Below are 459,236 nucleotides of genomic sequence, written 5' to 3' on the forward strand. Positions count from 1 at the left end.
CCTGTGCCGCCCCACCGTCGAGGGGCTCCACCACGTGCCCGGGGACGGGCCGTTCATCGTCGCCCCCAACCACCTCTCCTTCCTCGACAGCGTGCTCGTGCAGGCCCTCATGCCCCGACCTGTCGCGTTCTTCGCGAAGGCCGAGTACTTCACGGGGACCGGAGTGAAGGGCGCCCTCATGAAGGGGTTCTTCGAGGGCGTGGGGTCCATCCCCGTGGAACGCGGGCAGCAGGCCGCCAGTGTCCAGGCGCTCAGGACGCTGCTCGACCTCCTCGAGCAGGGCGACGGCGTCGGCATCTACCCGGAGGGCACCCGCTCGCGGGACGGGCGGCTCTACCGGGGGAGGACCGGCGTCGGCTGGCTGGCCCTGACCACCGGAGCGCCCGTACTGCCCGTGGGGCTGATCGGCACCGACGCGCTGCAGCCCGCGGGCGGGAAGGGCATCCGGCCCCAGCACTTCACGCTGCGGATCGGGGAACCGCTCGTCTTCGCGAAGACCGGGCCGGGGCACCCGCTGCCCGCACGCCGGAGCGCCACCGACGCCATCATGGACGGCATCGCCGCGCTCACGGGCCAGGAGCGCGTGGCCTCCTACAACCAGAGTCCCCCCGCGGAGTAGCGAGGCGCCCTCGGTCCGTGCGGCCCGCCCGTACAGCCGGCAGCGGAACACCGGTCCCCGGGTGGGGCCGTGTCGCCGCGCGGCCATAGGATGAAGGACGTGGCGAACCCAGTAACCTACCGGCCGAAGACAGGCGAGATCCCCCTCGACCCGGGCGTGTACCGCTTCCGCGACGAGCACGGCCGGGTCATCTACGTGGGCAAGGCCAAGAACCTCCGCTCGCGCCTGAACTCCTACTTCGCGAGCCCCCAGGGACTGCTGGCCAAGACGCGCCGCATGGTGTTCACCGCAGCGAGCGTCGAGTGGACCGTCGTGGGCAGCGAGCTCGAGGCGCTGCAGCTCGAGTACACGTGGATCAAGGAGTTCAATCCGCAGTTCAACGTGATGTTCCGCGACGACAAGTCCTACCCCTACCTGGCCGTGACCATGGGGGAGAAGTACCCGCGCGTGCAGGTCATGCGCGGTGACAAGAAGAAGGACACGCGGTACTTCGGGCCGTTCTACCCCGCGAAGGCCATCCGCGAGACCGTGGACACGATGCTCCGGGTCTTCCCGGTCCGCACCTGCAGCACGGGCGTGTTCAAGCGCGCGGAACGCACGGGCCGGCCCTGCCTCCTCGGGTACATCGACAAGTGCTCGGCGCCGTGTGTGGGGCGCATCAGCCCGGAGGACCACAAGGCCCTCGCCGGCGAGTTCTGCGACTTCATGTCCGGGGACTCGAAGAAGTTCATCGCCGGCCTCGAGCGGAAGATGCGCGAGGCGGTGGCCGAACTGGACTACGAGTCCGCGGCCCGCCTGCGCGACGACATCGCCGCCCTGCGCCGGGTCTTCGAACGCAACACCGTCGTCCTCAGCGAGGACACCGACGCCGACATCTTCGCCCTCAAGGAGGACGACCTCGAGGCCGCGGCCCAGGTCTTCCACGTCCGTGGCGGCCGCATCAGGGGCCAGCGCGGCTGGGTGGTGGAGAAGGTCGAGGACATGGACACCGCGGACCTCGTGGAGCACCTCCTGCAGCAGGTGTACGGCGAGGGCAGCAGCAGCAACGAACAGATCCCCCGCGAGGTCCTCGTCCCGGTCCTGCCCAGCAACGAGGACCAGATGCTGGAGTGGTTGCGGGGCCTGCGCGGGTCACGGGTCGAGGTGAGGGTGCCCCAGCGCGGGGACAAGGCCACGCTCATGGGCACCGTCGAGCAGAACGCCGCGGACGCCCTGCGCCTGCACAAGAGCCGCCGGGCCGGCGACATCACCACCCGGTCCGCCGCGCTGCAGGAGCTCCAGGAGGCGCTCGACCTGCCGCAGCCGCTCATGCGCATCGAGTGCTTCGACATCTCGCACGTGCAGGGCACCAACGTGGTGGCGTCCATGGTGGTCGTCGAGGACGGCCTGCCGCGGAAGTCCGAGTACCGCAAGTTCTCCATCACCGGGGACGCCGCACGGGACGACACCGCGTCCATGTACGACGTCATCCACCGCCGCTTCCGCAATTACCTCGCGGGGAAGGACGGGGCCCCGCGTGACGCCGCCGCCCCGGACGCCGACCCGGACGTCGACCCGGTGGACGACGACGCGTCGGTCCTCGAACACCCCGACGTCGACGAGCAGGGCACGCCCCTCAGGGACACGACGACGGCGATCACGCGCAACCGGTTCGCCTACCCCCCGAACCTCGTCGTCGTCGACGGCGGCCCGCCCCAGGTGGCGGCCGCCGCCCGCGCCCTGCAGGACCTCGGGATCGACGACGTCTTCGTGGTGGGTCTCGCCAAGCGCCTCGAGGAGGTCTGGGTCCCGGACAGCGAGTTCCCCGTCATCCTGCCGCGTGCATCGGAGGGGCTGTTCCTGCTGCAGCGCATCCGCGACGAGGCGCACCGCTTCGCCATCACGTTCCACCGCCAGAAGCGCGGGAAGTCCATGACGGCGTCCGCCCTCGACGACGTCGCCGGACTGGGGCCGGCCAGGCGGAAGGCCCTGCTCAAGCATTTCGGGTCGGTCAAGAAGATCCGCGCCGCGGGCGTCGACGAACTCGTCGGGGTCCCGGGGGTGGGGCCGGCCCTCGCTGCGACGATCCGTGCCTCGCTCACCACGGACGAGGCAGCCGCGCCCGCCGTGAACATGACCACGGGCGAGATCATCGAAGATTAGCTAGGCTGAGGCACGGCGGCCGGTCGTGCCGCCAGGAACGCACGCACGTGGACATACACCCCCAGGGAACGCCGGGCCACCGGGAGCCCCGTCGAGCCGGAACGGATCCATCACGATGACTGAGGCCATGAGCCTGACGCCGGTCAAACCCACCGAATCCGAGCTGCTGGTGGTGACCGGCATGTCGGGCGCCGGGCGCAGCACGGCCGCCAACGCGCTCGAGGACCACGGCTGGTACGTCGTCGAGAACCTCCCGCCCCAGATGCTCACCACGCTGACGGAACTGGTGGCGCGTACACCGCAGTCGATCCCGAAGCTGGCCGTCGTCGTCGACGTGCGCGGCAAGGAGCTCTTCAGCGACATCAAGGCGTCCCTGGACGCGCTCCGGGCCGCAGGCGTCCACCACCGCGTCCTGTTCCTGGACGCGGACGACAACGTCCTGGTGCGCCGCTTCGAGCAGGGCCGCCGGCCGCACCCCCTGCAGGGCGACGGCCGGATCCTGGACGGCATCGCGGCCGAGCGGGAGGTCCTGAGGGAGCTCAAGGACTCGTCCGACGTCGTGATCGACACGAGCAAGCTGAACGTGCACGCCCTCGCCACCACCGTCACGGAGCTGTTCTCCGATGCCGGGCCCATCGTCCTGCGCCTCAACGTCATGAGCTTCGGGTTCAAGTACGGGCTCCCGGTGGACGCCAACTACGTGGCCGACGTGCGCTTCATCCCGAACCCGCACTGGGTGCCCGCACTGCGCCCGCAGACGGGGCTCGACGCGCCGGTGAGCGAGTACGTGCTCGGGGCGCAGGGGGCGGGGGAGTTCATCGACCGCTACGTGGACGCGCTGGTCCCCGTCCTGGACGGATACCGCCGCGAGAACAAGCACTACGCGACCATCGCCGTCGGTTGCACCGGCGGCAAGCACCGTTCGGTGGCCGTGACGGAGGAGATGGCGAAGCGGCTGGCGCAGCTGCCCGGCGTGCAGGTCTCGTCCCACCACCGCGACCTCGGGCGTGAGTAGTGGGGGCGATGACCGGATCGCTGCCGCTCGCCCCGGCGGCCCCGCGCCGTTCGGGTGACGGCCAGGGGGCGGGCCCGTCCGTCGTCGCCCTCGGGGGCGGCCACGGGCTGTCGGCGTCGCTGTCGGCGCTGCGGCTCCTGACGCAGGAGCTGACCGCGATCGTGACGGTGGCCGACGACGGCGGGTCCTCCGGCCGGCTGCGGCGCGAACTCGGGGTCCTGCCCCCGGGAGACCTCCGCATGGCGCTGGCGGCCCTGTGCGACGACACCGACTGGGGACGCACCTGGCGCGACGTGATGCAGCACCGCTTCTCCTCCCGGAACGGCACGGAGGGCTCCCTCCACGACCACGCCATGGGGAACCTCCTGATCGTCACGCTGTGGGAGCTGCTCGGCGACCCGGTGGCAGGCCTGCAGTGGGCCGGCGCGCTGCTCGGAGCACGCGGGCGGGTGCTGCCCATGGCGAGCGTTCCCCTGACCATCGAGGGGGACGTGCTGAGCGAGTCCGGCGGGTCGCTGCGCGTCACGACGGTGTCCGGGCAGGCGAAGCTCGCGGTCGCCGCGGACACCGGCAACGTGAGCAACGTCCGGCTGGTCCCCGACGACGCCCCCGCGTGCCAGGACGCGCTGGAGGCGGTGGAACTGGCCGACTGGGTGATCCTCGGCCCCGGCTCCTGGTACACCTCCGTGCTGCCGCACCTGCTCCTGCCGGACCTGCGGGACGCGCTGTGCCGCACCTCCGCCCGGCGGTGCCTCACCATGAACCTGAGCAACGACACCCGGGAGACCCTGGGCATGAGCGCCATCGACCACCTGAGCGTGATCTCGCGGTACGCGCCGGAGCTGACGGTCGACGTCGTCCTCGTGGACCCCTCGGTGGTGGCGGACCGGAAGGAGTTCGAGCGGGCCGTCGCCGGGATGGGCGGGCGCGCCGTCTTCGGTAGAGTGGGAGTTTCGACCGGCAAACCCGTGCATGATCCGCTGCGGCTGGCGACGTCCTACAACGACATGTTCGGGGAGATCTAGGAGTGTATCTGTGGCACTGACCGCCGACGTCAAAGAGGAGCTCTCGCACCTCGACGTCAAGAAGTCCTCGGTACGCAAGGCCGAGGTGTCCGCGCTGCTGAGATTCGCGGGCGGACTCCACATCATCTCCGGCAGGATCGTCATCGAGGCCGAGGTGGACCTCGCGTCCACGGCCCGCCGGCTCCGTGCCGCCATCGCCGAGGTGTACGGCCACAGCAGCGAGATCATCGTGGTGACGGGCGGCGGCCTCAAGCGCGGCAACCGGTACGTGGTCCGCGTGGTCCGCGACGGGGAGTCCCTCGCGCGCCAGACCGGGCTGCTCGACAGCCGGGGCCGGCCCGTCCGCGGCCTGCCGTCGGCCGTCGTCAACGGTTCGACGGCCGACGCCGAGGCGGTATGGCGGGGCGCGTTCCTGGCCCACGGCTCCCTGACCGAACCGGGACGGTCCTCGTCCCTCGAGGTCACGTGCCCGGGCCCGGAGTCGGCCCTCGCGCTTGTCGGAGCGGCCCGCCGGCTGGACATCGCGGCGAAGGCCCGCGAGGTGCGCGGCGTGGACCGCGTGGTCATCCGCGACGGTGACACCATCGCCGCCCTCCTCACCCGGATGGGGGCCCACGACGCCCTCATGGTGTGGGAGGAGCGCCGCATGCGCAAGGAGGTCCGCGCCACCGCGAACCGCCTGGCGAACTTCGACGACGCCAACCTGCGCCGCTCGGCCCAGGCCGCCGTCGCGGCCGGTGCCCGCGTGGAGCGCGCCCTCGAGATCCTCGGCGAGGACGTCCCCGAGCACCTGCGCTACGCGGGCGAGTTGCGGGTCGCCCACAAGCAGGCGAGCCTCGACGAGCTCGGTCGGCTCGCGGACCCCCCGATGACCAAGGACGCGATCGCCGGGAGGATCAGGCGGCTGCTCGCGATGGCGGACAAGCGGGCCACGGATATCGGGATCCCGGGCACCGATGCGAATGTGACCGCCGACATGCTCGACGAGTGAGCTGAGTGCATAGGATGGAACAGCAAGCCCGCTTCTGATCAGCGGGACGCCTGCGTCCGGACCCGCGGGTCAGTAGACCGCGCGGGTACCGGGATCACTACATGGAGGACTACGTGAGCGAATACGTACTGCCGGATCTTGACTACGACTACGCCGCCCTGGAACCGCACATCTCGGGCCGGATCATGGAACTGCACCACTCCAAGCACCAGGCCACCTACGTCAAGGGCGCCAACGACGCCCTCGCGCAGCTCGCCGAGGCCCGTGAGAAGGGCGCGTACGGCACCATCCCGAAGCTCTCCAAGGACCTTGCGTTCCACGTCGGCGGTGTCATCAACCACAGCATCTTCTGGAAGAACATGTCCCCCGAGGGAGGCGACAAGCCCGAGGGTGAGCTCGCCGCGGCCCTCGACGACGCGTTCGGCTCCTTCGACGCGTTCCGCGCGCACTTCACCGCCGCGGCCACCTCGCTGCAGGGCTCCGGCTGGGCCGTCCTCGCCTACGAGCCGCTGGGCAAGAACATCGTCATCGAGCAGCTCTACGACCAGCAGGGCAACGTGCCCGTCGGCACCATCCCGCTGCTGATGCTCGACATGTGGGAGCACGCCTTCTACCTGGACTACGTGAACGTGAAGCCCGAGTACGTGAAGGCATGGTGGAACCTGGTGAACTGGGCCGACGTCCAGACGCGCTTCCAGGCAGCACGCACCGGGGCCTCCACGCTCATCACCCCCGGGGCCTGACCGTCCCGTCGTCCCGATCGGGTGGGCACCGCGCCCATCCGGTCGGGCGGCCGGCGTCACGAGTGCGAGCCGACGGCCGCGCTGAGTAGAGTTGGAGCGGTGCGGGGCTTCGGACCCGGCACCACTCCGGCGCACTCCGCCTCTGCAGGATCAGCAGGACCAGCAGGACCCGAGATTTTCGGCACGAAGGTGTGCCCGGTACAGATTTATTCGTCGCCGGCATCGCCCGAGAGGGGTCAGCAAGGCGGCACCACCTATGAAGGAGATGGAAACCAGTGACTACTCGCGTTGGAATCAATGGCTTCGGCCGCATCGGCCGCAACTACTTCCGTGCCGCCCTCGAGCAGGGAGCGGACCTCGAAATCGTGGCGGTCAACGACCTCACCAGCCCCGAGGCCCTCGCGCACCTGCTGAAGTACGACTCCGTCACCGGCCGGCTGAAGGCCTCCGTCGAGGTCGAGGGCGGCGACCTCGTGGTCGGCGGCAAGCGCGTGAAGGTCCTGGCCGAGCGCGATCCCGCGAACCTGCCCTGGAAGGACCTCGGCGTCGACATCGTCATCGAGTCCACCGGGTTCTTCACCAAGGCCTCCGACGCGCAGAAGCACATCGACGCCGGCGCCAGGAAGGTCCTGATCTCCGCGCCCGCCTCCGACGAGGACCTCACCGTGGTGCTCGGCGTCAACGACGGCGACTACGACCCCGAGAACCACCACATCATCTCGAACGCCTCGTGCACCACGAACTGCCTCGGCCCCCTCGCGAAGGTCCTGAACGACTCCTTCGGGATCGAGCGCGGCCTCATGACGACCATCCACGCGTACACCGCCGACCAGAACCTGCAGGACGGTCCCCACAAGGACCTGCGCCGCGCACGTGCCGCCGCGATCAACATGGTCCCCACCTCCACGGGTGCGGCCAAGGCCATCGGCCTCGTCCTCCCCGAGCTGAAGGGCAAGCTCGACGGCTACGCCATCCGCGTGCCCGTGCCCACCGGCTCCGCGACCGACCTCACGGTCACCGTGGGCCGCGAGGTCACGGCCGAGGAAGTCAACGCCGCCTACAGGGCTGCTGCCGCCGACGGTTCGCTCAAGGGCTACCTCTCCTACACCGAGGACCCCATCGTGTCCTCGGACATCGTGACCGACCCTGCGTCCTGCATCTTCGACTCCGGCCTGACGAAGGTCCTCGGCAACCAGGTGAAGGTCGTCGGCTGGTACGACAACGAGTGGGGCTACTCGAACCGCCTGGTCGACCTGACCGAAATCGTCGCTGCCAAGCTCTCCTAGGCGGTCCCGCACGTGGCTTACGCATCACTCGACGACCTTCTCGCCGAAGGAGTCCGGGGACGCCGCGTCCTCGTCCGCTCCGACCTCAACGTCCCCCTGGAGGGCGAGGCCCCGGACCTGTCGGTCACCGACGACGGCCGCGTGCGCGCGTCCCTGCCCGTTCTGCGCAAGCTGAGCGAGGCCGGGGCCGCCGTCATCGTCATGGCCCACCTCGGACGGCCCAAGGGCGCCCCCGAGCAGAAGTACTCGCTCAAGCCGGCCGCCGACGTCCTCCGGGACCTGGCGGACTTCCCGGTGACCCTGGCGCCCGACACCACGGGGGAGGGCGCCCGCCGTGCGGCGGCCGCCCTGTCCGAGGGGGAGGTGCTCCTGCTCGAGAACGTGCGCTTCGACGCCCGGGAGACCAGCAAGGACGACGCCGAGCGCGCTGCCCTGGCCCGCGAGCTCGCCGACCTGGCGGGTCCCGACGGGGCCTACGTGGACGACGCCTTCGGCGCCGTGCACCGCCGCCACGCGAGCGTGTACGACATCGCGGCCCTGCTCCCCTCCTATCAGGGTGATCTCGTCAAGGCCGAACTCGTGGTCCTCGAGAAGCTGACGAAGGACCCCCAGCGGCCCTTCGTCGTCGTGCTCGGCGGGTCCAAGGTGTCCGACAAGCTCGCCGTGATCGAGAACCTGATCGGCACCGCCGACCGCATCCTCGTGGGCGGCGGCATGGTGTTCACGTTCCTCGCCGCCCAGGGCCACAAGGTCGGGGCGAGCCTCCTGGAGGAGGACCAGATCGACGCCGTGCGGGGCTACCTCGAGCGCGGCGCACGGGACGGCACGCAGTTCGTGCTGCCCACGGACATCGTCGTGGCCGAGACGTTCGCGGCCGACGCGCGGTCCGGCGTGGCCGCCGCGGACGCCATCGAGGCGGGCACCTTCGGGGCCTCCGGGATCGGGCTCGACATCGGGCCCGCGACCGGCCAGGACTTCGCTGCGAACATCGCCGAGGCGAAGACGGTGTTCTGGAACGGGCCCATGGGCGTCTTCGAGTTCGATGCCTTCGCCGGCGGCACACGGGCCGTCGCGCAGGCCCTCGTCGACGCCCAGGCGAACGGAGCCCTGACCGTGGTCGGCGGCGGCGATTCCGCTGCAGCCGTGCGCGGGCTCGGCTTCGCCGACGGGCAGTTCGGGCACATCTCCACGGGCGGCGGTGCCAGCCTCGAGTACCTCGAGGGCAAGGAGCTCCCCGGACTGACCGCCCTCGCCCGCGAGTAGCGGGACGATCCCGGTCCGGTCGGCGACGGCAGGACCAGCCGCCCGTCCTCGGGCGTACAGGAATGGCGGGATCCGCACGGCGCCGGCCGAGCGGATCCCGCTGCCATGGAACGAACAGATGGAGTACCACGATGACCACCTCGACCAACGGCGTCTTCGACCGCCGCCCGCTCATCGCGGGCAACTGGAAGATGAACCTCGACCACATGCAGGGCATCACCTTCCTGCAGAAGCTGGCCTGGACCCTGAAGGATGCCGGCCACGACTTCTCGCGCGTCGAGGTGTCCGTCTTCCCGCCGTTCACCGACCTGCGCGGCGTGCAGACCCTGGTGAAGGGCGACGACCTCGACGTCGTGTACGGCGGGCAGGACCTCTCACCGGAGGACTCCGGCGCCTACACCGGTGACATCTCGGGGCAGTTCCTCGGCAAGCTCGAGTGCAGCTACGTCCTCGTGGGCCACTCCGAGCGCCGGACCATCCACGAGGAGTCGGACGAGCTGCTCAACCGCAAGGTGCACGCGGCCTACCGCCACGGACTGGTCCCGGTGCTCTGCGTCGGCGAGGGCCTCGAGATCCGCCAGGCCGGAACGCACGTGGAGCACACCCTCGAGCAGCTCCGCCAGGGCGTGGCAGGACTGTCGGCCGAGCAGGCGGCGACCCTCGTCGTCGCGTACGAGCCCGTGTGGGCGATCGGCACGGGGGAAGTGGCGGGACCCGAGGACGCGCAGGAGATGTGCGCGGCACTCCGCGCCGAACTCGGCTCGCTGTTCGACCCCGCCACGGCCGCGAAGACCCGCCTCCTGTACGGAGGATCGGTGAAGGCGGCCAACGTGGCGAGCATCCTGCGGGAGCGCGACGTGGACGGCGTCCTGGTGGGCGGTGCGAGCCTCGATGTATCCGAGTTTGCTAGTATTGTCAGGTTCGAACAGCATCTGGTGACAGACTAAGTTCCGTGCGCCGGCCGCTCCACCGAGCGGCTACCGAGCCTTGAAAGGGCCCCGTGGAAATCCTTCGTATCATCCTGCTCGTCCTGCTCGGGATCACCAGCCTCCTGCTGACCCTGCTGATCCTGCTCCACAAGGGACGCGGCGGTGGCATGTCGGACATGTTCGGTGGCGGCATGACCTCGAGCATGGGATCCTCCGGAGTGGCCGAGCGGAACCTCAACCGCTTCACCGTGGCGCTCGGCCTGGCCTGGGGCGTCGTGATCGTCGCCCTCGGCCTCATCCAGCGGTTCGCCGGCGAGTCCTAGACCGCCCCTCGGCACTCCTGGTCCGACGACGAAGCCCCCGCTTCCAGCTGGAAGCGGGGGCTTCGTCGTCGTCGGGGCGACCCGTCAGTCGGTCGGCTCGTCGTCGTGGTCGATGAGGCGGCCGGGCAGTTTCTGGGCCGCATCCTGGTCGATCAGCCACAGGGTCTTCTTCAGGCCCCGTGCACCAGCGGCGGGGACCTGGACGTGTCCGGCTCCGGCCAGTGCCAGGCCCACCGCGCCTGCCTTGTCGCTGCCGCTGACCGAGAGCCACACCTCCTGCGCCGTGTTGATCGCCTCGAGCGTCAGCGAGATGCGCTGCGGTGGCGGCTTCGGCGCATCGGGGACACCGACCGTCGTCGTGCCCCGCGTGCGGATCCCCGCCATCTCGGGGAAGAGGGACGCCACATGCGCGTCAGGGCCGACGCCCAGCAGGAGCACGTCGAAGCGGGGCAGGCGGGGATCGGGCTGTGCGAGGTCCTCGTCGGCGGCGAGCTCCGCCCGCGCGGCGGCCGCCAGCTGCTCGGCATAGTCGACGGCGGCGCCGTCCTCGTCGGTGAACTCGTCCTTCGAGCCGAACTCGTGGATCTTCACAGGATCGACGGCGATGCGGTCCAGCAGGGCAGCACGCGCCTGGACGGCGTTGCGCTCCGGGTCGTCGGCCCGCAGGAAGCGCTCGTCGCCCCACCAGAAGTGGACGTTGGCCCAGTCCACCGCGGTGTGCGCGGGGGACTCCACCACGGCCTCGAGGGCGGCGGTGCCGATCGAGCCGCCCGTGAGCACCACGGTCGCGGTGCCCCGCTCGCTCTGCACGTCCACGAGGCGGGTGATCAGCCGCGCGGCCACGGCCGCCGCCAGGGAGCCCTGGGTGGGATGGATGCTGACTTTCGGTTCAGCGCTCACTCGTTCGCACACTCCTCAGGTTGGTTCGGGCAAGGCCCTCGGTGATGACTTCGCCGAACACCTCGTCGGGGTCGAGGCGCCGCAGCTCCTCGGCCAGGCAGTCCCGCAGGCTGCGGCGCGGCAGGGAGATGCGCTGGACGGGCTGGTGCGGCTGGTACAGCTCGGCGACGTCGTGGTCGGGACGGTGCAGCTCGATGTCGCCGCCGCTCCGGGTCAGGCGCACGCGCTGGAGGCCGGTGCCCGTGGGGCCGGCGACGATCGTCACGGGGGCGTCGAGGGCCTTCGTCAGCCAGGCCGCCAGCAGCACGGTGCTGGGGGAGTCGCACGCTCCCTCGACCGTGACCGCCGTGACGGGCTGGTCGCCCTGCAACTGGTCCATGACCGCGGCGAGCTGGATCCGCCAGTTGGTCAGGCGGGTCCAGGCGAGGTCCGTGTCGCCGGCCGCGTAGGTGCTGCTGATGTTGAACAGCGCCGCCGTCGGGTCCTTCTCGTTCGCCGAGTCCGTGATCCGGCGGTGCGCGATGCTGCCGATCGAGGTCTGCGACGCGGCATCCGGCACGCCGTGGGGCCACCAGGCGACGATCGGCGCGTCGGGCAGGAGGAGGGCGGAGACGAGGGACTCGTTCTCCTCCGAGAGCTCCCCGTAGCCGCGCAGGACGACGACCTCCGACGCCCCGGCGTCGCCGCCCACGCGGATCTGGGCGTCGAGGCGCGTGGGCTCGTCCGGGGACTCCCCGGCCAGGACGATGATGCGGCAGGGATGCTCGCGGCTCGCCTGGTTCGCGGCGCCGATCGCCTCCTCCTCGTATCCGGAGCGGGTGATCACGACCAGCGTCAGCACACGCCCGAGCGCGACGACGCCCCCGCTGTCCCGCAGCGCCATCAGTTCCTTCGACACCTTCGAGGTGGTGGTGTCGGGCAGTTCCACGATCATGGCCTTCTCCAGGTTCGTCCATCGGCTGCGAGCAGCTCGTCGGCGGATGCGGGTCCCCAGCTGCCGGGCACATAGGCCTCGGGCTGCGCGTCGAGCGAGGCCCAGTGCTTCTCGAACGGGTCGAGGATCTTCCAGGACAGCTCCACTTCCTGCTGACGCGGGAAGAGCGGCGGTTCGCCGAGCAGGACGTCGAGGATGAGCCGCTCGTAGGCCTCGGGGCTGGACTCGGTGAAGGAATGCCCGTAGCCGAAGTCCATGGTCACGTCCCGGACCTCGGTCTGCGTCCCCGGGACCTTGGAGCCGAAGCGGATGGTCACGCCCTCGTCCGGCTGCACGCGGATGACGACGGCGTTCTGCCCGAAGTCCTCCTCGTGATGGTCCTGGAACAGGAGGTTCGGTGCCCGCTTGAACACGACGGCGATCTCCGTGACCCTGCGGCCGAGCCGCTTGCCGGCCCGCAGGTAGAAGGGGACCCCGGCCCAGCGGCGGGTGTGGATGTCCAGGCGCAGCGCGGCGAAGCTCTCGGTGGTCGAGTCGGCGGGGATGCCGTCCTCCTCGAGGAAACCGTTCACGCGTTCCCCGCCCTGCCAGCCGGCCTCGTACTGACCGCGTGCCGACCGTCCGGAGAGATCCGAGGGCAGCACGACGGCGGCGAGCACCTTCTCCTTCTCGGCGCGCAGGTGGTCCGCGTCGAAGGAGATGGGCTCCTCCATCGCCGTGAGGGCGAGGAGCTGGAGCAGGTGGTTCTGGATGACGTCACGGGCAGCCCCGACGCCGTCGTAGTACCCCGCCCGGCTGCCGATCCCGATGTCCTCGGCCATGGTGATCTGCACGTGGTCGACGTAGTTCGCGTTCCAGAGCGGTTCGAAGAGCTGGTTCGCGAAGCGCAGCGCGAGGATGTTCTGGACCGTCTCCTTGCCGAGGTAGTGGTCGATCCTGAACACGGAGTCCGGGGGGAACACCTCCTCGACGATGGCGTTCAGCTCACGGGCCGACTCGAGGTCGTGCCCGAAGGGCTTCTCGATGACCACGCGGCGCCACTGTCCGTCGTCGGGCTGGGCCAGGCCGTGCTCCGAGAGCTTCTGGCACACCGTCTCGAACGCGTTCGGGGGGATGGACAGGTAGAAGGCGTGGTTGCCGCGCGTCCCCCTGCTCTGTTCCAGCTCCTCGATGGTCTCGCGGAGGTTCTTGAAGGCCTCGTCGTCGTCGAAGTTGCCCTGGACGAAGCGGATGCCCGCCGAGAGCTGCTGCCAGACCGTCTCGTTGAACGGGGTCCGGGCGTACTGCGTCACGGACTCCCGGACCTGCTCCACGAACTCCTCGTCGGACCACTCGCGGCGCCCGAAGCCCACCAGGCCGAAGCTCGGCGGCAGGAGTCCCCGGTTGGCGAGGTCGTAGATGGCGGGCATGAGCTTCTTGCGGGCGAGGTCGCCCGTCACCCCGAACAGGACGAGGGACGAGGGGCCGGCGATCCGGCTCAGCCGCCGGTCGCGCGGATCCCGCAGGGGGTTGGCGGCTCTCGCCGTGGTGCGGTCAGGCATGCTCACCCGTTCTCGTGGTGACCCTCGCCGGATCCGGCGAGGGTGGCGATGACGTCCCGGAGCTGCGCGACGCCTGCGGTGCGGTCCGTCAGGTGCAGGCGGAGCACGGGGCGCCCGTGGTCCGCGAGCACCTGGGCATCCCCGGCCGCCTGCGCCGCGATGAGCTCACCGAAGCTGAAGGGGCGCTCGGGGATCGTCAGGTCGGTGCTGCTCGCCCCGGTCAGCTGCAGGTACACCCCGATCGGGGATCCGCCCTTGTGGTACTGACCCGTCGAGTGCAGGAAGCGCGGCCCCCAGCCGAAGGTGACCGGCCGGCCGGTGGCGGCGGCCAGCGGGGAACGGACGGACTCGAGGTCTGCCTGCCGGTGGCGGTCCAGGTAGGCCTGCACGGAGAGGTAGCCGTTCCCGGGCAGGGTGGCGAGCAGCGCGCGGAGCGCCTCGGCGACCGTCCCCGAGGAACCGAGGAGGCCGGCGTCGCCGCGGACCTCGACCGCACCGTCGACGAAGGCGGCCTCGGCCGGCTCCGGCTGTGCGTCGAGCAGGCCGCGCGCGGCCGTCTTGGCGGCCTCGACGTCGGGCTGGTCGAACGGGTTGATGCCCAGCAGCCGGCCGGCGACCGCGACCGCATACTCCCAGACGAACAGCTGGCTGCCGAGGGTGCCGCTGACGGTGACCCGCGTGCCCTCGGTGGGCTGGTCTCCCGCGGCCTCGTCGAGCGGGGCGAGGAACACGGGCAGGACGTCGTCCGCCACGTCCGCGAGCTCCGGGGCGTCGCCGGAGGCGACGACGGGGAGCAGTCCGGTGCCGAGCTTGCCGGTCGATTCGGCGATGAGCTGTTCGGCCCAGTCGGCGAAACCGGGCAGGCCCGAACCGGCATCCGCGAAGACGATCTTGTCCCGCAGGGGGAGGGTCCCGCCCAGCACGGCGCCGAGCTGCAGGCCCACGTTGTCCTCGACGTCGTCGCCGAGGAACTCGGCGCTGTCCTCAGCGTCGGTCAGCAGCGTCTCGATGTCGGCACCGGCGAGGCCGGACGGCACGAGCCCGAACGCGGTGAGTGCCGAGTAGCGGCCGCCGACCTGCGGGTCGGCGTTGAACACCTTCCGGTAGCCGGCCTTCCTGGACGCCTCGTCCAGCGGCGACCCCGGATCGGTCACGATGACGATCCGCGAGGCGGCGTCGATGCCGGCGTCCGTGAACGCCTGCTCGAACACCCGGCGCTGCGAGTCGGTCTCGACCGTGGAGCCCGACTTCGAGGACACGACGATCGCGGTGCGCTGGAGATCCTCCTCGAGGGCTGCGCGCACCTGGTCGGGGTCGGTGGCGTCCAGGACCACGAGGGGGACGCCCGCTTCCTTCGTGATGACCTCCGGCGCGAGGGAGGAACCGCCCATGCCGCAGAGCACGATCCGGTCGACGCCCTCGGCTGCGAGGTCGGCGCGGAGCGCCGTGATCTCCGGCAGGAGCGCGCGCGAGCCCTCGAACAGGTCGATCCAGCCGAGGCGGACGGATGCCTCGGACTCGGCGTCGGCGCCCCACAGCGTCGCGTCCTTTCCTATCAGGCGGGAGGCGAAGCGGTCCTTCACGAGCGCCGGCACGGCCGAGTCGACCGCTGCGAGGGCGGCGCCGGTGGCGGTGAGTGCGAACGAGCCCATGGGGATCACGCCTCCGCTGCGTCGAGGGCGGCCTGAACCGTCTCGAGGAGCTCGGTCCAGCTGGCCACGAACTTGTCGAGGCCTTCGGTCTCGAGCTGGTCGACGACCTCGGCGTAGGAGATGCCGATGGCATCGAGCCGGTTCAGGACCTCGTTGGACTCGTCGTAGGTGCCGGTGACCGTGTCGCCGTCGATGACGCCGTGGTCCGCCGTGGCCTCGAGGGTCTTCTCGGGCATGGTGTTGACGACGTTCGGCGCGACGAGGCCGGTGACGTAGAGCGTGTCCGGCAGGTTCGGGTCCTTGACGCCCGTCGAGGCCCAGAGGGGGCGCTGCGCGTTGGCGCCGGCGGCCTTCAGGACCTGCCAGCGCTCCGAGGCGAACTGCTCCTCGAAGATCTGGTAGGCGAGGCGGGCGTTCGCGAGGCCGGCCTTGCCCTTGAGTGCCGTCGCCTCGTCCGTGCCGATCGCATCGAGGCGCGCGTCGATCTCGGCGTCCACGCGCGAGACGAAGAAGGAGGCGACGGAGGTGATCTTGGACAGATCGTGGCCGTTCTCCTTCGCCTGCTCCAGGCCCACCATGAAGGCGTTGATGACGGCGCGGTAGCGCTCGAGGGAGAAGATCAGGGTGACGTTGACGCTGATGCCGGCGCCCAGGGTCGAGGAGATCGCCTCCAGGCCCTCCACGGTCGCGGGGATCTTGATGAGGACGTTGGTGCGCTGCACCTTGGCGTGCAGCCGCTTGGCCTCGGCCACGGTGCCCGCGGTGTCGCGGGACAGCCGGGGGTCCACCTCGATGGAGACGCGGCCGTCGGCCCCGTTGGTGCGCTTGGCCTCCGCCGCGAAGATGTCGCAGGCCTGCGCCACGTCGTGGGTGGTGATGTCGAAGACGGCCTGGTCGACGTCGGCGCCGGCCTCCCGGAGGGCGCCCACCTGGGAGGCGTAGGACTCGCCCTTCTTGAGGGCCGCCGCGAAGATGCTCGGGTTGGTGGTGACGCCGACGACGTCCAGGTCCTCGATGAGGTGCTTGAAGGCGCCCGAGTTGATGCGCTCCCGGGAGAGGTCGTCGAGCCAGATGGAGACGCCGGCGGCCGAGAGATCAGCTGTGGGTGTAGTCATGGTGTGTGCTCCTTGTCCGCTGCCGCGGAAGATGTGTGCTGGACGGGTGGAACGGGTGGGGGTGGTTACTGCTGGTCGCCGGTCTCCGTGGCGCGGTGGCCCGAGGGCAGGGCCGGGGAGCCGTTGGGTGCCAGGGGATCGGCGGCGACGGCGTCCAGGGAGTCCTTCGCGGCGGCCACGACGGCGTCGGCGGTGATGCCGAACTCGCGGTAGAGGGTCTTGTAGTCGGCCGAGGCACCGAAGTGCTCGAGGGACACGATGCGGCCGGCGTCGCCGACGATCCCGTGCCAGCTCTGCGCCACGCCCGCCTCGACGGACACGCGGGCCCTGACGGTGCGGGGCAGGACGCTCTCGCGGTAGCGGGCGTCCTGCGCGTTGAACCATTCGAGGCACGGCATCGAGACCACGCGGGCGGAGATGCCCTGCGCCTCGAGGGCCGTGCGGGCCTCCACGGCGAGCTGCACCTCGGAGCCCGTACCGATGAGGATGACGTCGGGGGAGCCGGTCGTCGCTTCGGCGAGCACGTAGCCGCCCTTCGCGACACCCTCGGCGGAGCCGAACGTCCCGCCCTCGGCGGCGCCCTCGCCCCGCTCGTAGGTGGGGATGTTCTGGCGCGTCAGGACGAGCCCGGCCGGGTTCTCGGTGTTCTCGAGGATGGTGCGCCAGGCGACGGCCACCTCGTTGGCGTCGCCCGGCCGGACGACGTCGAGCCCGGGGATGGTGCGCAGCGAGGAGAGCTGCTCCACCGGCTGGTGCGTGGGGCCGTCCTCGCCCAGGCCGATGGAGTCGTGGGTCCAGACGTAGATCGCCGGGACGCCCATGAGGGCCCCGAGGCGTACGGCGGGCCGCTGGTAGTCGCTGAAGATGAGGAAGGTGCCGGAGAAGGCGCGGGTGCTGCTGTGCATCACGATGCCGTTGACGATGGCCGCGGCGGCGTGCTCGCGGATGCCGAAGTGCAGCACACGGCCGTACTGGTTGCCGGACCAGGACTTGGTCTGGCGGCTCTCGGGGATGAACGACGGCGATCCCTCGATGGTCGTGTTGTTCGACTCCGCGAGGTCGGCGCTGCCGCCCCACAGTTCGGGGAGCGCGGGGCCGATCGCGGTGAGGACCTTGCCGGACGCGGCGCGCGTGGACATGTCCTTGCCCGCCTCGAACGTCGGCAGGCTCTCCTCCCAGCCCTCGGGCAGCGTGCGTGCCTGGATCCGCTCGAGCAGGGCGGCCTCGTCGGCGTGGGCGGCCTTCCAGGCGTCGAAGCCCTCCTGCCACGCGCTGTGCGCCTCGGAACCGCGCCGGACGACGCCGCGGGCGTGCTCGAGGACCTCGGGATCGACGTCGAAGTGCTTCTCCGGGTCGAAGCCGAGGGCTTCCTTCAGGGCGGCGACCTCGTCCGTGCCGAGGGCCGAGCCGTGGATCTTGCCGGTGTTCTGCTTGTTCGGCGCGGGGTAGCCGATGATGGTCCGGAGCGAGACGATGCTCGGCCGGGAGGTCTCGTTCTTCGCGGCGACGAGGGCCGAGTACAGCTCGGCGACGTCCTCCACGTATGCGCCGGTCTTCGTCCAGTCCACGCGCTGCGTGTGCCAGCCGTAGGCTTCGTAGCGCTTGAGGACGTCCTCGGTGAAGGCGACGTCGGTGTCGTCCTCGATGGAGATGTGGTTCTCGTCGTAGAGCACCACGAGGTTGCCGAGTTCCTGGTGACCGGCGAGCGAGGACGCCTCGGCCGTCACGCCCTCCTGCAGGTCGCCGTCGGAGGCGATGACCCAGATGGTGTGGTCGAAGGGGCTGGTGCCCGCGGGGGCGTCGGCGTCGAACATGCCGCGCTGGCGGCGCTGGCCGTAGGCGAAGCCGACCGACGTCGCGAGACCCTGGCCGAGGGGACCGGTGGTGATCTCCACGCCCTTGGTGTGGCGGTACTCGGGGTGGCCCGGGGTGAGGGAGCCCCAGGTGCGCAGGGCCTTCAGGTCATCGAGCTCGAGGCCGTAGCCCGAGAGGAAGAGCTGGATGTAGAGGGTGAGCGAGGTGTGGCCGGGGGAGAGGACGAAACGGTCGCGTCCCGTCCACTCGGGGTCCGTGGGATCGTGCCGCATGAGCTTCTGGAAGAGGAGGTAGGCCGCCGGCGCCAGGCTCATGGCCGTTCCCGGGTGTCCGTTGCCCACCTTCTCGACGGCGTCCGCCGCCAGGATGCGAACCGTGTCGACCGCCTTCTGGTCGAGTTCGGTCCAGGTCAGTTCCTGCTCTTGCGTCCGTGGCACGTTTCCGGGCCCCTCTCTGTCCGGAACGGCCAGTGACGGGGACGTGCCTTCAGGCACGCCGTCGGGCTGGCCGTTCACCATTGAATGCTGCGAATTTCGAACCCGTGGGGGACAGCACTGAGCCGGGACCACTTATTCCGGGCATACTTCCGCAGCGGGCTTTCCAGCCCACACTATCCCGTCCGGCCCGCCGCGGGACGTGGGAGTCGAACAATGTCCTTCATCACAATCCGCGGCGGCGCGGAGCATCGGACGGACGGGATCCCGCCCCCGATTTCTACAGGGCGTAAAAGGGTATGATGGGACTTGTCTTTTACCCCGGAAAAAACGAAAGTGTTGCCTTGTGAACACCCAGCAGGCTCCTGCTCCGGCACGTTCCCCGCAGGCCCGTCAGGGTTTCGGTCGCAAAGCGAAGGCCTACCTGGCGCTGACGAAGCCTCGCGTGATCGAACTTCTCCTGGTGACCACTCTCCCCACCATGATCTTCGCGCAGGGCGGATTCCCGCCCGTCGGCCTGATCCTCGCGACCATGGTCGGCGGAGCCCTCGCGGCCGGGAGCGCCGGTGCGTTCAACTGCTACATCGACCGTGACATCGACAAGCTGATGCACCGCACGGAGAACCGTCCCCTGGTCACGGGCGAGGTCACGCCGCGGGAGGCGCTCGTGTTCTCCTGGATCCTCGGCGTCGTCGCGATCGCCGTGCTCTGGTTCGGGGCCAACCCGCTCGCCGGCATGCTGGGCGTCGCCGCGATCTTCCTGTACGTGGTCGTCTACACGCTCGTCCTCAAGAGGCGCACGTCGCAGAACATCGTCTGGGGCGGCGCCGCGGGCTGCATGCCCGTCCTCATCGCCTGGGCAGCGGTCACCAACGCCGTCGAGTGGCCCGCCGTGGTCCTGTTCCTCATCATCTTCCTCTGGACCCCGCCGCACTACTGGCCGCTGTCCATGAAGTACAGCGACGACTACAACGCCGCCAACGTGCCGATGCTCGGGGCGATCGCCGGGGCCCGCGCGGTCTCCGTCCAGGTGGTCCTGTACGCCTGGGCCATGGCGGCCTGCTCGCTCCTGCTGATCCCGGCCGGAGCCGGCTGGGTCTACACGGTCGCCGCGGTCGCCGGCGGCGCCTGGTTCATCCGCGAGTCCCACCGGCTGCACTCCCTCGCCCACCGCGGAGAGCTGCACCCGAAGGCCGCGATGAAGGTGTTCCACGGATCGATCAGCTACCTCACGGTCCTCTTCCTCGCCCTCGCGATCGATCCCTTCGTGGGACCGGCCGTCCTGGCCTGAGTGGACACGTCCTGAAGCGTCACGTCCTGGAGCGGCACTCCTTGGAGCGGCACTGCCGTGGCCGGCGTTGCCCGGTCCACTACTGCCCGGTCCAGTAGGCCCGATCCCGATGCGCCGGACCGAATCGGCGCCGGCGGCCCTAGGCTTGCACCCATGGACTTCACCGGCCTGATCGCCTACCCCCTCACCCCGTTCCTGCCGGACGGCTCCGTCTCCTTCACGGACCTCCGTGGCCTCGTGGAGGGTCTGGCCTCCTCCGGCGTCGATGCCGTCACGGTCCTCGGCTCCTCCGGGAGCTTCGCCTACCTCGATCGCAGCGAACGGGCCCGGGTGGCGCGCACGGCCATCGACGCCGTCGACGGCCGGCTCCCGGTGGCCGTGGGCATCAGTTCGGTCGGTACGCGGGAGGTCCTCGAGGCCGCGACGGACGCGCAGGCGGCCGGCGCGTCCGGGCTCGTGCTCTCACCGGTCTCCTACGTCCCCCTCACCGACGACGAGGTCCTGGCGCAGGTCCGTGCGGTGGACGAGGCGACGGATCTGCCGATCTGCCTGTACAACAACCCCGGCACCACGCAGTTCGACTACTCGCTGCAGGTGGTCGCCGAACTGTCGTCGCTACCGGATGTCGTCGCGTTCAAGGACACCGCGGCGGATGCCGTGACCTTCAATGCCCGCTATACGGCACTGGCCCCGCTGGTCCCGGCACCGTTCAGCCACGGCGTGAGCGGGGACCTCCTGATGATGACCGGCGAGGTGGCGGCCGACGCCTGGCACAGCGGACCGGCGGCGCTCCTGCCGGCCTACTACTCGCGGCTCCGCGCCGCCGTCGTGGCCGGGGACCGGGCGGAGACCGAGCGTGTCCGGCACGTCCTCGCGCCCCTCGTCGACCACGTCGCCGGGCTGCGCCGGATCAGCGGCCTGCACCTCCTCGCCCGTGCCTGCGGTATCGCCGCCGGGGACCCCCGCCCGCCCCTGCTGCCGAGCCCCGGCTCCGAACTGCGTGACCTCGGGCGGCTCCTCGACGTCCTCGAGGCGGAGTTCGACGACGACTGACGGGCGGACGGGGAGCGGCTGCCGTCCCTAGGAGACGGCCTGCGGGACTAGGACACGGCCTGCGGGACCCGGGCCCCGGCCGGTGTTCCCGGCAGGGTCCTCCTCGTGGTCCCGGTGTACTGGGCGTGGACGGCCGCGGCCATGAGCAGTGACGCGCCGAGCATGTGCAGCGCCACGAGCGCGACGGGCAGGTGCAGGAAGTGCTGCACGTACCCGATGATTCCCTGGGCCAGCACGATCGCGGCGAGGAGCACCACCGCCCGGCGCAGTCTCGCGTGGACACCGGCGCGGTAGGCGACCACGACGGCGAGGGCCACCGTGGCGACCAGCAGGTACACCGGGAGGGCGTGCAGGCGCGTCACGAGGTCGGAGTCGAGGCCGTTGCGGGCGGCGCCGTGGTCGCCGGCGTGCGGGCCGGACCCGGTCACGACGACGCCGAGCAGGATCGTGATCGACGTGAGCACGGTCGAGGTCACAAGCAGCTGGCGCAGCAGCGGTGGCGCGGCGGGCAGGCGTGGGGTCCGATACTGCTCCGTGTCGATCCGCGCACGGTTGACGAGCACCGTCGCGACGGCGACGAGGATCATGGAGACCACGAAGTGGAGGCCCACGACCCAGGGGTTCAGATCCGTCCACACGGTGATGCCGCCGATGACCGCCTGCGCGGGGATGCCGAGGAAGAGGCCGATCGACAGGCGGAACAGGTCCTTGCGCTGCCGGCGCATGCCGAGCACGGAGACGATCATGGCGACGGCGATGACGACGAGCACGAAGGTCAGGAGCCTGTTGCCGAACTCGATCACGCCGTGGAAGCCCATCTCGGGCGTGGTGATGATCGAGTCGGCCGTGCAGCGCGGCCACTCCGGGCAGCCGAGCCCGGATGCGGTGAGGCGCACGGCGCCGCCGGTCACGACGATGGCGATCTGCGAGACGAGGGACGCGACGGCCAGCCGCCGCACCACGGGCGTTGTGGTGCGCGGGAGGGCGTCCGTGAGGCGGGAGAGCGCGGGAAGAGTCATGCTGTCAGCTCCATTTGAACCAGCGGATGGCCGCCAGGCTAGCGAGGGCGGCCCAGGCCAGGAGCACGAGGCACGCGATGGGGTCGAACACGCCGTCCGCCAGGGCGCTCCGGAGACCGTCGCCGAGGGCGGCGGAGGGGAGGACCGAGACGAACGGTTCGGCGGCGGCGGGCAGGCTCGCCGCCGGGATGATCACGCCGCCCGCGGCCGCGAGCAGGATCCAGACGAGGTTGGTGACCGCGAGCGTCGCCTCGGGACGGAGCGTCCCGGCCACGAGGAGGCCCAGCGCGGTGAAGGCTGCCGAACCGAGGAGCAGCAGCAGTGCCGCGGGCAGGATCCCCGCAGGGTCCGGTGTCCAGCCCATGAGTGCGGCGGCCCCGCCGATCACGACGAGCTGGACGGCGAGCACGACGGCGACCGCGACGGCCTTGCCGAGGATCAGCCCCGACCGGCCGAGCGGCGTCGTGGACAGGAAGCGCAGCACGCCGTAGCGGCGGTCGAACCCCGTCGCGATGCCCTGCCCGGTGAAGGCCGTGGACATGGTGCAGAGGGCGAGGACGCCGGGAGCGGCGATGTCGATCCGGTGTCCTCCGGAGGAATCCAGCAGGGGCGTGATGACCAGCGCCGTGAGCGCCAGGAGCGGCAGCACGATCGCGAGGACGAGCTGCTCCCCGTTGCGGAGCATGGCCAGGGCCTCGTACGCGCCGTGGCGCAGCACGCGGGTGGGCAGCGACGCCGCCGTCCCGCCGCTCGGAGGGACGGCCGGCGCGCCGGCGGGAACGGGTGCGTCGAGCGTCATCGGATGCTCCGTCCGGAGATGTCGAGGAAGACGTCCTCGAGCGAGCGCGGTGCCATGGAGATGGCCGACGGCATCACACCGCAGGCGTCCCACCAGCCTGCCAGCCGGGCGACGTCGTCGGCCGTGAGCGGCCCGCGGAGCACGTACTGCCCCGGCTCCGTCTCACGCTGGAGCAGATGGGGCAGGAGATCGGCCGGGAAGGACAGGCCGGGAACGGTCTCGAAGCGCAGCTCGCGGGTACCGTCGGCCTCGGTGTCCGCCGTGAGCTCGGCGACGGTACCCTCGGCGACGGTGCGGCCTCCCTCGAGGATGTAGACGTAGTCGGCGAGCTTCTGCGCGTCGTCGAGCAGGTGCGTGGTGAGGATGACGGCCAGGCCGTCGGCGCGGAGCTCCCGGATGAGGTCGAACACGATGGTGCGTGACTGCGGGTCGAGGCCGGCGCTCGGTTCGTCGAGGAAGACCACCTCGGGGCGTCCCACCAGGGCGCAGGCAAGGGCGAGGCGCTGCTTCTGTCCCCCGGAGAGCCGCCGGATCGAGACGGCCCCGAACCCGTCGAGTCCCAGGTGCCCCGCCAGGGCGTCGACGGGCAGGGGATCCGCGTACATGGACGCGACATGGCGCAGGAGGGCCAGCGGGCGCACCGACGGCGGGAGGCCGCCGTCCTGCAGCATCACGCCGACGCGCGCCCGAAGACGAGGGGTGGCCCGGGACGGATCCTCGCCGAGCAGGCGGACCCGGCCGCCATCGGCACGCTGCAGCCCCTGCGCGCATTCGAGGGTCGTCGTCTTGCCGGCGCCGTTGGCTCCCAGCAGGACGGTGACGGCGCCGTGCTCGGCCCGCAGGCTGACGCCGTCGAGCACGCGGACCATCCGGCCGTCGAGGGCGCCGACCGGGCCGAAGTCCTTGACGAGGCCGTCGATCTCGAGGGCGGGGGAAGATGTCGGCACCCGATTATTCTACGGCAGGTAGTAGGCGGGCCGGCGGGACCGATGGGTAGCCTCGCCTAAGTGGTGGGGCGGAATACATTAGGTCATGCTTATGTTGTGTATTTTGTCGCCGACGGAGGGAATGGACCGTGACCGCATCACCCCGCGCCGCCGTTCCGGCGGCTGCATCTCCCGGCGTCCCGACGTCGTCCGCCGCGCAGATCGTCTCGCCCGACCCTGACGAGCGCACGCGGGACCGCGTGCTGTCAGCCGTCCTCGAACGCGGACCGGTCAGCGCCGCCGAGCTCGGCGACCGCCTCGGGTTCACGCCCGCCGCCATGCGACGGCACCTCGACGCCCTCTCCTCCGAGGGGCTCATCGAGGTCAAGCGCGTCCGCGGATCGGCGACCGGCGCGGGCCGCCCGGCCCGGCGCTACGTGCTCAGTCGGCGCGGCCAGTCCACGATGGGCAACGACTACCTCGACATCGCCGTCGCGGCGCTCGCGCAGCTCGGCGAGGCCGCGGGGCCGGAAGCCATCGAGGAGTTCGCCCGCACGCGGTTCTCCGGCATGGAGGAGCGCTACCGGCCGATCGTCGAAGCCGCGGGCCCCGACCTCGCCGCCCGGGCCCATGCCCTCGCCGGCGCCCTCACCACCGACGGCTTCGTCGGATCCACCAAGACGGTGGGCCTCCCGCAGGGAGGTGGGCCGCGGGCCGTCCCGGCGCCGACCCGCCCGGTCATGCTCAGCGTGCAGCTGTGCCAGGGCCACTGCCCCATCCAGGGACTGGCCTCGGCGTTCCCGGCGTTCTGCGACCAGGAGACCGACGTCTTCGCCCGCCTGCTCGGCGTCGACGTCCGGCGGCTCTCCACCCTGGCTCGCGGCGGACACGTCTGCACCACCCACATTCCCCTGGGACGGACGACGGCGGCCCCGGCCGCGCCTGTCGGCCCGGACGCACCCGGCCCCGCCCACGCGGACCCGGACACCGTTCCGCCCAGCAATCCAGCAACGTTATCCATCCATCAGCAAGGAAGGCCGTGATGACGGATCAAGTAGACCGTAAGCCAGCTGCATCGGCAGTGCCGGAGTCGGTGATCAGCGACATCCTCGAGAAGAACCCGGAGCTCGAGGGCATCGGGACCTACCAGTACGGATGGGCCGACAAGAACGAGGCGAGCGACAACGCGCGCCGCGGCCTCAGCGAGGAAGTCGTCCGCGACATCTCCGCGAAGAAGAACGAGCCCCAGTGGATGCTCGACCTCCGCCTCAAGGGCCTCAAGTACTTCGACCGCAAGCCCATGCCCGCCTGGGGCGCAGACCTCTCCGGCATCGACTTCGACAACATCAAGTACTTCGTGCGCTCCACGGAGAAGCAGGCGAACACGTGGGAGGACCTCCCCGAGGACATCCGGAACACGTACGAGAAGCTCGGCATCCCCGAGGCCGAGCGTGCGCGTCTGGTCTCCGGCGTCGCCGCCCAGTACGAGTCCGAGGTGGTCTACCACCAGCTGCGCGAGGACCTCGAGCGCCAGGGCGTCCTGTTCCTCGACACCGACACCGCGCTGCGGGAGCACCCGGAGATCTTCAAGGAGTACTTCGGCACGATCATCCCCGTGGGCGACAACAAGTTCGCGTCGCTGAACACGGCCGTGTGGTCCGGCGGCTCGTTCGTCTACGTGCCCAAGGGTGTCCACGTCGAGATCCCCCTGCAGGCCTACTTCCGCATCAACACGGAGAACATGGGCCAGTTCGAGCGGACGCTGATCATCGCGGACGAGGACTCCTACGTGCACTACATCGAGGGCTGCACCGCCCCGATCTACACCTCCGACTCCCTGCACTCGGCCGTCGTCGAGATCGTGGTCAAGAAGGGCGCCCGCGTCCGCTACACCACCATCCAGAACTGGTCGAACAACGTGTACAACCTGGTGACCAAGCGCGCGATCGCCCACGAGGGCGCCACCATGGAGTGGATCGACGGCAACATCGGTTCCAAGGTCACCATGAAGTACCCCGCGGTGTACCTCGTCGGCGAGCATGCCAAGGGGGAGACGCTCTCCATCGCCTTCGCCGGTGAGGGACAGCACCAGGACACCGGGTCGAAGATGGTCCACATCGCGCCCAACACCAAGTCCTCGATCATCTCGAAGTCCGTGGCACGCGGCGGCGGACGTGCCGCCTACCGCGGACTCGTCCAGGTGCGGGAGGGTGCGAAACACTCGGCCAACACGGTCCGCTGCGACGCGCTGCTGGTGGACACCATCTCCCGCTCGGACACCTACCCGTACGTGGACATCCGCGAGGACGACGTCACCATGGGCCACGAGGCCACCGTGTCGCGCGTCAGCGAGGAGCAGCTGTTCTACCTCATGTCCCGCGGGCTCCCCGAGGACGAGGCCATGGCCATGATCGTGCGCGGCTTCATCGAGCCGATCGCGCGGGAGCTGCCCATGGAGTACGCGCTCGAGCTGAACCGGCTGATCGAACTGCAGATGGAAGGGGCCGTGGGCTAGCGATGGCTGATACCACCCAGATGGACCACACCGACTACTCACCCGAGAGCTCGACCGGGGGCGGGGACACCGTCCTCGGCGACCTCGCCGAGAAGGCGCGCCTCGGCGCGCCCGCCGGCTCCGGGTCCGCGATCGACGGCTTCACCGAGGAGGGCGAGAGCCTGCCCGGCGGGGACGACGGCACGGAGCAGCACGGCATGAAGAAGCACAGCCACGGCAACGCGCCCGTGATCCCGGAGGCATCCCGTGGCGAGCGCCGCCGGTCCTTCGACCTCGCGGACTTCCCGACGCTGACCGGGTTCGAGGAGGACTGGCGGTTCACGCCGCTCAAGCGCCTGCGCGGCCTGCACACCGACGAGCTGACGGGGGCGGCCCCGTCCGTCTCGGTCACGGGAGCCGGCAACGTCACCGTCGAGACCGTCGACCGCAGCGATGCCCGGCTCGGTTCGGCCGCCACGCCGGAGGACCGCGTCTCGGCCGCCGCGTGGAACGCGTTCGCCGAGGCCACGGTCATCACCATCCCGCGGGAGACGGTGGCCGACGGCGAGGTGATGGTCGCCGTGACGGGCACCTCGCCCGTCGCCGCGGCCCAGCACGTCCTCATCCGCGCCGAGGCCTTCTCGAAGGCCGTCGTGGTCCTCGACCACACGGGCTCGGTCACGCTCGCCCAGAACGTCGAGATCATCGTGGGCGACGGCGCGGAGCTCACGGTCGTCAGCGTCCAGGAGTGGGACGACGACGCCGTGCACGTGTCCTCGCAGCAGGCGAAGGTGGGGCGCGATGCGCGATTCAAGCACGTCGTCGTCAGCCTCGGCGGCGACCTGGTGCGCCTCACGCCGTCGTCGATCTTCACCGCGCCCGGCGCCGAGGTCGAGATGTACGGCCTGTACTTCGCCGACGCCGGACAGCACCTCGAGCAGCGGCTCCTGGTGGACCACGCCGTCCCGAACTGCAAGTCGCGCGTGACCTACAAGGGCGCGCTGCAGGGCCAGGACGCGCACACCGTGTGGGTCGGGGACGTCCTCATCCGCAAGGCGGCCGAGGGCACGGACACCTACGAGACCAACCGCAACCTGATCCTCACGGACGGCGCGCGCTCCGATTCGGTGCCCAACCTCGAGATCGAGACGGGCCTCATCGAGGGTGCCGGCCATGCCAGTGCCACCGGCCGGTTCGACGACGAGCACCTCTTCTACCTCATGGCGCGCGGCATCCCCGAGAAGGCGGCCCGCCGCCTCGTGGTGCGCGGCTTCCTCACCGAGGTCATCCAGCAGATCAAGGTCCCCGCGCTCGAGGAGCGGCTCTCGGAGTCGGTCGAGCGCGAACTCGCGGCGGGCAACCTCTGATGGCCGAGGCCCCCCGCGGCGAACTGATCTGCAGCGTCGACGACATCCAGGTCAAGCAGGCGCTGCGCGTCCTCATCGACGACTACCCGGTCGTCATCGTCCGCGACTCCGACGGCGAGATCCACGCGCTGGGCGACACCTGCTCGCATGCGGACATCTCGCTGTCCGAGGGCGACGTCGAGGGGTGCGCCATCGAGTGCTGGGGCCACGGCTCCCAGTTCGACCTCCGCAGCGGTGCCCCGCTGCAGCTCCCCGCATACGAACCCGTCCCGGTCTTCGCGCTGGAGATCCATGACGGCAACGTCTACGTCGATGTCACGACGGTCACCAACGGAGCAGCCGCACCGCAGTTCGGCTAGCGGTCGCCGCTCAGCCCACCTACTTCCTGCACACCTCCTGCACAGCCAGGCGAAGGAGAAAGAACACGATGTCCACACTTGAAATCAAGGACCTGCACGTCAGCATCGACACCGAGCAGGGCAACATCCCCATCCTCAACGGTGTCACGCTGACCATCAGGACCGGCGAGACCCACGCGATCATGGGGCCCAACGGCTCCGGCAAGTCGACCCTCGCGTCGACCATCGCCGGCCACCCCCGCTACAAGGTCGACAGCGGCACCATCACCCTCGACGGTGAGGACGTCCTGTCGATGAGCGTCGACGAGCGCGCCCGCGCCGGCCTGTTCCTCGCCATGCAGTACCCGGTCGAGGTGCCCGGCGTGACGATGACGAACTTCCTGCGGACGGCCAAGACGGCCCTCGACGGCGAGGCGCCGAGCCTGCGCCACTGGACCAAGGACGTCAAGACCGCCATGGCGCAGCTGCGCATCGACGCGGACTTCGCCCAGCGCAACGTCAACGAGGGCTTCTCCGGCGGCGAGAAGAAGCGCGTGGAGATCCTCCAGCTCGAACTCTTCCGCCCCAGGTTCGCGATCCTCGACGAGACCGATTCCGGCCTCGACGTCGACGCCCTCAAGGTGGTCTCGGAAGGCGTCAACCGCGAGCACGCCAAGGGGGAGATGGGCACGCTGCTCATCACCCACTACACGCGGATCCTGCGCTACATCAAGCCTGACTTCGTGCACGTGTTCGTCGCGGGCCGGATCGCAGAACAGGGCGGGCCGGAACTCGCGGACCGCCTCGAGGAAGAGGGCTACGATCGGTTCACGGCCCAGACCGCGGTCGAGGCGTAGGACCTACGCACCACCCGGCGCGTCCTGCGCGCCGACCGCATGACACCAGCCTGAGAGGAAGAGTTCGATGAGTGAGGTGCAGCAGGCGCAGACCGCGCTGGATGACATCGAGGAAGCGCTGCGGGACGTGATCGACCCGGAGCTCGGCGTGAACATCGTCGACCTCGGTCTCCTGTACGGCCTGAAGTACGCGGAGGACGGCGCCCTCCTGATCGACATGACGCTCACCACGGCGGCCTGCCCGCTGACCGACGTGCTCGAGGAGCAGGTGGGCCAGGCGCTCGACGGCGTCGTGGACGAGTGGCGCCTGAACTGGGTGTGGATGCCGCCGTGGGGTCCGGAGAAGATCACCGAGGACGGCCGCGACCAGATGCGGGCCCTCGGCTTCAACATCTGAGCGGTCCCCGCCGGCAGCAGCCGGCAGAACGGGAGGGCGGTTCCAGCACCGGCTGGGGCCGCCCTCCCGTCGTCCGTCGGGGGTCCTTCGGCCCTGATCGGCGTACCCGGGTGGTCCTACCGTTGGTCGCAGGCGACCGACCAGGGGGACACAGGATGGCGGCGGTAGAGGTCCGGGATCTCCGGAAGTCCTACGGCGGCCTCGTCGTGGTGGACGGCGTGTCCTTCACCGTGGAGGCCGGGGAGGTGTTCGCCCTCCTCGGGCCGAACGGCGCCGGGAAGACGACGACCGTCGAGATCCTGGAAGGACACCGGCGTGCCGATTCCGGGTCGGTCTCGGTGCTCGGCTTCGATCCGGCCACGCATGCCCGTGCCTTCCTCGAGCGGATCGGGATCGTGCTGCAGGACGCCGGGTTCGAGGACGACTTCACCGTCCTGGAACTCGTGAACCTGCAGCGCGGGCTCTACCCACGGCGGTTGGCGGCGGACGCCCTGATCGACCGGGTGGGCCTCTCCGGGAAGCGGAAAGCGCGGGTGAAGACCCTTTCGGGCGGCCAGCGTCGCCGCCTCGATCTCGCACTCGGCCTGGTCGGGGATCCGGAGATGCTCTTCCTCGACGAACCCACCACCGGGTTCGACCCCTCGGCGCGGCACCAGGCCTGGGGGCTGGTGGACGGCCTGCGGAACATGGGCAAGACCGTGCTCCTGACGACGCACTACCTCGACGAGGCCGAACACCTCGCCGATCGCGTGGCCGTGATGGTCGAGGGCCGGATCGTGGCGCTCGGGACGCCCGCGGAGCTGACCGCGGGACAGCGCAGCGTCGTGGTCTCCTTCCGCCTGCCGCGCGGTATCGCCGTCACGAGTCTTCCCGGGCTGGGCGGCACGCCCGTCCCCGACGGGGCGGGGTGGACGCTGGCGACGACGCAGCCTGCCGCGGTGCTGCACTCGCTGTCCGGCTGGGCGCTCGAACGCCGGATCGAACTCCCTGCCCTCGAGGTCCGGCGTCCCTCGCTCGAGGACGTGTACCTGGCGCTCGTCGGCGCGGCGGAGCCCGAGCGGGAGGACGCCGCCGCGCCCCGGGGGAGGGCGTGATGGGCACCGGCGGCGCCGTCCGCGGGAGCGCCGTCCGGGTACGCGCGGTCCGTGTGAGCGTCGCCTCGATGGCCCGCGACCGGTTGGTGCACGCCGTCCTCGCGCTCTGGCGGACCCAGGTGGTGCTGATCTTCACCTTCGTCCTGCCGCTGCTCTGGCTCTTCCTGCTCGGCCTGCTCGCCGGCAACGACGCCGTGGGTCCGGACGGTGTCCGGGTCATGCAGTTCGCCGCACCGGTCGCGATCGCGATGGGCACCTTCTTCGCCACCCTGCCGCCCGTGGCGATCGCGGTGGCGGAGGCCAGGGAGACCGGGGTGCTGAAGCGACTCCGCGGCACACCCCTTCCCGCCTGGGGCTACTTCGTCGGTCAGATCGGCGCGGCCCTGCTGCTCGCCCTCGGATCCCTCGTGGCGACGGTGCTGCTCGGCGTGCTGCTCTACGACGTCCGCCTGCGCACGGAGACGCTCCTCGCCACGGCCGCCACGCTGGTCCTCGGGGCCCTCGCCTTCTCCGCCGTCGGGCTCGCGATCGGGTCGCTGAGCCGGACCGCCTCGATCGCGGAGGCCGCCTCGATCGGCTCCGCCGTGGTGCTCTCCTTCATCTCGGGGCTCTTCGTCGTGGGAGCCGCGTTGCCGCCCTGGCTCGACACGGTCGCGTCCGTGTTCCCGCTGAAGCCCTATGCCGACTCCCTGCGGGACCAGTTCGACCCCTATCTCCCCGGAAGCGGCTGGAACCCGGCGGATCTCGGGGTCATCGCGGCGTGGCTCGTCGCCGGCACGCTGGTCGGCCTCGGCGCCTTCCGGTGGGAGCGTCCCCGGTCCCGCTCCGTCGTCCCCGCACACCGGCCGTCGTCCCTGTCGCCGTTGTCCCTGTCACCCCCGTCCGGCGTGGACGTGTCGAAGGGGCTCGTCGCCGTCGCGGGCCGCCGGCCCTCGCTCCTCGCCCTTCTGGCCGCCCAGTCCGGGGCAGCGCTGCGCGGCGCCGCCCGCCGGCCAGGCGACGTGTTCTTCTCCGTCGTCATGCCGGTCGGCCTCTTCGCCCTCCTGGTCACCGTCCAGCCGGGCGACACCCTCGCCGACGGCCGGCCGGCAGCGCTGGTCATCGGAGCCAGCATGGTCACCTGGGGTGCAGGCGTCGCCCTCTTCATGAACCTCGCGGAAGGTGTCGCCCGGGCGCGGGACACCGGTCTGCTCAAGCGCATGCGGGGAACGCCGTTGCCGGTGGTCGGCTATCTCGCCGGGCGCACCGTCGCAGGCTTCACGCTCACCCTGGTGATCCTCGCCGCGATCCTCCTGCTCGGGGCACTCGCCTACGGCCTCAGGATCGGTGCGGCCGGGCTGCTGCTCGGGCTGGTGGTCCTCCTGGCCGGATGCCTCAGCCTGGCGGCCTGCGGGGTGCTGCTGACCACGCTGGTACCGGGTGCGCGGGCGGTCGGCTCGGTGGGGCTGGCCGTCCTCTTCCTCCTCTCCTTCTTCTCGGACGTCTTCCTGAACGAGGGACCGGAGTGGATGGGCACCGTCGGTTCGCTGTTCCCGCTCAAGCACCTGCAGAACGGGCTGGTCGCTGCGTGGGACGCTGCCGGGGCACCGGTGCCGTGGCTGGACATCCTCGTCCTGGCAGTGTGGGCCGCCGTCGCCGGGATGATCGCGGTCGGCCGCTTCCGCCGGCAGTCGGGCACGCCCTGATGCCGGGGCGCACCGGCCCGCAGCGCGGCGTCCGCCGGGCGGATGCCTGCTGACCGGACCGGCCGGGCACCAGCGACGGGGGTCGGCCGGGAGAGTGCACTGCCGACCGTGGGCGCGTGGCAGGGGTTGAGCACGGCCGAGGTGCTGGACCGGACCGAACGGGGGCTCGTCAACACGAGCCCCGACTCCACGGGGCGTTCCTTCGCGAGCATCCTGCAGGCCAATGTGCTCACCCTCTTCAATGCGGTCGTCGGCGGGTGCTTCCTGGCCCTGGTGCTGCTCGGAGCGTGGCAGGACGCCCTGTTCGGGTTCTTCATCGTCGCGAACACGCTGATCGGCGTCGTGCAGGAGTTCACGGCCAAGCGCGCCCTGGTCCGTCTGGCCGTCCTCGACGCGCCCCGCGCGTACGTGCGGCGCGACGGCGTCGACGCCGAGTGCGCCGTCGACGCCGTCGTCCTCGACGACCTGCTCGTCCTCCGGCCGGGCGAGCAGGTCCCCGCGGACGCCGAGCTCGTCGAATGCCGCGCACTGGAGGTCGACGAATCGCTCCTCACCGGCGAGGCGGTCCCCGTGCCCGTGACGGTCGGGCGTGGGCTGATGAGCGGTTCGACGATCGTCGCCGGTGCGGGACTGGCGCGGGTGACCGGTGTGGGAGCCGCGTCCTATGCTGCGAGGATCACCGCGGAGGCCCGCCAGTTCTCACTCGTCGACAGCGAGCTGCGGCGGTCGATCGGCCGTGTCATCCACTGGATCTCCCTCGGCCTGCTCCCCCTGTCGGTGATCGTCGTCAACGGCCAGATGCAGGCGGCGGGCGGCTGGTCCGCGGCGCTGTCGAGCGGGGCGTGGCGCGACGCGACCATCACCGCCGTGGCGAGCATCAATGCGATGGTGCCGGCCGGCCTGGTGTTCATGACCTCGGTGGCCCTCGCCGTCGGCGCGGCGCGCCTGGCCCGGCGGCGCGTGCTGATCCACGAACTCGCCGCCGTCGAGGGACTGGCCCGGGTGGACGTCCTGTGCATCGACAAGACCGGGACGCTGACGGACGGCTCGTTCGCCCTGGACCGGCTCGAAGCGGTGGAGGGCGCGCCCGCCGGGTGGCGGCAGGCCCTCGCCTGGTTCGCGGCGGACCCGGCGGCGAATGCGACCGCGCTGGTCATCGGATCCGGTGTCCCCGGCGCCTGGACCGGGAGCGCCCCTCCCGACGCGACGGTGGCGTTCTCCAGCCGCCACCGGTGGAGCGGCGCCCACTTCACCGAGGACGGCCTGCGCGGGTCCTGGGTCCTCGGCGGCGCGGATGTGGTGCTGGGCGCGGCCGGTCCGGGGAGAAGCATCGTGGCGCAGGCCGCGGCGATCGCCGCCTCCGGGACGAGGACCCTGATCCTCGCGCACTCGTCCCGCCCGCTGCCCCGGACCGGCGGGTCGACGGCGCCGATCCTGCCGGACGGCCTCCGACCCGTCGCGATGGCGGTGCTGCGCGAGCGTGTCCGCCCCGACGCAGCGGACACGGTCCGCTATTTCGGCGAGCAGGGAGTCCGGGTGGTCGTCATCTCCGGCGACGATCCGGGCACCGTGCTCGCGGTCGCCCGGGAGGTGCGTCTGCCCGGCGCCTCGTCGGGCGTGGATGCCCGGACGCTCCCGGAGGACCCTCGGGCCCTTGCCGAGGTCCTCAGGACCGAGAGCGTCTTCGGGCGCGTCTCGCCGGACCGGAAGAAGGCCATGGTGCTCGCGCTGCAGTCACTCGGGCACACCGTGGCGATGACCGGGGACGGCGTCAACGACGCCCTGGCCCTCAAGCACGCCGACCTGGGCATCGCCATGGGATCCGGCGCCCCTGCGGCGAGGGCCGTCGCGAACCTCGTGCTGCTCGATGGAGGCTTCGCGCGGCTTCCCGGGATCGTGGCGGAGGGCCGGCAGGTGATCGCGAACGTCGAGCGGCTCGCGAAGCTGTTCCTCTCGAAGACCGTGTACGCGGTCCTGCTGGCCCTGGTCTTCGGGGTGCTGCTGTGGCCCTTCCCGTTCCTGCCACGGCAGCTGGCCGTGGTCGACGGGCTGACCATCGGCCTCCCGGCCCTGGTGCTCGGACTCCTGCCGAACACGCGGCGGTACCGCCCGGGGTTCCTGCGGCGCGTGGGCCGGTGGTGCATCCCGTCGGGGATCGTCGTGGCGTTCGCGGTATTCGGCGCCGTCGCGTACGCGCGGGGTCCCGCCGGTGCGTCCACCGCGGTGATCCAGACCGTCGCGGTCATCACGCTGACGCTCAGCGCGCTCTGGGTGCTCGCCGTGCTCGCCCGGCCGTTCACCCGGACGACGGCGGGCGTCGTCGTCGCCGCCTACGCCGGCCTGCCCCTCATCCTCGCGCTGCCCGCCGCCCGGGCCTTCCTCCAGCTCGAGATCCCCCCGCCGGAGCTGGTGGTCGTCGCCGTCGCCGCGTCCGCTGCCGCCGGCGTGGTGCTCGAGGTGGTGCACCGCAGGATCAGGTCCAGGCCCGGAGCGCTGTGAGGCGGTGGCTCCGGTCGGGTGCCTACTGCGTCTCCCGTGCGGGGTCCTCGTCGTCGGCGGGGCCGTCGTCGTCGGCGGGGCCGTCGTCGTTGCCGTGGTCGCCGTCGTCGTGGTCCCCGAGGCCCCGCGCCGCGAGGGCTTCGCCCGTCCTGTGCGCGTACGCCACCGCGCCGATCACGAGGGGGGTCACGGCGACCCGCGGGCTGCGTTCTAGGCCGCGCGCCTTCGCTGCCTCCCGGACGTCGACGAACAGTCCGGCGAGGTAGGGGATGCTGCGCAGCATCACCGACAGCGCCAGGGCGAAGCGCTCCGGCTGCGCGCCCAGGAACCGGAAGGGGCGGGCGAGCCGCACCACGCCGTCGAGGATGTCCTGCGTGGGGGTCGTGAGCGTCAGGGCCCGCGCTGCGAGCAGGCAGGCGATGATCCCGCCCACCACGGCGAATGCGGCGGGCCACCCCTGCTGCCACCCCTGGTAGAGCGCGAGGACCACGAGGACGGGCGCCGCCGGGAGAAGCATCCTGAGGATCCTCACGGGGGAGCGGTGCGCGCCGATCACCAGCGCGCCCACGGTCAGGGCCAGCGCGACGCCGGTGACCGACGGCGAGCGCCAGGCGAGGACGATCCCGGCGCAGGCGAGGGACGCCGCGGCCTTGACGGGGAGCGGCGTGCGGTACAGGACGCCGTGGCCGGGCTCGTAGAGGCCCATCGTGCTGCCGAAACCCCTCACGGGCCGCGCACCGGCCGTCCGGCCAGGGAGCGGTAGTACGCCACGGCGTCGGCGGGTACCCCGTCGAAGACCACGGCGCCGCCGTCGACCACGAGCGTCCGCTCGGCCTCGAGGGCGAAGTCGAGGTTGTGCGTGGTGAACACGACCTGCTGCTCCAGCCCGGCGATGACGTCCCGCACGCGGGCATCGTTGCGCAGGTCCAGGAGGGTGGTCGGTTCGTCGGCCACGAGGATCTGCGGTTCCACCGCGAGCACGACGGCGAGCGCCAGGATCTGCCGCTCGCCGCCGGAGAGGTCGTAGATGCTGCGGTCGGCCAGGTGGTCCACGCCGAAGCGCCGCAGGACCTCCCCGGCCTGTCGGCGACGCTCGGCCGAGGGGAGTCTCCGGGTGCGCAGGGACAGCTCCACGTCCTCGCGGCCCGTCGGCATGACGAGCTGTGAGAGGGGATCGGTGAAGACGAAGCCGACGGCACGGCGGACCGCGCGCCCCGCCGTCCGTGTGTCCCGGCCGAGGACGCTGACCGAACCGCTCGACGGGACGAGCAGGCCGTTGATGAGGCGCAGCAGGGTGGACTTGCCGGACCCGTTGGCGCCGATCACCGAGACCCGCCGCTCGCGCAGGGTCAGGCTCGCCTCGAGGATGGTCCGTCCGCCGTCCACGCGCACCTGCGCCCCCGCGAACTCAATCACGGGGTGCGCGCCCGGCGAGGAGCCGGGGGAAGGCGCGGTGCACCGACACGGCGATGACCGCGGCCAGGATGTTCTTGAGCACATCGCCCGGCAGGTAGGCGGCGTCGACGATCACGGCATCCCGCAGGGGCAGCCCCGCGTTGACCATCAGGCCCGCGATGCCGAGCGGGTGGATGGTCACCAGGCTCGCCGCGAGGCATGCCAGGAAGAGGAGGGGCACCCGGAAGCGCTGCCGGCGCAGGACCGCGACGGCGAGGAGCCCGGCCACGAGAGCCGCGAGGGGGAAGGCCACGAGGTATCCCGCGGACGGTCCGGCCAGGACGCCGAAGCCTCCGCTGAACCCGCTGAAGACCGGCAGCCCGATCAGCCCGGCGACCAGATAGAGCAGGACGGCAGCCGTTCCGCGCGCCGGTCCGAGGACGATTCCCGCGAGCATGACACCGAGGGTCTGGAGCGTGATGGGCACTCCGAGCGGGCCCACCGGGATACCGGGTAGGATTGCGAGGGCGGCAATGAGGGCGGCGAAGACCGCGACCAGCGAGAGATCGGTGGCATCCCACCGTCGTCGGGACAGTCGTCCGGATGACGGACGGCGGCGGACCGGCTCGGCGGCGGTCTTCCCGGCTGACTGCATGGCACACGCTCCTTCAGCGGGCCGGAGTTCCACCGGCTGCTCCGGTGATTTGTCGACTTCCTCCAGCCGTAACTGCTTCTGTACCGAGACTAGCGCCGGTCATCCGGGGATCCCTTGTGGGATTCCTACAACAACGCCGTCTCCGGCACCATTGAAAGGCCTCACCGTGATTAGCGTTTCCAAGCTGGAGCTGCGGGCGGGTGCCCGCCTGCTCATGGACGATGTCTCCTTCCGCGTGGACAAGGGCGACAAGATCGGCTTCGTCGGGCGCAACGGCGCGGGCAAGACGACCCTCACGAAGGTCCTGGCGGGCGAGGCACTCCCCGCCGGCGGAACGGTGACCCGGTCCGGCGAGATCGGCTACCTGCCCCAGGACCCGAGGACGCCGAACATGGAGCAGCTCGCCCGCGACCGTATCCTCTCGGCCCGCAACCTCGACGAGGTCGTCAGCGAGCTGCGGCAGGCGCAGGAGGACATGGCCAGCGACAAGACCTCGGTGCGCAACAAGGCGATGGCGCGCTACGACCGCATCGAGTCCGCCTTCCTCTCGGGCGGCGGCTACGCAGCGGAGGCCGAGGCGGCGTCGATCTCGTCGAACCTGTCACTGCCCGAGCGGATCCTCAACCAACCCCTCAAGACGCTCTCCGGCGGCCAGCGCCGTCGCGTCGAACTCGCCCGCATCCTCTTCTCCGGTGCCGAGACGATGCTCCTCGACGAGCCCACCAACCACCTCGACGCCGATTCCATCGCCTGGCTCCGGGAGTTCCTGAAGAACCATCAGGGCGGGCTGATCGTGATCAGCCACGACGTCGAACTGCTCGAGGCGACCGTGAACAAGGTGTTCCAGCTGGACGCCAACCGGGCGACCATCGACATCTACAACATGGGCTGGAAGCGCTACCAGCTCCAGCGGGAGACCGACGAGCGCGCCCGGAAGCGCGAGCGCGCCAACGCCGAGAAGAAGGCGCATGTCCTCATGGACCAGGCCAACAAGATGCGGGCGAAGGCCTCGAAGGCCGTCGCCGCCCAGAACATGGCCAAACGCGCCGAACGGCTGCTCGGCAACCTCGACGCGGTCCGCACCTCGGACCGCGTGGCCGCACTGCGCTTCCCCGAACCGTCGCCCTGCGGCAAGACGCCGATGACGGCGGAGGGGCTGAGCAAGTCCTACGGTTCGCTCGAGATCTTCACCGACGTGGACCTCGCGATCGACCGCGGGTCCAAGGTGGTGATCCTCGGCCTCAACGGTGCGGGGAAGACGACCCTCCTGCGGATGCTTGCCGGCGTCGACACCCCGGACACCGGCAAGGTCGTCGCGGGCCACGGACTCAAGGTCGGGTACTACGCGCAGGAGCACGAGACGCTCGACACGCAGCGCACCGTGCTCGAGAACATGAAGTCCTCGGCCCCGGACATGCAGGACGCCGAGGTGCGCGGCATCCTCGGGTCCTTCCTCTTCTCCGGCGACGACGTCGACAAGCCCGCCGGTGTGCTCTCGGGCGGCGAGAAGACCCGTCTGGCCCTGGCGACGATCGTGGCGTCCTCGGCGAACGTGCTCCTCCTGGACGAGCCCACGAACAACCTCGACCCCGCCAGCCGTGCCGAGATCCTCGGCGCCCTCAAGAACTACAGCGGCGCCGTGGTCATGGTCAGCCACGACGAGGGCGCTGTCGACGCACTCGACCCCGAGCGGGTCGTCCTGCTGCCGGACGGCGTCGAGGACCTCTGGAACGACGACTACCTGGAGCTCGTCACCCTCGCCTAGCCGTACCGGGTTGGCAACGATCCAGCCCCGCAGGTCGCGGGCGGGGGTTCCGGTCGTGCGGGGACATCCCGCGCCCGTATGCCGGCGTGGCCTGCGGCGCCCTCCGTCGAGCCCTCCCTGCCCGGGCGACCGCCGTCCGACGTGTCCCGGCGAGCCCGCCGATTCCGTGCCCGGCCCTCGGTCCGGCTTTGTCCCGGACCTCCGCGAGCCACCTCCCGGCCGGGCCGGCCCGTGCCTCCCGCAGCACCATTCCCCGGTGCTGCGGGAGCCGCAGCGGCTCTCCTGCAGGGACGCTCCGGCCTCGTATCGGGCGGCCTCCCGAGTCGCCGCGTCCGCCCTCAGGGAGATCGAAGCTACGGCCCGCGCGCGGCATTTCTCATAGGTACTCTCAGAAACCTTTTCGAGTATCAGCTACTCGTGTTTGGCCTCAAGGGGATACGTAACTTAGTCGTACCAACGGGCTGTGCAACAGCTTTTCGAAGGTCAAACGCTGAGGAGACTCTTCATGATCCCCCTCGATCCCAACCAGTCCTCCGGGACGCACTCGGCGGTAGGCGGTGGCACCGCCTTCCTGGGCCGTCATCCTGCGGTTCCGGACAACGGAGTGCCGTTCCCGCTCCCCACGCGTCGTCCACCGGGAGCAGTCGTCCCCGAGGTCGGCAGGACCGGCGGGCCGGGTCTGCGCGCAGCAGGGGAGGAAGACCGATGACAGGCATGGCCGGCGTATCCGTGGCCGCACCGGGGACTTTCGGCCGGGACGGTGCAATGTTCGAGGGACTGCTCGACTTCGTCGCACAGCTGAGCCTCGTGTTGTGGACCGTCGTCATCGTGACCGTGATCATCCGATTCATCGGGGTCCGGATCTACCGTCGTCGGTCCCGTCCGGCCGTGCCCGCGACAGTGACGGCGAACTCCGTCGCGACGGAGACCGTCGCATCGCACCCCACGGACGAGGCCGACGCGGTCCGACCGACCGCCGGCCAGCAGGGCCAGAGCGAACCGGTCGCCCGCGGCCCGCTCACCACCGTCACCGCCGCGAAGGACCCGGCGCTCGTGCCTGCGGAGCTCATCGGGAGCGGGCCGGTCGACGTCAGTCCGACCGGGGTGCCCACGGATACGGTCGAGGTGATCCTGTTGCCGGACAAGGTGTCCTCCAGGGTCACCCCGTCCGTCCAGATGCCGCTCCATCCTCCCCAGGGCCGCCACCCGGAAGCGCGCTCTCCTGCGCTCGCGACCCAGTCCGTCGAGGCCTGACAGATGGACATCGCGCTCGTCGTCTTCTGGCTGTTCGCCGGCGTCAGCATCCTCTATGTAGTGCATTTCGGGCTGTACCTGGTAGGCGCCAATTTCTACGATATCTGGCAGCAGCGGCGGAAGGGCCTCAGCGGCGTCCAGCAGCCCGTGGCCTACGAGCCCGAGTGTGCGTCGACCGCCATCTGGCACCGGCGTGCGGCACCCGAGGTGCCGGGGCTGGTCTCCGTCGTCATCGCCGCACACAACGAGGAGGCGGTGATCGTCAGGACGCTCGAGTCCGTCCGACGCAGCACCTATCACTCGCTCGAGGTCATCGTCGCCGATGACGCATCCTCCGACCTCACCGGACGGCTGGTGCGCGACTACCAGGTGCGGCATCCCGAGATGGACCTGCGCCTCATGCGGATGCGCAAGAATGTCGGCAAGGGCGCCGCGCTCAACGCGGCGCTCCGGCGCTACGCTCGCGGCCAGTTCGTCATGACGCTCGACGCCGACTCGATCATCCAGCCCGACGCCATCACGAACGCGCTGTCCTACTTCGACGACCCCTACGTGGCCGGAGTGGCCGCCAACGTCCAGATCCTGGAGGAGACGACCGCCCTCGGCATCCTGCAGCGGTTCGAGCACATGATCGGCTACCGCTCCAAGAAGCTGTATTCACTACTGAACTGCGAGTTCGTGGTGGGTGGGGTCGCCTCGACCTACCGGATGCGTGTCCTGCGCAAGGTCGACTTCTACGACACCGACACATTGACCGAGGACATCGGCCTGAGTACGAAGATCACCAATCTGGGTAATCGGCGGTTCCGCATGATCTTCGGCGCCGACGTGGTTGCGAAGACGGAGGGAGTGCTGACCCTCCGGGCCCTGGCGAAGCAACGGTTCCGCTGGAAGTACGGGAGCCTCCAGAACCTGATCAAGTACCGGGGGATGATGCTCAATCCCCATCGTCGGTACACCCGCACGCTGACCTACTACCGCATGCCGATGGCACTGCTCAGTGAGTTCACGCTGCTCATCTCGCCCCTGGCCTGGACCTATGCGGTCTACTGGTCGCTGGTCACGCAGACGCCCGCCCTGATCATCGGTGCGTACGCGACCATCACCGCCTACACGCTGCTGACGGTCTGGATGGACGAGAACCTGACGGTGCGCGAGCGCGCCCGTCTGTCCATCTACGCGCCCACGGCGTACTTCCTGTTCTACATCATGGATCTCGTGCAGCTGACCGCCGCGGTCCGCTGCATCGCGCGCTCACGCGGCCTCGTCAAGCGTCCGGAGATCAACACCTGGAAGTCCCCGCAGCGGGTCGGGAGCAGTGCGGTGGTCGCCCGTGCCGCATAAGCGCCGGCGGCTCCTCCGCGTGCTGCTCAATCCCCTCGTCGTCGTCTCGTTGATCGTGGCGCTGATGACCGCGGGGTGGCTGGTGTACACGGGCGGGCAGAGCATGACCGCTCAGGCGCGTCCCGGGGCGAACCTGCTCCCGCCCCTGAGCCCGTCCGCCGAGGACACCCCCGAGCCGTCCGCGACACCGACGGTCACTTCCGCACCGTCCCCCGACACGCTGTCGGCCCCCGACACGCCGTCGTCCGTGAGCGCCGTGGCGGGCTGGAGCGTCGCCCACAGCGCGGACGCCGCGGCCACCCTGAACCTCGTCGACGGGCAGATGAGCGACCAGGCACTGGAGCTCGACGTCGGACGGTACGCCTCGGGCGACATCACGCTGACGAGCCCCCGGGTGGAGGTCGACCCCGGTCAGACCTACCTCTTCAAGGCGTTCGCCGCCACCGACACGCATTTCACCCTGCTGGCGCGTCGGCATCACACCGACGGCAGCACGACTCTCGAGCAATTGCCGAGCGCACTCGAGCGGCCCGGCAACGCCCCGTTCTCCGTGAGCGACGCGTTCGACAGCGGGGACACGGTGACGGCGGTGGAGTACGTCTTCCGCCTCGCATCCGAGGGCAGCATCCGGGTCGAGGGCGCCTACCTCGAGGCGGCGGACGACGTCTCGCTGCCTTCCGGCACAGCGGCCGCGCCCAACCTCGTACCCAACCCCGACCTCGTCAGCCCCACGCCGGGGTCACCCACGTCGTGGTCCCCCTACGCATCCGGGCCGTCGACCGTGGAGTCCGGGCGTGGCGACGACGAGAACGGCGCCTTCCTCTGGACCCGCGTCACGAACTACAAGGGCGGCGAGGCCAAGTGGCAGTACCAGCCGGTTCCTGTGGTGCCCGACCAGCGGTTCGAGTTCGGCGCGACCTACCGGTCCGAGCGTGAGGTGGACGTGCTCGCCGAGTTCGAGCTCGAGGACGGCAGCCGCGAGTTCCGCAATCTGGCGACGGTGCAGCCGGCGGGGGAGTGGACGACCATCGGGGAAGCATTCCAGGTGCCCGACAAGGCGAAGACGGTCGTGGTCACCCTGGTGTCGCACGGCAACGGGACCACCGCGGTGCGCGACCACTCGCTCGTCGACATCACCAAACCAGGACCCCTGCGCTGGGACGAGCCGATGGTCTCGATCACCTTCGACGACGGCTGGGAGTCGGTCTACGAGCGCGCCCTCCCGGTGCTGGACAAGCACGGCTTCCGGTCCACCCAGTACGTCAACCCCAGCTCCCTCGAGACCCCGAACTTCATGACAGCTGCCCAGGTGCGTGAACTGGACCAGGCCGGCCATGAGATCGCGGCCCACAGCTACTCGCACGTCGATCTCACCTCGATCAATGCCGAGCGGCTGGCGGAGGAGATGCGACGGAACGAGGAAGCGCTGAACGACGCCGGCCTCGGCACCGACAATCTCGCTCCTCCGTTCGGACGCTCCGACCCCCAGGTCGACTGGTATGCAGGCCAGTACTTCAAGACCGTGCGGGGGACGGACGTGGGTATCAACACCCGGCAGAACATCGATCCCTCCGATCTGAAGGTCTTCTACGTGACCGACGAGACCGCGCCGGAACAGCTGCGCGAAGCGCTCGTGGAGACGGACCGCGTGAACGGCTGGCTCATCCTCGTCTATCACCAGATCGCCACCCCTGAATCGACCGGCACCCAGGACGACGACACCATCGTGGCGGACCAGAGCACCGTCACCAGCGACGTCCTCGCCGCACAACTGCAGCTCGTCGACGACAGCGGCATCGACGTGCAGACGGTCACTCAGGCGTTCGACCAGCTGTACGACCCCTAGTTCCCGCTGGTGGGATCCACCGCCGTCGGCCCGACAGAAGAACGGAGAAGTTCATGACTAGATCCAGATCTGGATCCTGCTTGGCGCGGGGGCGAGCCGGATTACTGACCATCATGGTGGCCCTGGGGGCGATGGCCTCCGCCATGCTGACGCCCGCAGTGGCGAACGCGGTGGTGACCAACGCGGCGCCCTCGGCGTTGGTGTCGTTCACTTTCGACGACGGCTTCCGCAGCTCCATCACGACGGCCGCCCCGACGCTCCAGAAGCACGGTCTCACCGGCACGAACTACGTGGTCACCGACTGCGTGGGCAAGACGACGGTGCCGAACTCCTGCCGCGCGGACGGCAGCGTGCCGTACATGACCTGGGCGCAGATCAGGCAGCTGCAGACGCAGTACGGCTGGGAGATCGGGTCGCACGGCAAGGACCACCAGTGCCTGGCCTCGACGGGCGATGTCTGCCAGGCCAACAAGCTGACCCCGGCCCAGGTCGACGCCCAGATGGCCAGCAGCAGGGCGGCCCTCGCCGCACAGGGCATCACCGCGACCGCCTTCGCCCCGCCGTACGGCGACTACGACCAGACGGTCCTGGCGAAGGTCGCCAAGTACTACTCGTCGATGCGCGGTTTCGCGGACGAGGGTGTGAACCTCTGGCCGCTCAGCGACTACCTCGTCCAGAACGTCGCGGTCGAGGAGGGTCTCGACACCGTGGCATCGCTCAAGGCGAAGGTCGATCAGGCCATCGCGGGCAAGACCTGGGTGGTGTTCACGTTCCACGACATCGTCCCGAACCCCAGCTCCGATCCGGGCGACTACGAGTTCGGTACCGCCGAACTCGACCAGCTCGCCGCCTACGTGAAGACCAAGGTGGCGGCCGGACAGATCAAGAACGTCAACGTGTCCAAGGGCATCGTGACGGGAACCCCCAACAAGATGCCGAACGCCAGCTTCAACGCCGGCATCGGCGAGGGCTGGCGGACCGATGCTCCTACGCGCATCACGCCCGACGCCGGAGGCAACGGCAGCTACCCGGACCCCACCCGGTCGGTCAAACTCGTGTCGGGCACGGCCCCGACGCACCTGTTCTCCCCGCAGGTCGCCGTCACGCCGGGAACGAACTACCTGTACAAGACCTTCCTGAACGTCTCCGCGCTGACGTCCGGTGAAGTGGCGTTCTACGTCGACGAATACAACGCGGCAGGGGCCTGGGTCTCCGGGCAGTACCGTAAACGGGAGAACTCCCGATGGGTGGAGGCGCTCAACTTCACCTATACGCCGAGTTCGACGAACGTGGCGAAGGCCAGCCTCCAGGTCATCGTCGCAGGGACCGGCATCACGGCCTACCTGGACAACGTCGAGTTGCTGGAGCTCAGCGGGGCCACCGCTCCGCCGCCGGCCGCCAACCTCGTGGCCAACGGCACCTTCGACGCCGGCCTCGGGGGCGGCTGGAGGTCCGACTCCGCGACCGGAGTAGTGGCGGACAGCGCCGGGAACGGCGCTCCGGCGAATCCGGTGAACTCCGTGAAGCTGCAGGGTTCCACGACCAACGGGCATCTGTTCTCACCCCAGGTCAACGTGACGCCGGGCAACTACAACATCTCCGCCTACCTCAACATCAGGACCCGCACCGCCGGTGAGGTCGGCTGGTACATCGACGAGTACGACGCCAACGGCAACTGGATCTCCGGGCAGTGGAAGCTCGCCAGCACCACGATCGGCGTCTCCAACGTGGACCTGACCTACTCCCCGAGCACGACGAACGTCGCCCGGGCGAGCGTGCAGGTGTACGTGACCAGCAACTCCGGGGTGCTCGCGTACGTGGACGACGTGCGCTGGTGGCGGCCCTGACAATCGGACGCCTGCCAGCACGGACCGTGCTGGCAGGCTGCCTTCTGCTCGCGCTCGCGGGCTGCACGCCCGACAACCCGGAACCGGAGCCCAACGTGGTCGTGGACCTGATCGACGAGGACTGGCAGCACACACCGGGCGTGGCCCCCGACAACGGGGTGCTGCAGGTCACGGCCACGGCGCGAAGCATCGTCGAACAGGATGGCGGCGGAGGGCAGCCGAACCCGCCGCTCAATCTGGCCGGCACGCATCTGCTGGCGGACGGGGATTTCTCCCTCAGCGCGTCGTTCAGCGACGTGACCGCCGACGCGTCGTGGACCGTCTTCGACAGCCCGCCGGTGATCGCCGACGAATTCCGGCTCGAGCCGTCGGGTCTGCGGCTCACCCTCCTCGGCGACGACCTCGAGATCGCCGTGTTCGACGGGTCCCCCCAGGAGGACGTGACCAGTCCCCGGCCGGTGCATGAGGAGCACGTGACCGTCCGGGACCCGGAAGCCGCGCTCGTGGTGCGCCGGTCCGGCGACACACTCGAGATCGAGAGCGGTGGAGACACCGTCTCGTCCCTGCCCCTCGGAGAGGTGTTCGAATCGGGAAAGCTCTGGCTGGGGCTCTCGAGCGAGGGCGGATCCTTCCGGGTCGGATCCCTCACCGCCACCGCTCTCGACGGCGGCACCCTCACGACCGCGGAGCCGGCCGTGGTCCAGACCGAGCAGGCCGCGGACGGGCTGCAGGCCCTGGCCTCGCGGAGCAGGCCGGATTTCAGGATCGGCGCCGCGGTGGCGCTCGGGCCTCTTGCCTCGGACCCGGACTACGCCCGGGAGTTCGTCGGCAACTTCGGCGCGCTCACGCCGGAGAATGCCATGAAGCCGCAGTCACTCTCGCCGCAGCAGGCCGTGTACACGTTCGAGGAGGCCGACGCCATCCTCGCGATCGCCGAGAGCAAGGGCATGACGGTGCACGGCCACACCATCGCCTTCACCGAGGCGATGCCCCGCTGGATGCAGGAGCTTCCCACGGGCACGGAGGTGGAGCGCCGGGCCAGCGCAGAGGCCCTGCTCGACTACGTCACCACCGTCGTGACCCACTTCAAGGGGCGGCTCGACTCGCTCGACGTCGTCAACGAACCGTTCGACGTGGACCAGGGCACCAGCTTCCAGCAGAACATCTGGTACCGGGTCTTCGGGCCCGGCTACCCGGCGGTCGTCTCACAGGCGGTCTACGAGGCCGATCCCGACGTCAAGCAGTTCATCAACGAGAACGGGGCCGACGTTCCGGGGTACCGCCAGGACGCCCTGCTGAAGCTCGCACGCGATACCAACGCACAGGGTGGGCACATCTACGGCGTCGGCCTCCAGGCCCACGTCTACGACCTCGAGACCGACGCCATCTCCGCCGAGGACCTCGCGGAGACCCTCGAGCGCTTCGGGGATGCCGGGCTGCGCGTGCGGATCTCGGAGAACGACGTCACCGACGGTGAGGGGGTGTCCGCCCAGGCGGAGCAGTACGCCTCGGTACTGGAGACCTGCATGCGCTCGCCTGACTGCGTCTCCTACACCACGTGGGGGGTGGACAACCGCTACAACTGGTGGGTCGACGACGACGGTGAGCTGCACCAGGGTCGGGACTTCCTGTTCACGCACGGGGAGCCGATCCCCGCGTACGACGCGATGAGGCGCGTCCTGGGCGGCTGAGCGTGATGGTGGCCGCGCCGGCAGATTCCCCGCGCCGGCGCCTTCCTGCCGACCGGGATTCTCAGCAGTCACCGGCAGGCGCGTCTCAGTGGACGGCCTCGGCCTGGACCCCATGCGAGACCCTCTCGGCGTGGACCCCGTTGGAGGCGCTGGAGAGGATGTCCTTCGCCACCTTGAGGATGATCGTGTCGATGGTCGTGGTCGGCCTGAACCGGATGAGGCGTGACGCGAGGGCGATGTCAGGGGACCGGCGTCGGACGTCCTCGTGGCCGGGGCCGTAGGCCTCGTCGTACGGGATGAAGCTGATCTCGCTGCGGCTGCCCAGCAGCCTGATCGTCCTCTCGGCCAGCTCGATGATCGAGACGTCCTGGGTGCCACCCAGATTGATCGCGAGTCCGCGGGCGGCCGGCTGTTCGGCGACGCGCACGATCGCCGGGACGACGTCCCCAACGTACGAGAAGCAGCGAGTCTGTCGGCCGTCACCGTGGACCGTCAGCGCGTCGCCGCGAAGCGCCTGCTTCACGAGCGTCCGCACCACGCCACCCGAGCGGCTCGTCCGGCGGGGCCCCACCGTATCGAAGAGCCGGACCATGGAGACCTTCAGCCCGTGTTCTCGCCAGTAGGCCTGCGCGAACGCTTCTTCCAGCGCCTCCGCGTCGACACCCGCCCACCGTGGGGTCAGCGGTGAACCGAGGATGCGATCCGCGTCCTCGGACAATCGACCGGAGGCGTTCTTCCCGTAGATGTCACCACTGGACACCACGATCAGTTCCGCGCCCGCATCGAGGCAGGCGTCGAGGACCGTCTCGGTGCCATGAAGGGTGGAGCGCAGGCCCATGAGCGGGCGATCAGGGAACCGACGCGCTCCACCGGCGGTCGCCAGATGGAACACGCGATCCTTCCCGCTGATCACCCTGCCGACCTCGGCCGCGTCGAGGGTGCTGCCCTCGTGGAACGTGAAGGCCCGATGAGCCCGACACGCCGCGAGATTGTCCAGTCTGCCCAGGGAGAGATCGTCGAGCACGGTGACGTCGTCCCCGGCGTCCAGGAGGTATTCGGCGAGGTGGCTGCCGATGAAACCAGCGCCACCGATCACGACGGTCCTCATTGCTCGTGCCCCCTGGGTGATTCGGCGATTCCGGCAACGGAGTGGCGGTCGATGGCGCGGATCCCAGGAATCGGACCCCACGGCGCCGTGCCGCACTGCTTCTCGGCATCATCCTATGGACGCCCGTCCCCCCAGGCACGAGTGCGCTCCACTCGATTCCGGTCCGGGACTCCTGCAGGGACCACCCGCCGTCGTGCACCGACTACGCGGCCGTGCTCCGGGGGTGCTCGACGATCCGTGTCCGCGCAGCGCCGGGGCGAGGGTTCCCACGCCCCGACCGTTGCCTCGAGGTCTTCTCCCGGGGGATCCCTAGCGGATTCCCCGCGCGTCGAGGATGGCGTCCTCCTCCTCCTCCGAGGAGGGACGGCGACGCCGCCGGACGGGGCGGTCGGGAGCGGTGCCGTCCCGTTCGGCGTCGCTCCTGCGCTGCTGCCGCGCCGCGTAACCGAGGCCCACAAAGGCGAGGACTCCGAAGGCGAACCACTGCAGGGAGTAGGACAGATGCGGCCCTTCGTCGATGGAGGGCTTGGGCGCGGCGACCGGCGTCTCGGCTGCGGCCGGGCGCTCCAGCGCCAGCAGACCGTAGGCGGCGTCCTGCACGGGGTAGTCCACCCGCTCCGCGAAGGATGGGAGGTGGATCGACGCGACCTGCCCCTCGGGGGCGCCGCGATTCACCTCCGGTTCGCCCGGCCTGATCCGCGCGGTGACCTCGACCTCCCCCGCGGGCGGGGCCGGGACCACGTCCGGCCGCCCCGCCTCGGCGTTGCCGATGGGCAGCCAGCCGCGGTCGATGATGACGGCGGTTCCGTCCTCCAGCCGCAGGGGAGTGAGCACCTCGTACCCCGGCTGGCCGTTGAGCGGCCGGTTGCGCGCGACCACCTGGTGGTCGACGTCGTACGTCCCGGTGAAGGTGACCGGCGTCCATTCGCGGGAGGGGTCGAAGGTGTCGAAGCCGTTCGTGCCCGGCACGTAGCGCTCCGGCGCCGCATCGTAGTTCGCCTCGATGCGCTGGATGTCCTCCACGACGGCTTCCCGCCGGTCCAGCTGCCATCGTCCGAGCCCCACGCAGCCGGCAGCGATCACCACGACCATGGCGAGCCAGCCGAGCCAGCGGACGGAGAAGAAATAGCGGAACACCTAGCGGGTCTCCATCGGTCGGTCGGCGGTCAGGGGGAGGGTCTCCTTCCAGAGCCCGCGATCCCGGAGGTACTCCTCGAACCACTCCACGTGGTCCGGGCACGATCCCCAGGCCTTCCGGCGCTCAGGGGTGTGGATGCGCGGGTTGTTCCACAGCAGCTGCCACACGGCGTCGTTCCGGCACCCCTTGCGGGAGCAGACGGGGGGCCCTCCCTCGGCCGGCTGCGGCGCCCCGAACAGACCGAGGCCCGCGGCCGGACGTGCGGCCGCGGGCCGGGGGGTGGAGTGCGGGTCAGCCACGGGCATCGGGCCTGCCGTGGCCTGCATCGTGCGAGCCGTGGTGCGCAGGGTCCGCAGGGTCGTCGATGATCTCGCCACTGAGGACGTCCTCGCCGTCGTCGGGGCCGGCGTCGACGACCTTCGCTTCGATCTCACGCACCGGCAACCGGTCGATCAGGGCATCGCTGTGACGGATGTTGCTGGTGTCGCTGCCGCCGTTCGCGACGATCACGGCGAAGTAGGGCAGGAACACCGCTCCGGCGATCATCACCCACTGCAGCCAGACATAGGGGACCACGAAGACCAGGACGAAGCAGACGAGGCGGATGCTCATCGACACCGAGTAGCGGATCATGCGTGTGCGCATCTCGTCGCTGTGTGCAACCTGTGCGTCGGAGATGCTGTGGACGTCTGTGTTGTGCTTCGTTTGCTTACTCATCACACTCCAAAAAGACTCTTCCTATTGTCGCATTCCGGGCCCCGTTCCCGAAGTCGAGGGATGCGCCGCTAGGATCGTCGGGACAGTCTGACCGATGGCCACGGGCGAGGTCCGAGCGGGCTGGAACGCCCGTCCGGAACCACCGTGCGGTTCTCGGCATGAACAACGTGGACCCCTTTCGGCCCGCAGACAGAGGAGTTACCCCCTTGGCACCTGATGCAGACAGCACTACGACGGCGTCCGGCCGCAGCGTCCTCATTACCGGAGGCAACCGCGGGATCGGCCTTGCCATCGCCAAGGTATTCGTAGCCAACGGCGACAAGGTTGCCATCACCTACCGAAGTGGTGAGATTCCCGAGGGGATGCTCGGTGTGCGGGCCGATGTCACCAGCGAGGAGCAGATCGACGCGGCGTTCACGCAGATCGAGGCCGCGCACGGGCCGGTGGAGGTGCTCGTCGCGAACGCCGGCATCACCCGCGACACCCTGCTCATGCGCATGACCGAGAGTGACTTCACGGACGTCATCGACACCAACCTCACCGGTGCGTTCCGGGTGGTCAAGCGGGCGTCGCGCGGCATGATCCGCCTCCGGCGCGGCCGCGTCATCCTGATCTCGAGCGTCACGGGCCTGTACGGGGCGCCGGGCCAGATCAACTACTCCGCCTCGAAGGCCGGACTCATCGGCATCGCCCGCTCCCTGACGCGCGAGCTCGGCTCGCGGGGCATCACGGCCAACGTCGTCGCCCCGGGGTTCATCGACACCGACATGACGGCGGAGCTGCCCGAGGACACCCGCAAGAGCTACCTGGCCACCATCCCCGCCGGCCGTTTCGCCTCGCCCGACGAGGTGGCGGGCGTGGTGTCCTTCCTGGCCGGCGACGCCGCGGGCTACATCTCCGGTGCCGTCATCCCCGTCGACGGCGGACTCGGCATGGGCCACTAGGCCCCACACATCCACCACCCAGCCCACCAGAAGGAGCACCATGGCCACCCTCGAGGGAACCACAGCAATCGTCACCGGATCGTCCCGCGGGATCGGCGCCGACGTCGCGCAGCAGCTCGCGGCCCAGGGCGCCGCCGTCGTCGTGAACTACCGCCAGAAGGCGCCGCGCGCCAACAAGGTGGTCGCCGGGATCGAGGCGGCCGGCGGCAAGGCCGTCGCGGTCGGTGCGGACCTGACGGCGCCCGAGGGTCCTGCGGCGCTGGTCGACGCCGCGGTCTCGACCTTCGGCGGGCTGAACCTGCTGGTCCTCAACGCCTCCGGCGGCATGGAGACGGGCCTGGGCGAGGACTACGCGCTGAAGCTCAATCGGGACGCGCAGGTCGCCATGCTCGAGGCCGCGACGGAGGTCATGCCCGCGGGCTCGCGCGTGGTCTTCATCACGAGCCACCAGGCGCACTTCATCGAGAAGGTCGAGACGATGGACGCCTACGTGCCCGTCGCACGCAGCAAGAGGGCCGGCGAGGACGCCCTGCGCGCCCGCATCCCGCAGCTCGAGGCGAAGGGGATCTCCCTCGTCGTCGTGTCCGGCGACATGATCGAGGGCACGGTCACGGCGACGCTGCTGGACCGCGCGACCCCCGGAGCCATCGAGGCGCGCCGCCAGGAGGCGGGCCGCCTGTACTCCGTCGCCGAGTTCGCGACCGAGATCGTCCGGATGGTCACGGCCGATGTCCCCACGGGCCACACCGAGTACGTGGGCGGCGCCCAGGACTTCCTCGCCAAGAGCTGATCGACGGCCCCGGGACGCGGTGCACGCTGCGGTCCTGGCTACAGCCCCGCGAAGTGGCGGACGACGTCCAGGTCCGGAAGGTCCAGTGCGACGTCCGCCACCGCACGGACGGCGGGCTTCGCGTTGAACGCCACGCCGAGCCCCGCCGCGCCCAGCATGTCGAGGTCGTTCGCCCCGTCGCCGACGGCGATCACCGCCGCGGGCTGGACCCCTGCGCGTTCGGCCTCGGCGCGGAGGGTGCGTTCCTTCTCGCGGCGGTCGACGACGGCGCCCGCCACCCTCCCGGTCAGCGTGCCGTCGAGGATCTCGAGGTCGTTCGCCTTCGCGAAGGACAGGCGGAGGCGCTCGGCGATCGGCGCGAGGACCTGCGAGAAGCCGCCGGAGACGACGCCCACGCGGTGGCCCGCGTCGAGGTACGCGGCGACGAGGTCCTCCGCGCCGTCGCTCAGCTCGATGCGCTCCACGACCTCGTCGATCACCGTGACCGGGAGCCCTTCCAGCGCGCGGACCCGGTGGTGGAGGGACTGGGCGAAGTCGAGCTCGCCCCGCATGGCCGCCTCGGTCACCGCGGCCACCTCCGCCTCGCGGCCCGCATGCGCGGCGAGCAGCTCGATGACCTCCTGCCGGATCAGCGTCGAGTCGACATCCATGATCAGCAGTTTGGGGCCGGGCCCGTAGACGGGCGCCTGCACCAGTGCAGCGCCCACGCCCGAAGCGGCCGTCCACCGGGACAGCCCGGCGCGCACCCGGGACGCCTGAACGGTGAGTTCGACGTCGAGGGTCAGCACCGAGTAGGTCGCGGTCCTGGCGGACGAGGTATCGGTGACGTCGGCGCCGAGCCCGCGCAGGGCTCCGAGAAGGTCCTCCCGGTGTCCGTCGTCGAGCCGTTCCGCGTAGGCGACCACCCGTGCCGTGTCCCGCATGCTCCCGCTCCTGTCCGCGCCGGTGCCGGCGTCCGTCTCTGGTGAGGTCCCGATGGCGGCCTGCCCGTTGCCGGAGTCGGCAGGCGGGCCCGGTCGTCCCGCGCCACGGTCTGCCGACGGAGCACAAGGATCATGGCGCGGCCTGCCGGTTTCGCCACGGGGCCGCTCCTTAGCCTAGTGTCTAGGACCATGAGTGACGTTCTGGAACTGGCGGGAGTAAGCCTCGTCAGGGGTGGCAAGACCCTGCTCGACGAGATCGACTGGCAGGTCAACGAGGGTGAGCGCTGGGTGGTCATGGGCCCCAACGGGGCGGGCAAGACCACCCTGCTGCAGCTTGCCGGGGCGCGGCTCCACCCCACCCGCGGTGTCGTCGGGATTTTGGACGAGGTGATGGGTGCCGTCGACGTCTTCGACCTGCGGCCCCGCATCGGCCTCGCGTCGGCGGCCCTCGCCGCCCAGGTCCCGGATCACGAGACCGTCCTGAACGTCGTGGTGACCGCCTCCTACGGGGTGACGGGCCGGTGGCGTGAGCAGTACGAGCGCCTCGACGAGCGCCGCGCCTTCCGCCTGCTCGATACGTGGGGCATGTCCCGCTTCATGAACCGGCCCTTCGGATCCCTCAGCGAGGGGGAGCGCAAGCGCGTCCAGATCGCCCGGGCGCTCATGGCGGACCCCGAACTCCTGCTCCTCGACGAGCCGGCGGCGGGCCTGGACCTCGCCGGGCGCGAGGACCTCGTGCGGCGGCTGACCGAGTTCGCCCGCGATCCCGAAGCCCCCGCCATGGTGCTGGTGACCCACCACCTCGAGGAGGTCCCGCCGGGCTTCACGCATGCGCTGCTGCTGCGCGACGGCGTCGTGGTGGCGACCGGACCCATCGCGGACGTACTGACCGAGGAGAACCTGAGCGCGGCGTTCGACGTCGCCCTGAAGGTCAGCGAGGAGAACGGCCGCTACAGCGCCGTCGCGCGGGCGTGAGCAGCGCAGGCCCGCGCGCGTCCCGGCACGCGCCCGCTCCCTGATGCCCGTCATCATGCTCGACGCGGCCGACGACCCCCGTCTCTCGGACTACCGCAACCTCACCGACGTGCAGCTGCGCCTCGCCAAGGAGCCTGCGGAGGGGCTCTACATCGCCGAGAGTTCGAAGGTCCTCCGACGCGCCGTCGACGCCGGGCACGTCCCGCGGTCCTTCCTCCTGACGCCGAAATGGCTCCCTGACCTGGCCGACGTCGTCGCCCGCTTCCCGTCCGTGCCCGCGTTCGTGGCCCCCGAGGCGACGCTCGAGGTCCTCACGGGCTTCCACCTCCACCGCGGCGCCCTCGCCGCGATGCACCGCCCGGCACCCGTGCCCCTCGGCGAGCTGCTGGCCTCCGCCCGGCGCGTCGCGATCATCGAGGACATGGTGGACCACACGAACCTCGGGGCCGTGTTCCGCTCCGCGGCCGCGCTCGGAGTCGATGCCGTGCTGCTCAGCCCCCGCAGCGCGGACCCGCTCTACCGCAGGGCCGTACGCGTCAGCATGGGCAGCGTCTTCCAGGTCCCCTGGGCCAGGCTGGGCTCGTGGCCGGGGGACCTCGCCGCCGTGCGCGCCGCCGGCTTCACCCTCGCCGCCCTTGCCCTGGGCTCGGGGTCCGTCCCGATCGGTGCGTTCCCGGCGCGGGACCACGACCGGCTCGCCCTCCTGCTGGGCACCGAGGGGGACGGGCTGAGCGAGGCCGCACTGGCCGAGGCCGACGTCGCGCTGACCATCCCCATGCAGGGCGGCGTGGATTCGCTGAACGTCGCCGCAGCGGCGGCGGTCGCGTTCTGGGAGTGCCGGTCCGACGGCGCGCGCCCCGTGCTTTAGCCCCGCAGGTGCTCCTGCGCTAGTATGAATAGCTGGCGCTGTCGCCATCCTTTCAATTCCCCGTGCCTGGCAAAATCCAGGCAACCAGAGAAGGTAGTCCTGTGAAGTCTGATATCCACCCCAAGTACCAGTCGGTCGTGTTCCGTGACCTGGCCTCCGACAAGGCGTTCCTGACGAAGTCGACGGTCGGCTCGCCCAAGACCATCGAGTGGGAAGACGGCAACACCTACCCCCTCATCGAGGTCGAGATCTCCTCGGAGTCCCACCCGTTCTACACGGGCAAGCAGCGCATCATGGACTCCGCCGGCCGCGTGGAGCGCTTCAATGCCCGCTTCAAGGGCTTCGGCACCAAGAAGTAGTAGCTCCTCCCGAGCACCGGACCCACGGTCCGACGAAGAAGCCACGCCCCGCCGGCGTGGCTTCTTCCGGTTAACGCACCAAGGAAGGCACTGATGGAACAGGCACCGGCACAGGCATCGGACGCAGAGCGACTGCACGGCGAGTTCAAGACCCCGGGCGGCAAGCTCACGGCGGTGGACCTCGGCGTGCAGGCCGGACGACTCGCGGGCGTGTCGGTCAACGGGGACTTCTTCCTCGAACCCGACGAGGCGCTGCTCGACATCAACGCCGCCCTGGAGGGCCTCCCCGCGGACACCGCGCCCGGTGAGCTCGCCGCGGCGATCACCCAGCGCCTCGACCCGTCGGCCGTGCTGTTCGGCTTCTCGCCGGAGGCCATCGCCACCGCGGTCCGCCGCGCCCTGGGGAGGGCCTCGAGCTTCGCGGACCACCAGTGGGAGATCATCCCTCCCACGCCGCTGCCCACGGCCATGCACGTCGCCATGGACGAGGTCCTCACGCGCGACGTCGGGGCGGGCACACGCAACCCCACGCTCCGTTTCTGGGAGTGGCAGGTTCCATCGGTGGTGATCGGCAGCTTCCAGTCCATGCGCAACGAGGTGGACCCCGGGGGTGCCGACCGGCACGGGGTCACCGTGGTGCGCAGGATCAGCGGCGGCGGTGCCATGTTCATGGAGCACGGCAACGCCATCACCTACTCCATCTACGTGCCGCAGTCGCTCGTGGACGGCATGAGCTTCGCCGACTCCTACCCGTTCCTCGACGCCTGGGTCATGGAGGCCCTGCAGAAGCTCGGCATCCAGGCCTGGTACCAGCCCCTGAACGACATCGCCACGGAGGTCGGCAAGATCGGCGGTGCGGCCCAGAAGCGGCTCGCCAACGGCGGGATGCTGCACCATGTGACCATGAGCTACGACATCGACGCCGACAAGATGCTCGAGGTCCTGCGCATCGGCCGGGAGAAGATGTCCGACAAGGGGACGAAGAGCGCCAAGAAGCGCGTGGACCCCCTGCGCCGCCAGACGGGGCTGGCCCGGGAGGAGATCATCGGCGTCATGATGGACACCTTCCGTGAGCGCTACGGCGCAGTGGAGGGCTCACTCTCCGCGGACGATCTCCGCCGCGCCGAGGACCTGGTGGAGCACAAGTTCGGGACCGAGGAGTGGCTCTACCGCGTCCCCTGAGCCTGGGCCCGCAGCGACCGCAGGAGGTGGTCGCGTTCCTCGACCACGATGCGCCGCAGGGCCGCCGGTGCGTCGCGGTTGGCCGCCAGCCAGGCGTCGGTCCGCAGGACCACGGGGTGCCGTTCCGGCTCGCCGTCGAGATCCTGGTGCCCGGGGTACAGGCCCCTGACGATCCTGCTCGCCATCTCGATGCCGCGGGTCGCCCAGACACCGCGGAGCGCCTCGAAGTAGGGCTCCCGGTACGGGTCCAGGAGCTCGTGCGAGCCGAGCATGAAGCCCTCGATCGCCGCGCTGAGCAGCTCGTTGGACAACCGGTCACCGTGCACCGCCTCGTCCCACGTGGCCTTCTTGATGGCCGCGTCGGGGATCGCCGCGGAGGCGAGGGTGAAGCCCACCCGGCCCGACGCCGTCGGATCCGCGGTCCGCGCGGCCTCCAGCTCGCCGGGCAGGACGCGCTGCCGCGCGGCGAGTCCCTGCAGGAGGAACCAGCGGAGTTCGGCGTCGAGGCTCAGACCGTCGATCCGCTCGTGGCCGTCGAGCACGGCGCGCACGACGTCGGCGGCCCGCCCGGCGCTGCNGCCGCGAGCGCCCTCGCCCAGGCGAGCTGGCGGTCGGACCCCGGGTCCGCGGCGCGCAGCCCGTCGACCAGGAAGCCGCTCAGCCGGTCGCGGAGCGCCGGGCGCACCCCGGCCGGGGCGAAGCGCTCGATCGCGGTGCCGGCGTTGGCCAGCAGGACCTGCAGCACGCCCACCCCGCCCTCGACGGGTGCTGCGAGCATCACGGCGGACAGGTAGGAGCCCACCGGCAGGCGCGCGTCCCTCGTGGCGGACCACAGGGCGGTGAGGCACGTGGCCCGGGCCAGGGGGTCCTGCACGCGGTGGATCGAGGTCAGGAGCGTGGCGAGCGACCGCTCGTCGAAGGAGACCAGGGCGTACGTGAGGTCGTCGTCGTTGACCAGCAGGAGGTCCGGCTGCACCACCCCGGCCAGCGCCGGCACGGGGGTCCGCGCGGCGTCGACCGTCACGGCCTCCACCCGGGTCCGCACGAGCCCGCCCTCGGCGTCGAACGAGTACAGGCCCACCCGGATGCGGTGCGGCCGGGGCTCATCCGGGCCCGTCACCGTGTCCACGGCGTCCTGGACGATCGTGACCCCGGTGAGGACGCCGTCGTCGACCGCGACCTCGGCGGCGAGGGCGGGGACGCCGGAGGTCCGGAGCCAGGACCGCGACCACGCGGCGAGGTCCTGGCCCGTCGCGGCGGCCAGCACGTCGAGGAGGTCGGCGAGCGTCGTGTTCCCGTACTCGTGCTTCCGGAAGTACTGCCGGGCGGCGGAGATGAAGTCGTCGCGGCCCACGAAGGCCACGAGCTGCTTCAGCACGGAGGCGCCCTTCGCGTAGGTGATCCCGTCGAAGTTCTGCTTGGCGGCCTCGAGGTCCGGGATGTCAGCGACGATCGGGTGCGTCGTCGGGAGCTGGTCCTGCACATACGCCCACGACTTCCGGCGGTTCGCGAAACTGACCCAGGAGGTGCTCCAGCGCGTCGCCTCCGCCACCGCGAGGGCCCCCATGTAGTCGGCGAAGGACTCCTTGAGCCAGAGGTCGTCCCACCAGGACATCGTCACGAGGTCGCCGAACCACATGTGCGCCATCTCGTGCATGATCGTGGTGGCCCGCGCCTCGTGCTGGGCCTCCGTGGCCGCGGAGCGGAACACGTAGTTCTCGGTGAACGTCACGAGCCCGGGGTTCTCCATGGCCCCGAGGTTGTACTCCGGGACGAACGCCTGGTCGTACTTGCCGAAGGGGTAGGGGTAGTCGAACAGGTCGTGGAAGAAGTCCAGCCCGCGGCGGGTGGTGTCGAAGATCTCGGCGGCGTCGAAGGACGGGGCGAGGGAGCGGCGGCAGTACAGGGCCAGCGGCACCTCGAGGCCCTCGCCGGCCGTGCCCACCGCCCCGGTCCAGGAACCGGTCTCGCGGTGGTAGGGGCCCGCCAGCACGGTGGTGATGTAGGTGGAGATGCGGCGCGTGGGCGCGAAGGTCCACCGGGCCGTCACGGCGTCGGCCCCGTCCTCGAGTGGGTGGACGCCGGTCTCGGCGCCGTTGGAGGCGACCGTCCAGTCTGCGGGTGCGAGGACGCTGACCGTGAAGGTGGCCTTCAGGTCCGGCTGCTCGAAGTTCGCGAAGACCCTGCGGGCGTCGGCGGGCTCGTACTGCGTGTAGAGATAGGTCTCGCCGTCGGCGGGGTCCACGAACCGGTGGAGTCCCTCGCCGCTGGTGCTGTACCGGGCCCGGCCCGTGACCGTCACCGTGTTGTGCTCGGCGAGGTCGTGCAGCAACACGCGGGCGCCGTCGCCGGCCGTGGCGGGATCGAGCACCTGCCCGTTCACCTCGAGCCCGGTGACCTCCCCGATGAAGTCGAGGAACGTGGACGCCCCCGGCTCACGGCAGGAGAACACCACGGTCGTCGTCGTGGGGTAGGTTTCCTGGCCGGCGTCCCTGGCCTGCGAGAGATCCAGGTGGACGGTGTAGCTCTCGGTCGCCAGCAGCGCCGAGCGGGCACCCGCCTCGTCGCGGGTCAGGTTCTCGTTCTCCATCCGGTCATTCAATCACGCGCCTGCCGCGCTCCCGTCCCGGTGAGATGGCGCCACAAGGGCCGGCCAGCGGAGGGGAAGGGGGTTCGCCCAGAACGCGACGAGGCCCCGGCGGGTGCCGGGGCCTCGCCGCGTTCCGGGGACGGTCGGGGAGGTCAGCCCGGCGGGATGACCTGGCCCTTGCTGACGATGGTGAGCCCCGAGTCCGTGACGGCGAAGCCGCGGCGGCGGTCCAGCTCGGCGTCGACGCCGATCGTCACGCCGGCCGGGATACGGACGTTCTTGTCGATGATGGCCCGGCGCACGACGGCTCCGGCCCCGACGTTGACCTTGTCGAGCAGCACGCTGCCCGTCACCTCGGCGGCTTCGTCGATGAACACGTCCGTCGCCAGGATGGAGTTCTGGACGGCTCCGCCGGACACAACGACGCCCGCGGAGACGATCGAATCATGGGCCTCGCCGGATCGTCCCGAGGAACTGCGGACGAACTTGGCCGGCGGGGAGACGCTCTGGCGTGTGTAGATGGGCCACTGCAGGTTGTACAGGTTGAACAGCGGCAGGGGGGAGATGAGGTCCATGTTGGCGTCGTAGTACGAGTCCATGGTGCCGACGTCGCGCCAGTACTGGCGGTCGCGGTCGGTGGAGCCGGGGATCTCGTTGGTCGTGAAGTCGTAGACCGCGGCGTCGTTGCGTTCCACGAAGTAGGGGATGATGTCCCCGCCCATGTCGTGTTTGGTGTCCAGACGGGCGGCGTCGTCCTCGAGCGCTTTCAGGAGGGCGTCGGTGGTGAACACGTAGTTGCCCATGGAGGCGAGGAAGCTGTCCGGATCGTCCGGGAGGCCCGGGGTGCTGGCGGGCTTCTCGACGAACGCCGCGATGCGCCCGGGATCGTCCGGGTCCGTCTCGATGACGCCGAACTGGTCCACGAGGTTCATGGGCTGACGGACAGCCGCGACACTGACGGACGCGCCGCTCTTGATGTGGGCATCGACCATCTGGCTGAAGTCCATGCGGTACACGTGGTCCGCGCCGATCACGACGACGATGTCCGGCTGGGCGTCGTGGATCAGGTTCAGGGACTGGTAGATGGCGTTCGCGCTGCCGAGGAACCAGCTCTTGCCGCGGCGCTGCTGCGCCGGGACGGACGCGATGTAGTTCTGTAGCTGCGTGGACATCCGCCACGTCTCGGAGATGTGCCGGTCCAGGCTGTGGGACTTGTACTGCGTCAGCACCACGATCTGGAGGTAGCCGGAGTTGACGAGATTCGACAGTGCGAAATCGATGAGCCGGTAGCTGCCCGCGAACGGTACGGCCGGCTTGGCCCTGTCCGCCGTGAGCGGCATCAGGCGCTTGCCTTCTCCGCCCGCCAGGACCACGGCCAGTACTTTCTTCGGTGCCACTTCAGACCCCCCGCTCTTCTTTGAGTGTTCTGCCTGCTCGATGGGTGGTCGACCAGTGTTCATACACACAGCCCGGAACCCTTCCGGTCTCTTCACACTAGAGGACACAGGTCACACTGCACTACGTTGGGGGAGTGCGAGTAGACATTGTGACCAAGGAGTTCCCGCCCGAGATCTACGGTGGAGCGGGGGTGCATGTCGCCGAGCTGAGCAGGGTCCTCGCCCCGCAGGTCGATCTCCGGGTCCACGCCTTCGGGGCGCCCCGCCCGGGGGACTACCACGGCGCGTCCGTGCTCTCCTACGGCGTGCCGGAAGGCCTCGCCGGAGCCAATCCTGCCGTCCAGACACTGGGCACGGACCTGCAGATGCTGGACGCGATGGCGGGCGCGGACCTCGTCCACTCCCACACCTGGTACGCGAACATGGCCGGGCACCTGGCCTCCCTCCTGCACGGCATCCCGCACGTCCTCAGCGCGCACAGCCTCGAGCCGTTGCGCCCCTGGAAGGCCGAGCAGCTCGGCGGCGGCTACGCGGTGTCCTCCTGGGTGGAGAAGACGTCCTACGAGGCAGCGGCCGCCGTCATCGCCGTGTCCGCGGGGATGCGGACCGACATCCTGCGCAGCTACCCCGACGTCGACCCCGGCAAGGTCCACGTGGTGCACAACGGGATCGACGTCGCCCAGTGGTCCCGCGACGAGGACGACGACGCCCTGCGTGCCCACGGCATCGACCCCGGCCGCCCGAGCGTGGTGTTCGTGGGCCGCAACACGCGGCAGAAGGGCGTCCCGTACCTGCTGCGCGCGGCGGCGCACCTGCCGACGGACGTCCAGCTCGTCCTCTGCCTCGGCGCGGCGGACACGCCCCAGCTGGCCGCCGAGACCGAGGTGCTCATCTCCGAGCTGCGGCAGAAGCGCGGCTCGGTGGTGCTCATCGAGAAGATGCTGCCGCGTCGCGAGGTCATCCAGATCCTCAGCCACGCCACCGTCTTCGCCTGCCCGTCCATCTACGAACCCCTCGGGATCGTCAACCTCGAGGCCATGGCCTGCGGCGCGGCCGTCGTCGCGTCGGCGACCGGTGGCATCCCCGAGGTGATCGACGACGGCGTGACCGGCACCCTCGTGCCCCTCGAACAGGTTCAGGACGGCACGGGGACGCCTCTCGATCCGGAGCGGTTCGTCCAGGACTTCGCGGCCGCGCTGAACGCCCTCGTGGGCGACCCCGCGCGGGCGTCGGCGATGGGTGCCGCGGGTCGGCAGCGGGCGGAGCGGCACTTCGACTGGGGGTCGATCGCGGAGACGACCCTCGGGGTGTACCGCAGCGTGCTCTGACCGCGCCGGCCGGGGGCAGGGGTGCGCGCCTGCCCGTCACGCCACGGGTCGATAGTGGTCCGCCGTCGGGAGTTCCCGGAGGAGGTCCTTCATCACGACGCGTGAGTACCAGCCGATCTCGACGTCGTCGTCGGCGCCGGGCTCGAAGGACGAAGCAACCTGCTCCCGGTTGTCGAAGGTGACACCCCCCACCACGACCACCGGCCCGCAGTCCGTCTCGACGAGGACCGATGCGGTGGACGCGGATCCCCTCGATCCGCCCGAGCTCGTTCTCGGCTCGGCCGAGCCGACCTCGCATCGGACCGTCTGCACATCCAGTCTGTCCAGCAGCGGGCTGAAGAGGACGGTCAGGACGACGCCGACCATCGCGAGGAGAGTAGCGTAGCGTGCGCCCGTCCGGGCCCTGTGCAGGGCACTCGTCCATCGCGGCTTCGCGCGGTGCCGGGCGGAACCGGCATCGCCGCTCCTGGCCCGTACCGAGGCCGGTCGCGTCTCGCCCACGGGTTTCATGGGCTCGAGGCCGAGTTCGCGCAGTCGTGCCTCCATCCCGAGCGCGCGTGCCTCGCTGTTCCGGCGCCTGGAGGCGTCGGTGCACTGCGCCGTCGTCCACCCGGCGGCCCGGTGCGCGGCCCACAGCCGGCGTCGAGGGGTCGTGATGATGAAGACGGTGAGTGCGGCCCCGACGGCGATGACCAGACCGACCACGACGAATTCTGCGCCGGACGCCGCGCTGTGGGCGATCATCTCCACGCCCGCGAGATCGAGGTAGCCGGTGCTCTCCAGCATCCCGGTGTACATACCCACGACACCGAACGGGAGAGCGAACAGGGCGTACCGCCACAGGTAGGACCGGAATCGCCCGTGGGCCGGGGACTCGTCCCCATCCCTGGACCGGGGCGGGCCTGATGTGGGACTGCTACATGACTCTCGAGGGCGGACCCGGGACGGTTGCGCCTTCCTCGGAGACCGCGGGTCCGGGGAGAGGGGAGGTCCGGTTCCCGGGGATCGAGGTGGGGCTGTCCGGTCCGGTGGGTGCGGCGGGACGGCCGGGCACGCGCTTCGCCCGGCGCTTCCCGGCCCGCCCGTAGACGAGGTACATCGTCAGGCCCATCAGGATCATGAGCAGGACGGTGTAGACGAAGGTGTTCCCGATCGCGTTGACGTCCGCTCCTCCATCGGTGTTGGCCTTGATCTGCAGCCCGAGGGGTTGGTAGAGCGGGTGGGCGAGGAACACCGCCGTGTCGTAGTCGTCGAGCTGGCTGTTGAAGTTGAGGGCCGCGATCGCGGCGGCAGTGGGAAGGACGGCGGGCAGGAGGATCCTGCGGAAGGTGTAGAGCGCGCCCGCGCCCATGACGGTTGCGGCTTCCTCCATGGAGTCGTTCACGGAGGTGAAGGCGGCCTTGAGCATCCGGAGGGTGAACGGGATCTTCACGACGACGAAAGCGACCAGGAGGATCACCGTCGTGCCGCTGAGGACGGCACCTCCGAGGAGGGGGTTGGGTTCGTCGTAGGTCATGACGAGACCGAGGGCGATCATCGCCGCCGGCAGGATCCAGGGGATGTGCAGCAGGTACTCGAACGTCGACGTGATCCTCGTGCGGTATTTCTGGATGATGCGTGCGACGAAGAGCAGCCCTCCCACCGTGATGACGGCGGCGAGGCCGCTGTAGACGATGCTGACGACGAAGGGACGGAGCGCTGATTCCTGGGAGAGCACGCGGGTGTAGTTCTCGAGCGTGAACCGGTCCAGTGACAGCACTCCGGTGCTGATGGCGGTGCTGTCCATGAAGGAGTACAGCAGGATCAGCACGAGCGGCGAGGTGTAGACGAGGAAGAGGAGGTAGGCGAGGACGTGCACGACGACATTCGCCGGGCGGCTCCTGATGCTCTGTTTCTGCAGGGGAGCGGACACCTTGGCCACGGAGTAGTAGGTCCCCCCGCGTTCGAGCCGTGTCATGACGGCGAGCATCGCGATCGTCGCCAGTCCCAGGATGAGCGCGAGCAGTGCTGCGATGTCCCGGGAGGTCGAGGTGTTCGCGAACGTCAGGATCATGGGCGTGATGGTCTGGAACCCCTCGCCCCCGAGGACCTGGGGGGCGCTGAGCGCGCCCAATCCGGTGAGGAACGACAGGATCGTGACTGCGAAGAGCGTCGGTTTCAGGACCGGCAGGACCACCCTGCGCAGTGTCGTCCAATCCGAGGCCCCCATGTTCCTGGCCGCTTCGATCGTCTGGAAGTCGACGTTGCGGATCGCGTTGCCGAGGAAGAGGAGGTGATTGGTGGTGGTGGCGAAGGTCATGACGAAGAGGACGGCGAAGAACCCGCCGAACCACTCCCGGTCCATGTCCGGGAAGTAGTTCGCCACCAGTTTGGTGACGATCCCGTCCGCACCGTAGATGAACTTGTAGCCGGCCGCGAGCACGATCCCGCCGAAGAGGAACGTCGTCGCATAGCCGAGCCACAGGGTCCTGGAGCCGCGGATGCGGAAGTACTGGGTGACCAGGACGACGAACACGCCCACGATGTTCACCGTCACGGCGAGAACCACGGCCAGGAGGAAACTGTTGGCCAGCGACTTCATCGCCCGGTCGGAGGACAGCAGCCGTTCCACGGCGCGGCCGGTGAACCGGCCGTCGGGGAAGAAGGTCTCGGCGAGCAGATTGAGGTTCGGCCAGAGCAGGAACGCGGCACTGAACCAGGTGAGAATCAGCAGCGTCACGATGACCAGTGGTGACCTCAGCATGCGGGTGCCGGTACCGCGGCTCATGGCGTGCCCTGGTACTGCAGGACATGGGCCGGGTCCACCTGCAGCCGGACGGTGTGGCCGATGTCGAGGGCGGGGGTGCCGGTCTCCTTGACGAGGACCTTGACGTCGGAGTCGTGGCTGCGCACCGTGTATCGGCTGTGCTGGCCGTGGTAGCTGCGCGCCACCACCTGTCCCTCGACCGAGGCCAGGCCGGGGCGCGATCCCGTGCGCCCGCCGTCGCGCTCGGTCTCGCCGCCGCTATCGAGGAACGCCTTCTCCACCCGGAGGTAGGAGAGCTGGTGGGGGTGGAGGGGCCTGGCGGACCTCTCACTGAGGCGGGAGAGGAACTCCGGGCCCAGCCTCGAGCTGTCGCCGATGAAGTTGCAGACGAACTCGGTGGCGGAGCGTTCGTAGATCTCCTGGGGGGTGCCCACCTGCTCCACCCTGCCCTTGTTGAACACAGCGATCCGGTCGCTCATGGTCAGTGCTTCGTCCTGGTCGTGCGTGACGTAGACGGTGGTGATCCCCGACTGGACCTGGAGTTCCTTGAGTTCCACCCTCAGCTGCTGGCGGAGCTTGGCATCGAGGTTCGAGAGGGGCTCGTCCAGCAGGAGGATCTTCGGTTTGAGGACCAGGGCGCGCGCGATGGCGACACGCTGCTGCTGGCCGCCGGAGAGCTCCGACACGTTCTTCCCGAGTTGGTCGTCGGTGAGATCGACGCGGCGGGCGATGTCACGGACGAGTTCGGAGCGCTCCTCGGCGCCGGTCTTCCGCACCTTGAGCCCGAAGGCGATGTTCTCCCAGACACTCATGGAAGGGAACAGGGCGTAGTTCTGGAAGACCATCCCGACGCCGCGCTTGTCGCTGGGAAGCGTGGTGACATCCCGGCCATCGATGTGGATGGTCCCGGAGGAGGGCGTGACGAGACCGGCGAGCGTTCGCAACGCCGTCGTCTTGCCGCAACCGGAGGGTCCGAGCAGGGTGAAGAACTCGCCCTGTGATACCTCCAGGTCCAGGGCGCTGATCGCCGTGAAATCGTCGAAGGTGACCTGGATCTGGTCGAAGCGGATCATGGGGTTGTCTTCCTGATGGCGGGAGGAGGGCGACGGTGCGCCCCGACGGTCTCGGTGGCGCACCGTCGTGGTCTCGACGTGAGCGGGACGGGCGGGTCGCGGCGGAACCGTCAGGGCATGTACTCGAGCTCGATCTTCTCGATCCAGGATCCGAGGTTCTCCTGGACGAAGGTCCAGTCGATGTCCTGGTGCGTGAACTGCTCGTCGAAGGCGATCGTCTCGGGCTTCGCGCTGTCGAGCGCGGTCTCGTTCACCGGGAGGGAGTTGAACTCTTCAGCCCATTCCCCCTGGACGTCTCCGCTCCCGAACCAGTCGATGAACTCCTTGGCTTCGTCCTGGTTGTCGGAGCCCTTGACGAGAGCTACCTGCTCCACCGCGTAGGGGACGCCCACCTCCGGAGTCACGACGCCGGAGGTCACGTCGTACGCTTCCTCACGTCCCGGGATGGACGAGGACGGCATCTGGCCGAAGTCCACCTCGCCGTCGGCGAAGCGCGCGAACAGGTCCAGGTCCGTGACGGCAGGAACGCCGTTCTGGAAGTACTGTTCGATCTGCTGCCAGCCCTCGTCGCTGACGCCCAGATCGCCGTTCTCATCCTTGTACCGGCTCAGGATGCCGGCCATGACGAGCTGCGTGGTGGCCGCTCCCATGCCGCTGACGCGCTCGTACCTGTCCTTGTACTCGTCCTCGGTCCAGAGATCGGTCCAGTCCTCCGGTGCGTCGGCTGCGGGGACCGCGTCCGCGTTGTACGCCAGGACGATCGCCTGCTGCACCAGGGGCCAGTACGCCTTCTCCTCCGCGGGATCAGCCAGTGATCCGTCGACGTCGGAGGACCACGCCGGCGTGTAGGGCTCGAGTGCGTCCTCGCTCTTCAGCTGCTCGTAGTAGACGTTGTTCAGCCCGTACACGACATCGGCAACGGGGTTGTTCTTCTCGGCGATGAGCTTGTTGGTGGCATCTGCACCACCGGCGCCGACGATCTCGATCTCGAACCCTGCCGCCGCCGCCTTCTCCTGCAGCCACTCACCGCGTCCCTCGGAATTCGAATTCGTGTAGACGACCAGGGGTTCGCCCGCGCCGGCCGTGGAACCGGCCCCACTCTCCGTCGAGGCGTCACCGCAGGCGCTCAGCAGAAGGGCTGCCGCAGCGGTGAGTGCGACAACATTCGATCTTTTTGACACGGAGGAACTCGATTCCCTAGTAGCGACACTGCCTGCACAAACTTCGCACAGAAATAGCCAAGAAGCTCGTTTCTCGGAATCAGTGCGACACCCAACAGTGGCCCTGCCCTGTGAACGGACGCTCCCGAGGCATCAAACAGCAGGTTAACTTGCTGGTCGAGGCCGCCGCGGTCTCGTCCGCGCCGACGTGCAGCCCCCTCCGACGGCTAGGAGATCTGCAGACCACCGTTGATGTCGTAGGTGGCGGCGGTGATGTATCCGGCGTCGGGGCCCACCAGGAAGCAGATGAGGGCGGCGATGTCGTCGACAGTACCCACCCGGCCCATCAGGATGTCCCTGGACATGTCCTGCTTGCGTTCCTCGGTGAGGGTGCCGCCCATGATGTCGGTGTCCACCGGTCCGGGAGCGACGGCGTTGACGGTGATGTTGTGTTCGCCCATCTCACGAGCCAGCGCACGGGTGAAGCCGATGATGCCGGCCTTCGACGCGCTGTAGGCCACCTTCGAGTAGGTTCCACCGCCGCGCTGCGCCGAGATGGAGGAGATGCTGACCACGCGACCGAGCCTGCGTTCGATCATGCCGTGCAGGGCACGCTGCGTGACCAGGAACGTGCCGGTCATGTTGACCGCGAACACCCGGTCCCAGGCTTCCCTGGTCTCCTGCATGAACCCGGTGGGAGAACTGATCCCGGCGAGGTTCACCAGCGCGACGACGGGCGGCACCGAGGCTTCGACGGTGGTCAGCGCTGCATCGACCGATGCCTCGTCGGAGACATCGGCTGCGACGCCGACCGTCGGCACGCCGTGGCGCCGGCCGATGTCGGCTGCGGCCTCCGCGGCTGCGTTGCCGTCGATGTCGAGGATCGCGATGGACCAGCCGTCGCGGGCCAGCCGGTCGGCCGTCGCGCGGCCGATGCCGCGGGCCGAGGCCGCACCGGTGAGGACTGCAGTGCGTTCAATCGGAAAAGTCATGTGGGCTCCTGGTGGTGTTCTTCTGATGGATGAAATGTTCGTAGTCGTCGTAGGTCTGGTTGATGTGGTCCTGCATCGCCTTGCGGGCCACCTCCGGGTTCCGTGTACGGATCGCCTCCAGCACCAGCGTGTGATGGGCGATGGCGTGCTGCTGCACCTCATGGAAGGACGACGTCTCCCGCCGCATCGAGTACAGCAGCTGGCTGAGCGGTCCGAGGATCACGGGCAGGAACGGATTCGCCGAGGCCCTGAACACCGCCTCGTGGAACGCGATATCCGTTGCGGTGACGGCGTCGAGGTCCTTCGCCTCGTGGGCCGCCTGCAACTGGGCATTGGCCGTCTCCATCCGGGCCAGGTCCTCGTCGGTGGCATGTAGCGCGGCCAGCTCGGCGGCACCGGTCTCCACCATCCGCCGGATCTCCAGCAGGCGGAGCGAGACATCGGGGGAATCCGCGGTGGTCGACGCGTACCTGAGGATGGCCTGCACGTCGGTCCATTGGGCGGCCGGATTCACGTAGGTCCCGAGGCCCCGCCTGATCTGTACCACGTGCTGCGCCTGGAGCTGCTTGAGCGCCTCGCGGACCGTCAGCCGGCTGACATCCAGGGAAGCCGCCAGGTCGTTCTCCGGGGGGAGTGCCGCGCCGGGTGGGTACGTGCCGTCGATGATCTGTCCGAGGAGGTCGTCGAACACCGATTCAGCGAGTGGTTTCCGTGCCATCGGTGTCCCCTCCATCGGCGTCCGTTGCGGCGGTGCGCCGCTGTGGCGCGACCACCCTGATCACCGACGAATCGTCGGCGATGCCCAGGCCCTGCGTCTGGCCGAGCAGGAACAGCTGCTCGGCTGCCGCAGCGACCGGCGCGGCAAGTCCTGCCGTCCGGGCTGCCTTACCGACGATGCCGAGGTCCTTGACGAAGATGTCCAGCTGACTCAGCACGTCGACGTCGCCGTCGTACCCCTTCACCATGCGCGGGCCGCGGTTGGAGAGCATGAACGACGACGCCGCCCCCGTCTCCAGCGCAGCCAGGGCCCGCAGCTGGTCCAGCCCGAGCGCGTCGGCGAGGGCCAGGGCTTCGGCAGCCGCGGCGATGTGTACGCCGCAGAGCAGCTGGTTCACCGTCTTCATGGCCTGGCCGTCGCCGGCCTTGCTGCCCACGACCATCAGCGTCGAGGCGAGCCGCTCGAGCACGGGACGGGCGGTGTCCAGGGCCGACGGATCGGCGCCCACCACGATCAGCAGGTCACCTTCGCCGGCCCGTACTGGGCCGCCGGACAGCGGTGCGTCGACCAGCGCCACACCCAGGTCACCGAGCCGCCCCGTCCAGGATGCGACGGCGTCCATCCCGACGGTGCTGGTCATCACGACGACGGCGCCCGGCGCGAGGGCGGGGGCGATCCCGTCGTCACCGAAGAGGACCTCCTCCACCTGGGCTGCGTCACGGACCGCGAGCAGGAGGATCTCCGCATCGGCGGCCGCGTCCACGGCCGTGAGGGCGCACGTCAGGCCGGTCGTGGCGGCCCTCTCCCGCGAGGCCGGCATCGGGTCGTACCCGGTGACCGTGAAGGTGCCGGCCAGCCGGGTCGCCATCGGCAGGCCCATGGCACCGAGGCCGAGGACGGCGACCTTCGTGTGCTCGGCGTCAGACATCATGGGCGGCACCCGTCCTCGCGGCGGAACCGGGTGCGGGGGAGCGGAGGATGTCCACCACGTCGGCAAGGGAATCGTCGGTGCCGACGTTGCCGGCGAAGACCACGAACGGGATGGAGCGCGCCGGGCCGTCGGCTGGCTGCCAGAGGGACACGATGCCCGGCAGCATCGGCCCGCGCACCAGCGCGCGGCGGATGGACAGCCCGTGCGCGGCGACGTCGGAGGAGGTGATGCCTCCCTTGGCGATGACGAAGCGCACGGGAGTCGTGGCGATGGTGGACCGGACGACGTCGACCACTGCCCGCGAGATGGTGCGGGCGAACTCGAGGCTCTGCTCCGGATCGCCGGAGCGGATCAGGCGGCGGCTGGTGTGCAGGACGACCTCGCCGGTGGGGAGGCCGTCGACGACGTCCCGCACCGCCTCGGCCACCCCTGTATCCCGCCGTGCCGGGTCGAGGACGGCTTCGACGTCGAGCTCCACGAGCCGGGCCTCGGGTCGCCGCGCCACCAGCGCGTCCAGCTGCCGGGTGGTCAGGCCCACGTGGGAGCCCACCACGACCAGTCCACCCGAGGCGGGGGCGTCACGGCCGGCGAAGACGTCCTCGGCCGTCAGTGGCGGATGCTCGCTCTGTCCGATCCGTGCACGGACGAACGGCGGGCCCACCCGGTAGAGCAGCTTCTTGCCGCGACGTTCGGATTCCTCGAGGCCCAGGGCGAGTGCCCGGAGGTCGTCCTCGGTGACGGCGTCGACGACGATGGGGACTCCATCGGCCGCCTGGTCCAGTGCGTCCGCGATGCCCTCCGCACCGGAGCGGATGGTCGAGAGGTCGAGCCGGATGACGGCGTCGGCCGACCCGCCGGTCTTCTCGGCGACGTAGTCGCCGAGGTCCGATGACACGTACCCGAAGGTCGCATCCCGGGCGAATTCGGTCTCGGCGACGGGAACGACGACGCCGTCGTCGCCCCGCAGGTAATGGACGGTACCGATGGTGATCCGGCCGGCATCGGGAAAGGCAGGAACCATGACGACGCCGTCGGTCCCGGTGCCCGCGAGTGACAGCAGGGTGGCGCCGATGACATCGGTCTCCAGCGGGAAGTGGCCGCGGAGGGTCGAGTCGCTGCGGCTGACGAACCCGATGGCGACTCCCGCAGCCGTGGCGGCATCGAGGGAATTGGTGACGATCTCACGGTTGCGCGACGCCGCGGTCTCCGGGTCGAGGCTGCGGGTGTTGGTGAGGACGTAGACCGCCGGTACCGGTGCGCCGTCGATGCGCTGGTCGAAGGCCCACGCGAAATCGCTCGGCTCCCAGGAGGTGAGGACCGGCAGGTCGGCGACGGACTGGGTGCCGGTCGGGTCGTCGTCGAGCACGACCAGGATCCGGCCGGAGGCCCTGACGGCGGCGGCGATCACCGCCGGTTCGATGGCCCGGCCCGCGGGGAAGCCGCTGAGCAACTCTTCTTCGAGTATCACTGATCCGCACTTTCGTCATCGGGTCTTCGGTACAGCTCACTTGTCAGATGTCTTATGTCCGGTGCTAGTGTGACATGCAGCACAGTGCCCGTCAAAGGACCGACCAGGACAGTGCTACCCACCAGAGCCGGCAACGAGGCTTGCTCAGTGACCGAGGAGCAGTACATGGATATACAACTTCTTTTGGCGCTCGTCCTGGGTATCGCCACCATCATCGTGTTGGTGCTGAAGACCCGCCTCGATGCGTTCGTGGCACTCCTGATCGCCGCGCTGGTGACCGGCCTCGTCGCCGGCCAGGCGCCGCTGGACATCGTTTCGTCGATCACGACGGGCTTCGGCAACACGCTGGCGTCGATCGGCATCGTGATCGGCCTCGGCGTCGGGATCGGCAAGATCCTCGAGGTCTCGGGGGCCGCCAATTCGCTGGCCATGGCCTTCCTCAGGCTCTTCGGCAAAGGCCGTGAGCCCTGGGCGCTGGGCAGTGTGGGCGCCCTGGTCTCCATCCCGGTCTTCTGCGACTCCGGGTACGTCATCATGAACCCGTTGGCCCGATCGATTGCCCGGGTCAAGCGCGCCGGGTACATCACCCTCGCGCTCGCCCTCGGGTGCGGCATGACGCTGACCCACCACATGGTGCCGCCGACGCCCGGCCCGCTGGCCGTCGCCGGCATCCTCGGCGCCGATCTCGGAGCACTGATCCTTGCGGGTCTTGTGTTCACGGTTCTGCTGTTGCCCGTCGTGGTCTTCTACGCCAAATGGATGGGGCCGCAGCTCGAGTCCTCCATGTCCGCCTCCATGCGCGAGACCGTGTACGGCACGGTGCACGCCGGCGCCGGACATCGCGGCGGCACTGCCGTGGCCGATCACGACGGTGGTACTGGTGCCGACGACGCGGCTCCTTCGCTGGACGTCGACAACGACGTGCTGGGCACGCCCCCACCGGGGGCCCGGCCCCACAGGGTCGGCGCCCTCGTCGCGTCCCTGCCCCTGATGGTGCCGCTCGTCCTCATCATCCTCAACACGGTCAGCGGTGCGATCGATCAGAGCAACCAGGGAGTCGTCGGTGGCGACGAGTACACGCCGTCGTCCTGGGCTGTCCCGTTGGCGTTCATCGGCAATCCGGTGGTTGCCCTGGTCATCGGCGTCCTCCTCGCCGTCTACGTGCTGCTGCCTCGCTGGACACCCCGTGCAAAGGTGCAGGGCTGGTTCGCCGAGGCAGCTGCCTCGGCCGGCCTGATCCTCCTCATCACCGGTGCGGGTGGGGCTCTCGGTCAGGTGCTGCGAAGCTCGGGCGTGGGTGATGCCCTCGCCGAGGCCATCGCCGGTACGCCGTTGCCGGCGTTCCTCGTGCCGTTCCTCATCGCCACCCTGGTCCGCATCGCCCAGGGCTCGGGCACGGTCGCGATGATCACGGCGGCATCGGTGACGGCACCGCTGGTGGGTTCGCTCGGCATCGACCCGATCGTCGCGGCACTCGCCTGCACGGCCGGCTCGATGGTGTTCAGCTACTTCAACGACTCCTACTTCTGGGTCGTGACCCGCTTCGCCGGTCTTGACGGCATCGCAGCGCTCAAGGGTTGGTCGGGCATCACGACGGCGGTCTGGGCCGGGTCGATCCCGCTGCTGTTCATCGCCAACGCAGTACTCGGCTGATCCTGCGAGGTCCATCGACTGTGGCCGGGCGGTTCGGATTCACATCCGAGCCGCCCGGCCACTGCTGTCCGGGTGGGGAACAAGGGTGGTGACGGACCGATCGGTGTCACGGGGCCCGACCGGTGCCGTATCGTCCGGACCTTCCGCATCGACGACACCCTTGATATGATGGATCCATCATTCAATCAATCAGGGCGGGTCGCAGATGTCGGATGTCGAGCCGGGGGCACAGGATTTCACCGATTTCCGTGCGCCCCTGTACGAAGTGAAGGCGAACCTCTTCAAGGGGCTGGCACACCCCGTTCGGATCCGCGTGCTGGAGTTGCTGTCGGCGGCACCGGAGGTCTCGGTATCGGACATGCTGCTGGCGACGGGCCTGGAAGCGTCCCACCTGTCCCAGCACCTGTCGGTGCTGCGCCGGTATCACCTGGTGACGTCGGAGCGCCGCGGACTCCAGCAGTTCTACGCCCTGGCCACCCCGCGGGTGGCGGAGCTGCTGGCCGTCGCGCGTGGACTTCTCGAAGAGGTCCTGCATGCCACGAGGGAGAACCTCGAGTACTCGGCCCTGACCAGGGCTTCGATCATGACGTCGACGGGCGATGACCGCACCCCATGAGGGTGCTCTCGAAGATCCGACCCCTGCTGCCCGGGATGCGCGACTACGCGCAGGCCCCGCGCACCTGGAAGGGAGACCTGATCGCGGGTCTCACGGTGGGCATCGTCGCCCTGCCGCTCGCGCTGGCATTCGGGGTCAGCTCCGGGGCAGGAGCTGCCAGCGGGCTGATCACCGCCGTGGTCGCCGGCCTGGTCGCGGCGGTGTTCGGCGGCTCGAACGTCCAGGTGTCAGGGCCCACAGGCGCCATGGTCGTCGTCCTGGGTCCGGTGATCGCCGTTCACGGCCCCGGCGCACTCGCTCTGGTGAGCGTCCTGGCCGGGCTCATGGTCGTGGTCGCCGGCATCCTGAAGCTGGGCCGGGTCGTCGCCTTCCTGCCGTGGCCGGTGATCGAGGGATTCACCCTCGGTATCGCCGTCATCATCTTCCTGCAGCAGGTGCCCTCCGCGTTCGGCGCGGATCCCGGGCCCAGCAGCAATGCCGCGGTATCCGCGGCCCAGTCCCTCGCTACGACGTCGTTCGCCGCACTTCTCGCGCCGGTGGCCCTTGTCGTCGTCGTCGCGCTGATCATGCTCGCTGCCCCGAGGATCCATCGCCAGATCCCCGGATCGATCATCGCCATCGTCGTGGCGAGCGTCGTGGCCGAGGTCGCCGACCTGCCTGTGGCCAGGATCGGGGCGCTGCCCGATTCCCTGCCGGCCCCGACCGTCCCCGGCCTGGACTGGGATCTCATCCTCACCCTTGCGGGACCGGCGGCGACGATCGCCGCCCTGGCTGCCATCGAATCGCTCCTCTCGGCCCGGGTCGCCGCGTCCATCTCGGACACGGGCCCCTACGACCCCGACCGCGAACTGTTCGGGCAGGGCCTGGCGTCCGTGGCCTCCGGTTTCTTCGGTGGGATGCCCGCCACCGGTGCGATCGCACGCACCGCGGTGAACGTCCGGTCGGGAGGCCGGACCAGACTCGCGGCGATCACGCACGCCCTGGTCCTCCTCGCGGTCGTCTACCTCGCCACCGGCCCGGTCTCCCGCATTCCGCTGGCAGCACTGGCGGGCGTGCTGATGGTCACCGCGGCACGCATGGTGTCCGTCGGGACCCTGCGCAGCGTGGTCGGCTCGACCCGCGCCGACACCGTGGTGTTCATCGTGACAGCGGTGATCACCGTGTCCCTGGACCTGATCCAGGCGGTGGAGATCGGCATCCTGATGGCCGGCTTCTTCGCTCTCCGTACCCTCGTCACATCCAGTGGAGTCCACCGGGAGGAGATCCCCGGGCCGGCCCAGGACGGAGACGCCCACATCGCCGTCTTCCGTCTCGACGGGGCATTGTTCTTCGCTGCCGCCGAACGGGTGCTGGAGCGGGTGAACGAGATCCGCAACGTGGACGTCGTGATCATCCGCATGTCCCAGCTGCAGGCACTGGATGCGACCGGGGCGCGGGTCATCACGGACATGGTGACCGCCCTCGAGCGCCGCGGCATCACCGTGCTGATCAAGGGCATCCAGGACCGCCACCTTCATCTCATCACCAAGGTCGGGGTGCTCGAATCCCTGCGACATTCCAAGCATCTGTTCGCCGAGCTGGACCCGGCGGTGGAGCACGCCCGCAGCCATGTCGCCCGCAACCGGGCTGCGCGGACCACGGCCCTCCCCGGCCAGGACCCTTCAGCGTTCACCGGCTCGGGACCCCATCCGGGATCGCCGTCATGACCGCCGCCGCGAACAGGCAGCCCGCGTAGTCCGTCGGGACCCATCCCGGGGGAGTACCGCCCGGCGATCGATCACATCGTTCCGGTGTGGATGCAGGACGAGCCCTTCCAGCTTTCCACGACGGCGGCGCACGGCCTCGACGACCGGTGGTCCGTCATCACATCAACAGCAGAGGACACAGCATGAGTGAGAAGATCAAGGTCGCCGGTCCCATCGTGGAGCTCGACGGCGACGAGATGACCCGCATCATCTGGCAGTTCATCAAGGAACGCCTGATCGTCCCCTATCTCGAGGTCGACCTGCTGTACTTCGACCTGTCGATCCAGAACCGCGACGCGACCGAGGACCAGGTCACCATCGACGCGGCCAACGCCATCAAAGAGCACAACGTGGGCGTCAAGTGTGCCACCATCACCCCGGACGAGGCCCGGGTCGAGGAATTCGGCCTGAAGAACATGTGGGCCTCCCCGAACGGGACCATCCGCAACATCCTGGGCGGAGTCGTCTTCCGCGAGCCGATCATCATCTCCACCATCCCCCGGCTCGTCCCCGGGTGGAACAAGCCGATCATCATCGGCCGCCATGCGTTCGGCGATCAGTACCGCGCCACCAACTTCAAGGTCCCGGGCCCCGGCACCCTGACGATGACCTTCGTCCCGTCCGACGGCGGCGAGGAGATCCGGCAGACGGTCGTCACCTACCCCGACGGAGGAGGGGTGGCCATGGGCATGTACAACTTCAACGACTCGATCCGCGATTTCGCCCGCGCCTCCTTCGCCTACGGGCTGCGACGCGACTACCCGGTGTACCTCTCGACCAAGAACACCATCCTGAAGGCCTATGACGGCCAGTTCAAGGACCTGTTCCAGGAAGTGTTCGACACCGAGTTCAAGGACCTTTTCCAGGCCGCCGATCTCACGTACGAACACCGTCTGATCGACGACATGGTCGCTTCGGTGATGAAGTGGGAGGGCGGCTATGTCTGGGCCTGCAAGAACTACGACGGCGACGTCCAATCGGACACCGTCGCCCAGGGCTTCGGCTCTCTGGGTCTCATGACCTCCGTCCTGATGACCCCCGACGGCACCACCGTGGAAGCAGAAGCAGCGCACGGCACCGTCACCCGCCACTACCGCCGGCACCAGCAGGGCGAACCGACCTCCACCAACCCCATCGCGTCGATCTTCGCCTGGACCCGGGGCATCATGCATCGCGGCACCCTGGACGACAGCCCCGCCGTCACGGGCTTCGCCGCCACCGTCGAGGAGGTCGTCATCAGGACGGTCGAGGCAGGACACATGACCAAGGACCTGGCCCTGCTGGTGGGGCCCGAGCAGGAATGGCTCACCACGGAGCAGTTCCTGAGCGTGGTGGCGGACAACCTCGCCGAGCGCCTGGGATGAGCAGGGTCAGGGTCGAGGAAGAACGTCGGTCGGGTGCCGCTCACGCAGCCCGGTTCGGCGCAGAGCGGACGGATCGGAAGGACGCCATTCGCCGGGAGGCTTCTGGGCGGACACCTATGACGACGCGGCTCTGTGCGAGAAGGTGCTCGGACCGCTCGGCCGGGGCGGGAACGGCTGGTACTCGCCTGCGTCCTACGACCGACCGACCGGGCAGCGCCGGCGGGATTCCTCCATGCTCCGGCAGACGCGCTGGTCCTGGTGGAAGGCATGTTCCTGCACCGCGACGAATTGATCACCCACCGGGATGCCTCGGTCTTCCCCGACGTCCCGTTCACGGAGTCCGCGGCGCGCATGGCCACCCCGAATGGGAGCCAGCCTGATCCCGGGCATCCTTCGATGCGCCGCTACGTCGGGGGTCAGCGCCGCGATTTCGAGGCCGTACGCCCCTGGGAGCGTGCCACTGTCGTCGTGGACAACCGGGACTTCACCGCACCGCGGTTCATCCCCTCCGCTGCGGTCTCGGCGCTCCGGTGACAGGATTCTGCGTCCGGGACGGGCGATGATTGCGCGATGACCAGTCAGCAGGTTTCACTGAGCCGCATCGTGCTCGGAATTCTCGCCCTCGGGGCCCTCCTGGCCCAGTTCGTGATGATCCCGCGTATCGCGAAGGGATACGCGAACACCTATCCCGAGGTCGCCGATCTGGCGTCGCCGTATGTGATCGTGGTCGCCGCGGCAATCGGCGGCTTCGAGGTCGCCCTGCTGGCGGCGTGGCAATTACTCGCGGCCTACGAGGAGGGGAGCCCGTCGGGGCGCTCGAAGCGTTGGATCGACGGGATGGCAGTGTCCCTCTGCCTCATGGCACTGCTGATCGCCGGGATCTGCGTCCACGCCGGATCCGTCGCCGAGGTCGGGGGGCCCGCGATGCTGTTCGGAGTACTCGGTTCCGTTGCTCTCATCGCCGTCGTGGGTGCTGCGAGGAGCAGGGCGCTCGCCTCTGTGCAGGAAAGGTACGGCGGCCCACTCCCGCGCTAGGTCCTGCCGGTGTGGACGATGAGGACCTCCGGGGGAGGCGTGGCTCGTGAGCCTCACCTCGCCCGGAGGTCCTCGTGGTCCATCCGGCCCGTTCGCCGATGCCGTCAGCGAGCCGTACCCCTAGCCCGCGGTAGACGCTGCCTTCCTCGCCTTCTTGGCCTTCTTCTCCGCGGTCTCGCGGGCCAGCAGCGTCTTCTCGTCGATCGGCGCATCCCCATTGGCCCGGCGCCGCCGCATGTACTCGGCGGCCTCGTCCTGGCGCTCCTGCTCCGCACCGGTGGCAATCGCCGAGCGCAGGTGCTCCTGGCCATAGCCGAACGCCTGCACGAGGTCGAGGGCGTGCGGGCGGATCTTCACCAGCAGGCGGTTGATGTAGCCGTCGAGGGTACGGGCACGCTGCGCGGAGAGGCGGCCGTTCATGAGGAACCACGCCAGGTCCTTCTCGATGAGGCAGAGGCCGAACAGATCGCGCAGGCGCGTGAGGACCTGGCGGGTACCGGGATCGGCGACCCTGTGGAGGCCGCGCGTGAACGCCTCCCACTGCAGCAGCTCCGCGTGGGCATGAGCCACCTCGATGAGCTCGTTCTGGTGCTCGTTGAAGAGCGCGGCGGTCTTCTCCTGCGACATCCCCTTCGTCCCCCGCAGCACGGCGGCGAGATCGACGACGCGGGACTGCACGCGGTCGGTGAGCAGGTCGTGCTGGGTCTCCTCGTCGCGCAGGGCGATGGCCGACTTCTTGCCCGAGCCCGTGTCCGCGAGGGTCTGGGCGACACGACGCAGGCCCGAACGGTGCAGCGTCCTGCCGGCGGCCTGCGACACCGCGTAGCGGGCCAGGACGCCGAAGTCGACGCCCTGGAACTCCTTGGCGTAGTCGGTCAGCAGCCGCTTCGCGACGAGCTGCAGCAGGACGTTGTTGTCACCTTCGAAGGTCACGTACACATCGAGGTCCGCACGCAGGGAGGTGAAGCGGTTCTCCACCAGGAAGCCCTGGCCGCCGGTCGCCTCGCGGCATTCCTGCAGGGTGTCCAGTGCCAGCCAGGTGCTCAGGGGTTTGAACGCGGCGGCGAGCGTCTCGAGGTCCTGGCGGTCCTCGTCGGTGTCGTGCTCGCCGGAGAAGACGCCGTCGAACTTCTCGAGGAGCTCCTCGTGTGCGAAGGACGCGGCGTAGGTCGCGGCGAGGCGCGGCAGGAGCCTGCGCTGGTGCCGCTGGTAATCCATCAGCACCTCTTCCTTGAGGTTCGAGGACGCGTTGAACTGGCGGCGCTGCGTCGAGTAGGTGATGGCGGCCGTGAGGGCGAGCTTGCTGGCGGCGACCGCCGCGCCGTCGAGCGAGACGCGGCCCTGCACCAGGGTTCCCAGCATGGTGAAGAAGCGGCGTCCCGGGGACGCGATGGGAGAGGTGTACGTGCCGTCCTCGGCGACGTCGCCGTACCGGTTCAGCAGGTTGGTGCGGGGGATCCGGACGCCGGTGAAGTGCAGGCGGCCGTTGTCGATGCCGTTGAGGCCGCCCTTGATGCCGTCGTCCTCGCCGCCGACGCCCGGCTTGAAGGAGCCGTCCTCGTTGCGCAGGTCCACGTAGAAGCCGTGCACGCCGTGGCTGACGCCGTTGGTGACGAGCTGGGCGAACACGACGGCGGCCCGGCCATCGATGGCGCCGTTGCCGATGTAGTCCTTCCAGGCGGCGCGGAAGGGCGTGTCGATCACGAACTCGTCGGTCGCGGGGTCGAACGTGGCGGTGGTGGCGATGCTCGCGACGTCGCTGCCGTGGCCCGTCTCGGTCATGGCGAAGCAGCCGGGGATCCGCATGTCCATGATGCCCGGGAGCCACGCTTCGTGGTGCTTCTCGGTACCGAGGTGCATGACCGCCGAACCGAAGAGACCCCACTGCACGCCGGCCTTGATCTGCAGCGACGGATCCGCGACGACGAGCTCCTCGAAGCCCGCGATATTCCCACCGTGGTCGTCGTTGCCGCCGAGGGCCGTGGGGAACGCACGGTGGACGGCCTGCTGCTCCACGAGGTAGTGGAGCTGGTCGAAGCAGCGCAGCCGGTGATCGGTGTGGGTGAGTCCCTCGATCTTCTGCACCTCGGGGCGGCCCGCGAGCGCACGCGCGGTGCGGCGGATGTGCGCCCACCGGCCGAGGAGCAGCTCCCCGAGCTCGGCGGTGTCCACGGTGGCCTGCTCGTCGTCGGTGATGTCGGCCGTGGCGGGGATCTGCTGCGGCCGGGTGATGGTCTGGGTCATGGCGTGTCCTTCGCGCGTTGGCGGGTTGGGGAATGGGGGGCTGCCGGCGGCGAGAGTGCCTCGTACCGGCTGATGCCGTCGAAGAGCCAGCCGGTGATGTGCCGGGCCATCTGCTCCTCGGTCGGTTTGTCGGGGGTGTCGGGGGATGAGAGCCAGTGTTCGCCGGCGGCCCGGACCATGCCGATCGCAGCGGCGGGCCAATACTCGGGGGCGGCGTCGTCCGGGCCCGACGGCCGGTCGGGGGAGAGCAGGTAGGCGCGCATGGGACGCGCGATCATGTCGGTGACCGCGGCAAGGAAGTGCGCCAGGGTGTCCTGGCCGCCGTCGGCCGCTGAGGACACCGGGGAGCCGGGGGAGGAAGCAGTGGACGTCGAGGACTCGGCGATACCGACGCGCGTGACGAACGCGTAGACGTTGGGCGAGGTCCGGGCCATCTGCAGGTAGGCGAGCACCATCGCGTAGAGGCCCTCCCGAGGAGTGGATGCGGCCTTCGCGGCGTCGAGCACCTTCTGCTGCATCTGGCCGATGACCACTTCCGCCATGGCCCGCTGGAGTCCGGTCTTGTCCCCGAAGTAGCGGTAGTACACGGACTTCGAGGTCTCGCCGGCTGCGGCGATGTCCTCCATGGAGGCCCCGGGGCCGAGGGCGTCGACGGCGCGCCTCGCGGTCTTGATCAGCTGGCGTCGCCGCTCGGCCCGGTGTCCTTCCCATCGGCTCGACCGGCCGTCCTGCACGGGAGCCACGCCGCCGGGGGTCTTCGCGGAGGCGCCCTTCAGGGCATGGGCAAGCTTCATGATACCCAGCGTATCAGGTACGCTAGGTATCGGTAATCCACCCCCTCGTACCAGGAGTACTTCCATGGCAGATCAGGCCGGGGCGCGCAACGCCGCCCACCCACCGCGCACGGCAGTCGTCATCGGCGGCAACCGCATCCCCTTCGCCCGCTCCGGCGGCGCCTACGCCTATTCGTCCAACAAGGACATGCTCATCGCCGCGCTGGACGGCCTCGTGGCACGCTTCGGCCTGCAGGGTGAGCGCATCGGGGAGGTCGCCGCCGGTGCCGTCCTCAAGCACTCCCGGGACTTCAACCTCACGCGGGAGGCCGTGCTCGGCTCGGCGCTGTCCCCGGAGACCCCCGCCTACGACCTCCAGCAGGCCTGCGCCACGGGCCTCGAGACCGTGGTCGGCCTTTCGAACAAGATCAAGCTCGGGCAGATCGACTCCGGCATCGCCGGCGGCGTCGACTCCGCCTCCGACGCACCGATCGCCGTCAGCGAGGGTCTCCGCCGCGTGCTGCTCGACCTCTCACGCGCCAAGACGACCCAGCAGAAGATCAAGGCACTCGGTACGCTCCGCCCGAAGGACCTCTCGCCCAACGCACCCACCACGGGCGAGCCCCGCACGGGCCTGTCCATGGGGGAGCACCAGGCACTCACCACCGCTGCCTGGGAGATCACGCGCGAAGCGCAGGACGACCTCGCCTACCGCAGCCACCACAACCTCGCCGCCGCCTACGACCGAGGGTTCTTCTCGGACCTCATGACGCCGTACCGGGGCCTGACGAAGGACGCCAACCTCCGGGCGGACACCTCGCTGGAGAAGCTCGCGACCCTGAAGCCCGTCTTCGGCAAGGGCCTCGACACCCCCGCCACCATGACGGCCGGCAACTCCACCCCGCTCACCGACGGTGCCGCCGTCGTCCTGCTCGGCAGCGAGGACTACGCGAGGGCCAACAACCTCCCGATGCTCGCGACCATCGTCGACGCCGAAGCGGCGGCGGTGGACTTCGTCACCGGTGAGGAGGGCCTGCTGATGGCCCCCGTCCACGCCATGCCCCGCCTGCTGCAGCGCAACGGCCTCACCTTCGACGACTTCGACTTCTTCGAGATCCACGAGGCCTTCGCCGGGACGGTCCTCAGCTCCCTCGCGGCGTGGGAGGACCCGGACTACTGCAAGCGCGTCCTCGGGCTCGACGGCGCCCTCGGCAGCATCGACCGCGCGAAGCTCAACGTCAACGGGTCCTCGCTTGCTGCCGGCCACCCGTTCGCAGCCACGGGCGGACGCATCGTCGCCTCACTGGCCAAGACCCTGTCCGAGAGGGGCGGACGTGGCCTCATCTCCGTGTGCGCCGCCGGGGGCCAGGGCGTCGTCGCGATCCTGGAGGCGAAGTAGGCATGGCCGACAATTACCTGGACCTCGTGAACACCCCCCTGCCGGGGAAGATCGCCAAGGCACTCGGCCTGCCGCGCCCCTCGGTCCTGCGCCGCTACACCCCGGGGGAGCCCATCGCGTCGAAGCCGGTGCTCGTCGCCGGGTCGGGGGCAGGGGCGGAGGCGCTCGCCGACGTCCTGCTGAGCTGGGACGTGGAGGTGCGGCGCCACGTCCTCCCGGGCGAGAAGCTCAGCGCCGCCGTCGTCGTGCTGGACCGGGCGGTCTCACCCGCGGACCTCGCCGCACCCATGCTCGAGCTCGGCCAGGCGGCCAGGGTGCTGGTGCCGGGCGGCCGCGTCGTGGCGGTCTTCCGCTCCTCCGCGGACACCACGGACCCCACCGTCGCAGCTGCACGCCAGGGCATCGACGGCGCCATCCGGTCCGTCGCCCACGAACTGCGCGGCGGAGCCACGGCCAACGGCATCATCCTGCGAAGAGGTGCGACGACGACGGACGCCACCACGCTGGGCGCCCTCCGGTTCTTCCTGTCCGGCAGGAGCGCGTACGTGGACGGTCAATTCCTCGAGGTGTCCGGGACACCGGCCGAGAGCGTCGCCGGACTCGCTGCGGCGACGACGGCGGTGGGGGAGGGCGTGCCCGACCAGCCGCTGGCAGGTAGGACCGCGGTCGTCACGGGGGCGGCCCGTGGCATCGGCGCGAAGATCGCCGAGATCCTCGCACGGGACGGGGCCCGCGTGGTCGCGGTCGACGTCCCTGCAGCGGGCGAGCAGCTCGCGCAGGTCGCGAACCGGGTGGGCGGCACAGCCCTGCAGCTCGACATCACCGCCCCCGACGCGGCGACCCGGATCGTCGAGCATGTCGGAGGGCGCTTCGGTACCCTCGACATCGTGGTGCACAACGCCGGCATCACGCGGGACAAGCTGCTGGCCAACATGGACGCCTCCCGGTGGGATTCGGTCATCGCCGTCAACATCGCCTCCCAGCTGCGCATGAACGAGCAGTTCCTCGCCTCGCCGGTCTTCTCCACGACGGGACGGATCATCAGCCTCGCCTCGACGAGCGGGATCGCCGGCAACCGCGGACAGAGCAACTACGCGGCGTCGAAGGCAGGTGTCATCGGTATGGTCCGGGCGCAGGCCGCTTCCTTCGACGGCGCCGGCCGGACCATCAACGCCGTCGCTCCCGGCTTCATCGAGACGGACATGACGGCGAAGATCCCGCCCCTCACCCGCCAGGTGGCCCGCCGGTTGAGCAGCCTCCAGCAGGGCGGGCTGCCCGTGGACGTGGGCGAGGCGATCGCGTTCCTGGCCTCCGACGCGGCGGCAGGTATCAACGGACAGGTCCTCCGGGTGTGCGGACAGAACCTGGTGGGCGCATGAGCGGGACACCCCGCCGGGAGGTGACGCTGCCCGGCGTGCCGGCCCTGCCCGGGCTGTACCGCCGGGCCCTCGCGCTGGCCGCACGGCGGAGCATGCGCCGGGCTGCTGCCCCCGCCGACGTGCCCGCCGTGCAGCACCGCGTCGACGGCGTCCGGGTGGACCTCGGTGCACTCACCCGGTTCCAGCAGGTGCTCGGGTCCGCAGCACGGGACACGGTGCCCTCCGCCTACGTCCATACGCTCGCGTTCCCGGTGGCCATGAGCGTCCTCGTGCGGCCCGACTTCCCGCTGCCTCTGCTCGGCCTGGTGCACCTCAGCAACGAGGTGCACCAGGCGCGCCAGATCGACGCGTCCGAAGCGCTCGACGTCGTGGCGTGGGCGGAGCATCTGCGCCCGCATGCGGCCGGGACGCAGGTCGACGTCGTCCTCGAGGTGCGCGTGGGAGCAGAACTCGTGTGGACAGGACGGTCCGTCTACCTGGCACGCGGGGTCCGGCTCGACGGCGCCGGATCGGGCGGACGCCGGGACGAGGAGCGGCCGCCCTTCGGCGCCCCCACCCCGACGGGCGTCTGGCGGCTCGGCGCGGACGCCGGCCGACGATACGCCGCGGTCTCGGGCGACTGGAACCCCATCCACCTCAGTGCGGTGAGCGCGAGGGCCCTCGGGATGAAGACGGCGATCGCGCACGGAATGTACCTTGCCGCCCGCATGGTGGACCAGGCCGTCCCCGCGCCGTCCGGAGCCCTGCACTGGCGTATCGACTTCGCCACGCCCGTGCTCCTGCCGGGGAGCGTGACGACGTCGTTCACCCGGTTCGGCGACGACGTCGGGCACCGGACGGAGGTCGTCGGGTGGTCCGCGAAGCGCCGACGCCCCCACTTCACAGGGTGGGTGCGCGCGAAATAGTTCCATGCCGGCCGGGCCCTGTCCAGACACACCGTGATTTTCGAGGGCAATCCTTGGAAAATCGGTCATGCGGCTGGGCAGGTGCCCGCTCAGCGGGGCAGACTCCGACTACCAGCCCCGACGGCTGACCCACTGGATGGAAGGAGGAGTTCCGTGAATTCTCGAGGTCTCAAAGCAGGGCTGATCGCAGCCTCGGCCCTGATGGCATCCACGCTGATGGCGGCAGGCCCCGTCCACGCAGCACCGACGGCACCCCCCACCGAAGCCGCCACCGTGTCCCATGTGCAGAGCGAGGGCCAGGCGGCCCTCGACGCCTACTGGACGGCGGACAGGATGAAGAGCGCCAAGCCCGCCAACACGATCAACTCCGGATGGGCCGCCGAGGGCCGCTCGGTCATGCCGAAGGCAGGGCAGGAATCCGTGGCGAAGGCTCCCAAGGCGCCTGTCGCGGAGACGCGCGCCACCGCCCAGTCCACGGTCCCGCGCATCGGGAAGGTGTTCTTCACCCAGGGCGGACAGAACTACGTCTGCTCCGGCAACTCGGTCCAGAGCGGGAACCAGAGCGTCGTCGCCACCGCAGGGCACTGCACGTACGATCTCTACACCGGCTGGGTGACGAACTTCGTCTTCGTCCCCGCCTACAACAACGGTGCGGCGCCGTACGGGAAGTTCACCGCGCGGTCACTGCACCCGACGAGCGAGTGGGCGGCCCGCAACGACATCAGCTACGACGGCGCCTTCGCCGTCATGAACACGCTCAACGGCAGGACGCTCGCCGCCACCGTCGGCGCGTCGAGCATCGGCTTCAACATGGCACGCGGCCTCACCTACAGCGCCTACGGCTACCCTGAGGCCTCACCGTTCACCGGCCAGCGACTCTACAGCTGCTACGGGAAGGCCTCGGTGGACCGCATCGGCGGTACCCAGTCGCAGGGCATCCCGTGCACCATGACCGGTGGTTCCTCCGGCGGCCCGTGGTTCGTCGGATCGGGCCCCACCGGAACGCAGAACTCGGTCAACAGTTTCGGCTACACCACCCAGAGCAACGTGATGTACGGACCGTACTTCGGCAGCTCCATCCAGTCCGCCTACGCCACGGCGGCCGGCCAGTAGTCCCCCCGGCAGTCACGCCGGCAGGAGCGCACGGGTGGTTCCCCTCGCGGGGGGCCACCCGTTCGTCGTCCGTCCGGGGCCGCGGCCTGCCGCCCCCGGCCTCCGCCACCCATAGACTGAGGCGCATGACCGGCTTCGACCTCCTCACCCGCGCGGCGGAGCTCGACGCCGCAGATCCCCTCGGCCGGCACCGCTCGCTGTTCCTCGGCACGGACGACGACGCGGTGCTGTCCTACCTCGACGGTAATTCCCTCGGCCGCCCGCTCGCCGTGACAGCGGACAGCCTGGACTCGTTCGTCCGGGACCAGTGGGGCGGGCGCCTGATCCGCGGCTGGGACGAAGGGTGGCTCGGGCTGGCGGAACGGATCGGCGACCAGCTGGGTCGGGTGGCACTCGGTGCGGCAGCGGGCCAGTGCGTCGTGGCGGATTCGACGAGCGTGATCCTCTACAAGCTCGCCCGCGCGGCGGTGGCAGCGCGCCCCGGGCGGACCGAGATCGTCATCGACCGCGACAACTTCCCGACGGACCGGTTCATCGTCGAGGGGATCGCCCGCGAGCGCGGGCTGACCCTCCGCTGGATCGACGTCGCGTACGACGGCGGCGCGACGCCCGCGGATGTCGCCGCCGCCGTCGGCCCCGAGACAGCCCTCGTGCTGCTCAGCCACGTCGCCTACCGCTCCGGGTTCATCGCCGATGTACCCGCCATCACGAGGATCGCCCACGACGCCGGCGCCCTCGTCCTCTGGGACCTGAGCCATTCGGTCGGCTCCGTCCCGGCGCACCTCGATGCGTGGGACGTCGACTTCGCGGCCGGCTGCAGCTACAAGTATCTCAACGGCGGACCCGGCGCCCCGGCGTGGGCATATGTCGCGACGCGGCACCTGCCCACACTCGACCAGCCGATCCTGGGCTGGCTGGGCAGCGCGGACCCGTTCGCCATGGGTTCCGCCTACCAGCCCGCCGACGGCGTCCGACGGCTCGTCTCCGGCACGCCGCCGATCATCGGGATGCTTCCGATGCGCGACATGCTGGCCCTCATCGAGGACGTCGGCATGCCGGCTGTCCGGGCGAAGTCGGAGGAACTGACCGCCTTCGCCATCGACGCCGTCGACGCCGTCCTGGCCCCGCACGGCGTGGTCCTCGCGTCCCCGCGTGCCGCGCAGTCCCGTGGCGGCCACATCACCATCGACCATCCGGACTTCGCCGGGATGGTCCCGGAACTGTGGCAGGACGGCGTCATCCCCGACTACCGCAATCCGAACGGGATCCGGCTCGGCCTCTCGCCCCTGTCGACGTCGTTCCATGAGGTCGCCGTCGCCGTCGGGGCCATCGCCGCCCGCCTGGAGCGGACGGCGCGCGGGGCCGACGCCGGGCAGCTGGACCCGGCGGCGCGCGGGGCCGAGTAGGAGGACAGCGGTGGAGACCCTGCCCGGGCAGCTCTGGGAGCGGATCACGGACGGCTTCCTCAGGGCGGCCCCACCCGTGGTCGGCAGCGCAGGACTCGCCGTGATCGTGCTGGTGGCCGTGGTCCTCACGGTGCCCCGGCGCTCATGGCGGATCTTCGGGCTCTTCGTCACGGTGGTCCACGAACTCGGCCATGCGGCCGCCGCACTGCTGACCCTGCAGCGCGTCACCGGGATCACGCTCCGCCTCGACCACTCGGGTACCACCACGAGCCTCGGCCGTCGAGGCTGGCGGGCGGCGTTCACGACCTTCTGGGGCTACCCGGTACCCGCCGTCGTCGGTGCCCTGCTCCTCTGGAGCACAGCGCACGGCTGGGCGCCTGCTGCCCTGTCCATCGGCGCGGTGATCCTGGCGGCCGCGCTCGTGCTGATCCGGAACGGTCAGGGTGTGCTCATCCTCGGGGGCAGCGCGGCCGCATCGCTCGGCCTCGTCTGGTTCGGGGGAGCGGCGGCCGGCTACGCCTGCCTGGTGCTCGGGATCGCGCTGCTGGTCGGTGCCTGCCGCGACTGGGTGAAGGTGGTTCGGGTCCACCGTCGACGGCGGGAGCTCGCCTCCTCCGACGCCCACCTGCTCCGCCTGTCGACCCGCATCCCCTCGCCGGTGTGGCTCGGCATGTTCGCCCTGGTCATCGGCGCAGCGGTGGCGTTGTCTTTCACGCCGCTCGCACTGATGGCCGGAGGATCGTCCTCCTGACCTCAGGCGTCGCCGCGCCGGAGGTGTCCTGAGCTGTAGGGGGCTCCCTGCTGGCGGCAGAGGTCGTCATAGAGTTCGTTGACGGCCTGAGAGATGCAGTCCCGTTCGTGTGCCGGGAGTTCGATCAGGCCGTGCAGGTACGCGGTGACCTCGTACTCGTCCACGCCTCCACCCATGCTGAAGTAGTGCTCCCAGAGGTCGCCGATGGAGATGTTCGCACGTTCCATGGCGTCGACGGTCAGGGTGTGCTGCTCCTTGTCGCGCTTCTCGTCCGGCGTCTTGTCGTGTTCCCGGTCGGAAGTGGTGTGGTCGTCGTCGTCCATGCGGTTCCTTCCCTTCACTCGAGGCACCGGAAGGTCCCGGTAGGTCATCCTTCCAGCATAGGCAAGGGAGGCGTCGGGAGGGAGGACCCGGCCCTGGTTGCTATCGCCCCGGATCGGGTATAGCGGCTGCCGACACTCCCGGTGGCGTCAGAGGAGACCATCACACCCTCGCGGGGCGCCCGCCGATTCAACATCCGGGCACAACCCGTGTTAGAGTATTCCTCGTTGCTTTCGCCGGTTTCTACGGTGAAAAACCACCCGCGCGGGTGGCGGAATGGCAGACGCGCTAGCTTGAGGTGCTAGTCCTCTTATTGAGGGTGGGGGTTCAAGTCCCCCTCCGCGCACCAAGAAAACCCCGGTTCGCCGGGGTTTTTTTGTGCCCTCGACCACGTGGACGGTCCGACCGCGCGGGAACCGGACATCGGCCGGTCGGGGGACCACGCCCCGCATGGCGAACATCGGGAAGAGATCCAGCAGGATGCGGTCGATGGCCGGTTCACTCCTCCCCGACCTCGTTGACGAATTCGAGGAGATCACTGTGTTCCCGGGGGACGGCAAAGGCTTCGTTCATCCTTCATCGGGGCATCACCGACCCTCTTCTCGCTCCAGCGGTGCGTCGCGCCGTGTCGGCCCGACAGACCGGCCGCCGGCTCAGGCGACCGCTCGCCGGACGTTGACCTCGGTCACCACTTCGGATTACCTGATGAAGAACCAGCAATCATCACCGACAGGATCCCGATGACGAACATCGAGCGCGTTTCGGCGGCCACCCATGCACAGGGCAGCACCGTGCCTGCCTCTCAGGCAGCCCCGGTCCACCCTGCATTCGTGAACGATCGGGCGGCCGAGTGGCTGGGTGTGGACGTGCTGCGGGCCGAGTTCGGCGATGTGCTGATCCGCATGAAATTGCGCGAAGAGATGCTCAACGGCTATGGCGTGGCTCAGGGGGGTATGGTGATCGCCTTCGCCGATGTGGCGTTCGCCCTTGCCTGCAACGATCCGAACGGCGACGGGAGAACGGTCACGGTGGCGTCCGGCCTGGATGCCAACTTCCTGAAGCCTGGACTCGTCGGACGGACCCTCACCGCCCATGCCACCGTGGTCAGCCAGACCGGCAGGAGCGGACTCTTCGATATTCGGGTCACGCAGGAAACCGCCGACGGCGGGGAGGAAACCCTCGCTGAACTGCGCGGCCGCTCCCGCACCATTCCCGATCCCGCTCACCGCAACGAGTAGCGGGGACGGTCCCGACACCCGGCGCTCCTGCGACCACTGCCGGGCTTACGCACCGAGGTGGCCAGAGCGGTCAGCAGGGCTGACGCCACGAAGAACCTTGGGGGGTACGCCGACGGCGAGGTAGCTCGGGGGGACGTCACGCATTACGCGCTGCCGGAACCGATGACGGAGCCCTCTACCTGGACACCTGGGGCCGAACAATACGTTGTCGCCGATGGTGGTGTCGGCTCCGTCCACGAGGACGCAGTCGAAGTTCGCATAAGAAGTCGGCCGTGCGACGGAACTCGTCCGGATATGGCTTTGCCACGATGGCCATCCTTCCAGGAGGACAGAATCCTCACAGGCTGGATGGACGCCGAACCGACCGCAGTCCCTGAGGGTGATGTCGTCCGGTGGGTTGCGGACGAGGTTCAGTGCCTGATGCGTGGGGACAGTGTCCGCGTGTATTTGAGGACGGTCCCCAGTTCGCCCTGGCGTAGCTCCTTCAGGGACTCCACGGGCCGACCCGTACTGGCCTCCAGCACATCGCGGCGTTCGTGGGCGGTGAGCGCACCAGCATTGTGAAGAGCCTGTTGCACCATCAGGATCTGATGCTCACGCAGCCGACTGTCGGCGGAGAGGACGGACAGGGCATGCACGGGATGCAGATCGGACGTGAGACTCATGGACACAACCTAAACAGGCGGCATTGACGTTCGGACGACCTGAGGTGAATGCGCCATGAAGAGTCTGTGACGACACCTTGAAGACTGGCCACCTCCCAGGCACCTGGCGCCACTGGGGCCGCCCGATCGACAGGTCGTGACGCTCGATCTGGACCTGCCCGACATCGACGGGATCGAGCACGGCGCGTCTCCAGGGTCATTCCCCGCGCAGCGTGGGGCAGGAGGTTTGATTCCGTCCGTGAAAGGTGTTCAGGCGTTGATCATGACCTTGAGCGCCTTTGTTTCGGCTGCGCGCGAGAACATGTCGTATGCCTTTTCGATGTCGTGGAGGTCGAAGGAGTGGCTCACGAACTGATCAACGGGCAGTTTCCTTTGCGCGACGAGTTTGAGGAGGGTGCCGGTGGTGTTGGTGTTCACCAGGCCGGTGGTAATGGTGATGTTCGAGATCCAGAGTTTATCCAGTGGCAGGTCGACCCCTTTACCGTGGACTCCTGCGTTGGCGACGTGACCGGCCGGCCTGACGATATCCAGCACCATGGCGAACGTCTCCGGGATCCCCACTGCCTCGATGGCCACGTCGACTCCGAGACCGTCGGTGAGTGCCAGGACCTGATCCTTCCAATCGGCATCCGTTGACACGATGCTGTCCGTGGCGCCGAAGAGTTTGGCCTGCTCCACCCGGTTCCGGTCGATGTCGATCGCAATGATCCGTGCCGGGCCGTAAAGTTGTGCGGTCGTGATTGCGGCGAGCCCGACGGGACCGGTGCCGATCACTGCGACGACGTCACCTGGCTTGACGGCCCCGTACTGCACCCCGATCTCATGGCCGGTCGGCAGGATGTCGGAGAGCAGCGTTCCCTCCTGGGCGCTGACGCTGTCCGGAACCCTGTAGACGGACGTCTCCGCGTAGGGGACGCGGACGAACTCGGCCTGGGTTCCATCGATGAGGTGCCCAAGGATCCATCCGATGCCGGAGGTACCCTCCTCGCCCAGGCAGTGGGAGAAAACGCCCTGTTTGCAGTAGTCACAATGCCCGCAGGCGGAGATGCACGAAATGATCACGCGATCGCCGACCGCGAGGCCGGTCACCGCGGATCCGATTTCGGTGATCGTGCCGACACCCTCGTGTCCGAGGATGCGACCCTCTTCAACAGCCGGGACATCACCTTTGAGGATGTGCAGGTCAGTGCCACAGATCGTCGTGGTTTCGATTTTCACGATGATGTCGGTGGGCTTCTGGATGGTCGGGTCCGGGACGTCTTCCCATGCCTTTTTCCCGGGACCGTGGTAAACAAGCGCTTTCATCGATGGTTCCTTTGACCGGCCGAGTCGCTTTCGCGTGAAAGCTGCGTTCGGCGGCGTCCCTGTCTCCAGGAGTTGGGCCAAGCGTATACCCCGGCAATCGGAGCCACACCGATGGGCGGTGGTCGCCCAACAACCGCAGCTCAGCAGTCCCGGCGCCGCGACGCCGTGGAACATTCCCCACGATCTGACAACCCTCATGCGTGCTGCTTCGGGACGGACGTTCCGGGACTGCTGCCGTCCGTTGGCAGCCGGGATACGGCTGCTCTTACGCACGGTGTGTGCGGTCGGGGCGCCGATGTGCCGACGACGGGCGCCCCCCTTCGGCTACGGTGCGACGACGTCGATGACCGAGTAGCGTTTGGTCGCTTCGAAGTCGGGACCGACCCTGCCGTAATCTTCGACGTACGTCAGCACGGGCGTAGGTTCTGGGAGGCAGATCTGCCTCGATCGCGATGGTGAAGCTGTAGGCCCCCGCCGCGTCCGCGATCGCCACCTGATCGTCCATCACGAAGCTGTCGGTCTGGGCGACGCCCATGCCGATGAAGACCTTCTGTCCCGGCTCGTGGCCGCTGCCGTTGATCGCGACAGAGGACCCTGGGTGACGGTTGCAGTCGACGCACGCCACTCGGGGTGCGGTGTGACGACAACGCCTGCGGGCACCACGGGTTCCGGATCGGCCTCGATGGTGGAGGCCGCCGCCGGCGCCTCGGGAATTGCCGGTTCCACTGCTGGAGATGCTGCCGGGGCGGCCGGAGGCATGGTCGCAGGGACGGTCACTTCCGCGGCCGTCTCGGGCGCGACGGGCTCCACTGTGGGGTCGCTCGACGCGGTGGCTATCCGGGTGGCTGACGGCTTCGGGGTGCTCGGAGATGTCGAAGCCGTCGGCAGCAGCCGCAGTTGCCGCAGCGGGGTCGTCGTCAGGGGCGCTGGCGCAGCCTGCGAGGAGGGCGGTGATCGCGGCGAGGGCGAGGAGGGACGGCAGCTTGGACACGAGGATGATCCTGAGAACGAAGCGGTATGGAAGGCGAGGAATCGCCGGGCAAGAACCCTGCCCTGCTTCATCCCACCGGCTGACGCTACCTCCGGATAGGCCTGTCGGACGTAGCGTGGAGGCGCTGTGTGCAAACCGTGATCGCAGTGCGCCACGCAGTCCCTCACGTCGTATCGTGACCCAACCGATACGTGTCGGATGGGGCACTCCGCACGCCGGACCGGAGACTTGGAGCATGGCGCTCATGGGAATCGAAAAGGTACGGCCGACACAGTGGCTGAAGGACAATCGGACGGCTCTGCCGTCCTTGCTGGCGCTGGTCGCGGTGGCCGTGTTCTGGTTCGTCGGCGCCATTGGTGGCATCGGGTACCTGGCCGGCGCGAGTTCGCCCATGGCGATGCTGGCGGGGCTCTACGTAGGCCTCGCCGCGGTCGCCGTGTCGATCATCATCGTAACCCTGGCCGTGACGGATCTGATGCGCCGCTACGCGCGGCCGCGTACCCGCCGCTGACGGCTTAGCAGGACTCGAGGACGCCCTATCCCGCCGTGGTGTCGGCGGTGCCGGGCCGCAGGTGCAGGACGGCGAGACTGGGGCGCGTGTCGGCGGTCCTGACGATGTAGCGGTACACCCACGACGGGCAGTAGCCAACACGACGCCCTGCTCATGAGTGCCCTGGAGGGGATCCCTCTGGTGCCCCGCTTGACCTCAGGTGCGGCCGGTCTCATGAGCCCAGATGGCGAGCTCGACCCGATTACGCGCGCCGAGTTTGCGCATCAGGCCGGCCAGATGGCTCTTGACGGTGCTGGGACTGATGTGGAGATCGGCGGCGATCTCACCGTTGGTTCGGCCCTGCGCCACGGCGAGGAGCACTTGCTCCTCACGGGAGGTGAGCGGTTCTGTCGGCTGCGCGAATGGTCCCGCCTGCGATCTGGCGAACGCCGCAAGTAGGCGGACGGTGACGCTGGGAGCGATCAGAGCATCACCATCGGCTGCAGCGTGGATCGCCTGGGTCAGCAGCGCAGGTCCGGCGTCCTTGAGCAGGAAGCCCCGGGCGCCGGCCTTCAACGCCCTGTGGACGTACTCGTCGAGGTCGAAGGTGGTGATCACGACGATCGGCAGGGGCTCGGTGACCTCGGGTCCGGCGAGCTGGCGGGTGGCTTCGATACCGTCCATCAGCGGCATGCGGATGTCGAACAGGCACACGTCCGGGTGCAGCTGACGCGCCAGGCCCACGGCCTGTCGCCCATCGATGGCGGCGCCCACGACCTCGATGTCGGGCTGGGCGTTCAGCAGCATCGTCAGGCCGGTGCGCACGATGTCCTGATCGTCGGCGATGAGCACCCGGATGGTCATCGGGGAGCGCCTGCTCGGGGCAGCGTCGCCTCGACACGCCAGCCGCCGTCCGCTCTCGGGCCGGCGTGGAACGTGCCGCCCAGCATCTTGGCGCGTTCCCGCATACCGATCAGTCCGTAGCCCGACGGGCTGCCGCCGGCCGCGCCGACGGCACCATCGTCATCGACCGTCAGCTGCACCCGCTCGGCGTCACCTACGACACGCACGGCCACCCGCGTCGCGTCGCGGGCGTGGCGTCGCGCGTTCGTGACCGACTCCTGGGTCAGGCGGTAGAGCGCGGCCCCCACCGCGGGGCTGAGATCGTCGAGCTCACCGGTCAGCTCCACCTCGACCTGTGGCCCTCCCTCGGCTCGACCGGCGAGTCGCCCGAGCTCAGCCACGCCCGGAGGCGGCGCGAAGTCCGCCCCCTCGGAGGCGCGCAGGACACCGACCATGGTGCGCAACTCGGTCAGCGTTCGCGAGGCCGCGTCCTCGATGACAGCAAGGACCTCAGTGGCACGCTCCGGGTACGACGTTGCGACGGCACGTCCGGCCTGGGCCTGGATGACGATGCCGGACACGTGGTGGGCGACCGTGTCGTGGAGGTCGCGCGCCAGCTGCTCCCGCTCCCGAGCTTTGGCCTCGTCGAGGTCGCGGGTGCGCGTGTGCGCGTGGTAGCGGATCGCAGCGCCCAGAGCGGCGGCGAACAGGAAGAAGCCGAATGCAGCCACCGTATCCGCCGGGCTGGTCAGGTCAGCGACGTGGGTGATCACCAGCCAGACCAGGATGATGCCCAGGCCGGTCGCAGCCTCGCGGCCGGCTCCCCACCGGAACAGCGCGTAGGTCAGGACGAGCACCCCCGAGATGCTCGTCAGCAGCCCAGCCTCCTCGCCCCCGATGATCCTCGCGACGTCCACAGCCGTCAGTATGCCGAAGGAGATCGCCACCGCTGCCAGAGGGTGAGTGCGGCGCCACCACAACGGAGCAAGGACCACGCACACGATGGCGAGTACCAGCGGGCGCGACCCCAGGTCCTCGCGGAGCACCGTCTCCACCACCGACCACGCCAGGAGTACCGCGACGAGCGCTCCGTCCCGCCACACCCGCCGCGGGGGGTTCACCGGTCGAGGCTCAGCCCACAACGAGCGCAGCGCCTTCGTCACCATCTGTCCAGCGTAGGGCCAGCGCGGCAGCAGCGGATCAGCCGAAAGTACGAGAGGGGGACCATGCCATCGGCCAGGCGAACTCCGGCCTCCGGGCCGATGTACCTGCCTGCGGGCTCAGCGATCGTGGACCTACCGATCCTCACCACAACAACGGAGCTCATGATGAGAACACGTCAACCCACCGCCACACTGGAAGACCCGCGGATCCCGGTGCAAGCCAAGCTCGCCGCAGCCTGGACAAGCTTGATGTTCCTCTACGCCTACGTGGACATCATCGCCTTCTTCAAGCCCGGTGTGGTCGATGACATCCTCTCCGGCATTGTCTGGGAGTTCAACATCAGTCAGACGTTGTTGACCGCCTTCCTAGCGCTCATGGCGATCCCGATCGTCATGGTCGTGCTGTCGATGACGCTGCCCGTCCGGGCGAACCGCATCACGAACCTCATCGTGGCCTCGGTGCAGGTCCCCTACGCGGCATTCAACGTGGTGGGCGAGTCCTGGACGTACTTCTACGGCTTTGGCGTCGCCCTGGAACTGGTGGTTCTCGCGCTCATTCTGCGGTACGCCTGGACCTGGCCCCGCTCCGCACCGTTGGCGATCATGCCGACCAGCCGTGAGGCTGATCGCACTCAGCAGCAAGCGTGAGCGCAAGAGCAGTTCCCGTCGTGTTCGGAGCCATCTGCCTCGGTGCCGTGGGCCTTCTGGCGGTGGGACACCAAGTGCCACTGGGATGTCGGGAAGGGCCGTCCACGTATCGTCGTCGTCCGCCTCAGCGACCCACCATGATGGGCACGCCGAGCCGCCGCATCAGATCCACCAGTCCCACCATGACCCAGGAAGGTCCCGGTCATGATTGGGGCACACGAGCCCATGGGGCACTACGGCGACAAGACCGCCTTGCTCGGCCTACCCACGACGGCCCCGGTCCGCGGCCGACCGTGGCCGCAGGAAAGCCAACAGTCCCGTTCTCCACGGCTTCAGCCCCACCATCGTCCCGCGCCCGCCGGCGGACTGGCGATCCGGACTTACCCTGGCCGGCTACTGGTGGCCGGACGTCGAGCCGGGGTGGCAGCCACCTGCAGAACTGGTCGACTTCATCGCGGACGGACCGCCCCCCGTGTTCATCGGCTTCGGTAGCAGCGCGGCCCTGGACACCGACTTCATGCTCGACACGCCGCGATGAAGAGGAGATGGTTGTCCGCGCTGTAGAACACCATCATCAGGATCAGGCCGAAGGCGCCGCAGCCAGAGCCCTCGGGAGCCCGGAGCGGGAGTTCAGTGAGCGTTCCGCCCGGTCCAGGGATACGCCTGAAGCGCCGGCAAGAACGATGGGCCCGAGCGTGAGGTACCAGGGTCCCATCACTCCTAATCCGAGAGCAGCGAGAATAGTGCAGATCGCTGCCATGAGTCCCCAAAGGACAGCGCGGCGGCTCGAGGTAGGCGCGGGTGATCGCGCCTTTCGCTGTCCGTTCGTCCCCATTGTCATACCCGTCAGCCTGACCGGACGGCCCTACGAGGTGGCGCTCCGTCATCGATCCTATTCAGGAGCAGAAGCAGGAGCCCGGTGTCTCTTTCCGGCGTTTTCGATGACGGCAGCGATACCGAGCATCAGAGCCGAGCCGAGGGTGGTTCCAACAGCCACGAGCACGGCACCCACCGCCCATAGGCCGGTCACATCCGTGGCTGCCGCCGTGCTGATCCACGCAGCTGTGAACGCCGCCGGAAGGACCAGCAGCGCGACAACCAATCGCAGGAGCCGGTAAGCGAGTCCGACCACCACAAAGCTGCACAGAAATGCTCCGATGCCCTGCCACACGGCGTAGGGGCCGGCCATTTCGCCCACTGTGGTGTCGTAGTAGTACTCGGTGTCCCAGGCGAACCAGCCGTACCAGAGCGTTGCGGACAGGACTGCGATCAGGGCCACGAGTGCCCACTGTTGAGCGGGTGACCGATGACGGTTCCGGGTAAGGTGCATGCTTCACATTAGGTTGCCTGCGCCGACGCGCAGGGATGCCGTAAGCGGGTCTCCACCGCGAGTCCGCTGAGGTGCAAGATCGACGCCACGTCGACAAACGACCGTGCGTCGACGCTGGATCCCTTGGTTCTCCTGTAGTTGATAGTCAGAAACGTGGCCACGATGCCGCGGATGAGTCTGAGAGGGGCGCCCCCAGCTACAGGAAGCTGCTACTCCACAGTGTCGACCGCCGCGTGTCCGCGTCGGTACTCAAGGATGGAGCTGATGACGACCGCAGAAGCAGCCAGGATCATGACGAGGATCGACACAGGCCCCCACCATTCCGGCAGCTGCTCAGTGAGCAGCATTGCGCCCACCCCGAAAACGATCGAAGCTCCAAACAGCGATCGGCTCCATGCAGTCATACCCACAGCCTAAGCGCGCCAGTAATACCGAGACGATGCGGTCGACAGCCGGTCCCTCGCCGCTCCATCGCCGCACCTAGTACGGCGGCATGGGGACCTTCTTGAATGAGCGGCAGCGGTAGATCGTTCCGATCGTGGTGGTCGGGGTACTGACGACCGCAACCTAGGTGTTGATCGGAGCGTTCCAGATCCTGGTCTGGAACCCGATGGCAGCCGTTCCAGGTAAGAGCCTCCAGGAGATCGAGATTGCTATGTCATCTGCCAGCAAGCCGTTAGTGAAAGTCCCGGTCCATGTGTGGCACTGGCCGGCCCCATTATCGCTCCTGTCCTCGGCGCCTTCTCCATCGTGAGATTTCCCGATCTGCCATGGACGATTACCCGGGTTTTCCTCAACCATCGTTCTGCAGACGCCCGACTACTTTTTGCCTCTTTCAATCCCGGGATGAGCATCGCCGACGCCTTCGCCATCACAGGTGGAGGCCACGCCCCGTGGAGCATGATTCTCTATGGAATGAGCCTCCTCTCATTGGTCGTCCTGCTGATGACTCCGACGAAAGAGGATCAGGTCCGCCGGAAAGCCAATCGAATACCATTTTGGCGCTTCGATCAGGAGACGCACCTGGTTGGAAGAGCTTACGGGTCTCGATGAGGATCCCTCAACGGGACTGCGATGTTCCCTAATGTTCCTGCACGATGTCCTGCTAAGCGCGAGGACGCGGCCGGACACCGGTTTGCGCCGGGTGCACTCCTTCCACAACTGCCCACCGGGGCGTTACCGGTCAGTGTCGAGGAGTATGGGCGTGGAGCGTGAATCTCCACCACATTGATCCGACCCATTGATCCTTGTCCACTCCAGAGACGCTTCGTCCCTGACTAGGACCACGCCGTGAACGTCCAATGCCTGCGCAGTGACCGCGGTCGGTGCGACCATGTTGGTTTCAATCTGCCAGTTCTCCTGATCAATGCGTGAGGTCATGAAGTGAGAGAACGGTCTGGCCGAGCCGTCGTCAGAGGGCGCTGGCGTGGCGTCGGCGGAGGGTGCAGGCGGCGCAGGCGGTACGGATGATTCGACTGGCGGGCCAATAGGTACACCCCTGGAACAATCCTGTTCCTCCGAGCAGACTTGCACTGCAGCAACCAAACCGGCGCGTGATCCACTTATCTGGACAGGGATAATCGTCGAGTAACCGATCGCAGGACACTCTCGAGGAACAGGCGGACTGGAGCACCCGCTTGAAGCTAGTAGCAAGACAAGTGCCGCTACCGAGACCACCAATTTCCCCATAATGCCATTCTGGCAGAGTCACTTCGCAGCAGGAATGCTGCACGAGAGAGCACCCTTTTCGCCTCACCGGTCGATGCCCGCGACGCAGCTGGAGCACGGATTCCGCAGCAAACGACCCAGAACGACGTCGCATCCCAGCGCACCAGCGCGCGCTGGGTTCGAGCAGGTCGCGGCGGACGACGACCCATTTCCCTCTATGCCTGCTCTGCGCCACAACCCGGGTGCCGGCACGGCGTTACGCAGTCGGGTTGTGGACCCGGGTCTACCAGGACAGCTTGATCTCAAACTCTCGTTCGTCGTCCTCGACCTCAACCTCGACCTTCATGGTGACCTCGTCAGGAACTTTGACAGTGAACCGCAGGCCGTTCTGCTCCATAACGATCTCGTTGCCCGACCCCAGCTCGTCCGCGATGTCGCGGAGCTGTTGGGCGGCCTCTTCCCTGCGTAGGGTCTGCTTCTTCTCCAGCTCGATGTCCACCTAGGACTCCTCTCGTCGCGCTCACTAGTGGCCAGCATGGCAGTGCTGCTCTAGATCGGCAACGGCCTCGCCTCCGAAACAGACAATGTTCTCGAGAAGGCATTGGCCCGCTGAAGCCCATCGCGCAGTGGGTCAGCAGTGCACGGTCAAGACGCACCTGCGCGGCATCCACGCGCAAGCTGGGGTCGGGACACGGCGGGAGGCCATCGCGGCGGTATCCCGCCAGTAGGCGATTACAAGAGAACCTACGGCTCGAGAGCGAATGTGAAGTCCTGAATCCACGTGGTGCTGAGCATCGGAGCAGGGCCCGTTGAGGGATCCTCTTGCGCGACTGAACGCGCGTCCAGCGACGGTGTCTGGGCCTGTTGGCCAATATTCCAGCCAACGACTGCGAGACAGTAGCCAAGGCGCCGTGGACGTTCCTCACTGGACACAGCTCTCGGACACGACCCACGGAACACGACACGCCGTTCCCGGCAATCCTGGGCTGGAGTGTTCTATGGACGGTCGTTCATGCGTACCCCTCAGCTGGTCTTCTGCGTGATCTCCTGATCGCTTTCGGACCGACGGTGAATCGAGGACAGTAGGGCAGGCCAGAACCTATGGTGAACTAGTTGATCAGCGCTCATCTGAGTACTTGGGGGTCCTGTAATGAACGGCAAAGACGTGGTGGGTGTACCTGCCTCGGCGCTAGGGGTAGCTGTGGCACGAGTGTTGGAGGACACGAGCCCTTTCGCTCACGAGGCCGGCCTTGTTGCGGAGGTGGTTCTCGGGCTCAGGGAGGCTGGGTACGTGTCGCGCTCTACGTCCGACGACCTCTCGTCGTTGATCTACCAGCGGCAAATGCACTCATGGCACGCCGGCGGCTTCACGGTGAGTGAGCCTATTCAGGACTTGAAGCTCGAGCTTGACCGGTTTCCGGTAGGCGATCTCCCCAAGGACCAGGTTGATCCGGTGGAGGTGCCGACACGCGTAAGGGACATCATGAAAGGCATCGCCGTCCCGGTATCTCGCGCAAAAACTCCAACGTCTCGACAGGATGCTCGTCCAGGTACGATCGGGGCGCTTTTCCCGGAAGACCCAGAAGGTGTCTTCATCAATCTGGGTTGGGAGGGGCGCCAGGAGTCCCCTGCGGAAATCGCGCCGCGGTTCGAGGCGATGTTCGCTCACATCAGAGAACTGCCTTGGGCGTATTCGTTTCGCTGGTATCAGGACACCGCTCGCCTGCAATCGAATCTCGACGAGGTGCCGTCGGCGGGCCCGGAACTGGCTGCATGGATCGAGGGAGCGACCGAGGAGGCCGGTGAGTGGCGGCCGACGTGGAGCTCGGCCGGGGTATCGTTGCGCGCCGACCCCGACATGAGGAGCCGGGAGGTAGCGGCTATCCGTGTCAACGCTGGAGCTCCGATCGCATCGGCGAACGATGTCGTGCTCAAGCTTGCCTCTGACTTTCCGATTGGGACTCCCGCTCAGGCGGTTCGGTTCCTCCTGGGTCTGGTGCGGATCTGGCAGGCGGACGTCGCGATTCTCCTGACGAGTAAAGCTGTTGCTTTGATGTCTCCGTCGACGCATGCGGCGTATGCGTCGTGGACGTCGACACTCGCGCGGGGGACGGAACCGATCGGCAAGGGAGAGACTGCTGTTCCGTTCGGGGACGGTACCGTCTGGGTTGCTGAAGAGTGGTCGGTCGACGCCCTGATAGCGCTGAACAGTGATCTGGTAGCGGCTGGCGCGCCTCGACTGGCGGAAGGGCAACCTGTGCAGATTCTCCCGCACGTCCCCGAAGACCTGCCCGAAAAGTTGCTGCAGGTCAACACCACCGTCCGCCTCTCACACCAACACGCCGACGGCCTACACCGACCCGAGTAATCCGATGCTCAATGAGACCGGGGCAACCATGGAAGCGCTGCACCAAATGCCCGCCGGTGGTCCGGTCAAAGGATCGCTTGCTGAGACGGCGAATGACAGTCGGTAGCCCCTTTGGGCGCGCGCACGACGTACTCGTCCGTGCATCTCAATCGTGCCGGTTGAGCCTGCGCCAACCTCTTCAACCGTCGTTAAGTGGCGGCCCTCTGTGGCGATAAGAGCACTGAGGGCCCGGTATCGGGCGTCCGCCAACAAGCGCTTCCGTGGCTCGTAGTTGCAGCACCGTCGACTTAGCTTGCTACCGGCATCGCGTAGACGACCAGGTTCTGCGTGTACACCCATTCGCCGCCGACCTTCTCCACGTCACCGCCACATGTCACGACGACGAGCTGGCGCTCCCCTTGGGTCCTGAAAATTTGGTACGGGAGGGACTCCTTATGGAGGACCGACATCCTGCTCACGACGTACCGGCGTACTTCTCCCTCGCTGTCCGTGACGTAGACAGGGTCGCCTTCCCGCACTTGGTGCAGAGGTCCCAGCGCACCCCAGGACCCGTCGGTGAAATTGACGTGTCCTGCTATTACCGTTGAGCCGTCCTTGGCCTCAAGAGGAGCAGCCTCGGTGTACTGAGCGACCTTGGACGACTCAGGCAGAACCATCTCGCCGCCGTCTGCACCGCCTTCGACAATGGGCGCCGAAATGCCGACAGAGGGGATATCGAGCGTCGATGGCGCGACCGGCACAGGAGCCGGTGCGGTTGACGGATCGGGTGATGGGGCCGCGTCTTCCGGCAGCTCCTGCCCGCCTTTCGGGTCGATCCCAGGCTGATCGCGGAGGGAGTCCCCATCTGATGCTTGAATGACGACGTCACGCGCCATCGGGGTCGGGTCCTGGGAGCCCCAGGAGAGGAACAACGCTGCGCCCATGCATGCGGCTGCAAGGGTGCCAGCGATGCCTGCTGGTCGTGCAGGCTTCCTCCGTGAGGAAGCCGCACACCGCTTAGTCGGTACTGACATCATGGACCCTTCGGAGAAGGGTGGGCCGGCTGAAGACGTGCTTCAGCCGGCCCACGTCGTGGAGACTCTGATACCTACGCTGCTGGTGTCTTCCTCCGGAGACGAACAAGGCCGAAAGCGAGAGCACCGAGCATCAGGCAGAACCCTCCGACACCGGCGGAGGTGAGACCGGAGGTCTGGGCAGTGCCGCCGTCGATGACCACGGCGGAGTCGGACCCGTCGGTCTCACACGCGATACCATCCTGGTCCCGGTCGAGAGCGGGACTGTAGTGAGTCTGACCCTCCTCGATGTTCATCCACCCGGCATCCTTCGCCGCCCCACAGTTCGCATAGCCCGTGACGATGTTCGCGTCGGGCTCCGGGGCCACCGTCTCCGGCGCTGGCGGCTGCTCGGCGGGGCCTGCGGGAGCAGTCACCTCGAGGATGAGTCCGGGGGTGCTGCCGTCCGGCTTCCACTGGGTGAAGAAGATCGGCTGGACATCGCCGACGACGATCGCGTGGTACCAGATGTAGATGCCCGCTTCGGTGACAACGATCGGTTCGGTGGTCACCTCACCAGTCCCATTGAACGATGTGACCACTGTAGCGATCGACTCAGGAATTCCGGTCCAGGCAGAGTCCACGGAGGCGAAGGGACCAGCAAGGCGCGTTTCCACGTCGAGGGTCCTCCCGGCGAAGTTGTACCCCTTCAATGTCGTCGTGACCGCGCTTCCCCGCTCCACTCTCTCGGCACTCGGAGTCCACGAAAGGCTCGGAGCAAGGAGGTAATCGGTCGAAGTTCCCTCAGCACCGTACTCGGTGCTCACGTCCTGTTCGATGTACTCGGGATTCGAGCCGTCTGCAACGAGAATCGACGCCACGAAGGTGTACCCGGCACCGTCCACGTAGGTCACATTCTGGGGAGTGAACGTATATTCCCCCGGCCCTTGGGAGGTCGTGAAAGTCTCGCTGGATACAGGGCCCGACACCTGAGCAGGCGCAGTGAATTTTCCGTCATGTTCGTAGACATCGACTCGTACCGCGACGGGCGCCTTCGTCCCGTTCACATCGGTCCATTCATCGCCTGCCACAGCGTCTACGTTCACCGTGACGGTGGCCTCGGAACCCACCGGGGTCACCGGTGCGACCGATAGGCCGATGGCTGGGGTGAAAGGCACGCCCTCGGCCGCGTGAGTGGGGATCGCTGATCCCGCGCCTACCAGCAGGGCCGAGAGGGCCAGCGTCGATACCCCCCTGATGAGGTGAGCCGCCTGCTTGAGCGTGACCTTCATATGATTCCTTCTATCCGAGGTAAATGCCCGCGGGTGATATGCGCAGCCTTATGGAATGCAAGGACCAGACCTGGGAGCGCGGGCGATTTGAAGAACTGAATACTTCGTCGGAGACCGTTACGCAGGGAATGCCGCAGGAAATCCGACGTCGTCCACAACGGACCCTACCCACCAGTTGCAGCAACGAACAGCACAAGATGGTTACAGAACCGAACCATCATGTCCGGGGCACATGATGCAAATGCGTCCACTGAGATGCTTCGACAAGTGACGTGAACTGTAATGTCGCTTGGTAAAAATTCCGGGTTCACTAGCAGTTCAGTGCCGACGTTATCCCCCGACCACCGGACGCTCGACAATGTACTCGAGGTCGGAGGCTTGATTGTCCGCAGATGTTCTAGCTCACCGCTGATCCGGCAACGCCATGCAGCCACCTGACGACATCGCGGCCGGTGACGTCGCGCGGTGCACGTGCTCCGCGTTCCAATCGCTCCCATGCGTCGTAGACGAGGGCATACGGGGACTGCCCCTCTCGAATGCAGGCGTGGCCCGGCCAGCAGAATCAGCGCTTCTTGCTTGCCCGCGGATAAGCCAAATCAGCGACTCTACTTCTTCGTGAGGTACAAACCGATCAGGGCAATCGTCAACAGAAGTAGGCCTGCTATGGCCAGGGCCATGGCCAGTCCGAGATAGAGCAAGAACCCAGGTACGATCGGCACCGCGGTTGGTCGCACACTGTGCGCGTACTGCATCAGGGCGAACATGCGGGCAGCGAGCACAGCACCGAAAGCGAAGACGACCGTGCCGGTCAACCTCAACACCTTCACACCTCCCCAGCTCGGTCTCCGAATACCGGCATCTTCGTGTCGTACCAATTCACCGTCCCAGCATCGACCAACCAAAGACATGCTTCGCAGGCATACGGGAAGTATCAGCACACGACAGCCACCCCTACCCGGCCTCGGTCCGAAGGGATGGCAGAAGCTTATTCTCGGCAAAGGATGCTTTGACTGGACGAGCAGCGGGCTAGGACTGTCTGATAAACGGTGTGTGGGTCCGGCATTTCATTAGTGAGCGGTTCTTTCGAACCGGTTGGCGAAGGTGATCGCGAACGCGTTGAGTGCGGGTTTCCACCTGATCGCCCAGCGTGCTCTGCCGCCGCCGGTAGGGTCAAGAGACCGGGTCACCAGATAGAGACATCTCAGGGCTGCGGCCTCGTTCGGGAAGTGACCCCGAGCTCTGACGGCCCGCCGGTAGCGGGCGTTGATCGACTCGATCGCGTTCGTCGTGCAGATCACCCGGCAGATCTCCACGTCGTACTCGAGGAACGGCACGAACTCCGCCCACGCGGACTCCCAGAGCTTCACGACCGCCGGATACCGTTCACCCCACTCGGCGGTGAACTCCGTGAACCGGTCCTTCGCCGCCTGCTCCGACGGCGCCGTGTAGACGGGCTTAAGGGCTTTCACGATCCCGTCCCGGTGTTGCCGGCCGGCGTAGCGGAAGCTGTTGCGGATCAGGTGCACGATGCACTGCTGCACAACCGTGTGTTGCCAGGTGGTCGTGATCGCCTCCGGCAAGCCCTTGAGCCCGTCGCAGACCGCGATGAACACGTCGTCAACGCCTCGGCTCTTCAACTCGGAGAAGACCTGCAGCCAGAATCGGGCGCCTTCGGCGCCGTCACCGGCCCAGATCCCGAGGATGTCGCGTTCCCCGTTCACGGTGACGCCCATGACCACATAGAACGGGGTATGACGCACCTGCCCGTCCCGGACCTTGACCCACAATCGCGTCCACGAAAAGCACCGGGTAAAGCGGATCCAACGGCCGGGAGGACCACTTGGCTAACTCGCCGGCGACCTTCTCGGTGATCCTCGAGATCGTGTCCTTCGAGACCTTGGCCCCGTAGACCTCCTCAAAATGCGCGACGATTTCCCCGGTCGTCAGTCCGCGGGCAGAGAACGAGAGCACGATCTCGTCGATGCCGTCCAGGCGTCGCTTCCGCTTCGGCACGATCACCGGCTCGAACGACCCGTCCCGGTCCCTTGGCACCTCGATCTCGACCGGGCCGATCTCGGTCAGCACCGTCTTCACTCGGGTGCCGTTGCGCATGTTCTCCGCGGTCGGCGTCCCGCCGTGCTCGTGCCCGAGGTGCTCGGTCAGCTCAGCTTCCAGGGCGGTTTCCAGGACGTTCTTGGTGAGCTGGTTCAGCAGGCCACCCGGGCCGACCACGCTCACGCCCTGCTCCTTGGCTTGGGCGAGCAGCGGTTCGGCAAGGTCCAACAGAAACGATGATCTCTCCCGTCACAGGATCGATCATCGTCTCTGTTGCGTCGGTCGTGAAGTCATTCACGGCCATCTCCTCTCGGATCAGGCCGGACCCTCACACACCGTTTTTCTTACAGTCCCAGCGGGCTCAGGAGCGCGAGAAGGTCGAGCACATCATCTGTGAATCGCAGCGGTAAGTGGTTAGGCGGGGATTGTGTGGCGGGACTGGAGTACACGACGCTCGTGGTGATTCCACCGGGGTGGCGAGTCGTCCGGTGATGCGTTCGAGGTGGCGCGTGGACCGGGCGAAGACTTTGATGATGAAGCAGTCCGCGCCGGTGATGTGGTGGGCAGCCATGCTGCTCCGTGAAGCGGGGGCAGCAAGGCGGTGTTCCTTGGGCGGCCGCGCTGCCTACTAACGCGCGCATGAGCCTAGGTGGTGAGGGTGGCTAGCAGTGGGCTCATTCGGTAGGGAATGGGCTGGCGAAGGAACATGCTTGTTCTGGTTCGGAGTATTCCTGGGCAGAGTCGTATTTCCTCTGATACCCGGTACAGGTCATCGGGGTCTCGTGCCACGACCCGGCAGAGAAGGTCTGTTTCTCCCGCCGGCGCGAGGCACTCGACGATTTCCGGGATGGCCCGTAAGCCGTCCACTGCGATGTCGATCCGGTGTTGGTCGAGTTCGGCCGCTACGTGGGCCGAGATGCCCATGCCGAGGGCCGCTGGATCGATCCGGACGCTGTTGGCCCTGAGCACTCCCAGGCGCTCGTATCGCTCGAGGCGGGCTTGAACCGTTCCGCGGGCCAGACCTGTGCGATGTGCGATCGCGAGGATGGTCATTCTAGGATCAGCGTCCAGCGCCTCGAGGACAGCACGATCGATGGCGTCCTTGATCGGGCGGCCTGTCTTGCCGACAGCCATGGGGTGTCCTTCTCTTCGCGGTCAGGATGACCAGCTATGGCGGTCTAACCGGCTTCGAGGTGATCAGGTTGACCACTGCTTGTTTCTACTGTTGCACAGACAGTCGGTGTTCGGGCTTGATAGGTGACAGAACGCCCGGAAGAGTATGGCTCCTTCCCGGGTTTCGGGAAGCATTCGAGGGGCACACCTCCTCCTCGGTTGCTGGAAGTGTGCTCCTACAACGAGCCACCGTCCGTCCGCAGCGTCACCCCTGCGCGGTCTCCTCCCGTTTCATGTTTCACCTCACCTTTCGATCGCCTCGCAGGAGGAAGGCGAGGTGGTGCCCGGCTGTTGAGGGGATGCTGCAGTCAAAACCTTCTGAGGATCAGGCCCCGACAGTTCTAGGCGACTGACGCCATGTCGACGAGGCGTCCGTCGACCAGGTTCACCACCCCATGCATGCGGGGTAGGTGGATGAGGTCGTGGGTGACGAGCAAGGTCGAGGTGTTCAGGTGGTCGGTCAAACGCAGGATGAGCTCGATGATGCTGGCGCCGCGTTCCTGATCCAGGGCGCTGGTGGGCTCATCCACCAGGAGCACGCTGGGATCGTTCATGAGGGCGCGCGCGATGTTGATGCGTTGGCGTTGCCCGCCGGAGAGCTGGTGGGGGCGTTTGTCCCCCTGCTTGGCGAGGCCGACCGCGTCCAGAAGCTCAGCGGCACGGGCCGCGGCCTTTGCGCGGTTGTTCCTGCTGTTCCGGGCGCCGAGTTCGTTCATGACGGTCAGTTGTTCCCGCGCGGTGAGTGAGGGAACAAGGTTGGACTGCTGGAACACGATGCCGATGCTAATGCGCCTGAGCTCTGTTGCTTCCTGCAGGGTCAGGTGTGTGGCGTCGATGTCGTTGATGAGGACCTGCCCCGTGGTTGGTCGGATGAGCGTTGCCGCGACCGCGAGGAGGCTGGACTTCCCGGAGCCGCTGGGCCCGGTGATACCGGTGACCGTGCCTGGATGACCGGCGAGGGTTACGCGGTCGACGGCGGTGATGGTGCTGTCTCCGTCGGGGAAGGTCAGGGTGATGTTGTTCAGGCGGATCATCGGTTGCTTCCTAGCGCGGTGAGGGGGTCGGCGGAGGTGACAGAGCGCAGGGCAAACGCTGCCCCGGCCAGTCCGAGCACGGTCATGATGATGCCCGGAAGTGCTGTGGTGAGCGGGCTGAGGAGGAAAGGGAGCGCGGACCCGGCGAGGGTGCCGAGAAGGGCGACGATCCCAAGGCCGAGACCGATGCCCAGGACCAGCACGATGAGCGCTTGTCCGAGAGCGCCCCGGACGAGGGACCGGGTGCTGGCTCCGAGGGCTTTGAGGACTGCGATATCCGCTTTCCTTTGCATGGTCCAGACGGTGAAGAACGCTCCGATGACCAGTCCGGAGATGCCGAACAGCATGCCGATCATGAGCAGGAGGGATCCGATCTCGGACCGGAATGCGCTCAGGGCGGTCAGGGAGCCCAGGGTGGTTTTGGAGATCGTGGCATGGGCGCTGTCCGCGGCGGCCCAGTCGGGGTCGCCGGTCACGGTGAGGACGGTGGCGTAGGCGTCAGGGTTACCGGTGGTCGCCGAGTATGACTGCCAGTCATTGAGGGTCATCCGGATGACGGGGGTGTGGCTGTACCAGTCGTCGCCGTTGACCGTCTCCACGATGTAGGAGGTGCCGGCGATCGTGACGCTGTCGCCGGTCACCACGTGTAGGTCCTTCGCGGCCGGCTCCGACAGGGACAGGAGCCCATTTTCGGTTGGTGCGGTCGCATCAAAGCCGGGCCGGACACCGAACACGGCTACTGCCACACGGGCGGTGCTGGTCTCCGCGCGGGTCTGGCTGATTCCCACCGGCTCAGCAGCGGTCACGCCTTCTGTGGCGGCCCACGAACGGGCTTGCTCCTCGGTGATAGCGGAGTCGGAGAACGTCGGCTCACCGGCACCACCATCCGGGGACGAGAAGACGATCCGGTCTGCGGGGAGGGCAAGGACAGCCGAAATGTTCTGGGTGGCCAGGCCTCCGGTCAGACCGCTGAGGAAACCGACGAGGACAGTGATGAGAGCCACGACCGACCCGATAAGGACGAACCGTCCCCGGGCGAAGCGAAGGTCACGGAGCGCGACGAACATGGTGAACTTTCCCCTTCCTGCCACCGGATTCGGTGACAGGTTCAACTTTGCCGCTGCGGGCACGCGCGTTCGTCGGTCTCCCGATTGCTTCCTGCTCACCAGAAGGATGCTTCCCTGGTCGTACTTTCGGACGATGGGCCGGACCTGGTGCACGCGTAGCATTCAGATCATGGCCCATACTGCTCTGACCCCGGTCTTCCTGGGCCTGCGCACAGGTCTGCACACCCTGTTCATCGTCCTCGCCGTCGTTGTCCTCGCCCGCGCCGTCCTCGCTCCGACCGACACAGCTTTGCTCACCATCGTGCTGACCGTCATCCTGATCGGGCTGTACTGCCTCGGGGCCGTCGTGCTCCGACCAGCCCGTCCACTACCGAACGTGCCGGCGTCCGCCTGGTTGGGTGTCCTGTCGGTGCTTTGGGTTGTCCTGCTGACGCTCAGCCCTGATGCCGCGTATCTGGTCTTTCCCCTGTTCTTTCTCTACCTTCATCTGCTGGGCCGCAGGTGGGGCACAGCAGCGATCATCGCGTCGACACTCGTCGCGGTCAGCGGTCTGGGTGTCCACAGTGGCTGGACCGTCGGTGGTGTTGTTGGTCCCTTCGTCGGCGCAGGGGTTGCCCTGCTCATCGGGCTCGGCTACCAGGCCCTTGCCCGCGAGGCGGAGCAACGAGAAGCACTGGTGAGGGAACTCTTGACCACCCGCGACCAGCTCGCCGCGACCGAGCACGAAGCAGGAGTGCTCGCAGAGCGGTCCCGTTTGGCACGGGAGATTCATGACACCGTCGCCCAGGGACTCTCCAGCATCCAGATGCTGCTCCACGCCGCCGAACGGCTGAACCCCGACCGGCCAGGAATCGAAAATGTTCGATTAGCGCGGGAAACGGCGGCTGCAAGTCTGGCCGACACGCGCCGGTTCATCCGGGAACTCACCCCACCCAACCTCGACGATGACGGGCTGGGGGGCGCCCTCCGCAGGCTCGCCGCCACCCAATGGGCACCTCAGGGGCTCGAGGTTCGGGTGCGGGTATCCGATTCCGTTGTCCTACCGATGCACCTGCAGGCCGCACTGCTACGCATCGCCCAGGGAGCCATCGCGAATGTTCTGCAACACGCAAGCGCTACTGCCGCCACGATCACACTCGACCTCGATGACAGCGTGCTCCGGTTCGCCATCGTCGATGACGGAACAGGGTTCGACCCCGATATTCTCACCAAGAGGACCACGCAAACGTCGGACTCGTTCGGGCTTCAAGCCACCCAGGAACGTGTGGAACAGCTCGGTGGCACCGTGATCCTCGACACCGCTCCCGGGCGCGGCACACATGTCACGGTCGAACTCTCACTGGAGGACGCACCATGATCAGACTCGTCATCGCCGACGACCACCCGATCGTCCGGGCCGGCCTGATTGCTCTCTTCAGTCTCGAAGACGACCTGGACGTCATCGCGGAAGCTGCCTCCCCCGACGAAGTCGTAGCTGCCGTCGAGCAAGAAAGTCCCGACGTCGTTCTCATGGACCTCCAGTTCGGTGCTCGAGCAACGTCCACCGGCGCGGACGCCACACGGCGCATCAGGTCCCTGGAAGCTGCCCCCTATGTCTTGGTCCTGACGAACTACGACTCCGACGCCGACATCCTCGGCGCCATCGAAGCCGGGTCCAGCGGCTACCTCCTCAAGGACGCACCGCCCCACGAGTTAGTGGCCGCGGTAAGAGCTGCAGCTGCCGGAGAAAGCGCCCTCGCGCCTGTCATCACCTCCCGGCTCCTGAACCGCCTCCGCGCCCCCAGCGTCAATCTCAGTTCACGCGAGATCGAGGTCCTCAAACTCGTCAGCACCGGACGCTCCAACAGCGACATCGCCGCGAGCCTCTACATCAGCGAACCCACCGTCAAGTCGCACCTCTCCCACATCTTCTCCAAACTCGACGTCACCTCCCGCACCGCCGCCGTGGCTACGGCCCGCACCAAGGGCATCCTGCGCTAAGTCATTCACCCGTCTCGTGATCGACCGTCCACGAGACACTTCCACCGATGTCGTTTCTCGAAGTCCTCTGCACGACAAGCCGCACGGTTCCGGGTTCCGGCCTCCGTGCAGGTGAGTGTGAGCATCGGTTTCTCTGCCACCGGGCCGGAGAACTTCGGCATCTGCGGGGGAGTGGGTAGCCACGGCGCGTCTCAGCAATGTGTCTCGCATCAGGTGGGGCCACTTCAAACCGTCACACCGGGGCCACTACAACCTGTCACAGCCAGTCGTGGTGGGAAGTATCGGGTATGCCAGGGTCAGCACGCTGATCTGCAGCTTGCAGCGCTCACCGCGGCGGGCTGCGGTCGGATTTTCACCGATCACGGCGTAAGCGGGACGATGGCGAGCCGGCCAGAGTTGGACAAGCTCCTCGATCATCTCCGGAAGGGGGATGAGGTGGTGGTGTGGAAGCTGGACCGGCTGGGGCGCAACACCCGCAACCTGCTGGCTTTGATCGATGACCTGGAACATCGTGGCGTGCATTTCCGCAGTATCACGGAGGGGATCAGCACGACCGGTCCCATGGGGCGAGCGATGCTGACCGTGATGTCCGCGTTCGCGCAGCTCGAGCGGGACCAGCCGGCCGAGCGGACCAGGGCCGGGATGGCTGCGGCTGCGGAGCACGGGCGGAAGGCCGGCCGGCGGGAGATCACCGTCGACCACGTGAAGGTGAAGCGTGCCCACGAGTTGAAGGCTCAGGGGCCGGCGCCGGCGGACATCGGGAAGATCATCGGGGCCAGCCGGGCAACGGTGTACCGCTACCTCAGGATGGGAGTGAGCGAGGCGCTTTGACTTGACCGAGAAGAGGGGTGTTGCAGGTTCAGCTGGCCCTGCCAGGTACGCGCACTAAGACCGCTCCTCTCAAGGAAGTTCACAGGTTTTGACTTCGTCGAGCGTCGGGATTGGCGCGGGTCGGAGCAGGCGCCCTCAGGGATGACGGCGACCTGGCGCAGTTGTAATCGGTATCGGTGACCGCGACGATCCGCCGTCGCGGGTGGTTACTCAACGGGTTTCAAGACGAGCCACTCCTGGACGACGGCGACGTCGGTCCGCTGATGTCCGTCGATGTACCGGCAGATGGTGTTGAATACTTACGAACCCACGGCCACGAGGTAGCCATCGAGGAAGACTGGGCCTCCCGAGTCCCCGGAGCAGGTGCCTGCACCGTTACGCGTGTCACTAGGATTGCCCTGCAGCTGGAGGATCTGGTGCCGCGGGTGCAGTGATCATGGAGCTCATGTGTGTGTAGCAGAGCCGGCAGCTGTCACCGCGGGGCGGAGCCGCCCCTAGGCCGCCTCAGCATCGAGTGTCAGCAGTGGTGCGGCCAGCGGTATGACCCGCGCCGAGACGCTCTGACGCAGCGCGACCTGGATGGGCAGTGGAGGCATCAGCCGGCCCCGCTCGATGAGATCGAGGGTCCGCTGGGATTGCGGAATGGGAACCGTCGAGGTGGCGTCGTGGTACTCGCCGGGGCGGGTGATCATGGGCGTGCTCTCTTGTCGGTAGGGCCGAGTCGGCCCTGACTGTGGATTCGTTGCCGCCGGCGCTCAGGCAGGCTCGGCGACGTCGATGATTTTTTGGAAGAGGTCCGCGCCGAAGAACCCACGGATGAGGCGTTCGATGACCGCTGGCTCGATCTTGTTCGAAGGCCAGCGTCTGACGATACCGGGCCAAGTAGCTCTCAACGAACGCACGATTGTCGTTGACACCTTCGGATTCAGGCCGGTGGCAGAAGCCGCCGGGTCAGCCGTTCTCGATGACGTGCTTCCAGGTGAACCGGATCTCCTCCGGGGTGTCGAAACGGAAGGCGATGTCGGCGGTGTCAACTGTCCCACTGCCGCCGTCCCCGCGGTTGCCGGTGCGGGTGACTCAGAATCGGATACTCGAGTGCACTATTCGAAGACGGACTGGTCGGGACCGTCCATGAGCATCTTCGGTGACGTCAGCTTGCTGTTCTCTCGGACGACCGAGTCAGTCGTAGGTGCCTCGGAGTGTCATACCGATTGCAATCACCGGAACCCGTACACCGTTCTTGGGACAGGTCTGTACGAGGGTATTTCCCCTGTGTTTCCCACGTGGGACCTAAAATTGGGGTACTGAGTGTCCATCTGGAGGTATCCCGGTACTTCAGCAGTGCATCAAGAGCACGGGCATGTTTTCCCTCCGGTCGCACGCGTAAGCAGGTCCTGCAATGATCGAATGCCCTCAACAACACAGTGCGCAGCTCGCCGCCAAGGCCGCCGGACTGACAGCGCAAGAGCTGTGGTTGCACTACTTCAGCGTCGGTGGCAACCTGCGGGCTTTCGAGCTCGACGCGTATCTGCACGGCGCGTATCCTCTTCCGGCAGGGGAACGAAACCTCGTTGCCCATGCTCTGAACGAGATGATCGATGCATTGCCGCCACGGCCCAAGGCCGCCTTCGACGATGAACTGGCACTTCCCGAGCCCCTACAAGACCAGGTGTTGAGGGCATCCCTCGGCGGTCCGCAGTCCGACGGGGACGAAATGGATCTCCCATAGTCCGCTGATAGCGTCCGTTCCCCGCCGTCCTGGCCCGCGTCAAGGGTGCCGCCACCCACCATGGGGCCGGTGACAACGGCGAGCACGATAGGAGCGACACTCTCATCTGCATCGGTGGGCTGGGACGAGGCCGGACGAACGTCAACGCCGAGCACCACCCGACTCCGAGAGGGACACTGCTGAGGGCATGCCGGTTCGCGGGGGAGTAAGGAGTGCCGGGTTCGAACGCAGCGCGAGATACGCGTACGTGAAGAGAGTTGCTTCCGCGGCGAGGGTTCGTAAGAAGCGGTGGTCGATGGTAATCATCGGAGCGCTACCGGCCCGGAGCAGGTCAGGGTCGACCGTGGTGAGAGCGTGACCGGTAATCGCGTGGAGTTGCAGGGCTCCAACGGTCAATGCGTGGGAGTGCAGGCTCGTCAGGGCAGCGGCCATTTGTCCGGCATCCCGCGCGGCGAAAGCCCCGTGGATGGTGTGGACGCGGTGAGGTAAGCCTGCCTGGAACCGGTCGAGGAACCCCAACGCTTCCTCTGGCGAGGTGAGGTCGACCGCCAGCGCACACACAGTACTCAGGTCCAACACGGGCATCATGGAACTCATCCTTCTCCTGAGCTGCAAAGGGTTCATAGGGGTCTTTCGCCCCTACCTGTCCGCGGATTGACGCCGGGCGCTGCTGAGAAGCGGCCAGGCCTTCCGGCGGTGCAGCCCCCTGGTCGGGGTGCTCGCCATGAGGATGCTAGGTGCCACCCGTTCGGACAGCCTGATAGTCGACAGCGTGGTCGTTCGGGCCCTGTCGCTTCTGGTGTTGTCCTGCCCTGCTCGGTAGCGTGCGAGGTATGGCCATTAGGTTTGAGAACGTTGGCATCGCCGTTCGAGATCTCGACGCTACGCTCTCCTTCTTCACAGACCTCGGTCTCGAGGTCATTGGTCGTGACACGATCAGCGGCGAGTGGGCGGACACGGCCGTCGGCCTCGACGGCAACCACGCAAGAATCGCGATGCTCCAAACGCCAGACGGTCACGGACGCCTGGAACTCTTCGAATACATCCACCCCGAAGCGATCGAGTCCGAACCAACGCGACCTAACGACATCGGCATGCACCGGGTCGCGTTCTCCGTGGACGATATCGAGGAAGCCCTGCACATTGCTGCGCGACATGGTTGTCGCCTGAAGGCCGGACCTGCGCAGCCCCACCAAGGGGGCCGCTGCCATCCAAGCCCGCGTGCGGTGCGCATCGTCAGCTTTGAATGATGTTCATCCACGAAGGGATGAATCTAAGCACAGCTCTATCGCGGTCGCTACGATCATTTTCGAGACCGGTGCCCGCTACCTATGCTGGACAGAGAAGCCTACGCTTCGAGGGACTCAGGGTTCAGAAAGCAGCCTCGGGTAGCGCCGATGTTAGGCACCCATGAAAACCACGAATCCTCACCCCGCCGCACCCCGCACCGTTCTCACCGCAGGGCCTACTGAGGTCACTGCCGGGTTGCAGCAGGAACTCCCCGACCCGGACGGGCCGATAACGGGGGTCACCGACGATCGGAGGATCGAAGCGCTCCAGCATGCATGGGAATTAGGGGAAGAGCGGTTTACAGCGGCAGAGGTCTCCGTCATGTCCATCCAGCAGTTGCATCGACTGTGCGATGAAGCGTTTGCCGCACTGGATACTGATTTCCCGGTATGGGGTGTCCGAGACGAGTATGAGGTTCTGTGCGCGGAACTCGCGACCCGCGCGCAGTCTCTCCAGAACCGGACGACGTCCGCCCCCGATTGAGGGGGAGGTAGTAGCCCATCGGTTGTGATTGGGTCCGGTCATGGGCGGCGCCGCCTACGGACCAGATTCCTGGAAGCGGGGGTGGTCACAGGGCTCTGAAGAGCTCCTGCAGAGCCCGATCACGGGCCGGGTCCTGATTCCGTTGTTGGTCCTGGCGGGTGAGTGTCACGGCCCGGTCGATGATCTCCTGGGCGACGACGACGACCTTGCGGTTGACCTGCTGACTGTGGGAGCTGATCTGCGCGAACGCTTCGGCCGCGGTGAGACCGGCCCTGCCCATGAGGATGCCTTTGGCCTGCTCGATGACGGACCGGCGGAGTGCGGACGCGGCGACGGCTTCGTTGGCGAGCTGGTGCCGGTCGGCGTGGATGCAGCGGGTGAGGTCCACGACTAGCGCCCACACCCCGACGGGCTCGGCGTCTTCGACGATCAGGTCCGCGGAGATGAGGAGTTTGCGGGTGTTGCCGTTCAGGTCGCGGAGGGACGCGTAGACCGATGACGGCCCGCCGATTGTGGTGACCTTGGTCCAGAACGCCCGGACGGCATCCCGGTCCGCAGGGTCGAAGTGGGACATGCCCAGTTCCAGGGTGGGGACGATGTCGCCGCGTTCGTAGCCGTGGATCCTGTACAGCTCGTCCGACCAGTTGTAGGTGTCGTCGGCGAAGTAGTGTTCCACGGTGCCGGTCGGGCAGTCGATGAAGTACTCGACATTGGACACAGCGTCGGAGTCGACACTGGAGACGGCCCCGGACAGGGGCACGGATGGATCAAGGGTGGGGGTCATGGGGGAGCCGTTCGACGCGCTCTGGTCCGGGCTGGCGTCTTAACCCGGACCTCAAAGGAGCAGACTACCAAGCGCCATGTAATCCCGGGCTACTCTACCGACCCGGCGGCTCCACGAGGAGTACTACCCGCCCTGGCCGCGAGGGGAGGGCCGCGGCTTGCCGGTGTCCCTCCGGTAGCCGGCTGCTTGACCACCGGAGGGACTCCCACGTTCGTGCACGAGGCTCGTCGGTGTAATCCGGCTGAGTCCGCGGACGAATCCGGGACATCGTCAGGGGTGTTCCAAGTATGTCCAGGGTTGGACTGTCGCCGCTTCGCTAGCCCATCTCCAGATAGGACGTGCTCATCACCGGAGAAACTGGTACGGCATTGGTCAGCGTGCGATGTACTTCCGACCGGGGAGTTCGCCGCTATTGATGAGGTGATCGGCGACATCCCAGAGCTTGATGTGGGCGCGCTGACTGGCGATGGACAGCACGATGAACGCCTGCTCACCGCTGATCTTGTGGCGTTCCATCAGGATGCCCTTAGCCTGGCCGATGACATCCCGGGAGTTCACTGCCTCATGGAGTTGCCGGCTCTTTTCGGCCTCGGCGAACGCCACCGACGCGTGGGAAGCGACCAGCAGCCCGATGTTCTCGGACTCGTCCGTGAAGGCATTGGCCTCGTACGAGTAGAGGTTCAGCGCGCCGAGGTCATCGCCTTCGACCCACAGCTGGATGGACAGCATCCCTTTGGCGCCGGCCTCGGTGGCCCGCTGTGCGAAGAGCGGCCACCGCTCCTCATGCGCCATGTCGGCGACCCGCACGGTCCGCTGCTCGTAGGCAGCCTCCAGGCATGGGCCCTGACCGGTTTCCATCTGCAGGGCGTCGATGCGTTCGGGAAGGCCTCCGGAGGGGGCGCGGGATCCGATGTTCTTCCGTCCCAGGACGACGCTGACGGAGCCTTCATCGACCCCGGGAATCAGGTCCAGTGCTGCGTGGACGAACCCGGCCAGGATCGCGTCCGAGTCCGGTTCCTGCTGCAGCGACCGGGCGAGCTCGGCCAGTTCCGTGGCCAGATCACGCACCCGCTCACCGCCATCGTGGTGAGACGACGGCATGCCCCTTTTCACCATGAGTTCCCTCGACCATCTTCGACACCTTCGAGACGTGGGATCACGATCAGTAGGGCGGCGCGGTGCTGACTATAGTCCGTGTCGTTGCGCATTGACACCCACACAGGCGCGCCACAGAACAGGTGAAGGTAAGCAATACGCGACGCATTCTCAGCATTTGTTGCCCACCTGTGGTCTCCCGTGACGCGACCTGCAGCTACACCAGGTAGACCCCCGGGAATTCGCCAAGGACAGTCGGGCCCGGAAGCCTCACTACGTGAGCCCCAGGATTCTCCCTCGTGCTCGGCGGGCTCCGCTTAGCGATAGCAGGGTGGGCGCCCCTTAGCGGTTGTCGTCTTGAGCGGCCTCTGCGAGCGACTGTCACGGGTGCTGCGACGGACCGATGAGGGGAGGTTGCAGGGCGGCCCGGGACCGCCCTGCAACCCCCGTCGAGACTCGTGCTGCCGGCTGCTTGGCGAAATGGGTGTGACCGATTGGCACCGCCAGACACATGTGCTCGTCACTGGGTAGACGCCGGGTTGCTCTTATCGCGTTGCCGCGCAACCCATGTCGCACCACGAATTGATCCGCTGGCCGCTGTGCGGTGTCTGACAAGCTGACGGGGTGAAAAATTGCACCCCTTCGACCGACGAAGCAGAATCCGCGGACAACGCGATGGCCAGAATGGACGCCCAGTGAGCAAGCAAGACACATCAGGTCGAGGCGAGCCCTCCGCCCACCATGACGGAGTCGGCCAGGACCGAGACCTTGCGACCGAACTGGCGGAACTCGCCCGGTCGCTGCAGCAGGAGCCCGACGGGGACGCGGTCCTCGCAGGGTTCGTCAACGCGGCACTCAGGCTGATTCCGGGGGCCGACGAGGCTTCCGTCAGTGTTGTCCTGGGACGGAAGAACGTTGGATCACGTGTCCCCTCCGGTCCTCTCCCGGAGCGCATCGACTCCCTGCAGATGGAGACCGGCGAGGGGCCCTGCCTGCAGGCCGCGTACGAGCACCAGACCGTGCGTGTCCCGGACATGGGAGTCGAGCAACGGTGGCCCAAGTTCGCCGAGCGTGCCGCTGACGCAGGAGCCCGGGGGATGCTGTCCATCCAGATCTGGGTCACAGGCGATGATCTCGGCGCCCTGAACCTGTACTCGTACGAGGCCAATGGTTTCACCGACGAGTCGGAGAACATCGGCCTCCTGATCGCCTCCCACGCCGCCGTCGCGTTCGCCGAGGCCGAGGAGTCACGGCAACTCAGAGAGGCAGTCGACTCCAGGGACATCATCGGTCAGGCCAAGGGGATCCTCATGGAACGCCACAAGATCACCGCCGAACAGGCCTTCATGGTGCTGACCCAGGCCAGCTCCCGGACCCAGTCGAAACTGCGCAAGGTCGTCGATCACCTCGTGGCCACCGGTGAACTCGCAGGAGGAGACCAAAGCCCCCGGATCTGAAACGCCGACGGCAGGTGCCCGTGAAGGATGGCTGACTGTGCAGTTCAGTCATCGGTGCGTGGGTGGGCGGTGAAGGCTTCGGTGAGCGTTCCGGCCGCTGCGGCCAGAAGTAGGTAGGCGGAAATGATGGCGGCTTCGTAGCGCCACGTCTCTCCCCACCGGACGGCGCGCTGGGCCCGTCGACCGAAAATGAGGGCTGCTCCGGCGATGCAGGCCCCGGCAACCCCGAACCAGACGCTTCTTGAGAGGCTCAGGTGTCGGTAGCTTTCTTGCTGCGTGCGTGTGACCGGCAGATCCACGAAATGGACGCGATGACGGCTCCGGCGATCAGCGATGGGACATCCATCGGCTCAGCCGCATTCTCGGACGGGGACGCAACTGAAGCCGCCCGATCAGGCGCGTTCTACTGGTAGCCGCAGTTCGCAGGTGGCTGTGCTGAAATCAGCGGCATGGTCGAGGACAGCCACGATCGAGGGCCCCGGGCGCAGCCGCCACGGGTTGGACGGGAACCAATCCGTGGCCGTGGCCGCCCACGCCGACTGCAGAGCTGCTGAGTGGTCTCCCTCGGTATGGAACACCGCCCAGGTGCCGGCCGGAACCTCGATCGCATCGAAATCCTCGGGGACGGGCGTCGATTCCTCGATGGCCACACCGTGGAGATAGGTCAGCTCGCTGCCCTCCGTGTAGTCCGGGTCGACGTCGGCGCCGACCCGGAGTAGACCCGTCGGATCGGTGTTGTTGAGGTGCTTGAGCCGGGAGTGCTCGGCTACCGGCAGTGAAGCGATGCGCGCCTGAATATGCGGGTTGACGCCCTCGTGGATGAGCGGCACGCGGGCAGAATGGCCGACGAGGCGGAAAGCCGTGCGGTCTGCGATACGGGTGTCCATGGTGGTGTTCCCTTCTACGGTCAGGCGGAACCTGAGGTGTGGTTGTGTCCGAAGGGGGCCACCGTGTCGTCGTACCTCACCGGGTCCGACACCGAGCACGGATCGGAACGCACGAGCGAAGGCCTCGGTCGAGCCGTAGCCGAACCGCACCGCGATACCCAGCAGGTCACCATGCCCGAGAACGTCTGCCGCGGCGACCGTCATGCGGCGCCGCCGGATGTACTCGGACAAAGGCATGCCGGCCAGCGACGAGAACATCCGCCGGAGGTGATACTCCGTCGTGCCAAGACCAGGCGCCAACCTCGCCACATCAAGATCCTCCGTCAGATGACCCTCGACGAACTCGATGAGTCGGTTCAGCTCTGCAATCACAGGCACCCCCTTCACCATCCAGCCTCTCCGACATCCTCGACCGGCACCCTACTATCGGGGTCCGAACAAGTCGGCTCCAGGTCGCAGTCTCACCTCCTTGAATTCGTCCCATCTCGTGAGTGCGGATGCTGAGAGTTGAGATGGTCGACCATGATTGATCCGCTATGTGTCTGCCCGAACGATGAAGATCCACCCAGGGTTCCTTGTTCGAGTCAGACGCCGCCGGAAGTGTTGCGTCGAGTACACCCAAACACTGTGAGTCACAGTGGTAAGTGGCTTGGTTTTCAGTGCTTCGTGGCCGAGTAGCGAGTCCTGTGAAGAATCGTCGTACGCGAGGCGAGCGTTGTCGGATAGGTGGTTATGGCGTGGTTTGCAGGGGCCACACTTCGACAAGGCCGTGAGCTACTGCGCATGGTGTTTGAGAGACGAGCTCGGTGGCTTCTTCTATGCTGTCAGCCTCGATGATGGCGAATCCCGCGATTGGCAGAGCGGACTGTAGGAAGGGTCCCTCCTGTGTCACGACTTCAGTGCCGTCATGGTTGCGCACTTGAAATGGGTGGCCGACGGTTCCCATGATGATGCCGCGTTCTCGTAGTGCGGCGTCGTGCTCGTGCGCGGCGTTGCGGAGGGCTGGATCTGTCTGGTCGTATCCGGCGCGGTCGCCGTAGCCGATGGTGATGAAGGTGGCCATGATGTCCCCTCGATTTTCTGTGTCGTGGTGCTTTTCATTGGTCTTACGGGTACCGCGATGACGAGCGATTGCAGCCCTGGGAGGCGAAGCCGTGGTTGATGGTTCCCGCGCTAGATCTGGCGCAGTGGAGCCGTCAGTTCTGCCTCGAGGGTGGCGAGATGATGGCGTGTGCCGTGTTCGCGCCATTTGGGTTGCTCGTGGCCATCGAGGTATACGGCGTGCTCGGTGAGTGTCAGGGTCGTGTGATCGCCTTGAGGTTGGAACTGCACTGTGGTCAGGGATACGGTGACCGGCGCCTCGCGGACGGACAGGGTTGACGAGTAGACGATTCGTTCGCCGACGACGATGTCGTGGTAGCGAGATGCGAAGGTCAGCAACTCTCCCTCGCCAGTGCGGCCACGTGTAATCTCCAGGCCACCAACCTTAAAGTCCAGTTCATGGTGGTCCGCAGCTGCGCCAGCGAACCAACGGGCCTTTGTGTCGGGGTCGGCCCACGCCTCGAAAAGCCGCGTCGGACCGATCGCATAGTCATGCTCTATGGTGAACGTCGAATTCACCACTGATGCTTCGGTCATGTTCGGTTTCCTGATCTGTCGGGTGCGGGATCCGTTACAAGCTGGTCGAGGCGGCCGAGTCGGTGCTCCCAGTCCGTGCGCTGCTGGGTGAGCCAGGTCTCGGCCTGCCGGACCGTCGCGGGCTCGATGCGGCAGGTGCGGACCCGACCGGATTTCTCCGATGCCACCAACCCGACGTCGATGAGCACCTGAAGGTGCTGCATGACCGCGGTCAGCGACATATCGAAGGGTTCAGCGAGCTGACTGACCGACGCGGGACTGCGAACCAACCGCTCGACCAGCCGACGCCGGGTCGGATCAGAGAGGGCATGAAAGACCCTGTCCAATGACGGCTCGTGATCGCTCATAGCCTCGACGGTAGGGCGAGCTGCATCGATAGTCAAGCAATCACTTCACTATTGCGTCGGCATAGCTCGTTCGTGGATTGTTCTCTCACTGCGATGCCCGACTCCACGTTGGGTGATTCGACTTCGACTCCTCGCAGTCTGGGCGGTGCATTCCCGTAGGACCGGCCCGAATCATGTTCGGTGACAGCATGACGTAGGTGGGACGCCAATCGGCCGGCACACCTGTTGCGTCGAGTACACCCCAACGCAACAGCCAGTCAGCTCTCGATTCGCGTGGCTTTAGGGTTCTTTTCCGCCTTCTGCAACAGGAGTGGGTAAGAGTCTAGACACGATGCAACGTCGGGTCGCCACGTCGTTCCCCTTAGGGGATCCGCCTACGGGCTCAGTCCGCTTTGTCCAGATGCCGTAGCTGGTTCACCTAGGGACATGGGGTTGCTGAGTGGACTTCGCGATAACACCTGTACTGAAAGCCAGCGGCGTAGTACTTGAGCTGTTGCAGCCTGCCCACAGCGATGACCTCGCCGAGGCGGTTGCTGTCGAGGACTTGTGGCGCATCTGGTACACCCACACCTCTTCGCCAGAAATGATGAACGACGAGATGAGGCGTCGCCTCGCATTACAGGACCAAGGGCGCGGGGCGCCATGCGCTGTCATCGATGCCACCACCGGCACGTGGCAGAGTGTTCCGTCGGTGGTGATTACCGAGATGAGGTCTGGTTCGCCCCGTGCGTTGGCGGCGCCGTGAGTGTCATAGTTGCTCGTTTGCGGAGTTGTCCCAAGCAGAGGGCGCCCACTGAGCGTGCTGGCAGGTCCTCACCGTTCCAGCGAGGGCCCTTCTGCTGCACCCCTTGACACCACTCACCCCATCCATTCCACTGGGGTCGGTCTCCAGTGATTGTCGGTGGTCCTAGGAGGGCTTCGAATGGATGGTGAGCCGGGACAAGGTGCGGTCGTCGATCGGGCGATCCTCGGGGCGGCGGATGTCAGCGATGACGTTCTTGTGTCGATGATCGAAGACGATCTCGGCATCAGTGGTGTCGAGTTGGTGAGTTGCCACGCCGAAGTGCCGAGTACGATCTCGATGCCCTCACCACCGCCGGGCGCTACCGGGTCCACGGCACGGCGAGACACACCGGAGGTGTGTCCCCGTACTCCTTCTTCGTGAAGGTGGTCCAGTCCTGGACCCGCTCGCCCCAGTTCGAGCACGTTCCAGAGTCGTTCCGGGAGATAGCGGCGGCCAGCCTTCCCTGGCGCACCGAGCCCAGTGTCTACAGATCCGATCTCGGCGACCGTCTTCCCGACGGTCTCTCGATGCCTCGTGCCTATTCCGTGGTCGACATCGACGATCTATCGGCCGGCCTGTGGCTGCAATTCATCGGCCACGACTCGAGCCGATGGTCAGTGGAGACCTTCGTGCGCGCCGCCTACCTGCTCGGCAGGCTGGCCGCGAGTCCCACTGTTCACCCGCTCCGGACTCTCGGTAGTACAGACGTGGTGCGTGGCTACGTTCGTGGTCGGCTCGACCATCAGGTGCTGCCGATACTTCGCGCCGAGGAACTCTGGGCCCACCCTCTGGTCGCGCCGGCGTTCGGCCCCGATCTGAAAAATCGCATAATGGAAGCAGTCCAAGCGCTTCCGCGCCTTATAGAGGAGCTCGACAGAGCTCCGCTCGGCACCGCACACGGCGACGCCTGTCCCCGCAATCTGCTCGCGACGAACGGAGACCGGACGAGGCTGGTCCTGATCGACTTTGGATTCTGGTGCGAGGCACCGGTGTCCTTCGATCTCACCCAACTCATGATCGGTGAGATTCAGACCGGAGCGCGCCCAGCCTCCGAGCTCGCCCAACTCGAAGCTGCGTGCCTGCCCGCCTATCATCAGGGTCTCATCGACGAAGGATGCCATGTTCCCCTCGATACCCTCCGACGCACCCACGCACTCTTGATGCTGTTGTTCTTCGGCCTGTCCGCCGTGCCGCTCGAAGTACTCTTCGGCTTGCCCGCCCCCGGGTCAGCAGCTGTTGTGCGGGAACGCGCGCGAGCTGCATCCTTCGTGCTCGATCTACTCGACTCCACCCGGAGCCCGTAAGTCGGTACCACCGCAGCGAGATCCTCACCAGGTGCTTGCGCGACTTCGCGTTCTACTGCTCATCGGAGCGGGGTGCCCTAGGCGCAGTCACAGTGATCCCCGTCAACCGAAAAGCGCGGGAGGACGATCGTGAGGCGCACTTTCGCAGCGATGACGGACCCTCACTGAGGGACCCCCATCCGGGCGGGCCAAGCGCTAGCCGCTACTGCTGCCCGGTACTCAGCAGTTGAACATGCTGGACCGACCCCGGAAAGGCCGGCAAGCCAACGCGTCAACCGTCCGCCGGCGAGGTATCGGCCGCGCCGGGTCGTTCGAGTTGCGCGTCGCCCCTTAGCGCACGGATGGAACGAAACGATCATCCGCCCCTGTTTACCGGCATCGAGCCCGAGGCGCCCGTTCTCTTCTGAAAGCGCTGAGATGACTAGCCTTGAGGATCCTTCAGGGAGCGATACTCAGCGCGCTGGGTTGAGGGCCAAGTCGAGATCAGTCGAGCGGTCCAAGGATCGTCCAGCAATCCCGCGCCCAGCCCCAAAACCTTCTCGGGTGTCACTCACCCGGCTGGTCTTGAATTCACTATGCTGCAACGTCACCTCCGCCTCGCGCGGTTGGTAAAGGAGCAGTGGCTGCAGCCATGCCATCGAGATCTTGTACGCGGATCGGCTGCCGTCAATGCGCGGGCAGTTCCATGAACGCGCGGAGACGGCGGGTGACCTCGGCAGGATTGTCGTCGACGAGGAAGTGTGCCCCGCCGGGGACGAATTCGACGGTGAGGTCGGGTGCGTCCTCAAATGGGACACTGAGTGCGTCGTGGGGCAAAAGCCTGTCGTCGGCACCGAAGAGCACGAGGGTGGGTGTGTGCAGAACCCGGCCGCGGTAGGTCCCGCGCAGAATATTCATGAACCCGGGGAGTATCACTCGCCGGTAGAGCCTCGACGCCGCCCGCGCCCTGGCCGGATCGCGCAAGGCGGCGACGTACGCCTCGACGTCGTCGTCACGCATCGGCCGCACCTCGGACGACCGGAGCAGCCAGTACGCAAGCCGCTGACGCCCTCGCGACAGCAGCCTCGGGCCGAGCCCCGGCGTTGCGATCACCCACTGAAACCACAGGTGCGGCATTGTTCGCATCAACGCACCCGCGAGCTTCGGGGTCATCCGGATGTATGGGGCAGGGACCGCGATCGCCACATAGCGACTGACACGGTCGGGATGACGGAGGCACACTTCGAAGCCGACGAGTGCGCTCCAGTCGTGTGCCACGAGAGCCACGCGGTTGAGGCCCAGGGCGTCCAGCAGCCCGATCACGTCGGCAACCAGGGTGGCGAGGTCGTAGCCCTCCGCCGGGGCGTCCGTCTGACCGGCGCCACGGAGATCGGGAGCGATCACTCGAGCACCATGGCTAAGGTCCGCCATCACCGCGGGGTACTCGCGCGAACTCTGGGGAAACCCGTGGAGCAACAGCACCGGCGTCCCCGACCCGACCTCGACGACGTGCACCTTGAGCCCTGCCACGATGACCATGCTGCCCCTGACCGCCGAGGCATCCGCTCGCTCGTCCACGCGCGCGTGGACGAGCGAGCGGGCCTGCCGAGGGGATCAACCTCGAATTGGTTCCGCACCAGGGACGCTCTCGTCGCGGGCGTCGTCGTGTGGCTCGCGGAGCGGGAAGGCGGCGACTTCGACGCTGCAGCCGCCCGGGTGGTCAGGACCCCGGATCAGCTGATCGACGCGCTCTCAAGCCTCATCGATGCGGAGACGGGTCTCTTCGCAGGTCGTACCAGAGCACGCTATGCCCTGTTTCTCGAGGGCACCAACGACCCGCAGCTGCTCGAACCACTGCTCCAGCAGCGCAAGGTCTACGTCGAATGGGCAACAGACCTTCTCGCGGGAGTTGGGGCCGCTCGGCCAACGGATGCCGTGCGGGCGCTCATGGCCGCCTCGGAGGGGCTCGTCCTGCATCGGCTCACCGTGGATCCCACCGCGCCCGTACGGCCGGTTGTCGAGCGCATCGTGCGCGCCTGCCTGGATTGATAGGTACCAACCCCGGAGGCCTCTCGGAGCGATGCCCCCCTAGAGATACCAGTTCGGATAGCGGACGCCCATCATGCACGACATTTCACGCTTGGTCGCGGTTGCTGGCACGAATCATGTGAATCATCGGAAGGTCATCCTCAACTTTCTCGAGCCCGTCGGGCTGGAATCCGTGTTTGCGGTAGAACGCCTGTGCTCGAGGATTCGGGTCGGCTACCCATAGGGTTGCTGCTTCGCCCGGGGCGAGCACCGCTTCGAGCAGGGTCGTCCCGGCCCCTGACCCGTGACATTGCTTCAACACGTAGAGGACATAGAGCTGCAAAGGATCGGACCCCGACGCCCCTGGCCCCGACATGGCGACCCCAACGATGCTTCCATTGATCTCCGCGACAGCTACTCGGTGGGCAATGAATCGTGGATCCGTCAGCACCGTGGTCCATTGCCGTTCCCGGGCGGGGGTGAACTCCGGGTCATCGAGAATGTGATCAGAGATCAGGCCACGATAGGTTTCCCCCCACGCTTGAACAATGACCTGCGCCATCATGGGGACATCGGCCAGTCGAGCAGGGCGAACCCTGATGGTCTGAGACATTTCGTGAGTGTCGTGTTCGTCGCAGGTAACGAGTGGGTCGGCCCCATCGGATGACCTTCGCTACAGTACCGCCGCGATCAGGGCGATCAGCGGAGGTAGACCTTGGCCGAGTGCACCGCTGATCCCCTTACCCTTGGGCCTGCCCATAGCCATCCGGTCGGCGATGAACAGCACAATGCCGGAGAGCATCATGAACCAGCAGATATAGATCACCAGGGCGCGGCCGACAGGTTCATCACCCATGGCCCACAGGGCGACGCCGACGATTGTGCCCGCGGCGAGGAAGAGGTTGTAGAAGCCGACGCCGAAGGCCCACAACCGGACGGCCGGAACATCTGCGGTGTTCGTGAGGAAGATCCCGTGGTGCACCGCCTCCCGCTCGAACAGCAGCGCCTCGCAAACGAACACGGCGAGGTGAATCAGCGCCGCGATCAGGGCGAAGGTCCAGATGATGGCCGTCATGGCATGCCCTCCACGGTCACGGGGTGCCGGGCGAGGACTGCCTGAAGCTCAGCGGCGGCGTCCTGGATGGATCGGCCGCGGGGGACCGTGGCATCGAGGTCGGCGTGGAACCGGCCCATGGCTCCTGTCAGGCTGACGACGAGGAAGGTGGTGGACGGCGTGAGCACCGAGAAGGTGTGGAGGGCGTTGGCGGGGATCGCGATGGAACAGCCCGGACCCAGGTCATAGCCCTGGTTCCCTACCTGGACGATCATCCTGCCGTGCAGCACATAGTAGGTCTTGTCCCAGCCGGTGCGGTGCAGGGGAGTCGCGGGACCGCGCGGCGCCATGACCTCGAACAGCTCGTATTGATCGGCGGTGTTCCCGGCGCTGACCTTGACTGTCAGCACCGCGTCCGGGGAGGCGAGTTCCACGCCGTCGCCGGCTGGTGTGTATTGGACGGTGGTTTCCATGCGGCCCACGGTAGGCGTGGCTCCGTGGGTCGGTCGATCCCAGAATTGTGGGGATGTGGGGAGGGTGCTGCGGTGCCATACTTCTGGTGTGTGGGACGAACGCGCTTTCCGCTTCCGCCGGGAAATCACCCAACTCGCTGCCGCTGGACTCAGTGTCAGCGAACTCCACGCCGCAGCGCTTGAGCTGGTGGGCCGGACCGTCAGTGCCGAGCTGACGTGCTGGGCCAGCATCGATCCGGAGACCCAGGTCATCAGCTCCATGGTCAGCGGCAAGAACCGGATACCGGCCGAGTATGAGCCGCGACTGGCCGAAGCTGAGTACTCGTTGGACGAACCCCATACCTTCGCCGCCCTCGCTCGTGAGGGGGCCACCCTCGCCAGACTTTCTGACCTGTCCGCCGACGATCGGCGGCGCAGCACCAGACTCCACACGATCTGGCGGCCCCTCGGAATGGACGAGGAGATCCGGGTCCTGTTCAGAGCCGACGGCGTCTGTTGGGGTGCGGCAGGCCTGGTCCGGTCAGGAGAGGACTTCACGGCGCGGGAGGTGGAGTTCCTGGCGGCAATTGCGCCGGCCATCGGATCGGCTACCCGGCTCGCAGTGCGCTCGGAGGCGCAGGGCGGTACGGGGCCGGGGCGGCCGGCGTTGGTGATTATTGCAGCGGATGGCCGGCTTGTAGGGGTGACGCCGGACGCGCGGGAGTGGCAGGAGCGGCTTGATGCAATTGCTCCCGGTCGGTTCCGGGTGATGATGCAGGTCATGGCGTCGGGCTCGCATGCAGCGGAGGCGGGGTACTTCAGGGCACGGCTGCGCGACGCCGACGGGCGGTGGGCGGTCCTCCAGGCCAGCACCCTGATCGGCGGGGAGGAGGATCAGGTCGCGGTGGCCATAGAGCCGGTCACAGGCGACCAGCTGGTCGGGCTGCTACTGCTGGCCTACGACTTGACTGCCCGGGAACAGGAGATCTGCCGTGAAGTGATCGGAGGACATTCCACAGCGGAGATTGCCGGCCACCTGTTCATATCAGTCCACACCGTACAAGATCATCTCAAGTCCGTATTCGCGAAAGTAGGTGTCCGAAGCCGCGGTGAGCTCGTTGCCCGCTTGCGCCCCGACGATCCGGACGCCTACGCCACCACCGACCGGCAATTCGCCCGGCTCTGACTCCTGCCTCCGCACCCTTGCGGCAGGCGTCACCGGTCAGTGCCCCGGGCGTCCAGCATGTCCCTCCCCTCGTGATTGCCTCTGGTCACCTCACTCCTTCGTCATGTACAGATGCAGATCGGCCAGGAGCACCGCCCTGCCCGCAAGCCGATCGACCAGCGAAACGTGACCGGGCGCTTGACTGGCTGAAGGTGTGAGTGTCAGGGGCGATCGATGCGGTACACGTGGTGCAACGGGTCGACCACCGGATTATCTGGCGACATCGGCCCTTCGGCGATCCGCTGCAGCCCTGCCTTCTCAAGAGCCCGCCACGAGGCAGTATTCGCGGCGAACCGCAGCAGTTGGGGGCCGTCGATGAGGGCGATCGCCAGGGCCGTGTGACCAGATGACCACACCCGGGTCGCGGCGGCAGTGGCAGCGGCTCCACGGAGCGAGTACCACGCCCGGCTCGCCCGGATGCAGATAAAGTGGCCCCTCGTCGTATTGCCACTGCTCCAGTACGCGAAGGATCTGATCGAGCTCGTCGACGTCCGGCGTTCTCACGGTGACATCCATGAGCCCTAGCCTCCCATTCGAACAGGGCCAGACCACACCATCACCCTCGCGTCGACCTGGGCTCGACTCCCTCATATCCGGTGATGGTGCGCTTCACTCGATGGTGTATGTGAACCCCCGGTGGGATCCGACGAAACCCAGTCGTTCATAGAACGGTGGGCGTCCTGGCCTGCCTCGCCGGAGGTGAGTGACTGTGACACATTTGCGCGAAGGCGAGTTGGTCGTCACGTCGAGATGGATCAGATGGGACTCGTCCGCACCGGATCCAAGAGCTCGAAGGCTGGCGCCAGTATTCTCTGTACTAGCGTCTGCGGCTAGTTCGCCCTCTCTCGTGATGGCTTATGCAGCATTAGCGCCGGGCCGCCGAAGAGCGATACCGCGGCGCTGAGGACGAGGAGCGGCCCCAGCCCCAGGATAGGGATCACCGCGCCTGCCCCGGTCGGGTACGAGCTCCGCGGTCCATACCGCGAGCACCGCCGACCCCATCATGTACCCTGCGCCGAAGATGCACGCCGAGACCGCCGTCGGGGTCAGGGAGTCGCTGGCCAGACCGAGAAGCGCCAGCGCCGCGCCGATGGTCACGAGGCACAGAGCGGCGACCCGAGAGGTTCCCAGTCGCTGGGCGACGGCCCCGGTCGCTATTCCCACTATGCCGCTGAGGCCGATGGCCGCGTAGAGTGCCGGGACTGCTGCCGCCGGGAGGGTGCTGCTGTCGAGGACGTCCGCGGCATACGTGAAGTAGATGACGACGACCGCGAAGTAGACGACGGAGTACGCGGCGGGAACTCGTAGTGCTTTCGCCAATGAGGAGGTGCCGACCGGCCCGGCCGGATGGTGGTCCGGTCCGGTTCGCGGTATCAGGCAGAGGGTCAGGCCTGCGGCGGTCACAGCGGCAACCGCGATGCCGGCCCATACGAGTCGCCATGAGCCGAGCGCGGCGAGGCCGGCGAGGCCGCCCGTCAGGACCAGTCCACCGCCGGTGCCGGTCGTGATGATCGCCAGCGCCCTCGGCTGCTGCCGCGGCGGTACCGAACGGGTCACGATGTCGGAGTAGGGCGCCCATACTCAGCCGCCCGCGCTTCCGGCCAGGATGACGCCGAGGGCGAGCAGCCCGGGCAGTGGGCCACCGTCACGATCCCCGCTCCCAGGGCGCCACTGACCCCGCCCACGGTTGTCGGGGCACGCGAACCGTAATGAGCGGCGAGCGGTCCTGCGAGCAGCAACCCGGTCAGATAGCCCGCGAACGTGGCGCTGGCGACCAGTCCGAGTACCAGCTCCGAAAGCCCCAGGTCCTGCCGGAGATCGGGCAGCGTCAGACCGTAACCGTAGCGGGCCGTGCCGGAGGCGACTCCGACCACGGTCGCACCAGCCAAACCGACGCGGCCACCGGCGGACAGTTTCGTGACTACCTTTCGTCCTGGATCATGCGGTGTCGTCCTGATGATCTCAACCGTCAAGTGATCAGGTTGCAGCTCTCGCGGTTCAGCCTATGGAGGCTTGCCGAAGCATCTTCTTGGCCGCGGCTCCCACGAATTCGTACACGAGCCGGGGTGAGCGTGTATCCGACCCGGTACCCCTGTCCTCAACCGCAGCGGAGAGGCCGATGAGGAAGTGGGATGAAAACTGAACGTTCGGCCGTCCCAACGCGGGACTGCCGCCTCGTTCCTTTCAGGGATGCTGTCCGGGGGCGTGGATGACGGCACCTGCTATGTCACGATGGTGGTGGGAGCGAAGGGCGTATCAGTAGTGTGGCGAAGGTGAGCGAGATCCGCATTGGCACCTCCGGATGGAGTTATGACCATTGGAACGGCATCTGCTATCCGCAGGGAACGCCGCCGGCGAAGCGACTGGACCATTACGCGGCACGCTTCGACACGGTCGAGCTGAACGCCAGTTTCTACCACTGGCCGCGCGATACCACCTTCGCCGGGTGGCAGCGTCGCCTTCCCCCCGGTTTCGCGCTGTCCGTGAAGGCGCCCCGCGGTCTGACGCACGGCAAGAAGTTGTATGCGCCGGAGGTCTGGATCGAGCGGATCGCTCGCTGTTGGCATGAGTTGGGCGACCGTCGGGCCGTCCTGCTCGTCCAACTCCCGCCGGCGATGGAGCGCGACGACGCCCGCCTCGACTACTTCCTGTCCCGCGTGCCGGGGTGGATTCGTGTGGCGGTAGAGTTCCGCCATCCGAGCTGGGACGACGACGCCGTGTACGGCCTGCTCGGGCGACACCAGGCCGCCTACTGCGTGATGAGCGGCGCCGGGCTGCCGTGCATCCTGAAGGCGACGGCGCCGTTCGTGTACCTCCGGCTGCACGGACCGGACCATGAGCATCTCTACGCTGGCTCATACTCGGACGCGGACCTGCGCTGGTGGGCGGACCGCATCCGGGAGTGGCACGGCGCCGGCCGGGACGCGTATGTGTACTTCAACAACGACGGCGGCGGCAACGCGGTGCGGAACGCGGAGACGCTCCATGCACTGGTCAGAGCAGGGGACCTGGCTACCGGCAGCTGACCCACTTGTTCCGTCGCTTCCCCACGCCACTCCTACGCAAGGACGACCCCAGGAACCGTCTCGCCAGCATCCTCGCAGTCGCGCAACGGCACTCTCTTAGGAGACAGGGCGACAAGACATCAGAGGAGCAGCTCGCGGAGCGGACCAGGGCGGGCATGGCTGTGGCCGCCGAGCATGGGCAAGAGGCCGGCCGGCGGGAGATCACTGCCGAGCACCCAATGTTCCGGCGTGCACGGGAGCTGAGAACTCAGGGGCTAGCGTCGGCGGACATTAAGAGAATCATCGGTGCGAGCCGCGCCACCCTGTATCGCTACCTCAGCATGGGTGTCGACGATGCACCGTGACACCCGAGTCCCCGGCGACCAAGTGCACGTTATGGAAGCCACGCTGGAGCTCATCGGATCCCGGATGTGTCCAGTTGTCCCCAGCTGTGCTCCAGTGGGTCGTCGGTGAGTCCTGCGGCCAGAACAACATCACGGCCGCCGCCGACGAACTGCCGAGACGGGTCTCCAAGCCCCACTCGGCGTGGGGTCACCCCGGGTGGGTGACGCGCCGGCTGTGGCCGGCACACAGGATGAGACGGCGGCGACCCGTCGCCGCAACCCGGTCAGCCGAGGGAATGAAGCAAGGAGTCTGACATGCCACTGGCAGCACCACGCAGGCGCAGGTCTGCAGCCTCCGTCGGCGAGGCCGACGTGGTCGCCCACGGGATTAGCCGTCGGGGCGGCCGCGAGGACCGCCGCGAGGATCGTCGCTGAGGTCGCCGTGACCGCCGCGACCGACACCGCTGCCGGCGCGTCAGTCGTGATACCACCCGATGGCTCTTCACTGGTGGTTATGACCTCGGGTCAGGGGCATCAGCACCCGACGCGTAGTAGCTCCGGAAACCAACCCGAGGACGCGAGTGACGAATGATTGTTCCCAGGTCAGCTTTCGCAAAGGAGCCTCCGATGCCACGACCACGCCCGATCCTTGCCGGATCTATCGCACTCGGGATAGCGGTCGCCATGCTCACGGGCTGCAACACATCAACACCCAGCACCTCAACCCCCGAGCCGAGCGTGAGCAGCAGCAAGGGACCGGAGAAGGTCTCGGAGGCGTGCACTGCAGCAAGTGACTTTGCTGCAGCCCTCACAGATTTCAAACAGACACTCGCCCCGGGTGTCACCGTGGAACAGCTAGATTCGGCACGGGATCAGGTCGTGAAGACCTACGACGATCTGATCGAAGCGAGTCAGGACGTCGCGGAGGACCGGGTGAATCCTGTGCGGACGGCCAAGGATGAGTTGGTCTCAGCCGTCGAGGCTGTTCCCGACGATGCAACCCTGAGCCAGGCGGCCGCATCCCTGCGGGATGAAGCCGCCAACGTCCAGGCCGCGGTCAGTGACCTGCAGACGGAGGCCGCGTGTTGAGCACCCAGGATTCGCGTACTGGCTCCGGGCTTGTTCTGGGCGTGCTGGCATCCGGCCAGTTCCTGATGACCCTCGACAGTTCAGTGATGAACGTTTCGATGGCCACGGTGGCCGCGGACCTTGGGACGACGATCACCGGCATCCAGACAGCGATCACTTTGTACACCCTCGTCATGGCGTCGCTGATGATCACCGGCGGCAAGGTAGGAACCATCATGGGCCGCCGCCGGGCTTTCGCTCTGGGCCTGATCATCTATGCCGCGGGTTCGCTGACGACGGCGCTTGCGCCGAACCTGGCAGTTCTGCTCTTCGGCTGGTCCCTTCTGGAGGGCATCGGTGCGGCCCTGATCATGCCCGCGATCGTGTCGCTCGTCGCGGCCAACTTCCCTCAGGAACGCCGAGCCGGGGCTTACGGACTGGTGGCCGCAGCAGGGGCCATGGCGGTCGCCGCGGGTCCTCTCATCGGTGGAGCTGTGACCACGTTCGCATCGTGGCGTTATGTCTTCGTCGGCGAGGTGGTAATCGTCCTGGCGATCCTGCTCGTTCTGCGCAAGGTTGAGGACGTCCCTGCTGCCAAGATCCGGCTCGATTTCGTAGGATCAGCATTGTCGATCGTGGGACTGGCCATGGTTGTCTATGCTGTGCTGCGTTCGGGTGAGTGGGGATGGGTGCAGTCCAAGCCCGGCGCCCCAACGGTTCTGGGTCTATCGCCGGTGGTGTGGCTGCTGATCGGGGGGCTGCTCGTCCTTTATATGTTCCTGCGCAGGACCTCGCGTCTTGCCGCAGTGGGCGGCGAGCCGCTGATCGACCCCGGACTGTTCCAGAACCAGCGTCTCACCGGCGGGCTCAGCATATTCTTTGCTCAATTCCTCGTGCAGGCGGGCGTGTTCTTCACCATTCCGCTGTTCCTGTCGGTGGTGTTGGAATTGAGCGCGCTGGAGACCGGGATCCGGATCCTCCCGCTGTCCGTAGCGTTGATTCTGGCTGCAGCAGGAATTCCGAAGGTCTTGCCTCATGCAAACCCGCGCCGTGTCATCCGGCTGGGTCTGATGCTGATGATCGTCGGCATCCTCATCCTCGTGGGGGGCATGGACCCGGGGGCAGACGCAGGCATCGTTGCAATCCCGATGCTGCTGATGGGCTTTGGGCTGGGAGCGCTGTCGTCGCAGTTGGGCGCCATCACGGTTTCGGCGGTCCCGGACTCGCAGAGCGGGGAGGTCGGCGGGCTGCAGAACACGGCCACCAACCTCGGGGCCTCCCTGGGTACCGCGCTGATCGGGTCGGTGCTCATCGCGACCCTGAGTGCCTCGTTCATGGCGGGCATCCAGAACAACCCCGCTGTTCCGAGCTCGGTGCAGGAGGAAGCCTCGGTCCAGCTGGCCAGTGGTGTCCCGTTTATTTCCGATACGCAGCTCCAAGAAGCGCTGAACAACGCCGACATTGACCAGGAAACCGCTGACGCCATCATGGCGGTCAACTCGGACTCCCGACTGGAGGCACTGCGGACGGCGCTGGCTCTGGCCGCACTGCTGGCCACCGCCGCCCTGTTCCTCACCGGGCGCCTCCCCGAAGAGGCCGTCGGAGCGTCAGACGAGGCCCCACACCGTGCGGAGCCTACCCAACCCACCAAGCCCCGTTAGATTTCGATCCCCTGAGCGGCTTCCTGAGGTCTCCCAGGCGGACGAAGTCGGCGTTCGGATCGAGGACCAGGATCGGCAGCCGGGTGTGGAGCAGCAACGGTTCGAGGACGACGCCCAGCGCGTAGGTCTTCCCCGACCCACTCTGCCCGCACCAGAACGTATGGCGGTTGAACCGTGTGGCATCGAGTTCCGCGGGCGTGCGGCCGCCGTCGAGGGTGCCGAGGCGGAGGAGGCCCGGCAGCTGAAGGAGGCCGTCGATTCCAGGGAGATCATCGGTCAGGCCAAGTGGATCCTCATGGAATACCACATGATCACCGCCGAACAGGCTTTCCTGGTGCTGGCCCAGGCCAGCTCGCGGACCCAGTCGACACTGCGCACGGTTGTTGATCATCTCGTCGCTACCGGTGAACTCGCAGGAGGAGACCAAAGCCCCCGGATCTGAAGCACCGACGACAGAGTGTACGTCGGCCCTGCTGACTGAGGCGGCGACAGGCGGGTGCAGTCGTGCTTCTTCGGGACGGTGACACGGTTCGCGGGCACCATCGGCAGGTCCTGCAGTCGACAGGCGAATGAGGTTCAGTGCGTCGAGCAGCCGGCAGCACGGGTCCCATCGACCGTTGCAGGGCGGTCCCGGCCGCCCTGCCACCTTCCCTCTCCGGTCAGGCCCGTCCTGCGCACGGCGCGGTCACGGCCGTCCTCTTCCGGATCAGGCCGGACTCTCACACGCCGGTACCGCCCTGCCGGGACCGTCTACGGTTGACACGATCGCCGGGTGGATAGAACGGTGTGGACCAGGATCGGCGGGCTGGGGTTGATCGGAGGTCACTGACCACGAGAACTCACCCTGCGGGGCCGGTTCGTCGTCCATCGAGGCCGCGGAGCTGCCCGCTGGTCACCAGTGTCGCGGCGACGTGCCCCAGCGTGGAGTGGCTGCGGTTGCTGGTCGTCACCAGCAGTGCGTGGGCTTCCTCCGCCCCGATCGCGTACCGCTCCATCAGAATGCCGGTGGCGTGTCCGATGACGTTCCGGCGCTGCGCCGAATCAGCCTGTTCACTGAGCGTTTCGTTCAGCTCCCGAAGGCGCTGCAGGATGTGCTCCAGTGACATCCTGTCGTCCCTGATGTTCATGCTGTCGTCGAAATCCCCCACGGATCGGCCCGTCCCTTCGGCATCTTCCCGTCGGGCGCTGCCCCCAAATCAACAAGTCTCCTCAGTGTCACACGAGTGTCAAGACGCAGCCGCCAATGCAGGATAGCTTCGTCGATTTCCCGCGCTGGTGACGGGGTGCTGCTCCGTAGCGGTTACTTGCGAGTACGTGACGAGGGTCCATACCATGCTTCATGTGTGGCTGGGGTCATATTTAGGGCTTGTTTCGTTGCCGGACCGATTGGTATGCGACTGCGCGCCTTGGATGAACTGACGAGCCCGAGCGGTCCTTCTGCTCAGGCGATTACAGGAGGCAGCCATGACCGGAACGTTCGAGCTTTTTCACGACGAGGGCACGTCCTTCGCGTTCAGATTGACAGGGCCCGACGGGGAAGTCGTCGCCGTATCAGGGCCGTTCTCCAATAAGGCCTCCGCCGTCGAGGGGATCCGCGTCGTCCGTGAGTGCGCCGGAATGGGCCTCATCGCGGATCTTTGCCCACCGATTCTTCCTGAAGCAGTGATGGAGACGTCAGGTACCTCCTGAGAGCTGTCCGTCGGACAGCATCGGCCGACCGGTCGCTGCTGCGCTGCCGATCAAGGGCCCTACCTTCGTTGCTGCGGCCCCGAGGAATGCCAATCTGCGCGGCTAGCAGTGCGGCAAGTGAAGTCCGCCGATCGCCGCCCTGCCTGAGCGCCTCAGGAGTCGCGGTGACCTCGAGCGGGACTCGGCAGCGCACACCTGGCCCGGGCTGACCACCGATCGTGAAAAAAGGCCTATCGAAGGGTCAGGCAGGATTCGTGACGAGTCAGGCGGAGGACGGGGAAGGTGCAGAATGCGGGCAATGAGGATCAGCAGGTGAAGGGCGTGACGGTATTCCTTCTCGATGACCACGAACTGGTGCGGCGGGGATTACGGGAACTGTTGGAGACCGAGGGATGCGTGATTGTCGGGGAAACCGGGTCCGCCGAGGAAGCCACGCGCCGGATCCCGGCCCTGTCACCTGACATCTCCATCCTGGATGCGAGGCTGCCGGATGGCACGGGGATGGAGGTATGCCGGAATGTGCGCTCCATCGACCCCTCCCTGTCCTGCGTCATCCTGACCAGTCACGACGATCGCCAGGCATTGTGCGGCGCGGTACTCGCCGGTGCTGCGGGGTACATCCTGAAGGAGATGCTCGGCTCCGATCTGGTCGGAAAGGTCCTCCGGGCCGCTGCGGGTGAGTCCCTGTTCGAGCCCGGTATGAAGGAGCGCATCATCGCCGGGCTGCACGACGCGCCGGAGGAAGATCCACGCCTTGCCGGCCTGACGGCACAGGAGAGGAAAGTCCTGACCCTGATCGGGAAGGGTCTGTCGAACCGGGAGATCGGTGGCGAACTGTTCCTGGCCGAGAAGACCATCAAGAACCATGTGTCCTCGATCCTGGCAAAACTGGGCTTCCAGCGGAGGGTCCAGGCTGCCATCTACATCTCTACGGCGGTCGATCCCTCGCCCCGGTAACTGCGCAGCGGCACAGCGATCACACCCTCGGCCCCCGACCGGGAGAACTGAAAAGCCCTGCCTGCGAATCTGCCCATCGCCTGCGGAAGTGAACTCCCTGGCAGGAAAGCAGCGTCCAATGCTGTGCAGTGCACAGAGAACGCCTTTGTTCCATAGTTCTAACCCCACGGGACCATCGAACCCCGCAGAGCGATCCTCCACCGGAACAACCTTCAAGCGATGTTTCTCACTCTGCCGAGGGAACCCGAACCTCGATCGTTCTGTGGCCGTAGCCGGCTTGATCAACGAGTTCCGATTCGACGTCGATAATTCCACCGGGGGTCGAAGTGCGGTAGCCGTCGACGGAGACGTGACTGAAATGAGTCCAGCATCCACCGGTGTTTCTAAGCAGTGTATGAGTCCCCAGCCTTCGTCGTCGCTCCAGCAGCGGACGACTTCGGATAGTTTGGGAGGGTAACTAATAATCCAGTCGAGGGGGAGTATCGCGATCGCTCGAGGGGAACTTTGGTGCAGTGGGAGCGATTACGTTGGCCGTGGCACTCTCCATCACTGGGTGCGCGAGCGACCAGCCGGCGGCAGAAGTGACGCCGCCGACCAGTGGTGCGTCCTCGAGCCAGAGGCCGTCGGCAACGCCTGCGACCGAGCCATCAGTCGCGGCTCCCACCCCGACACCGTCGCCCGCCGCCACCTCTGCAGCTGCCACTGAGCAGCCCACACTGGGAAAGGTCAGCTCCTATCAAACGGGATTCGCCTACGCAGCAGGTGCTTTGCCGGAACGGTGGCGCAGCCAAACCGGCTGGTATGCACTGAAGGGGCAGGGAGCCGAGATCTTCGGGGACCTGGCAGCATTCGTCGAGCGTGACGCGACGACGAACGACCAGACCCTCGTAATGACCAACAGCCGGGGAGAGGTCCTGTATCGATCGCCCTCCTTGGGGCTCCAGCAGCCACAGACGGTAGAACCGTTCCTTGGCCGGGTGCGCCAGAACGGCAAGCAGTTCATCGCCTTCTACCAGATCGGCATACCGGCCCGACCTGAGGGTGGTCAGGGCGGCGGGGTGCCGATCGCGCAGCTCATCGTCGTCGACGAAACCGGTACAGCGACAGTCGTCGATGAGGACGTGAGCCACTACCGCCCGCGTCCCACCGAGGACGGCAGTAGGGCTCTGGCCTTCACCACCACGGACGGCAGCCTCGAGATGCAGAGCGGCGTTGCCGCCGGTCCCGACGCCTTGGATTTTGTCCGTGTCCTGAACGCGGAAACGGGTGAACTGGAGCCAATCCCGGAACGTGAGGGCCAGTCCTGGCTTGCCCGCGTCGACGGTGTGGACGTCTACCGGTCCCCGGGATCCACGGACCCGCAGACCGGCGAACCAATGGCGACCGCAGGTACTCGCGACTGGTCCACCACCTTCTACGACCCCGCGTCCGTATCCCTCACCTTCGGGCCGACCTACCTGTCCGTGGTCACACTCGATGGAACCTGCGAGATCCGCGACCTGCACACCGGTGAACCCCTCGTCTTCGAGGGTGCAGCGCAGGGCTGCGCCTATGAGACCTCGACGCGGTCCTCGTCGGGCAGCACGTCCAGTCCGAACGGCAGGCTCTTCCTCATGCATTGGAGGGATGCTCAGGGCGTCGATGCGCAGTGGGTCGTGAACCTGGAGACCGGGGAGCAGAAGCGGACGGATCCGGCGTCTGATTTCCGGCCCACGATGATCTCGGACGCAGGCGACGTCTACGGAAAGAACACCGCGGGTGACGCCACCGGGTACCTGAAGTTCCCGGACCAGATGCAGCCACGGTTCGACGCAACGACGTTCGACCTGCCCACGGCCATCAACGGGCAAGGCCTCGGCATGTTCACGTACGAGGACCTACCCACCTACTTCGCGGTCCCCATCAGCTAGCGCATGGCTCCATGGGCTGTCATCGATGCCGCGACCGGCCGAGCAGTCGGCATGACGACGTTCTGCACCCTCGATAGGGCGAACCGCCGCCTCGAGATCGGGCGATCTGGCTCGGTCAGGAGGCACGTAGACCGGCATCACCACAGCCACCACGATGCTGCTCCTCACGCGCTTGTTCGACGACCTCAGCTGTATCGCTGTCGAATTTCGCGCTGGCACAACCGTCAGTCACGGGCAGCTATCGAACGTCTCGGCGCGAAGCGGGACGAAGTGCTGCGCAAGCACACGAACCTTGAGAACTGCACCATCCGTGACACCGTCGTGTACTCGATCATCGACGACGAATGGCCGACCGTGAAGTTCGCCCTCGACGAGCGGATGAACCGGTAGAAGCAATCCGCATGACGATCCCTGTTCGTGCGTCACGTTCAATCGGACTCGACTTCAACCCACCTCATGTTCGAAATCCGTGATGCGATCCAACACATCCCAAGCGCTCGTAGAAGCGATGTGCGTCCTTCCGTGCCTCAATGCCGGACCGGTATGTTCGGCACTTGCGCGAAGGCGACGCCGGAGCAGACGATCAATGCCAGGGAAGGGCGGGACCGGGCGGTCGAACTCGTCATCGACACCACCGAGCAGTTCGACGTCACCGGGTGATGGCCCCGCGACGGCGTAGCGAGAGCGCAGGAATGCTCCTCCGAAGGCGGTGAGGAGGGTGCCAGCTACAGCTACGACCGCTGGGCACCCCAGGGAACAGACCATATCGGGGACGCCCGACGTGTCGCCGAGTACTGGGAGTCCCTCGGCATGATCGTACGCACCATGAACCCGACGACATTCCCGACTCTCGTCGCGGAGGGCGGCCCGTCCTCCGTGCTGAATTCGATACGCATGCAGCTGACAATTCGTACAGTATCGGTGCCACGGCCCCCTGCTCGCCGGGCAACGCGGTCGCTTTGAACGATGAGGACGAGGCAGAGCGGTATCAAGGCGAAGAACTTCCCGGAGACGAAGGGATCGTCGTTCAGGAAAGCCCTCCCAAATGACCCCACGATGCAGCCACGACCGAACCCCGGCATCGAGCGCTGACCGTCAGTAAGGCAGTTCTCATCGGGTTGTGGTCCTCAGCGACCATCTGAGCTCCTGAGCTACTTTCCGACACGTCCCGATGCTTTCCGGCGTCGGTGGCAATCGGAGGATGGGAGGCACATAGGCTGGGCAGGTCAATGAATGGGGGTTGTCGTGCGCAGGCGGAGCTATCTGTGGTTCATCGTGGCCGGGGTGTGTGTCGTCCTGGCGGTGCTCATTTTCGCCGGACGGACCCTGCTGTCGGAGTGGCTGGGTGATTCCCTCACCTACCGGGCAGTGATCGTGGCGGCGTGGGTGTTCCTTGCCGGCGCGGCAGGGGCCCTCACCAGAGCCTTCAGCTCACTGGATACGGATCCGACAGCACCGGCATCACCGGGAGCCGGCCCATGACAGTCCACTCCGAGGCGGCGGACACGACCTACCTCCCGCGCATGTCCCGGCGTTACCGGACAGGACTGCCCGTCATCGGCGCACCGACGATGCCGCCACCCTCCGCAACAGCAGGTAGACGGTGAAAGTGGATGACACGAGCACGCCGACAGACGGTAGTCGCGTGAGACGAAGGACCCGTCCCTCGGTGAAGGACTATCTGTGGGGACTGACGACTGTCCTGATCCTCGTGGCCGGCGGGTTCTTGCTGGGCATTCCGCTGTGGAACACCATGGGCATCGAGACCCAGCGCTGTGAGGTGGTGTCCGCGGAGCCGATGACCTCATCGGGCGGGTCGCGGGGCTCGGCGTCCACGGCCGGGGTGCTGATCGAGACATCGAACTGCGGATCCCTCGAGCTGTCGCAGGGGGTGACGCGCGATACGCGCGACGAGATCGCGGCGTCGTTCGAGGTCGGCGCCGAGTACGACATCGAGACCGGCTGGTTCTCCCGCGTCGTGATGATCGACCTCCTCGACGAGATCGGGTCCATCCGAAGCTACCGGCTGGTGGAATGACGAAGATGATGCGCGTCGAACCATCCTCGAGCGGCATGTCACTCATGCCCGTCCATGGGATGAGCGCATGAGCAGGAAGCGGGAAACGGTCGAGTCGGTCCAGAGTGATGTCCTCGCTGCTATCGCTCACGTCAGCGCTGTCGCTCGCGCGGAGCGGGACGAGCCGCGAGTCCATGCCGCTGATTGGCTTGATGGCCTGTTCACCGAAATCAGGGGCGAACATCATCTCCGCGAAGCCGCCGCGGAAGCCTTGACCCTGTACGGAGGCGTGGCGTCGTTCTCCGATGCCGGAACCGCTGAGTCCTCGTACGCCGTCACACAGCTGGGTGCCGCGCTGCGGCACGCCCGAACGTGGTCTACGCGGGATCAGGCGCCGATCGCCTTCCGGGTGACCGCGTATGCGTACACCACCAGGTGGCTGCGTCGCGAGGTTCGGGGCTTCCGCTATGACGCATTGTGGAGTGACGGTCGCGTTGATCGCGACGTCCTCCGCTCGACCTACGGGGGTCACAGCACTGACTACCACACCACGTCGAGAGCCTTGGAGTCCACGTGCCCGGTCGCCGGAACCGGTCCCTGGATCGAGCACGGTTCGGGTAAGCCGATCGATGGCCCTGCATAGGAATCGGATTTCCTCGGTTACCTCCAGCTCCTCATCGACTGCCCGTCAGGGTTCTTCCACCTGCCTGACCGGCGAGACCGGTCGCTGCTACTCACCCGTCGTCATGCTCGCCCGAAACTACGTCCGATGTGCTCTTGACCCCCCGGTACCGCAGGTCCATTCTGGTCCCACAAACCAGCCGGAATCAGCCGGACGGCCCGGCCCAGAACCGTACGTAGGGGCATTTCCTGAGCTTTCCGGAGTAGTTGCATGTCTTCGCCACGACGTACGCGCCGGATGAACATTCTCCGAAAGCAGCCGCCGAAGGCTCACCACAACGAACGATCAGTACGATCCGCAGGAGGTCACGATGCCAGGACTGGTAAGGAAGAGCCTTGATGAACCCGAGGAGACGCGTCCGTTCGAGGGCGACACGGGCCAGCTTCAACTTGTCGACTCGGAACTGGGCCCGGTAGGCCGCGCCACGTTCCATCCCGGATGGCGCTGGTCCGAGCACGTCAAGCCGATCGCGAAAACCGACAGCTGTCAGGCCGCCCACGTGGGCTACTTCGTGTCCGGCCGGATGAGGGTCGTCATGAACGACGGGGAGGAAATGGAGTACGGGCCGGGTGACTTCGCGGCCATGGCCCCCGGACACGACGCATGGGTCGTGGGAGACGCACCCTGCGTCTTCATCGACTGGCAGGGATTCGCCGACTACGCCAAGCCCTGAACCGCGAGGCCCAGCATGCCGCAAGGACACGTGCTTCGCCCCGATGAGGCCCTGGCCGGAGATGTCCGGCCAGGGCCTTTTGGTGTCCGCGTGCAGGTCGACCGGATCCGGGCACGAGCGATCGGTAGGCTGGAGGCGCAACCGCTACCGAGGAGGACCACGTGGGCATCACACCCGAAGATGAAGTCGTCAGGATCTGCCAGGAACTGATCCGCATCGATACCTCGAACTTCGGGGACAACGCAGGCCCGGGGGAGCGGAAGGCCGCCGAGTACACGGCCGGGCTGATTGAGGAGGTGGGACTGGCGACCCAGCTGTTCGAGGCCGCTCCCGGCCGCACGTCCGTCCTCGCCCGCATGGAGGGCTCGGACTCCTCCCTGCCCGCCCTCGTGGTGCACGGCCACCTCGACGTCGTCCCCGCGCAGAAGGAGGACTGGACGGTCGACCCCTTCGGTGGCGAGGAGAAGGACGGCCTCATCTGGGGCCGCGGCGCAGTGGACATGAAGGACATGGACGCCATGATCCTGTCCGTCCTGCGGTCCATGCAGCGCGACGGCATCAAGCCCAAGCGGGACCTCATTTTCGGCTTCTTCGCCGACGAGGAAGCCGGCGGCGCCTACGGCGCGTCCTGGCTCGTGGACAACAAGCCGGAGGTCTTCGAAGGAGCAACCGAGGCGATCTCCGAAGTGGGCGGGTTCTCCGCGACGATCGGCGGTCAGCGGACCTACCTCCTGCAGACGGCGGAGAAAGGCATCTCCTGGCTGCGCCTGGTGGCCCACGGCCGCGCAGGGCACGGTTCCCAGATCAACACCGACAACGCGGTCACCGCCCTGGCGCGGGCCGTCACGCGCATCGGCGACTACGCCTGGCCCATCGAACTGACCCCCACCACGCGCCAGTTCCTGGACGGCGTCACCGAGCTGACCGGCGTCGAGTTCGACCCCGACAACCCGGACGTGCTTCTCAAGGAGCTCGGGACCGTGGCGCGTTTCGTCGGCGCGACGCTGCAGAACACCGCCAACCCGACGGTGCTCAAGAGCGGCTACAAGCACAACGTGATCCCCGGGACCGCCGAGGCGCTCATCGACGTCCGCACGCTGCCCGGCCAGCAGGACCAGGTGCTGGAGATCATCCGCGGGCTCGCGGGCGACGGCGTCGACGTGAGCTACGAGCACAAGGACACCTCGCTCGAGGTGCCGTTCTCCGGCAACCTCGTGGACTCGATGATCGACGCCCTGCATGCGGAGGACCCCGGGGCAAAGGTTCTCCCCTACACGCTCTCCGGCGGCACCGACAACAAGTCGCTGAGCCGCCTCGGCATCACCGGCTACGGCTTCGCACCCCTGCAGCTGCCCGACGAGCTCGACTTCACCGGCATGTTCCACGGCGTCGACGAACGCGTCCCCACGGACTCGCTGCGCTTCGGGGCGAAAGTGCTCGCCCGGCTGCTGACCACCTACTGAGCAGGATCCGACCACCGCAGGAGGCGCCATGACCATCACGACGACGACGGACGGCGTAGGGCATCTCCTCCCGGACGACCTGCTCGAGCGGTTCCGGGACCGGGCCGGGGGTTACGACGCCACGAACACCTTCTTCACCGAGGACTTCGAGGAACTGACCGGGATCGGCTACCTGCACCTCCTGGCGGATACCCCGCCCGGCGACGCGGGCGGGATGGCGCGGGCCGCCGCGGCCCAGCGGCGACTGGCCGCGGCCGCCCCCGCCACGGCGCTCGGCATCAACATGCATCTCGTCTGGACGGCCGTCGCCGGCCTCCTCGCGGACCGCGGCGACTCCTCGCTGCGGTTCGTCCTGGACGAGGCCGCGCAGGGCGAGGTCTTCGCCTTCGGCGTGTCCGAACCCGGCAACGACGCCGTCCTCTTCGACTCGCTGACACGGGTGGAACCCCTCACGGACGGCGGCTTCGCGTACACCGGCACGAAGGTGTTCACGAGCCTCTCACCCGTGTGGACCCGCCTCGGGATCTTCGGGAAGCTCGAGGGCGCGGGCGGCGGGGACGATGCGATCCTCCACGCTTTCGTCCCGCGCGGGACGCCTGGGGTGGAGACCCTCGAGGACTGGAACCCACTGGGGATGCGCGCCACCCGCTCCAATACGACCCGGCTGGTGGACGTACGCGTGCCGGCGGACGCGGTCTTCCGCACGCTGCCGGTGGGGCCCAACGCCGACCCGCTGGTCTTCGGGATCTTCGCTGGGTTCGAGACCCTCATCGCGTCCGTCTACCTCGGCATCGCGGACCGCGCGCTCGACCTCGCGGTAAACGCGCTGACACGCCGTCGGAGCCACGTGGGGGACCGCGCACTGTCCGAGGACCCCGTGCTGCGGAACCTGCTCGCCGGGCCCGCCATGCGGCGGACCGGAGCGGACGCCGAGCTCCGGCAGGTCACCCTGGACCTGGACACACGCTCGGGCGAGGCGGCCCAATGGTTCGCACGCCTCGTGACGCTGAAGACCCATGCGGTGGAGGCAGCGGTGGCCGCCACCACGGCGGCGCTCCACGTGGGCGGGGGATCGGGCTTCTCGGCGTCGTCCGAGGTGTCCCGCCTCCACCGCGACGCCCTGGCCGGTCAGTTCCATCCCTCGACGGAGGAGTCCGCGCGGGCCACGGTCGCGACGGCGCTGCTGGGTCCGACGTCGGGCTGACGGTCCTGCCCGGCTGCTCGGGGCAGCCGGCTCAGGCGGTGCGCTCGACGCGGAGGACCCTCCGCCGCAGCCAGTACCGCCGGCCACCGCCCATGTAGATGCAGCTGCGCTCGAGCTCCCACTTGCCGTACTCCGCGTGCTCGGTGATGAGTTTGCGCGCCGCGGGCAGTGGTTCCCCGGCGTTCATCGTGAGGACCAGGTACTCGTACTGCCGCCCGTAATCGCGCTCCCGGACGGCTGTCGCATTCAGAAAATGTTCTCGCATATCCCTCCAATTCCGTCCACTTTACCGATAACGTCGAGCCATGAGCATAGATCCGCGTGTCGCGCTCCAGTCCCTCGTGACAGCCCTCGAGGAGCACCTTGCGGCCTCGGCATCGCGACGGCGCGAGGACGACCCCGCGGTGGAAGCGGCGTATGTCGGTATCGCCGACGCGTTCGAGGTCTACGAGGAAGCGCTCTACGACGCCTTCGGCGAGATCACCCCGCTCGAGATCTACGAGGAAGCGGACGAGGACGACGAGGACGACGACGAGGACGCCGAGTATGCGTCCGACCTCGTGGAGGCCGAAGTGGAGAACTGACCCCCGGGCGGGACCGTTTCAGGCGGAGACCTCGTCGAGGACCGCAGCGATGGGTTCGGCCACGGGCGCGCCGCTGGTCTGCAGGATCTCCTTGAGCTGCTGGGGGGTCCGGGCGCCCACGATCGCGGAGGCCACGCCGGGCCGGTGGAGGAGCCAGCGCAGGGCGAGTTCGTGCGGCTGCAGATCCAGGCCCCGCGCCGCGGTGCACAGCGCCTCCGTGATGCGCTGTGGCTTCCCTGCCAGGTAGGGCTCGACGTACGGCGCCCACACGTCGGAGGCCCCGCGTGATTCGGTGGGGATCCTGCCGCGGTACTTGCCGGTCAGGACGCCCCGGCCCAACGGACCCCAGGCGAACACCGCGGCCCCGAACGCCTCCGCGGCGGGGACCACGTCCCGCTCGACGCCGCGATTCACGAGCGAGTACTCGACGTCGTTGACGAGGAGCGGGAAGGACGCCGTCGCGGCCGCCCGGGCGAACTCCCAGCCCGCGTAGTCGGAGACGCCGACGTAGCGGGCACGACCGCTCGCGTAGGCGGCTTCCAGCGCGCTCAGCGTCTCCTGCAGCGGGACGGCGGAATCGGGGGAGGGCGCGAGCCAGACGTCGACGTGGTCCGTGCCGAGCAGCGAGAGGGAGGCGTCGAGCGAATCGAGCAGACCCCGGCGCGATGCGTCGAGGCGCCGGCTGCCACTGCGGGTGGTGCCGCCCTGCACCACGAGGACGAGTTCCGACCGGGCCACGGTGTCGCCGATGAAGCCGCCCAGTATCGCTTCCGCCTGGCCCTCACCGTAGCGGGCCGCGGTCTCGACGAGCGTGCCACCGGCATCGGTGAAGAGACGGAGCTGCTCCCGGGCAGCCTCCTCGGAGACTTCCTGGCCCCAGTTCATGGTGCCCAGCCCCAGGGCGGACACGGTCAGGCCGCTCATCCCCACATTTCGCCGTTGCATGAGGCCAAGCCTAAAGCCTGTCACCGGCCGGATGGCTTAGGGTCGTAAGGGTGAATTGGATAGAAGCGATCATCCTGGGGTTCGTCCAGGGCCTTACCGAATTCCTACCCATTTCATCGAGCGCACACCTGCGCATCGTGGGCGAGTTCCTCCCGAACGCGCAGGATCCGGGTGCAGCGTTCACCGCCATCACCCAGCTGGGCACCGAGACCGCCGTCGTCGTGTTCTTCTGGAAGGACATCGTGCGGATCGTCAAGGCCTGGTTCGGCGCGTTGAGGGGCAAGGTCCCGCGGAACGACCCCGACGCGCGCATGGGCTGGCTGGTCATCATCGGCAGTGTGCCGATCGTCGTGCTCGGTCTGCTCTTCCAGGACCAGATCGAGGGCTCGTTCCGCAGCATGTGGATCGTCGCGACCATGCTGATCGTCTTCGGGCTCATTCTGGCGGTCGCGGACGCCGTGGGGCGGCAGACCCGTGATCTCCGAAGCCTCACCTACCGGCACGGCATCCTGTACGGACTGGCACAGGCACTGGCCCTGATCCCCGGCGTGTCGCGCTCGGGCGGCACCATCACCGCCGGCCTGCTCATGGGCTACACGCGTGAGGCCGCGGCGCGCTACTCGTTCCTGCTGGCCATCCCCGCCGTGTTCGGCAGCGGCGTCTTCCAGCTCGTGAAGAGCTACGACGAAACCGGCCCGTACGGGCTCGCGGAGACCGCCCTGGCCACCGTCGTCGCCTTCGTGGTCGGGTTCGCGATCATCGGCTGGTTCCTGAGGTACGTCACCACCCGCGGCTACGGGCTCTTCGTCTGGTACCGCATCCTGCTCGGCCTCGCCCTGTACGTCCTTCTCGGCTTCGGCGTCATCAGCGCCTGACCGCGGCCCGTAAGGTTGACCGTGTGATTGCGTGGAATTCGACCCCTGTCCCAGTACTCGACGGTACCCAGTCGGGTATCAGCCTGTTCGACACGGCACTCCAGTGGCCGGCCCCCCTGGGGAACCGTCCCGAGCAGAGCCTCTACGTCTGCGGCATCACCCCCTACGACGCCACGCACCTCGGCCACGCGTCCACCTACGTGGCCTTCGACCTCCTCAACCGGACCTGGCGTGATGCGGGGTCCACGGTGCGTTACGTGCAGAACGTCACCGACGTCGACGATCCCCTCCTCGAGCGCGCCACCGCCACCGGCGTGGACTGGCAGGACCTCGCCGCGGACCAGATCGCCCTGTTCCGTGAGGACATGGAGGCCCTGAACGTCCTCCCTCCGGACCACTACATCGGAGCCGTCGAGTCGATCGACTGGATCGTCCCGATCGTCGAGAAGCTCGTGGGGCGCGACCTCGCCTACACGGTGCCGGGCGAGGGCGGGGAGCCCGACGGCGACGTCTACTTCTCCCTCGACGCTGCGGCGACGCTGGACCGGGACGACCCCGCCCGCTGGTTCCTCGGGCAGGTCTCGCACCTCGACGTCGGGACGATGCTCACGCTGTCGGCCGAGCGTGGCGGCGACCCCCGGCGGCCCCACAAGCGCAACGCACTCGATCCCCTCCTCTGGCGCGCGGCGCGGCCCGGCGAGCCGAGCTGGCCCGCCGGGTCGCTCGGCGACGGACGGCCGGGCTGGCACATCGAGTGTGCCGTGATCGCCCAGCAGTTCCTGCCGGCCCCGTTCACCGTGCAGGGCGGCGGCTCCGATCTCGTCTTCCCGCACCACGAGATGAGCGCCGCCCATGCCTGGGCCGCCAGCGGGACGCCCCTGGCCCGGCACTACGCCCACGCCGGGATGGTCGGCTACGACGGCGAGAAGATGAGCAAGTCGCGCGGGAACCTCGTCCTCGTGTCGAGGCTGCGCCAGGCGGGCGTCGACCCCGCAGCGATCCGCCTGGCGATCCTCGCCCACCACTACCGCGCGGACTGGTCGTGGACGGACGGCGTCCTCCACGCGGCGATCCGCCGTCTCGCCACGTGGCGCGAGGCCGCACGCTCGGCGACACCCGACGACGTCGTCGGGCTCCGTGACCAGGTGAGGGCGCACCTGGCGAACGACCTCGATGCACCGTCCGCGCTGGCCGCGACCGATGCGTGGGCGGCGGCACAGCCCGCCCGGTCCGACGGCGGGACCGGAGGACGGGCGCTGGGGGACGTCGTCGACGCCCTGCTCGGCGTCCGGCTCCAGGCGAACTGAGCCGGCAGCCGGCCTACTGTTCGCGCCGGCGCTTCTTCAGGTACCGCTCGAACTCCCGGGCGATCGACTCGCCGCTGGCCTCCGGGAGGTCCACGGTGTCCTTGGCCTCCTCGAGCTGGCGTACATAGGCGGCGACCTCCGGGTCCTCGGTGGCGAGTTCGTCGACCCCGCGTTCCCAGGCCTCCGACTCCTCCGTGAGCACGTGCGTGTCCACGGCGATCTGCAGGATCTCCTCGAGCTTGTTCAGGAGTGCGAGCTGCGCCTTCGGTGAGGGTGACTGGCCCACATAGTGCGGTACGGCCGCCCACAGGGACATGGTGGGGATGTCCGCGAGGAGGCCCATCTCCGCCAGTACCCCGACGATCCCGATGGGGCCCTCGTACGTGGACGGTTCCACGTCGAGGCTCTGCCGGACGAGGTCGTCGTCGGAGGTGACCGTCACCGGGATGGGCCGCGAGTGGGGGACATCGGCCAGGAGCGCGCCGACCAGGACGATGCAGTCGACGCTGAGCTCCTTCGCGAGCGCGACCAGTTCCGCGGTGTAGGCACGCCACTTGTAGGACGGCTCGACGCCGTTGACGAGGATGAGGTCGACGTTCGAATGGGGCACGACGGTCTTGCTGATGCGCGTGTTGGGCCACTTGATGCGGCGCTGCCCCGATGCGTTCCGCTTGATCATGGGACGTGTGAACTGGAAGTCGTAGAACTCGTCGGCGTCGATGGTGGAGATACGCTCACTGCCGAAGAAGCGCCCCATGTACTTCAGTGCGTCGCTGGCCGCCTCACCGGCGTCGTTCCATCCCTCGAAGGCCGCGAGCATGATCGTGATCCTGCGTTCGGGTTCGGCGGCGTCCTGGAACAGGTCCTGGACTCCGGTCGGCTGGTTCTCTTCGAAGCTATCCACGCTCTCACCCTAGACCCCGGTACGCGGCCATGTCAGGCGGGCTCCCGGTGCACCGGAGGGCCCGGAGGGCGGGCCCTGCCGGGCCGCCGCCGTAGACTTGGGGGCATGGCAACCCACCCCACCGGCAGCATGCACATCCTTGCCCCCGACGAGACCGGCGACGAGCGCGCGGCCGCCACCGGGAACTCCGGCGGCCTGCGGGGCGTGCTCTGGGACATGGACGGAACCATCGTCGACACCGAGCCCTACTGGATCCGGGCCGAGAAGGACCTCGTCGAAGCGCACGGCGGCACCTGGACGGACGAGCAGGCCACCACGCTCGTCGGCCAGGCCCTCGAGTTCTCCGCCGGGCAGCTCCAGCAGGCCGGGGTGGACCTCGGCATCCGCGACATCATCGACCACCTCATCGGGCGGGTCGCGACCGACGTCAGCAAGACCGTCCCCTGGCGTCCGGGAGCGCGGGAACTGCTCGCGGCGCTGCACGCCGAGGGCATCCCCTGCGCGATGGTCACCATGTCCGAGACCCTCCTCGCGAGCGCGGTCGCCGCGCACCTGCCCGAGGGGACGTTCTCCCACCTCGTCACCGGGGACCGCGTGAGCGCGGGCAAGCCCGACCCGGAGGCCTACCAGCTGGGCTTCGACCTGCTGGCGGCCGACCACCCGGGACTGGGCAAGGACGCCGTGGTCGCGATCGAGGACTCCCTGCCCGGCGTGACCGCAGCCCTCGCCGCCGGGCTCACCACCCTCGCCGTCCCGCACTTCGTGCCGCTGCCGCCCGATGCGCGCCGCACCGACTGGGACACCCTCGCCGGACGCACGCCCGCGGATCTCGCGGCCCTGCTGCCCGCGACCGGCGTCGAGGACGGGTCCGACGACGAGTTGGACGATGCTTTCGACGAGAACGTCGCGTGAGCGCACCCCGGAACGCACCGCAGCAGGAGAAGTCCCCTGGTCTGCCGCTCGGCCGGATCGCCGGTGTCCCCGTGGTCCTCGCCTGGTCGTGGTTCGTGATCACCGCGTTCATCGTGCTGGTCTTCGGGCCCCGCGTGGGCCAGGTCATCCCCGGGATCGGTGTCGGTGCGTACGCCGTCGCCCTCGGCTACGCGCTGCTCCTGGCGGCGTCCGTGCTCCTCCACGAGCTGGCGCACGCGCTCACCGCCCGGGCCTTCGGCTGGCCCACCACGAGGATCGTGCTCAACCTGTGGGGCGGGCACACCCAGTTCGCGAGCTTCAACGCCTCCCCGGGGCGGTCCCTCCTCGTCGCCCTCGCGGGGCCCGCAGCGAACTTCGTGCTCGCCGGCCTCGGCTGGGCGATCCTCCAGGCGGTGGAACCGGGCAGCGTCACCTACCTCCTGACGACCATCCTCGTGTGGGCGAACCTGCTCGTCGCGGTCTTCAACGTGCTGCCGGGGCTGCCCCTGGACGGCGGGCGCCTCGTCGAGAGCGCGGTCTGGCGGGTCACCGGGAGCCAGGAGCAGGGCACCGTGGCGGCGGGCTGGGCCGGACGCATCCTCGTGGTCCTGCTGATGGGCGTCGTGGTGGGCCTCCCGCTGGTCGTGGGCCGCGGCCCCGACCTCACGTTCATCCTCATCGCCGTGGTCATGGGTGCCTTCCTGTGGATGGGGGCGACCGCCGCCATCACGAACGCCAAGATGCGCCTGCGCCTCCCCGCGATCAGCGCGGGGAGGCTCCAGAGACCCGCGGTCGGTGTCGCGGCGGGCACGAGCGTGCTCGCCGTCCGCCGCATCCTGCGGGAGAACCCGGGGGTCGCCGTCGTCCTGACCGGGCCCTCCGGTATCCCCGAGGCCGTGGTCGACGACGCCGCGCTGCTGGCCGTCCCGGAGGAGACCTCGGCAGGCACGGCGGTCAATGCCGCCGCACGGCGCCTCGGCGCCGGCGCGTACGTCCCGGAGTGGGCGGAGGGGCAGGAGCTCGTGCAGTTCCTCGCGCGGCTGGAAGGCAACGAGTACGCCGTCGTGAACCGTGCGGGCGCCGTCACGGGCCTGCTCCACCAGCGGACGGTGGTGCAGGCCATCACCGGCAAGGGCACCACGGGGACCTCGCCAGGCGCCTGACCGACGGCGGCGCCCGGCCCCATCCGGGCACGCCCCACCGCTTCCCACCTCCCGATCCATCCGCCTCATTCATGCCGGCCCCGCCGGCCCATGCCGAAGGACCACCCATGAGCACCACCCCCACACCCGCAGGATCCGCCGCACCGCACGGCGCTGCAGCCCGCCGCGGCCCGTTCCGCGCCGGCGAGCGTGTGCAGCTGACCGACGAGAAGGGCCGGATGAACACCATCACCCTCACGCCCGGCGGCGCGTTCCACACCCACAAGGGCTTCCTCCAGCACGACGCGCTCATCGGCGCCATCGAGGGCACCATCCTCGAGAACACCACCGGTCAGCTGTACCAGGCCCTGCGGCCCCTCCTGTCGGACTTCGTGCTGTCCATGCCGCGCGGCGCGGCTGTCGTCTACCCGAAGGACGCCGGGCAGATCGTCACGATGGCCGACATCTACCCGGGCGCGCGCGTCGTGGAGGCCGGCGTGGGTTCCGGAGCGCTGTCCATCTCGCTGCTGCGGGCCGTGGGCGACAGCGGTTACCTCCACTCCTTCGAGCGCCGCGAGGAATTCGCGGACATCGCCCGCGGCAACGTCGAGACGATCTTCGGCGGGCCCCATCCGGCCTGGCAGATCACCCTGGGCGACTTCCAGGAGCAGGTCCTCGCCCAGGAGTCGCCCGGATCCGTGGACCGCGTGGTCCTGGACATGCTGGCACCCTGGGAGTGCCTCGACGCCGTCGCCACCGTCCTGGCGCCCGGCGGCGTGTGGATCAGCTACGTGGCCACGGTCACCCAGCTCTCCCGGACCGCCGAGGCCATCCGCGCGGACGGCCGCTTCACCGAGCCCGAGGCCTGGGAGTCCATGGTGCGCGGCTGGCACCTCGAGGGCCTCGCCGTGCGCCCCGACCACCGCATGGTCGCCCACACCGGGTTCCTGCTCACCACCCGCCGGCTGGCCGAGGGTGCCATCGGCTTCACCCCGAAGCGCCGGCCCTCCAAGACCGGGTTCAGCGAAGAGGACCTCAACGCCTGGACGCCGCAGGCCGTGGGGGAGCGCGACGTCTCCGACAAGCGGCTGCGCCGCGTCGCCCGCGATGCGGCGTCCACCATCCAGCGCGGCTCCCTGCCCGCCGAAGAGGCTCAGGCCCGCCGCGACGCCATCGCCGACGGCGGCACCGTCGAGTAGGCCTCCCGCGACGGGAAGAGGTTGGCGGCCGTCATGCGTTAACCCGTCGCAGCAACAGTGCGCATAGCGGACAGGGCTCTGCGCTAAGGTCGAAAGACAGCCGAAGGTCGAACCGAAGGTGGCGAACCGAAATGCCGGAATCCGATGACCACGCTCCAGCCGCCGGATCGCACGAGCCGGCGTCCCCGCTCGTCGACAACTCCGCCGCGCAGCGCCAGCTGAACGTGCTGCGGGACAAGCTGCGCCACATCGACCGCCAGCTGGGGTCGGCCACCCAGAACAACGGGAAGCTCGTCGCCGCCCTCGAAGCGGCGCGCACCGAGATCGTCCGGCTGAAGGCCGCCCTCGAGAAGGAGGGCGCGGCCCCCTTCAGCTTCGCCACCGTGATGCAGGTGAACCCGAAGCGCCCGTCCGAGCCGGGCACCACCACCGAGGCCACGGTGCAGGACACCGCGGACATCCTGCAGTCGGGCCGCAAACTGCGGGTCACCGTCAGTCCGCTGATCAACGTGCGCCAGCTCGCTCCCGGCCAGGAAGTGCTCCTGAACGAGTCCCTGACGATCGTCGCGGCGCTGGGCTTCGAACGCGCCGGGGAGATCGTCACCGTCAAGGAGCTCATGGGCACCGACCGCGCGCTCGTGGTGGGGCGCACGGACGACGAACGCGTCATCAAGCTCAGCGGGCCCCTGCGGGCCGAGAGGATCCGCGTGGGGGACGCCCTCGCCGTCGACACAAAGTCCGGCTACGGACTGGAGAAGGTACCGCGCAGCGAGGTGGAGAACCTCGTGCTCGAGGAGGTCCCCGACATCGCGTACGGCGACATCGGCGGGCTCGGCCCGCAGATCGAACAGATCCGCGACGCCGTCGAGCTTCCCTTCCTGCACCCCGACCTGTATCGCGAACACGGGCTCAAGCCGCCCAAGGGCATCCTCCTGTACGGGCCGCCGGGCTGCGGCAAGACCCTGATCGCGAAGGCGGTCGCCAACTCGCTGGCCGCCCGCGCCGCCGAACGCGCCGGGGTCGAGCAGATCCGCAGCTACTTCCTCAACATCAAGGGCCCCGAGCTGCTGGACAAGTACGTGGGCGAGACCGAGCGCCACATCCGGCTCATCTTCGCCCGCGCACGGGAGAAGGCCTCGGACGGCAGCCCCGTCGTCGTGTTCTTCGACGAGATGGACTCCCTGTTCCGCACCCGCGGAACCGGGGTGTCCTCCGACGTCGAGACGACGATCGTGCCGCAGCTGCTCAGTGAGATCGACGGCGTCGAGAAGCTCGAGAACGTGATCGTCATCGGCGCCTCCAACCGCGAGGACATGATCGACCCCGCCATCCTGCGGCCGGGGCGGCTGGACGTGAAGATCAAGATCCAGAGGCCCGACGCCGAGGGCGCCGCCGAGATCTTCGCGAAGTACATCACGGCGGACCTGCCGCTGCACGCGGACGACCTCGCCGAGAACGGTGACGACCCGCAGACCACCATCGCCGAGATGATCCGGCGCACGGTCGAACAGATGTACTCGACGGACAAGTCCAACGAGTACCTCGAGGTGACCTACGCCAACGGCGACACCGAGATGCTCTACTTCAAGGACTTCAACTCCGGTGCGGTCATCCAGAACGTCGTGGACCGTGCGAAGAAGTACGCCATCAAGGACCTCCTCCTCGACGGCAGCAAGGGCCTGCGCATCGAGCACCTGATGCGCGCCGTGGTGGACGAGTTCCGCGAGCACGAGGACATGCCCAACACCACGAACCCCGACGACTGGGCGCGCATCTCCGGCAAGAAGGGCGAGCGCATCACGTACATCCGCACCATCGTGCAGGGCAAGGCCGGCCAGGAACCGGGCAAGTCGATCGAGACGACGGCGAACACGGGCCAGTATCTGTGATCGTCACGGGCGGACGACGGACGACGCGGCCGGGGGACCTGCCGGCCGTCGGTGAGGGGATCTCCGTCCACCGTGTCATGGGGACGGAGACCGAGTACGGCATCATCGCTCCGGCCCTGCCGTCGGCGAACCCCACCCTGCTGTCCTCGCAGGTGGTCAACGCCTACGCCGCTACCCTGCGCGACGGGCTCGGCAACCTCGCGGGCACCCGCTGGGACTACACGGACGAGACACCACTGACCGATGCGCGCGGTTTCAGGATGGACCGCGGCAGCGCCCACCCGAGCCAGCTGACGGACGAGCCCGTGGAACTCACCGCCGAGCAGATCGCGCTCGAGCGCGGGGAGCCCGCGGAGGCCGCCGTGCTCATGAACCTCGTGCTCAACAACGGCGCCCGGCTCTACGTGGACCACGCCCACCCGGAGTACTCCTCGCCCGAGGTCACCAACCCCCTCGACGCCGTGCTCTGGGACCGCGCCGGGGATCACGTGGCCGTCGCGGCGATGGACCGCATCAGGGCCACGCCGGGCTTCTCGCCCGTGATCCTCTACAAGAACAACACGGACAACAAGAGCGTCTCCTACGGCTCGCACGAGAACTACCTCGTCCCCCGGAGCGTGCCCTTCTCCAAGCTGGCCGAGGCACTCATCCCGTTCTTCGTCTCGCGCCAGGTCGTCTGCGGCGCCGGGCGCGTGGGTCTCGGCCCCCTGAACCAGGAGCCCGGCTTCCAGATCAGCCAGCGGGCCGATTTCTTCGAGAACGAGATCGGCCTCGAGACGACCGTGCGGCGCCCCATCATCAACACGCGGGACGAGCCGCATGCCGTCGCGGAGAAGTACCGGCGGCTGCACGTCATCATCGGTGACGCCAACCTGAGCGAGGTGTCGAACTACCTGAAGCTGGGCACCACCGCCCTCGTCCTCTCCCTCATCGAGCAGGGCCTCGCCCCGGTGCCGGAACTCGAGGATCCGGTCGAGGCGCTGCGTGCCATCAGCCACGACCCCTCGCTGACGGTGCAGGTCCGGCTGAAGGACGGGCGGAGCCTGACCGGACTCCAGCTGCAGGAACTCTACTGCGACGCGGTCCTGGCCGCGCTCCCTGCGGACGCCGACCGGCAGACGCTCGACGTCGTCGAGCGCTGGCAGTCGCTGCTGGTGACGCTGCGGCGCGATCCGATGGAGGCCGCCCGCGAGGTCGACTGGGTTGCGAAGCTGAAGGTCCTGGAGGCGTACCGGACACGGGACGGCCTGGCGTGGACGGATTCCCGGCTCGCGCTCATCGACCTGCAGTACGCCGACCTGCGGCCCGAGAAGGGCATCTACCAACGGCTGGCCCGCAGGGGCGACGTCGAGCTGCTCGTCGACCCCGCCGACGTCGCGCGGGCCGCCGTCCAGCCGCCCCGGGACACACGCGCCTACTTCCGCGGGCGGTGCATCGCCGAGTATCCCGCCGAGGTGGTGGGCGCGAGCTGGGACTCGCTGATCTTCGAACTCCCGGGGGAGCGGAGGCTGCAGCGTGTCCAGACCCGCGAACCGCTGCGGGGTACGGAGGCGCTCACCGGGGCGTTGTTCGATGCAGCCACGGATGCCGAGGATTTCCTCGCCCGATTGTTGAGCGGCCCGGATCGACGCGTGGCACCATAGGAGCCTGACCTCCGAATTGATCACGACGACGGAAAGGGTGGATACCGTGGCGACACAGGACCGCAGGAACACGGGCGGCTCGTCCTCCGCAGCGGAGGACGAGGAACTCCCGGACCCCGCCCCCGCGACCCCCGCGGCCGCGCAGGACTCCGGCCAGACCCAGGGCGTCGACGACCTGCTCGACGAGATCGACGGCGTCCTCGAGTCCAATGCGGAGGAGTTCGTCCGCGGCTTCGTGCAGAAGGGCGGCCAGTAGCGGATGCTTCCGGATGATGCCGCGGCAGCGGTCCCACGGGCCGCCTCGACGTCCTTCGCCGACTACCTGGGCGCGCACCATCCGGGAATGCTGCCGTCGAACCGGACGCTCGGTCCGGTCACGGCGACGTCCGACGCCTCCCATCTCGCGCCGCACGCGACGACGATCGTGTCGCTCACGTTCCCGGGCGGGGTGCTCATGGCCGGTGATCGCCGTGCCACGATGGGCAATGTGATCGCCAGCCGCCACATCGAGAAGGTGTTCCCCGCGGACCACTCATCGGTGCTCGGGATCGCCGGCAGTGCCGGCATCGGCGTCGACCTGGCGCGGCTCTTCCAGGTGGAGCTGGAGCACTACGAGAAGATCGAAGCGACCATGATGAGCCTGGACGGCAAGGCCAACCGCCTCGCCGCGATGGTCCGCCAGAACCTGCCGATGGCCATGCAGGGCCTCGCCGTCGTGCCGCTCTTCGCCGGCTTCGACGCGGACCGGCACCTCGGGCGCCTCTTCTCGTTCGACGTCACGGGAGGCCGCTACGAGGAGCACGAACACCACTCCGTCGGATCCGGCTCGGTCTTCGCCCGTGGAGCCCTGAAGAAACTGTGGAATCCGCGCCTCGACGAGGCGTCCGCCGTCCGCGTGGCGGTCGAGGCCCTCTACGACGCGGCCGACGACGACTCCGCGACCGGCGGACCGGACACCGTGCGTGGCCTGTGGCCCGTGGTCTACGTCGTGGACGCCGCCGGCACGCGGCGCGTCCCGGAGCGTGCCCTCGAAGCCGTGGCGCACACCATCATCGACGCCCGTTCCTCCGCGGGCCGGGAGGCATAGGCCATGACCCAGCAGTTCTACGTCTCGCCCGAGCAGCTGATGAAGGACCGCGCCGATTTCGCGCGCAAGGGCATCTCGCGCGGCCGGTCGGTGGTGGTGATGAGCTGCCGGGACGGCATCGCCCTCGTCGCCCAGAACCCCTCGCCCTCCCTGCACAAGCTCGGCGAGATCTACGACCGCATCGCCTTCGCGGCGGTCGGCAAGTACAACGAGTTCGAGAGCCTCCGCCAGGCCGGCGTACGCTACGCCGACGTCCGCGGGTACTCCTACGCCCGCGAGGACGTCACGGCGCGCGGACTTGCCAGCGTCTACGCGCAGAGCCTGGGCGCCGTGTTCACGGCCGAGAGCAAGCCCTTCGAGGTTGAGCTCGTGGTCGCCGAGGTGGGCCTGTCCCTTATACACATCTAGATGTGTATAANCGGCGGCCGACGGCGACCGGCCGGGGGCTCCCGCCCTCGACCCGTCCGTCCTCGAGGTCGCGTTCCTCGAACGCGACCCGGACACCCTGCGTGGCAGCCACCGCGCATTCCGCCGGATCGGCGGACCCGAACTCGAGACCATGCTCCAGGGCGGACAGGACAGCTGATGGACCGGCGTATCTTCGGGGTCGAGACCGAGTTCGGCATCTCCTACTCGGGGCCCAATTCCCGCCCGCTGTCCCCCGAGGAGGTGGCCCGCTACCTCTTCCGCAAGGTCGTGAGCTGGGGCAGGTCCTCGAACGTCTTCCTGACGAACGGGTCCCGGCTCTACCTGGACGTCGGATCCCACCCCGAGTACGCGACGGCGGAGTGCGACGACCTCGCCCAGCTCGTCGCCCACGACCGCGCCGGAGAGCTGATCCTGGAGGACCTCGTCTCCGAGGCGCAGCGGAAGCTGGCGCAGGAGGGCTACGACGGGCGGATCTACCTCTTCAAGAACAACACCGACTCCGCGGGCAACTCCTACGGCAGCCACGAGAACTACCTCATCCCGCGCAAGCTCGAGTTCGCCCGGCTCGCCGACATCCTCATCCCGTTCCTCGTGACGCGCCAGCTGCTCGTCGGGGCCGGCAAGGTCCTGAAGACCCAGACCGGGTCCATCTACGCCTTCTCCCAGCGGGCGGACCACCTGTGGGAAGGCATCTCCTCCGCCACGACCCGCTCGCGGCCCATCATCAACACCAGGGACGAGCCGCACGCCGACGCCGAGCACTACCGCCGGCTGCACGTCATCGCCGGCGACTCCAACATGTCCGAGACCACCACGCTGCTCAAGATCGGCTCCGTGGACCTGCTGCTGCGCATGGTCGAGGCGGGTGAGCTGATGCGCGACTACCGCCTGGAGAACCCGATCCGCAGCATCCGCGAGATCTCCCACGACCTCACAGGCAGGCAGCTCCTCAAACTCGCGAACGGCCGCCACATGACCGCGCTCGAGATGCAGCGGGAGTACCTCGCGAAGGCGACGGCGTTCGTCCAGCAGCACGGGGCGCACAACCAGCACGTGCCTGCCATCCTGGACCTGTGGGAGCGGGTCCTCGACGCGGTGGAGACGGGGAACACCGCGCACATCGACCGGGAGGTGGACTGGGCGATCAAGAAGAAGCTGATCGACCGGTACCTGGCACGATCCGGGGAGGACCTCGATTCGGCGAAGGCAGCCCAGCTCGACCTCACCTATCACGACATCTCCCGCACGCGCGGCCTGTTCTTCCTCCTCCAGGCCAGGGGGGAGGCCGCCCGCGTGATCGAGGAGACGGCGGTGAAAGAGGCGGTGGACGTGCCGCCCCAGACCACCCGGGCGCGGCTCCGCGGCGAGTTCGTACGGCGTGCCAAGGAGGCGAACCGCGACTACACGGTCGACTGGGTGCACCTCAAACTCAATGACAGGGCGCAGCAGACCATCCTCTGCAAGGACCCCTTCGCCTCCGTCGACGAGCGGGTCGAAGCACTCCTGCAGCAGTTGTGACGGCGACGGCGGCGGCCGACCTCCTGCCCGCAGCCCCGCCCGTCACCCTTTTGACAGGGCGCTGACGGGGAGCTGGCAGGAGATTCACAGGAGCAGGCGTACCCCTGATGCCGTTAGGCTGGTCGGGGCCCATCGTTCCACGGGCACCCTGGACCGGACACCGAACCGAAAGTAGCTTCGTGCGAAAAGTACTCACAACCTCCCTTGCGCTCACGCTCGTCCTGTCAGCCTGTGGCGGGCCCACGACGGACGACCTGACGGGGGATTCGTCCGGGAACTCGTCGGGGACGTCGGCAGGCGCCGCCGAGGTCTTCGACACCGTCACCGTCAGCGGAGGCTCCGACGAGGAGGCGCCGACAGTCGAGTTCGAAGCCCCGCTGGACATCACCGGCGTGGCCGCGAAGACCCTGGAGGACGGCGACGGCGACGAGGTCGAGGCCGGGGAGCAGATCCGCTACCACCTCGTCTCGCTGAACGCCGAGGACGGCGAGGCGCTCGGGGACACCTACAGCCAGGGCGAGCCCCAGGTCCTCCCGGTCGACGACATGCTCAAGGAACAGGACGCCGAGCTCTACGAGGTCCTGACCGGTTCGAAGGTCGGCGCGCAGGTCGGGTACACGCGTCCCGCACCGGAACCCGCGGAGGGCCAGCAGGCCACCCCGGAGCAGCTGATCGTCCTGAAGGTCATCTCCGCCGAGCAGCCCCCGCCCGAGCCCGAGGTACTCTCGCCCGAGGAGGTCGGGAAGCTCGACGAGGAGGGCAAGCTGCCCACGTTCACCTTCGGGGAGGACGGCGCGCCCGCGGTCACCATCCCCGAGAACGAGCCCTCCGAGGACCTCGTCGTGAAGGTCCTCAAGGAAGGGACGGGCGAGGAGGTCGCCGAGTCGGACACCATCACCGCCAAGTACAGCGGATGGCGCTGGGAGGACGGCGAGCAGTTCGACTCCAGCTACGAGCGCGGCGAGCCCGCCGAATTCCCGCTGAACCAGGTCATCACGGGCTGGACCAAGGGTCTCGCCGGCCAGAAGGTCGGTTCCCAGGTGCTCCTGGTCATCCCCGAGCCGTGGGCCTACCCCAACGCGAGCGAGGGCCAGCCCTCCGGCACCCTCGTGTTCTTCGTCGAGATCACCGGCAAGACCGCCGCCGAATAGCGACGGCCCGCCCAGCACCCACCCACAGCACCCAAGGAGTATCCATGTCATTCGGACACCGCGAATTCGACCGGCAGAAGCCGGAGATCGACTTCCCCGCCCACGACGTCCCCACCGACCTCGTCATCGAGGACATCATCACGGGCACCGGCGACGAGGCGAAGCCGGGCAACACCGTCTCCACCCACTACGTGGGAGTCGCCTTCTCCACGGGCGAGGAATTCGACGCCTCCTGGAACCGGGGCACCCCGCTCGACTTCAAGGTTGGCGTCGGCCAGGTCATCCAGGGCTGGGACCAGGGACTCCTCGGCATGAAGGTCGGCGGCCGCCGGCGTCTCGAGATCCCGTCCCACCTCGCCTATGGCGCGAGCGGCGCAGGCTCGGCGATCGGCCCCAACGAGGCTCTGATCTTCGTCGTCGACCTCCTCGGGGTCCGCTAGCACCACCTCGGCAGCCTCGGATCCGCGGCTGCCCCCGGCACCACCACACGGAAGGGACGTACGTCGACCACGGTCGGTGTGCGTCCCTTCCGCCGCTCCCGTGAAGGTAGGGTTTCACCGTGTCCGCAAAACGTACCGAACGCCTCCTCACCCTCGTGATCATGCTCCTGTCGAGCCGCCGCGGGTTCACGAAGGAGGAACTGTTCGAGGAGATCGACCTGTACCGCGAGGCGACGTCGGTCGCGGCCCGTGAGAAGCTCTTCGACCGCGACAAGGCGGCGTTGCGCGAGCAGGGCATCCCGCTGGAGGCCTTCAGCGAGGACGCCCTGTTCGACAACGACAACACCGTGCAGCGGTACCGGATCAGCGCCGAGGACTACCGGCTCGGCGGCGTGACCTTCCTGCCCGAGGAGTACGCCGTCCTCAACCTCGCCGCCGGTGTCTGGGACCAGGGCTCCCTCGACTCCGCTGCGTCCAGGGCCCTGCGGAAGCTCAGCTCCCGCAGCATCGGCGGCGGCGTCGAACTCACCCCGCTCATCCAGCCGCGCATCACCACGGATGCGCCCTACTGGGACACCGTATGGCAGGCACTGACCTCCCGCACCCCGCTCCGGTTCCCGTACCGGGCCGCGAGCACGGGCCGTGAGGAGGTCCGCACCGTGCATCCCTGGGGCATGGGCGCGCGCTTCGGCCACTGGTACGTGGTCGGCTTCGACACCACGCGCAAGGCCGAACGGTTCTTCCGCCTCTCGCGGATGACCGGCGAGCCCGTCATCCTGCAGGGGACGTTCGAGGTCCCGCCGTCCTTCGACATGAACCAGACGCTCTCCTCGCTGTCCCGCAGCGAGCCCGACCGGACCGCCGTCATCGCGGCGCGTCCCGGCTCCTGCCAGGTGCTGCGCGTCCGCAAGGACACCGAGATGGTGCAGGCGGGGGAGGAGTGGGACGTCCTGCGGGTGCCGTACGCGGCATCGAGCCCCATGGCCGCGACCATCGCGGGGCTGGGCGTCAATGCGAGGGTCGAGGAGCCGCAGGAGCTGGCCGCCGAGGTCGTCCGGCTCCTCGACGGCGCCCACGAGGCGGCTCTCGGTGCGCCCGAGCACCTCGAGATCACCGGCAGCGCCCGCCCCGCACCCCGGCGCAAGTCCTCCTCCCAGGATCACCTGCTGCGCCTGCTCGACCTCGTCCCGTACCTGCTGGCGAACCCGGGGGCCGAGGTGGCGGAGACGGCGCGCAGGTTCGACGTGACCGAGAGCCAGCTCACCAAGGACCTCGACCTGCTGTTCGTCAGCGGGCCGCGCCACTACCCGGATGGGCTGATGGACGTGAACATCGAGGACGACCGCATCTACCTGACCAACGCGCGCGACCTCGCGGAGCCCGTGAAGCTCAGCATGGACGAGGCATGCTCCCTGATCGTGGGGCTGCAGGCCCTCCGGGAGCTTCCCGGCATGAGGAACAACGAGGCGATCGTCAGCGCCCAGACCAAGCTGACCGCCGCGACCGGCGACGCGGCGCGTATCGGGACCGCCCTGGCGACCAAGCTCACGGAGGACGACGTCGACCCGACGCTCGAGGTGCTGCAGGCCGCCCTGCACTCGAACGTGCGCGTCGACGTGGACTACTTCGTGCCCACGCGCGACGAGATCACGCACCGCCTCCTCGAACCGGTCCGCATCTTCCTGCACCAGGACACGTGGTACCTGGAGGCCTGGAGCGTGGACTCCGACGGACTGAGGAACTTCCGGCTGGACCGCATCCAGCGGGCAACCCTGACGGAGCAGCCCGCCACCGCGGACCTGGACGAGGAGTTCCTCGCCCGCGACCGGCGGAGCGTCGCGCCCTACCGGTCCGGCGATGCCGATCTCGCCGTCACGCTCCTGCTCGAACCGCGGGCCCGCTGGATCGCGGCCCAGTACAACGCCGACGCCGTGCAGGAGCTCGGCGAGGACCGCCTGGCCGCCCGCCTCAAAGTGGCGTCCAGCACCTGGATCCCGGGCCTCGTCGCGGGCCTCGGAGGATCGGCGGCCGTCATCGCCCCGGCGGAACTGCGCCAGGAGACCCTCCGCTGGCTCGAGGCAGCCCGCGCGCACCAGGCACTGGCCTAGACTGGGACCATGTTCTGGTGGATGTGGATCGTGCTGTGGGTTGCGCTGGTGGCTGTCAGCGTCATCTTCCTCGCCGTCGTCGGCTTCCGCGTCTTCCGCCGCGGAATGCGAACACTCGGTGAATTCGGCGAGGCCATGGACCGTCTCCAGGTCGACGCACCCCCTGCCGACGCCGTCGACGAGGGCACGGGAGCAGCCCGCCCGGGTGCGCCCGGCATCCCCGTCCCGGCCGTCTTCTCGGCCCCCGAGGCGGTCCGCGCCGCCCGGGACCTGGCCAGGACCCGCCGCATCGACGACCGGCGTGCGCGCCGCGTCGCCAAGCGGGCCGAACGCGAACAGCCGCAGCTGCTGCACGACATGCCCCACCTGTGAACTAAACTCGAGGGCGAACCAACGAGAGGAATTGGGCATGAAGCTCGAAGGCTGGCATATCGTCATCATCATCGTCCTTGCGATCGTCCTGTTCGGTGCGCCGAAGCTGCCCGGGCTGGCCCGGAGCGTGGGTCAGTCGCTGCGGATCTTCAAGTCCGAGGTGAAGCAGATGAAGGACGAGAACAACACGGGTGAGGCCGGTACGGATCCCGTGGAGGGCCGGGTGGTGAACACCCCGCCGCCGCAGGCGTACACGCCCACCTATCAGGCGCCTGCCCAGCACCCCGTCCCGCCACAGGGTCCCGCGCAGCCCCACGCCGGCGCCCCGTCCGCCACCCCGTCTCCTGAGGCACGGGTTCCCGGTGCCGACGGTCACGGTCACGCGGGTCCGTCGCAGCAGAGCGGTAGCCCGCACCCCGGTCAGTAGGCAGGATCCTCCTCGTGTCACCCGCATCGGCGCGCAAGCGCGGCAGGAAGGCCAACCCCGAGGGGCGGATGGCCCTGAAGGAGCACCTGCGCGAGGCCCGCAACCGGCTGTTCAAGTCCGCGATCGCGGTGATCGCCGCGACGGTGCTGGGTTTCTTCGTGTACGAGCCGGTGCTGCGCGCCCTGGCCGCCCCGATCATCGCGATCAACGGGCAGGAGGGGCGCACGGCGTCGCTGAACTTCGACAGTGCGGCGTCCCCGTTCGACCTGCTCATCCAGGTCTCGGTGTTCCTCGGCCTGGTGCTCTCGAGCCCGGTATGGCTGTACCAGTTGTGGGCGTTCATCACCCCGGGGCTGAAGACCAAGGAGCGGCGGATCGCGCTGGCGTTCATCGCCGTCGCGTTCCCGTTGTTCCTGGCCGGGATCGGGTTGGCGTGGATGATCCTGCCCAACGCGGTGCGGGTGCTGACCGAGTTCACGCCGGAGGACTTCTCCAACTACATCAGCGTCTCGGTGTACTTCGCGTTCGTGCTGCGGCTGATGCTGGCCTTCGGGATCGCGTTCCTGCTGCCGGTGGTCCTGGTGGGCCTGAACATGGTGGGCCTGGTCTCGGGCCGGCAGGTCCTGAAGGCCTGGCGTATCACCGTGTTCCTGGTGTGCCTGTTCGCGGCGATGGCGGCGCCGGGCGGCGACGCGCTGAGCATGTTCTATCTCGCGGTCCCCCTGCTGCTGCTGTTCTTCGTCGCGATCGGGCTGTGCCTGCTCAACGACAAGCGCCGGGCCCGCCGCGCCGCGGCCCGCGAAGCCGCCGTCGACGCCACCGCGGACACCGCCACGCCCCTGGACGCCCTCTGACCCGAGGCACGCCGGAAGGCCCTCCCGCAAGGGTGGTCCGCGCCCGGGTGCGCCGCGGTGGCACCGCGTGCCCGTCTCCCGCGGAACGTCTAGGGTGGAACGATGAACACCCCCGCGGAGAGATACGCAGCTGCAAGGGCCCGCACGGACCACTCCCGGACGCAGCTGTTCCATTTCGAGCAGACCCTCGATTTCGAGCTCGATCCGTTCCAGCGGGAAGCCTGTACCGCACTCGAGGGGGGCAGGGGAGTGCTCGTCGCGGCGCCCACCGGGGCCGGCAAGACGGTCGTCGGCGAGTTCGCGGTCTTCATGGCACTGCAGCACGGTCTCAAGGCCTTCTACACCACGCCCATCAAGGCGCTCAGCAACCAGAAGTACTCGGAGCTCGCCGCCGTGCACGGCAGCGAGCGCGTAGGTCTGCTGACCGGGGACACGAGCATCAACGGTGACGCCGACGTGATCGTGATGACCACCGAGGTGCTGCGCAACATGCTCTACGCCAACTCGGACGCCCTCGACGGCCTCGGGTACGTGGTGATGGACGAGGTGCACTACCTGGCCGACAGGTTCCGTGGCGCCGTGTGGGAGGAAGTGATCATCCACCTTCCCACGGAGGTGAAGCTGGTGTCCCTCAGCGCCACGGTGTCCAACGCGGAGGAGTTCGGCGCATGGCTGGACACCGTGCGGGGGGACACCGACGTCGTCGTGTCGGAGCACCGGCCCGTGCCCCTGTGGCAGCACGTGATGGTGGGCCACGACCTGATGGATCTGTTCGCCGGGGACGTCGCGTTCGACGAGGCGGCGCCCGCCGGGGCGGAAGCCGGCGCCCGCGACCAGTACGACGTGAACCCCGAACTGCTCGAGCTGGCCAGCAGCGAGATCCGGATGAACCAGCGGGCGGGCTGGGGCGCCGGCGGCCGGCGCGGCAAGCAGCGCAACGGCCGCGGCGGACCGCCCCCGACGACGCTGGTCCGCCGGGCCACGCGGCCCCAGGTGATCGCGGCCCTCGACCGCTCGGACCTCCTCCCGGCCATCACGTTCATCTTCTCGAGGGCCGGCTGCGAGGCGGCCGTCACCCAGTGCCTGCACGCCGGGCTGTGGCTCACCACGGAGGACGAGCGTGACGAGATCAGCGAGACGGTGGACGCCGCCACGATGGACATCCCCCGGGACGACCTCGAGATCCTCGGATTCTGGACCTGGCGTGAAGGCCTCATCCGCGGGTTCACCGCCCACCATGCCGGGATGCTGCCCACGTTCAAGGAGATCGTCGAGAAGCTGTTCGCCGCGGGCCTGGTGAAGGCCGTGTTCGCCACCGAGACCCTCGCCCTCGGCGTGAACATGCCTGCCCGCACCGTGGTGCTGGAGAAGCTGGACAAGTTCAACGGTGAGGCCCACGTCAACGTGACGGCAGGGGAGTACACGCAGCTCACGGGACGGGCCGGACGCCGCGGGATCGACGTCGAGGGCCACGCCGTCGTGCTGTGGCAGCCCGGCACGGACCCGGGAGCGGTGGCGGGCCTCGCCTCCCGCCGCACCTACCCGCTGAACTCGAGCTTCCGCCCCACCTACAACATGAGCATCAACCTCATGGCCCAGTTCGGCCAGGCACGGTCCCGGGAGATCCTCGAGACCTCCTTCGCGCAGTTCCAGGCGGACCGCTCCGTGGTGGGGCTGGCGAAGCAGGTGCGCAGTCGTGAGGACTCCCTCAGGGGCTACGAGAAGTCCATGACATGCCACCTCGGGGACTTCCGCGAGTACGCGAACCTGCGACGCGAACTGTCCGACCTCGAATCCCGGGCCTCCCGGGACCGGTCGCGGACGCTGCGATCGGCGGCCGAGTCCTCCCTCGAGTCCCTGCGCCCCGGCGACGTGATCGACGTGCCCGGCGGGCGGAGCCAGGGGTTCGCCGTGGTGCTGGACGGCGACACGTCGAGGGAACCGCGGCCCACGGTCCTCACGCTCGAGACCCAAATCCGCCGCGTGGGCGTGCAGGACCTGGACGGTCCGGTGGAGGTGCTCTCCCGCATCCGCATCCCGAAGCACTTCAGCGCGCGCAGCCCGAAGGACCGCCGCGACCTCACCTCGTCCCTCCGGAATGCGCTGCAGGAGAACCGGCCACCGCGCCAGGGTGCCGACCGGGTCTCCGCCGGGTATTCGGCGTCGGCAGCCGCGGAGGAACGCGCGATCACGGACCTCCGTCGCCGCCTCCGCGCCCACCCCTGCCACGGCTGCAGCGAACGCGAACAGCACGCGCGCTGGGCCGAGCGCTGGGGGAAGCTGCGCCGCGAGACGGACAGGCTCGCCGGCCAGATCCGGGGCCGCACGAACACGATCGCCAAGACCTTCGACCGCGTCTCGGAGGTCCTCGGGCACTACGGCTACCTCGAATACACCGACGACGGCGTCGCCGTCAGCGCCTCCGGCCAGAAGCTCCGACGGATCTACGGGGAGAAGGACCTCCTGATCGCACTCTGCATCGAGGAGGGGGCATTCGGCGACCTCGATGCCGCCGAGCTCGCCGCGGTCATCACCGTGCTCGTGTACCAGGCCAAGCGGGAGGAGCGGGGACTGCGCCCGGTCATGCCGAGCGTGGCGCTGGAGGGGTCCGTCGAGACGATCATCCGCCGGTGGTCGCAGCTCAACGACGTCGAGGAGCAGCACCGGCTCCCTGTCACCGGAGAACCGGAGCTCTCGCTCGTGTGGCCGATGTTCAAGTGGGCCCAGGGCCGGTCCCTGCAGGCCGCCCTGAGCGGGACCGACCTCGCGGCCGGTGACTTCGTGCGCTGGTCCAAGCAGGTCATCGACCTCCTCGACCAGCTCGCGAAGGTGCCGGACCTGCCCGGGAACCTGCAGCAGACCTGCAAGCGCGCGATCGCCCTGGTCCGTCGGGGCGTGGTGGCATACTCGAACATCAGCGAGTAAGTCCCCGCCGTCGGACCCGCCCTCCACAGAAAGCCACCCAGCACCGCCATGCCAACTCCTGAGCGCCCCCTGCCCGTCCTGTACCGCAACGGGTCGGTCTACAGCCCCGCCGACCCCTTCGCCACCGCCATGCTCGTGGACGGCGGGACGGTGGCGTGGGTCGGCACCGAGCACGCCGCCGCGAACCTCACCGGCCCGGATGTCCGGACCGTGGACCTCGACGGCGCGCTCATCGCCCCCGGGTTCGTCGACGCCCACACGCACACCACGGAGACGGGCATCGCCCTCGGGTCGATCGACCTCACGGGGTGCCGTTCCCTGCACGAGCTGCTCGACGCGGTGTCCGCTGCGGCGTCCTCCGGTGCTTCCACGATCCTCGGATTCGGCTGGGACGAGTCCCAGTGGCCGGAGAAGCGGGTGCCGACCGCCGGGGAGCTCGACCGCGCCGGCAACGGCGCACTCGTCTACCTCGTGCGTGCCGACATCCATTCCGCTGCCGTCTCGGGCGCGCTGGCGGCCGGACTCGGCCTCGCGGGCACGGACGGCTGGGACGACGGCTTCGTGGTCCGGGATGCCCATGAAGCAGCCCGCCGGGCCACCCGGAGCCTGTCGACGGACCAGCGGCGCACCTACCAGCGGGCGGCGCTGCTCCACGCCGCCTCCCGCGGCTACGTCGGACTGACGGAGATGGCCGCCCCGCACATCGCGCCCCTCGAGGACCTGGAGACCCTGCTCTCGATCGACGGCCCGGCACGGGAGCTGCCCCTGCCCGAGGTCATCCCCTACTGGGCGCAGCTGACGTCCTCGCGGCAGGAGGTGCGCGAACTCATGCTGGGCTTCGGCGGACGCCTCGCCGGTCTCGCCGGGGATCTCAACGTCGACGGCTCCATCGGATCCCGCACCGCGGCGCTCCGCCAACCGTACAGCGACGCGCCGGACAGCCGGGGCACGCTCTACCTGGGCGCGGACGACGTCGCCGGCCACCTGCTCGCCGCGACGGCCGAGACGGTGCAGGCCGGCTTCCATGTCATCGGTGACGCCGGGCTCGATGTCGTCCTGCAGGGTCTCGAGCGGACCGCGCGGGAACTGGGCGTGGAGGAGGTCCGCCGCGCCCGCCACCGCCTGGAACACGTCGAACTCGCCGACGACGCCGCGATCGCCGCACTGGTGCACTACGGCGTGGCCGTCAGTGGCCAGCCCGCCTTCGATGCCCTCTGGGGCGCCGAGGACGGACTGTACGCCCAGCGGCTGGGACGGCGGCGCACCGGCATGAACCGCTTCGCCTCCCTCCTGTCCGCCGGCGTGCTCGTGGCGCTGGGCTCCGACAGCCCGGTCACCCCGCTCGATCCGTGGGCGTCGGTGCGGGCGTGCCTCCGCCACAGCAACGCCTCGGAGAACATCTCGGCGCGGGCCGCGTTCATCGCCCACACGCGCGCGAGCTGGCGGCTCGCCGGCCGCAGCCCCATGATGGGACAGCTCGCGCCGGGGACGCCCGCGTCCTTCGCGGTCTGGAAGGTCGACGAGCTGATGGTGCAGACCCCGGACAACCGGGTGCAGTCCTGGAGCACCGACCCCCGCGCAGGCACCCCGCTCCTGCCGGCGCTCGATACCGAGAACGCTCCGGAATGCCTGGAGACCGTGCACGACGGTCACCGACTGTATGCGGCGGAGGGCTTCGCAGGCGCCTGACGCCCAGCCCGGCGCCTCACATCCGTCGCCGAAAGCCAACAGCCCCCTGACCTGCACCGAAACACGTTTTCGCAGGTCAGAGGGTTGTTGACACGTCCTCCACAGCACGTAAGCTCTTGAGAACGGGTTAGAGGAACTCCTGCGGGAGGGAACCTGGCCGGTCTCCGCAAGCGCAACGCATCGGCCTCTGTTCTGGCGCGCGTTGACCATACCGTCGGGGCCGGCATTCAAAGGGCAGGTCCACACGCCAGTAGAAAACGGTGGCCGCATTCGTGCGGGCACCGGTACGAAGGCGCGGGGGCCTGCCCGACTGCCCTGCCCAGCGGCGCCCGTCGCCTATACTTGCAGACTGGCTCCGCATCCGGAGCAGTTCCTGCGCGATGCGCATTCCGATGGAAAGGCCCCACCTGCGTGCGAGTCGTCACGATCATTCCCACCTACAACGAGATCGAGTCGCTGCCGGTGACGCTGGCCCGCCTGCGCGCCGCCGTCCCGGCCTCGGACGTGCTCATCGTGGACGACAACAGCCCGGACGGCACAGGTGACCTCGCCGACCGCGCGGCCGCGGCCGACGACCAGGTGCACGTGCTGCACCGGAAGGGCAAGGAGGGCCTCGGCGCGGCCTACATCGCCGGATTCCGTTGGGGCCTGGAGCGGGACTACGACGTCCTCGTCGAGATGGACGCCGACGGCTCCCACAAGCCCGAGCAGTTGCAGGGCCTCCTCGACGCGGTGCACCGCGCCGACCTCGTGATCGGCAGCCGCTGGGTCCGCGGCGGGAGCGTCGTCAACTGGCCCCTGCACCGGAAGCTCCTCTCGCGCGGCGGCAGCACCTACTCGCGGCTCATGCTGGGCCTGCCGGTCCGCGACATCACCGCCGGGTTCCGCGCCTTCCGCCGCTCCACGCTGGAGGCACTGGACCTCTCGGCGGTGGACTCCGTGGGCTACGGATTCCAGGTCGACATGACCTTCAGGGTCGCCCGCCTGGGCCTGACCATCGTCGAGGTGCCGATCACCTTCGTGGAGCGGGAGCTCGGGGACTCGAAGATGAGCGGGAACATCGTCTTCGAGGCCATCGCCAATGTGACCCGGTGGGGGCTCGGGGCGCGCTGGGCCAAGCTCAGCGGCCGGGCCTGAGACCGGACGACCGCATGAAAAAGGCACCCGCCGCGGCGGGTGCCTTTTTCATGGAACCGTGTCCGGGTCAGGCGGACCGGCGCTCCCCGCGACGCTCGCGGAGGATCGTCAGGCGATCCTGCAGGATCTGCTCCAGCTCCTCGACCGAACGGCGCTCCAGCAGCATGTCCCAGTGGGTACGCACGGGCTTGTCGTTCGAGGTGTCGGGCTTCTCGCCGTCGACCAGGAGGGCTTCCTTGCCGGTCTTCGAGACCCAGGTCGCCGGGATGTCGGCCTCGGAGGAGAACGTCACGAAGACCCGCTCGCCGTCCTCGCACCGGTACTCCACGCGCTGCCGGGGAGCGGGCTCGACGCCGGACTCCGTTTCCATCGACTGCGCACCGAGGCGCATGCCACGCAGGCTGCGATCGCTCATATTGTTCTCCTCATAACCCTTGCCCCCGTCGCCGGGGACCGTTGCCGCTGCTGTTTCGCCGGACGTATCGACCTGCCCGTGCCGCCGGCACGGAACGGATGCGCCGCCGGGAGGCGACGCGGAAGCTGTCTGTCATAACACCGCGTACCCCGGGGTTGTTCCTTCGGGGCGCACGGGCAAACAGCTAACTATACAGGGGCCCGCTCAGGTACGGGTTGTCAGCTCCGGCCCGTCCGACGGCGAATCGGGCGTGGTGGTGCCCAGGACGTTGCCGATGCCCTTCAGGGCCTCGCCGACCTCGCTCGGGATGATCCAGAGTTTGTTCGCGGAGCCGTCGGCGAGCTTGGGGAGGGTCTGCAGGTACTGGTAGGCGAGGAGCTTCTGCGTCGGATTCCCCTTGTGGATGGCGTCGAACACCTTGTGGATGGCCTGGGCCTCGCCGTCCGCCCGGAGGATCGCCGCCTTCGCGTCACCTTCGGCTGCGAGGATCGCGGCCTGGCGCTGGCCCTCCGCGGTGAGGATCTGGGACTGCTTGGTGCCCTCCGCGGTGAGGATGGCTGCGCGGCGGTCACGCTCGGCGCGCATCTGCTTCTCCATGGAGTCCTGGATGGAGTGGGGCGGGTCGATCGCCTTGAGTTCCACGCGTCCCACCCTGATGCCCCACCGGCCCGTCGCCTCGTCGAGGACGCCGCGGAGCTGGCCGTTGATCTGGTCGCGGGAGGTCAGGGCCTCCTCGAGGTTCAGCCCGCCGACCACGTTCCGGAGGGTCGTCGTCGTCAGCTGCTCGACGGCCTGGATGTAGTTGGCGATCTCGTAGGTGGCCGCGCGGGGGTCGGTGACCTGGAAGTACACCACGGTATCGATGGACACCACGAGGTTGTCCTCGGTGATCACCGGCTGCGGCGGGAAGGAGACCACCTGTTCGCGCAGGTCGAGCAACGGCAGCAGCCTGTCGACGAACGGGATCAGGATCGTGAGTCCGGGATTCAGCGTCCGCTGGTACTTGCCGAGACGCTCGACCACGCCCGCGCGCGCCTGCGGGATGATCCGCACGGACTTCACGAGGATGACCAGGACGAAGATGATGAGGACGATCAGTACGAGGGTGAGCCCGATCGTTCCTGCGGAGGCGTTCATGTATCCCCTTCGGTGGTGGGTGCGCTCCGCCCGGCCGATCGGCCGGAGAGCGGGACAGCTAGCGGCGCGCGGTCACAGCTCGGCGACCGGAGGGCTGGGGCGCTCGAGCGCGGGCTCGACGACGGCCGTGGCCCCGTCGATCCTCGCGACGGCGAGGCGGGTGCCGGCCGGCAGGGAGGCGCCGTCGGCCGACCGGGCCGTCCACGTGTCGCCGCCGATCTTGACCGTGCCGGAGTGCGCCGTCACGGGCTCGAGTGCGATGGCGGCGGCACCCACGAGGCGGTCGATGTTGTTCAGCTGGTCGGCCGGGCCCCTCTTGAGGTGGCGTACCGCGACGGGCCGGACGAGCAGGATCATGAGGAGGGACACCACGGCGAAGACGACGATCTGCAGGACCGGTCCCGCGCCGACGAAGTCGGCCACCAGGGCGGCGAGCGCACCGACGGCGAGCATGATGAAGAGCAGGTCGAGGGTGAGGGTCTCCACGATGGCCAGTACCAGGAACAGTGCCAGCCACAGGATCCAGCCGTTGGCGATCATCCAGTCCATCGAGCAACCCCCTTCATGCGGCACGCCTGATGCGGGCGCTACTCCCATCATGGCAAAAGGGCCCGACATAACCTAGGGTCCGGTGGCACCGACGCCGGAGTTGTTACCCATCCGTGCCGTCAGCGGGAACCGGGAGGCGCCCGGGATCGCGCCGGGGCCGGCCGGGACGGGTGAGGACCTGCACGGTGAAGCGCGCGGCGACCTCCAGCGGGGCGCCCTGCCCGGTGGCCGTCGTCGTGCCCTCCGTCCCCGGGTGGCGCGCAGCGGGGCCCATCACGAGCGCCGACCGTGCGAGGTCCCATGGCAGGGACATCGTGTAGTCGAGGTCCTCGCGGCCGGTCTCCACGAGGGCGCCGTCGAAGGCGGTCCGCACGTCGTCGGCCTTCTGCGGCGGCACGGACAGGAGCGGTCCCACTTCCTCGAGGCCGGCGAGGTGGCCCGGCCGAGGGGTGACCACCACGAGGCGGCCACCAGGGACCAGCACCCGCACGAACTCCCCGGCGTTCCGCGGCGCGAACACGTTGAGCAGCACGTCCACCGATGCGTCGGCCACGGGAAGCGTCCGCCAGACGTCCCAGACGATGCTGACGCCGCCCGGGAGGCGCCGCGCCGCGCGGCGGAGGGCGACCTTGGAGATGTCGAGGGCGACGGCGACGACACCGGGCACCGCTGCGGCGAGGCCCTCCAGGTAGTAGCCGGTCCCCGCGCCGGCATCGAGCGCCACCGCCGGCGCCTCCGCATCCCGCAGGGCGGCCGCGATCACGGCCTCGCGCAGTGGCGCGTAGTGGCCCGAGCCGAGGAACGCCTCCCGCGCCTCGACCATCCCGGCCGTGTCACCCTCGAACGGGGAGCCCCTGCCCGTCAGCAGGTTGACGTAGCCCTGGCGTGCGGCGTCGAAGCGGTGCCCGCCCTCGCAGGCCAGGGCGCGGCCGACGTCCTGCAGCGCGAGCGCGCAGACCGGGCAGGTGAGGAGATGCTGGGGGAGTGCGGGCATCGTTCCATCCTAGGCAGGGACACAGGCCGTTACCCGTTGACTCAGGCCACTATTTCGGGTCTGATCGGGAGGGTGAAACCTGACCAGATAGAACTCCTGACCACCACCGGCGCTCCGACCCTCCACCCCGACGGCACGCGCCTCGTCGTCGCAGCCACCCGCCCCGACCTCCGCGCCGACGCGTACGTCGGGCAACTGTGGGAGGTCACCCTCGACGGCGGGTCCCGCCGTCGCCTGACCCGCGGCTTCCGGGACACCGCACCGCGCTACTCGCCCGACGGCGAGGTCCTCCTGTTCCTCCGCGCAGCGCCGGGCGGCAAGCCCCAGCTGTTCGCCGTGCGTGCCTCGGGAGGGGAACCCGTCCAGGTGACGGACCAGCCCCTCGGCGTGGCCCGCTTCGACATCTCCCCCGACTCGCGGACGGTGGTCTTCGCCGCGCGGGTGCCCGAGCACGGGCGCTACGGGACGCTCGACGGCGTCGGTGCCGGGCTGGAGGATCCCCGCCTGGTCACGCAGTACAAGTACCGGATGAACGGTCTCGGCTATGTCACGGACAAGCGCTCGCAGCTGTTCACGGTGGCGGTGCCCGATGTGGACGCGGAGCCCTTCGTCCCGGCGGTCGGCCGCCTGAAGCAGCAGCACACGGACGGACCGGGCGCCCTCGAGGACGAGGGCGCCGTCCCGAAGGCGACCCAGCTGACCACGGCCGACGCCGACCACGTGGAGCCCGCCTTCTCCGCGGACGGCCGCCGGATCTTCTTCACCGCGGCACTCCAGCCGGACGCCGACTCCACGCTCGTGGCCGACGTCCACGAGATCGACCTCGAGGGTGGGGATTCCCGGCAGCTCACGAATCTGGGCGGGGACACGCGCCTCGGCTGCGGGGCGCCGCGCCCGAGCGCCGACGGCGCGTCGCTGTTCTTCCTCGCCTCGGACCTCTCACCGTCGGGCCTGGACTTCGTGGCCCGCAACACGGCCCTGTACGTCCTCCCGCTGGCGGACCCCCGGGGTGCCGGGCGCCTGACCGATCCGGAGACCATCGACTTCGGCGACGTCCAGGAGATCCTGCCGGACGGCCCCGATTCCGTGCTCGTGTTCAACCGCTCCCGCGGGAGCGGTGAGCTCCTGCGCGTCTCCGCCGACGGGGTGTCCGACACCCTCGTCACCGGGCCCACCGTCGTCACCGGGGCCGCGTCGACCGGCGGTGCCGTCGTCGTCTCCTACACCGACCCCTCGACCTCCGGCGACGTCGCCGTCGTCGAGGGCGGCTCCCTGCGCACCGTCTCCGACTTCTCGGCCGCCCTGCGGGCCGACACGCGCGTCGGTGAGCTGCAGGAACGCACCTACACCGCACCCGACGGCACCCCCGTGCACGGGTGGGTCGTCCTGCCCGAGGGGGAGGGACCGCACCCGGTGCTCCTGGTCATCCACGGCGGACCGTTCGCCCAGTACGGCTGGGGGTACTTCGACGAGGCGCAGGTGTACGCGGCAGCCGGCTACGCCGTCCTGCTGTGCAACCCGCGCGGCGCCTCCGGCTACGGCCAGGCCCATGCGCGCGTGATCAAGGAGGCCATGGGCACCGTGGACCTCGACGACGTCCTCGCCTACGTCGACGGAGCGCTCGCCGACTTCGACGTGCTGGACAGCGAGCGGCTCGGGGTCATGGGCGGCTCCTACGGCGGCTACCTGACGGCATGGACCATCGCCAACGATCACCGCTTCCAGGCGGCCATCGTCGAGCGGGGCTACCTCGATCCGCCGTCGTTCGTGGGCTCGTCCGACATCGGCTGGTTCTTCTCGGAGGAGTACACCGGCACCGATCCGGCGCACGTCGCGGGGCAGAACCCGTTCGCGAGGATCGCCGACGTGCGGACACCCGCGTTCGTCATCCACTCCGAGGAGGACCTGCGGTGCCCGATCGAGCAGGCCCAGCGGTACTACACGGCCCTGAAGAAGCAGGGTGTGGAGACGGAGCTGCTCGTGTTCCCGGGGGAGACGCACGAACTGTCCCGGTCGGGCTCGCCGTGGCACCGCCGGCAGCGCTTCGAGCACATCCTCCGCTGGTGGGCCAAGTACCTGCCCACGACGGCGAACCCCTCGGCCGTCGCCGCAGGGTAGGAGCGCGTGCGCGGCGGGGTCAGAAGCCGAGGCCCCGCCGCGCCTCGTCGATCGTCGGGTGGGCCCACCGGGGGTGCTCCTCGTCGGCGGTGAGCGAGCGCAGGATCGCGCGGTCGAGGTAGAGCATCCCGTCGAGGTGATCGGTCTCGTGCTGGACGATCCGCGCCGGCCAGCCCTCGAACCCCGCCGTGACCGTGCGCCCGTCCGGCTGCGTGTACGTCGCCTCGATGCGGTGGGGGCGCTCGACGACGGCCTGGTAGCCGGGCACGGAGAGGCAGCCCTCGTAGAACCCGGCGAGCTCGTCACCCGCGGCCGTGTAGCGCGGGTTGATGAGCACGGTGAACGGCAGCGGGCCTCGGGATCGCGCCGCGGCGACCACCGGGTCGGCGGCCCCCTGGTCCTCGAGGACGGCGATCCGCAGGGGGATGCCGATCTGCGGGGCGGCGAGGCCCACGCCCGGCGCCGCGTGCATGACCCGGCGCATCGTGTCGATCAGACGCGCCAGGGTGTCGTCGTCGAGCTGCCCGTCGTAGTCCTGCGCCGGACGGCGCAGGACCGGGTGGCCCGCGGCGACGATCGGCGGGAGGTCCGCGGCGAGCACGGACTCGACGTGGGCTGCGATCACCTCCGGCGGCAGCGGGACGGCGGCAAGGGTCTGCAGGGCATCGGCGGTCATCCCTCCAGCAAAGCACAGACGCGGACACGAACGGGTGCCCGGCCCATTGCCCGGGGCCCGGGGAGGACCGAGAATCGGAGGTGCGCCCGGGCCCGTCCCGATGACGCGGCGTTCGGCAGGGGTACTGGGGTGGCACGCGTGGTCACACGGACATTGGAGGCACCATGAGCACCACCACGACCGACGTCGAGCATGCGGCTGCGCACGCGGCGGACAGCCACGACCTCATCCGGGTCCGCGGTGCGCGGGAGAACAACCTGAAGGACATCACGATCGAGCTCCCGAAGCGGCGGCTCTCGGTCTTCACCGGGGTGTCCGGCTCCGGCAAGAGCTCCCTGGTGTTCGGGACCATCGCGGCCGAGTCGCAGCGGATGATCAACGAGACGTACAGCGCGTTCCTGCAGGGCTTCATGCCCACGCTCGCCCGGCCCGACGTCGACGTGCTCGAGGGCCTGACCACGGCGATCATCGTCGACCAGGAGCGCATGGGTGCCAATCCCCGGTCCACGGTGGGGACCGCCACCGACGTCAATGCCATGCTGCGCATCGTGTTCTCCCGGCTGGGACAGCCGCAGATCGGCTCACCGCAGGCCTTCTCCTTCAACGTCGCCTCCATCAGCGGGGCCGGTGCCGTCACGATGGAACGTGGCGGCACCACCGTCAAGGAGCGCCGCAGCTTCACCGTGACCGGGGGGATGTGCCCGCGCTGCGAGGGGATGGGATCCGTGACGGACGTGGACCTCACCCAGCTCTACGACGACAGCAAGTCCCTCACCGGGGGAGCACTGACCATCCCCGGGTACAGCATGGAGGGCTGGTACGGGAGGATCTACGGCGGCTGCGGATTCTTCGACGCGGACAAGCCCATCCGCGAGTTCACCGAGCGCGAGCTGCAGGACCTGCTCTACAAGGAACCGACCAAGATCAAGGTCGACGGCATCAACATCACGTACGAGGGCCTGGTCCCGAAGATCCAGAAGTCGATGCTGTCCAAGGACCGCGAGTCCATGCAGCCGCACATCCGCGCGTTCGTGGACCGCGCCATCACCTTCACCCGGTGCCCGGCGTGCCACGGCACCCGGCTGAGCGAGGCCGCCCGATCCTCGACGATCGGCGGGATCAGCATCGCCGATGCGTGCGCCCTCCAGATCAGCGACCTCGCCGCCTGGGTGCGGGGGCTCGACGAACCGTCGGTCGCACCGCTGCTGTCGGCGCTGGGGGAGACCCTCGACTCCTTCGTGGAGATCGGGCTCGGCTACCTCAGCCTCGACCGACCGTCCGGCACGCTCTCCGGGGGCGAGTCCCAGCGGACCAAGATGATCCGTCATCTCGGGTCCTCGCTCACGGATGTCACGTACGTCTTCGACGAGCCGACGATCGGCCTCCACCCGCACGACATCCAGCGGATGAACGACCTGCTGCTCCGCCTGCGGGACAAGGGCAACACGGTACTGGTGGTCGAGCACAAGCCCGAGATGATCGCGATCGCCGATCACGTCGTCGACCTCGGCCCGGGTGCGGGCACGGCCGGAGGGAGCGTCTGCTTCGAGGGGTCCCTGGAGGGCCTGCGCCGCAGCGGCACCCTCACGGGGCGCCACCTGGACGACCGCGCCGCGCTGAAGTCCGCGGTGAGGCCGCGGCACGGCGTGCTGGAGATCCGGGGGGCGACGGCGCACAACGTGCGCGAGGTCGACGTCGACATCCCGCTGGGCGTCCTGTGCGTCGTCACGGGGGTGGCGGGATCCGGCAAGAGCTCGCTCATCCACGGGTCGGTCTCCGGGCGGGACGGCGTGGTCGCCGTGGACCAGGCGGCCATCAAGGGCTCGCGCCGCAGCAACCCGGCCACCTACACCGGGATGCTCGAGCCCATCCGCAAGGCGTTCGCCAAGGCCAACGGCGTGAAGCCTGCCCTGTTCAGTGCCAACTCCGCGGGCGCATGCCCCACCTGCAACGGTGCAGGGGTCATTTTCACGGACCTCGCCATGATGGCGGGCGTCGCGACGACCTGCGAGGTCTGCGACGGCAAGCGGTTCCTGGCCGAAGTGCTCGAGTACACGCTGGGCGGCAAGGACATCAGCGAGGTCCTGTCGATGCCTGTCTCCGACGCCGCCGCGTTCTTCGGGGCCGGCGCGTCGAAGGTGCCCGCCGCCGCGGCGATCCTTCGGCGACTGTCCGACGTCGGGCTGGGGTACCTGAGCCTCGGACAGCCGCTGACGACGCTGTCGGGCGGCGAGCGCCAGCGCCTGAAGCTCGCCACCCACATGGGCGAGAAGGGCGGCATCCTGGTCCTGGACGAGCCCACCGCGGGGCTGCACCTCGCCGACGTCGAGAACCTGCTGGGCCTGCTGGACCGCCTGGTGGACGCCGGGAAGTCCGTCATCGTCATCGAGCACCACCAGGCCGTCATGGCGCACGCGGACTGGATCATCGACATGGGCCCGGGGGCCGGTCACGACGGCGGCACGATCGTCTTCGAGGGCACGCCGGCCGATCTCGTCGCCGCCCGGCCGACCCTCACCGGGCAGCACCTGGCGGAGTACGTCACGGCCTAGCGTCGCGCTCGCGGACCGCCGAGACGGCGTCGAGGATCCCCCGGGCGGTCTCCGCGGCGTCGTCATCGTCGTCGATCAGCGAGCCGTGCGTCGCCCCGCCGACGACGCGGTGCAGCGAGGTGCTCGACAGCGCGGCGAGCGCGTCCTGCGAGGCCGCCCACCCCGGCCTCGCCCCCCGGCCCGCGGACAGCACGACCAGGGGCTTGTCGTCGAAGGTCCGCAGGGCCGCAGCCTGATCCACCGAGAACCCGGCGAGGAGGTACTCGTCGACGGTGCTCCGCAGGTGGTCGGCCGAATCCACGCCGAGGAGCCGGCCGAGGCCGAGCCGTCCTCCGGTGGCGACGAGCGCGGAGATCCGCTGCATCGTGTCATCGGGATCCGCGGTGGGAGCGGGGCCGGGCGGCGGGTCCGCTGCAGGCGCCGTCGAATCGATCAGCACCAGCCCGGCTGCCTCCTCGGGGTAGCGGGCGGCGAAGGTGAGGGCGTACAGGCCCCCGAAGGAATGGCCTGCCAGCACGTAGGGCCCGGGCTCGTCCCCGCGCTGCAGCAGCGTGTGCAGGTCGGTGGCGATCCGTGCGCCGTCCTGCGGGGCGTCGGAGGGGTCGCTCCACCCCCGCCCCGCCCGGTCGTAGACGCAGACCCGGGTTTCACGGGCCACGGCGGGGGAGATCAGGGCCAGGTCCGACGACGTCAGGCCCGCGCCCGGTTCGATCACCACGGTGGGCCCGCCGGACCCGGTGCAGTGCAGGTACAGGCGGTGACCGTCGACGTCGATCAGCCGGCCCTGCCCGGGGGTGCTCCCTGCGCGAACGGCGCCACGCACGGTCTCGTACCCACCGGTCAGTGACGCGAGGACCAGCAGCACGATCACGGGGTAGAGCAGCGTGCGAGCAGCCCTGCTCCGGAGCTGCCGGCGGATCCTCATGGCCGTCCACACCATGAGCACCAGGAGGGCGGGGGGGCCACAGCCAGGCGAGCACCTCCCGCATCGGGTCTCCGAACAGGACCAGGAGCAGACCGCCCAGGCCCATGAACACCGCCGGGACCGCGGCCCACCGCTGCGGCTGGTCGGAGAATCTCACCGACAGGACGGCCACCAGGGCCCACCCGGACGCGAAGCCCAACAGCAGGGCTCCCGTCACGCCGCTTTCCGTCGCCGGGATGAAGGGAGCGGCCACCAGCACCAGGGCGACCAAGAGACCCGCACCCGACGCGCCTGCCACCAGCCGGCCGAGGCGTCCCGTCCGTGGTGGACCGGGGTGGTGCGAGGCCATCAGGGGATCTCCGTCCATCGCCCGAGTGTACGTACCGGGCCCCACGACCTGCGTCCTCCCGCGGATCTCGTCCCCGGGGCGTACGCGGTTCCCGACCACGCACTACCGGGCGAGGGCCTCCAGGTCGGCACGCCTGATCCCGAGACGGTCGATGGCCCGTGCTGTGGTCCCGTACTCGAGACGTGCGGCCGCCGCGACGATATCGACGGCGCGCAGAGGCGCTCGCCGATCCCGGGCGCGTTTTCGTGCGTCCTGGAACACCGCCTGGGCGGATGCAGTGCCGTGGAGGACACCCCGCGGGTGGGTGTCGATGGGAGTACTGGTTCCTGCGAGGCCGAGGGATCCCAGGGCCTCGGCATGCACGGCGACGACCGCGTCGCGGAAACGCGGCGCATCGAGCGGGAGGGAGCCGAGGTCGGAGCGGTCGAGGTCCAGCGCGGCGATGACCAGGTGTTCGGAGCCCATCACCGGGTCTCCCAGTTCATGCGCGACGCGTTCTGCTGCGGTGAAGAGCGACGTCATGAAGGAGACGTCGGAGACTGCGGTTCTGATGCCCATGATGATCCTGTTCAGTCGTCGGAGGGTCGGCGACGGCCGGGGGAGAGTCTCTTGTGCGCCGCCTGTGCAGTGAGATTCAGCGCGGCACCGATCTGGGCCCACGTCCATCCCTGGGCCAGGGCCTCGTCGACCGCCGACCGCTCGAGCGACACGGCGAGGCGCCGGAGGGCGACGACAGCGGCGAGAGCGTCCGCCGGCCTGTCGGGAGGAGGCGTCGACGCGAGATCCATTCCATCAACATAAGTTGATGCTGTGGTTCTGTCAACACGTGGTGATGAGGCGGATACCGGCCGGGGAACCCGCCGGAGCGGAACGGGGGAGTGGCCGCCTGCTACTCCAGGGCCGACGTCAGCCGCGCAACGCCGTCCAGGGAGGTCGACGAGAGCGGCTCCCGCGCCCACTCCTCACGGGTCAACTCGCTGGAGACGGATCGGTAGTTCTCCTCGACGTCGCGCATCCGCTGCACGAAGACGCGACCGCGCACCAGGAGTGAGACCTCGAGATCCAGGTTGAAGGAACGGATGTCCATGTTGCTGGACCCGATGACCGCGATGTCGTCGTCGATCGACACATGCTTCGCATGCAGGATGTACGGCGCCGGGTATCTGAAGATTCGCACACCGGCGTCGAGGAGCTCTCCGTAGTAGGAACGCTGGGCATGGAACACCGGACCCTGATCGCCGATCTCCGAGACGAAGAGCTGGACGTCGAGGCCGCGCTGGCAGGCTGAGGTGATGGCATACATCATCGCCTCGTCGGGGACGAAGTAGGGGCTCGTGATGATCGCTCGTTTCGACGCCCCGTACAGCAGGGACAGGAACAGGCGCAGGTTGTTCTCGGTCTCGTAGGACGGGCCGCTCGGGACCACCTGACATTCGATCGCATCCGGGGACCGGTCGAAGACGGCAGAGCGAATCGGCAGATTCGCGGTCGGCGACGCCGGGTCGAGTTGCTCCCCGGTCTCGGTCAGCCAGTCCGAGAGGAACACGGCGTTCAGGCTCGTCACCACCGGTCCCTCGAGCCGCGTCACCAGCTCCTGCCACTGCAGGCCGCGTCTGATGTTCTTCGGAGCGTTGTAGCTGCGATCGATCAGGTTCTGGGAGCCCATGAAGCCGACCCGACCGTCGACCACCACGAGCTTCCGGTGGTTGCGGAGGTCGGGCCGTTGATACTTCCCCTTGAAGGGCATCACCGGCAGCATGTAGCTCCAGTGCACGCCGATGCGGTCGAGTTCAGCGAAGGTCTCCTTGCTGTGCGCGATCCTCGCGGAGGAGACATGGTCGGCGAGCAGGCGTACCGTCACGCCACGGCCGACGGCGGCTTCCATGGCTGCGAAAAAACTCTTCGTCGTGTCGTCGAAGGACACGACGAAGAACTCCACATGCACGAACCGCTCTGCAGTGTCGATCTCCGCGGCCATGGACTGGATGGATTGCCGATAGTCGCCGAGGAGAGTGCCGGTGTTGCCGCCGACGACCGGGATGCCGCCGAGCAACTGGTTCTGTCGGGTGACATTGGCGAACCACTCCGGCCAGCTGTCCCGTTGCGGGGTCAGGTCAAGTCCTTCAGCGGCGGCAGCGATCAGGGCGGTGATGCGGTTCTGTTCCGCACGGCGTCGCTTCGGGAGCTTGGGCGAGCCGATCACCAGGTAGAGCACCACGCCGATGACCGGGAGCATCACGATGGTGAGAATCCACGCCATGGCTGCCGTGGGCTTGCGCCGCTTGGGGATCACGATGAGCGCGGCGACGCAGACAACAAGGTGTGTGAGCACCCCGATGATCCACGCGAGGTTCGTGCTGAGTACCGGATCCATCAGTCTGCCCTTGCGCGGTCAGTGATGAGGTATCGCCGTCGGGGGGTCATCGGTCAACGGTAGGGCGCTGCCCGGCCTTCCACATCACCCTCGGGGAATGACGTGGGACGCCTGCCCGGGCGCTACCGTCGACGCATGATGGCCGGCGATCCGCGAGGGGCAGGGCTTCGGGGCTGCGCCGGGCCGGGTTCTTCCCGCTACCGTGACTGCCGCGCTCGCTTCCGCGCCGATCCTCGAGACCCTTCCGCCCTTCCCTCACCCCCGGAGGCGACATGACGACCAACGTGCCAGGCCGACCCAGGTTCCAGCGTCGGGGACGCCGAGTGCCCAGGCATGCGGCCTCGGCACTCGCGGAACGGTGGACGACGATCGATGGGGTCGACGTCTTCTACCGGGAATCGCCCGCCCCACCCGATGCGCCCGTCATGATGCACGTCCACGGCTTCGGCCTGTCCGGGCGGTACCTCCTGCCGACGGCGGAACGTCTCAGCGACGAATTCCACACGCTCGTTCCCGACCTTCCAGGGTTCGGACGCAGCGGCAAGCCGATCGACCCTCTCGACGTGCCGGATCTCGCGCACGCGGCCGCCAGGTTCCTCGATGACCGGCAGGTCACGTCGGCCACGCTCGTCGGCAATTCGATGGGCTGTCCGGTCATCTGCGAGTTCGCCTACCGCTATCCCGAGCGCCTTGACCGGGCCGTCCTCGTCTCACCGGCCGGGGGAGTGAACAACCAGCCGCTACGGCGTGCCGTGCGGCAGCTGGCCCGCGACGGCACACGCGAGCCGGTCGGGATGATCCGCGTGGCAGCCCCGGACTACCTCAGGTTCGGTGTTCCCAGCACCGTCAGGATGTTCCGCGCCCTCACCCGGTACCCGTCGCTCGATCGTCTGCTGGCCTTGAAGGTCCCGACCCTGGTGGTCATCGGCGACAGGGATCCGCTGATGCCGAACCCTGACCGGATTCGAGAAGTTGCGAGCAGCACGGACAACCACGTCCTCGTGGTCATCATCGAAGGGGCGGCGCACGCGATCAATTTCAGCAACCCCGGCGAACTGGCCCACGTCATCCGCCAGTTCATGGCAGATCAACCGATCGTCGACGATCCCGATGAGCCCGGGCGCTCCCACTCCTACGAGATTCATCGCGGGACCCTCCATCCGCACCACAAACCACGAACACGGTAGCCGGTGCAGGGCTCTCGGCCCGACGGCGTGACCGGGCCGATCCACTGCGACGCGGGGGATCGGCGGGGCTACTGCCGGCCGTACCTCTTGTGGACGGCCTGCTTGGACACCCCGAGGCTCTGTGCGATGGCCTCCCAGGACAACCCGGCCTGGCGGGCACTGCGGACGAGCCCGGCCTCGCTGCGCGCCACCTCCCGCTGAAGCTCGGCGACGATCCGCAGCGCTTCCGCCGGCCCCTTGCCATCCATCGATCCGACAAGCGTCTTCATCCTGTCCACCTCCATTAGTCAACGATAGTTGACGAACGGAGTTGCAGGCAATGGGACGGCTCGTCGAAGTGCCGTGAATCAGTTCCGCTCAAGGTGCAATGAGGCAAAAGACCCCCTCGGCACACTCCTACACCAACGAAATGTGGGTACACACATCAGGAGGTTCGAGCAGCAGAAGAGCGCGGAGCTACAGGAAGGAGTGACCCCGGACTGGTATTACCGGCTCGCGATGATCGTCCCCGGCGTCCTGATGCTGCTGCTCCGCATCAACCGGACGCCCGAATTCGGCGCATCCGTATCGGTGACGAACGCCGTGGTTCTGATCGTCCGTGCCGCAGGAATCGGAGGTGTGACCCACTGGAGGTCGGACACAGTTTCCGCTCTATCAATGGGAGTCACCATCATCGGCGGAAGCCTGGTTCTTGCCGGTCTTTCCTCCACTGTTCCTGTCCTCGGAATGGCTGGGGGAGCACTCTGGACGGGGTGCTGTCTCGGCATGCCGGGCGGGATCATCCTGACGTCGGGCGACCATCGATGATCACCGACGGGTTCCCGTAGGCGTCGTGGCGCATGAACGATCGCGGAAAGACAAGCACCGTTGTCTGGCGTCCCGGTTTCCGGGTCCCGACGTCCACGACGTGTCCGGCATCCACCGGTGGAATCCCGGCCTGGCCGTGGCCGGTCGGTGAAAGCTCGTAGGTCGAGTGGCACTCGGGCCGTCTCGAATGCCGACGCTGAACACGACGTCGGCGACAGTCGTGGTGGGCGCGCCATGGCTGGTGCGACCGGAAGATCCGAGGTTCGGAACCCCCGCTCCGGCAACCCGCCCAATTCGCCGATAATCTACATTATGTCAACTAGAGGAGATTCCGTCGCAGGATCTGCGGACCTGGACCCGGTGATACGACTCCCCCTCGGTCGGTTGCCGGGCGCCTGGTCCCGAGTCGTCGAACGGTGAGCCCGGCACTGGCCCGTGCATTCTTCGGCTCGGTATCACCTCCGTCGATCAGGGATTCCGGGATTCGGGAGCATCTGGCTGTTCGTGCTCCAGTGCAGCGGTGATGGCGGCCGGCGATGGCAGCGAAGCCCGCTCGTCGGCCGGAAGTGCTTCATAGGTGTAGGACGTGACGGCCAGGGGTTGTGTGGAGCCCTCGAGTGCGTAGCGTACGACTCGGTCGCTCTTGGACCCGCACACGAGGATACCGACGGTCGGCGCCTGCCGTGAGAGTCGCAGGATGTCGTTGACGGCCGCGACGTAGAAATTGAGCTGGCCCAGGTTCTCCGGTTTGAACTTGCCGGCCTTGAGCTCCACGACCACGTAGCGGTCGGAGGGAACGTGGTAGAGCAGCAGGTCGATGTAGAAGTCGTCGCCGTCGATGTTCAGGTGATGTTGACGCCCGACGAACGCGAAGCCCGGTCCGAACTCGGCCAGGGTCTGGGCCATCCGCAGGGTCATCGCCTCCTCGATGGCGTGTTCCTGGGCTTCCTCGGTCAGGCCGAGGAAGTCGAGCACCAACGGGTCCTTGGCCACTTCCCGTGCCAGGTCTGTGCCTTCGCTGGGCAGCCGCGCTTCGAGGTTGTTCGGGGCTGCACCTACCCGAGCGTGGAGATCGGTGAGGATCTGGTGTTCCAGCACGGCCACGGACCAGCCGTGCCGGGCAGCACGTAGCGCGTACCAGGTGCGTAGCTCGTGGTTGTCCACCTTGTTCAGAAGGGTGACGTTGTGGCTCCAGCTCAATTGTCCAGACGGCGTCTGGACAATCGGTGTCGAGTTGCCCCAAGCCGCTGCGAAGGCACGCATGTTGTACAGGTTCGTCCGGGAGAAACCCCTCATGTGCGGGAACTCCGCCTTCAGGTCCCGCGCCAGACGGTCCAGGACCCTACTCCCCCACGGTTCGTCCGCCTGCCTCTCCAGAATGGACCGTCCGATGTTCCAGTACAGCTCGATCATCGCGGTATTCACGACACGCTGCGCATGATGCTGGGCTTCCCGGACCAGCGCCTTCAGAGCCGTGACGGTGCCGGCGTAATCTTCGGGAAGGCCGGGCTCGAGCTGGGGCATGAAGCAACCCTAGTCGGACTCGTGGGCGTCCTTTTCCACGCACTGAGGATCGCCTGACGGGTGCTCCGGGCGGGACTCATGCGGGTTCACCCCACGCCCGGCCGTCAGCGCTTCCGGAAGGCGTCCCTCACCTTCTCGGCCGCCTGCCTCAGGTCCGCCTTGACCTGATCCCTTTTGCCCTCCGTCTCGAGTCGCTCATTGCCTGTCGCCTTGCCCGTGGCTTCCTTGGCCCGGCCTGAAAGCTTCCGTGCTGCATTCTTGATCTTGTCGCCCAGACTCATCGACTTCTCCTTCGGCGTACAGGCCCGGCCGCTTATCGGTAGGCAGAGCCTTTTGCGCGCAGGCAGGGGCTGGATGCTTGCCCGTTCCGTAACGATGAGTGACCCTGAACCGGCCGGTTCGCGGTCGCGCAGGAATGCGACGCGCAAAATGGTCCTGGACTTCTCGGGACGTCACCTGGTGGTTGCCGGCTGGTGCTCCCCTGTGATCCTTTCACCGGCGATATGGGACTCCGTCACATGTCCGCGCCACGAACTCCCGCACCAGACTGTGCTTGGGGCTCGCATCACGGCTGGACGATCCGCGCTGTCCGATGAGATGCAGGTCACCCGCCAATTGTTGCTGGGAACCTCCGACCCCATCAGGGTCTTTGGTCCCTGATTCAGGCGTGCATCGGACCGCCGGTGCGACCCTCCGTCCTTGCAGCACGGCCCCCTGCTCCCCATAGGACGAAAGGCCCTATCGTCCACTGCGGCCGGTGGGCACGCTTCAGGCAGCAGGACCACCTGATCGCAGCAAGCCTGAGGAGACACTCCATGAGCACAGCAGCCGCCCCGCGAATCGTCGTCGGTGTCGATGGTTCGCAGCAGTCCGTCGAGGCGTTGCGTTACGCCCAGCGGCTGGCCCCCGCCTTCGACGCGACGATCCTGGCGGTCGCGGCGTGGGACTACCCGGCCGAGTACCCCGGGTACGTCCCGCTCGGCACCAGTGAGTTCGCCGACGCCGCGAAGATTCACCTGGAGCACGCCGTCGCGAAGGCCTACGGAGGGAACGTCCCGAACGGCCTCGAGACCACGGTGGTCTTCGCCCATCCCGGCAAGGCGCTCGTTCAGGCCTCCCGCGATGCCGCCCTGCTCATCGTGGGGCGGAGAGGTCACGGGACATTCCGGGGGCTGCTCCTGGGGTCCGTGAGCGCCAGTTGCGTCTCGCACGCCCACTGTCCCGTCCTGGTGATTCCCCAGGTGGCTGAAGAACCGGCGTCACAGGACAAGCCGGCTGCCGGCAAAGTGGCCGAAGACGCAGACGCTTGACGTACGTGTCACCGCTCCCCCGGCGTCGCCGCTGCGTCCTGACGCACGCGTGGGCTGCCGGGTGAGCACGGACGCCGGCCCCCGTGAGTCGTGAACCGCCGGACTTCGACATCATCCTCGCCGGCGGTGGTCTCGCCGGACGGAGCCTCGCCTATTTCCTCAGCAGGCAACCGGGTCTGGATGACGTGCGGATCCTCCTCGTCGACGACAGCCGCCACTATCAGCACCGTTCCATCGTCTACTGGTACGACGGCGTGCTGCCACTGAACCTGACCCCGTCAGCGAGCTACACGACGCTCGCCGTCGATACAGCCACGGGATTGCGCAGGCTGTCGCTCGATCGCCACACCCTGTCCCTGACCTCCTCACAGAGGATCTTCCGCTCCCTGGATCAGGTGATCGATGCCGATCCGCGCATCACGCGCCTCGACGCCCACGCCGCCCGGATCCATGTCAGGACGGACCGGGTCGCGGTGACGCTCACCGACGGCCGCTCCTTCACCGCCTCGCACTGTTGCGACAGCACCGCCCCTCCGTCCGGAGTGGCCCCTCCCCTGCTCATGACCGGCGAGATCAGACAGGTCCGGACCGTGCACGACTCCTTCGACCCGGCGGTCGCCACCTTCATGGACTTCAGGTCGAGCGACGGTGAGCACCCCGCCCGCTTCCATTGCCTCCTGCCGGTGTCCGCACGCGAAGCCTTCGTCGAGACGACGAGAATCACGCGCGGCGATACACCAGCCATGGGCGGGCCCTTCGAAACGGCGGCCGCGGAGTATCTGCGCAGCACCCGCGGCGTGACGGACTTCTCCACGCTGACCGTTCAACGGGGGGCGATCCCGCTCGGCCTGCATCGCCAGGCGTCGCGGGGACGGCACCTGTATGTGGGTACGGCCTCCGGGATCATCAAGGCCACGACCGGGTACGGCTTCACCCGCATACTCCACCAGGCCGAGCATGTGGCGTCGTCGTTCGCCGCGACAGGATCGCCACGCAGCCCCGAGCCGTCGCGCCGCTTCCACGTCTACGACAAGCCCGTCCTCAGGATGTGGCTGCACGACCCCGAAGCGGCGGTCCGCTTCATGAGGGCCGCATTCGCAGCGCTGGACGTCGATCTGATCCTCGACTTCCTCGACGAACGCACCACCCCGCTGCAGGAACGCGAACTCCTCGGAGCCATGCCGGTCCGGATGCTCCTGCGCCCGCGCCTCTGGCTGTGACTCCCGGACGCGTCCGGCCTCATGTCGGATCGCGCAGTGCGCCTCGGGCTCTCCTCAGCGACGCGGTGGCGGCCGCAATGGTGACGAAAGTCCCTACAGGGCCGACCCACCCCGCAGGACACTGGGACGCAACCCTTTCGGGAGTGGTCGTCGTGCGACGCCGGCAGGAAGCACACGGGAAGCATCCGCCGGTCGGCAGCCACTTCACGAGCGAACAAAGGACAGATGAATGAGCTCGACAGAGCGCCCGATCGCCCCACCAATGCCCGCGACACCCCCGATCCACCTCGATCCCTCCACCGAAGACGACACGTTCAGGACCATCGGTCTCAGGCCCACCGGCTCCGACCTCAAACGCCTCATGGAGCGTCGGCGGGAAGCAGAGCGGAAGCTCGCCCTGCACATCCAGAAATATCGGGAAACGCACCCGCTCCCCTCCAAGGAGTGACCCAGAAGCTCGCGCCCGTGCCGGTGTGAGGGCTGCTCCTTCCTCATCCAGGCACCACCACGGAGGACGCCCGCCATGAGTTCGAGTTCGTTGAGCACCACTCCCCCTCCCGCTCGGACGCCCATGCGGGCAGGTCCGCTGGTCATGGTCCTGGTCGGCGCTCTGCTCGTCTCGGTAGCAGGGGGCCTGGCATTCGGCGGTCTGCTCATCAGCGCTCTCGCCGGGTTCCAGCGGGAAGGGCAATTCCTGAACACCTCCACGGAACGCTTCGAGTACGGCTCCTACTCACTCACCACCCAGCCTCAGGACATCCGGCTGGATACCGGGGAGGGCGCCCTCCCCGGTATCGCAACCGTCCAGCTGAAGGCCACAGGCGTACCGAGCACGAAGGAGGTCTTCGTCGGCGTGGCCAGACAGGCCGACGTCGACGCATACCTGTCGTCCGTGCAGCACACAGAACTGATCGAGGTACGGACCGACCCCTTCCGCGCCGCATACCGTGAGATCCCGGGCTCCTCGGTTCCGGCCCCGCCCGCCGAACAGACGTTCTGGACGGCGTCGGCTTCCGGCACCGGGACGCAGGTGATCTCCGTGGACGTGCGCTCCGGGAGCTGGGCCGTCGTGGTGATGAACGCCGACGGCAGCCAGAACGGCGCCGTGGACCTCCAGGCGGGTGTCCGGTCGAGCCTCTTCGGGCCCGTCGGTATGACGCTGCTCCTGGTGGCGGGCCTTCTGGTGCTGGTCGGCGTCCCCCTCCTGCTGATCGGGGCGAACGCGCTCGGCAAAGGGCTCGACCCCTCCCTGGCTGCCGGCGGGGACCGGCGTGGAGGGCCGGCCGAGGACGCCCACCACACCGCGTCGGCTGATCCCATCCGTGACTTCCTGCCCTACCCGGCGCGGCTCACGGGCTACCTGCAACCCGGACTCTCGCGGTGGCTGTGGCTGGTGAAGTGGTTCCTCGTCATCCCGCACCTCGTGGTGCTGTGGCTGCTCTGGACCTCGTGCTTCGTGAGCACGGTGGCCGCCGGCGTCGTCATCCTGTTCACGGGCCGCTACCCGGCCGGCCTGTTCGCCTTCACCGTGGGCGTCTTCCGCTGGACGTGGCGGGTGCAGTTCTACGCCTCCGCGCTCGGGACGGACCTGTATCCGCCCTTCACCCTCGCCCGTACCCCGGACTATCCAGCCGATTTCGAGGTCCCCTACCCGTCCCGGCTCCACCGCGGCCTCGTCCTCGTGAAGTGGTGGCTGCTGGCCCTCCCGCACCTCCTGATCGTCGCCGCCTTGACGGGTGCCGCGACCACCACCGTCGTCGTCGCACCGGGGTCCGGCGACCTGATCAGGACCACCGCACCGTCTCTGCTGGGTCTGCTGGTGATCATTGCCGGGGTCGCCCTCCTGTTCACGGCGCGCTACCCCGCGCCGCTCTTCGGCCTGGTGGTGGGGATCCACCGCTGGACGTACCGCGTGGCAGCCTACGTGTTCCTGCTGCGCGACGAATATCCCCCGTTCCGCCTGGATCAGGGGCCGGAGGAGACGGAGGCCCGGCCACGCGAGACCGGTGGGTGGGAAACCGTGGGGATGAAGGCGCCTCCGCCCCGTCCGCCCGGCTCCTGATCGTGCGCGACATCCCCCACCCGACGAATCACGACGGAAAGGCCCATCGACCATGACACCCACTCACCCCCACGAGATCCTGGATCTTTCCCTCCTGCAGCGTGGCACGGAGGGCACCGCAGTGCTGGGCCGCAGCACTCCTGTGAGTGTGGAGATCCGCGCGACCCGCCGCGTGCGGGTGACCTCGGTCCAGTTCACCCTCGTGCACTCGCTGGAGCTCACGCAGATGCGGGGCAATCAGTTCGGTGGGACCTACCATGCCGCAGAGCGCAGCTCGAGGGACATCGGGAGCACGCTGATCCGGACCGGCACCACCCTGCGTGAGGGCGAGTCGTGTTTCGAGGTGAGCCAGCTGATGGTGCCCGCCGACGCGATCCCCACACTTCACGGAAAGCTTGCGCTGTCCGGCTGGACCGTGCGCGTCCGGGTGTCCTCCGACGGCAATCCGGACGTCGTCCGCTCCCAGCCGCTGGTCGTGCAGTCGGACGGAACCACGGCCGACGGCGAACCCGATACCCTCCCGACGGACGGGCGCCACCCGGGAGCGGACCTGCAGGTGGTGGAGCTGTCCACGCACTCCGTGCATCCAGGGGTGGAGCTGTCCGGTGTCGTGACGGTCGGCGAAACCAAAGCACGCACCCTGGACATCAGCATCGTCATGCAGGAGGAGGTGATGTTCTGGGCCGGCCAGCGACCCCAGGAGGATCGTCACCCCGCGAATTTCCTCACCGAGGAGACGGTGATCGACCAGGTCCGTCTCCCGGCCCATGCGGCCAGGGGATCGATGGTCCCCTTCACCCTCACGGCCGGCACCGTTCCCGCTCCGACGGTCACCTCACCCGTCCTACGGGTTCGCTGGTTCCTGCGGGCTGCACTCGAGGTACCGTTCCGGCGCGACCCGGAAGTGACAGTGCCCCTGGCCGCGGGCACCAGGATCCATTCGCGGGCCTGATCTATCGCACGACCGACCGGGCCTGGCCTATCGCACGACGACGACGTTGCCGCCGGCATGGTGCAGTACCGCATGGACCGTGGATCCGAGCCGAATTCCCAGTGTGTTGCCGCCCTTGGCCCCGAGGACCACACACGCGGCCTTCTCGGTCTCCTCCACGATGCGACCAGGCACTGAGGCAGCGAGGACGAGGTCCCGGGTCGCGGTCAGGCCCGCGCGCTCGCCGAGCAGCGCGGAGGCCTGTTCCAGGATCGGATCCTGCTCCACCTCCCGCGACGACGCTTCGGCAACACCGTCCCGGTGAGGGGCGCCCACGTGCAGGAGCCGAAGCGACTTGTGCAGGATGCGGGCCAGCTCGGTCGCGACCATCACCGCCCGGTCGCTCTCGGGAGAACCGTCGACCGCGACCAGGACGGTGTCGTGCGTCGGACGGGCATCACGGACCACCATGACGGGACAGGACGCCGTGGAGACGAGGTGGAGGCTCACCGATCCGATCAGCAACCCGGAGAAGCCGCCGAGGCCCCGCGTGCCGGTGACGAGGAGGGAGGCCTCGTTCGAGAGCGTCGTCAGGACGCCGGTGGGTGCGCCTGTCACCATCCGGTCATGCACCTCGAGATCCGGCTCGGAGCGTCGTGCCAGATCGAGGCCTTCCGCCAGGATCCGGTGTGCATCCCCGCGCAGCCCGCTGTCCTCGACGCCCGCCACCGGTCCCAGCCGGTCCGTGAAATACGGCCAGATGAAGGCGTGTACGACGACGAGCGGCACCTGGGCCGCCCCGGCGTAGCGGGAGGCCCACAGGACGGCTCTCTTCGATCCGTCGGACCCGTCATAGCCGACCATCACCGGCTTTCCCTCGCGCATCCCCGCGGTGCCGCCCCTGCCGGACGTCATGCCGAGACGCCGGCGGGCTGGGCGGCGGCGGGATCGCCGTCGGGTGACCTGAGCGTGCCGTGCGCGATGATCACAGGGCAGGCGGACCGCTCGGCGACGGCGGAACTCACAGACCCGAGGAGGAGTCCCACGAACCCACCGTGACCGCGCGAGCCGACGACGACCATCGACGCCTTCCGGCTCTCCTCGATGAGCACCTGGGCCGTTGGCCCCTGCAGCACCCGGCGCTCCACCACGCACGGTGGCTCCTCCCCGAACGCCGCCGACAGCGCGTCGTCGAGTGCCGTCTCGGCCAGTTCGTCGGGGTTCCAGGTGATGGGGGCGAAGGTGCCGAAACCTATGGGGTACTGCCACACCGTCACGGCCCTGATGACATCACCGGCGAGGGGGACGAGGCTGCCGGCAAGTTCGAGTGCGGCGATCGACTCTTCCGACCCGTCGACACCGACAACGATGACGCGCGGCTTGCGGGGTGAGGGGGTCGTGTCCATGATGGGGGTCTGCTCCTTCGCCACAGGTGAACGTGCGCCCCGTCATCGTCTCCGGGCCTTTGCGCTCCGGGTAGGGCCGAAAGGCCCGCCCGATGTTGGGCCGTTGTGCCCTGACGACACGCACGCTGCCGGATGATGATGGTGCTTGAACACGAGGCACACGGCCCGGTAGCGCCGGGCGCGTCGACGACGTCGGAGGTTGGAGATGGACTACCCCGTGACCGGAGTGCATCCCGAGGATGCCACGGTGTTCATCCTCGACGACCATGAGTTGGTTCGGCGTGGGTTGCGCGAGCTGTTGGAGAGCGAGGGTTTCTCCATCATCGGAGAATCCGGATCGGCCGAGGAGGCGGCCCGGAGGATCCCTGCCCTGTCGCCGGACATCTCGATCCTCGACGCGAGGCTGCCGGACGGCACGGGGATCGAAGTGTGCCGCGACGTGCGCTCGGTCGACCCTTCTCTGGCGTGCGTGATCCTGACGAGCTATGACGACGACCAGGCGTTACGCGGTGCGGTGCTCGCGGGCGCCTCGGGGTACATCCTGAAGGAGATCCTCGGATCCGACCTCGTCGAGAAGGTGCGCCGGGCGGCGTCCGGTCAGTCGTTGTTCGCGGCCGGCGTGACGGAACGGATCACCTCGGGACTCCAGGACGCCCCGGTCGAGGACCCGCGGCTGGAAGGCCTGACGAGTCAGGAGAAGAAGGTCCTGGCACTCATCGGGGCCGGGCTGACCAATCGGGAGATCGGCGCGGAGCTGTTCCTCGCGGAGAAGACCGTGAAGAACTACGTGTCGTCCCTGCTGTCGAAGTTGGGATTCCAGCGCCGCACCCAGGCAGCGGTGTTCATCTCCCGCCCGTCGGGTCCAGCGTCTCCGTCGCATTCAGAGGGATCCTGAGGCGGATCTCGGTTCCCTCCCCGGGCTCGCTGACGATGGAGATCGTGCCGTCGCAGAGTTCGGCACGGCGCTTCATGTTGGCGATACCGCTGGTGCGGGTGGGATTCTCGAACCCGCGGCCGTCGTCGGTGATCTTCAGCTCGAGGTGGTCGTTGATCGCTCGCAGCGTCACCGTGATGGTCTGCGCGTCGGCATGGCGTAGCGCGTTCGACAGCCCTTCGAGCAAAACGGCCCTGACATGGTCCGCGCGCTCATCGTCCAGCGCCGCGTCGAGCGGGCCGGACAGCTGGAGGACCGGAGCAAGGTCGTGGCCGTCGAAGGCGTCCGCAACGAGGGAGAAGATCGTCGAGGTGAACGTCGGAGTGATCTGCGGAACCGTGCGCAGCGAGTAGATGGTGTCACGCAGTTCCCGGATGGTCTCGTCCAGTTCCGTCGTCACCGCGGAGATACGGGTCAGAGCCTCCCCGTCCGGCGTGTACTTGCGCAGGCTCTGGATGCTCAGTCCGGCCGCGAAGAGCCGCTGGATGACCAGGTCGTGCAGGTCCCGTGCAATACGGTCACGGTCGCCGAAGACGGCCTCCTGTTCCCGCTGGCGGTGGACGCGCAGCAGCTCGAGGGCCAGGGACACATGGGATACGAAGGTGGTCATCATCTCGTGGTCGACGTCCGAGAACGGCGACCCACCCGGTGAACGGCCGACGACCAGGAAGCGGCGGTCGCCGTCGCCCGGGAGCTTGCTGCACAGGGCCGTCCCGATCATGCCTTCCGGAGCGCCGGGCAGCACCTGCGCGAATTCGTCAGCATCCAGGACGATGGGCGACAGCGTGGTCGGAAGCCTGTCGAGCAGCGTCGGATCCAGGTTCGACTGACCGAGAAGGGCCTCGACCTCGACACCGTCCACTGCCTCGCAGCCCACCCCGCGGTGGCTTCCGAAATCCCTGAGGACAGCCGCGAGGATACTCTGCGAGGCGTTCAGCGCGTGGGTGGCGAGGATGTCCAGGTCGTGCCGCGATTCGTCGTGCTGGCCGAGCAGCTCCCTCACGGCATTCAACCCGCCCTCGAGCCACCGGGTCCGCCGATTCGCCTCATCGAAGAGCCGCGAGTTCTCGATCGCGACCCCCGCGGCGGAGGCCAGGGCCACGACGAGCTGTTCGTCGTCGACGGAGAAGTCCTCACCTCCGTTCTTGTCGGTCAGGTACAGGTTCCCGAAGACGCGGTCGTGGATGCGGATCGGGACACCGAGGAAGGACTTCATCGGTGGGTGGTCCGCCGGGTAGCCATAGGCGAGGGGATGCTCGCGCAGATCGGAGAGGCGGAGCGAATGCGGCACGGAGATCAGCAGGCCGAGGATCCCGTGTCCCGTCGGGAACTGGCCGATCCGCCGGATCTCGTCGTCCTCCAGGCCCACCGTCGTGAAGTGACCGAGCGTACGGTCCGGGCCGATGACTCCGAGTGCCCCGTAGCGGGCATCCACCAGTCGGCAGGCCGCCGAGATGACGCGTTCCAGGACCGTGTCGAGCCCGAGGTCGTCCGCTATGGCCGCGAAGGCAGCGAGGAGGTCTTCCATCCCGGCGAGCGCCGTCGTCCGCGAGGGCGCTCCGTTGGGCAGTTCTTCAGAATAGGTGACCACGTGCCGCACTCCGTACTGTCGACGTGATGTCCCGCCCCCAGGGGAATCACGATCCGTCATCCATGACGAGACCTGACCTGCTGTCCGGCAAAAGGGTCAGAGTGCCCTATCCGGCCCGTAGGTCACTTCGTAGTGTCGATCTATGGAAGCCGAGAATACACCTACGGAAATCCTTCCAGCGCATGAATGCTGGAAATTGCTCCGGGATGCTCCCTTCGGGCGCCTCGCTCTGTGCGTTCAGGGGATTCCCGGCATCTTTCCGGTCAATTTCGTCGTGGAACACGGCACGATCGTCTTCCGGACCTCGGAGGGGACGAAGTCCCGATTCTCCGAGAAAGCGCCGGTCGCATTCGAGACGGACGGCTTCGTCGACGGCGGAGCACGTGTGTGGAGCGTGATCGTTCACGGACAAGCCACGACCATCAACCAGACGAGTGAAATTTTGGACACCGTCCACCTGCCGCTGCATCCGTGGGAGATGGGCCGTAAGGACCGCTTCATGCGCCTGGTTCCCGAGACGATCAGCGGACGTTCATTCGCTCCGCTGTACGCGTCGGCGAACCATCAGGAGGCTCGGGCCCGCGATGAGTGAGGACCAGGGTGGGGCAGGGTGGCTCCAGGAGCAGCGTGTGCGTCACCGAGCCGAGGGACATCGCTGATCGCGCACCGCTCCCGTGGCGGCCGATCACCAGCAGGTCCGAGCCGGCGCCATAGAGCGCGAGGGCCTCGACGGGGGTGTGCAGGTCATCGACGACCCAGCTCACGACGAGGTCCGGGTAGCGTGTGCGTACCGCCAGGAGCATCGGCGCCGCACCGACCGCCATACGCTGCGGTGACGAACCCAGTGCGGTCACCACCGTCAGGCCCATTCCTGCCGAGTGGGCCTCTTCGGCTGCCCTCATGAGAGCCGCCCGGGACACCTCCGAGCCGTCCACACCCACCACCACTCCCCCTCCGGCCTGGCCGGAGTTCGCCCGATAGCCATAGGCCGGCGGAACGACGGCGACGGGCGTCGCGGAATTCAGCGCCACCTGCAGGGCCACGGAGCCCTTGTACTCCCCGCTGGTGGGATCCCTCCGGTCCGCGCCCACGACGATCATGGGCGCGGCGGCCGAGAGGCCCAGGAGTGCCTCGACGACGTCGCCGCAGTGGAGGTACGTGCTGACCCGCAGACCCGGATACCTGTGGGCGACGCGCGATGCTTCGCGACTGACCATCACTCGCCCGGCGATCACCTCGTCGCCGTAGAGGCGGCCCGGCGGCATCAGGGACGGGTCCGTGATGGCGTGCAGAACCGTCAGCGGGGCATCGAGGGCCGCAGCACGTGCGGCCGCCCATTCCACGGCAGGTCGGTCCGCCGCGGAATCGCGCATCGCGACGAGCATCGGCTCGGAGCGCTGGACCGGTGGTTTCACTGCTGTCGCCTCTGGAAGGACCGTCGTCATGGTGCATTCCTTACATGCTTGATCTGATCTGGAACGATGACGGCTCGCCCCCACGCGCATCCTTCCCGGCGATGACGGCAGCCGGCGGACCGACCCGGAGGGCGTCCGTGAGTATCAGGCGTCGCGGGGAGAGGCACCCTCCCACGATCACAGATCCCGGGAAGGCTGATCAGGGCCTTTGGGCCCTGATACGGAGGCCGAAGTATTTGTAGCGTCGACGAAAGGCACCCTTCCGTCCCGGAATCACCGGGTACGACGGCGCGACCGAACCATCACTACGGACGAAGGACGACACCGTGTCAACAACGCCACGCCAGGACAGCTACTGGGACATGCCCGGCGCCCTTCATGCGTCGGAAGCCCTCACCCCGTCGCAGTGCTGGGCGCTGGCCACGACGCAGTCGCTCGGGCGTCTCGGCTTCTTCCACGAGGGGTTCCTGAACATCTTCCCCGTCAACTACTTCGTGCTCGATGAGCACCTGTATTTCCGCACCAGGGCGGACGGCACCATTGCCAGCAGCTACCTCGAGCACGCAGGATTCCAGGTCGATCTCACCGACCGGAGCACCCAGAGCGGGTGGACCGTCCTGGCCAACGGACCAGCCACCCGCGTCGAGGACCCGGCCCTGCTGACCACCCTGTGGGGGAAAGTGTCGGAGGAGCCATGGGCGCCCGGCCTGCGGGACCTCTTCTACGAGATGGCGCCAGTCCGGTTGCGTGGTCGTCGCCTCTCGACCGCCCGCTAGCCCTGATGGCCATGTCGACGATCCGGCTCGGAACCACGGGGGCATCTGCGGCCCCTACTTCGACGACGGCGGAGGCGGAAGGACACAGCCTGGACACGAGGGCAATCCGTGAACGGGCGCTGCATGGCGAACGTCCCCGTGGACTGGCCCCCGTCTGCCTGACCTGCGGTTCGGACGACGCCCTCGTCTATTCCACCTACTCGGAACAGGTGGTCCTGCCCAACGGCCGGACCCGGCATGCCCGGGCGAAGTACTGCTGCGCCCGCTGCGGACGCAGCCGTGATCACGAGGTACCGGCCAGCTGGCGCCCGCCGGGCTGGTTCTGGTGCACCTGACAGGACGCGTGCAACGCAGGACGTGCAACCGGCCCCACCTCGGTGCACCCCGCGCTCGCCGTTGAGCCCCGGGGTGCACCTGTTCACTGCCCTGCACCTCACGGTGCAGGAGGAATGACCCCCAGGGGGAAGGGCGCCGGTGCCGCGCCCTGCGCAGTCAGACGCGCGGTGATGGACTCGGGGTGCAGGTCGGCCCGTACCGAGTCCCACGCCTGGGCTTCGCTCAGGTCGAGCACGACGTTCGTTCCCGGTGACAGGGTGGCCGCCCGTCTCACCACGAGGTCGAGCGCGTGCAGATTGACCGCCGACACGCAGCCGTGGACGAGGATCTGCACGATGTGCGCCTCGGCGTCGGCGCTGACGAGGATCTTCAGCTTCCGGTTGGAGGCGGACGGGTGCATCGCCATGGCGCGCCGCCGCATCGTCTCATCCGATTCCGCGCCGAGCGCGGATGTCCCGGAAGCCATTGCTCCGCGGCGGTAGGCGGTCCTCGCCGATCCGTGGGTCACGCCGGCGGACGTGATCGGACGCCTTCTCACCGGTCCAGCATTTCTGCGTGGTCGTCCCACCGCAGGCGTTCGCGCCCATCGGTGGAGAACCTGCCCAGTTCCTGCGCACGACGGCGTGCCTTCAGGAACACGAGCTCTTCCCCTGAGAACCAGTACTCCCCGTGGGCGTCCGCATGAAGGCTCTCGCCGATCGTTGCTTCCACCCGGTTGACCAGGGTGCGCGGAAGGACTACGCACCCCGGATTCTCGAGAACCCATTGCTGAACGCCCGGATCGATCCTGGTCCAGATTGAACTGATGTTGGTCACTGTGCGAACCTCTCGGATCGGTGTCTCGCCTTGCACGAACATCACACGCGAGACCTCAACCGACGACTAGGGCCTTAAGTCCCATCCGACGTCGTCCACCGCCCGGGCCGTGGGTTGCGTAGGCAGGAGAGGACCTTCGACCCTGCAGACATCACCGTGCCTGGCGCACAGTGGACGCATGACGATGTCACTCGACAACCATGCCCTCGGGGGTGGCACAGGGCGCACAACAGATGATCATGCGTCACTCGAGGACCTTCTGTGCCAGGCGGTCCGCCGCGCAGCCGACTGCGCGAGTCTCGACATCACCGTGACCGAGGGCACCGTGATGCTCTCCGGGGTGGTGCTGCGCCGCGAGGACAGGTCGCGCGCCGGTTTCGCCTGCTGGTGTGACCCGACCGTCCGCGCCGTCTACAACAACCTGACCGTCGCCTCGGGCCCTGCGTGAGTGTCTCGGGCGATGCCCTGACCTGTCCGCCGATCAGGACCTAAGGCCCCTGCACGGCTTTCGTACCGCGTCCTAGGCTGACGCCCATGCTGCATCGCTGGATCCTCGCCGCGCTACCGGGTGGCCTGTCGGAAAGGCAGAAAGACATGAGCACAGTGACGATCGTCGGAAGCGGCAGGATGGCCCGGGGTATCGCACTCCGCATGCTGCATGCCCGATGCCAGGTCAGGATCCTCGGGAGGAACGGGGAGCAGACGCGCGCCCTGGTGGAAGAGCTCGGGCCCGGCGCCCAGGGCGGCTACCCGGGCGAACCCATCGACGGCCACGTCGTCGTCCTCGCCATCCCCTACGCCGACATCAGGGAGCTCGTCCTCGAGTACGGGGCGGGCCTCGACGGGAAGATCGTGGTGGACATCAGCAACCCGGTCGACGTCGCCGGCTTCGATCGGCTGCTCACGCCGGCCGGCACGTCCTCGGCGGAGCAGACCGCGGAACTCCTCGGAGACCGGGCCGATGTGGTGAAGGCCTTCAACACCGTGTTCGCCGGCACACTCCAGGAGGGCAAGGTGGCCGGTGAACCGCTCGACGTCTTCCTGGCGGGTGACTCCGAGGACGCCAAGGCCGTGGTCAGCAGACTCGTGGCGGGTTCGGGTCTGCGCCCCGTCGACGTAGGGCCGTTGCGCCGTTCACGGGAACTCGAGGCGATGATGCTCCTGATCATGGGACTGCAGGCCGGCGATGCCCACCCGCACTTCAACTGGGACACCGCGCTGAAGATCCTTCCGTGACCGCCATCGCAGGCACACCGCTCCGCGGGCGCGACGGCCGCCGTGCCCGCTGACACACCCGCCCGGTCCGGCAGCCCACCGGGGCCCGACCGGGCGGGGACTCTCGCCCGGCCTCCTCTCCCCGGAGGACAACGGGACACGCCGTCGGGGGCTCCCGGGGTACAGGGCCGCACCTCGCTGCCGCGACTTCCCTGGCTGGTCGTCCTGACATGCGTCGTGATCGTGGTGACGATCCTCCTCGATGTGGCGGGGGCCGGTGCCGCCGCGCAGATCACCGCGACGTCCTACTCCCTGGCCGTCGCGGCAGTGCAGGCCTTCGGCATGATCCGGGACATCCGGAAGGGCCACTGGGGTGTGGACCTCCTGGCGCTCATGGCCATCATCGCCACAGCCGTCACCGGCGAGTACTACGCGAGCATCGTCGTCGTACTGATGATCGCCAGCGGGCAGGCCCTGGACGAGTTCGCGTCCGCACGCGCGCAGACACAACTCCGGGCATTGCTCGAGCGGGCACCTCGCTCGGCTCACCGGATCACGGAGGACGGACGGGAGTCGGTCGCGGGCGGGAGTGGGCCGATCGAGGACGTACCGATCGACGACCTCCAGGTGGGCGACCTCCTGCTGGTGAGACCCTCGGAGGTCGTCCCCGCGGACGGGACCCTGACAACGGACTCCGCGACACTCGACGAGTCCATGCTGACGGGTGAGAGCCTGCCCGTCGACTACCGGCGTGGTGCACACATCCTCAGCGGATCGCTGAACGGCGCGGACGCCCTGACCCTGAGGGCGACGGCGACCCCGGCCCAGTCGCAGTACAGCCAGATCGTCGCGCTCGTCGCCGAGGCGTCGGCCAGCCGGTCACCGACGGTCAGGCTCGCCGACCGCTTCGCCGTTCCGTTCACCGTCTTCGCGCTGGCCCTCGCCGCACTGTCGTGGTTCCTGAGCTCCGATCCGACGCGGGCAGCCGCGGTCCTGGTCGCTGCCACGCCCTGCCCCCTGCTGATCGCTGCTCCGGTGGCGTTCCTCGGGGGAATCAGCAGGGCCGCCCGCGCCGGCATCATCATCAGGAGCACCCAGGCGTTGGAGCAGCTCGCGCGGGCCCGGAGCGTGGCCTTCGACAAGACCGGCACCCTGACCTCCGGCACACCGCTGGTGGGCGGGATCGTCCTCGGCCCCACGGCGGGGCCCCTTACCGAGGACGAGGTCCTCGCCCTGGCGGCCTCCGCGGAGCAGTACTCCACCCACGTCCTCGCCGCGGCCATCACGGCCGAGGCCGCGCGGCGCGGACTGGCGCTCAGTCCGGCGAGCAGGGCACAGGAGTTCGCGACCGACGGCGTCCGCGCGGAGGTCGCGGGGACCATGATCGCCGTCGGCAAACGCCGTTTCGTGGAAGGACTCGTGGGGCGCGTCCCGGACCCCACCCTGTCACCGGGGGAAACCGCCGTCTACGTGGGGGTCGGCGAGCGCTTCGCCGGGGTCATCCTGCTGCGGGACGCCCTGCGCAGTTCGGCGCCCTCCACCGTCAGCTCGCTCGTCGCGCTCGGCGTGCGGGAGGTGCTCATGCTCACCGGGGACGTCGAAGCCACCGCACGCCACATCGCACGGGAGGCGGGGGTGACCACGATCCACGCCGATTGCCTGCCCGGGGACAAGGTGGAGATCGTCCGGGACCTTCCCGAGCGCCCCGTCATCATGGTGGGCGACGGCGTCAACGATGCGCCGGTCCTCGCGGCCGCCGACGTCGGCATCGCCATGGGAGCGAGGGGCTCGACGGCGGCCAGCGAATCGGCGGAGGTGATCATCACCGTGGACGACCTCGCGAAGGTCACCGAGGCAGTGCTCATCGGCAGGAGGACCCTGCGCATCGCACTGCAGAGCATCGGGATCGGCATCGCCCTGAGCCTCGTACTGATGATGGGCGCCGCCCTCGGACTCGTGCCCCCGCTGGCCGGCGCATTCGGCCAGGAGGGCATCGATCTGCTGACGATCCTCTACGCGCTGCGCGCGGCGCGCGCCCCTCGGTCCGGGGCTGCTGGCCGGTCCGCAGGGAGGGCAACGCCACGGGCGTGACCGGCTAGCGTGGGGACCATGACGCACGAGTTCCGGTACGAGGTCGAGATCCTGCACCTGCTCGTCTCGCCCGGGCACGCCTACTTCGGACGTGCCCGGGACGGAGCAGCCGAGGTGGCCACCATCGATGCGGACCGCGCGGAGGTCGTGGCGGGCAAGGGCATCGTGGGTGACAGGTTCTTCGGCAAGGCCGCCCACATGGACGCCGCCGTGACGCTCTTCGCCATCGAGTCGCTCGAGGCCATCGCGGCGGAGCTGGGAGCGGCCCCCTTCGATCCGCTGCTTCCGCGCCGCAACGTGGTCCTCCGGGGCGCCGAACTCACGCCGCTCATCGGCCACGACTTCGTCCTCGAGGGCGCCGGCGGGGGCGTCGTCCTGCACGGCGGCCGGCATGCCCACCCCTGTGCCTGGATGGACCGGGTCCTGGCGCCGGGCGCCCATCCGGCCATGCGCGGCCGGGGCGGTCTGCGGTGCCGGCCGGTGAGCAGCGGAACCCTCCATCGGGGGCCGGCCGTCCTGGTCAGCCCGGTACCGCTGGACCCGGCACGGGCGCCGGTGGCATCGGTGCTCAGGCCCTCCCGGCTGCCCTGAGGCGTGCTCCGGCGCTGCGCGGGCACCCGGAGGAGCAGGGACCGGTGCCGTTCACCCTCGGGAGGTGATCCCGGGGAGCGCTCGACCGTCGCACGCTGGGGTGGAACCGCCGGGACAGGACCGGGCGCTGCCATCCCCGGCCGTCGCGGTGAGAAGGGCACGGGGAACGCCCCGGGGAAGGAGCCGACCAGTGCCCGCACCCACCACAGCACTGTCCCGACCCATCCTGCAGGAGGACTGCCCGGGGGAACGCGCGGTCCCGAAGGACTCCGGGCGGGGCCGCCCCGGCGTCCCACACCCGCCACCCGGCCCCTTCACCACGGACCGGTCGCGCACGATCGGCGAGCTGACGATCCTCTGCCTCCCCGGATCGGATGTCCCCGCCCTGCAGGCGCGGGAACCCACGGGCCGGCGACTCCAGGCCGTCATCCCGCTCAACGGGCCGATCACGCTGGGTGGGCCTGCGGGGCCCCTGCTCGCCCTGCCGCAGGGGGCGCTCGCCGTCGCGCAGGGAGACCTGCGCCTCGGGCACGACGGCGGCGACGCCGCGACGATCCTCCTCCTCCGCCTGCCGGCGCACGTCCTTACCGGCCGTGGGCTCCGGCTGCACGGCGGTCTGGCACGCGCCTGCCCGGGCAGGTCCCTCTCCCTGCCGCTCGGCGAGTTCGCGTACGCGCTGCTGCGGTCGGTCCCCGCCCCCCGGGACACGAGGACGTCCAGGGCCACCGAACGCAGCATCGTGGATCTCCTCGCGGGCGCTCTTCTCGAGGCCGTCCCGCCGAGGACCGACGGCGCGGCGCTCAGGACGCTCCTCCGCGAGCGCGCGGTCCGTATCGTCGAGCGGCGGTTCGCGGATCCGGCACTGCGACCGGCAGGAATCGCCCGTGAGCTGAATGTGTCGCTACGGCATCTCCAGCGCAGTTTCGAGGGGTCGGGCACGACGCTCGCCCTCGAGATCAGGCGCGCTCGCAGCGAGTACGCCGCGCTCCTTCTGACCACGCCCACCGGCCCGGACTGTTCGGACCTGCGGATCGCCCTCCGCTCCGGTTTCACCTCGGCCGATCAGTTGCGCACCGCCTTCGAAGGGCACTTCGGCGTGCCGACCTCGCACTGCAGCCAACGGCGCGTCGCGGAGGTGCTGCAGGCCTCCGCCTGAGGGGTCACGGAGGGATGACGGGGACCTGGGGGCCGACCGACGGCCGGGACCGGCGCAGTTCCGACGGCGGGACACCGAATCTCGCGCGCACCCGTGAGCGCAGTTCGAATGCGGACGAGAAACCCGACCGCCGCGCGACCTCGTTGACCGTCAGCTCACGTGAGGCGGGTGCGGCGAGCAGCATGGAGGCGTTCTCGGTCCGCCGGTTGCTGATCTCCGTGGCGATGGTCGTCCCGCTTCCCTCGAAACAGCGCTGCAGGTGCCTGAGCGAGACGCCGACGTCGGCTGCGATGGCCGCCGGCGTCAGCAGGGCATCACTGAAACGTTCATCGATCAGGTCGATCGCCGCGCGCCGCACCCGGCGGCGCTGGTCCAGCCGTGGGTCCGCTTCCTCGTGCGCCTCGCCGTACACCGCGACCACGAGATTCTCGAGCACCCGGGCCGCGACGACGTCACTGATCGGGCCGGAGTCCCCCGGCCCTTCCGCGAGCGCGGAGGCGAAGGCGGCGACGGGGCCGGCGAGCGACCCTCCGCGCTTCTCGCACAGCCCGGCGTGGACCGGGACACCACGTTCGCGCAGCCTGGACGTCGTGACGAGCACATGGACCCAGCGCGTGGGTGCCGGGCTCTCCATGACGACGTCGCGCGGTTCCGTGAGGATGACGGCCTCCCCCCGGTGGACGGACACCGGGGCGAGGCCCGGCGCCCGTACCTCGGCACGTCCGTGGACGAGGAAACCCAGGTAGGTCATGCCCTGGAGCTCGGGCCCGGTCACGGTGAGCCTGGGCGCCGAGTGCGCCGTCGTCGCCACGATCATGGTCCCTACCCGGCGGACCGTCCCCCCGCGAGCCAGGTCCTTCCACATGGGGTCACCTCCTGTCGCCGTTCCGTGCATCGCCGGAGAGGCCCGTGACGGTGAACTCCGCGCTCGCCGCCGGTGGGGCGAAGCGATGGCCGGCGGCACGGCCGCCCGTCGGTCCGGCCGGCGCAACGGCCGCGGCGGCGGGCGGCGGCGCGGTCGAGGCCAGCGCGTGGAGGAAGCGGACGAGGAGCCCGATCCAGCAGAAGATGATGACCGAGGTGCACAGTTCGAACGCGGTGAGATTCAGGTAGCCGACAGGGCTCCACAAGGCCGTGCACGCGATCAGGGCGCCCAGCGACCCGTAGGTACCGATGTGGAAGCACGCCGGCAGCCCGGCGAGGACCACCGGGCTGAGGATCATCAGTGACGCGAAGGAGATCGTCATGCCGACCGCGCACGAGATGTGCAGCAGCCCCCTGCCGTGCGACGGGAAGACTCCCACGCCCACGAGGAGCATGCCGCTCGCCGTGATGCTGGCGAAGGTGACATCCGCGCTCCACGCATGGTGCAGCGCGCGCCGTCCGTGCAGGCGTCGCAGCTCCCGCTGGAGATGCGACGCGAAAGTGGTGAGGAAGATTCCCGCCACGACCAGCGTCACGTTGAACAGTCCGCCCGATCTCTCGCTCGGGTCGCCGAGCCTGCTGAAATTGTGCTGCCACCACGTCCGGTCCTGGACGGTCGCCATGCCCGCCGCGACGCTGAGCATCACGAGAACGACGAAGAGGCCGTACAGCCTGCCGATGGTGAGCGAGAACACCGAGGTGTAGGTCCAGTACGCGGCCAGTCCGCAGCCGAACCCCACGATCATGGCCGCCGCGAACGGGTGGAGACGCAGGCCCTCGAAGCCTCGCTGGAGCAGGAGGTAGCCGATCGGGGCGGTGGCGGCGATCACGGCGTACACGAGGGCCACCGACAGCCCGTCCAGCAGTTGCCGCCAGGTGGCGAGCATCTGCCGGTAGTCGTGGCCCGGCTGGTTCCTCGACCGCGAGTATCCCACGAGCCCGACGACGAGTCCGGCACCGAAGGCACCCGCGGTCGTGGCCGCACCGATCGATGTCCCGCCCCAGAGCGGGGCGGGCCTCCCGTCGAAAAGGATCGCGGCCGCGGCAGAGCCCGCCGCCGTGACCACTGCCGCGACGATGGCGGCCTCGGTCTCGACCCTCACGGGTGACACCGGCCCCGTGGCCGACCGACCGTGTGCCGGATCCAGGTCCGGATCGAGGTCCGCTGCCGCCGCTCCGCCGTCCCTGGTCCGCCGCGAGGTCGTGAAGCCGGGTGTGCTGCCGACGTTCATGGGTGTGCTCCTGACCTCGCGTGGGCCGCCGCCCATGGTCCACAACCCCTTGCCCGTGATCCGCTCGGCGACTCCGGCCAGCTTCTGCCACGTGACGGGCGCCGCCCACACCCAGGACGGGTGATTCGCGCCAGCAGAAGGGTGAATCGGCGACCGGCGGGACCGGCGCGCGGGGCGGAGGGACATACTGGGAGCCCCGCCGGCCCGGGGAGCCGACGGGGCCACGACCCGTCGAGATGAAGGGATCGTCATGACGAACCAGAACAAGGTCAAGGGCGCCAACACGGCGAAGCCGTGGTGGCACCGGCTCACCCTCCGCCAGGTCATCGCGGTCGTGCTCGCCATCCTCGCCGTGATCTTCATCGCCCAGAACAGGCAGGAAACGGCCGTCTCCCTGCTGTTCGTCACGGTGACGCTCCCCCTGTGGATCACGCTCGCGTGCGCCACCGTCGTCGGCATCGCCGTCGGGTGGCTGGCCCACCGCCGGTCGGCCTAGTGGACCCCCGGGACAGCGGCGCCCTCGACCTGCTCAGCCCGGTCCACGCCGCAGACCCGTCCGGCGGCAGGCGCTTCACCTCGACGGGACACCTCCCGCCCCGCCTGACGGTGAGCGGCCTGCTGCGCGACGCCCATGCAGCCTATGCCGCGCTCGACGACGGCACGGTGGCCGACTACATCCCGTCGCTCGCAGCCGCCGATCCCGGCCGCTTCGGCATCAGTGTCTGCGGGGTGGACGGTACCTCGTTCTCGATCGGCGACGCACAGGACGCATTCTCGATCCAGTCCATCTCGAAGGCTTTCACTTTCGCCCTGGTGTGCGACGCCCTCGGCCACACCGTCGTCCGGGAGGCCGTCGGGGTGAACAATTCGGGACTGCCGTTCGATTCGGTGATGGCACTCGAACTCAACGGTGGCAGCCCCAGGAATCCGATGGTCAACGCGGGGGCGCTCGTCATGATCAGCCTCGCCCCCGGTGACTCGGCCGCAGCCAAGTGGCAGTTCCTCCAGGACGGCATGTCCCGCTTCGCCGGCCGGCGGCTGCTGCTCGACGGCCAGGTCTACGATTCGGAGGCGGCGACCAATCACCGGAACCGTGCGCTCGCGGCGCTGCTCAGGAGCTACGGGCACATGTCCTACGATCCCCTGCTCACCACCGACATCTACACCCGGCAGTGCTCGCTCCTGGTCTCGGCCAGGGACCTCGCGGTGATGGGCGCCACGCTGGCCGATGGCGGCATCAACCCCCTGACACACGAGCGGGTCGTCGATCCCTCCGCCTGCCGGGACACCCTCGCCGTGATGGCGACCTCCGGGCTGTACCAGCGCTCGGGCGACTGGCTCTACGAGGTGGGCCTGCCGGGCAAGAGCGGCGTGTCCGGCGGCATCGTCACCGTGGCACCGGGCAAGGGCGGAATGGCCACCTACTCGCCGAGACTCGACGCGGCCGGTACGAGCGTCCGTGGGCAGCACGCCACACGGAGCCTGTCGCGGAGTCTCGGCCTCGATCTCTTCGCGTCCGCGCCGGAACCCGACGCGGCGCCCCCGGGCAGGCCGGCGGAGCGCACCGGGTGAGCGTCAGGGCCCGGCGGGTGCGCTTCGGCGGGTCGCGGGAGCTCCGGGAGCCGGCCCCTCAGCCGCCGCCCCCACCGAAGTGCACGTCCTCCGCCGGGGTGACGTCCGCCGTCCGGCCCGGCGCGGATTGGTACTGCCAGTAGAGGTTGGTATGCCGGATGACCTGATCCGGAGCCGGCGCTCCGAAGGCACTGAGATCCTCGGTGGTATGCGCGTCACCGACCAGCGTCACGTCGTAGCCCCGGACGAACGCCCCGTGGATGGTCGACCGGATGCACGCGTCGGTCTGCGCACCGGTGACGACGAGGCGCCCCACTCCTGCCAGGCCGAGGACGGACTCGAGGTCGGTGGCCTCGAAGGAATCTCCGTAGGTCTTGTGGATCAGCGGATCCGAGGCGAGGCGTTCGAGCTCGGGCACGAGCTGCCACGCGTCGCTGCCCTTCTCGAGTCCGGCGTCGGAGTGCTGGACCCAGACGACGGTGATGTCGGCGTCGCGTGCCCTCGATACCAGTCCGCGGATGGACGAGAGCACCGCGTCGCGGGCGTGCGCCTCAAAGACCACTCCGTTCTGCGCGTCGATGACCATCAGTGCGGTGTTCGGACGGTTCTGCAGCGTGGTCATCGGCGCTCCTGGACGCGGCGAGGAGCGGGGCCCGCTCCGGTGGGTATCGGCTGAGGGAAGCGTAGCCGCCGGGCGGACCGCGGCCACGCGGAATGCGGACAGGACCGTTCCGCGACGGCACGTCCTGCCGCGGGACGGTCCTGCGGGGTGGACCCTGGGCGGCCCGGCAGCACCGAGGATGCCGCGCTCCACGGCCTTCGCCGCAGCGTCCGCCCGGGTGAGGAACCGGCCGTGACGGCAGGGTCGAGCTTCTCCTGCATGCACGGGGACAACCACTACGCTGGTGCCATGCCCCGCAGCGCCCCCCTTCGTCCAGCCGACCCGTCCCGGTCCCGGCCCGGACGGGCGCGGACGGTCCCTGTCGCGTGGTGGATCGCCGACGTCGCCCTCATCCTCGTCTTCGCCGCCTCGGGCCGTCGTACGCACGAGCACGGCGTCACCGTCGCGGGCGTGCTCGAGACCGCCTGGCCGTTCCTCGTCGCCTACGCGACTGCGACCCTGGCCGTACGGGCCTGGCGTTCGCCGGGCGCCCCCTGGCCCACCGGGGTGGTCCTCTGGGTGGTGACCGTCGCCGGCGGACTGGTGGTGCGCGCCCTGGCGGGCGGCGGGGTCGCGCTCAGCTTCCAGGTCGTCACGCTGATCGTCCTCGGTGCGTTCCTGCTGCTCCCGCGCGTCGTCCTCCGCGTGGTCCGGCGCCGCCGCCGGCCGGTAGCGTAGGTCCGATCCCTCTCCGTCTCCCGAAAGGCATGCCATGATCACCGCATTCGTCCTCATCCAGACCGACGCCTCCCGCATCCCCGAGAGCGCGCAGGCCATCTCCGAGATCGCGGGCATCAGCGAGGTGTACTCGGTGACGGGCGAGTGGGACCTCATCGCCATCGCCCGCGTGAGCCGCCACGAGGACCTGGCCGATGTGATCGCCGACCGCCTGTCGAAGATCGAGGGCATCCGCTCGACGACGACGCAGATCGCCTTCCGCTCCTACTCCCAGCACGACCTCGACGCGGCCTTCTCCCTCGGGTTCGACAGCGAGTAGGCACCGCAGCGCCCCGGCCGACCTGTCAGTACGGGCGGTCAGGACGAACCATCAGTGCGAACTGTCAGTACGAGCGACTGACCTCGACCCAGCGCTCCAGCACCGCCGCGGCGGCTCCGGAGTCGATCGACGCACGCGCACGCTCCATGGCTGCGGTGATGCGCTCCACGAGGCTTCCCTCCGCGGCGGGGTCCAAAGCCACGAGCCCGGCGGCGGCATTGAGGACGACGCCGTCCCGCACCGGTCCGGTCCCGCCGCCCAGTACCGACCGGACGACCGCGGCGTTCCCCGCGGCGTCGGTGCCGCGCAGCGCATCGACGGGCACGACGTCGAGCCCGAAGTCCTGGGGGTGCACCTCGTGGGCCGAGACAAGCCCGTCGCGGACCTCCCACACCGTGGAGGACCCGCTGGTGGTCAGCTTGTCCCTGCCGTCGTCGCCACGGAAGACGAGCGCGCGGATCCCCCGCGCCGCGAGGACGCCGGCCATGAGGGGCGCCATCCTCGCGTCCGCGCACCCGAGCGCCTGCGCGCTGACGCCTGCCGGGTTGCTCAACGGCCCCAGGAAGTTGAAGGCGGTGGGGATGCCGAGTTCACGACGCGGCACCGCGACGTGCTTCATGGACGGGTGGAAGACCTGCGCGAAGCAGAACGTGATGCCGGCCCGTTCCGCCGTCCGCGCGACGTCGGCCGGTGGCAGGTCGAGCCGCACCCCGAGCTCCTCGATCACGTCCGCGGCACCGGAGGCGGACGAGGCACCGCGGTTCCCGTGTTTGACGACCCTCGCACCGGCACCCACCGCGACCAGCGAGGACATCGTAGAGATGTTGAGCGTGCCGAGTCCGTCGCCTCCCGTCCCGACGATGTCCAGCGTGGGCCCGCCCACGCTGATCCGGTGCGCCCGGCCGAGCATCGCCTCGACCAGTCCGGTGAGCTCGTCGACGGATTCCCCCTTGGCGCGCAGCGCGACCAGGAACCCCGCGATCTGGGCGTGGCTCGCCTCGCCCTCCATGATCGTGTCCATCGCCCAGCGGCTCTGTCCCACGCTCAGGTCGGTGCCCGCGAGGAGGGACGAGAAGATCGACGGCCAGGTGGGTTGCACCGCGGCGGGGCTTGTTGTCAGGCTCACCGTCCAAGATTATCTACGAATTGTAGAAAGTCATCCCGGGGAACTTCCGCGGAATCACGGGCGTAACACGTCCCCCGGCCCGCCACGGCCTGTGCGGCGGCCGTTTCGCGTTGGTGATCGCCCTGATCTTGGGGACATAATGAGTCTGTGACATCTGCGACCCAAGCCCCCAGCGCCGCCCCGCATCCCGCCCTGAACCGCCCCAACATGGTCTCCGTCGGAACCGTGGTGTGGCTGTCCAGCGAGTTGATGTTCTTCGCCGGCCTCTTTGCCATGTACTTCACCCTGCGCTCCACCTCCGGCGAGCTGTGGGCCATGGAGACCGAGAAGCTGAACGTCCCCTTCGCGCTCGTGAACACCGTCATCCTGGTGTCGAGTTCGTTCAGCTGCCAGTTCGGCGTGTTCGCCGCGGAGCGACTCCAGCCCCGCAGGACGGGCGGCCTCTTCCAGCTCTCCCGCTGGGGCATGGTCGAGTGGTTCCTGCTGACCTTCGTCATGGGAGCGATCTTCGTCTCCGTGCAGGCCTACGAGTACGCGGAGCTTGTCGCCGAAGGCGTCGCCCTGAGCTCGAACGCCTTCGGGTCGGCCTTCTACATCACCACCGGCTTCCACGGCATCCACGTGATCGGCGGCCTCGTGGCCTTCCTGCTCATCATCGGACGCGCGTTCATCGCCCGCCAGTTCGGGCACTTCGAAGCCACCTCGGCCATCGTCACGTCCTACTACTGGCACTTCGTCGACGTCGTGTGGATCGGCCTGTTCATCATCATCTACTTCCTTCAGTAACTCCTCCTGTACGCTCTTCTACTAGAGGTAGAATTCATTGAAGAATCTCCGCAGCGCTCGCATCGACAAGGCAGGAACCACCCCGTGAAGGCACTCTCCCAGAGGCGGCGTCACCCACTCGCAGCGTTGGCGCTGCTCCTGATGGCGCTCCTCCTCACCGGCGGGATCTACGCCGCCGCCAGCACCGCCAACGAGGCGCAGGCACAGACCACCACCGCCAGTGCCGACGACATCGAAGAGGGCAGCAAGCTGTTCACGGCCAACTGTGCGTCCTGCCACGGCATGGGCGCCACAGGGTCGGACGCAGCGCCGTCGCTCGTCGGTGTCGGCGCGGCATCCGTCGACTTCCAGGTGGGCACGGGCCGCATGCCGATGCAGATGGACGGGCCCCAGGCGCAGGCGAAGCCGGTCCAGTTCACCGACGAGCAGATCAGCCAGATGGCCGCGTACGTCGCGTCGCTCGGCGCCGGTCCGTCGATTCCTTCCGGCGACATCATCGACTCCTCCGAAGGCGACCCCGCCCACGGCGGCGAGCTGTTCCGCGTGAACTGCGCGATGTGCCACAACGCTGCCGCTGCCGGCGGCGCCCTGACCCGCGGCAAGTACGCCCCGGGCCTCGCCGATGTGAGCGAGAAGCACATCTACGAGGCCATGGTCACCGGCCCGCAGAACATGCCGGTCTTCAGCGACGCCAATGTGAGCCCCGAGGACAAGCAGGACATCATCGCCTTCCTGAAGACGATCGAGGAGCAGGGCTCCCCCGGTGGAGCGGACCTCGGCTCGCTCGGCCCGGTGTCCGAGGGCCTCTTCATCTGGGTGGCAGGCCTCGGCGTCATCATCGCCTTCACCGTGTGGCTCACGTCGCGGTCCTCCTGACCATCCAGGAGCGCCGCGTGAACGAATCAATCACAGACTCGCAGGACCTAATGAAAGATAAGAGGGATCATGGCCGACTCTAGTCACGGCGCTCCCGGAAGCTCGGTCACCGTTGCTTCGCCCGGGCGGGCGCTGGACGAGTTCGAGAACCCGGGGCTCCCGCCCCACCGCCCGCGCCTCGCCGATCGCGATCCGCGGGCGGAGAAGCGTGCCGAACGCCAGGTCGCCCTGCTGTTCTTCATCTCCGTCCTCGGGACGCTGCTGTTCTTCGCGGGATACTTCCTCGTGGAGCTCGATGAGACCATCGCGCAGTTGCGCCTCCAGAACCTGCTGCTCGGCCTCGGGACCGCCTTCGCGATGCTGGGCATCGGCGTCGGGATCGTCCACTGGGCCAAGACGCTCATGCCGGACCACGAGGTCACGGAGGAACGCCATGTGATCCGTCCGGAGCAGGACCGCCGGGACGCCGAGAAGATCGTCAACGACATCCTCGACGAGTCCGGCATCAAGCGCCGTCCCCTCATCCGCAACACCCTCCTCGGGGCTGCTCTCCTCGCTCCGCTGCCGGCGATCGTCATCTTCCGCGACCTGGGCCCCCTGCCCGGCAACGTGCTGAAGCAGACCATGTGGGATGCCGGCGTCCGGCTGACCCGGGACCCGAGCGGTACCCCCATCCGCGCTTCGGACGTCACCATCGGTTCGGCCTTCCACGTCATCCCCGAGGGACTCAACGAGGTCGAGAACAAGCTGGAGGAGAAGGCCAAGGCCGTCGTCCTGCTCATGCGCCTCGACCCCGAGGAGCTCAACCCCTCCCCCGAGCGTGAGGACTGGGCGTACGAGGGCATCGTCGCGTACTCCAAGATCTGCACGCACGTCGGCTGTCCGGTAGCACTGTACGAGCAGCAGACGCACCACCTCCTGTGCCCGTGCCACCAGTCCACCTTCGACCTCGAGCAGGAGTGCAAGGTGATCTTCGGACCGGCAGCACGTCCCCTGCCGCAGCTACCCATCGGAGTCGACGACCAGGGATACCTCGTTGCGACGAGCGATTTCCAAGAACCCGTAGGACCTAGTTTCTGGGAGCGAGGCTGACATGAGCAGTTCAACCGTGACGCAACCGTACGTGCCGAAGACGCGCGTGGGTAAGGTCACCGACTACGTCGACTCCAGGGTCGGCGGCTCCGGGATCGTGAAGGAGTTCGGCCGGAAGATCTTCCCCGACCACTGGACCTTCATGTTCGGCGAGGTGGCGCTGTACACCTTCGTCATCCTCCTGATCTCCGGGACCTTCCTCACCTTCTTCTACGATCCCTCGATGGCCGAGACGCACTACGAGGGCAGCTACCTGCCCCTCCGCGGCGTCGAGATGTCCGTCGCCTACGCGTCCTCCCTGGATATCTCCTTCGATATCCGCGGCGGTCTGTTCATGCGGCAGATCCACCACTGGGCTGCGCTCCTGTTCGTGGCTTCCGTGGCCGTGCACATGCTCCGGGTCTTCTTCACCGGCGCCTTCCGCCGCCCCCGCGAGTTCAACTGGGTTGTGGGCTGCACCCTCCTGATCCTGAGCCTTGCCGCCGGCTTCACCGGCTACTCGCTCCCCGATGACCTGCTCTCCGGCAACGGACTGCGCATCATCGACGGCGTCATGAAGGCCATCCCCGTGGTCGGTACCTACCTGAGCTTCTTCCTCTTCGGCGGTGAGTTCCCGGGGACCATGATCATCGGCCGGCTGTATGTCCTGCACATCCTGCTCATCCCCGCGGTGATCCTGCTCCTGATCGGTATCCACCTGTTCATGGTCGTGCTGCACAAGCACTCCCAGTTCCCCGGTCCCGGCCGGACCAACACCAACGTGGTCGGCTACCCCGTAGGCCCGGTGTACGCCGCGAAGGCCGGTGGATTCTTCTTCATCGTGTTCGGTGTCCTGGCAGCCATCGCGGCCGCCTTCACCATCAACCCGATCTGGAACTACGGTCCGTACGACCCCTCACCCGTATCCGCCGGTACCCAGCCCGACTGGTACATCGGTTGGGTCGACGGCGCCCTGCGGCTGATGCCGGGGACGCTCGGGGACAATTTCACCTTCGAGTTCCTGCTTCCGTTCCCCTGGGGCGTCAACACGCTCTCGCTGAATGTCCTCATCCCGGCCCTGGTCCCCGCGATCATCGTGTTCACCGCGATGTTCGCCTGGCCCTGGATCGAGTCCTGGGTGACGAAGGACAAGCGTGAGCACCACCTGCTCGACCGTCCCCGCAACGCACCGACCCGCACCGCGGTCGGCGTCGCAGGAGTCACGTTCTACTGCGTCATGTGGGCGGCTGCAAGCTCCGACCTCATCGCCACGCACTTCATGGTGTCGCTGAACGATGTCACCTACTGGCTCCGTTTCCTCGTGATCTTCGGTCCGATCCTCGCCTTCATGGCGTCGCGCCGGATCTCCCTGGCCCTGCAGCGCAAGGATCGGGAGATCGCGCTCCACGGCCGCGAGACCGGACGCATCGTGCGCCTGCCGCACGGCGAGTTCATCGAGGTCCACGAGCAGGTCGACGACTACAGCCGCTACAAGCTGGTCGCGTTCGAGTCGCCCGAGGTCACCGTGCCGAAGCCGGACGAGAACGGCAAGATCTCGCTCCTGGACAAGGCCCACGGCCGAGTCTCCCGCTTCTTCTTCGAGGACCGCGTCGCTCCCGTGACGCCGAAGGAGCTCGCGGCGTCGCACGGCGATCACCATGACGAGGTCGCCGGCGCGAAGGACCGCGAGTCCATCGCCAGCCACTAGGGACCATCTCCCGACACGCTGAAGGAGGGGCCCGGACGAGTAATCGTCCGGGCCCCTCCTTCTTGCCCTGCTCGGTCCGGGTACGCGGCCCGCTGTCGGCCGCCGCCTGACGAAGGCCGTGAAGGGCAGCCCTCCCGCTGCTGTGGTGCCCGTGCGGGCCCCGAAGGGACTCAGGGGCTATCGGAGCCGATTGGCGCTGTAGGCGCGAGGCGTGCGGATGCCGGGGCGCTGCAGGGGCACCCACAGCTTGTACCGGTCGGCGCGATAGTAGGAGACGGAGTAGTCGACCATGCTGCGGGCCACGTACGCATGCCGCTGGATCTTCAGCAGGGGCGCGTTCATCTCCACGTTCAGCAGGCGCGCGATCGACGGCGAGGCGGCGGTCGCCTCGATGGTGTCCTCCCCCCACTCCATGACCAGGCCGTACCGCTCACTCAGCACGTTGTAGAGCGACGTCGGCGGAGGATCGTCGAGGATACCGGGCACGCAGTGGGCGGGGATGAAATTCTCGTCGACGCTCATGGGCTCGCCGTCGGCGAGGAGCTGGCGTCGGAAGCGCACCACGGGTTGGCCCAGCTCGATCTGGAGTTCCCTCGCGACAAGGGGCGAGGCCCCCTGCTGTTCGAAGCTGAGGACCCGTGCGTCGGGGACCATCCCCCGGCGGATCATCTCCTCGGTGTAGGACGTCATCTTCATGTGCAGGTCCATCTTGCTGCGTGCGACGAAGGTCCCGAGCCCCACGATGCGCTCCAGCACGTCCTCCGCCACGAGGGCGTCGATCGCGTGGCGGACCGTCATCCTGGCGACGCCGTAGTAGCTGCCCAGCTGCCGCTCGGACGGTATCCCGGCTCCGGGCTCACCGAACTGTCGGATGTAGCGGCGCAGGCTCTCGCGTAGCTGGACGTGCTTCGGCGTTGCCGATGCGTCGTCGAGCGGTTCGGCGTCGAAGCGTCGCGGTACCACGGCCATGGATTCCATCTCCTGTGATCGGGGCGTCGGACGACACTGCCTCTGTATGACCGTACGACTGTACGATGCCGGACAGACGAAAGGGAGCCCGCACGTGGCGGACTCCCTCTGCGTCGGATGAGCGGGTGGATCAGTGGGCGTGGTACCCGCGGCTGTACTCGTAGACCCAGCCGACCAGTGCGATCGCGGCGAGCCCCATACCGATGTAGAGGATCCAGAAGCCGACCGCCAGCCCGGCGAAACAGGTGGCGGCGGACAGGCCGAGCACCAGGGGCCACCAGCTCCAGGGGCTGAAGTGCCCCTGCTCGCCGGAACCCTCGTGGATCTCCGCGTCGAGGCGATCCTCGGGACGGTCACCGACACGCTTGCCGGTGAAGCCGAGGTAGAAACCGATCATCCCGGAGAGGCCGGCCGTGAGGTAGAGGGCGAGGAACCCGACCGGTTCCGTCCACTCCACCAGGAACCCGTAGACCGTGCCCACCAGCAGGAAGAACGGCGTCAGGTAGGTGAAGAGCTTCGTCTCGATCCTCATGCGTCGGCGTCCTTTCGGTCAGCGGCACCCATGAAGCTGGCGGCGCTGTCATCGGGCGTGTGCGTCTGCTGCAGCTCGGGGTGGTGCAGGTCGAGCGCGGGGCGCTCGGACCGGATGCGCGGCAGGGAGGTGAAGTTGTGGCGCGGCGGCGGGCAGGACGTCGCCCACTCGAGGGAGGCCCCGAAGCCCCACGGGTCGTCGACCTCCACCTTCTTGCCGGTCCGCCACGTGATGTACACGTTCCAGAAGAACGGGATCAGCGACGCGCCGAGCACGAAGGACCCGATGGTGGAGAACTGGTTCATCGCGGTGAAGCCGTCCTCGGGCAGGTAGTCCGCGTAACGGCGGGGCATGCCCTCGACGCCGAGCCAGTGCTGGATGAGGAAGGTGGCGTGGAAGCCGAGGAACAGCATCCAGAAGTGGATCTTGCCGAGGCGCTCGTTGAGCATCTTGCCCGTGAACTTCGGCCACCAGAAGTAGAAGCCGGCGAACATCGCGAACACGACGGTCCCGAAGACCACGTAGTGGAAGTGGGCGACGACGAAGTAGGTGTCGGAGACGTGGAAGTCCAGCGGCGGCGAGGCCAGGATGATGCCGGTGAGACCGCCGAAGAGGAACGTCACCAGGAAGCCGAGGCTCCAGAGCATCGGCGTCTCGAAGGTGATCGATCCGCGCCACATGGTGCCGATCCAGTTGAAGAACTTCACGCCGGTGGGGACCGCGATGAGCATGGTCATGAAGGCGAAGAACGGCAGGAGCACAGCTCCGGTGACGTACATATGGTGGGCCCAGACGGTCACGGACAGGGCTGCGATGGCGATCGTCGCGTAGACGATGCCCTTGTAGCCGAAGATCGGCTTGCGGCTGAAGACCGGGAAGATCTCGGAGACGATGCCGAAGAACGGCAGCGCGATGATGTAGACCTCGGGGTGCCCGAAGAACCAGAAGAGGTGCTGCCAGAGGATGGCCCCACCGGCTTCCGGGTCGAAGATGTGGGCGCCGAAGCGGCGGTCGGCGCCGAGCGCGAACAGCGCGGCGGCCAGCGGCGGGAAGGCCATCAGGACGAGGATCGCCGTGATGAGGGTGTTCCAGGTGAAGATGGGCATGCGCCACATCGTCATGCCGGGGGCGCGCATGCAGATGATCGTGGTGATGAAGTTGACGGCACCGAGGATCGTGCCGAACCCGGAGAGCGCGAGCCCGAAGACCCACAGGTCCCCACCTACGCCCGGCGAGAATGTCGTGCTGGACAGCGGGGCATACGCGAACCAGCCGAACGACGCGGCGCCCTGCGGGGTGATGAAGCCGGAGACGGCGATGGTGCTGCCGAAGAGGAAGAACCAGAAGGCCAGGGCGTTCAGCCGCGGGAAGGCGACGTCGGGAGCGCCGATCTGCAGGGGCATGATCACGTTCGCGAAGCCCGCGAACAGCGGGGTGGCGAACATCAGGAGCATCACGGTGCCGTGCATCGTGAACAGCTGGTTGTACTGCTCCTTCGTCTGCAGGACCTGCATCCCCGGTTCGAACAGCTCCGCCCGGATGATCAGGGCCATCACGCCGGCGAAGCAGAAGAACACGAACGAGGCGATCAGGTACATGTACCCGATGGTCTTGTGGTCGGTCGAGGTGATCCAGTTGACGACGATGCGTCCCTTGGACCTCGGAACCACACGCGGAGCCGCGACGGTGCCGGCTTCCTCAAGGGTGTATTCGAAGGTGGACATCAGCTGCTGCTCCTGGCTGGGTCGGTATCGGGATCGTCCTCGGGGTAGGAGTCGCGGTCGTAGTCGTCGCCGAGCTGACCGTCCTCCAGCTGCTCCATCTGCGCGTCGAACTCCTCCTGCGAGACGACCTCCACGTTGAAGAGCATCTCGGAGTGGTACTGGCCGCACAGCTCCGCGCACTTGCCGACGAACACACCCTCCTTCGTCGGAGTGAGGTTGATGTAGTTGGTGCGGCCCGGGTACAAGTCGCGCTTCATCAGGAACCCGGGGACGAAGAACGAGTGCTGCACGTCGCGTGCGTTGAGCTGGAACTCGACGCTCCGGTTCACGGGGAGGTACAGCGTCGGGAGGTTCTCCGGCACGCCCTCCTCGCCGTTCAGGTTGCCCTGGACGCCCGCCGAGTACTTGTCCTGCTTGACGTAGTTGAAGTCCCACGACCACTGCTTGCCGCGGACGTCCACGATGACGTCGGGGTCCTCGACGCGGGCATCGATGGTCGCGATGTCGCGCTCCGTGAAGTAGAAGAACACGAGCACCATGAACAGCGGGATGGTCAAGTAGAAGATCTCGAGCGGCAGGTTGTAGCTGATCTGCCGCGGGTAGCCGGTGTCGTTCTTGCGGCGGCGGTAGGCGACCATGCACCAGATGATCAGGCCCCACGTGATGATGCCGACGACCATGGCCGCGATCCACGAGTTGACCCACAGATCGGTGATGGCCCCGGTGTGGTTGGTGTTGTTCCGGTCTGCCGGAAGCCATCCATTTTGGGCTTCTGCTGAACAGCCGGTCAGTAGGAGGGCGCCGGCCAGCGAGATGCTGGAGATCTTCGTGATCCTGACGCGCTTGCTACCGGTTCGGTCCTGCGAACTCACAGACGGACCTTCCTTTTCTACGTGCGTTGCCACCCGCCCGTGAAGCGGCCCGGGGTGCACATCCAGTTTTACTACTCACTGTAGAGCTTACCCGGAAGACCCGCGATCCGGTGACACGCAAAAGGCCCGGAACACACCTCGTCGGTGACGTTCCGGGCCCTGCCGGCGTGCTAGTGGAAGGAGTCCCCGCAGGCGCAGGATCCGCCCGCATTGGGGTTGTCGATGGTGAAGCCCTGCTTCGAGATGGTGTCCTCGAAGTCGATCGATGCTCCCGACAGGTACGGGACGCTCATCTTGTCCACGATGACCTCGACGCCGTCGAAGTCGCGGACGGCGTCGCCGTCGAGGACCCGCTCGTCGAAGTACAGCTGGTAGATCAGGCCCGAGCAGCCGCCGGGCTGGACCGCGACGCGCAACCGGAGGTCGGTCCGGCCTTCCTGCTCGAGGAGGCTGCGCACCTTTCCTGCCGCGACGTCGGACAGATTGACCTCGTGGGCGGTGAGTTCCGCGGAATCCTGGACGGATCCGGTCTCGGTGGTCGATGTGCTCATGATGTATCTCCTCGCTCGGACCCCACCGTGGTGTGTCCGCTCTCAGTGCCGTCCGCGGTATGGCGCGCACGGCTTTCCTTCATCGTACGCCGGGCCCGCACCAGTGATAACGGCCGGCGGGGCCGAAACATTTCCGCCCCGCCGTCCCGTTCGCACGTCAGCCGCCCTTCAGCCGCGGGTGAGTCCGCCGTCGTTGATGCGGGCGAGGAGGATCGCCTCAGCCAGGACCGCTTTCCGGAACTCGTCGAGGTGCAGTGATTCGTTCGCGCTGTGCGCGCGGGAGTCAGGGTCCTCCACACCGGTGATGAGGATCTGGGCGGACGGGAAGAGCTCGGTGAGGTCGGCGATGAAGGGGATGGAGCCGCCCATGCCCGCCTCCACGGGCCGCACGCCCCAGGCCTCCTCGAGCGCCGACAGCGCGAGCCGGGACGCGGGTTCCGTGGTGTCGGTCCGGAAGGGGCTCCCCGTCTCCCCCGGCGTGAACGTCACCCGGGCGCCGAACGGTGCGTGGGCTGCGACGTGGGACCGGACGGCATCCATCGCGGCCCGGGGGTCCTGTCCGGGGGCGAGGCGCAGGCTGAACTTGGCGCGGGCCCGGGGAAGGAGCGTGTTCGAGGACAGCGCGACCGACGGGATGTCCATGCCGATGATGGACAGCGCGGGCTTGTGCCACAGGCGCGAAGCGATGGACCCGGTGCCGACGAGGCGTACGCCGTCGAGCACCGAGGCATCCGCCCGGAAGTCGTCCTCGTCGTAGTCCACGGTTGCGTGGTCCCCGCCGTGCAGCCCCGCGATGGCGACGTCGCCGGCGTCGTCGTGCAGTGTGGCGATCAGCCGGGACAGGAGTGTCGGGGCATCCAGCACGGGGCCGCCGAACATGCCGGAGTGCACGGCGTGGTCGAGGACCTGCACCTCGATGGTGCCGTCCACGAGGCCGCGCAGGCTCGTGGTCAGGGCGGGTACACCCACCTTCCAGTTGCTGGAGTCGGCGACGACGATGACGTCGGCCTGGAGATCGTCCCGGTAGGTCTCGAGGAAGGAGCGGAAGGTGGGCGAGCCGGCTTCCTCCTCCCCCTCGATGAACAGGGTCACGCCGACACCGAACGCGTCGCCGAGCACCTCGGTGAGGGCCCCGAAGGCGCCGATGTGCGCCATGATGCCCGCCTTGTCATCGGCCGCGCCGCGGCCGTACAGCCGGCCGTTGCGTTCCGTGGCGACGAACGGCTCGGAGTCCCAGAGCGCCGGATCCCCGGGCGGCTGCACGTCGTGGTGGGCATAGAGGAGGACGGTCGGCTGCCCGACGGCCGCGGCGCGGCGGGCGACGACGGCGGGACCGCCCGGCGTGCCGTCGTTGTCGACGCGCAGGATGCGGACGTCGTCGATGCCCACCCCGCGGATCAGGGCCGCCACCGCCTCGGCACTGCGGTCGAGCTCATGGGCATCGAAGGCATCCCAGGCGATGCCCTGGATGGCGACGAGGCTCGAGAGCTGCTCGACGATACGGGGGAAGGACGCGTCGACACTGGCGCGGAGGTCGTCGCCGACACGCGACGGATCGTACGGACGGTCGATCGAGGGGTTCACGGAAGTCATGCCAGAACCCTACACACGCCGCACTCCGGAGGCCGGAGGCCGGCGCACCGGCACGACCCGGTGGGCGGGGTCCGGTCTCCGCGCGGTGTGGACCCGGTATCCTGAAGGGGTGTTCGGACGAAACAAAGAAGCCCCCTCTGCCCAGGAAGCCGTTGACAGCGCTTCACGCACCCCCGAGGCGCAGCGCGCGCAGGGCAAGGGCGCTCCCACGCCCAAGCGCAGCGTGCAGCAGGCCGCCCGCAAGCGGCCCCTCGTGCCCAACGACCGCAAGGCGGCGCGCGACCAGAGCCGCACCACGGTGAGGGACGAGCGCGCGAAGATGCGGCGGGCGCTCGACACCGACGACGAACGCTACCTCCCGCTGCGCGACAAGGGCCCGAACCGCCGGTACATCCGCCAGTTCGTCGACGCCCGCATCAACGTCGGCGAGTTCCTCATGATCGCCGCCCTCGTGTTCGTGATCCTGAGCTTCTTCCAGTCCCTCGCGGTGCAGAGCGCCGTGCTGATGGCGTTCTGGGTCCTGATCGTCGCGGTGATCGTGGACTGCGTCCTGCTGCGCCGGAAGCTGGGGAAGAAGCTGACCGAGAAGTTCGGCTCCCCCAACCAGGGCGACCTCTGGTACGGCATCACCCGTGCCCTGCAGCTCCGGCGCCTCCGCCTGCCCAAGCCGCAGGTCCGCCGGGGCCAGTACCCCGACTGACCCGTCCGCTCGTTCCCGGCACCGGTCCAGGTGCACCGAACGTCGAAGGAGCCGGGCCCTCGGGCCCGGCTCCTTCGCGTCCACCCGCCGGTTAGGCGGCCGGGGTACGCCGCGCCCGCAGGAGCCCGCGGTTGATGCGGTACGCCCAGAACGGCCCCTCGTAGAGGAAGCCCGTGTAGCCCTGGACGAGGGTGGCGCCGGCGTCGAGCCGCTCGAGGACGTCCCCGGGCGTCTCGATGCCGCCGACGGCGATGATGGCCAGCTGATCCCCGACCGCCGACCGCAGCCGGGTGAGGACCTCCAGTGCGCGGGCCTTCAGCGGTGCCCCGCTCAGTCCGCCGACCCCCTTCGCCATGACGTCCTCGGGGTCCGTGACGAGGTTCTCGCGCGTGATGGTGGTGTTGGTGGCGACGATGCCGTCCAGGCCGAGGGCGAGGGCGAGGGCGCCGACGTCGTCGATGTCCTGATCGGTCAGATCCGGCGCGATCTTGACCAGGAGCGGCACGTGCCGGCCCGCCGCGGCGTCCGCGGTGCTGCGGACGGCTTCGAGGAGCGGGCGGAGCGATTCGACGCTCTGGAGCAGCCGGAGGCCCGGGGTGTTCGGGGAGGACACGTTGACCACGAGGTAGTCGGCGACGGCCGCCAGCTGCTCGGCGCTGACGAGGTAGTCGGCGACCGCGTCGACGAGGTCCACCTTCTTGGTCTTGCCGATGTTGACGCCGACCACGGGCCGTGGCCGTGACCGGTAACGGTGTGCCAGCCTGCTCCGCGCCGCCCGGAGGCGGGGAGCGACGGCGGCGGCGCCGTCGTTGTTGAAGCCCATCCGGTTGATCACGGCCCGGTCCTCGACGAGCCGGAACAGGCGCGGCGCGGGGTTGCCCGGCTGGGCCTGGCCGGTGATGGTGCCGATCTCCACGTGGCCGAACCCCAGCGCGGTGAGGGCGAGCACCCCCTTGCCGCCCTTGTCGAAGCCCGCGGCGAGCCCGAACGGTGAGGGGAACTCGACACCGAAGGCGGTCGTGGCGAGGCTCGGGTCGGGTGCGCAGAGACGGCGCAGTGCCCAGCCGACCGGCGTGAGGTCGACCGCCCGGATCAGGCCGAAGCCGATGCGGTGGGCCCTTTCGGCGTCCATCCCGGAGAAGACGATCCGGAAGAAGGTCGGGTAGAAGCGCATGCCACCAGAATTCCACGCTCCCGCGGCGGGCACCAATCGGACGGGACGGGTCATGGGCGTCGGGAGGCGTGCGCCGGTAGGGTCGGGGCATGGACGAGAGCTGGTCGGAGGACATCCTCGGGGATCCCTTCCATGCCCTGACCCTCCCGCTGGAACCCGACGACGAGGGCCCACGGGTGGCGACCCTGGTGGCCTACGAACCGGATGCTCCCCCGGACGCCGGCGGTGAGGCGCCGGGACCCGTCCGGGCCGTCCTCTACATCCACGGGTTCAGCGACTACTTCTTCCACACGGAGCTCGCCGAAGCGCTCGCCGCGAGGGGCTGGGCGTTCTTCGCGCTGGACCTCCACAAGTACGGCCGCAGCCTGCTGCCGGGCCAGACCCCCGGCTTCGCGGTGTCCCTCGAGGAGTACGACGCCGACATCGAGGCGGCCCTGGCCGCGCTGCGGGCGCGGCTGGCGTCGCGCGCCGGGACGGCGACCGACCCCGAGGTGGTGCTCATGGCGCACTCGACGGGCGGGCTCACGGCGACGCTGTGGGCGGCGCGCCATCCGGGGCGGATCGCGGCGCTCGTCCTCAACAGTCCGTGGCTCGACACCCAGGGCAGTGCCCTCCTGCGCAGCGCCGCACAGGGCATCCTCGACACCCTCTCGCGCCGTCGGCCCAAGGCACGGCTGCGCCTTCCCGCACTGGGGTTCTACTTCAGGAGCATCAGCGACACGCTCGACGGCGAATGGCCGATCGATCCGGCGTGGCGGCCGGAGACGGGATTTCCCATCCGCGCCGGGTGGCTCGCGGCCGTTCTCGCCGGCCATGCAGCCCTGTCCCGCGGCGTGACGGTCGACGTGCCCGTCCTCGTCCTGTGCTCCGCGGCGTCCTCGATCAGCGCCACCTGGAGCGAGTCGATGCTGGAGTCCGACAGCATCCTCGATGTGGTGCCGATGGTGCGCCGTGCGGCGGAACTCGGGCACCACGTCACCATCCGGCGCCTGCCCGGCGCCCTGCACGACGTCTTCCTGTCCCGACCCGGGGTCCGCGACGCCGCGGTCCGTGCGGCCACCGCGTGGATGGACGCGCAGGTCCCGGCGGGGTCCCGGCCGCCGGTCGCCCGGTCGGCCCCGTCCCGGCCCGGCCCGCCGCCCCGCTAGGTGTACAGCTAGGAGGACACCCGGTCCGCCGCCTGGTCCACCGCTCCCCCGTACCGGCGGTCGCGGGAGGCGTACTCCTCGATGGCACGCCACAGGGTGCGACGATCGACGTCCGGCCACAGGGTGTCCATGAAGACCATCTCGGCGTACGCGGACTGCCACAGCATGAAGTTGGACAACCGCTGCTCGCCGGAGGTGCGCAGGAACAGGTCGACGTCGGGGAGGTCCGGTTCGTCGAGGTACCGCTGCACGGTCTTCTCGCTGACCGAGGAGGCCTTGAGGGTGCCGGCCGCGACGTCCTCGGCGATGGCGCGCGCGGCGTCGGCGATCTCTGCGCGCCCGCCGTAGTTGACGCACATCGTCAGGGTGCAGGTCGTATTGTCGACGGTGTACCGCTCGGCGTCCTCCAGCTCCCGGATGACCGACTGCCACAGCTTCGGCCGGCGCCCCGACCAGCGGATGCGGACCCCCCACTGGTCGAGCTGGTCGCGCTGGCGCCTCAGCACGTCCTTGTTGAACCCCATCAGGAACCGGACCTCCTCCGGGGACCGCTTCCAGTTCTCCGTGCTGAAGGCGTACACGGAGACGTGCCGGACGCCGATCTCGATCGCCCCGGCCATGACGTCGAGCAGCGCCGCCTCACCGGCCCGGTGCCCCTCGGTGCGGGGCAGGCCGCGCTCGTTGGCCCAGCGGCCGTTGCCGTCCATCACGATCGCGACGTGCCTGGGGACGAACTGGCGCGGGATGGACGGGGCCTGCTCGCCGCTCGGGTGGGGCCAGGGCGCTGCGGGTCGGGCGGGGTTGTTCATACACGCTCCACATGTTTGAGGGAGGCGACCCCGCGTTCGAGGTGCCATTGGAGGTAGGCGGCGACCAGACCGGCGGCCTCACGCCGCGCACCGGTCTCCGACGCATCCGCGACCGTCCAGTCGCCCGTGAGCAGCGCCCCGAGCAGCGCCATGGTCGCGGACGACGGCGACGCCGAGCCGGGCGGCCGGCAGACCGGGCAGACCGCACCACCGAGCGGCGCGGAGAAGGCGGAGTGGGGGCCGGGCGCGCCGCAGCGGGCGCAGGCCGTGAAGCTCGGGGCCCACCCCGCCGTCGCCAGCGCGCGCAGCAGGTAGGAATCGAGGATGAGCTCCGAGGCGTGCAGGTCGCGGCTGAGGGCGGAGAACGCCCCGGCGACGAGCGCGTACTGTGCTCCCGGGGCCTCGCCGATGTCCGTGAGGCGCTCGGCGGTCTCGGCGATGGCGGTCGCGGCGGTATAGCGGCCGTAGTCGGAGGCGATGCCGTGACCGTAGGCACCCTTGGTCTGCGCCTGGGTGACCACGTCGAGGTTCCGCCCGTGCGCGAGCAGGAGATCCACGGCCATGAACGGCTCCAGCCGCGAACCGAATTTGCTGCTGGTCCGGCGGACGCCCTTGGCGACGGCACGCACCTGCCCGTGCTCACGGGTCAGCAGGACGATGATGCGATCCGCCTCACCGAGCTTGTAGGTGCGCAGCACGACGCCCTCAGTGCGGTAGGTGCGGGATGCTGACGAGGAAGGCACTGGATCATTCTCCCACCTGCCACCCCCGCCGGACCGCTCGGAGCGGGACGGCGGGGGTGGCGGGCCGGGAGCCGGCGGGGCTCAGGCGGCGTCGCGGATGGCCCGGTTGACCGCCGAGACGACCGCCTTGAGCGCGGCCATGGTGGTGTTCGCGTCGATACCGACGCCCCAGAGCACCCGTTCGCCGACGGCGCACTCCACGTACGCGGCGGCGCGCGCGTTGCCGCCGGAGGACAGGGCGTGCTCGGTGTAGTCGAGGACACGGACGTCCACGCCGTCCTGGCCGAGGATGGTGAGCAGGGCATCGATCGGGCCGTTGCCCTGGGCCGCCTTCCGCTGCTGCACACCGTCCACCAGGAGCGTCGTGACCAGCTTGAACGAGCCGTCCTCGGCCGTGTCCGTGTTGACGGAGGTGAGTTCGTAGTGGCCCCAGGCCTCCGCGCCGCCCTCGGTACGCGTGGGCAGGTACTCGTCCTGGAAGACCGACCACAGCTGGGCGCCGCTGACCTCGCCACCCTGGGTCTCCGTACGGCGCTGGATGACGCCGGAGAACTCGATCTGCGCGCGGCGCGGCAGGTCGAGGCTGTGCTCGTGCTTGAGCAGGTACGCCACACCCCCCTTGCCGGACTGCGAGTTCACCCGGATGACGGCCTCGTAGGACCGGCCGATGTCCTTCGGGTCGATCGGCAGGTACGGGACGGCCCACGGGAGGTCGTCGACACCGACGCCGGCCGCGGCGGCGTCGCGCTCCATGCTCTCGAAGCCCTTCTTGATGGCGTCCTGGTGGGAGCCGGAGAAGGCGGTGAAGACGAGGTCGCCACCGTAGGGGGAACGCTCGGGCACGCTGAGCTGGTTGCAGTACTCTGCGGTGCGGCGGATCGAGTCCATGTCGGAGAAGTCGATCTCCGGGTCGATGCCCTGGCTGAAGAGGTTCATCCCGAGCGTCACCAGGTCCACGTTGCCGGTCCGCTCGCCGTTGCCGAAGAGGCATCCCTCGATGCGGTCGGCGCCGGCCAGGTAGCCGAGCTCCGCCGCGGCCACCCCGGTGCCGCGATCGTTGTGGGGGTGCAGCGACAGGATGATGCTGTCCCGGTCCGTGAGGTTGCGGCTCATCCACTCGATCGAGTCCGCGTACACGTTCGGCGTCGCCATCTCGACGGTGGCCGGCAGGTTCAGGATCATCTGCCGGTCGGCGGAGGCCTCGAACACGGCCGACACCTCGTTGCTGATGCGGGCGGCGAACTCCAACTCCGTCCCCGTGAACGATTCCGGGGAGTACTCGTAGGTGATCGCCGTGCTGCCCATGTTCTCCTCGAACTTGCGGCACAGCCGGGCGCCCTGGAGGGCGAGGTCGATGATGCCGTCCTGGTCCTGGTCGAACACGACGCGCCGCTGCAGCACGGACGTCGAGTTGTAGAGGTGCACGATCGCGCGGTCCGCCCCCTCGAGGGACGCGTAGGTCCGCTCGATCAGGTGTTCACGCGACTGCGTCAGGACCTGGATGGTGACGTCGTCGGGGATGCGGTCGCCCTCGACGAGCTGGCGGACGAAGTCGAAGTCGGTCTGCGACGCCGACGGGAAGCCCACCTCGATCTCCTTGAAGCCCATCCGGACGAGCAGGTCGAACATCTTGTGCTTGCGCTCGGGGTTCATCGGGTCGATCAGGGCCTGGTTGCCGTCCCGGAGGTCGACGGCGCACCAGCGGGGCGCCTTCGTGATGACGCGGTCCGGCCACGTGCGGTCGGGGAGCTCGACGGTGATCTGGTCCTGGAAGGGACGGTACTTGCCGAACGGCATACCGGAGGTCTTCTGTGCGTTTCGCATGGGGGGATCGGCCTTGTCTATGGGAACTGAGTGTGCCGGCGGCCGGGCGACGCGAACACCGCGGCGAGGGGTGGCCAATGGCTCTGAGTCCTAGATGGCCTCGCCGCGGCACCGAAGAAGAGTTCTCTGTGCACGCACATTTCCACGATAGCACGGCACATAGGATGGCTTCCGGGGGCGCTCGGACGAGTGCACGCCCGGAAGCACCACGAGGAATCAGGAAGCCACCATGACGATCAGCACCTTCGATCCGACCACTCTCGACACGACGATCCGGCCCCAGGACGACCTCTTCCGGCACGCGAACGGCGTGTGGCTCAGGGACACGGCCATTCCCGACGACCGACCGCTCACGGGCTCGTTCACCGGCCTGCGCGACGCCTCCGAGCTCGCCGTGCGGACCATCATCGAGGAGGCCGCGGCGGAGGCGGCCGGCGGTTCCACCGACGCGCTCGACACGAAGATCGGCACCCTGTACGCGGACTTCATGGACACGGCACGCATCGAGGCCGCAGGTGCCGCGCCGATCAGGCCCCTGCTCGACCGCATCAGGGCGGTGGCCACGGTCGAGGACCTCGTGGACCTCAGCGCCGGCCTCACCCGCTCGGGCATCCAGGGCTTCGTGGCGCCGTATGTGAGCAACGACGCCGGCAACCCCGAGCGCTACCTGCTGCACCTGTACCAGTCGGGACTCGGCCTGCCCGACGAGTCCTACTACCGCGAGGAAGGCTTCGCCGAGACGCGTGACAGGTACCGGGACCTCCTCGCGCGGCTCTTCGACCTCGCCGGGACAGCCGATCCGGCCGGCGCAGCGGCCCGTGTCCTCGCGCTGGAGACGCGCCTCGCGGCGTCGTCGATGGGGTCCGTGGAGCGCAGGGACCCGCAGAAGACGTACAACCTGGTGCAGCACGACGCCGTCGCCGGGCTCTCGGAGCATCTCGTCCCATGGCTGCGCATCGTCACCGACACCCCCGACCAGGCCGCGGAGCTCGTGGTCAACCAGCCCGGGTTCGTGCGCGGACTCGACGGCGCGCTGCGCTCCGAGGACCTCGGCACCTGGCGGGAGTGGCTCGAGAGCCGCGTCCTGCTGCACGCGGCCGACTACCTCGACGAGCGGTTCGTCGACGCCGCCTTCGCGTTCTACGGCACGCACCTCGCGGGCACTCCCCGCATCAAGGACCGCTGGAAGCGCGGCGTCGCCCTGGTCGAGGGCGCGGTGGGCGAGGCGATCGGGCAGCGGTACGTCGAACGGCATTTCCCGGCCACGCACAAGGCCGCCATGCTCGACCTCGTCGGCAACCTCATCGCGGCCTACGAAGCGAGCATCACGTCCCTGGCGTGGATGACGGACGAGACCCGGGAGCGCGCCCTCGAGAAGCTGTCCCAGTTCACGACGAAGATCGGCTACCCGGAGACGTGGATCGACTACGGCCCGCTCGAGGTGCAGGCGTCCGACCTCCACGGCAACGTACTACGCGCCGCCGAGTTCGAACACCGCCGGCAGCTCGGCAAGCTGGGTGGACCGATCGACCGGGGCGCCTGGCTCATGACACCGCAGACCGTCAATGCCTACTACATGCCCACCATGAACGAGATCGTCTTCCCGGCGGCCATCCTCCAGCCGCCCTTCTTCGACATCGAGGCCGACGACGCCGTCAACTACGGCGCGATCGGCGCGGTCATCGGCCACGAGATCGGCCACGGGTTCGACGACAAGGGATCCCAGTTCGACGGCACCGGGCGCCTGCGGAACTGGTGGAGCGAGACGGACAGGACCGCCTTCGACGCGCTGACCGGGCGCCTCGTCGCCCAGTATGCCGCGCTGGAGCCGTCCGAGGTGGCCGGACGGACCGTGAACGGCGAGCTCACCCTCGGCGAGAACATCGGCGACCTCGGCGGTCTCGGCATCAGCTACCGGGCCTACCTGCTGAGCCTCGGCGGTGCCGAGGCTCCGGTGATCGACGGGCTGACAGGGACCCAGCGCTTCTTCCTCTCCTGGGCCACGTGCTGGCAGCAGAAGATCCGCCCGGAGGAGGCGAAGCGGCGCCTGACCGTCGATCCGCACTCCCCCAACGAGTTCCGCTGCAACCAGGTGGTCCGCAACCTGGACGAGTTCCATGCGGCGTTCGGCCTCGGCGCGGAGGACCGGCTGTGGCTGGAGCCCGAGGACCGCGTGCGCATCTGGTAGGCCGCGTCCCCGGCACGCCGGCCCCCGTCGTCCCGGGACGACGGGGGCCGGCCTGCGTCCCGGGGCCGTTCCTAGAGGCCCGACGACGCCTGGCAGGTCACCTCGTCGGCCGTCTGGCCCTCCAGCGCACTGCCCAGCGGCGGCACGACGACCCTGGGGCCGGTGGCCAGGTCCGCCCCGACGAGCAGCTGGACGCCGGCCGCCGACTCGTCGAGGGTGACCCGGCTCTGCGGTACACCGAACCGGTCGGCGACATCCGCGGCAGCCGCCTCGTACCCGGAACTGAAGTAGACCTGCGACATCTCCGCCGGCACGGACGCGAAGGGTACGGCCTGCGTGTATCCGGCGGCGACGAGCAGCTCCTGCAGTTCGGCCGCCCGCTCCGGGTCCGAGGTGGCGTTCACGACGAGGACGGGGACCGTCCCGGGGTCGGCCGCCGGGGCCTCGGGGGTGGCGGACGCGGCGGGCGCCTGCGTGGCGGGAGCTGCCGTCGCCGACGGTTCGGGCTCGTCCTCGGTGAGGCCGCGGTCCTCGCGCAGCGCGTCGAAGAGCGGCGCGGCCGCGTCCTCGTCGAGCACCAGGCGGTTGGGATCCTCGACCCACTGCTCGGTGGGGACCGTCACGAAGGCGATGTTGCCGAGGTCGACGTCCTTCATGCGGTCCGCGATCTTCAGCAGCTCCGTGGGCCGCGACAGATCTTCGTCCACCGTGAGGTTGCGCGTGACCGTGTCGGCGATCGAGTAGAGCCTGGGCAGGTTGGTCAGGGTGCCTTCGGCGCGCACCTTGCGCGCCATGGATGCCAGGAACGACTGCTGTGCCGCGATGCGCCCCGTGTCGCCGCCGTCGCCGAAGCTGTGGCGCGTCCGCAGGAAGGCCAGCGCCTGGTCACCTTCGACTTCGCTGGTCCCCGCGGGCAAGGTCAGACCGGAATACTCGTCGTCCACGGGTTCCTCGACGCAGACCTCGACGCCGCCGAGGGTGGAGGACAGCTCCTTGACCGCGTTGAAGTCCGCCATCATGAAGTGGTCGATCGACAGTCCTGTGAGGTTGTTGATCGCCGCGACCGTGCACCCGGGCCCTCCCTCGCCGAGCGCGCCGTTCAGCTGGCCCAAATCCATCGCCTGGGAGGCCTCGCCGGTCTCGGGGTTCACGCAGCTGGGCAGCGGGACGAGCAGGTCGCGGGGGAAGGAGACGACGGTGACGTCCTCCCGGTCGGCCGAGAGCGTCAGGAGCATCATGACGTCCGAGTTGCCGTCCCCGGCCGAATCGTCCTCGCTCCCGAAGAACTCCCCCGCGTTGCCGGTGCGCGTGTCCGTGCCGAGGACGAGGATCTGGAGCGGATCGGTGCGGGAGTCCACGGGGAGCGCCGTTTCCCCGTTCTCGCCCAGGTTCAGTGGGGAGGTCGCGACGTTCGACTGCAGGCGGAACACCTGGACCGCGACGAACGCCACGGCGGCGACGAGGACGGTGGCCATGACCATGGCGGCGATCACCAGCCCCCGGTGCCGGCCCCCGCGGCCGAGATGCCGCCCTGCCGGCGCCGCATCGCCGTGCGCATCGGTGGTGACCGCCGCAGCGGCGTCGCCGGCGTTCTGCGCGCCATCACTGGACGGTCGGCGGGTCATGCCCGGGCTCCTTCGGGTGGTCGGACGTGGATACTGCCGGCGGCATCGGGGACGGCGCGCCGGTACCCGGCGGCGGGTCAGGACGTGGGGCGGCCGGCTGGCAGGTTCATGGGCGTGTCCCGGCAGTCCAACGAACGGTGCCGGGAAGTAGTGCCTGCTAGAACCCTAGCTTGACCAGCTGCTTGGGGTCGCGCTGCCAGTCCTTGGCCACCTTGACGTGGAGGTCGAGGTAGATGCGGGTGCCGAGCAGGGCCTCGATGCCCCGGCGTGCGTTGGTCCCCACTTCCCGGAGCCGCGCCCCGCCCTTGCCGATGATGATGGCTTTCTGGGACGGACGTTCGACGTACAGGTTCACGTGGACGTCGAGCATCGGATTGTCCTCGCTGCGCCCCTCCCTCGGGATCATCTCCTCCACGACGACGGCGAGGGAGTGCGGGAGCTCGTCACGGACGCCCTCCAGGGCGGCTTCGCGGACCAGCTCGGCCACCATGACGGCCTCCGGTTCATCCGTCAGCTGCCCGTCGGGGTACAGGACGGGCGATTCGGGCATGTGCCTGCTGAAGACCTCGGCGACGGTGGCCACCTGGAATCCGTCCGCGGCGGAGACGGGCACGATGTCGGCCCACCCGTCGTCACCCGCCACCTCGGTGCCGAGCCTCGCGACGGCCAGGAGCTGCTCCGTGAGGGCCTGCCGGTCCACGAGGTCGGTCTTGGTGACCACCGCGATCAGCGGCTTGCGGTTCAGCCGGGCGAGCTGCTCGGCGATGAAGCGGTCCCCGGGGCCGATCTTCTCGTTCGCGGGCAGGCAGAACCCGACGGCGTCCACCTCGGAGAGGGTGTCGGCGACGAGGTCGTTGAGCCGCTGACCCAGCAGGGTGCGGGGGCGGTGGAGCCCGGGGGTGTCGACGAGGACGATCTGCGAGTCCTCGCGGTTCACGATGCCCCGGATGGTGTGACGGGTGGTCTGCGGCTTGGCCGACGTGATGGCGACCTTCTGCCCCACGAGGGCGTTCGTCAGGGTCGACTTGCCCGCGTTCGGCCGTCCGACGAGCGAGACGAATCCTGCCCTGTGCTTAGCGTCGCTCATTGTCAGCCTCTATCGTCTCTCGTTCGTCGTGCGCTGCATGCCCTGTCGGCAGGCGGTAGGTGATCACGTGGGAGACCCTGTTGCGGCGGCCCTCCACGCGTTCGGCCCGCAGGCCGATACCGTCAATTGTGACCTCTGATCCGACGATCGGCACCCTGCCCAGGGTCTTGGCCAGCAGGCCGCCGACCGTGTCCACCTCCTCGTCGTCGAGGTCGAGGCCGAACAGCTCGCCGAGGTCGTCGATCCCCATGCGGGCGCTCACCCGGTACTCGCCGCCGCCGAGCTGTTCCTGTTCCGGCACCTCGGAGTCGTACTCGTCCACGATCTCGCCGACGATCTCCTCGATGAGGTCCTCGAGCGTGACGAGGCCCGCCGTGCCACCGTATTCGTCGATGACGATGGCCACGTGGGTCGACTCGCGCTGGAGCTCCCGGAGCAGGTCGCCGACAGGCTTGGACTCCGGGACGTACCGCGCGGGCCGGCATTCGGCGTCGACGGGGCGGGCCAGGTTCGACGCCGGCCGGCCGTGGAGGCTCGCCACGACGTCCTTCAGGTACAGGAGCCCGCGGATGTCGTCCGAGCTCTCGCCGATGACGGGGATGCGGGAGTAGCCCGAGCGGAGGAAGAGGGACATGGCCTGGCTGAGCGTCGAGCCGGACTCGATCGTGACCATGTCGGTGCGCGGGACCATGACCGAGCGGACCTTGGTGTCGCCGAGTTCGAACACCGAGTGGATCAACTCCGCCTCGTTGTCCTCGATCATCTCGGCGTCGGAGGCGCGGGAGAGGAGCTCACGGAACTCCTCCTGCGTGAAGAACGCTGCCTCGTCGCGCGCTGCGCCGGGCGTGATGGAGCTGCCGATGCGCACGAGCCAGCGCGGAATCGGGCCGAGGACCGTGCACAAAAAGGACACGAGTCCTGCGGTCAGGCGGACCACGCCGGGAGCGTGGGTGCGCCCGAGCTGCCGGGGCGACACGCCCACGATCACGAAGCCGACGCCGGCCATCACCGCGGTGGCGAGGAGGCCGGCCAGCCAGACGTTGTCGAGCAGGTCGTGGAAGAGGATCGCGACGGCGACGGCCCCGGCCATCTCGAACCACACCCGCCAGAACCGGAGGGCGTGCATATGGGCGACGGGCGCGTCGAGGATGCGCCGGATCGAGTGCGTCCGGGACTCGGCGACGAGCGCCTCGCCCTCCTGGCGCGGCAGGTAGCTGAAAGCCGCCTCGGCGGCCGTGACGAGGGCGGCCGTGAGGGCGAAGAGCAGTCCCATCAGCGCGAGCAACCAGATGGTCAAGCGCGCGTCTCCCGGGGGGCGTCGCCGCCGAGGAAGTCGGACAGGAGCTGGCGCTGCAGGCCGAACATCTCCTTCTCGTCCTCGGGCTCCGCGTGGTCGTAGCCGAGGAGGTGGAGGACCCCGTGCGTGGTCAGCAGCAGCAGCTCGTCCTTCGTGCCGTGCCCTGCGGCGGCGCCCTGCGATGCCGCGACGTCCGGGCACAGGACGATGTCGCCGAGGAGCCCGGCGGGTGTCACCCGGCCGGGCGTGCCCGGCCGCAGTTCGTCCATGGGGAAGGAGAGCACGTCGGTGGGACCGGGCTCGTCCATCCACTCGATGTGCAGCCTCTCCATCGCGGCGGTGTCCACGAGGATGATCGACAGCTCGGCCTCGGGGTGGACGAAGAGCGATTCGAGCAGGAAGTTCGACAGGCGGACGAGGGAGGCCTCATCGACGTCGTGCCCGGATTCGTTGTTGACCTCGACGCTCATCGGGCGGCCGCCGGCCGACCGGTGCGCGCCTGCGCGGCACGCTGGGTCTCGTCCCAGTCGCCGTAGGCGCTCACGATGTCCCCGACGAGCCGGTGCCGCACGACGTCGGTGGCGTCGAGTTCACTGAAGTACACGTCGTCGACGTCGCGGAGGATCTCGCTGACGACGCGCAGGCCGGAGCTCGTGCCGCTGGGCAGGTCGACCTGCGTGACATCGCCCGTCACGACCATCTTCGAGCCGAAGCCGAGGCGCGTGAGGAACATCTTCATCTGCTCCGGGGTCGTGTTCTGGGCCTCGTCGAGGATGATGAACGCGTCATTGAGGGTCCGACCGCGCATGTAGGCGAGCGGGGCCACCTCGATCGTCCCGGCCGCCATCAGGCGCGGGATGGAATCGGGGTCCATCATGTCGTGCAGGGCGTCGTACAGGGGGCGCAGGTACGGGTCGATCTTGTCGTTGAGCGTGCCGGGCAGGAAGCCCAGGCGCTCCCCCGCCTCGACGGCGGGCCGGGTCAGGATGATCCGGTTGACTTCCTTGTGCTGCAGCGCCTGCACGGCCTTGGCCATCGCGAGGTAGGTCTTGCCGGTACCCGCCGGACCGATGCCGAACACGATGGTGTTGCGGTCGATCGCGTCGACGTACGTGCTCTGGTTGAGGGTCTTGGGGCGGATCGTCCTGCCGCGCGAGGAGAGGATGTTGACGGACAGCACCTCCGCCGGACGGGCCGCGCTCTGCGTCTTCAGCATGGTGACCAGCTGCTCCAGGACCTGGGGCGAGACGGGCGCGTTGTTGGCGGCCATGGAGCGGACCTCGGCGACGAGCCGCTCGGTCCGCAGCACGTCGGCCGAGGGGCCGGTGATCGTGAGCTCGTTGCCGCGGGCGTGGAGGCCCACGCCGGGGAAGGACTCCTCGATCAGCCGCAGCGCTTCGTCGTTGGATCCCAGCGCCTGCACCATCTGCTCCGTCGAGTCGAAGAGGAACACCCTGGTGTCGAGTCCTGCCGCGTTGATGCCTGTTGAAGTTTCGCTCATACCTCGGCCGTCCGGCCTTCGATCGCCCCTCATCCGAATTCTCGTACTACTGGTGGTGTTGTGCCGCCTCCGCCCATGAGGCAGGGATGTCAATGGTACGTCATCCCGCCTGCCCCGGCCCTTTCGTCAACACGGTCCGAGGGGCCTTGATTCCCCGCAACCGGCCGGAATGCAAGCGATTTCTCGGACCGCTGTCCCCGCTCTCCGTGCGCCGCGGGATTCGTAGCGAATCGGCCACGGCTTCGTATCGATCAGGTTTCAGTCGTCCCCCGCGTCGATATTCGGCCGGGCAGCGCTGCCGCGTTGTGCCAAGCTGAAATACGTCCGCCCTGAGCGATCCTGCCGGCGGCCGCGCCGGGGACGGCGCCGCCGGTGCCACGCTCCGGGGACCGGACGACACCACCCATCGCCGGGCACGACCGATCGTCCCGCGCGCACCGAGGAGAGGAGGAGAGCATGAACCACCAGGACCCGCTGAAGAAGAGCCGGCTGGGACTCGGCGGAATCCTCCTCGTCTCCGGGGGCGTGCTGGTGGGCAGCGGCGCCTTCCTCCTCCCCGATCTGGGGCGGCTGGCGGGCAGCGCGCAGATGGCCCCCCTTCCGGATCCCCGCGCCACGACGGCGACCGACGGCGCCACCACCGATCCGGCCGATGCCGAGCTCCGGCGGGGCTCCGCCGCGGGCCCCTCGGACGACGCCCGGCCGCTGGTGCCCGTCTACTGGCTCGGCGGCGACGACGGCGACGAGCGGCTCTTCCGCGAGTACCTGGCGACGCCGGAGGAGTCCGCGGGCGATCCGATCGCGGATGCCGTGAGGCTGATGACCTCCGGCCGCCCGCTCGATCCCGACTACCACTCGTCCTGGCGGGCGGCATCGGGCATCAGCTCGTCCGTCTCGACGAAGAACGTGATCACCCTCGACATCTCCTCCGATGCCTTCGCGCAGCGCCTCGACGAGGAACAGGCGCGCCTCGCCCTGCAGCAACTGGTGTACACGGCCACGGCGGCGGCCTCGGATGCGGGGCTCATCGCGGGCGGCGAGGCGAGTTCCGTCGTCGTCCTGGTGGACGGCGCGGCGGACCGCCGGGCCTTCGGGTCCGTGGACCTGGGCGGCGAGTGGACCCGGGATGCCGCGACCCTCGCCCCGCTGTGGATCATCGATCCGCAGGAGGGCACCCGGACCGACCCCGGGAGCCTGACCGTCCACGGGATCGGCCCGGCGTCCGAGGAGGAACTGGCCTGGCGCATCGATCGCAGCATCGACGGCTCGGCGGAGGGCGGCACGGAGCTCTACCGGGACGGCTCGGTGGCCATCGCACGCCAGGACGGCGCGCCGGGTGCCTACTCGTTCCCGGTGACGCTGCCTCCGGGCCGGTACGAGATCACCGTCTCCGTCCCCTCCGATGACGGCGACTCCGCCGACTCGAAGACCGTCGTCGTCGGCTAGGTGTCCTGCCGGCGGACGCATGCGTCGGCCGGCCGACGCATGCGCGGCAGGCGGACTACCAGCGTCCGAGCAGGTGGTTCAGCAGCACCAGCGCCGCCGGGCCGGCCGTCGAGGAGCGCAGGACATGCGGGCCCAGGCGCGCGGTCCCGGCTCCCGCGGCGCGCAGCTTTCCCAGTTCCGCGTCGCTGATCCCGCCCTCCGGTCCGACGACGACGGCCGTCGACGTCGCACCCGACGGAGCGCCCGCGAGCAGCGCGGACACCTGGTCGGCGAGCGGGAGGTCGGCGTCCTCGTGCAGGACGATCATGCTCTCGACGGTCTCCGCCCATGCGGCCAGGCGGGAGGTGTCCATCACGGCGTGCACCTCCGGCACGAACGAGCGGCGCGACTGCTTCGCCGCGGCACCAACGAGCGACACCCACTTCTGCCGGCCCTTCTCGGCCCTGTCGCCGCGCCAGCGCACGATGCTCCGCTCCGCATGCCAGGGCACGACGGCGTCGATCCCGAGTTCGGTCGCCGCCTCCACGGCCTGCTCGTCGCGGCCGCCCTTGGCCAGGGCCTGCACGAGGATCAGCCGGTGCCGCGGTGCGGGCTCCTGGCCGGCTGTCTCCACCGTGATCTCCACGGTGCCGTTCCCGACCGCGCTGATGGTGCCGCCGATGCGGTACCCCGCACCGTCGGAGACGTCGAGGCGCTCGCCCTCGCCGAGGCGGCGGACGGTGGCGGCGTGGCGCCCCTCGTCACCGCCGAGCACGAAGACGCCGCCGGGGGTCGCCGCACGGACCGCCTCGCCCGGCCCGAAGAACAGGGGACGCGTCATGGTCAGCGGTTTCCGAGCCGCTCCCGCAGGCGGGCGAAGACGCCGGAGCCGCTGCTGGCGAGCTGGCCGTCCGTGTACTCCTCGTTGCGCAGTTCGGCCAGCTTCCGCAGGAGTTCCTCCTGCTGAGGGTCCACGTTGCGCGGGGTCTCGACGTTGAGGTGGACCCGCAGGTCACCCCTGCCCTGGCTTCGCAGGTGCGTGACGCCGAGGCCCCGCAGGGTCAGGATCTCGCCGGGCTGCGTGCCGGGCTTGATGTCGAGCTCCTGGTCGCCGTCGTAGGTGTCCAGGTGCACCGTGGTGCCGAGCGCGGCAGCGGTCATCGGGACGCTCAGGGTCACGTGCAGGTCGTCGCCGTCGCGCAGGAAGGTGGAGTCGGTGGCCACCCGGATCTCCACGTACAGGTCGCCCTGCGGTCCGCCGGCCGTCCCGGCCTCGCCCTGGCCGGCCAGCTGGATGCGCGTGCCGGTGCTGACACCCGCCGGGACCTTGATGGTCAGGGTGCGGCGGGCACGGACACGGCCCTCACCGCTGCACTCGTGGCAGGGGCTGGGGATGACGGTGCCGAAGCCCTGGCAGGTGCCGCAGGGGGCGCTCGTCATGACCTGGCCGAGGATCGAACGCACGGCCCGCTGGACCTGGCCCGAGCCGCCGCAGATGTCGCAGGTGCGCGGTGACGTGCCGGGCTGGCAGCAGCTGCCGTCGCACGTCGGACACATCTCCGCGGTGTCCACCTCGATCTTCTTGTTGGTGCCGAAGACGGCGTCCTTCAGGTCGATGCGCACGTTGATGAGCGCGTCCTGCCCGCGGCGCGTCCTCGACGGGGCACCGGCCTGCTGGCCGCCACCGCCGAAGAAGGTCTCGAAGATGTCCTGGAAGGCGAAGCCCGAGCCCGAGTACCCCGAGCCGTAGCCGCTGTCCGTCCCGTTCTCGTTGCCGGTGGTGTCGTAGACCCGCCGCTTCTGGGGGTCGGACAGCACCTCGTAGGCGTGGCTGACGGCCTTGAACTCCTCCGACGCGTCCGGTCCCGTGTTCACATCGGGGTGGAGCTTCCGGGCGAGCTTGCGGTAGGCCTTCTTGATTTCCTCCCCGGTCGCGCCCTGCGCCACACCGAGGACCTCATAGTGATTACTCACTCGTGCACATCACTTCCTGTTGACTGTTCTGTCATCTGCTCGCCGGCTGGACCGGCGGAAAGGCCATGGTCGGCACTGGGTGGCCGTCGACAACCCAGAACCGCTGCCCGCTGCCCCGTTATTCCTCGAGGATCCTCGAGAGGTAGCGGGCGACGGCGCGCACCGCCGCCATCGTGGTCGGATAGTCCATGCGGGTGGGGCCGAGGATCCCGAGCTTCGCTCCGGCATCCGGCCCGTACCCTGTTGCCACCACGGAGGCCTCCGACAGCCCCCCGTAGGGATTCTCGCTCCCGATCCGCACCGAGATGCCGCGCGCGTCGTACTCCATCTCCGACAGCAGCCGCAGCATGACCACCTGCTCCTCGAGCGCCTCGAGGACGGGGCCGATACTCAGCGGGAAGTCCCCCGTCGAGCGGGCCAGGTTGGCCGTCCCGGCAAGCAGGATGCGGTCGTCCCGTCCGAGCCCGGCGAGCTGTTCGAGCACCCTGACGATCGTACCCCCGTGGGCACGCAGCCCCGGGGGGAACTGGGAGAGGGCGGCACCGAGCTCGCCCGGCAGCGCCACGAGCTTCACGCCCGACACCGCTGACAGGATGCGCTGCTTGAGCTCGGCGAGCTCGGACTCCTCGATGTCCACGTGGGTCCGCACGATGCGCTGCTGCACGGTGCCGTTCGACGCGATCAGGACGACGAGGATCTGCTGCGGGGCCAGCAGCACGCATTCGATGTGCCGCACGGACGCACCACCGACGCGGGGGAACTGGACGACGGCCACCTGGTTGGTGATCTGCGCAAGCAGCCTCACCGTGCGGTCCATCACGTCGTCGAGGTCCTCGGCACCCTCCAGGAGGGTCTGGATGGCCTTCTTCTCCGGCGCGGACAGCGGTTTCACCTCGGAGATACGGTCCACGAACAGGCGGTAGCCCTTGTCGGTGGGGATGCGTCCGGAGCTGGTGTGCGGCGCGGTGATCAGGCCCTCCTCCTCGAGGACGGCCATGTCGTTGCGGATGGTGGCCGAGGAGACGCCGAGCCCGTGGCGGTCCACCAGGGCCTTGGACCCGACGGGCTCCCGGGAATGGACGTAGTCCTCGACGATGGCCCGGAGCACCTCCAGGCGTCGCGGTTCACTCATACCTGTGTCACCTCCGGATCCGTTCCTCTCCCCTGGGTCGGCGCGGCGAGTGGCCCGCGGTTAGCACTCGACACATCCAAGTGCCAAGTCTAGTACGTCCTCTTCGATTGTTAGCATTGGGATCCCGGGCTGCGGCAGACCGCCGGAGCCCCCGTGGGAAGGACGGACCCGGATGGACTACGGCTGGGGAGCCCACGACATATCGGCTCCGAAGCGGGTGGAACTCGCCGATGTCCCCGTGGAGAAGGACATGGTCCTCGAGGACGTGCAGAGCGGGTTCGTCGGCGCGGTGGTCCGCGTGGAGAAGTCCGGCGGACTCCACGTGATGGTGCTCGAGGACCGGCGCGGCAGGACGCGGACGTTCCGCCTCGGCCACGGCTTCCTCCTCGACGGCAGCCCTGTCCACGTCGTCGCACCCGTCCCGGGCGCAGCCCGCACCGCCAACCCTGCCGCCACCCGCACCGCCTCCGGTTCCGTGCGGGTGCAGAACGCCCGGGCGAGGACGGCCCGCGCGAGCAGGATCTGGGTGGAGGGCCAGCACGACGCCGAACTCGTCGAGAAGGTGTGGGGCGACGACCTGCGCCTGGAGGGGATCGTCGTCGAACCGCTGCACGGCGTGGACGACCTCGAAGGGGCGATCCGGGACTTCGGTCCCGGTCCTCAGCGCAGGCTCGGCATCCTCGTCGACCACCTCCTCCCGGGCACGAAGGAGTTCCGGATCGCGCAGCAGGCGATGACCGCTCCGGGGGCCCGCGGCAACGTGCTGATCGTCGGCCACCCGTACGTCGACGTCTGGCAGGCCGTGAAGCCGTCGGCGATGGGCCTGTCGGCCTGGCCCGTGGTCCCCCGCGGCCAGGACTGGAAGACGGGCATCCTGGCCGGCCTGGGCTGGCCCCACCATGACCAGGCCGCCGTGGCCAACGGATGGAGGCGCATCCTGGGCCGGGTCGGCACCTACGCGGATCTGGAGCCGTCGCTGCTCGGCCGGGTCGAGGAAGTGATCGATTTCCTCACCGCCACCCCGGGTACTCCCTGAGCCCCGCGGTGCCGGTCACCACGTATCCTTGGAGCACACTCCGGGGGAAGATTCCCGACCGCCAGCAAAGGAATTGACGTTGTCCAACACCGCCGACCGACAGCAGCACGGACGGGGCGAGTCGCAGCCCCCGTTCGAAGGCACTCCGGCCAACGCCCTTCCCCTGACGGCGTCCGAGGATCGCCAGTACGCCACCCTGGCCCACTTCGGGGGGGTCCTCGGTTTCATCCCGTCCCTGCTGATCTTCCTGATCTTCAAGGATCGCGGTCCCTTCACGGCCCAGGAGTCCAAGGAGGCGCTGAACTTCACGCTGCCTCCCACGATCCTCGCGCTGGTCGCCTGGCTGCTCTCGCTGATGCCCGTCATCGGCGGGGTGTTCGCGGTCGTGAACGCCCTCATCTGGCTGACGATCACCGTCTTCTCGGTGAACGCGGGCATCCAGGTGAACCGCGGCCGCCCGTACCGTTACCCCGTGAATCTGCGCCTCATCCGCTGAACCACCCGCCGCGCCCCTGATGGGCCGGCCCGGCGGCCGCGGGTCAGTCGGGCAGCAGCCGGCGTACCACGGCGTCCGCGAGCAGCCGACCCCTGAAGGTCAGGATCACGCGGCCGGCGAAGGCCGCAGCGGGCTCGACGAGTCCGTCCGCGATCAGGCCAGCAACGGCCTGCCGGCCCGACGAGGTCAGGGTGTCCGTCGCGAGACCCTCCCGCAGGCGCACCCGCAGCATCACGTCCTCGACGTAGCGGTCCCCGTCCGGCAGGACCTCGCGTCCGGCCGCCGGGGAACGGCCCGCCGCCAGGGCGTCCGCATAGGGGCGTGGGTGCTTCACGTTCCACCAGCGCGTCCCGCCGACATGGGAGTGGGCTCCCGGGCCCGCTCCCCACCAGTCGCTGCCGCGCCAGTAGGCCAGGTTGTGCCGGCAGGCATCGGCCGGGGTCCGCGCCCAGTTGCTCACCTCGTACCAGTGCAGGCCGCCCGCGGTGAGCATCTCGTCCGCGAGGGCGTACTTGTCGGCGTGGTCGTCGTCGTCGATCGGCGGCACCTTCCCGCGACGGATGCGCGACGCGAGCTTCGTCCCGTCCTCGATGATGAGGGCGTAGGCGGAGATGTGGTCGGGTCCGTAGGACAGCGCGGTGGCGAGTGATGCCCGCCAGTCCTCCAGTGACTCCCCCGGGGTGCCGTAGATCAGATCGAGGCTGACCTTCAGCCCGGCCTCCCGGGCCCACTGCACGGCCTGCGGGACGCGCTCCGGGGAGTGGGTGCGGTCGAGGACCGCCAGGACGTGGGGCACCGCGGACTGCATGCCGAAGGAGATCCGGGTGAAGCCGGCGTCCCGGAGGACGCGCAGCGATGCGGGGGTGACCGAGTCCGGGTTCGCCTCGGTGGTCACCTCGGCGTCCGGCGCCAGGCCCCAGTGGTCGCGGGCGGCCCGCAGGATCGCCGCGAGGTCCTCGGCGGGGAGCAGCGTGGGCGTGCCACCGCCGAAGAAGACCGTCGAGAGCGGGCGGGGCGGCACCCCGGAGGCTTCCAGCGCCTGTACCCCGAGGGCGAGCTCGGCGAGGACGGAGCCGGCGTAGGCGTCCTGCGACGCGCCGCCGCCGAGCTCGGTGGCCGTGTACGTGTTGAAGTCGCAGTAGCCGCACCGGACGGCGCAGAACGGGATGTGGACGTAGAGGCAGAAGTCACGGTCGAGGGCCCCCTCGGCCGCGGAGGGCGGCAGGACGCCGTCCTCCGGCGCCGGCAGCCCGAGCGGCAGCGCGCTAGGCATGGTGCGTCGACCGCCCGGAACCGTGGCGCGTCACTTCTTGGCTTTGTCCTTCGACTCGTCGGAGGACAGGGCGGCGATGAAGGCTTCCTGGGGTACTTCCACGCGCCCCACCATCTTCATGCGCTTCTTGCCTTCCTTCTGCTTCTCGAGCAGTTTGCGCTTCCGTGTGATGTCACCGCCGTAGCACTTGGCGAGGACGTCCTTGCGGATCGCGCGGATGCTCTCCCGTGCAATGATGCGCGCGCCGATCGCGGCCTGGATGGGCACCTCGAACTGCTGGCGCGGGATCAGCTCGCGGAGCTTGCCCGTCATCATCACGCCGTAGGCGTAGGCCTTGTCGCGGTGGGTGATGGCGCTGAAGGCGTCCACCTGCTCGCCCTGCAGGAGGATGTCGACCTTCACGAGGTCGGACACCTGGTCGCCGTCGGCCTTCCAGTCCAGGGACCCGTACCCGCGGGTCTTCGACTTCAGCAGGTCGAAGAAGTCGAAGACGATCTCCGCGAGGGGCAGCCGGTACCGGATCTCCACGCGCTCCTCGGACAGGTAGTCCATGCCGCCGAGGACGCCGCGGCGCTGCTGGCAGAGCTCCATGATGGCGCCCACGAACTCCGACGGCGCGAGGATGGTCGCGGACACCATGGGCTCGCGCACCTCGGAGATCTTGCCCACAGGGTATTCGCTGGGGTTGGTCACCTTCAGCACCTGCTTGTCCTCGAGGGTCACCTCGTACTCGACGTTCGGCGCGGTGGAGATGAGGTCGAGGTTGTACTCGCGCTCGAGGCGCTCGCGGGTGATCTCGAGGTGCAGGAGACCGAGGAAGCCGACGCGGAAGCCGAAGCCCAGCGCGGCCGACGTCTCGGGCTCGTAGACCAGGGCGGCGTCGTTCAGGGTGAACTTCGCGAGGGCGTCGCGCAGCACGGGGTAGTCGGTGCCGTCCAGCGGGTAGAGGCCGGAGAAGACCATGGGCTTCGGGTCCTGGTACCCGCCCAGCGACTCCGCTGCCGGCTTGGCCAGGTTGGTGACGGTGTCGCCGACCTTGGACTGGCGGACGTCCTTCACACCGGTGATGAGGTAGCCCACCTCGCCCACGCCGAGGCCCTTGGACGGCTTCGGCTCAGGCGAGCTGACGCCGATCTCGAGCAGCTCGTGGCTGGCCCGCGTGGACATCATCTGGATGCGCTCACGAGGGCTCAGCTTGCCGTCGACGACCCGGACGTAGGTCACGACGCCGCGGTAGGTGTCGTAGACGGAGTCGAAGATCATGGCGCGGGCGGGTGCATCCGGGTTCCCGGTGGGCGCGGGCAGGTCGCGGACGATCTTGTCCATGAGCACCTCGACGCCCATGCCGGTCTTCCCGGACACCCTCAGCACGTCCTCCGGTTCGCCGCCGATCAGGCTCGCCAGTTCCGCCGCGTACTTCTCGGGCTGGGCCGCGGGCAGGTCGATCTTGTTCAGCACCGGGATGATCGTGAGGTTGTTCTCCATCGCGAGGTAGAGGTTCGCGAGGGTCTGGGCCTCGATGCCCTGCGCCGCGTCGACGAGGAGCACCGCGCCTTCGCAGGCGGCAAGGGACCGCGACACCTCATAGGTGAAGTCCACGTGGCCGGGAGTGTCGATCATGTTGAGCGCGTAGGCGGTGCCGTCGACCTCCCAGGGCAGGCGGACCGCCTGGGACTTGATGGTGATGCCGCGCTCGCGCTCGATATCCATCCGGTCGAGGTACTGCGCCTTCATGTCCCGCTGCTCGACGGCTCCCGTGAGCTGCAGCATGCGGTCGGCCAGCGTGGACTTCCCGTGATCGATGTGGGCGATGATGCAGAAATTCCTGATGATCGCCGGATCGGTGGCGGCAGGCACCGGAGCGGTGCGGGCCATGGGTGACACGTAGCTTCCTCACTCTTGCGGAACAGGGTCTCTGGACGGAACGGGGTCTTGCACGGAACCGGTCCGGGGTGCGGTGGCCGGGCGGGCGGGCCCGGGTCCGGTGGCACCGGTCCGCGGCGGCCTCCCCTAGTGTCCCATGACGCCGCGTGGCTGCGGCAATCGCCCCCATGGGCGGCCGCCGCCCGCGCGGCCGCCCGCTCGCCGGGACCGGTGGGTCTGCTCGCTAGGATTCGACCATGGCGATCACCCTGCGTTCCTTCCTGTCCCTCGCGAACCGCGTCGTCCGCGCCGTCAGCAGCACCGCGCCCGCCGAGCGGACGGGCACCCCCGCCCGACGCCGGCCGGCCGGACGCTCGGGGACCTCCCCGTCCCCGTCCACCCAGGGCCGTCGCCGGACGGCCCTGCTCGCCTACTCCCCTACTGCCGACGGCAAGCCCGATCCCGGGGAGATCGTATGGACGTGGGTGCCGTACGAGGACGACCCGTCGCAGGGGAAGGACCGCCCCGTGCTGCTGGTGGGCCGGGACGGCGGCACCCTGCTCGGCCTGATGCTCACGAGCCGGGACCGCAACAACGCCGGCGACCACGACGACCGTTACGTCGACATCGGGACGGGGGCGTGGGACCGGCAGGGGCGCCCGAGCGAGGTGCGGGTCGACCGCCTGCTCCGCATCCTGCCGGACGACATCAGGAGGGAGGGCGCCGTCCTTCCGCGTCCGCACTACGAACGGGTGGTCGCGGAGGTCCCCGCGCACCTGTTCGGCTGAGGGCCGCGTCGCCGGGCAGCTGTCCGCGCCCCGGCCGGAACCGGGGTCCGACCCCGGGTCGCTCGGGTTGCGGGCAGGTTTCTGCTAACCTGTATAGCTGTGTGTCCGCGCAGGTCTTCGGGCACTTTGGCCGATCGCCACACGGTATCCCCACGCCGCTCAGTCTTCGGTTGGCCGAACTACCCTCACGACCAGTCCGCAATACAAAGAAAGTTCTCATACGTGGCAAATATCAAGTCCCAGAAGAAGCGCATCCTCACCAACGAAAAGGCGAGGCAGCGTAACAACTCGGTCAAATCCGAGCTCAAGACCGCCATCCGCGCCGTGAACACGGCCGTCGATGGCGCGGACAAGGATGCTGCCGCTACGGCGCTGCAGGCGGCCAGCCGCAAGCTCGACAAGGCTGTCACCAAGGGTGTGCTGCACAAGAACAACGCAGCGAACCACAAGTCCGCGATCTCCAAGAAGGTCAACGCGCTCTAAGCTGCGGAACCTTCGACGAAGGGCCGGCTCCTCACGGGGCCGGCCCTTCGTCGTTCCTCGGGCGCCTGCTCCGTCCCGTCCCGGTCAGCCGTCTCCGAGCGCGATGACGGTGACCGCACGCTCGACCGCGTAGACGGGGTCCCGGGACTCGCCCTTCACCTGGGCGTCGGCCTCAGCGAGGGCCCGCACGCAGCGGGCGAGGGCGTCGGGGCTGAAGCGCTGGGCTTCCTTCCGCGCCTGGTCCACCTGCCAGGGGGCCATGCCCAAGTCCTTGGCCAGCTGCATGGAGGAGCCCCGGACACCGTGGACCTTCGCCACGGCCCGGACCTTCATCGCGAGGGCGGCGACGATGGGGACGGGGTCGGCGCCCGTGGCCAGGGCGTGGCGCAGCATGGACAGCGCCTGGGCCGTGCGTCCCGCCAGCGCCGCATCGGCGACCTTGAAGCCCGTCGCCTCGACGCGTCCTCCGTAGTACTTCTCCACCGTCTCGACGGTGACGTCACCGGTCATGTCGGCCATGAGCTGCTGGCAGGCGGCTGCGAGCTCGGGTAGCTGCGATCCGACGGCGGCGACGAGGGCCCGGACGGCATCCGGGTCGATGCGCCGGCGCGCGAGGCGGAACTCGGTCGTGACGAATTCGGCCTTCTCGCCGTCCTTCTTCAGCGGCTGGCAGTCGACCACGGTGGCCCGGGCGGCCTTGATCGCGTCCAGCAGCTTCTTCCCGCGGTTGCCGCCCGAGTGGCGCAGCACCAGGACGACGTCGGGTGCCGGGTCGGCGAGGTAGGACAGGGCGTCGACCAGGAAGGCGTCGCTCATCTGCGCCAGCCCGGCCACCTCGATGATCTTCCAGTCCCCGAATAGTGACGGGCTCGCCTGCATCGTCAGATGGCCCGCTTCGTAGGATCCGGCGTCGAAACGGACCAGCTCGGCTTCGGGCTGCGCCGTCCGGACCTGCTGCCGGATGGACTCCGCCGCCTTCGATGCGAGATAGTCCTCCGGGCCGGCGAGCAGGACGACTCCCGCCGGTTGCACCTCGCGCCAGGAGGATGTCTGCTGATGGGCGGCGCCGGTCCGGCCGGCCGGTGATCTGGTTGCCACGTGGCGGGGTTCCTTCCGTCGAAACACCTCCTACTGTTGCACGGCGCCGACGCGCCTCAAAGTCGCCGTCCTCCCGGTCCGGGAAGCGTCATCGGAGCGGGCGGACCTCGACGGTCGCGCCGACGACGTCCACCGTGAAGGACCCCAGTTCGTCCGTCCGGGCCGCCACGATCCCTGCCCGGCGGAGCGCGTCGAGGATGCCCGGATGCGGATGACCGTACTCGTTGTCCTGACCGGCCGAGATGAGCGCCAGTCGCGGGCCGAGCGCGTCGATCAGCGCCGTGCCCCCGTTCCTCGCGCCATGGTGGGCGATCTTGAGGATGTCGACCCCCCTGTCCGCGAGGCCGGCATCGACGCCGAGCAGCGCCGCGGCGGCGTCCTCCTCGAGGTCGCCGGTCAGCAGGATCCTGATCGGACGGTCGGGGGCCGGGACCTCCACCTCCAGCACGGCGCTCGCGTTGTTCTCCTCGGTCAGGTCCGCCGTCGTCGTGGGCCAGAGGACGTCGACCCGGAGCGGGGCGAGGTCGAGGGTCGTCGTGGCGTCCAGCCGCTCCGGGGCGACGCCGCTCGCGGCCGCTGCCCGGGTCACCGCCGGCGGAAGGCCGTCCTCGCCGCTGGAGTAGTAGAGGGCGGAGAGGGTCCGTCCGCGGACGACGCCCTCGACGCCGCCGTAGTGGTCGTCGTGCAGGTGGGTGATGACGAGGGCATCGATCACCTCCACACGCAGGGCGTCCAGGCAGCGGTCCATGGCATCCGGGTCGGGTCCGGCATCGACGACCAGTGCGTGGCCGGGCGTCGTCTCCAGCACCATGCCGTCCCCCTGGCCGACGTCGCACATCGCCAGGTCCCACTCCGCCGCCGCGGGTCCCGCCCTCACGCGGACGACGGCAGCGGCGACCAGGCACAGGACCAGGACCGTGAGGACGACCGCCGCCGTCCGCCGGCGGCGGGCCCGTGCGGGAGCCACGGGCCGCGGTCCCGGAGAGCCGTCCGCGAGGGACGAACGTCGCCGGCGGACGACGGTGCTTCCCCGGGCGGCAACGGCCGGTGCCCGCCCTGCCAGGATCAGCAGGACCGCCAGCGACACCAGCGCCGCGGCGGCTGCTCCGGGTACCCCCGGGAGCCACGGCACCGCCGCGCCCGGGCCGGTGGACAGCATCTCCGCCACGCCGGCCACCCACCGCGTACCCCACTGGGCGGAGCCGATCAGCGGCGGCGCCAGGGCCGGTGCGCCGACGAGCGCCAGGACGGCGAGCATGCCCAGCAGGGTGATCGCGGGGACCACGGGTGATGCGAGGACGTTCGCGGGCAGTGAGTACAGCGGGAGCGTGGGCTGGATCAGCACGAGGACGGGCGTGCAGAACAGCTGCGCCGTCAGCGGGATCGCCAGCAGCTCTGGGCGGCGGGTCGCGGCATCACCCGCTGGAGGGTCTCCGACACCCGGGGTCCGGCGGTGACGAGGCCCAGGGTCGCGGCGACCGACAGCACGAAGGCGTAGGACACGGACAGCCAGGGGTCCGCTGCGAGCAGGACGATGACGGACAGCATCAGGAGGGTCAGCGACACCCTGCCGCGCCCGGACAGGACGGCCGCGACACCGATGGCGCCCATCACCGCTGCGCGGAGGACACTCGGTTCGGGCCGTACCAGCAGCACGAAGCCCACGAGGGCGATCAGGGCGCCGACGGCCGACGGCAGCCGCGGGGCGCGCACGAGACGCAGGGCCAGGAAGGCGAAGGCCACGACGTAGGAGCAGTTCGCCCCGCTCACGGCCGTCAGGTGCGTCAGGCCGGTCGTCCTCATGGCATCCCCCAGACCGGGGTCCAGGCCCTCCCTGTCACCGAGTGCCATCCCCGGGAGCAGTCCTCCGTCGCGGCCGTCGCGCAGCGAGAGCTCCCGGAAGCGTGCCCTCAGCCCATCGGTGTAGCCCAGCCACCCGCCCGCCTCGTCGACACTCGGTGCACTCGCGGGCAGGAAGACGGCCCTCGCCCTGCCGAGACGGTCGGGCGGCTTCGCGGTCCCGAGCACGCGCACCGTGTCTCCGGTCCCCATGCCGCCCCACCGCTGCGGGGCAAGGACCACGACCGGCGTCGTGGCAGCGAAGCGTCGTCCCTGAAGGACGCCCCCGATCACGTCGGCGTCCACCAGATAGCGGTCGCCGCCACCGAAAGCACCGGGCGGCAGGAGCGTCGGCTCGCCCGAGATCCGCAGGATCGCGGTGAACGGCATCCCGGCCCGCACCGCGCGGTCGACCGGTCCGGATTCGGCCCGGGCGAGGCTGCCGCCCGCGGCCAGCAGGACGAGCGCCAGCGCGGCGGCCGGGGCGAGGGCCTGTGCCGAGACCACCACCCTCGTGGGCGCCCGCCCGCGAGGCGCCAGGAGGAGCACGCACCCGATGACGAGGCCNGCGAGCAGGCCGGCCGCCGTCGCGCCCGTCGCTCCGCCGTGGACGGCGGCCGCGGCGGCTGTCCACGCGGCCGCTGCGGAGGGCACGAGCCTGAGATCGCCGCTCCAGCGCGGCGGGCGCCGCCCCTCCGACACGGCATGGTCCGACACGGCGCCGCGAGACCGGTCCCGCCCCGATCCGCCGCCGGAGCTCATGGCAGCGGGCAGGGTCGCCCCGCTCACCGGACCGTGACGAGGGGCAGCATCCCCTCGAGCAGCGCGGGACCGATGCCGGGCACGGCGTCGACGTCGGCGGCCTGGGCGAAGGGGCCGTGCTCGTCCCGCCAGTCGATGATCCGCTGCCCGAGGACGGGCCCCACCCCTGGGAGCGTCTCGATCTGCGCCAGCGTGGCGGTGTTGATATCGATGATCCCCGGCGACGCACCGTCGGCGCCGCCGGCCTCCGGACCGGTCCGGGGTCCCGGTCCGGACGCCGGCGCGGGCACGGGCGGCTCCCCCACGCCGGGGCGCGGCTCCTCGCCCACCGCCAGGAGATGGATGTGCTGGCCATCGGTCGGGATGCCGGCGAGATTGATCCCTTCGAGGTCGGCCTCCGGGAGGGCGCCGCCCGCGCGCTCGATGATCTCGACGAGGCGGGTGCCGGCAGGAACCGTGATGACGCCGGGGGTCGCCACCGCCCCGGTGACGTACACGATCACCGGACCCTCCCCTGCGCCCGTCCCGGCCACCGCAGCCGGCCCGCCCCGGCCGCCCTGGAGCGAGCTTCCGTCGGACGAGGAGCCCTCAGCCCGGCTTGGATCCTCCTCCGCAGCGTTTCGATCAGCACCACCCGTACCCCCCGCGGTCGAACGGGAGCCGGAATCCGACGCACCGTCACCGTCTGGACCCGTGGGACGGGCGTCGAGCTGCACCGATACCGCGGCGGCCGACGGCTCCGAGCTCCGGACGAGGAACAGCGCCGCTCCGACCGCCAGCGCGACGCCGAGGAACACGAGCGCGGCCGAGCGCGCGACGCGCCACTGGACACCCCCGGGGTGGGGAGGTTCGCCGTCGTCCCCGTTCACGGGGCTATGACCATCTCCGGCATCGCCGTCGGGCCCGTCAGGCGGGAGGGTGCGGCGCGGCGGCGCCCCGGCGTCCCCGGCTGTCGGCCATCGGTGCTTTCCCATGCAGCCACCCTAGGAAGGGGGCGGTCGGCGCCCCAGGGCCGATGCGGCTATGTGGACATCTCCGGCAGGTCCCGCCGCCCTCAGGCGGGGCCGGTCTGCTCCCCACTGACCGTGACGGCCACGACGCCGAGGCCGGCATGGGCGGCGAGCACAGCGGGGCAGGGGGCCAGGGAGACCTGCCCCGCCCCGACGGAGAGCTCGAGCCGCCCGGCGAGGGATGCGGCCTCCTCCTCGTTGCCGAAGTGGTGCACGGTCAGCAGCGTTCCCCCGCCCCGGCGCGCGACGTCCGCCTCGGCCAGCTCCTGCAGCCGCTGGATGCCCCGGACGGCCGAGCGCATCCGTTCCAGCGGCACCAGGCGCCCGCCCAGTACATGGAGGATCACCCGGACGGAGAGCAGCGTCCCGAGCCAGCCGGCGGCGCTGGAGATCCGTCCCCCACGCCGGAGCTGCTCGAGGTTCGGGACGTAGAAGTAGAGCGCCGACCCGCGCGCCGCGATGGCGGCGGCGGCCGCCGAGGCCTGCAGGTCCCCACCCCGGCGGGCGGCCCCGAGGGCGGCGAGGGCGGCCCGGCCCTGCGCCATGGCGGCCGTCCGCGTGTCGATGACCTCGACGGGGAGCACCGCCCGGGAGGCCGCGAGCCGCGCCGCGTCCACCGTCCCGGACAGCAGCCCCGAGAGGTGCACGGAGACGATGCCGTCGTAGCCGTCCTGCTCGAGCCGACCGTACAGCCTGTCGAACTGACCGGGCGACGGCCGCGAGGTGCGCACGTCCGCCCCGGCGGCGAGGGCCATCATCAGCGGCGCGGTGACGTCGTCGTACTCGCCGGTGAGGATCTCGTCACCCACGAGCACCGGCATCGGGACCACCTCGATCCCCTCGGCGGGCGCCCCGGGCAGGCGCCAGCCGGGCGGGAAACCCGCGGCGGAATCGGTGACGACGGCTATGCGCACGGCACGCCGCCGTCCGATCCGCCGTCCATCGATGCCCGGCTCATCGGGACCCCATCAGGCAGGGACGATGTTGACCAGCTTGGGCGCGCGCACGATGACCGTCCGAACGCCGCGGCCGTCCAGGACACGCTGCACCTGCTCGCTGGCCAGCGCCAGCTCGCGGAGGGCGTCCTCGTCGATGTCCGGCGAGACCGTGAGGCGGTCGCGCACCTTGCCCTGGACCTGCACGACGGCGACGACGGAGTCCTGCGTCAGCAGGCCCGGGTCGACGACGGGCCAACCCGCCGTGGCCACGGTCGCCTCGTGCCCGAGCCGCTCCCACAGGTCCTCGGCCGTGTAGGGCGCGAAGAGTCCGAGGATGACGGCGACGGCCTCCGCCGCCTCGCGGACGGCCGGATCGCCGCCGCCCACCCCGGAGTCGATCGCCTTCCTCGTCGCGTTGACGAGTTCCATCAGCTTGGCGATGACGACGTTGAACTTGTTGGCCTCCATCAGCTCGGAGGCGTCGGCGACCGTCCGGTGGGTCACGGAGCGCAGCGCCCGGTCACCCGCCGACGGGTCCGCGCCGACGGCGCTCGTCACGTCGCCGCCGAGCCGCCACGCGCGGGCCAGGAACTTCGCGGAGCCCGACGGCGAGACGTCCGCCCAGTCGACGTCGTCCTCCGGCGGCGAGGCGAACACCATGGTGAGGCGGACGGCGTCGACACCGAAGCGGTCCAGCTGCTCGCCGAGATCCACGCCGTTGCCGAGGGACTTGCTCATCGCCTTGCCGCCGTTGAGCACCTGGCCCTGGTTGAGCAGCGCGCTGAAGGGTTCCGTGAAGGAGACCATGCCCAGGTCGAACAGGACCTTGGTGAAGAACCGGCTGTAGAGCAGGTGGAGGATGGCGTGCTCGACGCCGCCCACGTACTGTCCCACCGGCAGCCAGCGGTTGACGGCCTCGGAGTCGAACGGCGCGGTGTCCAGGTGCGGGTCGATGAAGCGCAGGTAGTACCAGGACGAGTCCACGAAGGTGTCCATGGTGTCGGTGTCCCGCCTCGCGGCGCCTCCGCAGGACGGGCATGCCACGTCGACCCACTCCTCGACGGCGGCCAGCGGCGAGGTGCCCTTCGGGGCCAGGGACTCGCCCCGGAGCCCCTCGGGCAGCGTGACCGGCAGCTGCTCGTCGGGGACGGGGACCTCTCCGCAGGTGGGGCAGTGGATGATCGGGATGGGCGTGCCCCAGAAGCGCTGCCGCGACAGCAGCCAGTCGCGCAGCCGGTAGTTGATGGTGTGCTCGCCGGTGCCCTGCGCCTCGATCAGTTCGACGGCGCGGCGGATGGCGGTCGCCTTGTCCAGGCCGGTCAGCTCCCCCGAGTTGACGAGGGTCCCCTCGCCCGTCGTCGCGATCCCGGTGGCAGCGGCGTCCTCGGCGCCGGTGTCGACGACGGTGCGGACGGGCAGGTCGAAGGTCCGGGCGAAGTCGAGGTCGCGCTGGTCGTGTGCGGGGACGGCCATGATCGCGCCGGTGCCGTAGTCGGCCAGCACGTAGTCCGCAGCCCACACGGGCAGCTTCTCTCCGTTGAGGGGGTTGACGGCGTACCGTCCGGTGAAGACGCCCGTCTTCTCCCGCTCGGTGGCCTGCCGCTCGATCTCCGAGAGCCCCTTGACCTGCTCGCGGTACGCGTCGAGGGCGGCGCGGTGCTCCGGGGTGACCAGCTCGAGCGCCAGGTCGGCGTCCGCCGCGACGACGAAGAAGGTTGCCCCGTACAGGGTGTCGGGTCGCGTCGTGAAGACGGCGACGTCGGTGTCCGGAAGGTCGCCGTCGGCCCCGATCCGGAAGCGGACGTGGGCCCCCTCGGACCGGCCGATCCAGTTGCGCTGCATGGCGAGCACGCGCTCCGGCCAGTGGCCCTTGAGCTGGTCCATGTCGTCGAGCAGGCGGTCCGCGTAGTCCGTGATCTTGAAGTACCACTGGTTCAGGCTCTTCTTGGTGACCAGGGTCCCGCAGCGGTCACAGGCGCCGTTGATGACCTGCTCGTTCGCCAGCACCGTCTGGTCCTTCGGGCACCAGTTCACCGGCGAGTCCCTGCGGTATGCCAGGCCCTTCTGGAAGAACCGCACGAACAGCCACTGCGTCCAGCGGTAGTACTCCGGGTCCGAGGTGTGCAGCCGGCGGTCCCAGTCCGCGCTGATCGCATAGCGACGGAAGGAGTTCGCCTGGGTCTCGATGTTCGCGTACGTCCACTCGGCGGGGTGCGCGTTGCGCTTGATCGCCGCGTTCTCGGCTGGGAGACCGAACGAGTCCCAGCCGATCGGGTGCAGGACGTCGAAGCCCTTCTGCCGGTAGAAGCGCGCCGCGACGTCGCCCATGGCGAATGCCTCGGCGTGGCCCATGTGCAGGTCGCCCGACGGGTAGGGGAACATGTCCAGCACGTAGCGCCGCTCGCGCGACCCGTCGTCGGCCGGGGCGAACGCCCGGAGCCTGTCCCAGACCGCCGGCCACTTCGCCTCGATGGCCGTGAAATCGTAGGTGCTGTCGTCCGGCCGGGCGACCTCGGGGTTGCTGCTCACTGTATGTTGGCCTGTCCTGTCGGTGGAACGTGGTTCTGCGGTGATGCGCCGCTGTTCGGCTCGTGCTGCGCCCCGGCGGCCGCGGGCGGCGACGGGGACGGTCCCTGCGCCGGACACACAAAAGCCCCTCGCAGACGGGAGGGGCTGGCCGCACGGCGGAAACCGTACGGCTACGTAAGGAGCATGGTGCGCAGCATGCCCTCACTTTAGCAGTGCGGGCGGGACGGTGTCCGGCCGCGGTACCGCATGGAGAGGGGATCCCCGATCCGTCGGACGACGGATCGGGGATCCCCTCGATCGACCCGTGCTAGCGCACGTCCTCGTCGACCCAGTCGAAGGTCTTCGTGACGGCCTTCTTCCACATGCGGAGCTGACGGTCGCGCTCGGCGTCGTCCATCGCCGGATTCCAGCGCTTGTCCTCGGCCCAGTTGGTCGCGAGCTCGTCGGTGTCCTTCCAGAAGCCGACGGCGAGGCCCGCGGCGTAGGCGGCGCCGAGGGCCGTGGTCTCCGTGACCTTCGGACGGATGACCGGGATGCCGAGGATGTCGGCCTGGAACTGCATCAGGGCGTCATTGGCGACCATGCCGCCGTCGACCCTGAGGTCCTCCATGTTCACCCCGGAGTCGGCGTTGGCCGCATCCAGCACCTCGCGGGTCTGGAAAGCGGTCGCCTCGAGCGCGGCACGGGCGATGTGACCCTTGTTCACGAAGCGGGTCAGGCCGACGATCGCGCCGCGGGCATCGGAACGCCAGTACGGTGCGAAGAGGCCGGAGAACGCGGGGACGATGTAGACGCCGCCGTTGTCCTCGACCGTCGTCGCGAGCTGCTCCACCTCGGGCGCACTCTTGATGATGCCGAGATTGTCCCGGAGCCACTGGATCAGCGAACCGGTGACGGCGATCGACCCTTCGAGCGCGTAGACCGGCTTGGCGTCCCCGAGCTTGTAGCAGACGGTCGTCAGCAGGCCGTTCTTCGAGTGGACGATCTCCTCGCCGGTGTTGACGATCATGAAGTTGCCGGTGCCGTAGGTGTTCTTCGCACCGCCCTTCTCGAAGGCGGCCTGGCCGAACGTGGCGGCCTGCTGGTCGCCGAGGATACCGGCGACCGGCACCTCGCGGAGGAGCTGCGATGTGTGGACGGTGCCGTAGACCTCCGAGGAGGACTTGATCTCGGGCATCATCGAGCGCGGGACCCCGAAGTCGGCGAGGATGGACTCGTCCCAGGACAGCGTCTCGAGGTCCATGAACAGCGTGCGGGAGGCGTTGGTGACGTCGGTGATGTGCACGCCGCCGTCGGTGCCGCCCGTGAGGTTCCAGGTGACCCAGGAGTCCGTGTTGCCGAACAGGAGGTCGCCCGCCTCGGCCTTCGCACGCGCACCCTCGACGTTGTCGAGGATCCACTTGATCTTGGTGCCGGAGAAGTAGGTGGCGAGCGGGAGCCCGACCTTCGCCTTGTAGCGCTCGACGCCGCCGTCCTGGGCGAGCTCGTCGACGATGTTCTGTGTCCGTGTGTCCTGCCAGACGATGGCGTTGTACACGGCCTGGCCGGTGGTCCTGTCCCAGACGACGGCGGTCTCACGCTGGTTGGTGATGCCGACGGCGGCGATGTCGTGCCGAGTGAGGTTGGCCTTCGCCAACGCGTTGCCGATGACCTCGCGGGTGTTGTTCCAGATCTCGGCGGGGTCGTGCTCCACCCAGCCGGCCTTCGGGAAGATCTGCTCGTGCTCCTTCTGGCCGGAGGACACGATATCGCCCTTGTGGTCGAACACGATGGCCCTGCTGGAGGTGGTGCCCTGGTCGATGGCGATGACGTACTGCTGCGACATGTCTTACTCCTTCATTGGATGACGACGTGGAGAAGCGGGCGGCCCTGGGGCCGCCCGAGGCGATGCTCCCTAGGCTGCGGGCGGGAAAGAGACGTACTGGATGACGATGCCTGCGAGGACGCCGCCGATGATCGGCCCGACGACCGGGACCCACGCGTAGCCCCAGTCGCTGCCGCCCTTGCCCTTGATGGGCAGCAGGGCGTGGGCGATACGGGGGCCGAGGTCGCGGTTCGGGTTGATGGCGTAGCCCGTGGGACCACCGAGCGAGGCGCCGATGCCGACGACCAGGAGCGCGACGGCGAGCGGGCCGAGACCGGACGGGGTGCTGCCGAAGGACAGGATCACGAACACGAGGACGAAGGTGCCGATGATCTCGGTGACGAGGTTCCAGCCGTAGTTCCGGATGGCGGGACCGGTCGAGAAGACGCCGAGCTTGTTGGCGGGCTCGGGCTCCTCGTCGAAGTGCTGCTTGTAGGCGAGCCAGCAGAACACGGCGCCGAGGATGGAGCCGAGCATCTGGGCGGCGAGGTAGCCCATGGCGTTGACGAAGTCCTTGTCGACGCCGGGGGCGAACTCGGCGACGTCGGAATTGACCCAGAGGCCCATTGTGACGGCGAAGTTCAGGTGGGCGCCGGACAGCGCGGCGACGTAGACGCCGGCGAAGACGGCGAGCCCCCACCCGAAGTTGACCATGAGAAAACCGCCGTTATTGCCCTTGGTCCGGGCGAGCGCCACATTCGCGACCACCCCGGTACCGAGCAACAACAGCATGAATGTGCCGAATGCTTCGGCTACGAACACGTCCAGAGACATCTTTGACTCCTTTGTCTATTCACTTGTCGAAGGGTGCCGCCGCCTCGACGGCACCCGTTCGCTTCCCCCCGGCAACCACTGCCGTTGGCACTGCACCGCTGCTGGAAGCTGCGGTTCGACCCCGATGCGGCGGGTGCCGCTACGGAGTCAGGTTCTTGAGGTGCACCCGGTGCGCGTCCGCGAGGACCTTCTCGGCGAGCTTGATCTCGGATGCCGATCGCGCTGCGTCCCATCCGAGCAGGGGCGCCAGGGTGTCGGCGAGTTCCGCGAGCAGCTCCCCGGTGACGAGTCCCCGGAAGGCGAGCGATGTACGGCGGATCAGGACGTCGATCAGGTGGCCGATCTGCTCGTTCTCCACCATGTAGGCGAGTTCGCGCGTGCTCAGCTCCTTCGTGGAATTGAACACCCTGTCGGGGCCCGCCGTCACGTATTCGATGACGTCCGTGGCCCGTGTCCCGTAGCGGGTCAGCAGCACCTCCACGCGGGCTTCGTCGACTCCGGGGCGCACGGCCTTCCTGACCCAGGCCCGCTCGGCGGCCTCGTCGGTCGGGAAGTCCAGGCCTCCGCCGATCGCCACACCCGCCGTCGAGGTCTTGCGCGTGGCGCCGAGGGCGGCCAGGGTCTCGTCGGTGAGGTGCTCCGACAGTGCGCGGAACGTGGTCCACTTGCCGCCGACGAGGCTCAGCGTCGTGACCTTCCGGCCGCCGAGCTTCTCCTCGCGCTTCTCGATGCGGTAGTCCCGCGAGACGAAACCGGGCTGCGTCTCGTCATGCCGCGGCAGGGGGCGCACACCCGAGAAGCTGTAGACGATGTCCTCGTTGGAGACCTTGATGTCCGGGAAGACGTGCCCGATCAGCTCGAAGAAGTAGTCGATCTCCTCGTCGGTGCACACGGCCTGCTCGTTGACGTCCACGTCGATGTCCGTGGTACCGACCAGGACGCGATCGCCCATGGGGTAGATCAGGACGATCCGCCCGTCCACGTGTTCGAAGAAGATCTCGGTGCCGTTGCAGGCCCTGAGCAGCTCAGGGTGGTCCAGCACGATGTGCGAGCCCTTGGTGCCGCCCATGAAGCGGGTCTCCGTGCCGAGGGCGGCGTTGGTCCCGTCGGTCCACGCGCCGGTGGCGTTGACGACGACGTCGGCCTGGAAGGAGAAGGTCTCGCCGGTGAGCTCGTCGCGCAGCAGCACGCCGTCCTCGCCCGTGCCGATGGCGCTGACGTAGTTCGCGGCGCGGGCGCCCGGGTTGGCGAGCTTCCCGTCGCGCAGGACGTCGAGGGTCAGGCGCTCGGGGTTGTGCACCGAGGCGTCGAAGTAGGTCGCCGCGTACTTGATGTCCTTGCGGACGTCGGGCATCGCGGCGAGGGCCTTCTTGCGGCCGACGAACGAGTGGCGGGGCACGTTGCCGCCGTCGCGCGAGAAGAAGTCGTACATGGTGAGGCCGGCCTTGATGAGCACGGCGCCGCGCTCGACCTGCTTGCCCTGGCGGTGCGTCAGGAAGCGCATGGGAGCGGAGAGGATCCCCGAGAACGTCGTGTAGATCGGGATGGTGGTCTGCAGGGGCTTCACGTAGTGGGGCGCGATGCGCATGAGTGCGTTGCGCTCGACGACGGACTCCTGGACCAGGCGGAACTCGCCGTTCTCGAGATACCGGATGCCTCCATGGATCATGTGCGAGGACGCGCCGGATGCGCCCTGGCAGTAGTCGCCACGCTCGACGAGCGCGACGTCGATCCCCTGGAGTGCGAGGTCGCGGAACGTACCGACCCCATTGATGCCGCCACCGATGATCAGGACCGTTGCCCGGGGGGTGTCCCGGAGCTCCTGCACCACCTTGCGGGTCGATGTCATCGTGCCTTCACCGTTGATCCGGTCGGCTGGAATGCTCAAGGTACTACTCCGTAACGTCAATGTCGGGATTGGTTACTGCACTCCTCATTCTTCGAGCACTGGGAATAGCAGTCAACCGCATTGCACAAACGTGCAGCCCGGGTCACACTGACGGAATGACGACGACGAGGGGCAGCATCGAGGCGGACGAGCCGGCACGGGAACGGTCGCCGGGGTCCCGGTCCCGGGACGCCCTGAGGGCCGCCCAGATGTACTACCTGCAGGACCTGACCATGAACGCCATCGCCCGGGAACTGCGCACGTCGCGGTCCACCGTGTCACGGCTCCTCTCGATGGCCCGGGAGACCGGGCTGGTGCAGATCCAGGTCAACAATCCGTCCGAGCGGGCGCCCGCACTGGAGCAGCAGATCCGGCGCCGCTTCGCCGTGGAGGCGCACGTGGTGCCGGTGGCGGATTCCGTGAACGACTCCGAGGTGCTCGACCGCGTGGCGATCCAGGCGGCCAGGACCATCGGGCCGCTCGTCGACTCCAACGCGATCATCGGCGTGGCCTGGGGCTCGACGCTCAGCGCGGTCAGCCACCATCTCACGCGCAAGCAGACCCATGACAGCACGATCGTCCAGCTCAACGGGGCAGGCAACACCCAGACCACCGGCATCACGTATGCGAGCGAGATCCTGCGCCGCTTCGGGCAGGCCTACGGGGCACGCGTGGAGCAGTTCCCCGTGCCCGCGTTCTTCGACCACGCGGAGACGAAGACGGCGATGTGGGACGAGCGCAGTGTCCGGCGCATCCTCGATCTGCAGCGCCGGATGACCATGGCGATCTTCGGTGTCGGTTCCATCGGTGCGGGGGTCCCCAGCCACGTGTACAGCGGCGGGTACCTCGACCGCGAGGATCTCGACACCCTGGAGAGGGACGAAGTGGTCGGGGACGTTGCCACCATGTTCTTCAGGGCCGACGGCAGCCACCGCGACATCCTCCTGAACGGGCGCAGCACGGGCCCGGACCTCGACGCCCTGAGCCGGGTCCGGCGTCGCATCTGCGTGGTCTCCGGCGAGTCGAAGATCGACGGCCTGCGCGGCGCCCTTGCCGCGGGCCTGGCGACGGACCTCATCCTCGACGAGGGATCGGCCCGCCGCCTCCTGCACGCCTGACCGGCTGCACGCCCGGACCACACACCGATCGCCCGTGCAGCGGAGCGCCCCCCCGGCCGGTCCGGCTAGAGCGTGAGGACGATCTTCCCGCGGACCTTTCCCGACGCGAGACGGTCCAGGGCCTGGGCGGCCTCGCCGAGCGCGAACGTCCGGTCGATGCTCGGCACGATCGCGCCGGCGTCGATCAGGGGCAGGAGCCGCTCGAGGCTGTCCGCCCGGACGAGGGCCAGCAGCGTCGTCAGCCTCTGCGGAACGAACGGGGACAGCGCGAGCGCGGTGAACTGCCGGTGCAGGCCGCCCGTGAACCGGCCACCCCCTTCCCCTCCGACGATGACCGCGGTGCCCCTGCGGGTGAGGGATCGGCGGAGGCGCGCCACCGAGGGGTTCCCGCCGATGTCGAGGACCACGTCGTAGGCCTCCCGCCCGTCCGCGAAGTCCCCGGACTCGTAGTCGACGGCGCGGTCCGCACCCAGGGCGAGCACGTAGTCGCGCTTCGCGCCGCTGCAGACGGCTGTGACGTGCGCTCCCGCCGCCTTGGCGAGCTGGACGGCGTAACTGCCGACACCGCCGGAGGCGCCGAGGATCAGCACCTGCTGGCCCTCGGCGACGCGTCCGAGGTCCTGCACCGCCTTCAGGGCCGTGACCGCCGACACCGGGACGGCCGCCGCCTGGGTGAAGGACAGGCCCGCCGGCTTGTGCGCGAGGGACTGCTCCGAGGCGGCGGCGTAGTCGGCGAAGGTGCTCCGCCCGCCGCCGAGGACGTCGTCGCCGACGGCGAAGCGCGTGACCTGTGCGCCGACCGCGACCACGACGCCCGCGAGATCCATGCCGGGGACGGGATTCCTGGGGCGACGCAGACCGAAGGCGAGCCGTCCCAGGTAGGGCAGGCCGGTCATGGTGTGCCAGACCCCCCTGTCGACACCGGCCGCCCGCACCTGCACCAGCACCTCGTCCTCGGCGATGTCCGGCACCGGGACCTCGCCGAGGTGCAGCACGTCCGGTCCACCGAAGACGTCCTGCACGACGGCGCGCATGGTCCCCGTCGTCGTCGTCGTCGTCGCCCGCCTGCCAGGGAATCGCCGCATGACCGCCTCCTCCGGGCCGCGCACGGTGCACTGTCCCGATTGCGGGACATCGTATCCCCGGCCCCAGGACACACGGCGCCCCGCGCGGAGGCGTCCGCGGCTCCACGGGACCCGCAGCCTCGGTAGAGTTCCCCCATGATCTCCTCCGTCCCCCGCGCGCCGCTCGCCGATGGCCGTTCGATCGACGTCATCGGGTACGGCGTCTACAAGGTGCCGCCCGCGGACACCGCGGCACTGTGCTCGACGGCGCTCGACACGGGGTACCGGCTCCTCGACACGGCGGCCCTGTACGGCAACGAGGCCGGCGTCGGCGCCGCCGCGCGGGCCTACGCCGGCGAGCGCGAGGACCTCTTCATCACCTCCAAGGTGTGGAACGACGACCACGGGTACGACGCCACCCTCCGGGCCTTCGACGCCAGCCTGCGGCTGCTGGGCCTCGAGTACCTCGACCTGTACCTCATCCACTGGCCCTGCCCGTCCAGGGACCTGTACGTCGATTCCTGGCGGGCCCTCGAACGGCTCCACGCCGACGGGCGCGTCCGGTCCATCGGCGTCTCCAACTTCCAGCAGGCCCACCTCGAGCGCCTGCTCGCCGAGACCGGGGTGGTCCCGGTCCTCAACCAGATCGAACTGCATCCCTACCTGCAGCAGCGCGCGCTCCGCTCCTTCCACGACCAGCACGGCATCGCGACGCAGGCCTGGAGCCCGCTCGGGCGCGGCAACGTCCTCACCGATCCGGTCATCGCCCGGATCGGTGAGGAGCTGGGACGCACGCCCGCGCAGGTGATCCTGCGGTGGCACCTCCAGCACGGCATCCTGACCATCCCGAAGGCCAGCTCGCGCGAGCGGATCAGCTCCAACCTGGACGTCTTCGGGTTCCGGCTCGACGACGGCCAGGTCGCGGCACTCGACGCGCTGGAGCGCGACCAGCGCTTCGGCTCGCACCCCGACAGGGTGGGCTGATGCGGCAGGCCGTCGTGCACACCCTGGCGTGGGAGGGCACCCTCCAGCGCGTCTGGGACTTCCCGGCGATCGAGGCACCCGGCGCCCCGCAGGGCCGGCCGATCGTCATGGTGCACGGGTTCCGCGGCGACCACCACGGGCTGCTGCGCCTCGTGGAGGAACTTCCCCGCCACCGGGTCCTCCTGCCGGACCTGCCCGGCTTCGGCCAGGGCGAGGAACTGCCCGGTACGCACGACGTCAGCGCCTACGCGCGCTTCATCACCGACTGCTCGCGGCGCCTCGCCCCGGGGCCGCGTGTGCTGCTCGGGCATTCGTTCGGCTCGATCGTCGCGGCGGAGGCGGTGGCACTCGCGCCGGACCTCGCGGCGGCCCTGATCCTGGTCAACCCCATCAGCGCCCCCGCCCTCGAGGGACCGAGCCGCACCGCGTCCCGTGTCGCGGAGGCCTACTACGTGGCAGCGGACCGCCTGCCCGAGGCCGCGGGCCGGGCCCTGCTCTCCCACCCCGCGATCGTCCGCGGCATGAGCGTCTTCATGGCCAAGACGACGGACCGGGCGCTCCGCCGCTGGATCCACGACCAGCACCGCGCCTACTTCAGTTCCTTCGCCAGCCGCCGGGTGGTCCTCGAGGCCTTCCGCGCCTCCATCTCCGGGACCGTCCGTGATCACGCCCGTGCGCTGGAGCTGCCCGTCCTGCTCGTCGCCGCGGCGGAGGACGACATCGGGTCGGTGGAGAGCCAGCGGGAGCTCGCAGCGCTCATCCCGACGTCGACCCTCGAGATCCTGCCCGCCGTCGGCCACCTCGTCCACTACGAGAAGCCGCGCGAGGCGGCGCTCCTGATCGGGAGATTCCTGGAGGCCGTCCCCGCATGAGGATCCTGTTCGACGCCCGCTTCACCCGCACCGACCACCACGACGGCATCAGCCGGTACGGGGCGAGCCTGATCGCCGCGCTGGCCGCGACCGACGACGTCGTGATGCTCATCAGCGACCGCCGCCAGCTCGCCCTCCTCCCGGAGGTCCCGCACGTGCTGATCAACAGCCCGCTCTCCCCCGCGGAGCTGTTCGTCGCGGCACGCATCAACCGGCTGGAGCCCGACGTCGTCGTCTGCCCGATGCAGACCATGGGCTCCTGGGGCCGCCGGTACCCCCTGGTGCTCACGCTGCACGACCTGATCTACTACCAGAACCCGGCGCCCCCGTCCTTCCTGCCGCTGCCGGTGCGTGCGCTCTGGCGGCTCTACCACCTCGCCTACTGGCCCCAGCGGCTGCTGCTGGACCGGGCGGACGTCGTCGCCACGATCTCCGCGACGACGGCGGAGCTGATGCGCCGCCACCGGCTGACCCGGCGGCCCGTCCTGCTCGTGGGCAACGCACCCCAGCCGACGCGGCGGCGCCGCGACCCCGCCGCGCCGCGGTCGGCGTCGCTGCTCTACATGGGGTCCTTCATGCCGTACAAGAACGTCGAGACGATCGTCCGCGCCATGGAGGCCCTCCCAGGGCACACACTGCACCTGCTGAGCAGGATCTCGCCCGCACGCCGGTCGGAGCTCGAGGCGCTCGTCCCCGCGGCGGGGCGCGTGGTCTTCCACGACGGCGTCACCGACGCCGAGTACGAGGACCTCCTCGACGGGTCGACCGCGCTCGTGACCCTCTCCCGGGCCGAGGGCTACGGCCTCCCGCTCATCGAGGCGATGGCGGCCGGCACTCCCGTGATCGCCAGCGACATCCCGATCTTCCGCGAGGTCGGCGGGACGGCGGCCCTGTTCGTGGACCCCGACGATCCCGGCGCGCTCGCGGATGCCGTCCGGTCCCTCGACGACCCCGTCCGCTGGGCCGAGGCCTCCCGCGCAGGGCTGGAGCGGGCGGCGACGTACTCGTGGGCGGAATCCGCCGACCAGCTCCGGGACGCCTGCCGCCGCGCCGTCGGAGAGTTCACGCGCCGCCGGACCCCGCGCCCCTTCCGCGCGTCCTCCCGCGCGTCCTCCGGACGAAACAACCCATGACGGACCTGCAGTGCCCCGCCACGGCGATCCTCCTCGACGCAGGCGCTGGGCCGCCGCCCTGGCTGGGTCGCCACAGGGTCGCCGCCCGTCTCGAGCTGGCGGATCCCTGCGACGTGTCGGCCGTCGTCGAGGAGACGGCGGACCGGTTCCGGGGCGAGACGTTCGCCATCGCCGCGCCGGCCGACGCCATCGTGCTCGCCCTCCGCCGCCGGGGGCTGCCGGGCGGGCCGCCACTCCTGGTGGATATCGACTCGGACGGCTGGCGCCTCGCGCCCTGACCGGCGGGGACGGCGCGCTACGTCCGCGCCGACGTCCAGCCGCGGGCGTGGAGGCCCTCGATGCCGTCCAGCAGCAGGTCGAGGGCGAATTCGAACTCGTATTGGTCATCGCACCCGCGCCCGACCACGCCGTCGTCGTCGTGCGCCGCTGCCCTCGCGATCCGGAGGACGTTCGGGAACCGGCGGGCCATCGCCTCGAGCTGCGCGGCGTCGGGGGGAGCCGAGCCTGCTGACGCACTGTCGACAGCAGCATCCCCGGCCGGGGTCTCCCTAGCATCGAAGAGTTCCTGGGTGAAGCCCCACATCCGGCTGCCCAGCGCATGCATGACGTGGTGCGTCAGATCGACCGAGAACCCCCGGTCGAGGAACATGCCGATGAACGAGTCCGTGTAGGCGAGCACGGCCGGGGTCCGGGTGGTCCGGGTCTCGAGGACCTGGCGTGCCCAGCGGTGCCTCTGGAGGACGGCCCGGGCCGAGAGGACCCGACTCCGGACGGTGGTCCTCCACTCCTGCCCCTCGAGCGGCGGATCGATCTCGGCGACGATCACGTCCACCATGCCGTCGAGCAGGTCCTCCTTGCTGGAGACGTGCTTGTAGAGCGCCATCGGCACCACCCCCAGGTCCTCCGCGAGTGTGCGCATGTTCAGGCCACCCACGCCCTGCCCGTCGGCCAGGGCGACAGCGGCGGTGAGTACCGCGGCCCTGCTCAGCCGCATCCGCGGCGACGTCCTGTGTCCTGCCATCATCTCCCCGTTCCCGACCGACCCTTGACGGGTGTACAACGTACACCTACGCTGATGCCCACGAAGTGTACGCCGTACACTCTACGCCGGGCCGGCGGTCCTCCGACACAGGGCCGGGGTCACCGGCGCACGGCAGGACGGACAGCGCAGAAGGACGGCGCAGAAGGGCAGGACGGCCGTGACGAGCACCCGACGAGCCGAGGAAGCCGCACCCGGGCCGCAGGGCACCACCCCGCACCGGCCGGCGTGGCTGGTCCCCGCGGGACTGATCCTGCTGGGCCTCATCCCCGTCCTGGCCGGGGCCGCCCGCCTCGCGGAACTTGCCGGCGGGGCCGAGGTCACCGAGCGGAACGCGCGCTTCGTCGAGTTCCCCGTCCCCGTCGTCCTGCACATCCTCGGCGCCACCCTGTACGCAGTGCTCGGAGCCTTCCAGTTCCTCCCCTCCCTGCGGCGGGGCGGGCGGAGCCTGCACAGAGTCGCCGGCCGGATCCTCTTCCCTGCCGGGCTGGTGGCGGCGCTCACCGGCCTGTGGATGGCCTGCTTCTCCGCGCTCCCGCCCGGTGACGGCCGGCTCCTCCTCGCCTTCAGGCTCCTCTTCGGGACCGTGATGGTCCTCAGCCTGGTGCTCGGCGTCCGCGCCGCGGTTCGCGGGGACACCAGGACCCACGGCGCGTGGATGACCCGCGCCTACGCGATCGGTCTCGGCGCGGGCACCCAGGCCCTGATCCTGATCGTCCCGGAGCTCCTCGGCAGTCCGCCCGGAGTGACGCTGCGGGCCCTGCTCATGGGTGCCGGGTGGATGATCAACCTCGGCGTGGCGGAGGTCGTCATCCGCCGGCGGACACGGTTCAGGGCTCCCCCGGCTCCCGGCGGATCCACGGACGGGCATCGGTCACCGCGCGCCGGGATGCCGCGGGTCCCCCGCTAGAGCACGTCGAGTGCGTCGAGCCTGATGTGGACCGGCTCGCCCGTCCGCCGGGCGGAGAGGGCGGCCCGGCGGGCCCGGAGCACCTTCGTGACGCCGGCGGCCGCCCGGTAGGAGAAGAAGAGCAGCACGCGATGGCTCCCCTGCCCCGCCAGTGCGNGGCCGGGGCGCCGCGGTCGGTGCCGCGCTTCGGGCCGGCGAGGGCCCGTGCGGCCAGCACGGCCTCCCGGCGGACATCCGGCGGGACCGGCGCGGGGCCGACGACGCGCACGGCGCCCTCGGTCTCCAGCCCGTCGAGGAAGTGGGTGAGGGCCTCCCGGGTGCCCGTGAGCACCGCGTACCGGACGGCCGGCGGAAGCCCGAGCTCGTGCCGCTCGGCCAGTTCGCGCGAGGCCGCCCCGGCGGGATCCCAGCGGACGAGGTGGCCGACGGCGACGTCGTCGTCACCCGTGATCACCACGGTCCCGCCGGCGGTGGCGGGACGCGCGAGGATCGCCGCGGAGAGCCAGCGGCGCAGCGCGTCCTCCCCGGCGCGCATCGATTCGCGGTTGAGCAGGGCGTTGCCGTCGAGGAGGATGACGGCCGCGTACCCTCCCGCGGCCACGGGTTCGGCCCCCGGGGTGGCGACGACGACGGCGGGTACGTCCCGGACGTCGTCGACGATGTGCTCGCCGGCGGAGGAGATGACCGGGACGCCGGGGAACGCGCGTCCCAGCTCCTCGGCGGTCCGGGTGGCGCCCGTGACGGTGGCGCGCATCCGGGTGCCACCGCATTCCGGGCAGGCCCAGTGGTTGTCCGGCCGCCCGCACCATCGGCACGCCGGCGGTGCGTGGTGCCCGGGTTGGGCCAGCGGCCCCGCGCAGGCCGTGCAGCGTGCGGCGTGGCGGCACCGGTCGCAGGCCAGGGCCGGGGAGAAGCCCGTGCGCGCGACCTGCAGGAGGACGGGCCCGGTCTTCAGCCCCGCCTGCGCCGCGGCCCAGGCGGCGTGGGGGATGCGGGCCTGCGCGGCCAGCGGGTCCCGCTCCATCTGGTAGGCGTCGGCGGCGTGGATGACGCGGGGCGCCGACCGACGGACCTCGTTGCGGTCGGCCTGGATGGCGTGCGCCCAGCCGGTGTCCACGAGGCGCTGCGCCTCGGTGGTGCGCCCGAAGGAGGAGAGCAGCATCGCGGTTCCCTCCTGCTCCGCGCGCAGCAGCAGCACGTCGCGGACGTGCTGGTACGGTGCACGCTGTTCGACGTGCTGGTCGTCGCCGTCGTCCCACAGGCAGACGAGCCCGAGGTCACGCACGGGCGCGTAGGCGGCGGACCGCGTGCCGACGGCGACGGTCGCCGACCCGTGGAGGATGCGCAGGAAGTTGCGGTACCTCGGTGTCGCGCCGTCCTCGCCCGTCAACCGGGCCACCGCCGGCGCCCCGAGACGGGCCACGAGGGCGGCCTCCATGCGCGCGAGGTCCCGCTGGTCGGGGACGACGACGACCGCCCCCCGGCCCGCGGACGCGGCAGCCGCGACGGCGTCGGCGATCTCCTCGTGCCAGGCCGTGGGACCGTACCCGCCGAGGCTCGTCAGGACGGCGCGGGGCGATTCGCCGGAGCGGAGGTGCTGCAGGTAGGAGAGGCCGTTCGGGTAGCGCCGGAAGCTGCCGGAGGAAGGCCGTCCCACGGCGACCGGCAGCATGCCCGCAGCCTCGGGGTCGACGGGATCGAGGGGGTCGGCGCCGGCGTCCGAGGGCTCCGGCGCGGCCTCCCCCGCCGCGGCCTGGCCGTCGAACTCGGCCTCGACCCGCGCCATGCGCGGAGGGACGGCCGACCGCAGGACGTCGCTCACGGTGCCGACCGACCGCGCGGCGACGGCCGTCGCGAGGGCGAGGACCTCGGGGGTGAGGACCTGCTGGGGGGAGACGACCTTCGCGAGCGGCAGGAGTGTCGCCGTCGTGCTGGCCTCCTGGACCCGCTCCGCGAGGAAGCCTGCGTGCTCGCGCCCGGCGAACCGCACCTTGACCCGCACGCCGGGCTGGGCCTCGGCGTCCATGGCGGCGGGCACCGCGTAGTCGAAGAACCGGTCGAGATGGGGAAGCTGCGCGTCCAGGATCACCCGGGCGATGGGCAGCGACGAGGCCCGCTCGGGATCGGCCTGCGGCAGCCGGGCAGCCCCGAAGCCGTGCAGCAGCGACAGCTGCCCGTCCGTCACGTCGGACACGCGGGTGGTGTGGGTCATGACGTTCCGGCCGCCCCCTCCCGTGTCAGGCGTTGAAGTAGCTCCTGAGCTTGTCCACGCGGTCGATGCGCTCCCAGGTGAAGCCGTCCTCCTCGCGACCGAAGTGCCCGTGGGCCGCGGTGCGCTGGTAGATGGGCCGCTTGAGATCGAGGGCGTTGATGATGCCGAGCGGGCGGAGGTCGAAGACCTCGCGGATCGCGGCGCCGATCTTCAGCGGATCCACGGTCTCGGTGCCGAAGGTCTCCACGTAGATGCCCACGGGCTGGGCCATGCCGATGGCGTAGGCGATCTGGATCTCGGCCCGACGGGCGAGGCCGGCCGCCACGACGTTCTTCGCGACCCACCGCATGGCGTAGGCCGCCGAGCGGTCCACCTTCGACGGGTCCTTGCCGCTGAACGCGCCGCCGCCGTGACGGGCCATGCCGCCGTAGGTGTCGACGATGATCTTGCGTCCGGTCAGGCCGGCGTCGCCCACGGGCCCGCCGATCACGAAGGCCCCACCGGGGTTCAGGATGTGGCGGACCGACGACGCGTCGAGCTCGGAGGCTGCCAGGACCGGGGTGACCACGTGCTCGACGAGGCCGGCGCGCAGTTCCTCGAGGGACACCTCGGCGGAGTGCTGGGAGGAGACGACCACGGAGTCGATCGAGACGGGGCGGTCGCCGTCGTACCCGACGGTGACCTGCGTCTTGCCGTCCGGGCGGAGGTACGGGAGGGTGCCGTCCTTGCGGACGGCGGTGAGGCGCTCGGACAGCCGGTGCGCGAGCCAGATGGGGGCGGGCATGAGCACGGAGGTCTCGTCGCTCGCGTAGCCGAACATGATGCCCTGGTCCCCTGCGCCCTGGGCGTCGTAGGGATCCACACCCGTCCCCTCCCGGGTCTCGAGGGAGGTGAACACCCCGGAGGCGATCTCGGGGCTCTGCTGCCCGATGGACACGGACACGCCGCAGCGGGCGCCGTCGAACCCGTTGGCCGAGGAGTCGTAGCCGATGCCGAGGATGGTCTCGCGGACGATCTGGGGGATCTCGACGTAGGCCTCGGTGGTGACCTCGCCCGCGACGTGCACGAGCCCCGTGGTCACGAGGGTCTCCACCGCGACGCGCGAATCCGGGTCCTGTTCGAGCATGCCGTCGAGGATGGCGTCGCTGATCTGGTCGCAGATCTTGTCGGGGTGACCCTCGGTCACCGATTCCGAGGTGAACAGGCGCAGGGGGGAACCGATGCTGGGAGGAATCACGTGCTCACTCTACTTGGTCGGAGGGACGTTCCTGCGTGGGACCGGCGGGATCAGCGGGACAGCAGGCGCGCCGCATGGGCGATCACGGCGTCGGCGACGACCCGCTTGGAGCCGTGCACCGCGGCCGGCTCGCTGCCGTCGGCGTCGAGGATGGTGACCTCGTTGGAGTCCTTGCCGAACACCCGGTCCGCGCCGACGACGTTGAGCACCAGGAAGTCGCAGCCCTTCCGGGCGAGCTTCGTGCGGGCGTGGGTCAGGGGGTCGGCCGCGGCGTCTCCCGTCTCGGCGGCGAAGCCGGCGATGACCTGCGGCCGCGCGCCGGCGTCCCGGGCGAGTACGGCCTCGCGGAGCACGTCGGGATTCCGGACGAGGGTGATCACCGGGTCCGTCCCGTCGTCGCTCTTCTTCATCTTGGCCGCGGCGACCTCCGCGGGACGGAAGTCCGCGACGGCGGCGGCCATGATCAGCACGTCCGTGGTGGGCAGCGCGCCGAGGACGGCGTCCCGCAGCTGGAGGGCGGAGTCGACGCGCACGACGTCGCAGCCGGCGGGCGGCGCGACGTCGGCGTGGGCGAGCACGAGGGTCACACGGGCACCCTGCGCGAGGGCGGCCTCGGCCAGGGCCATCCCCTGCTTGCCGGAGGACCGGTTGCCGAGGAACCGCACCGGGTCGAGGGCTTCGCGCGTGCCGCCCGCGGAGATGGTGACGTGCCTGCCCTGCAGGCTGCCGCCGTCCCCGGGGCGGGCGACGACGGCCATGACCGCCGCGAAGATGTCGGCCGGCTCCGGGAGCCGGCCGGGGCCGGAGTCCGTTCCGGTGAGGCGCCCGGAGGCCGGTTCGAGGACGGTGACGCCGCGCGAGCGGAGGGTCTCGACGTTGGCGCGGGTCGCCGCGTGCTGCCACATCTCGGTGTGCATCGCGGGAGCCATGACCACGGGGCCGTGCGCCATGAGAAGCGTGCCCGTCAGGAGGTCGTTCGCGAGCCCGGCGGCGGCCCGGGCCAGGACGTCGGCGGTGGCCGGCGCGACGACGACGAGGTCGGCCTCGTGCCCGAGGCGCACGTGGTTCACCTTGTCGACGTCGTCCCAGACGCTGTTGCTCACGGGGTGGCCCGACAGCGCCTCCCATGTGGCGGTGCCGACGAAGCGGGTGGCGGCGTCGGTGGGGATGACCGTGACGTCATGGCCGGACTCCGTGAAAAGACGGAGGAGGGATGCGGCCTTGTAGGCCGCGATCCCTCCTCCGACACCGAGGACTACGCGCACTGGCTATCCGTGCTCGGGGCTGCCGGGACTACTCGGACTGTTCCATGGGCGAGGACACCAGCATGCCCTCGTTGATCTCGCGCAGGGCGATGGAGAGGGGCTTCTCGTTCAGGCGGGTGTCGACGAGCGGGCCGACGTACTCGAAGAGGCCCTCGTGGAGCTGGGAGTAGTACGCGTTGATCTGGCGGGCGCGCTTGGCACCGTAGATCACGAGGGCATACTTCGAGTCCGAGGCCTCCAGCAGAGAATCGATCGGCGGGTTGATGATGCCTTCGGGCTGAGTTGACACAGAGTTCTCCAAAAAAATAAGGCGGGACCGGCCGGATCAGCGCGCTTCAGCGCTCCAGCGGACGCAGTCCCATCAGTGATACGAGCTCGTCTGCCGCATGCTCCACGGTGTCGTTGACGACGGTGTGGTTGAATTCCGGCTCGGCGGCAAGTTCCAGTTTAGCGGTTTCCAGCCGCTGCTGCTGTTCCTCGGCCGTTTCGGTGCCGCGCCCCGCGAGCCGACGCACCATCTCGTCCCAGCTGGGGGGCGTGAGGAACACGAAATTCGCCTCCGGCATGGTCTCCTTCACCTGGCGCGCCCCCTGGAGGTCGATCTCCAGGAGCACGGTCCGGCCCTCGTCCATCGCGGCCTGGACGGTCCGCCGCAGCGTCCCGTAGCGGTTGCGGCCGTGCACCACGGCCCACTCCAGCAGCTGCTCCTCGGCGACGAGCCGGTCGAATTCCTCCGGGGAGACGAAGAAGTAGTGCACGCCGTCGATCTCCCCCGGGCGCGGCGGGCGGGTGGTCGCGGACACGGAGAGCCATACCTCGGGATAGTGGTCCCGGATGTAGGTCGAGACTGTTCCCTTGCCGACCGCCGTCGGGCCGGCCAGGACTGTCAACCGGGGCTGTGACACTACCGCTTCCTTACTTTCTGGCCGAGCCAGACTGGTGTTGTTCGAGATAGGTGACGAGGGCCTTGCGCTGATGGATGCCGAGCCCGCGCACGCGCCGGGTCCCCGCGATGCCCACCTCCGCCATGATGGCGGCCGCTCGCACGTCGCCGACGCCGGGCAGGGCCTTGAGGAGGTCGAAGACCTTCAGGCGGCCCACGGCGTCGTCGCCGTCGGGGTTCTCGATCACGTCCGCCACGGAAAGCTTACCGGTCCTCAGCCTGGACTTGATGTCCGCCCGTACCGCACGCGCCGCCGTCGCCTTCTCGCGCGCCCGCGTCCGTTCGTCGTCCGTCAATGGCTTCAGGCTCACTGCTGCTCCCTACGCTGGACGGCACCACGAAGGGCGGCGACCGCTCGTCGTGTGGCTGGGTCAGGTGGATCGACGGACACGCCTGGTCGTCGTCCCGGGTGGGTGGGGGCCCGGCAGGCCCGGTGGAACGAACCTACCGGGCGCACGGCTCCGAAATCAATGCGCCCCCGCGCTCAGGCGAGCCCGTCGCGGGTACGCTCCGCCTCCGCGCGCAGCGCCGCCGCGTCGGGACCCGCGGCGAGGATCGCGCGGCTCGAGGTGGGCAGCACGAACGGCAGGGCCGCCCCGAACGCTGCCTCCAGCTCACGGCGCCCGGCACCCTGGGCGCCGACCCCGGGCGCCAGGACGGGGCCGTTGAGGGAGGGCAGGTCCAGGCCGAGCCGCTGCGCGGCGTCACCGATGGTCGCGCCGATCACCAGCCCCACATGGCCGGGCCCGGCGCCGGCGTTCTCCGCGGCCGCCGCGTGCGCGATGGACCGCGCCACGGACGCGTCCCCGCCCACGTGCTGCACCGAGCGGCCTTCGGGGTTGGACGTCAGCGCGAGGACGAACACCCCGCGTCCGGTCGCGGTGGCGAGGTCGAGGGCCGGTCGGAGGGACTCGAACCCGAGGTACGGGTTCAGGGTGACGGCGTCGGCCGCCAGCGGGCGGCCCTCCCCGAGCCACGCCTCGGCGTAGGCCCGCATGGTGGATCCGATGTCGCCGCGCTTGGCGTCCGCGATGGTGAGGACGCCGGCGTCGGCCGCACGCGCCAGCAGCGTCTCGAGGACCGCGAGTCCGCGCGCGCCGTGCCGTTCGTACAGCGCCACCTGCGGCTTGAGGGCCGCGGCGACCGGCCCGACGGCGTCCAGCACCGTCATGGAGAAGCGCTCGAGGCCCGCCGGGGAGTCCTCCAGCCCCCAGGCGTCCAGCAGACCGGGGTGCGGGTCGATGCCGACGCACAGGCTCCCCCGGGCCGCCCGGGCCGCCGCGAGCCGCCCCCCGAAGGGGGCGCGGGCCGCGGCGGCGCCGACCTCAGGAGGCATCGCGGGCCGCGGTGGACGCCTTGAGGTTCGCGGCGTGCTCCTGGAGGCTCGTCACCGACCACTCGTAGGAGCGCATGGCCTCGATCGCCTGCACGGCGGCCCCCACCTCGGGGATCGTCGTGATGACCGGGAGGCCGTAGGACGTCGCGGCCGCGCGGATCTCGTAGCCGTCGCCGCGCGCCTGGCCGCCCGAGGGCGTGTTGATGATCATGTCGATGCCGCCCCCGGTGATGAGGTCCACCACGGTGCCCTCACCGTGCGCCCCCGTACCCTCGGCGACCTTGCGGACCGTCGTCGCCTGGATGCCGTTGCGCCGCAGGACGTCCGCCGTGCCGCCCGTGGACACGATCTCGAAGCCGAGGTCCACGAGCCGCTTGACCGGCATGACGATGGCGCGCTTGTCCCGGTTGGCGACGGAGACGAAGACCTTGCCCTGCACCGGCAGGGCCGCGTTCGCCGCGGCCTGGCTCTTCGCGAAGGCCGTGTCGAAGTACTTGTCGATGCCCATCACCTCACCGGTGGACCGCATCTCCGGACCCAGCAGGGAGTCCACCACCGTGCCCTCGGGCGTGCGGAAACGGCTGAAGGGCAGCACTGCCTCCTTGACGGAGACCGGCGCGTCCAGCGGCAGCGAGCCGCCGTCACCCCGGGCCGGCAAGAGTCCGCGCCCACGCAGTTCCGCGACCGTGACCCCGGTGCCGATCAGGGCGGCACCCTTGGCGAGCTGCACGCCGGTGGCCTTCGAGACGAACGGCACGGTCCGCGAGGCGCGGGGATTCGCCTCGAGGACGTACAGGACGTCGGAGGCCAGCGCGAACTGGATGTTGATGAGCCCGCGCACGCCGACGCCCTCGGCGATCGCGAGCGTCGCCTCCCGGACACGCTGCAGCACATCGGCGCCGAGGGTGATGGGCGGCAGCACGCACGCCGAGTCGCCGGAGTGGATGCCGGCCTCCTCGATGTGCTCCATGATCCCGCCGAGGTACATCTCCGTCCCGTCGTACAGCGCGTCGACGTCGATCTCGATCGCGTCCTCGAGGAAGCGGTCGATGAGGACCGGGTGCGCCTCCGTGATCTCCGTGGCGTTGGCGATGTAGCGGGAGAGGTTCGGCTCGTCGTAGACGATCTCCATGCCGCGTCCGCCGAGGACGTAGGACGGACGCACCAGCACGGGGTAGCCGATGGCGTCGGCGATCTTCTTCGCGTCCTCGAAGGACACCGCGGTGCCGTTCTTGGGGGAGATCAGCCCGCCGGCGTCGAGCACGCGACTGAACGCCCCGCGGTGCTCGGCGAGGTCGATGGCCTCGGGCGACGTGCCGAGGATGGGGATGCCGGCGTCGGCGAGTTCCTGGGCGAGCTTCAGCGGCGTCTGGCCGCCGAGCTGGACGAACACGCCGAGGACCCCGCCGGTGCGCTGCTCGGCGGCGATGACCTCGAGGACGTCCTCGAGGGTCAGCGGCTCGAAGTACAGGCGCGTGGAGATGTCGTAGTCCGTGGAGACCGTCTCCGGGTTGCAGTTGACCATGACCGTCTCGTAGCCGGCCTCCCGCAGCGCCATCGTGGCGTGGACGCACGAGTAGTCGAACTCGATGCCCTGGCCGATCCGGTTGGGCCCGGAGCCGAGGATGATCACCGAGGGCTTCTCGTGCTGCGCCACCTCGTCCTCCTCGTCGTAGGACGAGTAGTGGTAGGGCGTGTAGGCGGCGAACTCCGCCGCGCACGTGTCCACGGTCTTGAAGACGGGGCGGATGCCGAGCGCGTGCCGCACCCCGCGCACCACGGCCTCGGGCGTGGAGGTGAGGGAGCCGATCTGCTCGTCGGAGAACCCGTGGCGCTTGGCGTGCCGCAGCACGTCCTCCGTGAGGTTCGGCGCCGAGCGCACCTCCTCCGCGATCTCGTTGAGGAGCACGAGCTGGTCGAGGAACCACGGGTCGATCGCCGTGGCCTCGTAGAGCCGCTCCACGGTGGCGCCGCCGAGCAGCGCGCGCTGCACCTGGGACAGCCGTTCGGTGGTGGGGCGCCGGGCCGCCTCGACGAGGGCGTCGACGTCCCCGGCGGGCACCGGCGCGAAGGACAGCTGCGACCCCTTCTGCTCGAGGGAGCGGAGTGCCTTCTGCAGCGCCTCCGTGAAGTTGCGGCCCATGGCCATGGCCTCGCCCACGGACTTCATGGTGGTGGTCAGCGTGGGGTCCGCGGCGGGGAACTTCTCGAACGCGAACCGCGGCACCTTGACCACCACGTAGTCGAGGGTCGGCTCGAAGGACGCCGGGGTCTTCAGCGTGATGTCGTTGGGGATCTCGTCGAGCGTGTAGCCGAGGGAGAGCTTCGTCGCGATCTTGGCGATCGCGAAGCCGGTGGCCTTCGACGCGAGGGCCGAGGACCGCGAGACGCGCGGGTTCATCTCGATGACGACGACGCGGCCCGTGTCCGGTTCGATGGCGAACTGGATGTTGCAGCCGCCCGTGTCGACGCCGACCTCGCGGATCACGGCGATCGAGATGTCCCGCAGGCGCTGGTACTCGCGGTCGGTGAGCGTCAGGGCCGGCGCCACCGTGATGGAGTCGCCGGTGTGCACGCCCACGGGGTCCACGTTCTCGATGGAGCACACCACCACGACGTTGTCGTTCCTGTCGCGCATCATCTCGAGCTCGTACTCCTTCCACCCGAGGATGCTCTCCTCGAGGAGGACCTCGCTCGTGGGGCTGTACTGCAGGCCCTGGCCGACGATGCGGCGCAGGTCCTGCTCGGTGTACGCGAGGCCGGAGCCGAGACCGCCCATCGTGAAGGACGGGCGGACCACCATCGGGTAGCCGAGGTCCTCGGCGGCCGCCAGGGCCTCGTCGATCGTGTGGATGATCGAGGACCGGGCCGACTCCGCACCGCAGCGCGCCACGACGCCCTTGAACTTCTCGCGGTCCTCGCCGAGCTCGATCGCGGCGATGTTCGCGCCGATGAGCTCGACGCCGTACTTCTCGAGGACGCCGTTCTTGTCGAGGGCGATCGCCGTGTTCAGTGCCGTCTGGCCGCCCAGGGTGGGCAGCAGGGCGTCCGGGCGCTCCTTCGCGATGATCTTCTCGACGACGTCCGGGGTGATCGGCTCCACGTACGTGGCGTCGGCGAACTCCGGATCGGTCATGATCGTGGCCGGGTTCGAGTTCACGAGGATGACGCGCAGGCCCTCCTCGCGCAGGACGCGCAGCGCCTGCGTGCCCGAGTAGTCGAATTCGGCGGCCTGCCCGATGACGATCGGCCCGGAGCCGATCACGAGGACGCTCTTGAGGTCGGTTCTGCGGGGCATCAGTTCTCTTCCTGGGTTGTGCTGCCGTGGCCGGGCTGGGCGCCCGCGTGGTCCTTCTCGGACCGCATCAGGTCGATGAAGCGGTCGAAGAGGTACGCCGAGTCGTGCGGACCGGCCGCCGCCTCGGGGTGGTACTGGACGGAGAAGGCCGGGATGTCCAGGCACGCCAGTCCCTCGACGACGTCGTCGTTCAGGCACACATGGCTCACCTCGACGCGGCCGTAGGTGCCGGCGGGCGCCTCGACGGGGCCGTCCAGCGGTGCGTCGACGGCGAAGCCGTGGTTCTGCGAGGTGATCTCCACCTTGCCGGTGCGGCGGTCCATGACCGGCTGGTTGATCCCCCGGTGGCCGTAACGGAGCTTGTAGGTACCGAAGCCGAGTGCGCGGCCGAGGATCTGGTTGCCGAAGCAGATGCCGAAGAACGGCACGCGCGCATCGAGCACGCGCCGCAGCAGGTCCACCTGGGCGTCGGCCGTCGCGGGATCGCCGGGCCCGTTGGACATGAAGACGCCGTCCGGCCGGGCGGCCATGACGTCGTCGAACGTCGCCGCGGCGGGCAGGACGACGGTGCGCACGCCGCGCTGGGCGAAGTGCCTGGGCGTCATCGCCTTGATGCCGAGGTCGAGCGCCGCGATGGTGGCCACCGTCTCGCCGGTCCAGCCGTGGTCGGCGGGTTCGACGACGTACGCCTCGTCGATGCTGACCTCCTCGGCGAGCCGCGAGCCAGCCATGGACGGCTGGGCGAGGACCAGCTCGAGGAGCCGGTCCGCGGGCAGCGCGGCGTCCGCGCCGGAGAAGATGCCGGCGCGCATGGCGCCGCGCTCGCGGAGGTGCCGGGTCACGGCGCGCGTGTCGACGCCCTCGATGCCGACGATCCCCTGCTCGCGCAGCTGGTCGTCGAGGCTCTGCTCGGAGCGCCAGTTGGAGGGACGGCGCGCTGCGTCCCGGATGACGTACCCGGCCACCCAGATGCGGCGCGACTCGGCGTCGTCGGCGTTCACCCCGGTGTTGCCGATGTGCGGCGCCGTCTGGACGACGAGCTGGCGGGCGTAGGACGGATCGGTGATGGTCTCCTGGTACCCGGTCATGCCGGTGGCGAAGACGGCCTCGCCGAGCGTGGTGCCCTCGGCCCCGTAGGCGCGGCCGCGGAAGATGCGGCCGTCCTCGAGGACGAGCACCGCGGGTGCCTGTCGGTGGACCGGTGCCGTTGTTGGAGCGTGGCTCACAGCTGTTCCCTGCCTTCGGGGGTCGGTGGAGTGCGGTCGGAGGTGGTGTCGGTGCGGGCGGTGTCCGGGGGCGCGGAGCGGGCCGGGACGAGCGCGGCCGTGGCGGCGACGAGCTGCGCCTTGTGCGCGGCGTGGCGTGTGCGGAACCCCGTGTCGACGCCGTGACCGCCGAGGCGCCAGGTGAGGATCACGAGCCCCTCCTTCTCGACGAACTTGCCGGTCATGCCGCCCGCGAGCTGCACCGAGGTGAGGTCGCCGCGCGGGATGAAGACGGTGCGGGCGCCCGTGCGCGTGATCAGGACGCCGTCCTCGTGGACGGAGGCGACGGCGTTGCCGCGCAGACCCAGCCCGTGGACCGCGATGCGGTCGAGCCAGTCCCCCGCCGTCGTCGTCGCGACGTACTGTCCCTCGGCCTCGTAGAGGACGGGCCCGAGGTCCGCGGGCGGCTCCGGCGGCACAGGGACGTCCGCCTGCCGACGCAGCCGGTTGCGCCATCCGAGGCCCATGAGCCCGACGATCCCGGCGATGATGCCGACGGTCAGGGCGACCCAGCCTAGAGATTCCACGCGGCGGCCCCTTCGGTCGCGGACTCCGGGCGGGGTGAGGCGAGGCGCCCGTCGAGGACCGTCGGGTGTCCGGCATAGAAGGTGGCGCGGACGCTGCCGGGCAGTTCGAGGCCGCGGAAGGGGCTGTTGCGGCCCTTCGTGGCCATCGTGGACGGATCGACGGTCCACCGCGCGGCCGGGTCGACGAGGATCAGGTTCGCGGGCTCGCCGACGGCGATCGGCCGGCCCTGGTGTCCGAGCCGGCCGATCGCCGCCGGGCTGACCGAGGTCACCCGGGCGAAGTCCTCCCAGTCCAGCAGGCCGGTCTCCACCATGGTGTGCTGCACCACGGACAGGGCGGTCTCGAGGCCCGTCATGCCCATGGCGGCCTGCGCCCACTCGCACTCCTTGTGCTCGCTCGGGTGCGGTGCGTGGTCGGTGCCGACGACGTCGATCGTGCCGTCGGCGAGGGCCGCACGCAGCGCGTGGACGTCGCCGGAGGTACGCAGCGGCGGGTTGACCTTGTAGACCGGGTCGTAGCTGCGGACGAGCTCGTCGGTCAGGAGCAGGTGGTGCGGGGTGACCTCGGCGGTGACGTCGATGCCGCGGGCCTTCGCCCACCGGATGATCTCCACCGACCCGGCCGTGGAGACGTGGCAGACGTGCAGGCGGGACCCGACGTGCTGGGCGAGCAGGACGTCGCGGGCGATGATGCTCTCCTCCGCCACGGCCGGCCAGCCGGTCAGGCCGAGGACGGCCGAGACCTCGCCCTCGTTCATCTGGGCGCCCTCGGTGAGGCGCGGTTCCTGCGCGTGCTGCGCGATGACGCCGTCGAACGCCTTGACGTATTCGAGTGCGCGGCGCATCAGGACGGGATCGTGGACGCAGATGCCGTCGTCGGAGAAGACGCGGACGGCCGCCCGCGACTCGGCCATGGCGCCGAGCTCGGCGAGCCGCTCGCCGCCCAGGCCGGCGGTCACGGCCCCGACCGGGCGGACCTCGACCCAGCCCGAGGCGAGGCCGAGGCGGTACACCTGCTCGACGACGCCGGCCGTGTCGGCGACGGGAGAGCTGTTGGCCATGGCGTGCACGGCCGTGAACCCGCCCAGCGCGGCGGCGCGCGACCCGGTCTCGACCGTCTCCGCGTCCTCCCGGCCCGGCTCGCGGAGGTGCGTGTGGAGGTCCACCATGCCGGGCAGGGCGATCAGGCCCGCGGCGTCGATGGTCTCGGCGTCGGCGGGTGCCTCGGCCGTCGCTGCGGCGCCGACGGCGGCGATGACGCCGTCACGGATGAGGAGGTCCTGGACGTCGCCGCCCAGGATCGAGGCGCCGCGGATGAGGTACGCGGGTCGGGTGGGACCGGTGGTACGGGTGGGGGTCGTCACGGGGTGCGGCCTTCCGGGATCAGGGCGGTCGGGTCATCGGTCTGGTCGTCGTGCTCGTCGCGCGGGTCCCCGGAGAGCAGCAGGTACAGCGCGGCCATGCGCACGGACACGCCGTTGCGGACCTGGGCGAGGACGGTGGAGCGGGGCGAGTCCGCGGCGGCGGAGGAGATCTCGAGGCCCCGGTTCATGGGCCCGGGGTGCATGATCACGGTGTCGTCCAGGCCCATCGTGTCCAGCAGTGCCAGCCGCCCGTCGTCGAAGCCCCAGCGCCGTGAGTACTCGCGCGTCGAGGGGAAGAACGCGGCGTTCATCCGCTCGGCCTGCAGGCGGAGCATCATGACGGCGTCGGGCCGCTGGGCGAGGGCGTCGTCGAGGTTGTAGAACACGGTGCAGGGCCAGGACCCGATGCCGACCGGGAGCAGGGTGGGCGGGCCGGCGAGGAGCACCTCCGCGCCGAGCGTGGTCAGCAGCCAGACGTTGGAGCGCGCCACCCGCGAGTGGAGGACGTCCCCGACGATCAGGACCTTCATGCCGGCCAGGGTGCTCCCGGCGCTGGGCATGCCGCCGAGCCGCGCCCAGTGCCGGCGCAGCGTGAAGGCGTCGAGCAGGGCCTGCGTGGGGTGTTCGTGCGTCCCGTCCCCGGCGTTGACGACGGCCGCGTCGATCCAGCCCGACGCCGCGAGCCGCGCCGGTGCGCCGGAGGCGGGGTGGCGGATGACGACGGCGTCCGCGCTCATGGCCTCCAGGGTCTGCGCGGTGTCCTTCAGGGATTCGCCCTTGGACACCGAGGATCCCTTGACCGCGAAGTTGATGACGTCGGCGGAGAGGCGTTTCGCCGCGGCCTCGAAGGAGATGCGGGTGCGGGTGGAGTCCTCGTAGAAGAGGTTCACCACGGTCCGGCCGCGCAGCGCGGGGAGCTTCTTGATCTCCCGCTCCCCCACCGCCGCCATCTCCTCGGCGACGTCCAGCAGGCGCAGGGCGCTCCTCGCTGACAGGTCCTGCGTGCTGAGCAGGTGCTTCACGCGCGGTCCTCGATGACGACCTCGTTCACGGCGGAGCCGCCGATCAGGTCGATCTCGGCGAGATGCACGCGCACGCGTTCGCGGGACGACGTCGGCAGGTTCTTGCCCACGTGGTCGGCGCGGATGGGGAGCTCGCGGTGGCCCCGGTCCACCAGCACCGCCAGACGGACGGCACGGGGCCGGCCGAGGTCGGCGAGGGCGTCCAGGGCGGCCCGGATGGTGCGCCCCGAGTAGAGGACGTCGTCGACGAGGACCACGACCTTGTCGTCGATGCCCGACGGCGGGAGCTGCGTCGCCAGCGGTGAGCGGGTGGGATTGCGGCGGAGGTCGTCCCGGTACATGGTGACGTCGAGCTGACCCGTGATGAGGTCCGGATCCACCGAGGGATCCACGGACGCGATCTTCTGGGCGAGGCGCTGGGCCAGCGGGAAACCCCTGCGGGGGATGCCGAGGAGCACGAGGTCACGCGAGCCCTTGTTCGCCTCGAGGATCTCGTGGGCGATGCGTGTGAGTGCGCGGTCTATGTCTGCTGCTGCGAGAACAACGCGCTTGGTGATGCCGGAATCCGAGGCAGGCATGGTCATAACACGCTTCCTCCTTCCCCGCCTCACGGGACGGAACTTAAAGGGTGGTTGCGCCTTCAAAACTACCACAGCGGTGCATGCCCCTAGGGTTGGAGCATGGCGACGAACAACCAGGGCTACGGCCGACCGGCCGACTCCCCGCGGGAACGGCAGGACCAGCAGTGGCACCGGCACGGCGACCAGGGATGGTGGGGCGACACGACCGTGCGGCACCCCCGGGCTGCCCCGACCCGTGGCACGGGCGACGCCTTCCACCCCGTGTGGGACAGGCCGCCCCGACGCCGTCGCGTGCTCGACGTCCTCCTCGTGCTCGTCGCGGCCCTGGTGGTCGCGGCCGTCCTCCTGCTCCTCTCGCTGTCCCTCGGCCCGTCCGCCTTCGTCCTCTGCGGGATCCTCGCGCTGGTCCCGCTGGGCATCTGCCTGGTCGGGCTGCGCTGGATCGACCGGTGGGACCCCGAACCACGCGGGGCCCTGCTCTTCGCGTTCCTGTGGGGTGCCGGAGCGTCCGTCGCCGTGACCCTGCTGCTCGGCACCTATGTGGTGGAGCTGCTCGGGGACGCGCTCACCACCACCTCCCCCGACGTGATCGGCCCGGTGCTGCAGGCCCCGCTCGTGGAGGAGTTCGCCAAGGGCCTCGGCGTGCTGATCCTCGTGTACACACGCCGCAGCCACTTCGACGGGCCCGTGGACGGCATCGTCTACGCCGGGACGGTCGCGGCGGGCTTCGCCTTCACCGAGAACATCCTCTACTTCGGCTCCGCCGTGATGGACTCCGGCAACGCCGGGGCCCTCGTGGGGGTGTTCGTGCTGCGCGGGCTGTTCTCCCCGTTCGCCCACGTCATGTTCACCGCCCTGCTCGGGTTCGTGCTCGGGTACGCGCTGACCCGTGGCGGCGGGAATGCGCGGATCCTCGGCGCCTTCGCCCTCGGGCTCCTGCCGGCGATCGCCGGGCACATGCTGTGGAACGGCGGCACGATCCTCCTGTTCGACAACTTCTTCCTCTTCTACTTCGTCGTGCAGGTGCCGCTGTTCGTGGCCGCCGTGATCGCCGTCGTCCTCCTCCGGCGCGCCGAGCAGCGCCTCACCGAGGCGCGGCTCGGCGACTACGCACAGGCAGGCTGGTTCACGGCCGAGGAGGTGAGCATGCTCGCCACCCGCCCCGGCCGGGCACGGGCTCTCGCCTGGGCCAGGACCGTCGGGGCGAGGGAGGACATGCAGGCTTTCATCCGGACGGGGTCGCGCATCGCGCACACGCGCCAGCGGATGCTGGGCGGCCGGCGCGACGGCGACTACGCGGCCGAGGAGCGTGCCCTGCTGGCGGAGGCGTCGCAGCGGCGGACCCGGATCTTCGAGAAGGCCTCGGCCGTCCGGTAGGTGCGGCGCGGTCGGCCGGTCGGGCGCTCACCTGCGGTCGGTGCCCGACGACGGAACCCACCACACGTGCCCGACGAATGCCCGGAGCCGGGAACGCAGAAGCTCCCGTGGGCCGTCGACGGCCTGCGGGAGCTTCCGGAGGGGAGATATGGGGCGTCGCTCAGGCCAGCAGGGTCGGCTTGAGCTGCTGCAGCCGTCCGAGGAGGCCGTTGACGAACTTCGGCGACTCGTCGGTGGAGAGCATCTTCGCGAGCTCGACGGCCTCGCTGACGGCGACGCCGTCGGGGACGTCGTCGTTGTAGAGCAGCTCCCAGCTGCCGATGCGCAGGATCATGAGGTCCACCGCGGGCATGCGGTCGAGCGTCCACCCCTGCGAATAGGTGCTCAGGAACTCGTCGATCTGCTCCTGGCGCTCCAGGACGCCCTCGACGACGTCCACCGTGTAGTCCGCGATGACCATGTCCGTCTTCTCGCGGCGGGCACGGATGACCTCGAGGGCCGGCATGTCGCGCTGCGCGGACTCGAAGAGGATGTCCAGGGCCCGACGTCGGGCCTTACTGCGTGCGCTCACTCGTTGACGCGTCCCAGGTACTCGCCCGTGCGGGTGTCCACCTTGACCTTGGTGCCGGTGCCGAGGAACAGGGGGACCTGGATCTCGTGGCCGGTCTCGACGGTGGCGGGCTTGGTGCCGCCCGTGGAGCGGTCGCCCTGCAGGCCCGGCTCCGTGTAGGTGATCTCCAGCGTCACGGACGCGGGGAGCTCGACGTACAGCGGCGAGCCCTCGTGCATGGCGATCGTGGCCATCTGGCTCTCGAGCATGAAGTTCGCGGCGTTGCCGACGGTCTTGCCCGGCACCGTGATCTGGTCGTAGTCCGTGGTGTCCATGAAGACGTAGTCCTCGCCGTCCTTGTACAGGTACTGGTAGTCGCGGCGGTCCACGGTGGCCGTCTCGATCTTCAGGCCCGCGTTGAAGGTCTTGTCGACCACCTTGCCGGAGAGGATGTTGCGGAGCTTGGTGCGGACGAAGGCGCCACCCTTGCCGGGCTTGACGTGCTGGAATTCGAGGACGTTCCAGAGGTTGCCTTCGAGCTTCAGAACGGTGCCGTTCTTGATGTCGTTCGTGGTCGCCACAGATTCACTTTCGTCGGGTTCTCGGATGGATCGGCCGGCCGGGGCACAGCGGGCGCGCGGAGGCACGCCAAAAGTCCAGAGCCCAGTCTACCCCGTACGGCCCGAGGCCGGGCGGCCGCGGTCAGGCCGTGGTCAGCACGTGGTCAGGACGCGATCTCCTGGTAGGCCGCGAAGAGGAGCGACGTGTCGGGGACCTCGAGCATGCCCGGCCTGCCGATGCCGTCCAGCACCACGAAGCGCAGGAGGTCGCCGCGGGACTTCTTGTCGCGGCGCATCCCGTCCAGGAGCGAGGCCCAGCGGTCGCGCCGGTACGTGACCGGCAGGCCGAGGGCCTCGAGGATGCTCCTGTGGCGGTCGGCGTCGACGTCGCTGAGCCGCCCGACCATCCGCGACAGTTCCGCGGCGAACACGAGGCCCACCGAGACGGCCGCGCCGTGGCGCCACGAGTACCGTTCGGCGAGCTCGATGGCGTGGCCCAGGGTGTGGCCGTAGTTCAGGTACTCGCGGCGGCCCGATTCCCGGAGGTCCTCGGAGACGATGTCCGCCTTCACGCGGATGGACCGTTCCACGAGGTCCCGCAGCACGGGCGAGCCCGCGTCGGTCGCCGCGGCCTGGTCCTGCTCGATCAGGTCGAGGATCACCGGATCCGCGATGAACCCGCACTTGACCACCTCGGCGAGTCCTGTCACGAGCTCGTTCTTCGGCAGCGTGCCCAGCGCGTCGAGGTCCACCAGGACGGCGGCCGGCGGGTGGAAGGCGCCCACGAGGTTCTTGCCCTCGGCGGTGTTGATGCCGGTCTTCCCTCCGACGGCGGCGTCCACCATGCCGAGCAGGCTGGTGGGCAGGTGGACCACGCGGACACCGCGGAGCCAGGTCGCCGCGACGAAACCGCCGAGGTCCGTCACCGATCCCCCGCCGACGGTGACCACGGCGTCCGAGCGCGTGAAGTCGTTCTGGCCGAGGACCTGCCAGCAGAAGGCGGCCACCTGGATGTGCTTGCCCTCCTCGGCGTCGGGGATCTCGGCGGTCACGGCGGTGAAGCCGGCATCGGCGAGCTCGTCGCGGACGGTGTCGCCGGTGGCGCGCAGCGCCCTCGGGTGGATCACCAGAACGCGCCGCACGCGCTCACCGAGGATCGCGGGCAGCCGCCCGAGGAGTCCGTGCCCGACGACGACGTCGTACGAGTCTCCGGGCGTGCTCCCGGTGACGGGGATGATGGTGGGGGTCTCAGTGTCCATGGTGTGTCGTCCCGCTCTCGTGGTCCAGGTGGTGTGTCGCGTCGTGGGTCGCCGCCGGGGTGGTGTCGCCGGGCCCGCCGTCGCTGCGGTGCAGGGCCGGCACTGCCCGGAGTACCGCCGCGGTGACCGCGCGGACGGAGAGGCCACGCGTGTCGACGACGGTGGTGGCCAGCGCGGCATAGACGGGCCGCCGCGCGTCGTACAGTTCCTGCCACCGTTCCGCCGGTCGTCCGGCCAGCAGCGGCCGGCTCGCATCGGCGCCGATGCGCGGCAGGACGGCCGCGAGGTCGGTGTCGAGGAAGACGACCGTCGTGTCCTGCAGCAGGTCCCGGGTCCGCGGGTGGAGGACGGCCCCGCCGCCCAGGGAGACGACGGCGTCCTCGTCGAGGGCCGCCCGGACGACGTCGGCCTCGAGGGCGCGGAAGGCCTCCTCGCCCTGGCGGGCGAAGATCCCGGCGATGCTCCCGTGCCGTTCGACGATCACCCGGTCGGTGTCGATGAACGGGGCGCCGATCCGTTCGGCGAGCATCCTGCCCACCGCCGATTTGCCGACCGCCATGGGACCCACGAGGACGACGGGCCTGGTCCCGTGCATCAGGCCCCTGCGGAGTCCAGGAACTCCGGGATGTTCTCGAGGTAGCTGCGCAGGTTGCGGGCGGTCTCGGCCAGCGAGTCGCCGCCGAACTTCTCGGTGACGGCCTCCGCCAGCACGAGGGCCGTCATGGCCTCGGCGACGACGCCGGCTGCGGGGACGGCGCACACGTCCGAGCGCTGGTGGTGCGCGCGGGCAGCGGCGCCGGTGCTCACGTCGACGGTCCGGAGGGCCCGGGGAACGGTCGCGATGGGCTTCATGGCGGCGCGGACGCGGAGCGTGTCCCCGATGCTCATGCCGCCCTCGATCCCGCCGGCGCGGTTGCTGGTGCGGACGATCTTGCCCTCCTCGTTGCGCACGATCTCGTCGTGGGCCGCGGTGCCGCGTCGCGCGGCGGTGTCGAAGCCGTCGCCGACCTCCACGCCCTTGATGGCCTGGATGCCCATGAGGGCGGCGGCGAGGCGGGAATCGAGCCGCCGGTCCCAGTGCACGTAGCTGCCGAGGCCCGGCGGGAGTCCGTACGCGACCACCTCGACGACGCCGCCGAGCGTCTCGCCCTCCTTGTGGGCGGCGTCGACCTCCGCCACCATCGCGTCCGAGGTGTCACGGTGGAAGCAGCGCAGCGGATCGGTGTCGAGGGCGATCACGTCGTCCGGCGTCGGCAGGACGGCGTCCTCCGGCACCGAGACGTACCCGACGGCCACGGTGTGGCTGACGAGGCGGATACCGAGGCCCTCGAGGAATTTCGCGGCGACGGCCCCGAGCGCCACCCGGGTGGCCGTCTCGCGGGCGCTGGCACGCTCCAGGACGGGACGGGCCTCGTCGAAGCCGTACTTCTGCATGCCGGTGAAGTCGGCGTGCCCGGGGCGCGGGCGGGTCAGGGGGGCGTTGCGGGCCGAATCGGCGAGGTCCGCGGCGTCCTGCTCACCCAGGGGGTCGGCGGACATGATCTTCTCCCACTTGGGCCACTCGGTGTTCGCCACCTCGATGACGACGGGGCCGCCCTGGGTCAGCCCGTGCCGGACGCCGCCCATGATGCGCACCTGGTCCCGCTCGAACTTCATGCGGGCGCCGCGCCCGTACCCGAGCCGACGGCGGGCCAGCGCGTCCTGGATGTCGGTGCTCGTGATCCCCACCCCCGCGGGCATGCCCTCGATGATGCCGACCACGGCGGGGCCGTGCGATTCTCCTGCCGTCAACCAACGCAACATGGCTTCCATACTGCCATGCGGCGCGGCACACCTCAGCGCCGGACGGCACCCACTGCGTCATACATCACGCGCAGGACGACGGCGCGGTCCGCACCGGCCTCGGGGAAGAACAGCGCCACCTGCTCGACGGCCTGGTGGATCAGCATGTCGAGGCCGGGCACGATGCGCCCGCCGGCCTGCTGCCACGCCGCGGCGAGCCGGCTCGGCCAGGGGTCGTAGGCGACGTCGAGCAGCGTCCCGTCCGTGCGGAACCCCGCGTGGGCCGCGAGCTCGCGGGCCAGCGGGTCGGCGGCGCGCGGCGGCAGGGTCGAGACGACGACGTCGGACGCCGGCACGACCTCGGCCGCATGGGACCACGGGACGAGGGCGATCTCCACCCCGAGGGCCCCACCGATGCGCTGGAGGTCCGCCGCGGCTGCCGGACGGCGCACGATCACGGACACCGCGCCGGCACCGAGCTGCGCGAGCCCGGCCACCGCGGCGGCGGCGGTGCCCCCACCGCCCAGGACGGCGGCGCGCTGCGGCGTCCCCACGCCTGACGCGGCGAGGGCGTGGGCCACCCCGGCGACGTCGGTGTTGTGACCGGTGAGCGTGGGATGCGGGCCGACGCCGACGACGACCGTGTTGACGACGCCGAGGACGTCCGCCGGCGCCGTCGTGCTGTCGACCAGCCGCGCGACGGCACCCTTGAGGGGCATCGTCACGGACAGCCCGCGCCATGCGGTGCCGGCGCGCAGGTCGTCGAGGAACGCTCCCACCTGCGCCTCATCGACGTCGATCGCGGAGTAGGAGCAGTCGATGCCGAGCGCCCGGTATACGGCCCCGTGCAGCAGGGGCGATTTCGAGTGCGCGATCGGCGAACCGATCACGGCGGCCCGGAACTCCCGGGCCGCCGTCGTGCCTGTCGGCACCACCTACTGGCACCGTCCCGGATTGTCGCCACACCAGGCGTCGTATTCGGCGACGTAGCGCAGGTGCTCCGCGTACGTCTCCGAGAACTTGGTCTCCCCCGTGTCGAGGTCCACCGTCACCCAGAAGTAGAACGGCACGTCCGCGGGATTGACGGTCGCGTCGATCGCCTCGTCGCTGGGGGAGCCGATCGGCCCCTTCGGGAGCCCCGGGTTGGCGTACGTGTTGTACGGGTTGGAGGTGTCGTTCTTCTCCTCCTCCGTCAGCTGGTAGGTGCGCGTCCCGAGCCCGTAGGTCACCGACGCGTCCGACTGGATCAGGCCGTTGGTCTCCGTGTTGCCCGGCTTCAGCCGGTTGTAGATGGATCCGGCGACCGTCGCGTAGTCGCCTTCCTGCGCTTCCGCCTGGACAATGCTCGCCACGGTCAGGATCTCGTACTGCTCGTCCGGGTCGGTGACGCCGTCCTCGGCGAGCCGGTCGGTGGTCGCCGTGACCAGCTCGGTGATGATGTCCGTGGCGGTGGCCTCGACGTCGAAGCGGTACTCGCCCGGATGCAGGTAGCCCTCGAGGGAGAGCGCCTGCGCGGGAAGCCCGAACTGCCCCGGGTCCTCGCCGAGGGCGTCGAACTCCGCGCGCGGGATGCCCGTGGACTCACTGAGGATGTCGAACACCTCGCCCTGCCGCAGGTCGCGGGCGATCGCGGCATAGGAGACCATCGTCGGGTCCTCGCCGAGGAGTGCTTCGGCGGCGGCGGCGGAGGACATCTGCAGGCGCATCTCGTACTCGCCCGGCTGGACCTCGCGGCCTTCGGCGATGGCGCTGAGCGCCGTCACGAACGTCGCGGAGTCCGCCACGATGTCGGCTGCTTCGAGGCCGGTCCCGATCGCCAGCGCCCCGGCCCCCTCGGGGACCGCGAACACCGTCTCCTGGCCGCCCGGTCCCGCATAGTCCTTGACGTCGTTGAACCCCAGGAAGTCGCGCAGCATGAGGGCGGCACCGTATACAGTGCCGGCGAACACGGCGAGGACCACGAGCATGACGACGGTACGGCGGAGACGCCGGCGCCGCTTCGCCTTCGAGGGAGGCCGCCCGGTGTCGCGGGGCGGCACGTCCTGCGCCACGAAGAACTCCTCGACCGGCTCGGGGTGGGTGTAGTCGTCCCGGCGGGCGTCGTCGTGTCCGTCGACACCCTGGTCGACGGCCTGGTCTGCAGGGTGGTCCGCCGCATCGTCTGCGGCGCCCTGGGGGGCGGAATGGCGGTCGCTCACGACTCGGATTCCCTCCTGCTGGGCGTACTGTGTCTGATGACTGGCTCCTCCGTAGGGGTCGGCAGCGGGCTTTGCGCGTCCGTTGCGGCTCGCACAGGAACCGGATCCCCCACATCCCGTCCACGTGAACGTTGCGTATCGATGGCATGCTGGAGTATTTCGACGGCAGCCACCTGATCTACCACCTTACGATGATCACGGCTCCCGAGACCAGCGGCGTGCAGGGAACGGTGGGCCGACACCGTGCTCAGCCTCTCGTCCACCAGGCGTACCGGTAGCGGATGGGACTGTCGGAGGAGTTCGTCCACGAGCAGGCCCGCGTACTCCCGTGCCATCTCCGCGGAGGGGCCCTCCCGGCCGCTGAGATTCTTCGGGAGTCCCACGATGATCTGCACGGCGCCGCGTTCCACGGCCTCCCGGACCAGGATCCGCAGGTCGCTGTTCTTCCGCGCATCCCGCTTGAGCGTGCGGATCGGCGTGGCGATCAGTCCGTCGCGGTCGCACCCGGCGAGGCCCACCCGGACCTGCCCGACGTCGACCCCGAGTTTCGGCCCGGAGGGGTAGGGAGCGCCACCGGGTGTGCCGGACGCCGCTCCCCCGCCGTTCTCCTCCACGGGTGCCGTCAGCGCTCCGCGACCGCTGAGCGGATCGCCGACAGCGCGTCGGGGATGCGCGTGGCGTCCGAGCCGCCACCCTGCGCGACGTCGTCCTTGCCGCCGCCGCCCCCGCCGAGGATCTTCGCGGCGGTCCGCACCAGCGCACCGGCCTTGACCCCGGCGGTCCGTGCCGCCTCGTTGGTCGCGACGAGGACGAGCGGACGGTTCTGCGCGACGCCGGTGGCGGCGACCACGGCGGGCTCGGACCCGAGCCTGCCGCGCAGGTCCAGCACGAGGGTTCGCAGTTCGTCCGCGCTGCCGATCTCGCCGGCGTCGTGCGCGATCAGGCGCACGCCGTCCACGTCCACCGCGGTGTCGACGAGCGAGCCCGCAGCCAGGGCGAGCTGCTCCCTGCGGAGCCGCTCCAGCTCCTTCTCCGCGGCCTTGAGCTTGGTGAGCGTCGCCGACAGGCGGTCGGGCAGCTGCGCCGAGGGCACCTTCAGCATCTCGGAGAGTTCGGTGACGAGCGCCCGCTCGGCGGCGAGGTGACGGAAGGCATCGAGTCCCACGAGCGCCTCGATGCGCCGGTTGCCCGAACCGACGGACTGCTCGCCGAGCAGCGTCAGGCTGCCGATGAGCGACGTCGAGGGAACGTGCGTTCCACCGCACAGTTCGCGGGAGAACTCGGCGTTCATCTCGACGACGCGCACCGTCTCGCCGTACGCCTCGCCGAACAGCGCGGTGGCGCCGAGCGCCTTCGCGTCCGCGAGGGACATGATCTTCGTCTCGACCTCGTAGTTGTCGCGGATCGCGATGTTCGAGACCTCTTCGATCTCCGACCGGGCCCCGGCACTGATGCCCTCGCCCCAGGAGAAGTCGAACCGGAGGTAGCCGGCCTTGTTGAAGGAGCCGCGCTGCAGCGCCTCGGGGCCCAGGATCTCGTGGAGGGCGGCATGGACGATGTGCGTGCCCGAGTGCGCCTGCTCCCCCGCGTGGCGGCGCCGGCGGTCGACGGCGGCCGTCACCACGGCACCCTGGAACACCTCGCCCTCGCGCACCACGGCGCGGTGGACGCTCAGGCCCTTGACGGGACGCTGGACGTCGAGGACCTCGACCACGAAGCCGTTACCCGTGATGAACCCGATGTCGGCGGCCTGCCCGCCGGCCTCGGCGTAGAACGGCGTCTGGTCGAGGACGAGTTCGATCTCGCTTCCCTGCAGGGCGCTCGGGACGGACTGGCCGTGGTCCAGGACGGCGACGATCGTGGCCTCCGTGGTCAGTTCGTCGTAGCCGGTGAAGACGGTCTGGCCGCGGCCGAGCAGCTCGGTGAACACGGAGAGGTCGGCGTGTCCGGCCTTCTTGCCGCGGGCATCGGCCTGGGCGCGGTGGCGCTGCTCGAGCATGAGCGAGCGGAAGCCCTCGGCGTCGACGGCGAGCCCGGCCTCCTCTGCCATCTCGAGCGTCAGGTCGATGGGGAACCCGTAGGTGTCATGGAGCGTGAAGGCGTCCTGGCCCGACAGCGGGCGCTGCTCGGAGAGGGACTCCCGCACGGCCTCCTCGAGGCGCGCGGTGCCCGAGGCGATGGTGCGCAGGAACGCCTTCTCCTCGGCGTAGGCGATCCGGCTGATGCGCTCGAAGTCGGTGTCGACCTCCGGGTAGACGCCCTTCATGGCGTCCCGCGAGGCGGGCAGCAGGTCGGGCAGGCAGGCCTTCTCCACGCCGAGGAGCCGCATGGCGCGGACGGCGCGGCGGATCAGCCGGCGCAGCACGTAGCCCCGGCCCTCGTTGGAGGGGGTCACGCCGTCGGTGATGAGCATGAGCGAGGAGCGGATGTGATCGGCGACCACGCGCAGGCGGACGTCGTCGGTGTGGTGCGGGTCCTGCGGGGACTCGGAGCTGGTGTACGTCTTCCCGCTGAGTGCCGCGGCGCGGTCCAGGACGGGACGCACCTGGTCCGTCTCGTACATGTTCTCCACGCCCTGCAGGATCATCGCGAGGCGCTCGAGCCCGAGGCCCGTGTCGATATTCTTCTTCGGCAGTTCGCCCAGGATCTCGAAGTCGTCCTTGCCGGTGCCCTCGCCGCGCTGGTACTGCATGAAGACGAGGTTCCAGATCTCCACGTACCGGTCGTCGTCGGCCTCCGGACCGCCGTCGGCCCCGTAGGCGGGACCGCGGTCGTAGAAGATCTCCGAGCAGGGACCGGCGGGGCCGGGCTGGCCGGTGGACCAGTAGTTGTCCTTCTTGCCCATCTTCTGGATGCGCCCGGCGGGGACGCCGACGACGTCGCGCCAGATCTCCAGGGCCTCGTCGTCCTCGTGGTAGACCGTGATCCACAGCTTCTCCGCGGGCAGGCCGAACCCGCCGTCGGCGAGGTCGCTGGTCAGCAGCTCCCAGGCCATGCGGATGGCATCGGCCTTGAAGTAGTCACCGAAGGAGAAGTTCCCGCACATCTGGAAGAACGTCCCGTGCCGGGCGGTCTTGCCGACCTCCTCGATGTCGCCGGTGCGGATGCACTTCTGGACGCTCGTGGCACGGCTGTAGGGGGCCGTCTCGCGGGCGGTCAGGTACGGGATGAACGGCACCATCCCGGCCACGGTGAACAGGAGGGACGGGTCCGAGGAGATCAGCGACGCCGAAGGCACGACCGTGTGCCCGTTCTTCTCGAAGTAGCTCAGCCAGCGGCTGGCGATCTCGTGGGACTTCATGGGAGCAGATCCTTCGGTGGGTGGTCCGGACGCCCGGACGGGGAGATGGGACCCGGCGGGCTCGCGCGGGTCGCGGTGCGGGGCCCGCCGTGCCGGTCCGCCGCACGGACCGGCAGGCCGGGCGTCGGCGGCCGGAGACCCGGCGGCACCGGCGGTGCGTCGTCCTAGCGGAGGGAGCGGCGCGTCGCGGGGGCGTCCGCCGCGGCGTCCTTGGCTGCGGCGGTGGGAGCCGGCACGCCGAGGGCGGAGCGGAGGTCGTCCTCCCGCTCGTTCATGGAGGAGCGCAGGGCATCGGCGAAATCGGCGATGCTGTCGCTGATCTGCCCGACGGCGCGGTTCAGGCCCTCGGGGCCGAGGTTCGCCTTGGCCTGGGTCACCTTGCGCACCGCGACCACACCGATCGTGATGCCGGCTGCCAGCCAGAAAGCTCGTCTGATCATCGTTGTCTCCGGTTCGTCGTTGGGTTAGCGGCTACGGCGGCGGCGGGCGGGCGAGGTCCGGCCGGCGAGGGCCGAGCGGACGCCGTACGAGAAGGCCGAGACCTTGATCAGCGGAGAGCCGACGGTGGCGGCGATCAGCGAGGACAGCGCGGAGATGTTCGCCGACGCGTCGGAGACGTTGGAGGTGATCCCGTCGACCGTCTTCAGCTGGCGGTGCGTGGTGCTCACGGTGCTCGTGACCTCTTCGATCAGCGGCGTGGTCTCGTCGGTGACGGTCCGGATGGCCGTGCGGAGCTCGTCGAACACGCGTCCGAGCTTCCAGATCGGAACGGCCAGCAGCAGGACCAGGACGGCGAACACGCCCGCAGCTATCAGGCCGGCAATATCTCCACCTGACATGGGCGGTCTCCTTTACGCATGGGTGCACCGCCGGAAGGGGCGGGCAGGGAATTTCGTGCTCCTAGTACCTTACAGAACGAAGAGCCCGCGGCGGGTGCCGCGGGCTCTTCGACCACGCCTGTCGTTCAGGGCCGCGGGGAACCCGCGGACGTGGACACTAGCGTGCGTAGTACTCGACGACGAGCTGCTCTTCGCAGGTCACGGGGACCTCGGAGCGCTTCGGGCGACGCACGAGGCGCGCCTGGAGCTTGTCGAGCTGGACGTCCAGGTAGCCGGGAACGGCGGGGAGGACGTCGCGGTGCGCACCGGCGGCGGCAACCTGCAGCGGGACCATGGTCTCGCTGCGGCTGTGCACGTGGATGAGCTGGCCTTCGGCCACCCGGAACGACGGGCGATCGACGCGCGCGCCGTCGACCATGATGTGGCGGTGGACGATGAGCTGGCGTGCCTGGGCGCTGGTGCGGGCGAACCCGGCACGGAGCACGAGGGCGTCGAGACGCATCTCGAGCAGTTCGATCAGGTTCTCACCGGTCAGGCCCGAGGTCCGGCGTGCTTCTTCGAAGACACGGGCCATCTGCGCTTCGCGGATGTTGTACTGGGCGCGCAGGCGCTGCTTTTCGCGCAGACGGACGGCGTAGTCGCTGTCCTGCTTGCGACGCGCACGGCCGTGCTGGCCCGGCGCGTACGGCCGACGCTCGAGGTACTTCTCGGCCTTGGGAGTCAGGGCGATGCCGAGGGCTCGCGAGATGCGGACCTTCCGGCGGGCACGTGTGTTGTTAGCCACGTCTACCTTTCGATGTTTTTGCGGCGAAGAAGCGGACCTGCGCCACGGGGGCGTCCGCACTTCCGGTGTCGCTGGCCTCCACTTGCGGAGAGCCGGGATTGGCCGCTTCCCGGTACTACAGTCCGCCGCGACCCTGGCCGCCCACCGCACGCAGCGGCAGGAACCTGCTGCAGGGCACGGAGGATGGCTGGTACACGACGACTTGCCAGTCAGCGTTCAATGCTAGCAGCGAGAGGGCGGTGGGCCGAATCCCGACGGCAGCCCGCCACGACCGGCGGAGACCCGGGACCTCACTTGCCGCGGATGATCCGTCGGAGCCGCGACAGGCGGGAGCCGATGTCCCGTTCGACCCCGCGGTCCGTCGGCTCGTAGTAGTTCCGGCCCACCAGGTCGTCCGGCGCGTACTGCTGCAGGGCGATCCCGTGCGGCTCGTCGTGGGAGTACACGTACCCCTTCCCGTGGCCGAGCTGGGAGGCGCCCGGATAGTGCGCGTCCCGCAGGTGGGCCGGGATGCCCTGGCCGCGGCCCGCGCGGACATCGGCGATGGCGGCGTTGATGCCGTTGTAGGCCGCGTTCGACTTCGGCGCGGTCGCGATGTGCACCACCGCCTCGGCGAGGATGATCCGGGCCTCGGGCATGCCGACGAGCTGCACGGCCTGCGCCGCGGCGACGGCCGTCTGCAGGGCCGTCGGGTCGGCCATCCCCACGTCCTCCGACGCCGAGATCATCAGCCGCCGGGCGATGAACCGCGGGTCCTCGCCGGCCTCGAGCATCTTCGCCACGTAGTGCAGGGCGGCGTCGACATCCGATCCGCGCAGGGACTTGATGAAGGCACTCGCGACGTCGTAGTGCTGGTCACCGGCGCGGTCGTACCGCAGGGCGGCGACGTCGACCGCCTTCTCCGCGTGCTGCAGCGTGACCAGCACGGGCAGGACCTCCTGCCCCTCCTGGTCGTCGTCGCCACCGGCCTCACCCTCGCGCCGGGAGTCGACGGCCGGCACGTCACGCTCGGACTGCGCGACGCCGGCGGCCGCCTCGAGCGCGGTCAGGCCGCGCCGGGCGTCCCCCGCGGCCAGGCGGACGAGATGCTCGAGCGCCTCCCCGGACAGCTCGACCGTCCCGGCGAGCCCGCGTTCGTCGTCGACGGCCCGCTGGAGCAGGCCCCGGATGTCGGCCTCGTCGAGCGGCCGCAGGGTCTGCAGGAGCGAGCGGGACAGCAGGGGGGACACGACCGAGAAGGACGGGTTCTCCGTGGTGGCCGCGATGAGGACCACCCAGCCGTTCTCCACCCCGGGGAGCAGGGCGTCCTGCTGGGCCTTGTTGAAGCGGTGGATCTCGTCGAGGAACAGGACCGTGGTCTGCCGGTACAGGTCGCGTGAGGTCAGGGCCTCGTCCATGACGCGGCGCACGTCCTTGACGCCGGCCGTGATGGCGGACAGTTCCACGAACTTCCGGCCCTGGCCGCGTGCGATCACGTGGGCGAGCGTCGTCTTTCCCGTCCCGGGCGGACCCCACAGGATCACGGACGACGGCGCCGCGTGGGCACCGGGATCGTGTTCCCCCGCGAGTGTCCGCAGCGGCGAGCCCCGGCCGAGCAGGTGCTGCTGGCCCACGACCTCCTCCACGCTGCGCGGTCGCATCCTCACGGCGAGCGGGCTGCGGGGCCGCAGGCCCGCCGAGCCGCGTGTGCTGCCGGCGGGCGCGTCGTCCGACTCGTCGTCGTCGGCCGCGGCACTGAATAGATCATTCACGGCCCCAACGTTACTGTGGGCCACTGACGCGCGGGCACCCGCCGAGGCTCCTCCTGACGGAGGGCGCCGGACCGCGCGCTCCACGAGAGGAAGCCGATGACCCCCAGCAGGTCCGTCCTGGTCGAGGCCGGGCGCCTCGAGGGGTGGCTCGCACGCTTCGAGGCACGGAACGGCCCCTTCGGTGTGCACAGTGCGCAGGCGACGCCGGAGCGCGCGGACGGCTCGGTCACGGTGACCGCCGCGAACGGCTGCATCGCGGTCCTGACCCCGCCCCTGCCACCGGGCACCCTTCCCGGGCCTGGACCGGACGGTGCGGCGCGTGGGTCGGCGGAGGGCGCGGGCCCGGTCCTGGACCTGCTCCCGGCGGTGGACCCGGCCACCACGGTGGGACTCCTGCTCATCCGGCGTGGCGGCTACTCGGTGGGCGTCGCGCGGGACGGCGGGGTCGTGTCCTCGAAGACGGGCACGCGCTACGTCCAGGGCCGGACGGCGGCGGGCGGCTGGTCGCAGCAGCGGTTCGCGCGGCGACGGGCCAACCAGGCGGACGCCCTCGTGGAGGAGACCGCGGCCCGCGCGGCCGTCCTCTTCGGTGCCCATCCGCCGTCGTGCCTGCAGCTCGGCGGCGACAGGACGCTGGCAACGGGCGTCCTCGGCGAACCCGTCCTCTCACGGTTCGCGGGCCTCCCCCAGGTCCCGTTCCTCACGGTGCCGGATCCCCGCTTCGCGGTCCTCAAGGAGGCCGCCCGCACGGCCCTGGCCGTCCGGATCACCGTGACCGACCCGCCCGGGGAGAACCCGTGACCGGGTGGCCGAACCGTGCACCGGCGCGGATCGGACCCGGCGCCGCCGTGCGCCTCAGGCCCTCCGGGCGGCTGCCGCGCGGAGGGCGGTGATCGCCGCGGCGGCGTCGTCCGCCCCGTAGACCGAGGACCCGGCGACGAAGACCGTGGCCCCGGCGTCGGCGGCACGGAGGATCGTCTCCTCCGTGATCCCCCCGTCCACCTGGATGGCGAGCGGCCGTTCCGCCCCCCGGACGGCGTCGGCGGCCCGGCGGATCTTCGGCAGGGTCAGGTCCAGGAAGGACTGCCCGCCGAACCCCGGCTCCACCGTCATCACGAGCAGCAGGTCGAGCTCGCCCAGCATGTCCAGGTAGGGCTCCACCGGCGTGGCCGGCCGCAGCGCCATGCCGGCCTCCGCGCCGGCATCCCGCAGCTCCCGGGCCAGCCGGACCGGGGCCGCCGCGGCCTCGGCGTGGAAGGTCACCGACGCGGCGCCGGCCTCGGCGTACGCGGGCGCCCAGCGGTCGGCGTCCTCGATCATGAGGTGCACGTCGAGCGGCAGCGGGCTGACCTGCTGGATCCTCCGGACGATCGGCAGTCCCAGCGTGAGGTTCGGCACGAAGTGGTTGTCCATGACGTCCACGTGCACGGCGTCGGCCGACGCGATGCGCTGCAGCTCGGCCTCCAGGTTCACGAAGTCCGCCGAGAGGATGCTCGGATTGATACGGAGATGCGTCACAGCCGTTCCTTTCGTTGCCTCTGTCCTGCCGTCCTCACGGATTCTTCCGGATCAGCGCCAGGTACATCGCGTCCGTGCCGTGCACGTGGGGCCAGAGCTGCGCACTCGTCCCGTGGCCGGCGTCGAGCGGTCCCCCGATGCTCACGGCGTCCAGCGCGGCTCCCGCGTCGAGCCGCTCGAAGCCGGTGCGCTTCCGCAGGCAGTCGTCGACGACGGCGTCCGTCTCGGCGTGGTGCGGCGAGCAGGTCACGTAGGCCACGACGCCGCCGGGGGCGACGGCGTCCAGCGCAGAGGTGAGGAGCTCGCGCTGCAGGGGTGCGAGGCCCACGAGGTCGGAGGGCTTCCGGCGCCAGCGCGATTCCGGGCGGCGGCGCAGGGCGCCCAGCCCGGTGCAGGGGGCGTCGACGAGCACGCGGTCGTAGCTCCCCGGCTGCTCCCGCCCGACGTCGCGTCCGTCCCCCACGCGGAGGGTCCAGGAGTCCTCCGGCAGGGGCCGCAGCGCCTGCCGCACCAGCTGGGCGCGGTGCGGGACCGGCTCGTTCGCCGTCAGGTGCACGCCGTCGTCCAGCCCGATCGCCGCCAGCAGGGCGGTCTTGCCGCCGGGGCCGGCGCACAGGTCCAGCCATTGCTCGGGCCCGTCCGTCCGGCGTCCGGGGAGGTCGACGGCGGCCAGCGCCCGCGCCACGAGCTGCGATCCCGAGTCCTGCACGCGGAGGGTGCCTGCGGCGATGCCGGGGAGCCTGCTGATGTCGCCGCCCGAGTAGTAGGCCGATCCCGGTGCCAGCCGGCCCGGCTCGGCTCCTTCCCCGAGGGCGTCGTCGAGCGTGCCGAGCCCCGGCAGGGCGACGAGATGGACCACGGGCGCGGCGTTGTCGGCCGCCAGGAGGGCGTCGATCTCCGAGACGTCCCGGCCGTGGGCGACCAGCGCCTGGCGCATCGCGCGGACGATCCACTCGGGATGGCTGTGGGTCAGGGCCGCGATGGCGGTCGGGTCCGTCAGGCCCTCCACGAGGACGGCGATCCAGCCGTCCAGGTCATGTGCGGTGACCTTGCGGAGCACGGCGTTCACGAGCGAGGACGGACCTGCGCCGATCACGGCGCGCACGAGGCCCACGGTCTGGTCCAGCGCCGCGTGCGCGGGGACCCGCATCGCCAGGAGCTGGTGCACACCGAGCCTCAGGGCGTCCAGGACGGCGGGGTCGAGCTGGTCCAGCGGGCGGTCGACGCAGCGGGCCAGGACGGCGTCGTAGGTGCCCTGCCCCCGCAGGGCCCCGTAGGTGAGCTCGGTCGCGAAGCCGGCGTCGCGGCGGTCGAGGCGGTGCTTGCGGATGCTGGTCGGCAGCACGAGATTCGCGTAGGCGTCCTCGCCGGCCACGGCACGCAGGACCTCGAACGCCACGAGGCGTGCGGGATCGGCGCGGCGGGTGCGCTGCGACGGCGCGGCCTGGGAGAACTGCCGGTCGCCGCCGCGGTTCCGTTCCCGGCCCTGGTCGTCGCGACGCCGGGTGCCGCCGCCCTGACCGGCGCCCTGGGCCTTGCCTCCGGCACCCTGGCTGCGCTCACCGCGCCCGCCCGGTCCCCTGTTCGTTCCTCCGGTAGCACTCACTCGAACACCAGCTCTCCGCGCGTCGCCGCGCCCCGCGCCCAGTCGAGCGCTCTCATCATCTTCTTCCCGGCCGGCTGCAGGTCCCCGAGGACCAGCACGTCCGTGCCCGTGCCCACCAGGACGTGCCGCCCGACGACGTCGATCCGGCCGGGCGGAACGGCCGGCTGTCCGCCGTCCATGCCCCCGGCCGTCGCCCCGTCCTCACCGCCGCCGATCGGGGTGACGGGTCCGAGCTTCACCCGCTGCCCGTCGAGCGTGCTCCATGCCCCGGGCTCGGGGGTCACCGCATTGATGCGGCGGCGCACGGCGACGGCCGGGAGCGACCAGTCGATCCGTGCGTCGTCGATCGTGAGCTTGGGGGCGAGAGTCGCCTCGCCCGTCTGGGGTGTCGCCGTCACCCGACCCGCCTCGAGACCGGACAGGGTCTGTACGAGCAGGACCGCGCCGCTGTGGGACAGGCGGTCGAGGACCTCCCCGCTCGTGGCGCCGGGGTCGAGCGTCTCCGTCATCACGCCGAAGACGGGACCGGTGTCGAGCCCCTCCTCGAGGAGGAACGTGGTCGCGCCCGTCACGTCGTCCCCTGCGAGGACCGCGTGCTGCACGGGGGCTGCGCCCCGCCAGGCCGGGAGGACCGAGAAGTGGAGGTTGATCCAGCCGTGCCGGGGAACGGCCAGTCCGGCCGGTGGGACGATCCCGCCGTAGGCGACGATCGCCGCGGCGTCGAGGGCGAGGGTCCCCAGGTGGGCGACGAGGTCCGGGGTGAAGCGGTTCGCCTTGAGGACGGGCAGCCCGAGCTCCTCGGCGGCGGCGGCGACCGGACTCGGCGTCAGGACCCTGCGGCGCCCCACGGGCGCGTCGACCCGCGTGAGGACGGCGGCGACGTCGAAGCCTGCGTCCACCAGTGCGCGCAGCGACGGGACGGCGACCCCGGGCGTCCCCGCGAAGAGGATCCTCATCGGCCGGTCCTGCCGGCCGCGCCGGCGCGGCGGCCGGCCACCGGCGTCGCAGGCGTCGCCGGTGTCGCAGGACGGGTGAAGCTCGATCCGAGGGACCGGGAGCGCTCCACCGCGGTCCGTGAGGTGACCTGGTTGTAGTCGGCACTCCGGATGGCCCTGAGCGCATTCTTCCGGTCCTCGCCCGAGAGCCGGTCGATGTACAGGGTGCCGCGGAGGTGGTCCGTCTCGTGCTGGAGGGCGCGCGCCAGCATGCCCTCGCCCTCCACCGCGATGTCCTGCCCGGACACGTCCTTGCCCGTGACGCGCGCCCAGTCGGACCGGTCGACGAAGCTCCCGAGGCCCGGCACGGAGAGGCAGCCCTCGACGTCGGACTCCCCCTGCGATGCGCCGCCGACCTCGAGCACGGGGTTCACCACGTGCCCCTGGACGCCGTCCACCCGGTAGGTGAAGACCTGGAGCCCGATGCCGACCTGCGGTGCGGCGAGGCCGGCCCCCTGCACGTCGATCATCGTCTCGGTCATGTCCTCGACCAGCCGGGCGAGCTCGGGCCCGAACTCGGTGACCTCCGCCGCGGGGGTGCGGAGGATCGGATCGCCGATCATGCGGATACTCAGGACGGCCATCGGTGCTCTGTTCCTCGCTTCGGTCACTTCTGATACGTCGGACGCTCGTGTCGCTCCAGCTGCCCCGGAGGGCGCGCGCACCGCGGCGGCGGTCCGAGGATGTCGTGGCACCCCCGGCCCGATCCGGGCGCGAGGTACCCGTCAATCCTAGTGCCGCGGCGCCCGGACCGTATCCGACGCCGACTCCGGACTCACCGTCGACGGCTTCCGGGGCACGCGCCCTGCCTCAGGCGGGCAGTGCGGGTTCGGCGGGGGCCGGCCGGGCGGGCGGCGGTCCGAGCGGCAGGAGCGCCCGGCCCGCCTCGTCGGCGTCGAGGCCGGCTTCCCACGCCCGGCGGAGCGCGCAGAACCGCAGCCAGTGGTTCCTCAGCACGGCGGGATTGGCCCGCATGGCCCGGACCTCGGTCTGGCCGACGGCCACCCCGAGCAGCAGCGGCTGGTCCCCGTGCTCCCACGCGCGCCACTCGCCCTTCAGGGGATCGACGAGGGACTCCTCCGCTTTCATGCCGGCCACGAGCTGCATGACCACCTTGTCGTCCAGCGCCTTCACGAATCCGTCGCGGTCGGTGTTCTTGGTCTTGTAGTCGATCAGGCACGTGCGGCCACCGATCGTGGCGACGAGGTCCAGGGTGCCCGCATACCCGAGTTCGCTGTTCCACACCGTCAGTTCGGGTTCCACGGGACGGACGTCGTAGAGGGCCCACCACTCGTCGAACCGCTGGGCGAAGCCGAGCTCACCCTGCTCCTCGAGGGCCAGGCGTGCCGCGTCGAGCTCGTCGGGACGCCCGAGGGCCCGCAGTGCCACCTGTTCGCAGTAGTGGTGCACCCGCGTCCCGCGCAGGGCCGCCTCGTCGCGGTAGCGTTCGGCGGCCGACGCGGCCTCCCGGACGGCGGTGCGCAGCTCCGAGGCATTGCCCAGGGCTCCCGGCAGGCGGGGGTCGCGGGAGAGCGCGGTGGCCGCCATGTGGCCGTACCAGCCGCCGAGGGACGTGGGGAGCTGCGAGATGACGGTGGTGATGGACGGGACGGCGGGCTGCTCCGACGTGGAGCGGGCGTACATCCGGCCGTGCGGTGTCGCGTGGGCGAGGAGCGGGGCGGTCATGACCCCAGTCTGTCAGGTGGCTCCGACAGCTCCGATCCCGGCGGCGCCGTCCCCGCCGGTTCCCCGGAAGGGACGGCGCTCCCCGCCGATTGGACGAACCCCCGAACGTCCTATAGAGTTTTCTCTCGTTGGAAAACGAAGAAACACCGCGAAATGCATGGCATCGAGCAGGAGGTTTCGGTTCTTTTCCTTTGCGGACGTAGCTCAGCTGGCTAGAGCACCACCTTGCCAAGGTGGATGTCGCGGGTTCGAATCCCGTCGTCCGCTCGCAAGTCACTGTATGGCCGGATCCGTCCGGTGGTCGGAGCGATCCGATCATGGTGGGGTGGCCGAGAGGCGAGGCAGCGGCCTGCAAAGCCGTATACGCGGGTTCGAATCCCGTCCCCACCTCGGTGCAGAACGAGCACGAGTACCCATGAGAATGGGCGATTGGCGCAGCGGTAGCGCGCTTCCCTGACACGGAAGAGGTCACTGGTTCGATCCCAGTATCGCCCACGACGGCGCCCCCTCGGGGGCGCTTTTTTGCGGACGTAGCTCAGCTGGCTAGAGCACCACCTTGCCAAGGTGGATGTCGCGGGTTCGAATCCCGTCGTCCGCTCTCAGGCCGGTTGTCGGCCGTAGCCCGGTCCTGGCGAGGACCGGGCTTTTTTTGTGCTCCGCCGTCGGCGAACCGCCCCTTCCGCGCAAGCGATCCTCCCGGTCCTCACCTATGCTGGATGCAGCGGAAACGGACTGCGTTTCCACGACCGAAAGGAGGTGTCCGTGGGTTTATTTGACGGGCTCAAGGGCAAGGCCGGCACCCTCGCGGGTAAGGCGACCGAACTGATTGGCGACAATTCCGACAAGGTGAAGAACGGCATCGGGAAGGCTGGCGACTTCGTCGACAGCAAGACCCAGGGCAAGTACTCGCACCACATCGACGGAGTGCAGACGAAGGCTTCGGAGATGGTCGACAAGGTCGACAAGAAGGACGGCAAGGACGGCTTCGGCCCCACCTCCCCGCCGGCCGTGTAACACCCAGCCTGGCAATGAGGAAGCGCCGGTCCCGCCGAGAGGCGGTACCGGCGCTTCTTGCGTACCAGGGCGCGGAGGCCCGCCCGAGAACTAGGAAGCCACGTCGCTGCCCTGCCGGGCGAGGGCCGTGAGGCGGGAGACCGCCCGGTAGTACTTCTTCATGTAGCCGCCGTGCATCATCTCCTCGGTGAAGAGGTGGTCGAACGTCGTGCCGCTCGCCATGATGGGCACGTCGCGGTCGTACAGCCGGTCCGCGAGGACCACGAAGCGCAGCGCGACGGCCTGTTCCGTGATCGTCTCCACGTTGTGCCAGGCCACGGCGTCGATGCCGTCGAGCATCTGCCGGTAACGGCTCGGGTGCACGTCGGAGAGGTGCCGGAGGAGATCCCCGAACTCGTCCTCGGCGAGGACCCCGCCGGCGTAGGACGCGACCCTCTCGCGCAGGCCGGCGTCGTCCATCGCATCGGGGGCCTGCGGCAGGCCGCGGTGGCGGAAGTCCTCGCCGTCGATCCTGGCCACCTCGAACTGGTCGGCGAGCACCTGGATCTCCCGCTGGAAGTCCTGGGCGGCGAAGCGCCCGTCCCCCAGGGATCCCGGCAGTGTGTTGGAGGTCGCGGCGAGTTTGACCCCGGCGTCCGCGAGTTCGCGCATCAGGCGCGACATCAGCACGGTGTCGCCCGGATCGTCGAGTTCGAACTCGTCGATGCAGACGAGGCTGTAGCCGCTCAGTGCGTCGACGGTCTTGCGGAAGCTGAGCGCTCCCACCAGGTTCGTGTACTCGACGAACGTCCCGAAGGCCTTCGGTCCCGAGGACGCGTGCCACAGGGACGCCAGGAGGTGGGTCTTGCCCACCCCGAAGCCGCCGTCGAGGTAGATGCCGGCCCGTGTCTCGGGCTTCTTCCCCCCGCCGAAGAAGCGGCGGAGGCCCGACGGCTTCGGCTCGTCCACGGAGGCCGCGAAGTCGCGGAGCTTCGAGACGGCGGCCGACTGCGACGGCTGCTGCGGGTCCGGACGGTAGGTGTCGAAGGACACCTGGCCGAAGCGGGGCGACGGGTAGAAACCGCCCAGCAACTCATCGACGGAGACCCTCGGGCTGCGCTCTGTCAGGTGTTCGATGGCTGGCACGGACGTGGACCGCTTTCTCTCTCCGGCTGGTGGTGGCGGCGGCACGCCCGCAGGCTGCCGTTCCGCTACGCAAGACTACGGCACCCCCGTCCGCGCGGTGCTTCCGGGACCCGCTCCCGGCGGCTCTTGACGCACGACCGATCCCGGAAGCAATTGCCCGGCCGCGTCGTTAGGCTAGAGGAAACCACGATCGCCCGTCCGCAGGACGTCGCGGTCGTGTCCTGACAGCTGACAGCTACGCGAAAGGCCGCAATGACCCTGGCTCCCGACCCGCAGGACAAGTTCGCCGAGTACGCCCACCCCGAGCGGCTCGTCTCGACCGAGTGGCTCGCCACGAACCTCGGCGCCGAGGGACTCGTCGTCGTCGAATCGGACGAGGACGTCCTGCTGTACGAGACGGGCCACATCCCGGGAGCCGTGAAGATCGACTGGCACACGGAGCTCAACGACGAGGTGACGCGGGACTACATCGATGGTGAGGGCTTCGCGCGCCTGATGGCGGCCAAGGGCATCACGCGCGATTCCACCGTCGTCATCTACGGCGACAAGAGCAACTGGTGGGCCGCCTACGCGCTGTGGGTCTTCACGCTCTTCGGCCACGAGGACGTCCGCCTGCTCGACGGCGGCCGGGACAAGTGGGTCGCCGAGGACCGGACGCTGACCACCGACAAGCCCGCAATCGCCGCCACCGACTACCCGGTCGTGGACCGCGACGACGCGTCCATCCGCGCCTACCTCGGCGATGTCCTCGACCACCTGGGGAATCCGCTGATCGACGTCCGCTCCGGGGACGAGTACACGGGCGCCCGCACCACCATGCCCTCCTACCCCGAGGAGGGCGCCCTGCGCGGAGGCCACATCCCCACCGCCCGCTCCGTCCCGTGGGCACGGGCCGCCGCGACGGACGGGACCTTCCGCACCCGCGCCGAACTGGACGCCATCTACCGGGACGAGGCGGGGCTGCAGGACGGCGACGACGTCGTCGCGTACTGCCGGATCGGGGAGCGCTCGAGCCACACCTGGTTCGTCCTCACGCACCTGCTTGGCTTCGACAGGGTCCGCAACTACGACGGCTCGTGGACCGAGTGGGGCAATGCCGTGCGCGTGCCCATCGTCCGCGGCACCGAGCCCGGCGACCTGCCGGCCGCGGCGCGGACATCGGCACGATGACCGCGGAGACCGTTCCGGCGAAGCTCGCCGAGATCATCGACGACTTCCAGGCCCTGTCCGAGGCGGACCGCCTGCAGCTCCTCCTCGAGTTCTCCACCGGACTCCCGGGGCTGCCCGAGCGGTACAGCGACCATCCCGAGCTGCTCGAGCAGGTCGTCGAGTGCCAGAGCCCGCTCTTCCTCACCATGGAGATCGGCGGCGGGCCGGACCGTCCGGTCCACCTCTTCTTCTCGGCGCCGCGCGAGGCCCCGACGACGCGCGGGTTCGCCGGCGTGCTGCTCGAAGGCCTGGACGGACTGCCGGCCGCGGAGGTCCTCGCGGTGCCGGACGACGTCCCCGACCGCCTCGGCCTCACCCGCGCCATCACCCCCCTGCGGATGCGGGGCATGTCCGCGATGCTGGGACGGATCAAGCGGAAGATCAGGGAAGCCCAGTAGCCGCCGCGCCGGGCATCTTCCCGCCGGGGAGGGTCCGGCCGTAGAGGTACCCGTCGAGCCAGCGTTCGACGACGGACTCCCACCGCTGCGGGTCCACGTTCCACTCCTTCGTGTGCCGGGCCCGGTGGAACCGCTCGAGCGTCACGAAGGTGGGATTCTTCGCGGCCAGCTCGACCGAGGCGCCGATGGGGACGAACTCGTCGTCCTCGCTGTGGAGGATCAGGGTGGGCAGGGTCAGCTGCTCGGCGCGCGTGATCCAGTCCATGCTCTTGAGATCCAGCGGAGCGGCGAGACCGGTGATCCTGCGTGCACGCTGGCTCGCCAGGAGGTACTGGCCGAGACGCCCGATGGGCGCGGGGATCCGGTTCAGCGCGGCGTGGTGCGCGAGCACCTCCATCCAGTTGATCACCGGCCCGTCCAGGACGAGCGCGGTGATCCGGCTGCGGTGCCGTGAGAGGTCCGCGGTCTGCAGGACGATCGCCCCGCCCATCGACCACCCGAAGAGCACCACGTCACGGGCACCGTGCGTCATCGCGAAGTCGATGGCGGCGTCGACGTCGTGCCATTCCGTCATGCCGAGGCCGTAGCGGCCGTCCGGTGCCGCGGGGGCTTCGCCGTCGTTCCGGTAGGAGATGACCAGACTGGTCATGCCCAGGCGCCGTGCCGGGGCGACCGCCCTCAATGCCTCGGCCCGGGTGGCGCCGCGGCCGTGCACCATGATCGCCCAGGTGCCGGACGCCGCCTCGGCGCGGACCAGCCAGGCGGGAGCTGCCCCGCCTTCGACGGGGATGAGTACCTCCTCGTCCGCGAAGCCCACCGCGGACGGCGAGGCGTACACGGCGCCGCTCCACCAGCCGCGCGTCGCCGCCGCCAGGTCCCCCGCGTGCACCGTCTCGACGCAGCGTTCCACGGTGCCCTCGCGGGGCACGTAGGAGCGGATGGCCCCGATGCGGGCGTGGCCGGCCCCCTGGTCGAAGTACAGGCTGTAGGTCCCCTCCACGGTCGTGTCCTCGGTGGCGGGGAGGATGACCGTCTGGTTGCCGGCGGACCCGACGACGGCGAGGATGTCGAGGTTCTCGTCGCGGGTGCGCGCGGGCGTCACGACCTGCCGCGCGAAGTACACCGCGAGTCCCGAGACGGCGCCTGCCGCGGAGGATGCGACGGCGGCCCCCGCTCCCACGCCGAGCGCTGTCCACTTGAGCCACGGTGCGGTTCCCTGCTGCCCTGCGGCCGATGGCGTCATCGATGTCATGGTTCCATTTCTACCCTGCGGCGCCGAGGTCGTCGATTCGCGGACCGTTGCGATCCCGACCGGGATGGCGTGGAGGACGGCGCAGTACAGTGGCGCCATGACCCAGACAATCCTCGTACTGAGCGAAGAAGCACTGACCGCCCCGGATCTCCGCAACCTGCAGACGCTGCGGGGCGAGGACCATCTGGTGGAGATCGTCGTCCTGATCCCCGAGGACGCCAGCGAATCGGTGCTGGGTGAGTTCTTCCGCCACCTGAGCCTGTTCGAGGTGGGCGAGGCGTTCCGGACGTTCTCCGCCGACGACCGCCGCCATGACGAGGCCGCCGCCCGTGAGGCGCTCGAGACGTCGCTCCGGCTGCTCGAGGAGGAGGGCTTCGCGGCCCGCGGACGGACGACCAGCGAGAATCCTGTGGACGCCATGATCCAGGAGGCGGCGGACAGCGGCGCCGCCCAGGCCGTGGTGATCACCCGCCCCCACGCCGTGGCGGACACCTTCCACACCGACTGGGCCAGCAAGGCCCAGGCCAAGCTCGGCATCGCCGTGCTGCACCTGTACTCGGGGTCGGGATTTATTGGTGACTCGTAGGCGTTGCAGGGGTTATGACCACTGAACGCGAGAGCTACCGGCCAGAGATCGAGAAGTCCGACGACGAGTGGCGGCAGGAGCTGACCCCCGAGGAGTTCCAGGTCCTGCGGAACGCCGGCACCGAACGCCCGTACACGGGCGAGTACTACGACGCCAAGACGGCGGGCACCTACGAGTGCCGGGCGTGCGGCGCGGAACTGTTCACGAGCAACGAGAAGTTCGACTCGCACTGCGGCTGGCCCTCCTTCTGGGCCCCGCTCGCCGAGGGCACGGTCCGCTACCTGCACGACCGCTCGCTCGGGATGGAGCGCATCGAGGTACGGTGCACCCGCTGCGACTCCCACCTCGGCCACCTGTTCAAGGGCGAGGGCTTCGACACCCCGACGGACCAGCGCTTCTGCATCAACTCCGTCTCCATGAAGCTGGTGCCCGCCGAGTAGTCCCGCGGCCGGAGAGCGTGCGCGGATGACGCAGGAAGGTCGGCCCTCCGGGGCCGGCCTTCCTGCGTTCCGGGTGCTGTGAAGACCGGCTGGTTCTCCTGCAGACGGAACGCATGACGAGGGCAAGGATCTCTGATGCTTGCATGGTCTGGGTGTAAGAGATCCTGTTCTGATTGCTACGCTCGCCGCAGACGTACCACCAGTCGTCCCGGCCGGAGAAAGCAGGAGCCATGACCGTCACCCCCCTCGTTCGAGCGCACAGCACGCCGCAGCACACCGACGCCTGGAAGGCGCTCAAGGCCGCAGCCCACGCGCTGCGGCTCCTGCAGGTCAAGGACGGCTCCATCCCCGACGCCGACCACCACGCGGAGGCCTCCGAGCACACCCTCCGCATCATTGCCGCCGTCGAGGAACTCGCGCCCCTGTTCCCCCACGACGCCGACTACCTCGCCCGCACCGTGACGGCCTTCGAGGCATGGCGCGCCGGCGGCTTCACCGTCCCCGACTTCCTCGAACCGCTGCTCGCCTTCCAGCCGCAGCTGGAGCGCACGGACGGCCTGCAGCACCTCGTCGTGTTCCCCATGTACACCCAGAACGGCAGCACCAGCCGGCTCGTCGAGGCCGTGCTCATCGAGGTGCTGTGGCCCGAGTTCGTCGCCGAACTGGAAGCGGGCGACTACTCCAATGCCCTCTTCGTCCCGATCAGGTTCCTCGACTTCACCGACGGCTACAGCACGAACTCCGCGGTGCTCTTCCCCGAGACCGTCGCCGTGAGCCGCACGCCCACCTTCACGTGGGGCGCCATCTTCGCGGACCGGGAGGCCGCGCGCTTCCGTCGCGTGGTCCGCGCCGCCGCCGGGATCACCCGCCTCGACCTGCCCGACGAGGCGCTCGAGCTGCTGGAGGACCAGACGCTCGCCGAGGAGACCTTCGTGATGTGGGACCTCATCCACGACCGCACCCACATGCGCGGCGACCTGCCGTTCGATCCGTTCATGATCAAGCAGCGCATGCCGTACTTCCTCTACTCGCTCGAGGAACTGCGCTGCGACCTGACGGCCTTCCGTGAGTCCGTACGGATCGCCGAGGACGACGACGCCTCCCCCGAGGCGCGCAGGCACGCCCGGCTCGTGCAGTACGCCGTGATCTTCGACCGCATCTTCCGCTTCAGCATCACGGGCAGCCGCGTGCGCAACTACGACGGCCTCGGCGGCCAGCTCCTGTTCGCCTGGATGCACCAGCACCGCGTCCTCCACTGGACGGACACCAAGCTCACCATCGACTGGGACGAGGCGGCCGACGTCGTCGTCGCCCTCGGCGAGCAGATCGAGCAGCTGTACTGGCGGTCCATCGACCGCCCCAAGATCGCCCACTGGCTGGCCGCCTACGAGCTGGTCTCGGCCACGGTCACACCGCACCCGGCGTCCGTGTGGGCGAAGGGACCGGACGCGCTCGAGCTTCTGGGCCCGCCGCGCGCCCTCACCGACGCCGTCCTCGACGACGAGTTCCCCCTGTCCATGTTCTTCGAGGCGCTGGAGCGGAAGATGAAGCCCGTCATCGAGTCCACGGCCGGCATCACGGCGGACGCGGCATGAGCGGCGGCACCCGCGCCCGGACCGCCGTCGTGGCCGGCGCCACCAGCGCCGCCGGCATCGCCCTGACCCGGCGGCTGGTGGCGGACGGACTCGCCGTCGTCGCCGTCGGCTCCCACGCCGGCCGCCTCGACGCGGCGTTCGGGGGGCTCGACGGCGTGGACCGGCAGGCGTGCGACCTGACCGACGAGGCCGCGGTCCTCGCCCTCGCCGACCGCGTGCGCGCCGGCCACGGTGGCGCGGACGCCCTCTTCCACCTCGTCGGCGGCTGGCGCGGCGGCAAGGGCATCACCACGCAGACCACCGAGGACTACGACTTCCTGCACCGCTCGGTCTTCGTGACCCTGTTCACCACGAGCCGGGCGTTCTACGACCAGCTGGCCGAGCGCGGAGGCCGGCTCGCCGCCGTGTCCGCCACGGCCGTCGCCGCACCCACCGCGGCGAACGCGTCCTACGCCGCGGTGAAGGCCGCCGTCGACGCCTGGGTCCAGGCCGTCGCCGACGGCTTCGCCCGGGACGGCACGACGGCGGCCGCGACCGCCGTCGTCGTCAAGGCCCTCGTGGACGACACGCTGCGCGAGCAGCACCCCGAACGTACGTTCCCCGGCTACACGCACGTCGACGACCTCGCGGCGATCCTCGCCGGACTGCCCGGGGCGCCGGCCGCGGAGGTCAACGGGACCCGGATCGACGCGGGTCGGGGATAATGGGACGGTGACCGATACCCTGACCTCCGTGGCCTCGCCCGCCTCCCTGCACGACCGCACCCAGCGCAGTTTCGCGTCGGACAACTACTCGGGGGTGCATCCCGAGGTCCTCGCGGCCGTCGCCGCGGCGAACGAGGGACACCAGGTCGCCTACGGCGAGGACCAGTACACGGCGCGGCTGCTCGACGTGATGGAGCACCACTTCGGCGAGGGGATCTCCATCTACCCCGTCTTCAACGGCACCGGAGCGAACGTCCTCTCCCTGCAGTCGATGCTCCCGCGGTGGGGCGCCGTGATCTGCCCGCAGACCGCGCACATCAACGTCGACGAGAACGCCGCGCCCGAGCGCGTGGGCGGCATCAAGCTCCTGACCGTGCCCACGCCGGACGGCAAGCTGACGCCCGAGCTGATCGACCGCGAGGCCTGGGGGTGGGGCGACCAGCACCGCGCGCAGCCCCTCGCCGTCTCCATCACGCAGACCACGGAGCTCGGCACGCTCTACTCGGTCGCCGAGATCAAGGCCATCGCCGATCACTGCCACGCCCGCGGGATGCGCCTGCACATGGACGGTGCCCGGCTCGCCAACGCGGCAGCGGCACTGGGCCAGCCCCTCCGCGCCTTCACGCGGGACGCCGGCGTGGACATCCTGTCCTTCGGCGGCACCAAGAACGGCCTCATGTTCGGCGAATGCGTCGTCGTGCTGGACCAGGAGGCGTCCACCGGGCTGGAGTACCTCCGCAAGCTCAACATGCAGCTCGCCTCGAAGATGCGCTTCGTCTCCGCCCAGCTCATCGCCCTGCTCGACGGGGACCTGTGGCTCCGCTCGGCGTCCCACGCGAACGCCATGGCGGCCCGCCTCACGGAGGGGGTCCGTGGGATCCCGGGCGTCACGCTGACGCAGGAGACCACCGCGAACGCGGTCTTCGCGATCCTGCCCCCCGGGGCTGCGGACCGCATCCGCGAGAGCTTCCGGTTCTACGACTGGGACCAGGCCACGGGCGAGGTCCGCTGGATGTGCTCGTTCGACACCACCGAGGAGGACGTCGACGCCTTCATCGACGCCATCCGCAGGGAGGCGTCCGCCTGACGGTCCCGGCGCGCCGCCGCCGCGCGCGCTTCGGCAGGGCATAGCCTGCGGGAGTGAGTGCAATCGGTGGCGTGTCGGAGCTTCCCGCAGAGTTCCTCGACGCCCTCGCGGGGCTGCGGAAGGCGGCACGCCGCAGCGAGATCCGTCTTGAGGAGGTCCCCGCGCCCTCGCGCCTCGCCCCGTTCGCCGTCGCACTCGGCGCCGAGGTGTTCGAGGCGACCCCCGTACCACCGGTCCCCGTGCACGGTCCGGCACGCTCCCTCATCGTCGCACCCGACCCGGAGGAGCTCGCGACGGGCCGCTTCATCCTCCTCTACGATCCCGCGGGCTCCGAGGTCTGGAACGGCCGCTTCCGGATCGTGACGTACATCCGTGCCCAGCTCGAAGCGGACATGGGCAACGACGCCCTCCTCGGCTCCGTGGCCTGGACCTGGCTCGTCGAGGCCCTGCGGAACCACGGCGCCCGCCATCACAGCGCGGGCGGCACCGCCACCAGGATCCTCTCCGAGAGCTACGGCACGCTCGAGGACCGCCCGGACACCATCGACATCGAACTCCGGGCCTCCTGGACGCCCGACACCTCCGACGTGCGGCGCCACCTCGAGGCCTGGACGGACATGGTGTGCACCTTCGCCGGCGTACCGCCCCTGCCCGTCGGGGTCGCCCACCTGCCGCACCGCCGGTCCTGACGCGCCGTGCGTCCGAGGACTCGCACGAGGGGCCGTCGGGTCCAGGAATGCCCCGGGATAGACTGAAAACACCATGAGTTCCCACACTTCCGAACAGACGGACCGCACCGAAGCGTCCCCTCCCGCCGACGCCGACATTCCCGAAGCACTCCCCCTCACCGAACCGCGCGACGGCGTGCCCCTGGTCATCGACACGCAGGCTGGGCTCGAACGCGCCGCGGCGGCCCTCGCGGCCGGGACGGGCCCGGCGGGCGTCGATGCGGAGCGGGCCTCGGGCTTCCGGTACGGGCAGCGCGCCTTCCTCGTGCAGATCCGCCGTGAGGGGGCGGGCACCTGGCTCATCGACCCGGAGCCCTTCGACGACCTCCGCATCATCGACGACGCCCTCGACGGCGTCGAGTGGATCCTGCACGCCGCCAGCCAGGACCTGCCCTGCCTCTCGGAGCTCGGCATGTGGCCGGACCGGCTCTTCGACACGGAGCTCGCCGCCCGGCTGGCCGGACTGCCCCGGGTGGGTCTCGCCGCCGTCATCGAATCGCTGCTCGGCTTCAGCCTCGCCAAGGAGCACTCGGCCGCGGACTGGTCGAAGCGGCCGCTGCCGGAGCCCTGGCTGCGGTACGCGGCGCTCGACGTCGAGGTCCTCACGGAGCTGCGGGACAAGCTGGCCGCACTCCTCGAACAGGACGGCAAACTCGCGATCGCCGAGGAGGAGTTCGAGCACATCCGGCAGACGCCGCCCGCGGAGCCGCGGGTGGATCCGTGGCGCCGCACCTCGGGGCTGCACCAGCTGCGCGACCGGCGGCAGCTCGCGGCCGTGCGCCAGATGTGGCTCGAGCGCGAGGACCTCGCGCAGCGCCGCGACGTCGCCCCCGGCCGGCTGATCCCGGACTCCGCGATCGTCGCCGCAGCCAAGGCCATGCCTACGACCGTCCCGCAGCTGCTGGCGACCAAGGGGTTCCACGGCCGGGCGGCGCAGAAGGAGGCCCCGCGGTGGATCCGGTGCATCAGCGAGGCAGGGAAGCTCACCGACCTCCCGCCCCTGCACGTCTCCTCCAACGCTCCTCCCCCGCCGCGCGTCTGGGCCGAGAAGGACCCCGAGGCCGCGGCCCGGCTGCAGACCGCGCGGCCGCGCGTGACGCAGCGTGCCGAGAAGCTGGGGATGCCGGTGGAGAACCTGCTGACCCCGGACTACCTGCGCCGCATCGCCTGGCGTCCGCCCGCCGAGATCTCGCTCGAGTCCGTCGCGGCGGCCCTCGCCGACCTCGGCGCGCGACCGTGGCAGATCGAGCAGGTCGCCGCCATCATCACGGTCGCGTTCCTCGACCCGGACCCGCTGCCGACCAGGGGCGGGCAGGAAGGCCAGGGCCCGGCTTCCGACTAGCAGAGTGCACCCGGGCGGCCGCTTGCACGCTATGTTACTGACCAGTAACATGTTCGCGGATCAACATCTCAAAGAGGAGTACCAGGTGAGCCTAGAAACCGGGACCACGCCCACACCCACGGGCAGAACGTCGCGCGCGTCACGCGCCGTCCGCGACGTCGTCTTCGTCGACGGCGTACGGACCCCCTTCGGCAAGGCGGGCGACAAGGGCATCTATGCCGGCATGCGCGCCGACGATCTCGTGGTGAAGTGCATCCGCGACCTCCTGCGCCGCAACCCGTCCCTGGCGCCCGAGCGCATCGACGACGTCGCGATCGCGGCCACCACCCAGACGGGCGACCAGGGCCTGACGATCGGCCGCACCGCGGCCCTCCTGGCGGGCCTCCCCCGCACCGTCCCCGGCTTCGCGATCGACCGCATGTGCGCCGGCGCCATGACGGCCGTGACCACCACGGCGTCCGGCATCGCGTTCGGCGCGTACGACGTCGTCATCGCCGGCGGTGTCGAGCACATGGGCAACCACCCGATGGGCGCCGACGCGGACCCGAACCCCCGCTTCATGTCGGAGCGCATCGTCGATCCGGCGGCCCTGAACATGGGCAACACCGCCGAGAACCTCCACGACCGCTTCCCGGACATCACGAAGGACCGCACGGACGCGTACGCCGTACGGAGCCAGCAGAAGCTCGCCGCGGCCTACGAGGAAGGGCACATCCAGCCCGATCTCGTGCCGGTGGCGGGGAAGAAACCCGGCGCGGGCTGGACCCTCAACAGCGTCGACGAGCCCCCGCGTCCCGGCACCACCGTCGAGGACCTCGCCACGCTGCGGACGCCGTTCCGCGCCCACGGACGCGTCACCGCGGGCAACGCCGCCGGACTGAACGACGGCGCCACCGCGGCCCTGCTCGCCTCCGCCGACGCGGCAGCGGAACTGGGCCTCCCGGTCCGCATGCGCCTGGTGGCCTACGCCTTCGCCGGCGTCGAACCGGAGGTCATGGGCATCGGGCCCGTCCCCGCCACGGAGAAGGCGCTGCGGCAGGCCGGGCTGGACATCACCGACATCGGGCTCTTCGAGATCAACGAGGCCTTCGCCGTCCAGGTCCTGAGCTTCCTCGACCACTTCGGCATCGACGACGACGACCCGCGCGTGAACCGCTACGGCGGCGCCATCGCCGTCGGGCACCCGCTCGCCTCCTCCGGCGTCCGCCTCATGAACCAGCTCGCCCGCCAGTTCGAGGAGGACCCCTCGGTCCGCTACGGCATGACCACCATGTGCATCGGCCTCGGCATGGGCGCGACCGTCATCTGGGAGAACCCCCACCACGAGCACTACGGACAGGATGCAGCATGAGCTTCGAACGCTACGACGAACTGGCCGCGCTGGTTCCTATCGAGATCGTCACCCACTCCTACGTCCAGGACGTCACGCTGCCCGAAGGTGCCGGGGTGCTCGCACTCATCACCCTCGACAACGACCTCGACCACTCGAAGCCCACGACCCTCGGACCCAACACCCTCATCGAATTCGGCCGCACCCTCGAGGGCCTGAAGGAACGCGCGGCGCGCGGCGAGATCTCCGCCGTCGCCGTGACCGGCAAGCCGTACTTCCTCGTCGCGGGCGCCGACCTCAGCACGGTCAAGAGCGTCAGGTCCGAGCACCTCGGCCGCCTCATGGCCGAGCTCGGCCACGAGGCGTACGACCTCCTCGCCGACCTGGGCGTCCCGAGCTTCGCCTTCATCAACGGCGTGGCCCTGGGCGGCGGCCTGGAGATCGCCCTCGCGGCGACCTACCGCACCGTGTCCTCGGGTGCCAACGGCATCGGCCTGCCCGAGGCCTTCATCGGTCTCGTCCCGGGCTGGGGCGGCGTCTACCGCCTCCCCCGCCTCATCGGCCCCGCCAATGCGGTGAAGGTCATGATCGAGAACCCGCTCAGCAACAACCGGAGCCTGAACGGCCGCACCGCGTACGAGCTGGGCATCGCGGACGCCCTCTTCGAGCCCGCCGACTACATCGAGCAGTCCCTGCTCTGGGCTGCGCGGGTGATCAACGGCGGCGAGGCCGCGGACGCCGTCGAGCAGCGGCGTGCCGGGCTCGCCCGGTACGACGACGCCACCTGGACCGGCGCCGTCGCGGCGGGCCGCCGCTTCGTCGAGGCGAAGACCAGCAACGCCGCTCCGGCGCCGTCGCGGGTACTCGACCTGCTCGAGGCCGGCCTCACGCTGTCCCGGAAGGAGTCGGCCGCTGCGGAATGCACGGCCCTCGCCGAACTCATGCAGACGCCCGAGTTCCATGCCACGGTCTACGCCTTCCTTGACCTCGTGCAGAAGCGTGGCAAGCGCCCCGCCGGCGCTCCGGACAGGAAGCTCGCCCGTCCGGTCTCGAAGGTCGGCGTCGTGGGCGCCGGACTCATGGCGAGCCAGCTCGCGCTGCTGTTCGCCCGGCAGCTCAGGGTGCCGGTGGTCCTCACGGACATCGACCAGGCCAGGGTGGACAAGGGCGTCGCCTACGTCCACGCCGAGATCGACAAGATGCTCGAGCGGAAGCGCCTGACGCAGGACGCCGCGAACCGCACCAGGGCGCTCGTCACCGGCTCCGTGTCGAAGGACGTCTTCGCGGACGCCGACTTCGTGATCGAGGCGGTCTTCGAGGAGATGTCGGTCAAGAAGCAGGTCTTCGCGGAGGTCGAGGCCGTCGTCTCACCCGAGTGCATCCTTGCGACCAACACGTCCTCACTGTCCGTGGCCGAGATGGCTGCGGACCTCGTGCACCCCGAACGCGTGGTCGGCTTCCACTTCTTCAACCCGGTGGCGGCCATGCCGCTGCTCGAGGTGGTCCGCGGACCGAAGACCGACGACACCGTGCTCTCGACCGCCTTCGTCCTCGCGAAGGGCCTGAAGAAGAACGCCGTCCTCGTGCAGGATGCGCCGGCGTTCGTGGTCAACCGCATTCTCGGCCGCATGTTCGGTGAGATCACCGCGGTCTTCGATGAGGGGACGGACGCGGAGACTGCGGACAACGCCCTCCGGCCCATGGGTATGCCCATGACGCCGTTCCGGCTGCTCGCCCTCGTGGGACTGCCGGTCGGGCAGCACGTGCAGGAGTCGCTGCACACCGCCTTCGGCGACCGCTTCCACGTCTCGGCGAACCAGCAGAAGCTGATCGACGCCGGAGTGAAGGGTCTGTGGGAGCAGCAGGAGGACGGCTCCTCCGTGGTGCCCCAGCAGACGCTGGCGCTCATGGAACGCGGGGACAGCCCGTCGTCCTCGGACGAAGTGCTGCGCCGCACGCAGGACGCCCTGGCGGACGAGATCGGGCGCATGCTCGACGAGGGCGTCGTCGCGGCTCCCGAGGACATCGACCTCTGCATGATCATGGGTGCCGGTTGGCCCATGCACCTGGGCGGCATCACCCCCTACCTGGACCGCGTCGGTGCGTCCGAGCGCGTCAACGGGAAGACCTTCCACCAGGCCTGAGACAGAGCGCGAGCAACACCTTACGGTGCAGCACGAAGGCCCCGACCCATGGTCGGGGCCTTCGTGCTGCTGCGCGGGCTCTTCGCGTCACGGCGTGGGCGGGACGCTCCGGCACAAGGCAGCAGGCCAGGTCGAGGTCCCCCGGGTCATCGGGGTTCCGTGATCGCCGCTCTGCGTGAGGGGTCAGGCGAAAACCAGGTCGACCCGTCGGAAGTGGCGGGCGTGCTGTTGTGTCGGCGGGCCCCGATGATCCGATCCCTGGCCCGTCGCCCCGGGAGGGCGAACGGCCCTGGTGCCTCCCTGTTCCCGGCTCTTCTGGTGGCTGCCGGGCAGGGGTGGCGCGATGGAGTGGTAGGCGTGCCCGGTGGGCGTGGTGAGCTCGAGGGCATGCCGGGCGTGGCCGGCCCCGGGATCCGGGTGCGGTCTGGTCGTCCAGCCGGGGAGTTCCTTGGTGTGGTTGCACGCCTCACACAGTCCGGCACCATTGGCGAGGCTGGTGGGCCCGTCCTTGTGCCAGGGGATGATGTGGTCGTAGTGGCGGATCGGCGCATCACAGTACGGGGTCCGGCACATGTCGTCGCGGGCCTGGATGAACCGGCGCTGGCCGGGCGTGAACAGGCGCGCCCGGGAGTCGGCCGCGATCAGCTCCCCACTCCCCGGGGCGGTGTAGAGCCGCCGGAGCCAGACCTGGAAGTCCTGCTCGTTATCTGCTGATGGCCCTGGCTTTTGCGCGGAAATCTCGCCGGTCAACGGCTCGTTCGTCTGCGGGAAGGCGTGTTCGGTGCCGTCCCCACCTGACCGTCCGCCGCATTGCGTCCCGGGCTGTGGGTAGGACTGACCAGTGGGCCGCCGGCTGGGCTGCTTGGAACCAACACTGGTGAGGAGGTCCCGGGCCCAGCCGGCGGGGACGATCCCGTAGCCCGGCAGGCGGGCCGGCTCGCTGTCGCCCTGGATGAGGGTCCGGTCGGTCATGATCAGCTGCACCTCGACCCGGGAGAAGCCGCCCGGGGTGCCCGTGGTCCGCTCCACCAGCGCATCCGCCATCAACTGGCCCCGACTGCGCTCATCGCCCTCCGCCCGGCGGGCGTCGGCGTGCCGGGTCAGCTCCGCGTGCACCGCGACCCCCTGGGCGACCGGCAGCAGGGCCGTCAGATACGTCATGGTGTCCGGGGCCGGCCGCAGACCTACATGCCGCTCTCCCGCCGCGTGGCTCGCCCGCTGCGTCACCGACCGGGGATCCCGCCGGTACGCNGCCATCGTATGCGGCATCTCCGCCACCAGCGCCCGCGCGACCCCGAGCAGCCGCCCGCCCCGGGCCGGGGACTCACGCCGGGCCAGGGCCACCTGCGCCGCCACACCCCGACCCTGCTCCGCCACCGGCACACCAGCCCCAGCCTGGGCGTGCCGTTCCCCGACGTCGAACGCGACCGCGGTCCGAGCCTGCCGGGCGGCGATTACCGACGTGAAATCCTCCAAGGACCACATCTCATCGATCAGCTCCACACCACCCGCCGGCATGGGAAGCGAGAGCATCACCTCCATCAACTCGCGCACCCGAGCCGCCGACGAAGAGGCAGGGACAGCGGACGGGACAGCCGCAGGTGAGACACGGCCTGACAGGACAACGCCTCGCCGCGAAGCACCACCAACATCGGTGGTTTCAAGCGGAGCGTTCGAGCTGCTGTCCATACTGAATTTTCCCAACCACCACCGACATTTTGGATCGATACGATCCCGTCGCCGAGGACGAAGATCAGCAAGGCTAAACGACTTCCAAATCCTGATCCGCCGATGCCACAGCCCCGAAGTTCACCTCGGATCCGGACGCACAGTGAGGGCACGCAGTCGTCGAAGTCTTCTGTACAGGCAATTCCGGAACTTCGCCGGATCTGCTGAGGCCCGGATCATCCTGTTGATCGCTCTGAGGCAGTTCTATGCCCGAGCCGTTCCAGGGCTCCCCGCACCGAAACAAGGGCAGGGGCAATCACGCAAGCGGCTCTTGGCCGCCGCAAGCAGCCCTCCTATCGGGAGCGCTGCTCGCGGGCGGTCATGGCCTTGAGCCGGCGCTCTGCTGCCCGGCTCGTCGGATCGGGCTCAGGCCGCCGGGCGCGGGAAGATCGCGTCCAGTGCGGCGAGGTCCTCGTCCGACGGCGTCCAGTCGGCCGCCGCCGCGTTCTGCCGCACCTGTTCGGGCGACGTGGCACCGGCGATCACGGACCCGACGGACGGCTGAGCGGCAAGCCACGAGAAGGCCACCTGGACCTCGGTGACGGCCCGTTCGGCCGCGAACGCACCGAAGGCCTCGAGCTGATCCCAGTCCGCGGTCTCCAGCACGTTCTTGCGTGAGTGGGTGAACCTGCTCCCGGCGGGGACCTCGTTGCGCCGGTACTTGCCGGTGAGCAGTCCGTTGGCGAGCGGGAAGTACGGCAGGACGCCCAGCCCGTAGGCCTCGACGGCGGGGACCACCTCGCGTTCGAGGCGACGGTCCAGCAGGTTGTAGGGGTTCTGCGCGGAGATGAACGGCGTGTAGCCGCCGCTGCGTGCCGTGAACTCGGCCTCGGCGATCTGCCAGCCTGCGAAATTGGAGTGCCCGAGGTAGCGCACCTTGCCGCTCGTCACGAGGTCGTCGAGGGCAGCGAGGGTCTCCTCGATGGGCGTCAGCGGGTCCGGCGCGTGGTACTGGTACAGGTCGATCCACTCGGTGCCAAGGCGCCTCAGGGAGGCCTCGACCGCACGGATGATGTAGCGGCGGGAGCCGCGGGCGCCCCAGTCGGGCCCGTTGACGCCGTCCATGTCGAGGCCGAACTTCGTGGCGAGGACGACGTCGTCGCGCCGGCCGCCGAGGGCCTTGCCGAGCTGCACCTCACTGACGCCGGGCGCCCTGCCGTACATGTCGGCGACGTCGAACAGGGTGATCCCGGCGTCGATCGCCGCATGCACGACGGCGTCGGTACCCTCCTGCGACTCGGAGGTGGTGCCGGCCCGGCCCAGGTTGTTGCAGCCGAGCCCGACGGTGGAGACGCTGAGCCCCGAGGAGCCCAGTCTGCGATAGGTCATCATGCCCCTAACCTACCAACACAGTTGCCCCAGGCACATGACCCGGGGCAACGGTGTTCGCGGTGGCGTCAGGCGAACCAGATGCCGATCTCCCGCTCGGCGGACTCCGCCGAGTCGGAGCCGTGCACGAGGTTCTGCTGGACCTTCAGGCCCCAGTCGCGCCCGAAGTCGCCGCGGATGGTGCCGGGCGCCGCCGTCGTGGGGTCCGTGGTCCCCGCCACCGAGCGGAACCCCTCGATGACGCGCTCACCCTCGAAGACGGCCGCGACGATCGGGCCGCTCAGCATGAATTCGACGAGCGGCTCGTAGAAGGGCTTCCCGACGTGCTCGGCGTAGTGCTCCTCGAGCAGCTCGCGGGTGGCGTGCACGCGCTTCAGTTCGGCGATGGTGTAGCCCTTCGCCTCGACACGGGACAGGATGGTGCCCGTCAGGCCGCGGGACACGCCGTCGGGCTTGACGAGGACAAGGGTGCGCTCAACGCTCATGGTGACTCCTGGGATGCATGCGCCGTCGCGGACGGCGCGGATGGGACAACTGGTACCGGGTTCGACTCTACTAAAGGCCCTGCTCCTCGGGGTTCGCCTTCTCCCACTCCGCCTGCAGCCGGTCCCGCTCCACGTTCTCGCGGTCCACGCGGATGCCCTGCCGGATCCCGTACAGCCAGGTGAGGGCGAACGCCAGGCCGACGACGAACATCACGGGTTCCAGGAAGCCCCCGGCGATGAGGACGAACTGGAGGACCCAGCCGAGCGCGATGCCCCACTTCTTCGTCAGGACGGCGCAGGTGAGCACCAGGACCGCACTGAGGAGGAGCCCGGTAATCAGGATGAGGACCGGCGAGATCTCGTCGCGGCGCAGGCCGAACACCGCGAGCGTCGCGAAGAACACCACGAACGCCTCGAGGAAGAGGACCGTCGAGGCGAACAGGACCTTCGTGGACCGCCGCTTCTTCGGCATGCCGGGCCGCCACTCGCGCTGCGCCTTGGTCATGCGTCGTGCCATGCGTGGGCCTACTTCCCGAGGAGGGTGCGGGTTTCCCCGACCACCGTGATGGATCCGGTCACGAGGATGCCGCCGGAGAGGTCGTTGTTCTCCTCGGCCTTCATCACCGCCCACTCCAGGGCGTCGTCGAGCCCGGGGAGGATGGTGATGTTCTCCTCCGCGAACCCGGCCGCCAGGGCGGGCTGCAGGAGGTCGGCGGCCGGCACGGACCGGGGCGAGGTCGACTGCGTCAGGCAGACGTCCTCGAGGATGCCCCCGAGCTCCTCGTGCAGCTCTGCCAGCATGCCCGCGACGTCCTTGTCCTCGAGGACCCCGATGACCAGCACGAGCCGGCTGAAATCGAACGCCTCGTTGATGCCCTTCGCCGCGGCACGCGCCCCGGCGGGGTTGTGCGCCGCGTCCACGATGATGCTCGGCGCGGTCCGGACCACCTCGAGGCGGCCGGGCGAGGTGACGGCCCGCAGCCCGTTGCGGACGAGCTCCGTCTCCAGCTCGCGCTCACCACCGCCGAGGAACGCCTCGACGGCGGCGACGGCGACGGCCGCGTTCTCCGCCTGGTGCTCGCCGTGCAGGGGTACCAGCAGTTCGCCATAGCGGCCCGCGAGCCCGGTGAGGGACACCACCTGGCCGCCCACGGCGACGGTGCGGGATTCGACGCCGAACTCGACGCCTTCGAAGCGGAACTCCGCCCCGACCTCGCGGGCCCGCTCGAGCAGGACCTGCGCGGCGTCGCGGGGCTGGATCGCGCTGACCAGGAAGGAGCCGGGCTTGATGATGCCCGCCTTCTCGAGCGCGATGTCCTCGACGGTGTCGCCGAGCAGCTCGGTGTGGTCCAGGGAGATCGGCGTGACGACCGCCACCTGTCCGTCGCCGACGTTCGTGGCGTCGGTGATCCCGCCGAGGCCCACCTCGATGACGCCGACGTCGATCGGCTCGTCCGCGAAGATCGCGAACGCGAGGATGGTGACGCACTCGAAGTAGGTCAGGCGGGGTTCCCCGGCGACGAGGAGTTCGCCGTCGACGATGTCGAGGTAGGGCTTGATCTCGTCCCAGACCCGGACGAACGTCTCGTCCGCGACCGGTTCCCCGTCGATGCTGATGCGCTCCGTGACCCGCGAGAGGTGCGGGCTGGTGAAGCGGCCGGTCCTCAGGTCGTGTGCCAGGAGGATGCTCTCGATCATGCGCGCGGTCGAGGTCTTCCCGTTGGTGCCGGTGATGTGGATGATCGGGAACGCCCTGTTGGGCTCGCCGAGGATCTCCATCGCCCGGTGGAGCGGCGCCATGCGCGGCTCCATCCTGTTCTCCGGGGCGCGGCCGAGGAGTTCCGCGTACACGCTCTCGACCGAGAAGGCGTCCAGTCCGGCGCTGCTCCCCGTGCCGTCGGTGCCGTCGGTGCCGGTCGTGTCATCCATGCTGCTGCTCCTGCTTCTCGACGGTGATGGTGAAGTCGTCGCCCGCGTCGGCGACGGCCTCGATGCGCAGTTCGAGGGTCAGCGTCTCGGCCCTGATGAGCCCGGCGTTCGCCTCGAGTGCTCCGACCTGCTCGGCGGCGACGCCGACGGTGGTGCGGATGCGGTCGCTGATGTCGAGGTCGGCATCGCGGCGGGCCTGCTGGATGGCACGGATCGCATCGCGGGCCGTCCCCTCCGCGGCCAGTTCCGCCGTCACCTCGGTGTCCAGGACCAGGAACCCGCCGCCGGGCAGGACCGTCACCGCCTTCGAGTCGGCGTCGTTGCCCTCCACCACCGTGTCCAGGGTGTACTCGTGCGGTTCGAGGGCGAGGCCGCCCGCGGTGACGCCGCCGTCGTCGTCGACCTGCCAGTCGCCGGACTTCGAGGCCTTGATCACCGTCTGGACGTTCTTGCCCAGCCGTGGTCCGGCTGCGCGGGCGTTGACCACGAGCCGCTGGGTGATGCCGAACTCGGCCGGTTCGGCGTCGGCGGCGTCGATCAGGCGCACGCCCTTGAGGTTCAGCTCGTCGGCGATGATCGTCGCGTACTGCCCGGCGAGGTCCGCGGCGCGGGGCGCGACGACGGTGAGTTCCCGGAGCGGGAGCCGCACGCGGAGGTTCGCGGCCTTGCGCAGGCTGGAGCCGACGGAGCACACGGCACGCGTGCGGTCCATCTGGTCCACGAGATCCGGGGCGGCCGGGAACGACGTCGCCTCGGGCCAGTCGGTGAGGTGGACGGACCGCCCACCCGTGAGGCCCCGCCAGATCTCCTCGGTGACGAGGGGAAGCAGCGGTGCGGCGACGCGGCAGACGGCCTCGAGGCACGTGTAGAGGACGTCGAACGCGTCGGTGTCCTCGTCGAAGAAGCGCTGGCGGCTGCGGCGCACGTACCAGTTGGTGAGCGTGTCGAGGTAGCGGCGCAGGGACTCGCAGGCGTCGCTGATCGTGAACGCGTCGAGCGCCCCGGTCAGGTCGCGGACGAGGTTCCCCGTGTTGGCGAGGATGTAGCGGTCGATCGGCTCGGCCAGCTGCGCGGCCGCCTCCGGCGTCACGGTCTTCGCCTCGTAGCCCTCGCCGTTGTTCGCCGCGTTGGTGTAGAGGCTGAAGAAGTGCCAGACGTTCCACAGCGGCAGGATGACCTGGCGGACGCCGTCGCGGATGCCCTGCTCCGTGACCACGAGGTTGCCGCCCCGGAGGATCGGGGATGCCATGAGGAACCAGCGCATGGCGTCCGAGCCGTCGCGGTCGAAGACCTCCGAGACGTCGGGGTAGTTGCGCAGGCTCTTGGACATCTTCTGGCCGTCGGAGCCCAGGACGATGCCATGGCTGATGACGTTGCGGAACGCCGGCCGGTCGAAGAGCGCGGTGGACAGGATGTGCAGCATGTAGAACCAGCCGCGGGTCTGCCCGATGTACTCGACGATGAAGTCCGCCGGGTTGTGCGTGTCGAACCACTGCTCGTTCTCGAACGGATAGTGCACCTGCCCGTAGGGCATGGACCCGGAGTCGAACCAGACGTCCAGGACGTCCTCCACGCGACGCATGGTGGACTGCCCGGTGGGGTCGTCCGGGTTGGGCCGCGTGAGCTCGTCGATGAAGGGGCGGTGGAGGTCCACCTCGCCCTGCGTGTTGACGGGCAGGCGCCCGAAGTCCGCCTTGAGCTCGGCGAGCGAGCCGTAGACGTCGGTGCGCGGGTACTCGGGGTTGTCCGACTGCCAGACGGGGATGGGGCTGCCCCAGAAGCGGTTGCGGCTGATGGACCAGTCGCGCGCGTTCGAGAGCCACTTGCCGAACTGGCCGTCCTTGACGTTGCCCGGGATCCAGGTGATGTCCTGGTTCAGTTCCACCATGCGGTCACGGATCTTCGTCACCTCGACGTACCAGGAGGACACGGCGCGGTAGATCAGCGGGTTGCGGCAGCGCCAGCAGTGCGGGTAGCTGTGCACGTAGCTGGACTGGCGCACCAGGCGCCCCTCGGACTTCAGGACGCGCGTGATGTGCCGGTTGGCCTCGAAGACCTGCAGGCCCACGATCTCCGCGAGCGGTCCGCTGCCGAACATGGGCAGGAACTTCGCGCCCTCGTCGACCGAGAGGATCACCTGGATGCCGGCTTCCTCGCAGATCTTCTGGTCCTCCTCGCCGTAGGCGGGAGCCTGGTGGACGAGTCCGGTGCCGTCCGTCGTCGTGACGTAGTCCGCGACGAGGATGCGGAAGGCATTGCGGTAGCCGCCCTCCTCCGGGTCCGCGAGGTAGTCCCACAGGGGCTCGTAGGTGAGCCCCTCCAGCTCGGTGCCGAGGTGGCGGGAGGTCACGGCCTCGCGCGCGGCGGCGGCATCGGCGAAGCCGAGGTCCTTGGCGTAGTTGCCGAGGAGCTCCTCGGCGATCAGGTAGCGGCCACCCTCGTCGTCGCGCCGACCCTCGACGACGACGTAGCTGATGTCCGGTCCGACGGCGAGCGCCGCGTTGGTGGGCAGGGTCCACGGCGTGGTGGTCCAGGCGAGGGCCTGCACGCCGGCGAGGTCCTTCGAGAGGGCCGAGTCGCCGGGGAGGAGGGGGAACGTGACCGTGACGGTCTGGTCCTGGCGGTCCTGGTAGACGTCCTCGTCCATGCGCAGCTCGTGGTTGGACAGCGGCGTCTCGTCGTTCCAGCAGTACGGCAGCACGCGGTAGCCGTTGTAGGTGAGGCCCTTCTGGTGCAGGGTCTTGAAGGCCCAGAGGACGGACTCCATGTACTCGGGGTTGAGCGTCTTGTAGTCGTTGTCGAAGTCCACCCAGCGCGCCTGGCGGGTCACGTAGTCGCGCCACTCCCCCGCGTACTTCATGACGGACGCCCGGGAGGCGTCGTTGAACTTGTCGATGCCCATCGCGAGGATCTGCTGCTTGTCCGTCATGCCGAGCTGCTTCATCGCCTCGAGTTCGGCGGGCAGGCCGTGCGTGTCCCAGCCGAAGCGCCGCTCCACGCGGCGACCGCGCTGCGTCTGGTAGCGGCCCACGAGGTCCTTGGCGTAGCCCGTGAGGAGGTGGCCGTAGTGGGGCAGGCCGTTGGCGAACGGCGGTCCGTCGTAGAACACGAACTCGTTGGAGCCGTCGACGCCGGCGTCGCGGTGGTCGATGGACGCCTGGAATGTGCCGTCCTCCTGCCAGTAGCGGAGGACGCGCTCTTCGAGCTCGGGGAAACGCGGGGAGGCGCTGGTCCCGGCGGAGGGGGTGCCGCCGTCGTCGGGCGACACTGCTTTGGGGTAGATCTGCGGCATGGGTCTCATCCTGTGTACGGCGGCGTCGGGTGGTGCAGGAGTCCTGCCGTGAGGACGGGACCCTGTCTCCCGCCACCGGTTGCCTGACCGGCCGCGAGGGTCCAGGACCCGCGGTACCACCTCACTTGCCGCCGTCGTCCGCCGTTCCGCTCATCGCGGTCATGCGGGCCGGGGCTGCCGCTCGTTTCCAGGCTGTGACGGGCTCCCCGTCCGGGTCTACGGGCTGCCTCGCAGGAGGCCGGCCTTTCTTCCGGAAGCTCACCGGTGATGGCCGGGTCGACGCTTGTCCGTCCAGTCTATCGCGGCTCCGAAATCGTTGTCGAAAGGGTCGAAGCACGCCGGGCACCACCGGCGCACCCACCGAAATCCGTTGTGGCGGGAGGCACGGCTTGGCAGGGTGGAAGAATGACATCCCCCGTTCTTCCTACCGCATCCGCCCCGGACACGGCCCGCCTGCTCCTCGGCGTGCTCCTGCCGACCCTCGTGAAGGGCCCCATCATCCGGCGTCCCTGGGCGGTGGGACTCGCAGCGCGCCTCGACCTGGACACCCGGGCGGCGGGGATCGTGAGGGCGGTCCACGCGAAGTACCCGGAGGGGCCGCTGATGCTGAAGGTGCCGATCCGCAAGCAGGCGATCGTCCTGGCTCCGGGCGATGCCAACACCGTCCTGGCGCAGTCCCCCGAACCGTTCACCCCGGCCAGCAGCGAGAAGCGTGCGGCGCTGTCCCACTTCCAGCCCGCCAACGTGCTGATCACGCGAGGGCCCCTCCGGACGGTGCGCCGTGCCCTGCAGGAGCAGGTCCTCGACACGGACCACCCCGTGCACCACCTCGCCGACCGGTTCGTGCCCGTGGTGGAGGAGGAGATGCGGCAGGTGCTGGCCGAGGCCGTCCGCAGCGGGTCCCTGCCCTGGGACGACTTCCTCGACGCGTGGTACCGGGTGGTGCGGCGCGTGGTGTTCGGGGACCATGCCCGCGACGACACCGACCTCACGGACATGGTGATCCGCCTGCGGAAGGACGGGAACTGGGCGTTCCTGAAGCCGGTGCGGAAGAAGACCCGCCGTCGGTTCCTGGCGCGGATCACCGAGGAGCTCGCGAACGCCGAGCCGGGAAGCCTCGCCGCCGTGATGGCCGGCGCGCCCAAGGGCGACGGCGCCGAGCCCGCCGACCAGGTGCCGCAGTGGCTCTTCGCGTTCGATCCCGCCGGCATGGCGACGTTCCGGGCCCTGACCGTGCTCGCCACCCACCCGGAGGCGATGGCCGCGGCGCGGCGGGAGGTCGACGGCGACACCTCGGGACGCCGGCTCCTCCCCTATCTGCGCGCCGGCATCCTCGAGTCGCTGCGCCTGTGGCCCACCACCCCGATGATCCTGCGCCAGACCACGCAGCCCGTGCAGTGGGAGCAGGGACTGATGCCGGCCGATTGCGGCGTCCTGATCTACACGCCGTATTTCCACCGGGACGAGCGTTCCCTGCGCAGCGCGCACAACTTCTCGCCCGAGCGCTGGCTGACCGAGGAGGACGACGGCTGGCCGCTGGTTCCCTTCAGCGGCGGACCGGTGGTCTGCCCGGGCAAGCAGCTCGTGCTGCTCGTGACGAGCGCGACCCTGGCGGCGCTGGTGGCCGGGCACGACTTCCAGGTGCAGGAGGGGCAGGCGCTGGACCCGGCCCGCCCCCTGCCGGGGACCATGGACAACTACAGCGTCCGGCTGGGCGTCTCCCTCCGGGGCTGACCACCGCCCGTCGGTGGCGTGGCTCAGGCGCGGAGGACCTTGTGGTTGGCGGCCTGGGCGAGCGGCCGGAGCACCAGGTGGTCGATGTTCATATGGTGCGGCGCGTTCAGGGTGAAGGCGACGGCGGCGGCCACGTCGTCGGCGGTCAGGGGGTGCCGGACGCCCGCGTAGACCTGGTCGGCAGCGCCCTGGTCACCGCCGAGCCGGTTGAGGGAGAACTCCTCGGTGTGCACCATGCCCGGGGACACCTCGATGACCCGGATGTTGTGCTCGGCCTCCTCGAGGCGGAGCGAGCGGGCCATCGACTCCTGCGCCGCCTTCACGCCGCAGTACCCGGCGCCGCCCTCGTAGGGCGCGAGCGCCGCGGTGGAGGTCAGGAACAGGACGCTGCCCTGGCCGCCGTGGCGCAGCGCCGGGAGCAGCGCCCGGGTCATGCGCATGGAGCCGAGGACGTTCACGTTGTACATCCACTCCCAGTCCTCGGTCCTGGCCTCGGCCACCCGCTCCGTCCCGAAGGCTCCCCCGGCGTTGTTGACCAGCGCGTGGACCGGGCCGGTCGCCGTGACCTCGGCCGCGAAGGCGTCCACGGACGCCTGGTCGGTGACGTCCAGCGCCATCGGCGTGGCCCCGGTCTCGTCCGCGAGCGCCTGCAGGCGGTCGATCCGCCGGGCCGCTGCGACGACGTCCCAGCCGTCCCGCCGGAGGGCGCGGACGGTCGCGGCGCCGATCCCGGAACTGGCTCCGGTGACGATGGCGCGCAGGGCGGAGGGGGCAGGGTCGGCGGGGGCGCCGAGCGGCGCCGTCGATGTCTCGGTCATGGGCCCACTGTAGCCAGTGGGGGGCCGGAGCCCCGTCATCGCGCTCCGTCGATGACGCGACCGGCAGGAGGGCGGACGGCGCCGGTCAGGGCACGGTGCTCAGGGCACGGTGATCAGGGTCGAGGCGAGGTTCCGGACGCGCGTCGCCAGCACCTCGCGGACGGTGCGGACTCCGTCCAGGTCCATGGTGGCAGGATCGGAGATCTGCCAGTCCTCGTACTTCTTCCCCGGGTAGATGGGACAGGTGTCTCCGCAGCCCATGGTGATCACGACGTCGGCTGCCCGCACGACGTCGTCGGTCAGGGGCTTGGGGAATTCCTCGCCGAGCTCGAGCCCGATCTCTTGCATGGCGGTGACCACGTTCTCGTCGAGGTGCTCGGCGGGCATCGACCCGGCGGAGCGGACGTTGATCGCTCCCTGGGCCAGCTCCTTCAGCAGGGCCGCGGCCATCTGGGAGCGTCCGGCATTCTGGACGCAGACGAAGAGGACCTCCGGGACGCCGCTGGGCTGCTTGCCCTCGGCATGGGCGAGCGCCGTGAGCCGGTCACGGGCGAACCGGCGCGTGATGATCGGCAGGTAGGTCCTGATCTTCGCTGTGCGGGCGAGAGCCGTATAGGACTCGAAGACGTAGCGCTCGACCATCTCGGGACTGAACACTCCGTCGAAGGCCGCGGCCAGTTCGTCGGAGATGCGGTGGAGGAGCTGTTCATGGCTCCCGGTAGGGGCATCAGGGCTCGGTGACGTGCTCATCGTGCTGTCCTTTCTGGTGCACTGACCGGCAGGCGGGTCCGCCCGCCGGTTCCTCTCCTGCTCCCGGCGCCCACTCGGTGGTCCGGATCGGTGGTCCGGATCAGTGGTCCGGCTCACCCGACCGCCCGTGGGCGGTTCCGGTGGGGAAGCCGATGCTGACGAGTTGCGGTCCGCCGCAGCACCCGTCGGCCTCCGCCGCAGCCGGACCGTCGGTGCTCGTATCCGCAGCAGCAGGGGCGTCGCAGGATCCCCCGAGGTCCGTGCTGCAGACCCCCGTCTCGGGCAGGTCGAGCTGCAGACGGGACGCCGCCTCGGTGTCGCCGGCGAGCGCGGCGGTGACGGAGCGGACCTGCTCGTACCCCGTGGCCAGGAGGAAGGTGGGGGCCCGCCCGTAGGACTTCATGCCGACCAGGTAGAAATCCTTCTCCGGGTGGGCAAGGACATCCGCGCCGTGGGCGGGAACCGTCCCGCAGGAGTGGAACTCCGGGTCGATCAGGGGGCCGAGCGCACGCGGTGCTTCCACCGCGGGGTCCAGGTCGAGCCGGAGTTCGCGCAACATGTCGAGGTCCGGCCGGAATCCGGTGGCCGGTACGAGGACGTCGACGTCGACCGTGCGGACGCCGTCCGGTGTCGACGCCGTCACCGCCAGGCCCCGCCCGTTCCGGGCGAGAGCGGTGATCGTGAAGCCCGTGGTCAGCTCGACGACGCCGTCACCGACGAGGGCTCTCAACCGGCTGCCGAGGGCGCCCCGGGCCGGCAGGCCGTCGAGGTCCCCGCCGCCGTAGAGGCGCTGGGCCGATCCGCTGCCGCGGACGGCCCAGAGGATCCGCGTGCCGGGTTCGTTCCCGGCGACCTCGCCGAGGTCGATCAGCGTGTTGGCGGCCGAGTGGCCGGCGCCGACGACCATGACCGTCCTCCCTGCGAACCGTTCCCGTTGGGCTCCGACGACGTCGGGCAGTGCGGAGGTCACCAGATCGGCCACGGTGTCCTCGCCGGGTGCCCGCAGTCCCGACTGGCCGAGCGGATTGGGCCGGCCCCACGTGCCGGAGGCGTCGATGACGGCGCGCACGAGGTGATCGACGGTTCCCTCGGGACCGGTGGCGCGGACGAGGAAGGGCGTCGTGTCGCGTCCCGTGGTCCTGGTCTTGTCCATGCCGAGCCGGGTGATGGCCGTGACGGTGCTGCCGAACCGCAGCGTCCGCGCGATGGCCGGGACGGCGGCGAGGGGTTCGAGATAGGACTCCACCAGTTCCCGCCCTGACGGCAGTGCGGTCTGGCGTGGTTCCACCCACCCGGTGGGCTCGAGCAGGCGTCGGGCCGCCGGATCGATGTCGTACTGCCACGGCGAGAACAGGCGGATGTGCGCCCACTGCCGGATCGCGGCCCCGACGTTCCCGCCCTGTTCGAAGACGATCGGGGTGAGCCCCTGCTCGAGGAGGTTGGCGGCCGCGGACAGTCCGATCGGTCCGGCGCCGATGACGGCGACCGGGAGGTCGGTCGCGATGGTGCTCGGAGTAGCGGTGGTCTCAGGCATGGGCGGTCTCCTCGATGAGTGCGGTGGCGATGCTGGGGGCGTCCTCGAGTGCGGCGAGGTACCGTTCTGCGTCCAGGGCTGCAGCGCAGCCAGAGCCTGCCGCGGTGATGGCCTGCCGGTAGCGGTGGTCCACGGCGTCGCCGCAGGCGAAGACGCCGTGGACGTTCGTGAGGGTGGTGGGTGAGTCGACGACGATGTACCCCTCGTCGTCGAGGGTGACCTGTCCCCGGACGAGGTCGGTCCGCGGAAGGTGGCCGATGGCCACGAAGATCCCGGTGGCGCCCAGCTCCCGGGTGTCTCCGGTGACCGTGTCGGTGAGGGTGACGCCGGTGACCTTCGCCTCGCCGCGGATGGCGGTGATGGCGCTGGTGTACTCGAAGCGGATCTTCTCGTTGTCCAGGGCGCGCTGCGCCATGATCTTCGACGCACGCAGCGATGAGCCGCGGACGACGACGGTGACGGTGTCCGCGAAGCGGGTGAGGAACAGGGCTTCCTCCATCGCGGAGTCCCCGCCGCCGACGACGATGATGTCCTGGCCGCGGAAGAAGAACCCGTCGCAGGTCGCGCACCAGGACACGCCCCGGCCGGACAGACGCTTCTCGTCGGGCAGGCCGAGTTCCCTGTAGGCGGAGCCTGTCGCGAGGATCACCGCGGGTGCCTGGTAGGTGGTGCCGCTGAGCGTGGTGACGGTCTTGACGTTCCCCGTGAGCTCGACGGTCGCGGCGTCGTCGTACTCGATCGCCGCGCCGAAGCGTTCGGCCTGCCGGCGGAGATTCTCCATCAGCTCGGGGCCCTGGATACCGCCGGTGAAGCCGGGGAAGTTCTCGACCTCCGTCGTGTTCATCAGTGCCCCGCCTGCGGTGACGGCACCAGCGATGACCCTGGGCGCCAGGCCGGCCCGGGCCGCATAGATCGCCGCGGTGTATCCGGCGGGGCCGGAGCCCACGATGATGATCTTCTCGCTCTGAACGTCCGCCATGGCAGTGCCTCTCGAATCGGGGGTCATGCTGGTGTACCGCGTCATGTGCCGCGGTGAGGTCAGGCCGTGGTGCCGGTACCGGTGGGCAGGAGTTCACCGATGAGCTGCTGGATGCGTCCCTTGATGTCGTCGCGGATGGGGCGGACCGAGTCGACACCCTTGCCCGCCGGGTCCTCGAGGACCCAGTCCTCGTACCGCTTGCCGGGGAAGTAGGGGCATTCGTCGCCGCAGCCCATGGTGACCACGACGTCGGAGGCCTTCACGGCGTCCGTGGTGAGGATCTTCGGGGTTTCCGCGGTGATGTCGATGCCCTCCTCCTTCATCGCCTCGACCGCGGCGGGGTTGACCTGGTCGGCGGGCTGCGACCCGGCGGAGAGGACCTCGATGCGCCCCTCCGACAGGTGGCTCAGGTAGGCCGCAGCCATCTGCGACCGGCCCGCGTTGTGCACGCAGACGAACAGGACCGAGGGCTTCCTGTGATCGGCGGTCGTCGTGGCTGATGTCTCGGTGCTCATGATGATCCTTGGTTCATCGCCTCGTGCCGGAGGGCCGGGCGTTCGGATGGAGAGGAGGAGCCGAACCCCGGGCCGGACACCTCGCGTTCCGGCGACCGACCAGGGATCGACTGGCTTCGATGTCGAGTATGCGGACAGATATCGATGGATGTCAATGCGCGGGTATGCTGGGCGAATGACGACGATCTCCGCGCCCGGACCAGCGGGCCTCGCAGCAGCCGAACCGGCGCTCGCGCCGCTCGATGGCGCAACCGAGGAGGGCCGCTGCTGTGTGCCCTCCGGAACCTCCGCGATGAGTGCCGGTCGCGCCGAGGAACTCGCGAAGCAGTTCAAGGCCATCGCCGACCCGAACCGGCTGCGCCTGGTGTCGCTCATCTCCGCGAGCGCCGCCAACGAGGCGTGCGTGTGTGATCTCACCGAGCCGTTGGATCTCGGCCAGCCGACGGTGTCCCACCATCTGAAGATCCTCGTCGACGCCGGCATCCTGCACCGCGAGAAGCGCGGCGTCTGGGCGTACTACTCCATCGTGCCCGGAAGCCTGGACTCCCTCGCCGGCGTCCTCACCGAGGCCCGATGACACACCCTCCTGCCTCTGCCCTCCACCACGAATCGAGACCCCTGTGACCTTCAAAGCGGACAAGCCCTCCGTCCTGTTCGTCTGCGTCAAGAACGGCGGCAAGTCCCAGATGGCCGCCGGGCTCATGGGCAAGGTCGCCGGCGACTCCGTGACCACGGCCTCGGCCGGATCGAAGCCGGGGTCCGCCGTCAACGGCCTCTCCGCCGAGGTCCTGGCCGAGGTCGGCATCGACATCAGCCGGAACATCCCGCGCCAGGTCACCGCCGAGGACCAGGTCCGGGCGGACGTCGTCGTGATCCTCGGCCCCGAAGCGCAGGTCGACGAGGTCGAGGGGACCCGCTACGAACGGTGGACCACCGACGAGCCCAGTGACCGCGGGATCGACGGCATCGACCGCATGCGCCTGGTCCGCGACGACATCCTCGCCCGCGTTACCGCGTTGCACGCCACGCTCACCGCCCCGTAGGGCTACCTCCCCCGCCTTCTTCCTCCGCTATCCCCTGCCCTTCTTCTCCCGTGAGTTCCCCCTGCTAGGAGTCCTGCTGCCATGACCGTGGTCGCCATCCTGATCTTCCTCGCCACCCTGACCCTCGTCATCTGGCAGCCCAAAGGCCTCGGCATCGGCTGGTCCGCCCTCGGCGGGGCCGCGCTCGCGCTGATCACCACCGTCGTGAGCCTGTCGGACATCCCCATCGTGTGGGACATCGTCTGGAACGCGACCTTCGCCTTCGTGGCGATCGTCATCATCTCGCTGATTTTGGACGAGTCCGGGTTCTTCACCTGGGCCGCCCTCCATGTCGCCCGCTGGGGCCGGGGCAACGGCCGCCTGCTGTTCACCCTGATCGTCCTGCTCGGAGCAGCGATCGCGGCGGTGTTCGCCAATGACGGGGCAGCACTGATCCTCACCCCGATCGTCATCCAGATGCTGCTCGCCCTGAAGTTCCCGGCCAGGGCATCCCTCGCGTTCGTCATCGCCTGCGGGTTCATCGCCGACGCCGGCAGCCTGCCCCTCGTCGTGTCGAACCTGGTGAACATCGTCACCGCGGACTTCTTCGACATCAGCTTCGCCCGCTACGCGGTCGTCATGGTCCCGGTCGGACTCGTCTCCGTCGCCGCCAGCCTGGGTGTCCTGCTCCTGTTCTTCCGGAAGGCCATCCCGCGCCACTACGACGTCACCGTCCTCGCGAACCCGAGATCCGCCATCGCGGACCCCCTGACCTTCAGGACCGGCTGGGTGGTCCTCGGGGTCCTGCTGATCGGCTACTTCGCCGCGGACCCCCTGAACATCCCGCTCTCCGCCGTCGCGGGCCTCGGCGCCGTCGTGCTCATGATCGTCGCCTCCCGCCGGCCCGCCTTCCTCTTCCCCCGTGCGGCCGCCCCGGCCGGCGCCCAGGCCACGCAGCATGCAGTACAGGAGTCGACGCACGCCGCAGATCGGGCGGAGGACCTCGACTACGAGACCGCGGGCATCGGGCGCCGGACCACGGCCGGCCCCCTCGCACCGCCTGCCTCGCACGCGGGCCCTGCCGATGACGGCGAGGACCTGCGGGTCTCGGCCGGCGGAACGGCGGCTGTGCCTGCTCCGGCGGGCCGGATCTCGGTTCCGCGCATCCTCAGGGAGGCGCCCTGGCAGATCGTCCTGTTCTCCATCGGCATGTACCTCGTCGTGTACGGGCTGCGGAACCAGGGCCTCACCGACGAACTGGCCGGTGTCTTCTCGGCCGTCGGCTCCAACGGCGTCCTGATCACCGCCCTGGGCGTCGGGGTCATCGTCGCGGTCCTCGCGTCCCTGATGAACAACATGCCCACCGTCCTCATCGCGTCCCTCGCGATCGGATCCGCCGGCGCCACCGGGCTGACCCAGGAAGCGATGATCTACGCCAACGTGATCGGCTCAGACCTCGGCCCGAAGATCACCCCGATCGGCAGCCTCGCGACCCTCCTGTGGCTCCACGTCCTGGACCGCAAGGGCATCCACATCGGGTGGGGCCAGTACTTCCGCACCGGGATCGTGCTCACCATCCCGGTCCTCCTCATCACGCTGGTCGCCCTCGCAGGGTGGCTCACCGTGGTCGGCGTCTGATTCTCCTGCGCCGTCCAGATCGGACCAGAAGCACTCGTCACGTCGGCGGGCGGACGGAGGGACTGCCCGGCGAGGGGCAGAAGAGAGCGACAGTCCCGACCGTGACGGGGATGAGCGCGGCGATCAGGCTCGGGGCGGTGTAGCTGCCGGTGATGTCGCGGCCGATGGAGAAGAGGATCGGTCCGAGGGCCGTGGAGCCGACGTTGATGGACGTGATGACTCCGCGGATGCCCCCGATGCTCTCGGTGCTGTAGTAGTGCGCGAGGGCGATGGGTTCGATCGCGCGAATGGCTCCGCCGGCGGCGCCCAGGACAAGGCCGTAGGCGACGGCGAGGCCGAAGCCGGTGATCAGGGGCAGGAAGCAGAGCGCTGCGGCGAGAAGTGCCATGGATCCCGTGAGCGCGTAGCGCGGGTCGAGCTTATGGGCGACGACGCCGACGGTCAGGGTGGCCAGGATCGCGGTGATGGTCTGGGGGATGAAGTTCGCGGCGGCTTCGGTGGTGCTCAGTCCCTGGCCGGTGAGGATGGAGACCTGGTGGAAGGCCAGAGCGGTCGACAGCATGCCGGTGGCCGCCAACGCTGCGGCGATGACCCAGAAGATCGGCGTCCGGGCCGCTTCTTCGGTCGTCCAGTCGCCACTGCCCGACGGCGCTCGGCCCGCGACGGCGGGCCCGGCGGGATGTGCCGGCGCTGCCGGCAATCGATGCTGCCCAGGAACCGGTTGTGGGCGCTTCTGGTGGCGGGGCAGGAACAGGATCATCGGCAGGACGACGACGAGCACCGCAACGGACTGCACACGCCACGCCAGGGCGATGCCACCGCTGCTGACGAGACGTTCGACGAGGATTGGGGTCAGGGAGATCCCAGCGGACCCGATCGCGGAGACCAGACCGATGGCGAGGCCGCGCCGGTGATGGAAGGCCTTGACGACGGCGGTGGTCGCCGCGAGGGTCAGGGTTCCCTGCCCGGCCATGCGCAGGATCACGAAGCCCGCGGTGAGTCCGTAGATGTCGCTGACGAAACTCAACCCCAGCAGGGCGAGGGCGAAGGCCGTGACGGCGATCAGGATGACCTTCCTGGGGCCCCACCTGTCGATGCCGCGGCCGATGAACGGCAGCGCGACGGCGCCGACAAGGGTGCCGAGGAGGTAGCTGGACGAGATGTCCGTGCGGGAAATCCCGAGCTCATCGATGAGCGGGTCGGTGAGCGGGGACAGGCCGGCGGTCTGCCCGGGTGCGGTCGCGGCGCTGATGAGCGCTCCGGCGGCAACGACTCCCCACCAGCGTGTGGGCACCGCCGCCGGAGCTACAGCACGAGGCGTGAGTGCTGGGCGCATGAAGGTGTCAGTGGCCGCCACCGAGGTGCCCGCCGAGGCGTTCGCGGATGGCGAGGCTCGCGGTGTTCAGGCCCTCGATCTGGACGCTTTTGCCGTAGCTGTCGTACTTGGCGGTGATCGCATCGAGTGCGGCGATGGTGGAGGCGTCCCAGAGGTGGGAGCCGTACATGTCGATGACGATGGTGTCAGGGTCCTCGGCGTAGTCGAACTGCGTGTAGAGGTCGTTGGAGGACGCGAAGAACAGCTCGCCCGACACCTCGTACTTCGCGACGGGCACGCCGAAGTGTTCCTCGACGGTCCGTTCGACCGTCACGAAGTGCGCGACCCGGCGGGCGAAGGCGACCATGGCCACGAGGACGCCGACGATGACGCCGATCGCGAGGTTGTGGGTCCAGACGGTGACGATGACCGTGCCGAGCATGACGGTCGTCTCGCTCTTGGGCATCCGCCTCAGCGTGCCGGGCTGGATGCTGTGCCAGTCGAAGGTCGCGATGGACACGAAGATCATCACCGCGACCAGGGCGGCCATCGGGATCAGGGCGACCACGTCGCCGAGGGCGACGACCAGGATGAGGACGAACAATCCGGCCATGAACGTGGAGATCCTGGTGCGCGCCCCGGAGGCCTTCACATTGATCATGGTCTGGCCGACCATCGCGCAGCCGCCCATGCCGCCGAAGAACCCGGTGATGATGTTCGCCGTGCCCTGACCCCACGATTCGCGGGTCTTGTTCGACCGGGTATCGGTGACGTCGTCGACGAGCTTGGCGGTCATCAGCGATTCCATCAGCCCGACCACGGCCATGCCGGCCGCGAACGGGGCGATGATCTGGAAGGTCTCGAGGGTCAGCGGCACATTGGGGAAGAACAGGGACGGCAGGCTCTCCGGCAGTTCACCCTTGTCTCCCACGGTGGGGACGGTGATCGCGAGGACGACCGCGGCCGCGGTGACGACGACGATCGCGACCAGGGGTGCGGGAACCGCGCGGGTGATGCGCGGCAGCAGGAAGATGATGACCAGTCCGACGGCGACCATCGGGTACACGAGCCAGGGAACCCCGATCAGCTCGGGCAGCTGGGAGGTGAAGATCAGGATGGCCAGGGCGTTCACGAAGCCCACCATCACGGAGCGGGGAATGAACCGCATGAGTTTCGCGACCCCGAGCACGCCGAGGACCACCTGGAAGATCCCGGCCAGGATGACCGCGGCAATGAAGTAGTCGATTCCATGACTGGCGACCAGGGGTGCGATGACCAGGGCCGTCGCGGCCGTGGCCGCGGAGATCATGGCCGGCCTCCCGCCGAGGAACGCGATGGAGACGGCCATGGTGAAGGAGGCGAACAAGCCGATCCGCGGGTCGACACCGGCGATGAGGGAGAACGCGATCGCCTCGGGAATCAGCGCGAGAGCGACGACGAGGCCGGCGAGGACCTCGGTACGCAGCAGGCGCGGAGTACGCAGGGTCCGCCAGACGGATTGGCGGTCCTCCGGAGTCAAGGGCGGAGCGGTGGTGGCAACAGCCATAGGAGTCCCCTTTCAGGGATCAGGAGGGCGCATCAGCTGCCCTCGGTGGTGAAGACGGTGGGGGCGCAACGCTGCGTCCGGGAAGAAGAAGGGGGCCATCGGGCCCACACATAACTATACTCTAACGTAATGGTAGAGTTAGGCGTTCAAGGCAGACCAAGCGATCAGGGAGATCTCGGTGCATATCGGTGAGCTTGCAGACCGGACAGGCCTGTCCCTGCGCACGCTGCGCCATTACGACGAGGTCGGACTCCTGCGCCCCAGCGGGCGCACCGACGGAGGATTCCGGGTGTACTCGGAAGGCGATTTCACCCGGCTGACCCGGATTCGACAGGCGCGTGCCCTGAAATTCAGCCTCGAGGAAATCGGTGAACTTCTCGACGTCCTCACAGCACGCTCGGGCTACCACGGGCTGGTGGAACTCGACGCGATGGAAACCCTCCTCGCGGAAGCACGCCGGCGCCGGACGAAACTCGCGGCCGACCTCGAGCGCGCCGACGACCTCATCACCCAGTTGTCCACCAGCCTCCAGCACCCCCTCCGGCCCACGGTTCAGCAGCCGGGGTAGACACCACAGGCTTCGGAGTCGGCCGCAGATCCGGGATCCCTATCGATCGCCTCGGCGGGCCCTCGTGGTCGCCCTCGAGGCTCCGGAACGATTAACTCAGCACGATCACCCGGTTCCCACCATGGGTAGGAGACACTTCTTGACGACATCGGACACAGTCCAACAGCAGGCAACACCACCCGAGCCCGGGGGCGCGCCGTCGGCTGCACCGGCCGGCCAGTCGGGCACCTTCCGACCGGAGGTGCAGGGCCTCCGCGCGGTCGCCCTTGTCCTGGTCGTGGTCTATCACGTGTGGCTCGGGCGGGTGTCGGGAGGAGTGGACGTCTTCCTGCTCGTCTCCGCGTTCCTGCTCACCGCCTCCTTCGCCCGCCGCTCCACGACGGGCCCGCTGGGCCTGCGCGCGTACTGGGCGCGCGTGTTCGGTCGGCTCCTGCCACCGGCCGCGGTCGTCCTGCTCGCAACCGTCATCGCATCGATCGCGTTCTTCCCGCAGGTCAGATGGGGCACCCTGATCGAACACGCCTGGGCGTCGCTGCTGTACGTGCAGAACTGGGACCTGGCCTTCGGTGCCGTGGACTACCAGGCAGCGGACGCCGCGACGGCCAGCCCGTTCCAGCACTTCTGGTCGCTGTCCATCCAGGGGCAGGTGTTCATCCTCTGGCCGCTGATCCTGGCTTCTTGCATCCTCGCCGCCCGGCGCACCCGGTTCTCCTTCACCGTCGTCGCAGGAACGGTCTTCTCGCTGATCTTCGCCGCGTCGCTCGCCTTCTCGGTGCACCAGACGACGACGAACCAGGCCTTCGCGTACTTCGACACCCGGGCGAGGCTGTGGGAGTTCGCGGCCGGCTCACTGCTGGCCCTCGCTTTGCCCCACCTGAACCTGAACCGGCTGACCCGGCTGGCCCTGGGCTGGGCCGGGATCCTGATGATCATCGCCTGCGGCCTCGTGATACAGGTCGAGAACCAGTTCCCCGGCTGGATCGCCCTGATCCCCGTCCTCGGGGCTGCCGCCGTCATCACCGCCGGCCCGCAGGGACAGCAGCCTCGTCACCGGCTCGGCATCGATCGGATCCTCGGCGCAGCACCCGTGCTGTCGGTCGGGCGGATCTCCTACGCCCTGTACCTGTGGCACTGGCCGATCCTGATCACCTACCTCGTCACCACCGGCACCAGCACCGTGTCCCTCGGCGAGGGCGCCGTGATCATCGCCCTCTCCGCGGTCCTGTCCTGGGGCACGATGCGCCTGGTCGAGCGTCCCCTGCAGGGCTGGTCATGGGTGCACCGCCGCAAGCGACGCAACGCCCTGCTCACCGTCGGCTGCGCCCTGATCGTCGCCGTCCCCCTCTCCGGCTGGGAGACGCGCATCAGCATCCAGGAAGAGCAACTCGCACAGCAACCGGCGGCGCTGAACCCCGGAGCGCAAGCGCTCCTTTCTCCCGAGGAGCACGCGACCCTCCCGGAGGCCGCGCTGCTGCCGGCCGCCACTGACCTCGGCGCAGAATGGGGCAAGGCGGGGCCCACCTGCGACGGCGGATACCGGCCTCAGGACGAGGCGCTGGAAACCTGCCACCAGATCGAACCCGACGGGCAGGCAACCCGGACGGTCGTCGTCATCGGCGACTCGCACGCCAACCAGCTCATGCCCGCACTCACCCACATCGCCGAGAAGAACCAGTGGCGGATGATCACCCTGCTCCGTAACGCCTGCCGCTACGGTGCGGAGTCCGACGCCCGCGACGACGCATGCAACGCCCGCAATGCCGCTGCCCGCGCATACGTGCTGGACCTGCAACCCGACGCGGTCATCACCCACGGAACCCTCAGCACGGCCGAGGAACCGCATGAACTCCTCGTCCCGGACTGGGAAGCAGGCATCGGCGTCTTTCTCGAGGACGGCATCGAAGTCCTCGCCATCCGGGACAATCCCCGCTTCCCGATCAACATGTTCGAATGCGTCGAGCTCCACGGGCAGGACGCACCGCAGTGCAACACCCCCCGCGACCAGGCGCTCCTGGCGGTCAATCCGGTCGAGGCGATCGCGGCCCGGGAACCGCTCGTGCATTCGCTGGACGTCACCCCGGCGTACTGCACCGGCACCACCTGCCCCGCAGTCGTCGGCAACGTTCACGTGTACATGGACCTCGACCACCTCAACCGCACCTACGTCGAAACCTTCACCGGCTACTTCGAGGACGAACTCTTCGCGACCACAGGGTGGACGACCACCGCACCACGCATCTCCGATCAGGACACTGCGTCTCCGGAGATGCGCTAGTAGCGGGTGAGGACGTCGATGAACTCGTCGGCGCGGGCGAGGGTCTCGACCATCTTGTCCCGCCGTTCGACGGCCGTGTCACGGAAGGTGGCCAGGCGCGCACGCAGGTCGTCGACCGCTCCCTGGTCAGTCTCCTGCTGCAGGGCATCCAGGACGGAGAGGAGATCCGTCATCTCCTCGAGCGTGAAACCCAGCGGCTTCATCCGGCGGATCACCATCAGCCGCTCGAGATCCTCCTCGCTGTAGACGCGGAACCCGCCCTCCGTGCGGGCGGTCGCCGGGAGGATACCGACGTCGTCATAGTGGCGGATCGTCCGCAGGGACAGGCCCGTGCGCTCGGCGAGCTCGCCGATGTGCATGGTCCGGCCCGCCTCGGCGACCTCCGGTGTCGCATCACTCATCCGTGTTTCCTTCCCATGCCGGCTACAACCTCACGTGACGTCAGGTTAGAGTTTAACGGTTACTGCGGCATCCCGCGGTTCTTCTGTACGCCGGCGTACAGCCTAGCTTCCCTTCCCGAACGGCGACCCAGCCGTGTCCCGCCGCCCTGTACTCCCACGCCCGAAGGAACCTGCCATGTCAGCAGCCGCGCCTACCACGACCACTAAACTCACGCCCGTCGAACGCCAGTCGGTCGCCAGGACCTTACGGAACCCGCGCCTGCTGAAGACCGAGGTCCTCGCCGGCCTCGTCGTCGCCCTCGCCCTGATCCCGGAGGCCATCGCCTTCTCGATCATCGCCGGCGTGGACCCGCGACTGGGCCTGTTCGCCTCGTTCACCATGGCGGTCTCCATCGCCTTCCTCGGCGGACGCCCGGCGATGATCTCCGCGGCCACCGGCGCGATCGCCCTGGTCATCGCACCCCTGGTGGCCAGCCACGGCGTGGACTACTTCATCGCCGCGGTGATCCTCGGCGGCCTCTTCCAGGTGATCCTTGGCATCACCGGGGTCGCCCGGCTCATGCGCTTCATCCCCCGCTCCGTCATGGTGGGCTTCGTCAACGCCCTCGCGATCCTCATCTTCATGTCGCAGGTCCCCGAGCTCATCGATGTGCCCTTCCTCGTGTACCCCATGGTCGCCGTCGGCCTGCTGATCGTCTTCGGACTGCCCCGCCTCACCAGGGCCGTCCCCGCACCCCTGGTGGCCATCGTGGTCCTGACCGTCTTCGCGGTCCTCGCGAACGTGCTCGTGCCGACCGTCGGGGACAAGGGAGAACTGCCGGAGAGCCTGCCGTCCCTGTTCTTCCCCAATGTGTCGCTGACCCTCGAGACCCTCCAGATCATCGCCCCCTTCTCCCTGGCGCTGGCCGCCGTCGGGCTCCTCGAGTCCCTCATGACCGCCAAGCTCGTCGACGACATCACCGACACCCGCTCCAACAAGACCCGCGAATCCTGGGGTCAGGGCACGGCGAACATCATCACCGGGTTCTTCGGCGGCATGGGCGGCTGCGCCATGATCGGCCAGACCATGATCAACGTGAAGGCCTCCGGCGCGCGCACCAGGATCAGCACCTTCCTCGCCGGGATCTTCCTGCTCGTCCTCGTCGTCGCCCTCGGCGACATCGTCGCCCTCATCCCGATGGCTGCCCTCGTCGCCGTCATGATCTTCGTCGCCATCGCCACGTTCGACTGGCACAGCATCCAGCCCTCCACCCTGAAGCGGATGCCCAGGAGCGAGACCACCGTCATGCTCGCCACCGTCATCGTCACCGTCTGGACCCACAACCTCGCGATCGGCGTCGGCGTCGGCGTCCTCGTGGCCATGGTCGCGTTCGCCCGCCGCGTGGCGCACTTCGTCACCGTGGAACGCACCGAGACCACCGTGGACGGCGACCGGCACGCCATCTACACGGTCGACGGCGAGCTGTTCTTCGCGTCCTCCAACGACCTCTACACCCAGTTCGAGTACGCCACCGACCCCCGCCGGGTCACCATCGACCTGCACGGCTCCCACCTCTGGGACGCCTCCACCATCGCCGCCCTGGACGCCGTCACCGAGAAGTACCGCACCCACGGCACCGAGGTGGAAGTGGTCGGACTCAACGAGGCCTCCACGATGATGCGTGAACGCCTGGGCGGGAAGCTCGGCGCCGGCCACTGACCGGTTGCGCCGGGATCCGGCCGGCGCGTGTCCGGTGCGGAACCCGCCGTCGTGCCGGAGTTCGCGGGCAGTAGGGAACAATGGAGGAATGGCCGATACCACCCAGGGCACAGACACGCCCTCCCCCCAGCCCGTTTCCGTTCCCGACAAGCCCGTGCTCGAGGGCCTCGAGGAGAGACTGTCCCGCCAGTGGCGCGAGGACGGCACCTACGCCTTCAACCGTGACACGACGCGCGCCGACGTCTACTCGATCGACACTCCCCCGCCCACCGCCTCGGGATCGCTCCACGTGGGACACATGTTCTCCTACACGCAGACCGACGTCATGGCGCGGTTCAAGCGCATGCGCGGCGCCAACGTCTTCTACCCGATGGGCTGGGACGACAACGGGCTCCCCACCGAGCGCCGTGTCCAGAACTACTACGGTGTCCGCTGCGACCCGTCCGTGCCGTACGACGCCGACTACCGGCCCCCCGCCGAACCCGCGAAGAACCAGCGGGACTTCGACGCGGTGTCGCGGAAGAACTTCATCGAACTGTGCGAGGAACTGGCCGTCGAGGACGAGTTGGTCTTCGAGAACCTCTTCAGCACCCTGGGCCTCTCGGTCGACTGGGACCTGACCTACCGGACCATCGACGACACCTCGCGCGCCGTCTCGCAGCGTGCCTTCCTCGAGAACCTCAAGGCCGGCGATGCCTACCTGGCCGAGGCGCCCACCCTGTGGGACGTCACCTTCCGCACCGCCGTCGCGCAGGCCGAGCTCGAGGACCGCGAGCAGGCCGGCGCCTACCACCGCATCGCGTTCCACGCCCCCGACGGCTCGCAGATCCACATCGAGACCACGCGCCCAGAGCTGCTGCCCGCGTGCGTCGCCCTCGTGGCACACCCCGACGACGAGCGCTACAAGCCGCTCTTCGGCACCACTGTCACCAGCCCGCTGTTCGACGTCGAGGTCGAGATCAAGGCGCACCCCCTCGCGAAGCCCGACAAGGGCAGCGGCATCGCCATGATCTGCACGTTCGGCGACCTCACCGACGTCACCTGGTGGCGGGAACTGCAGCTGCCCACCCGCGCCGTCGTCGGCCGCGACGGCCGCCTCCGCGCCGAGGCACCCGAGTGGATCGCGACCGAGCGTGCGCGCGAGAACTACGGCCAGCTGGCCGGCAAGACCATCTTCAGCGCCAAGGAGGCCGTCGTCGCCCTGCTCCGCGAGAGCGGGGACCTCGAGGGCGAGCCGAAGAAGATCATGCACCCGGTCAACTTCTACGAGAAGGGCGACAAGCCCCTCGAGGTCGTCACCAGCCGCCAGTGGTACATCCGCAACGGCGGACGCGACGCCGGCAAGCGGGAAGCGCTGATCGAGCGGGGACGGCAGATCGACTTCCACCCCGCCTTCATGCGCTCCCGCTACGAGAACTGGATCGAGGGACTGAACGGCGACTGGCTCGTCTCGCGCCAGCGCTTCTTCGGCGTCCCCGTCCCCGTCTGGTACCGCCTCGACGGCGACGGCGAGCCGGAGTACGAGGACCCGATCATCCCTGCCCTCGAGTCCCTGCCCGTCGACCCGGCCGCCGATCCGGCGCCGGGCTTCGAGGAGACCGCGCGCAACCAGCCCGGCGGCTTCATCGGCGACAGCGACGTCCTGGACACCTGGGCGACGTCGTCCCTGACCCCGCAGATCGTGGGCGGCTGGGCGCGGGACGAGGACCTCTTCGCGAAGGTGTTCCCGTTCGACCTGCGCCCCCAGGGACACGACATCATCCGCACGTGGCTGTTCTCGACGGCGGTCCGCGCCGATGCCCTCCAGGACTCGGTGCCGTGGAAGCACGCCGCCCTCTCCGGCTGGATCCTCGACCCCGACCGCAAGAAGATGTCGAAGTCCAAGGGCAACGTCGTGGTCCCCACGGACGTCCTGGAGCAGTTCGGCGCGGACGCCGTGCGTTACTGGGCCGCATCGGCGAAGCTCGGCGCGGACACCGCGTACGAGGTCAACCAGATGAAGATCGGCCGGCGCCTGGCGATCAAGCTGCTCAACGCCTCGAAGTTCGTCCTCAACCTCGGGGTCACCGAGGCGTCCATCGGCTCCGGCGCGCTGGACCGCGTCTCGAACGCCCTGGACATCTCCCTGCTCGCCCAGCTCCGTACGGTGACCGAGCAGGCCACGGCAGCGTTCGAGAAGTACGACTACGCCCGCGCCCTCCAGCTCACGGAGTCCTTCTTCTGGACGTTCACGGACGACTACGTGGAACTGGTGAAGGATCGCGCCTACGGCGATCCGGATGACACGGCGACGCAGTCCGTCCAGACGGCGCTGGCGACGACCCTGGACGCCCTGCTGCGCCTGTTCGCACCGTTCCTGCCGTTCGCCACGGAAGAGGTCTGGAGCTGGTGGCGCGAGGGGTCCGTCCACCAGGCGGCCTGGCCCGGTGCCGAGGCGCTCACGGCGCTGCCGCACACGGCCGACGCCGGGGTCCTCACCTCCGTGGCGCTGGCCCTCGGGGGCATCCGCAAGGCCAAGTCGGAGGCGAAGGTCAAGCAGCGCACCGAGGTGGAGCGCGCCGTCGTCACCGCGTCCGCCGCCCAGGCGGGGCAGATCCGCGCCGGCCTGGCCGACCTCCTCGCGGCCGGCAACGCCCGCGACCTCCAGGTCGTCGACGGGGACGGCGCAGTGAGCGTCTCCGACGTCGAGCTGGTGCCGCAGCCCGCCGAGTAGCATCCGGACACAGGAAAGGACCCGCCGCTCGGCGGGTCCTTTCCTGTGTCCTGGCCCGGTGGACGTCAGTCGAAGCGCGGGCTCTCCGTGCGGGAGCGCTTGAGTTCGAAGAACCCGGGGAACTCGGACATCAGGACGGCGCCGTCGAAGATCCGCCCGGCCTCCTCGCCGCGGGGGATCCGGGTGAGCACGGGCCCGAAGAACGCCGTGCCGTTGAAGGCCACGACCGGCGTGCCGACCTCGTCGCCCACGCGGTCGATGCCGTCCTTGTGGGACGCGCGCAGCTGGGCGTCGTACTCGTCGCTGTGCGCGTAGGATGCGAGGTCGGCCGGCAGACCCACCTCCTCCAGCGACTCCCGGATCACGACGTCGAAGTCCTTGTTCTGGCCGATGTGGATCCGTGTGCCCATCGCGTCGTACAGCGTCTTGATGTACTCGTCCCCGTGCAGCTCGGCAGCGGCGATGATCACGCGCACCGGGCCCCACCCCTGCAGCATCATGGCCTGGTACTCCTCGGGGAGGTCCCGCCCCTCATTGAGGACGGACAGGCTCATGACGTGCCACGCGACCGAGATGTCGCGGACCTGCTCCACCTCACCGATCCAGCGGGAGGTGATCCAGGCGAAGGGACACAGGGGGTCGAACCAGAAATCGGCCTTCTCGACGGTCGTGGACGCGCTCATGCGGGTACTCCTTGCAGGGTTGGTGAGGCCGAGGCCTTTTCCGGTGCAACCCGCCCCGGCGGCTCGCTATTCCGTCCGAATTGGTGCGGGCCCACGGGAGGCGGTCTAATGGGAGGACACGACCAGTCGAGGATGCCTGGCGCTATCCCTGCGTCGCCATCGGGCTGGATGAGCTCGCACCGGGCACCCCGGTGCCGAAAAGGATGCCTCTGTGCAGCACCACCGGACCGAGACCCACGACACCTGGCTGGAACGCGAAGCCCTCGCCGAAGCCATGATCCCGCTCATCGGGCGCCTGTACCGCGACAACAACGTCGTCACGAGCATCCACGGACGCAGCCTCATCAACAAGTCGACGATGAACATCCTCAAGGCGCACCGCTTCGCTCGCCGCATCACCACCGAGGAGCTGCGCCTCGAGGACACCGCTCCCCTGCTGCAGATGCTCGCCGACCTGGACCTCGGCGCCGCCGCGATCGACATCGGACGCCTCCGCTTCGCCTACGACCGCGCCGGGGACGGCCGGACCCTCGAGGAGTTCGTGCGCGCGGAGCTCGCCGACATCGTCGGCCAGGGCGGGCGCGACGAGCGCACGAGCACCGACGTCGTCCTCTACGGTTTCGGACGGATCGGGCGCCTCGTGGCCCGGCTCCTCATCGAGAAGGCCGGCGGCGGCCACGGACTGAGGCTGCGTGCCGTCGTCGTCCGCCGGGGCTCGGACAACGACCTCGCCAAGCGCGCGAGCCTGCTGCGCCGCGACTCGGTGCACGGTCCCTTCGAGGGGACCATCCAGGTGGACGAGGCGTCGAACACGATCACCGCCAACGGGATCCGCATCCAGGTGATCTACTCCGACGATCCGGCATCCATCGACTACACGGCGTACGGCATCCACGACGCGATCGTCGTCGACAACACGGGCCGCTGGCGCGACGCCGAGGGCCTGTCCCAGCACCTGAAGAGCCGCGGCGTGGCGAAGGTCCTGCTGACCGCCCCCGGCAAGGGCAGCCTGAAGAACATCGTGCACGGCATCAACCACGCCGCCATCGAGGACACCGACCGCATCATCACTGCGGCGTCCTGCACCACCAATGCGATCACGCCCGTCCTCAAGGCGGTCAACGACCGCTTCGGCGTGGTCCACGGGCATGTGGAGACCGTCCACTCCTTCACGAACGACCAGAACCTGATCGACAACTTCCACCACGGCGACCGGCGCGGGCGCTCGGCGGCGCTGAACATGGTCCTCACCGAGACGGGAGCGGCGACGGCGGTGGCGAAGGCCCTGCCCGAGCTGGCCGGCAAGCTGACCGGCAGTTCCATCCGCGTCCCGACCCCGGACGTCTCGATCGCCATCCTCAACCTCACCCTCGAGCACGGGACCACCAAGGAGGAGGTCAACACCTACCTCCGCGAGATGTCCCTCCACTCGGGCATGCGGAAGCAGGTGGACTACATCGACAGCCCGGAGGTGGTCTCGACGGACTTCGTCGGCTCGCGCCGCACGGGCATCGTCGACGGCCTCGCGACCATCGCCGACGGCACCTACCTCGTCCTGTACGTCTGGTACGACAACGAGTTCGGGTACAGCTGCCAGGTGGTGCGGGTCCTCGAGGAGATGGCCGCGGTGCACCCGCCGTCGTACCCCGTCGCTGACCTCGAGGCCGCGGTGGCAGCGCACCCCTGACGCGGCCACGGAGACGATGCCGCGCGTACGGACCACGACAGCACCCTGCGTCGGCCGGTCAGGCAGGTCCCTCCGTGCGAGTTCTGAGGGTGCCGCTCACCATCACGCCTGGTCCGCCCCGCTGCGAGCCTCGCGGAGCGCGCCGGGAGCGGCCGGCGTGCCGTCGAGAGCACAGTGCGTAGGATGATCGCTCTCCGGCAGTGCGGGGTTCCTGATGGTGGCAGCCGCGAGGATGCCGCTGAGCACCAGGACGACCGCGCCGATCATGCAGGCGGCGTCGAATCCTGCCTTGAACACGTGCGGGTTGCTGGAGGCGTCACCGGTCAGTCCCACGGCGGCCGGCAGGACAGCGATGGCGATCAGGCCCGCGGCCCGCGCCACAGCGTTGTTCACGCCGGAGGCCAGTCCGGCCTGGCGTTCCGGCACGGCGGACAGCGCGGTCGATGTCAGGGGAGCAACGAGCAGCGACAGGCCGAGGCCGAGCACGATCACCGACGGCAGCACGTCCACGAGGTAGGACGCACCCGGCCCGATCCGCAGCATGAGGACAAGTGCCGCGGCACACAGCAGCGGCCCGACCGTCATCGGTATTCTCGGCCCGATCCGGGAACTGAACGCGCCTGCGCGGGGCGACAGGACGAGCATCAGTGCCGTGATCGGGAGCATCGCGGTCCCGGACGCCAGGGGGCTGAATCCCGCCACGACCTGGAGGTGGATGACCAGCAGGAAGAAGACGCCGCCGAAGACGGCGTAGATGAGGAAGGTGACGGCGTTCGCTGCGCTGAACTGGCGGTTGCCGAAGATCCGCAACGGAAGCATCGGATGCTCGGTTCGCCACTCGACCACGAGGAAGGCCAGGGCGGCGGCGAGGCCCAGGGCCCCTGACGCGAGGACAGCCGGAGCGCCGATTCCCTGGGCCGGCGCCTCGATCAGGGCGTAGGTGGTTCCAGCGAGTGCCAATGCCCCGAGGAGCGCTCCGCCGACATCGAGCCGGCCGGTTGCCTCGGTGTCGCGCGTCTCCGGGACGTGCCGTGCCGCGATCCAGATGGCGGCGGCGGCGATGGGGACGTTGATGAAGAAGATCCAGCGCCAGGAGAAGCTCTCCACGAGCCAGCCGCCGAGGAAAGGTCCGATGGCGGTGGCCACCCCGCCCAGTCCGGACCAGGCACCGATGGCCCGCGCGCGGTCCTCACCGGCGAAGCTGGCCTGGATGATGGCGAGACTGCCTGGCGTGAGCAGCGCCCCTCCGACTCCCTGCAATGAGCGCGCCGCGATGAGCAGGCCGGCATTCGGCGCCAGCCCGCACAGCAGGGAGGCAACCGCGAACCAGACGACACCGACGATGAAGATCCGCCGGCGCCCGAATCTGTCGCCCAGGGAGCCGCCGAGGAGGATGAAGGAGGCAAGGGTCAGGGTGTAGCCGGTGACCATCCACTGGAGGGCTGCGAAGTCGGTGCCCAGGTCCAGGCCGATCGTCGGCAACGCGATGTTCACGACCGTCGCGTCGATCCCCGCGATACCGGAGCCGAGCACCGTTGCCAACAGGATCCACCGGCCGGACGCCGTCTTCACGCGGATCTCACTCATCGCCCACCGTCCGTCCACGCCCCGTCATGCCTCGGGCCCCAGGCAGAGTATGGCACCGTCATGCACGCCGTCCGGCGAGCAGCCGCCATAGGACGGGTTGCAGGGACTCGGGAGGGCCGACCACGGTCATCGCGCCGGGGTAGCGGAGGAACAGATGTGCGGCCTGCCGCGGGCGGAGCCCTCCCGTGGGAGTGAGTGCTTCCTCGTCCGCGAGGTCGTGGAGGGCCTCGAAGAAGCCCCTCATCTCCCGGCCCGGCTCGATGCTCACGTCGACCACGACGGCAGCGCCGGACCGGTTGGCGTAGGTGTGGATCGTCCCGGGCGGAATCCCGACCTCCTCCCCCGCCGTCAGCGCGCGCCATTGCCGCTCCACGCGGACCGCCAGACTGCCGGCCACGACCGCGAAGGACTCCGTGGCCGCCGGATGCCGGTGGAGAGGCGGACCGTGGAAGACCGGCTCGAGCTCGAGCCGGAAACGCTGGACGGACTCGGACGGAGCGCTGAGGAATGTCATCGTCTGCCCCGCGCGCGGGTTGAACCGGACGGCAACGGCCCGGTTCATGACCGGTACCACGCGATCGTCTGCTCGATCGCGTCGTCCAGGGGCGTCGGTCCCATGCTGAAGGCCTGCTCGAAACGCGTCGAATCGACGACGTAGGGATGCTCGAACTCGTACATCATCTCGCTGACCTCCCTCATGATCGGGCTCACCAGGCCCAGGACGCGCGCCTGGGGTGGGCGCAGGAAGCGTGTGCGGGCGGCGCCCTGTTGCCCCGCGACCTCCCAGATACGCTGGGCGAAGTCCCCCTGCGTGAGCGCTGCCTGCACCGGCGGAATCCAGGCCCTGCCCCATCCCGTCCCGCTCACCCCCAGGCTCACCATCGCCTCGGCGACGTCGGGGAGGAAGCTGAAGCTGTGCAGGGCGTCCGCCCTCCCCAGGAACTGCATGGGCCGCCCTCGAGCCGCTGTGGCGAAGACGGACTTCCCGTTCCGGTCGTAGCCGGCTCCGAAGTAATGCGACGGCCGCGAGAGCGCGACGCGCAGCAGTCCGTGACGGTGGGCGTCCATCGCGGTGGTGGCCATGGCCTGGCGCAGGTGCCCTTTCCTGCTGGACGGCGCCTCGACGGAGTCCTCGGTCAGGGCGGCATTCCGCGGCGCGCCGTACATGTAGAGGTTGTCCGCGACCACCAGATCGGCCCCGACGCGGACCGTTGCGTCGATCACGGACTGCTGCAGTGCGGCGAACTCGTCATGCCACCGCCAGTACGCGGGCTGGGCGCACTGGTACACCACCGCACTGCCGTCGAGTGCCCGCGCGAGGCCGTCCGTATCGGTGGCGTCGGCCATGCGGACCTCGGCTCCTGGAGGCTGCTCGGACCCCCGGCGGCTGACGAGGCGGGTTTCACGGTCCCGGGCAACGAGCGCGCGCACAACTGCCGAGCCCAGCGCGCCCGCACCCACGACGGCGTGGACCGTGTTCACGGCCGGGCCACGCTGTTCGCGGGGAGGAGGCTGCCACCGGGGCGCGCCGCGCGGAGAAGGAGCACGGTGCCCAGGACCAGGAACCAGAGCTGGACGAGCGCGCTGCTGACGCTGATCGCAGCGCCCAGATCCATCCCGAACACCTCGAGCCAGGGCAGCAGCAGGGCGGCCACGACGACGAACCCGAAGGCGCCGAGCCATGCGGGCACCGTGTCGGACCGGAGGATCGCGACGCACAGGAAGGTGAGGGAGAGAGCAGCGAACGCGCTGACGCCCAGCAATTCGCCGATCGCACCGCCGAACGTGTTGATGGCATCGAAGACCACCGCTTCGGCGTCGTCCGGTGTGGCGACGTAGCCGGCCGCCAGGGCCGGGAGCACCGTGAGCCATCGGATGATGCCGATGCTCCGTGCCAGGGTGGAGAGGGCCGCGAACAGGACGGCCAGGCGGGTCAGGGAGGAGCCCCCCACGACCTTGCCGACCAATCCGACGACCGGGAGGAAGGCCACGCTGTACACGAGATAGACGAGGTACCCGACGCGGACGGCGTCGGCCTGCTCGACGATGCGAGGCATGATGCTGGTGGCCGGTTCATCAAGGCTCGCGGGCCAGTTGATGGCTGCTCCGAGCACGATCAGGGGGACGAAGAGCAGGACCCCGAACAGCAGCGAGGCAATTCCTGCCGTCACAAGGAGCCGGCGCGTCGGCATCTGCTGCTCCTGCGCGGCAATAATGGGGTGGTTCATGACACGACTCCGATCGTCAATATTACCAGTGGTAAGTTTCTTACCACTGGTAATATAAGAAGTCGTAGAGCCAGTTGTCAACCCTCGAAAGGACTCAGAATGGCCCATGGTGCGACCGATGCAGCTCCCGCACCCCGCTCCCACGCGGGGCGTCAGCGCTACCACCACGGAGACCTGCGCAATGCCCTCCTCGACGCCGGGCGTGCCGAAGCGCGGTCCGTCGGTGCGGAATCGCTCACTCTTCGAGGCGTCGCACGCCGCGCGGGCGTGTCCCATGCGGCGGCCTACAACCACTTCGCCGACAAGAACGATCTGCTGCGCGGCATCGCCATCGAATCGTTCCGTGAGTTCGCCGGGCTCATCAGGTCCCTGGACCGGTCCGAGACGGAGCTCGAGGACCTCGGCGTCCTGTACACCAGGTTCGCGTTCGAGCATCCGGTCGAGTTCCGCTTCATGTTCCGCCGGGAGCTGTGCGCCCCGGAGGGTGAACCCGATCCACTCGCGGAGGCGTCGCTCGACGCCCAGGGTGCCTTCGGCGATCGGCTCGCCGACCTGCAGCGGCGGCAGGTCCTCGTGGCCGGCGATCTCGAGCCACTGCTCCTGGCCGTGTGGAGCCAGATGCACGGCCTGACGACCATCCTGCTCGAAACACCGGCCTTCAAGTCCATCAGTCAGGCAGATGCGCTCGATCTCGCGCGCAACGGGATGCGGCAGATCGCGGCGGGCCTCAACCCCCCGGCCCTTCCGCAACGGCCGCCGGCCTGACGAGACCCCGACGCCGAGCCGGCCGGGCCTCGCGTCCGCGCGGGGTCAGGCCGACTTGTTGCGCCGCTTGGAGGCCACCTCGTGCGAGATGAGGGTGGGTTCGGCGCGCTTCCCGACGACGTCGTCCGTGATGACCACCGTGGCGATGTCCTCGCGGCTGGGGAGGTCGAACATGACCGGCAGGAGGACCTCCTCCATGATGGCGCGGAGGCCCCGTGCACCGGTTCCCCGGTCCAGCGCGAGGTCGGCGATGGCCTCGAGGGCCTTCGGTTCGAGGACGAGTTCGACGCCGTCGAGCAGGAACATCTTCTGGTACTGCTTCAGCAGGGCGTTCTTCGGCGCGGTCAGGATCTGCATGAGCGCCGGGCGGTCGAGATGCGTGACCGTGGTGATGACGGGCAGCCGGCCGATGAACTCGGGAATGAGGCCGAACTTCAGCAGGTCCTCGGGCATGACGTCCCCGTAGCTCGCCTCCTCGTTCTTGAGGGAGCTCAGGGGTGCGCCGAACCCGATGCCCTTCCGGCCCGCACGGGAGCCGATGATCTCCTCGAGGCCGGCGAACGCGCCGGCGACGATGAACAGCACGTTCGTGGTGTCGATCTGGATGAATTCCTGGTGCGGGTGCTTGCGCCCGCCCTGCGGGGGCACGGAGGCCACGGTGCCTTCGAGGATCTTCAGCAGCGCCTGCTGGACGCCCTCGCCGGATACGTCGCGCGTGATCGAGGGGTTCTCGCTCTTGCGGGAGATCTTGTCGATCTCGTCGATGTAGATGATGCCCTGCTCGGCCTTCTTGACGTCGTAGTCGGCGGCCTGGATCAGCTTCAGCAGGATGTTCTCGACGTCCTCGCCGACGTAGCCCGCCTCGGTGAGGGCCGTCGCGTCGGCGACCGCGAACGGCACGTTCAGGCGGCGCGCGAGGGTCTGGGCGAGATAGGTCTTGCCGCACCCGGTGGGACCGATGAGCAGGATGTTGGACTTCGCGATCTCGACGTCCTCGGTCTCGACCGCGTCGGCCAGCGTACCGGCGGCGCGGGGCCCGTTGCCCGACTGGATGCGCTTGTAGTGGTTGTAGACGGCGACGGCGAGGGAGCGCTTCGCGGGCTCCTGGCCCACCACGTACTCCTGCAGGAAGTCGAAGATCTCACGGGGCTTCGGCAGCTCGAACGTCCCGAGGTCGGCGACCTCGGAGAGCTCTTCCTCGATGATCTCGTTGCACAGGTCGATGCACTCGTCGCAGATGTACACCCCGGGGCCGGCGATCAGCTTCCGGACCTGCTTCTGGCTCTTCCCGCAGAAAGAGCACTTGAGCAGATCCGTGCTCTCACCAATGCGAGCCATGGTTCAATCCCCTTAGGTTTATCGCGATTGCTATGACCGATTGCTATGACCACTGTAGGCCACCAGCCCGTGGGAGCCAGTATCAAAAGGCCCGTGGTGCCATGCGGCACCACGGGCGAGCAGCGGGTCGGGCGGCGGATCCGGAGCCGGTCGACTCCGGATCCGCCGACCGGCTACGGGGTGTTGATCTTCGGCGGCGTGATCTTCCGCGAGGTCAGGACCTCGTCGACCAGTCCGTACTCCACGGCGTCGGCCGCGGTGAGGATCTTGTCGCGCTCGATGTCGATGTTGACCTGCTCGGAGCTGCGGCCCGAGTGGAGGGCCAGCGTGTCCTCGAGCCAGGTGCGCATGCGCATGACCTCGTTGGCCTGGATCTCCAGGTCGGAGGCCTGCCCGCCCTGTCCTCCGGAGAGGGCCGGCTGGTGGATCAGCACGCGGGCGTTCGGCAGGGCCAGGCGCTTGCCCGGCGCTCCCGCGGCCAGCAGGACCGCTGCGGCACTGGCAGCCTGTCCGAGGCAGACGGTCTGCACCTCGGGCCTGATGAACTGCATGGTGTCGTAGATCGCCGTCATGGCCGTGAAGGAACCACCGGGCGAGTTGATGTACAGCGTGATGTCGCGCTCGGGGTCCGTGGACTCGAGGACGAGCAGCTGGGCCATGACGTCGTCCGCGGAGGCGTCGTCCACCTGCGTGCCGAGGAAGATGATGCGGTCCTCGAACAGCTTGGTGTACGGGTCCTGGCGCTTGAAGCCGTAGGGCGTGCGCTCTTCGAACTGGGGAAGGATGTAGCGGCTGGTCGGCAGGTTCTGCGCCGTGGATCCCGCTGCTGCCTGGAATTCGTGGTTCATGGTGTCTCCTGTAGGACGACTGGTGAAGAGAGGGGCTGGGCGCGGACTAGGCGGTCTGGTCGGTTCCGCCGCCACCGGCCACGGAGCCCGAGTGCGCGGAGATGTGGTCGAAGAACCCGTACTCGAGGGCTTCCTGGGCCGTGAACCACTTGTCGCGGTCGTTGTCCTTCAGGATCTTCTCGACGGTCTGGCCCGTCTGTTCCGCCGTGAGCTCGGCCATGACCCGCTTCATGTGCAGGATCAGCTCGGCCTGGATCCGGATGTCCGTCGCGGTTCCGCCGATGCCGCCGGACGGCTGGTGCATCAGGATCCGGGCGTGGGGCGTCGCGTAGCGCTTGCCCTTCGTGCCCGAGGAGAGCAGGAACTGGCCCATCGAGGCGGCGAGGCCGGTGGCCACGGTGACCACGTCGTTGGGGATGAACTGCATCGTGTCGTAGATCGCCATGCCGGCGGTCACCGAACCACCGGGTGAGTTGATGTAGAGGAAGATGTCGCGCTCGGGATCCTCGGCCGACAGCAGCAGGAGCTGCGAGCAGATGGCGTTCGCGTTGTCGTCGCGGACCTCCGAACCGAGCCAGATGATGCGCTCCTTCAGGAGCCTGTTGTAGATGTAGTCGTCACGACCGCCCATCTCGGGGCCGGCCATGCTCGGGGTGCTTGGTTCGGTTGCCATTGACGTTAACCTCTCACTCTGGCGGGCCGCTGCCGCTTCGGCCGACCCGTCCGTTTGTCTCTCCTTGGACACTAACCCGCTGGCCTCGCGAATTGCTCCCGCTCCGGGAACTGTTCGCTGACGGCGCACGGTCGCCCAGGCCTCGTCCGGACGCCGTTCGCCGAGGGCTTTCGCCCGTTTCCTCGGGGCTTAAACAGGCAGCGGTGCCGCCGCCCGAGGGCTACGGCACCGCTGTCTTCGCTGCTGGTTACTCGGAAGCCGCCTTCTTGCGCGGCGCCCTCTTCTTCTTCGGTGCTTCGGCGGCCTCGGGCTCCTCGGCTGCTTCCGGCGCTGCAGCCTCGGGGGCCTCCGTCGCGTCCGCTTCGGTCACGTCGGCTTCCGCTTCGGGGGCCTCGGCGACCTCGGTGGCCTGGCCGTCTTCGACGACGTCCTGCTCGGTCTCGAGGTCGTCCGCGCTGATGGTCTCGGTGTCGTCACCGGCGGGGCGGACGAACTCGCTGAGGTCGACGACGGCACCGTTGGTGTCGGTGACCGTCGCGTACTCGAGGACCTTGGCGAGGGCCTTGCGGCGACGCACTTCTCCGACGATCATCGGGACCTGGCCGCTCTGGTCGAGCATCTGGGCGAACTGGTTCGGCTCCATGCCGTACTGGCCGGCCGTGGAGACGATGTAGTCGATCAGCTCGGGCTGGCTGACGCCGACCTCTTCCTTCTCGGCGACGGCGTCGAGGATGACCTCGTTCTGGAAGGCGCGCTCCGTGTTGGTGCGGATCTCCGCGCGGTGCTCCTCGGTGTCGTGGTCCTCGCCGGCGCTGTGGGCGTTCTCACCGTTGAAGTGCTGCTCGAGCTGCTCTTCGATGACGCTCTGCGGGACCGGCACGGCGACGAGTTCGACGAGCTTGTCGAGCACCTTGTCACGCGCCTCGACGCCCTGGTCCATCAGCTTGGACTCGGAGGCCTGCTTGGTCAGGTCCGCACGCAGTTCCTCGGCGGTGTCGAACTCCGACGCCAGCTGGGCGAACTCGTCGTCGACCTCGGGGAGCTCGCGCTCCTTGACGGCCTTGACGATGACCTTCACCTGCGCGTCGGCGCCTGCGTGCTCGCCGCCGGCCAGCTTGGTCTCGAACGTGGCGTCCTCATCGGTGGAGAGTCCGGTGACGGCCTCGTCCATGCCCTCGAGCATGGTGCCCGAGCCGATCTGGTAGGACAGGTCCTGGGCGGAGTCGACCTCTTCGTCGCCGACCGACGCGGTCAGGTCGATGGTCAGGAAGTCGCCGTCCTGGGCGGGGCGGTCCACCGCGGTGAGGGTGCCGAAGCGCCCGCGCAGCTCGTCCATGGCCTTCTGGATGTCCTCGTCGGATGCCTCGACGGGCTCGACGGTGACCTCGATGCCCTTGTAGTCGGGGAGCTCGATCTCGGGGCGGATGTCCAGCTCGACGCTGAACGTCAGGTGGCCGTCCTTCTTCGCGGGATCGGGGACCTCGGTGATCTCGACCTCGGGGCGGCTGAGGGGGCGGATCCCCGTTTCCTGCACAGCGCTCTGGTAGAAGCCGTTGAGGCCGTCGTTGATGGCGGTCTCGATGACGTAGCCACGCCCGACGCGCTGGTCGATGAGCTGCGTGGGAACCTTGCCCTTGCGGAAGCCCGGAACCTGCACCTGGGTCGCGATGGTCTTGTAGGCCTCGTCGATGCTGGGCTTCAGTTCCTCGAAAGGTACCTCGACGTTCAGCTTCACCCGGGTGGGGGAAAGGGTTTCAACAGCGCTCTTCACAGCGTAGGACTCCTGAAATGATTGGGATTGGTTCTGCAGCGGAGGCACTTTCCTCATCACACAACAGAGTCGGGGTGACAGGAGTTGAACCTGCGACTTCCTGCTCCCAAAGCAGGCGCTCTACCAAGCTGAGCTACACCCCGTAAGTGCGAGTGCCAGTCTACGCATCTTTGCGCCGACCTCGCACATTTGGCGATAGCGCGGCAGCTGTGATGTAGTTATAGGCGTTCCACGGGGCCCTGAGAGGCCCTCTGCGGGGATGTAGCTTAATGGTAAAGCCTCAGTCTTCCAAACTGATTACGCGGGTTCGATTCCCGTCATCCCCTCTCCTTTTGGCCCGACGGGCCGCATCACCCGGACCCATGGTCCGGGTGTTCCTCTTTAATCCTCCTGGCACTGCGGGCACCAGAAGACGTTCCGCGCCGCCATCACCGCGGTGAGGATCGGGGTGCCGCAGCGACGGCAGGGCTCACCCGTGCGCCTGTAGACGTAGTGGGGCGCCGAGCGTTTCGGTCGTCCGTTCCGGACCTCCGGCGTCGTCGTGACGATGCGCCCCTCGCGGACGCCGTCGTTCATCAGCCGCACCGTGTCCGCCCAGAGGCCGGCGGCCTCGTCGTCGCGGACCTGCTTGCCGGGCCGCCACGGGTTGATGCCCTGCAGGAACAGCACCTCGGCACGGTAGATGTTGCCGATGCCCGCGATGACCGCCTGGTTCATGAGCTGGATGCCCACGGGCGTGATGCTGGACATGAGCTTCCGCGCGAACACCGTGCCGTCGGACTCCGGCTGGAGGGGATCCGGCCCGAGTCTCGCGCGCGCCGTGTCCTCCTCCGCGCCGGTGATCACCTCGCACGCGGTGGGCCCCCTGAGGTCCGCCCAGCCGTGCGCCGAGACGAACCGGACACGGACGGCGCCGACGGGCGCGGGAGGGCCGGCATAGCCGGTGGCCGCGCCGTCGTCGGAGGACTGCTCCGACTCCCCCACCCGGCGGGGGGCGCCGATGCTCGAGGCCCCGCGGAACGTCTCGTCGCCGCCGAAGGTCCATGCCCCGTACAGGCCGAGGTGCACGCGCAGGACGCGGTGGTTGTCGAAGCGCAGGAACATCTGCTTGCCGTGCGCGAGCGCGCCGAGCAGCGTGGCGCCGTCGAGCTGCGCGGCCCCTGCGGTGAAGCGTCCCTGCGGGCTCGAGACGGCGAGCCGCTCACCGGCGAAGACGGAGCCGAACTGCCGGGCCAGCCGGTGGACCGAATGGCCCTCAGGCAACGCGTCCCGTTTCCTCGAACCGTGCCACCTGCGCGATCCTGCGGCTGTGCCGCTCGGCGCCGCTGAACGGCTCGGTGAGGAAGGCCTCGATGATCGCCGTCGCCTCCGCCACGGAGTGCTGCCGGCCGCCGACCGCGACGACGTTCGCGTCGTTGTGCTGGCGTGCCAGGCGCGCGGTGTCGAGGCTCCAGGCGAGGGCGGCACGGATGCCGCTCACCTTGTTCGCGGCGATCTGCTCGCCGTTGCCGGAGCCGCCGAGGACGATCCCGAGGGCCTCGGTGCCCGCGGCCCGGTCCGCGATGACGGCCTGCGCGGCGTCGATGCAGAACGAGGGGTAGTCGTCCTCGGGGTCGTAGGAGGTGGGGCCGTGGTCGACGACGTCGTAGCCCGCCGCGGTGAGGTGCGAGAGCAGGTGGGCGCTGAGCTCCATGCCGGCGTGGTCGGTGGCGAGGTGGACGCGCATGTGATGGGTTCCTTCTGGTGGTGCCGGGGAGGGGCGACGGCGGCTGCGGGAGGTCTCCGCGCAGCAGGACGGGACGGTTCCAGCCTAGACCGCGGGACCGGAGGGGTCGACGTGCGCGACGGCGCCGGGCAGAGTGGGAGAATCGAACCGCTGCGTAACCCTCATCACACGCGGAGAATCCGAACCCACCCTGGAGGCGATCCTTGCCCGGTCTGAACCTGACGCGCGACGAAGCACGTACGCGCGCCGATCTGCTCACCGTCCACTCCTACGAGGTCACGCTCGACCTGACGCGCGGCGAGCGCGTGTTCCGTTCGACGACGGTGGTCTCGTTCGACGCACGCCAGGGGGCCTCGACGTTCATCGACGCCGTGACGGACACCGTGCACCGGGTGGAGCTGAACGGCGTCGCCCTGGACCCGACGGAGGTCGCCGACGGCGTCCGGATCCAGCTTCCCGTGCTGGCCGCGAGCAACGTCCTCGTGGTCGAGGCCGACATGCTCTACATGAACACCGGGGAGGGCCTCCACCGGTTCACCGATCCCGTGGACGGCGAGGTCTACCTGTACACCCAGTTCGAGGTCCCCGACTCCCGCCGCGTGTTCACCGTCTTCGAGCAGCCCGACCTGAAGTCGACGTTCCGCTTCTCCGTCACCGCGCCCTCGCACTGGGACGTCATCTCGAACACCGCCACGCCGGAGCCCGTCCAGGCCGGGTCCGACGGCGGCGCCGCCTCCACCTGGTCCTTCGACCCGACGCCGATCATGTCCTCCTATGTGACCGCGCTGATCGCGGGCCCCTACCAGTCGGTGCGCAGCGAACTGACGAGCTCGGACGGCCGCACCATCCCGCTCGGGGTGTTCGCCCGCAAGTCCCTCATGCAGTACCTGGACGCGGAGAACATCTTCGCCCTGACGCGCCAGGGCTTCGCGTTCTACGAGGAGCAGTTCGGCGCCCCGTACCCGTTCGCGAAGTACGACCAGCTGTTCGTGCCCGAATTCAATGCCGGCGCCATGGAGAACGCGGGCGCCGTCACGTTCGTGGAGACCTACGTCTTCCGGGGCCGCGTGCCCGACGCGACCGTCGAGCGGCGCGCCATCACCATCCTCCATGAGCTGGCCCACATGTGGTTCGGCGACCTCGTGACCATGCGGTGGTGGAACGACCTCTGGCTGAACGAGTCCTTCGCCGAGTTCATGTCCACCCTCGCGGCCGCCGAGGCCACGGAGTTCGAGCAGGCATGGACCACGTTCGCGATCCTCGAGAAGGGCTGGGCCTACCGCCAGGACCAGCTGCCGTCCACCCACCCGATCGTCGCCCGGATCAACGACCTCGAGGACGTCCAGGTCAACTTCGACGGCATCACGTACGCGAAGGGTGCGTCCGTGCTCAAGCAGCTGGTGGCCTGGGTGGGTCAGGACGAGTTCATGCAGGGCGTGCGCCAGTACTTCGCAAAACACTCCTGGAAGAACACCGAGCTCGTGGACCTGCTGTCCGAGCTGGAGGCCGCCAGCGGGCGTGACCTGAAGGCGTGGTCCGCCCTCTGGCTCGAGACCGCCGGCGTCAACACGCTCCGCCCCGAGTTCACCACGGACGACAACGGCACGATCACCTCGTTCGCGATCCTCCAGAGCGCGGTCGAGGCGTTCCCGACCATCCGGCCCCACCGCCTCGCGGTCGGCTTCTACGACCACGACGACGACGGCGCCCTCGTCCGCGTGCACCGGCTCGAACTCGACGTCGACGGCGAGCGCACGGAGGTCGCGGACCTCGTGGGTCACCGGCAGCCTGCCCTCGTGCTCCTGAACGACGACGATCTCGCCTACGCGAAGATCCGCCTGGACCCGGCGTCCCTCCGCACGTCCGTGCGCCACGTCAGGGACTTCCGCGACTCCCTCCCCCGCACCCTCGTCCTCGCGTCGGCGTGGGACGCGGCCCGTGACGGCGAGACGCCGGCACGCGACTACGTGGAACTCGTGCTGCAGAACATCGGGGCGGAGTCGGATTCGTCCGTGGTGCTCGTGCTGCTCCGGCAGCTCGCCTCGACCCTCGCGTTCTACGTCACCCCCGAGGACCGCGAACCGATGGGCGACGCCGCGGCGGACAGCCTCCTGGAGCTCGCCCTCGCCGCCGAGGCGGGCTCCGACGCCCAGCTGCAGTTCACGAAGGCCTTCTCGGCCCACGCCCGCACGGCCCCCCAGCTGGACACCGTCGCGGCCCTGCTCTCCGGTGAGGACGTTCCCGAGGGGCTCGCCGTGGACCAGGACCTGCGGTGGGAACTGCTCACGAGCCTCGTGGTCGGCGGGCGTGCCGGGGAGCAGGAGATCGACGCCGAGCTCGCGAAGGATTCGACGGCGACCGGCGAGCTCGCGGCGGCCGCGGCCCGGGCAGCTGTGCCGACGCCGGAGGCCAAGGAAGCGGCCTGGGCGGCGCTCGTCGACTCGGCGGACCTGCCGAACGCCGCCCAGCGGTCCATGATCGGCGGGTTCACGCGCGTGCACGACCGCTCGCTCCTCGAGCCCTTCGTGGCGCGGTACTTCGCCTCGATCCAGGACGTCTGGGCGACCCGCACCCACGAGATCGCCCAGCAGATCGTCGTGGGCCTCTACCCGTCGCTCCTCACCACCCAGGACACCCTGGACCGCACGGATGCCTTCCTCGCCGCCCTCGGCGAGGAATCGCCGTCGCTCCGGCGCCTGGTGCTGGAGAGCCGGGACGGCGTGGTGCGCGCCCTGAAGGCGCAGGCCGCCGACCGGTAGGAGTCCGCCGGGCGGGGAGGACCATCGCCCTCCCCGCCTGCACGGTCCGTGGATGTGGGCGCGCCGGCGCTAGGGTCGTGTCATGAACCTGCAGGAACACCACTACGCAGCGCGGGTCCGCTGGACCGGCAACCTCGGCACCGGGACCTCCGGCTACCGCGCCTACAGCCGCGACCACGAGGTGGAGGTGGAGGGCCCGGGCCTGCTCCCCGGGACGGCGGACCCCACCTTCCACGGGGTGACGGACCGCTGGAACCCGGAGCAGCTGCTGCTGGCCGCCGTCGCGCAGTGCCACATGCTGTCCTATCTGCACGTCGCGGTGAATGCCGGCGTCGTCGTCACGGGCTACCGGGACACGGCGACGGGCACCATGCGCCTGAACCGGGACGGCAGCGGCGAGTTCACGGGGATCGTGCTGCACCCCGTCGTCGAGCTGCAGGACGCCTCCCAGAGCGGCCTCGCCGACTCCCTGCACGCTGAAGCGAACCGCCTGTGCTTCATCGCGCGGTCCCTGAACTTCCCGGTCCATCACGAACCCACCGCCGGTCCGGGCCCGGGCTGAGGCAACCGGGGCCGCCCCGGCCTCGCTGTAGCCTGTTAAGGCATCCCCGCGCCTACCGCGCCCACCTCCGGCGGACCCCCGGATGCCCGCACGAAAGCGATTCCATGACATTCCTCACCTCCCTCGGCTACGGCGTCCAGGTCATCTCCGCGCTGGTCATCCTGATCGGCGCCCTGATCCTGTGGCTCGTGATCCGCGCCGTGATCAACCGCTCGGTCAAGCGCGTGCAGAGCGGCTACAGCGTCTTCAAGAAGCCGCACTTCAAATGGGCCCAGCCCGCGCTGCGCCCCTTCGACAGCGCCCGGCGCGTCCAGCGCGCGGAGACGATCGGCGGACTGCTCTCCAGCGTGGCGGCCCTGACCATCGCGATCATCGCCGGCCTGATGGCCATCGACACCCTCGGCTTCAACATCGGGCCCATCCTCGCGAGCGTCGGCATCGTCGGCATCGCGATCGGTTTCGGTGCGCGCGAGGTGATCCGCGACGCCTTCCTCGGCTTCTTCATCACCATCGAGGACCAGTACGGCATCGGCGACACCATCGAGGTGGGAGAGACCGTCGGCACGGTCCAGTCCCTCGGGCTGCGCATCACCCGCATGGTCGACAAGGACGGGGCCATCTGGTACGTGCGGAACGGAGACATCACCAAGGTGGGCAACCGGTCGCAGGGCGACTACGTGGAACCGACCCCCGATCCCGCCGCGCCGGCGATTACCCAGGAGCAGTCATGAGCACGGAGCAGGACCCGGCACAGGTACCGGAGGCAACGCCCCCCGCAGGGGCACGGACCGCCCTGCCCGTGGAACGGCTCGTCGCCGCCGGGCAGGGCTTCACCCAGCCGCAGTACACGGACAATTTCTACGAGGCGGTGGGCGGCCACCCCACGTTCGTGCGGCTGGTCGACGCCTTCTACGACGGCGTGGCGGGCGATGAGGTGCTGCGTCCCATGTATCCGGAGCAGGACCTCGGTCCGGCGAAGGAGCGCCTGCTGCTGTTCCTGGAGCAGTACTGGGGCGGGCCGAAGACCTACGGCGAGCAGCGGGGCCATCCGAGGCTCCGCATGCGGCACATGCCGTTCCGGGTGGGGCCGCAGGCACGTGACCGGTGGCTGCAGCACATGCGCGCCGCCGTGGACACCCTGGACCTCGCCCCCCTGCACGAGACGACCCTGTGGGACTACCTCGAGCGCGCCGCACACTCGATGGTGAACGCCGCGGACTGACGCCGCCGCCTGCTCCGTGCGGTGCCGGCCATCGATGACCGGGCGTCAGAGGACGGCGGCGGCGCGGACGAGCACGTGGCCGCGCGCGGTGCTGACGCGGGACCAACGCCCGTTCGTGTGGACGGTCGCCGCCGTCCCGGGCTGGAGGAAGCCGAGGCTGAGCGCTCCGAAGGCCGCCCCGGCCGGGACCGCGCCGGGCACCCCGGCCAGCGGACGCCCCCACACGGCGATCCTCGCGCTGCTCACCAGGGGTGCGCCCGCGCGCTCGGGCAGGCTGCGGGCCACCTCCGCGATGCCCTCGTGTGCCGCCTGGTCCAGGACCTCCGCGGCAACGGTCCCGGCGGCTTCCCAACCCGAGCGGGGAGGGAGGACGCCGGCCCAGTTCTCGGTGACCGTCACGGTGGGGACGGGGAACACGACGTCGCCGTCGGGCATGCGGGCGAGCCGGTCGAGGACCGAGCCGAGCGCGACGGTGGTGTCGACGTCGGCCTCCTCCTCGAGGGCCATGGTCCGCAGCCCGAGCACGGTGGGCACGGCCTCTCCGAGCACCGTGGGGCGGAGTGTGCACACGTAGGCGGCGAGCACCCGGCCGGCGGCCACGAGGCGCATGCCGCCGTCGTCGTTGGCACGGGCGCGGGCGGTGAAGGTGCGGAGGTCGGCGACGGTGTGCGGATCCGCGAAGCGCAGGGACGGGGACGTCATGCCCGCGCGCCGGCCCGCGTGCGGCGGAAGGGGACGGGCGGACCCTGCCAGGACAGGAGGACGGCCTTCTGTTCGCCCGACAGGCGCACGGGACGACCGGTGCTGCGGCTGACCAGCACCATGGTGGTCGCGGCGATCGCGCTCGTGGTGCTCCCGTCGACCGCTACCCGGTCCCGGACCGCATAGCCGAGGTCGAAGCTGGAGCCACCCACCGCGGTGACCCAGAGGTCGACGGCGGCCGGCTCCATGCTCACGGTCAGCGGCGAGCGGTACTCGATCTCCTGGCGGCCCACGAGGGTGTAGTGGTCGGGGTCGATCAGTTCCATGAACGACCCCTCGGGCCGCGACTCGTGCATCAGCGACAGGCGCGCGTCCTCGAGGAACTGGAGGAAGCGGACGTTGTTGACGTGGCCGTAGGAATCCTCGTCGCCGAACCGCAGCTGGAGGGGGAAGGTGTGCACCGGGGACATAGCGCCATCCTCTCAAACCGCGCCGCCCGGCGACGATTCGCCGTGGCGTGCGGATCCGGGTGTGAGGAACGCCATGGGCGCGGCCGCGTGCCCGTATTGAGTGCGCATGGAGCGGCGTCTACTGTCAGTAGATGCCCGGGAGCGCACCGCTTCCACCGCCCCCGCCCACGAGGAGACACCGAACCATGGCAGAACACGCGCCCGCATCAGAGGCACCGGCGCGGGGAGCGCAGGCGAAGGACCCCACCCGGGCCCTGCTGGATCTGCTCGACCTCAGCGGCGCCGAGGGGGCGCAGACGGACGAGGAGATCTACGTCGGGAGCTCCGCCCGCCAGCCGGGCCGGCGCGTCTTCGGCGGCCAGGTGCTCGCGCAGTCGCTGATCGCCGCGATGCGGACGGTCGAGCCGACGCGCGAGGTCCACTCCATGCACGGGTACTTCCTGCGGGCGGGCGACGCCGACCAGCCCATCACGTTCGGTGTCCAGCGGCTCCGTGACGGGCGGTCGTTCTCCGCCCGCCGCACGCACGCCTACCAGAACGGCGTGCCCATCCTGTCCATGATCGCCTCGTTCCAGGAGCCCGACGAGGGCATCACCCACCAGGACACGATGCCCGCCGGCATCCCCGACCCGGAGAGCCTGCCGTCCACGGCCGAACTGCTCGGCGCCTTCGACCACCCCGTGGCGCAGGCGTGGGCCTTCGACCGGCCGTTCGATATCCGGCACGTCGACGCACCCCTGTACCTGTCCAACGAGGGGTCGCGGGAGCCCCGGAACGCCGTCTGGATGCGCAGCCTCGGACCCATGCCCGACGATCCGAACATCCACCGTGCCGCCCTCGCGTACGCGAGCGACTACACGCTGCTCGAATCGATCCTGCGACCCCACGGCCTGAGCTGGATCCATCCCGGCATGAACGTGGCGAGCCTCGACCACGCGATGTGGTGGCACCGCCCCGTACGGGTGGACGACTGGCTGCTGTACGTCCAGAGCTCCCCCAGCGCGTCCGGTTCGCGCGGGCTCGCCGCCGGCCGCATCTACGACCGCAGCGGTGCGCTCGTGGCGAGCGTGGCCCAGGAGGGCATGGTCAGGATCCCGCCCGCCTGACCTGCATGCCAACACCACACACAGAGGAAGGGACACGGCCGCGGCCGTGTCCCTTCCTGTGACTGCTTCCGCCGGTGCGGACCGCCGCTAGTCGCGCGTGAGGCGGCGGTGCGTGACGCGGTGCGGCTTCGCGGCGTCGGCTCCGAGCCGTTCCACCTTGTTCTGCTCGTAGGCGTCGAAGTTGCCCTCGAACCAGTACCAGTGGTCCGGGTTCTCCTCGGTGCCCTCGTAGGACAGGATGTGGGTGGCCACCCGGTCGAGGAACCACCGGTCGTGCGAGACGACGACGGCACAGCCGGGGAACTCGAGCAGGGCGTTCTCGAGGCTCGAGAGCGTCTCGACGTCGAGGTCGTTGGTCGGTTCGTCGAGGAGCAGCAGGTTGCCACCCTGCTTCAGGGTCATCGCGAGGTTCAGCCTGTTGCGCTCACCACCGGAGAGGACGCCGGCCTTCTTCTGCTGGTCCGGTCCCTTGAAGCCGAACGCCGACACGTAGGCGCGCGAGGGCATCTCGACCTGGCCCACCTGGATGAAATCGAGACCGTCGGAGACGACCTCCCACAGGCTCTTGTTGGGGTCGATGCCGCCGCGGGACTGGTCCACGTAGGAGATCTTCACCGAATCGCCGATCCGCAGTTCACCGCCGTCGAGGGGTTCCAGGCCCACGATCGTCTTGAACAGGGTGGTCTTGCCGACACCGTTCGGGCCGATGACGCCGACGATCCCGTTGCGGGGCAGCGAGAAGGACAGGCCGTCGATGAGGATGCGCTCGTCGTACCCCTTGCGGAGGTCGTGCGCCTCGATGACCTGGCTGCCGAGCCTGGGGCCCGGCGGGATCTGGATCTCCTCGAAGTCGAGCTTCCGGGTGCGCTCCGCCTCGGCTGCCATCTCCTCGTACCGGTTCAGGCGCGCCTTGGACTTCGTCTGGCGTCCCTTGGCGTTCGAGCGGACCCATTCGAGTTCCTCGGTCAGACGCCGGGAGAGCTTCTGGTCCTTCTTGCCCTGCACCTCGAGGCGCGCGCGCTTCTTCTCCAGGTAGGTCGAGTAGTTGCCCTCGTAGGGGTACAGGTGTCCGCGGTCCACCTCCGCGATCCATTCGGCGACGTGGTCGAGGAAGTAGCGATCGTGGGTCACGGCGAGCACTGCGCCCGCGTAGGACTTCAGGTGCTGCTCGAGCCAGAGCACGCTCTCGGCGTCGAGGTGGTTGGTGGGCTCGTCGAGGAGGAGCAGGTCGGGCTTCTGCAGCAGCAGCTTGCAGAGCGCCACACGGCGGCGCTCACCACCGGAGAGGACCCGGACGTCGGCCTCCGGCGGCGGGCAGCGCAGGGCGTCCATGGCCTGCTCGAGCTGGGAGTCGAGGTCCCAGGCGTCGGCGGCGTCGATGGCCTCCTGCAGCTTGCCCATCTCGTCGAGGAGGGTGTCGTAGTCGGCGTCCGGGGAGGCCATCTCCTCGGAGATCTCGTTGAACCGCTGGATCTTCCCGTAGATCTCGCCGACGCCCTCCTGGACGTTGCCGAGCACGGTCTTCTCCTCGTTCAGCGGCGGCTCCTGCAGGAGGATGCCGACCGTGTACCCGGGGCTGAGGCGCGCCTCGCCGTTCGACGGCGTGTCCATGCCTGCCATGATCTTCAGGATGGTGGACTTACCCGCACCATTCGGTCCCACCACGCCGATCTTCGCGCCAGGGAAGAACGACATGCTGACGTCGTCGAGGATTACTTTGTCGCCAACGGCCTTGCGGGCCTTGCTCATTGTGTAGATAAATTCCGCCATACCACCAAGGCTAGTGGGTGGCCGGACCGATTCCACACTCGGGCGGTCCGTGCTGGTGGCCGTCGGCCCGCTCCGGTCCCCGGATCGGCCCTCCTCCCGATCAGCCACCGGCCGCGCCTAGAACGGGACGGCCTCCTCCTGACGGGCGTCCTCGTGGCCACTGCCCGCCTCCCCTGCCGGCAGGGGGTCGCCCGTGCCGTCGTCGTCGCCCGGCTCCGCATCGAAACCCGATGCTCCCCCGAACACCTCTCCCGTGGCAGCATCCACCCCGACGGGAAGATCGTCCCCGGCGGGGTGGATGCCGCCCGCCGCGTCCTCCGATCCGGCACCCGGCTGTGCCTCGCTGCGGTCGGCCGTGGTGCGCTTGAAGTGCGCGGTGCCCCACATGAGGTCGTGTCCGGCGGTGTCCGCGTCGATGTCCACGGACGTTCCCGTCCGGCCGTCCGCGTTGGTCCACGGACGCACCCTGAGCCGCCCGGTGACGATCACGCGGTCGCCCTTCTTCAGGCTTGCCCCCGCATTGGTGGCGAGCTGGCGGAACATGGATACCGAGTACCAGTTCGTGTGCCCGTCCACCCAGGCGTTCGTCTCCCTGTCGAAGCGGCGATCGGTGGAGCACATGCGGAAGCCGGCGACGGCCAGTCCGCTCTGCGCCGAAGTGAGCCGCACGTCCGTGGCGACATAGCCCCGCACGGTGATGATGTCGGTCATGATCTGTCCTTCCGTAGATCCCGGTGGGCGGCGTCAGATGCCGGCCTCGACCAAGTCTTCGTGCGGAGGACCACCCGCGCCGGGGCGAGCGGGCGTATGTTGACAACCACCCCGCGTCGCCCTGCTCGGGGCAGGAGCGCAGACAGGAGCGCGGGCAGGCAAAGCGAAGGGCCGGACGCCTCGGCGTCCGGCCCTGATGCTGTGCCCCCGGCAGGATTCGAACCTGCGACCAGAGGATTAGAAGGCCCCTGCTCTATCCCCTGAGCTACGGAGGCAGTCACGCCAGTTTACTATGGGCGGTCCGGTGGGGGCCCGACCACGGTCCCAGGGGTCCGTCGGCACGCGCCTACCGGGTCTCGGCGGGGAAGCTCACCCTCAGTTCCAGGCGGTGCTGCCCGTCCGGGTCCTGGGAGTACACGGCCTTGCCCGCGATGCCGCGGAGACCCTCCGTGCCGGAGCCCGGGATGATGTGCCCCGAGCTCGCGGCGTCCGCCCCCTCGGCGACACCCCAGTGCTGGACGGTCATCGCACCCGTCCGGTCCCCGATGGTCCCGACGAACTGTTCGGACGCGACGTAGCCGGCGCCGACGTCGTTCCCTGCCATCAGCAGTTCCGCCGTGCTGGTCCCACTGATCTCGCCTTCGAACACCTTCGAGGCCCGCACGCGGGAGAGCTCGCCCGTGCTGCCCGGCTCCGCGTAGGGCTCGGCGTCCCAGCTGGTGATCTCGAACTCGCCGTTGTACGTCGTCGTTCCTGTTTCAATCATCTGTTCAGTATCGCGGTTCAGGGCGGGTATCGCATGCCGAGCATGTTCTCAGTGCATCACTCCGGGCGCCGCGGGCCGATAACGCCGGAGGAACAGAACCTTCGTGCTGCGATCCACGAACACGAGGTAGAGCGCGAATCCGAGCGCGATGACCGCCGCGATCTGCCGCGCCATCATGAGGCTGAAGTCGAAGTACGGGAAGATGTCGAGCTGATCCGTGATGGCATAGACCATGAAGAAGGCGACCGTGAAGTACAGGAACTTCACCTGCCAGTCGTCGCGGATGCCGGTGACCGCGAAGAGCGGGATCAGCCAGACCACGTACCAGGACTGGATCATCGGCGCCAGCACCACGATGGCCGCGAAGGCGATGGCCAGGCGGTGGACGAGACGGCTGTGGTCGCCGCGGAAGACCTGCAACGCGATGATGACCAGCGAGGCCACCCGGGCGAGGGTGTGGAACCCGCCGGCGAGGTCCCATCCGGGCAGGCCGACGGCGTCCCCGAGCGTGGCGATGACGAGCCCGATGAAGCCGACGGGGGCATACCAGATCCAGACGCTGCCCGGGGTGCTGAGGGCACCCACCCAGCCGAACCCGAAGGTGTTCACCAGGCCCATGACCCAGAGGATCCCGAGCGACATGCCCGCGGTGAGGAACCAGTAGAGGAACCGCCGCGGCCAGGACGCTCCCCTGCCCGCCCACATCAGGCCGACGAAGGGCAGGAAGATCAGGGTGATCGGCTTGATGCCGACCGAGAGCGTGATCAGGAGGATCCCGAGGAGGGGCCTCTTCGTCGCCGCCAGGTACAGGCCGGACAGGGCGAGGCCGATCATGAGCGCATCGTTGTGGATGGCCGCCACGAAGTTGATGAGGAACAGCGGATTCGCGGCGGTCAGCCACAGGGCGCGGTTCGCGTTGATGGAGTGGAGGGCCGCGAGCTTGGGGATGACGTAGACGCACAGGGCCACGCCCACGAGTGCGACGACCCGGAACAGGATGATGGAGGTGTCGGGGTGTCCGCCCGTGATCCTGACGATGCCCTCCTCGATCCAGAGGAAGACGGGTCCGTAGGGTGTGGGGCTCTGCGCCCAGAGGTCGTCGGCACCGATCTGCAGGTAGTTCGAGATCTGCGAATACCCGTCCACATAGGGGTTGAGCCCGGCCACCATCACCTGGCCCTGGGCGATGTAGGCGAAGACGTCGCGGCTGAAGAGCGGCAGCGCCGCGGCGAGCGGGATGGTCCACGCGATGATGGCCTTCATCACGTACGGCCTCGTGTCGTCCGACCAGCCGTTCAGCCGTTGTCCCAGCCGTAGCCACGACCGGACGAGGAGCATCCCGCCGAGTGCCAGGAGGAGCACGGAGAGCACGGCGCCGGCGGGCTCGAACCGGAGCCAGATGATGATCGGGGTGCGCCTGAGTTCCGCCGACGCCAGCGAGAGCCAGCCGACGCCGAGCGACCCCATCCACATGAGGACGGATCCGACGAACCCCTGCGCGATGGCGACGTTCGGTCGGTTCGGCCCCCGCCGCGTTGCGACGTCGGAGAGCGGGACCTGGGAGGACATCGGGGAAATCCAATCGTCGGCAAGCATGAGTCGGCGTCGAACGCCCTGCCCTCAGGCCGTCGGCCGGTGACGACCCGACGGCGGGCGACCCGCGAGCGGTGCCCTTACCGGAAGCGGCAGGGTTTCCCAGATCTCCCCGCAACCCTGAGCGAACTGTTCGAATATTAGCATCGGGCGCGGAGAGCGCCCCGGCAGGCGCCGCCGTCGGCGCGTGCCCCGATCGCGCCGCGGCCTGCGGGTAGGGCGCGCAGCGGCGGGCGCGGAAGCGGGGGTACCGGACGGTACATTGGTCGAATGCCGATATCGAATGACCCCATCGTCTGGATCGACTGCGAGATGACGGGACTGGACCTCGCCAACGACGCCCTGATCGAGGNGCGGGGGTACCGGACGGTACATTGGTCGAATGCCGATATCGAATGACCCCATCGTCTGGATCGACTGCGAGATGACGGGACTGGACCTCGCCAACGACGCCCTGATCGAGGTCGCCGTCCTCGTGACGGATTCCGAGCTCAATGTCCTCGGCGACGGGGTGGACGTGGTGATCAAGCCCACGCCCGAGGCCGTCGCCCAGATGGGCGACTTCGTGCGGACCATGCACACGACGTCGGGCCTGCTGGAGGAGCTCGACGACGGCATCACCATGGAGGACGCCGAGCAGCAGGTCCTCGAGTACATCAGGAAATGGGTGCCGGAACCCCGCAAGGCCCAGCTGGCCGGCAACTCCGTGGGCACGGACCGCAACTTCCTCGTCCGCGACATGCCGCTCGTCGTCGACCACCTGCACTACCGCGTCATCGATGTGTCGACCATCAAGGAACTGGCGCGCCGGTGGTACACCCGCGCCTACTTCCAGTCCCCCGCGAAGACGGGGGGACACCGAGCCCTGGGGGACATCGAGGATTCGATCCGGGAACTGCGGTACTACCGGTCGGCGGTCTTCGTGCCCTCCCCCGGTCCCGACTCCGCGACGAGCAAGGACATCGCGCGCACGATCGCGTCCTGACGGCCTCGGACGGCGGCCTCCCGCCGTTGTCAGGACCACACCGAAAAGTGTGTAAACTTGGATCCGCTGCCTTCCACGGACAGCCCGGCCGGCCACTCGCCACCGGGATGCACCGCGGAGACACATGGTGGGTATAGCTCAGCTGGCAGAGCGCCTGGTTGTGGTCCAGGAGGTCGCGGGTTCAAGCCCCGTTACTCACCCTCAGTCGTCAGGAATGTTCCTGGCCACGTATGCCGTCCCGGAGATCATCCGGGGCGGCATACGTCATTCAGGCCCCATCAAGCCCAAGCCCTGGAGAACGGCCGTCCGGCCTGCGCCTTCACGGGCTGCGAGCATCCGAAGGACCCACGTCATGGAACGCACTGTGTTCGAAGAAGATCACGAGCTCTTCCGCGATGTCGCCCGCGAGTTCAACGACCGCGCCGTCGCTCCCCACTACGCCGATTGGGACCGACAGCACCTGATGGACCGCTCGGTCTGGACCGCGGCGGGCGAGCAGGGACTGCTCGGGCTCGCCGTCCCCGAGGAGTTCGGCGGCGCAGGCATGCCGGACTACCGGTTCCGGACGGTGCTGGACGAGGAGTTCGCCCGGAGCAACCACCTCGCCGTCGGGCTCGCCTTCCACCTGCAGGACGACCTCGTGCTCCCGCACCTGCTCGCCTACGGCTCGGACGACCTCAAGGAACGGTGGCTGCCGGGCATGGTCTCCGGTGAGATCGTCACGTCCTGCGCCTGGACCGAGCCGGGAGCCGGCAGCGATCTCCGCGGCATCCGGACCAGGGCCGTGCGCGACGGCGACGACTGGCTGATCACCGGCCAGAAGGTGTTCATCGGCAACGGGATCAGCGGGGACGCATCCCTCGTGCTCGCGCGCACCGACGGCAGCTCGGGCCGGGGCTCGAGCGACGCGTTCTCCCTGTTCATGGTGCGCAAGGGCGAGGGCTACGCGCCCGGCCGCCAGCTGGACAAGATGGGCCTCCGCGCGTCCGACACCGCCGAACTCTTCTTCGACAACGTCCGCGTGCCCGGCGCCGACCTCGTGGGCGAGGTGGGCCAGGGCCTGCGCTACAGCCTCGAGCAGATCCCGCAGGGCCGCCTCGGCATCGCCGTCGCCTCCGCCGCGCTCGCGCGGGCGACCTACGAGCAGACGGTGCGCTACGTGACCGAGCGCAGCGCGTTCGGCGAGCGCGTGCTCGACTTCCAGAACACCCGCCACGTGCTCGCCGACATCCTCACCGAGGTCCGGGTGACGGAGACCTTCGTCGACCAGGCCGTGCTGGCCTTCAACGCGGGCACGCTGACCCCCACGGACGCCGCCCAGGCCAAGCTGTGGGCCAGTGAACGGGCGAAGTCCATCACGGACCGCTGCCTCCAGCTGCACGGCGGTTACGGCTACATCCTCGAATACCCGGTCTCGCAGGCCTTCCTCGCCGCGCGGCTGCTGACGATCTTCGGCGGGACCAGCGAGATCATGCGCGAGTCCATCGGCCGGTCGATCGCCGACCGCCCCACCCAGAACAGGTAGGTTCCATGACCGTCCACCCCATCACGATCGCCGGCGAGCCCGTCCTGCACCGGCGGGCCCTCCCCGTCGAAGCGTTCGACGACGCGCTGCGCACCCTCATCGCCGACATGTTCGAGACGATGGACGTCGCCAACGGGGTGGGCCTCGCCGCACCGCAGATCGGCGTGGGGTTGCGCCTGTTCGTCTACGGGATGGAGAACGACGACGACGTCGCGCCGCGCGGTGTCCTCGTCAACCCGACGCTCGTGACCTCGAAGGTCCCCGGATCCGACCCGGACCCGGAGGACGAGGCAGAGGGCTGCCTGTCCGTCCCCGGGGAGTCCTTCCCCCTCAAGCGGGCCGACTGGGCACGGGTGTCCGGGTTCGACGGTGACGGCGCGCCCGTCGAGTTCGAGGCCACGGGGTGGTTCGCCCGCTGCATGCAGCACGAGTACGACCACCTCGACGGCAGGCTCTACGTGGATCGCCTCAACAACCGCCAGGGACGCAAGGCGAGCAAGGCGATGAAGAACAACGGCTGGGGCGTGCCCGGGCTCACCTGGATGCCCGGAGTGGACCCGGACCCGTTCGGGCACTAGCCGGATCGCGCCGGAGCCGGGTGCTCCGGTGTCAGGTGCTCCGGTGTCAGGTGTTCTTCGTGACCTGGACCTGCGCAGCGGCCGCCGGGGCCTCGACGAGGTCCTCCAGCCGCTTCACGCCCCGGAGGGGTCCCAGCAGGGCCACCAATGGAGCGGTGCACGCGATGAGGACGCCGATGAGGACGGCCTCGCGGATGCCGACGGTCTCCGCGAGGATTCCTGCCAGCAGGCTTGCGAGCGCGAGCATGCCCCAGCTCACCGTGCGCGACGCGGCGCCGAGACGGCCCATCATGTCCGGCGGGCAGACGCGCTGACGGAAGCTCGTACCGACGACGATGTTCCAGGAGACACTCGCGCCCATCACGAACATGCCGAGGAGCCCCCAGAGCATACCGGCCCCCGGCGAGAGGATCAGGAGGGAGGCGTAGCCGAACACCCCGGGCACCATGGACCAGCGCCACAGCGGCCCGGAGCCGAAGCGCTCACCCAGGGAGTTGGCCGTGACCCCGCCGACAGCTCCCCCGATGGACGATGCGGCCAGCAGCAGGCCGAGCCACAGCTCCGATTCCCCGAGGGTCCTCAGCACCAGCAGCACGAGCAGTGACGCGGAGATGTTGCCGCCGAGATTCCAGAGTGCGGCGTTGAGGAGGAGCGCGCGCAGCGGGGCGGTGCTGAAGGTGTAGCGCAGCCCTTCCCACATCTCCCGGACGATCCGGTGGTCGCTCCGCGGGCGGACGATCTCCTTGACGTCCAGGCGCTGGATGGCCACCAGCGCGATGACCGACGTCGTCACCTGCACGATCAGCGTGTTCGAGGCGCCCACGGTCCCGGAGAGCCATCCCCCTGCGGAGCGTCCTGCTGCGTCCGCGGCGGCACCGGAGCCCGTGATCAGGCCGTTGCCCTCCATGAGCTCGTCCGGGGTGACGGCCTGCTGCACCAGGGCGGCGTCCGCGAGCTGGAAGAAGACGCCGGCCACGCCCGCGATGAATGCGGCGGCGAACAGCAAGGGAGTGCTGAGGAACCCGAACCAGTAGCCGACGGGCAGGAGGGCGAGGACCACGACGCGGACGGCGAGGGACGCGAGCATCACGGGCTTGCGTGGCAGCCGGTCGACCCATACGCCGATGAGCAGTCCGCAGAGGAGCCAGGGCAGGAAGGTCATGCCGGCGAGGGCTGCGACCTCGAAGTTGCTGGCATCGAGTTCCACCGCGGCGATGACGGGCAGCGCCACTGCCGCGACGGCGTTGCCGAGCACGCCGAACGTACTGGAGACCATGAGTGCGCGGAAGTTCCTGTTGCGCACGAACAGGTGTCGTTCGGCAGTGCCCCCGGTGCTCATCCGATCACCCTAAGCCAGAGCGCCCCCGACGATCGGGCCGCCGCGGCCGGTTTTCGGCAGCGGTTCGTCGAGTCTTGACGGGTTCGCGGCCACGTCCGATAATCATTCGCCTCGGCAACGGAAATATCGGACCATTGTTCCCGATTTCTCCCTTGGCTTAGCACGACCCCTGCGATTGCAGGGCGGTCGGTGGAAGAGCACCATGGAGCAGGGAGTGCGTCCCGCGATCGTTCCCCCAGCAGTATCGCGGTCGACGAACTCCCGAGGCGGCTATAGACGCCGGACGGTCCCCCTACCTCTTGAGACCGGGTACGGGGGACCGTTTCATGCCAGCGATCACGCGGCCGGGTCGAGGCGAACGGGCCGGCCCCGAAGCCCCAGCAGCAGGCCGACCCGTTCCTACCGCAGCGCTTGCGTATGAGACCCGCAGCGGTGTTCACACAGTAGGACGAGCGGGGTCCCGCGACAACGTGTGACGCGCCGGAGGCCTTGCACGGGTTTGCGGATCGAGGAAGCAGCTCATCCGGTCCCGGCTGTCGTCGGCTGTCCCGCCGGGGGAGGTCGAGGGATGGGTCGACCGATACGCCGGGTTCTGTCATCGCGCGCCGTCGCCGGCCCGCGAGTAGCGACCATCCATCTACGGACGCCGTTGCCGACGCCCTCCAGCGGCCTACCCGTGCACTCGGGCGGGCAGCCCTCGATCGCGCACTGTCTGGCCTTGCTCCGGGTGGGGTTTACCGAGCCGTGCCGGTCACCCGGCACGCTGGTGGTCTCTTACACCGCCTTTTCACCCTTACTGCCCGCGCCGGCCGAAGCCTGCGGCGGGAGCGGTCTCTTTTCTGTGGCACTGGCCTGCGGGTTACCCCGAGTGGGCGTTACCCACCACCCTGCCCTGCGGAGCCCGGACGTTCCTCGGTGGAGCGGATGCTCTCGCACCGTCCAACGCGGCCGCCTGGTCGACCCATCCGGTGACCATTCTAGGTGACCGCGACGCCGCCGGCTGCCGCGCACGGGTCGTCGGCCCGGGTTGGATACAGTGGATCGGTGCTGATCCTGCTCCCCCCGTCCGAAGGCAAGTCCGCAGCCCGTACGGGTGCCCCGCTCCACCTCGACGATCTCCACTTCCCCGAGCTCAACGACGCGCGCCGGGCCGTGCTCCACGCCCTCAGGACCGCCAGTGCCGCCGACGACGCGCACGCGGTCCTCGGCGTCGGGGCGTCCCTCGCCGAGGACGTGGCACGGAACCTGGTGCTGGACGTGGCACCCGCCGCCCCCGCCCACGACATCTACTCGGGGGTCCTGTACGACGCCCTCGACTATGCCGGCATGACCGCCGTGCAGCGCCGCAAGGCGCGGGATCAGTGCGTCGTCGTGTCCGCCCTGTGGGGCGCCGTGGGGTTCGGCGACCGGATCCCGGCGTACCGCCTGTCGATGTCGGTGGACCTCCCGGGCACGGGGCGCCTCGCGACCTACTGGAGGAAGCATCTCGCGGCTCCCCTGGCGCACCACGCGGAGGACGGCCTGATCGTCGACTGCCGGTCGAGCACGTACGCGGCGGCCTGGGCCTCACCGCCGCAGCAGAGCGCCGCCGTCAACGTGTTCCAGGTCCGGAACGGGAAGCGGACGGTCGTCTCGCACTTCGCGAAGCACACGCGGGGCGAGCTCGCCCGGCACCTGATCACGCGCCGCGGTGCAGCACCCGCGACGCCGGACGCCCTGCTCGGGGCCGCCCGCGAGAAATGGACGGCCGAACTCGAGCCGGCCACCGGGCGGAAACCCGCGCAGCTGAACATCGTGCTCGACTGACGGGAGCTCCGGGCCCGTCGAGTCGGCCGCGTCGGTGGGCATCCGGGTGGATGCCCACCGGGTCGCGGCAGTAGCTGGGCGGGCGCGGGGAGGGCCGACGGTCAGTCGGCGACGAGCTCCACTTCGAACCCCTCGGCGTTCTCGAGGTACGCGGCGTAGTGCTCGGGGCCGCCCGCGAACGGGTGGCGGTCGGCGAACAGCAGCGACCAGCCGTGGCTGGCCGCGCGCCGGACCAGGAGGTCGACGTCGGCGCGCGAGCCGGCGCGGAACGCGAGGTGGTTCACCCCGGGACGACGGCGGTCGTGCCCGTCCGCTGCGACGTCCGGTCCGCTCTCCAGGACCACGTAGAACTCCTCGGACCCGAAGCTCGCGCCGTTCTTCCACGACTCCCTGCGGGGGAACCCGAGCCGCTCGAGGAGCCAGCCCAGGCTGGCGTCCGCCGCGGGAAGATCCTTCGTCCACACCTCGACGTGGTGCAGGCGGCCCACGCGGCGGGGCGCTTCCTGCGCGGGAGCCTCGCGTGCGGTCGTCGGAGCACCCGACGGCGCGGTCGACGGCGCGGCCGTGGCGGCGCGGGGCTTCCAGTCGACGCCCGCCATGCCGGCGTCCATCGCCTCGTTGGACAGCCGGTCGGCGTCCTTGTTCCGCTCGCGCGGGATCCACTCGTAGGTCACACGGCGCGGATCGAGGACCTTCCGCGCCCGGGCCGCCAGGACGCGCATGTCGGCGTGCTTGATCTGCCACCGCCCGGACATCTGCTCGACGACGAGCTTCGAGTCCATCTTCACGTGCACGGCGGCCTGCGGGTTGATCTCGCGGGCGAGCTCGAGGCCGGACACGAGTCCGGAGTACTCGGCGACGTTGTTGGAGGCCTTGCCGATGTAGGCGGCCTTCTCCACGAGGATGCGGCCCGTGTCGGGATCGCGCACCAGGGCGCCGTAGCCGGCGTGCCCGGGGTTGCCGCGGGATCCGCCGTCGGCCTCGACGACCAGGCGTGCGGGCAGGTCCTGCTGCGCGCGGTCCTGGTCCTCGTCCTGGTCCTGGTCCTGGGCATAGGGGTCGAACAACTGCTGATCCGTCACGGCTGCTGGTTTCCCCAGTCGCTGGAGCGGACGAGGATGCAGCCGGAGTCGGGGCAGAGGACGACGTCGTCGGGCGCGGCGGCGGAGATGTCGGCGAGGTCGCCGGGGCTCAGCTGCATGCCCGATCCCTCGGACTTCCCGTGGAAGAGGCGTGCCGCGCCCACACCGCGACGGGCCAGGATCCGGTCGTAGATGGCCAGGAGCGGCGCGTCGAAGGTGGCGGCGAGCTCGTCCCGCTGCGCCTGCACCTGCGCGCGCTGCGCATCGATGGCGGCCAGCTCGGCGTCCCGGGCGTCCTCGAGGGCCTTGAGTTCCGCGCGGACGCCGTTCGTGCGCCCCTGCACCTCGGCCTGCGCGGCCCGTGCCGTGTCCACGCGCTCCATGACGTCGAGTTCGACGTCCTCGAGGTCCGATCGCCGCTTCGTGAGGGTCGCGACCTCGTGCTGCAGGGCGGTCAGGTCCTTCGAGGTCCCGGTGCCGCTGTTGAGCCGCTTCTCGTCGCGTTCGAGGCGGTTGACGACGGACTGGACCTCGTCCTCCGCGCGGGTCAGTTCGCGCTGCAGGTCCCCGAGTTCCGTGGTCGCGCGGACGAGTTCGCCGTCCACGTCCGCCACCCGGCCGGCGACGATCCCGATCTCGGGATTGCTGCGCGCGGCGGCGGCCTGGCGGGAGAGCTTGTTGAGGGTCGAATCGAGGGCCTGCAGGTCGAGCAGGCGGAGTTGTTCCTCGGGTGCAGCCTTGGCCACGATAAACCTCCAGGATGGGACGGATGGGGCACGACGAGCGGGCGTGGGCGTCGTCCCAGCCTAGGCCACGACGCCCGGGGCGGCGGTCAGTGACCGGGCGTGAGGACGAAGTCCCAGGGGTCGGTGTTGACCCCGCTCACCCGGATGTCCGTGGTGAAACCCTGATCGGTGAGGACGTTGGCGAGGGCCTCGGCGGCGGGCGTCAGCCACAGCCACTCGCTGCCGAAGTGCGAGACGTCGATCAGGTACGGCGCGGCACCGGCCGCTGCCTCCCTGACCTCGGACGCCGGGTGGTGCCGCAGGTCCGCGGTCACATAGACGTCGGCACGGCTCGACCGGACGCTGTCGAAGAGGGAATCGCCGGCACCGCCGCAGACGGCGATCCTGCGCACCGGTGCGTCCTTGTCGCCGGCGACGCGCACACCGCCCGCGACGGCGGGGAGGATGGAGAACACCACTTCCGCGAAGTCGCCGAGCGTCATCGGCGCCCCGAGGTCCCCGACCCGCCCGATGCCCTCCTCGGGCAGCCCGTCCGCCGCCCGGGTGAGCGGCCGCACGTCCTGCAGGCCGAGGGCGTCCGCCAGGACGTCGGACACTCCCCCGACCGCGCTGTCCCCGTTGGTGTGGACCGTGACCAGGGCACAGCCTGCCTCGATCAGCCGGTGGACGGCCTCCCCCTTGAAGCCCGACGCGGCGACGGAGGAGACGGGCTTGAGGAGCAGCGGATGGTGGGACACGATCATCGTCGCGCCCCAGTCGAGCGCCTCGTCGAGGACGGCCGCGGTGGGGTCCACGGTGAACAGGATCCTGTCCGCCCGTTTCCCGGACCGGCCGGCCACCAGCCCCACCTTGTCCCAGTCCTCCGCGAGGCTCTCGGGCCACAGCTCCTCGATGGCGAGGAGCACGTCGCCGACGGTCGGAGCCGTCGTCGTCCCAGGGCCGGCCGTGGCGTCGTCGTGCTCGTTGTGGTCCATGACACCAGTAATACCCGCCGCCGACGGGCCCGCCAAGTCCGCGCCGTCGACCGACGGCGGAACGGGCGCGGGAATCATCGGCGCGTGGCGCGCATTGACACAGTCATGAAGACTTTTGTGCTTGGAGGGGGCTGCTTCTGGTGCCTCGATGCCGTCTACCAGAAGACCCGCGGCGTGACGGAGGTCGTCTCCGGCTACACCGGCGGTCACACGAGGAACCCGGACTACGACAGCGTCTGCTCCGGGATCACCGGGCACGCCGAGGTGGTGGCGGTGACCTTCGACGAGGAGGTCGTCCCCGAGGACGTCATCCTGGACATGTTCTTCGTGTCCCACGACCCCACCACGCTGAACCGGCAGGGCTACGACGTCGGCACCCAGTACCGCAGCGTGATGTACCACCAGGACACGGAGCAGAAGGAACTGTTCGAGGACGCGATCCGCCGCAACCAGGAGAACTGGAAGAACCCCATCGTCACGGAGGTCAGCCGGCTCCCCCGCTTCCACATCGCCGAGGACTGGCACCAGGACTTCTACGCCAAGCATCCCGAGCAGGGCTACTGCCAGGTCATCATCAACCCGAAGCTCGCGAAGGCGCGGAAGTATTACGCCCAGTGGCTGGCCGCGTAGGAGCGCCGGCGCCCGGCCGTTAGGCTGACCGCCGTCGCCCCGGAGCGGGCCCGCGCCGCCCCACCCACGACGACTCCCCGCACCTCCCCCCACTCCCGAAAAGGCAGGCTCCCCATGGCAAAGATCTACGACGACGTCACCCAACTGGTCGGGCGTACTCCCCTCGTCCGCCTCAACCGGCTGACCGAGGGGCTCGAGGCGCAGGTCGCCGTCAAGCTCGAGTTCTACAACCCGGCCAACAGCGTCAAGGACCGCATCGGCGTCGCCATCATCGACGCCGCCGAGAAGGCCGGCGCCCTGCGGCCCGGCGGCACGATCGTGGAGGGGACCTCCGGCAACACCGGGATCGCCCTGGCCATGGTGGGCGCGGCCCGCGGGTACAAGGTGGTGCTGACCATGCCGGAGACCATGTCCACCGAGCGGCGCGTCATGCTCCGGGCCTACGGCGCCGAGATCGTCCTCACCCCCGGCTCCGAGGGCATGCGGGGCGCCGTCGATCGCGCGAAGGAGATCGTCGCGACGACCGAGAACGCCATCTGGGCGCAGCAGTTCGCGAATGCGGCGAACCCCGAGATCCACCGCACCACCACCGCGGAGGAGATCTGGGAGGACACCGACGGCGAGGTGGACATCTTCGTGGCCGGCGTGGGCACCGGCGGGACGATCACCGGCGTGGGCCAGGTCCTCAAGGAACGCAAGCCCGGCGTGCAGATCGTCGTCGTCGAGCCGGCCGACTCCCCCATCCTCAACGGCGGCGCTCCCGGCCCGCACAAGATCCAGGGCCTCGGCGCCAACTTCGTCCCGGAGAACCTCGACCGCGAGATCTACGACGAAGTGATGGACGCCACGGTGGAGGACTCGGTGCGGGTGGCCCGCGCGCTCGGCACCCAGGAGGGCATCCTCGGCGGCATCTCGTCGGGGGCCATCGTCTGGGCGGCGCTCGAACTCGCGAAGCGTCCCGAGAACGCCGGTAAACTCATCGTGGCCGTGGTGTGCGATTTCGGCGAGCGCTACATCTCCACGATCCTCTTCGACGACATCCGCGGCTGATCCTGCCGCGACGTGCGTCCCCGACCATTCCCACGAGAAGGTACCCGGTGAGTTTTCTAGAACGACTGCGTGAGGACCTCGAGACCGCGCGCACCCACGATCCGGCTGCGCGTGGCCCGTTCGAGACCACCGTGGTGTACTCGGGGCTGCATGCCATCTGGGTGCACCGCCTGACCCACCGGATGTGGCGCGACGAGAGGCTGCGGTTCCCCGCCCGCGCGCTGGCCCAGCTGGCGCGTGCCCTCACCGGCGTGGAGATCCACCCCGCCGCCACCATCGGCCGCCGGTTCTTCATCGACCACGGGATGGGGGTCGTGATCGGGAGCACCGCGGAGATCGGCGACGACGTCATGCTGTACCAGGGCGTCACCCTGGGCGGACGCTCGCTGGAGAGGGTCAAACGCCATCCCACCATCGGGGACCGCGTGACGATCGGCGCGGGCGCCAAGGTGCTCGGGCCCATCACCATCGGTGCCGGCAGCGCGGTCGGCGCGAACGCCGTCGTGGTCAAGGACACGCCCCCGGACTCGATCATCACCGGCATCCCGGCGACGTTCCGCCACCGGGACTCCCGCCGCGAGACACAGCCGGCCGTCGACCCCGCGGAGTACGTGGACCCGGCGATCTACATCTGACGCAGGCCCTCCGTACGACGGAAGCCCCGGACCGAGGTCCGGGGCTCCCGTCGTGGTGAGGGGTGCAGGCCGGTCAGTGGGTGTCGACGGCCTCGATCTCGGACTTGTCCTCGCCCCACAGCGTGTGGAAGGTGCCCTCGCCGTCCACCCGGTTGTAGGTGTGAGCGCCGAAGAGGTCGCGCAGGCCCTGCGTCAGGGCGGCCGGCAGGCGCGGGCGGCGCAGGCCGTCGTAGTAGGCCAGTGACGCCGAGAACACCGGCACGGGGATGCCCAGCTGGACGGCGGTGGCGACCACGCGGCGCCAGGCCGGCACGGCGCCGGCGATCGACTCGGCGAACGCGGGGGCCAGCAGCAGGTTGGCCGGGCGGTCGCCGCCGGCGTACGCCTTCATGATGTCGTCGAGCAGCTCGGCCCGGATGATGCAGCCGGCCCGCCACAGGGACGCGATCTCGTCGAGCCTGAGGTCCCAGCCGTACTCCTTGGCCGCGGCCGTCAGCATGTCGATGCCCTGGGCGTAGCTCACGAGCTTCGAGGCGTACAGCGCGAGCCGGACGTCCTCCACGAAGGTCTCGGGCAGCTCGACGGTGCCCTCGTGGCCCTGCAGGATGTCCTGGGCCAGCACGCGCTGCTCCGTCTGGGAGGACAGGGCGCGTGCGAAGACGGACTCGGCGATGCCCGACGTCGGGCTGCCCAGCGCCAGTGCGGACACGACGGTCCACCGTCCGGTCCCCTTCTGCCCGGCGGCGTCCACGACGACGTCGACGAACGGCTTCCCGGTCCGCGCATCCGTATGGCCGAGCACCTCGGCGGTGATCTCGATGAGGAACGAGGACAGCGTCCCGGTGTTCCAGTCGGTGAAGATCTTCGCCTGGTCGGCCGGCTCGATGCCGGCGCCGGAGCGCAGGAGGTCGAAGGCCTCCCCGATGACCTGCATGTCCGCGTACTCGATGCCGTTGTGCACCATCTTCACGAAGTGGCCGGCGCCGTCCGTGCCGATCCACCGGCAGCAGGGCTCCCCGTTGTACTTGGCGGAGATCTTCTCGAGCATGGGGCCCAGCGAGTCGTAGGCCTCCCGGGACCCGCCGGGCATGATGGACGGGCCGAGGAGCGCGCCTTCCTCGCCGCCGGACACGCCGACGCCGACGAAGTGCAGGTCGTGCGCGGACAGGGCCGCTTCACGGCGCCGCGTGTCCTCGTAGTGGGAGTTGCCGCCGTCGATCACGATGTCGCCTGGCTCCAGCAGGGGCACCAGCTGGTCGATCACGGAGTCCACCGGCTTGCCGGCCTTCACCATGATGAGCACCCGGCGGGGCTTCTCCAGCGCGTCGACGAGTTCCTGCATGGTCTCCGTGCGGACGAACTCACCGTCCCCGCCATGCTTCTCCAGCAGGGCGTCCGTCTTCTCGTTGGATCTGTTGTGCACGGCCACGGTGTAGCCGTTGCGGGCCAGGTTGCGGGCGAGGTTGGCTCCCATGACTGCCAGGCCTGTGACGCCGATCTGTGCGCTCAATGTGTTCTCCGTTGTTGGTCACCTGCATGCAACGCGCTGCATGTGCCGGAGCTTCGGGCGCGTTCCCGCGCGGTGCCTCCGGTCGCTTTCACACTATTACCGCCACGCGGCGCGCCGCCACACCCGCGGATGCCGGCACCCCTATATGTCGCCCGGTCTGCGGTTCCCGCCTGCCGTCCACACCGCACCCGACTGGGACGCTGGTGCCATCCGTGAAAGAATGATAAGGATGTCCGACGTTACCGTTCCCCCCACTGCCCTTGCCCCCGCCTCCTCGCGCCCCCAGGTGCGACCCGAGGTGGAGGGCGCCGCGCCGATCGTGTCCAGCGACGGCAGGCCGCTGCTGCAGTTCAAATCACCCCGGGTCAGCCAGCCGCCGGTGCACCTGGCGGACCTGACCCTGCCGGAACGGCAGGAGCGGCTGAAGGAACTGGGACACCAGGGCTTCCGCGCCAAGCAGCTGTCCACGCACTACTTCTCGCACTACACCACCGACCCCGCGGCGATGAGCGACCTGCCGAAGGCCGGGCGCGAAGAACTGGTCGCGGCCATGTTCCCGCCGCTGCTCACCGAGGTGAAGCGACTCACCACGGACAACGGCGACACCATCAAGTTCCTCTGGCGCCTCTTCGACGGCGCCCTCGTGGAGTCGGTGCTGATGCGCTACCCGGGCCGGGTGACGCTCTGCGTGTCCTCGCAGGCCGGCTGCGGCATGAACTGCCCGTTCTGCGCGACGGGCCAGGCGGGCCTGACGCGCAACATGTCGACGGCGGAGATCGTCGACCAGGTGGTCGCCGCGAACCGTGCCCTCGCCGAGGGGGCCCTCGGCGACCTGCGCACGGACGGCGGGCACGACGCCGACCGCGTCACCAACATCGTCTTCATGGGCATGGGTGAGCCGCTGGCCAACTACAAGCGCGTCATGGGTGCCCTCCACCGCTTCGTGGACGACTCCCCCGAAGGCCTCGGCATGTCCGCCCGCAACATCACGGTGTCCACCGTGGGCCTGGTGCCGGCCATCAACAAGCTCGCCGCGGAATCGCTGCCGGTCACCTTCGCATTGTCCCTCCACGCGCCCGACGACGAGCTCCGCGACGAGCTGATCCCGGTCAACACGCGCTGGAAGGTCGACGAGGCGCTCGACGCCGCCTACAACTACTACCGTGTCACCGGGCGCCGCGTCAGCATCGAGTACGCGCTCATCAAGGACATGAACGACCACCCGTGGCGTGCGGACCTGCTGGCGAAGAAGCTCAACCAGCGCGGACGCGGCTGGGTGCACGTCAATCCGATCCCGCTCAACCCCACGCCGGGATCCATCTGGACGGCCTCCGAGAAGAGCGTGTCCACCGAGTTCATCAACCGGCTGCGCGACGCCGGGATCCCGACCACGCTGCGCGACACCCGCGGCAAGGAGATCGACGGCGCGTGCGGCCAGCTCGCCGCCGAGGAGTAGGCGCGCCCGGATTGGCGTCGACGATCCGCGAGCCGGTATAGTCGATCCTCGTGATGCCGCCCGGACCGGGCACGGTGTCACGGGACGAGGGTCTTTAGCTCAGCTGGTAGAGCGCCACGTTTACACCGTGGATGTCATCGGTTCGATCCCGGTAGGACCCACCACAGAGACAGAAGGAGCCCCGCACCTGCGAGGCTCCTTCTGCGTTCCCGTCCGCGCCTGCGGTCAGTGTGCGGCCGCGCGTACGTGGGCCTGGCATTCCGCGCAGAAAAGGGTTTCGCAGACCTCTCCGCAGCACTGGCACCGGTGCTCTGTATAGCTCATGCATCGACAGTAATAGCTCGGCCCGTGCGCCACCCGGGGGGCCGCTACTCGACCTGTCCAGCGAAAAAACAGGTAGTCCGGGGCGCTTCCGTCGCAGCGCCCGGTCAGCGGTCCTTCAGAACGGCGATCAGCCTTCCGGCCAGGACAACGAGCACCAGGGACGCGCCGACCACGAAGAGCAGGGCGAGCCACAGTGCCGGCCCGCCGTCGTCGTCGACGCCGAGTCCGAGCCTGCGGGCGGCGATGCAGAGCGCCAGCATGCTCGCGCCCACGACGAGGATCGCCGTCCTCCGATTCCACTGCCACTGTCCACGCACGCCGTCCACTCTAGCGGCCGTCCCGTCGTGTCTTCCTACCCCCGCGCTTCCGCCACGCCCACAGGTACGCCGTCGGAGAAGGTCACCACGTAGTCCTGGCCCATGATCTCGACGACGCACTGCAGCGCCCCGGTGATCCGGCAGTCGTCGCCGGCACCGGGCGTCGCCGGATCCTCGAAGATCGGCTCCAGGAGTTCGGGCGCGATGCCGGGCGGCGTGGGCTCGAAGAAGGGCCTGGACCCGGGGCGCTGGCAGGTGGAGGGATCGGCAGGATCCGTCCACCAGGCGCCCTCCTCCGTGATCGGGCACTGCGGGGAAGGCTCCCCGGGGAGGAGTTCCGCCGCGGGGTCGGCGGCCCGCCCGTCCGCGGGGGGAGACGGAACGGGGCCCGGCGCCGTCGTCGACGCCGGGTCGGCCGCAGCCGCCGGGGACCCGCCCGCAGCGGAAGGACCGTCCGACGGCGCCACGAGGAGCGGGGCGGACGCCGGCGGGGCGATCGCGGCGCCGGAGACGGTCACGGCCTCGTCCGCGGCCGTCCGGCCCTGCGTATCGAGCACCAGGGGTGCTGCGACGAGCGCCGCCGCGGATCCGAAAGCTACCAGAAGAGACCGTGTTGTGTGCTGCATTGTTCCACCCTGCTCGAGAGACCTGATGGGACGACGCTACGGGGGCGCAGCCGGCGCCGACACCGCAGTCACTACTCGGACGGAAAGTTGACTACCTGCACGCCACGGTGTCCACTACCCGCACGCCACGGTGCAGTGCCTACGGCAGCGCCAGGTCCGGGAGCCGGCCGGCCAGATAGGTGAGGGCCTCGGAGACGCCGACCTCGATCTTGAGCGAGGCGAACTCGTCGCCGCGCGTCCATCCGCGGTTGATGATCACCACGGGCTTGCCCCCCTTCGCCGCGTGGCGGACGAAGCGCAGTCCGCTCATCACGGACAGCGAGGACCCGGCGACCAGCAGCGCGGCGGCGGCGTCGACCATGGCGTAGGCGTCGGCCACCCGGGCCTTGGGCACGTTCTCGCCGAAGTACACGAAGTCCGGCTTGAGCATGCCCTCGCACACCGGGCACGGGGCCATCACGAAGTCGCCGGTGTCGTCCACGTCGGCATCGGCATCGGGGGCGATGTCCCCGGCGTCGGACTGCCGCTCGAGATAGCCGGGATTCAGTGCCTCGAGGATCTCGGCGATCCGGGATCGCGGGAAGGACGAGGCGCACTGCAGGCACACCACGCGGTCGAACGTCCCGTGCAGGTCGATGACGTTGACGCTTCCGGCCGACGAATGGAGCCGGTCGACGTTCTGCGTGATGAGGCCGGACAGCAGGCCCCGCTGCTCCAGCCGTGCGACGGCGGCGTGCCCCGCGTTGGGGTCCGCCCGGCGGAGGTGCCGCCACCCCAGGTGGTTCCGCGCCCAGTAGCGGCGGCGCAGGGCCTCGTCGCCGACGAACTGCTGGTAGGTCATCGGATTACGCGGCACGGACTGCGGACCGCGGTAGTCCGGGATGCCGGAGTCGGTACTGAGCCCGGCGCCCGTCAGCACGGCCAGCCGCAGCCCGCCGAGCAGGGCGACGGCCCCGTCGAGGAGCTCACGGTCGGCCGCCCCCAGTACCGGGAGGACGGGCGCCGGAGGCTCACGGACGAAGCCGGTCAGTCCGAGCCCCGGGTTGGACTCCGGTCCGGGCAGGTCGTCACGCATCCGCATGCCGCCGCCCGGAACGGTCACAGGGCCGCTTCGACCGAGCTCAGCGCGTGCGCGTAGTCGGCGATCGGTCGGCCCTGCCCGTGGGCCGAGGACACGACGGCGCGGACCACGCCCGCGCCGTCGAGCACGTAGCTGATGCGCTCGGCGTAGCCCTGCTCCTCGTCGAACGCACCGTAGGCGCGCGTGATCGCGCCGTGCGGCCAGAAGTCGGCCAGGAGGTCGAAGGAGATGTCGTTCGCGTCGGCGAACGCACGCAGCGTGTACTTGTGGTCCACCGAGACGGCCACGAGCGTGACGCCCGCGGCGTCGAACATCTCCAGGTTGTCACGGAGCTGACCGAGTTCGTCCGTGCAGACGCGGGAGAACGCGAAGGGGAAGAAGACGACCACGGAGCCGCCGACCAGGGACGCACGGGTCACCGTCTCGCCGAACTGGTTCGCCAGGGCGAACCCGGGTGCCACCGACCCGACGTCGAGGGGCACGTCCTACTGCTTCCGGCGGTTGACGAGCCGGGTGGCGGCCCATTCCTTGGACACCCCGGCGGAGGACGTGGAGTGCAGTCCTGCCGTCGGCGCGGCTTCCTGGATGTCGGCGGGCGGCACGTATCCGGGCCGGCCCGACTTCGGCGTGAGGAGCCAGACGACCCCGTTCCCGCCGAGGGAGGTCAGGGCGTCCACGAGGGCGTCCACGAGGTCGCCGTCACCGGTCCGCCACCAGAGAAGAACGCCGTCGACGACGTCCTGGTCGTCCTCCGTGAGCAGTTCGGACCCGATACCGTCCTCGAGGTTTTCGCGGAAGTCGAAGTCGACGTCGTCGTCGTACCCGAGTTCCTGAACGAGGTCCCCCTGCTTGAAACCCAACTTGCCTGCCACGTCGACCGCGGTGGCGGCTTCAGCCTCGCTCACTTGTCTCCTCCTGGAAAGACGGGACTGTCGCCCGACGGATCCTGCTATAGATGTGCATGCCTACCAGCCAACACCTTTATGCGCCAAGCATCAAGCCAGCGGACGGATTTCGGGTACGGCGTCGACGCGGACGGCCGAATCTCCGGCCGTACGCGCCCGCACACGCCCTCGGCGTAATCTGCCCGGCGGCCCGGCCCCCGCTACGCATCGGGCGCACGGCGGCGATAGAGTGAAGCACCATATGGCCTGGGTGCATACGCCGGGCATACATCGCTGCGCGGGCCAACGAGCCGTGCGCAGGCATTAAGCGACACAGACATAATCTGTGGAAGTGGAGAGACATCACGTGGCTGCAGAACAAGGTACGGCGGATATTCTGAGCGGTCTGACCGTCGGCAAGCCCGACGGGGATCCCGAGGAGACTGCCGAGTGGATCGAATCCCTCGACGAGCTGATCCGCGTCCAGGGCACCGAACGCGCGCAGTACATCATGCGTTCGCTCCTCCAGCGGGCCGGCGCCCAGTCCGTGGGCGTGCCGATGGTCACGACGACCGACTACGTCAACACCATCCCGGCGGACCAGGAAGCGGAGTTCCCGGGCGACGAGGAGATCGAGCGCAAGTACCGCGCCTGGCTGCGCTGGAACGCGGCCGTCATGGTGCACCGGGCGCAGCGCCCGGAGATCGGCGTCGGCGGTCACATCTCGACGTACGCCGGTGCGGCGACCCTGTACGAGGTCGGCTTCAACCACTTCTTCAAGGGCAAGGACCACCCGGGCGGCGGCGACCAGATCTTCTTCCAGGGACACGCCTCCCCCGGCATGTATGCGCGCGCCTACCTCGAGGGACGCATCACCGAGGAGGACCTCGACGGCTTCCGGCAGGAGAAGTCGAAGGAGGGCCACGCCCTCTCCTCCTACCCGCACCCCCGCCTGATGCCGCACTTCTGGGAATTCCCGACCGTGTCGATGGGCATCGGGCCCATGAACGCCATCTACCAGGCCCAGTCGAACCGCTACCTGCACAACCGCGGCCTCAAGGACACCTCCGAGCAGCAGGTCTGGGCGTTCCTCGGCGACGGCGAGATGGACGAGCCCGAATCGCGCGGCCTGCTCCAGCTCGCCGCGAACGAGAACCTGGACAACCTCAACTTCGTGATCAACTGCAACCTGCAGCGCCTCGACGGGCCGGTGCGCGGCAACGGCAAGATCATGCAGGAGCTCGAGGCCTTCTTCCGCGGCGCGGGCTGGAACGTCATCAAGGTGGTCTGGGGCCGCGAGTGGGACTCGCTGCTCGCCAAGGACCACGGCGGCGCACTGGTCGACATCATGAACCAGACGCCCGACGGCGACTACCAGACCTACAAGGCCGAGTCCGGCGGCTTCGTCCGTGACCACTTCTTCGGCAAGTCGCCCGAGACGAAGGCCATGGTCGAGGACCTCACCGACGCCGAGATCTGGAACCTCAAGCGCGGCGGCCACGACTACCGCAAGGTGTACGCCGCGTACAAGGCCGCCACCGAGTTCAAGGGCAAGCCGACGGTCATCCTGGCGAAGACGGTCAAGGGCTACGGCCTGGGCCCGCACTTCGAGGGCCGCAACGCGACCCACCAGATGAAGAAGCTCACCAACGCCGACCTGAAGGCGTTCCGCGACCACCTGCGGATCCCCGTCACCGACGAGCAGATCGACGACGACCTCTACAACGCGCCGTACTACCACCCGGGCGCCGACGCCCCCGAGATCAAGTACATGCTCGAGCGCCGGCGCGAGCTCGGCGGCTTCGTCCCCGAGCGCCGGACCAAGCACACCGACGTGGTGCTGCCCGGCGACAAGGCGTACACGACCGCCAAGAAGGGCTCCGGGAAGCAGATGGCCGCCACCACCATGGCGTTCGTGCGCATCCTGAAGGACCTCATGCGCGACAAGGAGTTCGGCAAGCGCATCACGCCGATCATCCCCGACGAGGCCCGCACCTTCGGCATGGACTCGTTCTTCCCGACGGCCAAGATCTACAACCCCAAGGGCCAGAACTACCTGTCCGTGGACCGCGACCTCGTCCTCGCCTACAAGGAGTCCGTGGAGGGCCAGATCCTCCACGCGGGCATCAACGAGGCGGGGTCCATGGCAGCCTTCACGGCCGCCGGGACCGCCTACGCCACCCAGGGTGAGCCGCTGATCCCGATCTACGTCTTCTACTCGATGTTCGGCTTCCAGCGCACGGGCGACTCCATCTGGGCCGCCGCGGACCAGATGGCGCGGGGCTTCATCATCGGCGCCACCGCCGGACGCACCACGCTGACCGGTGAGGGCCTGCAGCACGCGGACGGCCACTCCCCGATCCTCGCGTCGACGAACCCCGCCGTCATCACCTACGACCCGGCGTTCGGCTACGAGATCGGGCACATCGTCCGCGACGGCCTCAACCGGATGTACGGGGACATCGGCGACAAGCCGGAATCCTTCCGGAACGTCATGTACTACATCACGGTGTACAACGAGCCGTTCCAGCAGCCCGCCGAGCCGGAGGAACTGGACGTCGAGGGCCTGCTCAAGGGCATCTACCTCCTGAAGCCCGCGAAGGTCGACGGACCGAGGACCCAGCTCCTCGCCTCCGGCGTCGCCGTCCCGTGGGCCCTCGAGGCGCAGCAGATCCTCGCCGACGAGTGGGGTGTCTCGGCCGACGTCTGGTCCGTGACCTCCTGGAACGAGCTGCGCCGCGACGGTCTCGACGCGGAGGAGGAGGCCTTCCTCAACCCTGGCGCCGATGCACGCAAGCCGTTCATCACCCAGCAGCTCGAGGGGGCCACCGGACCGATCGTCGCGGTCTCCGACTTCATGAAGGCCGTCCCCGACCAGATCCGCCAGTTCCTGCCGAACGAGTTCGCGACCCTCGGAGCCGACGGCTTCGGCTTCTCGGACACCCGCGCGGCGGCACGCCGGTACTTCAAGATCGACAGCCACTCCGTCGTCGTCCGGGCGCTCGAGATGCTCGCCCGCCGCGGCGAGGTCGACGCCAACGCGCCGAAGGAGGCCATCGAGAGGTACCGCCTGCTCGACGTGAACGCCGGCACCACCGGCAACACGGGCGGCGAGGCTTAGGCCCGGCGTCCCCTGACGGGGCGACGACGGGAGCAGATCACCCTGCTTCCGCCGTCGCCCTCTTTTTTGTAGCCTTCTCACAAATGGAGGGCGGCCTGCCGGAGACCGTATGCTCGGAGGATGCCGCAGCCCCACGACGTCCCCGCCAGCGTCCCGAGCCCCGGTGGGGCGACGAACGCGGGCAGCGCTCCCCCGGATCCGGCGACCGTCGAGAAGCTGCGCGCCACGATCGGCTCGCTGTCCACCGCGACCCTCCGGCAGCTCGACGCCGACCTGCCGTGGTACCGCGGACTGCGGCCGGACGAGCGCTCCGCGCTCGGGCTGGTGGCGCAGAAGGGCATCGCGTCCTTCGTCAACTGGTACCAGAAGCCCGTGTCACCGGCCTGGGTCCTCAGCGACGTCTTCGGCACGGCGCCCACGGAGCTCACCCGCTCCATCAGCCTCCAGAAGGCCCTGCAGCTCATCCGCGTGGTGGTGCAAGTCGTCGAGGACCACGTGCCCTTCCTGGCGCCCGCCGCCGACCAGGGGCCCCTGCGGGAAGCCGTTCTCCGCTACTCGCGCGAGGTCGCCTTCGCCGCGGCCGACGTCTACGCCCGCGCCGCCGAGACCCGCGGGTCCTGGGACACGCGGCTCGAAGCGCTCGTGGTGGACGCGATCCTGCGCGGCGAGAGCTCGGACGCGCTCCGCTCCCGGATCGCCGCCGTCGGCTGGAAGTCCCAGGCCCGTATCACCGTCATGGTCGGCAGCGCCCCGCAGGAGCCGAACGCCGGCTTCCTCAACGAGCTCCGCCGTGTCACCGGACGCCTGGCCGAGGACGTCCTCGTGGGCATCCAGGGGGAGCGGCTCATCCTCGTGCTCGGCGGCGTCCGTGACGCGGACAAGGCCTATCCGAGGATCAGCGAGCTCTTCGGCGACGGCGCCGTCGTCTTCGGACCCGAGGCGGAATCGCTCGTCGCCGCCAGCAGCTCGGCCCAGGCGGCCTTCGCGGGACTGACGGCCGCCCGGGCCTGGCCGGGAGCGCCCCGGCCGGTCTCCTCCGAGGACCTGTGGCCCGAGCGCGTGATGTCCGGCGACGACACCGCGCGCAGGGCCCTGATCAGGATGATCTACCGCCCGCTCCTGGCGGCCTCGAACGGGCTGGAGCAGACCCTCTCGGCCTACCTGAGCCTCGGCCACTCACTGGAGGCCACCGCGCGGGCCCTCTTCGTGCACGCGAACACCGTCCGGTACCGCCTCCGCCGTGTCTGCGACGTGACCGGCTGGGATCCGCTCGTCCCCCGCGAGGCGTACGTCCTCCAGACGGCGCTCGTCGTCGGCCGCCTCGCGCCCCCGCAGACCACCGCCGGCCCCGGCGGTCCGGCGCCCGGGACGGGGCGGGGAGCACGCGCGACACCCGTCGACCAGGGCGCGACGACGGCTGCCGCGCGCCCCCTCTCCTTGTAGACTTCCCACAAAGACGCTCAGGGAGCTTGGTTCAGCCGAACACCCGATATTGCCCCACCGATTTGGAAAGCTGGAAGAGTGCTTGCAATCGCCTGCCCCGGACAGGGCTCACAGACACCGGGCTTCCTGAGCCCCTGGCTCGAGCTCCCAGGAGTCCGCGACCATCTGGACCGACTCAGTGAGCGGGCCGGCACGGACCTCGTCCGCCACGGCACCGTCTCCGACGAGGAGACCATCAGGGACACCGCCGTCGCCCAGCCGCTGATCGTCGCGGCCGGCCTCGTGACCGCGCGCCTGATCCTCCAGGACCACCCGCTCACCGCGGCCACCGTCGTCGCAGGTCACTCCGTGGGTGAACTGACCGCCTCGGCCGTCGCGGGCGCTCTCAGCGAGGACGACGCCGTCGCCTTCGTCCGTGTCCGGGCCAACGCCATGGCCGAAGCCGCGGCCGCCCTGCCCACGGGCATGAGCGCCGTCCTGGGCGGCGATCCGGACGAGGTCGCCGCGGTGCTCGCGGAGCTCGGGCTCACCGCCGCGAACGCCAACGGCGGCGGGCAGGTCGTCGCCGCCGGCACCCTCGAGCAGCTGGCCGCCCTCGCCGACGCTCCCCCGGCGAAGGCCCGCGTCATCCCCCTGAAGGTCGCCGGGGCCTTCCACACCAGCCACATGGCCCCGGCCGTGACGGCCCTGGAAGCACTGCGCCCGAGCCTGTCCCCGACGGACCCGCTCGCCACCCTCGTGTCCAACTATGACGGTCGGCCGGTCGCCACGGGAGAGGCCAACCTCGACAGCCTGATCGCGCAGGTCTCGCGCCCGGTCCGCTGGGACCTCTGCATGGAATCCCTGCAGGAGATGGGCGTCACCGGGATGATCGAACTCTCCCCCGCAGGCACGCTGACCGGTCTGGCCAAGCGCGGAATGCGCGGTACGGCGGCACTCGCAGTAAAGTCGCCAGAGGACCTTGACGCCGCCCGCAGCTTCCTCAAGGAGCACTCGCGGACCTCGGATCTCGATCCGTCCCTTACCTCCGAAGGACCTCAGTGAGCATCACCGCCCTCAAGCAAGCACCCCTCCGCGAACACACCCGCATCCTCGGCGTCGGCGCCTACCGGCCGGAGGTCATCGTCACCAACGAGGACGTGTGCCAGTGGATCGACTCCTCCGACGAATGGATCCGGCAGCGGACCGGCATCGTCACCAGGCACCGCGCGCCCCGCGACGTCAGCGTCATCGACATGGCGGAAGCCGCCGCCCGGGAAGCGCTGGAGGCCGCGGGGATCGAGGCGTCCCAGCTCGGAGCCGTCCTCGTCTCGACGGTGACGCATCCCTACGCCACGCCGTCGGCGGCAGCCCAGCTGACCGACCGCCTGGGGGCGACACCGGCACCGGCGTTCGACATCTCCGCAGCCTGCGCCGGCTACTGCTACGGCATCGCCCAGGGTGACGCGCTGGTCCACGCGGGCACCGCCGAGTACGTCCTCGTGGTGGGCGTCGAGAAGCTCTCGGACTTCATCGACAACGCCGACCGCACCATCTCGTTCCTCCTCGGCGACGGCGCCGGTGCCGTGGTGATCGGCCCCGCCGATTCGGCGGGCATCGGGCCCTCCGTGTGGGGATCGGACGGCAGCAAGCACGAGGCCATCCGGATGAACCGGTCCCTCATCGACGTACGCGACTACGCCCTCGGCGCCGTCGCCACCGACACGGAGCGTGAGGCCGACGCCGACGCCGGCCGCGAGAGCCTCTGGCCCACCATGGTCCAGGACGGACCCACGGTGTTCCGCTGGGCCGTCTGGGAGATGGCCAAGGTCGCCCAGAAAGCCCTCGACGCGGCCGGAGTGACCGCGGACGACCTCGCAGTGTTCCTCCCCCATCAGGCCAACATCCGTATCATCGATGAGATGGTGAAGCAGCTGAAGCTCCCCGAGCATGTCTACGTGGCACGGGACATCGTGGACGCGGGCAACACCTCCGCGGCCTCGATCCCCCTCGCCATGCACCGCACCCTCAAGGAACAGCCGTCGCTGAGCGGGAAGCTCGCCCTGCAGATCGGTTTCGGCGCGGGCCTCGTGTTCGGCGCGCAGGTCGTGGTTCTTCCCTAGTTTTCAAGCCCAGACCGCGAGAGTGCGGTCTGACCATCCCCGCCGGTGCACCGGCAAGAACAGAAAAGGAGCCACCATGGCTAGCAACGAAGAGATCCTGACCGGCCTGGCCGAGATCGTCAACGAAGAGACCGGCCTCGCGCCGGAGTCCGTGGAAATGGACAAGTCCTTCACGGACGACCTCGACATCGACTCCATCTCGATGATGACCATCGTCGTCAACGCCGAAGAGAAGTTCGGCGTGCGCATCCCCGACGAGGAAGTCAAGAACCTGAAGACCGTCGGCGACGCCGTCAACTTCATCTCGGGCGCTCAGGCCTAGTTCCTGCGGTTCCGAGCGCTGCGGCCGCTCCCGGCGACCCCGCCGTGAGCGGCCGTACTCGTAATCCCCCCGCCCCGGTCGTGCCGGCGCACCTCCCAGCTTCGAAAGAGTGACCATGCCACGCAAAGTCGTCATCACCGGACTCGGTGCCACCACCCCCATCGGCGGGGACGTCCCGTCCATGTGGGCCAATTCCCTCAAGGGTGTCTCGGGCGCACGGACCATCGAAGCCGACTGGGTGGAGAAGTACGAGCTGCCGGTCACCTTCGCCGCGCAGATCACGACCCCCGCCTCCGAGGTCCTCTCCCGGGTCGAGGCCAAGCGGATGGACCCCTCCACGCAGTTCGCCGTCGTCGCCTCCCGCGAGGCGTGGCGGGACTCCGGGATCGAGGACATCGACAAGGACCGCCTGGCCGTGGCCTTCGCGACCGGCATCGGCGGCGTGTGGACGCTGCTCGATGCCTGGGACACGCTGCGTGAGAAGGGGCCCCGACGGGTCCTGCCCATGACCGTGCCCATGCTGATGCCCAATGGTCCCGCGGCGGCAGTCAGCCTCGACCTCGGCGCCCGCGCCGGCGCCCACACCCCGGTGTCCGCGTGCGCCTCGGGTACCGAGGCCCTGCACCTGGGCCTCGACCTGATCCGGTCCGGCAAGGCCGACGTCGTCATGTGCGGCGGCGCCGAAGCCGCGATCCACCCCATGCCGATCGCCGCGTTCGCCGCCATGCAGGCGCTGTCCCGGCGGAACGACGAGCCGGAGCTGGCCTCGCGTCCCTACGACACGGCCCGCAACGGCTTCGTCATGGGTGAGGGCGCCGGTGCGCTCGTCATCGAGGCCGAGGAGCACGCCCTGGCCCGCGGTGCCCGCATCTACGCCGAGCTCGCCGGCACCTCCGTGACCGCGGACGCCTATCACATCACGGCCCCCGACCCCGAGGGCCTGGGCGCGACCCGCGCTCTCAAGGCCGCCCTGTTCGACGCCCGCGCCCAGGCCGAGGACGTGGTCCACGTCAACGCGCATGCCACGTCGACCCCGGTCGGCGACAAGCCGGAGTACATCGCCCTGAAGGCGGCGCTGGGCAACCACGTGCACGAGGTGGCGGTCTCGGCGACGAAGTCGCAGACCGGCCACCTCCTCGGAGCGTCGGGCGCCGTGGAAGCCGTCATGACGGTCCTCGCCATCCACGAGCGCAAGGCCCCCCTGACGATCAACCTCGACAACCAGGATCCCGAGATCCCCCTCGACGTCGTCACGGCCCCCCGCGATCTGCCCGCCGGCGACATCGTCGCGCTGAGCAACTCCTTCGGGTTCGGCGGCCACAACGCCGTCATCGTGCTCCGGAACGTCTGAGCCTGTACCAGCGAGAAAGGCGCCACCCGCACGGGTGGCGCCTTTCTCGTAGGTCGCGGCGTGTCCGGGCGGTCAGCCCACCTGATGCAGCCAGCGCACAGGGGCTCCCTCGGCGGCGTGGCGGAAGGGCTCGAGTTCCTCGTCCCAGGACTCCCCGAGCGCGAGGGACAGCTCGTGGTAGACGGCGGCGGGATCACCGGCTCCCGCCTCGTAGGCGTAGCGGATGCGGTCCTCGGTCACCATGATGTTGCCGTGGACGTCCGTCGTGGCGTGGAAGATGCCGAGCTCGGGCGTGTGCGACCACCGACCGCCGTCAGCACCGGCGCTCTGCTCCTCGGTGACCTCGTACCGCAGGTGGGCCCAGCCACGGAGCGCGGAGGCGAGTTGCGCACCCGATCCCTGGGGGCCGACCCACGAGAGTTCGGCGCGCAGCATTCCGGGCGCGGCGGGCTGCGCCGTCCACTCCATGTCGAGGCGCTTGTCCAGCACCGAGCCGATCGCCCACTCGACATGAGGGCACAACGCAGTAGGGGCTGAGTGCACGTACAAGACACCGCGCGCCATCACAACAGACATTCCATCCTCCATAGCTGTAGGTACGTCTTCCCCAACGACCTGCAACGGATGATGACAGTGCGATGAACCTGGCAGAGCTTTCCGAGACCCTCCCGCGATACCACGCGGGATCCGCCTGACTCCTGCTCATTGTGCACGAGAGGCGTGAATTTCGCCACTTCGCCGGCGGCGCGCCCATCCCTTGGACGGAGTGTGCCGGAGCAGGCGCCCGGGAGGTGCGTCCCTCAGGCCCGGGGGTGCGCCTGCTCGTAGCTGCGGCGGAGCCGGTCGACGGACACATGCGTGTACAGCTGGGTGGTGGCCAGGCTGGAGTGCCCGAGGATCTCCTGGACCGCGCGGAGGTCGGCGCCGCCGTCGAGCAGATGGGTCGCAGCGCTGTGGCGCAGGGCGTGCGGGCCGCGGGCGGAGGTGTCCCCGAGCGCGTCGAGGGTCGCCCGCACCTGGGCGCGCACCGCACGCTGGTCGATGCGCCCGCCGCGCCGGCCCAGGAAGAGGGCGGGACCGCTCTTCCCGGTCACCCACCGCGGCCGGCCGCGCCGGAGCCAGTCGTCGACGGCGTGCGCGGCCGGGACGCCGTAGGGGACGGTGCGCTCCTTCGCCCCCTTGCCGAGCACCACGAGGGTACGCCGCTCGGTGTCGAGGTCGTCGATGTCGAGTCCCACCAGCTCCCCGACGCGGACGCCCGTCCCGTACAGCAGCTCGAGCATCGCCCGCAGCTGCAGCTCGTGCGGGTCGCCCTGCCCGGTCCGCTCGGCCGCGCTCGTGAACATCGCGGCGGCCTGCGGCTGGCTGAGGACGGCGGGCAGGGTGCTGCTGCGCTTGGGAGCGCGGAGGCGGAGGGCAGGGTTGGCGGGCACGAGCTCCTCGCGGACCGCCCAGTCCATGAAGGTTCGGACGGAGGCGGACCGTCGTGCGATGGTCGACCGGGACAGCCCCGCCGCGTCGAGCGCGCCGAGCCACGCGCGGAAATGGCGCAGTTCCAGCTGCGTCAGCGCGGTGACGCCCGACTCCCCCGCGTGCAGCAGGAAGAGCTCAACGTCCTTCAGGTACGCGCGGACCGTGTGCTCCGAGCGGTTGCGCTCCCGCGTCAGGTAGTCCCCGAATCCGTCGAGGCCCGCGCGGAGCTCGCCCGCCATTCCCGTACTGCTCTCTGCCATGAAATCCTCCGCTCCCCAGTATCCACGGCGTCCTCCGTCCCGCGTGCCCTCCAGCGCGGCGGGGCGCCTTCACGGGCCGCGTGGCGGCTCCGGACCGGCGCCGGGCGATGGACCGACGCGGCACACGGGATCGGCACGGCGTCCCGGGTCGGCGCGGCCACCCGGACCGGCGCGGCCACCCGGACCGACGGCGTCCGCCCGTCGCGGCACACACCGACTCACCGGTAGGCGTCCGGCACGGACACGGGTCCGGACGGTGCTCGATGGGCCAGCTCCAGCTCCAGCAGTGCGGTCTTGGTCGCTGTCCCCGCCGCATACCCGACCACGGCACCGGTGCTGCCGACCACCCGGTGGCCCGGCACGATGACCGACACGGGGTTGCTGCGCACCGCTGCCCCGATCGCGCGGCCCATCCGGGGGTTGCCGAGCAGGGTGGCGATGTCGCGGTAGCTGCGGGTCTGCGCGTAGGGGATCGCACTCACCGCAGCCCAGACCTGCTGCTGGAAGACCGTGCCCTGGAGCTCGATGGGCAGGTGGAAGGTGTGCCGTGACCCGGCGAAGTACTCACCGAGCTCCCGGTCCGCCTGGAGGAGCAGTTCGGCGGTGCGGGAGGGCGCGGCCGGGGCCCGGGCTTCGGGGGTCGGCGGGGCATCCCGCCGGCGGGGGCCGTCCTCCTCGAGGCGGCGCCCGAGGCTCGCCCGGTCCGGAGCCGGTGAATGCTCCTCGTGGTACAGGCCGACGATCGCTTCGGTGCCGGCGACGATCAGCAGGGGCCCCACCGGTGATGGGATCTCGTGGTGCCACCGCTCGGTCGTCGGGTCGAAGGGATGGGTCTCGGTCATGGGGGTCCTCCTGGGTGACGGGATGCGGACGGCAGGGCCGGGTGGGGCCGCGGCGGCACGCACCGGTGGGCCGGCCGTGCGAGGGGTGTCAGGCTCTGCGGCGACACCACCCGCCGCCGGCCCTGACGGCGAGTCCTGCCAGCTCGAGGCGGGCGAGCCCGCTGATGACCTCCCGCGTGGACAGGCCCGCGACGACGGACAGCTTGTCCACCGTCGTGGGAGCGCGGACGGGGAGGCCGTCCAGCAGGAGGAGGTCCGGAATGGTGAGGCCGTCGTGGTCCAGGACAGGAGCGGCGTCGGCCCGCGCCAGGTCGCCGAGCGGCGCGGTGCCGAAAGGCCCTGCGAGCTCGATGACGTCGGCGGCGTCCGTGACGCACACCGCCGTGCCGTCCCGCAGCAGGCGGTGGCAGCCCGCGGAATTCGCGGAGTGCACGGAGCCGGGCACCGCTCCGACGGGCCGGCCGAGACCGGCGGCATGATGCGCCGTGTTGAGCGCCCCCGAGCGCCAGCGCGCCTCGACCACCACCGTGACCGCGCTGAGGGCCGCGATGAGCCGGTTGCGCTGAAGGAACCGCCAGCGCGTCGGGGAGCTGCCGGGCGGGACTTCGGAGATGAGCACCCCCTGGTCGGCGATCGCCCGCAGCAGGTCCTCGTTCCCGGCCGGGTAGTACCGGTCGATACCGCACGCGAGGATGGCGATGGTGGCGGCGTGGTCGCCGCCCCCTGTCGTGGCGAGCGCGGCCCGGTGCGCCTGCGCGTCGATGCCGTAGGCGCCGCCGGAGACCACGGTGAATCCGCGCGTGCCGAGTCCGGCGGCCAGATCGGAGGTGACGGAGGACCCGTAGGTGGTGCTGTCCCGCGAACCGACGAGGGCGGCGAGACGCGCGGACGGCGGGATCTCGTGCCGGCCCCGCACCCAGAGGCACAGCGGCGCCGCCTGCTGCAGGTCATCCAGCGCCGTGGGCCAGGCACCGGACTCCGGGGTGACGAGACGTCCCCCGAGCCGGTCCAGGCCCGCCAGATCCCTCTCGGGCGCGAGGTCGCGCAGGCGCGGCGCCCATCGCGCCAGCCCGTCCTCCAGGGGACGGCGGCTGCCGTCCGGGAGGTCGAGGGCTTCGCCCAGCCGGCGGTTGACGTCGGTGCCCACCCCGATCTCCCGGCGGGCGATGCGCAGGGCATCCACGGGACCGACGACCGACACCAGGGCCAGGCCCACGGCGTCGGAGGGTTCGAATAGCCGTGACAGCGCGGCCCTGGTCAGGCGGAGATCCTGCTCCCTCCCGCTCACGCGGCACGCTCCTGCAGGCGGAAACCGAGGGCTGTGACGACGTCGTCCGCGTCGGGGCGGGAGCGCCCGGCGAGGTCCGCGATGGTCCACGCGACGCGCAGGACCCTGTCCCAGCCGCGCGCACTGACGAGGTTCCGGTCGAGCGCTCGGTCGAGCGGGGCCGTGACGGCCCGCGGGAGCGCCAGCTCACCCCGGAGGATGCGCCCCTGCACCTCCGCGTTGGTGGCGTAGTCCCAGTGGTGGAGGCGTTCCCGCTGCGCCGCACGAGCCTCGGCGACCCTGCCGGCGACGGCGGCGGACGGCTCGGAAGACCGGACGTCCACGTAGTCGGCAAGGCTCACCCGCTGGACGGCCAGCTGCAGGTCCACGCGGTCCAGCAGCGGCCCGGAGAGGCGGTTGAAGTACCTCCGGCGCTGCTGCGCGGTGCACAGGCAGTCGATCCCCTTGCCGTTCGCGAGGCCGCAGGGGCAGGGGTTCAGGGCCAGGACGAGCTGGAAGCGGGCCGGGTAGGACGCCGTGCCGGAGGCCCGGTGCAGGACCAGCATGCCGCTCTCGAGCGGCTCGCGCAGCGCCTCGAGGACGCGCCTCTCGTACTCCGGCGCCTCGTCCAGGAACAGGATGCCTCGGTGCGCCCGGGATGCGGCCCCCGGTCTCGGGATGCCGCTGCCGCCCCCGATGATGGAGGCGGGCGTCGCCGTGTGGTGTGGGCTCTCGAAGGGCGGCTTCCGCACCAGCTCGGTGCAGAGCCGCTCGCCGGAGAGGCTGTGGATCGCCGTCACCTCCATCGCGTGGTCGTCGTCGAGATCCGGGAGGATGCCCGGCAGCCGCTCCGCGAGCATCGTCTTGCCGGCACCGGGCGGCCCGACCATGAGGAGGTGGTGGGCTCCCGCGGCGGCGATCTCCAGCGCGAACCGCGCCTCGTGCTGGCCCGCGATGTCGGAGAGGTCCCGGGCGGGCCCGGACCGGACCGTCGGCGGGACCGGTTCGCTGCGGACGACGGGCTCCGGCAGTGCGACCTGGGCGGCGTCGGCTCCGAAGGCCAGCACCACCTCGGCGAGCGTGCGGTAGGACCCGACGTCGGCGGCCGGGACGAGAGCCGCCTCCGGCGCGTTCTCCTCCGCGACGATGATGCGGTGGTGCCCGGCCTGCACGGCGGCCATCACGGCGGGCAGCACCCCGCGGACCGGCCGGAGCTGCCCGTCCAGTCCCAGTTCGGCGATGAAGACCGTGGACCCGACGCCGCGGACGTCCCCCGCCGCGGCCAGCGCCGACATGACGATCGCGAGGTCGAAGGAGGACCCGCGCTTCGGCAGGGACGCGGGGATGAGGTTGACCGTGATCTTCCGTCGGCTGAGGGGTACGCCGGCGTTGCGGGCCGCAGCCCTGATGCGGTCCTTGGCCTCGTTGAGCGACGCGTCCGGCAGGCCGAGCAGCACGAACGCGGGCAGGGTCTGCCCGATGTCCGCCTCGACCTCGACGACGTGCCCGTTCAGGCCGACCAGGGACACCGCGTAGGTGCGTCCGAGCGCCATCAGATCACGGCCCGCACGTGTTCGATGCGCGGGGCCCCCGTGCCGTCGTCGAGGACACCGACGGCGTCGATGCGGAAGCCGCTGAACCGCAGATGGTGCGCGCGGGCCCACTGCGAGGCGAGCAGGTAGAGCCTCTCGAGCTTGCCGGCCGTGATGGCCTCCAGGGGCTGCCCGAAATCATCCGAGCTGCGTGTCTTGACCTCCACGATCACCAGGGTGGACCCGTCCACCGCCACGAGGTCGATCTCCCCCGCCGGGCACCGCCAGTTCCGATCGACGATCGTCAGGCCGGCCCGCTCCAGGAAGAGCGCGGCGATCGCTTCCCCCCGACGCCCCAATTGATCCTTCGCCACCATGGCTATCACCTCCGCACCCAGCCTCGGCCCGACGGGACGGCCCGGAGCGGCGGCAATCGCCTATGTGGACAACCGGGGGCGACAACCGCGGCCGCTGCCCCCGTCGACCGACAGGGCACTGGTGGACGGACCGGCGTCGGCCTAGCGTGGAGGTGCAGCGGCAGCCGACCGGCCGCCGCGCCCACGACGGATGGAGGACACCGTGTCAGAGCAGAGTGATGTCATGCCCGGTGGGACCGAAGCGGATCTCCAGGAGCAGCTCACGGAGGCCCGGGCCGCCGGGTCGGGAACCACGGCCGTGGCCGGCAGCGGCACGGGAGGCTCGGAGGCCGATCGGCAGGAACAGGGCACGCCCCTCGATGCCGGCGCCGCCGGGGGCGGCGTGGGGATCGCCGGCGAAGGGACGGGAGGCTCGGAGGCCGACCGCCTGGAGCAGGCCGCGGACGTGCCGCTGGACGCCGAGGACGCCTTCCCGCACGGAGGCGGGGACGACGACGGGCCCTGACGCCGTCAGGACCCGTCGGAGGGCGTCAGTTGCCCAGGGTGCCGTCCTTGGGCAGGGCGATGTCGTCCGACTTGGCGAGCTCCTCGACGTTGACGTCCTTGAACGTGATCACGCGGACGTTCTTCACGAAACGGGCCGAGCGGTACACGTCCCACACCCAGGCGTCCTGGAGCGTCAGGTCGAAGTAGACCTCGCCGTCGGCCGAGCGCGCCTGGAGGTCCACGTGGTTCGCCAGGTAGAACCGGCGCTCCGTCTCCACGACATAGCTGAACAGCCCCACCACGTCCCGGTACTCGCGGTAGAGCTGGAGCTCCATGTCGGTTTCGTAGTTCTCAAGATCCTCGGCACTCATTCGATCATCATCCTCCACTTTCCGTTCGGGCAGCGTCAGGCCGCGCCAGGCTTCCCAGACGCCAGGTCCTCCGGTGGTACTCGCTCGGGCCGGCCACGTCGATGGCCGCGCGGTGGCTTTCCGTCGCGTAGCCCTTGTTCACGTCCCAGCCGAAGTCCGGGTGGTCGGCGGCGAGGGACACCATCAGGGCATCGCGCTCCACCTTGGCCAGCACGCTGGCCGCCGCGACGCTCAGGCATTTCAGGTCCGCCTTGATCCGGGTGTGCACCGGGGCCGTGCAGCCGCCCTGCTCGATCCCGACCGCGCCCCCGCCCGCCCCGAAGAGCACGCCCTGGGACCGCGCGGACAGCCAGTCGTGGTTGCCGTCGAGGATGACGACGTCGGGGGTGACCGTCTCGAGGACCGAGGCCCATGCCCTGCTCCCGGCGACACGCAATGCTGACATCAGTCCCAGCGCGTCGATCTCCGCCGCCGAGGCATGGCCGACGGCGGACGCGACGGACCAGCGGCGGATGCGGGGCACCAGGGCCTCACGCTCCGCCGCGGGCAGCAGCTTGCTGTCCCGCACACCCCGCAGCGGGGCCGGTGCGCCGAGGTCGACGACCACGATGCCGACCGACACCGGTCCGGCCAGGGCTCCCCTGCCCACCTCGTCGCATCCGGCCACGTAGCGATGGCCCGCGGTGGCGAAGGACTTCTCGACGCTCAGGGTGGGAGCGGTGGACCGTCGTGTGCGCAGGGGCGTCATGGCCCGGTCGGTGCAGGGGTGGGGACGGGAGTGGGCTGCGCACCGGGCTGGGGGTCGGGCACGCCGTCGAACACGTCCGACGGCGTGGCGAGGAAGCCGAGGCGGTTCAGCGGCCACGCGATGACCGCCGCCTTGCCCTCGACGTCGTCGATGTCGACGAAGCCCTTGCCGGTCTTGGTCTGGTTGGCCCGCGAGTCGGCGGAGGCGTTGCGGTGGTCCCCCATCACCCAGAGCTTGCCCTCGGGGACGACGACGTCGAAGGGCAGGTCGGAGGGGTTGGCCCCCGGGTAGAGGTACGGCTCGTCGAGCGGCTCGCCGTTGACGGTGAGGCGGCCCTGCGCGTCGCAGCAGATGACGTGGTCGCCCGGGAGCCCGATGACGCGCTTCACCAGGTGCTGCTGGGACTCGTCCGGGGCGAGCCCGATGAAGATGAGCGCCTCCTTGAACCAGCTGACCTGCGCCTCGGCCTGCTCGGGCAGCCAGCCCTCCGTGTCGCTGAAGACGACGATGTCCCCGCGCTGCAGGTCGAAGGGCTGCGGCACCAGCTGGTTGACGAAGATGCGGTCGTCGATCTCCAGGGTCTCCTCCATGGACCCGGACGGGATGAAGAACGCACGGAAGAGGAAGGTCTTGATGAGGAAGGAGAGCACCAGCGCGATCACGACGATCGTGCCGATCTCCTTGAGCCATGCGGCGAACCCGCGATCGCGGTCCTTGCCGTCGCGCTGCCGCTTCCTGGGGGCGTCGGGCACGGTTTCCTCCGCGGAGGATGCGTCGGGATCGGACGCCGGTGGTGCAGGGGCCTCGGCCCGCGAAGAGGACTTCCTGCGGAAGCTCCGTGCCATGTGAACAGTTTCCTCTGTACTCGTGATGCCCGGCTGCCGACGGTGCCGGGAAGGGTCTCCGACGGGCGACCGTGCCACCGGGTGGACGTCAGTCGGACGGTCGGTCGATCGGGCCGGACCGGTCCAGTGGCCAGACTAGCTGAAAGGCCCGCCCGATGATCCGATCCTCGGCGATGAGCCCGCCGCCGGGTGCGCCGAGCAGCGACCGCGAGTCCGTCGACGCCGACCGGTGGTCGCCGAGGAGCCACAGCCGGCCCTCGGGGACGACGACGTCGAAGCTCGTTGTGCTCGCGTCGTCGCCCGGATGGATGTACGGCTCCCGGAGGGTGTGCCCGTTCACCGTCAGGGATCCGTCTGCGCTGCAGCACCTCACGTGGTCCCCGCCGACACCGATCACGCGCTTGACGTAGGTGGTGTCGTTGCCCGCGAGCCCGAGCCACTGGCCCGCGCCGGCGAGGACCCGCTCGGGGAGGCTCCGCGGGTCCGTGATCGGGTCGAAGGACCCCCGGCCGTCGAACACGACGACGTCGCCGCGCCGGACGTCCGACGCCGCGAGCTTGGTCACGAGCACGCGGTCGCCCTCGGTGAGCAGGGGCTCCATGGACTCGGACGGGATGAAGTAGACGTCCAGGAGGAAACCGCGCACGAGCCCTGTGACGAGGACGGCGAGCATGACGGCGGAGAACACGAAACGCCAGCCCACAGAGCGGGGCCGGCGTTCCGGTTGCCCTCCAGCCGGAGACTGGGAAGCGGGCGTTTCATGCACCAGAAGGAGCTACTTGACCGTCTTGGGGTCGCGCTTCTCCTTGATCTTCGCTGCCTTGCCGCGCAGTTCGCGCATGTAGTACAGCTTGGCGCGGCGGACATCGCCCTTGGAGACGACTTCGATCTTGTCCAGGACCGGGCTGTGCACGGGGAACGTACGCTCCACGCCCACACCGAAGCTCACCTTGCGGACCGTGAAGGTCTCGCGGATGCCGTCGCCCTGGCGGCCGAGGACGAAGCCCTTGAAGATCTGAACACGGGTGTTCTTGCCTTCGATGATGTTGACGTGGACGTTGACGGTGTCGCCGGCGCGGAAGTCGGGGACGTTGTCGCGGAGGGATCCGGCGTCGACTGAATCGAGAATATGCATGGTCATGCTCCTGGTGGACGCCACAGGTCATCCACGTTGGTCACGGCGGCCAGGGACCGGGCGCAGGGCCCGGACGATACCGCCGAAGAAGTTGTCCGGCCGATCCGATGATTCGGTGGCCGGTGTGTGAACTGTTGGCCGCACGCCCCCTGTGGCAGGGTCCGGCCCAGTGGACACAAGGCACGATTATTCCACAGCGCCCGCGCCAACCACTAATGCTGCGGTCTGGTCAGCCTGCCGTCGACGACGTCGAAACCCGCCGCGCGCAGCGCCGTGAGGTCCGCCTTGCCGAGGGCGCCGACGTCGACGCGGCCGAGGAGGTCGGGGCGCCGGTCGGCGGTGCGCTGGAACTGCTCGAGCCGCCGCCACTGCGCGATCTTCGCGTGGTTGCCGCTCAGCAGCACCTCGGGGACCTCGCGTCCGCGCCACGACGACGGCTTCGTGTACACGGGGTACTCGAGCAGGCCGTCCGAGTGGGACTCCTCCACGAGGGATTCCGGGTTGCCGACGACGCCGGGGATGAGGCGTGCGACGGCCTCGACCATCGCGAGCACCGCCACTTCCCCGCCGTTGAGGACGTAGTCGCCCAGTGAGACCGGCCGGACGTCGAACTCCTCGCGCGCCCAGTCGACCGCGCGTTCGTCGATGCCCTCGTACCGGCCGCACGCGAAGACCAGGTGGTCCAGCGCGGCGAGCTCGTACGCCATCGCCTGGTCGAACACGGCACCGGCCGGGGACGGCACGATGAGCGTGGGCCGGGAGGCGGCGGGCGCGTCCGCCCGGACGGCCTCGAGCGCCTGCGCCCAGGGTTCGGGCTTCATGACCATGCCCGCGCCGCCGCCGTAGGGGGTGTCGTCGACCGTCCTGTGCCTGTCGGTCGTGAAGGACCGCAGGTCGTGGATGCGCACGTCCAGGACGCCGTCCTGGCGGGCCTTCCCGATGAGGGACAGGTCGAGCGCGGCGAGGTACTCCGGGAAGATGGAGACGACGTCGATGCGCACTAGTCGCGCGTCCCGCCCGGCCCGGAATCGGCGGGGGCATCGGCGGGGGGATCGGCGGGGGGATCGGTCGGCGCGCCGGCGGAGTCGCGCGCGATGTCGTCGCCGTCGTCGGGCGCCTGGTTGGAGCCGGGCGTGTTCAGGTCGAAGAGGCCCGCCGGCGGCACGATGGTCAGGAAGCCGGCGCCAGGGTCCACCTCGGGCACGATCGACGTGACGAACGGCACCAGCGCCTCGTGGCCGTCGGCGAGTTCGACGACGAGGAGGTCCTGGACCGCCATGGTGCGCAGGGCGGTGACCTTGCCCACGGTCGTCCCGTCCACGCGGGCGTCGAGGCCGACGAGCTCGTGCTCGTACCAGGCGTCGTCGTCGTCGTCCTGGGCGCCGGCCGTGTCGATGAAGAGCTGGGCACCGCGCAGGGTCTCGGCCTGGTTCCGGTCCGCCACCTGCTCGAAACCGACGATCAGGATGTCCTTGTTCCACCGCGCCTTCACGACCGTCAGCTCGGTGACGGCCGCGCCCTCCACGCGGAAGGTCCCGCCCGGCTCGAAGCGGTCCTCCGGGGCGTCGGTGAAGAGCTGGACCGTCACCTCTCCGCGGATGCCGTGGGGCTTCCCGATCCTGGCTACGAGTACGTCCATCGTGGTGCTCCTGCTGTGGGTGGCTGAATCATGGGTACTTCAGGGGTGAACGGGAACGGCCCCACCACCAGGTCCTGGTGGTGGGGCCGTTCGGCATGCTGGATGGCGTGAAGCTCGGGCCGGTCAGTCCCGGCGCCGGTCGGTGTCGACGACGTCGACCCGCACCGGCTCGCCGTCCGCGAGGGCCGACACCACGGTGCGCAGCGCGCGGGCGGTGCGCCCCTGGCGGCCGATCACACGGCCGAGGTCCTCCTGATGGACGCGGACCTCGAGCGTCTCGCCGCGGCGGTTGTTCTTCGCGGCGACCCTGACGTCGTCAGGGTTGTCGACGATGCCGCGGACGAGGTGCTCCAGAGCTTCGGCCAGCAAGTTACTCTGCCTCGGTGGCTTCCGCGGCGGCGTCGTCGGTCTTCTTCGCCTTCGGCGTGATGGCCTCGGGGACGATCACGGAGCCCTTCTCGGGGGCGACGAACGCCTCCTTGGCGGCCTTGGTCCTCAGGGTGCCTTCCTGGCCCTTGAGTCCCTTGAACTTCTGCCAGTCACCGGTGATCTTGAGCAGCACGGAGACCTGCTCGGTGGGCTGCGCGCCGACACCGAGCCAGTACTGCGCACGCTCGGAGTTGATCTCGATGAACGAGGGCTCCTCGGTGGGGTTGTACTTGCCGATCTCTTCGAGGGCACGGCCATCACGCTTGGAGCGTGAATCCATGACGACGACGCGGTAGAACGGTGCGCGGATCTTGCCCATGCGCTTGAGGCGAATCTTTACGGCCACTTGTGTGGTCACTCCTTGTAAATGAAAAGGGGCGAACCCGTCATCCTGCTCCCGTGGGGCGGGCCATTCATGAGGGTTCAAAGGACACAATGCACGCGCAGAGAGAGGGGCTGCACGGATCGAGTACGGAACCATTGTGCCAGACGGCCGTGCTTTAGGCGATTCCGCCGGACGCGTCGCCGGCGGCGACGCGGAGCCGGTTCCGCCAGGGGTCCTCGAAGCGCAGTTCGGCCCCCGTGTGGTGGCTCGCGACGCCCGCGTGGGCGAGGCGGTCCGCCAGCGCCCCGACCTCGTCCGCCGACGATACCCGGATGAGCACCTCACCGAGGCCGAGGGTGTCCTTCCGTGGCCCGGCGCCGCGGCTGTTCCAGACGTTCATGGCCATGTGGTGGTGGTAGCCGCCCGCGGAGACGAAGAGGGCCTGGTCGTGCCACCCGGCGGTGCGCTCGAAGCCGAGGACGTCCACGTAGAAGCCGTGGGCCGTGCCGACGTCGCCGACCTGCAGGTGGACGTGCCCTACGGTCGCGGCCCTCGACTCCGCGGACGACGCCGCCTCCTCGGTGAGGTGCCGCTCGAGGTAGTCCCGCGGGGGCAGGGGGAGGCTGTCCATCACCACCGAGCGGGTCCCGCGCCCGTCGCCCGTCCACGTCCAGCTGTCCCGGGGCCGGTCGACGTACAGTTCGATGCCGTTCCCCTCGGGGTCGGTGAAGTAGAACGCCTCGCTCACGAGGTGGTCGGCGCTGCCCACATAGGCACTGAGCGGATGGCGCGCGGCGGAGGCGACGGCGGCGGCCAGGTCCGCACGGTCCGCGAAGAGGAGGGCGGTGTGGAAGAGGCCGGCCTCGCCACGCGGCGGGAGGTGCAGGTGGCGGGCGGATTCGAGGCGGAGGACGGCGCTCCCCCGCCGTCCGAGGACGACGGCGTCCGCTGCGTCCTCGATCACCTCCAGGCGCAGCGCGGCGGTGTAGTAGCGCGTCAGCCCGGACAGGTCGCCGACCCTGAGCGTCAGCGCCCCCATGGCGGTGTCGGTGGGCAGCAGGTCCTGCGCGGGCATATCGGCTCCTCGGTGTGGAAGGTCTCCCCTGCACAACTTATTGAAGCTTCAACTTATTCCGGCGGGGCCGTCCGGACGACCTCTCCGCGCAGCACCACGGCCCGGAGGGCGGCGAGGGTGCCGGCGTCCAGGCGCGGATCGGCGGCGCAGACGACGGCGTCAGCGCTCGCCCCCTCCGCGATCCCCGGGAAGCCCAGCCAGGCGCGGGCGGACCAGCAGGCCGCGTCGANGGGCCGAGGCCGGCGGCGGCCAGTGCCGCCACCTCGTCCGGGAGCCGGCCGTGGGCGATGACGCTGCCGGCGTCGGTGCCCGCGTAGACGGCGATCCCGGCGTCGTGCGCCCGCCGGACCATCGCCTCCCGGCCGCCCCACAGCCGGCGCATGTGCGCCGCGTAGTCGGGGTACCTGCCGGCGGCGCCGTCGGCGATGGCGGGGAAGGTGTCGATGTTGATGAGCGTGGGGACGATCGCCACGCCCTGCTCCACGAACCGGGGGATGTGCCGCGGGAGCATGCCGGTGGCGTGCTCGATGCAGTCGATCCCGGCGTCGAGCATGCCGTCGAGCGTCTCGGCCGCGAAGCAGTGCGCGGTCACGCGGGCACCTTCCGCGTGCGCGGCGTCGACGGCGTCCCTCAGGGCCTCGGGCGGGAAGGCGGGCGCGAGGTCGCCGAGGGAGCGGTCGATCCAGTCCCCCACGATCTTGACCCATCCGTCGCCGCGGCGCGCCTGCTCCGCGACGGCCCCGGCGAGGTCCGCCGGTTCCACCTCGACGGCGTAGTCGCGGAAGTAGCGGCGCGTCCGTGCCACGTGGCGGCCCGCGCGCACCAGGCGGGGCAGGTCCGCGCGCTCCTGGATCCATCGCGTGTCGTTGACGACGCCGGCGTCGCGGATGAGCAGCGTGCCTGCATCGCGGTCCTGCAGGGCCTGCTGTTCCGCCAGGTCGTCGGGGACCCGGCCGCGCCGGTCGAGGCCGACGTGGCAGTGGGCGTCCACCAGGCCGGGCAGCACCCAGCCCTCGATGGTCCGCAGCGGACGGCCGGCCGGGCGCCGGAAGGTGAAGCGGCCGTCCTGCACGTAGACGTCCGCCACCGACCGCGACGGGGACAGCAGCACCGTCCCGGTGAGGTGCAGGAACCCGGGCCCGTCAGGCAGCATGAGGCCCGTCGGCGGCGATCGTCACGCGGCGGCCTGGTGCCGGCCGGCGCGCAGGAAGGACCGGATGAGCGCGTCTCCCTCGGGGGTGTCGTGCGGCCGGTGCCCGCCGGGTGCTACCCGGTGGATCGCGCCCGTGCCGGCGAGGTACTCGGCGACCTCCTCGTACAGGGGCTCCCACCCCCCGGTCAGCACCAGGGTCGGCACGCCGGGGACGATCGCCAGTGGGGCCTCCCACGGAGGGCTCTGGAGCCGGAGCCTCGCGGCGTCGCGCCGGGCATCGGTCGTGGCGGGCGTCCGCGCGTCGGCGTCGAACACGCGCCGCACGAAGGCGCGGAGGAAGTCGTCGTCGGACATCGCATGGCGCTCCGCGAAGAGCGGCGTCATGAGGGCGATGTGCGCGGCCGTGGCCGGGAGCTCCGCCGTGAGGGAGAAGCATGCCGGCTCCACGAGGGTGAGCGAGCGCACCAGGTCGGGACGTTCGACGGCGAGCATCATGGCCGCCACGGCGCCCTGGGAATGGGCGACGACGTGTCCCCCGCCGCCCAGCGCGTCCGCGATGATCTCCTGGTCCCGGCCGTGGTCGGTGGCGACCGGCTCCTCGGTGGCCGAGAACCCGTGCCGGCGGACGTACAGGCAGTCGAAGTCGATGGACAGGCCGTGCTGCCGGGGCCAGGCCGCGGCACCGAAGGACCCGCTGCCGTGCACGAACACCACGCGCTCGGCGCCCATCACAGCCCGGCGCCCATCAGGGCCGGCATCGACGGGTCGGATCCTCGGACAGCACCGGCGCGCTACTTCCCGAGGAACTTCTCGAAGCCCTTGGGGAGGTTCATCGCCGACGGGTCGAAGTCCTGCTGCCCGCCGAAGGCCGCACCGGTGGGCGCTGCCGTGCGTGCGGCAGCGCGCCGCGCCTCCGCTTCCTGGAGCTCCTGCGCCGCCTTCGCGGGGTTGCCCGAGCGCGGCTTCTTCTTGCCCTTCGCGGCGGCGGCCTTGGTCTTGCGGGGACCGCCGAAGCCTCCCGGGCCGGCCATCCCGGGCATCCCCGGGATCCCGCCGCCGGAGGCCATCTTCTTCATCATCTTCTGGGCCTGCGTGAAGCGCTCCAGCAGCCCGTTGACCTCGGAGACGTGGACGCCGGAGCCGCGGGCGATCCTCGCGCGGCGTGATCCGTTGATGATCTTGGGGGCGAGGCGCTCGTGCGGGGTCATCGAGCGGACGATGGCCTCCACGCGGTCGATCTCGCGTTCGTCGAAGTTCTCGAGCTGCTCCCGCATGTTGGCGGCACCCGGCATCATCATGAGCATCTTCTTCATGGAGCCCATGTTGCGGATCTGCTGCATCTGCGCGAGGAAGTCGTCGAGGGTGAAGTCCTCCTGGTCGGCGAACTTCTTCGCCATGCGCGCCGCTTCGTCCTTGTCCCAGGACTGCTCGGCCTGCTCGATCAGGGTGAGGATGTCACCCATGTCGAGGATGCGCGAGGCCATGCGGTCGGGGTGGAACAGCTCGAAGTCGCCGAGCCCCTCACCGGTCGAGGCGAACATGACCGGCTTGCCGGTGATGGACGCGACCGAGAGCGCGGCACCGCCGCGGGCGTCGCCGTCGAGCTTGGTCAGGACGACGCCGGTGAAGTCCACGCCCTCGTTGAAGGCGAGCGCGGTGTTGACGGCGTCCTGGCCGATCATCGCGTCGATGACGAACAGCACCTCGTCGGGGCTGATGGCCGCGCGGATGTCGGCGGCCTGCTGCATGAGCTCGGCGTCCACGCCGAGGCGTCCGGCGGTGTCGACGATGACGACGTCGTGCAGCCGGGCGCGTGCCTCGGCGACGCCCTGGCGGGCGACGGCGACAGGGTCGCCGGTGGCGGCCTCGAACTCGGAGCTGACGCCCGGGTGCGGCGCGTAGACGGGCACGCCCGCCCGCTCGCCGTTGACCTGGAGCTGGCGGACGGCGTTCGGGCGCTGGAGGTCGCAGGCGACGAGCAGCGGGCTGTGGCCCTGGCCCTTGAGCCACTTGGAGAGCTTGCCCGCGAGCGTCGTCTTTCCGGCACCCTGCAGGCCCGCCAGCATGATGACGGTGGGCGGGTTCTTCGCGAGGCGGATGCGCCGGGTCTCGCCGCCGAGGATCCCGACGAGTTCCTCGTTGACGATCTTGACGATCTGCTGGCCCGGGTTCAGGGCCTGCGAGACCTCGAGGCCGAGGGCGCGTTCCTTGATGGCGGCCGTGAAGGCGCGCACCACGGGAACGGCGACGTCGGCGTCGAGCAGGGCGCGGCGGATCTCGCGGACCGTGGCATCGATGTCCGCCTCGGTGAGGCGGCCCTTGCCGCGGAGGTTCTTGAAGGTCGCAGTCAGCCGGTCGGAGAGTGAATTGAACACGTGCCGTGCACTACTTTCATCGGGGACTTTGGAGACTCAACTCCCAAGGGTATCAACTGGGGAGGTCCGGGAGCGTTCCGCGCCCCACCCCGGGACGGCCGTCCGGCGCTGCTCCACCGGACCCCCGCGTGCGAACCGCGACGCACCCCGCCCGCGCAGGACACCCACGGGCAGAAGTGGCAAGGTGAAGAAGTGGATACACACTCGCTCGCAGAGCACGACACCATTCCCGCCGACGCCGACACCCGCGTCAGGACGCTCCTGATCCTCGGTGCCTCCGGCGACCTGACCGGACGCCTCCTCCTGCCGGGACTCGCACGGCTCGTCCGCCTCGGCCGCGCCGACGGCCTCAAGCTCGTGGGCGCGGGCTCCGACGACTGGACCGACGAGCAATGGCGCGAGAGGCTGGACAGCTCCTTCGCCGCCGCCCGTAAGAAGGCGGACGACGCCGGGCGGGCGTCGCTGCAGCAGGTGCGTGACGACAGCTGGTACCACTTCCTCGACGTCACGAAGGACGGGCTGGCCGATCTGGTGCAGGGCCTCGAGGGGCCGGTGGCCATCTACTTCGCACTGCCCCCCGCCGTCAGCCAGATGGCCTGCAGCGCCCTCGGGACGAATTCGTTGCCGAAGAGCACCCGCCTCGTGATGGAGAAGCCCTTCGGCACGGACCAGGCCAGCGCGCACCGCCTCAACGAGAAGCTCTCGAAGCTGGTGCCCGAGCAGAACATCCACCGCGTGGACCACTTCCTCGGCAAGGCGACGGTGTTCAACATCCTCGGCCTGCGGTTCGCCAACCGCATCCTCGAGCCGGTGTGGAACAACCTGCACATCGAGAAGGTCGAGGTGATCTTCGACGAGGACCTCGCGCTCGAGAACCGGGCCCGCTACTACGACGGCGCCGGCGCACTGCGCGACATGATCCAGAGCCACCTGCTGCACGTCATGGCACTCCTGGCCCTGAACGCGCCGTCGACCCTGCACGAGAGGGACCTCCGCGACCACATCGGCTCCATCCTCCGGGCCAGCTCGGTGGACCTGGACAGTCCTGGCAGCAGCCGCCGGGCACGCTATGCGGCGGGCACGATCGGCGATCGGGACATCCCCGACTACGCGGCCGAGCCCGGCGTCGACCCGGAGAAGGGCACGGAGACGCTCGCGGAGATCACCGTGTCCATCAACAACGAACGCTGGTCCGGCGTGCCGTTCGTCCTCCGCTCCGGCAAGGCGCTCGGCATCAAGCGCAAGGAGGCCGTCATCACCTTCAGGCCGGTGAGCCACCTGCCCGTCGGGTTCACGGGCCAGGACGCGCCGACCAAGCTGCGCATCGGATTCGGCCCCGACACGCTGCAGCTCGAGATCGATGTCAACGGGCCCGGTGACATCTTCGCCCTGGACCGGGCGACCCTCAGCGCCGACCTCAACCAGACGGACCTGCTCCCCTACGGCGAGGTGATCGAGGGAGTCCTCGCCGGCGATCCGACGCTCTCGGTCCGCGGCGACACGGCGGAGGACTGCTGGCGGATCGTGGAGCCCGTCCTGAAGGCGTGGTCGGAGGGCCGCGTGCCCCTCGAGGAGTACCAGGCGGGCTCGGAGGGGCCGGAGGCATGGCCGTCGTCGCACGGCCGGAAGGAGTAGGGCGCAGGAGGTCCTCAGACCTTCGCGCGGGCCAGCAGGTCCTCGAGCTGTTCGTAGGCCTCGGAGAGTCCGCCTTCCATCCCGGACTGCACCATGCCGTCCCTGGCCTCCATGGTCGGGTAGACGGCGTGGGCGCTCAGCCGGGTCCTGCCGCCCCCCCAGATCGTGGAAGGTCAGGAATTCGATGCTGACCACGTCCGGGTAACCGTCGTACTCGAAGGTCTGGATCGCAACATCGTTCTCCCGGACGGTGTGGAAGACACCACTGAACACGTGGTCAACGCCGTCCGGACCGGTGTGCGTGTAGCGGTAGCTGCCGCCGGTCCGGAAGTCGTACTGCTCGACGCCCAGCCGGAGCCGCCGCGGGCCCAGCCACTGGGCCACGAGGTCGGGATCCTTGTGCGCGTGGAAGACCTCCGCCACGGGATGGTCGAACTCGCGGTCGAGATCGATGAAGGGGAGGCCTTCGGGGACGGTGAGATTCAGGGCATTGCTCATGACGAGTCCTTCGCCTGCGGGCCGCGGGCCGCGGCCTGGGTGGATAGCACGACGTCGAGGCCGCGGAACTGCTCCTCGCGGACCAGCCGGTACTGGTCGATCCAGGCGGTGAGCGCCTCCAGCCGTGCGGGGTTCAGGTGGACGGGCCGGCGCTGGGCGTCGCGCGTGCGCGTGACGAGCCCCGCCTGCTCGAGGACCTGGATGTGCTTCGAGACCGCCTGCTTGGTGATCGCGAAGGGTTCCGCCAGTTCGTTGACCGTGGCCTCACCCCGGCTGAGCCGGGCGATGATGCGGCGGCGGACGGGATCGGCCAGCGCCAGGAACGCGATGTCGAGGCGTTCGTCGTCGGTCACCGGGTCACACTCCTGAGGTTCCACCTCCCTGGAGATCAATGTTTCCGTTGATCAACCAGGAGGTTGTTCAAGGGTACGCCCGTTGCTCGGGGACGGCAAGGGTTGCCGCCAGGGCAAGCAGAACGCCCGGCCGGGGTGACCCGGCCGGGCGTTCTGTGACGTGCGTGTGCTCCTCGCGCGGCGGAGCCTCCCCTACAGGGCGGCTTCGCCCCGTTCACCGGTGCGGACGCGGACGGCCTCCTCGACGGGGATGACCCACACCTTGCCGTCGCCGGCGCGACCGGTGTTGGCGGTGGAGACCAGGACGTCGACGATGTCGGTCACCCACGCGTCCGCGACGAGGACCTCGACGCGTGCCTTCTGGAGGAGGTCCACGGTGTACTCGGCGCCGCGGTAGACCTCGGTGTGGCCGCGCTGGCGGCCGTAGCCGCTCGCCTGGCTCACGGTGAGGCCCTGCACGCCGTAGTTCTCCAGGGCCCCCCGGACGCCGTCGAGCTTGTCGGGCCGGACGATTGCTGTGACCAGTTTCATGAACGAGCGCCTTCCGTGACGTCCTGCTGTGCGGAGTTCTGCTTGGTGCTGTGCTTGCCGCCCTGCTGGGTGACCATCTGGTCGGCGAACGGGTGGAAGGATCCACCGACGCCGAGCCCGCCGAATTCGTAGGCGGTCTCCGCGTGCTCGGTGAGGTCCACGCCTGACACCTCGTCGTCCGGGCTGATCCGGAACCCGATGGTCTTGTGGATGGCGAGGCCGATGATGGCGGTCATGATCGCGGAGAGGGCGATCGCAATGGCTGCGGCAACGATCTGCGCGACCAGCTGGCCGGCGCCGCCGCCGTAGAAGAGGCCGCCGCCCTCCCCCTCGACGGGCAGCATGATGAACCCGAGGGACAGGGTGCCGACGATCCCGGCGACGAGGTGGACGGCGACGACGTCGAGCGAGTCGTCGAAGCCGAGCCGGTACTTGATGCCGACGGCGAGGGCGCAGACCGCGCCGGAGACGATGCCCAGGCAGATGGCGCCGACGGGGCTGACGTTCGCGCAGGCCGGGGTGATGGCCACCAGGCCGGCCACGATGCCCGACGCTGCGCCGAGCGAGGTGGGACGGCCGTCGCGGATGCGCTCGGTCATGAGCCAGCCCACCATGGCGGCTGCGGGCGCGGCCATGGTGTTGACCCAGATCAGGCCCGCTTCCTCGGCCGAACCCGCGGCGCCGCCGTTGAAGCCGAACCAGCCGAACCACAGGAGTGCGGCGCCGAGCATCACGAACGGGATGTTGTGCGGGCGCTGCGCCGGGTCCTTGCCGAATCCCTGGCGCTTGCCGAGGATCAGGGCGAGCACGAGGGCCGCGACGCCGGCGCTGATGTGCACCACGGTGCCGCCCGCGAAGTCGACGGCCTCGCCGACCGCGCCGCCCACGGCGCCGTCGGCGCTCAGGAGGCCCCCGCCCCAGACCATGAAGGCGAGGGGGCAGTAGACGAGGGTCACCCAGATGGGGACGAAGATCACCCAGGCGCCGAACTTGGCGCGGTCGGCGATGGCACCGCTGATCAGGGCCACGGTGATGATGGCGAACGTCGCGCCGTACCCGGCGCCGATGAGGTCCTCGGTGCCGATGAGCCCGCTCATGCCGAAGGAGGTGAACGGGTTGCCGAAGAGCTGGGCGATGCCGTCGCCGCCGGTCATCGAGTAGCCCCAGAGGACCCACACGATCCCCACGAGTCCGACGGCGATGAAGCTCATCATCATCATGTTGAGGGCGGCCTTGGCGCGGGTCATACCGCCGTAGAAGAAGGCGAGCCCGGGGGTCATGAGAAGTACGAGGGCGGCTGAGATCATCACCCAGACGTGGCCTGCTGTCAGATCCATCAAACACGATCCTTCCAAAGGGGCGGGGACTTCCCGCTCCTCCAGAATGCGATGGTCGTGTTTCGGTCCCGGGGGCATCGCGTTGCGCGCAGGTTACAGGCGGAGCGCGGGAGTAAAGAAACCGTGTCGATCGTGTTTCCTGCAGGTTTCCCGGCCCGCCGGGCCTTGACGCGCGGCGGGGTGCGCCCCGCTCCGGCCGGCCCTAGCTGAGCAGGGCGTCGACGAAGCCCTCGGCGTCGAACGGGGCGAGATCGTCCGCGCCCTCACCCAGCCCGATGAGCTTCACGGGCACGCCGAGGCTGCGCTGGATGGCGACGACGATGCCGCCCTTGGCGGTCCCGTCCAGCTTGGTGAGGACGATGCCGGTGATGTTCACGACCTCGGCGAACACGCGCGCCTGGTTGAGGCCGTTCTGGCCCGTGGTCGCGTCCAGGACGAGGAGGACCTCGTCCACGGTGCCCTGCTTCTCGATGACGCGCTTGACCTTGCCGAGCTCGTCCATGAGGCCCACCTTGTTCTGCAGGCGCCCGGCGGTGTCGATGAGGACGACGTCGACCTCCTCCTCGATGCCGGTCCTGACCGCCTCGAAGGCGACGGACGCGGGGTCGGCGCCGTCGACGTCGGACTTGACCGTCGGCACGCCGACACGCGCACCCCAGGTGGCGAGCTGCTCGGCGGCGGCGGCGCGGAACGTGTCCGCGGCGCCGAGGAGCACGTCCTTGTCGTCGGCGACGAGCACGCGGGCCAGCTTGCCGACCGTGGTGGTCTTGCCCACCCCGTTGACGCCGACCACCATGACGATCGCCGGACGGTCGGCGTGCCGCTGGGTGGCCAGGGACCGGTCCATCGTGGGATCGACGAGCTTCACGAGTTCCTCGCGCAACATGTCCTTGACCTCGGCCGGGTTGCGGCTGCCGGACACCTTGACGCGTGCGCGCAGCGCATCGACGAGTTCCATGGTGGGCTCGGTGCCGAGGTCCGCCATGAGGAGGGTCTCCTCCACCTCGTCCCAGACGTCCTCGTCGATCTTGTCCCGGGACAGGAGGGCGAGGAGGCCCTTGCCGAGGGCGTTGTTGGACCGCACCAGGCGGGCGCGCAGCCGGGCGAGCCGCCCCTGCACGGGGTCGACGGTGTCCAGGCGCGGGGCGGGCGCCTCCTCCAGTCCGCTGAGGTCGTTCGGGACGAGCACGCCCGTCGGGAGGCCGTCGGGCCGTTCCAGGACGTCCGTGGACGTGGCGCCGTGCGTCCCGCCCTCCACCTGGTCGTCGGGGTCCCGGGGCGAGGAGTACAGGCCCGGAGGGGTCCGTCTGCCGCGCACGAGGAGGACGGCGAGGGAGCCGATCACGGCGATCGCGAGGATGACGAAGATGACAGGCAGGAGGATGTCGTTCACTGATCCACCTTCTCATATGGGTCCTGCACGCACGGATTGAACCCCGGCGCCGGGGCGGTGACAGAATGCGAGGACCATGGCCGCATTCCCCCGTGTACCCAAGCGCTCCCCCTTCCGTATCCCCCGCCCCGGACGACGGACCGGCAGCGGTGCCGCACCCGCCGGGGAGCGGCAGCGGATCCCGCGGGAGATCAGGGTCCTCATCGCGGCCGCGTTCGTCATCGCCATCGGGTTCGGCCTCGTGGCGCCGATCCTGCCGCAGTTCGCGCAGAGCTTCGACGTCGGCGTCACCGCGTCGGCGGTGATCGTGAGCGCCTTCGCGTTCACGCGCCTCGTCTTCGCGCCCGCGGGGGGCCGCCTCGTGGAGCGGCTCGGCGAACGGCCCGTGTATATCGTCGGGCTGCTCATCGTGGCGCTGTCCACCGCTGCCTGCGCCTTCGCGGCGGACTACTGGCAGCTCCTCGTCTTCCGCGCCCTCGGCGGGATCGGTTCGACGATGTTCACGGTCTCCGCGATGGGCCTGATCGTACGGCTCGCCCCGCCGGCCATCCGCGGACGGGTCTCCGGCGCCTACGCCACGGCGTTCCTGCTCGGGAGCATCGGCGGCCCGATCGTGGGCGGCCTGCTGGCACGCTTCGGCCTGCGGGTGCCGTTCCTCGTCTACGCGGCGGCCCTGCTCGTCGCCTCCGCCGTCGTCTTCTTCCAGCTGAAGGACACCTCGCTCTCGGACCGCAAGGCGGCGCGCGACAAGCCGGCCCTCACGGTGCGCGAGGCGGTCGCGGATTCCGGGTACCGGGCGGCGCTGGCATCCAGCTTCGCGAACGGCTGGTCCTCCTTCGGCGTCAGGATGGCGCTGGTGCCGCTCTTCGCGGACGCGGTCCTCGGAGCGGGTACGGAGATCGCCGGCGTCTCCCTGGCCTTCTTCGCGGCGGGGACGGCGCTCGCCCTCACGGTGTCCGGCGGGCTCGCCGACTCGCTGGGACGGCGGCCGCTCGTGATCACGGGCCTCCTCGTCAACGGGGCGGCGATGATCGCGCTCGGCTTCTCCGGCAACGTCGCGGTGTTCCTCGCCCTGTGCGTCGTCGCGGGCATCGGCACGGGCCTCCTGAATCCCGCGCAGCAGGCGGCGGTGGCCGACGTCGTCGGCAGCGACCGCAGCGGCGGCAGGGTCCTCGCGACCTTCCAGATGAGCTCGGACTTCGGCGCGATCCTCGGCCCGGTCCTCGCCGGACTCATCATCGACCAGCTCTCCTTCGGCTCCTTCGCCCTCGCCTTCACCGTGACCGGCGTCCTGACCGCCCTCGCGGCCGGTGTCTGGGCGCTGTCCCGGGAGACGCTGCCCCGGGCGGAGCGCACCCTGCCGCCCGATGCCTCCGACGGCGATGTCGGGGATGCCGCCGATGACGAGTCTGACGGGTCTGACGGCGACGACGGCGATGCCGGGTCTCCGCGCCGCGGCGCCCGCCCGTCCGCGGAGGAGCAGGGGACCCCGGGGTCCTAGCCGAGGGCGTCCTGTCTCCCGGCAGTGATGCGCTGGCTGATGACCGTGGACACGCCGTCGCCGCGCATCGTCACGCCGTAGAGGGCGTCGGCGACCTCCATGGTGCGTTTCTGGTGGGTGATGATGATGAGCTGGCTGGATTCCCGCAGTTCCTGGAAGATCGAGATCAGCCGCCCGAGGTTCGTGTCGTCGAGGGCGGCCTCCACCTCGTCCATGACGTAGAACGGCGAGGGCCGGGCCTTGAAGATCGCGACGAGCAGCGCGACGGCCGTCAGCGACCGTTCGCCGCCCGAGAGCAGTGACAGCCGCTTGATCTTCTTCCCGGCGGGCCGGGCCTCGACCTCGATGCCGGTGGCGAGCATGTCCGTCGGGTCGGTGAGCACCAGCCGGCCCTCACCGCCGGGGAAGAGGGTCGCGAAGACACGCTCGAACTGGTCGGCGGTGTCCCGGTACGCGGCCGCGAAGACCTGCTCCACGCGCTCGTCGACCTCCCGGATGATGTCCAGCAGGTCCTTCCGGGTCGCCTTCAGGTCGGCGAGCTGGGTGCTCAGGAACTGGTGCCGTTCCTCGAGCGCCGCGAACTCCTCGAGGGCGAGGGGGTTCACCTTGCCGAGCGCGGCGAGGTCCCGTTCGGCCCGCTTCAGCCTCTTCTCCTGCTCCTGGCGTACGAACGGGACGCCCTGCGGCACGGGATTGCCGTCGTCGTCGACCGGCGCGCGCAGCGCCGCCCACTTGTCCTCCGTCGCCGCGTCGCCGGGCACGGGCAGGTGCGGACCGAACTCGTCCACGAGGTGGTCCGGGGTGAGGCCGAGCTCCTCGATGGAGCGGTTCTCGAGCACCTCGATCCTCAGGCGCTGCTGGGTACGGGCGAGTTCGTCCCGGTGCACGGAGTCCGTGAGCCGTGCCAGTTCGACGCCGAGGGCCGCGTTGGAGGCCCGCACCTCCTGCAGCTCGGCGTCCTGCTGCCCGCGCAGCCGCTCGGCGGCGTCGCGCTGGTCCGCGGCGACGGCTACGGACTGCGCGGCCCGCTGCTCCGCCCGACGCGCCGCCGCGGAGACCTCCGCCGCCCTGACGGCCTGGGCCCGGCGGATCCTCGCCTTCTCCGCCGCCTGCTCGCGGGCGCGGCGTTCGGACTGCGCCGCGCGTTCCAGGGACGCGGCCCGGGTCGCGAGCGCGGAGAGCTGCTCCTCACGGCCGCGCAGCGCGAGGCGCGCCTCCAGCTCGGCCTGACGGGCATCCACCGCGGCGCGCCGCAGGGCGTCGCGGTGCTCGCTCGAGGGCTCGGCCTCCACGGGCTGCTCCTGGAGGTTCCTCAGCCGCCCGGCGGCGTCCTGCAGCCGGGCCTCCTCCTGCGCGAGATTGGCCTCGGCCGCGCGCGCGAGCACGGCCAGCCGCTCGGCCTCCCCTCCCGCGGACCGCAGCTCGCCCTGCAGCCGGCCGAGCTTCTCGGTGACCGCGGCCATCCGTGCATCGGAGTCGTGCAGGCGCTCGAGCGCGCCGTCGACGCGCTGCTGGGCCTCCTGCCGGGCGGATCGCGCTGCGGCCAGGCGGGACCGGAGACGGTCCGCGGCGGCGCCGGCCTGCGCCAGCTTCTCCTCCGTGTCCTCGGCGGCGGCCCGCAGTTCGAGGTACCCCGCCGCACCGGGCGAACCGCCGCGGGCNCCAGGGCCAGGGCGCCGCGCTCGCGCTCCGTGGCACGCTCCTCCTCCACGAGTGCTGCCAGGTCCCCGGTGAGGGAGCGGAGGACGTCGGACGCCGCCTCGTACTCCGCGTCGAGGCCCTCCTCGCCCTCCTCGTCCCCCGCGACCCGGCCCTCGAGTGCCTGGAACTCGCGCTCGGCGGTTTGCCGTCGTTCCTCGGCCGCGGTGATGGACGCGCGCAGGCGCCCGAGCTCGGCCACCGCGGACTCGACGCGCGAGCGTGCCGCGCCCACGGCGCCGGTGAGCCGCGCGTCTCCCTCGCGCCGGTCCGCGGCGGCCCGCAGGAGGCGTGCGAGCCGCGCGTCCTCGGCGGCCGAGGCCTCTTCCGCGGTCCGCCGGGCTGCCAGGGTCTCCTCGAGGGCGCGGCCGAGGGACGCCACCTCCTCCTCGAGGTCGGCGACCTCCGCCCGCACGCGCCCGGCCTGCCGGTCGAGGTGGTCGGGATCGCGGCCCTGGTCCGGTTCCGTCGCCTGCCCGAGGAGGTGTCCGCGGTCCTCGGCGCGCGTGGCGAGGGCGGAGAGCTTCTCCCGGGCGCTCGAGAGCGCGTACCAGGCCTCGCGTGTCCGGTTGAGCGCGGGCACGGCTGCGGCGGCGGCCTGCTCGAGGTCCGCCTGCCGCTCCTGGCCGGCGCCGAGCAGCGTCCCGATCTCGTCGCGGCGTGCCTGCAGGGCGGCCTCGGCCGCGACGTCCCGCTCGAACCCTGCGCGCAGGGCCACGAGCTCGTCGGCGAGCAGGCGCGACCTCGCGTCACGCACCGCGAACTGCACCTGCTGGGCGCGCCGGGCGACCTCCGCCTGTTTCCCGAGCGGGGTCAGCTGCCGGCGCAGCTCCCCCGTGAGGTCGGACAGCCGTGCGAGGTTCGTCTGCATCGCGTCGAGCTTCCGGACGGTCTTCTCGCGTCGGCGGCGGTGCTTGAGGATCCCGGCGGCCTCCTCGATGAAGCCGCGCCGTTCCTCGGGTGTGGCATGCAGCACCTTGTCCAGCTGCCCCTGGCCCACGATGACGTGCATCTCGCGGCCCAGCCCGGAGTCGGAGAGGAGTTCCTGGATGTCGAGGAGGCGGCAGCTCTTGCCGTTGATGGCGTACTCGGAGCCGCCTGCCCGGAAGAGCGTGCGGGCGATGGTCACCTCGGCGTACTCGATGGGCAGGGCGCCGTCGGCGTTGTCGATCGTGAGGGAGACGTGGGCCCGCCCGAGCGGTGCACGGCCGGTCGTCCCGGCGAAGATGACATCCTCCATCCGGCCGCCGCGGAGCGTCTTGGCCCCCTGCTCGCCCATGACCCACGCCAGCGCGTCGACGACGTTCGACTTGCCGGACCCGTTGGGGCCGACGACGGCGGTGACACCCGGCTCGAAGTCGAAGGTGGTTGCCGAGGCGAAAGACTTGAACCCTCGCACGGTTAGACTCTTCAGATGCACGGTGGCAGGCTCTCCAGATGGGGTAGGACCTCCCCAATCTACCGGAGGACACCGACGGTACCGGGCAGCGGGTCGCCAGGACGGCGGTCCCGGACGTTTCCGGAGTGACCGCCACTGCATTACCAAGTAGGCTTACGAAAGTTTCAGCAGTATCCAGAAGGCGTCCAGGCCGATCCACCCGTGGGTCCTTTTCGGCCACAGACCGGCGCTATCAGTTGACGAGGCAGGAAATTTGACCGGTAACGCGACCTTCCGACATGACAACACGGCCTTGCTCGCCGTCACGAGTGTGGAGGCGCCGGTAGTCGTCAGTTCCGCAGAGTTCGACGAACGGCTTGCCCCCAGCCTGAAGAGGCTGCGCCTCTCCAAGCGGCTCCTCGAGCGCGTGGCGGGCGTGACCGAACGCCGCTGGTGGTCGCCGGGCACCGACTTCGACGACGCCGCCATCGAGGCCGGCGCCAAGGCGATGGCCGAGGCGGGCATCGAGCCGGGCGAGGTGGGCCTCCTCATCAACACCTCGGTGACGCGGCGCAACCTCGAGCCGTCCGTCGCCGTGAAGATCCACCACTCCCTCGGCCTCCCCTCCTCGGCCCTGAACTTCGACCTGGCGAACGCCTGCCTCGGGTTCGTCAACGGCATGACCCTCGCCGCGAACATGATCGATTCGGGGCAGATCAAGTACGCCCTGATCGTCGCGGGCGAGGACGCACAGAAGACCCAGGAAGCCACGTTCCGGCGGCTCAACCGGGAGGACTCGACGCGCCAGGACTTCCTCAGCGAGTTCGCGACCCTCACCCTCGGGTCCGGGGCGGCTGCCGCCGTCCTCGGCCCCGCGGATCTCCACCCGGGTTCGCACCGCCTCCTCGGCGGCGTCTCCCGCGCCGGGACCGAGCACCACGAACTCTGCGTCGGCGGGATCGACGGCATGTACACCGACACCAAGGGCCTGCTCGAGGGCGGCCTGGAGCTCGTGGTCACCGCGTGGCACGAGGCGCAGGCGGACGGCTGGGCGTGGGACTCCATGGACCGCTACGTCACCCACCAGGTCTCCAACTCCTACACCAACGCGATCATCAAGGCCGTGGACCTCGAGCGCGATCGGGTCCCCATCACCTTCCCGCACTGGGGCAACGTGGGTCCGGCGTCCCTGCCCATGACCCTCGCCCAGGAAGCCGGCTCCCTGCGGTCCGGGGACCGCGTCCTGTGCCTCGGCGTCGGGTCCGGACTGAACACATCGATGATGGAGATTGCGTGGTAGCACTCCCCGGCGTCGACCCCTCCTGGTCGACGTACCTCGACGTGCCCTCCACCAGCGCGGCGGACCGCCCCGGCACCAGCCATCGCTGGCACTACCTCGACAACGGCGCCGACCTCGAGGACGGCGCCGTCCGGGGGACGCTGCTCTGCGTGCACGGCAACCCCACCTGGTCCTACCTCTGGCGGACCTACCTGGCCGCCGGCCGTGCCGCGGGCTGGCGCGTCATCGCCGTGGACCAGCTCGACATGGGCTACTCCGAGCGGACGGGCGTGTTCCGGCGGCTGGCCGACCGCATCACCGATCTCGAGGACTTCGTCGCCGCCGTCGGGCCGACCGGCCCCGTGGTCACCGTGGGGCACGACTGGGGCGGCGTCGTCAGCCTCGGCTACGCCCACCGGAACCGGGAGGACCTGGCCGGTGTCATCCTCACCAACACCGCCATCCACCAGGACCCGGACCGCCGCATTCCCGCGCCGCTCCGGCTCGCCCTCGCCCCGGGCGTCCACGGTCTCGGCACCCGGACCACCAGCGCGTTCCTCGACGTGACCCTGGCCCTCGCCCGGCCTGCCCTCGCCCCGGATGTGCGCCGCGCCTTCAGGGACCCGTACCGCACCGCCGCCGACCGGCAGGGCATCGCGCACTTCGTCTCGGACATCCCCGCGGATCCCTCGCACCCCAGCTACGAGGCCCTGACCGCGACGGCCGAGGGGATCAGGAGCCTCGAGGTCCCCGTGCTCATGATGTGGGGACCTCACGACCCGATCTTCTCGGACCCCTACCTGGAGGACCTCGCCCGGCGGCTCCCCCACGCCGATATCCACCGCTTCGAACGTGCGAGCCACCTCGTGCAGGAGGACGCCGACACGGCGTCGACGGCCATGCAGTGGCTGGCCGAACGGTCGGTGGGACTCCCCGCGCCCTCCAGTGATGTCCCGGCCCGCGGCACGTCCGACAGCGGGGCGCCGTACGTCCCGCTCGGCCAGCGGCTCACCGACCTCGCCGCCGGTCCGGACGCCGCACGGACCGCCGTCGCGCAGATGCAGCCCGCCGGCCCGCCGCGGACACTGTCCTGGCGGGACCTCGCCGACGACGTCTCCGCCGTCGCCGCCGGCCTGACCGCGCTCGGCTACGGTCCGGGCAGCCGGGTGAGCCTCCTCGTCCCGCCCGGCGTGGACCTGACCGTGCTCATCTACGCCTGCCTGCGCATCGGCGCCGTGATCGTCGTCGCCGATGCCGGCCTCGGCGCCCGGGGCCTCAGCCGCGCCGTGAAGGGGTCCGCGCCCGACGTCGTGATCGGCATCGAACGCGCCCTCGTCGCCGCCCGCGCCTTCGGGTGGCCCGGACGCCGGATCAGCGCCACTCGCCTGACCGCGGCCACGCGCCGGGCGCTGCGCGTGGAGGCCTCGCTCAATGACCTGCGCGCCGCACGGCCCGCAGCGTCCGTCGTGGAGGCGCCGGCCGCGGATGCCGACGCCGCCATCCTCTTCACCTCCGGCTCCACGGGCCCGGCGAAGGGCGTCGTCTACACGCACCGGCAGCTCTCCGCCATGCGGGACACCGTCGCGGCGACCCTGGGGCTCGGCGAGGGGGCCTCGCTCGTCGCGGGCTTCGCCCCGTTCGCGCTGCTCGGACCGGCACTCGGAGCGACGTCGGTCACGCCGGCCATGGATGTCACAGCCCCGCGGACGCTGACCGCGCAGGCGCTGGCCGACGCCGCGGACGCGATCGACGCGACGGTCGTCTTCGCGTCACCAGCGGCCCTGCGCAATGTGCTCGCCACCGCCGGCGCGCTCACCGACGCAGGCAGGACCGCCCTCGGCCGGATCTCCCTCATGCTCTCGGCCGGGGCGCCGATCCCCGTCCCGCTCCTCGAAGCGGTACAGGACCTCGTGCCGTCCGCCACCCTGCACACGCCCTACGGCATGACGGAGTCCCTCCTCGTCGCGGACATCGACCTCGCGGGCATCCGACGCGCCGCGACTGCCGCGCGGGACGGTCTCGACGGCGCCGGTGGCGGGGTGTGCGTCGGCCTCCCGGTGCACGGCGCCCGCGTCGCCGTCAGCCCGCTCGACGCCGACGGTGCGGCGACGGGCGAGGCGACCACGACGCCAGGGCGGACCGGCGAGATCCTCGTGGACGCCCCCCACGTCAAGGACCGCTACTTCCGACTGTGGAGGACGCAGCAGGAGTCCACCCGGACTCCCCCGTGGCACCGCACCGGCGACGTCGGCCACTTCGACGCCGACGGGCGCCTCTGGGTGGAGGGCCGGCTGGGCCACATCATCACGGCGGCCTCCGGCGTCCTGACGCCCGTCGCCCTCGAGCAGTCCCTGGAGACGATCGACGGCGTCCGGCTGGCGGCCCTCGTGGGCGTTGGCCCCGCGGGCACGCAGGCCGTGGTCGCGGTCCTCGAGACGGACGCCGCGGGACGGCGCCCGGCCCTGGCCGATGCTCCACTCGCGGAGGCGGCACGCGCCACCGCGCTGGGGCACGGCGTCGACCTCGCCGCGGTCATCGCCGTTCCCGCCCTCCCGGTGGACATCCGGCACAACGCGAAGATCGACCGCACGCGCATCGCGCAGTGGTGCGGCCGGTTCCTCTCCAGTGCCCGCCCGGGGTCCCTGTGACCGTCCTCGTCACGGGTGCCAGCGGGATGCTGGGGCGTACCGTCGCCGAGCACCTCCTCGCCGCCGAGGAGGACGTCCGGTGCCTGCAGCGGCGTCCCTCCGGGGTGTCCGGCGCGGAGGACGTCCTCGGATCGATCACGGATGCCGCAGTCGTCGCCACCGCGGTGCAGGACTGCCGCGCCGTGATCCACCTCGCGGCGAAGGTCTCCTTCACCGGGGCGCCCTCCGAGTTCGAGCGCACCAACGTCGACGGGACGCGGATCCTCCTGGACGCCGCCCGCGCGGCAGGGGTCACCGACGTGGTCCATGTGTCCTCGCCGTCCGTCGCGCACGACGGCTCGTCGCTGGTCGGGGCGCCCGCCGGCCCGGCGGGCCCGGCGCACGCCCGCGGCGACTACGCCCGCACCAAGGCCGCGGCCGAGGTCCTCGCCCTGGCCCGTTCGACGCCGTCGTTCCGCGTCGCAGCGATCCGGCCGCACATCGTATGGGGTCCCGGCGACACCCAGCTGGTGGAACGCGTGATCGAGCGCGCGCGTCACGGTCGCCTGCCCCTGCTCGACGGCGGGACCGCCCTGGTCGACACCACCTACGTGGACAACGCGGCGTCGGCCATCGTCGCGTGCCTGCGGCGCATGGACGCGGCGCAGGGCCAGGCGCTCGTGGTCACCAACGGCGAGCCCCGCCCGATCGCCGAGCTGCTCGGCGGGATCTGCCGTGCCGGCGGGGTGCAGCCGCCCGCACGGTCCGTCCCGGGAGTACTTGCCCGGGTCGCGGGCTCCGTGATCGAGCGGGCCTGGCTCCGGCTCGGCAGGACGGACGAACCTCCCATGACCCGCTTCCTGGCGGAGCAGCTGTCGACCGCGCACTGGTTCGACCAGCGCCACACGCGCAGCGTGCTCGACTGGAGCCCGTCCGTGAGCATCGACGAAGGGCTCGAGCGCCTGGCGACGTACTACCGCTGAGGCTCCGTCTCCCCTCGTTTTTCCCTGCGCCTGATGGTGCACGCGGCCTTAGGCGTCGGGTACACCCATCCACCCTGATCGTGCAGTTGTGGTGGGTCCTGCCGTCGACGACTCGCCATACGTGCACAACGAGCATGCTCCGCGCGCCGGGCGAACCCGAGCATGCACCTTCAGGCGTCGGGCACACCCATCCACCCCGATCGTGCAGCTGTGGTGGGTCCATTGGTCGGCAACCCGCCATACGTGCTCACCGAGCGCACACCCATACGCGCCGGGCGAGCCCGAGCACGCACCTTCAGGCGTCGGGCACACCCATCCACCCTGAGCGCGCAGGTGTGGTGGGTCCTGCCGTCAATTACCCGCCATACGTGCTCAACGAGCATGCTCCGCGCGCCGGGCGAGCCCGAGCATGCACCTTCAGGCGTCGGGTACACCCATCCACCCTGATCGCGCAGGTGTGGTGGGTCTATTCGTGGACGACCCGCCGCACGTGCGCAACGAGCATGCGCTGCGCACCGCTGACGCCTTCGGCTTGGGGTGGAACGCAGAAGGACGGGATGCATGATGCATCCCGTCCTTCCGACCGTCTGACTGGTGTCGCCGACCGTGGGCCGGCGGCTCAGTTAGCGGGTGTAGTAACCATCCACCGACATGGCGCTGACCGAGTGGACGAGCGTGCCCTGCGAGGCGTTCAGGGCGCTGACCATCTGGCCGTTGCCGAGGTAGATCCCCACGTGGCTGCCGCCGTTCTGGCTCACCAGGTCACCCGGCTGGGGGTTGCTGGTGGGCGTCATGGAAGCGAACTGAGCCCAGGTGGTGCGGGGCAGGTCGACGCCGTTCTGGGCGTAGGCCCACTGCACGAAGGCCGAGCAGTCCCAGGCACCGAAGGCGGTCCCGCCGTACACGTAGCCCGAGCCAACGCCCTGCATCGCCGTTCCGACGATGCCGCCGCCGGCCACCGGAGTGATCGACGCAGCGGACTGGAGGCTGACACCGGAGGTGGCTGCCGGAGCGGGGGCTGCGGCAGGCGCAGCGGGTGCTGCGGCCGGAGCGGGAGCTGCGGCGGGCAGTGCAACGATCGACGCCGACTGCGCGGAGTACTGCGCGGGAGCCGCGGAACCGCCGAGGGCGATCGACTGGCCGGGGTAGATGACCGAGGCGCTGCCGAGCCCGTTGGCTGCGAACAGCACGTCGACGCTCAGGCCGTGCATCGCGGCGATGGAGCCGAGCGTGTCGCCGGCCTGGACGGTGTGGGTGCCCGCGGCAGCGGAGGAGACGGCTGCCGGCTGCGTAGCGACCTCGCCTGCGGCGTTCGCCGGAAGCGATGCGCCGAACATGATTCCGGAAGCAACGGCGACGACGGCGGCAGGCTTGCCGGCGACGGAGGCGCTTGCGGAGACGGCGCGTGATGCCGTGATGAAGGGGTTGATGCGCGTGGGGACGGCCCGGTGGCGCGCGTTATGGCTCTGCTTGGACATGTTGATGCCTTTCCCAATGCCTGCGAAGTTAGCTGTCGGGTTCGGATGGGACATCCGGACACGCTCTCTGCAAACCACCGTCCCCAGTGCTGGTTTACGCGTGTCTTTACCCCTAGGACCCGTGATCGAGTCCGCTAGTGGTTCCCCCGCCCCTGTCGAATGTGTAGTACGAACGGTCCGTCCTCATCGACAGGGTTAGGCAGTGTGAGGATGGGCGCCCATCCGTTGTGGATCGGACGCGAGACCAACCGTACCGGCTGCCGACGCCGGTTGTCACATTTAGATCACGAGGGGAAAATCACCTTTTTTCCCCTAACACCTCAGATCCGTGCATTGCGTGGTCTGGGCTGGCAGTGCGGGCACAGGTAGGAGGACCTGTTCATGAAGGATTCGCGGCGCACCAGCGTGGTCCTGCCCTCGGCGGCGCACCGTCGGCACGGCCGGCCCTCCCGTCCGTAGGCCTCCAGATCGCGGGCGAAATAGCCCGACGCACCGTTCACGTTGACGTACAGGGAGTCGAAGCTGGTGCCGCCGGCCGCCAGCGCCCGCTGCATCACCGAGGTGACGGCGTCAAGGATGCGCTGTGTGTCGGGCCGTCGCAGGGTGTCCGTGGGCCGCGCATAGTGGAATCTCGCCGCCCAGAGCGCCTCGTCCGCGTAGATGTTGCCGATCCCCGAGATGAGCCCCTGGTCGAGGAGCGCGCGTTTGAGGCCCGTTTTGCGGCTGCGGAGACGCTCGTGGAAGGAGGCCGCGGAGAATCCGGGGTCGAGGGGATCGCGCGCGATGTGCGCGGCCTGGTGGGGAACGAGCGGGAGGTCGGAGATGCCCAACCCACCGGGCAGTCCGTCCGGCGTCGGCTCCAGGTCGGCGACGAACATGCCGCCGAAGATCCGCTGGTCGACGAATCGCAGCTCACCCGGCAGGGCGGCGCCGTCGTCGTCGACCGCCGGGGAGAGCGCGAGGCGGACCTTCAGGTGCTTCTCAAGGGGAGCGTCGGGGTCCTCGACCAGGAGCTGTCCGCTCATCCCGAGGTGTGCCATGAGGGCTACGTGGGGGCGATCTCCGGGCCGGCCGGCGTCCTCGAGCGTCATCCAGAGGAACTTCCCCCGGCGCACCACGTCGCTCACGCGGGCCCCCGCGACGTTGCCGACGAAGTCCTCGACGCCGTCGACGTGCCGCCGGAGCGACCGGGGATCCAGGACCTCCACGGAATCGATGACGCGTCCCGCCACCCAGCGCGCGAGGCCCCGGCGGACGACCTCGACCTCGGGGAGTTCAGGCACTCAGGGTCCGTCGGGTGACGCGGGGGTGCCGGGGATGCCCGTACTGTCGGCGCTGTCGGTGTCGGCCGGACCACCGGGTAGCAGTGGGTCCAGCGGCACCGCGAGGGTCTTCCACGAGGCGGCCGCAGCCGCCTGCTCGGCCTCCTTCTTCGAGTTGCCGCACCCGGAGCCGTACTCCGTGCCACCGATCAGCAGGCGTGCCGTGAACGTCCGGGCGTGGTCCGGACCCGTCCCGTCGACCCGGTAGTCGATGGTGCCGAGCCGCCGGGCGGCCGCCGTCTCCTGGATGCGGGTCTTCCAGTCGGTCCCCTCGCCGAGCACCGCCGCATCGAGCAGCAGCGGCCCGATCAGCCGCATGACCATGGCGCGGGCCGTCTCGATGCCGTGGCTGAGGTAGGCGGCCCCGATGACGGCCTCCATGGTGTCCGCCAGGATCGAGGCCTTGTCGCGTCCGTTGGTCAGCTTCTCCCCCTGGCCCAGCAGCACGTAGCTGCCGAGGTCCAGGGTGCGGGCCACCCCGGCCAGCGCCTTGGTGCTGACCACGGCGGAGCGCCGCTTGGCGAGGTCGCCCTCGGACAGATCCGGGTGGTCCCGATACAGGGCATCGGTGACCGCCAGCCCGAGTACCGAGTCGCCGAGGAACTCCAGGCGCTCGTTCGTCGGGATCCCGCCCTTCTCGTAGGCGTAGGAGCGGTGCGTCAGGGCAAGACGAAGCGTCCCGGTGTCGATATCGACACCGAGACGCTTCGTGAGGTCTTCCGTATTCTTCACAACTGCATCAGCTGATCCAGCAGCGGACGGCCACCGGCAGGCGCGAGGCCTGCCGGGAGCGCGGGTCCGTTGTTAGACGTCGGCTACCTTGCGGCCCTTGTATTCAAGGAACAGCGGGGTGCCGGCGGAATCGGTGACAACCTTGGCCTGGTGGGCGAGGCTGTAGGTGACGCGGCCGTTCTCGAGGGTCTTGACCAGCTTGGGGGCGGTTGCCTTCCACTGGGACCGGCGTGCGCGGGTATTCGCGCGGGACATTTTCCGTTTCGGGACAGCCACGGCTAACTCTCTTCCTTCTCGTCTGACTCTGACTTGGGTGCCGCGTTCTGCTCGGCGGCGGTGCCCGTCAGCCCGGCAAGGGCTGACCAGCGAGGATCCAAAACTTCATGGTGGTGGTCAGGATCATCGTTGAGCCGCGCTCCGCATTCGGAGCACAGGCCCTGACAATCCTCCCGGCACACCGGCTGGAATGGCAGCGACGTAACCACTGCATCCCTCAACACGGGTTCCAGATCGACCGAATCGTTCTCCACCCTGTGCTGTTCTTCTTCCTCTTCCACCGACAGCGACGCTGAGTCGCTGTAGAAGAAGAGCTCCTGGATCTCCACGTCGCGGTCGAACCGCAGTGGCTCCAGGCACCGGCCGCACTCGCCGGTTACTTCGACGTTCGCCGTTCCCGATACCAGGATTCCCTCGTGCACCGATTCGAAGCGCAGGTCCAGTTCCATCTCGGAACCCTCCTGCACGCCGATCAGAGCGACGCCGAAATCCTTGGGTACCGGTGCATGTTCTTCGATTGTCCGCATGCTTCCCGGACTGCGTCCGAGATCCTTGACACTGAACGTCAAAGGCGAACTGAGATCGCTTTTAATGGTGACTCCTGTAGAACATATGACCGACGTACCATCCTAGCCTGATCAGGCGGGCAGGCCCAAAACGGGCGCGGCGTCTAGGCTCGGACCGTGACGTCCGATCCCCTGCCCCCCGCACCGCGTCGACGCCTCCTGCGGGTCCTGCGCACGGTGGGGGTGCTGCTGGCTGCAGGCCTGACGGCCTGGCTGGTCCTCGCCTGGACGCTGTTCTACGATCCCCCGCTCCGCCCGGCGGGCAGGGCCGACGCCGTCGTCGTCCTCGCCGGGGCGGCAGCGGAACGCCTGCCGCTCGGCCGGGAACTGGTCGACGACGGCGTCGCGGACGAACTGGTCCTCTCCTCCACCGGGCTGCCGGGCAATGCGGCGACCGACGCCGTCTGCGCCGAGGAGAACCCCGACATCACCTGCTTCGTCCCCGATCCGCTGACCACGCGGGGGGAGGCGCGCGCGGTGGCCGCGCTGGCGCGGGACAACGGCTGGGACGAGATCGTCGTCGTCACCTCCACCTACCACGTGACCCGGGCGTCGACGAACCTCGCGCAGTGCTCCGAGGCGGACATCACCATGGCCGGGTCGCGGCCCGGGCTCGGGGCGACCGGGTGGCTCGGGCGGTTCGTCGAGGAGAGCACGGCCCTCGTGGCATCGTTCGTGCGACCGGCCTGCGCGCGCCCCGTCTGAGGTCCGGGCCCGCGGGCCGGCGGAGCAGGCGGATCAGGCGGATCAGGCGGACTTCCGCAGGCGCTTGTTGACCGCGTCCGGCACGAAGGGCGTGACGTCGCCGCCGAGGGACGCCACCTCCTTCAGGAGGGTCGAGGAGACGTGGGCGAACTCGGTGTCGGTGGGCAGGAACACGGTGTCGATGTCGGCCAGGTGGCGGTTCATGGTGGCCATGGGGAGCTCGTAGTCGAAGTCGAGGCCGGACCGCAGCCCTTTCACGAGGGCGCTCGCGCCATGCTCCCGGCAGAAGTCCGCGAGGAGGCCCTCCCCCATCGGGACCACCGTCACCCCGGGAAGGTATGCGAGGCTCTCCGCGCAGAACGCCATGCGCTCCTCGAGGTCGAAGCGGTACGTCTTCGCGTAGTTCGTCGAGACCGCGACGATCACCTCGTCGAAGAGCCGCGCGGCGCGGCTGATCACCTCGAGGTGGCCATTGTGGAGGGGGTCGAAGGATCCGGGGCAGACGGCGCGGCTCATCCCCCCACGGTACCCAGTCCCGCCGGCCCGTGACGGACCGGTCGGGCCCCCGGCGGTGGGAGCGGCAATACTGGTGGGATGACGACAGACGCTCAGACTCCTGCCCGGCGGGCTACCGGCGAGGCGCCGTGGATGCGGGCGGCGCGCGGCGCGAACCTGCTCGGCGACGACGGCCGCCTCGGCATCACCATCTTCGAGGAGGTCACGGCCCTCGCGCAGCAGCACACGGCGGTGAACCTCGGCCAGGGCTTCCCCGACGAGGACGGGCCGCGGGAGATCCTGGATGCGGCACGGGCGGCCATCGCGGACGGGGCGAACCAGTACGCCCCGGGCCAGGGCCTCGCGGTGCTGCGCCAAGCGATCGCCGCGCACCAGGCGCGCTTCTACGGCCTCACCGTGGACCCGCAGACCGAGGTGATCGTCAGCACGGGCGCCACCGAGTCGATCGCGGCCGCGATCCTCGCGTTCGCCGGCCCGGGGGACGAGGTGCTGACCTTCGAACCGTTCTACGACTCCTACGGCGCCGTGATCGGTCTCTCCGGCGCGACGCACACCACGGCCCCGCTGCGCGCGCCGGACTTCCAGCCCGACGCAGCGAGCCTCGAGGCCGCGTTCAGCGAGCGCACGCGGATCGTCGTCGTCAACAACCCGCACAACCCCACGGGCAGTGTCTTCACGCGCCCGACCCTCGAGCTGATCGTGCGGCTGGCGGAGCGGTACGACGCGATCATCGTGACGGACGAGGTGTACGAGCACCTCACGTTCGGGGCGGAGTTCGTGCCGATCGCGTCCCTGCCCGGGGCGGCGGGGCGCACCCTGAGCATCTCCTCCGCCGGCAAGACGTTCTCCGTGACGGGCTGGAAGATCGGGTGGCTCAGCGGTCCGGCCGAGCTCGTCGCCCAGGTGCGCACCGTCAAGACCTTCCTCACCTACACCTCGGGCACACCGTTCCAGGGCGCTGTCGCCCAGGGCCTGGCGCTGCCCGACGAGTTCTTCGCCTCGATCGCGGGCACCCTGCGGAAGAAGCGCGACCTGCTGGGCGAAGGCCTCCGCGCGGCGGGCTTCGACGTCTTCGAGCCGGAGGGCACCTTCTTCACCATGGTGGACGCCGCACCGCTCGGCATCGAGGACGCCACGGACCTCGCCCGGCGCCTGCCGGCCCTGATCGGCGTCGCGGCGATCCCCGTGGCGATGTTCTGCCATGCCGAGGGCGCCGGGCAGACCCGCTCCCTGCTGCGCTTCGCGTTCTGCAAGAAGTTCGACGTGATCGAGGAGGGCGCGCGGCGCCTGGCGACCCTGCGGGACCGGCTGTGAGCAGCGGGCCGGCGGGGACGACGGAGGGGCCCGCGGACGGGCACGCGGAGGGGGACGGGGAGTTCGAGGTCCCCACCCGCTGGCTCCCCGGGACGGGCGCGTATGCGGAGATCGACGAGGACGCCTACATCGAGGGCGCCCTGATCCTCAGCATCGGCGGCGCCCAGCAGTCCCACGTGGACATGCTGCATCCCGGCCGGGTCTTCTACGAATACCTGCAGCGCATCGCGAACGTCATCGACCTGGCGGCACCCGCGGGTACTCCCCTGCGGGTCCTGCACCTCGGCGCCGGGGCCCTGACCCTCGTCCGCTACGTGCAGGCCACGCGGCCCGGCTCCCGGCAGGTCGCCGTGGACCTGGAGTCCGAGCTGATCGACTTCGTCCTCGACGCCATGCCGCTGCCGGAGGGCACGTCCTGCGAGATCATCGCCGGGGACGCCGCGGATGCCGTGCTGGAACAGCCCGACGCGGCCTTCGACGTCGTCGTGCTGGACATCTTCGCGGGAGCGGACGCACCCGCCCACCTGACCGGCCCGGACTTCGCGGCGCATCTGCTGCGGGTGTGCGCCCAGGACGGCGTGGTGCTGGTGAACGTCGGCGACGACCCCCCGCTCGCCTTCGCCCGCGCGCAGAGCCGGCAGCTCTCCTCGCTCGCACCGGCCACCGCCGTCCTGACGGAGGCGGCCATGGTGGGCGGCGGGCAGGCGGGGAACGTCATCGTCGCCGCGCGCCGCGCGGCGTGGCCGGCCCACTGGACCCGAGCGCTGCTCGCCGCCGGACCACACCCCGCGGCCGTCCTGGCGGGCCCGGACCTCGCGCACTTCGAGCAGCCTCCCGCGTAGATGGGCCCACGACGGCGCGGGGCTGTCAAGCACGAATTCCGCGCTGGCGCCATCCTGATACCCGCTCTAGCCTGAGGGGGCTGAAGCAGTTTGGCATGGACCCTTCCCGCTGGGAGACCCAACCATGAGCCACAAACTGCGCATCACCATCAACCTCGACCTCGACCTCCGCCAGGCGCGCATGGAGGTCAACGGGTGTCTCACGGAGGAGAACTGCCAGGCACTGCTGCCCATCATCCGGCGCTGCTTCCGCATCCTGCGGGACCCGCGCGTCGTGATCGATACGAGCAAGGCCCAGCACATCGACACCGAGGGCATCGACGCCCTCCGCCGCCTGGGCATCGGACAGGTCGACCACACCGCCTTCGATCTCCCCGGATCCTGCTCCCTCGTGGTGCCGGACGACCTCCCGGTGTGTCCCGCCCGTGCCCCCCGGTTCCACGGCAGCCACCAGTACGCGTCGTGACCCGCGGCCCGTCGGCTCCTGCCCGCGGCGCCCATCCGGAGGCCGCGCCCGGACGAAGTACCGGTACGCGGATGGCGCGGACGACGGCGGTACGCTTGTCGGGCAGGTAGGCGTCGGCCGTTCCAGGAGCACCGGGAGCCTCGCCCACGCATGAGAGCACGGAAGGGAGGGAGATGCGCATGGCCGGTGGCGGCCTTCCCTATCTCCGGGCCCTCACGCTCGTCTCGCTCGTCATGTCGGTGTCCGCGGCATCCCACCTCCTCGCCGCCGGGCACCTGCCGCACCTCGGGGTGATCCTGCTCCTCGGGGCGCTCCTCCTGGTCCCGATGACACTGCTCACCCGGCGTGCGCTCTCCTTCCGGTCGGCCCTGCTCGCCATGGGCGCCGGGCAGCTCCTGCTGCACACCCTCTTCGGCATGACCGCCGCTCCCGCCGTCTGCCAGAGCTCCTCCGCGATGCCGGGCCACCACGCGGCCTTCGAGCTCGCCTGCTCGCCCGCGGCGCAGGACACGATGGGCGCAACCTCCGGGGGGCTCGCGATGCTGCTGCTGCACGCCCTCGCCACGGTGGTCCTGGCCGTCGCGGTCTCCCGCAGCGACAGCGCGCTGGCCTTCCTCCGCGCGTGGCTCCTCCCGCTGTTCGTCCTTCCGGCGCTCGCCCCGCAGGCCCCGCCCCGCCGCCGTCCCGTCCGGGACGTCCCGCCGCCCGTGCCACCGCTGTCGGTGCACGCCTCGGTGCCGACGCTGCGCGGGCCGCCGCGCGCCCACGCGCTGCCCATCTGACCCGGACACGTCCCTGCGGACCCTGGGCCACGGTGGCGCTGCCCGCACCACTTTCCCCAGTTCCCTGCTGCTCCACGTCCTCCCGCGGTCGCGGGCTGGAGCGCACCCCCGAAAGGCAGTCCCATGACTTCGTCCCACTCCTCACGCGCCCTCACCACCGGCGCCGTCGCGCTCGCCACCGCCGGCCTGATGACCGTCGGCCTCGGCGCGGCCAGCGCCCACGTCAGCGTCGCGCCCACCTCCACCACGGAGGACGGCTACGCGCAGCTCACCTTCAGCGTTCCCAACGAATCCGAGACCGCCGGCACGAACAAGCTCGAGGTGCAGCTGCCCACCGAGCAGCCGTTCACCTCGGTGCGGATCAAGCCGGTGGAGGGCTGGACGGCCGAGGTGGTCACCGGCGCCCTGCCGGAACCCGTCACCACCGCCGACGGCGCCACGCTGAGCGAGGCACCCCTGTCCGTCGTATGGACCGCGGAGGAGGGCGCTGAGATCTCGCAGCAGGAATACCAGACGTTCTCCATCTCGGTCGGCCGCCTCCCGGAGGCCGGCTCCACCGTGCTGCTGCCCACCACGCAGTCCTACACGGACGGCGAGGTCTCGGCGTGGACCCAGGAGACCGTCGAGGGCGAGGAGGAGCCCGAGAAGCCCGCGCCGTCCTTCGTGACCACCACGGCTGCCGAGGGCGAGGACGCGCACGGCTCCCACGGCGCGGAGGAGACCGACGCGACCGACGAGGCCGTCGACACCGAGCAGGCGGGGTCGACCACCGACGCCGCGGCCGACACGGGTTCGACGTCGGCGGTCGGCTGGGCCGGCCTGGCCGCGGGTCTGCTCGGGCTCGCCGCGGGCGTGACGGCGCTCGTCAGGACGAGGCGCCGGGCCTAGCACCCGCAGTCCGGGCCGGGCTCCGACCCCGACAGGGGCATCGGGGCCCGGCCCGCGCCGGGCAGCGCGTCAGTCGACGGCGGGCTCCAGGAACCACAGGCGCGTCTCGCCGTACTTCTTGTCCGCGAACCGCTCGAGCCACGCGGGCCACTCCGGCTCCGGGGACCGCGACGACCGCTCGACGACCACCACGGCTCCCTCGGCCAGCCGCGACTCCAGCGCTCCGAGGACCGCGAGCACGCCGTCGGCCATGACCGTGTACGGCGGATCCATCAGCACGAGGTCCCACCTCAGTTCCGGCGCCGCGCGTTCCAGGTAGGTCTCCACCTTGGACCGGTGCACGCGCACCGCCGTCCAGCCCAGCACCCTGTTCACGAGGTCGGCGTTCTTCTGGGCCACGGCGGCGGCGCGGTCGGCGGATTCGACGAGGTCCACGGTGGCCGCGCCGCGGCTCGCGCTCTCGACACCGAGGGATCCCGAGCCGGCGTACAGGTCCAGCACGTGCGCGCCGTGCACCACCCCGTAGGACTCGAGGCTCGAGAAGAGGGCTTCCTTCACGCGGTCCGTCGTGGGCCGGGTACCGTTCCCCTCGACGCTGGTGAGGGTCGAGCCGCCCGCGGCTCCGGCGATGATACGGGTCATGACGTCGACTCTATCGCCCGACCGCACCGGGCCCGCGCACGCCCTACACCGGGTAGATGCTTGCGTCCTCGTGCCGGAACCCCAGGAACAGCCGGCCGCCGGGCACGATCCCGAGGGCGACGACGTCGGACGGGGCCACGTCCGCCGCCAGGCCGCCGGCGTGCAGGCGCACGAGGTCGCCGCGGTGCTCGACGTCGTCGACCTCCGCTGCGAGGCAGACCGCCCCCGGCGCGGTCGTGGCGCTGAGGGACACCGTGACCCGGCAAGGCCGGACGGCGAGCGCGAGGGAGGAGCCCTCCGGTGCCGTGCCGGCGAGCGGCACCGTCCACCCGTCCCCCGCGGTGAAGCCGTCCGGCGTCCGGCGACCCGTCACGAGGTTCAGGCCGGCCAGGTGCGCGCCGAACGCCGTCACCGGGCGCGTCAGCACGGCGGCGGTGGCACCGGACTCGACCACCCTTCCGCCGTCGAGGATGAGCACGCGGTCGGCGAGGAGGAAGGCGTCCAGTGGATCGTGCGTCACGATGATCGCCGAACGGTCCGCGAGGACGTCCCGCAGGAGGGTCCGGATGGCCGGGGCGACGGTGACGTCGAGGGCGGACAGCGGTTCGTCCAGCAGGAGCAGCGACGGGTCCGCGGCGAGCGCGCGGGCGACGGCGACGCGCTGCGCCTGCCCGCCCGAGAGCTGCCCGGGCCGGCGTCCCGCGAGGTCCCCGGCGCCGACGCGGTCCAGCCAGGAGAGGGCCGTCGCGCGGGCGGCCGTGCGGTCCATGCCGCGGCTCCTCGGGCCGAAGGCCACGTTCTCCAGTGCCGAGAGGTGCGGGAAGAGCAGCGCCTCCTGCGCGAGCAGCGACACGCCGCGGTGCCGGGGTTCGGTGAGCGTGCGCCGGTCCGCGCCGACGTCGAACAGGACCGTCCCGTCCAGTTCCGCCCGTCCGGTGGACGGCGCGATCAGCCCGGCGAGGAGGGTGAGCAGCGTCGATTTGCCGGCGCCATTGGGTCCGAGGACGGCGAGGGTCTCCCCCGGGGCCAGCTCGAAGGCGACGTCGAAGCCGCGCTCGGCCAGGGTCGCGTCGAACGTGAGGCTCATGGGCGCGCCGCCTCGCGGGAGGGCGCCCGCGTGGACGCGGCAAGGTCCCCGAGGGGCCTCACGCGGTGGGCCACCCCGACCACGGCGATGGCCACCAGCACGAGGATGAAGGAGAGGGCGACAGCGGCGTCCGGGTCCGTCTCCCGCTGGAGGTACACCTCGAGCGGCAGCGTCCTCGTGGTGCCCTGGAGGCTGCCGGCGAAGGTCAGCGTGGCGCCGAACTCGCCGAGGGCCCGCGCGAAGGAGAGCACCGCCCCGGACACGAGCGCCGGCAGCACGAGGGGCAGGGTGATGCGCCGCAGCACGGTCCAGCGTCCGGCGCCGAGGGTGGCGCCCACCGCCTCGTAGCGTGTGCCGACCGTCCGCAGGGCGCCCTCGAGGCTGAGCACCAGGAACGGCAGCGCGACGAAGGCCTGCGACAGGACGACGGCGGTGGTCGTGAAGGCGATCTCGACGCCCAGGGCGCTGAGGCTGCTGCCGAGCAGCCCCCGCCGCCCGAACGTGTAGAGCAGCGCGATGCCGCCGACCACGGGGGGCAGGACCAGCGGCAGCAGCACGAGGGAGCGGAGCAGCCGCTGGCCGCGGAACGAGGTCCGGGCGAGGACGAGCGCCATGGGGACGCCGACCAGGACGCAGAGCGCCGTCGCGGTGAGGGAGGTCCGCAGGCTCAGCAGCAGGGCCGTCGTCGCACTCTCCGACGTGACGAGCGTGACGAAGTTCGGCCAGTCGACCCGCAGGGCCATCGCGGCGACGGGGAGGACCACGAACAGGCTGCCGACGACGGCGAGCGCCACCACCCAGCGCGGCAGGCGTGCGGCGTTCAGGGGCCCAGGGTCACGGCGCACCGAAGCCCGCCGCCCTGAGGACGGACTGCCCGAACGGTCCGGATGCGAACTCCACGAACTCCTGAGCGGTCCCGGCGTCGCCGCTGTCGGCGAGTGCGGCGATCGGGTAGGTGGTGGGAGCGTCGGCGGCCTCCGGGATGTCGATGCCGCGGACGGCGTCGCCCGCAGCCCGCACGTCGGTCACGTACACCAGGCCGGCGTCCGCCTCGCCGGAGGCGACCTTTCCCAGCACGTCCGTCACGGAGGACTCCTCACTGACGGGCGACAGGTCCACGCCGGAGGCCTCCTCGACCTGGACGGCGGCCGCGCCGCAGGGCACCTGCCGCGCACAGACCACCGTCCTGATGCCGGGCCGCGCCGCGTCGGCGAGGGAGGTGATGCCCGCCGGGTTGTCCGGCGGCACGGCGAGCTGGAGCGTGTTGGTGGCGACCTCCACCGGGTCGCCGGCGAGCAGGTCCGCGACCTTCGCCATGGTCCCGGCGTCGGCGGAGGCGAAGACGTCGGCCGGCGCGCCCTCGCTGATCTGGGTGGCGAGATCGGACGAGCCGGCGAAGTTCAGGCTGACCTCCGCCCCCGGGTAGGCCTCCTCGAACTGCGTGGCCAGTTCCGTGAACGAGGCCGTGAGGGAGGCGGCGGCGAACACCGTGATGCTGCCGTCCACAGCATCAGCGCCCGAGGACCCTGCGGCATCGGGGTCCATGGTGCCGCAGGCGGTCAGGGCGAGCACGACGGCGGCCGCGGCTCCCGCCCCGGGCGCGCGGAAGCGGCGGGAGGGCATCGTGCGCACCCCGGTCACGCCTTGCCCGCCGGGGTCTCGATGATGACCGTGGTGGCCTTGACGACGGCGATGGCGATCGTCCCCTTCTCCAGGCCGAGGTCCCGGACGGCCTCGCTGCTCATGAGGGACACCACGCGGTGCGGACCGCACTGCAGTTCCACCTGGGCCATGACGGTGTCCGTGATGATGTCCGTGATGATGCCGACGAAGCGGTTGCGGGCGGACCGGCCGATGTCCGAGGGGTCCCCGGGGAGCACGGCGTTGCGACGGGCGAGCCCCGCGAGCTCCAGCGCGTCCACCACGGCCCGCCCCGAGGCGTCCTTGGTGCTGCCGAGGAGTCCGCCGTCGATCCAGCGGCGCACGGTGTCGTCGCTGACGGCGAGGAAGCGTGCGGCGTCACCGATCCGTATCTGCGTCATACAGGCGAGGTTACCTCCTCAGACGCGGAGATTGCAGGTCAGCCCTTCTCGAGGAACGCTTCCTTCTCGGGGTTCAGGTACAGCTCGATCGCCAGCGCGAGGCCGGGGAGATCGTGCAGGTCAGGATCCTCGGCGACGATCTCCTGCGCGTCGGTGCGCGCCTTCTCGATGACCTTGCCGTGCTGGGTGATCTTCAGGAAGCGCAGGGCCGAGCGCCCGCCGGACTGCGACGCCCCGAGGATGTCCCCCTCGCGGCGGAGTTCGAGGTCCTTCTGCGAGAGCTCGAAGCCGTCCGTGGTGGACGCGACGGCGGAGAGCCGCTCCCGGCTCGGGTGCTCGGGTTCCAGCTTCGTGACGAGCAGGCAGGTTCCTGCGTGCCCGCCGCGGCCGATGCGCCCGCGCAGCTGGTGGAGCTGGGAGATGCCGAAGCGGTCGGCGTCCATGATGACCATGAGCGTGGCGTTGGGGACGTCGACGCCCACCTCGATCACCGTGGTGGCGATCAGCAGCTGCACGGTGCCGTCCGCGAAGCGTGCCATGACGTCCGCCTTGTCCTGCGGGTCCAGGCGCCCGTGGAGCATGCCGCTCGTGACGCCCTGCAGCTGCGGGATCCCGGCGAGGGAGTCGAAGAGCGCGACGACGCTGGTGAGCTCCTGCGCTCCCCCGGCCTTCCGCTCCGCGGCCGGTTCGCCGTAGAGGGCCTCGGGGGCGTCGTCGTCGGCCTTGCCGTTGTCGCCGATCTTCGGGCACACCACGTAGACCTGCCGCCCGGCGTCGATCTCCTCGCGGGCGCGGGACCAGATGCGGTCGATCCACGCCGGGTGCTCGGTGAGTCCCACCTCGTGCGTGGCGATCGGCGACCGGCCGGCGGGGAGCTCGGAGAGCGTGGAGGTCTCCAGGTCGCCGAAGACCGTCATCGCGACGGTCCGTGGGATCGGTGTGGCGGTCATGACCAGCACGTGCGGGGAGGTGCGGGCCTTGGTCCGCAGGGAGTCGCGCTGCTCCACGCCGAACCGGTGCTGCTCGTCGACGACGATCAGCCCGAGGTCGAAGAACTGCACGTTCTCGGAGAGCAGCGCGTGCGTGCCGATGACGATCCCGGCCTCCCCCGACGCGGCGTCGAGCAGGGACTTCTTCCGCTGCGCCGTGGACATGGACCCGGTGAGCAGCACCACGCGCGTGCCGTCCAGGGCGCCGCCGAGCATGCCGCCCTCGGCGAGCGGTCCGAGCGTCCGGGTGATGGACTGCAGATGCTGGGCGGCCAGGACCTCGGTGGGCGCGAGCAGTGCCGCCTGTCCCCCGGCGTCGATGACCTGCAGCATGGCGCGCAGGGCCACGAGGGTCTTCCCCGAGCCGACCTCGCCCTGCAGCAGCCGGTTCATGGGGTGGGTCCGGGCGAGGTCCTCCGCGAGGGTCAGGCCGACGTCGCGCTGGCCCTGCGTCAGGGTGAAGGGCAGCCGGGCGTCGAACTGGTCCAGCAGTCCGTCGGCGTGGGGCGGGCGCGCCGTCGCCTCCTCCCGGGCGGCGAGCGCACGACGGCGGGCGAGGGCCGCCTGCAGCACGAACGCCTCCTGGTAGCGGAGGCGGTGCTGGGCCCGGTAGGCGTCCTCGATCTGCGGCGGCCGGTGCACGAGCTCGTAGGCCGTGGCGAGGCTCATGAGCTTGTCGCGGCGGGCGATCGACGCCGGGATGGGATCGTCGAGGTCGGAGAGCCGCAGGGTGTCCAGGACCACGCCCACGGCCTTGGCGATCGCATCGCTGCTGAGTTTCTCGACCGCCGGGTAGACCGGGATGGGGCGTTTGGCGCGGGCCGGGTCGTCGTCGCCCTCGTCGAGCAGGGAGTAGCGAGGATTGGTCAGCGAGAGATGGCCGCGGTAGAGCGTGACCTTGCCGGAGAACATGGCCCGCACGCCGGGCTTGAGTTCGCGGGCGGCGGTGAAGCCGTTGAAGAAGGTGAGGTTCATGCCGCCGAGGCTGCCGTCGGCGTCGTCGGTGATGACCACCTCCAGGAGCGTCCCCTTGCGCGTGTGCATGCGCCGCGAATTGGCGGACTGCACGCGGGCGATCAGGGTGACCTCCTCGTCCACCGGGACCTCGGCGATGGGCGTCAGCTCGCCGCGCTTGAGGTAGGTGCGCGGGAAGTGGTTGAGCAGCTCCCCCACGGTGGTGATGCCGAAGTGCTTGTCCAGGAGCTTGGCCACCGGGCCGAGGCGCTTCTCCAGCGGTGCGTCGAGCTCGGAGGCGGTCGCCGTGCGGGCCGCGCCCGTCACCGGACGCACGACGTCAGGACTCACCGGCCTCGGCTCCTACCGGCGGGGCGGCGAGCTGGGTCACCGTGATGTTGACCGGCGTGCCCGCCTCATGGATGAGGGCCAGCGCCGGTCCGGGGTCCGGGACGTGCACATGGACGCGCCAGCGGTAGCCGTCCTCGACCGGGGAGACGGCGCTCATGATCACCGAGTCGCCGATCTCGTCGAGGTGGAGGCGGAGGGTGGCGGCGTCCAGGGGGCTGAGGTTGATGGTGCACATGACCTCCACGCCGTCCGCGTCCCCGCCCCGGTGGATGTGCGGCGCCTGGATGTCATAGCCGTGCAGGCCGTCGAGGAGTTCGTCCTGCAGCTCCTCGCCGAGGGCCGCGGCGCGCAGGGCGTCGAGGATCAGGAGGAATCCCACGCCTCCTGCGTCCACCACCTTCGCCTCGGTCAGCGCGCCGAGCTGGCTCTCCGTGTCCACCACGGCCCGCAGCGCGGCCTGCACCGAGGCACGGAGGGTCACGGTGAGGGCGTGGTTGCTGTCATCGCCGGCGTGCGCGGAGGCGGTCTCGGCCGCGCCGCGTGAGCTCGCCTCGAGGACCGAGAGCATGGTGCCCTGCACGGGGTCGCTGAGTGCGGACCAGCTGCGGATCTCGGCCCGGTGGAGCGCGGAGGCGAACAGGGAACTGGTGAGCCGCGTGCTGCCGTGCAGCGGTTCGGCGAGCGCGGAGAGGAAGACGGCGAAGAGGGTGCCTGAGTTCCCGAGCGCCTCCTCCATGGCGGCGCGGCCCGCGACGGTCAGCAGCGCGCCGAGGTCCACGGCGTCGTCGTCGTGCGCGGCGCGCGCGGCGGACCGGACGGTCATATAGAGGTTGGTGCCGGTATCGCCGTCGGCCACGGGGAAGATGTTGATGGCGTTCAGGCGGTCGCTGTGGTTGCCGAGGGACTCTTCGGCCTTGCTCAACCAACGCTTCATCGCGAGCGCGTTCGCGGTGACCTTAGTGTGCAAAGTGATCCCATCCCCTGAGAGCTGCGGCCTGTGACGCCAGTGTCACGAGCGGCTGGCCCGGCACCACCGAGCCTACCGCAGTGAACCCGCGCGGCAGCAGGACGTCCTGCGGGAACGTGGCGAGGAGACCGTGGTCCTCGCCCCCGCCGAGCACCCAGTCCATCGCGTCCACGCCCAGGAGCGCCGCGGTTCCCTCCAGCGGGACCGCGTACTGCCGCAGGGCGGACGGGTCGAGGTCCAGCCCCACGCCGCTCGCCGCAGCAATACGTCCGGCGTCGCGGAGGAGGCCGTCGGAGATGTCCAGCATGGCGGACGCGCCGGCGACGGCGGCGGCCGGACCGGCGGCCAGGGGCGGTCGCGGCCGCAGCTGCGCGGCGACGAGCTCCTCCCCCGCCGGGCCGAAGCCCCCGAGCGGGCGGCCGTCCTCGAGCAGGGCGAGGCCCGCGGCGGCCCGTCCCGGCATCCCGGTGACGGCCACGGTGTGCCCGGCCTTCGCACCGGAGCGCAGCACGGGCTCCCGGCCGTCGAGGGTCCCGGTGACGGCGGCGGTGACGACGAGCTGCGCGCCGGCGCCGAGGTCACCGCCGACGACGCCGCACCCGGGTGCCCCGAGCTCGCGGATCGCCGCGGTCAGGCCATCGGCGAGAGACTCGACCCACTCGACGGGCGTGATGGGCGGAAGGGTGAGGCTGACGACGAGCGAGGTTGCGCGGCCCCCCATCGCGTTGATGTCACTGAGGTTCTGGGCGGCGCACTTCCAGCCGACGTCGTAGCCGGTGGTGCGGTGGCCGTTGGGGCGCAGGAGCCGGAAATCGTGGTCCTCGACGAGCGTGTCGATGCTGATCACGGTCCGGCCGTCGGGTGCGGCGAGGATGGCGGCGTCGTCGCCGGGGCCCAGGAGGACGGCGTCCGGCACGGGCAGGCGGGGAAAGATCCGCTCGAGGAGTTCGGCCTCGCTGAGGGCTCCGACGGTAAGGCGCATCTCTCTACCGTAGAACGTGCGGGCTGCGTCTCGCTCAAGGACTCGGATTCGATGGTCAGGAGCGACCGCTGAACACCTTGTCGCATGTCATCCGGTGGGTCCACTGTTACAGATGATGATCCGACTACAGTTGGCGATGGAACCCAACCGCTTTCGAAGGAATCACAAGTATGCGTATCTCCGTAATTGGTTGCGGCTACCTGGGGGCAGTGCACGCGGCGTGCATGGCCAAGCTCGGGCATGAGGTTGTCGGCATTGACGTTGATGAAAGAAAAATCGAAGAGCTCCAAGCAGGCCGAGCACCATTTTTCGAACCAGGGCTGCCTGAGCTCCTTGAGGAAGTACTTCTGACGGGTCGTCTGAAGTTCAGCTCCAGCATGGCCGACGCCAAGGGAGCGCAGGTCCACTTCCTTTGCGTCGGCACTCCTCAACGCAAGGGTGAGTACGCAGCGGACATGAGATACGTCGATGCTGCGTTCCATACCCTGCTCGACTCGATCGAACCGGGAAATGTCGTGGTAGGTAAATCGACCGTACCGGTAGGCACCGCGGCGCGTCTCGCAGACGAACTGGCCGATCGGCACCCGGCCGCCGTCCTAGCGTGGAATCCGGAATTCCTGCGTGAAGGTTTCGCGGTGAAAGACACTCTCACCCCTGATCGCTTCGTATACGGCCTACCTTCAGGCCAGGCAGGCGTTGCAGCTGCGACTGCCCTCGACGAGGTGTACAGCGTCCCCCTCAGTGCGGGCACCCCCCGGCTGGTCGCAGACTACTCGACGGCGGAACTCGTGAAAGCTGCGGCCAATTCGTTCCTCGCCACGAAGATCTCGTTCATCAATGCGATGGCTGAGGTGTGCGAGGTGACCGGTGCGGATGTCACGGTGTTGGCCGACGCAATCGGGATGGATGATCGGATCGGGCGGAAGTTCCTGAACGCGGGGGTCGGATTCGGGGGTGGCTGCCTGCCGAAGGATATTCGCGCCTTCATGGCCAGAGCCGGCGAGCTCGGCGCGGATCAGGCCCTGACCTTTCTCCGCGAGGTGGACGACATCAACGTCCGACGCCGCCTTCGCGTGGTCGAGCTGACACGTGTCCTGGTCGGCGGTTCGCTGCTGGGGAAACGAATCACCGTACTGGGTGCGGCGTTCAAACCCAACAGCGATGACGTTCGCGACTCGCCGGCACTGAGTATTGCGGCGCAGCTTCAGCTTCAGGGCGCCGACGTCACGGTGACGGACCCCGAAGCCATCGCGGGTGCACAGCGGCGCTTCCCCGAACTGATGTACGAAGCTGACCTCACAACTGCCATGACCAAGGCCGACGCGCTGCTGCTTCTGACCGAGTGGGATGAGTACAGGGCAATCACGCCAGAATCAGCAGCCGCGGCGGTGAGCTCAAAGAATATTCTCGACGGCAGAAATGTACTGGACCCTGCCGCTTGGCGGACAGCAGGCTGGAACTACAAAGGGATCGGCCGGCCGTAGGGAAAAGCAGATGCCTCTTTGCCTTCCGGTAGCCACTGGACAATCTGGACCATGAAACTACTGACGTGCCTAGAGGGGATGAGAAGGGCAGAGGTCTTGAGCGAAGAATGGGTGCACCTGTACAAAACACCCCCACGAAGGACCAATAGCCTCATTATCAACGCTAATACCCTGTCAGGTTGATCTCGGCCGTGCCGGCCGCCTTCGCAGCCCCTAATCCACGCCCGTATCCCGCCAGCCCCGCTATCGGAGGTATGTTCGACTTTCTCCAAGCCGAGCTGGATCAGGAGCCGGGGATACCTCACAAAGACTCTAATGCTCGTACAGTTGTCGGCGCCAGTGCGCTCGATGTCCAAATGTCGGGAAATGCCGACCCCGCGCAGTGACCAGGTCAGGGTCACCGGAGAGATGGGAAGCCTGCCTTGACGAGCTGAGAGTAGACCGGACGCGCTATCCACCCCGCGTCCGAGGCCAGGTTGGCGCTGATGTGGGGTGCGCACGCGTGGTCGATTAGACCCGCCTCGCCTGGCGCAGGGAACCGGCACACCTGTTTGTAGGCTGGTTGACTGGTTGACGGGTTATCCGGCTTTGCCACCACACACAATCGGACGGTGCAGGCAACGTTAACCGCGGGCGTCGTCTCCGGCCGCGGTAGACGGTGAACTAGCTCGGATCATGACGGGTAGGCCCTCCATGTGGAGGCTCAGATGAGGTACTTTCATCCTGCGACCAGGCATCCACGCCGCTTTCACCACCACGCCACCCAGCGTGTGACCAACGCCGCGCCTACAACAACCAGCACCCCAGCGTGTCTGCACCAAGAGCCGGCTTTGCCCCAATAAAATAGGACCGCTGCGGTTAATATTGCAGACTGGCCAAAGGAGAAGCAGTGCAACTGGTTTATCAAGGATTCCACAGTCGAAGCGATTCCCCTGTGGCGGAGGCAAATGCAGCGATCGAACAAGCCAGTATCACCGCAGGCGAAAAACCAATCTTAATTGGGTATACACCCGTCGGAAGAATGAATCCCTACCAAGCGCTGCTTTACCGGGAAGTAGGAGATCATGGGTTTGCCGTAGCACCAATTGTAAAAAGCTGGGATTTTGCGAAACTGAGTCAAGTTCGATCTAAAGCGAGCCTGATCGTTGTTCACATTCATTGGACTTCGTTTGTACTCAACTCAATAACTTCTTACCAGACCGCAAAGAAAAAGATTCAAGACTTTAAAACTGATATCGAGCGCGTAATATCCCAAGGTGGAAAAATTGTTTGGACATTGCACAATGTAATTCCTCACAACTCGCGCTTTGTGGACCTAGAAATAGAAGTACAACAATACATAGCGGACAAAGCATCGGTGATACATGTTCTCTCTGAGGCTTCCGTCGAAGTGATGTCCGATTTCATATCATTCGACCGTTCAAAGATACTTCATGTGCCGCACCCCAATTACAAAAGCACATATGAGGATTATGTCAATAGAGACCAAGCCCGGACAACCCTCGGTCTGTCTTCGGACGACAAAGTCTACGTTTTACTAGGGGCCCTCAAAGCATACAAAGGGCTAGGGACCCTTCTGGCCGCGTTCGAGTCATTGTGCGCTCGAGATCCATCGGTTCCACGAAAACTCCTTGTTGGGGGAATGCCGGACGATGATCCTGAAGTTGCCAGTTTTGTTGAAGCCTGCAAGAAAAGCGCTAACGTATTGATAGAAGCGAAAAAAATACCAGCAAACTATGTTCAATATTATATGCGAGCAGCCGATATCGGACTAGCGCCTTACTCCAGGATGTTGAACAGTGGAGCAATATTGCTATACCAAACCTTTGAACTACCGGTAGTTACTTCAAACGTCTCCGCAATCTGGGAAAACCTAGATGAAGACATTGCTGAAATGGCCGTAGACGATTCTGTCGCCGCTCTTGAGAGCGCACTTCAGCGCGCTGACCGCTTTATCGGCTCAGACACAAGCTGGCGTATTCGGGCCCATACAGAACAGTATGATTCATCCGATCTGTCGCGAGAGTTTGCACGCGAACTACGATCAATGCTAGATGCGTGATGCACGCGGCGCAATCAAAACACTTAGAATAGCGAAGAATAGCTATAATTAAAATTAGGAGTGGAAAATTATTAAAGCAAACTCTCCGTACAGGGGAAATCCGCCAGAATCGTTTTGGAGGACTGGGGTTTCCGGCAAAGATATTCACGAGCTCGAAAACTTCTACATCAAAAAGTTCTCAATATCCCAGCAGGATCGAATCGCGACCGCAGGTAGCTGCTTTGCTCAACACATCGCGAAACATCTTCGAAAGAACCACTATCACGTTCTAGATTGCGAGCCGGCTCCGAAAAGCATGACTATCGAAAGCGCCCAGCGGTTCGGCTTCGGACTGTACTCGGCGCGGTTCGGCAATATCTACTACGTACGCCAACTCTTGCAACTAGCGAGGGAGGCAATTATGGGGCAAAAGCCCGAGCACATAATTTGGGAGAAAGAAGGTCGCTTCTACGACGCATTACGACCTTCAATCGAGCCAGTTGGTTTCGACGCTCCTGAGAAAGTGGAGCTACACCGGGCCCAGCACGTAAGGCGCGTCCGCAACATGTTTGCTGAGGCCGATGTTTTCGTCTACACATTTGGCCTCACGGAAGGCTGGGTCCACCGCGCTTCGGGCACTGTGTACCCTACTGCGCCAGGCACAATCGCAGGAGAATTTGACGCAAACGAGTACGTCTTCAAGAACTTTACGTTTAACGAGGTGTACAACGATTTCCTCGAGTTTCGAGAGTTGCTTAGAACCATAAGCCCTGATGTTAGATTCCTGATTACGGTTTCGCCGGTGGCCCTCGCAGCCACAGCCTCCGGAGATCACATCCTGAAATCGACGATTTATTCAAAATCAGTCCTACGAGCTGTCGCAGGCGAGTTGTATGACAAATACGACGATATTGACTATTTCCCCTCGTATGACTTGATTACGGGCAACCCCACAAAAGGAAGGTTCTTCGATGAGTCCTTACGAGACGTCACTCCTGCCGGAGTTGAATGCGTGATGCGGTACTTCTTCTCACAGCACTCAGGCAGGGCCAACGACCAATACGGATCAAGCGAGAAATTCAGTAGTGAAGAAAATGTGCTCTGCGAAGATGCACTGCTGGAAGCGTTTGGCGAATGAAACTTTGCTTTATTGGTGATTCCCATTTAGGACACATCAAGCCCGCTTGGGAAACCGTAAAGGTAAACCTTTCAAATATTTCGATTGCATTTCGTGTAGAACGGACCTACGGAGAGAAACCCCTCACAATCACAAGTAGTTTCGGTGATTCCAGCCCGACGGTCTTAGAGGACATCAGGCTTGCTCATTCTCCAGAAGTGGGATGCGATCAGTGGGACGCTTTTGTTGTATTTGGGATGCATTATTCGATTGCCTCCCTGGCGGCCTTCTACAAAAGCTATCGAAGTGACAAGCAGGCACTGGACAAACAAAGTTATCTGCTATCTCAGCTTGCTTATGAATCCGCGGTAGCCGATTTATACGCTTGCACAAAGGCTTCCCGCGTGATCGAGGCACTGCAGCAGAAAACTGATCGCCCCATTTATTACTCACAACAAGCACACCCATTGGACTGGGTGATTGAAAGACCGGACCTGGCACAAGGGCAGTTTTCCCAAGCTGTCGCAAACGGGGATGATCTGCACTTGGCCAGAGATTATGAGGACAGGCTGGCAGAGCTTGAGCGAAACGGCGTGATTGTCGTCCGGCAACCGGAGGCGACCAAAAAGGGCGCAATCTTCACCCGGAAGGAATACGGGCTAGCGGACGCTAGCGATACGTCCCCTAATTCTGCCTATGCGAAAGGAGACTACTTCCACATGAATGAGCTTTACGGTCGCGCCGTGCTCAACCAACTGCTTCCCCGTCTAGGGGTCGTAATCTAAATCGCAGGCTTCAGCCTCTAAAGCCGCCGCACTCCACGATAGAAGTAAATTAGATAGTGAGTAATCTGAATGTCATCGACCTTGATTTATAGCTGGGACTTTTTAGAACCCTGCTTCGAATTTGACTTATTGCTTGAAGTACTAGAAAAAGTGGACGACAAGAAGTTTGTCATTGTCGCTCGGCATGATGCAGCGGACCATAGCTCGCTCATCAATTGGGAGTTTTCCAAGAGCCTGGACGGACACTATATATATAACCCCGGTTCAGAGGGCGGCGAAAATGTTCAACTCAAGAAATTCGTCTCCACCGCTGGTATCGACAGTATGAGACTGGAAATATCGGCCTGGAAAGAGTCAGCTTTAGAGCCACGCGAAATTTTTGGAGAATGTTGGGTATCGACCCCGTTCAGGCCATCAAGCGACAAAGACACTCCAGTCTCGACGATCAGCATCGCGGAACGGACCGTACAAAATGACTAAGACTCAGCCCACCGTCAGCATCATCATCGTCATGAGTGAGACTTCTACCGCAGCAGACTTGCACTACAGTTTCTTTGCCCTGCGGGGAGTCCGCTCAATTGACGTGATCGTGACGATGCCGGCGTCCTCAGAACCGATTGATTTCGAAATGGCAGGAGATGGGGTCGCTCCCCGGTTGGTCACTTACGACCAAAGCTCTGTCACTGTCTCACATGCTGTTAATAGGGCCTTCGGCCTCGCTGCGTCCGAAATTGTGCTCGTCCTCTCCGCAGGCGTTTTTCTCCCAAGAAATTCGATTGAGCGCTTGTCCGCTTATTGCAGCGAAGATTCGCAACAATTTATTTCCTGCCTCGTTCAACTTGTTCGTCCTACCGATACATTAACTGACGATGACCTTCATGCCATAGTAGAAGCAGGCGTCGAACAACGAACCGACACAGCAACTCTGAGCCGCGCAGAGTCAAACATATTCCTGGCTATGCACAGAAGTATTTTTGCCACTCTTCGAGGATTCGACCATGAAGTGGGCGATTTAGGGACGAGCGTTAACGATTTCACGAAGCGATCTCTTCGGTTCGGATATCGACATCAATGGGAGGTTGATGGAGTCCAAGTCATCAAAATAGCACCGCGGCTGAATGCTAAAACACCATCTGCTCCGACACGCGCTTTGCCCGCAGCGGTAACCTCGAAGGGGGCGATTTTCCGAAACCTAAGAACATGGGACTTTTCGTCGAATGTCGACGCGCCGCTCGTATCAGTCGTAATCTCGACTTTCAACAGGAGCGAGTACCTCCCAGATTGCTTGAATTCTATCCTGGCGCAGTCTTTCAAGGACTTCGAAGTGGTTTTGGTTGGTGATGGCTGTACCGATGCGACAAAAGAGGTGGTTCAGACCTTTTCCGATCCGCGGATCAAGTACTTCGATCGAGAAAATGAAGGAATATCTGCCGCGCGCAATTTTGGAACTCGGGTAGCGCGGGGAGTTTTCATAGCTGTCCATGACGACGATGACATCATGCTTCCTTGGCGGCTAGAGCGGCAACTACAGTCCTTCGGCGCTGGAGACCACGGCAGTTTCGGCGTATCAGTTCACTTTGACAACGAAACCGGTGAGCTTGCCCGGCTTGTACATCGAAAATTCAACGTACAGACTGCCCTGCGATACGGACACAATCCTACGCACCCAACTTGGATGATCAAGAAAAGCGTGTTCCAGCAATTCGGCTACGATGAAACTTTGAAAAGCGGAGTCGACAATAATCTTGCTCTTCGAATGATTCGATCTGGTATAAAGCTTCGCCATACGGGCGAAAGTTTGATTTTGAGACGGATGCACGGATCACAAATTACGAGGACGGCCGGCGAGATTCAGAACTCGTCGGCGAAGATGTCGCAGCGTCTTTTGAAATTTGCAAATGGCCTCGCCTCCGATCCCTCCGCGGCGCCAACCGCCGACGAGTGGCTACCAGCAGCGAATGACCGCCCGTTCGAGGTGCAGGTTCGTCCTTATTTGCCAGATCATCTGATACGCCGGACTGCTATTGTACGGACGACGGATGCGAGTATTGACCTTGGCAAGATCGGGCGTTCCATAGGTGTCCTGGATTTCCGTCTTCAAGCTCAGAATGAAGACCTCGAACGTGAAGACATCGCCGAGGTGCACAATGTAACTCTTGCTGGCATGGCAGAATTGAGGCGGCTGGGCTTGGATTATGAGCTACGCCTTACTGACGAAGTGCTAGATAGCTCTCAGAGATCTCATGCCGTATCGACTGTGCTCGACTGGGTTAACTCGACCTTCGTGCGTCCTGAGTCGGAGCCTCACTATAGGATTCTGGTCATTCATGCGCTCGATGCAAAAACGTCAGCCCTGCTTGAAGGGTGCGAACTAACTGGATTCTCATGCCTATCTGATAACTCGTTCTCCTCCGCTCAAGGATTTGTGTCCGTCCCCCTAAGTTTCCTCGAGTGTGTACGTGCATACAATGCGTTGCACGCCCGGCCAGCGGAGGGCGGCAGCATCTCCATACTGTCCGTCGGTACTGACGGCTTCCCAAGTGACTTCCTCCTGCATGAAAACGAATTCCAAGAATCGAGTACGAAGTGAAATTTAGGTGGGTTCCCAACTCCTACGGGAGGTCGGGCATCGTTGCAACGGCCGAGTCAGTCGATTCGCAGCCCGTTTTGAGCGAGCTTTGGATGGACTACAACATTGATCTGTTCGATCAGGACAGATTTTCGGTCGCATGCGCTCTGGCTTTCGGACCTAGTACCAACCAACGAATGGCGTTCTCCGCGGGAGTTTCGCACCGCGTGTCGACAGAAATAGAACGGTATCTAGCGGGATCAAGAGTGCGAGTGGAGCCTGTGACGTATGAAGAGCGCAGTGTGCCTACGGGAAACTCGCTTTTGCTACTTCATGACCAGCAGATGGCTGTGACAGCGATGAATGCCGTCGGAGCGGAGCGCCATTTTGCTCTTGAGATCCTTCCATCCGATCGTTTCTCGGGAGGTATGTTGCAAATGGATCGGCTTTCGTTGTCCAGCAATGCTTGGCTGCTGGTCGACCAGCCACCGGGCGGCTTGCGAAGCCACCCACACCTCGCTGCCGCCGTTCTTCTAGCCGCGGATCTCAGCGCGTCGGCTATAAAGGTGATCTCGTCGAGCAGCATCGCTGACCCGTTGATGCGCGATGTCGCTCGGCTTCTCCGGTCGACAGGCTTATCACTGGTCTACGGGGAGCGGTGAGCAGCGTTTAGGGGCTCATCGCAATTGAGAGTGCAAGTGGGGTCTGAAGCCGCCTGATTCGAGGAGGCTGCGGGCGATGTAGTTGGTGAGGTTCCTGAAGCCCAGCGCTGAGCCGCGGAGGTGTTCGAGCCGCCCGTTGATCGCTTCGGTAGGACCGTTGCTGGTGCCGGGGCGGTCGAAGAACGCGAGCACATTGGTAGCACGTTGTTTCAGGGTTCGGCCTAGCCTGCGGATCTCGATCAGGGCGGCCGGGACGCCGCTGGTGACCGCGTCTATGAGGGCCTGCATGAGCTGCCTTCCTCGGGTCTTGTTCGGTTCTCGGTACGCGGCCACGATCCGCTGATAGATCCCCCACGTCGCTTCGACCTCGAGATGCTCCTCGGCTGCGAACACAGCTGTCAGACGTGCGTTCTGCTTCTCGGTGAGCAAGTCCGCGCCGGTATGCAGGGTTCGCCTGGCACGGTAGAGCGGGTCCTCAGCACGACCTCGGTGACCTGTCGTGAACTGTTGGACACGCTGCCGGCACCGGTCGAGCCCGTCCCCGGCAAGCCGGACGACATGAAACGGATCCATCACCGGGATCGCGTCGGGGAGCTCCTCGCTTGTTGCGGTTTTGAAGCCCGTGAACCCGTCCATGGCGACAACTTCGATGCCCTCCCTCCAGTGGTCAGGTCTGCCTGCGAGCCAGGTCTTGAACACTTGTTTGGAGCGGCCTTCGACCATGTCCAGCAACCGTGCCGGGCCCGTCTTCTCGCGGATTGGGGTGAGGTCGATGATGACCGTGACGAATTTGTCTCCGCGCCGGGTGTGCCGCCACACGCGCTCATCGACGCCGATCGCGGTGACCCCGTCGAACCGATGTGGGTCGTCGATCAGCCGTCGATTGCCCTCGGCCAGGACGGCGCTGTTGGCGGTATGCCAGGACACGCCGATACCTGCTGCGACCCGGGACACGGTGAGGTGATCAACCACGACGGCCTCGAGCGCCCATCGGAGCCCACGGCGTGAGATCTTCGCCCGGCGCTCAGCGACTGCGGCTGTGTCCTGCCGCCAGGTGGACCCGCACCCGGTGCACCGGTAACGGCACACTCTCATCAGCAGTGTGGTGGGCCGATGCCCGAATGGTTCGTGCGCCAGTCGACGAGTCACGGTATCCCGCGGTAGGCCTTCAGCCCCACACTTCCGGCACCACCGATCAGCGTGCACAACATGACACTCGATCACCGCCCGCTCAGGACTCACATGCTGCCCGATGGCTTCCAATCCGAGCTCATCGAGGCGGCAGAACATGGTGAGGTCAGGGGCAGCGAAGGTAGCGTTGAGCACGTCGAGGTCTTTCGGGTGGCGAGCGTAGGAACTTCCATCATCGGAAGGCCTCGACTTCTAACTCGCCACCGACGCGCCCGCCCTGGCCACCCCGCCCGCACTCTCAATTACGAAGAGCCCGTTTAGGCCGCCTGGTTGCTGCCGCACTAGATTGCTTCTTAGGACATTTTGAGGGCTTCGATTTGAGATTTTGCCGACGGAAGTCGCGCGCGAGACAACATGGAAGATTGACAGTACCGGTGGTGGCTTTGGCACTATAGCTGGTGCGACTTTCCGCCCGAGTTGTGCTTAACAGGTTAAGCAGAACCTGCTGACAGCCACCTCGACTCACTACGATTAGCGTGTATAGCTTATGCCGTCAGGTCGCAGATATTTGCATGATCTTTGCACATGAGCGTAGTTAGGGCGGTGTGAGCCCCGGGGCGGGAGGTAGGGCCAGCGCTAGTGCGGCGTGATGCGGACCAAAGAGGTCCGAGTCTTGTGAATTGGTAGCGCCCAAGACTTCAAAGATGCCCCGGCTTATATAACGCTCAATCGTTTCGATGGCCGCTGGTACACGTGCGTTGACATCGCATTGATGCCCGTCGGGGCCGCTCAAATTGTTTTGCCATGGCGCCGGTGCCCATGCTGATGCTGGAAGTCGGAACCTGGCAGAATTTCACCGAATGCCCCGGCTGTGGTGTAGTCCCGGCAAGGCAAGGCCCCGTCCATTTCGTCTCGAGCGATTTTGTGCTTGACCGGTCGGTGCAGCGAACGTTGGCTAAATGTCTCGTCTCGGGCGCTTGCCCATACTAAACGGCCTATCCGTCAAATTCGCGGAGAGCCATCCCGCCGCCGGTCCATGCGGGAAGCCGCTACTCGGCCGCCAGCTGACCCGTTCACGCGTTGTCGCACCAGGGAACGTTGGCCTCAGCGCCAGCACACGACTCAGCGTCCTCTGGCGGGACGCTTCGGAACGCAGTGGGACCCGAAACGACTACTCGGAATACAGCTTCTGGACCACCGAGCGAGGTCAACGCGCCCGGCGTGGACGAGCAGATTCGAGTCTATTCTGGCCAGCCCGGCACCGGCATGGAGGCCGGGATCCTAAACCGTACCTCAATGCCGACGGCGCAGTCCCATAAGGCCGCTGAACTCTATTTCGGGATGCTCGAAAAGGCCCACGGATTGGCTCGTGGACTACGGCGCCGACTTTACGGATAGCAAGGGGACGCGGCATTGGATCCGTTCCACGACTACGCCGAGGCGTCCGCACCTTACCCAAGCACAGCCTCCGCTATCCACTCGCCGCCGAAGGACGCGCGTATGCCTTGGCGAACGAACCGAGCACAACTAAGTGCTAATGGCCTGTTTGCACCGCCACGACTCGGCAGAAACGCCGGACAGGAACTATGTGTACTCCGTTTGAAGCAACGAGGGGCCTAAGCGAAAACGCGAACACGGGCCAGGAACCGCGCCTAGGTGGCCTGAGGCGCGTCCAAGTCCTCGAGTCTGAACCGCTGCTGACGCTACTAATTTTCGGCGACTTCGCCTCCAGCCCCTCCATCCACCCATTAGTCGGCGAGTCCCCGATTCTCCCCCCGACTAACTGCCAAGTGACCCTGTCACTTAAAGAGAACCGATATATACGTATTTTGCAAAACAATGCCTTTTCGTGGACCGTAGAAATGCTCTTAGATTTGTCAAAATGCTTAACAATGGGTTTATGCGACAATCATCATGTTGCTATCTTCAAGAAACCAATCCGAAGACTCTTCAGCGCGAAGCAGGTGCATGGCCCAGAGACTCATGATCGCCTCACGTTGTTGCCCAGTTAACTGAGCCAATCTAAGTCTGTGGAGCCCGAAGATTAGCGCCTCTTTAGAACGCATTTCCTCAATTGTACTTATGACCCGGCGAGGATCTTGAGGCCACTTCGTATACAACGTCCTACCGATGCTTGGCCGATTTGCGTATGGGTATGGCCCGCCTAGTGAGGCTATATATCCATAATACATAAAGAACTCTGTAGTTTTCTCATGAATCTTGCTGTTGAAGACATTGCTGAAATTTGTGCCAAAATCTTCTTCGACCTTTGTAAGCAGTCCAAGGACATAGCTGCGAACCATCAGATATGGAGTTACTGTAGGTGGTGATTCGACAATCGCTTTCTCACTTGTGACACCAAATATGTTCAATGAATTGCGAACATAAGGCAACCATCCCTGATTTGTTGGCCCGATAGTAGTGATTGGCAACCCGTCGTAGAAAAAGTCCTCCACTCGGGAGTGGTGAATAAAATGATTCTTTGCATCCAGTAGCAAGTAATATTCACTCTTCAGATACCGCGCAATCGTGAGCTTTAGCAGCTGTTGACTTCGCCAGCCGTCAGATTCTTGATTACTGGCAACGTCGGCGCCGTCGACGAAAACCATTTTCTCACTCAGGTCTTGCGAAATTCTATATGATGTCTGCGAAATCAGGAAGGACCTAAGGGCGGTATTGTCTTGGCCATTGAGGATTATAACATAGCTATTGACTTTTCCTAAATCTAATAGACGATCAATTGAAAGGATTTGGAGAACCATAAGCCTTGCGTCGCCCTCAAATGCGATAGTTACAACATCTATCTTCTCTAGCAGATTATACTTTTCGATGACACTTCCCAATTCTAGTTAGATGGTATGGTGATGACCTAACTCGGCCTGCGACTTTCGGGCTTATTGTAGTCACGAGGGCGCTCTGCGCTTATTGTCTCGATTCCAGAGCGGAGACATGCCCCGCCATAGCTAGACATGGAACATCGTGCCCTCAAACTCTAGTGATGTCCAACGTCGCCCCCGAAGCCGTCCGTGCGACAGCACGCATCGGCTGCAGGGAAGTTGGCGCCTCACAATCAGTTTCGGGCTGCAGCCGCACTTTTGCGGCCGCCGTGAGCACCCCTAGATCCCCGTTGCTGCGCGAATCAGAGGCACTACACATGGTAGCGACCGGGTCGCTCGACCTGCTTCGGTAAAGTCGACAGGGCAGCTACCGCAGACGCGGAGAAAGATAGTCGCACATGTTTTTTAAACTTTGCGGCAGATGCCAACTCAAGATTTCGCCCCGCCGCTGGTCCCAGTCGCGGGCCCGGCTTGACTCGTGCAATATTGATTCCCCTTCCGACCTGTGCAGCCTAACTTTCGATCTAGAAGAACCACCCGGCAGATCCTCAAACGGCCCCGTCTACCATACGATATTTTTATCACCGACGCGTCGGCGATCGCGGAACTCGTCTGGTGGCTGCGTAAGTGACGATCAGCGGGCCAGAACAGAGTAGATCGTAGACAATTATTCCGCCGGCATCATGCGAGGCAATTGCCTCGGCCGCCCCTACCCAATTGTGCCCATGGGAACTAGGCTCGGCTCGAGCGTCACGGCGCGGCTCGGGTCCTGGCGAAAGGGAATCAGTTGATTCCGGACCCACGCATTTTGACATTTCGGCGCCGCGGGGCACGAAATCCCCGGTTGTATTACTATCGTTCTCGACCGAATGGTACCCGAAGCGCATATGAGAAGTTAGGGTATGTGTCGTGGAAGTGCCTCAATGCCCTGCTTGAGGTAAGGCTTTTCTCTGATGCAGCCTTGCAGGTTGAAGAATTTTCAAATCAACGGCAGGACGCCGTCGGCTTAGGCGAAGTCACTCGGATAAGCAATTCGGCAGTACCGACGGCCTGCCTCCTCCAGAACTTCCGCAACCGGTGAATTTGCCGGTGGCGATGATATGACGGAACCAACGGACGGCCGACCTTCCTTGAGCGCGGCGTAATCCAGGCACACTTGCACTATGGATGCTGGCGGACGCGGATAGCCGCCTCGCTGCCACGAACTTCTCCCCCGTCGGTCCGACACCCTGGAGCATGCAGGAGAGGCTTTGAAGATGGCGAGCTCAGGGCGGTTCAGCCAGGCGCTCCGCCGCGGCTAGCAGGTATCTAAGTGCCTCACTGAAGCGGAGTACGGGCGCCCGTCCTTCTGCGGTCCGCTCACGATCTTGGCACCGCGACCCAGATTACCGTGCCCCATGTCAGCGAGAGCCTCACCTAGCCGATGATTGCAGTGAGGTCCAAGTTAGTAGTTGCGGGCATGGTCAGCTTGATCACCGTCAACTTGCTTCCGTCTGGTCCGGTGCCCGGAGCGGTGACGGCAGAAATCACGGACCCCGAGGGCGCCCCCTCAAACCGCAGACTGGCAGTTTGACCCTTCTTGGTCATGGTCGCCCGCTTGCTTGAGGCATCCACGGTCACGTCAGCATCAGTAACCCATTGCCAGGTCAGCGGAATGCCAGGGCTGGAACGAACGGAATCCTTCACGACGAGGCCTGCATCGCCGTGAATCAACGTCCGCCGAGCCGAGTTGGCCCCCGGCAGCGCCTGGACCATGTCCACGACTGCCGTCGACGTCGAGGGCAAGGAGGTCGCCGCTTTAGCTGAAACGGGCTGATTTACGCCGGTCACCATCAGCGTGGAGTGAGCGCTGGTTCCGGGCTTCCAGTAATCCCAGCGCGTGGTGTCGCCGTAATACCCGGCGGGCTCCCCTAGTTCAGTACCTGGGTCCACCGCCCATTGGACGCCCCGTCGGAAGAAGGACAATGTACCCAGATCCAGATGGGCGTGGTTGACACTATTGTCGCCGCCCTTGAGCGTCGCCGTCCCCTCTGAGGAATGCAAGGCGGCGAGCCCGGTGTGCGGAAACACGCTGTCACGCTTGGCAGGGAGAGCACCGGGCTCCGTCCACCACCACATCAGATAGGCGTCGGGCTTCTTTTGGAGCTCTACTGACACCCAGGCGGCCGCCGCTGGATCCTTCCGGGAGAAGGCATCCCATGCCGGCATGAGCGGACTCAAGGCGTCAGGTTCAGCATCTGCGAAAGGGGTCGGCAGATCGTCTGGACCGGTGCTGTTCATCGCATAGTCAGACACTTTCGCCAGTGACGGCATGGCGAGGGGGCTGGAGGCATACACGTTCGGCAGAGTCGAATACAGCGTTGCAAGAGCGCGGCTCTGGTAGGTCCAGTAGCCCGGGCCCTCGCCGGTGCCACCGTCAGTCGTTATGAGCTTGAGGGCCGGCTGAATCGAGACGAGAGATTCTTTGGCGAGGGCCGCAGCTTGCAGCGGCGAGTTCTCCAAGAAAACTGCCGCCGCGACGAAAGTGGCTGAGTTGTGGAGAGCGGCGATGTTAGTGGGGGCATCCACGAAGTTCTCTCGGTCTGCGTGCAAGCACGTCTGCGGACCAATCCACCGAATGAGCGCCGTGTCTTCCATGCCCGCCAAGGAGGTCCAGTCGGCTGATGTCGCCGCCGCGAGCAGCAGATGTGAGGCGCTGAGGGTGTTCATGGATTCAGGCCCGGCCTCAAGTACGCGCCGTGTGTCCGCGCGCAGTGCGTTTCCGGCTTTAGCGTCCCCTGCCTCGAGCCACCCGTAGCCGAGCCTGGCGATACGCGGCGAGAACCCACTTTGGAGCTGTTCGAGAGTCAACACCTCGTCCGCCTGAGTGGAGGCGGAGCGTAGCATCTGCCCGTGAATTCCCGACAATCTAGCATCCGAGGCTGCTCGCGATTTCGCCGCAGCCACAAGCGAGTTGTTCGTCGCTATGCCAGGTCCATTGGAAGGCAGCCTTGGTATGTACTTCTCCTCGGCCACCGGTAGTGCACAACCTCCCGAGAATCCCACCCATCCCCGCGCTGTCGGGACATCTGCTGAGCCGGTTTCCATCTCGTCGCGCCACTGCGGCGCCTGCAACGGCGATGCAGGGAGAACCTGACCAATTGTCTTCAACTGGTTCGCCGTGTCGGCTGCTAGAAGAGTACTGAAGTTGGACGTGCGGGTTTTGATTGCCGCAAAAGCACCTTGCGCGATGCGCGCGGAAGTGAAATCCGCCAGCGCCTTCGTAGCTACTTGCTGCTGTGCGCCTCTGAGATCCTTGATCGTTTTCAACCGTTCCGCACTTGTTTTGACGGTCGCTGCGCGGAGGCTTTCTGAGTCAACGACCTTCGCAGCGGCGGTCATCAGCTCCTGCGTCGATGCGGCGGTGACTACATCGGAAGCTCCGTCTAGGGATACCACGCCATCAGCTATGGAGTCCTTCACATCGAGGCCGTCAGCGCGCGCCAGCAGCGGGATATAAGGACGGGCATCTACGTACTCTTGTTTGGCAGCGTAGATCTTGTTGCGAAGAACGAGTCGCTGCTCGCTAAGAGTCGGGGGTGCTGCGGTATCGACGGGTGTGGTGACCGTGACGGTGGCCGCGGCGGCGTAGTTACCCTGGCCGTCGGAGGCGAACAGGGCGTACGAGTACGTCGTATTGGCCTGGAGCCCGGTGTTGGTGACCGTGGTCTTGGGCGTCGCGGCACTGGTGATGAGCTTGCCCGCCGTGACAGACGTCGGCGCGACCGTGCCGTTGTTCCTGCGGATCATGACNCGAGTACGTCGTATTGGCCTGGAGCCCGGTGTTGGTGACCGTGGTCTTGGGCGTCGCGGCACTGGTGATGAGCTTGCCCGCCGTGACAGACGTCGGCGCGACCGTGCCGTTGTTCCTGCGGATCATGACCGATTTATAGGCCGCCGTCTCCGGGATCGTCCACGACAACGTTGCCCCCGTCGGGCCGGCCGGGACCGCCTTCACATCCGTCACCGCCGAAAGCGGCGCCCCCACGACAGCGAGTCGGGATATTGAAATCAACTCGGCCGCATTGGCCGGTCCTGCAACGGGAGCGGACAGCAACAATGCACTGACTGCAGCAACGGCGATGTGGGCTGACTTAGATTGAGACACAGGTACTTCTCCCCGTACAAACCGGCCCCAGCGGCCAGCACTCAAGCTCGCGTTAGCCCGAGTACGCACACTGTACAGTCCGCATTCTCTGAGCGGAACCGTGTCCTAGATGTGCTGCCCCTTCGCTTGAATGCGAATTGCGCTATGTAGAAGGATCTACACACCTGTCGCCGGGGCGAGCTCGACATCGAGCCCGACACCGTGAACCATCCGGTCTAGCAACGGACCGCCCGACGACGACCGTGACCCGCCCGTGGCCGCTCTATCGAAATCCCAACAGACGCCTTCCAGATGGATTTGAAAACGGACTC

At 69.0% G+C, this 459,236-nt stretch carries 424 protein-coding genes, 10 tRNA genes, 1 other RNA gene, 5 pseudogenes and 1 riboswitch (1 of these 441 cut by a window edge); of the genes and pseudogenes, 204 read left to right on the plus strand and 236 right to left on the minus strand.

The genetic code is table 11. The annotated features are described in order from the left end of the window. The 10 genes from RY94_RS11245 to secG form a co-directional block, all read left to right on the plus strand. On the plus strand, nt 1–619 hold the 3' portion of the coding sequence (locus tag RY94_RS11245) for a lysophospholipid acyltransferase family protein (protein ID WP_043445166.1). The gene continues 50 nt to the left of window position 1, outside the view; 619 of the gene's 669 nt are visible here — the last part of the coding sequence; its start codon lies beyond the left edge, outside the window; its stop codon occupies nt 617–619. Between the two features lie 99 nt (nt 620–718). Continuing rightward, entirely contained in the window at nt 719–2,761 is a 2,043-nt protein-coding gene (uvrC, locus tag RY94_RS11250) for an excinuclease ABC subunit UvrC (RefSeq protein WP_043445168.1), read from the plus strand. Nucleotides 2,762–2,876: 115 nt separating this feature from the next. Beyond that, a complete protein-coding gene (rapZ, locus tag RY94_RS11255) occupies nt 2,877–3,776 on the plus strand; it encodes an RNase adapter RapZ (RefSeq protein WP_043445170.1) in 900 nt (299 codons plus the stop codon). Further along, complete coding sequence (locus tag RY94_RS11260; RefSeq protein ID WP_197060660.1) at nt 3,776–4,801, plus strand: gluconeogenesis factor YvcK family protein; 1,026 nt, start codon at nt 3,776–3,778, stop codon at nt 4,799–4,801. The genes rapZ and RY94_RS11260 overlap by 1 nt, the downstream gene beginning before the upstream one ends. A gap of 10 nt (nt 4,802–4,811) precedes the next feature. Beyond that, entirely contained in the window at nt 4,812–5,792 is a 981-nt protein-coding gene (gene whiA / locus RY94_RS11265; protein ID WP_043445172.1) for a DNA-binding protein WhiA, read from the plus strand. Between the two features lie 113 nt (nt 5,793–5,905). Next, nucleotides 5,906–6,535, plus strand: a complete 630-nt coding sequence (locus RY94_RS11270) for a superoxide dismutase (protein ID WP_043446375.1) — start codon at nt 5,906–5,908, stop codon at nt 6,533–6,535. Between the two features lie 275 nt (nt 6,536–6,810). Then, a complete protein-coding gene (gene gap, locus RY94_RS11275) occupies nt 6,811–7,821 on the plus strand; it encodes a type I glyceraldehyde-3-phosphate dehydrogenase (protein ID WP_043445174.1) in 1,011 nt (336 codons plus the stop codon). Nucleotides 7,822–7,833: 12 nt separating this feature from the next. Beyond that, nucleotides 7,834–9,084 (plus strand): phosphoglycerate kinase, encoded by a 1,251-nt coding sequence (locus RY94_RS11280; protein ID WP_043445176.1) that lies wholly within the window; start codon nt 7,834–7,836, stop codon nt 9,082–9,084. Between the two features lie 131 nt (nt 9,085–9,215). After that, on the plus strand, nt 9,216–10,031 hold the full coding sequence (gene tpiA, locus RY94_RS11285) for a triose-phosphate isomerase (protein ID WP_043445178.1): 816 nt from the start codon (nt 9,216–9,218) through the stop codon (nt 10,029–10,031). A gap of 53 nt (nt 10,032–10,084) precedes the next feature. Next, entirely contained in the window at nt 10,085–10,336 is a 252-nt protein-coding gene (secG, locus tag RY94_RS11290) for a preprotein translocase subunit SecG (RefSeq protein ID WP_043445180.1), read from the plus strand. An 84-nt stretch (nt 10,337–10,420) separates the two neighbouring features. Here secG and pgl read toward each other — a convergent pair whose 3' ends face one another. From pgl to tkt, 6 genes are all read right to left on the minus strand, one after another. After that, on the minus strand, nt 10,421–11,236 hold the full coding sequence (gene pgl / locus RY94_RS11295) for a 6-phosphogluconolactonase (RefSeq protein WP_043445182.1): 816 nt from the start codon (nt 11,234–11,236) through the stop codon (nt 10,421–10,423). Next, complete coding sequence (locus RY94_RS11300) at nt 11,226–12,170, minus strand: glucose-6-phosphate dehydrogenase assembly protein OpcA (RefSeq protein WP_043445184.1); 945 nt, start codon at nt 12,168–12,170, stop codon at nt 11,226–11,228. The genes pgl and RY94_RS11300 overlap by 11 nt, the downstream gene beginning before the upstream one ends. Continuing rightward, entirely contained in the window at nt 12,167–13,711 is a 1,545-nt protein-coding gene (gene zwf, locus RY94_RS11305; RefSeq protein WP_043445186.1) for a glucose-6-phosphate dehydrogenase, read from the minus strand. Before zwf ends, RY94_RS11300 begins: the two co-directional genes overlap by 4 nt. A gap of 2 nt (nt 13,712–13,713) precedes the next feature. Continuing rightward, nucleotides 13,714–15,363, minus strand: coding sequence for a glucose-6-phosphate isomerase (locus RY94_RS11310; RefSeq protein ID WP_043446377.1), 1,650 nt, complete (start codon nt 15,361–15,363; stop codon nt 13,714–13,716). Nucleotides 15,364–15,368: 5 nt separating this feature from the next. Then, nucleotides 15,369–16,478, minus strand: a complete 1,110-nt coding sequence (gene tal / locus RY94_RS11315) for a transaldolase (RefSeq protein ID WP_043445188.1) — start codon at nt 16,476–16,478, stop codon at nt 15,369–15,371. A 65-nt stretch (nt 16,479–16,543) separates the two neighbouring features. Continuing rightward, on the minus strand, nt 16,544–18,730 hold the full coding sequence (gene tkt / locus RY94_RS11320) for a transketolase (protein WP_043445189.1): 2,187 nt from the start codon (nt 18,728–18,730) through the stop codon (nt 16,544–16,546). 343 nt (nt 18,731–19,073) lie between these two features. Here tkt and RY94_RS11325 point away from each other — a divergent pair, with 343 nt between their 5' ends. Then, complete coding sequence (locus tag RY94_RS11325) at nt 19,074–20,018, plus strand: heme o synthase (RefSeq protein WP_043445192.1); 945 nt, start codon at nt 19,074–19,076, stop codon at nt 20,016–20,018. A 153-nt stretch (nt 20,019–20,171) separates the two neighbouring features. After that, a complete protein-coding gene (locus tag RY94_RS11330) occupies nt 20,172–21,071 on the plus strand; it encodes a dihydrodipicolinate synthase family protein (RefSeq protein ID WP_043445194.1) in 900 nt (299 codons plus the stop codon). Nucleotides 21,072–21,118: 47 nt separating this feature from the next. Here RY94_RS11330 and RY94_RS11335 read toward each other — a convergent pair whose 3' ends face one another. Genes RY94_RS11335 through RY94_RS11345 form a run of 3 tightly spaced genes read right to left on the minus strand, consistent with a single transcriptional unit; the run spans nt 21,119 to nt 23,836 of the window. Beyond that, entirely contained in the window at nt 21,119–22,090 is a 972-nt protein-coding gene (locus RY94_RS11335) for a COX15/CtaA family protein (RefSeq protein ID WP_082046289.1), read from the minus strand. A 4-nt stretch (nt 22,091–22,094) separates the two neighbouring features. Further along, complete coding sequence (locus RY94_RS11340) at nt 22,095–22,889, minus strand: ABC transporter permease (protein ID WP_052274274.1); 795 nt, start codon at nt 22,887–22,889, stop codon at nt 22,095–22,097. Beyond that, nucleotides 22,886–23,836 carry an ABC transporter ATP-binding protein gene (locus tag RY94_RS11345; RefSeq protein ID WP_043445196.1) on the minus strand — a complete coding sequence of 317 codons (951 nt, stop codon included), beginning with the start codon at nt 23,834–23,836 and terminating at the stop codon, nt 22,886–22,888. The genes RY94_RS11340 and RY94_RS11345 overlap by 4 nt, the downstream gene beginning before the upstream one ends. A 128-nt stretch (nt 23,837–23,964) precedes the next feature. Here RY94_RS11345 and RY94_RS11350 point away from each other — a divergent pair, with 128 nt between their 5' ends. From RY94_RS11350 to RY94_RS11390, 9 genes are all read left to right on the plus strand, one after another. After that, entirely contained in the window at nt 23,965–24,858 is an 894-nt protein-coding gene (locus RY94_RS11350) for a helix-turn-helix domain-containing protein (protein WP_082046290.1), read from the plus strand. Further along, nucleotides 24,858–26,330 carry a Fe-S cluster assembly protein SufB gene (gene sufB / locus RY94_RS11355; RefSeq protein WP_043445197.1) on the plus strand — a complete coding sequence of 491 codons (1,473 nt, stop codon included), beginning with the start codon at nt 24,858–24,860 and terminating at the stop codon, nt 26,328–26,330. Before RY94_RS11350 ends, sufB begins: the two co-directional genes overlap by 1 nt. A gap of 2 nt (nt 26,331–26,332) precedes the next feature. Beyond that, entirely contained in the window at nt 26,333–27,676 is a 1,344-nt protein-coding gene (gene sufD / locus RY94_RS11360; protein ID WP_442853449.1) for a Fe-S cluster assembly protein SufD, read from the plus strand. Next, nucleotides 27,676–28,035, plus strand: coding sequence for a non-heme iron oxygenase ferredoxin subunit (locus tag RY94_RS11365; RefSeq protein WP_043445199.1), 360 nt, complete (start codon nt 27,676–27,678; stop codon nt 28,033–28,035). The genes sufD and RY94_RS11365 overlap by 1 nt, the downstream gene beginning before the upstream one ends. Before the next feature lie 68 nt (nt 28,036–28,103). Next, nucleotides 28,104–28,871, plus strand: coding sequence for a Fe-S cluster assembly ATPase SufC (gene sufC / locus RY94_RS11370; protein WP_043445200.1), 768 nt, complete (start codon nt 28,104–28,106; stop codon nt 28,869–28,871). Between the two features lie 67 nt (nt 28,872–28,938). Further along, nucleotides 28,939–29,268, plus strand: a complete 330-nt coding sequence (locus RY94_RS11375; RefSeq protein WP_043445202.1) for a metal-sulfur cluster assembly factor — start codon at nt 28,939–28,941, stop codon at nt 29,266–29,268. A 155-nt stretch (nt 29,269–29,423) separates the two neighbouring features. Further along, nucleotides 29,424–30,362: an ABC transporter ATP-binding protein gene (locus tag RY94_RS11380; RefSeq protein ID WP_043445204.1), complete on the plus strand. Its 939-nt coding sequence runs from the start codon at nt 29,424–29,426 to the stop codon at nt 30,360–30,362. Continuing rightward, on the plus strand, nt 30,362–32,047 hold the full coding sequence (locus RY94_RS11385) for an ABC transporter permease (RefSeq protein WP_052274275.1): 1,686 nt from the start codon (nt 30,362–30,364) through the stop codon (nt 32,045–32,047). Before RY94_RS11380 ends, RY94_RS11385 begins: the two co-directional genes overlap by 1 nt. 108 nt (nt 32,048–32,155) lie before the next feature. Continuing rightward, entirely contained in the window at nt 32,156–34,546 is a 2,391-nt protein-coding gene (locus tag RY94_RS11390) for an HAD-IC family P-type ATPase (RefSeq protein WP_231554508.1), read from the plus strand. 22 nt (nt 34,547–34,568) lie between these two features. On the opposite strand, the gene RY94_RS11395 is transcribed toward RY94_RS11390, so the two are convergent. Genes RY94_RS11395 through RY94_RS11405 form a run of 3 tightly spaced genes read right to left on the minus strand, consistent with a single transcriptional unit; the run spans nt 34,569 to nt 36,596 of the window. Then, on the minus strand, nt 34,569–35,273 hold the full coding sequence (locus RY94_RS11395; protein WP_082046292.1) for an energy-coupling factor transporter transmembrane component T family protein: 705 nt from the start codon (nt 35,271–35,273) through the stop codon (nt 34,569–34,571). Further along, the gene (locus tag RY94_RS11400) at nt 35,270–35,962 is read right to left on the minus strand and encodes an energy-coupling factor ABC transporter ATP-binding protein (protein WP_043445206.1); all 693 of its coding nucleotides are present in this window, start codon (nt 35,960–35,962) and stop codon (nt 35,270–35,272) included. Before RY94_RS11400 ends, RY94_RS11395 begins: the two co-directional genes overlap by 4 nt. After that, nucleotides 35,955–36,596, minus strand: coding sequence for a biotin transporter BioY (locus RY94_RS11405; protein ID WP_043445208.1), 642 nt, complete (start codon nt 36,594–36,596; stop codon nt 35,955–35,957). Before RY94_RS11405 ends, RY94_RS11400 begins: the two co-directional genes overlap by 8 nt. A gap of 166 nt (nt 36,597–36,762) precedes the next feature. Between RY94_RS11405 and RY94_RS11410 the strand changes: the two genes are divergently transcribed. The 6 genes from RY94_RS11410 to RY94_RS11435 all read left to right on the plus strand — a co-directional run bounded on the left by RY94_RS11410 (nt 36,763) and on the right by RY94_RS11435 (nt 46,343). Next, nucleotides 36,763–38,361, plus strand: a complete 1,599-nt coding sequence (locus tag RY94_RS11410) for an ABC-F family ATP-binding cassette domain-containing protein (RefSeq protein ID WP_043445210.1) — start codon at nt 36,763–36,765, stop codon at nt 38,359–38,361. Nucleotides 38,362–39,066: 705 nt separating this feature from the next. Then, nucleotides 39,067–39,615, plus strand: coding sequence for a hypothetical protein (locus RY94_RS11415; protein WP_043445211.1), 549 nt, complete (start codon nt 39,067–39,069; stop codon nt 39,613–39,615). A 3-nt stretch (nt 39,616–39,618) separates the two neighbouring features. After that, entirely contained in the window at nt 39,619–40,959 is a 1,341-nt protein-coding gene (locus tag RY94_RS11420; protein WP_043445214.1) for a glycosyltransferase family 2 protein, read from the plus strand. After that, nucleotides 40,949–42,805, plus strand: coding sequence for a polysaccharide deacetylase family protein (locus tag RY94_RS16910; protein WP_156135148.1), 1,857 nt, complete (start codon nt 40,949–40,951; stop codon nt 42,803–42,805). Before RY94_RS11420 ends, RY94_RS16910 begins: the two co-directional genes overlap by 11 nt. Before the next feature lie 113 nt (nt 42,806–42,918). Continuing rightward, a complete protein-coding gene (locus RY94_RS11430; RefSeq protein WP_043445216.1) occupies nt 42,919–44,652 on the plus strand; it encodes a polysaccharide deacetylase family protein in 1,734 nt (577 codons plus the stop codon). After that, nucleotides 44,640–46,343 carry an endo-1,4-beta-xylanase gene (locus RY94_RS11435; RefSeq protein WP_043445218.1) on the plus strand — a complete coding sequence of 568 codons (1,704 nt, stop codon included), beginning with the start codon at nt 44,640–44,642 and terminating at the stop codon, nt 46,341–46,343. Before RY94_RS11430 ends, RY94_RS11435 begins: the two co-directional genes overlap by 13 nt. Nucleotides 46,344–46,428: 85 nt before the next feature. On the opposite strand, the gene RY94_RS11440 is transcribed toward RY94_RS11435, so the two are convergent. From RY94_RS11440 to RY94_RS11455, 4 genes are all read right to left on the minus strand, one after another. Further along, nucleotides 46,429–47,451 (minus strand): NAD-dependent epimerase/dehydratase family protein, encoded by a 1,023-nt coding sequence (locus RY94_RS11440; RefSeq protein WP_052274277.1) that lies wholly within the window; start codon nt 47,449–47,451, stop codon nt 46,429–46,431. A 309-nt stretch (nt 47,452–47,760) separates the two neighbouring features. Further along, nucleotides 47,761–48,588 carry an SURF1 family cytochrome oxidase biogenesis protein gene (locus tag RY94_RS11445; protein WP_043445220.1) on the minus strand — a complete coding sequence of 276 codons (828 nt, stop codon included), beginning with the start codon at nt 48,586–48,588 and terminating at the stop codon, nt 47,761–47,763. Beyond that, nucleotides 48,589–48,828 (minus strand): hypothetical protein, encoded by a 240-nt coding sequence (locus RY94_RS11450; protein WP_043446402.1) that lies wholly within the window; start codon nt 48,826–48,828, stop codon nt 48,589–48,591. It abuts the gene before it with no gap. Between the two features lie 52 nt (nt 48,829–48,880). After that, nucleotides 48,881–49,306, minus strand: coding sequence for a DUF3099 domain-containing protein (locus RY94_RS11455; RefSeq protein WP_052274278.1), 426 nt, complete (start codon nt 49,304–49,306; stop codon nt 48,881–48,883). Between the two features lie 206 nt (nt 49,307–49,512). Here RY94_RS11455 and RY94_RS11460 point away from each other — a divergent pair, with 206 nt between their 5' ends. Both RY94_RS11460 and RY94_RS11465 read left to right on the plus strand, forming a co-directional pair. Continuing rightward, nucleotides 49,513–50,250, plus strand: a complete 738-nt coding sequence (locus tag RY94_RS11460; protein ID WP_043445222.1) for a beta-ketoacyl-ACP reductase — start codon at nt 49,513–49,515, stop codon at nt 50,248–50,250. Nucleotides 50,251–50,290: 40 nt separating this feature from the next. Beyond that, nucleotides 50,291–51,040, plus strand: coding sequence for an SDR family oxidoreductase (locus tag RY94_RS11465; RefSeq protein WP_043445224.1), 750 nt, complete (start codon nt 50,291–50,293; stop codon nt 51,038–51,040). A gap of 38 nt (nt 51,041–51,078) precedes the next feature. On the opposite strand, the gene serB is transcribed toward RY94_RS11465, so the two are convergent. Then, nucleotides 51,079–51,963 (minus strand): phosphoserine phosphatase SerB, encoded by an 885-nt coding sequence (gene serB, locus RY94_RS11470; RefSeq protein WP_043445226.1) that lies wholly within the window; start codon nt 51,961–51,963, stop codon nt 51,079–51,081. Between the two features lie 189 nt (nt 51,964–52,152). On the opposite strand from serB, the gene RY94_RS11475 reads away from it, so the two are divergent. The 4 genes from RY94_RS11475 (at nt 52,153) to RY94_RS11490 (ending at nt 55,347) form a co-directional block, all read left to right on the plus strand. Beyond that, entirely contained in the window at nt 52,153–52,938 is a 786-nt protein-coding gene (locus RY94_RS11475; protein WP_043445228.1) for an ABC transporter ATP-binding protein, read from the plus strand. Nucleotides 52,939–52,981: 43 nt separating this feature from the next. Beyond that, nucleotides 52,982–53,806, plus strand: a complete 825-nt coding sequence (locus RY94_RS11480; RefSeq protein ID WP_043445235.1) for a TrmH family RNA methyltransferase — start codon at nt 52,982–52,984, stop codon at nt 53,804–53,806. A 101-nt stretch (nt 53,807–53,907) separates the two neighbouring features. Next, nucleotides 53,908–54,165, plus strand: coding sequence for a type B 50S ribosomal protein L31 (locus tag RY94_RS11485; RefSeq protein WP_043445237.1), 258 nt, complete (start codon nt 53,908–53,910; stop codon nt 54,163–54,165). A gap of 93 nt (nt 54,166–54,258) precedes the next feature. Beyond that, nucleotides 54,259–55,347 carry a lipoate--protein ligase family protein gene (locus RY94_RS11490; RefSeq protein ID WP_043445239.1) on the plus strand — a complete coding sequence of 363 codons (1,089 nt, stop codon included), beginning with the start codon at nt 54,259–54,261 and terminating at the stop codon, nt 55,345–55,347. Here RY94_RS11490 and pepN (RY94_RS11495) read toward each other — a convergent pair. Together pepN (RY94_RS11495) and glgC are read right to left on the minus strand one after the other, a co-directional pair. Beyond that, nucleotides 55,332–57,937: pseudogene (pepN, locus tag RY94_RS11495) on the minus strand (aminopeptidase N). The gene RY94_RS11490 and the pseudogene pepN (RY94_RS11495) sit on opposite strands and share 16 nt — an antisense overlap. A gap of 152 nt (nt 57,938–58,089) precedes the next feature. Then, the gene (gene glgC, locus RY94_RS11500) at nt 58,090–59,334 is read right to left on the minus strand and encodes a glucose-1-phosphate adenylyltransferase (protein WP_043445241.1); all 1,245 of its coding nucleotides are present in this window, start codon (nt 59,332–59,334) and stop codon (nt 58,090–58,092) included. Between the two features lie 134 nt (nt 59,335–59,468). Here glgC and glgA point away from each other — a divergent pair, with 134 nt between their 5' ends. Beyond that, nucleotides 59,469–60,662 (plus strand): glycogen synthase, encoded by a 1,194-nt coding sequence (gene glgA, locus RY94_RS11505; RefSeq protein ID WP_043445243.1) that lies wholly within the window; start codon nt 59,469–59,471, stop codon nt 60,660–60,662. Between the two features lie 36 nt (nt 60,663–60,698). On the opposite strand, the gene RY94_RS11510 is transcribed toward glgA, so the two are convergent. The 8 genes from RY94_RS11510 to RY94_RS11545 all read right to left on the minus strand — a co-directional run bounded on the left by RY94_RS11510 (nt 60,699) and on the right by RY94_RS11545 (nt 69,750). Next, a complete protein-coding gene (locus RY94_RS11510) occupies nt 60,699–61,448 on the minus strand; it encodes a hypothetical protein (protein WP_156135149.1) in 750 nt (249 codons plus the stop codon). A gap of 130 nt (nt 61,449–61,578) precedes the next feature. Further along, entirely contained in the window at nt 61,579–63,429 is a 1,851-nt protein-coding gene (locus RY94_RS11515; RefSeq protein ID WP_082046297.1) for an ABC transporter permease, read from the minus strand. Beyond that, nucleotides 63,426–64,481, minus strand: a complete 1,056-nt coding sequence (locus tag RY94_RS11520; protein WP_043445244.1) for an ABC transporter ATP-binding protein — start codon at nt 64,479–64,481, stop codon at nt 63,426–63,428. Before RY94_RS11520 ends, RY94_RS11515 begins: the two co-directional genes overlap by 4 nt. A 110-nt stretch (nt 64,482–64,591) precedes the next feature. Continuing rightward, on the minus strand, nt 64,592–65,662 hold the full coding sequence (locus RY94_RS11525; RefSeq protein WP_043445246.1) for an extracellular solute-binding protein: 1,071 nt from the start codon (nt 65,660–65,662) through the stop codon (nt 64,592–64,594). Between the two features lie 206 nt (nt 65,663–65,868). Then, nucleotides 65,869–66,633 carry an SDR family NAD(P)-dependent oxidoreductase gene (locus tag RY94_RS11530; RefSeq protein ID WP_043445247.1) on the minus strand — a complete coding sequence of 255 codons (765 nt, stop codon included), beginning with the start codon at nt 66,631–66,633 and terminating at the stop codon, nt 65,869–65,871. Continuing rightward, complete coding sequence (locus RY94_RS11535) at nt 66,617–67,351, minus strand: FadR/GntR family transcriptional regulator (RefSeq protein WP_043445249.1); 735 nt, start codon at nt 67,349–67,351, stop codon at nt 66,617–66,619. Before RY94_RS11535 ends, RY94_RS11530 begins: the two co-directional genes overlap by 17 nt. Beyond that, complete coding sequence (locus RY94_RS11540; RefSeq protein ID WP_043446414.1) at nt 67,329–68,279, minus strand: NAD(P)-dependent oxidoreductase; 951 nt, start codon at nt 68,277–68,279, stop codon at nt 67,329–67,331. The genes RY94_RS11535 and RY94_RS11540 overlap by 23 nt, the downstream gene beginning before the upstream one ends. Next, nucleotides 68,272–69,750, minus strand: coding sequence for a four-carbon acid sugar kinase family protein (locus tag RY94_RS11545; protein WP_043445251.1), 1,479 nt, complete (start codon nt 69,748–69,750; stop codon nt 68,272–68,274). Before RY94_RS11545 ends, RY94_RS11540 begins: the two co-directional genes overlap by 8 nt. 165 nt (nt 69,751–69,915) lie before the next feature. Here RY94_RS11545 and RY94_RS11550 point away from each other — a divergent pair, with 165 nt between their 5' ends. The 6 genes from RY94_RS11550 to RY94_RS11575 all read left to right on the plus strand — a co-directional run bounded on the left by RY94_RS11550 (nt 69,916) and on the right by RY94_RS11575 (nt 76,163). After that, entirely contained in the window at nt 69,916–71,403 is a 1,488-nt protein-coding gene (locus RY94_RS11550) for a GntP family permease (protein WP_043446417.1), read from the plus strand. A 205-nt stretch (nt 71,404–71,608) separates the two neighbouring features. Next, nucleotides 71,609–72,019 (plus strand): ArsR/SmtB family transcription factor, encoded by a 411-nt coding sequence (locus RY94_RS11555; protein ID WP_043445253.1) that lies wholly within the window; start codon nt 71,609–71,611, stop codon nt 72,017–72,019. After that, nucleotides 72,016–73,725, plus strand: a complete 1,710-nt coding sequence (locus RY94_RS11560) for a SulP family inorganic anion transporter (protein ID WP_082046298.1) — start codon at nt 72,016–72,018, stop codon at nt 73,723–73,725. The genes RY94_RS11555 and RY94_RS11560 overlap by 4 nt, the downstream gene beginning before the upstream one ends. Before the next feature lie 182 nt (nt 73,726–73,907). Beyond that, nucleotides 73,908–75,128 carry an NADP-dependent isocitrate dehydrogenase gene (locus RY94_RS11565; RefSeq protein ID WP_043445255.1) on the plus strand — a complete coding sequence of 407 codons (1,221 nt, stop codon included), beginning with the start codon at nt 73,908–73,910 and terminating at the stop codon, nt 75,126–75,128. A 267-nt stretch (nt 75,129–75,395) separates the two neighbouring features. Next, nucleotides 75,396–75,662 (plus strand): hypothetical protein, encoded by a 267-nt coding sequence (locus tag RY94_RS16915; protein WP_052274280.1) that lies wholly within the window; start codon nt 75,396–75,398, stop codon nt 75,660–75,662. A gap of 36 nt (nt 75,663–75,698) precedes the next feature. After that, a complete protein-coding gene (locus RY94_RS11575) occupies nt 75,699–76,163 on the plus strand; it encodes a DUF2975 domain-containing protein (RefSeq protein ID WP_043445258.1) in 465 nt (154 codons plus the stop codon). Between the two features lie 120 nt (nt 76,164–76,283). On the opposite strand, the gene RY94_RS11580 is transcribed toward RY94_RS11575, so the two are convergent. Together RY94_RS11580 and RY94_RS11585 are read right to left on the minus strand one after the other, a co-directional pair. After that, a complete protein-coding gene (locus tag RY94_RS11580; protein ID WP_043445260.1) occupies nt 76,284–78,407 on the minus strand; it encodes an acyl-CoA dehydrogenase family protein in 2,124 nt (707 codons plus the stop codon). Continuing rightward, entirely contained in the window at nt 78,404–79,201 is a 798-nt protein-coding gene (locus tag RY94_RS11585) for a TetR/AcrR family transcriptional regulator (protein WP_156135150.1), read from the minus strand. The genes RY94_RS11580 and RY94_RS11585 overlap by 4 nt, the downstream gene beginning before the upstream one ends. Nucleotides 79,202–79,265: 64 nt before the next feature. On the opposite strand from RY94_RS11585, the gene RY94_RS11590 reads away from it, so the two are divergent. The 6 genes from RY94_RS11590 (at nt 79,266) to RY94_RS11615 (ending at nt 86,133) form a co-directional block, all read left to right on the plus strand. Then, complete coding sequence (locus RY94_RS11590) at nt 79,266–80,579, plus strand: acetyl-CoA C-acetyltransferase (RefSeq protein ID WP_043445262.1); 1,314 nt, start codon at nt 79,266–79,268, stop codon at nt 80,577–80,579. A 2-nt stretch (nt 80,580–80,581) separates the two neighbouring features. After that, nucleotides 80,582–81,958, plus strand: coding sequence for a 3-oxoacyl-ACP reductase (locus tag RY94_RS11595; protein ID WP_043445274.1), 1,377 nt, complete (start codon nt 80,582–80,584; stop codon nt 81,956–81,958). Continuing rightward, the gene (locus RY94_RS11600; RefSeq protein WP_043445279.1) at nt 81,955–82,863 is read left to right on the plus strand and encodes a MaoC family dehydratase; all 909 of its coding nucleotides are present in this window, start codon (nt 81,955–81,957) and stop codon (nt 82,861–82,863) included. The genes RY94_RS11595 and RY94_RS11600 overlap by 4 nt, the downstream gene beginning before the upstream one ends. A gap of 153 nt (nt 82,864–83,016) precedes the next feature. Beyond that, a complete protein-coding gene (locus RY94_RS11605) occupies nt 83,017–83,976 on the plus strand; it encodes a trypsin-like serine peptidase (RefSeq protein ID WP_231554510.1) in 960 nt (319 codons plus the stop codon). A 125-nt stretch (nt 83,977–84,101) separates the two neighbouring features. Then, nucleotides 84,102–85,382, plus strand: a complete 1,281-nt coding sequence (locus tag RY94_RS11610) for a kynureninase (protein WP_052274283.1) — start codon at nt 84,102–84,104, stop codon at nt 85,380–85,382. Nucleotides 85,383–85,392: 10 nt separating this feature from the next. Then, nucleotides 85,393–86,133 carry a M50 family metallopeptidase gene (locus RY94_RS11615; protein ID WP_043445281.1) on the plus strand — a complete coding sequence of 247 codons (741 nt, stop codon included), beginning with the start codon at nt 85,393–85,395 and terminating at the stop codon, nt 86,131–86,133. 2 nt (nt 86,134–86,135) lie between these two features. Here RY94_RS11615 and RY94_RS11620 read toward each other — a convergent pair whose 3' ends face one another. Beyond that, a complete protein-coding gene (locus RY94_RS11620) occupies nt 86,136–86,456 on the minus strand; it encodes a hypothetical protein (protein ID WP_082046300.1) in 321 nt (106 codons plus the stop codon). A 260-nt stretch (nt 86,457–86,716) separates the two neighbouring features. On the opposite strand from RY94_RS11620, the gene RY94_RS11625 reads away from it, so the two are divergent. After that, nucleotides 86,717–86,803 (plus strand) — tRNA-Leu (locus RY94_RS11625). 391 nt (nt 86,804–87,194) lie between these two features. Next, nucleotides 87,195–87,692 carry a hotdog fold thioesterase gene (locus RY94_RS11630; RefSeq protein ID WP_082046301.1) on the plus strand — a complete coding sequence of 166 codons (498 nt, stop codon included), beginning with the start codon at nt 87,195–87,197 and terminating at the stop codon, nt 87,690–87,692. Between the two features lie 410 nt (nt 87,693–88,102). Here RY94_RS11630 and RY94_RS11635 read toward each other — a convergent pair whose 3' ends face one another. Further along, the gene (locus RY94_RS11635; RefSeq protein ID WP_156135151.1) at nt 88,103–88,357 is read right to left on the minus strand and encodes a hypothetical protein; all 255 of its coding nucleotides are present in this window, start codon (nt 88,355–88,357) and stop codon (nt 88,103–88,105) included. Nucleotides 88,358–88,606: 249 nt separating this feature from the next. After that, nucleotides 88,607–89,662, minus strand: coding sequence for a zinc-dependent alcohol dehydrogenase family protein (locus RY94_RS11640; protein WP_043445285.1), 1,056 nt, complete (start codon nt 89,660–89,662; stop codon nt 88,607–88,609). Nucleotides 89,663–90,888: 1,226 nt separating this feature from the next. Here RY94_RS11640 and RY94_RS11645 point away from each other — a divergent pair. Beyond that, nucleotides 90,889–91,164: a hypothetical protein gene (locus RY94_RS11645; protein ID WP_043445287.1), complete on the plus strand. Its 276-nt coding sequence runs from the start codon at nt 90,889–90,891 to the stop codon at nt 91,162–91,164. 195 nt (nt 91,165–91,359) lie between these two features. Here RY94_RS11645 and RY94_RS11650 read toward each other — a convergent pair whose 3' ends face one another. Together RY94_RS11650 and RY94_RS11655 are read right to left on the minus strand one after the other, a co-directional pair. Beyond that, nucleotides 91,360–92,007: a response regulator gene (locus tag RY94_RS11650; protein WP_043445289.1), complete on the minus strand. Its 648-nt coding sequence runs from the start codon at nt 92,005–92,007 to the stop codon at nt 91,360–91,362. Next, the gene (locus tag RY94_RS11655; RefSeq protein WP_197060661.1) at nt 92,004–93,107 is read right to left on the minus strand and encodes a sensor histidine kinase; all 1,104 of its coding nucleotides are present in this window, start codon (nt 93,105–93,107) and stop codon (nt 92,004–92,006) included. The genes RY94_RS11650 and RY94_RS11655 overlap by 4 nt, the downstream gene beginning before the upstream one ends. Nucleotides 93,108–93,311: 204 nt before the next feature. Between RY94_RS11655 and RY94_RS11660 the strand changes: the two genes are divergently transcribed. Continuing rightward, the gene (locus tag RY94_RS11660; protein WP_231554511.1) at nt 93,312–93,797 is read left to right on the plus strand and encodes a DUF6326 family protein; all 486 of its coding nucleotides are present in this window, start codon (nt 93,312–93,314) and stop codon (nt 93,795–93,797) included. Nucleotides 93,798–94,689: 892 nt separating this feature from the next. Here the strand turns inward: RY94_RS11660 and RY94_RS11665 are convergent. Next, nucleotides 94,690–95,076, minus strand: a complete 387-nt coding sequence (locus RY94_RS11665) for a hypothetical protein (RefSeq protein WP_052274284.1) — start codon at nt 95,074–95,076, stop codon at nt 94,690–94,692. 260 nt (nt 95,077–95,336) lie between these two features. Next, nucleotides 95,337–95,531: a hypothetical protein gene (locus tag RY94_RS17915; protein ID WP_156135152.1), complete on the minus strand. Its 195-nt coding sequence runs from the start codon at nt 95,529–95,531 to the stop codon at nt 95,337–95,339. A 442-nt stretch (nt 95,532–95,973) separates the two neighbouring features. Between RY94_RS17915 and RY94_RS18165 the strand changes: the two genes are divergently transcribed. Further along, nucleotides 95,974–96,180, plus strand: coding sequence for a hypothetical protein (locus tag RY94_RS18165; RefSeq protein WP_197060662.1), 207 nt, complete (start codon nt 95,974–95,976; stop codon nt 96,178–96,180). A gap of 898 nt (nt 96,181–97,078) precedes the next feature. Here RY94_RS18165 and RY94_RS11670 read toward each other — a convergent pair. Further along, entirely contained in the window at nt 97,079–97,294 is a 216-nt protein-coding gene (locus RY94_RS11670; protein ID WP_043445293.1) for an amphi-Trp domain-containing protein, read from the minus strand. Nucleotides 97,295–97,945: 651 nt separating this feature from the next. On the opposite strand from RY94_RS11670, the gene RY94_RS11675 reads away from it, so the two are divergent. Beyond that, nucleotides 97,946–99,163 (plus strand): hypothetical protein, encoded by a 1,218-nt coding sequence (locus RY94_RS11675; RefSeq protein ID WP_156135153.1) that lies wholly within the window; start codon nt 97,946–97,948, stop codon nt 99,161–99,163. A gap of 287 nt (nt 99,164–99,450) precedes the next feature. Here the strand turns inward: RY94_RS11675 and RY94_RS17420 are convergent, their stop codons facing one another. From RY94_RS17420 to RY94_RS11710, 7 genes and pseudogenes are all read right to left on the minus strand, one after another. Then, entirely contained in the window at nt 99,451–100,038 is a 588-nt protein-coding gene (locus RY94_RS17420) for a class F sortase (protein ID WP_197060663.1), read from the minus strand. Between the two features lie 212 nt (nt 100,039–100,250). Continuing rightward, entirely contained in the window at nt 100,251–101,447 is a 1,197-nt protein-coding gene (locus RY94_RS16925; RefSeq protein WP_052274286.1) for an excalibur calcium-binding domain-containing protein, read from the minus strand. 605 nt (nt 101,448–102,052) lie between these two features. Beyond that, nucleotides 102,053–102,259, minus strand: a complete 207-nt coding sequence (locus RY94_RS11690; protein ID WP_156135154.1) for a hypothetical protein — start codon at nt 102,257–102,259, stop codon at nt 102,053–102,055. Between the two features lie 255 nt (nt 102,260–102,514). Beyond that, nucleotides 102,515–103,767 (minus strand): annotated as a pseudogene (locus RY94_RS11695) (IS256 family transposase). 380 nt (nt 103,768–104,147) lie between these two features. Beyond that, nucleotides 104,148–104,636: an Lrp/AsnC family transcriptional regulator gene (locus RY94_RS11700; RefSeq protein WP_043445299.1), complete on the minus strand. Its 489-nt coding sequence runs from the start codon at nt 104,634–104,636 to the stop codon at nt 104,148–104,150. Between the two features lie 380 nt (nt 104,637–105,016). After that, nucleotides 105,017–105,709 (minus strand): ABC transporter ATP-binding protein, encoded by a 693-nt coding sequence (locus RY94_RS11705; protein WP_043445301.1) that lies wholly within the window; start codon nt 105,707–105,709, stop codon nt 105,017–105,019. Next, the gene (locus RY94_RS11710; RefSeq protein WP_043445303.1) at nt 105,706–106,776 is read right to left on the minus strand and encodes an FtsX-like permease family protein; all 1,071 of its coding nucleotides are present in this window, start codon (nt 106,774–106,776) and stop codon (nt 105,706–105,708) included. Before RY94_RS11710 ends, RY94_RS11705 begins: the two co-directional genes overlap by 4 nt. Between RY94_RS11710 and RY94_RS11715 the strand changes: the two genes are divergently transcribed. The 3 genes from RY94_RS11715 to RY94_RS11725 all read left to right on the plus strand — a co-directional run bounded on the left by RY94_RS11715 (nt 106,775) and on the right by RY94_RS11725 (nt 109,587). Further along, entirely contained in the window at nt 106,775–108,133 is a 1,359-nt protein-coding gene (locus tag RY94_RS11715; RefSeq protein ID WP_331375793.1) for a sensor histidine kinase, read from the plus strand. The two genes, RY94_RS11710 and RY94_RS11715, sit on opposite strands and share 2 nt — an antisense overlap. Further along, nucleotides 108,130–108,756 carry a response regulator transcription factor gene (locus RY94_RS11720; protein ID WP_043445305.1) on the plus strand — a complete coding sequence of 209 codons (627 nt, stop codon included), beginning with the start codon at nt 108,130–108,132 and terminating at the stop codon, nt 108,754–108,756. The genes RY94_RS11715 and RY94_RS11720 overlap by 4 nt, the downstream gene beginning before the upstream one ends. A gap of 117 nt (nt 108,757–108,873) precedes the next feature. Next, on the plus strand, nt 108,874–109,587 hold the full coding sequence (locus RY94_RS11725) for a recombinase family protein (RefSeq protein ID WP_231554512.1): 714 nt from the start codon (nt 108,874–108,876) through the stop codon (nt 109,585–109,587). Nucleotides 109,588–110,081: 494 nt separating this feature from the next. On the opposite strand, the gene RY94_RS11730 is transcribed toward RY94_RS11725, so the two are convergent. Next, nucleotides 110,082–110,279, minus strand: a complete 198-nt coding sequence (locus RY94_RS11730) for a hypothetical protein (RefSeq protein ID WP_043445307.1) — start codon at nt 110,277–110,279, stop codon at nt 110,082–110,084. Nucleotides 110,280–110,986: 707 nt separating this feature from the next. On the opposite strand from RY94_RS11730, the gene RY94_RS11735 reads away from it, so the two are divergent. The 3 genes from RY94_RS11735 (at nt 110,987) to RY94_RS11750 (ending at nt 113,089) form a co-directional block, all read left to right on the plus strand. Further along, the gene (locus RY94_RS11735) at nt 110,987–111,316 is read left to right on the plus strand and encodes a hypothetical protein (RefSeq protein ID WP_043445309.1); all 330 of its coding nucleotides are present in this window, start codon (nt 110,987–110,989) and stop codon (nt 111,314–111,316) included. An 833-nt stretch (nt 111,317–112,149) separates the two neighbouring features. After that, on the plus strand, nt 112,150–112,566 hold the full coding sequence (locus tag RY94_RS11745; protein ID WP_082046303.1) for a VOC family protein: 417 nt from the start codon (nt 112,150–112,152) through the stop codon (nt 112,564–112,566). Nucleotides 112,567–112,726: 160 nt separating this feature from the next. Continuing rightward, nucleotides 112,727–113,089, plus strand: a complete 363-nt coding sequence (locus RY94_RS11750; RefSeq protein ID WP_156135155.1) for a hypothetical protein — start codon at nt 112,727–112,729, stop codon at nt 113,087–113,089. An 85-nt stretch (nt 113,090–113,174) separates the two neighbouring features. Here RY94_RS11750 and RY94_RS11755 read toward each other — a convergent pair whose 3' ends face one another. Both RY94_RS11755 and RY94_RS11760 read right to left on the minus strand, forming a co-directional pair. Further along, nucleotides 113,175–113,873 carry an ANTAR domain-containing protein gene (locus RY94_RS11755; protein WP_082046304.1) on the minus strand — a complete coding sequence of 233 codons (699 nt, stop codon included), beginning with the start codon at nt 113,871–113,873 and terminating at the stop codon, nt 113,175–113,177. A gap of 372 nt (nt 113,874–114,245) precedes the next feature. Then, nucleotides 114,246–114,941 carry a GAF and ANTAR domain-containing protein gene (locus RY94_RS11760; protein ID WP_231554513.1) on the minus strand — a complete coding sequence of 232 codons (696 nt, stop codon included), beginning with the start codon at nt 114,939–114,941 and terminating at the stop codon, nt 114,246–114,248. A 722-nt stretch (nt 114,942–115,663) separates the two neighbouring features. On the opposite strand from RY94_RS11760, the gene RY94_RS11765 reads away from it, so the two are divergent. Next, on the plus strand, nt 115,664–116,425 hold the full coding sequence (locus tag RY94_RS11765; RefSeq protein ID WP_082046306.1) for a GAF and ANTAR domain-containing protein: 762 nt from the start codon (nt 115,664–115,666) through the stop codon (nt 116,423–116,425). Between the two features lie 44 nt (nt 116,426–116,469). On the opposite strand, the gene RY94_RS17925 is transcribed toward RY94_RS11765, so the two are convergent. From RY94_RS17925 to RY94_RS11785, 5 genes are all read right to left on the minus strand, one after another. Further along, the gene (locus tag RY94_RS17925) at nt 116,470–116,724 is read right to left on the minus strand and encodes a hypothetical protein (protein WP_156135156.1); all 255 of its coding nucleotides are present in this window, start codon (nt 116,722–116,724) and stop codon (nt 116,470–116,472) included. Between the two features lie 93 nt (nt 116,725–116,817). Next, nucleotides 116,818–117,684 (minus strand): AraC family transcriptional regulator, encoded by an 867-nt coding sequence (locus tag RY94_RS11770; RefSeq protein WP_043446454.1) that lies wholly within the window; start codon nt 117,682–117,684, stop codon nt 116,818–116,820. A gap of 358 nt (nt 117,685–118,042) precedes the next feature. Next, nucleotides 118,043–118,375, minus strand: a complete 333-nt coding sequence (locus RY94_RS11775; RefSeq protein ID WP_043445315.1) for a YciI family protein — start codon at nt 118,373–118,375, stop codon at nt 118,043–118,045. Between the two features lie 110 nt (nt 118,376–118,485). Then, a complete protein-coding gene (locus RY94_RS17430) occupies nt 118,486–118,950 on the minus strand; it encodes an SRPBCC family protein (protein ID WP_082046307.1) in 465 nt (154 codons plus the stop codon). Continuing rightward, nucleotides 118,947–119,297: an ArsR/SmtB family transcription factor gene (locus RY94_RS11785; protein ID WP_043445318.1), complete on the minus strand. Its 351-nt coding sequence runs from the start codon at nt 119,295–119,297 to the stop codon at nt 118,947–118,949. Before RY94_RS11785 ends, RY94_RS17430 begins: the two co-directional genes overlap by 4 nt. A gap of 439 nt (nt 119,298–119,736) precedes the next feature. Between RY94_RS11785 and RY94_RS11790 the strand changes: the two genes are divergently transcribed. Next, complete coding sequence (locus RY94_RS11790) at nt 119,737–120,042, plus strand: GNAT family N-acetyltransferase (protein ID WP_156135157.1); 306 nt, start codon at nt 119,737–119,739, stop codon at nt 120,040–120,042. A 162-nt stretch (nt 120,043–120,204) separates the two neighbouring features. On the opposite strand, the gene RY94_RS17930 is transcribed toward RY94_RS11790, so the two are convergent. Next, nucleotides 120,205–120,354, minus strand: coding sequence for a hypothetical protein (locus tag RY94_RS17930; protein ID WP_156135158.1), 150 nt, complete (start codon nt 120,352–120,354; stop codon nt 120,205–120,207). A gap of 104 nt (nt 120,355–120,458) precedes the next feature. On the opposite strand from RY94_RS17930, the gene RY94_RS11795 reads away from it, so the two are divergent. Then, nucleotides 120,459–121,385 carry a phosphotransferase gene (locus RY94_RS11795; protein ID WP_156135159.1) on the plus strand — a complete coding sequence of 309 codons (927 nt, stop codon included), beginning with the start codon at nt 120,459–120,461 and terminating at the stop codon, nt 121,383–121,385. A gap of 666 nt (nt 121,386–122,051) precedes the next feature. Here the strand turns inward: RY94_RS11795 and RY94_RS11800 are convergent. Further along, on the minus strand, nt 122,052–122,903 hold the full coding sequence (locus tag RY94_RS11800) for an alpha/beta fold hydrolase (RefSeq protein ID WP_052274289.1): 852 nt from the start codon (nt 122,901–122,903) through the stop codon (nt 122,052–122,054). Nucleotides 122,904–122,948: 45 nt separating this feature from the next. Between RY94_RS11800 and RY94_RS11805 the strand changes: the two genes are divergently transcribed. Further along, complete coding sequence (locus tag RY94_RS11805) at nt 122,949–123,413, plus strand: TetR/AcrR family transcriptional regulator (RefSeq protein WP_231554514.1); 465 nt, start codon at nt 122,949–122,951, stop codon at nt 123,411–123,413. Between the two features lie 85 nt (nt 123,414–123,498). On the opposite strand, the gene RY94_RS17435 is transcribed toward RY94_RS11805, so the two are convergent. From RY94_RS17435 to RY94_RS11815, 3 genes are read right to left on the minus strand one after another with little or no spacing between them, the layout of a single operon-like run. Continuing rightward, nucleotides 123,499–124,005 (minus strand): GNAT family N-acetyltransferase, encoded by a 507-nt coding sequence (locus RY94_RS17435; RefSeq protein WP_197060667.1) that lies wholly within the window; start codon nt 124,003–124,005, stop codon nt 123,499–123,501. A gap of 60 nt (nt 124,006–124,065) precedes the next feature. Continuing rightward, complete coding sequence (locus tag RY94_RS11810) at nt 124,066–124,467, minus strand: DUF1304 domain-containing protein (protein ID WP_043445322.1); 402 nt, start codon at nt 124,465–124,467, stop codon at nt 124,066–124,068. Continuing rightward, nucleotides 124,464–124,919, minus strand: a complete 456-nt coding sequence (locus RY94_RS11815; protein WP_043445324.1) for a cupin domain-containing protein — start codon at nt 124,917–124,919, stop codon at nt 124,464–124,466. Before RY94_RS11815 ends, RY94_RS11810 begins: the two co-directional genes overlap by 4 nt. 88 nt (nt 124,920–125,007) lie before the next feature. Here RY94_RS11815 and RY94_RS11820 point away from each other — a divergent pair, with 88 nt between their 5' ends. After that, complete coding sequence (locus tag RY94_RS11820; protein WP_052274291.1) at nt 125,008–126,084, plus strand: response regulator transcription factor; 1,077 nt, start codon at nt 125,008–125,010, stop codon at nt 126,082–126,084. Nucleotides 126,085–126,978: 894 nt separating this feature from the next. On the opposite strand, the gene RY94_RS11825 is transcribed toward RY94_RS11820, so the two are convergent. Together RY94_RS11825 and RY94_RS18555 are read right to left on the minus strand one after the other, a co-directional pair. Continuing rightward, complete coding sequence (locus RY94_RS11825; protein ID WP_269429745.1) at nt 126,979–127,680, minus strand: MFS transporter; 702 nt, start codon at nt 127,678–127,680, stop codon at nt 126,979–126,981. Beyond that, nucleotides 127,677–127,997 carry an MFS transporter gene (locus tag RY94_RS18555; RefSeq protein ID WP_269429756.1) on the minus strand — a complete coding sequence of 107 codons (321 nt, stop codon included), beginning with the start codon at nt 127,995–127,997 and terminating at the stop codon, nt 127,677–127,679. Before RY94_RS18555 ends, RY94_RS11825 begins: the two co-directional genes overlap by 4 nt. A gap of 399 nt (nt 127,998–128,396) precedes the next feature. On the opposite strand from RY94_RS18555, the gene RY94_RS11830 reads away from it, so the two are divergent. The 3 genes from RY94_RS11830 (at nt 128,397) to RY94_RS11845 (ending at nt 132,201) form a co-directional block, all read left to right on the plus strand. Then, entirely contained in the window at nt 128,397–129,149 is a 753-nt protein-coding gene (locus RY94_RS11830) for a DUF72 domain-containing protein (protein ID WP_197060668.1), read from the plus strand. Nucleotides 129,150–130,099: 950 nt separating this feature from the next. After that, on the plus strand, nt 130,100–130,561 hold the full coding sequence (locus tag RY94_RS17445) for a hypothetical protein (RefSeq protein WP_082046308.1): 462 nt from the start codon (nt 130,100–130,102) through the stop codon (nt 130,559–130,561). Next, nucleotides 130,555–132,201 carry an MFS transporter gene (locus RY94_RS11845; RefSeq protein WP_043445329.1) on the plus strand — a complete coding sequence of 549 codons (1,647 nt, stop codon included), beginning with the start codon at nt 130,555–130,557 and terminating at the stop codon, nt 132,199–132,201. Before RY94_RS17445 ends, RY94_RS11845 begins: the two co-directional genes overlap by 7 nt. Here the strand turns inward: RY94_RS11845 and RY94_RS17450 are convergent. Continuing rightward, the gene (locus RY94_RS17450; protein ID WP_231554515.1) at nt 132,176–132,508 is read right to left on the minus strand and encodes a helicase HerA domain-containing protein; all 333 of its coding nucleotides are present in this window, start codon (nt 132,506–132,508) and stop codon (nt 132,176–132,178) included. The two genes, RY94_RS11845 and RY94_RS17450, sit on opposite strands and share 26 nt — an antisense overlap. On the opposite strand from RY94_RS17450, the gene RY94_RS18430 reads away from it, so the two are divergent. Beyond that, nucleotides 132,497–132,643: a hypothetical protein gene (locus RY94_RS18430; protein ID WP_231554516.1), complete on the plus strand. Its 147-nt coding sequence runs from the start codon at nt 132,497–132,499 to the stop codon at nt 132,641–132,643. The genes RY94_RS17450 and RY94_RS18430 overlap by 12 nt on opposite strands. 397 nt (nt 132,644–133,040) lie before the next feature. Here RY94_RS18430 and RY94_RS11855 read toward each other — a convergent pair whose 3' ends face one another. Further along, entirely contained in the window at nt 133,041–133,328 is a 288-nt protein-coding gene (locus RY94_RS11855; protein WP_197060669.1) for an ANTAR domain-containing protein, read from the minus strand. A gap of 337 nt (nt 133,329–133,665) precedes the next feature. Here RY94_RS11855 and RY94_RS11860 point away from each other — a divergent pair, with 337 nt between their 5' ends. The 9 genes from RY94_RS11860 (at nt 133,666) to RY94_RS11905 (ending at nt 142,796) form a co-directional block, all read left to right on the plus strand. Continuing rightward, nucleotides 133,666–133,890: a YegP family protein gene (locus RY94_RS11860; protein WP_043445335.1), complete on the plus strand. Its 225-nt coding sequence runs from the start codon at nt 133,666–133,668 to the stop codon at nt 133,888–133,890. 282 nt (nt 133,891–134,172) lie between these two features. Continuing rightward, nucleotides 134,173–134,847, plus strand: a complete 675-nt coding sequence (locus RY94_RS11865) for a response regulator (protein ID WP_052274292.1) — start codon at nt 134,173–134,175, stop codon at nt 134,845–134,847. A gap of 533 nt (nt 134,848–135,380) precedes the next feature. Beyond that, nucleotides 135,381–136,757, plus strand: coding sequence for a hypothetical protein (locus RY94_RS11870; protein ID WP_156135160.1), 1,377 nt, complete (start codon nt 135,381–135,383; stop codon nt 136,755–136,757). Between the two features lie 1,233 nt (nt 136,758–137,990). After that, nucleotides 137,991–138,239 carry a hypothetical protein gene (locus RY94_RS11880; protein ID WP_156135161.1) on the plus strand — a complete coding sequence of 83 codons (249 nt, stop codon included), beginning with the start codon at nt 137,991–137,993 and terminating at the stop codon, nt 138,237–138,239. 187 nt (nt 138,240–138,426) lie between these two features. Beyond that, complete coding sequence (locus RY94_RS11885) at nt 138,427–138,795, plus strand: hypothetical protein (RefSeq protein ID WP_052274293.1); 369 nt, start codon at nt 138,427–138,429, stop codon at nt 138,793–138,795. Between the two features lie 67 nt (nt 138,796–138,862). Beyond that, nucleotides 138,863–139,417 carry a hypothetical protein gene (locus RY94_RS11890; protein ID WP_043445341.1) on the plus strand — a complete coding sequence of 185 codons (555 nt, stop codon included), beginning with the start codon at nt 138,863–138,865 and terminating at the stop codon, nt 139,415–139,417. Between the two features lie 349 nt (nt 139,418–139,766). Beyond that, nucleotides 139,767–140,129, plus strand: coding sequence for a cupin domain-containing protein (locus RY94_RS11895; RefSeq protein ID WP_043445343.1), 363 nt, complete (start codon nt 139,767–139,769; stop codon nt 140,127–140,129). A gap of 161 nt (nt 140,130–140,290) precedes the next feature. After that, on the plus strand, nt 140,291–141,592 hold the full coding sequence (locus RY94_RS11900; RefSeq protein WP_043445345.1) for a M20/M25/M40 family metallo-hydrolase: 1,302 nt from the start codon (nt 140,291–140,293) through the stop codon (nt 141,590–141,592). 28 nt (nt 141,593–141,620) lie between these two features. Next, the gene (locus RY94_RS11905) at nt 141,621–142,796 is read left to right on the plus strand and encodes an acyl-CoA dehydrogenase family protein (protein ID WP_052274294.1); all 1,176 of its coding nucleotides are present in this window, start codon (nt 141,621–141,623) and stop codon (nt 142,794–142,796) included. A 31-nt stretch (nt 142,797–142,827) separates the two neighbouring features. Here the strand turns inward: RY94_RS11905 and RY94_RS11910 are convergent, their stop codons facing one another. Further along, complete coding sequence (locus RY94_RS11910) at nt 142,828–143,061, minus strand: DUF5703 family protein (protein ID WP_043445347.1); 234 nt, start codon at nt 143,059–143,061, stop codon at nt 142,828–142,830. Nucleotides 143,062–143,101: 40 nt separating this feature from the next. Here RY94_RS11910 and RY94_RS11915 point away from each other — a divergent pair, with 40 nt between their 5' ends. Next, complete coding sequence (locus RY94_RS11915) at nt 143,102–143,380, plus strand: hypothetical protein (protein WP_043445349.1); 279 nt, start codon at nt 143,102–143,104, stop codon at nt 143,378–143,380. A gap of 18 nt (nt 143,381–143,398) precedes the next feature. Here the strand turns inward: RY94_RS11915 and RY94_RS11920 are convergent, their stop codons facing one another. Further along, complete coding sequence (locus tag RY94_RS11920) at nt 143,399–144,325, minus strand: aldo/keto reductase (RefSeq protein ID WP_043445351.1); 927 nt, start codon at nt 144,323–144,325, stop codon at nt 143,399–143,401. A gap of 50 nt (nt 144,326–144,375) precedes the next feature. Between RY94_RS11920 and RY94_RS11925 the strand changes: the two genes are divergently transcribed. Beyond that, nucleotides 144,376–145,200, plus strand: a complete 825-nt coding sequence (locus RY94_RS11925) for an undecaprenyl-diphosphate phosphatase (protein WP_043445353.1) — start codon at nt 144,376–144,378, stop codon at nt 145,198–145,200. Nucleotides 145,201–145,223: 23 nt separating this feature from the next. Beyond that, entirely contained in the window at nt 145,224–146,507 is a 1,284-nt protein-coding gene (gene mshC, locus RY94_RS11930) for a cysteine--1-D-myo-inosityl 2-amino-2-deoxy-alpha-D-glucopyranoside ligase (protein ID WP_043445355.1), read from the plus strand. A 13-nt stretch (nt 146,508–146,520) separates the two neighbouring features. Here mshC and RY94_RS11935 read toward each other — a convergent pair whose 3' ends face one another. Continuing rightward, nucleotides 146,521–147,411 carry a PAC2 family protein gene (locus RY94_RS11935; protein WP_043445357.1) on the minus strand — a complete coding sequence of 297 codons (891 nt, stop codon included), beginning with the start codon at nt 147,409–147,411 and terminating at the stop codon, nt 146,521–146,523. Between the two features lie 105 nt (nt 147,412–147,516). Between RY94_RS11935 and RY94_RS11940 the strand changes: the two genes are divergently transcribed. The 18 genes and pseudogenes from RY94_RS11940 (at nt 147,517) to RY94_RS12025 (ending at nt 168,333) form a co-directional block, all read left to right on the plus strand. Further along, entirely contained in the window at nt 147,517–148,323 is an 807-nt protein-coding gene (locus tag RY94_RS11940; protein ID WP_269429746.1) for an HAD family hydrolase, read from the plus strand. Continuing rightward, nucleotides 148,320–149,486: a site-2 protease family protein gene (locus RY94_RS11945; protein ID WP_043445359.1), complete on the plus strand. Its 1,167-nt coding sequence runs from the start codon at nt 148,320–148,322 to the stop codon at nt 149,484–149,486. The genes RY94_RS11940 and RY94_RS11945 overlap by 4 nt, the downstream gene beginning before the upstream one ends. 107 nt (nt 149,487–149,593) lie before the next feature. After that, complete coding sequence (locus RY94_RS11950; RefSeq protein WP_052274295.1) at nt 149,594–150,664, plus strand: tRNA (adenine-N1)-methyltransferase; 1,071 nt, start codon at nt 149,594–149,596, stop codon at nt 150,662–150,664. Nucleotides 150,665–150,795: 131 nt separating this feature from the next. Then, nucleotides 150,796–152,553 carry a proteasome ATPase gene (gene arc, locus RY94_RS11955; protein ID WP_043445361.1) on the plus strand — a complete coding sequence of 586 codons (1,758 nt, stop codon included), beginning with the start codon at nt 150,796–150,798 and terminating at the stop codon, nt 152,551–152,553. Nucleotides 152,554–152,630: 77 nt separating this feature from the next. Then, nucleotides 152,631–154,196: a depupylase/deamidase Dop gene (gene dop / locus RY94_RS11960; RefSeq protein ID WP_082046387.1), complete on the plus strand. Its 1,566-nt coding sequence runs from the start codon at nt 152,631–152,633 to the stop codon at nt 154,194–154,196. A 46-nt stretch (nt 154,197–154,242) separates the two neighbouring features. Beyond that, entirely contained in the window at nt 154,243–154,452 is a 210-nt protein-coding gene (locus RY94_RS11965; RefSeq protein WP_043446489.1) for a ubiquitin-like protein Pup, read from the plus strand. 3 nt (nt 154,453–154,455) lie between these two features. Beyond that, the gene (gene prcB / locus RY94_RS11970; protein ID WP_043445362.1) at nt 154,456–155,283 is read left to right on the plus strand and encodes a proteasome subunit beta; all 828 of its coding nucleotides are present in this window, start codon (nt 154,456–154,458) and stop codon (nt 155,281–155,283) included. A gap of 3 nt (nt 155,284–155,286) precedes the next feature. Then, a pseudogene (prcA, locus tag RY94_RS11975) lies at nt 155,287–155,869 on the plus strand (proteasome subunit alpha). Then, nucleotides 155,869–157,230 (plus strand): Pup--protein ligase, encoded by a 1,362-nt coding sequence (gene pafA / locus RY94_RS11980; RefSeq protein ID WP_043445364.1) that lies wholly within the window; start codon nt 155,869–155,871, stop codon nt 157,228–157,230. Before prcA ends, pafA begins: the two are co-directional and overlap by 1 nt. Before the next feature lie 179 nt (nt 157,231–157,409). Beyond that, on the plus strand, nt 157,410–158,381 hold the full coding sequence (locus tag RY94_RS11985) for an FKBP-type peptidyl-prolyl cis-trans isomerase (RefSeq protein WP_052274296.1): 972 nt from the start codon (nt 157,410–157,412) through the stop codon (nt 158,379–158,381). Between the two features lie 44 nt (nt 158,382–158,425). Further along, nucleotides 158,426–158,821 carry an FKBP-type peptidyl-prolyl cis-trans isomerase gene (locus tag RY94_RS11990; protein WP_043445366.1) on the plus strand — a complete coding sequence of 132 codons (396 nt, stop codon included), beginning with the start codon at nt 158,426–158,428 and terminating at the stop codon, nt 158,819–158,821. Between the two features lie 119 nt (nt 158,822–158,940). Beyond that, complete coding sequence (locus tag RY94_RS11995) at nt 158,941–160,929, plus strand: helix-turn-helix transcriptional regulator (RefSeq protein ID WP_052274297.1); 1,989 nt, start codon at nt 158,941–158,943, stop codon at nt 160,927–160,929. Between the two features lie 9 nt (nt 160,930–160,938). Continuing rightward, on the plus strand, nt 160,939–161,301 hold the full coding sequence (locus RY94_RS12000; RefSeq protein ID WP_043445368.1) for a hypothetical protein: 363 nt from the start codon (nt 160,939–160,941) through the stop codon (nt 161,299–161,301). Nucleotides 161,302–161,338: 37 nt separating this feature from the next. Beyond that, nucleotides 161,339–161,728 (plus strand): Sec-independent protein translocase subunit TatA, encoded by a 390-nt coding sequence (gene tatA / locus RY94_RS18560; RefSeq protein ID WP_082046311.1) that lies wholly within the window; start codon nt 161,339–161,341, stop codon nt 161,726–161,728. A 68-nt stretch (nt 161,729–161,796) separates the two neighbouring features. Beyond that, nucleotides 161,797–162,582 (plus strand): twin-arginine translocase subunit TatC, encoded by a 786-nt coding sequence (gene tatC, locus RY94_RS12010; RefSeq protein ID WP_043446500.1) that lies wholly within the window; start codon nt 161,797–161,799, stop codon nt 162,580–162,582. A 102-nt stretch (nt 162,583–162,684) separates the two neighbouring features. Beyond that, a complete protein-coding gene (locus tag RY94_RS12015) occupies nt 162,685–165,507 on the plus strand; it encodes a DEAD/DEAH box helicase (protein WP_043445370.1) in 2,823 nt (940 codons plus the stop codon). A gap of 48 nt (nt 165,508–165,555) precedes the next feature. Then, a complete protein-coding gene (locus RY94_RS12020; RefSeq protein WP_043445372.1) occupies nt 165,556–167,196 on the plus strand; it encodes an amidohydrolase in 1,641 nt (546 codons plus the stop codon). Between the two features lie 411 nt (nt 167,197–167,607). Beyond that, on the plus strand, nt 167,608–168,333 hold the full coding sequence (locus RY94_RS12025) for a polyprenol monophosphomannose synthase (protein WP_043445373.1): 726 nt from the start codon (nt 167,608–167,610) through the stop codon (nt 168,331–168,333). A 67-nt stretch (nt 168,334–168,400) separates the two neighbouring features. Here RY94_RS12025 and RY94_RS12030 read toward each other — a convergent pair whose 3' ends face one another. The 4 genes from RY94_RS12030 to RY94_RS12045 form a co-directional block, all read right to left on the minus strand. Next, nucleotides 168,401–168,748, minus strand: a complete 348-nt coding sequence (locus RY94_RS12030; protein ID WP_043445375.1) for an RNA polymerase-binding protein RbpA — start codon at nt 168,746–168,748, stop codon at nt 168,401–168,403. Nucleotides 168,749–168,952: 204 nt separating this feature from the next. Continuing rightward, nucleotides 168,953–169,885, minus strand: a complete 933-nt coding sequence (locus tag RY94_RS12035) for an SPFH domain-containing protein (RefSeq protein WP_043445378.1) — start codon at nt 169,883–169,885, stop codon at nt 168,953–168,955. A gap of 72 nt (nt 169,886–169,957) precedes the next feature. Then, complete coding sequence (locus RY94_RS12040) at nt 169,958–170,434, minus strand: NfeD family protein (RefSeq protein WP_043445380.1); 477 nt, start codon at nt 170,432–170,434, stop codon at nt 169,958–169,960. Between the two features lie 103 nt (nt 170,435–170,537). Next, the gene (locus RY94_RS12045; protein WP_082046312.1) at nt 170,538–171,428 is read right to left on the minus strand and encodes a putative RNA methyltransferase; all 891 of its coding nucleotides are present in this window, start codon (nt 171,426–171,428) and stop codon (nt 170,538–170,540) included. A 72-nt stretch (nt 171,429–171,500) separates the two neighbouring features. On the opposite strand from RY94_RS12045, the gene RY94_RS12050 reads away from it, so the two are divergent. Next, nucleotides 171,501–173,546 (plus strand): S9 family peptidase, encoded by a 2,046-nt coding sequence (locus RY94_RS12050; protein WP_043445382.1) that lies wholly within the window; start codon nt 171,501–171,503, stop codon nt 173,544–173,546. Nucleotides 173,547–173,565: 19 nt separating this feature from the next. Here RY94_RS12050 and def (RY94_RS12055) read toward each other — a convergent pair whose 3' ends face one another. Continuing rightward, a complete protein-coding gene (def, locus tag RY94_RS12055; RefSeq protein WP_082046313.1) occupies nt 173,566–174,222 on the minus strand; it encodes a peptide deformylase in 657 nt (218 codons plus the stop codon). A gap of 164 nt (nt 174,223–174,386) precedes the next feature. Here def (RY94_RS12055) and RY94_RS12060 point away from each other — a divergent pair, with 164 nt between their 5' ends. Further along, nucleotides 174,387–176,774 (plus strand): ATP-binding cassette domain-containing protein, encoded by a 2,388-nt coding sequence (locus tag RY94_RS12060; RefSeq protein WP_043445384.1) that lies wholly within the window; start codon nt 174,387–174,389, stop codon nt 176,772–176,774. Here RY94_RS12060 and RY94_RS16930 read toward each other — a convergent pair. The 4 genes from RY94_RS16930 to cls form a co-directional block, all read right to left on the minus strand. Beyond that, nucleotides 176,764–177,699 carry an alpha/beta hydrolase gene (locus RY94_RS16930; RefSeq protein WP_197060670.1) on the minus strand — a complete coding sequence of 312 codons (936 nt, stop codon included), beginning with the start codon at nt 177,697–177,699 and terminating at the stop codon, nt 176,764–176,766. The genes RY94_RS12060 and RY94_RS16930 overlap by 11 nt on opposite strands. A 451-nt stretch (nt 177,700–178,150) precedes the next feature. Next, nucleotides 178,151–178,606, minus strand: a complete 456-nt coding sequence (locus RY94_RS16935) for a Clp protease N-terminal domain-containing protein (protein ID WP_052274299.1) — start codon at nt 178,604–178,606, stop codon at nt 178,151–178,153. Nucleotides 178,607–178,617: 11 nt separating this feature from the next. Next, nucleotides 178,618–178,836: a hypothetical protein gene (locus RY94_RS12075; protein ID WP_043445386.1), complete on the minus strand. Its 219-nt coding sequence runs from the start codon at nt 178,834–178,836 to the stop codon at nt 178,618–178,620. Nucleotides 178,837–178,937: 101 nt separating this feature from the next. Beyond that, nucleotides 178,938–180,422: a cardiolipin synthase gene (gene cls / locus RY94_RS12080; RefSeq protein ID WP_043445388.1), complete on the minus strand. Its 1,485-nt coding sequence runs from the start codon at nt 180,420–180,422 to the stop codon at nt 178,938–178,940. A gap of 323 nt (nt 180,423–180,745) precedes the next feature. Here cls and RY94_RS12085 point away from each other — a divergent pair, with 323 nt between their 5' ends. Further along, on the plus strand, nt 180,746–181,609 hold the full coding sequence (locus tag RY94_RS12085; protein ID WP_231554517.1) for an alpha/beta fold hydrolase: 864 nt from the start codon (nt 180,746–180,748) through the stop codon (nt 181,607–181,609). A 68-nt stretch (nt 181,610–181,677) separates the two neighbouring features. Here the strand turns inward: RY94_RS12085 and RY94_RS12090 are convergent, their stop codons facing one another. Next, nucleotides 181,678–181,878 carry an AsnC family protein gene (locus RY94_RS12090; protein WP_442853450.1) on the minus strand — a complete coding sequence of 67 codons (201 nt, stop codon included), beginning with the start codon at nt 181,876–181,878 and terminating at the stop codon, nt 181,678–181,680. 142 nt (nt 181,879–182,020) lie between these two features. On the opposite strand from RY94_RS12090, the gene RY94_RS12095 reads away from it, so the two are divergent. Then, a complete protein-coding gene (locus tag RY94_RS12095) occupies nt 182,021–182,416 on the plus strand; it encodes a hypothetical protein (protein WP_043445392.1) in 396 nt (131 codons plus the stop codon). Between the two features lie 468 nt (nt 182,417–182,884). Here RY94_RS12095 and RY94_RS12100 read toward each other — a convergent pair whose 3' ends face one another. Together RY94_RS12100 and RY94_RS17460 are read right to left on the minus strand one after the other, a co-directional pair. After that, on the minus strand, nt 182,885–183,940 hold the full coding sequence (locus RY94_RS12100) for a PDDEXK nuclease domain-containing protein (protein WP_043445393.1): 1,056 nt from the start codon (nt 183,938–183,940) through the stop codon (nt 182,885–182,887). 104 nt (nt 183,941–184,044) lie between these two features. Next, a complete protein-coding gene (locus RY94_RS17460) occupies nt 184,045–184,221 on the minus strand; it encodes a CsbD family protein (protein ID WP_082046314.1) in 177 nt (58 codons plus the stop codon). Between the two features lie 534 nt (nt 184,222–184,755). Between RY94_RS17460 and RY94_RS12105 the strand changes: the two genes are divergently transcribed. The 5 genes from RY94_RS12105 to RY94_RS12125 all read left to right on the plus strand — a co-directional run bounded on the left by RY94_RS12105 (nt 184,756) and on the right by RY94_RS12125 (nt 189,484). After that, a complete protein-coding gene (locus tag RY94_RS12105; protein ID WP_043445395.1) occupies nt 184,756–185,250 on the plus strand; it encodes a universal stress protein in 495 nt (164 codons plus the stop codon). An 83-nt stretch (nt 185,251–185,333) separates the two neighbouring features. Then, a complete protein-coding gene (locus RY94_RS12110) occupies nt 185,334–186,470 on the plus strand; it encodes a lycopene cyclase family protein (protein ID WP_043445397.1) in 1,137 nt (378 codons plus the stop codon). Between the two features lie 229 nt (nt 186,471–186,699). Then, nucleotides 186,700–186,918 carry a hypothetical protein gene (locus tag RY94_RS12115; protein WP_156135162.1) on the plus strand — a complete coding sequence of 73 codons (219 nt, stop codon included), beginning with the start codon at nt 186,700–186,702 and terminating at the stop codon, nt 186,916–186,918. Between the two features lie 75 nt (nt 186,919–186,993). Next, a complete protein-coding gene (locus RY94_RS12120; RefSeq protein WP_231554518.1) occupies nt 186,994–188,532 on the plus strand; it encodes a DUF4389 domain-containing protein in 1,539 nt (512 codons plus the stop codon). A gap of 52 nt (nt 188,533–188,584) precedes the next feature. Beyond that, nucleotides 188,585–189,484, plus strand: coding sequence for a hypothetical protein (locus tag RY94_RS12125; RefSeq protein WP_043445402.1), 900 nt, complete (start codon nt 188,585–188,587; stop codon nt 189,482–189,484). Nucleotides 189,485–189,511: 27 nt separating this feature from the next. Here RY94_RS12125 and RY94_RS12130 read toward each other — a convergent pair whose 3' ends face one another. Together RY94_RS12130 and RY94_RS12135 are read right to left on the minus strand one after the other, a co-directional pair. After that, on the minus strand, nt 189,512–190,378 hold the full coding sequence (locus RY94_RS12130) for a universal stress protein (RefSeq protein ID WP_052274302.1): 867 nt from the start codon (nt 190,376–190,378) through the stop codon (nt 189,512–189,514). Beyond that, nucleotides 190,375–190,869 (minus strand): universal stress protein, encoded by a 495-nt coding sequence (locus tag RY94_RS12135; protein WP_043446517.1) that lies wholly within the window; start codon nt 190,867–190,869, stop codon nt 190,375–190,377. The genes RY94_RS12130 and RY94_RS12135 overlap by 4 nt, the downstream gene beginning before the upstream one ends. A 205-nt stretch (nt 190,870–191,074) precedes the next feature. Here RY94_RS12135 and RY94_RS12140 point away from each other — a divergent pair, with 205 nt between their 5' ends. Further along, on the plus strand, nt 191,075–191,764 hold the full coding sequence (locus tag RY94_RS12140; protein WP_052274303.1) for a response regulator: 690 nt from the start codon (nt 191,075–191,077) through the stop codon (nt 191,762–191,764). Here RY94_RS12140 and RY94_RS12145 read toward each other — a convergent pair. Next, nucleotides 191,712–193,394, minus strand: a complete 1,683-nt coding sequence (locus tag RY94_RS12145; RefSeq protein WP_052274304.1) for a GAF domain-containing sensor histidine kinase — start codon at nt 193,392–193,394, stop codon at nt 191,712–191,714. The genes RY94_RS12140 and RY94_RS12145 overlap by 53 nt on opposite strands. A gap of 142 nt (nt 193,395–193,536) precedes the next feature. Between RY94_RS12145 and RY94_RS17465 the strand changes: the two genes are divergently transcribed. Next, on the plus strand, nt 193,537–193,986 hold the full coding sequence (locus RY94_RS17465) for a pyridoxamine 5'-phosphate oxidase family protein (RefSeq protein ID WP_082046316.1): 450 nt from the start codon (nt 193,537–193,539) through the stop codon (nt 193,984–193,986). On the opposite strand, the gene RY94_RS12150 is transcribed toward RY94_RS17465, so the two are convergent. After that, a complete protein-coding gene (locus RY94_RS12150) occupies nt 193,916–194,839 on the minus strand; it encodes a universal stress protein (RefSeq protein WP_043445406.1) in 924 nt (307 codons plus the stop codon). The genes RY94_RS17465 and RY94_RS12150 overlap by 71 nt on opposite strands. 296 nt (nt 194,840–195,135) lie before the next feature. Here RY94_RS12150 and RY94_RS12155 point away from each other — a divergent pair, with 296 nt between their 5' ends. Then, nucleotides 195,136–195,585, plus strand: coding sequence for a pyridoxamine 5'-phosphate oxidase family protein (locus RY94_RS12155; protein ID WP_156135163.1), 450 nt, complete (start codon nt 195,136–195,138; stop codon nt 195,583–195,585). Between the two features lie 433 nt (nt 195,586–196,018). Here the strand turns inward: RY94_RS12155 and RY94_RS12160 are convergent, their stop codons facing one another. After that, nucleotides 196,019–196,387 carry a hypothetical protein gene (locus tag RY94_RS12160; protein ID WP_043445409.1) on the minus strand — a complete coding sequence of 123 codons (369 nt, stop codon included), beginning with the start codon at nt 196,385–196,387 and terminating at the stop codon, nt 196,019–196,021. Between the two features lie 68 nt (nt 196,388–196,455). Continuing rightward, nucleotides 196,456–196,737, minus strand: coding sequence for a hypothetical protein (locus RY94_RS16940; protein ID WP_156135164.1), 282 nt, complete (start codon nt 196,735–196,737; stop codon nt 196,456–196,458). A 178-nt stretch (nt 196,738–196,915) separates the two neighbouring features. Between RY94_RS16940 and RY94_RS12170 the strand changes: the two genes are divergently transcribed. From RY94_RS12170 to RY94_RS16945, 5 genes are all read left to right on the plus strand, one after another. Further along, nucleotides 196,916–197,185 carry a BON domain-containing protein gene (locus RY94_RS12170; RefSeq protein ID WP_043445411.1) on the plus strand — a complete coding sequence of 90 codons (270 nt, stop codon included), beginning with the start codon at nt 196,916–196,918 and terminating at the stop codon, nt 197,183–197,185. Between the two features lie 146 nt (nt 197,186–197,331). Continuing rightward, complete coding sequence (locus tag RY94_RS12175) at nt 197,332–197,973, plus strand: NADPH-dependent F420 reductase (protein WP_043445413.1); 642 nt, start codon at nt 197,332–197,334, stop codon at nt 197,971–197,973. 222 nt (nt 197,974–198,195) lie between these two features. Then, a complete protein-coding gene (locus RY94_RS12180; protein ID WP_231554519.1) occupies nt 198,196–200,043 on the plus strand; it encodes a heavy metal translocating P-type ATPase in 1,848 nt (615 codons plus the stop codon). Between the two features lie 18 nt (nt 200,044–200,061). Beyond that, a complete protein-coding gene (locus tag RY94_RS12185) occupies nt 200,062–200,634 on the plus strand; it encodes an MOSC domain-containing protein (protein WP_043446528.1) in 573 nt (190 codons plus the stop codon). Nucleotides 200,635–200,824: 190 nt separating this feature from the next. After that, nucleotides 200,825–201,790, plus strand: coding sequence for a helix-turn-helix domain-containing protein (locus tag RY94_RS16945; RefSeq protein ID WP_052274306.1), 966 nt, complete (start codon nt 200,825–200,827; stop codon nt 201,788–201,790). 4 nt (nt 201,791–201,794) lie between these two features. On the opposite strand, the gene RY94_RS16950 is transcribed toward RY94_RS16945, so the two are convergent. Further along, on the minus strand, nt 201,795–202,655 hold the full coding sequence (locus tag RY94_RS16950) for a helix-turn-helix transcriptional regulator (protein WP_052274307.1): 861 nt from the start codon (nt 202,653–202,655) through the stop codon (nt 201,795–201,797). Between the two features lie 4 nt (nt 202,656–202,659). Beyond that, nucleotides 202,660–203,946: a hypothetical protein gene (locus tag RY94_RS12200; RefSeq protein WP_043445415.1), complete on the minus strand. Its 1,287-nt coding sequence runs from the start codon at nt 203,944–203,946 to the stop codon at nt 202,660–202,662. Between the two features lie 250 nt (nt 203,947–204,196). Here RY94_RS12200 and RY94_RS12205 point away from each other — a divergent pair, with 250 nt between their 5' ends. Together RY94_RS12205 and glsA are read left to right on the plus strand one after the other, a co-directional pair. After that, nucleotides 204,197–204,442: a LapA family protein gene (locus RY94_RS12205; protein WP_043445417.1), complete on the plus strand. Its 246-nt coding sequence runs from the start codon at nt 204,197–204,199 to the stop codon at nt 204,440–204,442. After that, a complete protein-coding gene (gene glsA, locus RY94_RS12210; protein WP_442853451.1) occupies nt 204,442–205,518 on the plus strand; it encodes a glutaminase A in 1,077 nt (358 codons plus the stop codon). Before RY94_RS12205 ends, glsA begins: the two co-directional genes overlap by 1 nt. 58 nt (nt 205,519–205,576) lie before the next feature. On the opposite strand, the gene RY94_RS12215 is transcribed toward glsA, so the two are convergent. Next, a complete protein-coding gene (locus RY94_RS12215; protein ID WP_043445419.1) occupies nt 205,577–206,140 on the minus strand; it encodes an isochorismatase family protein in 564 nt (187 codons plus the stop codon). A 288-nt stretch (nt 206,141–206,428) separates the two neighbouring features. Between RY94_RS12215 and RY94_RS12220 the strand changes: the two genes are divergently transcribed. After that, a complete protein-coding gene (locus RY94_RS12220; RefSeq protein ID WP_082046389.1) occupies nt 206,429–206,857 on the plus strand; it encodes a DUF3054 domain-containing protein in 429 nt (142 codons plus the stop codon). 34 nt (nt 206,858–206,891) lie between these two features. Continuing rightward, complete coding sequence (locus tag RY94_RS12225) at nt 206,892–207,176, plus strand: Lrp/AsnC family transcriptional regulator (RefSeq protein ID WP_043445421.1); 285 nt, start codon at nt 206,892–206,894, stop codon at nt 207,174–207,176. Nucleotides 207,177–207,240: 64 nt separating this feature from the next. On the opposite strand, the gene trpD is transcribed toward RY94_RS12225, so the two are convergent. Beyond that, nucleotides 207,241–208,302, minus strand: coding sequence for an anthranilate phosphoribosyltransferase (gene trpD / locus RY94_RS12230; RefSeq protein WP_052274308.1), 1,062 nt, complete (start codon nt 208,300–208,302; stop codon nt 207,241–207,243). 147 nt (nt 208,303–208,449) lie between these two features. On the opposite strand from trpD, the gene ctaE reads away from it, so the two are divergent. The 4 genes from ctaE (at nt 208,450) to qcrB (ending at nt 212,743) form a co-directional block, all read left to right on the plus strand. After that, nucleotides 208,450–209,088, plus strand: coding sequence for an aa3-type cytochrome oxidase subunit III (gene ctaE / locus RY94_RS12235; protein ID WP_082046318.1), 639 nt, complete (start codon nt 208,450–208,452; stop codon nt 209,086–209,088). Nucleotides 209,089–209,172: 84 nt separating this feature from the next. Then, on the plus strand, nt 209,173–209,964 hold the full coding sequence (gene qcrC / locus RY94_RS12240) for a cytochrome bc1 complex diheme cytochrome c subunit (protein WP_043445423.1): 792 nt from the start codon (nt 209,173–209,175) through the stop codon (nt 209,962–209,964). Nucleotides 209,965–210,033: 69 nt separating this feature from the next. Beyond that, a complete protein-coding gene (qcrA, locus tag RY94_RS12245) occupies nt 210,034–211,056 on the plus strand; it encodes a cytochrome bc1 complex Rieske iron-sulfur subunit (RefSeq protein WP_043445425.1) in 1,023 nt (340 codons plus the stop codon). A gap of 1 nt (nt 211,057) precedes the next feature. Continuing rightward, nucleotides 211,058–212,743, plus strand: coding sequence for a cytochrome bc1 complex cytochrome b subunit (qcrB, locus tag RY94_RS12250; protein ID WP_043445427.1), 1,686 nt, complete (start codon nt 211,058–211,060; stop codon nt 212,741–212,743). Between the two features lie 177 nt (nt 212,744–212,920). Here qcrB and RY94_RS12255 read toward each other — a convergent pair whose 3' ends face one another. The 6 genes from RY94_RS12255 to RY94_RS12280 form a co-directional block, all read right to left on the minus strand. Continuing rightward, a complete protein-coding gene (locus RY94_RS12255) occupies nt 212,921–213,712 on the minus strand; it encodes a GntR family transcriptional regulator (protein WP_043446547.1) in 792 nt (263 codons plus the stop codon). Nucleotides 213,713–213,842: 130 nt separating this feature from the next. After that, nucleotides 213,843–214,244, minus strand: a complete 402-nt coding sequence (locus RY94_RS12260) for a cytochrome c oxidase subunit 4 (RefSeq protein ID WP_043445429.1) — start codon at nt 214,242–214,244, stop codon at nt 213,843–213,845. After that, nucleotides 214,241–215,968 carry an aa3-type cytochrome oxidase subunit I gene (ctaD, locus tag RY94_RS12265; protein ID WP_043445431.1) on the minus strand — a complete coding sequence of 576 codons (1,728 nt, stop codon included), beginning with the start codon at nt 215,966–215,968 and terminating at the stop codon, nt 214,241–214,243. Before ctaD ends, RY94_RS12260 begins: the two co-directional genes overlap by 4 nt. After that, nucleotides 215,968–216,840, minus strand: coding sequence for an aa3-type cytochrome oxidase subunit II (gene ctaC / locus RY94_RS12270; protein WP_043445433.1), 873 nt, complete (start codon nt 216,838–216,840; stop codon nt 215,968–215,970). Before ctaC ends, ctaD begins: the two co-directional genes overlap by 1 nt. Nucleotides 216,841–217,010: 170 nt before the next feature. Then, a complete protein-coding gene (locus RY94_RS12275) occupies nt 217,011–217,391 on the minus strand; it encodes a HesB/IscA family protein (RefSeq protein WP_043445435.1) in 381 nt (126 codons plus the stop codon). 168 nt (nt 217,392–217,559) lie between these two features. Then, nucleotides 217,560–218,984, minus strand: a complete 1,425-nt coding sequence (locus tag RY94_RS12280; RefSeq protein WP_043445437.1) for a dipeptidase — start codon at nt 218,982–218,984, stop codon at nt 217,560–217,562. A gap of 109 nt (nt 218,985–219,093) precedes the next feature. Between RY94_RS12280 and RY94_RS12285 the strand changes: the two genes are divergently transcribed. After that, nucleotides 219,094–219,684, plus strand: a complete 591-nt coding sequence (locus RY94_RS12285) for a DUF3043 domain-containing protein (protein WP_043445439.1) — start codon at nt 219,094–219,096, stop codon at nt 219,682–219,684. Nucleotides 219,685–219,775: 91 nt separating this feature from the next. Here the strand turns inward: RY94_RS12285 and RY94_RS12290 are convergent, their stop codons facing one another. Continuing rightward, complete coding sequence (locus RY94_RS12290) at nt 219,776–220,858, minus strand: quinone-dependent dihydroorotate dehydrogenase (RefSeq protein ID WP_043445442.1); 1,083 nt, start codon at nt 220,856–220,858, stop codon at nt 219,776–219,778. Between the two features lie 89 nt (nt 220,859–220,947). Between RY94_RS12290 and RY94_RS12295 the strand changes: the two genes are divergently transcribed. Beyond that, on the plus strand, nt 220,948–222,006 hold the full coding sequence (locus tag RY94_RS12295) for an alpha/beta hydrolase (protein WP_052274309.1): 1,059 nt from the start codon (nt 220,948–220,950) through the stop codon (nt 222,004–222,006). Nucleotides 222,007–222,014: 8 nt separating this feature from the next. Here the strand turns inward: RY94_RS12295 and RY94_RS12300 are convergent, their stop codons facing one another. The 3 genes from RY94_RS12300 to leuA all read right to left on the minus strand — a co-directional run bounded on the left by RY94_RS12300 (nt 222,015) and on the right by leuA (nt 225,382). Continuing rightward, the gene (locus RY94_RS12300; RefSeq protein WP_043445444.1) at nt 222,015–222,815 is read right to left on the minus strand and encodes an isoprenyl transferase; all 801 of its coding nucleotides are present in this window, start codon (nt 222,813–222,815) and stop codon (nt 222,015–222,017) included. Next, on the minus strand, nt 222,812–223,558 hold the full coding sequence (recO, locus tag RY94_RS12305; protein WP_043445445.1) for a DNA repair protein RecO: 747 nt from the start codon (nt 223,556–223,558) through the stop codon (nt 222,812–222,814). Before recO ends, RY94_RS12300 begins: the two co-directional genes overlap by 4 nt. 81 nt (nt 223,559–223,639) lie before the next feature. After that, on the minus strand, nt 223,640–225,382 hold the full coding sequence (gene leuA, locus RY94_RS12310; RefSeq protein ID WP_043445448.1) for a 2-isopropylmalate synthase: 1,743 nt from the start codon (nt 225,380–225,382) through the stop codon (nt 223,640–223,642). Between the two features lie 229 nt (nt 225,383–225,611). Between leuA and RY94_RS12315 the strand changes: the two genes are divergently transcribed. Then, entirely contained in the window at nt 225,612–227,570 is a 1,959-nt protein-coding gene (locus RY94_RS12315) for a M13 family metallopeptidase (RefSeq protein ID WP_043445451.1), read from the plus strand. A 71-nt stretch (nt 227,571–227,641) separates the two neighbouring features. On the opposite strand, the gene RY94_RS12320 is transcribed toward RY94_RS12315, so the two are convergent. From RY94_RS12320 to RY94_RS12340, 5 genes are all read right to left on the minus strand, one after another. Further along, nucleotides 227,642–229,195 (minus strand): LCP family protein, encoded by a 1,554-nt coding sequence (locus tag RY94_RS12320; RefSeq protein WP_082046319.1) that lies wholly within the window; start codon nt 229,193–229,195, stop codon nt 227,642–227,644. Nucleotides 229,196–229,352: 157 nt separating this feature from the next. Continuing rightward, nucleotides 229,353–230,282 carry a GTPase Era gene (era, locus tag RY94_RS12325; protein ID WP_043445453.1) on the minus strand — a complete coding sequence of 310 codons (930 nt, stop codon included), beginning with the start codon at nt 230,280–230,282 and terminating at the stop codon, nt 229,353–229,355. After that, nucleotides 230,269–231,579, minus strand: coding sequence for a hemolysin family protein (locus tag RY94_RS12330; protein ID WP_082046320.1), 1,311 nt, complete (start codon nt 231,577–231,579; stop codon nt 230,269–230,271). The genes era and RY94_RS12330 overlap by 14 nt, the downstream gene beginning before the upstream one ends. Continuing rightward, nucleotides 231,576–232,049 carry an rRNA maturation RNase YbeY gene (gene ybeY, locus RY94_RS12335; protein ID WP_043445456.1) on the minus strand — a complete coding sequence of 158 codons (474 nt, stop codon included), beginning with the start codon at nt 232,047–232,049 and terminating at the stop codon, nt 231,576–231,578. The genes RY94_RS12330 and ybeY overlap by 4 nt, the downstream gene beginning before the upstream one ends. Beyond that, nucleotides 232,046–233,080 carry a PhoH family protein gene (locus RY94_RS12340; RefSeq protein WP_052274310.1) on the minus strand — a complete coding sequence of 345 codons (1,035 nt, stop codon included), beginning with the start codon at nt 233,078–233,080 and terminating at the stop codon, nt 232,046–232,048. Before RY94_RS12340 ends, ybeY begins: the two co-directional genes overlap by 4 nt. 456 nt (nt 233,081–233,536) lie before the next feature. On the opposite strand from RY94_RS12340, the gene RY94_RS12345 reads away from it, so the two are divergent. After that, on the plus strand, nt 233,537–234,526 hold the full coding sequence (locus RY94_RS12345; protein ID WP_052274311.1) for a GerMN domain-containing protein: 990 nt from the start codon (nt 233,537–233,539) through the stop codon (nt 234,524–234,526). A 55-nt stretch (nt 234,527–234,581) separates the two neighbouring features. Here RY94_RS12345 and RY94_RS12350 read toward each other — a convergent pair whose 3' ends face one another. The 3 genes from RY94_RS12350 to hrcA all read right to left on the minus strand — a co-directional run bounded on the left by RY94_RS12350 (nt 234,582) and on the right by hrcA (nt 237,611). Then, entirely contained in the window at nt 234,582–235,346 is a 765-nt protein-coding gene (locus tag RY94_RS12350) for a 16S rRNA (uracil(1498)-N(3))-methyltransferase (RefSeq protein ID WP_043445459.1), read from the minus strand. Between the two features lie 2 nt (nt 235,347–235,348). Further along, nucleotides 235,349–236,479, minus strand: coding sequence for a molecular chaperone DnaJ (gene dnaJ, locus RY94_RS12355; RefSeq protein WP_043445462.1), 1,131 nt, complete (start codon nt 236,477–236,479; stop codon nt 235,349–235,351). A gap of 118 nt (nt 236,480–236,597) precedes the next feature. Next, on the minus strand, nt 236,598–237,611 hold the full coding sequence (gene hrcA, locus RY94_RS12360; RefSeq protein ID WP_043445465.1) for a heat-inducible transcriptional repressor HrcA: 1,014 nt from the start codon (nt 237,609–237,611) through the stop codon (nt 236,598–236,600). Between the two features lie 172 nt (nt 237,612–237,783). Between hrcA and RY94_RS12365 the strand changes: the two genes are divergently transcribed. Both RY94_RS12365 and RY94_RS12370 read left to right on the plus strand, forming a co-directional pair. Continuing rightward, entirely contained in the window at nt 237,784–238,647 is an 864-nt protein-coding gene (locus tag RY94_RS12365) for a DUF3097 family protein (protein WP_043445467.1), read from the plus strand. Nucleotides 238,648–238,726: 79 nt separating this feature from the next. Then, nucleotides 238,727–239,143, plus strand: coding sequence for a DUF4870 domain-containing protein (locus RY94_RS12370; protein WP_043445470.1), 417 nt, complete (start codon nt 238,727–238,729; stop codon nt 239,141–239,143). Nucleotides 239,144–239,186: 43 nt separating this feature from the next. On the opposite strand, the gene hemW is transcribed toward RY94_RS12370, so the two are convergent. After that, nucleotides 239,187–240,416 carry a radical SAM family heme chaperone HemW gene (hemW, locus tag RY94_RS12375; protein WP_043445473.1) on the minus strand — a complete coding sequence of 410 codons (1,230 nt, stop codon included), beginning with the start codon at nt 240,414–240,416 and terminating at the stop codon, nt 239,187–239,189. A 30-nt stretch (nt 240,417–240,446) separates the two neighbouring features. Next, nucleotides 240,447–242,300, minus strand: coding sequence for a translation elongation factor 4 (lepA, locus tag RY94_RS12380; protein WP_197060671.1), 1,854 nt, complete (start codon nt 242,298–242,300; stop codon nt 240,447–240,449). Between the two features lie 236 nt (nt 242,301–242,536). Here lepA and RY94_RS12385 point away from each other — a divergent pair, with 236 nt between their 5' ends. Together RY94_RS12385 and rpsT are read left to right on the plus strand one after the other, a co-directional pair. Continuing rightward, nucleotides 242,537–243,067: a type II toxin-antitoxin system PemK/MazF family toxin gene (locus RY94_RS12385; protein WP_043445481.1), complete on the plus strand. Its 531-nt coding sequence runs from the start codon at nt 242,537–242,539 to the stop codon at nt 243,065–243,067. 222 nt (nt 243,068–243,289) lie between these two features. Further along, a complete protein-coding gene (gene rpsT / locus RY94_RS12390; RefSeq protein ID WP_043445483.1) occupies nt 243,290–243,550 on the plus strand; it encodes a 30S ribosomal protein S20 in 261 nt (86 codons plus the stop codon). A gap of 84 nt (nt 243,551–243,634) precedes the next feature. Here rpsT and holA read toward each other — a convergent pair whose 3' ends face one another. The 9 genes from holA to RY94_RS12430 form a co-directional block, all read right to left on the minus strand. Next, nucleotides 243,635–244,648 (minus strand): DNA polymerase III subunit delta, encoded by a 1,014-nt coding sequence (gene holA, locus RY94_RS12395; protein WP_043445486.1) that lies wholly within the window; start codon nt 244,646–244,648, stop codon nt 243,635–243,637. Nucleotides 244,649–244,736: 88 nt separating this feature from the next. Beyond that, on the minus strand, nt 244,737–245,993 hold the full coding sequence (locus RY94_RS18565) for a ComEC/Rec2 family competence protein (protein WP_052274312.1): 1,257 nt from the start codon (nt 245,991–245,993) through the stop codon (nt 244,737–244,739). A 29-nt stretch (nt 245,994–246,022) separates the two neighbouring features. Beyond that, nucleotides 246,023–247,249: a ComEC/Rec2 family competence protein gene (locus RY94_RS18570; protein WP_442853455.1), complete on the minus strand. Its 1,227-nt coding sequence runs from the start codon at nt 247,247–247,249 to the stop codon at nt 246,023–246,025. A gap of 23 nt (nt 247,250–247,272) precedes the next feature. Continuing rightward, entirely contained in the window at nt 247,273–248,223 is a 951-nt protein-coding gene (locus RY94_RS12405) for a ComEA family DNA-binding protein (RefSeq protein ID WP_156135167.1), read from the minus strand. A gap of 80 nt (nt 248,224–248,303) precedes the next feature. After that, a complete protein-coding gene (locus tag RY94_RS12410; protein ID WP_052274315.1) occupies nt 248,304–249,173 on the minus strand; it encodes a DegV family protein in 870 nt (289 codons plus the stop codon). A gap of 54 nt (nt 249,174–249,227) precedes the next feature. Beyond that, on the minus strand, nt 249,228–251,726 hold the full coding sequence (leuS, locus tag RY94_RS12415; RefSeq protein ID WP_043445492.1) for a leucine--tRNA ligase: 2,499 nt from the start codon (nt 251,724–251,726) through the stop codon (nt 249,228–249,230). A gap of 307 nt (nt 251,727–252,033) precedes the next feature. Beyond that, a complete protein-coding gene (glpK, locus tag RY94_RS12420) occupies nt 252,034–253,551 on the minus strand; it encodes a glycerol kinase GlpK (protein WP_043445494.1) in 1,518 nt (505 codons plus the stop codon). Nucleotides 253,552–253,620: 69 nt separating this feature from the next. Next, nucleotides 253,621–254,364: an MIP/aquaporin family protein gene (locus tag RY94_RS12425; protein WP_043445497.1), complete on the minus strand. Its 744-nt coding sequence runs from the start codon at nt 254,362–254,364 to the stop codon at nt 253,621–253,623. Between the two features lie 139 nt (nt 254,365–254,503). Beyond that, on the minus strand, nt 254,504–256,213 hold the full coding sequence (locus RY94_RS12430) for a glycerol-3-phosphate dehydrogenase/oxidase (RefSeq protein WP_043446567.1): 1,710 nt from the start codon (nt 256,211–256,213) through the stop codon (nt 254,504–254,506). Between the two features lie 155 nt (nt 256,214–256,368). On the opposite strand from RY94_RS12430, the gene RY94_RS12435 reads away from it, so the two are divergent. After that, nucleotides 256,369–257,370, plus strand: coding sequence for a sugar-binding transcriptional regulator (locus RY94_RS12435; RefSeq protein ID WP_052274316.1), 1,002 nt, complete (start codon nt 256,369–256,371; stop codon nt 257,368–257,370). Nucleotides 257,371–257,435: 65 nt separating this feature from the next. Here the strand turns inward: RY94_RS12435 and RY94_RS12440 are convergent, their stop codons facing one another. Beyond that, nucleotides 257,436–258,455 carry an NAD(P)-dependent alcohol dehydrogenase gene (locus RY94_RS12440; RefSeq protein ID WP_231554520.1) on the minus strand — a complete coding sequence of 340 codons (1,020 nt, stop codon included), beginning with the start codon at nt 258,453–258,455 and terminating at the stop codon, nt 257,436–257,438. Between the two features lie 138 nt (nt 258,456–258,593). Between RY94_RS12440 and RY94_RS12445 the strand changes: the two genes are divergently transcribed. The 4 genes from RY94_RS12445 to RY94_RS12460 are packed head-to-tail and all read left to right on the plus strand — an operon-like array spanning nt 258,594 to nt 261,701. Then, complete coding sequence (locus RY94_RS12445; RefSeq protein WP_197060685.1) at nt 258,594–259,418, plus strand: aldo/keto reductase; 825 nt, start codon at nt 258,594–258,596, stop codon at nt 259,416–259,418. Further along, a complete protein-coding gene (locus RY94_RS12450; RefSeq protein ID WP_043445504.1) occupies nt 259,418–260,290 on the plus strand; it encodes an alpha/beta fold hydrolase in 873 nt (290 codons plus the stop codon). The genes RY94_RS12445 and RY94_RS12450 overlap by 1 nt, the downstream gene beginning before the upstream one ends. Then, complete coding sequence (locus RY94_RS12455; protein WP_052274317.1) at nt 260,287–261,423, plus strand: glycosyltransferase family 4 protein; 1,137 nt, start codon at nt 260,287–260,289, stop codon at nt 261,421–261,423. The genes RY94_RS12450 and RY94_RS12455 overlap by 4 nt, the downstream gene beginning before the upstream one ends. Beyond that, complete coding sequence (locus RY94_RS12460; protein ID WP_043445507.1) at nt 261,420–261,701, plus strand: hypothetical protein; 282 nt, start codon at nt 261,420–261,422, stop codon at nt 261,699–261,701. The genes RY94_RS12455 and RY94_RS12460 overlap by 4 nt, the downstream gene beginning before the upstream one ends. A 17-nt stretch (nt 261,702–261,718) precedes the next feature. Here the strand turns inward: RY94_RS12460 and RY94_RS12465 are convergent, their stop codons facing one another. Next, nucleotides 261,719–262,417 carry a TetR/AcrR family transcriptional regulator C-terminal domain-containing protein gene (locus RY94_RS12465; RefSeq protein WP_231554521.1) on the minus strand — a complete coding sequence of 233 codons (699 nt, stop codon included), beginning with the start codon at nt 262,415–262,417 and terminating at the stop codon, nt 261,719–261,721. A 205-nt stretch (nt 262,418–262,622) separates the two neighbouring features. Here RY94_RS12465 and RY94_RS12470 point away from each other — a divergent pair, with 205 nt between their 5' ends. Continuing rightward, on the plus strand, nt 262,623–263,372 hold the full coding sequence (locus RY94_RS12470; RefSeq protein WP_082046323.1) for a DUF2306 domain-containing protein: 750 nt from the start codon (nt 262,623–262,625) through the stop codon (nt 263,370–263,372). Here the strand turns inward: RY94_RS12470 and RY94_RS12475 are convergent. From RY94_RS12475 to pyrR, 13 genes are all read right to left on the minus strand, one after another. Continuing rightward, complete coding sequence (locus tag RY94_RS12475) at nt 263,293–265,584, minus strand: primosomal protein N' (protein WP_197060672.1); 2,292 nt, start codon at nt 265,582–265,584, stop codon at nt 263,293–263,295. The genes RY94_RS12470 and RY94_RS12475 overlap by 80 nt on opposite strands. 25 nt (nt 265,585–265,609) lie before the next feature. Beyond that, nucleotides 265,610–266,821, minus strand: a complete 1,212-nt coding sequence (gene metK, locus RY94_RS12480; protein WP_043445510.1) for a methionine adenosyltransferase — start codon at nt 266,819–266,821, stop codon at nt 265,610–265,612. Nucleotides 266,822–266,871: 50 nt separating this feature from the next. Further along, a complete protein-coding gene (coaBC, locus tag RY94_RS12485) occupies nt 266,872–268,086 on the minus strand; it encodes a bifunctional phosphopantothenoylcysteine decarboxylase/phosphopantothenate--cysteine ligase CoaBC (RefSeq protein ID WP_043445513.1) in 1,215 nt (404 codons plus the stop codon). 28 nt (nt 268,087–268,114) lie between these two features. Then, nucleotides 268,115–268,375: a DNA-directed RNA polymerase subunit omega gene (rpoZ, locus tag RY94_RS12490; protein WP_043445516.1), complete on the minus strand. Its 261-nt coding sequence runs from the start codon at nt 268,373–268,375 to the stop codon at nt 268,115–268,117. Between the two features lie 46 nt (nt 268,376–268,421). Next, nucleotides 268,422–268,991, minus strand: a complete 570-nt coding sequence (gene gmk / locus RY94_RS12495) for a guanylate kinase (protein ID WP_043445527.1) — start codon at nt 268,989–268,991, stop codon at nt 268,422–268,424. A gap of 10 nt (nt 268,992–269,001) precedes the next feature. Then, nucleotides 269,002–269,340, minus strand: a complete 339-nt coding sequence (gene mihF / locus RY94_RS12500; RefSeq protein WP_043445530.1) for an integration host factor, actinobacterial type — start codon at nt 269,338–269,340, stop codon at nt 269,002–269,004. Between the two features lie 173 nt (nt 269,341–269,513). Continuing rightward, on the minus strand, nt 269,514–270,365 hold the full coding sequence (gene pyrF / locus RY94_RS12505) for an orotidine-5'-phosphate decarboxylase (RefSeq protein ID WP_043445533.1): 852 nt from the start codon (nt 270,363–270,365) through the stop codon (nt 269,514–269,516). Continuing rightward, entirely contained in the window at nt 270,355–273,663 is a 3,309-nt protein-coding gene (gene carB, locus RY94_RS12510) for a carbamoyl-phosphate synthase large subunit (RefSeq protein WP_043445535.1), read from the minus strand. Before carB ends, pyrF begins: the two co-directional genes overlap by 11 nt. Beyond that, a complete protein-coding gene (carA, locus tag RY94_RS12515; protein WP_043445538.1) occupies nt 273,663–274,889 on the minus strand; it encodes a glutamine-hydrolyzing carbamoyl-phosphate synthase small subunit in 1,227 nt (408 codons plus the stop codon). The genes carB and carA overlap by 1 nt, the downstream gene beginning before the upstream one ends. Continuing rightward, complete coding sequence (locus RY94_RS12520) at nt 274,886–275,395, minus strand: PH-like domain-containing protein (protein ID WP_442853456.1); 510 nt, start codon at nt 275,393–275,395, stop codon at nt 274,886–274,888. Before RY94_RS12520 ends, carA begins: the two co-directional genes overlap by 4 nt. Before the next feature lie 47 nt (nt 275,396–275,442). Then, a complete protein-coding gene (locus tag RY94_RS12525) occupies nt 275,443–276,819 on the minus strand; it encodes a dihydroorotase (RefSeq protein WP_052274319.1) in 1,377 nt (458 codons plus the stop codon). Then, the gene (locus RY94_RS12530; protein WP_052274320.1) at nt 276,816–277,841 is read right to left on the minus strand and encodes an aspartate carbamoyltransferase catalytic subunit; all 1,026 of its coding nucleotides are present in this window, start codon (nt 277,839–277,841) and stop codon (nt 276,816–276,818) included. Before RY94_RS12530 ends, RY94_RS12525 begins: the two co-directional genes overlap by 4 nt. Then, nucleotides 277,838–278,419, minus strand: coding sequence for a bifunctional pyr operon transcriptional regulator/uracil phosphoribosyltransferase PyrR (pyrR, locus tag RY94_RS12535; RefSeq protein WP_418909766.1), 582 nt, complete (start codon nt 278,417–278,419; stop codon nt 277,838–277,840). Before pyrR ends, RY94_RS12530 begins: the two co-directional genes overlap by 4 nt. A gap of 102 nt (nt 278,420–278,521) precedes the next feature. Between pyrR and RY94_RS12540 the strand changes: the two genes are divergently transcribed. Next, a complete protein-coding gene (locus tag RY94_RS12540; RefSeq protein WP_052274321.1) occupies nt 278,522–279,799 on the plus strand; it encodes a PrsW family intramembrane metalloprotease in 1,278 nt (425 codons plus the stop codon). Between the two features lie 160 nt (nt 279,800–279,959). Here the strand turns inward: RY94_RS12540 and nusB are convergent, their stop codons facing one another. The 13 genes from nusB to RY94_RS12605 all read right to left on the minus strand — a co-directional run bounded on the left by nusB (nt 279,960) and on the right by RY94_RS12605 (nt 292,823). Further along, complete coding sequence (gene nusB, locus RY94_RS12545; RefSeq protein ID WP_043445544.1) at nt 279,960–280,370, minus strand: transcription antitermination factor NusB; 411 nt, start codon at nt 280,368–280,370, stop codon at nt 279,960–279,962. Further along, nucleotides 280,367–280,930: an elongation factor P gene (efp, locus tag RY94_RS12550; RefSeq protein WP_043445547.1), complete on the minus strand. Its 564-nt coding sequence runs from the start codon at nt 280,928–280,930 to the stop codon at nt 280,367–280,369. Before efp ends, nusB begins: the two co-directional genes overlap by 4 nt. Nucleotides 280,931–281,073: 143 nt before the next feature. Then, nucleotides 281,074–282,168, minus strand: a complete 1,095-nt coding sequence (gene aroB, locus RY94_RS12555; RefSeq protein WP_043445549.1) for a 3-dehydroquinate synthase — start codon at nt 282,166–282,168, stop codon at nt 281,074–281,076. Further along, nucleotides 282,158–282,763 (minus strand): shikimate kinase, encoded by a 606-nt coding sequence (locus RY94_RS12560; protein WP_082046324.1) that lies wholly within the window; start codon nt 282,761–282,763, stop codon nt 282,158–282,160. Before RY94_RS12560 ends, aroB begins: the two co-directional genes overlap by 11 nt. Further along, the gene (aroC, locus tag RY94_RS12565) at nt 282,763–283,971 is read right to left on the minus strand and encodes a chorismate synthase (RefSeq protein WP_043445553.1); all 1,209 of its coding nucleotides are present in this window, start codon (nt 283,969–283,971) and stop codon (nt 282,763–282,765) included. Before aroC ends, RY94_RS12560 begins: the two co-directional genes overlap by 1 nt. Nucleotides 283,972–284,003: 32 nt before the next feature. Continuing rightward, on the minus strand, nt 284,004–284,885 hold the full coding sequence (locus tag RY94_RS12570) for a shikimate dehydrogenase (protein WP_231554522.1): 882 nt from the start codon (nt 284,883–284,885) through the stop codon (nt 284,004–284,006). Further along, nucleotides 284,886–286,148, minus strand: coding sequence for an endolytic transglycosylase MltG (mltG, locus tag RY94_RS12575; protein WP_082046325.1), 1,263 nt, complete (start codon nt 286,146–286,148; stop codon nt 284,886–284,888). Beyond that, nucleotides 286,145–286,762 carry a Holliday junction resolvase RuvX gene (ruvX, locus tag RY94_RS12580; RefSeq protein WP_043445556.1) on the minus strand — a complete coding sequence of 206 codons (618 nt, stop codon included), beginning with the start codon at nt 286,760–286,762 and terminating at the stop codon, nt 286,145–286,147. Before ruvX ends, mltG begins: the two co-directional genes overlap by 4 nt. A gap of 8 nt (nt 286,763–286,770) precedes the next feature. Then, a complete protein-coding gene (gene alaS / locus RY94_RS12585) occupies nt 286,771–289,449 on the minus strand; it encodes an alanine--tRNA ligase (protein ID WP_043445559.1) in 2,679 nt (892 codons plus the stop codon). 164 nt (nt 289,450–289,613) lie between these two features. Continuing rightward, the gene (locus RY94_RS12590) at nt 289,614–289,889 is read right to left on the minus strand and encodes a hypothetical protein (RefSeq protein ID WP_231554523.1); all 276 of its coding nucleotides are present in this window, start codon (nt 289,887–289,889) and stop codon (nt 289,614–289,616) included. Nucleotides 289,890–289,913: 24 nt separating this feature from the next. Continuing rightward, entirely contained in the window at nt 289,914–290,288 is a 375-nt protein-coding gene (locus RY94_RS12595) for a DUF948 domain-containing protein (RefSeq protein ID WP_043445562.1), read from the minus strand. Between the two features lie 157 nt (nt 290,289–290,445). Then, a complete protein-coding gene (gene rpsD / locus RY94_RS12600) occupies nt 290,446–291,072 on the minus strand; it encodes a 30S ribosomal protein S4 (RefSeq protein ID WP_043445565.1) in 627 nt (208 codons plus the stop codon). 290 nt (nt 291,073–291,362) lie between these two features. Then, complete coding sequence (locus RY94_RS12605) at nt 291,363–292,823, minus strand: replication-associated recombination protein A (RefSeq protein WP_043445567.1); 1,461 nt, start codon at nt 292,821–292,823, stop codon at nt 291,363–291,365. Nucleotides 292,824–292,919: 96 nt separating this feature from the next. On the opposite strand from RY94_RS12605, the gene RY94_RS17935 reads away from it, so the two are divergent. Next, on the plus strand, nt 292,920–293,624 hold the full coding sequence (locus RY94_RS17935) for an acVLRF1 family peptidyl-tRNA hydrolase (protein ID WP_043445570.1): 705 nt from the start codon (nt 292,920–292,922) through the stop codon (nt 293,622–293,624). 54 nt (nt 293,625–293,678) lie between these two features. Here the strand turns inward: RY94_RS17935 and rpe are convergent, their stop codons facing one another. The 5 genes from rpe to RY94_RS12635 all read right to left on the minus strand — a co-directional run bounded on the left by rpe (nt 293,679) and on the right by RY94_RS12635 (nt 298,628). Then, the gene (gene rpe, locus RY94_RS12615) at nt 293,679–294,341 is read right to left on the minus strand and encodes a ribulose-phosphate 3-epimerase (RefSeq protein ID WP_043445572.1); all 663 of its coding nucleotides are present in this window, start codon (nt 294,339–294,341) and stop codon (nt 293,679–293,681) included. Between the two features lie 34 nt (nt 294,342–294,375). Further along, entirely contained in the window at nt 294,376–295,947 is a 1,572-nt protein-coding gene (locus RY94_RS12620) for an RsmB/NOP family class I SAM-dependent RNA methyltransferase (protein WP_043445575.1), read from the minus strand. Then, complete coding sequence (locus RY94_RS12625) at nt 295,944–296,903, minus strand: methionyl-tRNA formyltransferase (protein ID WP_043445578.1); 960 nt, start codon at nt 296,901–296,903, stop codon at nt 295,944–295,946. The genes RY94_RS12620 and RY94_RS12625 overlap by 4 nt, the downstream gene beginning before the upstream one ends. Then, on the minus strand, nt 296,900–297,526 hold the full coding sequence (gene def, locus RY94_RS12630) for a peptide deformylase (protein ID WP_043445581.1): 627 nt from the start codon (nt 297,524–297,526) through the stop codon (nt 296,900–296,902). Before def (RY94_RS12630) ends, RY94_RS12625 begins: the two co-directional genes overlap by 4 nt. A gap of 226 nt (nt 297,527–297,752) precedes the next feature. Further along, nucleotides 297,753–298,628: a cytochrome P450 gene (locus tag RY94_RS12635; protein WP_043445584.1), complete on the minus strand. Its 876-nt coding sequence runs from the start codon at nt 298,626–298,628 to the stop codon at nt 297,753–297,755. Nucleotides 298,629–298,821: 193 nt separating this feature from the next. Here RY94_RS12635 and RY94_RS12640 point away from each other — a divergent pair. From RY94_RS12640 to RY94_RS12660, 5 genes are all read left to right on the plus strand, one after another. Next, nucleotides 298,822–298,895: transfer RNA gene (locus RY94_RS12640), tRNA-Gly, on the plus strand. A gap of 52 nt (nt 298,896–298,947) precedes the next feature. Then, a tRNA-Cys gene (locus tag RY94_RS12645) sits at nt 298,948–299,018 on the plus strand. Between the two features lie 33 nt (nt 299,019–299,051). Further along, nucleotides 299,052–299,123: transfer RNA gene (locus RY94_RS12650), tRNA-Val, on the plus strand. Nucleotides 299,124–299,152: 29 nt separating this feature from the next. Further along, nucleotides 299,153–299,226: transfer RNA gene (locus RY94_RS12655), tRNA-Gly, on the plus strand. 164 nt (nt 299,227–299,390) lie between these two features. Then, nucleotides 299,391–299,642, plus strand: coding sequence for an antitoxin (locus RY94_RS12660; RefSeq protein WP_082046393.1), 252 nt, complete (start codon nt 299,391–299,393; stop codon nt 299,640–299,642). 90 nt (nt 299,643–299,732) lie between these two features. On the opposite strand, the gene zapE is transcribed toward RY94_RS12660, so the two are convergent. Further along, a complete protein-coding gene (zapE, locus tag RY94_RS12665) occupies nt 299,733–300,767 on the minus strand; it encodes a cell division protein ZapE (RefSeq protein ID WP_043445587.1) in 1,035 nt (344 codons plus the stop codon). Nucleotides 300,768–301,019: 252 nt separating this feature from the next. On the opposite strand from zapE, the gene RY94_RS12670 reads away from it, so the two are divergent. Then, complete coding sequence (locus tag RY94_RS12670) at nt 301,020–301,937, plus strand: sulfurtransferase (RefSeq protein ID WP_043445590.1); 918 nt, start codon at nt 301,020–301,022, stop codon at nt 301,935–301,937. Then, complete coding sequence (locus RY94_RS12675; protein ID WP_043445593.1) at nt 301,934–302,374, plus strand: SufE family protein; 441 nt, start codon at nt 301,934–301,936, stop codon at nt 302,372–302,374. The genes RY94_RS12670 and RY94_RS12675 overlap by 4 nt, the downstream gene beginning before the upstream one ends. On the opposite strand, the gene RY94_RS12680 is transcribed toward RY94_RS12675, so the two are convergent. Next, complete coding sequence (locus RY94_RS12680; RefSeq protein ID WP_043445596.1) at nt 302,358–303,626, minus strand: alpha/beta fold hydrolase; 1,269 nt, start codon at nt 303,624–303,626, stop codon at nt 302,358–302,360. The two genes, RY94_RS12675 and RY94_RS12680, sit on opposite strands and share 17 nt — an antisense overlap. A 97-nt stretch (nt 303,627–303,723) precedes the next feature. On the opposite strand from RY94_RS12680, the gene RY94_RS12685 reads away from it, so the two are divergent. The 9 genes from RY94_RS12685 (at nt 303,724) to RY94_RS12725 (ending at nt 313,582) form a co-directional block, all read left to right on the plus strand. Further along, nucleotides 303,724–304,212: a hypothetical protein gene (locus tag RY94_RS12685; RefSeq protein ID WP_043445599.1), complete on the plus strand. Its 489-nt coding sequence runs from the start codon at nt 303,724–303,726 to the stop codon at nt 304,210–304,212. 14 nt (nt 304,213–304,226) lie between these two features. Beyond that, nucleotides 304,227–304,652, plus strand: coding sequence for a peptide-methionine (R)-S-oxide reductase MsrB (gene msrB / locus RY94_RS12690; RefSeq protein WP_043445601.1), 426 nt, complete (start codon nt 304,227–304,229; stop codon nt 304,650–304,652). A 230-nt stretch (nt 304,653–304,882) separates the two neighbouring features. Then, entirely contained in the window at nt 304,883–306,247 is a 1,365-nt protein-coding gene (locus RY94_RS12695) for a DUF6421 family protein (RefSeq protein WP_043445605.1), read from the plus strand. Next, nucleotides 306,244–306,951 carry an SDR family oxidoreductase gene (locus RY94_RS12700; protein WP_043445608.1) on the plus strand — a complete coding sequence of 236 codons (708 nt, stop codon included), beginning with the start codon at nt 306,244–306,246 and terminating at the stop codon, nt 306,949–306,951. Before RY94_RS12695 ends, RY94_RS12700 begins: the two co-directional genes overlap by 4 nt. 7 nt (nt 306,952–306,958) lie before the next feature. Next, the gene (locus RY94_RS12705) at nt 306,959–308,038 is read left to right on the plus strand and encodes a threonine aldolase family protein (protein WP_082046327.1); all 1,080 of its coding nucleotides are present in this window, start codon (nt 306,959–306,961) and stop codon (nt 308,036–308,038) included. A gap of 53 nt (nt 308,039–308,091) precedes the next feature. Then, a complete protein-coding gene (locus tag RY94_RS12710) occupies nt 308,092–308,727 on the plus strand; it encodes a DUF3000 domain-containing protein (RefSeq protein WP_082046328.1) in 636 nt (211 codons plus the stop codon). A gap of 73 nt (nt 308,728–308,800) precedes the next feature. Further along, complete coding sequence (locus RY94_RS12715) at nt 308,801–310,108, plus strand: HRDC domain-containing protein (RefSeq protein ID WP_052274323.1); 1,308 nt, start codon at nt 308,801–308,803, stop codon at nt 310,106–310,108. An 85-nt stretch (nt 310,109–310,193) separates the two neighbouring features. Further along, a complete protein-coding gene (locus RY94_RS12720) occupies nt 310,194–311,459 on the plus strand; it encodes a thiolase family protein (RefSeq protein WP_043445611.1) in 1,266 nt (421 codons plus the stop codon). Further along, nucleotides 311,456–313,582 carry a 3-hydroxyacyl-CoA dehydrogenase NAD-binding domain-containing protein gene (locus RY94_RS12725; protein ID WP_043445614.1) on the plus strand — a complete coding sequence of 709 codons (2,127 nt, stop codon included), beginning with the start codon at nt 311,456–311,458 and terminating at the stop codon, nt 313,580–313,582. Before RY94_RS12720 ends, RY94_RS12725 begins: the two co-directional genes overlap by 4 nt. A gap of 183 nt (nt 313,583–313,765) precedes the next feature. On the opposite strand, the gene RY94_RS12730 is transcribed toward RY94_RS12725, so the two are convergent. The 6 genes from RY94_RS12730 to ileS all read right to left on the minus strand — a co-directional run bounded on the left by RY94_RS12730 (nt 313,766) and on the right by ileS (nt 322,354). Then, the gene (locus tag RY94_RS12730) at nt 313,766–315,124 is read right to left on the minus strand and encodes an HNH endonuclease (RefSeq protein ID WP_082046330.1); all 1,359 of its coding nucleotides are present in this window, start codon (nt 315,122–315,124) and stop codon (nt 313,766–313,768) included. A 552-nt stretch (nt 315,125–315,676) separates the two neighbouring features. Continuing rightward, nucleotides 315,677–316,642: an aldo/keto reductase gene (locus tag RY94_RS12735; RefSeq protein ID WP_043445617.1), complete on the minus strand. Its 966-nt coding sequence runs from the start codon at nt 316,640–316,642 to the stop codon at nt 315,677–315,679. 65 nt (nt 316,643–316,707) lie between these two features. Then, complete coding sequence (ndk, locus tag RY94_RS12740) at nt 316,708–317,124, minus strand: nucleoside-diphosphate kinase (protein ID WP_043445620.1); 417 nt, start codon at nt 317,122–317,124, stop codon at nt 316,708–316,710. A 70-nt stretch (nt 317,125–317,194) separates the two neighbouring features. After that, nucleotides 317,195–317,641, minus strand: a complete 447-nt coding sequence (locus RY94_RS12745) for a DUF4233 domain-containing protein (protein WP_043445623.1) — start codon at nt 317,639–317,641, stop codon at nt 317,195–317,197. A gap of 8 nt (nt 317,642–317,649) precedes the next feature. Then, nucleotides 317,650–319,053, minus strand: coding sequence for a bifunctional folylpolyglutamate synthase/dihydrofolate synthase (locus tag RY94_RS12750; RefSeq protein WP_052274324.1), 1,404 nt, complete (start codon nt 319,051–319,053; stop codon nt 317,650–317,652). After that, a complete protein-coding gene (ileS, locus tag RY94_RS12755) occupies nt 319,046–322,354 on the minus strand; it encodes an isoleucine--tRNA ligase (protein WP_052274325.1) in 3,309 nt (1,102 codons plus the stop codon). The genes RY94_RS12750 and ileS overlap by 8 nt, the downstream gene beginning before the upstream one ends. Nucleotides 322,355–322,750: 396 nt before the next feature. Between ileS and RY94_RS12760 the strand changes: the two genes are divergently transcribed. Further along, a complete protein-coding gene (locus RY94_RS12760) occupies nt 322,751–324,079 on the plus strand; it encodes a cytochrome P450 (RefSeq protein WP_043445629.1) in 1,329 nt (442 codons plus the stop codon). Nucleotides 324,080–324,102: 23 nt separating this feature from the next. On the opposite strand, the gene RY94_RS12765 is transcribed toward RY94_RS12760, so the two are convergent. The 5 genes from RY94_RS12765 to RY94_RS12785 all read right to left on the minus strand — a co-directional run bounded on the left by RY94_RS12765 (nt 324,103) and on the right by RY94_RS12785 (nt 328,675). Then, nucleotides 324,103–324,897 (minus strand): SDR family oxidoreductase, encoded by a 795-nt coding sequence (locus RY94_RS12765; protein ID WP_043445631.1) that lies wholly within the window; start codon nt 324,895–324,897, stop codon nt 324,103–324,105. Nucleotides 324,898–324,996: 99 nt separating this feature from the next. Further along, complete coding sequence (locus RY94_RS12770; RefSeq protein WP_043445633.1) at nt 324,997–325,647, minus strand: arsenate-mycothiol transferase ArsC; 651 nt, start codon at nt 325,645–325,647, stop codon at nt 324,997–324,999. A 100-nt stretch (nt 325,648–325,747) separates the two neighbouring features. Continuing rightward, complete coding sequence (locus RY94_RS12775) at nt 325,748–327,181, minus strand: NAD(P)-binding domain-containing protein (protein ID WP_052274326.1); 1,434 nt, start codon at nt 327,179–327,181, stop codon at nt 325,748–325,750. Beyond that, complete coding sequence (gene trxB, locus RY94_RS12780) at nt 327,174–328,160, minus strand: thioredoxin-disulfide reductase (protein ID WP_043445635.1); 987 nt, start codon at nt 328,158–328,160, stop codon at nt 327,174–327,176. Before trxB ends, RY94_RS12775 begins: the two co-directional genes overlap by 8 nt. A 59-nt stretch (nt 328,161–328,219) precedes the next feature. Further along, on the minus strand, nt 328,220–328,675 hold the full coding sequence (locus RY94_RS12785; RefSeq protein ID WP_043445638.1) for an arsenate reductase ArsC: 456 nt from the start codon (nt 328,673–328,675) through the stop codon (nt 328,220–328,222). Nucleotides 328,676–328,850: 175 nt separating this feature from the next. Here RY94_RS12785 and RY94_RS12790 point away from each other — a divergent pair, with 175 nt between their 5' ends. The 3 genes from RY94_RS12790 (at nt 328,851) to RY94_RS12800 (ending at nt 331,335) form a co-directional block, all read left to right on the plus strand. Beyond that, nucleotides 328,851–329,252 (plus strand): ArsR/SmtB family transcription factor, encoded by a 402-nt coding sequence (locus RY94_RS12790; protein ID WP_052274327.1) that lies wholly within the window; start codon nt 328,851–328,853, stop codon nt 329,250–329,252. A 43-nt stretch (nt 329,253–329,295) separates the two neighbouring features. Then, entirely contained in the window at nt 329,296–329,718 is a 423-nt protein-coding gene (locus RY94_RS12795) for an arsenate-mycothiol transferase ArsC (RefSeq protein ID WP_082046333.1), read from the plus strand. Nucleotides 329,719–329,799: 81 nt separating this feature from the next. Continuing rightward, nucleotides 329,800–331,335 (plus strand): arsenic transporter, encoded by a 1,536-nt coding sequence (locus RY94_RS12800; RefSeq protein ID WP_043445641.1) that lies wholly within the window; start codon nt 329,800–329,802, stop codon nt 331,333–331,335. 37 nt (nt 331,336–331,372) lie between these two features. Here RY94_RS12800 and RY94_RS12805 read toward each other — a convergent pair whose 3' ends face one another. Together RY94_RS12805 and RY94_RS12810 are read right to left on the minus strand one after the other, a co-directional pair. Further along, nucleotides 331,373–332,629: an MFS transporter gene (locus tag RY94_RS12805; RefSeq protein WP_231554525.1), complete on the minus strand. Its 1,257-nt coding sequence runs from the start codon at nt 332,627–332,629 to the stop codon at nt 331,373–331,375. 49 nt (nt 332,630–332,678) lie between these two features. Beyond that, nucleotides 332,679–334,196 carry a SulP family inorganic anion transporter gene (locus tag RY94_RS12810; protein WP_043445643.1) on the minus strand — a complete coding sequence of 506 codons (1,518 nt, stop codon included), beginning with the start codon at nt 334,194–334,196 and terminating at the stop codon, nt 332,679–332,681. A 178-nt stretch (nt 334,197–334,374) separates the two neighbouring features. Here RY94_RS12810 and RY94_RS12815 point away from each other — a divergent pair, with 178 nt between their 5' ends. Together RY94_RS12815 and RY94_RS12820 are read left to right on the plus strand one after the other, a co-directional pair. Next, nucleotides 334,375–334,764 carry a MerR family transcriptional regulator gene (locus tag RY94_RS12815; protein ID WP_052274329.1) on the plus strand — a complete coding sequence of 130 codons (390 nt, stop codon included), beginning with the start codon at nt 334,375–334,377 and terminating at the stop codon, nt 334,762–334,764. 139 nt (nt 334,765–334,903) lie between these two features. Next, complete coding sequence (locus tag RY94_RS12820) at nt 334,904–337,039, plus strand: acyltransferase family protein (protein ID WP_231554526.1); 2,136 nt, start codon at nt 334,904–334,906, stop codon at nt 337,037–337,039. Here the strand turns inward: RY94_RS12820 and RY94_RS12825 are convergent. After that, entirely contained in the window at nt 337,036–337,440 is a 405-nt protein-coding gene (locus RY94_RS12825; protein WP_043445648.1) for a MerR family transcriptional regulator, read from the minus strand. The two genes, RY94_RS12820 and RY94_RS12825, sit on opposite strands and share 4 nt — an antisense overlap. A gap of 175 nt (nt 337,441–337,615) precedes the next feature. Between RY94_RS12825 and RY94_RS12830 the strand changes: the two genes are divergently transcribed. Beyond that, nucleotides 337,616–339,139 (plus strand): SulP family inorganic anion transporter, encoded by a 1,524-nt coding sequence (locus RY94_RS12830; RefSeq protein ID WP_043445650.1) that lies wholly within the window; start codon nt 337,616–337,618, stop codon nt 339,137–339,139. A gap of 88 nt (nt 339,140–339,227) precedes the next feature. Beyond that, complete coding sequence (gene valS / locus RY94_RS12835) at nt 339,228–341,852, plus strand: valine--tRNA ligase (RefSeq protein ID WP_043445653.1); 2,625 nt, start codon at nt 339,228–339,230, stop codon at nt 341,850–341,852. 65 nt (nt 341,853–341,917) lie between these two features. Here the strand turns inward: valS and RY94_RS12840 are convergent, their stop codons facing one another. Beyond that, nucleotides 341,918–342,535 (minus strand): mycothiol-dependent nitroreductase Rv2466c family protein, encoded by a 618-nt coding sequence (locus tag RY94_RS12840; protein ID WP_043445655.1) that lies wholly within the window; start codon nt 342,533–342,535, stop codon nt 341,918–341,920. Nucleotides 342,536–342,746: 211 nt separating this feature from the next. Between RY94_RS12840 and RY94_RS12845 the strand changes: the two genes are divergently transcribed. Then, entirely contained in the window at nt 342,747–344,222 is a 1,476-nt protein-coding gene (locus tag RY94_RS12845; RefSeq protein WP_082046335.1) for a glyceraldehyde-3-phosphate dehydrogenase, read from the plus strand. 102 nt (nt 344,223–344,324) lie between these two features. Here RY94_RS12845 and RY94_RS12850 read toward each other — a convergent pair whose 3' ends face one another. The 4 genes from RY94_RS12850 to RY94_RS12865 are packed head-to-tail and all read right to left on the minus strand — an operon-like array spanning nt 344,325 to nt 348,037. Beyond that, nucleotides 344,325–345,809 (minus strand): MFS transporter, encoded by a 1,485-nt coding sequence (locus tag RY94_RS12850; protein ID WP_043446628.1) that lies wholly within the window; start codon nt 345,807–345,809, stop codon nt 344,325–344,327. Nucleotides 345,810–345,867: 58 nt separating this feature from the next. Next, nucleotides 345,868–346,371, minus strand: a complete 504-nt coding sequence (locus RY94_RS18170) for a cupin domain-containing protein (protein ID WP_043445656.1) — start codon at nt 346,369–346,371, stop codon at nt 345,868–345,870. Further along, nucleotides 346,368–347,291 carry an NAD-dependent epimerase/dehydratase family protein gene (locus RY94_RS12860; RefSeq protein WP_043445658.1) on the minus strand — a complete coding sequence of 308 codons (924 nt, stop codon included), beginning with the start codon at nt 347,289–347,291 and terminating at the stop codon, nt 346,368–346,370. Before RY94_RS12860 ends, RY94_RS18170 begins: the two co-directional genes overlap by 4 nt. Continuing rightward, entirely contained in the window at nt 347,288–348,037 is a 750-nt protein-coding gene (locus RY94_RS12865; RefSeq protein WP_197060673.1) for a DUF4386 family protein, read from the minus strand. The genes RY94_RS12860 and RY94_RS12865 overlap by 4 nt, the downstream gene beginning before the upstream one ends. A 99-nt stretch (nt 348,038–348,136) precedes the next feature. Between RY94_RS12865 and RY94_RS16960 the strand changes: the two genes are divergently transcribed. Further along, a complete protein-coding gene (locus RY94_RS16960) occupies nt 348,137–348,802 on the plus strand; it encodes a TetR/AcrR family transcriptional regulator (protein WP_052274331.1) in 666 nt (221 codons plus the stop codon). 45 nt (nt 348,803–348,847) lie between these two features. On the opposite strand, the gene clpX is transcribed toward RY94_RS16960, so the two are convergent. The 5 genes from clpX to RY94_RS12895 all read right to left on the minus strand — a co-directional run bounded on the left by clpX (nt 348,848) and on the right by RY94_RS12895 (nt 353,575). Beyond that, nucleotides 348,848–350,140, minus strand: a complete 1,293-nt coding sequence (gene clpX, locus RY94_RS12875; protein WP_043445664.1) for an ATP-dependent Clp protease ATP-binding subunit ClpX — start codon at nt 350,138–350,140, stop codon at nt 348,848–348,850. Between the two features lie 173 nt (nt 350,141–350,313). Next, on the minus strand, nt 350,314–350,988 hold the full coding sequence (locus tag RY94_RS12880) for an ATP-dependent Clp protease proteolytic subunit (RefSeq protein ID WP_043445666.1): 675 nt from the start codon (nt 350,986–350,988) through the stop codon (nt 350,314–350,316). Between the two features lie 46 nt (nt 350,989–351,034). Then, nucleotides 351,035–351,661, minus strand: a complete 627-nt coding sequence (locus tag RY94_RS12885; RefSeq protein WP_269429750.1) for an ATP-dependent Clp protease proteolytic subunit — start codon at nt 351,659–351,661, stop codon at nt 351,035–351,037. A gap of 247 nt (nt 351,662–351,908) precedes the next feature. Then, on the minus strand, nt 351,909–353,432 hold the full coding sequence (gene tig / locus RY94_RS12890) for a trigger factor (RefSeq protein WP_052274332.1): 1,524 nt from the start codon (nt 353,430–353,432) through the stop codon (nt 351,909–351,911). Between the two features lie 69 nt (nt 353,433–353,501). After that, nucleotides 353,502–353,575, minus strand: a tRNA-Pro gene (locus RY94_RS12895). Nucleotides 353,576–353,687: 112 nt separating this feature from the next. Here RY94_RS12895 and RY94_RS12900 point away from each other — a divergent pair. Then, a tRNA-Gly gene (locus RY94_RS12900) sits at nt 353,688–353,758 on the plus strand. 55 nt (nt 353,759–353,813) lie between these two features. Here RY94_RS12900 and RY94_RS12905 read toward each other — a convergent pair. Both RY94_RS12905 and RY94_RS12910 read right to left on the minus strand, forming a co-directional pair. After that, the gene (locus RY94_RS12905) at nt 353,814–354,695 is read right to left on the minus strand and encodes an Fpg/Nei family DNA glycosylase (protein WP_043445673.1); all 882 of its coding nucleotides are present in this window, start codon (nt 354,693–354,695) and stop codon (nt 353,814–353,816) included. Next, nucleotides 354,688–355,158 carry a ribose-5-phosphate isomerase gene (locus RY94_RS12910; RefSeq protein WP_043445676.1) on the minus strand — a complete coding sequence of 157 codons (471 nt, stop codon included), beginning with the start codon at nt 355,156–355,158 and terminating at the stop codon, nt 354,688–354,690. Before RY94_RS12910 ends, RY94_RS12905 begins: the two co-directional genes overlap by 8 nt. 212 nt (nt 355,159–355,370) lie before the next feature. Here RY94_RS12910 and pepN (RY94_RS12915) point away from each other — a divergent pair, with 212 nt between their 5' ends. From pepN (RY94_RS12915) to RY94_RS12930, 4 genes are all read left to right on the plus strand, one after another. Beyond that, nucleotides 355,371–357,917, plus strand: coding sequence for an aminopeptidase N (gene pepN / locus RY94_RS12915; RefSeq protein ID WP_043446635.1), 2,547 nt, complete (start codon nt 355,371–355,373; stop codon nt 357,915–357,917). 82 nt (nt 357,918–357,999) lie between these two features. Continuing rightward, entirely contained in the window at nt 358,000–358,479 is a 480-nt protein-coding gene (locus RY94_RS12920) for an OsmC family protein (protein ID WP_043445679.1), read from the plus strand. A gap of 104 nt (nt 358,480–358,583) precedes the next feature. Next, nucleotides 358,584–359,210 (plus strand): mechanosensitive ion channel family protein, encoded by a 627-nt coding sequence (locus tag RY94_RS12925; RefSeq protein ID WP_043445683.1) that lies wholly within the window; start codon nt 358,584–358,586, stop codon nt 359,208–359,210. Further along, a complete protein-coding gene (locus tag RY94_RS12930; protein ID WP_082046338.1) occupies nt 359,207–359,701 on the plus strand; it encodes a globin in 495 nt (164 codons plus the stop codon). Before RY94_RS12925 ends, RY94_RS12930 begins: the two co-directional genes overlap by 4 nt. A gap of 45 nt (nt 359,702–359,746) precedes the next feature. Here the strand turns inward: RY94_RS12930 and RY94_RS12935 are convergent, their stop codons facing one another. Both RY94_RS12935 and RY94_RS12940 read right to left on the minus strand, forming a co-directional pair. Beyond that, complete coding sequence (locus RY94_RS12935; protein ID WP_043445686.1) at nt 359,747–360,403, minus strand: hypothetical protein; 657 nt, start codon at nt 360,401–360,403, stop codon at nt 359,747–359,749. Further along, nucleotides 360,400–360,873, minus strand: coding sequence for an acyl-CoA thioesterase (locus RY94_RS12940; RefSeq protein WP_043445688.1), 474 nt, complete (start codon nt 360,871–360,873; stop codon nt 360,400–360,402). The genes RY94_RS12935 and RY94_RS12940 overlap by 4 nt, the downstream gene beginning before the upstream one ends. Nucleotides 360,874–361,058: 185 nt before the next feature. Between RY94_RS12940 and tesB the strand changes: the two genes are divergently transcribed. Beyond that, nucleotides 361,059–361,979: an acyl-CoA thioesterase II gene (gene tesB, locus RY94_RS12945; RefSeq protein ID WP_052274333.1), complete on the plus strand. Its 921-nt coding sequence runs from the start codon at nt 361,059–361,061 to the stop codon at nt 361,977–361,979. 87 nt (nt 361,980–362,066) lie between these two features. Here the strand turns inward: tesB and ettA are convergent, their stop codons facing one another. The 5 genes from ettA to mptB all read right to left on the minus strand — a co-directional run bounded on the left by ettA (nt 362,067) and on the right by mptB (nt 366,795). Next, complete coding sequence (ettA, locus tag RY94_RS12950) at nt 362,067–363,749, minus strand: energy-dependent translational throttle protein EttA (RefSeq protein WP_043445691.1); 1,683 nt, start codon at nt 363,747–363,749, stop codon at nt 362,067–362,069. A gap of 117 nt (nt 363,750–363,866) precedes the next feature. Next, on the minus strand, nt 363,867–364,460 hold the full coding sequence (ssb, locus tag RY94_RS12955; protein WP_052274334.1) for a single-stranded DNA-binding protein: 594 nt from the start codon (nt 364,458–364,460) through the stop codon (nt 363,867–363,869). 202 nt (nt 364,461–364,662) lie between these two features. Continuing rightward, a tRNA-Arg gene (locus RY94_RS12960) sits at nt 364,663–364,735 on the minus strand. Between the two features lie 71 nt (nt 364,736–364,806). Beyond that, nucleotides 364,807–365,226: a DUF3224 domain-containing protein gene (locus tag RY94_RS12965; RefSeq protein WP_043445693.1), complete on the minus strand. Its 420-nt coding sequence runs from the start codon at nt 365,224–365,226 to the stop codon at nt 364,807–364,809. Between the two features lie 48 nt (nt 365,227–365,274). Next, a complete protein-coding gene (mptB, locus tag RY94_RS12970; RefSeq protein ID WP_043445696.1) occupies nt 365,275–366,795 on the minus strand; it encodes a polyprenol phosphomannose-dependent alpha 1,6 mannosyltransferase MptB in 1,521 nt (506 codons plus the stop codon). Between the two features lie 406 nt (nt 366,796–367,201). Here mptB and orn point away from each other — a divergent pair, with 406 nt between their 5' ends. The 4 genes from orn (at nt 367,202) to def (RY94_RS12990) (ending at nt 369,907) form a co-directional block, all read left to right on the plus strand. After that, nucleotides 367,202–367,804 carry an oligoribonuclease gene (gene orn, locus RY94_RS12975; protein ID WP_043445699.1) on the plus strand — a complete coding sequence of 201 codons (603 nt, stop codon included), beginning with the start codon at nt 367,202–367,204 and terminating at the stop codon, nt 367,802–367,804. A gap of 127 nt (nt 367,805–367,931) precedes the next feature. Next, nucleotides 367,932–368,004 (plus strand) — tRNA-His (locus tag RY94_RS12980). A gap of 152 nt (nt 368,005–368,156) precedes the next feature. Beyond that, nucleotides 368,157–369,329 carry an acyl-CoA dehydrogenase family protein gene (locus tag RY94_RS12985; protein ID WP_043445701.1) on the plus strand — a complete coding sequence of 391 codons (1,173 nt, stop codon included), beginning with the start codon at nt 368,157–368,159 and terminating at the stop codon, nt 369,327–369,329. Between the two features lie 5 nt (nt 369,330–369,334). Continuing rightward, nucleotides 369,335–369,907, plus strand: coding sequence for a peptide deformylase (gene def, locus RY94_RS12990; protein ID WP_043445704.1), 573 nt, complete (start codon nt 369,335–369,337; stop codon nt 369,905–369,907). Nucleotides 369,908–369,953: 46 nt separating this feature from the next. Here the strand turns inward: def (RY94_RS12990) and RY94_RS16965 are convergent, their stop codons facing one another. Together RY94_RS16965 and rnpB are read right to left on the minus strand one after the other, a co-directional pair. Next, nucleotides 369,954–371,246, minus strand: a complete 1,293-nt coding sequence (locus tag RY94_RS16965; protein ID WP_052274335.1) for an MFS transporter — start codon at nt 371,244–371,246, stop codon at nt 369,954–369,956. Nucleotides 371,247–371,811: 565 nt separating this feature from the next. After that, an RNA gene (gene rnpB, locus RY94_RS17005) (RNase P RNA component class A) lies at nt 371,812–372,210 on the minus strand. Nucleotides 372,211–372,290: 80 nt separating this feature from the next. Here rnpB and RY94_RS13000 point away from each other — a divergent pair. Next, nucleotides 372,291–373,052: a YaaA family protein gene (locus RY94_RS13000; RefSeq protein WP_043445706.1), complete on the plus strand. Its 762-nt coding sequence runs from the start codon at nt 372,291–372,293 to the stop codon at nt 373,050–373,052. 101 nt (nt 373,053–373,153) lie between these two features. On the opposite strand, the gene RY94_RS13005 is transcribed toward RY94_RS13000, so the two are convergent. The 3 genes from RY94_RS13005 to RY94_RS13015 form a co-directional block, all read right to left on the minus strand. After that, nucleotides 373,154–374,056, minus strand: a complete 903-nt coding sequence (locus tag RY94_RS13005) for a reverse transcriptase-like protein (protein WP_043446649.1) — start codon at nt 374,054–374,056, stop codon at nt 373,154–373,156. Nucleotides 374,057–374,130: 74 nt separating this feature from the next. Next, on the minus strand, nt 374,131–374,880 hold the full coding sequence (locus tag RY94_RS13010; RefSeq protein WP_043445709.1) for a zinc ribbon domain-containing protein: 750 nt from the start codon (nt 374,878–374,880) through the stop codon (nt 374,131–374,133). 86 nt (nt 374,881–374,966) lie between these two features. Beyond that, the gene (locus RY94_RS13015) at nt 374,967–375,854 is read right to left on the minus strand and encodes a Nif3-like dinuclear metal center hexameric protein (protein WP_043445712.1); all 888 of its coding nucleotides are present in this window, start codon (nt 375,852–375,854) and stop codon (nt 374,967–374,969) included. Nucleotides 375,855–375,959: 105 nt separating this feature from the next. On the opposite strand from RY94_RS13015, the gene msrA reads away from it, so the two are divergent. From msrA to epsC, 3 genes are all read left to right on the plus strand, one after another. Further along, complete coding sequence (msrA, locus tag RY94_RS13020) at nt 375,960–376,484, plus strand: peptide-methionine (S)-S-oxide reductase MsrA (RefSeq protein ID WP_043445714.1); 525 nt, start codon at nt 375,960–375,962, stop codon at nt 376,482–376,484. Between the two features lie 114 nt (nt 376,485–376,598). Next, nucleotides 376,599–377,534 (plus strand): cysteine synthase A, encoded by a 936-nt coding sequence (cysK, locus tag RY94_RS13025; RefSeq protein ID WP_043445716.1) that lies wholly within the window; start codon nt 376,599–376,601, stop codon nt 377,532–377,534. Between the two features lie 47 nt (nt 377,535–377,581). Further along, nucleotides 377,582–378,169 carry a serine O-acetyltransferase EpsC gene (gene epsC / locus RY94_RS13030; protein WP_043445719.1) on the plus strand — a complete coding sequence of 196 codons (588 nt, stop codon included), beginning with the start codon at nt 377,582–377,584 and terminating at the stop codon, nt 378,167–378,169. Nucleotides 378,170–378,242: 73 nt separating this feature from the next. Here epsC and gndA read toward each other — a convergent pair whose 3' ends face one another. Next, nucleotides 378,243–379,679 carry an NADP-dependent phosphogluconate dehydrogenase gene (gene gndA / locus RY94_RS13035; protein ID WP_043445722.1) on the minus strand — a complete coding sequence of 479 codons (1,437 nt, stop codon included), beginning with the start codon at nt 379,677–379,679 and terminating at the stop codon, nt 378,243–378,245. Nucleotides 379,680–379,908: 229 nt separating this feature from the next. Between gndA and rlmN the strand changes: the two genes are divergently transcribed. Beyond that, nucleotides 379,909–381,135 (plus strand): 23S rRNA (adenine(2503)-C(2))-methyltransferase RlmN, encoded by a 1,227-nt coding sequence (rlmN, locus tag RY94_RS13040; protein ID WP_043445724.1) that lies wholly within the window; start codon nt 379,909–379,911, stop codon nt 381,133–381,135. Nucleotides 381,136–381,223: 88 nt separating this feature from the next. Beyond that, nucleotides 381,224–381,299: transfer RNA gene (locus RY94_RS13045), tRNA-Val, on the plus strand. 264 nt (nt 381,300–381,563) lie between these two features. Here RY94_RS13045 and RY94_RS13050 read toward each other — a convergent pair. The 5 genes from RY94_RS13050 to RY94_RS13070 form a co-directional block, all read right to left on the minus strand. Continuing rightward, on the minus strand, nt 381,564–381,776 hold the full coding sequence (locus RY94_RS13050; protein WP_156135170.1) for a hypothetical protein: 213 nt from the start codon (nt 381,774–381,776) through the stop codon (nt 381,564–381,566). A gap of 35 nt (nt 381,777–381,811) precedes the next feature. Further along, the gene (locus tag RY94_RS13055; protein WP_156135171.1) at nt 381,812–382,402 is read right to left on the minus strand and encodes a hypothetical protein; all 591 of its coding nucleotides are present in this window, start codon (nt 382,400–382,402) and stop codon (nt 381,812–381,814) included. A 139-nt stretch (nt 382,403–382,541) separates the two neighbouring features. Continuing rightward, nucleotides 382,542–383,477, minus strand: a complete 936-nt coding sequence (locus RY94_RS13060; RefSeq protein ID WP_043446652.1) for an NAD-dependent protein deacetylase — start codon at nt 383,475–383,477, stop codon at nt 382,542–382,544. Nucleotides 383,478–383,500: 23 nt separating this feature from the next. Further along, nucleotides 383,501–383,965, minus strand: coding sequence for a redoxin domain-containing protein (locus RY94_RS13065; RefSeq protein ID WP_043445735.1), 465 nt, complete (start codon nt 383,963–383,965; stop codon nt 383,501–383,503). A gap of 3 nt (nt 383,966–383,968) precedes the next feature. After that, nucleotides 383,969–384,388, minus strand: a complete 420-nt coding sequence (locus RY94_RS13070) for a DUF3052 domain-containing protein (RefSeq protein ID WP_043445737.1) — start codon at nt 384,386–384,388, stop codon at nt 383,969–383,971. Nucleotides 384,389–384,734: 346 nt separating this feature from the next. Here RY94_RS13070 and aceE point away from each other — a divergent pair, with 346 nt between their 5' ends. The 6 genes from aceE (at nt 384,735) to fabF (ending at nt 392,706) form a co-directional block, all read left to right on the plus strand. Further along, nucleotides 384,735–387,488 (plus strand): pyruvate dehydrogenase (acetyl-transferring), homodimeric type, encoded by a 2,754-nt coding sequence (aceE, locus tag RY94_RS13075; RefSeq protein WP_043445740.1) that lies wholly within the window; start codon nt 384,735–384,737, stop codon nt 387,486–387,488. Nucleotides 387,489–387,608: 120 nt separating this feature from the next. After that, a complete protein-coding gene (locus RY94_RS13080) occupies nt 387,609–388,931 on the plus strand; it encodes a PucR family transcriptional regulator (RefSeq protein ID WP_082046341.1) in 1,323 nt (440 codons plus the stop codon). 78 nt (nt 388,932–389,009) lie between these two features. Further along, nucleotides 389,010–389,975, plus strand: coding sequence for an ACP S-malonyltransferase (locus tag RY94_RS13085; protein ID WP_043445743.1), 966 nt, complete (start codon nt 389,010–389,012; stop codon nt 389,973–389,975). Next, nucleotides 389,972–391,033, plus strand: a complete 1,062-nt coding sequence (locus RY94_RS13090) for a beta-ketoacyl-ACP synthase III (RefSeq protein ID WP_043445745.1) — start codon at nt 389,972–389,974, stop codon at nt 391,031–391,033. Before RY94_RS13085 ends, RY94_RS13090 begins: the two co-directional genes overlap by 4 nt. Nucleotides 391,034–391,109: 76 nt before the next feature. Next, nucleotides 391,110–391,355, plus strand: a complete 246-nt coding sequence (locus RY94_RS13095) for an acyl carrier protein (protein WP_043445747.1) — start codon at nt 391,110–391,112, stop codon at nt 391,353–391,355. 115 nt (nt 391,356–391,470) lie between these two features. Continuing rightward, nucleotides 391,471–392,706, plus strand: coding sequence for a beta-ketoacyl-ACP synthase II (gene fabF / locus RY94_RS13100; protein WP_043445750.1), 1,236 nt, complete (start codon nt 391,471–391,473; stop codon nt 392,704–392,706). A gap of 72 nt (nt 392,707–392,778) precedes the next feature. Here fabF and RY94_RS13105 read toward each other — a convergent pair whose 3' ends face one another. The 6 genes from RY94_RS13105 to RY94_RS13130 all read right to left on the minus strand — a co-directional run bounded on the left by RY94_RS13105 (nt 392,779) and on the right by RY94_RS13130 (nt 398,466). Further along, on the minus strand, nt 392,779–393,282 hold the full coding sequence (locus tag RY94_RS13105; protein WP_043445754.1) for a DUF3145 domain-containing protein: 504 nt from the start codon (nt 393,280–393,282) through the stop codon (nt 392,779–392,781). A 224-nt stretch (nt 393,283–393,506) separates the two neighbouring features. Next, a complete protein-coding gene (locus RY94_RS13110; RefSeq protein ID WP_043445757.1) occupies nt 393,507–394,439 on the minus strand; it encodes a tyrosine recombinase XerC in 933 nt (310 codons plus the stop codon). 218 nt (nt 394,440–394,657) lie between these two features. After that, complete coding sequence (locus tag RY94_RS13115; protein ID WP_052274336.1) at nt 394,658–395,281, minus strand: methylated-DNA--[protein]-cysteine S-methyltransferase; 624 nt, start codon at nt 395,279–395,281, stop codon at nt 394,658–394,660. Between the two features lie 88 nt (nt 395,282–395,369). Next, nucleotides 395,370–396,569, minus strand: coding sequence for a DNA-processing protein DprA (gene dprA / locus RY94_RS13120; protein WP_043445759.1), 1,200 nt, complete (start codon nt 396,567–396,569; stop codon nt 395,370–395,372). After that, nucleotides 396,566–398,101: a YifB family Mg chelatase-like AAA ATPase gene (locus tag RY94_RS13125; protein ID WP_043445762.1), complete on the minus strand. Its 1,536-nt coding sequence runs from the start codon at nt 398,099–398,101 to the stop codon at nt 396,566–396,568. Before RY94_RS13125 ends, dprA begins: the two co-directional genes overlap by 4 nt. After that, nucleotides 398,101–398,466, minus strand: coding sequence for a YraN family protein (locus RY94_RS13130; protein ID WP_197060674.1), 366 nt, complete (start codon nt 398,464–398,466; stop codon nt 398,101–398,103). The genes RY94_RS13125 and RY94_RS13130 overlap by 1 nt, the downstream gene beginning before the upstream one ends. Nucleotides 398,467–398,659: 193 nt before the next feature. Between RY94_RS13130 and RY94_RS13135 the strand changes: the two genes are divergently transcribed. Beyond that, on the plus strand, nt 398,660–398,962 hold the full coding sequence (locus tag RY94_RS13135) for a hypothetical protein (protein ID WP_156135172.1): 303 nt from the start codon (nt 398,660–398,662) through the stop codon (nt 398,960–398,962). Between the two features lie 25 nt (nt 398,963–398,987). Here the strand turns inward: RY94_RS13135 and RY94_RS13140 are convergent, their stop codons facing one another. The 13 genes from RY94_RS13140 to ffh form a co-directional block, all read right to left on the minus strand. After that, a complete protein-coding gene (locus RY94_RS13140) occupies nt 398,988–399,314 on the minus strand; it encodes a DUF2469 domain-containing protein (protein ID WP_043445771.1) in 327 nt (108 codons plus the stop codon). A 7-nt stretch (nt 399,315–399,321) separates the two neighbouring features. Further along, on the minus strand, nt 399,322–400,062 hold the full coding sequence (locus RY94_RS13145) for a ribonuclease HII (RefSeq protein ID WP_052274337.1): 741 nt from the start codon (nt 400,060–400,062) through the stop codon (nt 399,322–399,324). Continuing rightward, complete coding sequence (lepB, locus tag RY94_RS13150; protein ID WP_052274338.1) at nt 400,059–400,907, minus strand: signal peptidase I; 849 nt, start codon at nt 400,905–400,907, stop codon at nt 400,059–400,061. The genes RY94_RS13145 and lepB (RY94_RS13150) overlap by 4 nt, the downstream gene beginning before the upstream one ends. A gap of 88 nt (nt 400,908–400,995) precedes the next feature. Then, nucleotides 400,996–401,595, minus strand: a complete 600-nt coding sequence (lepB, locus tag RY94_RS13155) for a signal peptidase I (RefSeq protein WP_442853452.1) — start codon at nt 401,593–401,595, stop codon at nt 400,996–400,998. Between the two features lie 87 nt (nt 401,596–401,682). Beyond that, a complete protein-coding gene (gene rplS / locus RY94_RS13160) occupies nt 401,683–402,042 on the minus strand; it encodes a 50S ribosomal protein L19 (protein ID WP_043446665.1) in 360 nt (119 codons plus the stop codon). 212 nt (nt 402,043–402,254) lie between these two features. Continuing rightward, entirely contained in the window at nt 402,255–403,043 is a 789-nt protein-coding gene (gene trmD / locus RY94_RS13165; protein ID WP_043445776.1) for a tRNA (guanosine(37)-N1)-methyltransferase TrmD, read from the minus strand. Beyond that, a complete protein-coding gene (rimM, locus tag RY94_RS13170) occupies nt 403,043–403,681 on the minus strand; it encodes a ribosome maturation factor RimM (RefSeq protein ID WP_082046342.1) in 639 nt (212 codons plus the stop codon). The genes trmD and rimM overlap by 1 nt, the downstream gene beginning before the upstream one ends. 123 nt (nt 403,682–403,804) lie before the next feature. Then, nucleotides 403,805–404,050, minus strand: coding sequence for an RNA-binding protein (locus RY94_RS13175; RefSeq protein ID WP_043445779.1), 246 nt, complete (start codon nt 404,048–404,050; stop codon nt 403,805–403,807). A 1-nt stretch (nt 404,051) separates the two neighbouring features. After that, nucleotides 404,052–404,456, minus strand: coding sequence for a 30S ribosomal protein S16 (gene rpsP, locus RY94_RS13180; protein ID WP_043445782.1), 405 nt, complete (start codon nt 404,454–404,456; stop codon nt 404,052–404,054). Between the two features lie 154 nt (nt 404,457–404,610). After that, nucleotides 404,611–405,510, minus strand: coding sequence for a VOC family protein (locus RY94_RS13185; protein WP_043445785.1), 900 nt, complete (start codon nt 405,508–405,510; stop codon nt 404,611–404,613). A gap of 37 nt (nt 405,511–405,547) precedes the next feature. Next, complete coding sequence (locus RY94_RS13190; RefSeq protein ID WP_331375977.1) at nt 405,548–406,663, minus strand: amidohydrolase family protein; 1,116 nt, start codon at nt 406,661–406,663, stop codon at nt 405,548–405,550. Nucleotides 406,664–406,684: 21 nt separating this feature from the next. Then, the gene (locus RY94_RS13195; protein WP_043445788.1) at nt 406,685–407,392 is read right to left on the minus strand and encodes an alpha/beta fold hydrolase; all 708 of its coding nucleotides are present in this window, start codon (nt 407,390–407,392) and stop codon (nt 406,685–406,687) included. 62 nt (nt 407,393–407,454) lie between these two features. After that, nucleotides 407,455–409,038: a signal recognition particle protein gene (ffh, locus tag RY94_RS13200; RefSeq protein WP_043445791.1), complete on the minus strand. Its 1,584-nt coding sequence runs from the start codon at nt 409,036–409,038 to the stop codon at nt 407,455–407,457. Between the two features lie 192 nt (nt 409,039–409,230). Here ffh and RY94_RS13205 point away from each other — a divergent pair, with 192 nt between their 5' ends. Then, nucleotides 409,231–410,673, plus strand: coding sequence for a glucose-6-phosphate dehydrogenase (locus RY94_RS13205; protein ID WP_082046343.1), 1,443 nt, complete (start codon nt 409,231–409,233; stop codon nt 410,671–410,673). 14 nt (nt 410,674–410,687) lie between these two features. Here the strand turns inward: RY94_RS13205 and RY94_RS13210 are convergent. The 5 genes and pseudogenes from RY94_RS13210 to ftsY all read right to left on the minus strand — a co-directional run bounded on the left by RY94_RS13210 (nt 410,688) and on the right by ftsY (nt 414,785). Further along, nucleotides 410,688–411,171 (minus strand): annotated as a pseudogene (locus RY94_RS13210) (SRPBCC family protein). Continuing rightward, nucleotides 411,168–411,524 (minus strand): ArsR/SmtB family transcription factor, encoded by a 357-nt coding sequence (locus RY94_RS13215; RefSeq protein WP_043445794.1) that lies wholly within the window; start codon nt 411,522–411,524, stop codon nt 411,168–411,170. Before RY94_RS13215 ends, RY94_RS13210 begins: the two are co-directional and overlap by 4 nt. Nucleotides 411,525–411,716: 192 nt before the next feature. After that, nucleotides 411,717–412,055 (minus strand): P-II family nitrogen regulator, encoded by a 339-nt coding sequence (locus tag RY94_RS13220; protein WP_043445797.1) that lies wholly within the window; start codon nt 412,053–412,055, stop codon nt 411,717–411,719. Beyond that, nucleotides 412,052–413,392, minus strand: coding sequence for an ammonium transporter (locus tag RY94_RS13225; protein ID WP_043445800.1), 1,341 nt, complete (start codon nt 413,390–413,392; stop codon nt 412,052–412,054). Before RY94_RS13225 ends, RY94_RS13220 begins: the two co-directional genes overlap by 4 nt. A 202-nt stretch (nt 413,393–413,594) precedes the next feature. Next, nucleotides 413,595–414,785, minus strand: a complete 1,191-nt coding sequence (gene ftsY, locus RY94_RS13230; RefSeq protein ID WP_043445803.1) for a signal recognition particle-docking protein FtsY — start codon at nt 414,783–414,785, stop codon at nt 413,595–413,597. A gap of 76 nt (nt 414,786–414,861) precedes the next feature. On the opposite strand from ftsY, the gene RY94_RS13235 reads away from it, so the two are divergent. Beyond that, a complete protein-coding gene (locus RY94_RS13235) occupies nt 414,862–416,286 on the plus strand; it encodes an MFS transporter (protein WP_082046344.1) in 1,425 nt (474 codons plus the stop codon). Here RY94_RS13235 and RY94_RS13240 read toward each other — a convergent pair. After that, nucleotides 416,283–419,404, minus strand: a pseudogene (locus RY94_RS13240) (chromosome segregation SMC family protein). The gene RY94_RS13235 and the pseudogene RY94_RS13240 sit on opposite strands and share 4 nt — an antisense overlap. 232 nt (nt 419,405–419,636) lie before the next feature. Between RY94_RS13240 and RY94_RS13245 the strand changes: the two are divergent. The 3 genes from RY94_RS13245 to RY94_RS13255 are packed head-to-tail and all read left to right on the plus strand — an operon-like array spanning nt 419,637 to nt 424,251. Then, nucleotides 419,637–420,662 carry a 3-oxoacyl-ACP synthase III gene (locus RY94_RS13245; RefSeq protein ID WP_043445806.1) on the plus strand — a complete coding sequence of 342 codons (1,026 nt, stop codon included), beginning with the start codon at nt 419,637–419,639 and terminating at the stop codon, nt 420,660–420,662. Next, on the plus strand, nt 420,656–423,289 hold the full coding sequence (locus tag RY94_RS13250; RefSeq protein WP_043445809.1) for an alpha/beta fold hydrolase: 2,634 nt from the start codon (nt 420,656–420,658) through the stop codon (nt 423,287–423,289). Before RY94_RS13245 ends, RY94_RS13250 begins: the two co-directional genes overlap by 7 nt. Continuing rightward, nucleotides 423,286–424,251: an NAD-dependent epimerase/dehydratase family protein gene (locus RY94_RS13255; RefSeq protein ID WP_043445812.1), complete on the plus strand. Its 966-nt coding sequence runs from the start codon at nt 423,286–423,288 to the stop codon at nt 424,249–424,251. Before RY94_RS13250 ends, RY94_RS13255 begins: the two co-directional genes overlap by 4 nt. A gap of 623 nt (nt 424,252–424,874) precedes the next feature. Here the strand turns inward: RY94_RS13255 and RY94_RS13260 are convergent. The 5 genes from RY94_RS13260 to RY94_RS13280 form a co-directional block, all read right to left on the minus strand. After that, on the minus strand, nt 424,875–425,729 hold the full coding sequence (locus RY94_RS13260) for a C40 family peptidase (protein ID WP_043445815.1): 855 nt from the start codon (nt 425,727–425,729) through the stop codon (nt 424,875–424,877). Nucleotides 425,730–425,732: 3 nt separating this feature from the next. Beyond that, nucleotides 425,733–425,940, minus strand: a riboswitch (cyclic di-AMP (ydaO/yuaA leader). Between the two features lie 109 nt (nt 425,941–426,049). Next, nucleotides 426,050–427,012 (minus strand): bifunctional DNA-formamidopyrimidine glycosylase/DNA-(apurinic or apyrimidinic site) lyase, encoded by a 963-nt coding sequence (gene mutM / locus RY94_RS13265; RefSeq protein WP_043445818.1) that lies wholly within the window; start codon nt 427,010–427,012, stop codon nt 426,050–426,052. Beyond that, a complete protein-coding gene (rnc, locus tag RY94_RS13270) occupies nt 427,013–427,783 on the minus strand; it encodes a ribonuclease III (protein WP_052274339.1) in 771 nt (256 codons plus the stop codon). It abuts the gene before it with no gap. A 72-nt stretch (nt 427,784–427,855) separates the two neighbouring features. Continuing rightward, nucleotides 427,856–428,059, minus strand: a complete 204-nt coding sequence (gene rpmF / locus RY94_RS13275; RefSeq protein ID WP_043445822.1) for a 50S ribosomal protein L32 — start codon at nt 428,057–428,059, stop codon at nt 427,856–427,858. A 2-nt stretch (nt 428,060–428,061) separates the two neighbouring features. Next, a complete protein-coding gene (locus tag RY94_RS13280) occupies nt 428,062–428,628 on the minus strand; it encodes a YceD family protein (RefSeq protein WP_043445825.1) in 567 nt (188 codons plus the stop codon). 114 nt (nt 428,629–428,742) lie between these two features. Here RY94_RS13280 and RY94_RS13285 point away from each other — a divergent pair, with 114 nt between their 5' ends. Then, entirely contained in the window at nt 428,743–429,330 is a 588-nt protein-coding gene (locus tag RY94_RS13285) for a YdcF family protein (protein WP_052274340.1), read from the plus strand. Between the two features lie 42 nt (nt 429,331–429,372). Here the strand turns inward: RY94_RS13285 and coaD are convergent, their stop codons facing one another. Then, a complete protein-coding gene (gene coaD / locus RY94_RS13290; protein ID WP_043445827.1) occupies nt 429,373–429,846 on the minus strand; it encodes a pantetheine-phosphate adenylyltransferase in 474 nt (157 codons plus the stop codon). Nucleotides 429,847–429,924: 78 nt separating this feature from the next. Here coaD and RY94_RS13295 point away from each other — a divergent pair, with 78 nt between their 5' ends. The 5 genes from RY94_RS13295 (at nt 429,925) to RY94_RS13315 (ending at nt 434,138) form a co-directional block, all read left to right on the plus strand. Then, nucleotides 429,925–431,160, plus strand: coding sequence for an aminotransferase class I/II-fold pyridoxal phosphate-dependent enzyme (locus tag RY94_RS13295; RefSeq protein WP_043445829.1), 1,236 nt, complete (start codon nt 429,925–429,927; stop codon nt 431,158–431,160). Continuing rightward, nucleotides 431,157–432,002, plus strand: a complete 846-nt coding sequence (locus RY94_RS13300) for a spermidine synthase (RefSeq protein WP_043445832.1) — start codon at nt 431,157–431,159, stop codon at nt 432,000–432,002. The genes RY94_RS13295 and RY94_RS13300 overlap by 4 nt, the downstream gene beginning before the upstream one ends. Nucleotides 432,003–432,126: 124 nt before the next feature. Further along, on the plus strand, nt 432,127–432,468 hold the full coding sequence (locus tag RY94_RS13305) for a hypothetical protein (RefSeq protein ID WP_043445834.1): 342 nt from the start codon (nt 432,127–432,129) through the stop codon (nt 432,466–432,468). A gap of 179 nt (nt 432,469–432,647) precedes the next feature. Then, nucleotides 432,648–433,250 (plus strand): hypothetical protein, encoded by a 603-nt coding sequence (locus RY94_RS13310; RefSeq protein ID WP_156135173.1) that lies wholly within the window; start codon nt 432,648–432,650, stop codon nt 433,248–433,250. Nucleotides 433,251–433,373: 123 nt separating this feature from the next. Continuing rightward, nucleotides 433,374–434,138 carry a YcnI family copper-binding membrane protein gene (locus RY94_RS13315; RefSeq protein ID WP_043445838.1) on the plus strand — a complete coding sequence of 255 codons (765 nt, stop codon included), beginning with the start codon at nt 433,374–433,376 and terminating at the stop codon, nt 434,136–434,138. A gap of 69 nt (nt 434,139–434,207) precedes the next feature. Here RY94_RS13315 and rsmD read toward each other — a convergent pair whose 3' ends face one another. The 8 genes from rsmD to RY94_RS13355 are packed head-to-tail and all read right to left on the minus strand — an operon-like array spanning nt 434,208 to nt 442,152. Next, entirely contained in the window at nt 434,208–434,780 is a 573-nt protein-coding gene (gene rsmD, locus RY94_RS13320; RefSeq protein ID WP_043445840.1) for a 16S rRNA (guanine(966)-N(2))-methyltransferase RsmD, read from the minus strand. A 43-nt stretch (nt 434,781–434,823) separates the two neighbouring features. Then, a complete protein-coding gene (locus RY94_RS13325) occupies nt 434,824–435,867 on the minus strand; it encodes a sulfate/molybdate ABC transporter ATP-binding protein (RefSeq protein WP_043445842.1) in 1,044 nt (347 codons plus the stop codon). Next, the gene (locus RY94_RS13330; protein WP_052274341.1) at nt 435,864–436,712 is read right to left on the minus strand and encodes an ABC transporter permease; all 849 of its coding nucleotides are present in this window, start codon (nt 436,710–436,712) and stop codon (nt 435,864–435,866) included. Before RY94_RS13330 ends, RY94_RS13325 begins: the two co-directional genes overlap by 4 nt. Next, nucleotides 436,702–437,490 carry a molybdate ABC transporter substrate-binding protein gene (modA, locus tag RY94_RS13335; protein ID WP_043446680.1) on the minus strand — a complete coding sequence of 263 codons (789 nt, stop codon included), beginning with the start codon at nt 437,488–437,490 and terminating at the stop codon, nt 436,702–436,704. The genes RY94_RS13330 and modA overlap by 11 nt, the downstream gene beginning before the upstream one ends. Before the next feature lie 14 nt (nt 437,491–437,504). Then, nucleotides 437,505–437,909: a TOBE domain-containing protein gene (locus RY94_RS13340; protein WP_043445844.1), complete on the minus strand. Its 405-nt coding sequence runs from the start codon at nt 437,907–437,909 to the stop codon at nt 437,505–437,507. A gap of 38 nt (nt 437,910–437,947) precedes the next feature. After that, entirely contained in the window at nt 437,948–440,203 is a 2,256-nt protein-coding gene (locus RY94_RS13345) for an ATP-dependent DNA helicase RecG (protein ID WP_231554527.1), read from the minus strand. Next, nucleotides 440,193–441,137 carry a DAK2 domain-containing protein gene (locus RY94_RS13350; protein WP_043445846.1) on the minus strand — a complete coding sequence of 315 codons (945 nt, stop codon included), beginning with the start codon at nt 441,135–441,137 and terminating at the stop codon, nt 440,193–440,195. The genes RY94_RS13345 and RY94_RS13350 overlap by 11 nt, the downstream gene beginning before the upstream one ends. A 22-nt stretch (nt 441,138–441,159) precedes the next feature. Then, nucleotides 441,160–442,152, minus strand: a complete 993-nt coding sequence (locus RY94_RS13355) for a thiamine-phosphate kinase (RefSeq protein WP_043445849.1) — start codon at nt 442,150–442,152, stop codon at nt 441,160–441,162. A 170-nt stretch (nt 442,153–442,322) separates the two neighbouring features. Between RY94_RS13355 and RY94_RS13360 the strand changes: the two genes are divergently transcribed. From RY94_RS13360 to RY94_RS17485, 6 genes are all read left to right on the plus strand, one after another. Then, complete coding sequence (locus RY94_RS13360) at nt 442,323–443,636, plus strand: UDP-glucose dehydrogenase family protein (protein ID WP_043445850.1); 1,314 nt, start codon at nt 442,323–442,325, stop codon at nt 443,634–443,636. An 889-nt stretch (nt 443,637–444,525) separates the two neighbouring features. Further along, nucleotides 444,526–445,698, plus strand: a complete 1,173-nt coding sequence (locus tag RY94_RS17480; protein WP_156135174.1) for a glycosyltransferase — start codon at nt 444,526–444,528, stop codon at nt 445,696–445,698. A 199-nt stretch (nt 445,699–445,897) separates the two neighbouring features. Continuing rightward, nucleotides 445,898–446,815: a GSCFA domain-containing protein gene (locus RY94_RS16970; RefSeq protein ID WP_269429758.1), complete on the plus strand. Its 918-nt coding sequence runs from the start codon at nt 445,898–445,900 to the stop codon at nt 446,813–446,815. After that, a complete protein-coding gene (locus tag RY94_RS17945) occupies nt 446,812–447,579 on the plus strand; it encodes a hypothetical protein (protein ID WP_156135175.1) in 768 nt (255 codons plus the stop codon). The genes RY94_RS16970 and RY94_RS17945 overlap by 4 nt, the downstream gene beginning before the upstream one ends. A 69-nt stretch (nt 447,580–447,648) precedes the next feature. Next, nucleotides 447,649–448,059 (plus strand): hypothetical protein, encoded by a 411-nt coding sequence (locus RY94_RS17950; protein ID WP_156135176.1) that lies wholly within the window; start codon nt 447,649–447,651, stop codon nt 448,057–448,059. After that, on the plus strand, nt 448,052–450,169 hold the full coding sequence (locus RY94_RS17485) for a glycosyltransferase family 2 protein (RefSeq protein WP_082046346.1): 2,118 nt from the start codon (nt 448,052–448,054) through the stop codon (nt 450,167–450,169). Before RY94_RS17950 ends, RY94_RS17485 begins: the two co-directional genes overlap by 8 nt. A 656-nt stretch (nt 450,170–450,825) precedes the next feature. On the opposite strand, the gene RY94_RS13370 is transcribed toward RY94_RS17485, so the two are convergent. From RY94_RS13370 to RY94_RS17490, 3 genes are all read right to left on the minus strand, one after another. Beyond that, complete coding sequence (locus tag RY94_RS13370) at nt 450,826–452,100, minus strand: ISL3 family transposase (RefSeq protein WP_442853457.1); 1,275 nt, start codon at nt 452,098–452,100, stop codon at nt 450,826–450,828. Between the two features lie 1,739 nt (nt 452,101–453,839). After that, on the minus strand, nt 453,840–454,784 hold the full coding sequence (locus RY94_RS17955; RefSeq protein ID WP_156135177.1) for a DUF6492 family protein: 945 nt from the start codon (nt 454,782–454,784) through the stop codon (nt 453,840–453,842). 1,410 nt (nt 454,785–456,194) lie between these two features. After that, on the minus strand, nt 456,195–458,567 hold the full coding sequence (locus RY94_RS17490; protein ID WP_082046347.1) for a heparinase II/III domain-containing protein: 2,373 nt from the start codon (nt 458,565–458,567) through the stop codon (nt 456,195–456,197). Between the last annotated feature and the right edge of the window lie 669 nt (nt 458,568–459,236).

Origin of the sequence: Arthrobacter sp. L77, assembly GCF_000816565.1 — a bacterium.
Classification (GTDB): Bacteria; Actinomycetota; Actinomycetes; order Actinomycetales; family Micrococcaceae; genus Arthrobacter_D; species Arthrobacter_D antioxidans.

Excerpts from the sequence above, each read along its gene's own strand:
- RY94_RS12290 (WP_043445442.1), bottom strand. The coding sequence starts at position 220,858 with ATGCGCTTCTACCCGACCTTCTTCCGGATCGTCTTCTCCGGGATGGAC.
- RY94_RS13310 (WP_156135173.1), top strand. The coding sequence starts at position 432,648 with ATGGCCGGTGGCGGCCTTCCCTATCTCCGGGCCCTCACGCTCGTCTCG.
- RY94_RS13095 (WP_043445747.1), top strand. The coding sequence starts at position 391,110 with ATGGCTAGCAACGAAGAGATCCTGACCGGCCTGGCCGAGATCGTCAAC.
- RY94_RS12075 (WP_043445386.1), bottom strand. The coding sequence starts at position 178,836 with ATGGATCTCGCGTCGACGCCTCCTCCCGACAGGCCGGCGGACGCTCTC.
- RY94_RS11720 (WP_043445305.1), top strand. The coding sequence starts at position 108,130 with ATGATCAGACTCGTCATCGCCGACGACCACCCGATCGTCCGGGCCGGC.
- RY94_RS11595 (WP_043445274.1), top strand. The coding sequence starts at position 80,582 with ATGGCCGACAATTACCTGGACCTCGTGAACACCCCCCTGCCGGGGAAG.
- RY94_RS12140 (WP_052274303.1), top strand. The coding sequence starts at position 191,075 with ATGGACTACCCCGTGACCGGAGTGCATCCCGAGGATGCCACGGTGTTC.
- RY94_RS13355 (WP_043445849.1), bottom strand. The coding sequence starts at position 442,152 with ATGCGCCTTACCGTCGGAGCCCTCAGCGAGGCCGAACTCCTCGAGCGG.
- RY94_RS13305 (WP_043445834.1), top strand. The coding sequence starts at position 432,127 with ATGAGCCACAAACTGCGCATCACCATCAACCTCGACCTCGACCTCCGC.
- RY94_RS11575 (WP_043445258.1), top strand. The coding sequence starts at position 75,699 with ATGACCAGTCAGCAGGTTTCACTGAGCCGCATCGTGCTCGGAATTCTC.
- RY94_RS13315 (WP_043445838.1), top strand. The coding sequence starts at position 433,374 with ATGACTTCGTCCCACTCCTCACGCGCCCTCACCACCGGCGCCGTCGCG.
- RY94_RS13145 (WP_052274337.1), bottom strand. The coding sequence starts at position 400,062 with ATGACGCCCCTGCGCACACGACGGTCCACCGCTCCCACCCTGAGCGTC.
- RY94_RS12765 (WP_043445631.1), bottom strand. The coding sequence starts at position 324,897 with ATGACCGAGACATCGACGGCGCCGCTCGGCGCCCCCGCCGACCCTGCC.
- RY94_RS11555 (WP_043445253.1), top strand. The coding sequence starts at position 71,609 with ATGTCGGATGTCGAGCCGGGGGCACAGGATTTCACCGATTTCCGTGCG.
- ssb (WP_052274334.1), bottom strand. The coding sequence starts at position 364,460 with ATGACCGACATCATCACCGTGCGGGGCTATGTCGCCACGGACGTGCGG.
- RY94_RS17430 (WP_082046307.1), bottom strand. The coding sequence starts at position 118,950 with ATGACCGAAGCATCAGTGGTGAATTCGACGTTCACCATAGAGCATGAC.
- RY94_RS11490 (WP_043445239.1), top strand. The coding sequence starts at position 54,259 with ATGGAACAGGCACCGGCACAGGCATCGGACGCAGAGCGACTGCACGGC.
- RY94_RS11405 (WP_043445208.1), bottom strand. The coding sequence starts at position 36,596 with ATGCAGTCAGCCGGGAAGACCGCCGCCGAGCCGGTCCGCCGCCGTCCG.
- RY94_RS12850 (WP_043446628.1), bottom strand. The coding sequence starts at position 345,809 with ATGAGTGAGATCCGCGTGAAGACGGCGTCCGGCCGGTGGATCCTGTTG.
- RY94_RS11880 (WP_156135161.1), top strand. The coding sequence starts at position 137,991 with ATGGGGGTTGTCGTGCGCAGGCGGAGCTATCTGTGGTTCATCGTGGCC.
- RY94_RS11560 (WP_082046298.1), top strand. The coding sequence starts at position 72,016 with ATGAGGGTGCTCTCGAAGATCCGACCCCTGCTGCCCGGGATGCGCGAC.
- RY94_RS13325 (WP_043445842.1), bottom strand. The coding sequence starts at position 435,867 with ATGAGCCTCACGTTCGACGCGACCCTGGCCGAGCGCGGCTTCGACGTC.
- RY94_RS12800 (WP_043445641.1), top strand. The coding sequence starts at position 329,800 with ATGACCGTGGTCGCCATCCTGATCTTCCTCGCCACCCTGACCCTCGTC.
- aroB (WP_043445549.1), bottom strand. The coding sequence starts at position 282,168 with ATGGACACTGAGACCCCCACCATCATCCCCGTCACCGGGAGCACGCCC.
- RY94_RS11330 (WP_043445194.1), top strand. The coding sequence starts at position 20,172 with ATGGACTTCACCGGCCTGATCGCCTACCCCCTCACCCCGTTCCTGCCG.
- RY94_RS12935 (WP_043445686.1), bottom strand. The coding sequence starts at position 360,403 with ATGACGTCCCCGTCCCTGCGCTTCGCGGATCCGCACACCGTCGCCGAC.
- RY94_RS12560 (WP_082046324.1), bottom strand. The coding sequence starts at position 282,763 with ATGCACGGGACCAGGCCCGTCGTCCTCGTGGGTCCCATGGCGGTCGGC.
- serB (WP_043445226.1), bottom strand. The coding sequence starts at position 51,963 with ATGCGGGACACGGCACGGGTGGTCGCCTACGCGGAACGGCTCGACGAC.
- RY94_RS11565 (WP_043445255.1), top strand. The coding sequence starts at position 73,908 with ATGAGTGAGAAGATCAAGGTCGCCGGTCCCATCGTGGAGCTCGACGGC.
- RY94_RS12160 (WP_043445409.1), bottom strand. The coding sequence starts at position 196,387 with ATGGCTTCCGGGACATCCGCGCTCGGCGCGGAATCGGATGAGACGATG.
- RY94_RS12345 (WP_052274311.1), top strand. The coding sequence starts at position 233,537 with ATGAACCACCAGGACCCGCTGAAGAAGAGCCGGCTGGGACTCGGCGGA.
- rsmD (WP_043445840.1), bottom strand. The coding sequence starts at position 434,780 with ATGACCCGTATCATCGCCGGAGCCGCGGGCGGCTCGACCCTCACCAGC.
- RY94_RS11585 (WP_156135150.1), bottom strand. The coding sequence starts at position 79,201 with ATGAAGCTTGCCCATGCCCTGAAGGGCGCCTCCGCGAAGACCCCCGGC.
- RY94_RS11645 (WP_043445287.1), top strand. The coding sequence starts at position 90,889 with ATGGCGCTCATGGGAATCGAAAAGGTACGGCCGACACAGTGGCTGAAG.
- RY94_RS11890 (WP_043445341.1), top strand. The coding sequence starts at position 138,863 with ATGAGCAGGAAGCGGGAAACGGTCGAGTCGGTCCAGAGTGATGTCCTC.
- RY94_RS11735 (WP_043445309.1), top strand. The coding sequence starts at position 110,987 with ATGATCGAATGCCCTCAACAACACAGTGCGCAGCTCGCCGCCAAGGCC.
- RY94_RS12625 (WP_043445578.1), bottom strand. The coding sequence starts at position 296,903 with ATGAGGATCCTCTTCGCGGGGACGCCCGGGGTCGCCGTCCCGTCGCTG.
- RY94_RS17490 (WP_082046347.1), bottom strand. The coding sequence starts at position 458,567 with ATGATCCGCAGGAACAACGGCACGGTCGCGCCGACGTCTGTCACGGCG.
- RY94_RS11705 (WP_043445301.1), bottom strand. The coding sequence starts at position 105,709 with ATGATCCGCCTGAACAACATCACCCTGACCTTCCCCGACGGAGACAGC.
- RY94_RS11480 (WP_043445235.1), top strand. The coding sequence starts at position 52,982 with ATGCCCGTCATCATGCTCGACGCGGCCGACGACCCCCGTCTCTCGGAC.
- def (WP_043445581.1), bottom strand. The coding sequence starts at position 297,526 with ATGGCCGTCCTGAGTATCCGCATGATCGGCGATCCGATCCTCCGCACC.
- ndk (WP_043445620.1), bottom strand. The coding sequence starts at position 317,124 with ATGAGCGTTGAGCGCACCCTTGTCCTCGTCAAGCCCGACGGCGTGTCC.
- carB (WP_043445535.1), bottom strand. The coding sequence starts at position 273,663 with ATGCCCCGCAGAACCGACCTCAAGAGCGTCCTCGTGATCGGCTCCGGG.
- RY94_RS13360 (WP_043445850.1), top strand. The coding sequence starts at position 442,323 with ATGCGTATCTCCGTAATTGGTTGCGGCTACCTGGGGGCAGTGCACGCG.
- RY94_RS12435 (WP_052274316.1), top strand. The coding sequence starts at position 256,369 with ATGACGACGACGAGGGGCAGCATCGAGGCGGACGAGCCGGCACGGGAA.
- RY94_RS12105 (WP_043445395.1), top strand. The coding sequence starts at position 184,756 with ATGAGCACAGCAGCCGCCCCGCGAATCGTCGTCGGTGTCGATGGTTCG.
- RY94_RS11810 (WP_043445322.1), bottom strand. The coding sequence starts at position 124,467 with ATGACGGCCATCATCTGGACCTTCGCCCTGATCGCGGCGCTGATTCAC.
- RY94_RS12910 (WP_043445676.1), bottom strand. The coding sequence starts at position 355,158 with ATGCGCGTCCACCTCGCCACCGACCACGCCGGCATGGAGCTCAGCGCC.
- RY94_RS13060 (WP_043446652.1), bottom strand. The coding sequence starts at position 383,477 with ATGCGTGACGACCTGCCCGGACCGGAGTCCAACCCGGGGCTCGGACTG.
- leuA (WP_043445448.1), bottom strand. The coding sequence starts at position 225,382 with ATGCGAAACGCACAGAAGACCTCCGGTATGCCGTTCGGCAAGTACCGT.
- RY94_RS17915 (WP_156135152.1), bottom strand. The coding sequence starts at position 95,531 with ATGACTGCATGGAGCCGATCGCTGTTTGGAGCTTCGATCGTTTTCGGG.
- RY94_RS11635 (WP_156135151.1), bottom strand. The coding sequence starts at position 88,357 with ATGAGTCTCACGTCCGATCTGCATCCCGTGCATGCCCTGTCCGTCCTC.
- RY94_RS12450 (WP_043445504.1), top strand. The coding sequence starts at position 259,418 with ATGCGGCAGGCCGTCGTGCACACCCTGGCGTGGGAGGGCACCCTCCAG.
- RY94_RS11515 (WP_082046297.1), bottom strand. The coding sequence starts at position 63,429 with ATGAGCCGCGGTACCGGCACCCGCATGCTGAGGTCACCACTGGTCATC.
- RY94_RS11745 (WP_082046303.1), top strand. The coding sequence starts at position 112,150 with ATGGCCATTAGGTTTGAGAACGTTGGCATCGCCGTTCGAGATCTCGAC.
- RY94_RS12735 (WP_043445617.1), bottom strand. The coding sequence starts at position 316,642 with ATGATGACCTATCGCAGACTGGGCTCCTCGGGGCTCAGCGTCTCCACC.
- tesB (WP_052274333.1), top strand. The coding sequence starts at position 361,059 with ATGGCAGAACACGCGCCCGCATCAGAGGCACCGGCGCGGGGAGCGCAG.
- RY94_RS12985 (WP_043445701.1), top strand. The coding sequence starts at position 368,157 with ATGGAACGCACTGTGTTCGAAGAAGATCACGAGCTCTTCCGCGATGTC.
- RY94_RS12715 (WP_052274323.1), top strand. The coding sequence starts at position 308,801 with ATGAGTTCCCACACTTCCGAACAGACGGACCGCACCGAAGCGTCCCCT.
- RY94_RS12540 (WP_052274321.1), top strand. The coding sequence starts at position 278,522 with ATGGCGACGAACAACCAGGGCTACGGCCGACCGGCCGACTCCCCGCGG.
- RY94_RS11340 (WP_052274274.1), bottom strand. The coding sequence starts at position 22,889 with ATGACGCTCGACGCACCCGTTCCCGCCGGCGCGCCGGCCGTCCCTCCG.
- RY94_RS12920 (WP_043445679.1), top strand. The coding sequence starts at position 358,000 with ATGAACCTGCAGGAACACCACTACGCAGCGCGGGTCCGCTGGACCGGC.
- RY94_RS13140 (WP_043445771.1), bottom strand. The coding sequence starts at position 399,314 with ATGAGTGCCGAGGATCTTGAGAACTACGAAACCGACATGGAGCTCCAG.
- RY94_RS12460 (WP_043445507.1), top strand. The coding sequence starts at position 261,420 with ATGACGGACCTGCAGTGCCCCGCCACGGCGATCCTCCTCGACGCAGGC.
- RY94_RS13185 (WP_043445785.1), bottom strand. The coding sequence starts at position 405,510 with ATGCCCGCGCAGGACCTGCTGCCCACCGACACCGCCATGGGGGCGCTG.
- RY94_RS11855 (WP_197060669.1), bottom strand. The coding sequence starts at position 133,328 with ATGAACATCAGGGACGACAGGATGTCACTGGAGCACATCCTGCAGCGC.
- RY94_RS11540 (WP_043446414.1), bottom strand. The coding sequence starts at position 68,279 with ATGTCTGACGCCGAGCACACGAAGGTCGCCGTCCTCGGCCTCGGTGCC.
- alaS (WP_043445559.1), bottom strand. The coding sequence starts at position 289,449 with ATGAAGTCCCACGAGATCGCCAGCCGCTGGCTGAGCTACTTCGAGAAG.
- cysK (WP_043445716.1), top strand. The coding sequence starts at position 376,599 with ATGGCAAAGATCTACGACGACGTCACCCAACTGGTCGGGCGTACTCCC.
- RY94_RS11465 (WP_043445224.1), top strand. The coding sequence starts at position 50,291 with ATGGCCACCCTCGAGGGAACCACAGCAATCGTCACCGGATCGTCCCGC.
- RY94_RS17445 (WP_082046308.1), top strand. The coding sequence starts at position 130,100 with ATGCCACGACCACGCCCGATCCTTGCCGGATCTATCGCACTCGGGATA.
- RY94_RS11640 (WP_043445285.1), bottom strand. The coding sequence starts at position 89,662 with ATGAAAGCGCTTGTTTACCACGGTCCCGGGAAAAAGGCATGGGAAGAC.
- RY94_RS12275 (WP_043445435.1), bottom strand. The coding sequence starts at position 217,391 with ATGAGCACATCGACCACCGAGACCGGATCCGTCCAGGATTCCGCGGAA.
- RY94_RS12790 (WP_052274327.1), top strand. The coding sequence starts at position 328,851 with ATGACGACGATCTCCGCGCCCGGACCAGCGGGCCTCGCAGCAGCCGAA.
- RY94_RS13340 (WP_043445844.1), bottom strand. The coding sequence starts at position 437,909 with ATGACGCAGATACGGATCGGTGACGCCGCACGCTTCCTCGCCGTCAGC.
- trxB (WP_043445635.1), bottom strand. The coding sequence starts at position 328,160 with ATGGCGGACGTTCAGAGCGAGAAGATCATCATCGTGGGCTCCGGCCCC.
- RY94_RS18165 (WP_197060662.1), top strand. The coding sequence starts at position 95,974 with ATGAGCATCGCCGACGCCTTCGCCATCACAGGTGGAGGCCACGCCCCG.
- RY94_RS11785 (WP_043445318.1), bottom strand. The coding sequence starts at position 119,297 with ATGAGCGATCACGAGCCGTCATTGGACAGGGTCTTTCATGCCCTCTCT.
- RY94_RS12150 (WP_043445406.1), bottom strand. The coding sequence starts at position 194,839 with ATGACGACGGTCCTTCCAGAGGCGACAGCAGTGAAACCACCGGTCCAG.
- RY94_RS12785 (WP_043445638.1), bottom strand. The coding sequence starts at position 328,675 with ATGAGCACCGAGACATCAGCCACGACGACCGCCGATCACAGGAAGCCC.
- RY94_RS11440 (WP_052274277.1), bottom strand. The coding sequence starts at position 47,451 with ATGAGGACCGTCGTGATCGGTGGCGCTGGTTTCATCGGCAGCCACCTC.
- RY94_RS12350 (WP_043445459.1), bottom strand. The coding sequence starts at position 235,346 with ATGACGCGTCCCCTGTTCTTCGGGCCGGGCGAGGCGGTCCGTGCGGCG.
- tal (WP_043445188.1), bottom strand. The coding sequence starts at position 16,478 with ATGACTACACCCACAGCTGATCTCTCGGCCGCCGGCGTCTCCATCTGG.
- RY94_RS11610 (WP_052274283.1), top strand. The coding sequence starts at position 84,102 with ATGACCGGCTTCGACCTCCTCACCCGCGCGGCGGAGCTCGACGCCGCA.
- era (WP_043445453.1), bottom strand. The coding sequence starts at position 230,282 with ATGAGCGACGCTAAGCACAGGGCAGGATTCGTCTCGCTCGTCGGACGG.
- RY94_RS13350 (WP_043445846.1), bottom strand. The coding sequence starts at position 441,137 with ATGAAGCGTTGGTTGAGCAAGGCCGAAGAGTCCCTCGGCAACCACAGC.
- RY94_RS12590 (WP_231554523.1), bottom strand. The coding sequence starts at position 289,889 with ATGATCAGACGAGCTTTCTGGCTGGCAGCCGGCATCACGATCGGTGTG.
- qcrB (WP_043445427.1), top strand. The coding sequence starts at position 211,058 with ATGAGCAGTTCAACCGTGACGCAACCGTACGTGCCGAAGACGCGCGTG.
- fabF (WP_043445750.1), top strand. The coding sequence starts at position 391,471 with ATGCCACGCAAAGTCGTCATCACCGGACTCGGTGCCACCACCCCCATC.
- RY94_RS18170 (WP_043445656.1), bottom strand. The coding sequence starts at position 346,371 with ATGAACCGGGCCGTTGCCGTCCGGTTCAACCCGCGCGCGGGGCAGACG.
- RY94_RS12695 (WP_043445605.1), top strand. The coding sequence starts at position 304,883 with ATGACCGTCACCCCCCTCGTTCGAGCGCACAGCACGCCGCAGCACACC.
- RY94_RS17935 (WP_043445570.1), top strand. The coding sequence starts at position 292,920 with ATGACCCCCAGCAGGTCCGTCCTGGTCGAGGCCGGGCGCCTCGAGGGG.
- pyrR (WP_418909766.1), bottom strand. The coding sequence starts at position 278,419 with ATGCCTGCCTCGGATTCCGGCATCACCAAGCGCGTTGTTCTCGCAGCA.
- RY94_RS11650 (WP_043445289.1), bottom strand. The coding sequence starts at position 92,007 with ATGACCATCCGGGTGCTCATCGCCGACGATCAGGACATCGTGCGCACC.
- RY94_RS11385 (WP_052274275.1), top strand. The coding sequence starts at position 30,362 with ATGGGCACCGGCGGCGCCGTCCGCGGGAGCGCCGTCCGGGTACGCGCG.
- RY94_RS17435 (WP_197060667.1), bottom strand. The coding sequence starts at position 124,005 with ATGTCTCAGACCATCAGGGTTCGCCCTGCTCGACTGGCCGATGTCCCC.
- RY94_RS13015 (WP_043445712.1), bottom strand. The coding sequence starts at position 375,854 with ATGGACCACAACGAGCACGACGACGCCACGGCCGGCCCTGGGACGACG.
- RY94_RS16965 (WP_052274335.1), bottom strand. The coding sequence starts at position 371,246 with ATGAGCACCGGGGGCACTGCCGAACGACACCTGTTCGTGCGCAACAGG.
- RY94_RS17460 (WP_082046314.1), bottom strand. The coding sequence starts at position 184,221 with ATGAGTCTGGGCGACAAGATCAAGAATGCAGCACGGAAGCTTTCAGGC.
- RY94_RS17420 (WP_197060663.1), bottom strand. The coding sequence starts at position 100,038 with ATGGCGCGTGACGTCGTCATTCAAGCATCAGATGGGGACTCCCTCCGC.
- RY94_RS12425 (WP_043445497.1), bottom strand. The coding sequence starts at position 254,364 with ATGTCTCTGGACGTGTTCGTAGCCGAAGCATTCGGCACATTCATGCTG.
- RY94_RS12465 (WP_231554521.1), bottom strand. The coding sequence starts at position 262,417 with ATGCGGCTGAGCAGGGCCGCGGTACTCACCGCCGCTGTCGCCCTGGCC.
- clpX (WP_043445664.1), bottom strand. The coding sequence starts at position 350,140 with ATGGCTCGCATTGGTGAGAGCACGGATCTGCTCAAGTGCTCTTTCTGC.
- RY94_RS12865 (WP_197060673.1), bottom strand. The coding sequence starts at position 348,037 with ATGAACCACCCCATTATTGCCGCGCAGGAGCAGCAGATGCCGACGCGC.
- RY94_RS12015 (WP_043445370.1), top strand. The coding sequence starts at position 162,685 with ATGAACACCCCCGCGGAGAGATACGCAGCTGCAAGGGCCCGCACGGAC.
- RY94_RS11415 (WP_043445211.1), top strand. The coding sequence starts at position 39,067 with ATGACAGGCATGGCCGGCGTATCCGTGGCCGCACCGGGGACTTTCGGC.
- RY94_RS12060 (WP_043445384.1), top strand. The coding sequence starts at position 174,387 with ATGAGCACCACCACGACCGACGTCGAGCATGCGGCTGCGCACGCGGCG.
- RY94_RS12100 (WP_043445393.1), bottom strand. The coding sequence starts at position 183,940 with ATGCCCCAGCTCGAGCCCGGCCTTCCCGAAGATTACGCCGGCACCGTC.
- RY94_RS12825 (WP_043445648.1), bottom strand. The coding sequence starts at position 337,440 with ATGAGTGATGCGACACCGGAGGTCGCCGAGGCGGGCCGGACCATGCAC.
- RY94_RS11380 (WP_043445204.1), top strand. The coding sequence starts at position 29,424 with ATGGCGGCGGTAGAGGTCCGGGATCTCCGGAAGTCCTACGGCGGCCTC.
- RY94_RS17950 (WP_156135176.1), top strand. The coding sequence starts at position 447,649 with ATGTCATCGACCTTGATTTATAGCTGGGACTTTTTAGAACCCTGCTTC.
- RY94_RS12760 (WP_043445629.1), top strand. The coding sequence starts at position 322,751 with ATGACATCCCCCGTTCTTCCTACCGCATCCGCCCCGGACACGGCCCGC.
- RY94_RS11310 (WP_043446377.1), bottom strand. The coding sequence starts at position 15,363 with ATGGGCTCGTTCGCACTCACCGCCACCGGCGCCGCCCTCGCAGCGGTC.
- RY94_RS11750 (WP_156135155.1), top strand. The coding sequence starts at position 112,727 with ATGAAAACCACGAATCCTCACCCCGCCGCACCCCGCACCGTTCTCACC.
- RY94_RS12170 (WP_043445411.1), top strand. The coding sequence starts at position 196,916 with ATGACGATGTCACTCGACAACCATGCCCTCGGGGGTGGCACAGGGCGC.
- RY94_RS11775 (WP_043445315.1), bottom strand. The coding sequence starts at position 118,375 with ATGGCCACCTTCATCACCATCGGCTACGGCGACCGCGCCGGATACGAC.
- RY94_RS16930 (WP_197060670.1), bottom strand. The coding sequence starts at position 177,699 with ATGAGGATCCGCCGGCAGCTCCGGAGCAGGGCTGCTCGCACGCTGCTC.
- RY94_RS12840 (WP_043445655.1), bottom strand. The coding sequence starts at position 342,535 with ATGAGCGCGTCCACGACCGTCGAGAAGGCCGATTTCTGGTTCGACCCC.
- rlmN (WP_043445724.1), top strand. The coding sequence starts at position 379,909 with ATGTCCGACGTTACCGTTCCCCCCACTGCCCTTGCCCCCGCCTCCTCG.
- ileS (WP_052274325.1), bottom strand. The coding sequence starts at position 322,354 with ATGAGACCCATGCCGCAGATCTACCCCAAAGCAGTGTCGCCCGACGAC.
- valS (WP_043445653.1), top strand. The coding sequence starts at position 339,228 with ATGGCCGATACCACCCAGGGCACAGACACGCCCTCCCCCCAGCCCGTT.
- zwf (WP_043445186.1), bottom strand. The coding sequence starts at position 13,711 with ATGCCTGACCGCACCACGGCGAGAGCCGCCAACCCCCTGCGGGATCCG.
- tatC (WP_043446500.1), top strand. The coding sequence starts at position 161,797 with ATGGCCCTGAAGGAGCACCTGCGCGAGGCCCGCAACCGGCTGTTCAAG.
- RY94_RS12725 (WP_043445614.1), top strand. The coding sequence starts at position 311,456 with ATGAGCTTCGAACGCTACGACGAACTGGCCGCGCTGGTTCCTATCGAG.
- def (WP_082046313.1), bottom strand. The coding sequence starts at position 174,222 with ATGACCGCCGATGCCCTGCAGACCCTTGCCGCCGTCCCGCTGCCGCCG.
- RY94_RS16935 (WP_052274299.1), bottom strand. The coding sequence starts at position 178,606 with ATGGGCATCAGAACCGCAGTCTCCGACGTCTCCTTCATGACGTCGCTC.
- RY94_RS12595 (WP_043445562.1), bottom strand. The coding sequence starts at position 290,288 with ATGTCAGGTGGAGATATTGCCGGCCTGATAGCTGCGGGCGTGTTCGCC.
- RY94_RS11420 (WP_043445214.1), top strand. The coding sequence starts at position 39,619 with ATGGACATCGCGCTCGTCGTCTTCTGGCTGTTCGCCGGCGTCAGCATC.
- RY94_RS11715 (WP_331375793.1), top strand. The coding sequence starts at position 106,775 with ATGGTGAACTTTCCCCTTCCTGCCACCGGATTCGGTGACAGGTTCAAC.
- RY94_RS16915 (WP_052274280.1), top strand. The coding sequence starts at position 75,396 with ATGTTCCTGCACCGCGACGAATTGATCACCCACCGGGATGCCTCGGTC.
- tpiA (WP_043445178.1), top strand. The coding sequence starts at position 9,216 with ATGACCACCTCGACCAACGGCGTCTTCGACCGCCGCCCGCTCATCGCG.
- ybeY (WP_043445456.1), bottom strand. The coding sequence starts at position 232,049 with ATGAGCGTCGAGGTCAACAACGAATCCGGGCACGACGTCGATGAGGCC.
- RY94_RS11510 (WP_156135149.1), bottom strand. The coding sequence starts at position 61,448 with ATGCTGGAGAGCACCGGCTACCTCGATCTCGCGGGCGTGGAGATGATC.
- RY94_RS12405 (WP_156135167.1), bottom strand. The coding sequence starts at position 248,223 with ATGGGAAAGCACCGATGGCCGACAGCCGGGGACGCCGGGGCGCCGCCG.
- msrB (WP_043445601.1), top strand. The coding sequence starts at position 304,227 with ATGACCACTGAACGCGAGAGCTACCGGCCAGAGATCGAGAAGTCCGAC.
- RY94_RS12365 (WP_043445467.1), top strand. The coding sequence starts at position 237,784 with ATGGACTACGGCTGGGGAGCCCACGACATATCGGCTCCGAAGCGGGTG.
- RY94_RS12045 (WP_082046312.1), bottom strand. The coding sequence starts at position 171,428 with ATGCCCGCACTCCCCCAGCATCTCCTCACCTGCCCGGTCTGCGCGCTC.
- RY94_RS13055 (WP_156135171.1), bottom strand. The coding sequence starts at position 382,402 with ATGCAGCACACAACACGGTCTCTTCTGGTAGCTTTCGGATCCGCGGCG.
- RY94_RS11600 (WP_043445279.1), top strand. The coding sequence starts at position 81,955 with ATGAGCGGGACACCCCGCCGGGAGGTGACGCTGCCCGGCGTGCCGGCC.
- RY94_RS11755 (WP_082046304.1), bottom strand. The coding sequence starts at position 113,873 with ATGACCCCCACCCTTGATCCATCCGTGCCCCTGTCCGGGGCCGTCTCC.
- RY94_RS12440 (WP_231554520.1), bottom strand. The coding sequence starts at position 258,455 with ATGCGGCGATTCCCTGGCAGGCGGGCGACGACGACGACGACGACGGGG.
- RY94_RS11860 (WP_043445335.1), top strand. The coding sequence starts at position 133,666 with ATGACCGGAACGTTCGAGCTTTTTCACGACGAGGGCACGTCCTTCGCG.
- RY94_RS11800 (WP_052274289.1), bottom strand. The coding sequence starts at position 122,903 with ATGGTCATCGTGGCAGGGCTCAAGGTGCACGTCGTCGAGGTCGGGTCG.
- RY94_RS12000 (WP_043445368.1), top strand. The coding sequence starts at position 160,939 with ATGTTCTGGTGGATGTGGATCGTGCTGTGGGTTGCGCTGGTGGCTGTC.
- dop (WP_082046387.1), top strand. The coding sequence starts at position 152,631 with ATGGGGACGGAGACCGAGTACGGCATCATCGCTCCGGCCCTGCCGTCG.
- RY94_RS12810 (WP_043445643.1), bottom strand. The coding sequence starts at position 334,196 with ATGGCTGTTGCCACCACCGCTCCGCCCTTGACTCCGGAGGACCGCCAA.
- arc (WP_043445361.1), top strand. The coding sequence starts at position 150,796 with ATGCCGGAATCCGATGACCACGCTCCAGCCGCCGGATCGCACGAGCCG.
- lepB (WP_052274338.1), bottom strand. The coding sequence starts at position 400,907 with ATGGCACGGAGCTTCCGCAGGAAGTCCTCTTCGCGGGCCGAGGCCCCT.
- RY94_RS12930 (WP_082046338.1), top strand. The coding sequence starts at position 359,207 with ATGAGCACGGAGCAGGACCCGGCACAGGTACCGGAGGCAACGCCCCCC.
- ettA (WP_043445691.1), bottom strand. The coding sequence starts at position 363,749 with ATGGCGGAATTTATCTACACAATGAGCAAGGCCCGCAAGGCCGTTGGC.
- RY94_RS13235 (WP_082046344.1), top strand. The coding sequence starts at position 414,862 with ATGGCCGCATTCCCCCGTGTACCCAAGCGCTCCCCCTTCCGTATCCCC.
- RY94_RS11620 (WP_082046300.1), bottom strand. The coding sequence starts at position 86,456 with ATGGACGACGACGACCACACCACTTCCGACCGGGAACACGACAAGACG.
- ctaD (WP_043445431.1), bottom strand. The coding sequence starts at position 215,968 with ATGTCCACCTTCGAATACACCCTTGAGGAAGCCGGCACCGTCGCGGCT.
- RY94_RS12130 (WP_052274302.1), bottom strand. The coding sequence starts at position 190,378 with ATGACGTCCGGCAGGGGCGGCACCGCGGGGATGCGCGAGGGAAAGCCG.
- RY94_RS11910 (WP_043445347.1), bottom strand. The coding sequence starts at position 143,061 with ATGCGAGAACATTTTCTGAATGCGACAGCCGTCCGGGAGCGCGATTAC.
- RY94_RS12215 (WP_043445419.1), bottom strand. The coding sequence starts at position 206,140 with ATGACCACGCTGCAGAACCGTCCGAACACCGCACTGATGGTCATCGAC.
- RY94_RS11990 (WP_043445366.1), top strand. The coding sequence starts at position 158,426 with ATGTCATTCGGACACCGCGAATTCGACCGGCAGAAGCCGGAGATCGAC.
- hrcA (WP_043445465.1), bottom strand. The coding sequence starts at position 237,611 with ATGAGTGAACCGCGACGCCTGGAGGTGCTCCGGGCCATCGTCGAGGAC.
- RY94_RS11475 (WP_043445228.1), top strand. The coding sequence starts at position 52,153 with ATGAGTGACGTTCTGGAACTGGCGGGAGTAAGCCTCGTCAGGGGTGGC.
- RY94_RS11300 (WP_043445184.1), bottom strand. The coding sequence starts at position 12,170 with ATGATCGTGGAACTGCCCGACACCACCACCTCGAAGGTGTCGAAGGAA.
- RY94_RS17465 (WP_082046316.1), top strand. The coding sequence starts at position 193,537 with ATGGAAGCCGAGAATACACCTACGGAAATCCTTCCAGCGCATGAATGC.
- RY94_RS12940 (WP_043445688.1), bottom strand. The coding sequence starts at position 360,873 with ATGTCCCCGGTGCACACCTTCCCCCTCCAGCTGCGGTTCGGCGACGAG.
- RY94_RS12020 (WP_043445372.1), top strand. The coding sequence starts at position 165,556 with ATGCCAACTCCTGAGCGCCCCCTGCCCGTCCTGTACCGCAACGGGTCG.
- RY94_RS11530 (WP_043445247.1), bottom strand. The coding sequence starts at position 66,633 with ATGACTTTTCCGATTGAACGCACTGCAGTCCTCACCGGTGCGGCCTCG.
- cls (WP_043445388.1), bottom strand. The coding sequence starts at position 180,422 with ATGGATCCGGTACTCAGCACGAACCTCGCGTGGATCATCGGGGTGCTC.
- RY94_RS13080 (WP_082046341.1), top strand. The coding sequence starts at position 387,609 with ATGCCGCAGCCCCACGACGTCCCCGCCAGCGTCCCGAGCCCCGGTGGG.
- RY94_RS12925 (WP_043445683.1), top strand. The coding sequence starts at position 358,584 with ATGACATTCCTCACCTCCCTCGGCTACGGCGTCCAGGTCATCTCCGCG.
- RY94_RS11550 (WP_043446417.1), top strand. The coding sequence starts at position 69,916 with ATGGATATACAACTTCTTTTGGCGCTCGTCCTGGGTATCGCCACCATC.
- pyrF (WP_043445533.1), bottom strand. The coding sequence starts at position 270,365 with ATGCCTCCTGAGGTCGGCGCCGCCGCGGCCCGCGCCCCCTTCGGGGGG.
- RY94_RS11905 (WP_052274294.1), top strand. The coding sequence starts at position 141,621 with ATGACCATCACGACGACGACGGACGGCGTAGGGCATCTCCTCCCGGAC.
- RY94_RS11520 (WP_043445244.1), bottom strand. The coding sequence starts at position 64,481 with ATGATCCGCTTCGACCAGATCCAGGTCACCTTCGACGATTTCACGGCG.
- RY94_RS12770 (WP_043445633.1), bottom strand. The coding sequence starts at position 325,647 with ATGAGCACGTCACCGAGCCCTGATGCCCCTACCGGGAGCCATGAACAG.
- RY94_RS12255 (WP_043446547.1), bottom strand. The coding sequence starts at position 213,712 with ATGGCCGTGGTACCGCGACGCTTCGACGCCGAACCGCTCGACGACGCA.
- hemW (WP_043445473.1), bottom strand. The coding sequence starts at position 240,416 with ATGCCTAGCGCGCTGCCGCTCGGGCTGCCGGCGCCGGAGGACGGCGTC.
- RY94_RS12745 (WP_043445623.1), bottom strand. The coding sequence starts at position 317,641 with ATGGCACGACGCATGACCAAGGCGCAGCGCGAGTGGCGGCCCGGCATG.
- RY94_RS12520 (WP_442853456.1), bottom strand. The coding sequence starts at position 275,395 with ATGGGCCTCGGATGGCGCAACCGGCTGCGTCGGCAGGCGGACGTCCCT.
- RY94_RS12030 (WP_043445375.1), bottom strand. The coding sequence starts at position 168,748 with ATGAGCGATCGCAGCCTGCGTGGCATGCGCCTCGGTGCGCAGTCGATG.
- RY94_RS13260 (WP_043445815.1), bottom strand. The coding sequence starts at position 425,729 with ATGTCCAAGCAGAGCCATAACGCGCGCCACCGGGCCGTCCCCACGCGC.
- RY94_RS12675 (WP_043445593.1), top strand. The coding sequence starts at position 301,934 with ATGACCGCGGAGACCGTTCCGGCGAAGCTCGCCGAGATCATCGACGAC.
- RY94_RS11895 (WP_043445343.1), top strand. The coding sequence starts at position 139,767 with ATGCCAGGACTGGTAAGGAAGAGCCTTGATGAACCCGAGGAGACGCGT.
- prcB (WP_043445362.1), top strand. The coding sequence starts at position 154,456 with ATGCTTCCGGATGATGCCGCGGCAGCGGTCCCACGGGCCGCCTCGACG.
- RY94_RS13370 (WP_442853457.1), bottom strand. The coding sequence starts at position 452,100 with ATGTTCTGCCGCCTCGATGAGCTCGGATTGGAAGCCATCGGGCAGCAT.
- RY94_RS18430 (WP_231554516.1), top strand. The coding sequence starts at position 132,497 with ATGGAATACCACATGATCACCGCCGAACAGGCTTTCCTGGTGCTGGCC.
- RY94_RS11660 (WP_231554511.1), top strand. The coding sequence starts at position 93,312 with ATGATGAGAACACGTCAACCCACCGCCACACTGGAAGACCCGCGGATC.
- RY94_RS12680 (WP_043445596.1), bottom strand. The coding sequence starts at position 303,626 with ATGACATCGATGACGCCATCGGCCGCAGGGCAGCAGGGAACCGCACCG.
- RY94_RS12125 (WP_043445402.1), top strand. The coding sequence starts at position 188,585 with ATGACACCCACTCACCCCCACGAGATCCTGGATCTTTCCCTCCTGCAG.
- RY94_RS12300 (WP_043445444.1), bottom strand. The coding sequence starts at position 222,815 with ATGAACAACCCCGCCCGACCCGCAGCGCCCTGGCCCCACCCGAGCGGC.
- RY94_RS13225 (WP_043445800.1), bottom strand. The coding sequence starts at position 413,392 with ATGGATCTGACAGCAGGCCACGTCTGGGTGATGATCTCAGCCGCCCTC.
- msrA (WP_043445714.1), top strand. The coding sequence starts at position 375,960 with ATGAAGACTTTTGTGCTTGGAGGGGGCTGCTTCTGGTGCCTCGATGCC.
- RY94_RS12700 (WP_043445608.1), top strand. The coding sequence starts at position 306,244 with ATGAGCGGCGGCACCCGCGCCCGGACCGCCGTCGTGGCCGGCGCCACC.
- RY94_RS12280 (WP_043445437.1), bottom strand. The coding sequence starts at position 218,984 with ATGACTTCCGTGAACCCCTCGATCGACCGTCCGTACGATCCGTCGCGT.
- qcrA (WP_043445425.1), top strand. The coding sequence starts at position 210,034 with ATGGCCGACTCTAGTCACGGCGCTCCCGGAAGCTCGGTCACCGTTGCT.
- RY94_RS11580 (WP_043445260.1), bottom strand. The coding sequence starts at position 78,407 with ATGACCCAGACCATCACCCGGCCGCAGCAGATCCCCGCCACGGCCGAC.
- RY94_RS12880 (WP_043445666.1), bottom strand. The coding sequence starts at position 350,988 with ATGAACCACGAATTCCAGGCAGCAGCGGGATCCACGGCGCAGAACCTG.
- RY94_RS12035 (WP_043445378.1), bottom strand. The coding sequence starts at position 169,885 with ATGAACGCCTCCGCAGGAACGATCGGGCTCACCCTCGTACTGATCGTC.
- RY94_RS12455 (WP_052274317.1), top strand. The coding sequence starts at position 260,287 with ATGAGGATCCTGTTCGACGCCCGCTTCACCCGCACCGACCACCACGAC.
- RY94_RS11365 (WP_043445199.1), top strand. The coding sequence starts at position 27,676 with ATGGCCGAGGCCCCCCGCGGCGAACTGATCTGCAGCGTCGACGACATC.
- RY94_RS11630 (WP_082046301.1), top strand. The coding sequence starts at position 87,195 with ATGACGAACATCGAGCGCGTTTCGGCGGCCACCCATGCACAGGGCAGC.
- rplS (WP_043446665.1), bottom strand. The coding sequence starts at position 402,042 with ATGCATATTCTCGATTCAGTCGACGCCGGATCCCTCCGCGACAACGTC.
- RY94_RS11700 (WP_043445299.1), bottom strand. The coding sequence starts at position 104,636 with ATGGCTGTCGGCAAGACAGGCCGCCCGATCAAGGACGCCATCGATCGT.
- RY94_RS11675 (WP_156135153.1), top strand. The coding sequence starts at position 97,946 with ATGAACGGCAAAGACGTGGTGGGTGTACCTGCCTCGGCGCTAGGGGTA.
- RY94_RS13105 (WP_043445754.1), bottom strand. The coding sequence starts at position 393,282 with ATGTCTGTTGTGATGGCGCGCGGTGTCTTGTACGTGCACTCAGCCCCT.
- RY94_RS12175 (WP_043445413.1), top strand. The coding sequence starts at position 197,332 with ATGAGCACAGTGACGATCGTCGGAAGCGGCAGGATGGCCCGGGGTATC.
- RY94_RS11455 (WP_052274278.1), bottom strand. The coding sequence starts at position 49,306 with ATGAGTAAGCAAACGAAGCACAACACAGACGTCCACAGCATCTCCGAC.
- RY94_RS12225 (WP_043445421.1), top strand. The coding sequence starts at position 206,892 with ATGATCACCGCATTCGTCCTCATCCAGACCGACGCCTCCCGCATCCCC.
- sufC (WP_043445200.1), top strand. The coding sequence starts at position 28,104 with ATGTCCACACTTGAAATCAAGGACCTGCACGTCAGCATCGACACCGAG.
- RY94_RS12340 (WP_052274310.1), bottom strand. The coding sequence starts at position 233,080 with ATGAGCGAAACTTCAACAGGCATCAACGCGGCAGGACTCGACACCAGG.
- RY94_RS11815 (WP_043445324.1), bottom strand. The coding sequence starts at position 124,919 with ATGGAAACCACCGTCCAATACACACCAGCCGGCGACGGCGTGGAACTC.
- RY94_RS17485 (WP_082046346.1), top strand. The coding sequence starts at position 448,052 with ATGACTAAGACTCAGCCCACCGTCAGCATCATCATCGTCATGAGTGAG.
- RY94_RS11710 (WP_043445303.1), bottom strand. The coding sequence starts at position 106,776 with ATGTTCGTCGCGCTCCGTGACCTTCGCTTCGCCCGGGGACGGTTCGTC.
- aroC (WP_043445553.1), bottom strand. The coding sequence starts at position 283,971 with ATGTTGCGTTGGTTGACGGCAGGAGAATCGCACGGCCCCGCCGTGGTC.
- RY94_RS12120 (WP_231554518.1), top strand. The coding sequence starts at position 186,994 with ATGAGTTCGAGTTCGTTGAGCACCACTCCCCCTCCCGCTCGGACGCCC.
- RY94_RS12635 (WP_043445584.1), bottom strand. The coding sequence starts at position 298,628 with ATGACCGCCCCGCTCCTCGCCCACGCGACACCGCACGGCCGGATGTAC.
- RY94_RS17945 (WP_156135175.1), top strand. The coding sequence starts at position 446,812 with ATGAAACTTTGCTTTATTGGTGATTCCCATTTAGGACACATCAAGCCC.
- RY94_RS12090 (WP_442853450.1), bottom strand. The coding sequence starts at position 181,878 with ATGAAGACGCTTGTCGGATCGATGGATGGCAAGGGGCCGGCGGAAGCG.
- RY94_RS12830 (WP_043445650.1), top strand. The coding sequence starts at position 337,616 with ATGTCAGCAGCCGCGCCTACCACGACCACTAAACTCACGCCCGTCGAA.
- RY94_RS12885 (WP_269429750.1), bottom strand. The coding sequence starts at position 351,661 with ATGGCAACCGAACCAAGCACCCCGAGCATGGCCGGCCCCGAGATGGGC.
- RY94_RS11590 (WP_043445262.1), top strand. The coding sequence starts at position 79,266 with ATGGCAGATCAGGCCGGGGCGCGCAACGCCGCCCACCCACCGCGCACG.
- RY94_RS12430 (WP_043446567.1), bottom strand. The coding sequence starts at position 256,213 with ATGACATCGACCCGCAAGGTGGTGCAGGAGCTCCGGGACACCCCCCGG.
- rimM (WP_082046342.1), bottom strand. The coding sequence starts at position 403,681 with ATGGACGTACTCGTAGCCAGGATCGGGAAGCCCCACGGCATCCGCGGA.
- tatA (WP_082046311.1), top strand. The coding sequence starts at position 161,339 with ATGAAGCTCGAAGGCTGGCATATCGTCATCATCATCGTCCTTGCGATC.
- coaD (WP_043445827.1), bottom strand. The coding sequence starts at position 429,846 with ATGAGCCGCGCCGTCTGCCCCGGATCCTTCGACCCCCTCCACAATGGC.
- RY94_RS12115 (WP_156135162.1), top strand. The coding sequence starts at position 186,700 with ATGAGCTCGACAGAGCGCCCGATCGCCCCACCAATGCCCGCGACACCC.
- glpK (WP_043445494.1), bottom strand. The coding sequence starts at position 253,551 with ATGTCGCAGCAGTACGTCATCGCCATCGACCAGGGCACCACCTCCAGC.
- RY94_RS11950 (WP_052274295.1), top strand. The coding sequence starts at position 149,594 with ATGAGCACCACCCCCACACCCGCAGGATCCGCCGCACCGCACGGCGCT.
- RY94_RS12205 (WP_043445417.1), top strand. The coding sequence starts at position 204,197 with ATGACGAACCAGAACAAGGTCAAGGGCGCCAACACGGCGAAGCCGTGG.
- RY94_RS12185 (WP_043446528.1), top strand. The coding sequence starts at position 200,062 with ATGACGCACGAGTTCCGGTACGAGGTCGAGATCCTGCACCTGCTCGTC.
- RY94_RS12685 (WP_043445599.1), top strand. The coding sequence starts at position 303,724 with ATGACCCAGACAATCCTCGTACTGAGCGAAGAAGCACTGACCGCCCCG.
- RY94_RS12040 (WP_043445380.1), bottom strand. The coding sequence starts at position 170,434 with ATGGACTGGATGATCGCCAACGGCTGGATCCTGTGGCTGGCACTGTTC.
- RY94_RS13220 (WP_043445797.1), bottom strand. The coding sequence starts at position 412,055 with ATGAAACTGGTCACAGCAATCGTCCGGCCCGACAAGCTCGACGGCGTC.
- RY94_RS13195 (WP_043445788.1), bottom strand. The coding sequence starts at position 407,392 with ATGGGCGCCGAGCGCGTGGTGTTCGTGCACGGCAGCGGGTCCTTCGGT.
- RY94_RS11920 (WP_043445351.1), bottom strand. The coding sequence starts at position 144,325 with ATGCAACGGCGAAATGTGGGGATGAGCGGCCTGACCGTGTCCGCCCTG.
- RY94_RS13295 (WP_043445829.1), top strand. The coding sequence starts at position 429,925 with ATGACGACAGACGCTCAGACTCCTGCCCGGCGGGCTACCGGCGAGGCG.
- modA (WP_043446680.1), bottom strand. The coding sequence starts at position 437,490 with ATGCCCTCCCGCCGCTTCCGCGCGCCCGGGGCGGGAGCCGCGGCCGCC.
- orn (WP_043445699.1), top strand. The coding sequence starts at position 367,202 with ATGCCGATATCGAATGACCCCATCGTCTGGATCGACTGCGAGATGACG.
- RY94_RS16950 (WP_052274307.1), bottom strand. The coding sequence starts at position 202,655 with ATGTGGAAGGACCTGGCTCGCGGGGGGACGGTCCGCCGGGTAGGGACC.
- RY94_RS12135 (WP_043446517.1), bottom strand. The coding sequence starts at position 190,869 with ATGGACACGACCCCCTCACCCCGCAAGCCGCGCGTCATCGTTGTCGGT.
- RY94_RS11335 (WP_082046289.1), bottom strand. The coding sequence starts at position 22,090 with ATGACTCTTCCCGCGCTCTCCCGCCTCACGGACGCCCTCCCGCGCACC.
- RY94_RS12220 (WP_082046389.1), top strand. The coding sequence starts at position 206,429 with ATGCCCCGCAGCGCCCCCCTTCGTCCAGCCGACCCGTCCCGGTCCCGG.
- RY94_RS16960 (WP_052274331.1), top strand. The coding sequence starts at position 348,137 with ATGGCCCATGGTGCGACCGATGCAGCTCCCGCACCCCGCTCCCACGCG.
- RY94_RS12750 (WP_052274324.1), bottom strand. The coding sequence starts at position 319,053 with ATGGATGACACGACCGGCACCGACGGCACCGACGGCACGGGGAGCAGC.
- RY94_RS11730 (WP_043445307.1), bottom strand. The coding sequence starts at position 110,279 with ATGATCACCCGCCCCGGCGAGTACCACGACGCCACCTCGACGGTTCCC.
- RY94_RS12295 (WP_052274309.1), top strand. The coding sequence starts at position 220,948 with ATGGACGAGAGCTGGTCGGAGGACATCCTCGGGGATCCCTTCCATGCC.
- RY94_RS12320 (WP_082046319.1), bottom strand. The coding sequence starts at position 229,195 with ATGACCCGCCGACCGTCCAGTGATGGCGCGCAGAACGCCGGCGACGCC.
- RY94_RS12260 (WP_043445429.1), bottom strand. The coding sequence starts at position 214,244 with ATGAGGATCGAGACGAAGCTCTTCACCTACCTGACGCCGTTCTTCCTG.
- RY94_RS12200 (WP_043445415.1), bottom strand. The coding sequence starts at position 203,946 with ATGAACGTCGGCAGCACACCCGGCTTCACGACCTCGCGGCGGACCAGG.
- RY94_RS12670 (WP_043445590.1), top strand. The coding sequence starts at position 301,020 with ATGACCCTGGCTCCCGACCCGCAGGACAAGTTCGCCGAGTACGCCCAC.
- mptB (WP_043445696.1), bottom strand. The coding sequence starts at position 366,795 with ATGTCCTCCCAGGTCCCGCTCTCCGACGTCGCAACGCGGCGGGGGCCG.
- RY94_RS12315 (WP_043445451.1), top strand. The coding sequence starts at position 225,612 with ATGACGATCAGCACCTTCGATCCGACCACTCTCGACACGACGATCCGG.
- RY94_RS12965 (WP_043445693.1), bottom strand. The coding sequence starts at position 365,226 with ATGATTGAAACAGGAACGACGACGTACAACGGCGAGTTCGAGATCACC.
- sufB (WP_043445197.1), top strand. The coding sequence starts at position 24,858 with ATGACGGATCAAGTAGACCGTAAGCCAGCTGCATCGGCAGTGCCGGAG.
- RY94_RS11430 (WP_043445216.1), top strand. The coding sequence starts at position 42,919 with ATGGTGGCCCTGGGGGCGATGGCCTCCGCCATGCTGACGCCCGCAGTG.
- RY94_RS11940 (WP_269429746.1), top strand. The coding sequence starts at position 147,517 with ATGGCAACCCACCCCACCGGCAGCATGCACATCCTTGCCCCCGACGAG.
- RY94_RS11375 (WP_043445202.1), top strand. The coding sequence starts at position 28,939 with ATGAGTGAGGTGCAGCAGGCGCAGACCGCGCTGGATGACATCGAGGAA.
- RY94_RS12775 (WP_052274326.1), bottom strand. The coding sequence starts at position 327,181 with ATGCCTGAGACCACCGCTACTCCGAGCACCATCGCGACCGACCTCCCG.
- rapZ (WP_043445170.1), top strand. The coding sequence starts at position 2,877 with ATGACTGAGGCCATGAGCCTGACGCCGGTCAAACCCACCGAATCCGAG.
- RY94_RS11535 (WP_043445249.1), bottom strand. The coding sequence starts at position 67,351 with ATGGCACGGAAACCACTCGCTGAATCGGTGTTCGACGACCTCCTCGGA.
- RY94_RS13115 (WP_052274336.1), bottom strand. The coding sequence starts at position 395,281 with ATGACCGAGACCCATCCCTTCGACCCGACGACCGAGCGGTGGCACCAC.
- sufD (WP_442853449.1), top strand. The coding sequence starts at position 26,333 with ATGGCTGATACCACCCAGATGGACCACACCGACTACTCACCCGAGAGC.
- RY94_RS13125 (WP_043445762.1), bottom strand. The coding sequence starts at position 398,101 with ATGGCGCTCGGACGCACCTACGCGGTGTCCCTGGTCGGCCTGAACGGG.
- pafA (WP_043445364.1), top strand. The coding sequence starts at position 155,869 with ATGGACCGGCGTATCTTCGGGGTCGAGACCGAGTTCGGCATCTCCTAC.
- RY94_RS11915 (WP_043445349.1), top strand. The coding sequence starts at position 143,102 with ATGAGCATAGATCCGCGTGTCGCGCTCCAGTCCCTCGTGACAGCCCTC.
- def (WP_043445704.1), top strand. The coding sequence starts at position 369,335 with ATGACCGTCCACCCCATCACGATCGCCGGCGAGCCCGTCCTGCACCGG.
- RY94_RS12385 (WP_043445481.1), top strand. The coding sequence starts at position 242,537 with ATGGCGATCACCCTGCGTTCCTTCCTGTCCCTCGCGAACCGCGTCGTC.
- RY94_RS13110 (WP_043445757.1), bottom strand. The coding sequence starts at position 394,439 with ATGGCAGAGAGCAGTACGGGAATGGCGGGCGAGCTCCGCGCGGGCCTC.
- RY94_RS16925 (WP_052274286.1), bottom strand. The coding sequence starts at position 101,447 with ATGAAGGTCACGCTCAAGCAGGCGGCTCACCTCATCAGGGGGGTATCG.